Raw genomic sequence first — 449996 nt, 5'->3', positions numbered from 1 at the left:
CTTCCTGACCGTGGCCGGCCCCGTCACCGGAACGCTGGAGGGCGAGCGGACCGCGATCTTCAGCTACAATGTGAACCGCAAGGGCGGCGCCTTCACCGTCTCGGCCAATGCGGATTTCACGCCGGCCGGCTACAGCCTCAACCGCAATGTGGCGGCCGTGGCAAACCATTTGCAGGGTGCGTGGGATGCGGGCGGCGCCGGGCTTGGCCCGCTCTTCGCCCTGCTGGGCAATACGGCCGATGCGGGGGGGCAGGGGGCCTATGCCGCGGCGCTGCGCCAGATTTCGCCGAATGGCAGCCTGGCACCAGGGGCGCGCGTGGCGGCGGGCGCGCGCAGCTTCGCCAATGCCGCGATGAGCTGCCCGCAATTCGATGGCACCACCGCGATGTTGCGTGAGGGCGAATGCGTCTGGGCCGGACTGACCGGCCGCACCGCCGCGCAATCCAGCGGTGACGGCCTGTCGAGCTTCCGGCTCAACTCGATGACCTGGCAGGCGGGCGGCCAGTGGGCGATGGGTGGCGGCTGGTTCCTGGGCGGCTCCATCGCCTACGAGAATACGCGGCTGTCCACGACCGAGGGTTTGAATAGCGGGCGCGGCCAGGCAGGCTATGCCGCAGTGACGACGAAGTATCAGACCGGGCCCTGGCTGTTGGCCGGCGCGGTGTTCGGCGGCGGTGGCGAATTCAACAGCACGCGCACCATCACGCTGCCGGGCTTCGGCGGGATCGCGCGCGGCAGCCCGGCCCTGTCCAATGTGGGCGCCATGCTGCGCGGCACCTATACGCTGGGCGGCGAGGAACTCTACCTGCGTCCCTCCATGACGCTGAGCCTCGTGCATGCGCGCTCCGGCGCCTATCGCGAGAGCGGGGCCGGCGTGCTGAACCTCGAAATGTCCGGGGCGTCCAGCACGGTGGCGACCTTGACGCCGGCGCTGGAGGTGGGTGGCCGGGCGACGCTGTCCAACGGCGTGGTGCTGCGGCTCTACACCTCGGCCGGCGTGAGCCTGCTGAGCGAGGGGCGCTGGAACCAGGAGGGCCGGATGGTCAGTGCGCCGGGGGCGGCGGGGCGCTTCTCCAGCGTGGTGCGGACGGACCAGGTGGTGGGTCGTTTTGCCGCGGGCATGCAGGTCTTCGCCACGGACCGGCTGGAACTGCGCCTGCAATATGAGGGCGAGTACAGCGCCAATCTGACGGGCCACGGGGGTTCGCTGGCGCTGGCCTACCGATTCTGAGTCGGCGGCTCCGTGTGGGGTGTGCGCGAAGCGATGACCCGCTGGGCCATCGCAGCGTCGGATATGCACTGCCCCCTTGGGCGATGGCGGTAGCCCTTCATCGCGAAACGTCGCTGCACGGCCCCTTGGGGTGAGACAACAGCGCCGTGCAGAAGCGGCGCCGCGTCCAGCGCATGACGAGTCTCTTCCGCCTTACGCCGGCAGCCTCGCGATGCCCTTGATCTCCACGATCAGGCCAGGCCGCGAAAGCTCGCTCACGCCGATGGCCGTCCATGGCGGGGTATGGCCCTGCATGAAGCGGTCCCGCACGGTCTTGTAGAGCGGCAGGGTTTCCCGCAGCCCGACATGAAAGCTGGTGACATCCAGCAGATCCGCGATGCCGGCCCCCGCCGCGTGCAGGATGGCCAGCACATTCTCAAAGGCGCGGGTGATCTGGGCTTCGGGGTCGGCGATGACCTGTCCGGCGTCATCCCGCCCGAGCTGGCCGGCCATGAACAGGAAGCCGCCCGATACCAGGCCCGGTGCATAGCCGAATTGCGGCACCGCATGCGCCATGCCCGGCGGGATGATCAGGCGCGTCATCCAAACCCCGCCTGGTTCGCCGCATCGGCCCCCCAGATGCGGAACGCCTCGGAGGCGGCCACCTCGCCGCGCGCGACCATGCCCTGCCAGACGCCGCAGGCATCCACGAAATTGGGAATGCTGCCGGGGAACATGGCGTAGGAGATGCCTTCGGCCAATTCGAGTTCGGGCACGCCCTCGTCATAGGCGCCGCGGATATGCAGGGCCAGTTCCCACCAGCCCTTGCGCGTGGTGTGCACGGCCGCCAGCGTGACCTCCACCAGGCCACGCGGCACGCCGCTGCCGGCCTGCAGCGCATCGAGCGCCGCGCGATAGGCGCGCGCGCGGTCATAGGCGGGCAGGTGATGCCCCCATTTCTCGGCGGCGAAGGCGAAGCGTGGCGCGCCCTCCGCGAAAGCCGCGAGGCGGATGGCCAGCTCGATCTCCGCATCCGTGCCGCCGGCCGCGCGGAATTTCGCGATGTGATGCGTCGCGATCGCCTCGTCGCACGCGGTCAGCACGGCCAGCCAGACGAACTCCTTGGGCCGCTCATGCATCAGCCGCGGCGTGAGGGCGAGGGCGGTATAGGCCGCATCATACCCCTTCAGCAGCCCGGGTGCCGCGATGGCGAGCAGCCCGTGATGCGGCAGCAGGTAGCCGCGTTTGGCGCGCACTTCGGCCAGGCGGCGTTCCACCTCGGCCGCATCGGGCATGCCGGTCATGACGCCACCTCGAACAGCGCTTCCACCTCGATGGGGATATCGGCGTAAAGCTCCGCCACCCCGATGGCCGAGCGTGTGTGCCGCCCGCCTTCGCCAAAGACATCCACCATCAGGTCGGAAAATCCATGCAGCACATCGGAGGGCGTGTTGAAGCCCGGCGCGCAATTGATGAAGCCCACCACGCGCACCACGCGGGTGATGGAATTGAGATCGCCCAGATAGGTGCGCAGCGTGGACAGCGTGCAGAGTCCGGCAAGGCGCGCCGCCTCCCGCCCCTGCGGGATGGAGAGTTCACGCCCCAGCTTGCCCACCATCATCGGCACATTGCCCGGGCCCAGCGGCCCGTGGCCCGACATGTAGATGTGCTGGCCCGAGCGCAGCGCGCGCACGCGATTGGCCTCATCCTTGAAGGGCGGTGGCAGCGTGACGCCCAGTGCCGCCAGTCTCTCCTCATTCGTCGCCATCAGCATTCCTCCATCAGGCGGCCGCAGCCGCGCATGCGATCCGTGATCCCGCGCGAGCGCAGCGCGTGCCAGTAGGTGGCTGTGTTGATGGCGATCACCGGCTTGCCAAGCCAGGGCTCGGCCGAGGCGGCGAGCTGGCCCATCGGCAGATTGGCGCCAAACTGGATGATGGCGCGCGCCTCGGGCAGGTTGACCGCCGCGATGGCCGCGCGCAGGTCAGCGAGGGAGGTCTTGGCGATATCCACCGGGCCGCGCCGCTCCAGATGCCTCGCCGCCACCACCTCGCAGCCGATCTCCTTCAGGTAGGAAGCGAGATGTGCGTGGGCCACTGGAAAATACGGCGTCACCAACCCGACGGGGCCGCTGATGCCGAGCGCTTTCAGCGCCGCCGGAAGCGCATCGGCCGCCTGGGTGAAGGGCAATCCGCCGGTGAGTTTCGCCACGCGCGCCGCAATCGCGCGCGCGGCCTCCATGCCGCCATTCCAGACACTCTCGGCCGAGATGCCAAGGATGATGTGATCGGGCTCGGCCGTCATCACACGTTCGATGGCGCCCTCCATGGCGGCGTCGATGCGGCGGATCAGCTCGTCGAAATCCGCATCGCTCTGCACGGGATCATTGGGGATATGCATGCGCGCGACGTGGTTGGTGACGCCCACGGGGCGCAGCGAATCATATTCCGGCTGCACCACCGTGTTGGTGGACGGCGTCACCACCCCGAAGGTGGCGCGCCAGCCCAGCACGTCTGGCATCAGCGCTGCATCCGGCCACTGCGGATGAGGAATTCACGCTCCGCCTCGGCCATGACCGCGACATCGGCGGCGACCTTGGCTGGCGTATCCAGGGCGGGGTTGGGCAGGGCGCCGAGGTTGCGGAACTCCTGCACCGCATCGGGGTCCGCCAGGGCCGCCTGGAAGGCGGCGGCAAGCCACGCCTTGCGATCGGCCGGCACGGCCTTGGGCAGCGCCACCCAGCGCGAGACGCCCCAATTGACATCCGTGCGCCCGGTCACGCTGTTCACCGTGGGCGCATCGGGCAGGAAGACGGTGCGCTCCCGCCCGGTGACGGCGATGGGCAGCAGGCGATTGGCGGCCAGGTGCCCGCGCACTTCCGCGTAGAAGCCAAAGCCGAGATCGATATTGTTGCCGAGCAGCGCCGTGATGCCGGGGGCGCCGCCCTGGAAAGGCACGCGCAGGAAGCGCGCGCCGGCGGCGGCTTCCAGCTGCTCGATCAGATACTCGTAATAGCCGCCCGGAACATTCAGTACCCGGATGGTGCCAGGCCGCGCCTTCGCCGCATCCAGGATGCCCTGCAGGCCGCCTGTCTTGAACGGCCCCTCCGCATTCACGACGAGGTTCAGCGGCTCTGCGTTGATATGGGCGATGTGATCGAGATCGGTCCAGCTCCAGCGGCCTTGCGAGCGCACCGCATCGGAGAAGATCAGGTTCGCCACGATGCCGACGGCATGACCATCGGCCGGCGCCTGTGTGGCAAGCCAGGTGTGGCCCACCAGCCCGGCGCCACCGGTGCGGTTGTTCACCAGGCTGCGCTCGCCAGTTGCGCGTTCAAAGAAGCGCTGCACCACGCGGGCGGTGATATCCATGCCGCCACCGGCCGGATAGACCACCGTCATCTCGATCGGGTCACGCGGAAAGCCGGCGGGCTTGATGGCGTTAAGCCGGGCGCGCACCGCAGCGTCCTGGGCCTGAGCGGCGAAGGGCGCTGCGAAGGGCAGCATGGCGGCGCCGGCGGTGAAGCCGCGGCGGGTGATGTTCATGATGATCCTCCTGGTTGTGTTGTGGCCGCGCGGCCCTTGAAGGCCACGAAGAGCAGCAGCAGCGCCGAGGCGACCATGAGGGTCGCGGCGACCGGGCGTGCGAGAAAAATCATCGCCCCGTCGGGCGACATGACCATGGATTGCCGCAGCGATTGTTCGAGCAGCGGCGCCAGCACGAAGGCCAGCACCAGCGGCGCCAGCTCATAGCCGAGCTTGCGCAGGAACCAGCCCAGCACGCCGAAGCCCAGCATCACCCAAAGGTCGAAGATGTTGCGATTGGCCGAATAGGTGCCCACCATCGCGAGCAGCACGATGGTGGGGAACAGCACGGAATAAGGCACCCGCAGCAACTGCACCCAAAGCCCCACCAGCGGCAGGTTCAGGATCAGCAGGAACACGTTGCCGACATAGAGGCTCGCCACCACGCCCCAGAAGATCTGCGGGTTCTCCACGATCAGCATGGGGCCGGGCTGCACGCCATTGATGATGAGCGCGCCCATCAGCAGCGCCGTCACCGCATTGCCGGGAATGCCGAGGGAGAGCAGCGGAATCATCCCGCTGGAGACGGCGGCGTTGTTCGCGGCCTCGGGGCCGGCCACGCCCTCGATCCGACCCTGGCCGAAGCTGGAGGGGTCTTTCGCGATGCGCCGCTCGGCCGCGTAGGAGAGGAAGGAGGCCGTGACCGGCCCGCCGCCCGGCACCAGCCCCACCGCGAAGCCAAGGCCGCTGCCGCGCAGGATGGGCGCCCAGCTCGCCGCCCAATCGGCGCGTGAGGGCCAGAGGTTGCGCAGCTTCGTCTTGATGGAGAGCCCGGGTGCCGATTGCTCCACATTGGTCAGGATTTCCGAGACGCCGAACAGGCCGATCACCACGGCGATCAACTCGATCCCCGCGGTCAGTTCGATGGTGTTGAAGGTGAAGCGGAACTCGCCGCTCACCACATCCATCCCCTGCGTCGCGAAGGCAGCGCCGAGGCCGATCATGATCATGCCCTTCAGCGCCGAGCCCTGGATCATGAGGATGGTGCAAACGAGGCCCAGCACCATCAGCGCGCAATATTCGGGCGGGCCGAGGCGAATGGCGAAGCCGCTGAGGGCCGGCGAGAAGAAGGTGAGGATCACGATGCCGAAGGTGCCGGCGAAGAAGGAGCCAAGCGCCGCCATGCCCAGCGCCGCCCCCGCGCGCCCCTGCTTGGCCATGGCATGGCCATCCAGGCAGGTGACGACGGAAGCGGCCTCACCCGGGATATTCACCAGGATGGAGGTGATCGAGCCGCCATACATGGAGCCATAGAAAATCGCCGACAGCATGGCGATGGCAGCGACCGGCGGCAGCGCGATCGTCGCTGGCAGCAGCAGCGAAAGCGCGGCCAGGGGGCCGATGCCGGGCAGCACGCCGATCAGTGTGCCGATCAGGCTGCCGATGAAAATGTAGTAGAGCGTGCCCGGTGTCAGGATGGCGGCAAAGCCGCCGGAGAGGGCAAGGAGGCTCGCTTCCATCGGCTCAGAAGCCCAGCGGCCCGCGCGGCAAGGGCGTGCCGAGCAGGACCGCGAAGAGCAGATGCACGATGGCCGCCGCCACCGCGCCGACCAGCAGCGCGAACCACCAGGGCGAATGCGGCGCGATGGTGCGGAACAGCAAGGGCAGCCCGATGGCGCCCGACAGCGCGAAGCCAAGCGATGGCACGGCGAGGATCATGCCCGTCATCACCAGGATCAGCAGCCCGACGCGAAGTGCCGCGCCGCGCGCCATCCAGAAGCGCTCGGCCAGTTCCTCATTCGGGCCGGCGCGTCGCAGATCGCGCAGCAGCACGCCGGCACCACCCATGATGATCAGCAGGGCCGAAAGCAGCGGGAAGAGGCCGGAGCCCGGCCCGCCCGGCCCGCCCAGACCAAGTGCCAGGGATTGCTGCGCCAGCGCGAGGCCGAAGAGGACCCAGAAGAGGCTCAAACCGATGTTGAGGGCAGCCATCCCGTCTCCCGTCGCGATCCTGTGCGGCCGAGAGCATTGAGCATCGGGGCGCGCTCGGCAAGCGACTTGTCCGGAAGTATTTGTCGTGGTCTGCTCCGCCAAAATGGAGGGTGCTCCGGCCCATGCCGAGCGAGATGCAGAACCAGGTTTTCCCGAAGCTTTTTTCTCCCATCCGCATCGGACCGGTGGTGGCACGCAACCGCGTCATGCGCGTCGCCACCACATCGAACCTCGCCGAGAAGAACCGCGTGGGCGAGCGAATGCTCGCCTTCTACACCACGGTGGCTCAGGGCGGCGCTGGCGTGATCGTCAGTGAGTCGGCCCGGCTACACCCCGCGGATTCCGTGGTTCCTGCAGCGATTCCGCTGTTCGACCGGGGCGTGATCCCTGGCCTTCGCCGCATCACGGAAGCAACGCAGCAGGCGGGCGGCCTGTTCATCATGCAGCTCAATCACGGCGGGCGGCAGCATCTGGGGCGGCGCGTCGGCACGCTGCTTGCGCCCTCCGCCATCGCCTGCCCGCGCAGCGGCGGCACACCCCACGCGATGACCACGCGCGAGGTGGAGGAGATGGTGGAATGCTTCGTCACCGCGGCACTTCATGCCCGCGAAGCCGGCGCGGATGGCGTCGAAGTGCATGGCGCCCAGGGACATTTGATCGGACAATTCGTCTCGCCGTATAGTAACGCGCGCGACGATCGCTACGGCGGCAGCCTGGAAAACCGGCTGCGCTTCCCGACCGAGATCCTGCAGGGCGTGCGCCGGCGCCTCGGTCATCGCGCCATCCTCGGCTATCGCATGGCGGTGGAGGAATTCACCGAGGGCGGCGTGGATGTCGCCCAGGCCTGCGAGATCGCCGCCCGTTTGGCCGCTGCCGGGCTTTGTGACTACGTCTCGCTCAGCCAGGGCAATTTCAACACGATCGAGACGCATCTGCCCGATCGCCATTGGCCGCAAACCGCCTATCGCGCCATCCAGGCCGAGGTGAAGCGCGCCGTGGGCGAGGCTACGGTGGTGGTGCAAAGCACGCGCATCCAGACGCCCGAGCAGGCGGAATCCATCATCGCCTCGGGCGATGGGGACATGGTGGGCCTCTGCCGCGCGCTGATCGTGGACCCCGAATGGCCGAACAAGGCGGCCAGCGGGCGCGCGCATGAAATCCGCCGATGCATCGCCTGCAACCAATGCTGGGACTGGATTTCCTCGGCCGAGCCCATTGGCTGTGCCACCAACCCCCTGGCGGGGCGGGAGCATCATTTCGGCAAGCTCAAGCGGGCGCAGCCGCATCGGGTCATCGTGGTCGGTGGCGGTCCGGGCGGCATGGAGGCCGCGCGCGTGGCGGCGGAGCGTGGCATGCGCGTCTCGCTGATCGAGCAGGATTCCTTTCTGGGCGGAAAATTCGCCGAAGCCGCGGCCTTCGCGCATGGCGCCGAATTACGGCACCTCACCGAATTCCAGATCGGCCATCTGCAGCGCCTGGGGGTGGAGATCCACCTCGGCGCGCGCGCGACGGCATCGGCCATCCTGGCGCAAAAACCCCATGCGGTGATCCTGGCGACGGGCGCCGAGCCCGTGACGCCATCCCTGCCCAGCGACGGCAGCGTGCCGCTCATCGCCGCCGCCTCGGTGCGGGAGCTTGCGCGGTTCCGCACCGTGCCGGTCAAGCGTCTCGTGCTGATGGATGAGGATGGGTATTTCTGGGCCGCGGCCGTGGCCGAGGCCGCTGCCGCGCTGGCGTCAGCGCGGGGTGGGCAGATGGTGCTCGCCACCCGCTTCTTCGAGCCCCTGCGCGAACTGCCCATGGTCTCGCGCATCGCGACGCTGCGCGCCTTGGACCAGGCGGGAGTGCAGCATCACACCTCCATGGAGGCGCATCGCATCGAACGCGGTGCGGTGGTGCTGCGCCACTACCTCACCGGGCGTGAAATCCGCATCGAGGATTGCGCCGGGCTGCTCTGGGTCGGTGCGCAGCGCGCGCGCAACGGCCTCCAGGCCGAGCTGCGCGAGGCGGGGCAGGAGCGCATCCACCTGATCGGCGATGCCTTCGCCCCGCGCCGCGTCCATCACGCGCTGGTCGAGGCGCAGGTCGCCGCCCGCGCCATCTGATCACCCCACCCCGAGGAGAGCCACATGAGCATCATCAAGCGCAGCATGGATGCCGAGACGGCGCAGAAGCTGATCGCCGCCGCCATCGAGAAATCGCGCGAGATGGACAAGGCCATGTCCATCGCCATCGTGAATGAGGCGGGGCAGTTGAAGGGCTTTCACAGCATGGATGGCGCTGGCCACCTGACGGTGCAGATCGCGCAGGACAAGGCCTGGACGGCGACGTCCTTTGGCATTCCCACCCATGTCTGGTGGGATTTCATCAAGAATGATCCGCCCTTGCTGCATGGCATCACCCATACCCCGCGCCTGATCATCTTCGGCGGCGGCTATCCGGTGATGGAGGAGGGGCAGATGATCGGCGCAATCGGCATCAGCGGCGGCCATTACTCCGAGGATATGGAGGTGGCGCGCCATGCGCTGGAAGCGATCGGCGCACCGGTGGGCTGAGCCCTATTCGGGCGGCAGCGCAACAGCGGTGCCGATCATGGAATCCCGCGTCACCAGGGCAGCGAGCCGCGCCTCGTCCCAGCCTTCCGTGCCGGCAGGGCGGCGCGGAATGACCAGGTAGCGCAGATCGGCCGTGCTATCCACGACGCGGATGCGCGTCTCCTCCGGCAAAGTCAGCCCGAATTCCGCGAGCACGCCGCGCGGGTCCAGCACGACGCGCGCGCGATAGGCCTTGCTCTTGTACCAGGCGGGCGGCACGCCGAGCAGCATGCGCGGATAGCAGGAGCAGAGCGTGCAGGCGATGACGTGGTGCAGCCCTTCCTCATTCTCCAGCGCGATGAGTTCGGGCGCATCGGGGATGGTGATGCCGAGCTTCGCCACGGCAGCGCGGGCGTCGTGCTTCAACGCGGCGTGGAATTCCGGATCGGTCCAGGCCTTGGCGATGACGCTGGCACCCAGCTCCGGCGTGCGGCCTTCCTGGAGCTCGATCTGCCGGGTGATCTGCTCGGCCGTCAGGACGCCCTTCTCGATGAGCAGTTCGCGCACGGCGCGTTCAAGAATCTGGAAGGGGCCGGGGTGGGCGTCATGCTCCTCGATCGGTGCGTGGTCATGGTCGTGATCGTGGTCATGATGGTCATGCGGCGTGCTCATGCGGCGGCCTCGCTTTCCAGCCAGTCTTCGTAAATGTCGGCTTCGATCTCATCCTGCGTTTCCTGGCCATCCGGGCCGAGATGCGCGAAGCGAACGCGATAGAGGATCAGCTTGGGCAGGCCGGGCCGGTGTTGCGCCAGTTGCGTCGGGTCATGGAAGCGGCCGGCACAGGCCTGCACCACGCCACGATGGCCACGCAGATAAAAGGGCGTGCGGCAATGGCCCTGCGGCTTGCGGCTTGCCACGCGCACCCGCGCACCGGGCTGGAAGCGCTGCTCAATGCTCATGGGCGAGTTCCTCCGTGATCATTGCCACGCGGGCGTCAATCTCGGCGCGGTTCAGCACCTGCTGCTCGACCAGCAGGTTGGTCAGCGCCTGCAGCCAGCGGTCGTAATAGGGCAGGTGGTCATAGTCATCCTGGGAGAATTCCTCGATGGCGCGGCGCAGCGCATCCACCTTGAAGGCGCCGCAGCCAGGGCTGGTGAGCAGCATGAGGATGGCATCGACGCGCAATTCGTAGAGCGTGCGCGGGTGCTCACTGCGGTCAATCGGGCCGAGATCAAGGCCGCCAATATCGTGCATGGCGCGTTCGCTGGTCATGGCGCATTCTCCTCGAACAGGATCATTCGCGCCGGATCGGGGCGCAGATGCACAGTGTCACCGATCACCGGCGGCGCCGCCAGATCGCCGGCGGGCAGGCTGGCCGAGAGCGACAGTCCCTCCGGCCCTTGCGCATAGAGTGCGGCATGCGCGCCCTTATAGACGATTTCCAGCACCCGCGCCGGAATGCTGCCGGAGCCGGCTTCGGCCAGGATCAGCATATGCTCCGGGCGGATGCCGATGCGCATGGGGCGCGGCGTGGTGGCGGTGCCATCCGGCAGGCCAAGCAGGGCGCCGCCAGGCAGGCGAAGCAGGGCTTCCGCCGTCACGTCGGCGGGCAGGAAATTCGCTTCGCCGAGGAAATCCATGACCGCGCGGCTGCGCGGGCGGGCATAGAGTTGGGCCGGCTTGTCCACCTCGCGGATATCGCCCGCGAACATGACGGCGACGCGGTCCGCAAGGGACAGCGCCTCCTCCTGGTCATGCGTCACGATGATGGTGGTGACCCCCACCTCGCGATGGATGCGTTTGAGTTCCACCTGCATCGCATCGCGCAGCTTGCGGTCCAGGGCGCCCAGGGGTTCGTCCAGCAGCAGGATATCCGGCTTGATCACCAGCGCGCGGGCGAGTGCCACGCGCTGGCGCTGCCCGCCGGAGAGCCGTGCGGGAAAGCGCTCAGCCATCTCGTCCAGGCGCACCAGGCTCAGTGCTTCCTCGACCCGCTTGGCAATGGTGCCGCGATCCACGCCGCGCATGCGCAGGCCATAGCCGATATTCTGCGCGACATTCATGTGCGGAAACAGCGCGTAGTCCTGGAACACCAGGCCCAGATTGCGCTTGTGCGGCGGCAGCCCCAGCACGGAATGCCCGGCGATGCGGATTTCGCCCGAGGCCACCGGCGTGAAGCCCGCGATGGCGCGCAGGGTGGTCGTCTTGCCGCAGCCCGAGGGTCCCAGCAGCGCCACGCATTCGCCATCCGCCACATCCAGGCTGACGCCGTGCAGCACGCGATTGCCGCCCAATGTCACCGCAACGCGATCGAGCTCAAGCCGGGCCATGCGCGCTCCTCAGCGGGGGATGGAGAGGGAGATGATCCGCCAGCGCCGCTCGGCCAGCAGGATCAGCGTCGCGATGATGGCGACATAGGCGGAGGAGAAGGCAGCCGGCGTCGGGTCCAGATTCTGGCTGATGTAGTTGAACAGCTCGATCGGCAGCGTGGTCAGATCGCCGCGCACGAGGAACACGCTGATCGGGTAGTTGTCGAAGCTGATGAGGAAAGCGAAGAGGAAGCCACTGACCAGGCCTGGTGCCATCTGCGGCAGCGTCACCGTGCGGAAAACCTGCCAGGGCGAGGCGCCGAGCGAACCCGCGGCCTCCTCCAGCGCGGGGTTGGAGAGGGTGAGGGCCGCGGCCACCGTCCGCACGGGATAGGCCACCACCAGCACCACATGGCCGATGACCAGGCTCCACCAGGTGAAGGCGACCCCCAGCAGGATGAAGAACTGGATGAGCGCGATGCCGATGGCGACGATGGGCAGCGCGATGGGCGAGAGCAGCAGGGAGGTCAGCACGGCCTTGGCCGGCAGGGGGCTGCGCACCAGCGCCAGCGCCGCGGCGGCCCCCATGGCGGTGGCGATGGCCGCGGTGAGCAGGCCGATATACAGGCTCGTCAGCGTCGCGTCCCAGATGCGGTTGATGCGCCCGATATTCTCGAACCAGCGCAACGAGAAACTCTGCGGCGGAAATTCGATGAAGATGGAGCCGCCAAAGGCGACGACGCCGGTGAAGATCACGGGAAAGACCAGGAAGGCCAGGCCCAGTGTGGCCAGCAGCGCCACCACGGCGCGGAAGCCCTTCGCGTCAGGCATGGTGGCGGAACAGCATGCGGATGATCAGCGTATAGGCCAGCAGGATGCCGAAGGTGACGAGGGTCAGCGCCACGATCATCGCCGAGCCGAAGGGGAAGTTCAGCTGAATGAGGAATTGCTCCGCGGCCACCTGGCTGATCATCGCCGTGGCCGGTGAACCCAGCATCAGCGGTGTGACGAAGGCGCTCATGCAGATGGCGAAGCTCAGCGTGGTGCCGCCGAAGATGCCCGGCATGGAAAGCGGCAGCACGGTTCCGAAAAGGGCGCGCCATGGCCCCGCCCCCAGCGATTGCGCGGCCTCGATATAGGAGGGCGGAATGCGGGTCAGCGCGCCATAGATGGGCAGGATCATGAAGGGCAGGGCGTAATGCACCAGCGCCACGATGGTCGCACCCTCGCTATAGACGAGGCGCAGCGGCTCCTCCGTCAGGCCGAGCGCCAGCAGAAGCTGGTTGACCGGCCCCGCATCGGCCAGCGTCACCAGCCAGCCGTAGTTGCGCACGATGAGGCTGGACGCGAGCGAGACGAAGACGGTGATCAGGATCGCGGTGCGCCACAGCGGCCGAACCTGGAACAGGAACAGCGCGATCGGATAGGCGATCAGCAGCGTGAGCAGCGTCGAGATGGCCGACATCCGCACCGTCCGCTCCAGCGCCCGCCAGGACCGGCCCGAGCCCCAGACACGCTCGAACTGAGAGAGGCTCAGCCCGGGCCGTGGGTCGAGATCGGCTGCCGAGGAGCGCAGGCTTTCCTCGACCATGCTGCCCAGCGGCACCAGGTAGAAGACCGCGAGGAAGATCAGTGCCGGCGCGAGCAGCAGGAGCCCGGTGAGGCGTGGGGAAGCCCCCTGCATCAGCCGAACACGTTGTTCCAGGCATCGGTCAGCCGCGCGCGCTGCTCGGAGAGGAAGCGCCAATCAGCATAGAGGATGTTCTCCGCCGGGCCGAGCAGCTCGATCGTGCGCGGCGAGGGATTCACGTCCTTGTTGGCGGCGCGGGCGTGCAGCACGCTGTCAATCTTGCTCTGGAACTCGCGCGAGAGGCTCATGTTCACATAGCGCTCGGCCAGTTCCACATTCTTCGCGTTGACCGGCATGTTGAGGCCGACGATCTCGCCATGAATGCCCTCGGCGAGCGGCACGGCGGGCTTGATGGGCGCACCCTGCTCGATGATCGGGTTGATGAAGATGCCATAGAAGGGCACCAGCGGGACCTGGCCCGATTGCAGCATCTGGATGGCCTGTGGCGCGCTGGTATAGGCGATGGCGCCGTTCTCCTTGAGGCGGGCGAGGTGCCGGATCCCGGCATCAAGGTCGCGCTGCGCTTCGGCGAAGGGTTTGCCGGTGGCGATCTGCGCCGCCGTCGTCACCATCCGGACGCCGCTGTTCCAGGTGATGGGCGGAATGGCCACGCGCCGGCGCGAGGAAGCGTCCCAGAGCTGCGCCCAGGAAGTGGGCTGCGTCGTCTGGGCGCGCGTGTTGAAATAGAGCGTGTGCACGGCATCAATGACGCCGGCCGAGTAGTTGTCGGCCAGCTTGAAGGCATCGCGCAGGCTCGCCCAGTTGGGGATGTTCGCGGGGTTGTGCGCGCGCAGCAATCCGGCCTGCGCGGCGGAGAAGACACCCGCTTCCGAGAACTGCATGAGGTCGGGCGGATTGTCGCGCTGGGTGCGCAGCATGCCGAGCATATTGCCCGTGACCGATTGCTGCACATTCAGCCGCGCCCCGGTCTCGCGCTCGAACACCGGGTGCAACTCGTCAATCCAGAGCCGTGCCAGCAGGCCCTGGTTGAGCACCACGGTCAGCGTGCCGGCGGATTGCGCGCGGCTGGTCACCCATGGGGCGCAGAGCGCAGCGGCGGTGAGGAGGGTGCGGCGGGATGCGAGGATCATGGCAGGCTCCTTCGGGTTGCGCGAAGGCTGAGGCTGAAGCGGGCAGCCCGTCAAGCGCAGGGCGCGCCGCCGATGGCCCACCAATCGCGCGGCATGTTTTCAGCGGCGGCACGGGCCGCGGCCGCAGTGGCAAACAGGCCGAAGCATGTGGCGCCGGAGCCGCTCATCCGTGCCAGCAGGCAGCCGGGCGTTGCGCGCAAGGCGGCCAGCACCTCGGCGATCACGGGGCATAGCAGCAGGGCTGGCGCCTCAAGATCATTGTGAAGCCGCAGGAGGTCTGCCGCCATGCTGGCCGCATCCGGCCAGGCCTGCGGCAATGGGGCGGGCGTGGAAAAGGCGCCCTGCCGCGCGCGAAACACGGCGGGTGTGGCCACCGGCACGCGCGGATTGACCAGCAGCAAGCCGCATTCGGGCAGGGCTGGCGCGGCGCTGATCACCTCGCCAATGCCCTGCATGCGGGCGGGGCGGGAGGCGATGCAGACCGGGATATCCGCGCCCAGCGGTGCCGCGATCCGCGCGAGGGCATCGGCATCCAGGCCGCTGCCCCAAAGCCGGTTGAGCAGGCGCAGCGCCGCCGCCGCATCGGCTGAGCCGCCACCAATGCCCGAAGCCACCGGCAGATGCTTCTCCAGATGCAGCGCCGCGGCCGGCGCCTGGCCCGTCGCGGCGGCCAGGGCGCGGGCTGCGCGCAGCACGAGATTATCCTGCTCGGCCGCGAGGGTCGCGCCGAAGGGGCCAGCCAGCGTCAGGCTCAGCGCCTCGGCTGGCGTGGCGCTCAGGGCATCGGCGGCGGGGCCGAACACGGCCAGGCTGTCCAGCAGATGATAGCCATCGCCGCGCCGGCCGGTGACATGCAGGAACAGGTTCACCTTGGCCGGCGCGGCCTCCGTCATGTGGCGCATGTCAGCGCCGCACGGCCCGGGGCAGGCCGGTGTCGATCTTCATCTGGATGCGCGCGGCCTCGGCCGGCTCCGGGTCCATGGTGAGCGCGCGCTGCCACTGGAAGCGCCCCTCGCCCTCGCGCCCCGCGGCCCAGTAGACATCGCCCAGATGGTCGTTGATCGTGGCGTTGCGCGGTTCCAGCTCCACCGCGCGTTCCAGCTGCGCGATGGCGGCCGGCAGCAGGCCCATGCGGAACAGCACCCAGCCCAGGCTGTCGGCGATGTTGCCATCCTGCGGGCGCTGCGCCGCCGCACCTTCCAGCATGGCCCGCGCGCGCTCCAGGTTCACGCCCATATCGGCCCAGGTATAGGCAAGGTAGTTGAGCACGAAGGGCTGCTCGGGCGAGAGGGTCAGCGCATACAGCAGATCCTCCTCGGCGCCCGGCCAATTGCCCGAACGCTCGCGCGAGATGCCGCGCGCGTAAAAAAGCGGCCAGTCGCTCGGCCGTGCCGGCAGGCTGCGCGCGATGGCCCCGTCATAGGCCAGCACCGCCTCGGCGAAGCGGCCGCGCCGGCGTTGCAGATCGCCCAGGCGAGTGAGGGGCTGTGGCACGCCGGGCAGCGCCTCGGCCAGGCGGCGCAGCAGGGCCTCGGCCTCATCCACGCGGCCCAGGCGGTCCAGCAGGGCTGCCTGGCGCAGCTGCGCGGGGCCGAAAAGCGGGTCATTCTCGTTGATCAGCAGCAGGGTTTCGCGCGCGGCATCCAGGCGCTCGCCCTCGGCCAATGTATCGGCCAGGAGCATCAGGGCAGGGGCGAAGCTGGGGCGCAGCCGCAGTGCCAGCCGCGCCATGAGGGTTGCCATCTCCTCCAGGCCTTGCCCGCGCAGCGCGCTGCCGAGTGCCACGTAAGCCTCGGCGATGCCATCGGCCGGCCCTTGGATGGCGCGCTGCGTGAGCACGACCTGCCGCGCCGGCTCCAGCACCGCCAGCGCCAGTTCGTCGCTGGAGAGTGCGAGTTGATCCAGCAGCCGAACAGCCTCCGCCGGCCGCCCCGCGCGGTTCAGGATGCCCGCCGCCAGCATGGCCAGGCGCAGGGTGGGTTCGGGCTGATCCGCCAGGGCCTGCCGGACGAAGCGCTCCGCCTCACGCGGGCGGTTGGCGAGATCGGCGATCAGGGCGGCGTGCAGGGCATTCAGGGCGCGGAAGCGGCCCTGTTCGGCCAGCGGGCGCAGGGTGGCGATGGCCTGGTCGGTCTGGCCGCGCCCCGCATGGCTCCAGGCGAGCAGCACGGGCTGCAGCGCCGCCACCGGCCCCTGCCGGCTCAAGCCGCGCGCCCGCGTCTCGGCCCGGTCCCAGCGCGCGCCGGCCACATCCGCGCCGAACAGCACCAGCTGGGCCGAGGCATTGTCGGGCAGGCGGCGGGCCAGGCGCAGCGCATCGGCGCGCCCATCCAGCAGCAGCGCCACAAAGGCGCGCCGGACGATCTCCGGCTGATCCGGCTCGCTCCGGAGCGCCAGAAGCAGGCTATCCGCCGCAACCTTGGTATCCAGCTCCTCGCTGGCGAAGCGGCCGACCAGGTAATTGCCGAAGGCGCTGCCGCTGGCCGGAATCTCCCCGCGCGAGGGCGCCGAGCGGCCCGTGCGGTCCACGACATTGGGGCCGCCCGCCGCGCAGGCGGCCAGCAGCGTCAATGCCAGGAGCATCAGCCGGGGCGGAAGGCGTCTTTTACGCATCGCTGGAATGTAGCCGCGATGCTCTATTCCGCGCCATGGGGCGTGGCTTGTTCCCCACAGTTGTGTGCAACAATGTGTCTTTGCTGCATCATGTGGGCGAAGGAGCTCCGTTTGAACCCGCCCCGCCCGGACCGACCCATGCCGCCGATGGCGACTGACAATCCGCCGCTTTCCGCGCGCGCGGCCGCCACGCGGGCGCGCATCCTGGATGCGGCACTGGCCGAATTCGCGGCACATGGGCTGGCGGGCGCGCGGGTGGATGAGATCGCGGCGCGGGCGGGCGCCAATAAGCGCATGCTCTACGCCTATTTCGGGGCCAAGGAGGATCTCTGGCTCGCCGTGCTGGAAGCCGCCTATGCGGCCAAGCGGGCGGAGGAGGAGGCGCTGGACGTCTCCCACCTGCCGCCGGCCGAGGCGATGGCGCGGCTGGTCGCCTTCAACCTGCGCTACACGGCGCGGCATCCGGAATTCGTGGCGCTGCTGAACCAGGAGAACATCCACCGCGCCGCCTATCTGCGCCGCTCGGCCGATGTGCCGGCCCTGTATTCGCCGCTGACCCAGCGCCTGCGCGAGGTGCTGGCGCGCGGGGCCGAGGCCGGCCTGTTTCGCGGCGATGCGGACCCCTTGCAGCTCTACCTTTCCATCGTGGCGCTGGGGCATTTCACGGTGGCCAACATGCACACGCTCTCCACCATCTTCGGCACGGACCTCGGCAGCGAGGCCGCGCTGGACGCGCGTGAGGCGCATGTGGTGGCCATGGTGCTGGGGTTCCTGCGCCCTTGACCAGGGCCTGGGCGGGCGGTAAGTAACTGTCTGGTTACTTCGTTCGTCGCGTCGCTGGATTTGTTGCCCGGATCGCGGCGCGGGCACTGAGAAGCAAGGGAAACGACCATGGCGCAACGGCGCATCGGCATCATCATGAACGGCGTCACCGGGCGCATGGGCATGAACCAGCATCTGATCCGCTCCATCGCCGCGATCCGCGCCGATGGCGGCATGCCGCTCGCCAATGGCGATGTGCTGATGCCGGACCCCATCATTGTCGGCCGCAACCGTGCCAAGCTGGATGCGCTGGCCCGCGCCCACAACGTCGAGCGCGTCAGCACCGACCTCGACGCCTGCCTGGCCGATCCTCGGGATGAGATCTTCTTCGACGCGGCGACGACGCAGATGCGCGCGGGCCTGGTGCGCAAGGCCATCGCCGCCGGCAAGCACATCTATTGCGAGAAGCCGACCGCCGACAATCTGGCCGATGCGCTGGACCTCGCCCGTGTGGCGAAGGCCGCCGGCATCAAGCATGGCGTGGTGCAGGACAAGCTGTTCCTGCCCGGCCTGCGCAAGCTGAAGATGGTGATTGACAGCGGGCAGCTGGGCCGTCTGCTCAGCGTGCGCGGCGAGTTCGGCTATTGGGTCTTCGAGGGCGATCTGCAGCCGACGCAGCGCCCCTCCTGGAACTACAAGAAGGCCGAGGGCGGCGGCATCATCCTCGATATGCTGTGCCATTGGCGCTATGTGCTGGACAACACCTTCGGTGCGGTGAAATCCGTCTCCTGCCTCGGCGCCATCCATATCCCGAAGCGCAAGGACGAGGCCGGCAACTGGTATGATGCCGATGTGGATGACGCCGCCTACGCGACCTTCCAGCTTGATGGTGGGATCGTCGCGCATATGAATTCCAGCTGGACGACGCGCGTGCGGCGCGATGACCTCGTCACCTTCCATGTGGATGGCACGCATGGCTCGGCCGTGTGTGGCCTGACGGATTGCTGGGTGCAGCCGCGGGTGGCCACACCCAAGCCGGTCTGGAACCCGGATGTGCCGCAGACGATCAACTTCTATGAGGGCTGGCAGAAGGTGCCGGACACCCAGCCCTACCCCAACGGTTTCCGCGTGCAGTGGGAGCTGTTCCTGCGCCATGTCGTCGGCGAATTGCCCGACTACAAATGGGATTTGATGGCGGGGGCCAAGGGCGTGCAGCTGGCGATGGCCGGTCTGCAATCCTGGGAAGAGCGCCGCTGGATTGATCTTGCCGAGCTGGAGGCCTGATCGGTGGCCACGCTGCGCTTGCCGACGGCGACAGGGCTTGCCGACTTCGCCACCAGCGCGCCGCGCGAATTCGCCAAGGCGCTGCCGCCCTATCCGCGCGTGGCCTTCGCCGCTGCGCATGTGGTGGCCGACACGCTGGCCGAGCAGGATCCGTGGCTGGATGCCAAGGTGGACTGGGACCGCACCATCGCCTTCCGCAAGCATCTCTGGTCGCTTGGCCTCGGCGTGGCCGAGGCCATGGACACGGCGCAGCGCGGCATGGGGCTGGACTGGGTCGCGGCGCAGCAATTGATCCGCCTCAGCCTGGATGCGGCGAAGGATCATCCGGGTGCCGTGATCGCGAGTGGCGCGGGCACGGATCACCTGACGCCCGGTCCCGACGTCACGGTGGATGACGTGATCCGCGCCTATGAGGAGCAATGCGAGGCCGTCGAGAAGATGGGCGGGCGCATCATCCTGATGGCGTCGCGCGCCTTGGCCAAGGCGGCGCGCAGCCCCTCTGATTATGAGCGCGTCTATGCGCGCATCCTGGGCGGCGTGAAGCAGCCCGTGATCATCCATTGGCTGGGCGAGATGTTCGACCCCGCACTGGAAGGCTATTGGGGCAACCATGACCACATGGCGGCGATGGAAACCGCGCTCGCCGTCATCCACGCCCATGCCGCGAAGGTGGATGGCGTGAAGATCTCCCTGCTGGATGACCAGAAGGAGATCGTGATGCGCCGCCGCCTGCCGCAAGGCGTGCGGATGTATACGGGCGATGACTTCAACTACGCGGAGCTGATCGCGGGCGATGCAGAGGGCCATTCCGACGCGCTGCTCGGCATCTTCGACCCCATCGCCCCGGCGGTAGGCGGCGCGCTGGCCGCGCTCTCCCGCAATGACCTCAGCACCTTCCACGAAATCCTGGCGCCGACCGTGCCGCTGAGCCGCCATATCTTCAAGGCGCCGACGCGCTTCTACAAGACGGGCGTGGTCTTCATGGCCTGGCTGAACGGGCATCAGGACCACTTCGTCATGGTTGGCGGGCAGCAGAGCACGCGCAGCATCCAGCATTTCGCCGAGCTTTTCCGGCTGGCCGATGCGGCCGGGCTGTTGAGCGACCCGGAGCGCGCGGCGAGCCGCATGACGCAACTGCTTGCGCTGCATGGTGTGGCGTGATCCCGCTCAGCCTGAACACTGTCACGGTCAAGGAGAAATGGGGCCTCGCCGATTGCATCGAGGGCTGTGCGCGGCATGGCATTCCCGGCATCTCGCCCTGGCGGGACGTGCTGCATGCCATGGGTGTGGATGCCGCCGCGCGCGCCATCCGGGATGCGGGCCTGACTGTCACCGGCCTCTGCCGGGGCGGCATGTTCCCCGCCGCCGATGCCGCCGGCCGCGCCGCCGCGATCGAGGATAACCGCCGCGCGATCGAGGAAGCGCACAAGCTGCAGGCGCGTGGCCTGGTCATGGTCTGTGGCGGCCTGCCGCCCGGCTCGAAGGACCTGCCCGGCGCCCGCGCCATGGTGCGGGACGGGCTGGAAGCCATCCTGCCCGAGGCGCGCGCCGCGGGTGTCACCATCGCCCTTGAACCGCTGCACCCCATGACCTGCGCGGATCGCTCCGTGCTCTCCACCCTCGGCCAGGCGCTCGATCTCTGCGAGGCGCTGGGCGAGGGGGTGGGTGTGGCCGTGGATGTCTATCACGTCTGGTGGGACCCCGACCTCGCGGCACAAATGGCGCGCGCGAAGGGACGCATCGCGGGCTTTCATGCCTGCGACTGGCTGGTGCCGACCACCGATCTGGTGTTTGACCGCGGCATGCCCGGTGATGGCGTGATTGATATCGCCGCCATCCGCCGCATGGCCGAGGCAGCGGGTTATGAAGGCTTCACGGAGATCGAGCTCCTCTCTCGCCGCTGGTGGGCCGAGGACCCCGATCATGTGCTGCGTGTGATGCAGGAGCGCCACGCCGCCATTGCTTGAATCACGTCGGGCAAGCCGCATAGAACGGCACCCAACAACAGGAGGAAACATCAGATGACCCGCATCACCCGCCGTGCGGCGCTGGCCATGCCCGCGCTGCTGCTTCCCGCCAACGCGCGCGCGCAATGGGCGCCCGCGCGGCCCCTGCGCTTCGTGGTTCCCTTCGCGGCCGGCGGTGCCACGGATATCGTGGCGCGCGTGCTGAGCGAGCCGATGGGCGAGCGTCTGGGCCAGGCCGTGGCGGTGGATAACCGCACCGGCGCGGGCGGCAATGTCGGTGTGGAAAATGTGGTGCGCAGCGCGGCCGATGGCCTGACCATGCTGATGGGCACCACCGGGACGCTGACCATCAACCCGCATCTCTACGCCAATATGGGTTTCAATCCGCTGACTGATCTGGCGCCCATCGGCCTCGCCTTCGCGACGGACCATGTGCTGATCGTGAACCCGCAGGTCCAGGCGCAGACGGCGCAGGAATTCCTGGCGCTGGTGCGCGCGCAGCCGGGGCGGCTCTCCTACGGATCGGGCGGGAATGGCAGCTCCACGCATACGGTGGTGGAGCTGTTCAAGCTGGTGGCGCAGGTGCAGATCCAGCATGTGCCCTATCGCGGCTCCGCACCCGCGCTGAATGACACGGTGGCCGGCAATGTGCAGGTGATGCTGGACCAGATCGCCAGCGCCCTGCCGCAGATCCAGGCCGGCCGCGTGCGAGCCCTGGCCGTGACCGGCGCGCGGCGTCACCCCGCCTTGCCCGATGTCCCGACCGTGGCCGAGATCGGCCTGGCCGCGGCCGAAGCCAGCTCCTGGGGGGCGGTGATGGCGCCCGCCGGCACGCCGCCCGCCGCGATCGACCGCATCAACGCCGTGCTGCGCGAAGCCCTGGCGCTGCAAGGCGTGAAGGATCGCCTGACCCAGGTGGGTGCCGAGGCGCTGACCTCCAGCCCGGCGGAACTCGGCGCCTTCCTGCGCGCCGAGACGGAAAAATGGGGCCGCGTCGTTCGCGAGGCCCGCATCACGGTGAACTGAGCGATGCTCCGCCGCACCCTGCTGGCCAGCAGCCTCGCCCCGCCCGCGCTGGCGCAATCCTGGGCGCCGACGCGGCCGATCCGCATGATCGTGCCCTTCGTTGCCGGCGGCAGCACGGATGTCGCGGCCCGCATCATCGCCGAGCAGATGAGCGAGCGGCTGGGCCAGCCCGTCATCGTCGAAAATCGTGGCGGCTCGGGTGGCAATATCGGCGGCGAGATGGTGGCGCGCGCCACGCCCGATGGACATACGCTGCTGATGGGTGTCACCGGCCTGCTCAGCACCAATGCGCATATCTACCGCAACATGAGCTTTTCCCCCGCGCGTGATCTGGCACCCGTGGGCATGGCCTATACCAGTGACATGGTGATCGTCGTCCCGCCCTCCTTGCCTGTGCGGGACCTCGCGGAATTCGTGGCCCTGGCGAAGGCGCGGCCCGGGGCGCTGTCCTTTGGTTCCTCGGGCCATGGCGCTTCCACCCATACCGCGGCTGAGCTGTTCCGCCTGGCCGCCGGGATCGAGTTGCTGCATGTGCCCTATCGTGGCTCGGGCGGTGCGCTCGCGGACCTCATGTCCGGCACCATCCAGATGATGCTGGTGCAGATCGCCGCCACCGTGGGGGCGGTGCGGGAGCAACGGCTGCGCGCCCTGGCCGCCACCGGCCCGCAGCGCCATCCGCTGATGCCCGATGTGCCCACCCTGGCCGAGCAGGGCTATCCCCAGGCCACGGCGACCTCCTGGGGGGCGGTGATGACCACGACCGGCGTGCCGCCCGCGGCCATCGCCCGGCTGTCCGAGGCGTTGCAAGGCGCCCTCGTGGCTCCCATCGTCATCCAGCGGATGACCAGCGCCGGCGTGGACCCGCAGGCCAGCACACCGGCCGAATTGGCGGCCTTTCTTCAGGCGGAATCGGACAAATGGGGCCGTGTGGTGCGTGAGGCGCGGATTACCGTGGAATAGCGAGGCCCCTACCGGGGCCATGCCGCCTTTTCCATCACGCGCATCGCCGCCACATCCGGCATCTGCACGCTGCCAAAGCCCGGCACGGCGAGGCTGGCGATGTCCAGCATGCCCGTGCGGATGGCGAGGCGCGGGCCGTGCGGCGTGTCGGCATAGAGGTCGGGATGCGATTCCATGAAGCGCACCGCCTCGGCCTTGGGGCGGCCGGCGAAGCCATCAATGAAATGGTGCCCGTTGCGCTCCACATGGGTCAGGCCCATGGCACTCACCAGCGCCAGATCCTGCTGCACGCAGATGCCGGCCAGGGTGGTGAGATCCTCGGCCGACATGAAGTGCCCATCGCCCCATTGGCGGCAGCGCGCGAGGTTGATGAGCGAACGCCAGATGCCCTTGCAGGCCTTGGTGGAGACGCCCGCATAACCCAGGCCCTTGGCCACCACGAAGGCGTCCAGCGCGCCATCGCTCTCGTCAATGATCACCGGCCGCGCGGCGGCGAGGACGGACAAGCCCGTCTCCAGCGCGCGGGCGCGCTTCACCGGCTGCTCGATGAAGAGGATGGAGGCGCAGAGACGCTTCAGCCGGGGCTCGGCCTGCATGGCGTGCCAGAGCGCGAGCGCGCCTTGCGCATCCTCATATTGCTCATTGCCGTCCAGCGTCGCGTGATAGGCGGGAAGGCGGTCCAGCACGGAGGCGATGCGGCAGAGGCGCTCCACATCGGCCTTCATATCGCCGCCCACCTTCAGCTTCCAATAGGCATGGGCGTAGCTCGCCGCGACCTCCTCCAGCGTCTCTGGCAGGCCGTCGCCGACGCGCTCCTCCTGGTCGGCCGCGGTGATCGGGTCCACCAGGCCCACCGTGTGGCGTGCATGAATGCGGCCGGGCTTTGGCGTGGCCGCGAGCATCGCGGAAAAATCAAAGCCCGCCAGGTCCTGGATCACTGCATGCGGCGCCATGCCGCCCAGATTGGCCCGCAGCCCCGCATCAAAGGCAAGCCCCTGCATCCGCAGCAGCGCATCGAAGGCGGCGCGGTCCCAGAGGGCGCGGCCGAAGCTCGCCACCAGGGGGTTCAGGCCCTCGGCGCCGCACGCCGCGACATGAGCGGCATAGCCATCGGCATAGTGGCCGAACGCCGTGTTGAATCCCGCCGCCAGGGACTGCGCCTCGGCGATTTCCAGCGCGCGGCGGAGCTGGTGCTGGTTGTCGGCATCGGTCAGTCCGGCATCCTTGTCGAACCATTTGGCGGCCAGCGTCTCCGCCGCCATGCCGAAGCCCTCACGCCCCGCCTCGTCGCGGATGCGCACGCGCACCACGGCCTGGATGCCATCGCGCACCGTGATCACGCCGAAGCGGAAGGGCATGCGCAGGGTGAAGGACCATTCGAAGCGCTCGGCCTCGACAAAGCGAAATTTCATGGCGCGTGTCCTTCTTCGATCCCGCGCAGATAGCCGATGGCGCGCGCCGCGCAAGCCATGGGGTCAGGGTGATAATCGAAGGGCTCCACGCCGCAGATGCCGGAATACCCGGTCTCGTCCAGCGCGCGCAGCACGGGCGCGAACTGGTCCTGGCCCTGGCCGGGGCCGCGCTTGTTCCGGTCGTTCAGATGCACATGCGCGATCTGCCCGCCGGGAATATGCGCCCGCAGCAGCGTTTCAGCCGGCTCGCTCTCGCCATTGCCGGTGGCACAGACATCCAGCATCGTCCGCAGCGCGGGGCTGCCGATGCGCGCCACGATGGCCAGCGCCTCGGCGAGGGAGGACGCCCAATTCGTCTGCCCGGGGTCGAGCGGCTCCAGCACATAGGTGACGCCGGCCTGGGCGGCATGCGCGGCCACAGCGGCCAGCGCGGCCTCGGCGCGTGCGGCATCGCCCGGCTCGGCCACATGCCGCTGGGCTGGCGAGCCATGGACAAGGTAGGTGGCGCCCAGATCCACCGCGAGATCCACCAGGGCGCGCATCACCGCCACCGTGCCCGCGTGCTTCGCGGCCTCCGTGATGGAAAGCCCAGCCGGCGCCACCAGCAGCCAGTGCAGCCCGGTGATGGGCTGGCCCGCATCCCCCGCCATGCGCCGAAGCTCCGCCCGGCGCGCGGCACTGAGCTTGTGCGGCGCCTCCGCATCGAGGGTAAAGGGCGCCACCTCCAGCCCATCATAGCCAAGTGCGGCCGAAAGCTGTGCCTGCTCGGCGAAGGGCAGGTGGCGCAGCACCTCGTTGCAGAGCGCGAAGCGCATGGGCGGGTTCTCCGTGAAGGGCGCCATCCTAACGCGCCCCGCCACGGGCGCCCAAACCATCGGATTTCATGCGGTGCATGTTTTGCGCGACCCCGGTTTGGGACAAATGCCGATCCGGAGGGCGGTGGCGCGGTTTGGGGGGGAGGGGAGTGCAAAACATCATGGCGGAAACATAGGAAATAATTGACAAGAAAGAAAGTAAAATGCCTCCGGCGGCCGAGGGACTCGTCCCTCGGAACCCCCTTTTATCGCTGTAGTTCCAGACTCCAGCGGGGGTCGCCGGGGCGGAAGGAGGTCTGGGCCAGGGTGGTGTCGTCCCATGCCGCGCGGTCCAGCCAGGCCGTCAGCCTGGCACCCAGTTGCCGGCCCTGGGCCAGCAGCGCCGCCACGGGTGGATTGGCCGCGCGCGGCACATAGCCGAGGCGCAGCCCATCCGGCCGCAAGACCGCCACGGCATTGGCGTCAAACCGGTTTTCCGGCTCGGCCACGATCAGCACCCGCATGCCGGGGACAAGCCCGGGCAGCGCCTCGTACAGGCCATGAAACGCCCCGCCCGCGATGGTGAAATCAAACAGGGGCACGGCGGAAGGTGGGCGTGCCAGGCCTGGCCGGGCCACGATCAGCCCCGCCAGGCCCAGGATGCCCCCCATCAAGCCCCGCCGCGTCGCGTCCATTCCCACCTGTCCCATTCGGTCAATTGAGTTCTATAGAATGATTGTCTTTGGAATGAAAATCCATATTCCAACCCACGGGGTCCGGGGCCTGAGGCCCCGGCGGGTGCAGGGCAGCGCCCTGCGTCTTCCCCGCGCCCCCCCAATCATGCGATGTTGCACCGCAAGAGGAACATGCCGGCGCGGCCCAGACGGGGGCATAAGCGCTGCGGGTTTTGTTGGTGGATGGTGAGCCTGAGCGCGCGGAAGCGGTGCGCCTGGGCCTGGAAGCGGCTGGTTGCACCGTCGTGGCGATTGCGCCCGACGTGGCGGACCTGACGGCGCGCGTCCGCGCGAGCCAGGCCGATGTCATCGTCTGCGACCTGGATGACCCGTCCCGCGATGCCCTCGAATCCATGCGCGCCCTGAACCGCGATGAACCGCGTCCTGTGGTGCTCTTCGCCGAGCGCGGCGCGCCCGAGCAGATCGAGGCGGCGCTGGAAGCGGGGGTGGCCGCCTATGTCGTCGAAGGCCTGGCCCCGGCCCGGGTGCGCCCCGTGCTGGAGGTGGCGATCCGCCGCTTCCGCGCGCATGAGGCCCTGCGCGCCGAGCTGGCTGAAGCCCGCGCCACCCTGGAAGAGCGCGACCAGATCGCCCGGGCCAAGCGGCGCCTGATGCGCGATGAGGGCCTCTCCGAGCCTGAGGCGCATCGGCGGTTGCAGCGCATGGCGATGGAGCGGCGGCTCAAGCTGGGCCCCATGGCCATGGCCTATCTGTCTAAAAATCAGGCAACTCGACTCGTCTAGCGGCCAGATTTCCGCATTCGCCCAAAAGATGCGCATTTTTCCGCTTGCATCGCCCAGGTGGCGCGGATATCTGGCTTCCACGGGCGGGGTGCAATGGCGCATCCCAGGCAAGCCCCTCTTCCCCCCGGTGGCCCATGACGGTCCGCCTGATGCGCGGATCCTCGCTTGCCCCCGATCGCCGAACTCAGCAGCCCGCGCCTTCGCCCCGCCGCCCGCGTGATGCGCCTGGGCTTCGTGCCGCTCTTTGATGCGGCGCCCTTGCTGGTGGCCGATGCGCTGGGTCTCTTCGAGGCGGTCGGCCTGCGCGTGGCCCTTTCGCCCGAGGGTTCCTGGGCTTCGATCCGCGACAAGCTGGCCTTCTCGGCGCTGGATGGCGCGCACATGCTCTCCCCCATGCCCATCGCGCTGGCTGCCGGCCTGGGCGGGGTGCAGGCGGGGTTGCAGGTGGCCTGCGGCCTCTCGCGCAATGGCAATGGCATCACGCTGTCCAACGAACTTGCCGGCGGCGACCTCGCGGCCAGGCTCAAGGCGCGCCGCACGCCGGCCACACTCGCCGTGGTCTTCCCCTTCTCCTCGCATAATTACCTGTTGCGGCGCTGGCTGCTGGCCCAGGGCGTGGACCCGGAGCGCGACGTGCGCCTCACTGCCGTGCCGCCGCCGCGCATGGCCGCGCGCCTCGCCGCTGGCGAGATTGACGGCTTCTGCGTCGGCGCCCCCTGGGGTGCAGCGGCCGAGGCGCTGGGTGCCGGCCGCGTCGTCGCCGGCACGGCCGAGATCTGGCCCGACCACCTCGAAAAGCTGCTCGCCTTCAGCGAGGAATATCTGCTGACCCATCGCGAGCAGGCGGTGGCCGCCACCGCCGCCGTCATCGCCGCCGCGCGCTGGCTGGATGAGCCTGCCAACCGCGTCGAGGCGATTTCCATCATGGCCGGCCGCGCGCTGTGGCAGCTCAGCCCCGCCACCATCGAAAGCGCCTTCGATGCGACGCACCGCATCCGCTTCCGCGCCGCCACCCTGCCGCGCCGCGCGGAAGGCGCCCTCTGGCTGAGCGCGATGCGTGAGGCCGGGCACATGCCGGAGAGCGTGCCCGATGCCCAGGCCCTGGCCCCCTTCAACGATGGGCTGTGGCGCGACGCCGCGGCCCGCCTCAACGAACCCGAACCTGTCCTGGAGACCCAAGCATGAGCCTCTCTCGCCGCCACGCCGTCACCGCCACTGCTGGCCTTCTCGCCGCCGCGAAATCCCTGAGTGGGGCGGGCGTGCATGCCCAGGGCAGCACGACGCCGGAGGTGCGCAAGGCCATCTTCGGCTTCATCGCGCTGACCGATGCCGCACCCCTGATCATCGCCAAGGAAAAGGGCTTCTTCACCAAGCACGGCATGCCGGATGTGGAGGTGAACCGCCAGGCGAGCTGGGGTGCCACGCGGGACAATCTGGTGCTGGGCGGCGGGCGTGGCGGCATTGATGGCGCGCATCTGCTGACGCCCATGGCCTATCTCATCCATATGGGCCGCGTCACCCAGAACAGCCAGCCGGTGCCGATGGCGATCCTGGCGCGGTTGAACACCAATGGCCAGGCGATCAGCGTGGCAGAGAAGCACAAGCCGCTTGGTGCGCGGCTCGATGCCTCGCCCCTGCGTCGCGTGGTGAACTCCGAGAGCAAGTTCGCCATGACGTTCCGTGGCGGCACCCATGACCTCTGGATCCGCTATTGGCTCGCAGCCGGCGGCATTGATCCCGAGCGCGATGTCTCGACCATCGTCGTCCCACCACCCCAGATGGTGGCGAATATGCGCGTCGGCACCATGGATGCCTTCTGCGTGGGCGATCCCTGGAACGCGCAGTTGATCAACCAACGCCTGGGCTACAGCGCGCTGATCACCGGCGAGCTTTGGCACAATCACCCGGAGAAGTGCCTCGGCATGCGCGGCGAATTCGTGCAGCAAAACCCGCGCGCGGCCGAGGCGCTGACGGCGGCGGTGATCGAGGCCGCCCGTTGGTGTGATATCCCGGCGAACAAGCAGGAAATGTGCGAAATCCTGGCGCGCCGGGCCTGGTTCAACGTGCCTGTGACCGACATCATCGGCCGCATGCGCGGTGAGGTGGATTACGGCGATGGCCGCACCGTAACCAATCCCGACATCACCATGAAGTTCTGGCGCGACCATGCGAGCTACCCGTTCCGTAGCCATGACCTCTGGTTCCTCACGGAAAATCAGCGCTGGGGCATCCTGCCCGAGAACCTGGAGACGGCGCCGCTCATCGCGCAGGTGAACCGCGAGGATATCTGGCGTGCCGCCGCCGCGCGCGCCGGGGTGACCAATGCGGAGACGCCCAGCGGCACCTCGCGCGGGCGGGAGACCTTCTTCGATGGCAAGGTCTTCGATCCCGAAAATCCGGCGGCCTACCTCGCCTCGCTCTCCATCAAGAAACTCTCGGCGGCCTGAGACATGAACGCGATCACCCCTCCCGCCGTCACGGCCACGGCACCGCCGGCCACTGCCGCCGCGACGCCGACACCCAAGCCCTCCGCCCTCCTGCGCCGCGCGAGCGAGACGCTGGGCGTGGTGGTGCCGCCGCTGCTGGTGGTGGCCGCGTTGTTCCTGCTCTGGGAATGGCTCTGCTCAGGCCCTGGCGCCACGCTGCCGCCGCCGACGCGTGTCTGGAGCGATGCGAAGGAGTTGATCCTCAACCCCTTCTATGACCGGGGCGGGCTGGACAAGGGCCTGGGCCTGCACCTGATGGCCAGCCTGCAACGCGTGGCCCTGGGCTTCACGCTCTCGGCCGTGATCGGTGTGGCGCTCGGCATGCTGGTGGGCTCCTCGCGTCTCGCGATGCGCGGGCTTGATCCGATCTTCCAGGTGCTGCGCACCGTCCCCCCGCTGGCCTGGCTGCCGCTCTCGCTGGCTGCCTTCCGCGAGGCGCAGCCCTCGGCGATCTTCGTGATCTTCATCACCGCGGTCTGGCCCATCATCATCAATACCGCGGTGGGCGTGCGCAATGTGCCGTCCGATTATCGCAATGTGGCGCGCGTCATCCGGCTGCGGCCGCATGAGTGGTTTCTGCGCATCGTGGTGCCCGCTGCCGCTCCTTACATCTTCACGGGCCTGCGGATTGGCGTGGGCCTGTCCTGGCTTGCCATCATCGCGGCCGAGATGCTGATCGGCGGTGTGGGCATCGGCTTCTTCATCTGGGATGCGTGGAACAGTTCCAACCTCTCGGACATCATCGTGGCGCTGATCTATGTCGGCCTGGTGGGCTTCGTGCTCGACCGGATCATGGCCTTTGCCGGCCGCGCGGTGACGCGCGGCACCAGTGAACAGTGAAGGGGCACCGGTCATGAGCCGCAGCTATCTCGAAGTCTCCCGCCTTTCCGTCCGCTTCGGGCCGAATGCGCCGCTGGTGCTGAACAATATCGATCTGAAGATCGAGAAGGGCCAATATGTCGCCGTCATCGGCCATTCCGGCTGCGGCAAATCCACGCTGCTGAATGTGGTGGCGGGGCTGTTGCCCGCGACGCTGGGCGGCGTGCTGCTGGAAGGCAGCGAGGTGACGGAGCCGGGGCCGGACCGCGCCGTGGTGTTCCAGAACCATTCGCTGCTGCCTTGGCTCACGGTCTATGAAAATGTGAAGCTGGCAGTGGATCGCACGGTGGGGCGCAAGATGTCCCGCGCCGAGCGGCATGACTGGACGCTGGAGAACCTGGCCCTGGTTCGCATGGAAGCCCATGCGCAGAAGCGGCCGGGGGAAATCTCGGGCGGCATGAAGCAGCGCGTGGGCATCGCCCGGGCGCTGTGCATGCGCCCCAAGGTGCTGCTGCTGGATGAGCCCTTTGGCGCGCTGGATGCGCTCACCCGCGCGCATCTGCAGGACCAGGTGATGGCCATCCATGCCCGCCTCGGCACCACGGTGATGATGATCACGCATGACGTGGATGAGGCGGTGCTGCTTTCGGACCGCATCGTGATGATGACGAATGGGCCCAACGCCACCATCGGCGAAATCCTGGATGTGGATCTGCCGCGCCCGCGGGACCGCCTCGCACTCGCTTCCGAGCCGCGTTTCCTGGCGGCGCGTGAGGCGGTGCTGCGCTTCCTGCATGAGCGCCACGCACTGCCGGCGGCAGCGTGAGCTTGCACGTCCTGGTCATCGGCGCGGGCCCGGCCGGCACGCGCTGCGCGGTGCGCAGTGCCGAGCGCGGCGCGCGCGTCACACTCTGCGGGGCCGAGGCGGCGCTACCCTACGACCGCGTGGCGCTCTCCTCGCTGCTCGCGGGGGAAAAGACGCTGCCCGATCTGATCACGCATGATCTCGCGGCGCTGCAGGCCCAGGGCATCGCCTTCCGCCCGGCCACGCCGATCACGGCGCTGGATTGTGCGGCATCCGAGGCGGTGACCGCGCGCGGCGAGCGCATCGGCTATGACCGCGTGGTGATCGCCACCGGCTCGCGCGCCATTCGCCTGCCCGTGCCGGGCGCTGACCTGCCGGGCGTGCTCACCTATCGCACGCTGGATGATGTGCGCGCCATGCTGCGCGCCGCCCGTGCGGGCGGTTCGGCCGTGGTGGTGGGCGGCGGGCTGCTGGGGCTGGAGGCCGCGGCGGGCCTCGCACAGCGCGGCATGAAGGTGACCGTGCTGCACCCCGTGGAATGGCCGATGGAGCGCCAGCTCGATGCCGGTGCTGGTGGGTTCCTGGCGCGCCGCATGGGGCTGCGCGGCATTCGCTTCGCCATGCCGGCACAGCTTGCCGCCATCGAGGGCGAGGGGCGTGTCACGGGCGTGGTGCTGGCCGATGGCAAGCGGATCGCCGCGAATATCGTCGTCATGGCCGTGGGCATCCGCCCCGATACGGCATTGGCCGCGGCATCCGGCCTTTCCATCGGGCGCGGCATCCAGGCCGATGCCGGCATGCGCAGCAGCGATCCGAACATCCTGGCCATCGGTGAATGCGCCGAGGTGGAGGGCCGCACCATCGGCCTGGTGGCACCCGCGCTGGAACAGGCGGAGATCGCCGCCGCCACGCTGGCCGGCGCTGCCGCGCAATATGCGCCCCGCGCGGATCAGGCGGCGCTGAAGGTCTCCGGCACGGCCGTCTGGTCGGCCGGGGATATCGAGGGCGAGGGGGTGACGCTGCGCGATGAGGAGGAGGATCGTTACCGGCGCCTCTTTCTGCGCGAGGATCGCCTGGTGGGGGCCGTGCTCTATGGCGATGTGAGTGACAGCGGTTTCTATCTGAACCTCATCGCCTCGCGCCGTCCCATCGGCCGGCTGCGCGCGGCCCTGGCCCTCGGCCCTGCCTTCCTGCCGGAGCTGGCGTGATGCGCGCCGCCGATTCACGCATCCGCGCGCTCCAGCAATCGGGGACGAAGTGATGGAAGGCCCCGGTTTCTCGCCCGAGCAGCAGAATTACCTCAAGGGCTTCATGGCCGGCGTGGAGGCGCGGCGTGGCGCCTTGGCACCCGCGGGCGGCGGCACGGCGCCGGCCGATGCGCTGCGTGCGGCGCAGGACGCGACGATCGCCAAGGGCGGCAAGCTCGTCCCGCAGGAAGAGGCCAAGCGCGACAAGCACCCGCTGGACCGCTGGAGCGAAATCACCGCCCGCGCCGAAGCCGGGCAATTCCCGAAACCGATCGATGACTTCATCGGCCGCTTCCACGGGTTGTTTTTCGTCGGCCCCGCGCAGGATGCATACATGTGCCGCCTGCGCATCCCGGGCGGCATTCTCACCGCGCAGCAGGCGCACGAGGTGGCCGCCATCGCGGAAGAATGCGGCGGCGGCTATCTCGACATCACCACCCGCGCCAACCTGCAAATCCGCATGATCCCGGCCGCCAAGGGAGCCGAGGTGGTCATGCGCCTGGGTGAGATCGGCCTGCTGCCGCGCGGCACGGGGGCGGATAACATCCGCAACATCACCGCCTCCCCCACCGTGGGCGTGGACCCGCGCGAATGGGTGGATACGCGGCCCATCGTGCGCGCCTTGCATCACCACATCCTGAACACGCGGGACCTGTTCGGCCTGCCGCGCAAGTTCAACATCAGCCTGGATGGCGGTGGCTCCATCGCCGTGCTGGAGGAGACGAACGACATCGCGCTCAGTGTGGTGCGGGTGAATGGCGAGTATCGCTTCCGCCTGGGTCTCGGCGGCATCACCGGCCACCAGGACCTGGCGACACCTTCCGACGTTGCGGTGCTGCCGGGCGATGTCGTGAAGCTGTGCGATGCCATCCTGCGCGTCTTCATCGCGCATGGGGACCGCACGGATCGCAAGAAGGCGCGGCTGAAATACCTGCTCGACGCCTGGGGCCATGAGCACTTCCTGGCCGAGGTGGAAACCCTGCTGGGCCACGCCCTGCCGCGCTTCGACATCGCCACGATGGAACGCCCCCCGGCGCCGGATCGCTTGGCGCATATCGGCGTGCATGCGCAGCGTGAGGCCGGGCTGCATTGGCTTGGCGTGGTGGTGCCGGCGGCACGGCTTTCGGCCGAGCAGCTGCGCGGCCTCGCGGCGCTTGCGCAATGCCACGGCAATGCCGAGCTGCGGCTGACCGTCTGGCAGAATCTGCTGATCCCGCATGTGGCCGATGTGGCCGCGGCCCAGGCCGGGCTTGCGGCGCTGGGCCTCACCACGGAAGCGAATGCCATCCGCGCCGGCCTTGTCGCCTGCACGGGCAGTGCCGGCTGCAAATTTGCCGCCGCCGACACCAAGCGCAACGGGCTGGAGATCGCTTCCTTCCTGGAGAAGCGGATCACGCTGGACGCGCCGCTCAACATCCACCTGACCGGCTGCCACCATTCCTGTGCGCAGCATTTCATCGCCGATATCGGCCTGCTCGGCGCCAAGGTGGAGCAGGGCGAGGATGTGCTGCCGGGCTACGACATCCATCTGGGCGGCAGCAGCGGCGATGCCGCGCGCATCGGCCGCCTGATTCGCCCCAAGGTGGTCGAGGATGCGGTGGCGCCGCTGCTGCTCAACATCCTGGTGCATTGGCAGGCCGAGCGCGAGGCGGGCGAATCCTTCCAGGATTTCTGCGCCCGCCACAGCGATGCGGAACTCAACGGAATGCTGGAAGCATGAGTGTCATCACGCAAAGCTTCGGTGCGGCGCCTGTGCCGATCATCCCGGATTCCGCGCCCTTTACGGCCGATCAGCGCGCCTGGCTGAACGGCTTTCTGGCCGGGCTTTACGGCGGCGCGGAAAGCGCGGTCGCCGCCGCCCCGGCCGTGCCGGCCGAGGATTTCCCCTGGCATGACCCGGCGCTGGAACTCGATGAACGCCTCACCCTGGCCGAGGGCCGCGCGCTGCCGCGCCGGCTGATGGCCGCCATGGCGCAGCTCGATTGCGGCCAATGCGGCTATCTCTGCCAGACCTATGCCGAAGCCCTGGCCGAAGGGCGCGAAACCTCGACCGCCCTCTGCCAGCCCGGCGGCAAGGTCACGCGGGATGCGGTGAAGCGGCTGATGGCCGATGTGAAGGTGGCGCCGGTCGCTGCCCCCGTGGCGGCCAAGCCGCGCGGCGAAACCACGCGCCTGCTGGCCTCGGAGCGCCTGACCGGTGCTGCCAGCGGCAAGGATGTGCGCCGCATCGTGCTCGATCTCAGCGGCACCGGCATCACCTATGCGCCAGGGGATTCGCTGGGCGTTGTCGTGCGCAACGACCCCGAGCTGGTGCAAGCCTGCCTCACCCGGTTGAACGCCCAGGGTGATGACGCGCTGCGCGAGGCGCTCTCCGTGGAGCGCGACATCGCCCGCCCGCTGGACCGCACGCTTGATCTTTTGGCCGGTGCCGCGCGGGACCCGCGCGAGGGCGCTGCCCTGCGCAAGCTCGCCGATGGGGATGATGGCGCGGAACCGGCCGAGGCCGATCTGCTGGATCTGCTGGAGGCCTTCCCTTCGGCCCACCCACCCGTGGCCGATCTCATCGCCTCGCTGCCCACGCTCAAGCCGCGGCTCTACTCCATCGCCTCCTCGCTGCGCGCGACGCCGGGGCGCGTCGAGCTTTGCGTGGGCGTGGTGCGTGAGACGCGGCGCGGGCGCCTGCGGGATGGGGTTGCCTCCTGCCACCTCGCCTTTCGCGCCGATGCGGTGCCCGCCTACACCCAGACCAGCCATTTCCGCCTGCCCGAGCGCGCCGAAACGCCGGTCATCATGGTCGGCCCCGGCACCGGCATCGCACCCTTCCGCGCCTTTTTGCAGGAGCGCGCGGCACTCGGCATCAAGGGGCGGTCCTGGCTGTTCTTCGGCGATCGCCATGCGGCCACGGATTTCCTCTTCGCCGACGAGATCGCGGCCTGGAAAAAGGACGGCACCTTGCAGCGCCTTTCGCTGGCCTGGTCCCGCGATGGCAAGGCGAAGGATTACGTGCAGCACCGCATGATCGAGGATGCCGCCGATCTCTGGCGCTGGCTGCAGGATGGCGGGCATTTCTACGTCTGCGGCGATGCCAGCCGCATGGCCAAGGATGTGGACGGGGCCCTGCGCCAGATCGCGATGAGCGAGGGTGCCATGAGCGCCGATCAGGCGCGCGACTGGATCGTGGCGCTGGCCAAGCAGGGCCGCTACCAGCGGGATGTGTATTGATGCTTCCGGACCGGTTCACGCTTTCCCGCCCGTCACCTTGCGCGTCCCGCACGAGCGCCGCTGCGCGATCGGGCCGATGATGGACGGCTCCCTGCTCCCCACCATCCGCACCACCTGCCCTTATTGCGGTGTGGGATGCGGCGTGCTGGCCAGCCGCGACGGCCCGGTGCGGGGCGACCCCGCCCACCCCGCCAATCAGGGAAGGCTGTGCAGCAAGGGCGCCGCGCTGGGCGAAACCACCGGACTCGATGGCCGGCTGCTGCACCCCATGGTGCGCGGCAAGCGCGCCAGCTGGGATGCGGCGCTGGACGCCACCGCCGAAGCCTTCCGCGCCGCCCTGGTCGAATACGGGCCGGAGGGTGTGGCGCTCTACGTCTCCGGCCAGTTGCTGACCGAGGATTACTACGCGGCCAACAAGTTCACGAAAGGCTTTCTCGGCACCGGCAACATCGACAGCAATTCGCGGCTTTGCATGGCGAGCGCCGTGGCCGGCCACAGGCGCGCCTTTGGCGAGGACCTGGTCCCCGGCACCTATGAGGATCTGGAACTGGCCGATCTGGTGATCCTGGTCGGCAGCAATCTCGCCTGGTGCCACCCGGTGCTGCACCAGCGCATCCTCGCGGCGAAGGCGCTGCGGCCGATGATGCGCATCATCGTGGTGGACCCCCGCCGCACCGCGAGTTGCGAGGCGGCAGACCTGCATCTGGCGCTGCGCCCGGGCAGCGATGTCGCGCTCTTCGCCGGCCTGCTCACGCATCTGGCGCAGTCCGGCTTCGCCGTGCCCGACGCGATGCGCCAGGTGCTCGACGTGCCCGCGCTGACCGGACTCGATCCCGCGCAGCTCGCGCAGTTCAATGCGTGGTTCAGCGGCACGGAACGCGTGGTGACGCTCTGGAGCCAGGGCACCAATCAATCCAGCAGCGGCACCGACAAGGCCAATGCCATCATCAACTGCCACCTCGCCACCAACCGTATCGGGCGGCCCGGCATGGGGCCGTTCAGCGTCACGGGCCAGCCCAATGCGATGGGCGGGCGTGAGGTGGGGGCCCTGTCCAACATGCTGGCGGGCCACCTGGATGCGGAAAACCCGGCCGAGGTCGCGGCCCTGCGCGATTTCTGGCAGGCGCCGAGCCTGGCCACCAAGCCGGGCCTCAAGGCCGTGGACCTCTTTCGCGCGGCCGAGGCCGGGCGCATCGGCGCCATGTGGGTGATGGCGACGAATCCCGCCGTGTCCCTGCCGGATTCCGCCATGGTGCGCCGCGCCTTGCAGCGCATCCCCAGCCTCATCCTCTCCGATTGCCATGCCGGCACCGATACGGCCGAGCATGCGCAGATCCTGCTGCCCGCGCTCGGTTGGGGCGAGAAGGATGGCACCGTGACGAACAGCGAGCGCGTGATCAGCCGCCAGCGCGGTTTCCTGCCCGCCCCGGGCGAGGCGAAGCCCGATTGGTGGATCGTGGCCCAGGTGGCGCAACGCCTGGGCTGGGGCGCGCAATTCGCCTGGCCGAATGCGGCCGCCATCTTCCGTGAACACGCGGCGGTGACGGAACTGGCCCGCGATCGTCCTGACGCGCTTTCGTCAGGGCGTGAATCGCCGGCCCAGACGGAACTGGCCCGCGATCGTCCTGACGCGCTTTCGTCAGGGCGTGAATCGCCGGCCCCGGAGGCCCGCCCCGCCCAGCGTGTCTTCGACCTTGGCGGCCTGAGTGACCTGACCGATGCGGCCTACGCGACCCTGCCGCCGACGCAATGGCCCGTGCCGCGCCACGGCCAGCGCGGCGGGCGCATCACGCCGCCAGTGCGGCGCCTCGTGCCCACCCCCTTCCGCCTGCCCGAGCATGGCGGCGGCATGATCCTGATGACCGGCCGCCTGCGGGACCAGTGGCACACCATGACGCGCACCGGCCGCGTGCCCCGCCTGATGTCCCACGCGCCTGAGCCCGTGCTCAGCGTGAACCCGGCCGATGCGGCGGCCCTCACGGAGGGCGCCCTGGTCCGCGTGGCCAGCGCCTGGGGCGAGGCGGTGCTGCGCCTGGCGCTCGATCCCGCCACGCCGCGCGGCACCTGCTTCGCGCCCATGCACTGGACCGATCAACTGGCCCCGCGGGCACGGATCAACACGGCCGTGACGCCGGCGACGGACCCGATCAGCGGCCAGCCGGAGCTGAAGCACACGCCCGTCACCCTCACGCCCTTCGTGGCACGCTGGCACGGCTTTCTGCTGGCCCGGAAGCCGCTCGGCGCGCGGCTGGGCGATTGGTGCGCCATGGCGCCGGCCGCGCATGGCGCCTTCCGGCACGAGATCGCGGGCAGCGAGGCAGCGGCCTTCGACACATTGGTCGCGGCACTGGGCGAGGGCGCGCCCGGCCTGGTCCTGCACGCCGATGCGACGGGCGAGCACCGTGCCGCCTGGCTGCGCGATGGCCAGCTCATCGCCGCGTTGTTCATCGGGCCGGATCATCTGCTGCCGCCGCGCGAATGGCTGCTCTCGCTGTTTGGCGAGGCGCGCATCGGCAGTGCCGCGCGGCATGCGCTGCTGGCCGGCATGCTGCCGGATGGCCCGCCGCCATCGCCGACCTTGTGCGCCTGCCATGGCGTGAATGCCGCCAGCATCCGTGCGGCCATCGTGGCCGGCGCGCGGGATGTGGCGGCCATCGGCACGGCCACCTCCGCCGGCACGGGCTGCGGCAGCTGCAAGCCGGAACTGGCGGCGATGCTGGCGCTGGAACCGGCCTGATGCGCCATTTCCCGGCCTTTCTCGACCTTCAGGGCCGCAAGGTCTTGCTGCTCGGCGCGGGTGAGGCGCTGGCGGCCAAGGCCACGCTGCTGCGCGCCGCCGGCGCTGATCTGCGCGAAGTGCCGCGCTATGCGGAAGGGCAGCTGGAAGGCTGCGCCATGGCCGTGGCGGCCGGCGCGCCCGAGGAAGACCTCGCCGCGCTGCACGCCGCCTGCATGGCGCGTGGCATTCCGGTGAATGTGGTGGACCGGCCGGAATTTTGCTCCTTCATCACGCCCGCCATCATCACGCGGGACAACATCACCATCGGCGTTTCCACCGGCGGCGCATCCCCCGTGCTGGCGCGGCTGATCCGGCAAAAGATCGAGGCGGTGCTGCCGCCGCTGCTGGGCCGCGTCGCAGCGCTGGGGGCGAAGTTCCAGGCGGCCGTGCGCGCGCGCATCCCGAGCCTGCCGGCCCGCCGCGTCTTTCTGGAGCGCGCCCTGACCGGCACGCCGGCCGATCTGGCTTTGGCGGGCCGCCAGGCCGAGGCCGAGGCCGCCTTCGCGCAGCTCCTCGCCACGGCTGAAGCCGCGCCGCGCGGCATTGTTCAACTCGTCGGCGCGGGGCCCGGTGCGGCCGATCTCCTCACGCTGCGCGCCCTGCGCGCGCTGGGCGAGGCCGATGTCATCGTGCATGACCGGCTGGTGAGTGCGGCGGTGCTGGACCTCGCGCGGCGCGATGCGCGGCGCATCTTCGTCGGCAAGCGGCGCGCGCTGCATTGCGTCCCGCAGGAGGGGATCAACACCCTGCTCATCGAGCTCGCGCGTGAAGGCTTGCGCGTGGTGCGCCTCAAGGGCGGGGACCCCTTCATCTTCGGCCGTGGCGGCGAGGAAGCCCAGGCCCTGGCCGAGGCCGGGATTCCCTTCGAGGTGGTGCCCGGTGTCACCGCGGCGCTGGGCTGCGCGGCGCAGGCCGGCATTCCGCTGACGCATCGGGATGCGGCGCGCATGCTGACCTTCGTCACCGGCCATACGCGTGAGGGCAGGCTCGACCTCGATTTCGTGGCCCTGGCCCGGCCGGCGCAGACGCTGGCCATCTATATGGGCCTGACCACGCTGCCGGCGCTGCGCGAGGGGCTGCTGCGCGAGGGCTTTGACCCCCATACGCCGGCCGCGCTGATCGAGCGCGGCGGCTCCCCCCAGCAGCGCGAATTGCGCGGCACGCTGACGGAAATCGTGGCCCGTGCGCCGGCTTGGGCCGGCGATGGGCCGGTGCTGCTGTTGCTGGGTGAGGCGGTGGCGATGGGCGCGCTGCCGGCGCGGCTGGAGGCGGCCTTCGCCTGAACGGCACGGGCCGCCGGCTGCCATCCTGCCCTGATGGCCGCGCGGCCTCACGGCGGCGCAATCCTTGGCGCGGCGCGGTGATGCAAGGATGCGCGGCCTGGGTTACATTCCCGCCATTGCCGGAGGGAACCCCATATGCAACGCCGCCTTCTGATCGCCAGTCTCCTGGCCGCGCCCGCCATCGCGACCGCGCAGACAACCCCGCTGCGCCTGATCGTGCCCGCGCCGCCCGGCGGCAGCACGGATATCCTGGCCCGCATCCTGATTGAGCGCGCGGGCGCGCTGCTGGGCCAGAACGTCATCGTGGATAATCGCGGCGGGGCGGGCGGCATCATCGGCACGGAGGCCGCCGCGCGCGCCGCCGCCGATGGCAATACCCTCATTCTCGGCCATAATCAGACGCATGCCTCGAACCAATGGATGGCGCGCAACCTGCCCTACCAGGTGATCGAAAGCTTCACCCCCGTGGCGCGGCTGGCCACGGTGCATCACGCCACCGTGGTGCCGGCCCAGTCGCCGGCGCGGAACATGGCGGGGCTGATCGAGATGGGGCGTGGCGGGCGCCGCGTCTCCTATGCGTCCTCGCAGGCGGGCTCGGCCAGCCATGTCATCGCCGAGACCTTCGTCCGGCGCTCGGGCATGGATGCGGTGCATGTGCCTTATCGCGGCGGCGGGCCGGCCACGCAGGATACCGTGGCGGGGGTGGTGGATTTCTATGTCTCGACCTGGCCCGGCGTGGTGGCGCTGGTGCGTGAGGGGCGGCTGCGCGCGCTCTCCATCGGGGCCGAGCAGCGCATCGCGGGCTTCCCCGACCTGCCGACCACGGCCGAGGCCGGCGTGCCCTTCATGGCCGTGGATGCCTGGTTTGGCCTGTTTGCGCCACGCGGGGTGGAGGCCCCGCGCGTCACCCGCCTGGCCGAGGCGTTCCTGGCCGCGCTGGCCCAGCCCGAGACGGCGGCGCGGGCGGTGCAGGCCGGGCTGAACGCAGCACCCATGCCGCCCGCGGAATTCGCGGCGTTCCAGCTGGCGGAAGTGCGCCGCTGGCAGGAAATGGCGACGCTGACGGGGATCATGATGGAGGGGTGAGGCGGGGTTGCTGGCGCGACCTGCGCGCTGGCTTCGCCTTGGCTGACAGAGGGCTCCTGGGTGGGATCGAGGGGCCAGCCCCTCGAGCTCCCCGGCAGGAAGCCGGTTTCCTGCACCTTCGTCAGGCAGGTTATGGCATGACGGTCCAGGCAACCGGGTTGCCTGGCGGCACAGAGGGCGAGACCCCCTTGCTCTCACGCCTTCTTCTCCCAGCCTCGCTCACCCTGCTGCCAATAGGTCAGCGCGTGGCCGGCCGCCTTGGCGGCGGCCCAGCGCCGGCGCGCGGCAGCGACGGCCGCCTCATCGCCACCATCGAACAGATCAAAGGCGCGGGCATAGAGGGCGAGATGGGCGCTTTCCGCGCCCTCCGCCAGGAACAGATGCTGCGCGCCATTGGGTGCTGGCATGTCCAGCGCGGTCAGGAAGATGGGCTGTGCGGCGCCATCGCGCGTGCCATGCGGCAGCCAGTCGGGCTCGGCGCAGGTCCAGAGGGCGTCATCCAGCGACTTCAATCGCTCCTCGCTCGCGCAGAGCACCAGGGCGCGCTGCTCCAGCGCCAGCACGCGGCCGAGCAGGCGCGGCAAGGCCTGCTCCAGCGTGCTGCGGGTGAGGTGGTAGAAGCCGATCTCGGTCATGGCCCTGCCGCGCGGCCGGCAGCCGGCACAGCAACCCGGCTGGCCGTATGATCACGCAAGGGTCAGCACCACATTGCCCATGGCGGCGCCGCCCATCACCATCTCATGCGCGGCGGCGCATTCGGCCAGCGGCAGGGTCGCCGCGATGGCGTGCCGCACGCGACCCTCGCGCAGCAGCTTCTCCAGCACCGCCTCGCATTCGCCCCGTGCCTCGGTGCTCAGCTCATAGACGATGAAGAAGCGGATCGCGGCCCCGCTCAGGATCATCGGGAAGAAGCCCAGCGTAATCTCGGCCGCCCCCGAGCCATAGGTGACGCAGATGCCGTCCTGCTTGACGATGCGCGGCAGCAGCGCGGCATTCGCGGCCAGATCCACCTCGATCACGCGATCCACGCCGCGCCCGTGGGTGAGGGCCGCCACGCGCGCCGCCACATCCTCGCTGCGGTAATCCACCACGGCATCGGCGCCGGCGGCCAGCGCATGCGCGGCCTTGGCGGCGGAACTCACGGTGGCGATGACCTGCTTCGCCCCCAGCAGCTTGGCGAACTGGATGGCGTAGTGGCCCACAGCCCCCGCACCGCCCGCGACCAGCACGGATTGGCCGATCACGCCGTGATCCGCCATCACCGCGCGCAGCGCCGTCAGCGCCGGAATGCCCAGGCAGGCGCCCTCGGCGAAGCTGATATTGTCGGGCAGGGGGACGGCCTGGGCCGAGGGCAGCGCGATGAATTCGGCCGCCGTGCCGAAGGGGCGCTTCCATTGCCCGTTCCAGATCCAGACGCGCTGGCCGATGCGCGCCGCATCCACGCCGGCGCCCACGGCCTCGATCACGCCCGCGCCATCGCTGTGCGGGATCACCCGCGGCGCCGCCATGGGGCGAGAGCCGCCGCGCGACTTGCAATCGGAGGGATTCACGCCCGAGGCATGGATGCGCACCAGCACCTCCCCCGGGCCAGCCTGCGGGGCCGGCATGTCGCCATGCACCAGCACATCCCGCGCCGCACCCGTCGCCTCATACCAGACTGCTTTCATCGCATCCTCCAGACCTGTTCAGCCATGTTGGTGAGAGGGCGGCGCCCTGTCACGCAGCCCGCATCACAGCCGATGCGGGTCCTCGAAATGCCGCTCCACAAGCGCATCCAGCAAGCGGACGCCAAAGCCGGTGGGCGTGTTCTTTGCCGCCAGCCCCTCCGTCGTCTCCGCCGTTTCCACGCCGGCGATATCCAGATGCGCCCAGGGCAGCCCGCCCGCAAATTCGCGCAGGAAGGCGGCGGCGTGCGAGGCATCGGGCTGCAAGCCCTGCCCACCCGGCACGCATTGCTTCAGGTCGGCGATCTCGCTCTTCAGATCCGCGCGGTGCTTTTCGCCGATGGGCAGCGGCCAGAGGCGCTCGCCCACCACCTCGCCCGCCGCCGTCACGGCCGCAGCCAGGGCAGCGTCATTGCCGAACAGCCCGGCGCGATGGTGGCCCAGCGCCGTCACCACGCTGCCCGTCAGTGTGGCGAGGTCCAGCAGGGCCTGCGGGCGGAAGCGCCGCGCCGCCAGATGCAGCGCATCCGCGAGAACGAGGCGCCCTTCGGCATCCGTGTCCACCACCTCCACGCTCTGGCCGTTCATCATGCGCAGCACATCGCCGGGGCGATAGCTCATGGCGCTGGTGGCGTTCTCCGCGATGGCCAGCACGGCGATGGCCGGGCAGGGGGAGCGGCGGCGGGCCAGGGCCAGCATCGCCCCCGCGCAGGCGGCGGCCCCCGCCATATCGGCGCGCATCGCCTCCATGCCGGCGGCCCCCTTGATGGAAATGCCGCCCGTGTCAAAGCAGATGCCCTTGCCGATGAAGGCGACGGGTGGGGCCGCGAAGCTGCCCTTCCAGCGCAGGATCACCATGCGCGGCGGATGCGCGCTGCCCTGACCCACGGCCAGCAGCCCGCCCGCGCCCAGGCGTTGCAGGGCGCTGCGGCCCAGCACCGTGACCTTGATGCCCTCCTTTCGCAGCTTGCGCAGCCGGTGGGTGAAGGCGCGCGGCGTCAGGTGGTTGGCGGGCTCGGCCACCAGGTCGCGCGCGAAGCTGGCGCCGGCCAGCGCGGCTTCGGCCCGCGCCCAGGGTGCGGCGAATGGCGCCGGGTCATCCACCAGCAATTCGATGCGGCGCGGAGGCTTCGCCCCTCCAGACTTCAGCCGGTCGAAGCGCCAGGCGCGCAGCAGCGCACCCGTGGCCAGCCCCACCGCGCAGCGCAGGGGCAGGCCGCGCGCATCCAGCGCCACGCGCCGCACCCCGCCCGCCGCCGCGATGCAGGCTGCCCCCACACCCTCCCAGGCATGGGCCGAGGATGCTGCGCCATCGGCACCGATCCAGCGTTCGGTGGGCGAGATGTCCAGCACCTCGCCCGGCCGGCCGAGGAAGCCCGAGGCGTGCGGCGTGCCACCCTCCAGGATGGGCCGCAGCAGCAGCGCGCCGGCCGAGGGCGCGCGCCGGATTTTCAGCACGGATCAGTCCCTGTCAGGACGGCGAAGCGGCGCCGCACGCCCGGCTGAAGGAGCCGGGTCTGTCTGCGCCAATGCGTCTCGCGCGGGCGCTCTGTCACCGACACTCAGCCCTCATAATGATCCGCGACCAGCCGATCGAGCATGCGCACGCCATAGGCCGTCGCGCCCTTGGGGATGGTCGGCGAATCCTTGCCGGCCCAGGCCGTGCCGGCGATGTCCAGATGCGCCCAGGGGCGGCCCTGCACGAAGCGCTGGATGAAGCAGGCCGCCGTGATGGAGCCCCCCGCCCGGCCGCCGCCCACATTCTTCATGTCCGCGATGTCGGACTTGATCTGCTTGTCATAGGCCTCGCCCAGCGGCATGCGCCAGGCGGCCTCGCCCACGGCATTGCCGGCCGCCGTGATGCGCGCGGCCAGCTCCTCGTCATTGGCGAACAGACCGGCATGCTCATGGCCCAGCGCCACGATGATCGCACCCGTCAGCGTGGCGAGGTCCACCATGAATTTCGGATCGAATTTCTCGATCGCGTAGTGGATCACATCGGCGAGCACCAGGCGGCCCTCGGCGTCGGTGTTGATCACCTCGATGGTCTGGCCGGAGGCGCTGGTCACCACATCGCCCGGGCGCTGCGCGTTATGGCCGGGCATGTTCTCAACCAGGCCCACGATGCCGATCACATCGGCCTTGGTCTTGCGCCCGGCCAGGGCGGCCATCAGGCCGGCGACGGTGCCAGCACCCGCCATGTCCCACTTCATGTCTTCCATGCCGCCGGCCGGCTTGATGGAGATGCCGCCGGTGTCGAAGGTCACGCCCTTGCCGATGAAGCAGAGCGGCTTGTCCATCTTCTTCTTGCCGGAGCCGTTCCACTTCATCACCACCATGCGCGGCTCATTGATGGAGCCCTGCGCCACGCCGAGCAGCGCGCCGAAGCCCAGCTTCTTCATCTCCTTCGGGCCCAGCACATCCACGCCGAGGCCGAGCTTCTCCAGCCCCTTCAGGCGGTCCGCGAATTCCACCGGCGTCAGGATATTGGCAGGCTCGGACACCAGGTCCCGCGCCAGGAAGACGCCCTCCACCACGGCCTTCATCGGCGCGAAGGCGGCTTTCGCGGCGGCGGCCTCACCTGTGCCGATGGTCAGCTTGGCGAGCTTGGGCTTGTCCTCGGGCTTTTCCGTCGTGCGGTAGCGGTCGAAGCGGTAGGAGCGCAGTGCCGCCCCCATGGCGAGGCTGGCCGCCTGTTCGGCGGTCAGCCCATCGGCGGCGACCATCACGGCGGCCTCGCCTGAGACCATCGGCACCATGCTGCCGCCGAGCTTTTCCGCATCCGGCGTCTCGCCCAGGCCCATGACGACGAGCTTGGTGATCCCGCCATGCGGCGCCCAGAAGGTGGCGGACTGGCCCTTCTTGCCCTTGAAGCCGGCCGCTTCCAGCGCGCGCGTCAGCCCGCCCTCCATTTCCGCATCCAGCGTGGCGGCGAGGCCGCTGAGCGCTCCCCCCTCGGCGATGGGCAGCACCAGGGCGCCGGTTTTCGGCAAGGCGGGCTTGGCAAAGGCGATATCGAGCATGGGGCGTCCCGTTCCGATCTGAAGGATTCCCTGGAAGATAGGGCGCGCATCGCATTGCGTCATCCCGCCCGGGGGAGATAGACCCGGGGGATGAACCATTCGGACCTCCTCGACCTTGCCATTCGCCTGGCGCGCGACGCCGGCCAGGCCATCGAGGCGGTGCGCCGCGCCGGCTTCGCCATCGAGCGCAAGGGCGATGCGAGCCCGGTCACGGCGGCGGACCGCCTGGCCGAGGGCATCATCACCGAGGGGCTGCTGCTGGCCACGCCGGATCTGCCCATCGTGGCGGAGGAGGCGTTTTCCGAGGGCCATGTGCCCGCCGTGGCCCCCCGCTTCTGGCTGGTGGACCCGCTGGACGGCACCAAGGAATTCGCGGCCGGGCTCGATGAATATGTGGTCTGCATCGCGCTGATCGAGGCGGGGCGCCCCGTGCTGGGCGTGCTGGCCGTGCCCGGCCGTGGCAGCCTTTATGCCGGGATCGTCGGCCAGGGGGCCTGGATCGAGGAAGCTGGCATCCGCCGCCCCATCCAGGCCCGCCGCCCGCCGCCCGAGGGGCTGCACCTGATGGACAGCCGCTCCCACCGGGATGCCGCCGCCACTGAAGACTTTTGCCGGGAGCTGAACATCGCCACCACGACGCGCATGGGCTCGGCGTTGAAATTCGCCTGGATCGCGGAGGGCAAGGCCGATCTCATGCCGCGCCTTTCCTCGGGCATCATGGAATGGGACACGGCGGCGGGCCAGGCGGTGCTGGAGGCGGCCGGCGGACGCGTCGTGGATATCGAGGGGCGGCCGCTGGCCTATGGCAAGCCCGGCTATCGCAACCCGGGCTTTGTCGCATGGGGGTTGGATTGAGCCTGGCGCCATCGCGAGCAGGGGCGTGACGTGACCGCCCTGCTCGATGATCCGCTGGATGCGGCGGCCCTGCTGCGGGCGGGCGCGCTGGTCGCCTTCGCCACCGAGACCGTCTATGGCCTCGGCGCCGATGCACGGAACGGCCAGGCGGTGGCCGCGATCTTCGAGGCCAAGGGGCGGCCGCATTTCAACCCGCTGATCTGCCATGTCCCGGATGCGGCGGCCGCCTGGGCCGAAGTGCGCGCCGATGATCGCGCCCGGGCGCTGGCCGATGCCTTCTGGCCGGGGCCGCTCACGCTGGTTCTGCCGCGCCGCGCCGATTGCCGGATTGATCTGCTGGCCGGGGCCGGGCTGGATACGCTGGCGGTGCGGGTGCCCTCGCATCCGGGCGCGCTGGCCCTGCTGCGCGCCGCCGGAACCCCCATCGCAGCCCCTTCGGCCAATCGCTCGGGCCGCGTCAGCCCGACCTCCTCGGCGCATGTGATGGAGGAGCTTTCAGGGCGGATCGCCGCGGTGCTGGAAGGCGGCGAATGCGCGGTGGGCGTGGAATCCACTGTGCTGGACCTCGCCCGGGAAGGAGCCGTGCTGCTGCGCCCGGGCGGCGTGCCGGTGGAAGCGATCGAGGCGGTGATCGGCCCGGTCGGGCGGCCATTGCCGCTGCATGCGGGGGCCGCGCCCACGCTGCGCAGCCCAGGCATGATGCTGTCCCATTACGCGCCCAGCCTGCCGCTCCGGCTGGATGCGCGGGCTGTTGCGGCGGATGAGGCGTTGCTGGCCTTCGGGCCGCCCCTGCCGGGCGCCGCCGTGATGTTCCAGCTCTCGGAAGCGCAGGACCTGCGCGAGGCGGCATCCCGCCTCTTTGCCGGGCTGCGCGCGCTGGACCGGCCGGGGCTGAGCGGGATCGCGGCGATGCCGATTCCCGGCGAGGGGCTGGGGCCGGCCATCCGGGACCGGCTGGCCCGGGCGGCGGAACCCCGGCGCTAGCGGCCGAGGGGAGGCCGCGCTTCGGCCTATGGCCGCGGCCGGCCTGTCCGCGCAGTTCCCTCAGCGCGGCGCGGTACGATAGTATTCCTGGTCATCCACCGTGCAATCCCGCTTCAGCGTGGCGAGGCGAACGGAGTTGTGCGTGTGGCCGATCCGGTTCTGCCGGGCGATTTCCTCATCAATGGACTGGTTGAAGCCCAGGCAGCCGCTCTGGCGGTTCACCACCACGGGACTCGCCACGCTGGTCGCCACCGCCACGGGGGCCGGGGCGGATTGCAGCCAATGCATGAGGCCAAAGCCGCCAGCCGAGAAAACGACGATAATCAGAAGGCTGGCCAGAAATTTTCCAGGCGCCATGAAGATTGTTCCATTTATTAAGAAGCTCGGGACGACCATAGCAGTCCTGGAGCGTCCGGAAAATCAAAATTACGATGTTTTTTGGATGGTTTCCCCTTCGATCCGATAAATCCCCGGCCAAGAGGCATCTGGAGATGCCCCGCAAGCCCGCTATAAACCCCCATGCCCGATAATCTGCCCCCCTCGGAGACCGCCCCCCTGCTGGAGGCCTTCCGCGCCATCCTCGGCCCGCCCGGCCTCCTGTCCGAGCCGGCGGATATCGCCCCGCATCTGAGCGATTGGCGCGGACTCTACCAGGGCGAGGCCATGGCCGTGCTGCGCCCGGCCAGCACGGCCGAGGTCTCGGCCTGCGTGAAGCTCTGCGCGGAGCAGGGCATCACCATCATCCCCCAGGGCGGCAACACCTCCATGGTGGGGGGCGCCACGCCCGAGGCCCGGCCGCGCCAGGTGGTGCTGAGCCTGGCCCGCCTGAACCGCGTGCGCGAGGTGGACACGGCCGACATGACCATGACGGTGGAGGCCGGCCTGGTGCTCGCCCGCGCCCAGCAGGTGGCGGCCGAGCATGGGGTGCTGTTTCCGCTCAGCCTCGGCGCCGAGGGCACGGCGATGATCGGCGGCCTGCTCTCCACCAATGCCGGCGGCAACACCACGGTGCGCTACGGCAATGCGCGCGAACTCATGCTGGGGCTTGAAGTGGTGCTGCCCGATGGCAGCGTGATCCATGGGTTGCGCCGGCTGCGCAAGGACAACACCGGTTACGCGCTGCGGCATTTATTCGTCGGCGCCGAGGGCACGCTGGGCATCATCACCGCCGCCGTGCTGCGCCTGTTTCCCGCCGCGCGCGAGACGGCGACGGCACTTTGCGCGGTGCCGTCCGAGGCTGCGGCACTGGCCCTGTTCCGCCGCTTCCGCACGGCCGATGAGGGCGCGGTCCGGGCCTTCGAATACATGTCCGGCATCGGCATGGGCATGGTGCTCGCCACCATCGAGGGGGCGAGCCTGCCGCTGGCGGCCCCTTCCGATCATTATGTCCTGGTGGACCTCGCCGCCTCGCGCGAGGGGGCGGGGCTGCGCGCCCTGATGGAGAGCGTGCTGGAAGCGGCCATGGAGGCGGGCGAGGTGGATGACGCGGCGCTGGCGGAATCCGAAGCCCAGCGCGCCGCCATCTGGCGCCTGCGCGAGGAGCACCCCGAGGCGCAGAAGCGCGCCGGCGCCAGCGTGAAGAATGATGTCTCGGTGCCCGTCTCGGCCGTGCCGGAATTGATCCGCCGCGCCTCCGAAGCCTGCCGCGCCCTGATCCCTGGCAGCCGCCCCGTGCCCTTTGGCCATATGGGGGATGGCAATATCCACATGAACCTGGCCCAGCCCGAGGGAATGAGTGCGGCGGATTTCCTGGCCCGCAGCCATGACATCATGGATGTGGTGAATGCCGTGGTGCGCGAGCTGGATGGCAGTTTCAGCGCCGAACACGGCATTGGCCGCCTCAAGACCGACATGATGGAAGCCTGGCGCGGTGGCGCGGAACTGGACGCGATGCGCCGGATCAAGGCGGCGCTCGACCCGCGGGGCATCATGAACCCCGGCAAGTTACTTCCGGATGCGTGACCTGCCGGCCATGGGCTGGTAAGACCGCGCCCGCATGAAGCGCATTGACCTCTACATCATGCGGCAGCTTGCGCTGTCGCTGTTTGCCGTGACGGTCGGGCTGGCGGCGCTGGTCTGGCTGACGCAGTCCCTGCGCTTCATCGAGCTGGTGCTGGATCGCGGGCTTTCGATCTGGGTCTTCCTGGAATTGACCGGCCTGCTGTTGCCCAGCTTCTTCGGCGTCATCCTGCCCATCACCACCTTTGTCGTGACCCTGTTCACCTATGTGCGCCTCGCCTCGGACCGGGAATTGGTGGTGATGCGCGCGGCCGGGCTCAGCCAGTGGCAATTGTCGCGGCCGGCCATCCTGGTGGCGATGGGCGCCATGGGCATCTGCTTCGTGCTGAACATCTGGATCACCCCGGCCTCGCACCAGGCCTTCCGCGAATGGCAATTCGAGATCCGCAACCAGATGGCGGGGCTCCTGCTGCAGGAGGGCGTGTTCAGCTCGGTCGGTGATGAATTGACGGTCTATGCGCGGGATCGCGACCAGGGCGGCACCTTGTTCGGCATCCTGGTGCATGACTCGCGTGAGCGCGGGGCCCCTGTGACCATCCTGGCCGAGAGCGGGCGCATCATCTCCACGCCGCAAGGCCCGCGCGTGACACTGTTCAACGGCCAGCGGCAGCAGGTGGAGCGCGTGGTGCAGGCCGATGGCACCACCACCATGCGGCTCTCCGTGCTCACCTTCCAGGAAAACAGCCTCGACCTCGCGCGGGCCAACCGCAGTGAGGGCCAGCGCTTCCGCAACGCGCAGGAGCGCACGCTGGAGGAGTTGTTCGACCCCGAGGAGGGGGTTTCGATCCGTGACCGTGGCCGCTTCCTGGCCGAGGCGCATCAGCGCCTCAGCGGGCCCTTGACGGCCGTGACCTTCGCGCTGCTGGCCCTGGCCGTCTCCCTGACGGGCCAGTTCCGGCGCTTTGGCGGCGGTTTCAATCTTTTTGTCGGCTGCCTGCTGATGGTGGGGCTGCTGGCCGTTGGCCTCTCCATCGGCAATCTGGCGGCGCGGCAGACGGTGCTGATCCCGCTGATCTGGATCCATGCGCTGCTGCCTGGCCTGCTCTCCGCCTGGGTGATCTCGGGCATGCCGGGTGTGCCGGACCAGATGCGCGGATTTGTTCGATGATCATCGCCCGCACCCTGACCCTTTATGTGGCACGGCGCTTTCTCGCGGCCACGGGCGCCATGCTGCTGGCGCTGACGCTGCTCGTCTCGATGTTCGATTTCATCGAGTTGCTGCGCCGCGCCGCGACGCGGCCCGATGCCGGCTTCGCGCTGGTGGCCTCCATCGCGGGGCTGCGCATGCCCTTTGTCGGGCTGCAGATCATGCCCTTCGCCATTCTCCTGGGCGGGATCCTGGCCTTCTGGCGGCTCACGCGCTCCTCCGAATTGATTGTCGCCCGCGCGGCGGGCATCTCGGCCTGGGGCTTTCTGTCCGGGCCAGTCCTGGTGGCGCTGAGCTTCGGGTTGATCGCCATCATGGCGGTTTCGCCGGTCTCCTCGGCCATGCTGGCCCGTGCGGAGCGGCTGGATGCCTCGTTTCTGCGTGCCGGCGGCGGTGTCACGGCGCTGGCCGGGGGGCGGCTCTGGCTGCGCCAGGGTGATTCCGGCCTGGAGCCTGGGGGTGTGGCGGTGATTTCGGGCCGGCCGGCCCGGTTGCTCGGCACCGATCGCCTGGCGGAATTCAGCCTGACGGAGGTCACCATCTGGCGGCTTTCACCCGAGGGCCGCGGCCTCGCGCGGATCGAGGCGCCGCGCGCGCGGCTGATGCCGGACCGCTGGGAATTGAGCGATGTGGTGTCCTTCGGGGCGGACCGCGTGCCCCGCCCCGCCGCGCGCATGACCTTCCCGACGGATCTGACGCCCGACCGCATCGAGAACAGCTTCGCCTCGCCCGATACGCTGTCCTTCTGGGCGCTGCCGGATTTCATCGCGATCCTGGAACAGGCCGGATTTTCGGCGCTGCGGCATCGGCTGCAATTCCAGTCCATGCTCAGCACGCCCGTCCTGGCCATGACCATGGCCCTGCTGGCGGCGGGCTTCTCGATGCGCAACAGCCGCCGCGGCGGCGTGGCGCAGACCATCTCGGCCGGTGTTGCCGCCGGCTTCGGGCTTTTCGTGCTGGACCGCATCACCGGCGAGTTCGGCGAGTCGGGCACCCTGCCGGTCTGGCTGGCCGCCTGGGCGCCGACCGCGACAGGCATGCTGCTGGCTCTGGCTTTGTTGCTGCATCTGGAGGATGGGTAGCGCGCATGAATGGCTCCTCGCCCCTGATCCGCCCGGCACTTCGCCCCCAAAGGCTGCCCCGCTTCGCGCGCCGCCGTCTGCGCCGCCGCCAGGCGACGCTGCTGGGCCTGCGTCCGAATGCGCGGCTCTGGCGCTCCTTCGCCTTTGTGGCCGCCCTGGTGCTGGCCCAGGTGCCGCTGGCCACCCGCGCGCAGAACAGCCTGGGGTTTGACCCGGCGTCGCAAAGCTTCTCGCCGCTCGGCGCCACGGAATTCCAGATGGGCCGGGACACGCTGCCCAACCTGCTGGCCAATCCGAGCCCGACGCCGCTCGCACCTGCCCCGTCCGCAACGCCGGCGCCAGCGGCCGCCGCCGGAACCCCCCAACTGGTCGGTGGCGGCACGGATGGCCCGGTCACCTTCATGGCCGATGAGGTGGAATACGACCGCGAGCGGGAGCGCGTGGTGGCCAGCGGCCGGGTCGAGGCCTGGCAGGGCGGGCGCTTCCTGCGCGCCGATCGCTTCACCTATGACCGCAACACCCGCATCGCGCTGGTCCAGGGCAATGTCCAGATCATCGAGGCGGATGGCCAGGTTTTCTATGCCGAGGAAGCCGAACTCGGCGAGGGCTTCCGCGATGGCGTGCTGACCGAGGTGCGGGCCCGGCTGGCGCAGAATGCCCGCCTCGCCGGCAATGGCGCGCGGCGCACGGATGGCGTGATCAGCGATATCAGCCGCCCGGTCTATTCCTCCTGCAACCTGTGCGAGGCGGACCCGACGCGCCCGCCCTTGTGGCAGATGCGCGCCCGCATGGGCACGCAGGACCGCGAATCCCAGCGCATCTCCTACCAGGATGCGACGTTGCAGATGGGCGGCGTGCCGGTCTTCTACACGCCGTTCCTGTCCCACCCCGATCCGTCCACGCCGCGCGCCTCGGGCTTTCTGTTTCCGGCCAATGGCTACACCCGCTTCCTCGGCGCCTTCACCCAGACCCCGTATTTCTGGGCGATCGATGATTCGCAGGACCTGCTGATCACGCCGACCGTCAGCACCCTGGTCAGCCCCAATCTCGGCCTGGAATATCGCCGCCGCTTCAATAACGGCTTCATCCAGGCGCAGGGCTCGATCGGCTACATGAATGCCGAGCAATCGGCGCGCGCCACCGGCACCGGGACGGGCAGCCCCGGCATCAACGGGCATATCTTCTCGCGCGGGCGGTTCGACCTGAATGAGAACTGGCGCATCGGCTTCGATGCCAACCTCGCATCCAGCGACAGCTACCTGCGCACCTACAAGTTCGAGTATCGCCGCGTTCTGATCAGCACGGCCTTCGTCGAGGGCTTCTGGGGCACCGAGACCTATGCGCGGCTGGATACCCGCTACTACCAGGGGCTGCGCAGCACCGATAATCTCTCGGCCATCCCGGTCGTCGGGCCCTATGGCATCCTGGAGCATGCGCCGCGCAACCAGCTCTGGGGCGGCAACCTCACCACCGATGTGGGCATCCTGGGCCTGACGCGCCCCAGCACGGTGTTCAGCCAGCGCCTGGCCAGCCGCGTCAGCTGGGAGCGGCCGGCCTTCGGCCCCGTCGGCGATGTCTGGACCTTCCGCACCCAGTTCGACGGCACCGGCTATTACGCCGGCAACCAGCAGCTCAACACCTTCAACCCGCTGCCGGAGGCCAATGGCATCCATGCCAATGGCAATATCCGCGCCGCGGTGGATTGGCGCCTGCCGCTGATCCGCTCCGCCGGGGAATGGGGCACGCAGCTGATCGAGCCCCGGGTGCAATTCGTGACCGGGCCGCATCTGGGCCGGCAATTGCGCTTCCCGAACGAGGATGCGCTCGATTTCGAATTCACCGATGCCAACCTCTTTCAGCTGAACCGCTACACCGGCCGCGACCGCTTCGAGGGCACCACGCGGGTGGACACGCAGGTTCGAGGCAGTTGGAACTTCGTCAATGGCGGGCGTGTGGAGAGCCTGGTCGGCCGGTCCTACCGCGCGACGGATTCCACGACCTTTCCGCAGAATGTCGGGCTGAACGACCGCGCTTCGGACTGGGTGACGCGGACCACCTTCTCGCCCGTCTCCTGGGTGGACATCATCGCCCGCAACCGGTTTGACAGCCAGAGCCTGCAACACCGCGCGACCGACGCGAATGCCACCTTCAGCCTGGGCCGCGTCAGCGTGCTGGACAATGTCTTTGTCAGCGCCGGGTACCTCTACAACCCGCCCTTGCCGCAATTCTCCAGCACCATCGGGCGCAACGAAGTGGCCATCGGCGCCGGCTTCCAGTACCGCACGGCGGCGGGGGGCATCTGGAAGGCGTCCGGCTCGGTGCGGTACAACCTAGTGGCGCAGACGCCCGCCATCGTCGCCGGCACCTTTGGTTATGAGGATGAGTGCTTCATCATCGAAGGGCGGCTGCTGCGGCGCTATATCGAAGACACCACGGCGCCGCAGGCCGCGAATGCCAATACCGTCTTCCTCGTGCGGCTCGGCTTCAAGACCGTCGGCGACTACTTCTTCCGTGCGATCTGAGGCGGTTGGCATGCCCGGATTTCAGCCCAGGCGGTTCTGCTCTATGAGACTGCGGATCATGATCCCGTTTCGCCCCCGAATCACGTCCGCCTCGCCCCGTTTCGGGATGGCGCTGCTGCTTGCCCTCAGCCCCCTGCTGGCGGCACCCGTCACGGCGCAAGCCCAGCCCAGGCCGGCGCCAGCGGCCGGAGGTGCCGCCGCCCCCGCCGTTTCGGGCAGCACCAACCGCATCCTCTCGGTGGTCAATGGCGATGCGATCACCCAGGCCGAGGTCACCTCCCGCTCCCGCCTGTTTGCGCTGAATGCCGGCATGGGGGCCGCGCCCGAGACGCTGGCGCGCCTCCAGCCGCAGGTGCTGCGCCTGGCCGTGGATGAGCGCCTGCGCATCCAGGAGATCCAGCGCCGCCGCATCGGCGTCTCCGACCAGGACATCGCCGAGGCGCTCAATGACATCGAGCGGCGCAACAATCTGCAGCCAGGCGCCATGCGCAACCAGCTGCGCAATGCCGGCATCCAGCCGCGCGTCCTGTTCGACCAGATCCGCGCCCAGATCGGCTGGGGGCGGCTGCTGCGCCAGGCGCTCGGCCCCCTCGCCGAGATCAGCGAGCAGGAGGTGAATGACGCCATCGCCTCCCGCCGCGCGCAGGAAGCCCGCGCCGAATTCCTGGTGGGCGAGATCTATCTGCCGGTGGATGACCCCGCGAATGAGGCCGAGGTGCGCCGCTTCGCCGATGAGGTGATCAGCCAGATCCGCCGCGGCTCGGCCTTTCCCGTGGTGGCCACGCAGTTCAGCCAGGCGCAGACCGCCCTCAATGGCGGCGATCTGGGCTGGGTCGGCATCAACCAGCTGGACCCCGAAGTGGCCGCGATCGTCGAGCGCATGCCCTCCGGCGCGGTCAGCAACCCGATCCGCGTCGCCGGCGGCTTCCAGATCATCAGCCTGCGGGGCCGGCGTGAGGGTGGCCGGGCCGACCAGCTCTCCACCATGCTCACCATCCGGCAGGTCTTCACGGCCTTTGACCGCCCGCTCGACCCCCAGGCGCCGACCGACCAGCAGCGCGCGGTGGTGGAGCGCGCGCAGCGCCTCTCCCAGACGCTGCGCGGCTGCGAGCAGGTGGATGCCCTGCCGCGCACCAGCGACCGCCCGACCGACCCTGGCCCGATCCGGCTGGAAAGCCTGAACCCGCCGGCCTTGCGCAGCATGCTGGCCAGCCTCGCCATCGGACGGCCAAGCCAGCCGGTGATCGCGCCCGATGGTGTGCTGCTGCTCATGGTCTGCTCGCGCGAGCAGCGGAACATGAATGAATTCGGCCCCGATGCCGCGCGCCAGCAGATCCTGCGGGACCGCGTCGAACTCCTCTCGCGCCAGTTGCAGCGCGACCTGCGCCGCCGCGCCGTGATCGAGACGCGTGCCTGAGCTGACGCCGCTTGCCGGCGTCGTCGGCAAGTATGGCCTGGATGCGCGCAAGGCGCTGGGCCAGCATTTCCTGCTGGATGAGGTGCTCTGCGCCCGCATCGCCCTGCTGCCCGGGGACCTGACCGGCCGGCATGTGCTGGAGGTGGGGCCCGGGCCGGGTGGCCTGACCCGCGCGCTGCTGGCCAAGCCGCTGGCCCATCTCACCGCCGTCGAACTCGATGACCGGGCGATCACCGCCCTGGCCGAGGTGGTGGAGGCCTACCCCGAGCGCCTTGCGGTGCTGCGCCAGGATGCGATGGCCTTTGATGGCGTGGCCGCCTTGGCGGCGCCGCGCCAGGTGGTGGCCAATCTGCCCTATAATGTCGGCACGCCCCTGCTGATCGGCTGGCTGCGCCAGGCCGCGCATTGGGAGCGGCTGACGCTGATGTTCCAGGAGGAAGTGGCCTTCCGCATCACCGCCGCGCCGCAGAGCGAGCATTACGGCCGCCTCGCCGTGCTGGCGCAATGGGTTGGCGCCTGTTCCATCGGGCTGCGCCTGCCGCCCGGCGCCTTCCGCCCGCCGCCGCGCGTGCATTCGGCCGTGGTGGTGATCACGCCGCATGCCGAACAGCCCGCGCCCGAATTGTTCCGCGCGATGGAGCGCGTGACCGCCGCCGCCTTCGGCCAGCGCCGCAAGATGCTGCGCGGCTCGCTGAAATCGCTGGGCCATGCGGAGGCGCTGCTGGCCGAATGCGGCATCGCAGGCGAACGCCGCGCCGAGGAACTTCCGGTCAGCGCCTTTGACGCGCTGGCGCGGGCCTGGCTCGCGCGGATGCCGGGCGGCGGGGCATAGGCGTCGGCTGAACACTTGGCGTGATGGGATCGAGGGGCCAGCCCCTCGAACTCCCCGGCAGGGTGAAAACCTGCGTGGTTTTCACAGTTTCGTGCACCTTCATCAGGGGATGTGAACCATCGAAGATCCAAGAAACCGGGTTTCTTGGTGGGAGAGCGCGAGAGGGCAAAGCCCTCTCGCTCCCGGGCCTTGCAGGATGTTCACCCCGGTTTCAGACGGGCGGCGGATCGCTCTGCCGGACCTGCTGGCGGCAAAGCCAACCTTGCGCATCCGCCGCCCCTGGCTGGTGCGGCGCGCCGAACCGATTCAGGATGCATCCGTCCAAGACGGAGACACATCATGCAGCGCCTTCAGATCGGCGATATCGCCATCACCAGCCTGATCGAGCGGGACGGCCCCTGGCGCCGGCCGGAGGATTTCTTCCTCAACTATGACAGCGCGGCCAAGGCCGCCGATGTCGCCCGCCTGGCACCCGAGGTCTTCGACCGCGCCTCCGGCAAGATGGTCATCACCTACCAGACCTTCGTGATCCGCACGCCGCAGCACGTCATCCTCGTGGATACCTGCACGGGTGAGGACAAGGGCTTCCCGGCGCCCATGGACTTCCCCAAGCAGCCCTGGATGGATGCGCTGATCGCCGAGGGGCTGACGCCCGCCGATATCGACTACGTCTTCTGCACGCATCTGCACATTGACCACAGCGGCTGGAACACCAAGCTCGTGGATGGCCAATGGGTGCCGACCTTCCCGAACGCCAAATACATCTTCCACAAGGGCGAATATGCCGCCTGGGAAGCCCTGGAGCGTGAGGGCAAGGAGCGCGCGGGCGGTGCCGGCGGCGTCTGGCGGATGAATTGCGAGCCGATCGTGAAGGCCGGCCAGGCGCTGCTGGTGGATGAGAGCTTCACGCTGGATGGCTGCATCAGCCTGATCCTCACACCCGGCCATTCGCCCGGCCATGTCTGCGTGAAGGTCTCCAGCAAGGGCCAGACGGCGATCATCGCGGGCGACATGATGCACCACCAGCTGCAATGCTTTGACCCCGGCATGTCCACCATCTTCTGCTGGGACCCGCATGCCGCCGCGCAAAGCCGCAAGCGCGTCTTCGAGGAAGTGGCCGAGACGGACACGCTGCTGCTGCCCATCCATTTCCCGACGCCGACCGCGGGGCGCCTGAAGCGGGCCGGCGAGGGGTTCGACTGGATCTTCGCGCGGTAACGCCGCCGCTCAGCCGAGCGTGCCGGTCCGGAACAAGGTCACGCGCAGCCCGCCATGCGGCACCGGGGCGCCATGCGGCAGGAAGGGCAGCCGCGTCGCCTGGGCCAGCATCGGCTCGGCGGCGATGAGCCCGACGCGCCACCCGGCGAAGCGCCGCGAGAGCACCTGGCCCAGCGCCTGGTAAAGCGGCATCAGCGTCTTCCGGTCGCCCAGCCGCGTGCCATAGGGCGGGTTGACGATGACCAGCCCCGGCTTGCCCTCGGGCGGGGCGATGTCGCTGATGCTCGCCTGGCGGAAGCTTGTATGGGCCGAGACACCGGCGCGCTCCGCATTGGCCGCGCTCATCGCGATGGCCCCCGCATCGCGGTCGCTGCCATGGCAGAGTGCCGGCGGGGTGCGCTGGGGGCTCACGCCGCGCATGCGCTCCCACGCTTCGGCATCGAAATTCGCGAGCTGTTCGAAGGCGAAGCGGCGGGAGCGGCCGGGATTCAGCCGGGCCGCGATTTCCGCCGCCTCGATGACCAGCGTGCCCGAGCCGCACATCGGGTCCAGCATCGGCTCGTTGCCGTCGAAGCCGCATTGCCGCAGAAACAGCGCGGCCATCGTCTCGCGCATCGGCGCCGCATTGACCTCGAGCTTGTGGCCGCGCTTGTGCAGCAGATCCCCCGAGGTATCGAGGCTGATGGTGCAGAAATCATCCTCGATCCGCACGCGCACGGTCACCTCGGCCTCCGCGGAGTGGGGTGCGCCGAGTGTCTCCTTGATCGCGGTCTCGATGCGCTCGGCGGCGGCACCGCTGTGATAGATGCGGGATTTCGCGCAGGTCGCCTCGACGCGGAAGGGAATATCCGGGCGCAGGACCCGCGCCCAGGGCACGTGGCGCGCCCGCCCGGCCAGCTGCGCCAGGTGCTGGACGCGAAAGCCATCCAGCCGCGCCAGCACGCGCCCGGCGCCACGGACCCAGAGATTGGCGCGCCACACCTCGGGCCAGCCGCCCAGCAGCACCACGCCGCCCGGCACGGCGCGCGGGCGCTTGAAGCCCTTGCCCTTCACCTCGTCGAGCAGGCACTCCTCCAGCCCCGGCGGGGCCGTCAGGAAAATCTCGAAACCCTTGTCCTGGATCATCTGGCCAATATCCCCGTGCCGCACGGCCATAGGCGCCGCCCGGGGCGGGGTCCAGGGCGCGGATCCCCTGATGCGGCCCGCGGCGAAGCCCCGTGGGGCGCGATCCTGCCTGTTCCGGACCCGAACCGGCGTTTACACGGCGCGCCCCGGATCGCAGGATGGTAGGCGGGCGCCGCGTCAGATGCGGATGCCTGGATGAGGACACGCCACATGACGATCTGCGCCCCACGACGCGCCCTGCCCGGGCTGCTGGCCACCCTCGCACTGGCCGCCTGCGCTGGTGGCCCGCCAGCGCCACCCCCGGCGGCCGACGCGGTGGCCCCGCCCGCCGCGATGTACACTCTCTCTCCCGGAACGCCGGTGGATGGCGATCTGCGGCTGGTGTTGCAGCGTGGCCAGGCCGTGGCGCGCGGCACCCTCGCCACCAATGGCCAGAACCTCCCGGTCACGGTCACGGGCCTCTCCGCCCAGGGTGGCGCCGCGCGGGTCAGCCTGCGCGGCCAGGTCTATGGCCTGCCCAGGGGCGGGCCGAATTTCCCCGGCACCTACAACATCATCACCGACAATACGGGCGGCATGTCCGAACTCACGGGGGGCCTGCGCCTGGGCAATGAAAACCTGGTGCTGATCGTCATGCAGCCGCCGCGCGAGGGGATGGTGCTGAGTGTCGCGCCGGGCGGGATGGTGGCTGCCCTGGGGCGCTGAGCCTCGGGCGGCCGGGGCGCGGCGCTCCCCATGGACCTGCGTGACGTCGGCGTCTTCGAGCATGCCTGGATCTGGGGCATCCCGCTCATCGCCATCACGGTGATGGTGCATGTGGTCGGGCTCGGGGCGATCCGCGCCTTGCTGGGCGGCGCCTTTGAGGGCGGGCCGGCACAGCGGCCGCGCCATTTGCTCAGCTTCGCCTCGGTGATGGGGCTGACCGTGACGCTGACCACGATCCTGCATCTGGGCCAGGCGCTGATCTGGGCGCTGGCCTACCTCTGGCTGGGCGCGCTGCCGGGGTTCCGCGCGGCCATGGTCTATTCGCTGAACGCATTGACCTCCTTTGGCCACACCTCGCTCGCGCTGGCGCCGGAATGGGAGATCCTGGGCGCGCTGGAGGCGCTCAACGGGATCATGATGTTCACCCTCTCGGGCGCATTCCTGTTCGGCATGATCCAGCGCGCCTGGCCAAGGCTTGGCGAATAGGATGCCGCGCAATAGCGCCGTTGGCGGACCCCTTTTTTCCGGAAACCTGCTAAAGCGCTCCGCATGTCCATCACCACCCTCAAAGTCCCCCAGGCCGAGGATGACACCCGCCTGGATCGCTGGCTCAAGCGCCGCTTCCCCGCCCTGACGCAGGGGGCGTTGCAGAAGATGCTCCGCACCGGCCAGATCCGCGTGGATGGCAAGAAGGCGGAGGCCAATACGCGCCTGCTTTCGGGCCAGGAATTGCGCGTGCCGCCCATGCCCACCAAGCAGGCGCCCAAGGCCGAGCCGAAGCCGCTGGCCGAGAGCGTCATGGCCGCGATGCAGGCCATGGTGCTGTACGAGGATGACAGCGTGATCGTCCTGAACAAGCCGCCCGGCCTCGCCGTGCAGGGCGGGCCGGGCATCAACAAGCATGTGGACGGCATGCTGGAAGCCTTCACGGTGGATGGCGACAAGCCCCGCCTGGTGCATCGGCTGGACCGCGACACTTCGGGCGTGCTGGTGGTGGCGCGCAATGTCTCCTCGGCCGCGCATCTGGCCAAGGCGTTTCGCGGCCGCGACATGGAAAAGACCTATTGGGCCGTGGTGGTGGGGGAGCCCGAGATCGCCATGGGCCGCATCACCATGCCGCTGACGCGCGTGGGCGGGCCGCGTGGCGAACGCACGGCCCCGGCCGAAAAGGGCGAGACGGGGCTGCGCTCCGTCACCGACTACAAGGTGCTGGAAGTCGCCAAGCGCCGTGCCGCCTTCCTGGAACTGCATCCGCAGACCGGCCGCACCCATCAACTGCGCGTCCACTGCGCCGAGGCGCTGAAAACCCCCATCCTGGGCGATGGCAAATATGGGCTGGAAGCCGCGCATCTGGAGGGGCTGTCCGGCAGCCTGCATCTGCATGCGCGCTCGCTCCGCCTGCCGCACCCCGAGGGCGGCTGGCTGGATGTGACGGCCGCCCCGCCCGAGCATTTCGAGGAAACCATGCGGTTCTTCGATTTCGACAACCCGGCGGCGAAGCCACCCCGGCGCACGCGATGAAGCGGGCGGGGCTGCTGGGGCTGGCGCTGCTGCTGGCCTTGCCCGTCCTGGCGCTCGGCGGTGTGCTGCTCTTCCTCGATGCCGATGCCTTCCGCCCCCGCCTGGCCGAGGCGGTGCAGCGCGCTACGGGGCGTGAGTTCCGTATCGAGGGCCCGCTGCGGCTGACGCCCGCCCTGACCCCCACCCTGGCCGCCGATGGGCTGGTGCTGGCCAATAGCCCGGGCGGCAGCGCGGCCGAGATGCTGCGCATCGGCCATGCCGAATTGCGCCTGGCACTCTGGCCCCTGCTGACCGGCCGGATCGAGGTGGCGAGCCTGCGCCTGGAAGGCGGCCGCCTGCTGCTGGAGCGCGAGAATTGGCGCTTCACCCGCCCCGCGGCCGCCAGCCCGGCGACCGCCGCCGCGCCGAGCCCCACCACGCCAAGCCCCACCACGCCAGGCCCCGCCACCACCCCGCCGCGCCCGCTGGCGCTGGATCTGCGCACCGTCATCCTGCGCGATTGGCGCGTCACCGCGAATGGCGAGGAATTCCGCCTGCCGCAGCTGCGGCTTTCGGGTTCCGGCCCGGATCAGCCGCTCGACCTCACGGCCACACTCATCCTGCGCGGCGCCGAGGCGCTGATCGAAGGTCGCCTGGCTTCGCCCATGGCGATGGGTGGTGCTTCCCCCTGGCCCTTCCGCCTGGGCGTGGTGCTGCCCGGCGCCCGGCTCTCGGCCGAGGGGCGGCAGGCCGGCGGCGATTGGGTGGCGGCCCTCACCGCCGAAATCCCGCGCCTGGATTCGCTGGGCACGCTGGCCGGGCGCGCCCTGCCGGCGCTGACCGGGCTGAGTCTGCGCGCCCAGGCCACGCTCACCGCCGGCATCGCGCAGATTTCGGCCATTGAGGGCCAGGTTGGCGGTGGCGCCTTTGCCGGGCTGACCATCACCTCCGCCCGCTTCACCCAGGCCAGCCTGGATGCCCCGCTCATCGCCGAGGCGAGTGGCGCATTTCGCGGCGAAGCCCTGGCGCTGACGGCCGAGGTCAGGCCGGCGGCGCTGATCGCGGGCGTGCCGGCCCCCTTCACCCTGGGCGCCACGGCCGCGAATGCCACGGCCCGGCTGGCCGGCGAATGGCCGGGCGCGCTGCGGCTGGACGTGACCGTGCCGGAGCTGGCCCGGCTTTCCGCCCTGGCGGGCCGGCCTTTGCCGCCGCTGCGCGATGCCACGCTGCGCGCCGGCTTCACGGCGCTGGGGCCGATGTTCGGCGAAGGCGCGCGGATCGGCGAATTCGCCCTGGCCTCCTCGGCGGGGGATCTGGCGGGCGCGCTGGAATGGCGCTGGGCGCCCCGCCCCGCCGTCAGTGGGCGCGTGACCTCGACGCGGCTTGATCTCAACGCGCTGCGCCTGCCGCCAGCCCCGGCGCTTCCCGCGCCGGTCGCGGGGCCGGCCGCTGCGACAGCACCGGCACCTGCACCATCGCCACCGCCGGCACCGTCCGGCCGGGTGATCCCCGAAACGCCGCTGGACCTCGCGGCGCTGAACCTGTTCGACGCCGATCTGGAATTCGTTGTGGCCGAGCTGCTGCAAGGCGGGCTTGTGCTGCGGCAGATGGAAGGGCGCCTCGTCAATGCCGCCGGCCGCGCGCGGCTGGAGCCCTTCGCGGCCACGCTGCCCGGTGGGCGGCTGGCGCTGGCCCTCGCCGCCGATGCGACGGGCGCGGCCCCGGCAGTGCAGATCCGCGGCGGCGGGCAGGGGCTCGATCCGGTGGCGCTGCTGGGCGCTTTCGGCGTGGCCAGTCCGCTGACTGGCCGCAGTGACCTCGATCTCGACCTGCGCGGGCAGGGGGCGAATTGGCGGGCGCTCGCTGGCAATGCCACCGGGCATCTGGGCCTTGCCGTCATCGAGGGGCGGCTCTCCGGCGGGCCGGCCCAGGCGCTGGCGCAGCTGCCGGGCTTCGCCGGCGGCGTGCCGGTGAATTGCCTGGCCTTGCGGGGCGAGGCGGATCGCGGCCTGGTGCGCTTCACCGCCTTCTACCTGGATGGCGCGGCCGGGCGCCTGGGCGGGGAGGGCGGCATGAGCCTGCGCGATGAAACCCTCGCCATCCGCATGCAGGCGGATCTGCGCCTCGCGGGCGTGCGGGTGCGGGCCCCCGTGCCATTGACCGGCACCCTGGCCGCACCCCGGCTGGAGGTGAGCGCGCTGACCGAGGGTGCGCTGGGCAGCGTGCTCGGCGCGCCACCACCGCCGAGCCAGGGCCTGCCCGATTGCGCCACCACCCTGCGCATCGCGCGTGGCGGGCGGGACGGGGCGCTGCCCGCCGCGGCACCCCCGGCCGCGACAAATGCGCCCGCCACGCTGAACAACCTGTTGCGCGGCCTGCTGGGCCGTTAGATACCAGCGCCCATGAAGCGGTTCTGGAATCAGGCGGCCTGCGTTGCCGAGGACGAGGCCCAAGGCGGGGGCTTCGCCATCCATCTGGATGGCAAGCCCGTGCGCCTGCCCACGGGTGCCGCGCTGCGCGTGGCGACCCGTGAGCTGGGCGAGGCGCTGGCCGCCGAATGGCAGGCGGCGGGCGGCAGCATCGGCGGGGAGATGTCCTGGGAGGATGTGCCGCTGACGCGGCTGACGGGCACCGCGGCCGAGCGCATCGCGCCCGATCCGGCCGCCACCATCGCCGCCATCGCCAAATACGCCGAGACCGACCTGCTGTGCTACCGCGCCGAGGATGATGATCTGGCCACGCGCCAGGCCGCCGCCTGGCAGCCCTGGCTCGACTGGGCGGCGGCCAGCTTCGGGGCCGAGCTGCGTGCCACGCGGGGCATCATGCCCGTCCGGCAGGAGGAGGCGGCGCTGGCCGCGCTGCATGCCGCCGTGGCGCGCTTGCCGCCCGTGGCGCTTTCGGCACTTGGCGTGCTGGTCCCGGCGCTGGGGAGCTGCGTGCTGGGCCTTGCCGTGATGCATGGCGAGCTGGAGGCGGCCGAGGCGCATCGCCTCGCGGTGCTGGACGAGCTGTTTCAGGAAGAGCGCTGGGGCCTCGATTGGGAAGCCGAGGAACGGCGCGAGAAAGTCGCCGCCGACCTCACCCTCGCCGCGCGCCTCGCGGCATTGAGCCTGGGATGAAGGCCCGCCTGCTCCGCATTGCCGGGCGGGTGCAGGGGGTGGGGTTTCGCGACTGGCTGCTGCGCGAGGCGCGGACCCACGGTATTTCCGGCTGGGTGCGCAACCGGGCCGACGGCACGCTGGAAGCCCTGCTGGCGGGCGAGGAGGATGCGCTGAACGCCGTGCTCACCGCCTGCCGCCGTGGGCCACCACTGGCCCGCGTGGAGCGCATCGAGGAAAGCTTCGCCGAACCGCCGGCCGGGCCGGGGTTCATCCGCCGGCCCAGCGCCTGACGCGCCGGGCGGCGGATGCGCCGAGGTCGCGGCCGGATTGCGGGCTGGCCGGCCGCGCCTATTGGACCGAGATGTTCTGCGCGCGGATCAGCGCACCCCAGCGGTCGCGCTCGGCGGTGACGCGCGCGGCGAAGGCGCCGGGGTCATTGGGCAGGTAGATCAGCCCCTGCTCGGCCAGGAAGCGCTGGGTCTCGGGCAGGTTGGCGACGCGCACATATTCGCCGTGCAGCCGCTCCACGATGGAAGCGGGCGTGCCGGTCGGCGCGATCACGCCATACCAGGTGGCCACGTCGATATCGGGGTAGCCCACCTCCATCAGCGTCGGCACATCGGGCAGTTGCGGCACGCGCACCGGGGTGGTGACGGCCAGGGCCCGCACCGCGCCGGACTGGATTTGCGGCAGCATCAGAGGCAGCGTGTCGAACATCGCCTGGATATCGCCGCGCATCATCGCCGGCAGGCTTTCATTGGTGCCGCGGAAGGGAATGTGCTCCATCGCGATGCCATCCCGCGCGCGGAAAATCTCGAAGATCAGGTGCTGCGCGGTGCCCACCCCCACACTCGCGTAATTGCTGCGCCCCGGCCGCGCCCGCACCCAGGCGATGAGTTCGGGGACGGTGCGCTCCGGCACGTCATTCGCCACCACCAGCACGAGGGGGGAGGCGGCGAACATCACCACCGGGATCAGGTCCCGCGCCGCATCATAGGGAATGTCGCGGAACAGATGCGGGAAGATGGTCAGCGGGCCGAGATTGCCCATGCCGATGGTGTAGCCATCCGGTGCGGCGCGCGCGACCTCGGCCACGCCGATGCGCCCGCCAGCGCCCGAGCGGAAATCATTGACCAGCGGCTGGCCCAGGGCGCGGCCCACCGGGTCATTGAAGGTGCGGGCGATGACGTCATTCAGCCCGCCGGGCGGCCAGGGGACGATGAAGCGCACCGGCCGGACCGGCCAGCCCTGCGCGAGGGCGGGGGCCGCGAGCGGCAGGACGAGGGAGGCGAGCAGGGCGCGACGATTCATGCGCGGAACCATCGCGCGGGAAGGCTTTGCGGGGAAGGGGCAAATCGTTGCAGGATCGTGTTCATGCAAAACCTTTCCCGCATTGGCGGCCGCGCCGCCTGGACCGGGGCCGATCTGGCCCGAGATCCCTCCTGGATCATGCCGCTGCCGGATGGCGCGCTGGCCGAGATTGACGCGGCGCTGGCCGGCCTCGGCCACCGGGCGCCGCCCGGCTTCGACGCCCGCCATTTCCCGCTGCCCGGCCTGGCCCGCTTCCTGGCGCAGGTGGCGCAGGAGCTGGAATCGGGGCGCGGGCTGGTGCGCCTCACCGGGCTTGATCCGGCGCGCTACGGCGCCGCGGATCTCAAGCGGGTCTTCTGGGGGCTGATGTGCCATCTGGGCACGCCGCTGCCACAGAACACCACGGGCGAGATCATCGGCGAGGTGAAGGATGAAACCGGGGTGGGGGCCGCCATCGGCAGCGGCACCGCGCGGGCGCGCAGCCGCTCCACCGGGCCGCTGCGCTTTCACACCGACAAATGCGACCTGCTGACGCTGCTCTGTGCCTCCAACGGCATTGCGGGCGGAGTTTCGCGCATTGTCTCCACCGTGGCGATCCAGGATGCGATGCTGGAGCGGCGGCCTGACCTGCTGGCCGTGCTCTACCAGGATTTCTGGCGGGCGCGCCCGGCCGATGAGGAGGGTGAGGGGATGGCCGCGCGGCCCTTCCCCATGCCCGTCTTCGCGCGCGGGCCGGACGGCGCCTTCACCAGCCAGTACAGCCGCACCTATGTGGAGCTGGCGCAGGGGCAGCCCGGCGTGCCGCCGGTGAGCGCCGCGCAGGTCGAGGCGATGGATCTGCTGGCCGCGCTGGCCGAGGAACTCTGCGTCGAAATGCCCTTCGAGGCGGGGCAGATCCAGCTCATGAATCAGCATGTCACCTATCACGGGCGCACGGCCTATGCGGATGACGCGGCGGCGGGGGCGCGGCGCAACCTGCTGCGCATCTGGCTGGCCAGCCCGCTCAGCCGCGCCCTGCCGGCGGGGCATGCGGGGCAATGGGGCGATGTGCGGGCAGGCGCGCTGCGCGGCGGGGCGATGCCGGGGCGGAGCGCGCTGGCGGCCTGACGGGGGGGACGGGCAGGGAAGGGCGCTGCCCTTCACCCGCCAGGGGACTTGTCCCCTGGACCCCTGTTCGTGGGGGCGCGCCCGCTCCGCCCGCGCTGGGCCTACGGCGTCAATCGCGCAGGCTGGCCGGCACCTGGCCGCCATTCTGCGCCAATTGCTGCCACACCGCGCGGGAGAGCGCGATATTCTGCTCCGCCGTGCCGTCGGCGCCGGCATGGACGTTCAATTCCGTCGCCAGGGCCTTGCGGGCGGAGAGGCTGGAATCGAGGTCCAGCAGCTTCAGCAGGTCCACGATGGAGACCTTCCAATTCCCGCCGCCACCCTTTTGCGCGGCCAGCGCCGTCAGCACGGCTTCCACATCCACCGCGCCCGGGGAGGCGCCCGCCATGGGGGGCACCGCGGCGGCGCCGGGTTGCGCCGCACTCGCCGCGCCGAAAATCTTGGTCATGATGGCGCTGAACAGGCTCATGGGAACATCCGATCTGGAATGGGGTATGGCTTCATCCGGGCCAGCGCGGGCTGGCCTGGGTGGGCATGGCGGATGCCAGGGCGGGCATGAGGCCCGCCCTGGCGTTCAGCTCAGCTCTACTTCTTGACGGCGTCGCGGATGGCGTCCTTCGCCCCGCCCAGCGCGTTCTGCACCTTGCCTTCGACCTTGTCGGCAGCGCCTTCGGTCTGCAGCTTGGCATCGCCGGTGATCTTGCCGACGGTCTCCTTGATGGCGCCCTTGGCCTGTTTGGCCGCGCCCGCAATCCGGTCCTTGTCCATGCAATAGGCTCCTTTGATGGCTGCGTGAGAGATCGCGGCGCCCTGGGTTCGGACGCGCTGACAATCTCCATGGCCAGAACCCGCGAGCCGGCCTCGCGTTGCGGCGGGAGGGGGATTTTCATGCAGGCCCCGCCGCGGATCCGGGTAGGAAGCAGGCAGCGCCTGCCCCAAACGGAGGCGCATCCGTGCCCATGCGGCCGATTTCAGCCGCCTCTGGCTTGCCACGCCACGGGAAAGCTTGCGAGGCTCCGCGACCAGTTCAAAGGAGAGCATGCCCGTGCAAAGACGTGACCTGATGGGCGCCGGATTGGCGCTGAGTGCCTTGGGCGCCCCGCTGGTGGCCCGGGCGCAGCAGACCTTCACCCTGCGCCTGCACAGCTTCTCCTCGCCCACCGCGCTGGACCACACCATCCACCTCGACCGCTGGGCCGAGCGGGTGAATCAGCAATCCCAGGGCCGCATCATCATCCAGAGCTTCCCGGCGATGCAGCTGGGCGGCGCGCCGCGTGATCTGCCGCAGCAGCTGGAAGACGGCGTGGTGGACATCATCTGGACGGTGCCGGGCTTCACGCCGGGCCGCTTCATGGGCACCGAGGGGCTGGAAATGCCCTTCATGAACACCGGCCGCAGCGCCAGCATGTCCCAGGCCGCGTATGACTACGTCTCGAAGAACCTGGCCGATACCGAGTATCGCGGCATCAAGATCATCTCGATCCATTCGACCGACCGCGCGCTGATCCACACCTCACGCCGGCCGGTCCGCACGCTGGAGGATTTCCGCGGCCTGCGCCTGCGCGTCGCCGGCCGTTTCATCGGCGAGGCGGTGACGGCCATGGGTGCGACCCCGGTCGGCATTCCGCTGGGTGGTGTCTATGAGGCGGCGGCGCGCAACCAGGTGGATGGCTTCCTGATCAACTGGGCCATCACCCAGCCTTTCCGTCTGTTTGAAGTCTCCAAGTATCACAGCGAGCCGCCGGGGGTGGGCCTGTTTCAGGGCATGCTGCTGACGCTGATGAACCAGCGCAGCTACATGCGCCTGCCGCCCGAACTGCGCGCCGTGATTGACGCCAATTCCGGCGCTGAACTCTCGAAGCAGCTGGGCGAGGCCTGGGACACCCAGACCCAACCCGCCATTGATGCCGCCCGCAATGCCGGCAATGAGATCATCGAGATCGGCCCGGCGGAGATGGCCCGCTGGCGCACCGCCGTCGCACCCGCTTATGACGCCTGGATGGCCGAGATGACGCGCCGCAACCGCAACGGCCGGCAGCTCTTCGACGAAATCCAGGCCACCACCGCCCGGTTCGGGCGCGTGGGTTGAGCACACCAGAAGTCACCGAGCACGGCATCCTCGCCGCGCCGGAATACCTGCCCTTCCCGCGCATTCGGGCCGTGCTGGAGGGCGTGACCACCTGGGCCGCGCTGCTGGCCGGGGCGCTGCTGCTGGTGGCCGTCGCCGTCACCACGGGCTCGGTCCTGCAAGGGGCGATCATCAACAAGCCGATCCTGGGCGATTCCGAGATCGTGGAAATGGTGCTGGGTGTGGCCGTCGCCTTCTGCCTGCCGCTGGCCGAAATGCGGGGCGCCCATGTGCTGGTGGATTTCTTCACGCAAAAGCTGCCGCCGCGCGCCATTGCCGGCCTGGATGCGCTGATGCGCAGCGTCGCCGCGGCCGTCGTCTTCGTGCTGGCCTGGCGGCTCGCCATTGGCGGCTACAACAATTGGGACCGCGAGCGCGAGACCATGTTCCTCGAAATTCCCTTCTGGTGGGGCTATGCAGGGGCGGCCATCGGCATGGCCCTCTGGATGGTGTGTTCCGCCTTCATCGCGCTGGAAAGTGCCGCCCGCGTCAGGCGGACCGTATGAGCGATTTCGATATCGGGCTGGCGATGTTCGCCGCCGCCCTGGTGCTGATTGCGCTGCGCATGCCCGTCGGCGTGGCCATGCTGCTGGTGGGTGGCGTGGGCTTCGCCACCATTGGCGGGTGGGACCGGCTCTTTGCCACTCTGAACTCGATGACCTTCAGCCGCTTCTCCTCCTACACGCTCTCGGTCATTCCGCTGTTCCTGCTGATGGGGGATTTTGCCACCAAGGGCGGCATGAATCGCGCGCTGTTCCGATGCGCGCGCGCCTGGATGGGGCATTGGCGCGGCGGCCTGGCGGTCGCCACCATCGGCGGCTGCGCGGCCTTTGGCGCCATCTGCGGCTCCTCGCTGGCCACCGCCGCCACGATGAGCCAGGTGGCCGGCCCCGAGATGCGGCGCCATGGCTATTCCTCCGCACTCGCCACCGGCACGCTGGCGGCGGGCGGCACGCTGGGCATCCTCATCCCGCCCAGCGTCATCCTGGTGATCTATGCGATCTATACGGAGATGAGCATCGGCACGCTCTTCATCGCGGCCGTCATCCCTGGGCTGATCGCGACGGCCGGCTACATGGTCGTGGTGAACATCTACGCCCGCCTGCATCCGGACGCCGCCCCGCCCGCCCCGGCCATGGATTTCCGCGAAAAGCTGCGCGCCACGGGTGAGGTCTGGCCCGTCGCCCTCGTCTTCATCCTGGTCGTCACCGGCATTTATGGTGGCTGGTTCTCCGCCACGGAGGGGGCCGCCATTGGTGCCGCCGCCACCTTCCTGCTGGCCGTCATCCTTGGCGGCATGCGCTGGCAGGGCCTGAAGGAAAGCCTGCTCTCCACCACCGTCACCACCGGGCTTATCTTCGTGGTGCTGCTGGGGGCGGAATTGTTCAGCGCGGCCCTCGCCATCTCCCGCCTGCCGGCCGAGCTTTCGGCCATGGTCGCGGGGTTGGATGTGGCGCCGATCGTCATCCTGCTGATGATCCTGCTGATCTATTTCATCCTGGGCTGCTTCATGGAAAGCTTGGCGATGGTGCTGCTGACACTGCCCATCTTCATCCCCCTCATGCTCTCGCTCGATTTCGGCATGGGGCGGGAGCAGGTGCTGGTGTGGTTCGGCATCCTCGTGCTCATGTCGGTCGAGGTGGGGATGATCTCGCCGCCCTTTGGGCTCAACCTGTTCGTCATCAACGCCATGGCGAAGGATGTGCCGATGGGCGAGACCTATCGCGGCGTCATGGGCTTTGTCGCCTCGGATTTCGTGCGGATCATCCTGCTGGCGCTGGTGCCGGCGATCTCGCTGTGGCTGCCGGGTCTTTGGTGAGGCGCTGCGAATCTGCTTGCGCTTTGTTTTGCGATGCACCATACAGCCTGCATCAAGCGGGCATGCATGCTCGCCAGGTTCCGGCCGCGTGAGCGGCGCCGTGCTTCGGTCTGACTGAAGCGCCACCAGGCAGCCGAACTGCCGGACCCTTCGATGTATCTCCCGGATCAGCCCAGCCACGCGGGGTGTCCAACCCTGAACTCCCGCGGCCCGCCATGCGCGCCGCGCAGCTGGATTTATCATGACCACTTTCAACGAACTCGGCCTCAATCCGCTCCTGCTGAGCGCCCTCGAACAGGCCGGCTACACCACGCCCACCCCGATCCAGAGCCAGGCCATCCCGGCCGCACTCCAGGGCCGTGACATCCTGGGCATCGCGCAGACCGGCACCGGCAAGACCGCCGCCTTCGCCCTGCCCATCCTGCACCAGCTGGCGCTCACCGGCGGCCACCCGCCGCGCGGCGGCTGCCGCGTTCTGGTGCTGAGCCCGACGCGCGAACTGGCTTCGCAGATCGCGGAAAGCTTCAAGACCTATGGCCGCCACATGGGCTTCTCGGTCGCTACCGTCTTTGGCGGCGTCGGCCATGTGCCGCAGCAGCGGGCCCTGGCCCGCGGCGTGGACGTGCTGGTGGCCACGCCGGGCCGCCTGATGGACCATATGGGCACCAAGCATGCCCGCCTGGACCACACCCAGATCCTGGTGCTGGACGAAGCCGACCAGATGCTCGACCAGGGCTTCCTGCCGGCCATCCGCAAGATCGTGGCGCAGGTGCCCAAGGTGCGGCGCACGATGTTCTTCAGCGCGACCATGCCGCCGGATATCGCGCGCCTGGCCGCCGACATGCTGATCGAGCCCGTTCGCGTCGAAGTGACGCCTGTTTCCACCACCGCCGAGCGCGTGAACCAGAAGGTCATCTTCCTCGATGGCTCGGGCAAGCGCGCCGCCCTGACCGGCATTCTGCGCGGTGAGGGTGTGGGCCGCGTCCTCATCTTCTCCCGCACCAAGCATGGCGCGGACAAGATCGTGAAGTCGCTGGCCGATGACGGCATCGCCGCCAATGCCATCCATGGCAATAAGGGCCAGTCCCAGCGCGAGCGCGCGCTCGCCGAGTTCAAGTCCGGCCGCGCGCCGGTGCTGGTCGCGACCGACATCGCCGCCCGCGGCATTGACGTGCCGGAGGTGACGCACGTCATCCAGCACGAGCTGCCGGAAGTGCCGGAGACCTATGTCCATCGCATCGGCCGCACCGCGCGCGCCGGCGCTTCGGGCATGGCCATCGCGCTCGTTGCCCCGGACGAAGTCGGCCTGCTGCGCGCCATCGAAAAGCTGACGCGCCAGAAGATCGACAGCGAAGACCGCCGCCAGAACCCGACGGTGCCGCTGAACGACCGCGCCGTGCCGACACGCCCGCAGCGCGGCCGCCAGGCCCCGCAGCAGAACCGGGCGCCGAAGCGCGAAGAGCATCGCGGCGCCCGCGAGGAACACCGCGGTTCGCCCAGCCGGCCGTCCGAGCAACGCTCCTACGTGAAGCCGATCAGCGATGCGGGGCGCAAGCGGCCCAGCGCGCCGTCCTCGGCGCCGCGCGGGTTCATGGCGCGCGGGCGTTAAGCAACGCTTTCGGGGGCGCTGCCCCCGAACCCCCGCCGGGGTGACAGTGTCACCCCGGACCCCGCCTGGACTTCAGCCGATAGGCAGCAAGTTACCTACAAGCCGGATCGTCCGACCCGGCACCCAACGAAAACAGTCAATATCTCTCTTTAAGAAAATTATTCACGGTAAATTTATCTATGTATGGCTTTGACCTGATCCTGTTCATCAAATCCCAGTACATGGCCTTAGCTATAGGTTGAGTAATTTCAGACGGTACGCGATAGCGATATTGTGGTGGGTTTGCCTTGCCATTCTCAACAAAATATGTCGATTTATGATAATGATCTTGTAAATAAATATACAAGAAAAATCGAATGTTGTTTAGCAGTTCGCCTATATAGCTTGCATGGTAAATGAATACATTTTGGAAAAACTATTCAAAAAATTCTTCGACTACTAAGTAGGCATATTACTCTTCGATGTTATGTCCCGATTTGTACAGGATTTTTCTAATATATTTTATATTAGTTGATAGTCTTGCTAAATTATGCTTTGCAATATCACCGCAGATTTTGAGATATCTGTAGCGTTCAATCAGTGGATCTGTGCAAATACCGATATGACTTAAATATACTTGGTCGGCGGTAAACTTGGTCTCTAGCCAACTCGCGAAAGTCTCAACTTGCAGGGATAGCTGGGTTGGATCCACCCCAAGCTTAGGATTTGCGCAAACCTGCCTCAGATGGAAGAGGAATGTAAGGTCAGCTGGCTTTGCATTGCTGGGAACAGGCTTTAAACCAAGCGGTACAGCGTCGCCTCTAAATGACTTTATTTGAGAGAGAAAATCCCCAAGAAGTATCAAAAAGAATTTAGCATGTATCGAGCTCTGAAATCTTAATTCGGTCAACTCCAACGAACCAGATTTTTCAAAGTTTTGCCAATTAACCATGCCATCAATCATCTCCCAAGCTGAGTTTAGAATGATAACTTCTCGCTCGGTTTCGTTCATACGCGAATGATATCGCCTTTATCCATTTTTTCAATGTTGAATTCGGCTGAACGATCCGTCTGATCTGAGTCAGTAACAATAGCAACGGAACCAGATCACCTGCCTCGTCAGCCTCCACAATTGTCCAAAGAATCACTCGGGCAGGCTGCCGTGCCATAAACCTCTGCCGTACGAAGAAAAGAGTGGCACCAGAGTGAGGCGGGGTCCGGGGTCCGCCACGGACCCCGGCGGAGGGTCCGGGAGGCAGAGCCTCCCGGGGGGACAAGCCCAAGCCCTCAAACCACCTGCGCCGCCACTCCGCGCCGCCGCAGCAGCGGCAGCATCACCACCACCGCCGCCAGCAGCAGCGTGATTTCCAGCGCGTACACGCTGGCATAGCCCAGCATCGGCCCATTCCCCTTAGGCCCGGCCCAGCTGGTCACCACATCCCGCATCACGCCGCCCAGGGCCATCGCCACACCCGCGGCGGTGGCTTGGACGGCACCCCAGGCGCCCAGTGCCAGTCCCACCTGGTCGCGCGGGGCCAGGTTCATGGTGGCGGTCAGTGTCCCGTGGCTGAACAACCCCCCGCCGAAGCCGATCAGCAGCACGCCCAGGGCAAACAAGGCCGGCGCGTGCAGTGGGGCCGCCAGGGTCACCAGGGCGAAGCCGGGTATGCCGAACAGCGCCCCGTTGCTGGCCATCCGGAACGGGTCCGTGCCGCGGCTGAGCACGCGTGAGGCGTAGCTGAACCCCACCAGCCCGCCAAAGGCCAGGCTCGCCGTCAGGGTGGTGGTGGCCGAGACGGAGAGTTTCAGGATTTGTCCGCCATAGGGCTCCAGCAGCACATCCTGCATGGAGAAGGCGGCGGTGCCGAGGCCGAGGGCCGCAAGCCGCCGCAGCGCGTGCTCGCCCTCGATGAAGCTGCCCCAGGATTCGCGGAAGCTCGGCTCCGGCAGGTGGAAGGCGGTGCGGCCGGGGTTGCGCGCCTCCTGCTTCCACAAGGCGATCACATTGAGAATGAGGGTCACCACGGCCGAGCCCTGGATCACCTGGATCAGCCTGCCCGGCGTGAAATCGGCCAGCAGCGCGCCGAAGATGATGGCGCTGCCGATCATCCCCACCAGCAGCATGACATACATGAGGCCGACGATCTTGGCCTGCGACTCGGGGGGGGCGAGGTCGGTCGCCAGCGCCAGGCCGACGGTCTGCGTCGTATGCAACCCGGCCCCCACCATGAGGAAGGCGATGCCGGCCCCCGCCAGGCCAATCCAGCGCGGCGCATCGGCTGCCTCGGCCTCGCCCGCCAGCACCAGCAGCGCGAAGGGCATGATGGCCAGGCCGCCGAATTGGATGAGGGTGCCGCTCCACATGAAGGGCACCCGCCGCCACCCCAGGAAGGAGCGATGCGTGTCCGAGCGGAAGCCGATCAGCGCGCGGAAGGGCGCAAAGACCAGCGGCAGCGACAGCATGATGGCAACGAGCGAGGCCGGTACGCTCAGTTCCACGATCATCACGCGGTTCAGCGTGCCGATCAGCAGGACCAGCGCCATGCCGACCGAAACCTGGAACAGCGAAAGCCGCAGCAGGCGGGAGAGCGGCATCTCGGGCGAGGCGGCGTCGGCGAAGGGGAGGAAGCGCGGGCCAAGGCTGGCCCAGGTGTAGATCACCTTGCGCGTGAGCGGGTTCATGCTCCGTCATTCCGGCGCTGGCGTGTGAAGGAAGAATGAGGGGTCGGCACCAAGCTGTCCCGACCCCCCGTCATGGCGTTGGAGTCGCGTGCTGGCCTATTTCGAGGCCAATCGCGCGTACTCCTCCGTGGTTCCCGGCTTCATCAGCGCGACGAGCGAGGAGGTGTCGGGTGCGGCTGCGGCGGCGCGCGTCCCCTTGCCCTGCCAATAGGCGGCGAACCAGGTGGTGTGGGTGAGGATGGAGGCATGAACGGCCAGGGCCGTCAGCGCCACGCCACCGATGATAAGCGGAATGCCGACGGTCGGCTTGACCACCAGCCACATTTTTCCATTGATCATGGGTGGGCCTCCTTATCTCAGCCAGGGGGTGAGAGTATAGGCGAGGAAATGGGCACAAGCGGCGATGAAGCCGAAGGTGCGCGCCCCGCTGATGATGTAGCTGTGAAGCTCTTCGGCCTCACCGATGGTCAGGCCCGTGGGCCAGACTCTGCTTTCATTACTTGACATATAAGTCCCTCCTTTGGAGACGTCTCAGGTTTCGTGGCGAACCCGATGCTGGGTTCCTCGTGGCTGTGGCGCCGGGCGCCGGCAGCAAGACGGGGACGGGCGCGCCACGGGTCCGGCGGCTTTGGGGCGGCGCGCGGTGGTTGCGGTGGCGGGTGGGCCCATCGGGATCTTGACCTTCTGGTGTGTCAACTTATATTTACACAAGTTGTGTCAACCAAATGGAACATCGGGCAAGGCCCGGCTGTCAAGCGCCGTCACACATCAGCCGCGGAATGATTCCGCGCTGTGGCCCGCAGGCGATGATGCGGCGTGACGTTTCAGTCCCGGCTTGATCCGCTACCGGCATGGCCGAAAACCTCGGCCCAGGTCGCCATCAGCGCGGCATCCGCCTCCGCCATGGTCGCCAGCACGCCCAGGTCATGCAGGCTGGTCACGCCATGCTCGGCGATGCCGCAGGGGATGATGCCGCCGAAATGCGAGAGATCCGGCTCCACGTTCAGCGCGATTCCGTGCCAGCTCACCCAGCGCGTCACGCGCACGCCGATGGCGCCGATCTTGAACTCCCCGAGCCTCGGCTTCACCACCCAGATGCCGACGCGGCCTTCCCGCCGCTCGCCGCGAATATTGAAGCGGTCCAGCGCGCGGATCATCCATTCCTCCAGCGCCTGGACATAGGCGCGCACATCGCGTGGCTTGACCGGCCCATGCGCGCGCGTGAGGTCCAGCATGACATAGGCGGTGCGCTGGCCTGGCCCGTGATAGGTCCATTGCCCGCCGCGCCCGGCCGCATAATGCGGGAAGCGCTGCTCGATCAGCTCTTCCGGCTTGGCGCTGGTGCCGGCGGTATAGCTGGGCGGATGCTCGACCAGCCAGACCGCTTCTTGCGCCGTGCCCGCGCGGATCGCGGCCACGCGCGCCTCCATCGCGGCCAGCGCCTCGGGGTAGGGGGTCAGCCCCTCGCTGATGCGCCATTCGGGAGGTGGGCCAAGGGGAAATTGATCTGGGTCGGTTGAACCGGGCGGGATCATGCGCTAGGACGCTCTCGTCTGCGGTCGTGGTGGAATGGTAGACACGCCAGCTTGAGGTGCTGGTGGGGGAAACCCCTTGGAAGTTCGAATCTTCTCGACCGCACCATTCCCTTCAGATGTCATCCGCCGCTGCTCCGCGCCACCTGTTGCGGCGCATGCCGGAACCCCGCATCTTGGCCCGGTTCAAAAGGGCCTTCGCCATGGATGATGATTTCCGCCGCGCCGCATTGGATTACCACCGCTTCCCGCGGCCCGGAAAGCTCGCCATCGAACCGACCAAGCGCATGGCCTCCCAGCGGGACCTCGCGCTCGCCTATTCGCCGGGCGTAGCGGCGGCCTGCGAGGAGATCGCGGCCGATCCGGACAAGGCCTGGGACTACACCACGCGCGGCAACATGGTCGCCGTCATCACCAATGGCACGGCGGTGCTGGGCCTGGGCAATATCGGCCCGCTCGCCTCCAAGCCGGTGATGGAGGGCAAGGCCGTCCTCTTCAAGCGCTTCGCCGGCATCGATTCCATTGATATCGAGGTCCAGGCCACCGAGATCGACCATTTCGTCGAGGTCGTGGCCGCGCTGGAACCCAGCTTCGGCGCCATCAACCTCGAAGACATCAAGGCGCCCGAATGCTTCGAGATCGAAGCCCGCCTCCGCGCCCGGATGAACATCCCGGTCTTCCATGATGACCAGCATGGCACGGCCATCATCGTCGCCGCCGCCGTGCGCAACGGGTTGCTGCTGCAGGGCAAGAACCTGGCCGATGTAAAGCTGGTGAATACCGGGGGCGGGGCGGCCGCTCTCGCCTGCCTCGACCTGCTGCTCACCATGGGCCTGAAGCGCGAGAACGTGACCATCTGTGACATTGAGGGTGTGGTCTATGCCGGCCGTCCAGGGCTGGACGCGACCAAGGCCCGCTACGCGCAGGAGACCAATGCCCGCACCCTGCCCGAGGTGCTGGACGGCGCCGATGTCTTCCTGGGCCTCTCGGCACCCCGCGTGCTGAAGGGGGAATGGCTGCACAAGCTGGCCCCCCGCCCCCTGGTGCTGGCCCTGGCCAACCCCGACCCGGAAATCCTGCCCGAGGCGGTGCGCGCGGCACGCCCCGATGCCATCGTCGCCACCGGCCGCACCGACTACCCGAACCAGGTCAACAACGTCCTCTGCTTCCCCTTCATCTTCCGGGGTGCGCTGGATGCCGGCGCGACGACCATCAACGAGGCGATGAAGGTCGCCGCCGTCGAGGCCATTGCGGCCCTGGCGCGGGTGGAAGCGAGTGAGGTGGTGGCCGCGGCCTATGGCGGCACGGCCCCCGTCTTTGGCCCGGAATACATCATCCCCAAGCCCTTCGACCCACGCCTGATCCTGGAGATCGCCCCCGCCGTCGCCCGTGCCGCGATGGAAAGCGGCGTGGCCCGCCGGCCCATCGCGGATTTCGATGCCTACCGTGCCGACCTCACGCGCTTCGTCTTTCGCTCCGGCAACCTCATGCGGCCGGTGCAGGAACTGGCCCGCCGCCGCCCCGCCCGCATCGTCTTCGCCGAGGGCGAGGATGAGCGCACGCTGCGCGCCGTGCAGACCGTGGTGGATGAAGGCACGGCCGAGCCCATCCTGGTCGGCCGCACGCCGGTCATCGAGGCAAAGCTGAAGGCGCTCGGCCTGCGCATGGCGCTGGGCCAATCGGTGCGCGTGCTGCATCCGGAGGAGCAGCCGGAGCTGTTTGCCCCGCTGATCGAGCTGTATCAGGCCAAGGTCTGCCGGCGCGGGATCACGCCGGCCGCGGCCGAGCGCCGTGTTGCCTCGCGCCCCACCGTCGCCGCCGGGCTGCTGCTGGAGGCGGGCCACGCCGATGCCGCCATCGTCGGCGGCCGGGGCGATTGGATGAGCGAGTGGGAGCACGCGCTGGGCATCATCGGCGCCCGGGCCGAGGTCAGCCGCGCCTATGCCTGCACCGCCGTGATCACGCAGAATGGCACGTTGTTCTTCGTGGACACGCATCTGCTGGTGGAGCCCAATGCGGCGCAGATCGCCGAGATGACGCTGCTCGCCGCCGAGCAGGTGCGCAGCTTCGGCCTGGTGCCCAAGGTGGCGCTGCTCAGCCACTCCTCCTTCGGCGCCTCGGGGGCGCCCAGTGCCCGCAAGATGCGCGCGGCCCTCAAGCTGATCCATGCCGCCGCCCCCGAGCTGGAGGTGGATGGCGAGATGCACGCCGATGCCGCGCTGGTGCCGCTGATCCGCGCCCGCGCCGTGCCGGATTCGCCGCTGGAGGGCACCGCCAACCTCCTGGTCTTCCCGAACCTGGATGCCGCCAATATCGCCTTCAACCTGGTGAAGGCGGTGGCCGATGGCCTGCAGGTCGGCCCCATGCTGCTGGGCATGAACAAGCCCATCCATGTGCTGACGCCGAGTGTGACGGCGCGCGGCATCGCCAACCTGGCGGCCGTGGCGGGGAGCCAGGTCGGGCGCGGCTGAACCGCCTCAGGGTGGGGTCGAGGGGCCAGCCCCTCGAGCTCCCCGGCAGGAAACTTGTTTCCTGCACCTTCATCCGGGGATTGGTAGGGTCGCTGCTCCAAGAAGCCGGGTTTCTTGGTGGGGGTGGCTGAAAAGCGGAGACGACGCGGGGGGGGGAGGGGCCAGGGCCCTCTCGCTATCTGGCCTTTTCCGGTGCTGTCCCGACAATTATCCTGCCAGATTGAGAATTATTCTGCCGTTTAGGCGGGATTAGACGGCATCAAACGGGATACGGCGGGATAGAAAAAATTGGTTCGGCGTCAGGTCTCAACCCAGACGCCGATGGCATCCACCCCGCGACAGATGCCCGCCGCGCTTCGCGTGCTCGTGCCGCTGGTCTTCGCGACCGTCTCATCATCCACGATGAAGACCGTCTTCCCCCAATCTGCCGCCGTAATGAGATCGGCGGCGGCGCTGTTGCCCCAGCGAAAGGTGCCTCGGCGAACGGTGACAAAATTTGGGTCCTGCGCCGTCGAAGTCAGGGCGATGCCGGCCGCAGTCTGGCCGGTGGCGACCGCACCTTTCGTGGCCAAGCCGGACGCGTTGAGCATCGTGAGCCCACCCTTATAGATGGTGGCACCGCCCGCCACCGCGAAGCGAAAGTCGGTATTCTCACGCTCTGGCGTAAGGCGTTCTGCGCTTAAAGGCATGTCCTGTTCCTCTTTTCGATTACGCCACGAACGGCGTGCAGATCAGCGAAGCCGTGCCAGCCCAGATGTTCGCCGCGCCGGCCGCGTTGCGATCGGCATTCACGACGGTCAGCCCGTCGGCTTCCAGCGACGGCGGGACCACCAGGTGCGTGGGACGCACGTTGAGCGGCTTCCCGTTGTCCCCCCGAAAATTCTGCATGGCGGCACGCGCGAGGGCGTAGTTTGCCGCGTTGAGGGGCTGCCGGCTGCCATAGGCGAGCTGCCAGAGGCCATAGCCCGCATTGCAGCGCGAGCGGACGCCGTACAGGAACTCGTTCTTCAGGAAGACGCGTTCTTGGGTGCGGGCATCCAGCTCATCCAACTGGGGGGCCATCCGGCGCTGAAACACCAGGGGCTTGATGGCCTGTGAACAGTCCAAGAGGTACCAAGGCGTTCCGGCGCCGCCGCCGAAGTTGCTGACGGCCGTGACGGGCGTGTCCCCGGCGCCGCCCACCGGGTGGTCCACATCGAAGAAAAACTGCTTGTCGTAACAGGCAGTCGTGAAGCCTTGGCCCAGCAGGCCCAGCGTCAATTCGTCGGGGTGTACCGCCGCGTCGCGGCCCATCTTGTCGAAGAGGGGGCCATAAACGCCGTACTGGTCGTCTTCGATATCCGTCCGCTTGACGGCAACCGTGGCCTCCCAGTCGCGGTTGACGATCTTGAAACCTTCGATGGCGAGCTGATGGATGACCCGGTCGCCCACCCATTCGCGCATGCTCGGCAGGGCCGCCAGCCATCCATACTGGTTCTCCCGCGTGATGCTTGGGATAACCATGGAAGTCTTCTGGTAGTAGCTGGGGGCTTCGCCCAGCGCCTTGTTGAAGACGGCCGTGTATCCCTGGAAGAGGGTGCTGAGCCCCTCGGCATTCGGTGTCATCTGATTACCTTCCGTACTTGGCCATGTCCTCGGCCGTGAGGCCGAGGTTCGCGGCGATGGGGCTGAGGTTGGGGTTCACACCCGCGTCGGCGGCGCGCTGGCGTGAGAAGTCGGCCGGTGCCGAAAGCGTGCTGAAGAGGGTGTTCAGAGCAGGCCCGACGCCTTCTAAGAACTGCTTGAAGGCCGGTGCATTGGCGGTGCAGAGCGCGACGCTCCATTCCCGCATCCATGGCATGACGCGCCGATCGCGGATGGCATCATCCACGACGCGTTCGGCCTCATTGAGCGACAAGCCGAGATTGGCCTTGTTCGCCTCGGCAACCGCCCGCTGAAAAACCTCGATCGGCACAAAGCGGGTCGGGTCGGGCGTGTTCATGGCCGTGAAGCTGTTGCGGGCTGCTTCCAGCACCGCGCCCGCGTCGGCCGTCTCGGGGAGGCTGAGCAGTTCGCGCAGCGCCCCCAAAAGCTGTTCGTTGTCCATTCGTTGTCCTGCCGAGTTGAGGGACGCGAGCTGCGTCAGGTTCGGGTTGTTGGTGAGCGCGGCCCGGAGAAGTACAGAGACTTCACCGGCTGGCGAGTGAAGGAATACCGGGGAGATGAAGCGGTATTCCCGAGAGGCGATGCGCGCGCGAGCGAGCGGGGTCCATTCAACGCGGCCCCAGATGCCATCGGCGCGGGCCTGAAGGCTCTTGATCCATCCGGACGCGGGCGCCTGCGCTCCGACCTTGGGCGCCAGGTCAATCTGATGGTCATAGTCGATCGGGAGCGCTTTACCCGGCGCCTGGCGCAGCGAAGCAGTGATGAGCTTGGAAGCATCGCCAGCCCGGAATGACCGGCCATCGCGCCCCACGAATGCCCCGGCTGGCAGGATGTGTATCCACTCCGGGACGGCCGCATTCCCACCACCAGGTGGGACAGGAAGGGCGACAGGTGCGCCTTGGACGGCGTTCACGGCCGCCCCCGCGTGCCGCCACGGTTCTGCGGGGTGGTGACCAGCACCTGGCGGTTGTCGCTTTCGGCGCCCACCACCTCGGCGCCGGGCGCCGGGCGGACCTCCACCGTGACGCGCCCGTCAAGGCGCCCCGTCTCTGCGCCTGCCGTGGCGCGTGCCAACGGCTCGGCAAAATAGAAGCCACCCACACGGTTCGCCGCCGCTTCGCGCTGCCGATCCTGTATCCGGCCCAGCGCGGGAGGCGCCCCGGCCATGGCGGGCTGAGCTGGCATGATAGAGGCAAAGGCCGCGCGCACCCGCTCCACAGTGGCGAGAACCCCGCTGATGAAGGTATCAAACGGCGCCCGGATGCCATCCCAGAGGCCGCTAAACCATCCGGTGAGCCCCGAGAAAGCGCCGCGAATGCGCTCCACAGCCTGAGTAACGGCACCGCCTGTCCAGCCATCCACCCAGCCGGAGAAGTCTGTGAAGAGGGTGCCGACCGTGCCCCAGAGCCCGCTGAAGAAGGTCTGCACACCGCGCCATATCTGCATGGTTCCTTCCGCGCCACGCGCGAAGTCGCCAGTGAGAAGGCCCGTGATGTTCTCGACGAAGCCGCGGGCTATATCGGTCAGGCCGCCGCCCATCTGTTGGAAGAACCCACGGAACCGTTCCCAGTGCCGCGTGATGTGGATGGCGCCGCCCACCAATGCGCCCACGACCAGGCCCACGGGCGAGGCCAGCGCGGTGAGGCCAGCCCCGATCGGGCCGAGTACCAGGCCGATCGCCCCCAGAGCGGCGGCGATGCCAAGGGCCGCACCGCCATAGCCCAGGGCGCTATCGATCGCGCCGGGGAAGGCAATATCCATCTCGCGGACCCAGCCGAGAAACTGCTGCAAAACGGGCAGCAGGTTGGCACCCACGGCGTCGCCAAGCCGGTTGGAAAGCTGGGTCATGGTTTCCATCAAAAGGCGCCAATCGGCGCCCAATCCGGCCGTCCGCATGGCAACGCCATCATCGACAACGCCAGCCCCAGTCGCCCGAAGCTCTCGGCGAATATCCAGGTATCGGCCCGCCTGTGCGTTCCAAGCCAGGAACGCGTTCCGCGCATTTTCGTCAGGGATAAGCTGGAAGACCAGGTTCTCCCGCCCGACTAAGCCCTGCCTGAGGCGCTGAAAAATTGCCTCCATCGGATCGATATCAACGCCGCGACGCATCTGGCGCTGAGCGTCGGCGAAGACGGCCGGCAGATCGATGCCGAGTAGGTCCCTGGCGTTCTTCTGAGTGCCCTCAGAGAAAAGCTGGCCAATAAGCTGGCGAATGCCGCCAGCCGCCTCGGACACTGAGCCGAAGCCATCGCGCGTTACCTGAAAAAGCGCGGCGGCATTTTGAATTGCACGATGGCCGGTGACGCCAAGAGCTTGCATGCCAGACAAAACGCCCGGCAGATGTTGCGCCATGTCGCGGATTTCAGCGCCGCCGAGCTGGCCAGCACGCAATGTCTGAGCAAGCGCACGCATCTGGTCCGCCCCAGACGTGAGCCCCAGCATGCGGTTCAGCGCAACCGACAGGTTCGCCAAATCCACTTCTGCCGCGCCTGAGGCCCCGGCAAGCTGAGCGATGTTGCGCGTATACTCCCGCACTTCATCCGCGCCAAAGCCGCGCGCGGTCAGAACTTCCGCAGCACCAAGAAGCCCCGTGGTTGTCAGACGGTATTGCGAGGCGAGCCCTTCCAGCTCGCCGCGCATTTGGGCGATGGCTTGCGGTAACTCGCCCGCCGCCGTGCCTGCCGTGATGGCCACGTCGCGAAGCCGCGTTTCAAATGCGGCGGCAGACTGGATAGGCCCCGCAAAGCTGAGCGCCCCCGCCGCACCGCCGATCAGGGCAATACGGCGCACCATCGAGGCGAGGCCCTGAAGGCGACGCTGAAGCGCGCCGATACCGGCCGAGGTCCGGTCCTGAAGCCGAAGAACGAAGCTTGCGACCAGGTTACGCCCCATGAGTGCCACCCCTCGGCCGGTTGGTCAGGCGAAGACAGCTCCTGATATTATTGACCGTGTCTTCGCTTACGCAGAGGCGACGCGCGATGGTTCGAACGCTGAGGCCGTTGATCGAGTATGTTGCGACGCGCCAAACCCGCGCGATCGGCACCTTCAGGTCCCCGCCGCCGTACTCGGCCGACAACAGGCGCGCGGCATGCAGCCCAATGTCCCGCGCAAGCGCGCAGCCCTGGCGCGGATGCTTCGGGATGTAGATGCGGCACCCGCCATTCGTCTCAATCAGGCGGAAGGTAGCCTCGGCCCCCATGAGGCTTGTCAGGTAGGCCAGCTCGGCTGGCGCTTGCGCCAAGACGGTGACTTCGCAGGTTGCCGACGACTGCCCAAAGCGAAGCAGGGCGCCTTCAGCGAGGGCGCGGGCCAGAGGCGAGCGATGCAGGGGGGCTTCGGCGCGATGGGTCATGAAACCGCATATTCGGCCGGAGGCGGGGCCAGTGTTCACCCCCGCTGCCTCGGGGGTGAACACCTCGACCACTCAACTTCCAGGAATGCCGGGGGAACCACTCCCGGCAGCGCCAAAATGCGCTTGCGAGGGCCTTACCTGTCACCCCCGCAGATGCGGGGGGTGGGCTGGGAGGTGGTCCTCAGAGAAGCCCGCTGGCGGCTTCAGGGGCTTGGGTGGGATGAGGATACCAAACCTGACGCCCACCCTGTTCTCAGGTACTTCTTTGTGGCTCTTATCGGCATCCCGCCCAGCCACCCGCATGCGGGCGGTGAGCGATATCAAAGAGCATCCTCAGCGGTCGTTCAGAGCATCGTCAGAAAGAACTGCGGAAATGTGCCGGTAGAGGCTGCTGCGCGCGGGCACCCGCGCAGCCGGGAAGGTGGCGCGCAGCTTGCCCAGGATCAGCGGCGGCGAAAGGCGCCCGGCGTAGTCACGGATGAAGGCGGCAACCTCCGGGTCATTGAGGATACGCGCGCGCGGGTCGGGCCGCTTGCCGCGCGCGAGCCACCAGGTGCGGATGGCCTCGGCGTCCGGCGCCTCCCGCCCGAAGGTCTTCCGGCACGCCTCGGCAAGCTGCGAGTACGACCAGGTCTGCGGCTGGCGGCAGATGAAGTCGCGGATCAGCTCGGGGATCGGATCAGGCCGCGCCATCGGTCAGCCCCGCACCCCGCGCCACCATCTGCTTCAGGACCGCCACCACCTTCGGCGCATGCGCGGCTGTGACGAAGCGCAGCGCGGAGACGCCCCAGGTTCGTTCCAGCCATTTGCCCAGCGTCGCATCCGTGCCGGTGCCGCCCGTGTATTCGAGCCAGAGGCGGCGCATGGCCGCCACATGGCCAGCGCCAGCCATGCCCGGCCGCCGCCCGAAATTGCGGGCGGCGCTATCGCTCTGGAAGCCGAGATGGGCGAAGCCATCCATGACCTGGCGGAAGCCCGCCTCGGTCAGGTCGCGGGCGCTCTCGACGCCCGCCATCCGAAGCAGGAAGAGGCGGTAATCCGCCTCTTCCATCCCGATCTTGCGCCGCGCGACATGGATCATCGCGAGCTTTGCCGTAGCAAGCCCTGCGCGCTGTTTATGGGCCATTGAGGTACTCCCTTGCTTGGGTGGCAAAGACCTTCCCGGCGTCGATCACGGCCGCGATGCGATCGACATGACCGATCATCTCCGGCGACATGCCGGTCGGAAGATCGGTGACCAGGCCATCCAGGACCGCGAACAACGCGGCGGCATTCTGGGCAGCGCGGGCCGCCGCCAGGCGGGCGGCGTACGCATCCTTGGCCACGGTGCTCATGCGCCAACTCCGAGGCCCTGCATCGCAATGCGCAGCGTGCCGAGCGAAAGCGGCTGGCCCGACCCGGCGAGACGCTTGGCCGATTGAACCACCCTCGCCACGTTGTGCAGCCCGCCGCGTCCCGTGGCGACCTTCGCGAGCAATTGCACCGCTTGCGTTCCGGCGACCCCAAGGCCGCTGGCGATGGCGTCGAAATCGGACGCCCCAAGACCGTCCAGATTGTCCAGGTAGAGGCGGCCCCGGAGCGGTTCGAAATGCCGCGAACGCCCCCCAAGCTTGCCCTCAATGCGCGCCGCAAGATCGGGCGTGCCGATCATCACCACGCCACGCAACAGGCCGTCCCCCCGAACTTCATCGGAGAGGTTCCGGAGCGCATCAATCAGCGCCTCCGACATGAATTGCGCCTCATCCAAGACCAGCACGGAAGCGCGGCCCCACTGCGTTGCAATATGATGGACCACGGCGTCATAAATATCGGCGCCGCCCATGTTCGGCTGAACATAGGCACCCACGGCCTTCGCAATCCGCAGAAGGCCCGGCTGCAAGCCATCGGCCGCACGGGTCATCATCACCAGGCACGCATCAATGCCCTCTTCGTCCAGCGCGGCGACCATGGCACGCGCGGCGGTGGTTTTGCCCGTGCCGCTCGGCCCCGTGACAAGCCCCATCTGGCCCGACTTCCGGCAAGTCGAGATGGCGTGCGCGATCGCCACGGCGCTGCGCACCGGCCAGATATTGCCCGGCATGCCACCGTTGTCGGCAGGCGGTTTGGCAGTATGGTTCGTAGTATCGGTCATGGGCTCTATTCCCTTGATCGGTGTCACCGGGGCACGCCCCCGGCTGGCGAAGGGCGGGAGGGCGTTTGCTGCGCCCTCCCGTCCGATGTCGTGGCCATGCTCAACCGGCATGGCGCATCCATGCCTCAGCAACAGCGCGTTGCGCGGCCTCTTTCTCTGCCTTCGCGCGGCCCCGTTCTGCTTCTTGCCGGATTGGCAGCGCCGCAGCGGGCGCGGCCTCGGCCGCCTCGCGCAAGACCGGGTGAACGGAAGCCGTGGCGACAGGCGCTGGGGCTGGCAGCTTGGGCAGATGCGCGACGGCCGCCGCACGGGTTGCGGCCGGGTCCATGCGGGCCGCGCCAGCCGCAGCCTTGGCCATGGCCGCGCCAGCCGCGCGGCGGGTGCGGTCATGCGAGCGGACGCCCGCCACGTCGCGCATGCCGAAGGCTTCAACCTGAGACGCGACAAGCACCGGCTCGCCCTTATCGGTGAGCAGGACCGCCCGCGTCGGATCAAGGATGGGCAGTCGGACCAATACCTTCTCACCCACCATGGGCGCCAGGTCCGGATGCGTCAGGACGCGGTTGCGGATGTGCAGCTCGCCGCCCGGCTGGACGGTGCGGAACTCATCCGGCCCGAAGGCGAGGCTGAACTCGGCCGGGTCAAGCAGGATGGCGCCCCAGGGCCGCGCCGCATCCTCTACAAAGGCTTGGAACGCCTCATTGGGCGAGCGGCCTTTGATATGCCCCTTCTGCTGGGGCTTGGCGTTGTACATGGCCACCATCTCGGCGAAGTTGGCGAGGATGGTGGCTTCATCTCCCGCCATGGGAACCGGCGCCCGGCCTTGGTTCTGCGTCTTCTTCGCCATGCGGTTGCCGCCGATGAAGCCCTGATAAATGGGCTCTATGGACCGCGTGAAAATGGAGAAGATGCTCTCAATCACCTTGGATTGCGGGTTGTAGGGGCGGCTGGTGATGTTGCCGCAGCCCGTGGCCCTATCGTCGCCATGCACCGCGCGGACCAGGTCCGCCAGGTGCGCCAGGTCTTCGGGGGCGGCGCCCAATTCGAACTCGCCGCCATTGTCGAGATACAGGCCCTGCCAGACGCCCCAGGCGGGGTCCGCCGCCAGCTCGCGCAGCGTGGCCAGTACGTGTTCGCGCCGGATCATTTCGCCCTTCGGGAGAAGGAAGGGCCGCGCGAAGATGCGGTTGGTGGCAAGGTCCAGGAAGGCGATGATCTTCGCGGTTGCCGGGCTGCCATCGGGGCGGCTGTAGAGAATGTCGGAATGCCGCACGTCCACCGCCACAAGTTCCATCGGTCGAAGGCCGTCGCGGTGGCGCCGCACGCGCGGGACGTGGTTGGCCGCATAGCGGGCCGCATCGTGCTTCTTGATGTGCGCCATCCGCGCGCGGCGCCGGGCCTTGTGGCCCGCGAAGTGCAGGGGCATCCGGCAGAGCTTCAGCATCTCCGCTTCGCCAAGGGTTACGCCTGCCTCTTCCGCCAGGGCGCGGCAACGATGGGCCAAGCTGAATTGAATGTTGGCGGCGCTGGTTTCGCCCCCCGCCCAAAGGCCGCGAACCATGGCGTCAAGCCTCCCACCAATCTCGAGCTGCTTCGCCTCAGATACGCCAGCCGCCGTCATGGCACGGTCCCATTCGCGCCAGGCTATGACGCGCGAGGCGCCGCGATCGGCGCGGCGGGTGGCGCCAGAGACCTTGAAGAACTCCCCGCCCTCGGCCGCCGCAAGCCAAGCGCGGAGGGTACGCTCGGCAATGGGTTGGCCAGCGCGCTCACCGACTGGATACACGGCGCGGGCCGCGATGGCGCGGAGCTGCGCAGCGCGCGCATCGGAGCCAGGGGCGCCAGCGGCTTGAATGGGCCGGATCAGGTCCAGGCGCCAGGATGGGCCGGAAGACAGGCGCGGCGGGGCGGGGGGGCGCGAGCTTCGCGGCCAGCTCGGGCGGGAGGGAAGAGATGGCGACTTCGTAGCAGCGGCCCGCCGCGCCACCGCGAGCGCGGACCAACCGCACGCCCAGAACGTGACCATTCCAAGCCTTGCCGCCGAGCGCGCGGGCGAGCGCTTTCATGGCCGCCTGGCGCGAAATATCGGCCAGGGCGGCAAAAGCCTTGGTCTCGATATAGCACGTTGAGGCTTGCGAATGCATGGCCTCAAGGTATATGATTGTGCTACTTCAACACAAGAGGTTATAAATGGCACCGGCAAAAAGCGGCTCACCGGCCGCATCAATCGCAGATCGGATCAGGGAAGTTCGCCTTGAACTCCGAATGACGCAGGAAGACTTCGCCGACCTGGTAGGGGTCACGCGAAGCCACCTCGCGAGCATCGAAACCTATCGGATTGAGCCGTCGCTCTCCAGCATCATCGGAGTTCTCTGTCTGGACCTGCTGCCAGCCGGAGAGCCCGCACGTGCTGTCGATCCGACCTGGCTCATCCTCGGCCCTCCCTTCGAGGAAAACATGTGGGGCAAAATCCGCTACTTGCTCAGACGCAGTATGCCGTTCGATGACCTCGCCCTGCTGGTGCATCGTGCGCAGCATGGTGTTCCAGAGGCTTCCGCCGAATAGCGGCTTGGTTTACCAGTCTGGTTTACCAATCTGGTTTACCAAACGGGCCGGCGACCCCCCAAACGGGGTCCCGGCCCGATTTCGTTAAACGCTTCTTTTCAGCGTCTTAGATACTCAGCGTCCTCGCTCGACCTTGGCGGCAGGGTCCTCAATGGTTTACCAATCGGTTGACCGATTGAGGAACGCTCAACCCCCTGATAATTAGACTTTCTTACCCTCTAAACGGCAGAATAATTATTCGCGCCGTGGCAGATTAATTGTTCGCCCCCCACCGGCGCGGCCTAGCGCCCTGGCATGGTCACGCCGGGCGGGGGCATGGCGGTGCCGCGCGGCATGCCGCCGCCGGGGCCGCCGGGCATGCCGGGCGGGAGTTGCAGGCTCTGGTATCCGGCGGGGCGCTGGAACCGCGCCGCATCCTGCGGACCGAAGGCGATGGCGGTGGCTTCCAGCGTGCCGCGGCCCGGCCCCTGGCCCGCGAGGCTTTCCGTCTTGAGCATGACGCCATCGCTGGTCATGCAGACGCGCGCCGTCTGGCCCTGGTCTTCCATGCGCCAATTGACACAGTCGGTATTGGCGACGCGGGCATTGCCTTCGCGGGTGAAGCGGGCGCTGGCGCTCGGCGTCATCCGCGCCGAGGCGCCGGCCGAGGGCATGTCCATCACCATGCGCTGGGCATCGGTCACCATGAAGGCGCTGCCCGCCGCGAGGTTCACGACGATCCAGCCCTGGCCGCCGGGCATGTCCATGCGCATGAGGTTGCGCGCGGTGAGCCAGGACATGCGGATTTCACCCGGCGGCTGGCCCTCGGTGGTGGCGCGATAGGTCACGGCCACATCACGCGTGGGGGTGATGGCCGGGCGGTCCTGCGCCCAGGCGGGCCAGGCGGCGGCCGTAAGAAGGAGGGTGAGGTGAAGCGGGAGTTTCATGGACCTGCCATCCGGGTGGGAGGCACAGGGTCCGCCTGCGCCACGCCGCGGTCAATGCCCGGCGTGGCACCCGGCGGCACGCGGCCGCCGGGTCAGGCTTGATGGGTCAGAAGCGGAAGGCGATCGAGGCGAGGGCCCGGGCGCTGCAGATATTCTGGCTGGTGCCGTAGATGCAGTCGCTCTTGCTGATCGAGGTGTCGTAATAGCCCACGCTCGCGACCAGGGTGCCGATATTGGGGATGGCGAATTCGCGGCTCACGGCAATGGACCACCACGCGTAGTCCGGCGTGCCGAACACGGCATTGCGCTGGATCCACTGGTAGCCGATGCGCCCGCCCAGGGTCAGATCCCAGACGCCGGTCTTCCAGTCGGCGCCGCCCTCGACATAGAAGCCATCCCCCGAGCGCCCGAAGAAGTTGGGCGAATAGTTGAACGCGCCGAGCACCGTCACCGGGCCGATTTCGCGCGTTACCTTCGCGTAGAATTCAGCGTAGTCCAGCACGGGCGAGGCGCCGCCGGGGGGCCGGTTGTAGCCCGGGTAGAGATAGCCGATGCCGCCAAAGTCGAAGTTGAAATCGGCCAGCGTCACGCGATAGCCGCCATAAACGTCCACCTCCTGCCGGGCATCCCAGCCCTGGAAATGCACGTTGGAGATGAAGCCGCCGACATAGACGCCGCTGGAATGCACAGCTTCCGTGGCACCCTGATACGCCATGCGCGAGCGCGTCTGGCTGATGCCGCGGAACAGGTAGTCGCTGGCGTAGGTGCCGGTGGTGGTCACGGTCACGCCTGTCTCCCCGATGGCGACCTGCGCCATGGCGGGCTGGGCGAGAGAGAGGCTGGCGGTGGCCGCCAGAGCGTAAAGCAGTTTGCGCATGGGAGTGTTTCCCTCAGGTTGCTCAGAGTGATTCGCCACCAATAGGAACAGAAGTTTCCCACGCACCGCAAGGGTGCCGCATCAAAACAAGGCAATCTGTTGCCGAAAAGCAACGCTCTCGTGGGTTTGCTCGAATTTTGGGCGTATCGAGCGGCGCTAGACCCGCAGATCCAGCAGGGAGCCACGGGGCAGCGGCTTGCTGGGCGCGGGGGGCACCGCCTCCAGCCGGCGCTGGGCGACGGGCTCGGCGCCCAGGGCACCCGCCTCGCCGGGGTTTTGCCGGCGGATCGCCCCGGGCTCGGCCACGGGGCGTTGGGGGGCGACCTCCTTCGTGAAGGCCGCGAGGGAATTGGTGGTGATCATGCGGGTTACAATCCACCGCAAAGATGAAGGCTTCCTGAAGCCCAGTGCTGATTCTTGTGCGGGGCCGCGTTGGGCGGCGGCGAGGAAGCGGTTGCTGATCATGCCCGGGAGGGTGCGCTCCCGGGCCGTTAACACTCCAGCAACCTATGGATGTATTGTGAAGATCACTCGACGCGGATGTTCTTCTCATTGACCAGTTGCGCCCACTGCACCCGCTCGCGCGCGGCGAAGGCCGCGAGTTCTTCGGGCGTGGAGGGCTCGGCCGCGCCGGCCTGCTGGCGGAACACGGCCAGCGTCTGCTCGTTGCGCATGCCCTCGCGCACCGCGGCGTTGAGGCGGGCGATGATGGGTGCCGGCGTGCGCGCGGGGGCGTAGAGCGCCAGCCAGAGGCCGGTTGCCAGCGGCACGCCCAGCTCGGCCAGGGTGGGCACGTTGGGCGTCAGCTCGATGCGGCTTGAATGCGCCAGGGCCAGGATGCGGGCGCGGTTGTCCACCGCCAGGCTGTTGGCGCCGCCAATCGGCAGCATCATGGAATCCACCTGGCCCGCGGCCACGGCCTGCATCCCCGGCGCCTGCGCCGGGAAGGGCACATGCAGCTTCTCGAACCGCTCCGCGCGGGCCACGAATTCATAGGCGAGATGAGAGGAGGAGCCGACGCCCCATGACGCGAAGGTGAGCCGCCCCGCCTGCCGCCGTGCCTCACGCAGGAAGCTCGGGAAATCCGTGATCTCGCGGCGATGCGCGCCCACCATCAGCGCGAAGGGCACGCGCGTGACCATGGAGATCGGCGCGAAGTCATTCTCATCGCTGTAGGGCAGGCTGCGGAAGGTGGAACGGTTGATGGCGAAGGTGTCGGTGATGCCCATGGTGAGGGTGGTGCCGTCGGCTGGCGCGCGGGCGGCGGCCAGCGTGCCCACCGTGCCATTGGCACCGGGCCGGTTCTCGACAACGACCGGCTGGCCCAGCGCCGCCTGGAGGCCGATGGCCATGCCGCGGCTGATCACATCGGTGATGCCGCCCGCCGCATAGGGGACGATGATGCGGATGGAACGATCGGGCCAGCCCGCCGGCAGCCCGGGCTGGGCGAGGGCGGGTTGGCCGGCGAGCCAGCCGGTGGCGCCGGCGGCGAGCAAGCCGCGACGGGAAGCTTGGATCATGGATGTCTCCCAGGTGGATTTTTAATTGACTAAATTTCATGTAGAAATATTCATCTATCATTTCAAGTGGGTTTTCCGGCGTCGTCGCTTCGCCGCCCGGTGGCATTTGGGCTAGGCTCGGTTCATGCCGGATTTCAGCCTGGAAATTGCCGCGGGCGGCCTGGTTGCCGGTGTGGATGAGGCCGGGCGCGGGCCACTGGCCGGGCCCGTCATCGCGGCGGCCGTGGTGTTCCTTCGCCCATGCCCTTCGCCGCTGGCCGCGCTGCTGGATGACAGCAAGCGTCTCTCCGCCCCCGCGCGGCTGGCCGCCGCCCAGGCGCTGCGGGCCGCCGCCGCCGAGGGGCTGCTGGCGCTGGCGCTGGGGGCTGCCTCGGCCGCCGAGATCGGGCGGTTGAACATCCTGGGGGCCTCGCTGCTGGCGATGCGCCGCGCCGTGCTGCGCCTGCCGGTCCTGCCTGAGCTGGCCCTGGTGGATGGCAATCGGCCGCCGCAGCTGCCCTGCCGGGTGCAATGCGTGGTGGGGGGCGATGGGCGAAGCCTGTCCATCGCCGCCGCTTCCATCCTGGCCAAGACGCTGCGCGATGCGGGCATGGCGCGGCTCGGCGCGCGCTGGCCGGCCTATGGCTTTGCCCGCCACCAGGGCTATCCCACGGCGGATCACCGCGCCGCATTGCTGGAACACGGCCCCTCGCCGCATCATCGGCGTGGGTTTCGGCCGGTGGAGGAGGCCCTCGCGCGGGAGCGCGGTCAGTGATTTTGCGCGGGAGCGCGGTCAGTGATTTTGCGCGACAGGGTGGTGCGTGAACGCATGCGCCAGCGCGGCCAGTGACTTTGCACTGCGGCGCGGCGAGTGACTTTATGCGACAGCGCGATCCGTGAAAGCACGCGCCGGCGCGGCCAGTAACTGGGTGCTGCCGCGTATTGGGCAACGCCGCGCTGGCTGCTGTCCCCCGCATGCGCTGTTGACGCCACGACTCGGCCTCGCGCATGGTCGGGCTTCCGATTCGCGAAGGAAATTCGTCCCTTGGGCGCTGGTCTCGAGATTCCGCTCGACAGGATATTGCTGGGCGACTGCATCGAGACCTTGCGCTCGTTGCCGCCGGCCTCCGTGCATGCCGTCTTTGCCGACCCGCCCTATAATCTCCAGCTGCGCGGCACGCTGCATCGGCCCGATCACAGCCTGGTGGATGCGGTGGATGATGACTGGGACCATTTCACCGATTTCGCCGCCTATGACGCCTTCACCCGGGAATGGCTCACCGAATGCCGGCGCGTGCTGCGCAAGGATGGCGCGCTGTGGCTGATCGGCAGCTATCACAACATCTTCCGCCTCGGCACGGCCTTGCAGGATCTGGGCTTCTGGATCCTGAACGACGTCATCTGGCGCAAGGCCAACCCGATGCCGAATTTTCGCGGCCGGCGCTTCACCAACGCGCATGAGACGCTGATCTGGGCCGCCCGCAGCGAGGATGCGAAATACCGCTTCAACTACGCCGCGATGAAGGCGCTGAATGATGATCTGCAGATGCGCAGCGACTGGTACATCCCGCTCTGCACCGGCCATGAGCGGCTGCGCGATGAAGCCGGCAACAAGCTGCATCCCACGCAAAAGCCCGAGGCGCTGCTGCACCGCGTGATCCTCGCCAGCACGCAGCGCGGGGACATCATCCTGGATCCGTTCTCGGGTTCGGGCACCACCGCCGCCGTCGCCAAGCGCCTGGGCCGGCGCTTCATCGGCATCGAGCGTGACCCCGCCTATGCCGCCGCGGCCGAGCGCCGCATCGCCGCCATCGAGCCGCTGGATGACGTGGCCATCGCCGCCACGCCGACGCGCAAGGAGCAGCCGCGCATCGCCTTCGGCAGCCTGGTGGAGCGCGGGCTGATCGCGCCCGGCGCCACGCTGACCGACCGGCACCGCCGCTGGTCGGCGCAGGTCTTCGCCGATGGCACCATCGCCTGCGGCACGGCGCGCGGTTCGATCCATGCGGTGGGTTCCGCCGTGCAGGAGGCGCCCTCCTGCAATGGCTGGACCTTCTGGCACCTGGTGCAGCCGGATGGCGCGCTGAAGCTGCTCGATGTGTTTCGCGGCGACCCGGCCGGCTGATGCTGCGCGCCGGCTGGTTCCCCGGGGTGGTGGGGGACATCGCGGCGCTGCACGCGCGGCAATACGCGCAGAGCCACGGCTTCGGCGCCGTCTTTGAAGCGAAGGTGGCGCGGGAGCTGGGGGAGTTCCTCACGCGCCCGCCGGCCCCCGGCGATCTGTTCCGCGCCGTGGAGCGGGAGGGCAGGGCGCTCGGCTCCATCGCGCTGGAGGATGAGGGGGCGGGTGTGGCGCATCTGCGCTGGTTCATCCTGGATGCGGCGTTGCGCGGCAGCGGCCTGGGCAAGATCCTGCTGGATGCGGTGATGGCGCATGCGCAAGCCGCCGGCTTCTCGCGCATCTATCTCTGGACGCTGGATGGCCTGCCAGCCGCCGCCCGCCTCTATGCCGCGGCCGGCTTTGTGGAAACCAGGCGGCTGAGCGCCACGCAATGGGGCGTGGAGACCACCGAACTTCGGCTGGAATGGCACAGGGAGGTGGGCGCGATCTCCGGCCCCGGGCCCTGATGGCGCAGGCCATCAGCCCACATCGCCTTCGGTCCATCCTGCGTGGCCGGGCCGCGCGGCGCGATCCTCGCGGCGCCGGCCGTCAGGCCACGGGCGTCAGCACCGGCTGCCCCGCGAAATGCGCGCGCAGATTGGCGACGACCAGCGTGGCCGTGGCCAGCACCGCCTCGGGCGAGCGGCCGGCGATATGCGGCGTGATGATGAGGTTCGGCAGGTCCAGCATCTCGGCCGGTACCACGGGCTCGCCATCCACCACATCGAGCGCGGCACCCGCGATGCGCCCCTCGCGCAGGGCCTGGATGAGGGCTGGCTGGTCCACCACGCTGCCGCGGCCGATATTCACCAGGAAGCCCGCGGGGCCGAGCGCCTCCAGCGCCGCCGCATCCACCAGATGCCGTGTCGCGGCCCCGCCGGGTGCTGCGATCATCAGCACATCCGCCCATGCCGCGAGTTCCGCCGCCGAGGCCATCCAGGGATAGGCGCAACCCTCCCGCGGGCGGCGATTGTGATAGGCGATCGGCATGGCGAAGCCCGCCTCGGCCCGCTGCGCGATCAGCAGCCCGATCTCGCCCAGGCCCAGGATGCCCAGCCGCTTGCCGCTGACCGAGGGGCGCGGCCCGCGCGCGCCCATCCATTCGCCGCGCTTCACCGCCGCATCCGCCTGCGGAATGCCACGCAGCAGGCCGAGCAGCAGCGCCATGGCGTGATCCGCGACGGAGGCGGCGTTGGTGCCCGGCCCATGCGTCACCGTGATGCCGCGCGCGCGTGCGGCCGCCACGTCGATATTCTCATGCCCGACGCCGATGGCGCAGATGATCTCCAGCCGGGGCAGCGCCGCCATCTCGGCCGCGGTGAAGCCCGTCGCGCCGTTGGTCAGCACGGCGCGGGTTTGTGGCAGGGCCGCGATGGCGGCGGCGCGCGCGGCGGGCCCCACGGCCAGCTGCGGCGCGAAGCCGCCGGCCGCGATGCGCGCCACGCGCTCGGGGTCGAGTGGGTTGAGAATCAGCAGCGGGATCGGGGCCATGCGCGATGTTCCGGCGCGGTGGCGGCGCTGTCGAGGGGGCTGGCCGGCTTGCGCTGCATCATTGCCGCTCGGCTGGCGCGAAACTAGGCTGGCCTTGTTGTAGGACGCATCAGCCCATGCGCATTGCCTTGCTCACGGATATCCACGCCAATCTGGAAGCGCTCGATGCCTGCCTGGCCCATGCCGGCGCGCAGGGCGCCGAGCGCCTGGTTTTCCTGGGCGACCTCGTGGGCTATGGCGCCGACCCCGAGGCTGTGGTGGCGCGGGTGCGCGGGTTGATGGAGCAGGGCGCCATCGTGCTGCGCGGCAATCATGACGAGGCGGCCTTGCGCGGGCCGGTCGGCTTCAGTGGCCTCGCTTCGATTGCTATGCGCTGGACCCAGGCGCGGCTCGATGCCGCGACGCGGGAATTCCTGGCAAACCTGCCCTTCACGCAGGAGGAGGAGGACCGCCTCTACACCCATGCCGATGCCTCCAACCCGGCCGATTGGCGCTATGTGACCGAGGCGCGGGAGGCGCGGCGCAGCCTGGATGCGACGTCGGCGCGGCTTACCTTTTGCGGGCATACCCATCTGCCCGCGCTGTTCGGCCTGACCGCGACGGACAAGATGCTGCACCACACGCCGCTGCCGGACATCATGCTGCCCTTGTTGCAGCCGCGCCGCTGGCTGGCCGTGATCGGTGCCGTGGGGCAGCCGCGCGATGGCAATCCCGCCGCCTGCTACGGGCTGCTGGACACCGCGCGTGCCGAATGCGGCTGGATGCGCGTGCCCTATGACATCGAGGCCGCCGCGCGTAAAATCCGCGCGGCCGAACTGCCCGAGGCGCTGGCCGCACGCCTGTTCGAGGGCGCATGAGAACCGGCACCGTCATTGGCGGCTTCACCCTGGGGCCTGAGGTTCATCGGGGCGGCATGGCCGTGCTGCATGAAGCAACCCACCCGGACCACGCCATCCCGATGCTGATGAAACTTCCTCTCCTCGCCGAGGGCGAGGACCCCGCCGCGATTGTCAGCTTCGAGATGGAGCAGATGATCATGCCGCGCCTAGATGGGCCGCATGTGCCGCGCTGCCTGGGCGTGGGGCATGAGCCGCTGCCCTGGATCGCCATGGAGCACATCCAGGGTGAGACGCTGCTGCCTTTGCTGGAGCGCCTGCCGCTGCCGATCGCCGAGGTGGTGGAGGTGGGTGCCCTGATCGCCGAGGCACTCTGCGCGCTGCATCGCCAGGGCGTCGTGCATCTGGATGTGAAGCCGGGCAATCTGATGCGGGTGAATGGCCCTGGCGGGCGCATCGTCCTGCTGGATTTCGGCCTGTCCCGCCATGCCCATCTGCCCGACCTCATGGCCGAGGAATTCCGCCTGCCCTATGGCTCGGCGCCCTATATGGCGCCGGAGCAGCTGATCGGCGTGCGCGGTGACCCGGCCTCGGACCTCTTTGCCTTGGCGGCGCTGCTCTATGAGCTGACCACGGGGCGCAGCCCCTTCGGCGATCCGCAGCATATGGGCGCCATGAAGCGCCGCATCTGGTGGGACCCGCCGCCGCCGCGCGCGCTGCGGCCCGATTGCCCGCCCTGGCTGCAGGAGGTGATCCTGCGCAACCTCGAAGTCGAACCCGGCCGACGCAATCCCACCGCCGCGCAAATGGCCTTCGACCTGCGCCACCCCGAGCAGGTGAGCCAGACGGCGCGCTCGGCCAGGTTGAAGCGTGACCCCTGGTCCGCGCGGATCCGCCGCCGCTTTCACCCGGACCACCAGCCGCAGCTGCGCCGCAATGCGATCGCCATGGCGCAATCCGGTGCTCCGATCATCGCCGTGGCGCTCGACCTGGATGACATGCCCGACGGGCTGGGGGAGGCGCTGCGCGGAATGGTCACGCAGATCATGGCCACATTGCCGGGCGCGCGTGTGGCCTGCGTGAATGTGCTGCGCACGCATCTGCTGCGCCCCGATCTCAGCCTGGATGAGGTGGGGCGCAACAAGCACCTCCAGCGGCTGCTGGAACTGCGCCATTGGTCGGCCTCGCTGAACCTGCCCGAGGCGCGGCTGACGCATCACGTGCTGGAAGCGATGGGGGCGGCGACGGCCCTGCTGGAATACGCGCAGGCGAACCGGGTGGATCACCTGATCCTCGGCGCGCGCAGCCCGGGCCTGGCGCGGCGCGTGCTGGGCAGTGTGGCGGCGGAAGTGGCGCGGGATGCGCCGTGCTCGGTGACGGTGGTGCGACTGCGCCCGGGGTAAAGTGTGCGACTGCGCCCGGGTTGATGGGTGCGACTGCGCCCGGGATGATGGCGCAGGAGTTGGCGGATGGGCGCTTGGCCGGGGCGCGATGCAACCCGGTGCCCTGGGCGGGCGTTGATCCGGGTGACTCACGAATGGAAGCTGGACAGATGCGCAAGACACAACGGGTGATGATGATGCTGGCCCTGACGGGCGCCCTGGCGGCCTGCGGGCAGACCACGGGCGACCGCGCGATTTCCGGCGCCGGGCTTGGTGCCGCGGCCGGGGCGGGCGTCGGTGCGCTCACCGGGACCAGCGTGCTGGGTGGTGCCGCGATCGGCGGTGTGGCGGGTGGCGCCGCGGGCGCGCTCACCTCACCGAATACGGTCAATCTCGGCCGGCCGGTCTGGCGGTGATGCGGATGCCACGCGCCACTCCCGGAAATCATGTGGACACCCGGCCTGCATCAAACGAGGTGGTGTCCGGCGTCGGTTCGGCGCTGAACATCTTCATCGCCGACACCTACGTCCTGCTGGCCAAGACCCAGGCCTGCCACTGGAACGCGACTGGCGCCAATTTCTACGCGATGCACCTGCTGACCGAAGCGCAGTACACGGAGCTCTTCGCCGCCGTGGACAACCTGGCCGAGCGCGCCCGCGCGCTGCGCCAATTCGCGCCCGGTGGCCTTGCTGCCATGCTGCAGCTGGCCACGCTGGAAGAAGCTGATTGCGCCGTGCCCACCGAACAGGCGGCGCGGATGCTCGCCAGCGACAACACGGCGATGGCCGAGCATGCGCGCGACCTGGCGGATGAAGCGGATGACGCGGATGATACCGCCACGCATGACATGCTCGTGGCGCGCATCGCGGTGCATGAGAAGGCCGCCTGGCTCTGGCGGAGTCACCTCGCGTGAACCCGCGCGTTGAACCCCACCCCCAACCCGATCAGACATGGAATGTGACGATGAACCAGATGACCGACGCCGTTGAGAACACCGCGCATGACGCCGTGGCCGAGATCGCCAAGCTGCGCCAGCAGGTGGAAGCGCTGATGAATGAGCGCGTGACGCCCCTGCTCGGCTCCGTCGCTACCTCGGCCGAGAATGCCGCAAAGCTCGCCTCGGACGAGGTGCGCCACCAGGCGGCCCGGCTGACCGATGCGGTGCAGGAAAAGCCCCTGGTCGCGCTGGGCCTCGCCGCGCTGGCGGGCTTTGTGCTGGCCTCCGTCCTGCGGCGCTGATCATGCGCATGCTTCGCCTGCTCTCGATGGCGGCGCAGGCGGAGGGGATTCTCCTGCGCCGCCAGAGCGCCAATATGGGGCGCAGCGCCGTGCTGGGCCTGCTGGCCGCGGGCTTCGGCGTGACCATGCTGGCCCTGCTGCAACTGGCGGCCTGGCTGTGGCTGGAGGAACGCCAGGGCGCGATCCAGGCCACGCTGCTCATCGCCCTGGGCGATGGGCTGGTGGCGCTGGTTCTGCTGCTGCTGGCACGTGGCCGGACTGACCCGGTGGCGGAGGAAGCGTTGCGACTGCGCAGCCAATCCCTCTCCCTGCTGACCACGCCCTCGGCGATCCGTCCGGAATGGGAGAAGCTCGCGCTGGATGTGGGCCTGCTGCTGATCGAGCGGCTGCGGCGCCCCAAGCCGTAGCATGCGGCGGAGCGCGGCCGCGCCCGCTGGTTCGGCAAGCCTTCCACGCGGCGACGCCTCCCGCTAAATTCCGGCGCCTGTCTTCTTCTTGCCGCAGGCGCGGAGCGTGTTCCAGGATGGCGATCCCGACAGAGTACCGCCCCGGCTTCGCCAAGGCGCGTCTGCTCGACGCCGGTCTGGCCGAACGCTACGTCCACCACACCCTGATCGGGGACCCGCTGGCCGATGCGGTCATCGCGGCCTGCCAGGAGACCCCCGAGGGGCAGCAGCGCCAATGGCTCCAGGCCGGCGTTGAGCATGGCCCCGCCGCCATTCCGGACGCCCCCCCGGCGCTGCGCGATTTCTTCGCCGAGGCCGAGCGCGTGCCCCCCTGGTTCGACCCGGCACTGACCCGTGCCGGCTGCCGCGCCTTCCATGGCCATTCGGAGATGTTCATCGGCGCTTTCGTCGGCGCGGTGCTGATCGAGGGCTTCAGCACGCTCATCAGCAAGTCCTTCAGCATCACTGGCCGGCTGGTGGATCAGGGCACGCGGCGGCTGAAGCAGAACAACCGCCATCTGGCGGAGATTTTCCTGCCCGGCGGCCTGGAACGGGACGGCGATGGCTGGAAGCTCTCGGTGCGCATCCGCCTGATGCATGCCCGCGTGCGCTTCATGCTGGCGCGGTCGGAGGAGTGGGATTCCGCCGCCTGGGGCGTGCCGCTCAGCGCCGCCCATATCGGCTTCGCCACGGCCGCCTTCTCCGGCCTGCTGCTGGCCCGCGCGCGCATGCTGGGCGTTGCGCTGACGGCCGAGGAGCGCCAATCCTTCATGCTGGTCTGGCGTTATTCCGGCCATCTCATGGGCGTGGAGCCCGCCTTGCAGGCCGCGACGGAGGCCGAGGCCATGCAGCTGCACCGCATCGGCGCGCTGTGCGAACCGCCGCCGGATATCGAGGCGATCCTGCTCGCCAACGGGCTGATCAACTCCGCCCCCATCGTCGCCGGCATCACAGACCCGGCCGAGCGGCGCGCGCTGGTCCGGCGCATCTACACCGTCTCGCGCGCGCTGATCGGCCGGGAGCTTGCGGACCAGCTGCGCTTCCCGCCCGCGCGCGGTTTCGGCACGCTGGCGCTGCTGCGGTGGCGCAACCGGCTGGATCATTGGCTGCGCGGCGCCATCCCCGCACTCGACCGTCGCCGCCGCGCGGGGCAGTTCGAGCGCATGCTCGACCTCTCCTTTCACGGCGCGGCCGAGATCAGCTACCGCCTGCCGCGACATCTCCATGCCGAGAAGGACGCCCCGCCATGAGCCCTGCCCGGATGCTGGCGCCCGTGCTGATCCTCAGCTCCGGCCGCTGCGGCTCGACCATGGTGTCCGAGCTGCTGAACCGGCATCCCGGCGTGCTCAGCCTGTCGGAGTTCTTCGTCCCGCTCGGCTCCAGCGCCTTTGCCTGGCCCCGGCCCGATGGCGAGCGCATGTGGCGCATCTACACCGAGCAGGACCCGGCCCTGCATGCCATGCTGAAGGACGGGCATGTGGTGGATGAGATGCTCTACAAGCTGGGGGCGCCCGGCGCGCGCCATGTGGCGGCCGATATCCCGCCGATCATGATGGTCACGCTGCCGCATCTGACGGATGAGGCGGAGGCGCTGTTGGACGCCCTGGCCCCCTTCGTGCGTGGCCAGCCCAGGATGCCGCTGGCGGATCATTATGAAGCGCTGTTCGGCCACCTGGCGGCCCGGTTTGGCCGGCGTGTCTGGGTCGAGCGCTCCGGCGGTTCGCTGATGCTGGCGGCGAAGCTGCTGCGCCTCTTTCCCCAGGCGCGGGTGGTGCACGTCTATCGCGATGGCCGGGACACGGCGATGTCCATGGCGCAGCATCACAATTTCCGCATCCTGGTGGGAGCCATCAAGGCCTGCCGGCGTTACGGGCTGGATGCCACCCGCCGCTTCACCTCGGACCGCGTCGGGCTGCTGGACAGGCTGGCCCAGCGGCTGGCCTTCTCGCTGCTCGATCTGCGAAAAATCGCCGAGAGCGAGGTCACGCTCGCCGATTTTGGCGCCTTCTGGAGCCGGCTGATCCTGGTCGGGCAGCAGGTGCTGGGCGGGCTGCCGCCGGAGCGGCTGCTGAATATCCGCTTCGAGGATGTGCAGTGCGCCCCGAGAGAGACGCTGCGCGGCCTGATTCGCTTTATCGATCCCTCGCTGGAGGATGAGGCCTGGCTCGATGCCGTGGCGGCGATCCCGCGGCCGACGCGTTCGAAATTCCCGGGCCTGCCGCTCGCCGAACAGCACGCCCTCAATGCGGCCTGCGCGCCGGGGCTGGCCGCGTTGGGCTATCCGCTGGAGCATCCGATGGCCCGACCGGCCTGAGGCAGCGTGCCGCTGTGCCGAGGGCGCGCGCGTGCCCTCAAGCGCGGCCCTGGGGGCCATCCTCAAGTCCGTCCTACGGCGCGTTTCTTCGGCGGATGGGCCGATAGGGGGCGCCGCATGGCGCAGCGGAAAGCGTCGCGCTGATGCCGCCCCCGGACAGCGAGGGCCCAGGGCTGGAAGATGCCTTAGCCGGCGAGTTCGCGTGAGCGGGCGGTTGCCGCCTCGATCGCCTCTTCCATCAGGGCGGGCCAGGCCTCCTCGCGCATCAGCACGGCCAGTGCGCGTTCCGTCGTGCCCTTGGGGCTCGTCACATTGCGCCGCAGCACCGCCGCATCCTCGGCGCTGGCCCCCAGCAAGGCGCCGGAGCCCGCGACCGTCGCGCGGGCCATGCGGCGGGCCAGATCAGGCGGCAAGCCCTGGCTGATCGCGGCCTTCTCCATGACTTCGGCCAGCAAAAACACATAGGCCGGCCCGCCGCCGGAGACGGCGGTGACGGGATCGATCAGCGCCTCATCCTCCACCCAGGCGGCCTCGCCGATGGCGCCCAGCAGGCGGTCACACAGGGCGCGCTGCGCGGCACTCACTTCGGGGCCGGGGAAGGCCACGGTGAAGCCCATGCGCAGCGCCGCCGGCGTATTGGGCATGGCGCGGATGATGCGCGCCGCCCCCCCCAGCATGGCATTCATGCCGGCGACGGTGCGCCCCGCCATGATCGAGAGAAACACGGTCCCGGGGCCCGCCAGATGCGCCAGGGCCGGCAGGGCATTCGGCGCTTCCTGCGGCTTGGTGGCGAGGATGATGGCCGCGGGCGTGAAGCCCGCCGGGATCTCGGCGATGCTGGCCACATGGCGGATGCGGCCCGCGAAACCCGCCACGGCCGCCGCATGCGGCTCAACCACCACGGTTTCGGCGGGCAGGCCCAGCTCCAGCCAGCCGGCCAGCATGGCGCCGCCCATCTTGCCACAGCCGATGAGCAGGAGAGGGGGAAGCTGGGGCTCGGTCATGCGGGCGATTCCTCAAGGGTTTCGCCGCAGTTTAGCGGAGCGGGCGGATCATGCGACCCCTTGGGGGGATTTCGTGGGGCGAAGGGCGGCGGCCCCTCGCGCATCCCGGCGGAAGATTTGGTCTTCCGCCGCTCCGGTGGCGCGCTACGCCTCGCCGACGCAATCCAGCATGGCGGCATCCAGCGCCTCGGCCGGGGCCTTGCCGCCCCAGAGGACGAATTGGAAGGCGGGGAAAAAGCGCTCGCACTCGGTCAGCGCGATATCCACCATATCCTCCAGCGATTCGGCGGAAGCGCCGGGTGCCCCGCGCAGCAGCACGGCATGGCGGAAGACGGGCACGCCCTCATCGCTTTCCAGCCCGAAATGACCGATCCAGAGGCGTTCATTGGCCAGCGCCAGCAATTCGAACAGCGGCCCACGCCGCGCATCCGGCACCTTCACATCGAAGGCGCAGGAGAAATGCATGGCGCTGATCTCGGGCGCCCAGGAGAAGAACAGGGTGTAGTTGCACCATTTGCCCGGCGCTTCCGCCGCCATCTCGCCATCCGAGCGGCGCTCGAAGGTCCATTCATTCGCGATGACGATCTGTTCGAGCACATCGAGCGGGTTGGTCGCACGGTCTTCACCAACCTCGGCCAGCATTCCGGACATGTGGCACTCCCCAGGCGCCCCGGTTGAAAGCGCGAACCAGGCCTCGGGCGGGCGCTGGCGCACGGGCGGCGGGATCATGACGATCCGATGTCGGGCCCTGCACCGCCCGAGGCCCCCCCTGGGCCCGGAATCCGGGGGCCCAGGAATTGGGGGCCCAGGGATTGGGGTGCGACGCCCGATTCACCACTACCCCTAGGGTAAGGCACCGTGAATCCGTGCCGCAAGTCCTTCCTGGGGAAAGAAGCTGTGAATAACTCGGGTCAATCCACCGGAAGAAATATGAAAATCACGGCCATCACCAGGCAGCCCATGGCGGCGAAATAGGTCCAGCGCAATTGTTCACCGAGGAACATCACGCTGAACACGGCAAAGACGCCGAGCGTGATCACCTCCTGCATCACCTTCAATTGCTGGCCGGTGAAGGTGCCGGAGGCATAGCCGATGCGGTTGGCCGGCACGGCCAGGGCATATTCGAAAAAGGCGATCCCCCAGGAGATGAGGATCGCCACATAGAGCGGCCAGGCCGGCGCCTTCAGATGCCCATACCAGGCGAAGGTCATGATGATGTTGCTGCCGATCAGCAGCAGCGGCGTCAGCCAATAAGGGCTCATGGTTCCGGAATCATTCCCAGGGGTTGCGGGTTGCGTGGCGCCGGCGGCAGGCGCTTCAGCAGCCAGAGCATGATCAGCAGGGCCGGCAGGGCGGCCGCCGTCGTCATCAGGAAGAAGTTGGTCCAGCCCAGCGCCTCCGCCCATTGCCCCGACCAGGCACCCAGGAAGCGCAGCGGCACGGCGGCGAGCGAGGAAAGCAGCGCATATTGCGTGGCGCTGAAAGCCCGGTTGGTCAGCCCGGTGAGGTAGGCGACGAAGGCCGCATCCGCCAGGCCATCGGTGAAATTCTCGACGCCGACCTGAGCGTAGAGCATGCCCATATCCCGCCCCGCCCAGTACAGCGCCACATACATCAGGTTGGAGAGCATCTGCAGCAGGCCGGTGATCACCAGCGCGCGCCCCACGCCGATCCGCGCCACCAGGAAGCCGCCCGCCAGCACGCCGCCCAGCGCCATCACCAGGCCGAACACCACGGCCACCTGCGCCACATCGGCCCGGGTGAAGCCGACGGCGCGGTAGAAGGGCGGCGTCATGATGCCGGCCAAGGCCTCACCCAGCTTGAACAGCACGACGAAGAGCAGGATAGCCAGCCAGTATCTGCGCCGCATGAAATCGGCAAAGGGGTCCACCACCGCGAGCTTCATGCGCCGTCCCCAGGGCATCACCTCGCGCGGCGGCGCCACCGGCTCGGGGGCCAGCAGCACGGCCAGGAAGCCCACCCCCACCAGCGCCGCGCAATAGGCGAAGGCGCCCTGCCAGCCGACCAGGCCGACCATGCCCAGCGCCCCCGCATTGGCCGCCAGAAGCGCGAAGCGATAGCCCCAGACATAGCAGGCGAAGCCATGCCCCTGGTCCCGCTCCTCCAGGATTTCGATACGATAGGCGTCAATCACGATATCCTGCGTGGCCGAGAGGAACGCCACCACGACAGCGACCGCCGCCGTCATCCATGCGGCATTTGCGGGGTCGGTGAAGCCCAGCGCCAGGATGGCCAGCATCAAGGGCGGCTGGACGGAAGCGAGCCAGCCGCGACGCCGGCCAAGGGCCCGGAAGAGCGGCGGCGCCGCATGGTCCATCACCGGCGACCACAGGAATTTCAGCGAATAGGCCAGGCCGATCAGTGCCGTGAAGCCGATCGCCGCCAGGGAGATATTGCTCTCGGAAAACCATTGCCGCAGCACGAAGCCGGTGAGGGGCAGCGGCACGCCGGCCGCGAAGCCCAGCGCCAGCATGATGAGGAATCGGCGGTCACGGAACAGCACGAGCATGGCCGCAGGCTACCGATCCGTGTTGCGCGCCGCCAGTTGCATGCGCGGATTTCGGCCTGCCGCCATCCGCGCTACATGGCTGGGCCATGCATATCACCCGCTTCTTCCTGATCCGCCACGCGCTCGTTGAACCCTCGGCACGGGCCATGCTCTACGGCAATATGGATGTGGCGCTGTGCGATGCGGCGCTGCGTGAGGAAGCGGCGCTGTATCGCTGGCTTGCCGCGCGCCTGCCGCGGCCGGCCCGCTGGGTGGCCACGCCGCTCAGCCGCACCCGGGCCACCGCGGCCGCCATCTTCGCCGCCGGCTACCCTGAGCAGCCTTTGGTGCTGGAGCCCGACATGGCCGAGCAATCCCTCGGCGAATGGCAGGGCATCAGCCATGAGGCGCTGACCGAGCGGCTGCGCCACCCGCCGCATCCCTTCTGGCCGCACGCCGCCGCCGAACGCCCGCCGGGGGGTGAGAGCGTGGATGATGTGCGCGCCCGCGTCGGCCCCGTGCTGGAGGGGCTGGCCACCAGCCTGCCCCGGCAGGATATCGTCATGGTGGCCCATGGCGGCACGATCCGTGCTGCGATTTCCCACGCGCTGAAGCTGGATGCGCACCAGGCGCTGACCTTCTCGGTGAAGAATCTCTCCCTCACGCGGCTGGAAAAGCACGGGCCGGATTGGCGGGTCGTCTCGGTGAATGAGGAACCCTGGCTGATCGAAAACCCGACGCCCCCCTGAAGGCCCTTCCGGCGCGGCACAACTCCCGCTAGAATCGTTGCACTGCGAAGGGTTATCGGGGGAAGCTCATGCGCTTGATCATTCTGGCCGCCACGGCGGCGCTGCTTTCGGCCTGCGCCGGCGCGCCCACGGGCAATGCCCCGCAATCCCTCGTGGACCGTTCCGCGCTCACCGTGCAGGACATCCTCTCGACCGAAAATGACCGCATGGATGCGGCAAGCGTGCTGCGCCGGGCGCGCGGCGCGCTGGTCTGCCCGCAGAGCTTCCGCGCCGCCTTCTTCGCCGGCGGGGCCGGCGGGAATTGCGTGCTGATCGGCCGGGATGCCGCCGGCTCCTGGTCCTCGCCCGCCTTCTATGCCGTGGGTTCTGGCAGCATCGGCTTCCAGGCCGGCATCCAGGACAGCCAGACGCTGCTGCTGCTGATGAGCGAGCGCGCGCTCAATGCCGCGATCGAGAACCAGTTCAAGTTCGGCGCCGATGCCTCGCTGGCCATCGCGCATCTGGGCGGCTCGCTCGAGGGTGCCACGACGACGAATCTGGGGGCCGACATCCTGTCCTTCTCACGCTCACGCGGGCTCTTCGCCGGGCTGGCGCTGGAGGGTTCGGTGCTGAACGCCATGCAGGAATGGAACGCCGCCTATTACGGACGCGAGGTGACGACGCGCGACATCGTCGTGAACATGGCCGCCCATAACCCGGGCGCTGACCCGCTGCGCGCGGCGCTGATCCGCTTCGGCGGCCAGCCGACGCCGGCCGCGGCCCCCGCGCCGGTGCCGGCTGCGGCACCTGCCACGCCGGCCCGCCCATCGCGCGGCGGCATCTCCCGCACACCGCTGCCCGCACCTCGTTGATGGCAGCGGCCTGATCCGGCCGTGCCGGATCAGGCCCGCCGTTTCGCCGCGCGCGGGATTGGTCTAAACCATCCGCGTGTCCGAAATGCTCCCCTTCTGGAAGACCAAGCCGCTCGATGCGATGAGCCGCGCCGAATGGGAGAGCCTGTGCGATGGCTGCGGCCGCTGCTGCCTGCACAAGCTGCGTGAGGATGAGACGGAGGTGCTGCACCACACCGAAATCGCCTGCCGCCTGCTGGACACGGCCACGGCCCGCTGCACCGACTACGCCAACCGCAAGCGCCGCGTGCCGGATTGCATCCGGCTGACGCCCGCGCGGCTGCAAAAGATTGATTGGCTGCCGCCCACCTGCGCCTATCGCCTCATCGCCGAGCAACGGGACCTGCCGGAATGGCATCCGCTCCGCTCGGGTGATCCTGAAAGCGTGGTGCGCGCGGGGATTTCCGTGCGCGGCCGCGTGGTGCCCGAGCGTGCGGCCGGCGCCTCCGAAGACCATATCGCCACCTGGCCGGGAAACTGGCCGAAACGCGCGGGGCAGAAACCCGCGATCGGTTCATTGAAAGGACCAACGCCATGAAGGACGCCCTGTTTGGCGGCATCAACGCCGCCGTGCTCACCGCGATGAAGCCCGATTTCACGCCCGACCTGGACCGCATGGCCAAGCACGCGAAGTGGCTGCTGGCCAATGGCTGCAACGGCCTGGGCATCATGGGCACGACGGGCGAGGCGAACAGCTTTGGCCTGCATGAGCGCAAGCAGATCCTGGAAGGGCTGATCGCGCGCGGTGTTCCGGCCTCCGTCATGATGCCGGGCACGGGCTGCGCCTCGCTCACCGATACGGTGGAACTGACGATCCATGCGCGCGAGCAGGGCTGCCGCGGCGTGCTGCTGCTGCCGCCCTTCTACTATAAGGGCCCGAGCGATGACGGGCTGTTCGCCTATTTCGACGCGGTGGCCAAGCGTGTGGGCGGCGGCATCGCGCTCTATCTCTATCACTTCCCGCAGCAATCGGCGGTGCCGTTCAGCCTCTCGCTCATCGGCCGCCTGCTCGATGCGCATCCGGGCGTCTTCAAGGGCGTGAAGGACAGCTCGGGCGATTACGCGAACATGAAGGCGATGATTGACGCCTTCGCGTCGCGCGGCTTCGAGGTGTATTCGGGCTCCGACGAATACGTGCAGAAGATCCTGGCCGAGGGCGGTGCGGGCTGCATCACGGCGGCGTCCAACGCCAATTCGCATTGGGGCGGCATCGTCTATGCCAAGCGCACCGGCCCCGAGGCGGATGCGGCCCAGGCCATGCTGACCGCGACGCGCCGCGCCGCCACCGCCGTGCCGCTGATTCCCGGCCTGCGCGAAATCATCGCGCGCAGCACCGGTGATGATGGATGGCGCGTGATCCGCCCGCCGCATCTGCCGCTCTCCAAAGCCGATGGCGACAAGGCCTGGGCCACCTGGGAAGCGACGGGCGCCCTGCCGCTGCCCGGCATGCCCGCCATCCAGCAGGCGGCGGAATAGCCGCGATGAAGGAGCCGATGCGCTGCCGGGAGCCGGCCGTTCCCGTCCAGCAGATTGACGATGACAAGGTCCGCGTCATCCGTTGGGATTTCGGGCCTGGTGCTGAAACCGGCTGGCATCGGCATGGCTGGCTCTACGTCGTCGTGCCGATGATGGATGGCGAATTGCTCGTCGAATATCCGGATGGCACCACCACGACCTCCCTCCTGAAGAAGGGCGAGGCCTATCACCGCGTCGCTGGCGTCGAGCACAATGTGGTCAATGCGGGCAGCGGGCCGTTGAGCTTCGTGGAGACGGAAGTGAAGGCGTTTCCCGGCTAGCAGGCTGCCGAACAACCGCCGTGGCGGGATCGAGGGGCCAGCCCCTCCATCCCTTCGCCTCCTGGCCTGAGCGCCGCCCCACGACATCGCGCGGAGAGCCACGCCATGCAGCACGCCCCGGCCATCATCGAGTTGCGGCTGAACCGCGCGGCGCAACTCTTTCACACGCTCGATCCCTCGCCCTTCCGCGAGGGGGACCTCGATGCCGTGGCCGAGGACTACATCCTCGGCCAGGCGCAGGCGCTGCCGGGTCCCGCGCCACTCGCCATTCGCATCAGCCTCCCGGAGGCGGAATTGGCCTCACCGGCGGCGGCGCAGATCCCCGATGCGGTGCAGCGGCATTTCGCGCGCCGCGTCGAGGCTGAGCGCCGGGGACTTGCCGAATTGTTCCGCGAGGGCCGCATCGCGCTCGTCATCGGCGTCGTCTTCCTTGGCCTGGCACTGCTGGCCGCCGTGCAGGCCCCGTTGCTGCTGGGCGAAGGCCGCGTGGCCACGCTGCTGGGCGAAAGCCTCATCATCATCGGCTGGGTCGCGCTGTGGCATCCGGCCCAGATTTTTCTCTATGGCTGGCTGCCGGGCCGGCGAAGCCTGCTGATCTTTCGCCGCCTGAGCCGGGCGGAGGTCACGCTGATCCCTACCGGCTGAAGCCCTCGAAACCCCGGCGCAATGCATCGGCCCGCCCATCGCGCGCCACATCCCACAGCGCATTATCCACCGCGAGGCGCTGCCCGCCGTCACGCTGCACGGGCCGGATGTTGAGGTTGGCGCGGTTGCGCGTCGCGACGCCGAAGAAATCAAACGGCACGCGGACATAGATGCCCTTGTCGAAGCTGCCCTCGCCGAAGCGGCTGTAGCTGACATTGGTGAAGGTGGCGAAGCCGCCCACCTCGATGCCGCTGTCGAAGCGCCGCCCCATCTCGATCGTGCCGCCCCAGTCGCCCGCCAGGTAGCGCCCGCCGCGCAGCACGGTGTAAAGATTCCACACCGGCAGATCGAGATAGAGCGAGGCCTGGCCAGTCACCACGGAATAGCCCAGCGTGCCGATATTCTGCGTGTATTGCCGCTGCGCCACCCAGTTCACGTCGAGGCCCAGCGCATAGGCCCGGTCACGCGGGCGCCAGAGGATCTCGCCCGAGACGCCGCCGAACATCGGCTCCAGCATGCCGGCCGTGACCCGCGCGAAAACGTCCCGCGCGGGCGTCCAGATGCGCTCGGCATAGATCGCCGGGATGGTGGTGGTGGCCGCGCGGGCGTAGCGGGCGAAATCGCTGCGCACATGGGGCAGCACGCTGTCACTCGGCAGGCCGCCATCGAGGTTGCCGGCGAAGGCCTGCTGCACGGCGCCCGCGATGGCGGTGTTCCAGCCCAGCTCCAGCCGGGCGCCGGCCGCCACACCCACCTGCCAGCGCACCGCCGTCTGCGGATCACCGACCAGCAGGTTGACGGCGGGTGCCACGCCCCAGGTGAGGCGGGGTGGGGCCGCCACGGCCGCCGTGGCGCTCGGCTCATCATAGGCCGGCAGCAATTGCGAGGCGTGCAGGATTTCCTCGGCACTGCCCATGCCGCGGGCCTGGTTCTCGAAGGCCTCGCGCAGGGTGACCAGGCGGGCGATGACCACGCCATCACGCTCCCAGATCACGCGGATGCGCTCCGTCTCCGGCGGCAGATGCGGCTGTGCCGCGCGCACCACGCGGGAGGTGACCTGGGCGAGTGTGCGATAGCGCCCGCCCGAGACGGCGATATGCGCCTCCTCACCGCGCAGATCGAGCGAGATGGGGATGAAGCCGGCATCGCGCAGCGCGGGAAACAGCCGGCGCGCGATGCTGGCATTCTGCGTGGCCTCGCCCTCGCGGTCATCGCGGCCGATGCGGATGCCGCCCTCGAAGCCGGCAGCGGCGGCGAGCAGGCGCTCCCGCCAGCCGCGCAACGGCTCCGGCGGCGGCGGGGCTTCCGGGCTGGGGCGTGGCATCAGCAGGGGGGGCGGCTGGCGCGGCAGATCGGGCGGGGCGTTCGGGTCGAGCCGCAGCGAAGCGCGGATCAGGACATCCGTGCCATGCACGAAGGAGGCGCCGATATCGAGATAGGGGTTGGGCTGCCAGTTGAAGCCGATATTGAAGCGGCTGGCTGCCTCGCCCCGCAGATTGCTGGTGCGGGCGGGATAGCCCCCGCGCTCGTCCCGCAGCACATCGGCCGAGTATTCGAGCTTGGCGCGCAGCCCCTCGATGGCGCCCCAGGGGGTGGGGATGGGTGGCACCGAATACTCCAGCCCGGCGAAGATGCCGGCGGAGGAACCGCGGAACAGGCTGTTCCAGGCGAAGGTGCCGCCCTGCCCCACGCTGCGCGGCCGCGTCCCGAAGCCCGCGGCGCCGTAGGTGAACGGGTTGGTCACATCCTGCCCGGTGGAAAGCCGCCCCCAGCCCATCCCCATGGTGGCATCCAGCGCCCAGAAGCGCTTGGACGCGACGATGTATTCGCCCTGGTAGATGCCCGTGCCGATCACATCCTGCAGGCCGATCGCGAGCGCCGGCCGCCAGGCATTTTCCTCCCAGACGCGGAGCTTGAGGTCGAAGGCGCGGTCGGTCGTGGTGCCGCGGCCGGTGGTGCCGTTCAGCCGGTTGCTCAGGCGGAAGGTGGTTTCGAGGAAGGGGAGGGCCTGGAAATTGACGAACCAGAACTCCCGCTGCTGCCGCCAGGAGATGCCGCTTTCGACCACCCCATCGGGGCGGAAGCGCGCATTGGGCATTTCCAGCAAGCCGACGCGGCCGAAATTGGAGCCGGTGGCGGGCACGTCATCCAGCGCCAGGGCCGGGCGTGCCACGAGCAGCAGCGCGCCGAACAGCGCGGGCATCAGCCATGCGGAAACCGTCCGGCCGCCGGCCGGCACGCCTGGCCCGCGCCGCATGTCAGCGTGCCCGGGGGGAGGTCGCGCGGGACGCGCGCGCTGTGGATGTCGCGCGGGACGCGCGCGCGGCGGCGGTTACGCGGGACGTGCGCGCCAACCGCCCCCCGCATGGCGCGCTGCACCGCATGGGCTCAGTTCCCACCGCGGGAGATCACCGCCAGCGCCGCCGCCGAGATCGCCAATTGCCCGGCCACCTGCGTCATGTCGCGCAGGAAGCCCCAGGCCTCGAAGGGCGAGGGGTCGTTGGGCACGATCACCAGGCTGCCCGGCGGAACGGGTGGCCCGCCCTGCTGCCAGGCGCCGAGGCCGGCCGGCGTCGAGGTGCCATTGGGCAGCACCAGGAAGGCCCGCCCAGGATCAGCGAAGCGCTGCGTCCCGCCCGAGGCCTGCACATATTGGTTGGCCCGCCAGCCGGTGAGGAATTGCAGGCTGCCCGGGTTCTGGACCGCCCCCACCACGGTCACCTCATTGGGCCGCTTGGGCATGACGATCAGGTCGCCCGGTTCCAGCAGCACATCCAGCTCCGGCCGGCCGGCCAGCACCACCGGATTGGCCTCCACCACGATGCGCCCGGCCGCCGGGATGTTGCGCAGGCTGTTGGCCAGTTGCTGCCCGGCAGCGACGGCGCCGTTGATGTCGGTGGCGCGGTTGCTGCCCACCACCGCCTGGCCGGCCGCCACCTGCATCAGCCCCGTCTCCAATTCGCGCGCCGTGCGGTTGAAACCCTCCTGCTGCCGGGTGCGGGCGGATTCGCGCGTGAAGACGGCGCCATAGGGATAGGCCTGCGGCGTCAGCCCGCCCGCGCGGGCGATGATCTCGGAAAGCCGCTCGCCGCGGCGAATGTCATAGACACCCGGCCGCAGGAATTCGCCGACCAGCGTCACCGGCCCATTGTCGCGGTCGCCGAAGCCGCGCGGGATGCGCACGCCATCGCGCGGGGAAAGCCGCACCGCCGCGAAATTCCGGCTGCGCAGATCGAGCAGCGTGCGGGTCAGCGGGATGGCGCTGGTCTGGTCCGAGGGTTCGCGCGTGAGTTCGACGCTGGAGAGATCGGCCGTGTCGGTCAGCCCGCCCGCCACGGCCAGCAGCGCATCAAGCCCGGTGCCGTTGGTGATGGGATAAAGCCCGGGCAGCCGTGCCTCGCCCGTCAAGGTCACGGCATTGTCCAGCAGGAAGGTCAGCAGCGCGGGGTAATCCTGGAAGACCTGGGGGCAGGGTGCTTCGCCCAGCCGGCGGAAGCTGCCCATCCGCGCATGGGCGAAGCGCTGCGCCGAGGAGCGGGCGGCGATTTCCAGCTGGGTCAGCGCCGCGCATTCCAGCCCCTTGGGCGGCGCCTCGGCGGCCATGCCGGGGGGGCTCGGCATGCCCGCCGCCGGGGCGGGCGCCAGGCCGGGCAGGCCAGCCAGCATGCCCGAAGCCGCGGCCGGCGCCGGCGCAGTCGCGCGGGCCTGCGCGGCGTTCAGGCGGCCACGCTCCGTCTCATCCAGCAGCGCCCATTGCACCGAGGGGCTGGAGAGCCAGGTGATGTCGGACAGGGCGAGGATGATCACCTCATCCCCCTCGGCCAGCGGCACATCGGCCCGCCCGCCCAGCAGCGCCGCGAGATCGAAGGGTTGGAAGCGACGGCCGCGCGTGCGCGGATCGGTCCGCAGGATGACGGCCATGCGGCCATAGGGGTCGGGCCGGACGATGCGCCCATCGCCCAGCAGGCCGCGCAGGCTGGCCCCCCGCCCGCCCAGGGCGCGCGTCAGCGGCTGCGCCACATGGCCGGTGAGGCGGAGGTTCTGCGCCTGCACATCGGTGCCGGGCTCCACCAGCAGCAGATCCCCCCGGCGCAGCGGCGATTGCAGGTTGATTTCCCGGAAGGCACGGCGGCCCTCGCCATCGGTGGTTTCCAGCAGGAAGCGATTGCCCGAGGGGCGCAGCGCATCGCCCGCCAGGCGCAGCATGGTGCCGAGCGGCGCGGCCCCGCTGCCGGGCGGCAGCTCATAGATGGCCGGGCGCGAGACCTCGCCCCCCAGCGCCACCACGCCGCCGATGGGCGGGACCAGGATGCGCTCGCCCTCGCGCAGGCTCAGATCCGGCGGCTCGCCTTCGCCGGCCAGCACGGGATAGAGATCCACGACGCGGCGCCCGCGCGGGCCCTCCACGCGGATGGCGCGCAGCGTGCCGGATTTGCGCAGCCCCTGCGCCGCGACCAGCGCGTCAAACACATTGGCCAACGGCGAAAGGGCAACGACGCCAGGGCGTTGCACCTCGCCCCCCACGAAGATCGTCACCTGCCGCATCTGGCGCACCGAGATGAACACCTCCGAGCCCGCAAGTTCGCGCTGGGCCCGGCGGGAGAGTTCCTCGCGCAATTCGCGCAGCGTGCGGTCGGCCGCGGCCATCGGCGCGAGGTTGGGCAGCAGCAGCATGCCCTCCCGTGATACGCGCAGCGTGAGGTCCTGGTTGGAGCGGCCGCGCAGGCTGATCACCAGTTCATCATCGCGGCCGATGATGTAGTCCTCGGGGATGGCGCCCGAGGCCTGGTTCAGCTGCTGGCCGAAGGCCTGGCCGGCCAGCGCGCCGGGCGGATTGGTGCGGAAGCTGTCATAGCCGAATTGCCGCAGCGGCTGCGGCGCGAGCGGGATGCGCCCCGGCGGGATCGGCACCGCGCCGGGGTTGGGCTGCGGGCGGCGATTGTCGAAAAACTGCTCGATGGGCGAAAGCGGCTCCTCCGGGGCTGCCAGGGGGATGGGCAGGGCGGATGTCGGGAAGCCGGGGCCGGCGAAGGGGGTGGGCTGCGGCCCGCTGGGCATCGGGCTGCCGAGCGGGCGGCCGGCGCTGGCATCCATCAGCCGCTGGAGAATATCCTGCTGGGCGCTGGGCGGCAGGCTTTGCAGCGCGCCCCCGCCAGGCAGGGTGGAAGGGAGCGAAGGCGGGCCGAGCAGGGAAGCGGGCGGGTTCTGCGCTTGGGCCGGCAGGCACGCGAGGAGGCCGATCAGGCAGGAGGCGAAGGCACGGGGCACGAAACAGCTCAGCGGGATCACCAATCATTAACCTTTGCCTGTGGTGGTAGCTTCTGCTCGATTTCGCGCGTGTAATGCAACCATGCGGCGAATAAACCCCATCTCGTCAAGCCTCTGGATTGCAAAAATTGACGCAGCTCGCCGTTTAGGGCTTCGGCCGGTGGCGTTTGCCCTTCTGGGGCGTGGTCCCTGGATGCCCCTCTGGCTGCGCTGGCGGCTCAGGGATGGCGTGCCGCCCGGGGTGCTGCGGCCGATGGCGGGCGCTGATCTGCGCCCGCTGTGGGAGGCGAATCGCTGGGCGGAGCTGCCGCGCCTGGCGCTGAAGGGCCAGGCGCGCGAGATCGGCCCCTGGCTGGACGCGTGGCTGGCCGCCCATCCGCCTTACCGGGGCGCCCATTGGGGCTGCGGCCAGGAGGCGGCGTTGCGGGCGCTGCACCTGGCTCTTGCTTGCGCTCTGGGCGGCCTGGCCCCGCCGCGCGCGGTGATGCAGGTGCTGGCGCGGCGCATCGGCGCCAACCCGGCCTATGCCCTGGCGCAGGACAATAATCACCCGGTCAGCGAGGCGGCGGGGCTCCTGGTCTGTGGCCTGGCCCTGGATGATCCGCGCCTGGCCGCGCGCGGCGCCCGCCGGCTGGATGCCGCCATCGCGCGGCTGGTGGCGGAGGATGGCAGCTTCGCCCAGGCCAGCCCCGCCTATCATCGCCTGCTGCTGGATGTGGTGGCCTCAGCCGAATGTCTCCGCCAGCGGGGCGGTGGGCCGCCGGCCGCCCCGCTCACCCTGGCGCGGATGGCGGCGGCGACGCGCTGGCTGCATCGGCTGGCCTGCCCGCAGACCGGGCTTTTGCCGCGCATCGGCCATCAGGATGGCTCGCATGTCGCGGATCTCTCCGGGGCGGGGCCGGATGATGCGCGCGCCAGCCTGGAGCGCGCCGCCCGGCTGTTCTGCGGCGCCTCGGCCGGCTGGCCTGATGATGCGGGTTGTGCGGCGCTTGGCCTTGCCCGGCCCCAGGTGGTCCTGGGGGGCGTGGTCCTGGGGGAGGTGGCGGATTGGCGCGGCGCCGGCCTGCTGGGCCGCCGCTTCGGCCCCTTCCGCGCCATTCTGCGCACCGGGCCGCTGCGGTTCCGCCCTGGCCATGCGGATCTGCTGCACCTCGATCTCTGGCGGGGCGGGGTGAACCTGCTGCGCGATGGCGGCACCGGCGCCTACAACCCGGAAAATCCGGACTGGGTGCCGTATTTCCAGGGGGCCGCCGCGCACAACACCGTGGAATTCGATGGCGAGGACCAGATGCCGCGCCTCGGCCCCTTCCTGTTCCATCACTGGCCCGAAACGGGGGCGCTGCCCGAGGGCGGCTGGTGGCGCGATCATCGCGGCCGCTGCCACGCCCGCGAATTGCGCGGCTTGCCCACGGGGTTCAGCGTCGAGGACCGCATCTCCGGCCCCTTCCGCCGGGCGGTGCTGCGCTGGCGCCTCGCACCCGGCGCATGGCAACTGACCGCGGATGGGGTCCTGGGCGGGCTGATGCGGCTGCGTGTCCGCGCCGATGGCCCTTTCACCCTCCGCCTCTGCGAGGGGCAGGAGAGCCTGGCCTATGGCGCCGTATCGCCGCTTCCAGCGCTAGAAATATCCCTGGGCAAAGAAATTTCGCGTATTTCGACGAAAATCGAGCCGATCTAATCGCATAGGTTGCATGCTGCCGATTCGTGCATCCATCCTGGCCGCCTTGGATGGAGCCTGCATGGCGCTTGAGGAGTTGCTCAGACGGTTGTGGCGGCAGCGCGGGGGCATTCTGCTCTCCTGCGCGGTGCTCTTTGCCCTGGCGGCGACCCTGGTCTGGACCTGGCCGCGCAGCTTCGTCGCCACCGCCATCGTGGCGCCTTCGGAGACGACGGGCATTGCCACCTCCTCACTGCTGACGCCATCGCCCTTCTTGCAGCCCTCGCTGCTGGATCAGCGGCCGGGCGGGAATTTCGCGGTCTATCTGGCGGCGCTGCGCGCCCCCGAGGCCGCGGCCGCCCTGGCGCGGGACACGCCCTTGCTGGCGCAGATCGCGGAGCGCCGCAGCACTCTCCCGCTCGGCCCGGTGCGGCGCCTGCTCGGGCTGCGCATCCTGGCCGATACGGATGACGCGCTGGATTTCCTGGAGCGGAACTTCGCCGCGACACCCTCGCTGACTTCGGTCACCTGGACGCTCGAGCTGGTCCATCGGGACCGCGCCTCGGCGCTGGACATGCTGCAGAGGCTGCATGGCCTGGCCGAGACCCGCGTGCGGGAAACGCTGGCCGAGCTGGCCGGGCGGCGCATCGAGGCGCTGGAGGCGCGCCTCAGGATCGAGCCTGATCTGTTCCTGCGCAACAGCCTGTTCGAATTGCTGGCGCAGCAGCAGCGCGCGGCGCTGGTGGTGGCGGCGGATGAGGCGGCGGCGGCGCGGCTGGTCTCCGTGCCCATGGTGGAAATCCGCCCCTCGGTCCCCAACCGGCCGCTGCTGCTGGTGCTGCTGGCGATCGTCATCCCGGGGGCTGTCCTGCTCTGCGTCACCTGCCGGATTCTGCTGCGGCGCGAGGCAGCGGACTGGCCCGCGCCCATGCCCTGGCTTGAGGCGCCTGCGCCCCGCCCGGCCAACCCGCGCGTCGAGCCGGTCCTGGCCCGCAGCCCGACGGGCGATGGCGCGTGCTGAGCCGCAACCAGATTCTGGCGCCCCCGGTCTTTGCGTCCCTGGCCGGCCTCACTGGCGCCATGCTGCATTTCGCCGGTGCGTTGAAATCCACCCAGGCGGTGGCGGCGCTGCCCTTCGACATCACGCTGCTCGCGCTGCTTGTGCTGCTGGGGCTGCTGCCGCTGCTGCTGCTCGGCCGGGGCTGGTGGCTTTCGGCGGGGCTCGGTCCGCCGCTCGCCGCATGCGGCCTGTTCTGGGCCTGGTGGGTGCTGGCTGCGGCCTGGAGCCCCTGGAGCGCCGGCGTGGCCGACCGCCTGCCGGAGGTGGTGCTGGCCGGGCCGCTCATGCTGGCGATGGGCTTGCTGATCGGCGCGGAGCCGGCCGCGCGCCGGGTGTTCGCCGCCGCCGCGATCTGGCTGGGTGTCTTTGTCGCGGCCTCCATCGCCTGGGGGCTGGCCACGGATGCGGTGGTGCTGGGCGGGCAGGTGGGGGCCGATCCCGCGCGGGTGCGGGTGCAATACCAGGTGGCCGGCCTGGCGATTGCCTGCGCCGCCGGCCTCGCCGCCTTGCGGGCGACGTCGGCGCGGGGGTGGCGGCTGCTGTTCTGGCTGAGCGTCCTGCTGGGGCTGGGCGTGGGCGTGCTGCTGCCCGGCGGGCGGGCCGCCTTCCTGGCGCTGGCCGCGACGGTGGCCCTGGCCCCCGCCTTGCGCTGGGTGTTGCAAGGCCGCCTGCTGCCCGCGCTGGCCTGGCTTGGCTTCGTGGCGCTGGGCGGCCTGGCGGGCCTCGGCCTGCTGCTGCTCGACCCCGAGCGGGCGGACAAGCTGGCGACGCTGGAGCGGCTGTTTCGCCCGCAGGGCGGCGCCGATTCCGCGCGCGAAATCCTGTGGGCCGAGGCCTGGCGCCTCGGTGGCGTGGCGGGGCTCGGGCCGGGCGGCTTTCCACCGGCGATCGGCGTTGGTCAGGATCGCGGCCTGCATCCGCACAACCACGCGGTCGAGGCGCTGGTGGAGGGCGGTGCGGTCGGGCTGCTGCTCTGGTGCGCGGGGTTTGGCGGGGCCGTTCTGTTCACCCTCGCGCGCATGCGGCGCGTGGCGCCGGAGCGGGCCGCGATGATCGCCGCCCTCACCTTGCCGATCGCGATGACGGCCATGGTCTCGACCGATCTGGGCAACCGGATGGTGTGGTTCGCACTCGGCCTTGCCCTCTCCCTGGGGCTGGAGGCGCGCGATGTATGAGCGCTGGGGCAAGCGCGGCTTCGACGTGGTGGCCGCCGCCCTGCTGCTGCTGGCCACCCTGCCGCTGCTGCTGGGCACCGCGCTGCTGGTGGCGCTGATGCTGGGCCGGCCGGTGCTGTTTCACCAATGCCGCGCCGGGCGGGGCGGCGTGACGTTCCGGCTGGTCAAGTTCCGCAGCATGCGCACGGGCACCGCGCCCGATGCCGCGCGGCTGACGCGCTTCGGCCGGGCGATCCGGGCGCTGGCGCTGGATGAATTGCCGCAGCTCTGGCTGGTGCTGCGCGGCGAGATGTCGCTGGTCGGGCCACGGCCGCTGCCACCGGGCTACACGCCGTTCTACACGGCGCGCGAGGCGACGCGGTTGGCCCTGCGCCCCGGCCTTTGCGGCCTGGCCCAGGCCGCGGGCCGCAATGCGGTGCCCTGGGCGCAAAGGCTGGAATGGGATGCGCGCTATGTGACGCGCATCACCCTCCTGGGCGATGTGGCGATCATGCTGCGCTGCCTGTGGGTCGTGCTGCGCGGCCAGGGCGTGCATGCGGCGGGTGAGGCGACGATGCCGCCGCTCACTTCGTCCAGAGCGGGTCCTTCACCTTCGTGAGGAAGCTGGCAAAGGCCTCCTCCTGCGCGGGCGTGGGGGCCATGGGGCGCGGCGTGCGCGGGGCGCGCGCCTCGCGCAGGATGTTCTGCACCACGGGGGCGGAGCCCAGCGTCAGCCCCGGCTGCCGGCCGCCGCGCAATTCGAGATAGACCTCGGCCAGCAGCTTCACATCCAGCAGCGCGTTGTGGGTGGTGCGCTGGGACAGATCTATGGCGAAGCGGCGGCACAGCGCGTCCAGGCTGTTCTGCGCGCCGGGAAAGGCGAGGCGCGCGAGGGCGAGGCTGTCCACCATCCGCGCGGGATTGAGCGGCGGGCGCTTGGCGCGAAACAGCTCGGCATCGAGATGCTTGAAATCGAAGGGCGCGTTATGCGCCACGATGGGCGAATCGCCGAGGAACTCCAGCATGGCCGCCGCCACATCCGGGAAGCGCGGCTTGCCCTCCAGATCGGCGCGGGTGAAGCCGTGCACGCGCGTCGCCTCAGGCGGCACATCGCGCTCGGGGTCCACCAGGGTGTGGAACACCTTGCCGGTGGGCATGAGGTTGATGATCTCGATGGCCGCGATCTCGATGACGCGGTGGCCTTCCAGCGGCTCGAAGCCGGTGGTTTCGGTGTCCAGGACGACTTCACGCATGGTTCGGTCCCGCTGTGCCCATCATGGGATTTGCTCTGCCGCGGCGCCGATGGGTGGCGGCGCCGGCAAGCCTGGTGTCCTGGCGGGCGCAACGCCGCGTCATGGCGCCAGCACCAGCCGCCGCACCCTGGCCTGCGCGTGATGCCGCGAGAGCCCGGTGCGGATCACCACATCCGCCCGGCGGCGCTTTTCGGCATCGGGCATCTGCCGGGCGCGGATGGCGGCGAGGCGCGCTTCGGTCATGCCGCCGCGGCGCAGCACGCGTGTGCGCTGCACGGCTGCGGGGGCCGAGACGACCAGGATCTTGTCGAATTCGCGCAGATCACGCCGCGTCTCGAAGAGCAGCGGAATATCCAGCACCACCAGCCGCGCGCCACGGCCGCGCCAGCGGGCCAGGAAGCGGGCCTGCGCCTCACGCACCAGCGGGTGGATGATGCGCTCCAGGCGCTTGAGCGCCTCCGGCTGGCCGAGCACGGCGCTGCGCAGGGCCTCACGATCGGTCGCGCCATCGCGCTCCGTGCCGGGGAATTCGCGCGCGATGGGGCGCACGGCACGGCCGCCCGGGGATTGCAGCGCGTGCACGGCGGCATCGGCGTCGAAGATCGGCACGCCGAGGCGGCGGAAGGCGCGGGCGGCGGTGGATTTGCCCATGCCGATGCTGCCGGTGAGGCCCCAGACTTTCATCAGTGGTTCTTCATCGGGGCGGGATATCGGCCGCGACGATGCGGCGCAGTTCGTCGTCCACCACGGGCGCCACGCCGAACCAGGCTTCGAAGCCGGGCCGCGCCTGGTGCAGCAGCATCCCCAGGCCGTCCACGCCAATGAGCCCGCGCGCGCGGGCGGCGGCGAGCAGGGGCGTTTCCAGCGGCGCATAGACGATATCGGCCACCAGCGCGTGATCGGGCAGGGCCGCCAGCTCCAGCGTGAGGGGCGGCTGGCCGGCCATGCCGAGGCTGGTGGTGTTCACGAGCAGGGCCGTGCCCTCCAGCGGGGGCGTGGCGCTGACATGGATGTTGCCGCCCAGCGCCAGCGCCAGCGCCTCCGCGCGTTCCGGCGTGCGGTTGACGAGGGTGAGATGCGGGCAACCCGCATCGAGCAACGCGGCCGCGATGGCGCGCGCCGCACCGCCGGCGCCGAGCAGCACGGCCGGGCCCCGGCGCGCGTCGTAATCCGGCAGTGAAGCGAGGAAGCCGAAGCCATCGGTGCAATCGCCGATGATGCGGCCTTCGCGGAAGATCAGCGTGTTCACGGCGCCGGCCCGATGCGCGCGCGGCAGCACCTCGTCACAGACGGCGAAGGCCGCTTCCTTGTGCGGGATGGTCACGTTCAGTCCGCGAAACCCGGCTGCGGCCAGGCCGCGAATGGCGAGCGCGAAGTTTGCCGGTTCGATGGCCAGCGGCACATAGGCGGCATCCAGCCCATGCCGGGCGATCCAGCTGCCATGCAGCAGCGGCGAGCGCGAATGCGCCACCGGCCAGCCCGCGACACCGGCCAGCATCGCGCGCCCCGTGAGCATCGGGCCGGCCCGCATCACGCGGTGAGTGAGGGAACCAGCGTCGCCTGCATCGCGGCGCAAAGGCTCTCCGAGCCATCTTCCGCGCGCATCCAGACCTCGGCGCGGGCCACGGTCAGCGTGCGGCCCAGCTTCAGCACCTCGGCGCGGGCGATGGCCAGCACGCCGCGCGCGGGGCGCAGGAAATTCACCTTGAGCTCGGCCGTCAGCACCTCCTGGCCGGGCGGCAGGAGGGAGAGGGTGGCGTAGCCGCAGGCATTATCGGCCAGCGTCGTCAGCACGCCGGCATGCAGGAAACCCTGCTGCTGCGTCATGGTCTTGCGGAAGGGCGCCTCGATGGTGCAGCGGCCGGGCGACACTTCGGCGATGCGCGCCTCGATCACGCGCATCAACCCTTGCTGGGCGAAGCTTGCCTCGATGCGGGCCTGGAGGTCTTTTTGCGCCATGTCAGGCTCCGATCGTCGAAGGGCGCAGCCCGAAGGCGTGAATCGGCGCGTTTGTGTCCGCTCCGATCGTCGAAGGGCGCAGCCCGAAGCGGTCCATCGGTGCCATCGTTACAGCCTCCAGCCGGTGTGGATGGCGACGATGCCGCCCGAAAGATTACGATGCTGCACCCGTTCCAGCCCCGCCGCGGCCATCATGCCGGCGAGGGTCGCCTGGTCGGGGAACATGCGGATGCTCTCGGCCAGGTAGCGGTAGCTCTCCGCATCCTGGGCGATGCGGCCGCCAATGGCCGGCAGCGCCTTGAAGGACCAGGCGTCATAGAGCGGCGCGAGGGCGGCCACCTCCAGGCGCGAGAATTCCAGGCAATGGAAGCGCCCGCCCGGGCGGAGCACGCGGCGCACCTCGCGCAGCACCGCGTCCTTGTCGGTGCAGTTGCGCAGGCCGAAGGCCATGCTGACCTTCTCGACGCTCGCATCGGGCAGGGGGATGTGTTCGGCATCGGTGCACAGGAAGCTCAAGCCCCGCGCCAGCCCCTTCTGCAAGGCGCGCGACTGGCCGACGCGCAGCATCTCGGCATTGATGTCCGAGCAGATGACGCGCCCGGCGCCGCGTTCCAGCGCCAGGAAGCTGATATCACCGGTGCCGCCGGCGAGGTCGAGCAGGGTTTCGCCCGGCCGGGGCTGGATGGCGTTGACGAAGATGCGCTTCCAGGCCCGGTGCAGGCCGAGGGACATCAGGTCATTCATCACGTCGTAGCGGGGGGCGACGCTGTCGAACACCTCGCGCACCAGGCCGGCCTTCTCCTCGGCGGGGACGCTGCGGAAGCCGAAATCGGCGGTGGTCTCGGGGCGGTCGGTCATGGCTTTGGGTATAGCGGCCCTTCCGCGAATCTGCCATGCGGTCGAGCCGAGAAAGAGGAGGCCGCCATCCCCGAATTGCCCGAGGTCGAGACGGTGATGCGCGGCCTGGCCGCCGTGCTGGAGGGCCAGGTGATCCGCCACGCCGAAACCCGGCGCGCAGGGCTGCGCTGGCCCTTCCCGCCTGATCTGGTGGCGACGCTGACCGGCGCGCGGGTCGAGGGGTTCCGGCGGCGCGGCAAATACATGCTGATGCGCCTCGCAGGGCGGGACAGTGTGCTGATCCATCTGGGCATGTCCGGCCGGATGGTGGCGCGGCACCGCGATGCGGCCGTGGTGGCGCGCATGGGCCCGCAGGGCATTGCGAGCGACGCCCGCGGCCACAACCAGCCGCCCGAGCTGCATGAGCATCTGATGCTGGAAACCGAGGGCGGCTGGCGCGTCGGCTTTGTGGACCCCCGCCGCTTCGGCAGCGTAGACCTGATCCCGCGCGATGCCGAGGAGAGCCACCGCCTGCTGGCCGGCATCGGCCCGGAGCCCTTGGAGCCCGGCTTCACGGTGGAGGTGCTGGAGGCCGCACTCGCGGGCAAGATCACGCCGATCAAGGCGGCGCTGCTGGACCAGAAGGTGGTGGCGGGCCTCGGCAATATCTATGTGAGCGAGGCGCTGTATCGCGCCGGCATCTCGCCCCGGCGGCTGGCGGCCACCATTCCGGGGGCACGGGCGCAACGCCTGGTGCCCGCCATCACCTCGGTGCTGACCGAGGCCATCGCGGCCGGCGGGTCGAGCCTGCGGGATTATGTGCGGGCGGATGGGGAACTGGGCGTCTTCCAGGAGCGCTTCGACGTCTATGACCGGGCGGGCCAGCCCTGCGCGCGCTGCCCCGGCCTGCCGGGCTGCGCCGGGATCACCCGGCTTGTGCAGTCGGGCCGATCCACCTTCTACTGTGCCAGGCATCAGCGCTGACCCGCGTCCGATGACCGGAAGGCCACTTGGCCCGAAGGTCTGAATCGGCCGCGCAAGACTTACCAGCGTCCGATGACCGGCGGGCTGCTTGGCCCGAAGGTCTGAATCGGCCGCGCAAGAGTTACCCGCGTCCGATGACCGGCGGGCCACTTGGCCCGAAGGTCTGAATCGGCCGCTCGACAAAATGAGGACGCCATGGCCTACGAGATGATCCTGACCGAAACCCAAGGGGCGGTCGCCGTGATCCGGCTGAACCGGCCGCAGGCGCTGAACGCGCTGTGCGACCAGCTGATGGGCGAATTGGGCCAGGCGCTGGCCGGCTTCGACGCGGATCCCGCCATCGCCGCCATCATCCTGACGGGGAGCGAGAAAGCCTTCGCCGCCGGCGCCGACATCAAGGAGATGAAGGACCGCACCTACCCGGCCGTCTATTTCGAGGATTTCATCACCGCCCGCTGGGAAAGCGTCACCACCATCAAGAAGCCGGTGATCGCCGCCGTTTCGGGCTTCGCGCTGGGCGGCGGCTGCGAGCTGGCCATGATGTGCGACATGATCATTGCGGCCGAGAACGCCAAATTCGGCCAGCCCGAAATCAACCTCGGCATCATCCCCGGCGCGGGCGGCACGCAGCGGCTGACCCGCGCGGTGGGCAAGGCCAAGGCGATGGACCTGGTGCTGACCGGCCGCATGATGGACGCCGTCGAGGCAGAGCGCAGCGGCCTGGTGGCCCGCATCGTGCCGCTCGACCAGCTGATGGCGGAGGCGATGAAGGTGGCCGAGAAGATCGCGAGCCTCTCGGCACCCTCCGTCGCCATCGCGAAGGAGGCGGTAAACCGCGCCTTCGAGACGACGCTGGCCGAGGGCGTGCGCTTCGAGCGAAAGATCTTCTACTCGCTCTTCGCGACCGAGGATCAGAAGGAGGGGATGTCGGCCTTCGCCGAGAAGCGCAAGCCGGCTTTCCGCAACCGTTGAGCCGGGGCCCTCACCTCCTGTCTTGACGATCAGGGGGGAGGGGGCTTAGACCCTCCCCTCCGCGACGGTCTTGCCGTCCTTGTCGTCCACTCCAGCAGCGATCGCATCACACCGCCCATGGCCAACAATGCTTCCGCGCGCAAGCGCATCCGTCAGACCGAGAAGCGCACCGAGCGCAACCGCATGCGTCGCTCGCGCGTCCGCACCTTCCTGCGCAAGGTCGAACTCGCGATCGCGGGTGGGGACAAGGAGCAGGCCGCGGCCGCCTTCAAGAGCGCGCAGCCGGAAATGCAGGGCGCAGTGACGAAGGGCGTGCTGCACCGCAACACCGTGGCGCGCAAGCTGTCGCGCCTGTCGGCGCGGATCAAGGCGATCAACACCGCCACCGCGTAAAATAATACCCCAATACTGACAAGCAGAAGGGCTTCGCCTGGAGGTCAATTGACCTCCTGATGGCGGAGCTTTTTCTTGTGGCGCCTCGTCGTCACATTGCGGCTTGTTTGTCACACTCCGGGTTGTTTTTAACAAACCGGATGAAGTGGCGCTTCATGGCTGAGAGCATCTCAGGTTAAGCTTTGGTTCATGGTGACTGGCCCGGCCGGCGCCATCCGACGCTAAAGGGCTGTTTTCTCTCGGGAAGTAGGTTTGGGGCGCCCTCGCCCTCAAAATGACGCAACCGATATGCGGCCCGCCCCCCTTTTCGCGGTGGTGGACGCGTTGAGAGACTGAGGACAGGGATGGATCAGGATACGGGCGAGACCCCCACGCCCAACGCCGGAAAAATCGCCGCCTGCTGGGCCCGCGTTCGCACGCGCCTGCGTCAGGAGGTGGGTGACGTCGAATACCGCAACTGGCTGCGCCAGATGAGCCTCGCGGGCGTCGAGGGCGAGGCCCTGCTCGTCCATCTTCCCACGCGTTTCCTGCGCGACTGGGTGCGTGATCATTATGGCGACCGCCTGCGCATGCTCTGCCAGGCCGAGATGCCCGGCATCCGGCTCGTGGAACTGCGCGTCCAGGCGACCAGCCGCGCGGTGCAGCCTGTCCTGGAAGACGAGGTAGAGGAGGTTTCCTCCCTCGCGGAAAGCCTCGCGCCCACGCCGGCGCCCCTGGCCGAGCCCGTCCGCAATGACTGGCTGGTGCCGCTCGATCAGCGCTTCACCTTTGACAGTTTCGTCGTCGGCAAGCCCAATGAATTCGCCCATGCCTGCGCGCGCCGCGTGGCCGAGCGCCCGGCCCAGGCCGGCTTCAATCCGCTGTTTCTCTATGGCGGCGTGGGCCTCGGCAAGACGCATCTGATGCACGCCATCGCCTGGTCCCTGCGCGAGCAGGATCCGGGCCTTTCCGTCGCCTATATGTCGGCGGAAAAATTCATGTACCGCTTCATCGCGGCCCTGCGCAGCCACAACACCATGGAGTTCAAGACGCAGCTGCGTTCGGTCCATGTGCTGATGGTGGATGACCTGCAATTCCTGATCGGCAAGGACAACACTCAGGAGGAGTTCTTCCACACCTTCAACGCGCTGATTGACGCCGGCAAGCAGATCATCATCTCGGCCGACAAGGCGCCGAATGACCTCTCGGGCATCGAGGACCGGCTGCGCACGCGCCTCTCCGGCGGCATCGTCGCCGATCTGCACGCCACGACCTATGAGCTGCGCCTCTCCATCCTGCAGTCCAAGGCGAATATCTCGGGCGTCGAAGTCCCGCCCCGCGTGCAGGAGCTGCTGGCCCGCAAGATCGCCTCCAATGTGCGGGACCTGGAAGGCGCGCTGAACCGCATCGTGGCGCATGCCAAGCTGTTCGGCCGTCCGATCACGCTGGAAAGCGTGCCGGAGGTGCTCTCCGACATTCTGCGCGCGCATGACAAGCGGCTCTCGATTGACGACATCCAGCGCAAGGTGGCCGAGCACTACAATATCCGCCTGACGGAAATGGCCTCGGCCCGGCGCGCGCGCGCGGTGGCGCGGCCGCGGCAGGTGGCGATGTATCTGGCCAAGCAACTCACCTCGCGCTCCCTGCCCGAGATCGGGCGGCGCTTTGGCAACCGGGATCACACCACGGTGCTGCATGCGGTGAACAAGATCACCGAACTCATGGCTGAGGACCCGTCCTTTGCGGAGGATGTGACCTTGCTGCGGAAAATGCTCGAGATGTGAGGGGCTTTGCCCCTCACGCACCCCAGCAAGAACCTTAGGTTCCTGCACCTCCCTTAAATCACTGATCTACCAAACGAATGAAGGTCCAGGAAACGGGTTTCCTGGTGGGCGGGTGCGGTGGGGCAAAGCCCTCCCGCAAGCGCGCTTTGCCCCACCGCACTGCAATGCTACAGGAAACACGCCTTCGCGCGGCGAATCGCGCCTGCGCCTTCGGATAGCAAGGGACCGGGAGAGATGAAGTTCAGCGTCGAGCGCGCCATCCTGCTCAAGGCACTGGGCCACACGCAATCCGTGGTCGAGCGCCGGAACACCATTCCCATCCTGGCCAATATCCTGCTGGACGCGAAGGAAGGCACGCTGCGCCTGACCGCGACCGACATGGAGATCGCCATCGTCGAGGAAGTGCCCGGCGTGCAGGTCGCGCGCCCGGGCCGCACCACGGCACCGGCGCAGACCCTCTATGAAATCGTGCGCAAGCTGCCCGATGGCGCCACGGTCGAACTCGACCACAAGGGCGGCGATGCGCCACTGACACTGCGTGCCGGCCGCTTCAGCACCAGCCTGCCGGTGCTGCCGGTCGAGGATTTCCCCTCGATGACGGAGGGCGCCCTGCCGCACCAGTTCAAGCTGGAAGCGGCCAAGCTGCGCGGCATGATCGCCCGCACGCGCTTTGCCATTTCCACCGAGGAAACGCGCTACTACCTCAACGGCATCTATCTGCATGTGGCCGAGGATGCGGGCGGCAAGAAGCTGCGCGCGGCCGCGACGGATGGCCATCGCCTGGCGCGCGTGGAAACCGATGTCCCGGATGGTGCGGCGGCCATGCCGGGCGTCATCATCCCGCGCAAGACGGTGAATGAGCTCAACAAGCTCGCCGAGGAAACCCGCGACGAGATCGAGTTCCGCCTCTCGGACACCAAAATCAGCTTCCGCGTCGGCACCGTGACGCTGACCAGCAAGCTGATTGACGGCACCTTCCCCGATTACGAGCGCGTGATCCCGCGCAACAACGACAAGATCATGGAAGTCGGCACGCAGGCCTTCGCCAATGCCGTGGGGCGCGTGGCCGCCATTTCCAGCGAGCGTTCGCGCCCGGTGAAGCTCAGCATTTCCAGCGACAACCTCCTGCTCACCGCCTCCAGCGCCGAGCAGGGCGAAGCGCGCGAGGAACTGGATGAGGGCCTGGTCACCTATGCCTCCTCGCCCATCGAGATCGGCTTCCAGGCGCGCTACCTGAACGACATTACTGAACAGGTGGGCGAGACGCTGCGCTTCAAATTCTCCGACGGTAGTGCACCCACCGTGGTGCAGGACGCGGCGGATGATGATGCGCTCTACGTCCTCATGCCGATGCGGGTCTGACGGACCAGGGCCGGCGAGGGGCTCTGCCCCTCGCGCTCCCCGCCGAGGGCCCAGGCCCTCGGAACCCGTTTTGGTGGGGATGGCGGAGAGGGGCATGGCTGAACCGCTGACCCGACGCACGCTCCGCGCCCCTCTCCGCCATCCCCACAATTGGTTTCCAAAGGCCTTTCGGCCTTTGGTGGGGGGTGCGGGGGGCAAAGCCCCCTGCGGTCCATGCTCCGCCTGACCCGCCTGCGCCTGACGCGCTATCGCTCCTATGCCGCGGCGGAGCTGCGCTTTGGCGCGCCCATGGTGGTGTTCACCGGCCCCAATGGCGCGGGCAAGACCAATCTGCTGGAGGCGATCAGCCTGCTGGGCCCGGGGCGTGGCCTGCGCGGCGCGCGCATCAGCGAGGTGGCCGCGGGCGCCACCCCGCCCTGGAGCGTCTCCGGCCATTTCGACGATGGGCTGGGCGGTTTCGAAATCGGCACGGGCAGCCTGGAGGAGGGCAGCGCCGAGCGCCGGGCCTTCCGCCTCGACGGCGAGAAGATCCGGACCCAGGCCGATCTGGCCGAGCGTGTGGCCGCCGTCTGGATCACGCCGCAGATGGACCGCCTGTTTCAGGAAAGTGCTGGTGGCCGCCGCCGCTTCCTGGACCGTCTGGCCATGGCGCTGGAGCCGCATCTGGCGCGTGAGGTGACTGCCTATGAAGCGGCCATGGCCGGGCGCAACCGCCTGCTCTCCAAGGGCCGGGCCGAGGCCGCCTGGCTGGCCGGGCTGGAGGATGCGATGGCGCGGCACGGCATCGCCATCGCGGCCTCACGCCGGGCCTTGGTGGCGCGGCTGAACGCCGCGATGGAGGGTGGCGCGGCCGGTGCCTTCCCGGCCGCCATCCTGGCCCTGCAATGCCCTGCCGCGGCCCTGCTGGCGGAGATGCCGGCACTGGCCGCCGAGGACGCCCTGCGCGCCAGCTGGGCGGCCGCACGGGCCCGCGATGCGGCAGCAGGTGCGACGCTGGGCGGCCCGCACCGCGCGGACCTGCTGTTCACCCACGCGGCCAAGGCCATGCCGGCCGGGCTGTGCTCCACGGGCGAGCAGAAGGCGCTGCTGATCTCCACCGTGCTGGCCCATGCGGGCCTGATCGCGGCCGCGCGCGGCTTCGCCCCCCTGCTGCTGCTGGATGAGGTGGCGGCGCATCTGGATGAGGAGCGCCGCGCGGCCCTCTTTGACGCGCTGGCAGCACTGCCCGCGCAAAGCTTCCTGACGGGCACGGATGCCGGGGTTTTCACGCCTGTTGCAGACCAGGCCGAGCACTGGCGAATCACCCCTGGCGGTGCGCATCCGGCACCCCTGTCCCTGGGCGCGTAAAACTGGCATAAAGCCCAGGTCTTTCCGAAGGTTTTCCGATTCCCGATGAGCAGCGATTCCCCCAGCGGTGACGACCCCCTGAACCAGGTCTCCGATGCCGATTATACCGGCGCCTCGATCACTGTGCTGCGTGGCCTGGAAGCGGTGCGCAAGCGCCCCGGCATGTATATCGGCGACACCGATGACGGCTCGGGCCTGCACCACATGGCCTTCGAGATCATTGATAATTCCGTGGATGAAGCCCAGGCCGGCTACGCCAGCCGCGTGGATGTCGTGCTGAACGGCGATGGCAGCGTGACCGTGACCGATGACGGGCGTGGCATCCCCGTGGATATCCACGCCGAGGAAGGCGTCTCGGCGGCCGAGGTTGTGCTCACGCGGCTGCATGCGGGCGGCAAGTTCAACCAGAATTCCTACAAGGTCTCGGGCGGCTTGCACGGCGTGGGTGCCGCCGTGGTGAACGCGCTCAGCGAATGGATGGAAGTGCGCATCTGGCGCGGTGGGGTCGAGCATTTCATCCGCTTCGAGCATGGCGACACGGTGCAGCCGCTGATGATCGTGGGGCCAAGCCCGCATCACCAGGGCACGCAGGTGACGTTCAAGCCCTCGGCCGGCACCTTCACCCAGGTGGAGTATGATTTCCACATCCTGGAGCGCCGGCTGCGCGAACTGGCCTTCCTCAATTCGGGCCTCGCCATCACCATCCGCGATGACCGCCATGTGCCGGCGCAAACCGCCGAGTTCAAATTCGATGGCGGCCTCGTCGCCTTCGTCGAGTGGCTGGACAAGGGCAAGGACCCGATCTTCAAGCCGCCCATCAGCGTCATCGCCAAGGAAGGCGAGGGCATTCGCGTCGAGCTCGCGATGTGGTGGACCTCCTCGCCGCGTGAGGTGATGCTCTGCTTCACCAACAACATCCCGCAGCGCGATGGCGGCTCGCACCAGGCGGGCTTCCGCCAGGCGCTGACGCGCATCGTCTCCAAATACGCCGAGGATCTGGCGAAGAAGGAAAAGATCGAACTCGTCGGCGATGACATGCGCGAGGGGCTGACCTGCGTGCTCTCGGTCAAGGTGCCGGATCCGAAATTCAGCTCGCAGACCAAGGACAAGCTCGTATCCTCCGAGGTGCAGCCGGTGGTGCACATGGCTGTGGCCGATGCGCTCTCCCATTGGTTCGAGACGCATCCGAAGGAGGCGAAGCTCGTCCTCGACCAGGTCGTGCTGAGTGCCGTGGCGCGCAAGGCGGCGCAATTGGCGCGCGAGAAGGTGGGGCGCAAGAACGCGCTGGATATCTCGACGCTCCCCGGCAAGCTGGCCGATTGCCAGGAAAAGGACCCCGCCAAGAGCGAGATCTTCATCGTCGAGGGTGACAGCGCCGGTGGCTCCGCCAAGCAGGGGCGCAACCGCGCCAACCAGGCCATCCTGCCGCTCAAGGGCAAGATCCTGAATGTCGAGCGTGCCCGCATGGACAAGATGCTGGCCAGTGCCGAAATCGGCACGCTGATCACGGCCCTCGGCACCGGCATCGGCACGGGCGAGCCGGCACGGGGCGGATTTTCGGCCGACAAGCTGCGCTACCACAAGATCATCATCATGACGGATGCCGATGTGGATGGCAGCCACATCCGCACCCTGCTGCTGACCTTCTTCTTCCGGCAGATGCCTGAATTGATCGAGCGCGGGCATCTCTACATCGCCCAGCCGCCGCTCTACCGGGCCAAGCGCGGCAGCGATGAGCGCTACCTCAAGGATGACCGCGCGCTGGAGGATTACCTGATCGAGAAGGCGACCAGCAACGCGAAGATCACGCTGGCCGATGGCCGCGTCGCCGTGGAGGCCGAGCTGGCCGAGGTGGTGGAAAGTCTGCGGCAGACCACCTCGCGCATTCGCCGCCTCGCTGCCGGTGTTCCGGTGGAGATCGTGGAGCAGGCGGCCATGGCGGGCATCCTCACGCCCGACATGCAGCGCGCACTGGAAGGGGCGCAGGATTTCGTGGCGCGCCTCGATGCCATGGCGCCCCCTTCCGAGCGCGGCTGGAAGGCCAGCGTGGATGAGGCGGGCATCCACATGCACCGCATGGTGCGTGGCGTGGCCGAACGGCACACGCTCTCGGCCGCGGCGCTGCGCAGCACCGAGGCCCGCTGGCTGGATGAGCGGCGGGCGAAGCTGCGCGACGAATTCGAAGCCGGCGCCAAGCTGGCCTTTGACGGCAATGAGGCCGCGGTGCGCGGGCCACTCGCCGCGTTTGACCGCATCCTGGCGCAGGGCCGGCGCGGCCTCTCCTTCCAGCGCTTCAAGGGCCTGGGCGAGATGAACCCGGATCAGCTCTGGAAGACCACGCTGGACCCCGCCATCCGCACCTTGCTTCAGGTGCGGGTGAATGATGCCGAGGATGCGGAGAGCGTCTTCTCCACGCTGATGGGCGATGTGGTGGAGCCGCGCCGCGACTTCATCGTGGGCAATGCCCTCAAGGTTGCGAATCTGGACGTGTGATGACCCCGCCTGATTCCCGGATCGCGGCATTGCGGCGCGTGATCACCGATCTCGGCAGCAAGCTTGAGCTCGACCTCGCGGTGCGGCTTTGGGATGGCGAAGCGGTGCCACTGGGGCCGCGCTGGAGTGGCGACCTCGCACTGGCGATCAACGACCCGGCCGCCATCACGAAATTGCTGCGCAAGCCGCGCGCGGCCACGCTGTTCGATTTGATGGCCGAGGGCAGGATTGACCTGGAAGGCGGCAGCCTGCTGGCCTTCGCGGACCGCATCGGTACGCGCCGCACACGCGGCCTGCTGAAGCAGATCAACACATTCGCGGCGATCCGCGCTCTCCTGCCTTTTCTGTTCGGACCCGGCACGCCCGACCGCAAGCTTGAGGGCGCGAGCCACGCCTATGCGGGCGCGCAGACCGCGCGCTTCGAGGCGGGACGCGACGACACCTCGCTGATCCAGTTCCATTACGACCTCTCGAACGAATTCTACGCGCTCTTTCTCGACCCCGAGATGGTCTATACCTGCGCCTATTTCCCCCATGGCGACGACAGCATCGCCGAGGCGCAGCAGGCCAAGCTGGACATGATCTGCCGCAAGCTGCGGCTGCAGCCGGGTGACCGCATGCTGGACATTGGCTGCGGCTGGGGCGGCCTCATCTGCCACGCGGCGCAGCATTACGGCGCCCATGCGCATGGCGTGACGCTGAGCCAGGCGCAGTATGATTTCGCCATGGCGAAGGTGAAGCGCCTGGGCCTGGAGGACCGCGTCACCATCGAGCTGCGCGACTTCCGCAGCCTGGCGGGCATGGAGTTCGACAAGATCGCCTCGATCGGGATGTATGAGGCGATTGGCCTCGACAATCGCGAGGGATACTTTCGCCAGATCCGTTCGCTGCTGCGCCCGCGCGGGATCTATCTGCACCACGCCATCGCGCGCCCGATGAAAAAGAATGAGCGCGAATTCCGCAAGAAGCGGCCCGAATTCGCCGCACTGGTGAACTACATCTTCCCGGGTGGCGAACTGGACCACCTGGGTGGCAGCACGGATTCCATGGAGCGCAACGGCTTCGAAATCCACGATACGGAAAACTGGCGCGAGCATTACGGCCGCACCTGCCGTATCTGGACCGAGCGGCTCTACGCCAATCGCGCGGCGGCGGAGGCCGAGGTCGGTGCGGCCAAGACGCGCATCTGGCTGCTCTATCTGGCGGGCTGCGCCATCGCCTTCGAGCGAGGCACGGTCTGCATTTTCCAGACCGTTGCCACCAAGCGCACGCGCGGTCCATCGGGCTTACCGCTGACCCGCAGCGATCTCTATCCGATTCCGGCGGCCTGACCGGGCCGCTTCACCTTGTCTTAATCCGGCCGCGATAGCTTCAGGGACCCCCAAAAAAGGATGGTCCCCGTGAAGAAGCTCCGATTGATCGCTGCCACTGTCCTGTTTCTCGCTGCCCTGCCCTTCGTGCCTATCCGCGCCGAGCGCAGCCCCGTCTTCGGGACGGCCGCCATTGAGGCGCTGTCGCTGGAAGCCTCACGCGATATTACCGCGCGCGGCGCCACGGCGGATTACTACGGCGGCTTGGCGGTATCCTATTCATATACGGCGTATGTCTATTCCTTCTATGGCCGATATTATGCGGGATCGAACACGCCATCTGAAAAAAGCTGGTATGAGACCGCGGCTTTCTACGCGTATTATGCTTATATCTTCAGCCACCACGCGGCATACTATTCCGGCATCGGCATGTAGTGCTTGCGATGCCCATGAACAGACAAAATGTCTGGTCCTTGTCGCTCCGCAGGATCGGCAAATCCATCGGCCAGCGCCGTGCTGGCGCCTGGGGTGTCCGCGGTGCTGCCGCCGCGGCACTCCTGGCCTTCCATCCCGCGCCAGCCGATGCCCAGGCCGCGGCGCCCTCGGCCGAAGCGCAGCAGGCGCGCCTGCTGGAGCGAATCCGCCTGCTCGAACGCCGGCTTGAGCAGCTGGAGCGGGCGCCGCAAACGCCCCGTCCGCCCCGCGCCACAGCTGCCGCCGCTGCGCCGCCCCCCGCACCCCCCACGGCGCCACCGGCCATGCCGCCCTCGCGCACACGCGACCCGCATGACGAGGAAATCCCGCAGGAGGCTTTCGTCTTCCGTGACCAGGCTGTCACGCTGCGCCCAGGCCAGGCCGAAGCTTCGCTCGATCTCGGCTATCTGCGGGACCGGCGCATCATTTCGGCGGACCGCAGCGCCTCGGCGGTGCTCACGGCGCGGCTGGGGATCATGGCCGGTGTCGAAGCCGCCATCACGGCACCGTTTTTCCAATCCACCCGCAGCTTCGAGCGTTCGCCAAGCCTCATCTCCGACCGTGAAACGCGTGGCATCGGGGATGTCTCGGCCCAGGTGAATATCCTGGGTTGGGGGGAGCGCCCCTTCTGGCCCGGCGCAGTCTTCACGGCGGCCGTGGTAACACCCACGGGGCCCTCGCCCTTCATCAGCCCAGCCACCGGCTTGAGCGCGGAGCTGGTGCCGGTGGATATCACCCAGGCCATCTCCACGCGGGGCGCATGGGCGTTGCGCAGCGGCGTCCAGTTCTTCAAGACGGTGGACCCACTGGTGCTGTTTGGCGGGGTTTCCTACGAATATGTCTTCCCGCTCGAACAATCGGGCATCACCTTCCGCCCCGGTCGCCGGATCAACTACAATGCCGGCATCAGCTTTGCCCTGAGTGAGCGCTCGACGCTCGGCTTCACCTTCATCGGCAGCTACACCTCCGCCCTCCAGGCCAATTCCATCACTTATCGCAACACCGCGAGCGAGTCCGCCGCGCTGCGCCTTTCGCTGGTCCAGCGCCTCGGCACCCAGTTCTGGCTGGAGCCGGCGCTGGCCTTCGGCCTCGTCTCGGATAGCCCGAATGTTCAACTGGGCCTCGGCCTCAGATACAGGTTCTGAACATGCCCCCCACGCGTCGTATCGCACTCGGTCTGCTGGCACTCTCCGCGTCTCCGGCAGCGGCGGGCGAGGCGCTGATGCGCCGGCCGCAATCCTGGCAGGAGCGGCGCTACGCCCATGTCGTCCGCCAGGTGCTGGAATTCTCCTGCGGCAGCGCTTCGCTGGCGACGCTGCTCACCTTTTTCCTGCGCCGCCCCACCACCGAGGCAGAGGTCATCACCATCCTCCGCCAGCGCTACCCGGGCGAGGCGGCCTGGCGCAGCAAACAGCAGCAGGGTTTCTCCCTTGAGGACATCACCTTCGCGGCCGAGCGGCTGGGCTTCGCCGCCCAGGCCGCACGGATTGACGCGGCCCAATTGCCGCAGATCGCGGGGCCGGTGATCGTGCATCTGGACAAGGGCGCGTGGCAGCATTTCTCCGTCCTGCGTGCCTCGCGCGATGGGTTTCACTACATCGCCGATCCCATCCAGGGGCAGGTCACGATGCTGGATCATGAGTTCCGCCGCGAATTCACGGGCGCCGTCCTCGCGGTGTGGCGGCGTGGCGGGGCCCTGCCCCAGGGCTCGCCCTTGCAGGCCGTGCGCGATGGCGTCTCGGTCGAGCGGAGTGTCTCGCGCGCCATCCAGACGGCCGTGCCGCCGGCCGGCTTTCCGCTTCCGTTCTGAGATGCGGCGCGCGGCCCCCCTCGCAATCGTGATGGCGCTCGCCACCGGCATTGCGCCCGCTAGGGCCGATCCGCGCTGCGCGCGGCTGGGCCAGCCCGCATACAGCGCCATGCGCCTCACCTCCGCCGGCGGCGCGCCGGCCACGGCCGCGCGCGTGACGCTCGATGGCCCCCGGCAGCGCATCGAAGCGCGCGGCCCTGGCGAGGGGCGGCTGGTCACCCTCATCACCCCCGAATTCCATGCGGTCTTCCTGACCAGCGCCCAGCCCGCCGTGGCCCTGCGCCTCGCGCCGCCGCCCGCCACCGCCGCACCCGCGCCGCAGGACCGGCGCGAGCGCGAGGAGCGCAGCCGCGGCCAGGTCACCTTCATCATCGAATTGCGCGGCGTGAGTGGCCAATGGCATGCGGTGGAGCGCAACACCTGCCGGCGGGACGGCGTCCTGCTGGAAGCCTGGCAATGGCAACCCAGCCCGGCCGGCGGCCTCGTCCTGGAAACCCGACAGAGCGACATCCGCCTGGCCCGCCCCGACCCGGCACTGTTCCAACTCCCCGCCGGGTTTCGCCTCGCCGAAGCACCGCCCGCCGCCCGACCCTGACCGCCGATGCGCGCGGCATCGGGGGCCATGGGGCAGCGCGGCCCAGCCGGTGCTCCGGCGCGCGGGCTCAGTCGGCGAATTGCCCGGCCGCCTGGATCACCGGGCGCCAGCGGGCGATGTCGGCCGTCCAGAAGGCGCGATGCGCGGCCGGCGTCGCGCGGTCCTGCGCCACGGGCTCGGTGCCCAGATCGGCGAAGCGGCGGATCAGCCCGGGGTCACGCAGCGCCGTCTGCAGCGCGCGCGACAGGCGGGTGACCAATTCCGGATTGAGGCCGCGCGGCGCATAGAGGCCGTGCCAGACGCTCACCTCGAAGCCGGGCAGCCCGCCCTCGATCGCCGTCGGAAGCTCGGGCAGGGAGGCGACGCGCGTGTTCGTCGTCACCGCGAAGGCCTTGATGGTGCCGGCGCGGATGTGCTCGGTCGTGTTGGTCGTCTGGTCGCACATCAGGTCCACGGTGCCGGCGACGAGGTCATTCATCGCCGGGCCCGTGCCGCGATAGGGCACGGTCGTCAGCGGCACGTTCATCGCCTGCTGGAACAGCAGGCCGCACAGATGCGAGGCCGCACCCACGCCGGCATTGGCCAGGTTGATCTTGTCCCGGTCCCGCCGCACCAGCGCCACCAGCTCCGCCAGGGAATTGGCGGCGATGTTGCGCTTGGCGACGATCGTCATCGGCACTTCGGTGATCATGCCCAGCGGCTCGAAGCCATTGATCGCGTCATAGGCAAGACGGCGATACAGCGTGGGAATGGTGCTCATGCCGATGTGGTGCACCAGCAGCGTGTAGCCATCCGCCCGGGCCGCGGCGGTGCGCTGCGCGCCCAGCGTGCCGCCCGCGCCACCGACATTCTCGACCACGACGGAGGTGCCGAGGTCCCGGCCCATCGCCTCGCCCAGCAGGCGGGCCACCGTATCGGTTGGGCCACCGGCGGCGAAGGGGACGATGATGGTGATCGGCCGGCTCGGGAATGCCTGCGCCGAGGCGAGGCCGGGGGCGGCGAGCAATCCGGCGGCGAGGGCCGGCAGCTGGCGCCGGGTCAAACGGGGCATGAGATCCTCCAGGGGAATTTTTTGACAGGCAAGTGACGAAGTGGCTTCTTCGTCACCTTTCGCGGCATTTGCAATCGCAAAGCGACTGGCCTCCTCGCCGGGGATTGTTTATCGGCCATGCATGAAACGCAGCCCGTCCCCGTGAGTTCCATCGCGTGACCATCACTGCCGAGGAATTGCTGCATCGCGGCATCGCGCGGCACCGCGCGGGCCGGCTGGATGAGGCGGTGAGCCTCTATCGCCGCGCGCTGCGCCTGGCCCCCGGCCACCCGGATGCGGAAAATCTGCTGGGCGTCGCGGCGCGGCAGCGCGGGGATCTGCCCGCCGCCCTGGCCCATGCCGCGCGCGCCGTGGCGGCCGCGCCGGATTCCGCGCTGTTCCTGGCCAATCAGGGTGCGGCCCTGGCCGAGGCCGGGCGCCTGGCCGAGGCCATCGCGGCGCTGCGCGGCGCCATCCAGCGCAACCCCGCCGATGCGATGAGCCTGCGCAACCTGGGCCAGGCCCTCACCGCGGCGGGCCAGCCGGAGGCCGCCCTCGACCCCCTGACCCAGGCGACGCGGCTGGCGCCCGAGGCGCCCGAAGCCTGGCTCGCTTTGGCGCATGCCGCGCGCGAGGCGGGGCGGATGGACGCGGCCCGCGCGGCGGCCGAACAGGTGCGCGGCCCGCTGGCCGAGCAGGCCGGCTTCCTGCTTGCGGCGCTCGGCGCCGGGCCTGTGCCCAGCCGCGCGCCTGCCGCCTATGTGCGGGAGTTGTTCGACGCCTTCGCGCCGCGCTTCGATGCGGAGCTGGAGGGCGCGCTGGCCTATCGCACGCCCGCGCTGCTGGCCGCGATGATCGAAGGGCTGCCGAAGGGCCGCGTGCTGGATCTGGGCTGCGGCACCGGGCTTTCCGGCCTGGCGCTGAAGCCCTTCGCGACCCGGCTGGAGGGGCTGGATCTTTCGCCCCGCATGCTCAACCAGGCGCGGGCGCGCGGCATTTATCACGCGCTGCATGAGGCGGATCTGCTGGAATTCCTGCCGCGCAGCCCGCAGGCCTGGGACCTGATCGCCGCCGCCGATGTGCTGAACTACCTGGGCGACCTGGCGCCGGCCCTGGCCGCCATGCAGGCGGCGCTGAAGCCGGGAGGCACGGCGCTGTTCAGCCTGGAAGCGGGCGAGGCCGAGGTGGCGCTGGGGGCAGGGCTGCGCTTCCGGCACAATCCGGAACATGCTTTGGCCCTGGCGGAAGCGGCGGGGCTGCGGCTGGTGGCGCGCGAAGACGCCGTGTTGCGGACGGAGAAGGGGCGTGATGTGGCGGGGGTTTTGGTGCGGCTGGCGCGGTGAGAGACCAGGGGGCTTTGCCCCCTGACCCCCAGCAGGAAACTTGGTTTCCTGCACCTTCATTTCCAGCACTCGCGGAGGGTGCGGGGGATTGAGGCGCGGCCACCGGCGAGGGTGTGGAGGGTTTTCAGGATGCGCAGGAAGTCGCGCGTGCCGCGCTTGTCCTGCCGCCAGCCCAGAATTCGCTCGCGGATGTTCAGTTGGCGCATGTTTTCGGACAAATCCGGATCGGCCACCATCCAGGACGGGCCGGGTAAGGCGCGCATCAGCTTGAGCCGCCGCGCGAGCATGATCAGCGCGAGGCCACGGATGCGAATGGCCCGCCGCGCCGCCCGGCAGATCAACCCTTCCATCTCCCGCAGCACAGACCCGGCCGGTGAGGCCGCCAGCGCCCGCAACAGCCGCTCCCAAACCCCCGCATTCGCGAGCCGCTGGAAATGCCGCGCGACCGAGGAACCCTTGCCGTAAGCCGCCGGCAATTCCCGCCAAGCGCCCTCGGTCGCCGCCACGCGGAAAATCGCATCCATCCGCGCCCGCTGGTCACAGGGCCGCCCGCGCGCCGGCACGGGCAGGTGGAGGGAGAGGATGCTCCACTGCGCATCCGTCATCCGGTCATAGGGCACCAGAATCCTGGCCGGGCGGGGAGGGCGCGGGCCACGGGAGTAGGTGCGGGGTTCGCGGAGTTCAGGGGGGAGGAGGGGGCGGATGCGCATGGCAAAACGTAACATGACGGTTCGAACAAAACAAGAACAAAACAAGAACAAAAACTGGCTCTGATTGAACGTTCTGACGTCGAGAGGCAGACTTAGCGTCGCAGAATTCTGCCGACCGGTGAAGCACGTCGAAACCGAAACGGCGATCTTGCTACGTAAAAACCCCTATGAGGCGCGGATAAGCTCAGCTAGCATTGTTTAAATGTTGGTTGGCGTAGTCCTGCGAGCTGGCCAACGTGGGGCCAGTGCTCCTCGCGTAGCAAATTTAGACCTAACACGGGAGGAAAAATTGAATTTTAATTCTGATGGATATCTTGATGCTGGCCTCCATGACATGGATGTTGAAGGTATCGTAGAACACTTTGTCACAGCTTTTCCAGCATCAAACACAAGGCGTGCAATCATCGAGGGCTATATTCGCCATCGTAGTGAATTTTCAGCCCTCGGAGTTGCGTGCGTTCAACTTATTGATGGAAGTTTTGTTTCAAATAAGGCAGATCCAGGTGATATAGATTTAGTAGCCTTTGCGGATCTTGATACGATAGACGCTCTTAGTCCTGAAGATCAGAAGAAATTAGCCGACTTGTTTTCAGGGCCAGCGACGAAGGCAACTCATTTCTGCGATGCTTACTTTTCGCCAACGGTTCCAGAAAATCATCCTTTATACAGTCAGCTTCGTAGTAAACGTAAATACTGGATGGGTGAGTTTGGATATGATAGAGAGGATCGGCCTAAAGGGGTTGTGCGCACTCAAATTGATCCTGCGGCTAACAGCACGAAAGCAGAAGATTTAAACAATGTTTGATGTGTGGCACGGCGTGGACCCCGCGTCTGCGGAGGCAAGGCTGCGTGGCTTGCGACGCAGATTGTCCGAGCTTGACGCCGCTATGACCGATCAGCAGGCTCTCGCCAGAGCCAACCCAAATAGCTTCGGGATTGCTTTGAGCGGCATCAGCCTGCGCTCCATGGAGACTGCTCTCCGGCAAGAGTTGGTCGAAGTTCTTCGTCATAGACGATCCGAGCATGTAGCCATTACACTGGATGGCCCGAATTTTGCGCAACATTCAGCAAAGTTGCTCGATCTTGGAGTTATACTGACAAGATTTCAGAAGTTATTTTCAAGTATTGCGCAAGCTATCACAACAGGACCAACTTCTCGCGGCCCTATCCGGTCTGATATAATGAATTTAACATCAATGAGACTACAATCCACTTATGATTCGTCTTTTGGGATGAATATTTTTGTTCAGTCAAATTATGATTTGCTCGGAGAAAGCACGTCGTCTGATGCAATGGTTCAGCTGTTTCGGCTTCTACATGCAGCGCAGAGCGATTCTGGCATGATGAGTGTATCAGGAGAAATGGGGCGCCGCTCTCTTGTCCATTTGCGTCATCTGGCAAGTCACCTAAATGCCTCTGACTCGAATATCAAGTTCGACTGGAAAGATTTTGCGGGTACAAAATATGAGTGGAAGATCGATCGGGAAAAATCCGAGAAAATCATAGCGGTGATCAACAATATCACAGAGACCCGCTCCGAGACAAAAATCTTCCGAGGGAGACTTGTAGGCGCGAGCTTGCTAAGAAATCGCTTCGAGGTGCTGCTTGAAACAGATATTGTTGTAGAAGGAAAATTCGTTAATGGTCTTTCGAATTTAATTCAGGAGAATTTTGGCCGTTGTGTTGTAGCGACTCTCGACGAAACTGAGATCCTAGATAAAGCGTCAGGCGAAGCAAAGACTTTTTATACATTAAAAGAAATAGATAGTATTAAATAATGATGCGATATATGGATATTATTCTTTGGCGGAACTTTCAATGTGAGGGGCGTGGAGTGCTGGCGAACGTCCCCCACTAAACCCTCCGCAACGGCACCCGAAACGCCAGCACCGCCGCCACCCCCGTCAGCACCGCCGCGCCCGCCAGCATCGCCCGGAACCCCGTTGCCAGCCCGCGCGCCATCACCGCGCGTTCGCTCTCCGGCAGCGCGGCCAGTGCCTCCCGCCCCCCGCGCATCGCGGTCGCGAAGCGTTCCGCCACCTCCGCATCCGCCAGCGCGAAGCCCACGAAGATCAGCGCCCCCAGCACCGCCGTCCCCGCCGCCGCCCCCAGGTTGCGCATGAATTGCACCGACGCCGTCGCCACTCCCAGCCGGGCCGGGCCTGCCGCCACCTGCACCGTGGTCTGCACCGCCGGGAAGGTGCAGCCAAAGCCCAGGCTGGAGAGCGCCAGCAGCCAGGGCAGCCAGGCCAGCGGAATGCCCCCGGCGCCATAGGCCAGGAAGGACAGCACCGCCGTCGCCAGCACCAGCCCGATGCTGGGCAGCAGCATGTTCCGCCCCGTCCGCGCCAGGAAGGTGCCGGAAATCAGCGCCCCCGTGCCGCCCCCCAGGCTCATCGGCAGCAGCATCGCCCCCACCGTCGCGATGGGCACGCCCCGCACCACCGTCAGATACAGCGGCAGGAAGGAAATCAACGAAACCATGGTGCCCGAGACACAGGCCGCCAGCAGGTTGGTCCGCCAGATCACCGGGTCGGTCAGCACGGGCAGGGGCAGCAGCGGGTCCGGCACGCGGCGCTCCACCTTCAGCAGCGCCCAGACCGCGATGCCCCCCATCACGCCAAAGCCCAGCGCCACGCCGAAATCGGCGGCATTCATGCGCTGCGCGCGGTCCAGCATCAGCAGCAGCATGGCGACAAAGAGGGTGAACAGCGCCGTGCCCGCCGCGTCAAAGCGGAAGCTGCCGCCCATCAGGCCGCGCCGGGGCAGCCGCCAGGCCATGGCGAAGCCGACCGCCACCAGCGGCAGCCCCGCCAGGAACACCCAGCGCCAGCCGAAATTCTGCGTCAGCCAGCCCCCGGCCAGCGGCCCGGCGGCCGAGGCCGACATGAAACACGCCACCAGATAGGCCTGGTAGCGCCCCCTTTCCCGCGCCGGCACGGATTCGCCGATCAGCGCCATGGCCAGCGTCAGCAGCGCGCCGCCACCAAAGCCATGCAGGGCGCGGGCGGCCAGCAGCGCCTCGAAGCTGGGGGCCAGGCCCGCCGCCAGCATCCCTGTCGCCTGCAGGGCAAAGGCGATGAACAGCATGGGCCGCCGCCCATAGGCATCGCCCAGCCGGCCGAAAATCGGGGCCGCGATGGTGGCGGCGACGAGGTAGGCGACAACCACCCAGGAAATCCGCTCCACCACGCCGAAAGCCGCCGCCATGGCGGGCAGGGCGGTGGCGGTGATGGTCTGGTCAATGGCGGTGACAAAGATCGCGATCCCGATGGTCGGGAAGGCCCGGAAGAAGGCTGCGCGGGCCGCTTGCGGCTCCATCAGGCCACCGCGCTGCGGCCCATTTCCAGGAATTTCTCGCGCCGCCTGGCCTTCAGCGTGGCGCCATCCAGCGGCAGCAGCGGCTCCAGCGCGCCCCAGACGGCCTCGCCCACCGCATCCATCGCCGCTGCCTGGTCCCGGTGGGCGCCGCCCAGCGGCTCGGCGATCACGGCGTCAATCAGGGCCAGGCGCTTGAGGTCCTCGGCGGTGAGTTTCAGCGCCTCGGCCGCATTCGCCGCCATGCCGGCATCGCGCCAGAGGATGGAGGCGCAGCCCTCGGGGCTGATCACGGAATAGATGGCGTGTTCCAGCATCAGAACGCGGTCCGCGGCGGCGAGCGCGATGGCCCCACCCGAACCCCCCTCGCCGATGATGGTGGCGACGAAGGGGACGGGGGCGGAGAGCCCCGCCTCGATGCTGCGGGCGATGGCCTCGGCCTGGCCGCGCGCCTCGGCGTCAATGCCCGGGAAGGCGCCGGAGGTGTCCACGAAGGAGAGGATGGGCATGCCGAAGCGGCCGGCCAGCTCCATGATGCGGCGCGCCTTGCGATAGCCCTCGGGCCTGGCCATGCCGAAATTATGCTTGATGCGGGTTTCCGTGTCGCGCCCCTTCTCGGTGCCCAGCACGGCCACGGCGCGGCCCCGGAAGCGGCCGAGGCCGCCGATCACCGCGGCGTCATCGGCGAAGGCGCGGTCGCCCGCGAGCGGCGTCCATTCCTCGATCAGGGCGCCGACATAGTCGAGGCATTTCGGGCGTTCCGGGTGGCGGGCCACCTGCGCCTTCTGCCAGGGGGTGAGCTTGGCATAGGTGGCGGCCAGCAGTTTCTCCGCCTTTTCCCGCAGCTTGGCCACTTCCTCGGCCACATCGATGCCGCCCGCATCGGTCGCCCGGCGGAGCTCTTCGACCTTGCCCTCCAGCTCGGCGATGGGTTTTTCGAAATCAAGGAAATGGCGCATGATCCGCTGCGTCTAGCGGAAAGCCCGGCCGGCGAAAACCGGCCAGGTTGGGCAGCGCCGCTTTCCGCCGCCGCCCGCTCAGACGATCAGCACATCGGCGGCGGTCAGGGCCGTGCCGGCGCCGAGCAGCGCCAGGGGCCGGGCGGCCAGGGGGCCATTGCCGTCGAAATCCCAGGAGAGCTGCCCGGTCGTATCCTGGTACACCAGCTGCGGCAGCGGCCCCTGGGCGGCGGCGCCCAGCGTCAGCAAGGCCGGGTCGAGCGGCCCTGGCGCGAGGCCGAGCGTGGCCCCGTAAAGCCAGATCTGGTCCGTGCCGGTGGTGAAATCCGTGATGGTGTCGGCCGGGCCCACCAGGCCGAGCACGAAGGCGTCCATGCCCTCTCCGCCGGTCAGGCTGTCCGCCCCGCCCAGGCCCTCCAGCACGTCATCGCCATCCAGCCCGAGCAGCCGGTCCGCGAGGCTGGAGCCGATCAGGGTATCCGCGCCCTGGCCGCCTTCGAAGCCGCGGATGCCGCTGAAGCTCGTCACGCCGGTGCCGCCCCCCTCGACCATTCCGCCCCCGACGACCTGGGCCGTGCCAGTCGGCGTGCTGGCATCCATCCGCACGGCCACGACCTGCGCGCGGGCCGTCAGCGTGTCGAAGCCGCCATTGCCGACGAAGTTCGACGCGTATCGGCCCAGCTGAAAGCTCTCCCGCCCGGCGGTGCCCAGCACCTCGATCCCGCGATCGGCGCCGATCTCGGTGATGCCGCTGAAGGAGAGGCTGGCCCCGTCGGCGCGGGAGGCGACGCCGGTGGGCATGAACACGGTCCAGACCACGCTGTCTTCCACGCTCGAATCATACTCGAAGAACAGCGTGTTGCGCCCGGCACCGCCCAGCGCCACCGCCTGGCCGCCCAGCACGATCAGCAGGTCATCGCCATTCCCGCCATCCAGCGTGTCATGGCCGAGGCCGCCGCGCAGGGTATCGTTGCCGATGCCGCCGATGATGCTGTCATCGCCGGCGCCGCCCTGGATCAGATCCGCGCGGCGCCCGCCGGTCAGCACGTTGTCGGCGTCGGAGCCGTAGATGGTGTTGCCGCCATCGCCGCCCGTCACGTCCACGATGTCATAGAGCAGGTCGCTCACCGGGCCGCCTGTCGTGAAGACCGTGGCGTGGCCGGCCGTCATCGCGCCATGGGCGAGGTCATCGCCGGTCAGACGGATCTCGATCGCCTCGCGCGTCAGGGCGTAGCTGACGCGATTGGCGCCGGCCCCGCCGACATAGACATCGGCGAAGGCGATGCCGGGGCCGTCATAGAACAGGTCGTCGCCGTCATTGCCGAACAGCGTATCCACGCCGGCCCCGCCGATCAGCGTATCCTTGCCGCCGCCGCCATGGATGACGTCATCCCCGGCGCGGCCCTCCAGGCGATCGTCCTGGTCGCCGGCGAAGACGATGTCGCGCAGGTGGGAGCCGATCAGGCTGGCCGCCGTGCCACGGTCCAGCAGATGCAGCCGCGTCACGTCCACCGTCTGCCCGCCCGGGCCGTCCAGCGTCAGGCTGATCGTGTAGGAGCCATGGGCGGCATAGGTCTTTTCGAGGTGCAGCTCCGCGGCGCCGCCGGTCGCGCCCGAGACGAACGTCTGGTCACCCCAGTTGATCCGGAACGCGGTGGCGTCGCTCATGCCGAAGAACAGATCGGCCGTGCGGTTCTGCGCGATGGCGGTGGCCCGCGCGGCGATGGTGGCGGCATCGGGGTTGTCATAGGCCCAGACGGTGGTCCAGCCGGTGAAGATCAGCCCGCCGCCGCCGCTGGGCGTCTCCGCGCCGGATTCGATGTTCACCGCATCGGTGTAGAAGGTCGCCACGCGGCCATCGAGCGACATGAAGCCGGGATAGGAAGCCTGATTGGACTCGGCCGGCGGGCCGCCGCCGGGCCCGGCCAGTTGCCGGGAGATGACGCGCGTGCCCTCCGGCCCCGAGAGGATCACATCCCCCAGCCCGTTGCTGTCGCCCAGGGCCGGATTATTGGCGAGGCTGAAGGAGAGGATGCGGGTGGTCGGCACATTCCAGCCGACGATATCCCCGGGCAGGCTGGGCGCCTCGCGCCCATAGCCGAAGACCGTGCTGTAGAATTGCGGCACCGGCGTCACCGGCAGGGTGCCCATCGTGTAGGCGAAGCCGGGCGCGACATTCACCCGCCAGATCTCCGGCGCGTAGATGGAGACAGGGTCCACCACCACGCGCGCCAGCCCGCCCGCCCCCATGCTCACGCTGATGGCCTCGGCGCCGCTCTGCCCGAGCGAGACGGCCAGCGGCTGGGACAGGTTGAAGACCGTGCCGGTCAGCATGTCCTTCGCATAGCCGCTGGTGATGCCCGCGACGGCGCCGGGCAGGTTCTGCGCCGCGCTGATGAAGCCGACATAGCGGCCATTCTCGGAAATCGAGGGCAGCGACCAGTTGGTGGCGCCCACCCCGGCACTGCTGCTGGCCAAGCCGCTGATGCCATTGCCGATCACCCCCGTGGCGGTGGCCGAAACCAGCTCCACCACCCCGGTCCAGAGGTCCTTGCGGAAGATGTCGGGCACGCCGTTCGTGTCGCCCGCCACCAGGTTCGAGGCGGTGCTGATGAACACCACATACCGCCCATCCGCCGAGACATCGCCGCCCAACGCATCACCATTCGCGCCGCCCTCGAGGTTCACCGAGGCGCGGATATGTCTGGGCCCGGACAGCGGCGCCAAGCTTGCGATGGTCAGGTTCGTGACGCTGGGGGAAGCGGGCATGGATGCCCTCCGTCATGGAACGATGAAAGCTTTTTTAGACTTTACGTCCGCGTCATGCAGGTCAAGAAAAATATGGACGCCGGAGTGCCGCCCGATCCCGGAGATCGAGACGCCCCGCGAGCCTCGCCGCCTGAAATCCGCGGTGGCGTTCCGCAAGCCTGCCCGCCCGCCTGGCCTTGGGTTTTTCGGAATCCGGGAAACGGCGCATGCTCGGATGCACCCTGTGGAAACCCCGCGGGACGAACATCGGCGAGGTGTGGCTTGGCGAAGCCTGGCATTCCCCAGGACCAGGCGCGGCGCATCATCCTGGCGCGCGGCCTGCGGGATTTCGGCGATGGCTTCATCGCCGTGCTGCTGCCGGTCTACCTTGCCACGTTCGGTTTTTCCGCCGCCATGATCGGCCTCGCGGCGACGCTGGCGCTGCTGGGCTCGGCCGCGATGACGCTGGCCATGGGGCTTTGGGGCGGCGGGGTGGCGCCGCGCGCGCTGCTGCTGGGCTGCGCCGCGCTGATGGCCCTGACCGGCGCCGCCTTCGCCGTGACGGGGGAGCCCGCGCTGCTGCTGCTGGCCGCCGCCCTCGGCACCGCCAACCCCTCGGCCGGATCGGCCAGCATCTTCGCCCCGGTCGAGCAATCGGCGCTGAGTGGCCATGTGGCCGCCCGGGACCGCACGGCGATGTTCGCGCGCTACAGCTTCGTGGGTGCCATGGCGGCGGCGGTGGGGGCACTTGCCTCGGCCAGCCCGGAGCTGCTGGAGCACCTCGGCCTCACGCCGCTGGGGGCGTTGCGGGCCATGTTCTGGCTCTATGCGGCGCTGGGCCTGGCCATCGCCGCGATCTATGCCGGCCTCGTGGAAGCGGGCCCGCCACCCTCGCGGGAGGCGGGGCGGCTTGGCCCTTCGCGCGGGATCGTGACGCGGCTGGCGCTGCTGTTCAGCGTGGATGCCTTTGCCGGCGGCTTTGCCGTGCAGTCGCTGATGGCGCTGTGGCTGTTCGAGCGCTTCGGCATGTCGCTCGCCACGGCGGCGCTGTTCTTTTTCTGGGCGGGGGTGCTGGGCGCGTTTTCGCTGCCGCTGGCGGGCTGGCTGGGGGCGCGCATTGGCCTCGTGAACACCATGGTCTTCAGCCATATCCCGGCCAGCCTGTGCCTGATGGCCGCCGCCCTGGTGCCGGATCTGGGCTGGGCGCTGGGGCTGCTGCTGCTGCGCGCCGCGCTGTCGCAGATGGATGTGCCGGCCCGCGCCTCCTACGTCATGGCCGTGGTCACCCCGGCCGAGCGTGTGGCGGCGGCCAGCTTCACGGCGGTGCCGCGCAGCCTGGCCGCGGCGGGCGGGCCGGTGCTGGCGGGGATGCTGTTCTCGGCCGGGCTCAGCGCCTGGCCCTTCCTGATCTGCGGTGGCCTCAAGATCGCCTATGACCTGGCTCTGCTGGCGATGTTCCGGCGCATCCGGCCCGAGGAAGAAGCCTGAGCGCATATTGGCGCGGGCCGGCGCAGCACCTAAGGTGCGCCACGCCCCAAAAAACATCAGGACACCGAAATGCCCGCGCTCGCTGAACGCCTTGCCAATGTGAAAGTCTCCGCCTCCGTCGCCATGGGCGCCAAGGCGCGGGAGCTGGCGGCCAAGGGCTTCAAGGTGGTGAGCCTGACGACGGGCGAGCCCGATTTCGACACGCCCGCCCATGCGATCGAGGCGGCGCACCAGGCGGCCCTCAAGGGCGATACGAAATACCCGCCGCAAGGTGGCACCGCCGCGATGAAGGCCGCCGTCAGCGCGAAGTTCAAGCGCGACAACGGCCTGGATTACGGGCCGGATGAAATCCTCATCACCAATGGCGGCAAGCAGGCCATCTTCAACGCCCTGATGGCGACCGTGGATCCGGGCGATGAGGTGGTGATCCCCGCCCCCTACTGGATCAGCTACGCCGATATGGCGAAGGTGGCGGGTGGTGTTCCCGTTACCGTCTCCTGCCCGCAGAACAATGGCTTCAAGCTGCGCCCCGAGGATCTGGAAGCGGCCATCACGCCCAAGACCAAATGGGTGATGCTGAACTTCCCCAACAACCCGACCGGGGCCGCCTGCTCGCGCGCCGAAATGAAGGCGCTGGCGGAGGTGCTGCTGCGCCACCCGCATGTCTGGGTGATGACCGACGACATGTATGAGCACCTCGTCTATGACGGCTTCGAATTCTGCACCATCGCCGAGGTGGAGCCCCGGCTGAAGGCCCGCACGCTGACGGTGAACGGCGCCTCCAAGACCTATGCGATGACCGGCTGGCGCATCGGCTTCTGCGGCGGCCCGAAGGAGTTGATCGCGGCCATGTTCAACATGCAGGGCCAGGCGACCTCGGGCGTCTCCTCCATCGGCCAGGCGGCCGCCGCCGCGGCGCTGAACGGCCCGCAGGATCTCGTGAAGGAGCGTGCCGCCGAATATCGCGAGCGCCGCAACCTCGTGGTGGACATGCTGAACGAGGCCCCCGGCATCGTCTGCCACCGCCCCGAGGGCGCCTTCTACGTCTTCCCCAATGTCGCCGGCTGCCTGGGCAAGACCAGCAAGGGCGGGGCGAAGATCGAGACCGACACGGATTTCGCCATGGCCCTGCTGGAGGAAGCCCATGTGGCGGTGGTGCAGGGGGCGGCCTATGGCATGTCCCCCTATATCCGCATCAGCTACGCGACCGACATGGCGAGCCTGCGCGATGCCTGCACCCGCATCCAGGATTTCTGCCGCGGCCTGGTGTAATGCCGTCCGATGATCGAAAGGCATCTTTGCCTGGAGATCTGAATCGGCCGGAGGCCAGTCCGTCCGATGTTCGAAAGGCGTCTTCGCCTGGAGATCTGAATCGGCCGGAGGCCAAGCCGTCCGATGTTCGAAAGGCGTCTTCGCCTGGAGATCTGAATCGGCCGGCGGCCAGCCCGTCCGATGATCGAAAGGCATCTTTGCCTGGAGATCTGAATCGGCCGGCCACAACCCTCCGGCCCGGGACCGATGCCGACGCCCACGCCTATATCCGGCTGATCGGTGATGCCTGGGCGGAATTCCCGGGCATCATCTTCGATGTCGCGGCGGAACTGCCTGAGCTGCACGCGCTCGCCAGCTATTTCCAGCGGCTGGAGGGCGCCTTGTGGCTGGCGGAGGATGCCCGCGGCCAGGCCGTCGGCATGGTCGCGACGCGCCCCCTGCGGGAGGATGGGGCCTGGGAAATCGGCCGCATGTATGTGGCCCGATCCGCCCGCGGCACCGGCCTCGCGCAGACGCTGCTGCGCACGGCCGAGGCGCATGCCCGCGCGGCGGGGGCCGCGCGCATGGTGCTCTGGACCGATACCCGCTTCGAGGCCGCGCACGCGTTCTATGAGAAGGCGGGCTATGTGCGGCAGGGCGCCATCCGCATCCTGGATGACCTCTCGAAATCGCTGGAATTCCGCTACACCAAGCCCTCCCGCGGGCTGGTCGTGGAAATGCTCGACGCGGCGGCCGCCGCGAGTGCGGAGCGGCGGCTGGCCGAAATCCTGGTGGCCTGTGTCGCGGCCGGGGCCAGCGTCTCCTATCTGCATCCGCTCTCGCGGGAGAAATCGCGCGGCTTCTGGAAGCGGGTTTCCACCGATGTGGCGCAGGGGCACCGCGTGCTGCTGGCCGCCTGGGCCGATGGCGCGCTGGCCGGGACCGTGCAGCTGGACCTGGGCACGCCTGAGAACCAGCCGCACCGGGCGGAAGTGGCCAAGCTGCTGGTGGACCCCGCCTTCCGCCGCCGCGGCGTGGGGGAGGCGCTGATGCGCCGGGCGGAGCAGGCGGCCCTGCGCCTGGGCCGCAGCCTGCTGACCCTCGACACCCGCGCCGATGACCTGGCCGAGCCGCTGTATCGCCGCCTCGGCTGGCAGGAGGGCGGGCGGATTCCCGGCTACGCCCTGGATGAAACGGGCCAGGCGCGGGACACGCTGTTCTTCTACAGGACGCCCGGCTGAACCAAGCGCGGCCTGCGCCGAAAGCCTGCTGGAAAACCGCATTGATGGAATGGCAATGCAGCTGGGGCCGACGGGAAGATGCTTCGCGGCCCCCCGCTCAAACCAGCCAGAGGTCCTGCTGCGTCAGCGTGGCCCCCACCTGGAAGCCGGTGATCAGCTCCGCCCCGCCCGCGCCGATCCCATCGGCGTCCCAGCTCAGACTCTGCCCATTCGGATCATACAGGAATTGCCCGAGCGAGGAGGTCGGCACCGTGCCGATCACGAAGCGACCATCCAGCGAGCCCCCCGGCACCAGCCCGCCGCCATAGCTCCCCGCCGCCAGCGCCACACGATCCACGCCGGAGGAGAAGTCATACACCATGTCCCCGCCCTCGCCCGAGGCGAAGCGGAACTCATCCGCGCCATTGCCGCCATAGAGCGCATCCGCCCCCGCGCCGCCATTCAGGATATCCGCGCCATCGCCGCCAAAGAGGCTGTCAATCGCGGCGAGGCCGGCCAGCACGTCATCCCCCGCATTGCCGGAGAGCACATTGTTGCCGCCATCGCCCGCCAGCACATCGGCATGGCCCGAGCCGAGCAGCGCCTCGCATTCCACATAGGCATCGCCCGCCGCGTCACCCCCCGTGCCGCCGCTGGTCAGTGAGGCCACGACGCCGGCGAGCGCATTGTCATAGCGCGCATAGTCATAGCCCGGCCCGCCATCCAACCAATCCGCGCCGGCATCCCCGAAGAAGCTCTCATCGCCAAAGCCGCCATAGAGGCGATCATCCCCCGCGCCGCCATAGAGCACGTCATTCCCCGCACCGCCGATCAGCACATTGGCCCCGGCAGCGCCCATCAGCGTGCCGCCGAAGCCGCCCGCGACCAGGCCCTGGATGTTGAGATAGACATCCCCCGCCGCATCGCCCATGTTGAATTGCGACGCGGCGAGGCTGGCGAAGACGGGGCCGGCGGCATCGGCATAGCTTGCGTAATTGAAGCCGAGGCCGCCATCCATGTAGTCGGCGCCGAGACCGCCGATCAGGATGTCATCCCCATTGCCGCCATAGAGCGCGTCATCCCCCGCGCCGGCCGCGAGGGTATCGTCGGCATTCAGGCCGGAGAGGGTGTTGCCCGCATTGTCGCCGGAGAGAAGATCATTGAAGCCCGAGCCAGTGAGGTTCTCGATGGCGGCGAAGCTATCGCCCTGGGCCTCGCCCAGATTGGCTAGGGGCGCGGTGAGGAAGACCTCGACGGCGGCGGGGGCGTAGTCATAGCGGGCCGTGTCGGTGCCATCCTGGCCGTTGAGCGCATCGGCGCCGGCGCCGCCCCAAAGCTGGTCATCGCCGGAACCACCATCGAGCGTGTCATTGCCACTGTCGCCGTAGAGTTGGTCATCGCCACCGAGGCCGGCGAGGGAATCGTCCCCTTCGAGACCCAAAAGAACGTTTTGCTCGTTGTTCCCCTCGATTTTATCGGTGACGGAGGAACCAATCAGCCCTTCGATTGCTTGAAATGAATCGCGCCGCGCATTGCCTGTTCCAATGCTGTTATCCAGCAGCGATACTGTGACGCCCTGAGTATTGACACCCCATTCCATAACACGAAATCGGGGCACCAAGCCCGACGCGAATTCGTAGGAAACGTAGTCAAAACCGTCGCCGCCGAATATGGTGTCCCCGCCACGCGCCGTGGTCCTGTCATCTTGATAGGGTCCACCGCCAATGATGACATCATTGCCCGGCCCGCCATCTATCCAATCCTCGTCATGCGTTCCCCAGATGCGGTCGTCGCCATCAGTGCCGTAGATCTGCATGGGGACACGAACTCCGAGGGCCAAGCCGATGGACGAGATTTCAGTCCATGTAATGGAATTTCAGCACAGGCGGAAGCCAGGCTCATGCTTGCTTCGATGTCGAGGCACCTGAGCAGCCGATTCAGGCTCACGCGCTACAAACCAACGCCCGGCCCGCTCCGGCGCCTCACGCCGTCGCGGCGCGCACAATCCGCAGCAGTGAGCCGCGGAAGGCCTCCACCGATTCCCGGGTTTCGCGCGCGCTGCCCTGCATCGCCTCGCCATGGGCCGCCGTCTCGGCCGTGGTGCGGCTCACCTCCAGCAGGCTGTCCGAGACCTGGCGCACATCCTGCGCCGCATCCGAAACGCGGGCCGCGATTTCCCGCGTGGCCATCGCCTGCTGTTCCACCGCGGCAGCGATGGAGGAGGCCATGCGGTCAATCTCCGTGACCGATTCCGCCATCTCGCCCACCGCGCGCACGGCGCCCTCGGTCGCCTGGCCGATGCTCTGCACCTGCTTGGCCACCTCCTCCGTCGCGCGGGCGGTCTGCGCGGCCAGGTCCTTCACCTCGCTCGCCACCACGGCGAAGCCCTTGCCGGCCTCCCCCGCGCGGGCGGATTCGATGGTGGCATTCAGCGCCAGCAGGTTGGTGCGCCCGGCGATGTCGGAGATCATGCGCACCACCTCGCCGATGCGGCCCACGCCCTCGGCCAGGCCCGCGATCACTTCGCGGCTGGCGACACCCCGCTCGGCCAGGCGGCGCGTCAGGTCATTGGCGCCGGCCAGCCGGGCGGAGATCTCCCGCACGCTGGCGGAGAGTTCATCCGTGGCGGCCGCCACCGCCTGGGCATTGTCGAGCGAGCGGGCGGCCGCGGTGGTCGCGGCCTCGCCCTGGCTCGCCGCGCCGCGCATGCTGCCCGCCATGGCGCTGGCCGTGTCCGACATGCGGCCCGCCCGGGCGCGCACCTCCTCCACGGCGGTGCCGGCCTCGCGCTCCACCTGCTCGGCCATCCGGGCCAGGGCGGCGCGGCGCTGCGCCTCCGCCTCGGTCCTTTCGCGCTCCTGCGTGGCGCGCAGGGCCGCATTCTCGGCCAGGCCATCGCGGAAGACGTGCAGCGAGCGGGCCATGGCGCCCAGCTCATCGCGGCGCTGCAGGCCCGGGATGCTGGCGCTGAGATCACCCCCCGCGATGCGGCCCATCGCGCCGGTGATGCCGCGCAGCGGGCGGACGATGGCGCGGATCAGCGCCAGGATGCAGAAGGCCCCGCCCAGGATCACGAGGACCGAGGCGAGCAGCGCCACCTGATCGGTCCAGGCGAGATGGGCCGAAGCCTCCGCCATGGCGGATTGGGCCTGCGCCGCCTCCATGCCGCGCAACTCCAGGATGGCGGCGGACATGGCATTGCCCTGGGCGCGGAAATCCACCAGCACCTCGGCAAAGCGCAGCGATTGCTGGATGGCCCGCTGCTTGGCCTGCGACCAGGCGGCGAAGTTGGTGCCGATGGCCGAGCCGGGCGCGATGCCGGCCGCGCGCAAGGCCGCCGCCGCCGCCTCGCCCGAGGTGAGGGCGGCGGCGCGCTGCTCCGGCTGCGGGTCCGCGCGGTAGCGCAGCGCCGCCACGCGGGCCGCGGCGGCCAGCCGCTCGGCCGCTTCGGCGCTGCCGGGGGGCAGGGCGCTGAAGCCCTGGAACAGCGCATCGCCCGAGCGGTTCTGGTCCGCCTCGGCCTCCAGCCGCAGGGCAACGATCTCCTGCATCTGCCGCCAGGAGCCGAGATAGCCGGCCCGCGCCGTCTGGAAGGCGGCGAGCTGCGCGCGCTGGGCGGGCGTCAGGCTCGCGTCGCGCGCCAGTTCCGTCGCTCCGGTCTCGAGCCGGGCGAGGAAGCCATCCGCCGCGCGCACCTGCGCCGGATTGGCCCGTTGCAGCCAGCTGTTGATCTGGTTGCGGGCGGAGGTGAGGTCGATTTCCAGCTGCAGCACGCGTGCCAGGCGATCCGCCGCCGCCTGGCTGCGGCTGAAGCTCTGGCCCGCCTGGGCCAGCAGCAGATGCGTGGCGGCGGCCCCCAGCAGCGAGAGCAGCAGAAGCGTGCCCAGCATGAGGATCAGGCGGCGGGAGAGGGTCATCGCGGGGGCTCCAAAGCGCAAGCCCTGGTACGGCATGGGGCGTGAAGCTCCGGTTAAGCCCGCGCCCATGGCGCCCCGCTTTGCGTCCGCGTCATTCGGCGCGAGACTGCGGCCCAGCAGGGCCGCTTGGCCGAACGCAATGACAGGACGCCACATGATCACCCTGACCTGGGCGCGCGCCATGGCGGCCTATAATTCCGAAATGAACCGGCGCCTCTACGCCGCCGCCGACACGCTGGAGGATGCCGCCCGCCGGGCCGAGGGTGGCGCCTTCTTCGGCAGCATCCATGGCACGCTATGCCACCTGCTCTGGGGCGATACGGTCTGGATGAACCGCTTCGATGGCTGGGAGAGGCCGCCCGTGGGCATCCCCGGCAGCACGAGCTGGATCGCCGATTGGGCGGCGCTGAAGGCGGCCCGGGTGGAGGCGGATGCCGGGATCGAGGCCTGGGCCGCGCGCCTCACTGCGGACGGGCTGGAGGGCGAGGTGGATTGGTTCAGCGGCGCCAACAATGCCCAGATGCGCCGGCCGCGGTGGCTACTGATCACACATATGTTCAACCACCAGACGCATCATCGCGGCCAGGCGCATGCGCTGCTCACCCGGGCGGGCGCGCAGACCGGGGCGACGGACCTGCCCTGGGTGATCCCCGCGGCGGCCTGGGCACCAGCGGGCTGAATTCAGCCCGCCGCCGGATCAACGGCGCCTTCCGGGGCTGACCTCATTCGCCGCCATCCCCGCGGCGGCAGAGACGATGCGCAGCCGGGGCAAATTGCCCAGGCGGCGCAGCACCTCGGCGGGCGGCTCGGTGAAATCGGGGCCGGTGAGCGCCACCAGCGCCCGGGCCTCACTGCCGTCGCGCAGGGCTTCACCGGCGCGGCGCAGCAGGATCTCGATGGCGGCATTGGGCGCGGTGGGGCTGATGCCCAGGGCGGCGCGCATCTCCTGGACAGCCGAATCCAGCGTCTGGCTCGTCGCGGGGTTGCTGTTCACGCTGTAGAGCGGGTTCTCGCGGAAGCTGCGCGCCAGGAATTCCAGCTGCGCCGCGGCGATGGCCGCACCCCCCGGATCACCCTGCCAGCGCGAGGTATCGCCGAGGTTGCGCGGGGCAAACAACGCGGCGCCGCGCACCGGATCGCCCACGCCGCCCAGGTAATCCGTCACCGGATCCACGTCGCAGGCGGCCAGGAGGAGGGGGTAGGCGAGGAGGGTTCTGCGCTGCATGGGGCTTCCTTTGAGGGTCTCCTATGCCATGCCCGCATCTTGCCGGTCAGCATCCTGCCTGCCACAGATGGTAACCGCATGAATGATGGCCCCACCCCGAACTCGCCGCCCGGCTTGCTGCCGGCCGGGCTGATGGACCTGCTGCCGCCCCTGGCGGAGCGCGAGGCCGTGCTCGTCGAGGCGCTGATGGAGGGCTTCGCGCGCTACGGCTATGAGCGGGTGAAGCCGCCCCTGCTGGAATTCGAGGAAGGGCTGCTGGCCGGCTCCGGTGCCGCCGTCGCCGAACAGACCTTCCGCCTGATGGACCCGGTCAGCCAGCGCATGATGGGGCTGCGGGCGGATACGACGCCGCAGGTGGCCCGCATCGCCGCCACGCGGCTCGGCCTCCAGGCGCGGCCCTTGCGGCTCTGCTATGCGGGCCAGGTGCTGCGCGTGCGGGGCAGCGAATTGGCCCCCTCCCGCCAATTGGCCCAGGCGGGCGTGGAGCTCATCGGCGGTGCCGCCCCCGAGGCGGATGCGGAGGTGGCGCTGGTCGCGGCCGAGGCGCTGGCGCGCATCGGCATCACCGACATCACGCTGGATGTGACGCTGCCGCGCATGGCGCAGGCGCTGCTGGCCGCCGCCGGCATTCATGACGCGCTGGCCGAGCGGCTGATCCATGCGCTGGACCGCAAGGATGCCGCCGCCGTCACCGCCCTGGCCGAGGGTGCCGGGCCGGTGGCGCTGCTGCTGCCCCGCCTGCTGGCCGCCGCCGGCCCCGCGGCGCATGCGCTCACGGTGCTGCGCGAGGCGGAGCTGCCCGCCGCCGCCCGCGCCATCGCCGAAAACGCGGCCCGCATCATCGAGGCGATCGCCGCCCGGGCGCCCGGCCTGCGCATCACGCTCGACCCGATCGAGTTTCGCGGCTTTCGCTATCATGTGGGGGTGGCCTTCACGATCTTCGGGCCGGGCTTCTCGGGCGAATTGGCCAAGGGCGGGCGCTATCTCTCGGCGAATGACGAGCCGGCGACGGGCATGACGCTCTACCCCGATGCCGTGCTGCGGGCCGCACCGGTGGCGGCCCCCCGGCCGCGCTGCTTCCTGCCGCTGGGCACGCCGGCTAGCGCCGGGGCCGCGCTGCGCCAGCAGGGCTATGCGACGGTCGCCGCCCTGGCGCCCGAGGATGCGCCCGAGGCCCTGCGTTGCACCCATTCCTGGGATGGCGCAAACCCCGTCCCGCTGGTTCAGAAAGGTTAAGTGAGATGGCCAATGTCGCCGTGATCGGCGCCCAATGGGGCGACGAGGGCAAGGGCAAGGTGGTGGATTGGCTGGCCAGCCGCGCCGATATCGTCGTGCGCTTCCAGGGCGGCCACAATGCCGGCCACACGCTGGTGGTGGGGGAGACGACCTACAAGCTGAGCCTGCTGCCCTCCGGCGTGGTGCGCGGCAAGCTCGGCATCATCGGCAATGGCGTGGTGCTGGACCCCGACGCGCTGCTGGGCGAGATCGCCAAGGTGCGCGCGCAGGGGCTCGATGTCGGCCCGCACAATCTGCGCATCGCGGATAACGTGCCGCTCATCCTGCCGCTGCACCCGGCGCTGGACCGCGCGCGGGAAGCGGCGCGTGGCGAGGACAAGATCGGCACCACCGGGCGGGGGATTGGCCCCGCCTATGAGGACAAGGTGGGCCGCCGCGCCATTCGCCTGTGTGACCTGGCCGAGCCGGAGACGCTCTCGGCCAAGCTCGACGAACTCCTGCTGCACCACAATTCCCTGCTGCGCGGCCTGGGGGCGACCCCCTTCGAGAAGCAGCCGCTGCTGGATGCGCTGCTGGCCCTTGCCCCTCAGCTGCTGCCCTATTCCGAACCCGTCTGGGAGCGGCTGGACGCCGCCCGCGCCGAGGGCAAGCGCGTGCTGTTCGAGGGCGCGCAGGCCGTCATGCTGGACGTGGATCACGGCACCTACCCCTATGTCACCAGCAGCAACACCGTCGCCGGCAATGCGGCGGCGGGTGCCGGCGTGGGGCCGGATGCCATCGGCCTCGTCCTCGGCATCGCCAAGGCCTATGCGACGCGCGTCGGTTCCGGCCCTTTCCCCTCCGAACTGCATGACGAGATCGGCCGCCGCCTGGGGGAACGCGGGCGCGAATTCGGCACCGTGACGGGCCGCCCGCGCCGCTGCGGCTGGTTCGACGCGGCGATGGTGCGCCAGGCGGTCAAGATCGGCGGCGTGAAGGGCCTGGTGCTGACCAAGCTCGATGTGCTGGACGGGCTGCCGGAGCTGAAGATCTGCACGGGCTATCGCGTGGATGGCGCCACGGTGAAGCACCTGCCCGCCGCCATGCGCGCGCAATCCCGCTGCGAGCCCATCTTCGAGACGATGGAAGGCTGGTCCGGCTCCACCCAGGGGGCGCGCAGCTACGCGCAATTGCCGGCCCAGGCGGTGAAATATGTGCGCCGCATCGAGGAGCTGGTGGAAGCGCCGGTGATGATGCTCAGCACCTCGCCCGACCGCGATGACACGATTGCGCTGCGCGATCCTTTCGCGGGGTAGCGATGGGTAGCACTGCGTGGCAGCCACCTCCGTCCCTTTTTCAGCGGCGGGAGTCGGCAGGAGCGTGCGATCTGTGGAAGGCGATCTGTATTGACCATGAAATCCAGAACGTCGTCCGGCTTCAGCTTGAAGCACTCTGGCGACACTATCGGCCTTACGCGACCGAGCATTTTTATCATGAGTTCCCGCGCGACACCCAGGCACGATTCTGGGAGATGTATCTTGCGGTAGCCCTTTTACGACGTGGCGTGACTCTGAAACGCCTGCCGGACGACTCGCCCGATATCGGCTTCCTTGCCGCTTCTGGTACGTCGGTTTGGATCGAAGCAGCTGCGCCAGGACCGGGCCAGGCTGGCCTTCCGGATAGCGTCGATGACTTTCCGTTTCATCCAGATGCGCCTGTTGAGGCTCTGTGCGTCCCGGAGCTACCGATCCTGCTGCGGCTGATGCACGCGATCTACGAGAAACGTAAACAGCGGTGTCGCCAGCTGCGGTCTGGCGTCATTCAGCGGCACCAGCCTTTCGTGATTGCCGTGAATGCTGGCGGGATCCCGGCGGCGCGGTTTCCTACGAGTCTTCCCTGGATCGTAAAATCGCTATTCCCGATAGGCGATCTTACGGCCACGTTTGATTGCACGACGAGCGCTTTTGTAGGCGCGGGCTGGTCAACTCGTGTCGCTGTTCCGAAAGCGAACGGACGGGAGATTTCAACCACCCTATTCACGCAGCCTCGCAGCCGCGGGGTGAGCGCCGTGCTGTATTCGGCAGTGCATCCCGGCAGCCTCTTGCGCGACGAGGCTTTGGAATGCGGGCTCGATTTCGTGCTGGTCCATAATCCATATGCGGCATTTCCACTCCCTGACGATGTATTGCCAGATGCAGAACACTGGATCGCGCGGCCTGATGGTGATGGGTTCCTCACGCTAACTCGACGCCAACGCCAGCATTGATCCCTGGTACACCGCTGTTCACTGCCCCTCTCGCGCGATGCTCAATCGCAGTTAAGCTATCCCAGACCTCCTTCGGGGAAGAGCCTGATGCTGGCTGACCAATATGACCTGCCCCTCTCCACCGCCTCCGAAGCCGCGCGGGATGCCTATGCGCTCGGCCTGGATCGCCTGTTGACGCAATATGACGGCATCGGCGCGGCCTTTGATGCCGCCATCGCCGCCGACCCTGGTTTCGCCCTCGCCCATATCGGCCGCGCCCAGGCGCTGATGCTGCTGGGCGAGATGGCCGGGGCGCGCGCTGCCGTCGCCACGGCGGAAGCCCTGGCCGGTGGCGTCACGCGGCGCGAGGCCAGCCAGATCGCCTTCTACCGCACCCTGCTGGGCGGCCGTGTGGATGTGTCGCTCGCGGCGCTGCTGGCGCATCTGGCCGAATGGCCGCGCGATGCGATGGTGCTGAACACCAACGCCAATCCCAATGGCCTGCTGGGTTCCTCGGGCGTCGTCGGGCAGAAGGCGCGGCTGGTTGCGCTGATGAACGCGCTCGCGCCGCATTACGGCGATGATTGGTGGTTCGCCTCCGCCCATGCCATGGCGCTGAACGAGGATGGCCAGCATGCGGCGGCGCGTCCGCGCATCGAACGCTCCTTCGCGCGGCGGCCGGACAGCGCCTGGGTCGCGCATTCCCGCGCCCATCTTTGCTATGAGGAGGGCGAGACGGATGCCGCGCGCGCATTCCTCAGCACCTGGCTGAAGACCTATCCACGCGGCGGCGTTCTGTATGGCCATCTGCACTGGCACCTGGCGCTGGGCGAGCTGGAAGCGGGCGAGGCGGCATCCGCCTGGGACCTCTATCGCGCGGCGTTTTCGGTGCAGGGCGGCAGCGGCACCGCGCGGCAGAAGCTGCAGGACGCGTCCTCCTTCCTGTGGCGCTGGGAATTGGCCGGGCAGCCGCGCGATGAGGCCGCCTGGCGGGAATTGCACGGCTTTGCCCTCGCCCATTTCCCGCGCCCCGGCATCGCCTTCGCCGACCTGCATGTGATGCTGGCCCAGGCCATCAACGGCGATGGCGCGGGGCTTGAGGCGCGCATCGCTGAGATGGCGGAGCTGGAGCGTGAGGCGCGCTACCCCTCGGGCCCGGTCATCCCCGCCATCTCCCGCGCATTCCTCGCCTTTCAGCAGCGCGATTTCGCTGAGGTGATCGAGACGCTGGAGCCGCTTCTGGCGCAAAGCGAGCGCATCGGCGGCAGCCGCGCCCAGACGGATCTGGTGGAATTCACCCTGCTGCGCGCCTGCGCCGAGGCCGGGCGGGCGGAGGATACCCGCCGCATCCTGGCACGGCGCCGGCCCGGCCCCGCGCCCGTCCCCGTCGCGGCGCGGCATTGAGGCGATGCAAACACGTCCTGCGCGTGGTATATGTATTCCATGAGTGACAACCTTGTCCTGGAACATCTGCGATACATCCGTGCCGAGATTGGCGAATTGCGCGAGGATGTGCGCGAGGTGAAGGCGCGGCTGACGGCCGTGGAACTCGGCCTCGCCGCCGTGCGCCGTGAACTCGCCCATCTGGCATAGCCCGATGCGCATCTCTCGGCCCGCGTGGACCGGCTGAGCGACCGCATGGAACGAGTCGAACGCCGCCTCGACCTCGCCGAACCGGCCTGACCGCCCTGCACAGGTGACGCGCGGCCCTCGCGCGGGCATCTTGCGCGCATGACCCAGACCGACCCTGCCCTGATGGAAGCCGAAGAGCTTCTGACGCTCTTTGCCCGCCGCGCCCTCTCACCGGTCGAGGCGCTGAAGGCCGTGACCGAGCGCATCGCCCGCATGAACCCCTGGGTGAATGCCTTCGCCGCCCTCAATCCCCGCGCCCTGCAACAGGCGGGCGAGAGTGAGGCGCGCTGGGCGGCGGGGCGCCCCATGGGGGGGCTGGATGGCGTGCCCGTCACGGTGAAGGATCTGCTGAACGTCGCGGGCTTCCCGACGCGGCGCGGCAGCCGCACCACGGACGCCACCCCCGCCACCGAAGATGCGCCCTCGGTGCTCGGCCTCAAGCTCGCGGGTGCGGTCATCATCGGCAAGACCACCACCACGGAATTCGGCTGGAAGTCGCCGGGCGATTGCCCGCTGCACGGCATCACCCGCAACCCCTGGAATCGCGAGCGCACGCCGGGCGGTTCCTCCAGCGGGGCAGGGGCCGCAGCCGCCGCCTGCTTCGGGCCCTTGCATATCGGCACGGATGCCGGCGGTTCGATCCGCATCCCGGCGGCGTTTTGCGGCGTGGTGGGCGTGAAGCCCAGCTTCGGGCGCGTGCCGCAATGGCCGCTCGGCGCCTTCGCCAATGTCGCCGTCGCCGGCCCCATGGCGCGCGGCGTGCGGGATGCGGCGCTGATGATGAACGCCATGGCCCGGCATGACCTGCGCGACCCCTTCTGCCTGCCAGATGAAAAGCGCGACTGGCGGGACGGCATCGAGGAGGGTGTGACCGGCCTGCGCGTCGCCCTGGTCCGCCGCATGGGCTTTGACGCGCCCCTCGATGCCGAGGGCGAGACGGCGCTGATGCAGGCCGCCCGCGCCCTCGAAGCCGCCGGCGCCATCATCGAGGAAGCCGACCCGGAATTGCCGGACACGCGCGCCATTTTCGGCCGTGTCTGGGGGGTGGCACTTTCCCGCCTGCTGGCCTCCGTGCCCGAGGAAAAGCGGCATCTGCTGGATGACGGCATCGCCGAGGTCGCCGCCGCCGAGGGCCAGATGAGTGCGGTGGATTTCCTCGCCGCCGATGCGCTGCGGATCGAGGCGGCGCACGCCATGGCGCGCTTCCACCAGCGTTATGACCTGATGCTGACGCCCTGCACGCCGACCGCGGCGTTCGGCGCGGATCAGCCGACCATCCAGCCCCGCATGGCGCTGTGGCGCGATTGGGCGCCCTGGACCTTCACCCACAACCTCACGCGCCAGCCGGCGATCTCGGTGCCCGTCGGGCTGGATTCCGAGGGCATGCCCCGCGCCGTGCAGGTGGCTGCCGCCCTCTACCGGGATGACCTGTGCTTCCAGGCGGCGCGCGTGATCGAACTGGCGCTGCAGACACCCGCCGCCCCGCCGCTGTAGCGCGGGCCGGCCCGGACCCCGCCCGCGCATTTCACCCCCCTGTCTTGTAACGGTCATGAAAAGATGCTTCACCCCGCCCCCTGATCAGGGCGGGAGCGACGCGTGCGGCTTGTGACCTTTACCGATGGCATGGGCACCCGGGTGGGTGCGCTTGATGCCTCCGGCGCCGTGCGCGACATCACCGCCCTCGATCCCTCCCTGCCGCGGGACATGCTGGGCCTCATCGCGTCCGGCCGCATCGCGGCGGGCCGCGTGCCGGCCGTGATGGAAGCCCCCATCGTCACCGAGGCGCGGCTGCTGGCGCCGATCCCGCGCCCGCCGAAGAACGTGTTCTGCGTCGGCAAGAACTACCATGAGCACGCCAAGGAATTCGCGGGCTCCGGCTTCGATGGTGGCGCCAAGGATGTGGTGCCGCCCTTTCCCGTGGTGTTCAGCAAGCCACACACCAGCATCATCGCGACCGGCGAGCCCATCCTGGGCCACCTCGATCCCACGGGCGGCCTGGATTACGAGGGCGAACTGGGTGTCGTCATCGGCAAGGGTGGGCGCGGCATCACCAAGGCTGACGCGCTGAAGCATGTCTTTGGCTACACCATCATCAATGACGTGACGGCGCGGCATCTGCAGAAGCGCCACAGCCAATGGATCCTCGGCAAGGGGCTGGACAGCTTCTGCCCCATGGGCCCCGCCATCCTGACGGCCGACGAGGTGCCCGACCCCACGGCGCTGACCCTCACCACCTGGGTGAATGGCGAGCAGCGGCAGCATGCCCCCGTCAGTGACCTCATCTTCGACGTGCCCACGCTGATCGAAGCGATCAGCGCCGCCATCACGCTGGAGCCGGGTGACGTCATTGCCACCGGCACCCCGGCGGGGGTGGGCATCGGCTTCACGCCGCCGCGTTTCCTCGCCTCGGGGGATGTGGTGCGGATTGAAGTTCCGGGAATCGGGACCCTGGAGAATCGGGTGGCCTGACGGCTGCTTTGCGACTATTGAGTGACAACGCCGGTGCAAGGATCAAGATCATGCGTGGACCCATACACTTGCCCATGCTTCGCCGCCGGCCCCTGACAGCCACGCAGATCTGCAAGCTGCCGGAGCAGGCCCCCAATGCGGCGGCCTTCTATGAGCCACCCCATGGCGGTGATCCCGAACTCAGCGCCGCGGCCGCCATGCGCCCGGCCGATGAACATGAGTCCGCCGCCGCCGCATGAAGCTCCCGCGCCGCGACCTGCTCGCCCTGCCCTTGGCCGCGCCCCTGCCCTTGGCCGCGCCCTTGGGCTGGGCGCGCGATTCCGCCGCGCAGACGGCTGAATTCCCGAGCCGCCCCGTCACCATGGTCGTGGGCTTTCCGCCCGGCGGCCAGGCGGACCTTGCCGCGCGCCCGGTTGCCGCCGCCATGGAGCGCAACCTCCGCCAGGCGGTGGTGGTGCAGAACCGGCCGGGCGGCGCCGGGGCCATCGGCTCGGGCTTCGTCGCCCGCGCCCCCGCCGATGGGCAGACGCTGCTCATGGCGCTCTCCTCCCTTGCCGTCATCCCCGAGGCGGAAAAGCTGTTTGGCCGCGCGCCGCCCTATACGGTGGAGCAATTCGCCCCGATCGGGCTGGTGAATGCCGACCCCACGATGCTGGCCGTGCCGGCCAGCGCCCCCTGGCGGAACCTCGCGGAATTCGTGGCCGCCGCGCGCGCCCGGCCGGGCGATATCCCCTATGGCTCCTCGGGCGCCTATGGCACGCTGCATGTGGCGATGGAGATGTTTGCGGCCGCCGCACGGATTCGCCTGCTGCATGTCCCCTTCCAGGGGGCGGGCCCGGCCATCACGGCGCTGCTCTCCGGCAATATCCAGGCGCTGGCGACCGCGCCCGGCACCCTCACGCAGCATGTGCAGACCGGCCGGCTGCGCGTTCTGGGCTGCTGGGGGCGCGAACGCGCGCCGGCCTTCCCCGAGGTGCCGACCTTCATCGAGGCTGGCTTCGGGGAGGTGGAGTTCTACATCTGGGCCGGGCTTTTCGCGCCCGTCGCCACACCGGCGCCGATCCAGCTGCGGCTGCGCGAAAGCCTGCGCCAGGCCATGCAGGATGCCGATCTGCTGCGCGCCTTCGAGACGGCGGGTTCCCCCCCGCGCTATCTCGACGCACCGGATTTCGCGCGCTTCTTCGCCGAGGATTCCGCCCGGCTCGTGGCCGCCGTCCAGCGCATCGGCCGCGTCGAGTAGCCTGCCGGCGCGGGGCTGATCGGCGCTGGGTCGGGGCTGGCCCGGAATTCCCGCGTTTCCCGGCTTGGGGCGCCTTAACCGCGCTTTCATGCAATCGGCGTTATCCCGCTTGCACTGGCCAAATGGGCCAGGCACGGCAAGGCGAGGATCCCATGACGAACTGGCTCTCCCATCTCATTCCCTCGGGCGCGGCGGGGGCGCTTTCGGCGGTCATGGCCGCGCATGCGGCGATCAGCTTCGAGCCCGATGGCACCATCATCGAGGCGAATCCGCTGTTCCTGGAGGTGATGGGCTACACGCTGGAAGAGGTGCGCGGCCGCCATCACGGGATGTTCCTGGAGCCCGGCACCGCCGAAAGCCCGGAATACCGCTGCTTCTGGGATGAGCTGCGCGCCGGGCGCCACCAATCCTCCCAGTTCAAGCGCCTCGGCAAGGGCGGGCGGGAGATCTACATCCAGGCCACCTATTGCCCGGTGATGGGCGCCGGGGGCCAGGTGGTGCGCATCATCAAGCTCGCTTCCGACATCACCGAGCGCAGCCTGCGCGCGGCCGATCATGATGGCCAGGTGGCCGCCATCGGCCGGGCCCAGGCGGTGATCAGCTTCACGCTGGATGCCCATATCCTCGACGCCAATGCCAATTTCCTGGCCGCGACAGGCTATGGCCTCAGCGAAATCCGGGGCCGGCACCACCGCATCTTCATGGACCCGGCCGAAGCCGCGCTGCCGGCCTATCGCCAGATGTGGGAGGCGCTGGCGCGTGGCGAAAACTGCCGCGGCCAGTTCCGCCGCCTGGGCAAGGGCGGCCGCGAAATCTGGATCGAGGCCGCCTATACCCCCATCCTCGACATGACCGGCCGCCCGGTGAAGATCGTCAAATACGCGACCGACATCACGGCGCAGATGCAGGAACGCCAGCGCCGCGTCGCCCTCGGCCAGGAGGTGGACGCCGAGCTGAACGAGGTGGGCAGCACCGTCTCCCTCACCCAGAATCGCGCCGCCGAGGCCGTCGGCCGCTCGCGCGAGACGGCGATGAGCGTGCAGGCCGTGGCGGCCGGCGCCGAGCAATTGGCGGCCTCGGTCCATGAGATCAGCCGCCAGATCGCCGAGGCGTCCCGCTCCACCACCGCCGCCACGGGCGAGGCGGACCGGGCCACGCGCATGGTGACGGAACTGGTCACGGCGGCCGAGAAGATCACCCAGGTGGTGCGCCTCATCACCGATATCGCGGGGCAGACCAACCTGCTGGCGCTGAACGCCACCATCGAGGCGGCGCGGGCGGGGGATGCGGGCAAGGGTTTCGCCGTCGTCGCCTCCGAGGTGAAGGGGTTGGCGGGGCAGACGGCCCGCGCCACGGAGGAGATTGCCGCCCAGGTCGGCCAGGTGCAGACCGCCGTGGAAGGCGCCGTGGCCGCCATCGCCTCCATCGCCGATGCGATTGCGCGGATTGATGGCATCACCACCGGCATCGCCGCCGCGGTGGAGCAGCAAAGCGGCGTCACGCGCGACATGTCCGCCAATATGCAATCCGCGGCGGGTGCGGTGGAGAGTGTCAATCGCAGCCTGGAGGAGATCGCCACCGCCGCCGCCAGCGCGGAGGACAAGACGCGCAAGGTGGTGGAGACGTCCAAGCGGCTGGCGGCTTAGGGCGAGTTCACTTTGGCGAAGGGCCTCCGGCGGCTGGGGCCATGGGCCGGACCCAGCCACAACAAACGGGGTCTGGGGCCCATGGCCCCAGCCGCCGGAGGCCCTTCTGAGGCAGCACTCAGCCAAAAAAGCGATTGGCCGGCCGTGGCAGCCCCAGATGCTCGCGCAGCGTCGTCCCCGCATAATCCCGCCGGAACAATCCGCGGCGCTGCAATTCCGGCACCACCTGCTCGACGAAATCCACGAGGCCCCCTGGCACATAGGGGAACATCACGTTGAAGCCGTCACAGGCGCGGCCCTCCAGCCAGGCCTCCATCTCATCGGCGATGCTGGCCGGCGTGCCCACCATCGCGGCACCGCCATAGCCGCCCAGGCGCTGCGCCAGTTGCCGCACCGTGAGGTTCTCCCGCCGTGCCATGTTGATGGCGCGTTCGCGGCCGGATTTGCTGGCCTCCGTCTCCGGGATCTCGGGCAGCGGGCCATCCGGGTCGAAGTCGCGCGCATCCACGCCGAGCGCGATGGACAGCGCGCCGATGGCGCTTTCCTCATGCACCAGGCTGTCCAGCAGGGCGCGCTTGGCCCGCGCTTCCTCCAGGGTGGCGCCCACCACGACCAGCACGCCAGGCAGAATCTTGAGGTGGTCCGGGTTGCGGCCAAGGGCTGCGGCGCGCCCCTTCACATCGGCGTAGAAGGCCTGGGCTTCGGCGATGGGACCACCGGCGGCGAAGACCATCTCGGCGGTTTCCGCCGCGATCTGCCGCCCGGCGTCCGAGGCGCCGGCCTGCACGATCACCGGCCAGCCCTGCACCGGGCGCGCCACATTCAGCGGCCCGCGCACCGAAAGCTCGGGCCCCACATGGTTCAGCACATGCATCCGCGCGGGGTCCCAGAAGATGCCGCTTTGCGCATCGCGGATGAAGGCGTCATCGGCGAAGCTGTCCCACAGCCCGGTCACCACATCGTAGAATTCGCGGGCGCGCTTGTAGCGTTCGCCATGCGCCATATGCGCATCCTGGCCGAAATTCTGCGCCGCATCCGGGTTCGCGGTGGTCACGAGGTTCCAGCCCGCCCGCCCGTTCGAGATATGATCGAGCGAGGCGAATTTCCGCGCCACATGATAGGGGTCGTTATAGGTGGTGGAGGCGGTGGCGATCAGCCCGATGCGCTCCGTCACGGCGGCCAGGGCCGGCAGCAGCGTCAGCGGATCAAAGCTGGTGGCGGTGTGGCTGCGGCGCAGCGCCTCGATGGGCATGTTCAGCAGCGCCAGGTGATCCGCCATGAAGAAGGCGTCGAACTTGCCGGCCTCCAGCGTCTGAATGAGCTGCTTCAGCTGCGGAAAGCTGAAATTGGCGCCAGGCCAGGCCCCCGGATAGCGCCAGCCGCCGGTGTGGATGACGACGGGGCGCATGAAGGCCCCCAGATGCAGCTGCCGTTGCGCCATAGGCTGGAAACCCTCCGATTGCCGTCAGGATTTGGCGTGGCCCCCCGTCTGGTTTCAGCCGCAGGGCACGCGGGGCTGCCATGCGTGCAGGCGAGAAGAAGGGCCTCCGGCGGCTGGGGCCATGGGCCCCAGACCCCAATGATTTCGGGGCGGTCCTGGACCTGCATGGCCGCCATCCGGATCGGGGTCTGGGGCCCATGGCCCCAGCCGCCGGAGGCCCCTTAAACCGGCAGCCGCATGCGCGCGCGCAGCCCGCCCATCGGGCTTTCCTCCAGCAGGATCTCCCCGCCATGCGCGCGCACGATATCCCGCGCGATGGCAAGGCCCAGCCCCGTGCCGGTGGCCGAGCCGGAGCTGAAGGGGCGGAAGGCCTCGGCGCGGTCGGCGGCGGGGATGCCCGGGCCGTCATCATCCACCGTCAGCTCCGCCCAGTTCCGCCCGGCCTCCTGCACCGGTGCCAGGCCGATTGCCACGCGCTGCGCATGCCGCCGCGCATTGTCGAGCAGATTGCCCAGGGCCCGCTTCAGCGCATCGGCGCGCAGCGGCAGGGTCAGGATGCCGGGCAGCCGGACCTCCACATTGGCACCGCTGCGCCGCGCCTTGGCGGCCATTTCCTCCACCAGCTCCACCAGATCCGAGGGGCGCGGCGCCTCGATCCCTTCGCCGCGGGCGAAGGCGAGATAGGTCTCCACCATGCGCTCCATCTCTTCCAGATCCTGGTTGAGCGCCTCCAGATCCTCCGCCGTGTCGGCCGAGCGCGGCAGCATGGCGATGGCGAGGCGCATGCGCGTCAGCGGCGTGCGCAGATCATGGCTGATGCCGGCCAGCATCTCGGTGCGCTGGTTCACGAAGCGCAGGATGCGCCCCTGCATGGCGTTGAAGGCGAGTGCCGCCTGCCGCACCTCGCGGGCGCCCTCGGGCTTGATGGGTGCCGTGTCCCGCCCGAGGCCGAAGGATTCCGAGGCTTCGGCCAGGCGGCGGATGGCGCGCACCTGGTTCTTCATGAACAGCACCGCGATGCCCGAGAGCAGCAGCGCCGAGCCCACCAGCCAGAGCACGAAGACATAGAGCGTGTTGCTGAACAGCCGCTTGCGCGGCGCCTCCACCGAGAGCAGCCCCGTTGCGGTCTGCACGCGGATGACGATGGCCTGCGGGTCGCTGTGCCAATCGGCGTCGAAGGCGAAGTTCATGCGCTCGCGCAGGGCATGGTCCAGATCCTCCTCCAGCGGCAGGAAGGGCATCCAGGCCGGCCGCGCCGGCGGCGTGCCGAGCAGCTGCCCCGGCTCGAAGCCGAGCGAGACGCCTAGCCGCCAATTCCCCTCGCGCAGGATCTGGTTGCGCATGCCCTCCGGCGCCTGGTCCACCAGATGCGCGACGAAGGCGACATCGCCGGCGAGCCCGGCGGAAAGCCGGCGCGAGATCACATCCAGATGCCCGCCATAGAATAACTGCAGCGCGACAAGCTGCAGCAGGATCAAGGGCAGCAGCATGATCAGCAGGGTGCGCGCCAGCAGGCCACGCGGGAAGAAGGCGCCGAACCGCCGCAGCAGCGGCTTGTCCGGGCGCTTCAGGGCGGGCTTCACGGGCCGGGCCTCAGCACATAGCCCTTGTGGCGGATGGTGTGCAGGAAGCGCGGCTCCCGCGGGTCCGTCTCGATCTTGCGGCGCAGGCGCGTCACCTGCACATCCACGCTGCGCTCGCCCGCATCGGGCGTGCCGAGGGCGACCGCGATCTCCTCGCGGGAGAGGACTTCGCCCGCGCGCCGCGCGAGGGCCGTGAGCAGGGCGGCCTCGCCGCCCGTGAGGCGCTGCGTGCCGTCCGGGCCGCGCAATTCGCAGCGCTCGGCGTCGAACCAGCGCAGCCCCAGCTGCATCGGCCCTTCCGGCAGGGCGGCGGGCGGGGCCGGGGGCGTGACGCGGCGCAGGATGGTGCGGATGCGCAGCGCCAATTCGCGCGGATCGAAGGGCTTGGCCAGGTAGTCATCGGCGCCATGCTCGAAGCCGGCCACGCGGTCATCGGGATCGCCACGGGCGGTGAGCATGAGGATGGGCGTGTCATGCCCTTCGCTGCGCAGATGCTCGGCCAGTTGCAGCCCGGTCTCGCCCGGCATCATCACATCGAGGACGAGGAGGTCGAAGGCCATGGCGTCGATCGCCGCACGCGCCTCGGCCGCATCGCCCGCCACGGCGACGCGGTGGCCCTGCTCGGTCAGGAAGCGCTGCAACAGCGCGCGCAGGCGGGAATCATCATCCACCACCAGGATGTCGGCGCTCATCTCGGCCATGTTCAGCCTCCTCTGGTCTCGATGCGGGGGGCGGGATTGGGGGAAAAGGCGGGGGTGGTGCGGCCCGGGGCGGCGGCGCGTTCCAGGGCTTCGAATTGCTGGCGGGCATCGGGGCCCATCAGGCCGCGCATCACCTGGCGGAAGCCTTCCACCGCCTGGGGCCCCGCCTCACGATAGGCGCGCAGCACCCATTCGCGCTGCGCGGCAAACAGCCGGCTTTCCAGCGCCATGCCCTGCTCGGTCAGGCTCAGCAGGCGCTGCCGCTTGTCGGAAAGGCCCGGGGTCTGCCGCACATAGCCCTGCTCGATCATCGGCTGCAGCACACGGCCGAGCGATTGCTTGGTGATGTCCAGGATGGCCAGCAGCTCCCCCACCTTGATGCCCGGCGCCCGGCCGACGAAGTGCAGCACGCGGTGATGCGCGCGCCCCATCTCCAGCGTGGCGAGGATGCGGTCCGCCCCGGCGGTGAAGTCGCGATAGCCGAAATAGAGCAGGTCCTGCGCCAGGCGCAGCTCCTCCTCGCGCAGGAAGAGCAGGCTGCGGGTGCCGCCCGATCCCAGGGTGTTGGGGGCGGGGGAATTGTCGGACTTCAGTGTTTCCGGCATGGCAGCCATGTTCCCGTTTTCGGTCAGCTTCATTGACACATTTTTTCCAGTCATTCTACAAAGATCGAGTAAGACGACAGGATGATGCGCCAACCCAATACCCGGCATTCCGTTCGGGTCTCACTTGGCGCTATGGAGGACAAACATGGCCCTGGTTCCCTTCGACGACCGCGACGGCGTGATCTGGTGGAATGGAGAGTTCCGCCCCTGGCGCGAATCCAAGCTGCACGTCCTCTCCCATGGTTTGCACTATGCCTCGGCCGTGTTCGAGGGCGAGCGCTGCTATGGCGGCGAAATCTTCAAGCTGCGCGAGCATACCGAGCGGCTGATCCAGTCCGGCCGCATCCTTGGCTTCGAAATCCCCTACACCGCCCAGCAGATCGATGATGCCTGCAACGAGACCCTCCTGCGCAATGGCCTGACCAACGCCTATGTCCGCCCCATCGCCTGGCGCGGCTCGGAGGAGATGGGGGTCGCCGCCCGCGCCACCAAGGTGCAGCTCGCCATCGCCGTCTGGGAATGGGGCGCCTATTTCGGCGTGGAGCAGCGCATGACGGGCGTGAACCTCGCCATGGCGAAGTGGCGCCGCCCGCACCCCGAGACCGCCCCCACCGCCAGCAAGGCCGCCGGCCTCTACATGATCGGCACCATGAGCAAGGAGGCCGCCATGGATGAAGGTGCGGATGATGCCATGATGCTCGACTGGAAGGGGGACCTCGCGGAGGCGACCGGCGCCAACGCCTTCTTCGTGATGAATGGCGAGGTGCACACGCCCAAGCCCACCTGCTTCCTGGACGGCATCACCCGCCGCACCGTGATGGCGCTGGCGCAGAAGCGCCAGATGAAGGTGGTGGAGCGCGTGATCCACCCCGATGAGCTGGCCCAGGCGACCGAGGTGTTCCTGGCCGGCACGGCGGCCGAGGTGACGCCGGTGCGCCGCATCGGCGCCCGGGATTTCACCCCCGGCACCATCACCGAGACGCTGATGAAGGATTACGACGCGCTGGTGCATCGCCGCGGCTGAGCCGTTGCGCATCCAGGGGCATGCTTGACGGCGTGCGCCGCTCCGGGGATTGAATCACCCATCCCCGGAGCCGGTCCTTGAACCCATTCGCCCTTTTATCCCGTTGGCGGGCCGCGCGGGCGGCGGAACAGGGGCGAAGGGCTGCCCGCGCCGCGGCGGAGGCCGCGCGCCAGGCCGCCGATGCCCTGCGTGATGCGGGGGATGCCGCGCGCAACCAGCGCAACTGGCCCGAAGCGGCGGCCCGCTATCAGGACTACCTCACGCGGCGGCCAGAGGATGCGCCCATCTGGGTGCAGCTCGGCCATGCGCTGAAGGAGGCGGGCGATCTGCCGGGGGCCGAGCAGGCCTATCGCCGCGCGCAGGAGCTGGCACCGCGTGACCATGACGTGGCGCTGCAACTCGGCCATGCCCTGAAGCTCCAGGGCCGGCTGGAGGAAGCGGCGCAGGCCTATGCGCTTTCGGACCAGCTCGCACCGATCAACCACGCGGCCGAGGAGCTGGCCGCCCTTGCCGGCATCGAGCGCCGACCCCGCCTGCCCGGCGCCTCGCCGCGCGTGCTCTCCGAGCGCGAGCGCCTGGCGCTGGAGCGCCTGCACGAGGCCGAGCAGGACCTCGCCCGCACGCCGCAGGACCCGGCCGCGCATCGCGCCCATGCGGCGGCGCTGCTGCTGGCGGGAAAGCGGCAGGCGGCCATCGCCGCCGCGCGCGAGGCCTTCGCCCTGCGGCCCGAGCGGCGGAACTGGCAGGCGATCCGCCGCGCCGGCGGCGTGCCGGCCGAGGCGGGCGTGCCGGGCGGCAGCCGGCTTTATGACGTGACGGACCTGCTGGCCATGCTGCGCGATACCGGGCGCGCCACCGGCATCCAGCGCGTACAGCTGGGCCTCTGCGAGGGCATCCTGGAGGATGCGGCCGCGCGCGAAGAGGCCCGCTTCGTCTTCCTGGCCGAGCGCTTCGGCCCGCTCTGGACCCTGGCGGCCGAGGATATGGCCGCCATCATCGCCTATTGCCTGCATGAGCCGCATGACCTGCCGCGCGCCGAGGCGCTGGTCAGCGGGGCCATGGACCGCGCGGAGGTGACGCACCTGCCCTCGGCGCGGTTGTTCTTCATCATGGGGGCCTTCTGGTTCTGGGCCGGCGTGCCCAGCGCGCTGGCGCGGCTGCGGGCAGCGGGGCTGCGCATCGGCGTGCTGGTCTTTGACCTCATTCCCCTCACCCATCCCGAGCATACCAGCGAGGGCACCGTCGCCGCCTTCCGCCAGGGCCTGGCCGAGGGCGCCGAGCTGTGGGATTTCGCGCTCACCATCTCGGAATTCACGGCGGCCGAGCTGGGCCGGCGCCTTGCCGCGATGGAGGCTGCCCCCATCCCGATCCGGCCCATGCCGCTGGCCCATCGCCTCGGCAACAGCGCGGGCAGCAGCCCGCCGGATGCGCTGGCCTTCCCGGCCGCCGTCGCCGATCTGCGCGGCCAGGACTACGTGCTGTGCGTCGGCACCATCGAATCCCGCAAGAACCACATGGCGCTGTTCCAGGCCTGGCAGATCCTGCTGCGCGAGGGGCTGGAGCCGCCGCCGCTGCTGCTGGTCGGCCGGCCTGGCTGGCGCGTGGCGGATCTGATGGCGCAGCTGGAATCCACGCGCTTCCTGGAGGGCCGCATCCGCGTGGTGCATGGCGTCTCCGACCCCGAGCTGGAGGCGCTGTATCGCGGCTGCCTCTTCACGATCTTTCCCTCCTTCACCGAAGGCTGGGGGCTGCCGGTGGGCGAATCCCTGGCCCTCGGCAAGCTCTGCCTCGCCGCCATGGAGGGTGCGACGCCCGAGGCCGCCGCCGGCTTCGCCGAGCCGATTGACGCCTTTTCCCCGCGCGACATCGCCGCCCGCGTGCGGCATTTCCTGACCGACCGCGCCGCCCTGGCCGCGGCCGAGGCGCGGCTGCGCGCCGGCTTCACCCCGCGCGGCTGGCCCGAGGTGACGCGGCATTTCCTGGATGAGGTCGCCAGCTGCATGGCCGCCCCGGCCCCGCAGCGCCCCATGGCCGAAGCCCCGCGCCTCATCCCCGGCAGCCGGCTCAGCTTCTCGACCGCCGCCGAGCATCCGGGCATGCCAGGACAGCTGCTCACGCTTGGCGCCGGTTTCGAGCCGCCGGAGGCGCCGGGCGCCTGGCTGATCGGCCCCTCAGGCACGCTGCAGCTGCATTGTGAGACGCCGTTGCGGCTGTGGTTCCGGCTGCAGGCGGTGCCCTGGGTGCAGGAAAATCGCGCCGGCCTCGCCGCCGGCGACGCACCGCTGCAATGGGCGGAGCTGGCGCCGGGGCAGGAGGCGATGCTGGCGCTGGACCTGCCCGCCGGGCCGGCCACCATCCGCCTCGTGCTCGATGGCGCGACCGACCCGCCCGCCCCCGGCGGGACCGACCCGCCGGCCGAGGGCGAGCGGCGGCCCATCCGCGTGGCGCTGCGCGAAATCCTCGCCGCCGCGACCGAGGCCGAGGTCCTGGCACCCGGCCGCGCCGTCATCTATGGCGCCGCCGCCACCCGCCAGGATTGGCTGGGCACCCTGGCCGAGGGCTGGAGCCAGGCGGCGGATGCGACGGGTGTGGCGGCCCTGGCGCCCGATGCGGTGCTGCGCCTGCGGGTGCCGCCGGAAGCGGCGGGCGGCCTGCGCGTGCTGCTGCATCTCCAAGTCCGGCCGGGTGCTTCGAGCCAGCTTCGGCATCCCGGCGGCCGCGTGGCCCTGCCCGAGGCCGGGGGCGCGCTGATCCTGCCGCTCAGCCTGGAGACGGATGCGGCGGGCGAGGTGCGGATCGCCCTCGCCATGGAGGATCGCAGCGTGCCGCCACTGCGCGTCATGGCTCTGCAATGGGCCGCCGAGGGCGATGTCGCGGCCCGGCTGGCCATGATCGAGGCCGTGATGCTGCCCGATGGCGGTGAGGCGCGCGGCGTGACCCCGGCGCGGCTGCTGGCCCTGGAGGCCCGGCTGCGCGGCGCCCCGGGCGATGCCGCCGCCCCCTTGCCGGGCGGTGAGGCCGGGCGGGCCGCGCTGCGTCTCACCGCCTCCCGCAAGGGCTGAGGGGTGCGGCTGCTGCTGGATCTGCAGGGCGTCCAGGGCGCCGCCCGGCATGCCGGCCTTGGGCGATACAGCCTGGAACTGGCCCGCGCCCTGGTGCGCGGGCGCGGCGGCCGTGAGGTGCAGATCCTGCTCAACATGCGCCTTGCTGAGCCGGCCGCGCGGCTGGCGGCGGAATTCGCGCCGATCCTGGGCCCCGAGGCGATCCGCCGCTGGACCGCGCCCGAGGGCTGCGCCGCGGGCAAGCTGCCCCAGGCGCCGCTGCGCCGCCTGGCCGAGCATATCCGCGCCCAGGCCATCGCCGAGGCCGCGCCCGACCTGCTGCATCTGGGCTCGGTCTTCGAGGGGCTGCGGCATGATGTCGTCACCACCTGGCCGGCCGAGCTGGAGCGCCCGGCCATCGCCGCCACCGTGCATGACCTCATCCCCCTGACCCTGCGGGAGATGTATCTGGACGGGCACTGGCGCGAGGCGGGGCTGGTGCCCTGGTATGCGCGCTGCCTCGATGAACTCGCCGCCTGCGCCCCCCTGCTGGCCAATTCCGAGGCGACCCGGGCGGAGGTGCTGCGCCACCTGCCGCTGCCGCCTGATCGTGTGGTGGTGGTGGGCGGCGGGGTCTCCCCGGGCTTCGCGGCGCCCGCCCCGGATCCGGCGGCGCGCGCCGCGCTGCTGCGCCGCTACGGACTGGAGGAGGGTTTCCTGCTCTATCTCGGCGCCGGGGATTTCCGCAAGAACGAGTCGCTGCTGCTGCGCGCCCATGCGGCGCTGCCCGAGGGGCTGCGGGCGCGGCACCGGCTGGCCATCGGCCATGTGAACCCGCCGCATCTGCGCGCGCAGGCGCAGGCCGCCGGGCTGGCCGAGGCGGATCTGGTCTGCCTGCCCTTCATCCCCGAGGCGGATCTGCCAGGGCTTTATGCCGCCTGCGGGCTGTTCGTCTTCCCCTCCCTCGCCGAGGGGTTCGGCCTGCCGCTGCTGGAGGCGATGGCCTGCGGCGCCCCCTGCATCGCCAGCCGGGTGTCCGCCCTGCCCGAGGTGATCGGCCGCGCCGATGCGCTGTTCGACCCGCAGGACGCACCGGCCCTGAGCGGCCTGATCCAGCGCCTGCTGGAAGCCCCCGAATTGCGCGCCGACCTGGCCGCCTATGGCCCGCGCCGCGCCCGGGAATTCAGCTGGGACCGCGTGGCGGCGCAGGCCTGGGCGGCGTTTGACCGCGCGTCCCCCTCCAAGGCCAATTCCGGCCGGGCCCGCCCCAGGCGCCGCACCAGCCTCGCCATCGTCTCCCCCCTGCCGCCGACGCCCAGCGGCATCGCCGACTACACGGCCGAACTCGCCCCCGTGCTGGCCGCGCATTACGCCGTGACGCTGGTCAGCGCCGAGCCGCCCGAAGGCCCGCTGGCCGGCCGCATGCCCTGGATGAGCGAGGAGGATTTCGCCGAAGCCGGCGGCCGCTTTGACCGCGTGCTCTATCAGATCGGCAACAACCCCATGCATGCGCGCAGCCTGACCGAGCTGCTGCCGCGCATCCCGGGCGTGGTCACGCTGCATGAAGCCGCCATCACCGACCTGCGCAACTGGCTCGACCGGCGCGGCGATGCGCTGGAGGCGCGCGCCGCCCGCATGGTCCGGGAGGAGGGCTACACCAGCCTGTTCAGCACGCGCGAACTGGCCGGCACCGCGGGCCCCCTGGCCGAGGCGCATGGCGTGGTGCTGCATTCGGGGCATGCGCGCTGGCTGCTGGAAATCGAGTATGGCGCCGCGGCCGTGGCGCATACCACCATCATCCCCCATCTGCGGCAGCCGCTGCCGCTGGCCGACCGCGCCGCCGCGCGCGCGGCGCTGGGCCTTGCGGAGGATACGCTGCTCGTCGCCTCCTTCGGGCTGCTGACGCCGCAGAAGCTGCCGGAGCGGATTCTCGGCGCCTTCGCGCTGCTGGCCCGGCAGGCGCCCTCGGCCCGGCTCGTCTTCATCGGCGGCGCCGTGGACGGCATGGACGCCATGCTGCAGGCCGAAGCGCAGCGGCGGGGCCTGGGCGAGGCCGTGCTGTTCCCGGGGCGCGCGCCGCCGGCACTCTATCGCAGCTGGCTCGCCGCCGCCGATCTGGCGATCCAGCTGCGCCGCGGCAGCCGGGGCGAGACCTCGGGCGCGGTCAAGGATGTGCTGATGGCCGGCCTGCCGCTGATCGCCAACCGGCATGGCGCGATGGCGGAGCTGGAGGCGGCCGGCTGCCGGCTGATCGCCGAGCCGGCGGATCCGGCGGAGCTTGCGGCGACCCTGCTCGAATTGGGGCGCGATGCCGGCCAGCGCGCGGCGATGGGCGAATTGGCGCGGCGCTGGGCCGATTGGGAGCTGAACCCCCCGCGCATCGCCGCCGCCTATGCCCGCGTGCTGGAGCATGCCTATGCCGGGGGGCCGCAGGCCGGCCTGGCCGCGCTGCTCGCCATCAGCCGGGACCTGCCGCTCGCCGCGCGCGATGCGGGCCCGGCCGGGGCCGCGCTGGCGGCGAGCTTCATCGGGCCGCGCCAGCCGCGCCTCTGGCTCGATACCGGGCTGCCAGGGCTGGAGCCCGGCCTGCTGACGCTGCTGCGCGAGGGGCTGGGCGTGCTGCGCCCGGAACCCTGCGCGCAAAGCGGCAGCGGATGGGTCACGGCGCATGGCTGGGCCTGGCGGCACCTGGGCCTGCCGGGCCTGCCGCCGGCGGAGGGCCCGGCCATCATGGCGCTGGGCGATGTGCTGGTGGCGCCGCCCGGCGTCGCGCGGGATGTGGCGCAGGCGGCGGGCGTGCGCGTCCTGGACGGGCTGCATCCGGGCTTCACGCGCGGCGAGGGCCCGGCGCAGCGCGTCCTGGTGGAGCGGCTGCTCAGCGCGTAGCGCCGGAGGCGAGGGGCGCGGGCGTGATGGGGATGAAGGATCGCGGCCAAGGGGCCTCCGGCGGCTGGGGCCACGGGCCCCAGACCCCATTTGTTCAAAGCCTGTTCAACAATGACTTCCGCGGGATTTCCCCAAAAATCGGGGTCTGGGGCCCGTGGCCCCAGCCGCCCGAGGCCACTTATGCTTCTGCTCCGCCGGAGCCAGCACCCATGTTTTGCCGCCATGAGGGCTCGGTATCAACGCCTCCGGCCCCCCGCTCAACGCCTCCGGCGTGGGGCGATCACGGCAGGATATTGATCCGCGTCGTCGCCTGCCGCGCAAAGAAGGCCGGGCGATACATGTCCGACACCTCGGCCCCGGGCAACTCGAAGCGCCCGGGCGTCACGGCGCGCAGCCGCACCGCCATGCGGAATTCCCGCTGCTCGGCCGTGAAGGTGAAGGCCACGGCCACGCGGTCATCCAGCGCCGGCTGGGCATCGGGCGTGGATAATTCGCCCAGCCCCGGCAGGCCCGGCACGGCGCCCGGGCCGAGTGCGCCCTCGACCTCCCAGCCGGCGGGCAGGCCTTGGCTCATCATCGCCAGATGCGCCTGGCTGGATTCCGCACGTCCTTCCAGCACCAGGATGAAGGAGGTGCCGGCGCGGAGCTGATCCAGGTTCAGCGCCATCCCCTCCAGGTTCAGGAAACGGCGGCGGATCTGCATGGCGTTGCGGCCGGCCGGCAAGGCCTCGGACGGGATGCCGGTGATGGTCAGGCTGACCGGCAGCGGCGCATCGCCCAGGTTGCGCAGGGCGCCGCCGCTGGTGACATCCACCCGGCGGCGTTCCACCGCCGCACCCTCGAAGCTGGCGCGCACCGGCCTGCCATCCCGCCCCAGCGCCGCCGCCGCCAGCACCGCCCAGGCCTGTTCCTGGGTGGAAGCGAGGCTGGGCGTCAGCTCGGGGCCGGGCAGGCGGGCGAGTGCGGTGGCGAGCATGGGGGCCGGCATCTGGCCCTCCTGCAGCAGGACCAGGATCGCCATCGCATCGCGCGCCGCACTGCCATAATCATAGCTCCAGTCGCGCCGGGCGGGGGCGGCCAGGGCGGCGGTGAAGGCGCGCGTGGCGCGCTCCGTATCGCCGGCGCGGGCGAAGGCGGCGCCGAGCTGCGCGCGCGCCAGCGGCGTGGGCAGGCGGTCCAGGCTTTCCATCAGCCGCCGTGCCGCGCCCAACCGGTGCCGGCCGGCCAGGGACAGCGCATTCAGCCGCGCCGCCTGGGCCGCATATTCCGGTGGATCGGAGGGGTTGGTTTCCTCCAGCCGCTCGCCAAGGTCGGTCAGCGCCGCTTCCAGCGCCGCATCCGCCACCGTGGCGCCGGCCGCCTTGGCACGCAGCAGCGCCTCCACCGCATAGGCCGAGGTCCAGTATTCCGGCTCGCTCTGGGCCGACCACAGGCCGAAGCTGCCATCATAGCGCTGGCGCGAGAGAATGCCGTCCACGCTGCGTTGCAGCCGGACGGATTGCTGGGGCGTGCTGGCCTCGGTCAGCGCCGCCGCCATGCCCAGCGCCTGCGAGGAGAGCTGCTCCAGGCAGGCCAGCGGGAAGCTTTCCAGCAGGCGCAGCATGCCCTCGGCGTCAAAGCGCACCGGCGTGCCAAGCCGCGCCGTGGCGCGCCAGGCGCCGGGCAGGAACCGCGCCGCATCGGGGGTGATGCGGGCCTCCTGGCCTGGGGCCACTTCGCTCAGGCTCGCCACGCTGGCCAGCCCGCGTGAGGAGCGCACCTCGATCCGCGCCTCACGCGTGGCGGTGAAGCCATTGGGTCCGGTGATGGCCAGGCGCAGCACGCCCTCGCCCGAGGCGGTCGCGCGCAGGGTGGCGGTGGGCTGGGCGCGGGCGCCGGTGGCCAGCCGCGCGGCCAGCCGGTTGGGGCCGGCCAGGGCGATGGCGCCCTCGGTGCTGAGCGTGGCGCTCACCTCGCCGGGCGGGAGTTCCAGATTGTGCAGCAGGACGGAGATGGTCGCCTCATCGCCCGGGGCGAGGAAGCGCGGCAGGATGGCCTCGGCCAGCACGGGGTCCCGCACCAGCAGGGTGCGCGCGGCGGAACCCACACGGGCGCCTTCCCAGGCGACCGCCATCAGGCGCAATTCCCCCGCGAAATCCGGGATATCCAGCGGGATTTCGGCGCGGCCATCGGCATCGGTCGTGACCACGCCGCTGAACAGCACCACATTGCGTTGCGGAATGCGCAGGGCGCCCAGATCGCCCAGCTCATCACCACCCTGGCGCAGCGTGGCCAGCGTGCCGTCATCGGGGCGGATCAGCCGGCCGTAATCATCGCGGATATCGGTGCCCAGCGTGCGGCGGCCGGCGTAATGCGCCAGCGGATCAGGCGTGGCGAAGCGCGTCAGCCGCAGGATGCCCTCATCCACGGCGGCCAGCGTCAGGCGGATGCCGCCCTGGCTTGCCCCTGCGCCGCCGGTCACGCTGACGGGGATGGTCACGCGGCCCATGGGCCGCACGCGCTCTGCCCCGCCGATCGCGATGTCGAGGCGCCGCGCGGCCGGGTCCATCTGCAACCAGGTGAGGCCGAGGGCGCGGCCCGGCGCGTCATTCGCCTGGCCGCCCGCACCCGCCGGGCGAAACACGGTGACGGCGGCATAGGCGCCCGCCCCCCAGGCGGCATCGGCCTCGATGGTGATCTCGGCGCCGGCGGCGGGCAGCTCGATCTCGCGCAGGGAGACCAGGCGGTCGGTCAGGATGGCGATGCTGGCCCGGCCGGCGAAGGGCGGCGTGATGCGCAGCGTGGCGGTCTGGCCGGGCGCGAAGCTCTGCCGGTCCGCCGCCACATCCACCTTGTCCGGCACTTCGGCGGATTCCGAGCCGGCCCAGCCGGAGCGGAAGCGCACGGAAGCCAGGGCCATGCCCCCCGCCTCCTGCGCTTCCAGCCGGTAGCGGCCGAAGGGCAGGCTGCGGGCGAAGCGCGCGGGTGTTGCGGCCGTGGCATTCACGCTCGCCGTGTCCACCGGCTCATCCAGCCAGGTGGTTTCATAGCGCGGCTGGCCGCCGCGCAGGACGATGCGCCAATCCGGCCGCTCGCGCACCAGGCGCAGGTTCAGCGCCCCGGCCTGGGCCACGCCGGAGGGGTTGGCGATGACGATGTCGAACGCCGCCTCGCTGTTCACATTCACCGATTGCGGGCCGCGAATGCCGATCAGCCTTGGCGCGCCGGCCACGGCCAGCGGCAGGTCCACGCTGGTCGCGCGGCCGCCCGGCTCGGTCACCTGCAGGGTCATCTCGGCGCGCAGCGGGCGCGTCGTGTCCGGCGCGCGGGCCAGCGCCAGGGTCAGCGTGGCGCGGCCCTGGGCGTCGGTCTCGGGCAGGTCCGCCGAAAGCAGATCAGGCGCGAAAACCTCATCTTCCAGGCCAAAGAGGAAGCCCGGGAGGCCAGGGAAGGGGCTGCGCTCCGTGATCAGCCGGTATTGCGCGCTGCCCGTCAGGCCCGAGCCGGGCGCACCATACAGGAAGCGCGCGGTGACCGGCAGGGCGAGCGGCTGGCCCGGCGTCAGTGGCCCTGGTGCGGGGCCGACTTCCACTGCGAGGCGCTCGGGCACGAAGGCATCCACGCGCAGCGTCGCCTCGCCCACGGGGGGGGCCGCGGGGTCGGTCAGCGCCTCGATCTTCCACAGCCCCACCGGGGCGGCGGCGGGCAGGGTGACGGGCCAATGCGCGCCGTCCCGTACCACGCCCTCGGCGGCGATCTGCCCGTTTGGCCGGCGCAGCCGCAGCCGCACAGGCAAAGGGGAGGGCGCGCCCGCCACATCGCGCAGCAGCACCATGGCCTGCACCGTCTCACCCGGGCGGTAGATGCCGCGGTCGAGCCACAGGAAGGCATCGAGCGGGCCAGGATGCGCGCGCCCCGCCACCCCGCGATCCGAGAGATCGAAGGAGGCAGCCTCCAGGTCCAGCGCCACCAGGTCATCGGCGGTGCTGGCATGGATCGCGACCGGCGCCATCGGCCCCTGGCCGCGCAGCAGCGGGGCGGCGAAGCGGGCCAGGCCATCCGGGCCGGTTTCCACCTCGGCGAGGATTTCATTGTTGCGGGCCATGAGGGCCACGCGCGTGCCCGCCGCCGGCCGCGAATCCCCGAGCTGCCGCGCCTGCACGGCGAGCCCCCCGGCACCGCGCCAGGCGGTGAGGCCGAGATCGGTCACGATCAGCGGCTGCGCGGTGGCGAGGCTTTGCGAATCATTCGTGCCATCGCCCGGCCGGGCGACCATGATATAGAGGCCCGGGCCCGCCGCGCGGACCTCCTCCGGGACCGGCACGGAGAGGCGCTGGAGGCTGTTGGTCGGGTGGCGGGGGGTCTCGATCCGGCCCTCCCACACCACGCGGCCCCAGCTCTCATGCAGGTCCTGCGCGGTCCAGCTGTCCATCTGGTCCCCCAGGCGCCAGTCGCGCGTCAGGGGCACGAGGTTGCGCTCGGCCACGCGGATGATGCGCATCTGCACGCTGGCGACATTCATCAGCGCCAGCGGCACGCGGGCCTGCTGGCCGCGCGCCAGCAGGAAGGCGCGGCTGTCGAAGGCCATGCGGGGCGCCCTGTCCGGCATGGCGATGTTCAGCGCCGTGTCGCGGTTGAGGCGCAGCCCCTCCTCACCCGGCAGGCCGGCGCGCAGCAGGATGCGCGTGGTGCGGCCATGCGGCAGGCCGACGGCGCAGAGGCTGTCCCCATCGCGGGTGATGGCGAGGCCGGGGATGGCGGGCTCGGCGCGAATCCAGTCCTGCGGCTGCCAATCCTGGCGGCGGGCGGGCGGCACGGTGAAGGCGAGGCAGGCGCGGGCGGGCTCGGCCTCGCTCTCGGTGTTGACGCGCGCGACCAGCACGCCGGCGGCGCGGCGGGCCTGGGCCAGGGCCTCGGCGTGGCGCGGTTCATTGGGGGCGCGCTGAATCACAGCCTCCAATGCTGCGATCTGCTGCGCGGGGCGGTCCATCCGGCCCAGCGCCTCGGCCACCAGCAGCAGGGAGGGGATTTCGGGCGGGCCGGCCGGCACCATCAGGAAATTCTGCCAGGCGGCATGCAGGGCGCGGGCGGGCTCGGGCGGGGTGCGGCGCAGCTGGGCGCGGGCCAGGGCGAGCCATTGCGCGGGGCTCATCTCGCCCAGGCCGGCGCGCTCTTCCCAGGCCTGGGCGGCGTTGGGCCAGTTATTCGCGCGCTCGGCCGCCACGGCCCGCTGCTCGGCGCCCTGGCGTTGTTGCGGCGTGCCGCCGGCGGGGAAGCGGCGCTCCAGCTGCTCGCGATACTGGCCCGCATCCCGCCCGAGGCCGGGGAGGTCGAAGGCATGGGCCGGCAGGGCAAGCGGCAGCCCAAGCAGCGGGCCGAGCAGCAGCGAAAACAGAACCAGCCAGCGGCGCATGCGAGGCGTCCTTCCCTTGAGCCGAGCATCATGCACGATTCCGCGGCCGGGCGCGAAACATGACGCCCGTGACGAACCGTAACCTTGCCGCCTTGTCATTGGGCTTTTTCGCGGCTTGCTGTTGAGTCTCTCCAGACCCGGCGTGGCACGGATGCGCCACGCCCTTGGCCGTGCCTTTCGGCTTGTCATGACCGGAGCCCATTCCCGCGATGCTGTCCCGCCTGATCCCCCTCATCCTGGCCCCTTTGGTCCTGGCCCTCATCCTGCCCTTCGCCGCGGCGGCCCAGCCGGGCATTCCCGTGACGACGGAGCCCGCACGGGTGGGTGCCATGCCGGTCGAGGTGCTGGCCAATGGCACGGTGGTCTCCGAAAGCGTGGTCACCATCCGCACCCGCGTGGATGGGCAGATCACCCAGGTGCATGTGACGGAGGGGCAATTGGTGCGGCGCGGCCAGGTGCTGTTCACGCTGGATGCGCGGCTGAACCAGGCGATCCTGGCGCAGCAGGAGGCGCAGCTTGCGGCGAACCGAGCGCAGATCGTCCGCTTCCAGGCCGATGCCGTGCGCTACCAGTCCCTGCGGGGCGAGGGCTTCGCGGCACAGCAGCGCTTCGAGCAGGCGACGGCGGAAGCCGCCGCCGCCGTCGCCACCGCGCGCGCGACCGAGGCGCTGATCCAGCAGACGCGTCTGGCCATCGAATTCGCGACCATCGTGGCCGAGACGGACGGCAAGCTCGGCGTGCTGCCGCTGCGCGTCGGCAATGTGGTGCGCCAGGCCGAGAATGTGGCGATGGCGACGCTGACGCAGATGAACCCCATCCTGGTGCAGTTCAGCGTGCCGGAGCGCTGGCTGCCGCAGATCCGCACCGCGCTGAATGCGGGCGAAGTGCAGGCCCTGGCGCTAGGCGATGGCGAGACGGGGCCACCCGCCGAAGGCCGCCTCGTCTTCGTGGACAGCGCCGTGGATACGGCCACCGGCACGATCCAGCTGCGCGCCCGCTTCGACAATCCGGAAGGTGCGCTGTGGCCCGGGCAATATGTGCGCGTCACGGTGGTGCCGACGATCGAGGCGGATGCGATCTCCATCCCCTCCGCCGCCGTGCAGACCGGCCAGCAGGGCCGCTTCGTCTATGTGCTCAGCCCCGAGGGCCTGGCGCGGCGCCGGCCGGTGCAACTCGTGCGCAATGTGCGGGACCGCGCGGTGGTGCGCGGCGAGATCGTGGCAGGTGAGAAGATCATCGTGGATGGCGCCCAACGCGTGACCGATGGCGCCCGCGCCGTCGAACGCAACGCCCCACCCGCCGCCGCGCCGCAGCGCGTCTCCTCGGCGAATTGAGGGGGAGCGCAGCCATGCATATCTCGGAACTCTGCATCCGCCGCCCGGTGATGACGCTGCTGCTGACCATCGCGGCCGTGGTTGCCGGCGCCATCGCCTATACCCGCCTGCCGGTGGCCGCCGTGCCGCGCGTGGATTTCCCGGTGATCTCGGTCTTCGCGAATTTTCCGGGGGCCAGCCCCGAGACGATGGCGACCTCCGTGGCACTCCCGCTGGAGCGGGAATTCAGCACCATCGCGGGGCTGGAGAGCATGTCCAGCAATTCCGGCCAGGACACGCTGAACCTCACGCTGCAATTCCAGCTGGGCCGCAACATCGATTCCGCGGCGCAGGATGTGCAGGCCGCACTCACCCGCGCACAGCGGCGCCTGCCCATCGAGATGACGGTGCCGCCCAGCTACCGCAAGGTGAACCCGGCCGATGCGCCGGTGCTGCTGCTGACGCTCTCCGGCGGGGATGTGCCGCTGTACCGGCTGAACGATGTGGCGAGCACCATCATCGCCCCCGCCCTCTCCCGCGTGCAGGGCGTGGCCCAGGTGGTGACCTATGGCGAGCAGCTGTTTTCCGTGCGCGTGCGGCTGGACCCCGATCGCATCGCCGCGATGGGACTCGCTTTCGACACGGTGCAGCAATCCATCCAGCAGGCCAATTCCAATGCGCCGGTGGGTCTGCTCAGTGGCGAGCGCCAGCAACTCACGCTGCGCGCCACCGAGCAGCCGCAGAATGCCGAGCAATTCGGCCAGCTGGTCGTCGCCGGCCGCGCCAATGCGCCGATCCGGCTGAACGAAATCGCCGAGGTGGCCGATGGCGTGCAGAATGAACGCGTGGCGAGCTGGCGCGATGGCCAGCGCGCCCTGGTGCTGGCCGTGCAGCGCCAGCCGGACGCCAATACGGTGGATGTGGTGGATGGCGTGCTGCGCAGCGTGGAAGCGCTGCAATCGGCCCTGCCGCCTGGTGCCCGCCTGGGTGTGATGCTGGACCGCAGCCGCTCGATCCGTGACGCCGTGCATGATGTGCAGGAATCGCTGCTGATCGCCATCGGCCTCGTCGTGCTGGTCTGCTTCCTGTTCCTGCGGCGGCTCTCGGCCACGCTGATCCCCTCCATCGCCGTGCCGATCAGCCTCTGCATCACCTTCGGCTTCATGTATGCGCTGGGCTACGGCATTGATAACGTGACGCTGCTGGGCCTCACCATCGCGGTGGGGCTCGTCGTGGATGACGCGATCGTCGTGCTGGAGGCGATCGTCCGCCACATCGAGGAGGGGATGCATCCCGTCGCCGCCGCCATCCGCGGGGCGAAGGAGGTGGGCTTCACGGTGCTCTCCATCACCCTCTCGCTGATTGCCGTCTTCCTGCCGATCCTGCTGATGGGCGGCGTGGTGGGGCGGGTGTTCAACGCCTTCGCCGCCACGGTCAGCCTCGCTGTCATCGCCTCGCTCATTGTCTCGTTGACGCTGACGCCGCTGATGGCCAGCCGCATGAAGGGGCAGCACGGCGCGCCAGGCTTCGTGGACCGCACGCTGGAGCGCGGCTTCGTCGCCATCGAGAACAGCTACGCCTTCCTGCTCGGCTACGCGCTGCGCTTCCGGCTGATGATCTGGTTGCTGTTCTTCGCCTCGCTGTTCGGCGCGGGCTGGATGGCGGTGAACCTGCCCAAGGGCTTCTTCCCGGTGGAGGATACCGGCCTGCTCATCGTCAATACCGAGGGGCCGCGCGGGGCCTCCATCCAGGACATGGCCGAGAAGCAGAGCCGCATCGCGCAGATCTTCGCGGCCTCGCCCTATGTGAACAGCGTCGTCTCCACCGTGGGTGCGGTGGGGGGCTCGGCCTCGATCAACCAGGGGCGCTTCTTCGTGGAACTCAAGCCGCGCAACCAGCGGCCGGATATCACGACCATCCTGCAGGAGCTGCGCCGCCAGGCTTCGGGCGTGCCGGGCATGCGGGTCTTCCTGCAGCCGATCCAGAACATCAATTTCGGCGCGCGGCAGACCCGCACCCTCTACATCTACACCATGCAGGGGCTGCGGCTGGATGAGCTGTATGACTGGGCGCCGCGCCTCGAAGCGCGCCTCGCCCGCCTGCCGCAATTGCAGGATGTGAACACCGATCTGCAGATTGATAGCCCGGTGGTGATGGTGAATGTGGACCGGGACCGCGCGGCGGCACTCGGCGTTTCGATCGAGCAGGTGCGCCAGGCGCTGTATTCCGCCTTCGGCTCCCGCCAGATCAGCACGATCTATGGCCAGGCCAATGCCTATCCGGTGATCCTGGAGGCGCTGCCCGAGGATCAGCGGGATGAATCCGGCCTCGCCAAGCTCTATCTGCGTTCCGTCACCGGGCGCCTCGTGCCGCTCTCGGCCGTGGCGAGCATCGAGCGCCGCTCGGGCCCGCTCACCGTCGGCCATCAGGGGCAATTGCCCGCCGTCACCATCGGCTTCAACACGCCGCCCGGCGTGGCACTCGGCGATGCGGTGAATGCCATCCGCGAGGTGGAGCGCGAGATGGGGCTGCCGCCCACCATCGTCTCGGGCTTCTCGGGCTCGGCGCAGGTGTTCCAGCAGGCGCTGGCGGGGCAGGGGGCGCTGGTGCTGGCCGCCGTGCTGATCATGTATGTGGTGCTGGGTGTGCTCTATGAGAGCTTCATCCATCCGCTGACCATCCTCTCCGGCCTGCCGGCCGCGGCGCTGGGCGCCTTCGCCACGCTGTGGCTGTTCGGCCTTGATCTCTCGGTGATCGCGGTGATCGGCGTGCTGCTGCTGATCGGGCTCGTGAAGAAGAACGCCATCATGGTGGTGGATGTCGCGCTGCAACGACAGCGCGCGGGCGAATCCCCGCTCGATGCCGTGCGCCATGCCTGCATCCTGCGCTTCCGCCCGATCCTGATGACGACGCTGGCCGCCGCCGCGGGTGCTGTGCCCATCGCCGCCGGCTGGGGCGCCGCCGCCGAATTGCGCCAGCCGCTCGGCCTCGCCGTCATCGGCGGGCTGGCAGTGAGCCAGGCGCTGACGCTGTTCGTCACACCCGTGCTGTATCTGGGCTTTGACGGCCTGGCGCGCCGCTTCAGCCGCGGGCGCGGCAAGGTGGATGTGTCGGGGGTGGCGCCGGCGGAGTGAGTGCTTCCCGGGGAGAGCTTTGCTCTCCCCGGACCCCTCTCACCAAAGGCCGGGGGCCTTTGGATACCTGAGATAGGGCTTGTTGGGAGAGGGGCGTCATGCCCCTCTCCCAACAAGCCCTCACTCCCTCCACCAGGGGCCTGGGCCCCTGGTGGAGGGAGGTCTGGAGGGAGGCAAAGCCTCTCTCCAGGAAGCCGCACTCACCGCCGGCCGCTGACCTCCGCCCCCGCATCCTTCGGCAGCAGCGCAAAGAGCGGGCTGGAGGCCAGCACGACCAGCCCCGCGATCAGGAAGGCCGCCGTGAAGTCGCTCGGCAGCAGGGCCGCGTGCCCGGCCATGTGGCGGCTGACCTCCAGCGAGGTGGTGGCCAGCACGATGCCCAGCGCCGGCGGCAATTGCTGCGCCGTGCCGTAGAAGCTGGTGGCGGCACTGAGTTTTTCGCGCGGCAACTCCGCGAAAGCGAGCGTGTTCAGCGCGGTGAATTGCAGCGAGCGGAACAGCCCGCCCAAGGCCAGCGCCACGAACATCACCGCGATCGGCCAGGCGCGCGTGAAGCCGGCCCCGATGGCAACGCCGGCGGCGGCCAGGACGCCATTGCCGATCAGCACCGTGCGGAAGCCGAAGCGGCGCAGGATGGGCCGCGTCAGCGGCTTCATGGCGAAGGCGCCGATGGCGGTGGCGAAGGCGACGAAGCCCGCCTCGGTGGCACCCCAGCCAAAGCCGATCTGCAGCAGCATCGGCACCAGGAAGGGCACGCCCCCCGCACCCGCCCGGAACAGGCTGCCCGCGAGTGTGGCGTGGCGAAAGGAGGGGTAGCGCAGCAATGAGAGATCCAGCGCCGGCTTCTCCACCCGCCGGCAATGCCGCCAGGCGAGGACGCCCAGCACCAGCCCCACCGCCAGCAGCGCGCCGGGCCAATGATCCGGCAGCACGCCGCGCCCCACCGTCTCGATGCCGGCCATGAGGGTGGCCAGCGCGCCCCCCACCAAGGCGAGGCCGCGCAGATCGGGCGGGCCGGGATGGGTGCGGGGCAGGGGCGTGATCTTCCAGGCCACCATGATGAAGCCGAACAGCGCCACGGGCAGGTTGATCCAGAAGACGCTGCGCCAGCCGAACAGGTCGGTCAGCACACCGCCCAGCGGCGGGCCGAGGATGGGGCCCAGCATGGCCGGCATGGTCAGCCAGGTCATCGCCGTCAGCATTTCATCCTTGCGGATGCCGCTCAGCAGCAGGAGGCGGCCGACCGGCACCATCATCGCACCCGCCATGCCTTGCAGCACGCGCGCCGTGACCAGCTCGCCCAGGCTGTTCGCCAGGCCGCAGGCGGCGGAGGAGAGCCCGAACAGCGCGATGGCGATGAGGAAGACGCGCTTCGCGCCAAACCGGTCCGCGATATAGCCGGAGACGGGGATGAACACGGTCAGCGCCACCAGATAGGAGGTGATGGCGACACCGAGCCGCGTCGGGTCCTCGTTCAACTCCCGTGCCATGGAGGGAAGGGCGGTCACCACCGCCGCGCTGTCCAGATTCTGCATGAACAGCGCGGAGGCGACGATCACGGCAGTCAAGCGCGCATCGGCCATGGAGCGAGCCTAGAGGGTTCCGGGCGCGAGGGCATCCTGCGCGCCTGGCGGAATCCGCTCCGCCACCAAAAAACTCCTGGCCGGTGAGGCGGGTTCACGCCAGTGGCGACCCCAGCCCCGGGGGTCAGGCCCGGCGGGGTTCCCGCGCCGCCCGATTCGCGGCATGACCCAGGGCCCACGAAGGATCACCGCCATGCTGCTTCTCACCCCCGGCCCCGTGCAGACCCACGCTTCCGTGCGCGCCGCCATGGCCGAGGACATCGCCCCCTGGGATGCGGGCTTCCGCCCCTTCTACGCCCGGCTGCGCGAGCGCATCCGCATCATCGCGGGCGGTGTGGAGGGCGAGCATGTGACGCTGCCGCTGCAAGGGGCGGGGCACATGATCCTGGAAGCCGCGATCCGCACCTATGTCGCACCCGGTGCCGCCATCCTGATCCCGATGAATGGCGAATACGCCGTGCGCATGGCCCGCCTGGCGCGGGAAGCGGGGCGCAGCGTCGTCGAACTGCACGCCCCCGACACGCGCGGCATCACGCCGGAGGAGGTGGCGGCCGCACTCGCCGCGCATCCGGAATGCGGCCATCTGGGCATGGTGCAGAGCGAGACGGGCAGCGGCATCGTGAATGACCCGGCGGCGATCGGCGCCGTGGTGCGCGCGGTCGGGCGGCGGATGATCCTGGATGCCGTTTCGGCCTTCGGCGCGCTGCCGCTCGATCTCTCGGCGCAGCCGGAGCTGGATGCAGTGGTCTTCACCTCCAACAAATGCCTGGAGGGGCTGCCCGGCTTCGCCTTCGCGGTCGCGCGGGTGGACCGGACGGAAGCCTGTGCGGGCAATGCCGCTTCCTGGAGCCTCGATCTCTCGGATGTGCTGGCCAATGCACGCGAGAACGGCATGGGCAGCCTGCGCTTCACCGGCCCGGTGCAGACGCTGCGTGCGCTGGATGTGGCGCTGGACCGCTTCGATGCGGAGGGTGGGCGTGCCGTGCGCCTCGCGCGCTATCGCGCCAATGCGCTGGCGCTGCATCGCGGCCTGGTGGCGCTGGGGCTGAAGCCCTATCTGGCCGAGGCGGATCAGGGCCCCATCGTGGTGACGGTGCATCAGCCCGCGGGCCTGGTGCTGGGGGATTTCGTGGCGGCGCTGAAGCGCCATGGTGTGACCATCAGCAGCTATTTCACCACGGAGGCGCCCAGCTTCCGCATCGGCGCCATCGGCGACATCGCCCTGCCCGAAGTGGCCGTCGTGCTGCGCGCAGTGGAAGCCGCCCTGGCGGAGCTTGGGCTGCGCCAGGCAGCCTGAACGGAGGTGCAGGAACCTAAGGTTCCTGCCGGGGTTTCGGGGCAGAGCCCCGATCTTGCCCTCAGAACAGCCCCTCAATCCGCCCCAGCTCATCCAGCCGGATCGTCTCCGCCGCCGGCACCCGCGGCAGCCCTGGCATGGTCATCACCTCGCCGCAGATGGCGACGACGAAGCCTGCCCCTGCCAGCAGCCGCACATCGCGCACCGGCAGCACATGGCCTTCCGGCGCGCCGAGGGCGGTTGGATCGGCTGAGAAGCTGTATTGCGTCTTGGCGATGCAGACGGGGGCGGCGCCGAAGCCCATCGCCTCGAAGCGCTTGAGCTTGGCCAGCACCGCATCGGGGATGGCCACATCCTTCGCGCGGTAGATTTCGCGCGCAATGGTGCCGATTTTTTCCGCCAGCGGCATGGCATCGGGGTAGATCGGCTTGAAGGCGGCCTCGCCCGCATCCAGCCGGCGCATCACGGCATGGGCGAGCTCCACCGTGCCGGACGCGCCGTCGGACCAATGGGTGCAAAGAATGGCCTCGGTGCCGAGTGCGGCCATCGCATCCTGCACGGCCTTGATTTCGGCCTCGGTATCGGCGGTGAAGCGGTTCAGCGCGACCACCGGCGGCAGGCCGAATTTCTTGATGTTCTCGACATGGCGGGCGAGGTTGGCGATGCCGCGCCGCACCGCCCCCACATCCTCCCGCCCCAGATCGGCCTTGGCGACGCCGCCATGCATCTTCAGCGCGCGAATGGTGGCGACGATGACGCAGGCATCGGGCGAAAGCCCCGAGAGGCGGCACTTGATGTCGAGGAATTTCTCGGCACCCAGATCAGCGCCGAAGCCCGCCTCGGTCACGACCACATCGGAAAGATGCAGCCCCAGCGTCGTCGCCATCACGGAGTTGCAGCCATGCGCGATATTGGCGAAGGGCCCGCCATGCACCAGCGCGGGCGAGCCCGCCAGCGTCTGCACCAGATTGGGGGCGAGGGCATCGCGCAGCAGCACCGCCATGGCGCCATCCGCCTTCAGATCGGCCGCCGTCACGGGCTTTCCGTCGCGCGTGGAGGCCACGATGATGCGGCCGAGGCGGGTTTGCAGATCGGCCAGGTCATAGGCGAGGCAGAAGGCCGCCATCACCTCGCTCGCCACGACGATGTCAAAGCCATCCTCGCGCGGGAAGCCGTTCGCCGTGCCGCCGAGCGAGCCCACGATGCCGCGCAGGGCACGGTCATTCATGTCCAGCGCGCGGCGCCAGGTGATGCGGCGCGCATCAATGCCCAGCGCATTGCCCCAGTAGATGTGGTTGTCCAGCATCGCGGCGAGCAGGTTGTTGGCCGCCGTGATCGCGTGGAAATCGCCGGTGAAATGGAGGTTGATATCCTCCATCGGCACCACCTGCGCATGGCCGCCGCCGGCCGCCCCGCCCTTCACGCCGAAGCAGGGGCCGAGCGAGGGTTCGCGCAGGCAGATCATGGCGCGCTTGCCGATATGGTTCAGCGCATCGCCCAGGCCCACGGTCGTTGTCGTCTTGCCCTCACCCGCCGGGGTCGGGTTGATGCCGGTGACGAGAACGAGCTTGCCAAGCGGGCGGTCATGCCGGGAGCGGGCCACGAAATCCAGGCCGATCTTCGCCTTGTACTTGCCATAGGGCTCCAGCGCATCGGCCGGAATGCCGGCCTTGGCGGCGATTTCGGCGATGGGCCGCAGGGTGGCGGCGCGGGCGATCTCAAGGTCAATGGACATGTGTTTCGGCTCCCTGAACGGCACCGCTATGGCGGCAAGATGGCGTTTGGACAAGCGGGCCCATGCCGGGCAGGATGCCGGCAAAACCGGAGGAACACCCCAATGATCCATCGCCGCAGCCTGCTGGCCGCACCCGCCCTTTTGCCGGCCGCCCTGCTGCCTGGGCCCGCCCGCGCGCAGGGCGACTGGCCCACACGGCCCATCACGATGATGATCCCCTTCGTGGCGGGCGGGCCTTCCGACATCACCGGCCGCGTCATCGCCGCCCGGATGGGCGGGCTGATCGGCGGCACGGTGGTGGTCGAGAATCGGCCCGGCGCCAATGGCGCCGTGGCGGCCCAGGCCATGGCCCGCGCAGCGCCCGATGGGCATACGCTGATGACGGGCTCGATAGGCGTCTATGCCATCAACAAGGCGCTGCGGCCGAACCTGCCCTATGATCCGGTGCGGGATTTCGCGCCGATCACCCTCGCCGTCACCACGCCCAATGTGCTGGTGATCAACCCGGCCCAGGTGCCCGCCACGGATTACGCCGGCACGCTGGCCTGGCTGCGCGCCAATGCGGCGCGCGCCTCCTACTCCACCTCCGGCGTCGGCTCCTCCGAGCATATGACGATGGAGCTGTTCAAGCTGCGCACCCAGACCGAGGCGACGCATATCCCCTATCAGGGCGGTGCGGCGGCCGCGACGGCGCTGATCGCGGGCGATGTGCAGCTCACCTTCCAGAATCTCGGCACCGTCGCGCCGCATATCGCGGGCGGGCGGCTGCGCGCGGTGATGGTGACCAGCGCCACCCGCAACCCGACCATCCCCGATGTGCCGACGGCGGCCGAGCTGGGCCTGGAGGATTTCGTCGTCACCTCCTGGCAGGCGGTGATGGCGCCGGTGGGCGTGCCCGCACCCATCCTCGCGCGGATGGAGGCGGCCTGCATCGAGAGCCTGCGCCACCCCGAAGCGACGCAGCGGCTGAACCAGATCGGCTTCGAGGTGGTGGCCTCCAGCGCCGGCGAATTCCGCCGCTTCCAGGAGGCGGAACTGACCCGCTGGCGCGCCGTGGTGGAGCGTGCGCAGATCCGCGCGGAGTGAACGGAAAGCTTCCCAAAGCCCTTTGATGCAGCGCAACGCAACGCGTTGCAAAGACGCCTAATTCCCGTTCCGGCAGCAGGGGCTGCAACGGGGACAGGACGATGCGATTTTGGGGAAGATACGCAGCCGCGGCGATGCTGCTGGCCAGTGCTGGCGGGGCCATGGCGCAGGAGGGCACGCCGCGCGGCAAGCTGGCCGGGGATGTCGTGCTCGGCTTCGGCGTGGTGGGCGTGCTGCCCACCAATGGCGGCTCGGTCGGGCTGATCGGCGGCTCGCCCCATGCCAGCAATGCGGCAAGCCCGCTGCTGGACGGCACCTATTTCTTCACGCCGAACATCGCGCTCAACCTCATCGCGGCGACGACGCGCCACCAGGTGGAGGTGCGCAACTCCGCGCTGGGCACGGTCAATCTCGGCTCGGTCTGGGCGCTGCCGCCGACACTCACCCTGCAATATCACCTGATGCCGCAATCGCGCATCAGCCCCTATGTCGGCATCGGGCTGAACACGACCTTCTACTATGGCTACAGCGGCAGCCAGACGCCGCCGGTGACGCGCATGCGGCTGGATACCAGCTTCGGCGTGGCACCCAATATCGGGGTGGATTACGAGATCGCGCCCAATTGGCTGATCAACCTCGATGCGAAATGGATCATGATGCAGCCCGATGTCAGCGTGAACAGCGGGCTGATCCGGGCGCAGGCCAATATCAACCCCTTCGTGATCAGCGCGGCACTGCGCTACCGCTTCTGAGCGGCGCAGGGGCAGTCCAGCCAGGCTGAATCCCGGATGCGTGCGGTGAGCGCACGCATCACCTCGGGCGGGGTGGCGCCCGCCGCGCGCAGGGCCTGACGCTCCTCGGCCAAGCTGCGCAGATGATCTGCCCATTCCGGGCCGAAGCGCTGATCCAGCCAGGCGCGCAGGGCGGCCGCCATGGCGGGCGCGCCACCCGCCGTGGAGACGGTGAACAACAGATCGCCACGGCGGATCATCGCCGGGACATGCACGTCGCAGAGATGGGGCACATCCTCGATATTCACGGGGATGCGCCGGGCGCGGGCGGCGGCGGCCAGCGCCTCCCCCTCGGCCTCATCCAGCCCGGCGCCGAAGACCAGCCGCGCCGAATCCAGCGCCGCATCATCGGGCAGCGCCGCATGCAGCGTGAGGGCGAGGCCCGAGGCTTCCAGCAACGCCCGGCGCTTCGCGAAGGCCGGCCCATGCCCGACCAGCAGCACCCGCGTGGCCCCGGTGAAGACCAGCGGCATCATGCGGCGATCGCCACCCCCGCGGCGGCGCGGCAGGCCGCATCCCCCCGGCGGGCGCAGTAATCGCCGAAACCCTCGCCCGCCGCGCGATGCCGGGCCCAATCCTCCAGCAGGGGGGCGAGGGTGGCGCCGATGCTCTCCATCGGCACCTTGTCGGCCAGCGGGAAGCTCAGCCGCGTGCCCGCGAAATCGCCGCCGACGAACAGCGTGTAGAGCCCGGGCGCCCGGCCCACCACGCCGATATCCCCCTGGTAGGGCCTTGCGCAGCCATTGGGGCAGCCGGTGAGGCGCAGCGAAATCCGCTCACCCAGCAGGCCCAGCCGGGCGAGTTCGCCCTCCATCTGCGCCAGGATGGGCTGGCGCACCCGCTCGCCCTCCGCGAGGGACTGGCCGCAGCTGGGCAGCGCGACGCAGGCCATCATGTTGCGCGCGATGGGGGAGAAGGCCTCGGGCAGCGCCACGCCATGGGCGCGCAGCGTGGCCTCCAGCGCCGCGCGATCCTCCTTGGCGACATCCGCGAGCAGCAGGTCCTGCCCCGGGGTCGCGATGGGGTTCACGCCGAAGCGGCCCACCACCTCGCGCAGCGCTGCGCGCAGCGGGCCGGCGACCCGCCCGGCCGGGATATGCAGGCCAAGCCACCAGCGGCCATCCCCCCCATGGGCCCCCTGCGGGTGCCAGCCCAGGTGATCGGGCACGGCGAAGCGCGGCAAGGGCGGCGCGGGGCGCAGCGCGCGGCCCAGATCCTCCGAGAGCCGGGCGCGCGCCCAGGCCACGCCGCGCTCGGCCAAGACGTATTTGAGGCGGGCATGCTTGCGGTCACTCCGGTCGCCATGGTCACGGGCGAGGCGGACCACCGCCTCGGCCACTTCCAGCACCTCACCCGGGCCGATCAGCGCCACGGCATCGGCCAGGCGGGGGAAGGTGGCGGGCTTGTTGTGCGTCATCCCCATGCCGCCGCCGATGGTCACGATCCAACCCTCGGGGTGCATGACGAAGCCCAGGTCATTGGCCAGCACATCGGGCGTGTTGTCGTCGGGGTGGATGAGGGCGATCTTGAACTTTCGCGGCAGATAGGTGGGGCCATAGAGGGGTTCCGCCTCGGCGGCGGCGGCGGCGTCCTCGCCCAGGAAGATCTCGTGATGGGCGCGGCTTTTGGGCAGCAGCGCGCTGGAGAGGCGGCGCGCCTCCGCCTCCAGCCGCGCATGGACGGGATCGCGGCGTGGCGCGGGGGAGGTGATGACATTGCGCACCACATCGCCGCAGGCGGCGAGAGTGGTGAGCAAGGTTGCGTTGATGGCGGCGACCGAGGCGCGCAGGTTCTCCCGCAAAATTCCGTGGAATTGCACGCCCTGGCGGGAGGTGATTCGCAGCGTTCCATCGGCGAAATCCCCGGCCAGCGCGTCCAGGGCCAGCCATTGGGCGCCCGTCAGCCGCCCCGCGGGCGCGCGGACGCGCACCATGAAGGACCAGGCCTTGTCCTCCCCCGCCTGTTTGCGGGCGGTGGCGGTGTCGCGGTCGAATTGCTCATAGGTTCCATGGAATTTCAGCAGGGTATAGGCAGCCTCCGAGAGGCCCCCCCGGGCGGCTTCGGCGCTGATCTCGGCCGCGAGCGGACCGCGCAGGCCGAGGCTGGCCGCCTTGATGGTTTCCGCCCCGCTGAGCTTGGTTTCCAGCATTTTGCAAAATCCTGTCGTGAAACTACTGGACGGGTTTTCCGCATTTATCTACGATCACGTCAAGCAGATATTGTGGAATATACGTCTAATGATCGTGCAATATGCCTCAGCCCCCGCTTCAGCCTTGGCCGGCCCGCAATTTCCCCCTGGTGAAGTCTGGCTCTGCGGCGCCGGCCCGGGTGATCCGGATCTGCTGACGCTGCGCGCCGTCCAGGCGCTGGGCCAGGCCGACCTCATCCTGCATGACGCCCTGCCGGGCCGGGCTGCCCTGCGCCATGCCCGCCGGGGCGCCGAAATCGTGGCGGTGGGCAAGCGCAAGGGCGCCGCCCCGGTGCCCCAGGCCAAGATCAACGCCCGCCTCGTGGCCGCCGCCCGGGCGGGGCTGCGGGTCCTTCGACTGAAAGGGGGCGACCCCTTCACCTTTGGCCGGGGGGGCGAGGAAGCCCAGGCCTGTGACGCGGCGGGGATCACCTGGCGTGTCATTCCCGGCATCTCGGCCGGCATGGCGGCACCGGCGGCCGCCGGAATCCCGATCACGCATCGTGGAATGGCCTCCGCCGTCACCTTCGTCACCGCGCATGACGAGAGCGGCGCCCTGCCGGAGCTGAACTGGGCGGCGCTGGCGCAGACCGGCGGCACCATTGCCGCCTTCATGGCGCTCTCCCGCCTCGATGAGCTGGCGCTGCGCCTGCTGGCCGGCGGGCTTCCGGCGCAAACCCCGGTCGCGCTGATTTCCCAGGCGAGCCTGCCGGGCCAGGCCATCCTGCGCAGCACGCTCGGCCAATGCACGCTGGAGGCCCGCCGCGCGGGGCTGCCCACCCCCGCCATGATCATCATCGGCGCCGTCGCGGCGCTGGGCGTTCCCGCCGTGACAATGACCCTGGGAGGATTGCGCCATGCGAATGGCTGAATGGAGCGAAGCGGCGGATATCGAATTCTTAACCCCCGGGCCGCCGCCGCCGGTTCAGGATTACCCCGATGAACCCTGGCTGCCGGCCCGGGACGTGACCATCATGACCATCGCGGCCTATGCGCTCATCGCGCTCGCCACCCTCACGGAGATTTTCCCATGACACTGCAATATGGCGCCCAGCTCAGCCTCGGCCAGGTGGCCCCTGATTTTGAAGCCGAAACCACGGATGGGCCGATCCGCTTCAGCGATTGGGCGAAGGATTCATGGGTGGTCTTCTTCTCCCACCCGAAGGATTTCACCCCCGTCTGCACCACCGAACTGGGCGAGGCCGCGCGCCTCAAGCCCGAATTCGACAAGCGCGGCGTAAAGGTCATCGGCCTCAGCGTGGACCCGCTGGACCGGCATGACGCCTGGGCCGAGGATATCCGCCAGACCCAGGGGACGGCGCTGAACTTCCCGATGATCGCCGACCCCTCCAAGCATGTCTCCCAGCTCTACGGCATGATCCATCCGGAGGCCGATCCCTCCATCACCGTGCGTACCGTCTATGTGCTGGATCCCAACCGGAAGGTGCGCCTCACGCTCACCTATCCGCCCAGCACCGGCCGCAATTTCCACGAGGTGCTGCGCGTGATCGACAGCCTGCAACTCACCGACAAGCACAAGGTGGCCACACCCGTGAACTGGCAGCCGGGCGAGCGCGCCATCATCGTGCCCTCGCTCTCGGATGAGGAGGCGGCGAAGCGCTTCCCGCAGGGCTGGAAGGCGGACCGGCCCTATCTGCGCTGGGTCGAACTCAGCGAGTAGGCGCCGCCAGCATCCTCTCCACGCTTCGCATCGGCAGGACGAGGCGCAGGGACTCGGGCAATCGAGCGAAGCCGTGGGCGGCATGGAAGCCGGCCGCGCGGTCATGCAGCGCATCCACCACGATCATGCAGGAGCCGACCGTCGCGGCACTTGCCAGCGCCCGTCGGAGCGCATCGGCCAGCAGGATCGCGCCCAGGCGCTGCCCCTGGCGGTCCTGGGCCACGGCGAGCCGGCCGATCAGCGTGGCGCTGACCAGCGGGGTGCGGGGGATGTGCTTGCGGGCGGCCTCGGGAACATGGCCAGGCGCAAGGGCTGTGGCACAAAGCGTATAGTAGCCGAGGACGCGGGCTGGCTCCGCCCGGGCTGCCAGCACAAAGACTCCATTGGCCCGGCGGCGCAGATCCTGCCCGGCTTGGGTGAGGAAGTACCGATCCAGACTCTCGACCCCGCAGGAAAAGCCGCCGCGGTCATGGCTGTCATCCAGCGTAAGGACGACCAGGTCGGGTTGCGCCAAGGCTTACGCGCCGACGCGGCGGCCATGCTCCCCGAAGGCGCGCGCAAGCCTTTCGCTTGGTTCGGGCGGGTTGATCATGGCCTCGAAAAAAGCGGCCCGGTCATGCTCGGAGAGGTGGAGTGTCTCATGCTCGGCGACGGTCCGACGCGCGGCTTCGGCGATGGCGGCGAGGCAGTAGTCACTCACCTTGCGCCTTTCGATTTGTGCGGCGCGTTCGATCAGCCCCTTGGTCTGCTCATCCAGGCGGAAACCGAGGCGGTCATCGCGCGTGATGCGTGGCTTGGGGGCGCTGGCCTTGCCAGTGGTGGGCTTGCCAGTGGTGGGCTTGCCGGTGGTGGGCTTGCCGGTGGTGGCATGCTTGGTCATCGCTTATATGTGTGTCCAATTAACGCACATATCAAGCATTCTTCACGGCCGCCAACCGCCCCGGATTCCGCGCCATCAGGATGGGCCGCACCAGGCGGCCGAAGCGCTCGGCCTCCTCATCATGCAGATAGCCCGAGAGGCAGAAGCTGTGGCAGCCGATCTCGATGAAGCGCTGGATCACATCGGCACATTGCGTGGGGTTGCCCACAATGGCGATCCCCGCCCCCTGCCGGACGCGCGCGAGGCCCGCCCAGAGATTGGGGGCGATCAGCCCGCCCGTCTCGGCCAGGAGCGCCTGCACGCGCTGATTGGCCACGGAATTGGCCACATTGGCGCGCACGGCTGCACTCCGTTCCTCGCCCACATCGCGGATGAGTTCCTGCGCGGCATCCCAGGCTTCCTCCTCCGTCTCGCGGCAGATGATCTGCAGCCGCATGCCGAAGCCCAACGCGTCGCCGCGCCCCTGTGCGGCCGCCATGGCGCGGATTTCGGCCATTTGCTCGGCGACGCCCTCCGGCCGGTCGCCCCAGAACAGATGCACATCGGCATGCGCCGCTGAAATCTCCCAGGCCTGGCGGGAGCCGCCGCCCAGATAGAAACGCGGATGCGGGCGTTGCAGGGGCGGGGGGATCACGCGCGCGCCGCGCAGCGTGTGGAAGCGCCCTTCCCAATCCAGCGGCGCCTCGGCCGTCCAGAGCGCCTTCATGATGGCGACTTCCTCGGCCATCAGCGCATAGCGATCCTCCTTGCCGTAGCGGATGCCATCGGCGGCATTTTCCGCCTCCGACTGCCCGGCGATGAGGTTCACCGCGATGCGCCCGCCGGTCAGCTGGTCGAAGGTGGTGACCATCTTCGCCAGCATCACGGGGTTGATGTAGCCCGGCCGCGCCGCCACCAGCATGCGGATGGAGCTGGAACGCCCGGCCATGAAGGCGGTGGTGACCCAGGCTTCCCAGCAGGGGATCGCCACGGGCACCAGCAGGTATTCGAAGCCCGCGGCCTCGGCCGCCGAAACCACGCGGTCGAACATCGCGGTGCCGGCGGGCACCACATCGGGCCCTTCGGCATAGCGCGTCGTGTCGCCATTGGTCGGCAGGTACCAACCAAACTCCAAGGGGCCGAATTCCAGCGCCCTCATGATTCGAGCAAGGCCTCGACGGCCGCGCTGATGGCAAAGAGCCGCGCATCGCCCATCGCCTCGCCCATCAGCATGAGGCCGACCGGCGCCTCGCCCGCCACGTGGCAGGGGATGCTGATGGCGCAGCGATCCAGGACATTGGCGATGGTGGTGTTGCGCAGCAGCAGCAGGTTGATGCGGTTGTACTCGCTCTCCTCCTCCACCTCCGCGATGGCGGGTGGCAGCAGCGGCACCGTTGGGCAGATCACGGCGTCATAGGGCGCCGTGCGCGGGGCGAGGGCCGCGATCAGCTCGGCCCGGGCGCGCATCACATCGAGGTATTCGGCCGCACTCATCGCCTCGCCACGGGCGATGCGCTTGAGGATGCGCGGATCATAGCGCGGGCCGTCACTGGCGATGAGCGAGCGATGCCAGGCATAGGCCTCCGAGGCGGTCAGGCCGCCGCGCGCATTCATGGTGGGAATGCGCTCGATCTCGGGCAGGGTCAGGTCTTCCAGCTTCACGCCGGCTGCTTCCAGCCGCGCCAGGGTGCGCGCGTAATCCCGCGCCACCTGGCCCTCCATGCCGTCCTCCACCACGTTGTTCAGCACGCCGAAGCGCAGGCCGGAGAGGTTCACCGCCGGCAGGCTGGCCGGCGTCTCGGCGCCCGCGATGATCGCATCCAGCGTGTGGCAGCAGGCGACCGAACGCGCGAGTGGCCCCACGGAATCGAGCGAGGGCGAAAGCGGCAGCACGCCTGTGATGGGCACGCGCCGCGCCGTCGGCTTGAAGCCCACCACGCCGTTCAGCGCGGCCGGAATGCGGCAGGAGCCGCCGGTATCCGTGCCCAGCCCGCCAAACCCCATGCCATCCGCGGCAGCGACCCCCGCCCCCGAGGAGGAGCCCCCCGGCAGCCGTCCCGTCGCGCGGTCCCAGGGGCTGCTGGGCGTGCCGTAATGCGGGTTCACGCCGAGGCCGGAGAAGGCGAATTCCGTCATGTTGGTGCGGCCCAGCACCACGAAGCCTTGCCGGTTCAGCCGTTCCACCACCGGGGCGGGCGCCGTGGCGGGCTTGGCGCCATCCCGCGCGACGGAGCCCGCGCGCGTCACCTGCCCTGCCTCGTCGAACAGGTCCTTCACGGTGATGGGAATGCCGGCGAAGCGGCTGGGCGCGCGGCCGGCCTGGCGCAGCTGGTCCATCGCCCGGGCTTGTTCCCGCGCGGCCTTGGCGTGCAGCGTGGTGAAGACGCGCGGCCCTTCGCCCTCCGCCGCCCGGGCCAGGGCTTCCTCCACCAGGGCGATCGCGGTGGTGCGGCCCGTCTCCAGGGCGATGGCGGCATGGGCGATGGTGGGATGGGCGTGGCGGGGCATCTGGCCGTCCTGCTGAATTTGCGACAGGCTGACTATGGAAGGACAACGCCCCCGATGAAACCCATGGTTCAGAAACCCGTGCTCCTCACCGGAGCCTCCGGCGCGCTTGGCCGCATGCTCGCCCGCGAACTCACCGCCGCCGGGATGACGCTGCGCCTGACCGACATCACGCCCTTCCCGGACCCCGTGCCTGAGGGCGCCAGCTTCACCCGCGCCGATCTCAATGACGGCGTGGCCGTCGCGCGCCTGGCCGAGGGCTGTGGCGCCATCCTGCATTTCGGCGGCATCAGCGTGGAGCAGCTCTTCGAGGAGATCCTCGGCCCCAATCTGCGCGGCCTCTATCACATCTATGAGGCGGCGCGGCGCGAGGGCGCGCGGGTGGTCTTCGCCAGCTCCAACCACAGCATCGGATTCCATGAGCAGAGGCAGAGCCTCGACCTCGACTGCCAGTTCCGCCCGGATGGCTTCTACGGCCTCTCCAAGGCCTATGGCGAGCTGATGGGCCGGCTCTACTGGGACAAGCACGGCGTCGAGAATGTGAATCTGCGCATCGGCACCTGCCTGCCCGAACCGCGCGATGCGCGCGCACTCTCCACCTGGCTCTCCTATCCGGATCTCACGCGGCTGGTGCTGGCCTGCGTGACGGCGGAACGCGCCGGGCATGCGGTGATCTGGGGCGCTTCGGCCAACCCCGCGAGCTGGTGGGCGCGTGACCACCGCGCGCGCATCGGCTGGGCGCCGCAGGACAGTGCCGAGGCGTTCCGCGCGCAGCTGGAAGCCGTGCTGAACCCGAGCGAGGTGGGCCGCCGGCACCAGGGCGGGGCGTTCTGCGTGCAGGATTATACCCGCGCCACGCCGCCACCACGGGATGCCTTCAGCCTGGATTGAGGCGGGCTTTCAGCCGCGCATGGCTCTCGGCCGCCAGCGCGCGCAGGCGCTCATCCAGTTCGGCACCTTCGGCCAGCAGGGCGGCGCTGGGCTGTTCCGCCGCATCGGCCCGCCCGCCATCGCGCGCGATGCGCTCCGCCCGGGCATTCACGGTGGGCCAGCCTTCCACCATGCGCCGGAAATTCGGCCGCTCCGGCGCATCGAGCCAGGCGGCGAAGCCCGCCGCATCGAAGGGGCTGTGCCGTTCGATATCCACGAAAAACACCTCCTCCCGGGCCGCGAAGGCGATGAGGCCGGCGACGTGGCTTCGGTAGATCGCCAGCAGCCGCTCGGCCGAGAACCCCCAGGAGAGATTGGCGTGGGAATCGGCGATCTGCCGGTAGGGCCGGATGGAGGCGATGAAGCGGCATGCGGGATGCCGCAGCCTGAGCCGCCCCGGCAGGTCATCGCCAAAGGGATGCTCGATCTTCACGCTGCGGACGCCGAGCTCATCGAAGTAGCGCTCCGGCGTGCCGGCGGCGGCCGCCTGGCGGAAGCGATGCTCGCGCTCCGCGTCCGAGAGCAGGCCGGGCAGGGCCTTCTCGCGCCGGCCCGGCGTCAGCGAGGAATGCGGGTTGATGGCGGGGCCAAGCAGCGCCGCCGTCAGCTGCACCAGGAATTGCGAGCCCGAGCGGGGCAGCACGAGCCAGGCCACCCGAAGCCCGGAATCCGGCGGGGACATCCCCGGGGCCGCGCCGCCGGTTGGCTCAGCAGGGCGAGGGGATGGGCTGCAATTCGCCGAGCCGCCCATCCACGACGAATTCGCCGAAATCCATCTTCATCTCGTCGGCCACGCCATTTTCGAAATAGCGCATGCTGACCTCGTATTCGGGGGTCGAGGCGCCGCCCCCCTGGCCGCTCGCGTTGCGGTCGAAGAAGGCGATGCGCATGCGGGCACTGCTGAGCGTGGCCAGGAGCGGGAAATTCGGGTTGGGCTGCGGGGCGATCCAGCCGCCGGAGATGATCGTCGTCGTGTCCTGCGCGCCATCGGCCGAGGTGCCGTCGAACAGCGGGGCCACGAAGATGCGCTGGCCGGCGCGCGCGGCGGCCAGGCTGCGCAGCGTGTGGATCATCGGCAGGATGGTGCCCTCGGGCAGGTCTTCCTCTGTCGCCGCCGGTTCCTGGTAGCGGATGCGCCCGCCGGTGGCCGTGATGCTGGCATCGCCCGCCACGCGGGAGGTCACGGCGCCGCCGGTGGTCTGCGTCAGCGAAAACCGCAGCGAGGAGCCATCCTTGGCCTCCAGCGTCGCGTAGTCCGAGGTGGTTTCGACCACGTTGCCATCCCGGTCACTGACCAGCAGGGTGAAGCGCTGGCGTGAGGCCCAGGCGTCACAGGCGTCAATCACCTCGAACAGCATGATCCCCTCGGCCTGCTCGATGGAGGCGCTGTCGCGCACGCTGTCCAGCTTCAGGCGATAGGCCGCCCGATGGGCGAGCATGTGCTCGGAGCCCGGCTCGACCGCGCTGGCCGGCCGGTAGGGGAGCGCGCTGGCCAGGAGGGCAGCGAGGGAGAGCCAGGCAAGGCTGCGGCGGAGGTTCATGCAGTGCAGCATAGACCAGAAGCCGCCGCACTGGAATCGGCCAGATTGTATCAGGCCGAGAGGATCATCAGCCCATCCACCGCAACGCAGCCATCCGGCCGGCAGACCAGCGGGTTGATCTCCGCCTCCTCCAGCCGGTCGCCCATCGCGGCGGCGAAGGCTGAGAATTGGGCGATGGTGGCGGCGATCTCGGCCACCGGCATGGGGGCACTGCCCCGGAAGCCGTCCAGCAGCGGGAAGGCCTTGAGGCTGCGCAGCATGGCCATGGCGCCTTCGGCCGAGACGGGGGCCACATCCAGCGCCACATCCTTCCAGAGCTCCGCCTGCACGCCGCCCAAGCCGACCAGCACCATGGTGCCGAATTGCGGATCGCGCCGCGCGCCCAGGATGAGCTCCACGCCGCGCGCCTCCATGCGCTGCACCAGCACGCCATCCACCCGAGCCTTGGGCGCATGCTTGGCGGCCCCCGCCATGATGCGGGCGAAGGCGGCGGTGACGGCGGCGGCATCGGCGAGGTTCAGCTCCACCCCGCCCACTTCCGTCTTATGCGCCACATCGGGGCTGTCCAGCTTCAGCACCACGGGGAAGCCCATGGCCTGCGCGGCCACGACGGCACCCGCCGCGTCCTTTGCGCGGTGTTCGGCCACCACGGGCAGTCCGGCCTTGGCGAAGGCGGCCTTGGCGGCGGCTTCCATCAGCGTGGCCGCGCCGCCCGGAATGGCGGCGGCGGCGGCGCTGGCCTGCGCATCCACCGCACCGGCGGCGGGCTTGGGATCATGCCGCTGGAACCACAGGCGCAGCGCATTCATCATCCGCCGCGTCGAGCGGAACAGCACCAGGTTGGGGCTGACATCGGCCGCCTCCGCCCCCGGGCCCTCCAGGCTTTCCGGCACCCACATGATGCAGATGGGCTTGCCGGCGGCGGCGGCCATCGGCTCCAGCGTGCGCATCCGGGCCGGCGTCGCGGTGGGGGCGGGGTTGTGATACACCACCGGGAAGACGACGGTCGCGTATTGCTCATCCGCCAGCATGGCCACCATGCATTCCTCGAAGGATTTCGGGTTGGTGGCCACCTGCGCCGTGAGGTCGCAAGGGTTGCGCGGGCTGCCGAAATCCGGAATGGCCGAGCGCAGCACGCGCTCCGTCTCGGGGGCCGGCTGCGGCAAGGCGAGGCCCTGGAATTCCGCGTGATCGGCCGCCATGATCCCCGCCCCGCCCGAAGGTGTCACGATGCCCACGCCGCGGCCCTTCGGCGGCCCGGCCTTGGCGAAGAAGCCCGAGGTTTCGAGCAGCGCGTCGAAATCCTCCACCTCCAGCATGCCCGCCCGCTTGAAGCCGGCCGACCAGGCGGCACTGGAACCCGCGAGTGAGCCGGTATGCGAGGCTGCGGCCTTGGCGCCGATCTCACCACGACCCAGCTTCAGCACGACGATGGTCTTGCCCATGCCCTCCGCGATGCGGCCCAGCTCAAACAGCCGCCGCGCATCGCGCAGCCCCTCCACCACCAGGGCGATGCTGCGGCATTCGGGAATGGTGAGCTGGAAGGCGGCGAGGTCGCACACATCCAGGTCCGTCGCATTGCCCGCCGTCGCCATATGGCACATGGCGAAGCCGCGCTCGGCCGCCTGCATCAGCGCATAGCCGAGTGCGCCGGATTGGCTGACCACGCCGACACCGCCGGCCGGGGCCGTCAGCTTCACGTAATCCGGCATGAAGGTGGCACCCGCGCGCTGCCGATGATCGGCGAAGCCCAGGCAATTGGCGCCCAGCAGCGGGAAGCCCAGACGGCGCGCGGTTTCGCGCAGCACCTCCTCCTCCACCGCGCGCTCGGGCAAATCCGTCTCGCCATAGCCGGAGGCGTAGATCACCGCACCGCCGCCGCCCTTCTTGGCCAGCGCCTGCACGGCATCCATCACCCCCGGGCGGGGCAGGGCGATGACGGTGGAATCAGGTGCGCCCGGCAGATCCGCGACCGAGCCGTAGCAGGGGCGGCCGTGCAATTCCTGGCCCGCATATTTCGGGTTCACGCACCAGACGGGGCCATCGAAATCGCGCATGTTCTGCACGGTGCGGGCGCCGAACCCCGTCGGCTCGGCCGAGACGCCCACCACGGCGAAGCTGCGCGGCGCCAGAAGGCGCGTGAGGCTGTTTGGATCGCGCAGGGATTCCATGCTGGACATCAATTTTCGCTCCCTTTGATTCTGTTGCGGCCATTCGGGAACAGGCGGGGCGTTTCGGCAAGCCCCCCGCCCTTGATCACATCATGCCCATCACGCGCGGCAGCCAGAGCGCGATGCCCGGAAAGCCCACCACCAAGGCGAGGGCCACGAACATGGCCAGGATCATCCAGACCACCCAGGGGATGGTGCTTTCCATGGTGACGCCGGCGATGCGGCAACTCACCATCAAATTCACCGCCATGGGCGGCGTGAACTGGCCGATCGCGATCTTCATGGTGAGGATCACGCCGAACCAGGTCAGGTCCCACTCAAAGGCGCGGGCGATGGGGATCAGCACCGGCAGCAGGATCAGGAAGGTGGAGACGCCATCCAGGAACATGCCGATGAAGATCAGCGCCACCATGAGCAGCGCGATGGTCCCGTATTCCCCCAGTTGCAGCCCCACGATCCAGCCCGCGATGGGCTGCACGATGCCGAGCGTGGAGGTGGACCAGGCAAAGACGCTGGCGAGGGCGATGATGATGAGGATGACGGCGGAGATCTCCCCCGCCTCCACGAGCATCTCGTAGAGGTCCTTCATCGTCATGCTGCGATAGATGAAGAAGCCGACGAACAGGCCATAGAACACCGCCATCACGGCCGCTTCCGTCGGCGTGAAGGCGCCGATGCGCATGCCACCCAGGATGACGACCGGCGCCATCAGCCCCCAGATCGCCTCCTTGAAGCTTTGCCAGATGGAATTCTCGTCGCGATCCGGATTCTTGCCGCCGAAATCCTTGATCCAGGAGATGATGAGGATGGGCACGATGATGGCAAAGCCCGCCAAAATCCCTGGGAACATCCCCGCCATGAAGATCGCCGGCACCGAGACGCCGGGCACCATCACCGCATAGACGATGAAGGCGATGGAGGGCGGGATGAGAATATCCGTCGCTGCCGCGGCTCCCACGGTGGCGGCGATGAAGGGGCGCGGATAGCCATCCTTCACCATGCCGCGCGTCACCACCTGGCCGACCGCGGCAGAGGTGGCGGGGCCCGAGCCTGAAATGCCGCCGATGATCATGGCGACAAGCACAGCGACCGAGGCCAGCGCCCCGCGCCCAGCACCCACCAGAGCGGTCGCGAATTTCACGAGGCGCAGTGCGACGCCCGTGCGGTCAAACACGCAGCCCACCAGCACGAACATGGGGATCGCGATCAGCGGGTATTTCGCGATGCCGGCATAGACGTTGGTCGGCATCGCCATGAGCGTCTGATCCGCCAGCGCGATGGCCAAGGCACCCGCCAGGCCAAGGGCGACGGCAATCGGAACGCCGCCCAGCAGCAGGATCATGAACATGAGAAAGAGGATGGTGCCGATCATTGATCCGCTCCGCGGGATGGGGCGATCATTGGTCCGCTCCGCGGACGGGGCCGATCATCCCTCTTCTCCGCGCCCGAGGCGGATGATCCGCCCCGCCGCACGCCCGATCACCAGCACCGCCAGCACCGGCAGCCACACGGTGTAGAGCCATTGCGGATGGCCGAGGCCGGGCGAGAGCACCTCATAATCATACTCGTCCCAGACCATGCGCGTGCCGTACCAGAGGATCAGCCCGAAGCAGAGGATGAGCAGGCCCAGCGCCATGATTTCCGCCACGCGGCGGCGCTCAGGGTTCAGCTTGTCGGCGAAGAATCCGATGCGGATATGCCGCCCGCCCGCCGTGGCGAGTGCGGTGCCCACCATGGCCACCACCACCATCAGCGCCACCGAATATTCCTCGGTGAAAGCCAGCGAGATGTTGGAGAGATAGCGCGTCACCACATTCGCCGCCGTGATGAGGGCCATGGCCCCCATGGCGGCGGCGAGCAGCACGCGCTCCAGCGTGAGCGGAACGCGTGTCTTCGGGTCGGGCGGGGCCGCCGTCGGGTCGAAATCGGCGGCCATCAGACGCGCGTCACGAGACGGCGCGGATGGCGGTCTCGGCCTTGCGGACCAGATCGGCACCGATGGTGGTGGCCCAGCGGTCATAGACCGGGCGCAGCGTGGTGGCGAAGGCCTGCTTTTGCGCGGGCGTCAGCTGCGTCACCTCCACATTGCGGCGGGCCAGTTCCAGCAGTGCCGCGTTATCCGTGCCCGGAATGCCGAGCCCCTGGCGGGCGAGGGCGATGTTGTTGCGCGCCGCCTCCCGCGCGCATTCGCGCACCAGTTCCTGGTCGGCGGGGGTGAAGCTGGCCATCACCGACTTGGACAGGCCGAAGATCAGCGCGTCATTCACGTAGTTCCAGATGGTCATGTGGCGCTGCGCCAGCGTGTCCATGCGGAAGGCGAGGAACAGGTTGACCGGGTTTTCCTGCCCATCCACCGCACCCGTGCTGAGGGCGGGCTGCAGATCGGCGAAGGACATCTGCAAGGGGTTGGCGCCGAGGCCGTTATAGATGTCGTTGAAGATGGCGCCGGCGGCGAAGCGGATCTTCAACCCGCGCAGATCGGCCGGTGTCGTGATGGCGCGCTTGGAGTTGCTGATCTCGCGGAAGCCGTTTTCGCCGAAGGCCACGGCCGCCACCTCGCGCCGGTCCATGATGCCGACCAGGTCGCGCCCCACTTCGCCATTGATCAGCGCGTCGAAGGCGCGGTGGTCGGGCATCAGGAAGGGCAGCTGGAAGATGCCGGCCTCACGCACCTGGGGGGCGATGTTGATCGTGCTGAAGACCGCGAAATCAATGATGCCCTGGCGCATCGCCAGAAGCTCGCGCGTCTGGTCCCCGCCGACGAGCTGGCTGCCCGGATAGACCTTCACATTGATGCGGCCATTGGAGCGTTGCGTCACGAGCTCGGCCCATTGGAAGGCGCCCTCGGCGAAGGGAATGGGCCGGTTGCCGACGACGGAGAGCTTGTACTCGGCGCGGTAGGCCGGCTGCGCGCCACCGATGCGAGGGGCGGCGAGGATGGCGGCGCCGCCCGCCAGGAGGGCGCGGCGATGGGTCTTCAGCGTCATTGGGGTCATCTCCTCCAGGCGGCTTTTGCGTGCCGCGTTCCGGGGTGCACAATGCCGCCGAGCGAGGCGGGCGCGCAAGACGCCCCATGAAGGAGGATGCATGTCGAAACGATTGGCCATCACCGGCGGCGCCTCGGGGATTGGCGCTGCCATCGGCGTGGCCGCCCGCGCGGCCGGCTGGGAGACGGCGCTGGCCGACCGCATGCCGGCCGAAGGCTGCACCTCCCTCGATGTGACCGATGCGACGGCCGTGGCGGACTGGATCGGCGGCCTTACCGCGCTTCAGGGCCTGGTCTGCTCCGCCGGGATTTCGGCGGCGACGCCGCTGCTCGACACGCCGCCCGAATTGTTCCGCCGCATCCTCGATGTGAATGTGACCGGCAGCTTCCTCGCCGCCCAGGCCGCCGCGCGCGCCATGGTGGCGGGCGGGAAGGGCGGTGCGATCGTGCTGGTCGCCTCGGTTTCCGGCCTGCGCGGCGTGGAGGGGCGGGTGGCCTATGGCGCCTCCAAGGCCGCCGTCATCAACATGGCGCAGGTCATGGCGATCGACCTGGCCCCGCATGGGATCCGCGTGAACGCCATCTGCCCCGCGCCGATCGAGACACCCATGGTGACCGCGCTGCATGATGCGCAGACCCGCGCGCAATGGCTGAGCCGCATTCCGGCCGCGCGCTATGGCCGCGTGGAGGAGGTGGCGGAGGCGGCCCTCTTCCTGCTGGATTCCGCGCGTTCCTCCTACATCACCGGCCATGCGCTGCCGGTGGATGGCGGCTATGCCGGGGCGGGCATGATGGCATGATCCCGGCAACCAATCTCGGCCGGCTGCTGAGCCAGGTGGCGCGCCGCCTGCCGGATGCGCCGGCGCTGATCTGGCGCGAGCAGAGATGGTCCTGGGCGGAACTCGATGCCCGCGTGGATCGCCTCGCCGCCGCCTTGCGCGCCCAGGGCATCGGCAAGGGCGACCGCGTGCTGGTGCATGCGCGCAACGGCAACGCGATGTTCGAGAGCCTCTGGGCGACGTGGAAGATCGGCGCCGTCTGGGTGCCCACCAATGTCCGCCTGACGCCGCCCGAGGTCGCCTGGCTGGCCGAGGCCAGCGGGGCGCGCCTGCTGCTGCGCGACCATGGCTTCGCGGGTCACGCCGATGCGGTGCGTGCGGCCGCGCCGGCCTGCCAATGGGTGATCGCGATGGGCGATGCGCGGCCCGGCGAAGACGACTACGAAACCCTGCTCGATGAAGCGACACCGCCGCCGCCCAATCACGAAGCCGAAATCGGCCGCGACGACCCCTGCTGGTTCTTCTTCACCTCCGGCACCACCGGCCGGCCCAAGGCGGCGGTGCTGACCCATGGCCAGATGGGCTTCATCATCACCAACCATTTGGCCGACCTCATGCCCGGCCTGACCGAGCGTGATGTTTCGCTCGTCGTGGCCCCGCTCAGCCATGGCGCGGCCATTCATGCGCTGTGCCAGGTGGCGCGGGGCGCCTGCTCCGTGCTGCTGCCGGGCGAGCGGCTGGATACCACCATCGCCTGGGACCTCATCGCGCGCCACGGCGTCACCAACATGTTCACCGTGCCGACTATCCTGAACATGCTGGTGGCGGACCCGGCGGCGGCACCGCACCGGCTGCGCCATGTGATCTATGCCGGCGCGCCGATGTATCGCGCGGATCAGTTGCGCGCGATGCAGCGCCTCGGCCCCTGCCTCGTGCAGTATTTCGGCCTGGGCGAGGTGACGGGCTGCATCACCGTGCTCCGGCCGGACCAGCACAGCGCGGATGATGCGGCTCCAGGCGCCCTCAGCGTCGGCGCGCCGCGCACGGGGATGGACATCGCCATCCTGGATGAGGCTGGCGCGCACACCGAACGCGGCGAGATCTGCGTGCGTGGCCCCGGCGTCTTCGCCGGCTATTTCCAGAATGACGCGGCCAATGAAAAGGCCTTCCGCCATGGCTGGTTCCACACCGGCGATCTGGGCCTCCTGGACGCGCAGGGCTTCCTGCACATCACCGGCCGCGCCTCGGACATGTTCATCTCCGGTGGCTCCAACATCTACCCGCGCGAGGTGGAGGAGGCGCTGCTGACGCATCCGGCCGTGGCGGAATGCGCCGTGGTCGGCCTGCCCGATCCGCGCTGGGGGGAATCGGGGGTGGCCTGCGTGGTGCTGGGCGCGCCTGCCTCGCCCGAGGAATTGCTCGCCCATCTGGATGGCCGCCTCGCCCGCTACAAGCACCCGCGCCGCTTCGTCTTCTGGGAGGCGTTGCCGAAATCCGCCTATGGCAAGGTGCCGAAATCCCTGCTGGCCGAGCGGCTGCGGGCCGAAGCTGTGGCCTTTGACGCAGCGGGTGGGTAGCCTTCGGTCCCATCCCCGCGCGAGCCAGCCCGATGCCAGACCAGCCCCTCCGCCAAGCCTTGCCCGTCATTGATATCGCCGGCCTGATGGATGGCGCGCGGCTGGCGGGGATCGCCGCCGAGATCCGCGCGGCCTGCACCGGCCCCGGCTTCTTCTACATCCGCAACCATGGCGTGCCCGATGCGGTCATCAGCGCGGCCGTCACCGCCGCGCGCCGCTTCTTCCATCTGCCCGCCGAGGTGAAGGCCGCCACCCGGGCCACCCTCGTGCATCGCGGCTGGCATGCGGCGGGTGGTGCCGTGATGGCGGGCGCGACCAAGCCCGACCTGAAGGAGTTCTTCTCCATCGGCCTCGACCTGCCCGCCGATCATCCCGTGGTGCTGGCGGGCGAGAAGCTGCGCGGCCCCAACCAGTGGCCCGCCGAAGTGCCGGAGTTGCAGCCGGCGATGGAAGCCTATTACGCCGCCATGATGGAATGCGGCGCGCAGTTGATGCGCGCCATCGCCGTCAGCCTCGACCTGCCGCCGGATTTCTTCGCGGCCCACTACACCCTGCCGCTGCAACGCACCCAGGCGGTGTTCTACCCGCCACAACCGCCCGATGACACGGAAGGCTTCGGCGTGGCGCCGCACACGGATTTCGGCTGCATCACCCTGCTCTGGCAAGATGACAGCGGCGGGCTGGAGGTGAAGGAACGCCAATCGGGTGCCTGGATCCCCGCACCACCCCTGCCGGGCACGCTGGTCATCAATGTCGGCGATCTGCTGGGCCGCTGGAGCAATGACCGCTTCGCCAGCACGCCGCATCGCGTGGTCAATCGCTCGGGGCATGAGCGCATGTCCATCGCCACCTTCCACGACCCGAATTTCCAGGCGCCGATCGACCCGCGCGCCCTGGGTGCGACGCAGGCGCTCTATCCGCCGACGACGGCGGGCGGGCATATCCTGGAATGCTTCGCCAAGGCTTTCGCGTATCGCAAGGGCGGCTGAGGTTGATCGAGAGGGCCCGCCCCTTGATCAACCCGGCGCCCCGCCCTCAGCTGTTCGGGCCGCGGCCCAGCCCGATGGGCTGCCAGCGTTGCAGCTTGGTGTTCTGCAGCACCGCCGGATTCACGCAGCTCATCGGCCACTTGCCCTGCATGACCAGCGCCAGCTCACTGCCCACGCGGCGCTTGCGCGCTTCATCGAACCGCGCCGAGGCCGAGGCGGTATGCGCCGAAAGGATCACATTGGGCATGCTGAGGATGGGGTTGTTGTGCGAGGGCGGCTCCACCTCCAGCACATCAAGGCCGGCATAGGCGATCCAGCCTTCGCTCAGCGCCTTGATCAGGGCGGATTCATCCACCGTCGGCCCGCGCCCGACATTGAGGAAGATGGCGCTCTTCTTCATCTGGCGGAAATGCTGCTCCTTCAGCAGATGCGTGCATTCCGGGCGGGCCGGCGCGTGCATCGAGACGAAGTCGGACTGGCTCATCACCTCGTTCAGCGTGGCGGGCAGCACGCCATGCTCGCTCAGCAGCGTCTCGTCGAGGAAGGGATCATAGGCGATCATGCGCAGGCCGAAGGGGGCGGCGCGGCGGGCCACCGCGCGCGCCACGCGGCCGAAGCTGATGAAGCCCAGCGTCTGGCCCATCAGGCGCGGGATCTTCAGCAAGGCTGGGCGGCCTTCCTTCCAGCGATGCTCGCGCACCATCCGGTCCTGCTCCAGCGTGCGGCGGAAGGTGGCCAGCAGCAGCATCATGCAGTGATCCGCCACCTCCTCGATGAAGGTATCGGGCACATTGGTCACGGGAATGCCGGCGCGGGTCGCCGCCTTCACATCCACGCTGTCCACGCCGACGGAGCCGAGGCTGATCACCTTGCAGTTCTTCAACCCGGCGATGATCTCGGCCGTGATGGGGATGCCCTTGGCGTAGATCGCATCCGCGGTGGCGGCGGCGGCGAGGAAGCCCGCCGCATCGGTCGGCGCTTCGACGATCTCGGCGTCGAGGCCGTTCAGCGCTTCCATTTCGAGGTCATAGCCGCCGCCGGCCGTGGTGAAACTGGCGCCCGCGGGCGTCACGATGCGGAACTTTGCCATTGGCATTTTTCTCCCTGAATTGTCGTGCAAGCCAAGCATGCGGGGCGACCAGCGGCAAGGTCACGGGCTGGACAGCCGGCCTGCTTGCGGCAGACTGCCGCGCATCACGCGCAGGGAGGAAAATCCGATGAAGAAAATCGCATGGGTGACGGGGGCCGGCAGCGGCATCGGCGAGGCTGCGGCCATCGCCCTGGCGGAGATGGGGATGGTCATCATCCTCACCGGCCGCACCAAGCCGAAGCTGGAAGCCGTCGCTGCGCGCATCAAGGCGATGGGCGGCACGGCGCATGTGAAGCCGGCCGATATGGGCAAGGCCGCGGCCGTGCAGAAGGTGGCCGATTTCATCCAGCAGAAGCTCGGCCGCCTCGATGTGATGGTGAACAATGCCGGGCTGAACATCACCGAGCGCACATGGGCCAACCTGAAGCCCGAGGGCATCAAGGAATTGGTGGATGGCAACCTCCTTTCCGCCTTCCATGGCGTGCTGGCGGCGCTGCCCATCATGCGTGCCCAGAAAGGCGGGTTGTTCATCCACACCGCCTCCATGGCGGGGCGCTTCGTCAGCCCCTTGAGTGGCGCCGGCTACACCGCCAGCAAGCATGGTGTGGTGGCGATGAGCCATTCACTGAACATGGAGGAATGCGGCAACGGCATCCGCAGCACCGTGATGTGCCCGGGCGAGGTGCGGACACCCATCCTCGACAAGCGGCCCAACAAGCTCTCGGAGAAGGAACTGGCCGAGATGGTGCAGCCCGAGGATTGCGGCGCGCTGGTGAAATTCCTGGCCGGCATGCCGCCGCATGTCTGCATCAATGAGGTGCTGATCACACCGACGCGCAACCGCGCCTACCTCGCGCAGATGCAGCGCAAGCTGTAGCGCGCTGCTGGGAAGCACCCCTGGTGGGATCGAGGGGCCAGCCCCTCGAACTCCCCGGCAGGGTGAAAACCTGCGTAGTTTTCACAGTTTCCTGCACCTTCATCAGGGGATTTGCAAAATCGAAGATCCAAGAAACCGGGTTTCTTGGTGGGGGAGCGCGAGGGGGCAAAGCCCTCTCGCAACCTGGCCTTACCCGGCGCGCGCCAAAACCCTCAATGCAGCCGCGGCGCCTTGAGATGCCGCGCCCGATCCGCGCTGGTGATGGCCAGGTCCAGCTGGCGGCTGCCGCGCGCCAGTGTCAGGCGCACTTCGGCCCCGGCCGGGCCCGCCGCGCGCACCGCGGTCCAGAGGGAGGCGAGGTCACTCACCTTGCGCCCATCCACCGCCACGATGCGGTCACGCGGCTTCACGCCGGCGCGCTCGGCCGGCCCCCCCTTGGCGAGGGAGCCGACGCCCACCTCCTCATCATCCTCGGTCGCGTAGAGGCCGAGCCAGGGGCGGGCGGGCCGGCCGGAATGCCCGGTGCGGCGCAGCGTCTCCAGGATGGGCAGCAGTTCGCCGATGGGGACCACCATGTTCAGGTCCAGCCGCTTGCCGCCGCGTTGCCCCTGCTGAAGGATGAGCGAGCCGATGCCGGCCAGCCGCCCCGCCGCATCGAACAGCCCGGCCCCGCCCCAATGCGGATGCGCCGGCGCCGTGAAGATCGCGTTTTCCAGCAGATATTCCCAATAGCCGGCAAAGGGCTGCCGGGCGGCCACGCTGCAGGCCAGCGCATGGCTGATCCCGCCCGAGGCGGCGAGCACGCCCTGCGCACCATGGCGCATGCCCTCCGCATCGCCCAGTTCGGCGACCTTCTGCCCGGGGATGCGGCCCAGCATCTGCACCAGGCCGAAGCCCGTCTCGAAATCCATGGCGAGCGGCGTCGCTTCCACCACGCGGCCGTCATTATTGGTGATCCAGACGCTCTCGGCCTCGGTGATGAGGTAGCCGATGGTCAGCACCAGCCCGCCCGCATCGATCACCACGCCGGAGCCTTCGCGCTCCACACCCAGCGCCGCGGCCGAGGTCGCGTCCGGCGGCACCAGGCATTTCAGCGCGACGACGGTGGCCAGGCGCGCTTCAAGGTCGAAGGCGAATTCCGAGGGGTCGGGCTGGAAGGCTTCGGGCACTTCCCATTCGTCATCGTCATCATCAGGCATGGCGGGGGGGTCCTTGTCACCCTCCCTATATAACGCGGCTCACGCCAGGAGCGAGTGGGCCATGGCAAAGCTGTGACGAACCGTCTCGGCACGGATGGCGGCGCGGTCTCCGGGAAAGATGCGGTGCTCGGTCGTGATGGCGCCGCCGCGCTGGCCCACACCCATCCAGACGAGACCGACGGGCTTGGTCAGGCTGCCCCCGCCCGGGCCGGCAACCCCGGTGCAGGCCAGCACGATCTGCGCGCCCGAGGCCCGCAGGGCGCCCTCCACCATCCGCCGCGCCACTTCCTCACTGACGGCGCCGAAGCGCTCGATCATCTCGGCCGGGACGCCCAGCATGCTGGTCTTGGCCTCATTGGAATAGGTGACGAAGCCGGCCAGCACACTGGCCGAGGAGCCGGGGATGGCGGTCAGTGCCGCGGCGATCAGCCCGCCCGTGCAGCTCTCGGCCGTGGCGATGGTCAGGTGCCTGGCCTGCAGCGCGGCGAGCAGCGCGGCGGCTTCCGCCAGCGTGGATTCGGGCAGCATCAGCGGATTCCCCATGGCGCGAGAAGCAGGATCACCAACCCCGCCATGGCGCCGGCGATGATGTCATCGGCCATCACGCCGGCTGGCCCCTTCTGGCGATCCGCCCAGCCGACCGGGCCCGGCTTGGTGATGTCGAAAAGCCGGAACAGCAGGAAGGCCAGCAGCACGCCGAGCCAGCCCGTGGCGGCGGCGAGGGCCAGGGATTGCCCCGCCGCCTCATCCACCACCACCCAGCCCGGATCGGCGGCGGCTTCGGGCAGGCGGGTCAGCGCCCAATGGCCGAGTGCGGTGAAGAGTGCCGCGGCCAGCAGCGCCACCCAGGGCGGCAGCAGGGCCAGCGGCAGGACGGCCAGCGAGCCCCAGCTGCCGGGGGCGGGCTTCAGGAAGCCGATCCCGCCCAGGGAGGCAATCGCCCGCGGGATGGAGGCCCAGGCGTCGCCGCCGCCGCTCACCGGGTCCATGCGGCCATCGGGTGGTCCATCGCCGCGAAGCGCGGGTCCTTGGCGCGATAGATGGCGACGTTCTCGATCACGCGCTGCACATAATTGCGCGTCTCGGCGAAGGGGATCAGCTCCATCCAGTCCAGCATGCGCACCGGGCCCTGGCGCGGATCGCCATAGGTGGAAAGCCATTCATCCACCCGCCCGGCACCCGCGTTATAGGCGGCGAAGGCAAAGGGCATCGCCCCGCCATAGCGGTTCAGCCGGTCCTGGATATAGGCGGAGCCGAGGCGGATATTGTGGTTGGGGTCGGTGGTCAGCCAGGCGGCCTGATGCGGGATGTTCAGCCGCCGCGCCACGGATTGCGCGGTGGCGGGCAGCAATTGCATCAGCCCGCGCGCATTGGCGGAGGAGACGACATCCACCTCGAAATTGCTCTCCTGCCGGGTGATGGCGAGGATCACGGCGGGCTCGGCGCTGTTCTCGGGGGCGGGCCAGGGCAGGGCATAGGGGACGGGCCAGCCATCCTCGACCAGCATCGCGCCATTCACGCCCGAGCGCCGCGCCACCCAGACCGGCAGGTCCGGCCGGCCCAGCGTGGTGGCAAGCCGCGCGACCAGAAGCCGCTCGGCGTTGGAGGGCGCCGTATCCTCTAGCCGCAGCAGAAACAGCCGGCTGCGCCGCGCCTCGCCCAATTCGCCCAAGGCGAGGATCACGCGCGGCATTTCGCGGTTCATGAAGGCGCGCGCATCCGCCTCGGTCGGGCGGGGGATCGCGAGGGTGTTGATCCGGGCCGAGAGCTGCGCGCCGTTCTCGCCCAGCGCCAGGGCGCCCATCTGGCCGTAGAAGGCCACGGGGAAGCTGGCGGCGCGTTCGAAATGGGCGCGGGCGCGGGCCGCATTGGGCTCGGCCCGGCCCTGCCAATAGGCGGCGCGGGCCTGGGTGATGGCGCTGCGGCTGCCCTCGGCCAGGCGCTGGAAATGCGGCATGGCGCGGGCCGGATCATCGAGTAGCCGCAGCGCGATGAAGCCGGCCAGGAACTCGGCCTCCTGCCGGGGCTCGCCCGCCACGGTCTGGCCGTGCTGGGCGGCGACGGTATAGGCCGCCTGCGGGTTGCCCAGCCGGATCAGCTTGCGGGCCAGCACCTGGCGCTCGGTCCAGATGGCGCGCTGGGCTTCGGGCGGCAGGCTGGCCTGGGCGGCGGCGCCCATGTTGGAGACGAGCGCGGACCAGGCGGCGGCCGCTTCCGCATCGCGCTCGGCGCGGCGGAACATGCGGGCGCGTTCCAGCGTGGCCCCGGCATCGCGCGCGGCGGCGGCGGGGTTGGCGTCGTTTCCGGCCGAGCTGGAATAGGCGATGCGAAGCTCGCCCAGGGCCCGGCGCTGCGCATCCAGCAGCGGCAGCAGCCGTTGGGCCGCCGCGAAATCCCGCCCGAAGGAGAAGCGGTTGAAGCGGCGCCACTGATCCTCGGGCGTCAGGAATTCGCCGGCGCGGGCCAGGAAGACGGCCTCGGCCGCGGCATCGGCGCCGGTATCCTCGGCCCAGGCGCGGCGGGCGGCGGTGCGGGCCTCCGCCGTACGGCCGGCATTGATGAGGGCGGCGACGTGGCGCGTGGCGCCGTCCAGCGTGCGGGCGGGGCGGGGGGTGAAGAAGCGCAGGGCCAGGGCGTCATCGGGATCATTGGCCAGCAATTCCTCGGCCCGGCGGGCCAGGGCGTCCTGGTTCGGCCAATCGCTGGCGGATTCGATGAAGCCCACGATTTCCTGCGCACTGCCCGCGCCGCCGCGCTGGGTGAGGCGCATCCAGGTGACCATCTTGGCGATCAGCGGATCGGCATTGGCGGCGGCGGATTGCGCCTCGCCCCAGCGCTGGGCCTGGGCGGCGGCGATGGCCTGGCGCCCGGCATCCCGCTGGGGCTGGGCCCCGGCGGTCAAGCTGGTGGCGCCCTGGATGGCGAGGAGGAGGCCCATGAAGGGAAGAATGCGGCGCATAATCCCTTGTAACCCGTCGGCGCAGGGCGGTCATCCTCGGGGTGCGCTTGTTGCGGAGGGCTGGCGGACCTAATTTGACACCAAGCCAGAAGGAAGCACGCCATGTCCGCCCAGATCCCACAGCCGCTGCGGCTGCAAGGTTCGCTCGTTGCGCTCATCACGCCCATGCACGCCGATGGCAGCCTGGATGAGCGCGCCTATGTCGAACTCGTCGAATGGCAGATCGCCGAGGGGACGGACGGGCTGGTGCCCGTCGGCACCACGGGTGAGTCGCCCACGCTCAGCCATGACGAGCACAAGCGCGTGGTGGAGCTCTGCATCAAGGCGGCGCGCGGGCGGGTTCCGGTGGTGGCCGGGGCCGGCAGCAACAGCACGGCCGAGGCGATCGATTTCGCCCGCCACGCCAAGGAGGCCGGCGCCGATGCGACGCTGGTGGTGACGCCCTATTACAACAAGCCGACGCAGGAGGGGCTGTTCCTGCACTACACCGCCATCGCCGATGCCGTGGACCTGCCGATGGTGCTCTACAACGTCCCGTCGCGCAGCGTGGTGGACATCCTGCCCGAGACGATGGGGCGGCTGGCCGCGCACCGGAACATCATCGGCGTGAAGGATGCGACGGCCAATCTGGCGCGGCCGTTGCACCAGCGCGCGACCTGCGGCAGCGATTTCATCCAGCTGACCGGCGAGGATCATACGGCGCTGGCCTTCAACGCATCGGGCGGCGTCGGCTGCATTTCCGTGACGGCGAATATCGCGCCGCGCCTCTGCGCCGAGATGCAGAAGGCCTGGCGCGAAGGGCGCGTCTGCGAGGCGATGGCAATCCAGGACCGGCTGCTGCCGGTGCATGACGCGCTGTTCTGCGAAACCTCGCCGGGCCCGGTGAAATACGCGGCGAGCCTGCTGGGCCGGGGCAGCGATGTCTGCCGCCTGCCGCTGGCGCCCATCGCGGCCAGCACGCGCAGCCGCGTCGAGGCCGCGATGCGGGGCGCGGGTCTGCTGAATTGATGCGTCCCGATGCTGGAGCGCAGCGGAAGCTGAATCGGGCCGCTGTGTTTGCGCGTCCCGATGCTGGAGCGCAGCGGAAGCTGAATCGGGCCGCGCCATGAACGCCACGGCCGTGAAAATCCCGCGCAAGAAGCCGATCATCAGCATCGGCACCGCGGCGCAGAACCGCCGCGCGCGCTACGACTACAAGATCGGCCCCACCTATGAGGCGGGGCTGGTGCTGCATGGGCCGGAGGTGAAGAGCCTGCGCCTCGGCCGCGCCTCCATCGCCGAGGCCTGGGCGGGTGAGCGCGAGGGCGAGATGTTCCTCTTTGGCTGCCACATCCCGGAATACCAGGCCGGCAGCTTCATGGCGAAGTTCGACCCGGTGCGGCCGAAGAAGCTGCTGCTGCACCAGAAGCAGATCCGCGAACTGGTCGGCGCCATCACGCGGGAGGGCGCCACGCTGGTGCCGCTCGAGATCCTGTTCAACGAGAAGGGGCGCGCCAAGGTGCTGCTCGGCCTCGCGCAGGGCAAGAAGATGCATGACAAGCGCGCCGACATCGCCAAGCGCGACTGGCAGCGCGACAAGGCGCGGGTGATGCGCAACAAGGGCGGCGAGTGAGGCGCGCCCGGCTGCTGGCGGCCTCGCTGCTGGCGGCCCTGCTGCTGGGCGCCTGCGCCAGTGAGGCCGGGCTCAACGCGCAGGAAACCGGCGAGACGCTGCATCTGCCGGCCGCGCATGTCCCGGGCGGGTTGTTCACCCGCATCTGCCGGCCGGCCTCCGCCGGCCCGGCGCGGCTGGTCGTCCTCAATCACGGCTCGCCCGGGGATCCGGCGGTGCGCCCCGCCATGCGCCCGGCCACCTGCGCGAGCGAGGCGGTGCGCTGGTTCACCGCGCGGGGCTACGTCGTCGCCATCCCGATGCGGCGTGGCTATGGCCAGACGAGCGGCCCCTGGGCCGAGGGCTTTGGCGGATGCTCCCGCGCCGATTACGGCCAGGCCGGGCGCGAGACGGCGCGGGATATCCGCGCGGCCGTGCTGGCGATGCAGGGGCGCCCGGGCGTCGCCGCGCGGCCTGCCGTGGTGGTCGGCCAATCGGCCGGGGGGTGGGGCAGCCTCGCGCTCGCCGCGGAAAACCCGCCTGAGGTGGGTGCCATCGTGAACATGGCGGGCGGGCGTGGCGGCTGGCAGGGCAATCTGCCCAACAATGTGTGCCGGCCGGACGAGCTGGTTCGCGCGGCGGCCGGCTTCGGCGCGGCGGCGCGGCTGCCCACGCTGTGGATCTATGCGGCGAATGACAGCTTCTTTGACCCGGCCCTGGCGCGCGGCATGGCCGATGCGTGGCAAGCGGCCGGCGCACCCGCCGTGCTGCGGCCCTTGCCGGCCTTCGGGCAGGACGGCCACGGGCTGTTTTTCGGCCGGGGCGGCTCTGCCATCTGGGGGCCGATCGTCGAGGCGTTCCTGCGGAACTGAGGGCAGCGTTCTGAAGTCCCGGTTTTCAACTCCGGGGCCCGCCCCGGCGGATCGCATCCCCCAGGCAGGGGGGGCCGGCGCAACCGGCCCCCGCCGCTTCGTTCAGCCTTCGAAGGTGATGCTGCGCTCGCGGATGATGCGGCTCCATTTGGCGTGCTCGGCCGTCACATGGGCCCGCGCCGCGGCCTGGTCGGTGCCGCGCAGCAGGAAGCCGGCCTGGGCGCCGCGCGCCTGCACATCGGGCTGGCGCAGCGCCTCATTGGCCACTTCCATCAGGCGCTGGGCCACCGCGTCCGGGGTGGCGGCGGGCACCCACCACATCACCCAGGAATAGGCCTCGAAGCCGGGCACCACGCTTTCCGCCAGGGTCGGCAATTCGGGCAGGGTGGGCAGGCGCTCGGCCGTGCCGACGGCGAAGGCGGGCACCGCGCGGTCCGTGATCATGGCAGCGGCGGAGGGCAGGTCCAGGATGGAGAAATCCACCCGGCCGGCACGCAATTCCACCAGGGCCGGGGCGCTGCCGCGGAAGGGCACATGGGTGATATTGGCGCCCGTCATCGAGCGATACAGCTCACCCGCCAGATGCGCGGGATTGCCCACGCCGCCCGAGGCAAAGGTGAAGCGCCCCGGATTGCGCTGGATCACCTCATGCCATTCCTGCACGTTGCGTGCCGGGAAATCCGGCCGCGTGACCAGCACCGTCGGCGTGATGGCCAGCATGGAAAGCGGGCGGAAATCCCGCACCGGGTCATAGGGCGGCGGGCTCATCATCAGGGGCGCGGTGAGCGAGGAAATCACCGCCACCAGGATGGTGTGGCCATCCGGCGCCTCACGCGCCACCAGGTTGGAGCCGACCGTGGCGCCGGCGCCGGTCCGGTTCTCCACGACGATATTCTGCCCGAGGGCCGCCTGGGCATGCGGCGCCATCAGCCGCGTCAGCACATCGGGGCTGCCGCCGGCGGGGAAGGGCACGATCAGCCGGATGGAACGGCTCGGCGCCCAGCGCGGCTGGGCCAGCGCGGGTGCGGCCAGGCCAGGCGTGACAGCAAGGGCAGCCAGAAGGCCGCGGCGATTGGTCATGATCATCTCCGGTTGCGTAAGGCGCACCGGCATTTCGTCCCGAGATGGAGATAATGCAATCCTTGGCCCCGGACCAGAGGGGTGGAGCACAGGGGCGATGCGCGGATGATCTTGCATCCGCGCCCCGGAAGCGCACCTATGGCGCACGCGAAGGATGCACCCATGGCCGAAGATGACGTGACCCTCACCGGTGCGGTGAAGGAAAAGCTGATCGCCAGCAAGGAGAAATGGGCTCGGGAAGGCCGCCTGCTGACCGGCGCCGCCGGCCAGGACCGCCTGCCACCCGGCCAGCGCCTGGTCACGGATTTCCCCGTGCTCGACCTCGGCGTGCAGCCGGAGGTGAAGCTGGAGCGCTGGCGGCTGCGGGTGGAAGGCCTGGTCGAGAACAAGCTGGCGCTGGATTGGGATGGCTTCCGCGCGCTGCCGCAGCGGGAATGGAAGAACGACATCCACTGCGTCACCGCCTGGAGCCGCTATGACAATATCTGGCACGGCGTCTCCGCGCGCGAATTGCTGGAGATGGCACGCCCGAAGACCGAGGCGCGCTTCGTCGTCTTCCACTCCTATGACGGCTACACCACCAATGTCCCGCTGGAGGTCTTCGCGGCCGAGGATGCGCTGGTGGCGCATAGTTGGAACAACGCCCCGCTGGAGCGCGTGCATGGCGGCCCGGCGCGCATCGTCATCCCGCGCTACTACTTCTGGAAAAGTGCCAAATGGGTGACGCGCATCGAACTCCGCGCCGAGGACCAGCCGGGTTTCTGGGAGGTGCGCGGCTATCACAACAATGCCGACCCCTGGCTGGAGGAGCGATATGGTTGACCGGCGCGCATTGCTGGCGGCCCTGGCGATGAGCGGCCCCGCTCTCGCCGCCGGCCCGGACGCCTTCGGCTTCGGCTTCGAAGCGATCGAGGGCGGGCCCCTGCCGCTCGCACAATTCCGTGGCCGGGTGATGCTGGTGGTGAACACCGCGAGCTTCTGTGGCTACACCCCGCAATACGCGGCGCTGCAGCGGCTGCATGATCGCTACGAGGCGCGTGGCCTGACCGTGATCGGCGTGCCCTCCACCGATTTCAACCAGGAAAGCACAGATGCCCGGCGCGTGCGGGAATTCTGCGACGCGATGTTCGGCATCACCTTCCCCATCACCGCCATCAACCATGTCCGTGGCGAGCGCGCGCACCCCTTCTTCGCCTGGGCCGCGCGGGAGGCGGGGCCGGTGCGCTGGAATTTCCACAAATACCTGGTCAGCCGCGATGGGCGCCGGGTCCAGGGATTTTCGACGCAGACCACGCCGGATTCCCCGCCGATGATCCGCGCGGTGGAGGCGGCGCTGGCCGCATCGCCCGCCGCCTGATGGCTTCGCTGCCCCGGCTGCGCGCTCTGCCTGGGGCTTTGGCGCGATGATCCTCGTCGGCATCGGCGCCAGCCTGCCCACGCCGGATGGCAGCCTGCCGCGCGAAACCTGCCGTGCGGCGGCGGTGGCGCTGGATGCGCTGCCGGGGCTTCGCCTCCAGGCGCTCTCCCGCTGGTGGGAGAGCGCGCCCATCCCGCCCATGCCGGGCGCGCCCTGGTTCGTGAATGGCGTGGCCCGCCTCGCTGGCCATGCCGAGCCCGAGGCACTGCTGGCCGCGCTGCACGCGATCGAAGCCGCGCATCACCGCGCGCGCCCCTATCCCAATGCGCCCCGCACCCTCGATCTCGACCTGCTGGATTGCGATGGGTTGCGGCGCGACACGCCCCTGCTGCGCCTGCCGCATCCGCGGATGACCGAGCGCGGCTTCGTGCTGCACCCGCTGGCCGAGGTGGCGCCCGATTGGCGCCATCCCGTGACGGGCGAGGGTGTTGGCAGGCTGATCGCCCACCTGCCGCCGCAGCAACTCCGGCCCGGCTGACATGCCTGGTGCCGAGGCTCGGTCAACTCAGGCGATGGTTGGGGGCCTCCGGCGAAGTAAAACAGCCTCCGGCGGCTGGGGCCATGGGCCCCAGGCCCCAGTCCTTGACGATCGCCCGGCGAGGTCATCGCCAGCCATGCACCCAACGAATGGGGTCTGGGGCCAATGGCCCCAGCCGCCGGAGGCAAACCAATCTTGCCGTCCGCCATCGCCATCGGGCCTCAGTCGGTGATGCTGGCCGCGATTTTTTCCGCCGTCATCAGCGTCGGGAAATTCGTGTTGGCACAGGGCACCACCGGGAAGATGGAGGCATCCACCACCCGCAGCCCCTCGATGCCGCGCACCCGGCCTTCATGGTCCACCACCGCGCGCGCGTCGTCTTCGGCACCCATCCGGCAGGAGCAGGAGGCATGCCAGACGCCGATCGTGGCCTTGCGGATGAAGCCCTCCAGCGCCGCGTCATCGGTCATCACCTCGTCGAAGCGATAGCCCTCGACCACGAAGCGATCAATGAAGCGGGAGCGGAGGAAGCCCGGCCCATCCATCACCGCGCTGATGACGTTGGTGAGAAAGCGGTTCTTGGCGTTGATGACGCCGAGCTTGCGGACGCGGTCGGTGTAGCTCGCCGGGAAGTGGTCCGTCGTCACCTGACCGAGTTCGCCGCTCATCTGGATGGCGGCCATCATGCGGAAGCCGGTCATCAGGCGCTCCAGGTCCCGCGTGTCGGAGAGGAGGTTGAACTCCACCACCGGTTCGGCGTTCCAGTCGCGTGAGGCGAGGCGCACCTGGCCGGCCTCGGAATAGGTCTTGTTCACCCAGAGCAGCAGGGAGGCGACCTGCTTGCCCACCGCATGCCAGGCGGATTTGCTGACGGCGGCGGCGAACATGTCGCCGGGCGGGATGCCCTCCAGCCCCGAGGAATAGCGCAGCCCCACCAGGATATGCCGCCGCGTGCGCTCATCCACCCGGGCACCACGCCGCAGATAGGAGGAGAGCGAGACGGAGGGGTGGTCCATCAACCCCTGGCCGACGCCGGCCAGGTTGTGCCGCACCTCGATCCCCATCTCGCGCAGATGGGCTGCCGGGCCAATCCCGGCGCGCAGCAGATGGGCCGGGGAATGAATGGCGCCGCAGGAGAGGATGATCTCGCGTCCGCGGAATTCCTGCTCCTGCCCCTTCACCAAAGCCACCACGCCGACGCAGCGGTTCCCCTCGAAGATCAGGGACTTCACCTGGGTTTCGGTCGAGATGGTCAGGTTTTCCCGCGCGCGGGTCGCGCGGTCCAGATAGCCCATCGCCGCCGAGGCGCGCTGTTCGCCCTCGTTGGAGATGGTCATGGGGAAATAGCCGTCCTCAAACACGCCATTCTGGTCGGGCAGGAATTTGAAGCCGGCGGCCTTGAAGCTTTCGGCGGCGGCCTTGGCGTGGTTGTTCCAATCCGAGGGCGGGATGCGGCGCACCGGGATGCGGCCCTCCTTGCCGTGCAGCGGGCCGTCGAAATCGAGGTCGCGCTCCACCTTCCGGAAGAAGGGCAGCACGGCATCCCAGTTCCAGCCGGCCGCACCCCGCGCTTCCCACTCGTCGTAATCCGTGGGGGCGCCGCGATTGGCGAGCTGGCCGTTGATGGAGGAGCCGCCGCCCAGCACCCGCGCCTGCTCATATTTGCGCAAAGGCGGGCGTTCTTCCGGGCGGTTATGCGGGATGACCTGGGTGTGGACTTTCAACTCGGTCCAGTGGAAGCGCGGGTCGAAATAGGCGGTGCCGGGGTAGCTGTCCTTGATTTCGGCGGGTTCCTCTCCTGGTGGCGTGTCAGGCCCCGCCTCGCAGACCAGCACCTTGCGGTGGCTTTGCGCGGAAAGCCGATGCGCCAGGACGGAGCCGGCGGAACCGCCGCCGACGATGATCGTATCCCACATCACGCGGCTTCCCCTCTCAGGCTGCTTCCTTGTCCCGGTCCGCCATCATCTGCTTGAAGGCGGGGCGCGCGTGGCAGGCGGTGAGCCAGGCCTTCACATGCGGCGCCGCCTCGAACAATTCCTTGGCCGGGGCTGCGTAGCGGATCACTTCGGCCAGGTTGATGTCGGCCACGGTGAAGCGCCCCCCCACCACGAAGCCGGTTTGGGCCAGCGCCGCATCCAGCACGGCAAAGGGACCGCGCAGCGCCTCGATCGAGGCCTGGGCCAGCGCGGCATCGCGCTCGGCCGGGGGCTTGGCGACCATGTTGTAGAGGATCTGGATGGTGTGCGGCTCGGCCTCGGTCATCGCCCAGATGGACCAGGCGGTCATCTGCGCATCCTCGCGCAGATCGGCGGGGGCCAGCGGGCCGCCGGCCTTCTTGGCCATGTACAGGTTGATGGCGAGCGATTCCGCCAGCACGAGGCCGTCATCCTCCATGGCCGGGATGCGGCCATTGGGGTTCACCTTCAGGAATTCGGGCGAGCGCGTGTTGATCTGGGCACCCGGCGCCAGCGGATCGGGCAGGCTATAGGCCTGGATCACCGGCACATGGCGGAAGGGCATCCCCGCCTCCAGCGCCAGCCAGATATTGCGCGAGGCGCGTGAGCGATAGACGCCGTAGATGGTCAACATGCGGGTGTTTCCTCCGGAATTGCGCGCAAGCCTTGCATGATCGCGCCCCAAGAGGGAGGGGGGGCTTACCCCTGCATGGCGCTGACCATCAGCCCGACATTGTGCCGCATCATCGCCTCATAGCTCGCCGCCGGGCCATCGGGGCCGGAGAGCGCATCCGCGTAGAGCCGGCCACGCACGCGCACGCCCGCCTCATCGGCCAGGCGGCGCAGCGTGGCGGGGTTGGCCATGTTCTCGATGAAGACGGCGGTGATGTTCTCGGCCCGGATCTGCCGGATCAGGGCGGCCACCTGCTGGGCCGAGGGCTCGGCATTGGTGGCCACACCCTGGGGTGCGCGGAAGCGCACGCCATAGGCCGCGCCGAAATAGGCAAAGGCGTCATGCGTGGTGACGACCACGCGGCGCGCCTCGGGGATGCGGGCGATCTCGGCGCGGACCCAGGTATCCAGGGCCTCCAGCCGCGCCGCATAGGCGGCGGCACGGGCCTGGTATTCGGCGGCACCCGCCGCATCGGCGCGGATCAGCCCGGCCTCGATGTTGCGCAGATAGGCGATGGCCAGGCGCACATCCTGCCAGGCATGCGGGTCCTGGCCGCCGTGATTGTGCCCGGGCGTGGGGGCTGCGCGGCGCAGGGTGATGCCCTCGGTCGCCGTCACGGTCACGCCGGCGAAGCCGGTCGAGGCGATCAGGCGATTGAACCAGGCATCGAAGCCCGCGCCATTGCGCAGCACGAGGCGCGCGCCGCGCACGGCCTCGGCATGGGAGGGGCGCGGCTGGAAGTGATGCGCATCCACGTCGGGGCCGGCGATCACGCGGATGTCCATCCGCTCCCCCGCGGCCTCACGCAGCATGTCACCCAGGATGGAGAAGGATGCGATGGCGACGGGGCGGGGCTGGGCGATCGCCAGGGCCGGGAAAGCGAGGCTGGATAAAGGCGGGGCGGCAAGCGCGAAAAGGGCGCGGCGATGCATGCGGGGCTCTCGATGAGTTATAATATAACCTATCTGGCCCGAAACCCCGCCGCTTTCAACGCCCGAACAGGCGTTTCAGCCAGCCGCGCAGCCCCTCGCCGCGCTTGATGCTTTTCTGATGCGAGACATGCGGCCGGCGGGAAGGGGGCGGCAGGGCGGTGGCGACGCTGTGCCGCCCTGTATCCTGCGCCTCGATCAGCCGGAGTTCGAGCATCAGCACCTGGGCCACGGCCTCGGGCGGGCTTTCGCGCAGCAGGGCATGGGCGGTATCGGCCGCATCATCCCAGGCTTCGGCGCGGCGCAGCGCATCCACCACGCGCACGCGCTGCTCGGCATCGAGGCTGGGGCCGCTGCGCCACAGCGCCACGGCCTCGCGCCGCCAGGCGGCGGCGAGGTCGGTGCGGTTCAGGTCATCGGCGGTCCAGGCGGCGTGCAGCGTGGCCTCGGCCGCCGCGTGCAGCGCCCCGGTTTCCTCCAGCACCAGCGCCCAGGCCAGGAAGCGGCGCGCCAGCGGCGGGTGGGAGGCATCATTCAGCAGGGCGCGGAAATTGGCGGCGCCCACGGCCTGGGCGGCGGCGGGGTGCGCCTGGGTGATGTCGGGCGCGGAATAGCCGCAATGCGGGCATTGCTGCAGCCAGCGCGCCATGGTGCCGCGCACCGGATGGCCCGGCCGCAAATCGAGGTCCGGCGCCTGTTCGGGTGCTGCCGCCCGGAAGGGGACCTGCCGGCTCTCCGTCCCGCAGACGCCGCAGACCACGCCATGCGGCATGGTGGAGGCGGCGCTTGGATGGGGGCGGGGTTGGGCCATGCCGGCAATCTAGAACATCATCCGCCCGAACGGAATCGTTTGGACGGATAAAGATGCGCGCGAACCAAAGGCGGCGTGCTTTGCGTCCACGCGCCCTTCGGCCATAAGGATGCATTCAAGCCCCGATCCAGGATCCTCCATGGTGGATGCCGCCAGCGCCCCGCGCGATTTGCCCAGCGACCTCTCCGAGCGGTTTGAGCTTTGGGCGGCCGGCATCCCCCATGAGCTGAGCTTCTGGACGCATTGGGCCAAGACGCGGGGCGGCGGCTGGCCGGCCGAATTCGCCGAGCGCATGAACCCCGAGACCCCCCTGGTGCCCTGGCTGGCCGATTGGGCGAGCAAGGCCGAACTCACCCATCTGCGTGTGCTGGATGTCGGCGCCGGGCCGGTCACCTCCGTCGGCTATGTGCCGCCCGCCGGCATGACGATGGAACTTGTCGCCACCGATCCGTTGGCCGATGCCTATGCGCGCATCTTCGACGCGCTGGGCCTGGTGCGCCCGGTGCCCACCAGCTTTGCCCCCGCGGAGGAGCTTTCGGCCTTCCTGCCGGCCGAATCCTTCGACATCGTGCATTGCCGCAACGCGCTGGATCACTCCTTCGATCCCATTCGCGGCCTGACGGAAATGCTGCGCGTGGTGAAGCTGGGCGGCCTCGTGATGCTGTATCACAACCCCAATGAGGCGGAGGCCGAGGGCTATACCGGCTTCCACCAGTATAATTTCGATGTGGAGGAGGAGCGCTTCATCATCTGGCGCGGGGCCGCGCGCTGGGATGTGCAGACCGAATTGCCCATCCGCACCCGCATCCGGGCCCGGCGGCGCGGCCATGTCTCGGTGCTGATCGAGAAGCGCAAGGCCTTCCCGCCCGAGCGGGACAGCCGCTTTCGCGAACGCTTCGCGGAAACATCGCGCGCGCTGATGAACCTCACCATCCGCCGCAGCCTGAGATAAGAGCGCCTGGGATAGGCGCGCCTGGGGTGACGCCGCCAGCCGGTTGCGAATGCCTATGGAGCGGGGCCGTAACATCGCCTATCGTCCATGGGACTTGGCCCCCGAAGAACCGGATTCGATAGAAAAATGCCGCGCGGTGACCTGTTCCCCGATATCGCCCCCTTCGAGACGGGCCTTTTGCCGCTCGGCGAGGGCCACGTCATGTATTGGGAGCAGGTGGGCAATCCGCGTGGCCAGCCGGTGCTGTTTCTGCATGGCGGGCCGGGGGCGGGGGCCGGGGCCGTGCATCGCCGCTTCTTCGACCCCGCGCATTGGCGCCTGATCGTCTTCGACCAGCGCGGCGCCGGCCGCTCCCGCCCCTTGGGTGAATTGCGCGCCAACACCACGCCGCACCTGGTTGAGGATATCGAGACGCTGCGCCGCTTCCTCGGCATCGAGAAATGGCTGCTCTTTGGCGGTTCCTGGGGCTCCACGCTCGCTTTGGCCTATGCCCAGGCGCATCCGGAATGCGTGACGGGCTGCGTGCTGCGCGGCGTCTTCCTCGGCCGGGATGACGAGGTGGACTGGTTCCTCTACGGCCTGCGCCGCATCTTCCCCGATGCCTGGGCGGCTTTCGCCGAACACATCCCCGAGGTGGAGCGGCATGACCTGCTGGCCGCCTATCTGAAGCGCCTGACCGACCCCGAGCCGGCGGTGCATCTCCTCGCCGCCCGCGCCTGGAGCCATTACGAGGGCAGCTGCTCCACCCTGCTGCCCAGCCCCGAGACGGTGGCGAGCTTCGCGCAGGACCGCACGGCCCTCGGCCTCGCGCGGATCGAGGCGCATTATTTCGCGAATAAGCTGTTCCTGCGTGAGGGCGGGCTGCTGGCCGGGATGAACGAGATCGCGCAGATTCCGGCCGAGATCATCCAGGGCCGCTACGACATGGTCTGCCCGGCCGAAACCGCCTTCGAACTCGCCGCCCGCTGGGCGCGCGCGCGCCTGACCGTGGTGCCCGATGCCGGGCATTCGGCGCTGGAGCCCGGCATCCGCACGGCGCTGGTGAGCGCGGTGGAGCGCTTCCGGCGGCGTTGATGCTGGCGGGCATCTCCGCCGCCTGCTTGACTTCAGGCCCCAGGGGGAAACCACGCCATGCATGATCTGGCCGAGACCTTGCGCGCGGCGCGCGCCCTGCCCGGATGGGCCGCGCATCTGGGCCCCGATGCCACGCGCCTGCAGGACCTGCCGGTGCTGCGCAAATCCGACCTGCCGGCCATGCAGCGCGCGCAGCCGCCCTTTGCCGGCCTCGCCCCCGGGCCTTCCGGCTTCGCGCGGCTTTTCGCCTCGCCCGGGCCGATCTTCGAGGGCATGGCCGAGCGGCCCGACCCTTGGCGCTTTGCCCCGGCACTGGAGGCGGCGGGCATCGGGCGTGGCGATATCCTGCTGAACTGCTTTGCCTATCACCTGACGCCCGGCGGCTTCATCTTCGATTCGGCGGCGCGCCATCTGGGGGCCGCGGTGATCCCCGCCGGCCCGGGCAACACCGCGGCATTGCTCGATGTGATCCGCGCCTATCGGCCCGGCGCCTATGCCGGCACGCCGGATTTCCTGAAGATCCTGCTGGAAGCGGCGGATGCGGCGGGGCTGGATGCGGGCTGCATCACCCGCGCGGTGGTGACGGGCGCGGCCTTCCCGCCCTCCCTGCGGGAATGGGTCGCGGCGCGCGGCATCCTGGCTATCGAGGCCTATGGCACGGCGGAGCTGGGCCTGATCGCCCATGCCACGGCCGATGGGCAGCCGGGCATGGCGGTGGCGCCCGGCGTGATCCTGGAAATCCTGCGCCCGGGCACGAACGAGGCTCTGCCGGAGGGCGAGGTGGGGGAGGTGGCGGTCACCATCCCCGACCCCGCTCACCCGATTCTGCGCTTCGCGCCGGGCGACATGTCGGCCTTCCTGCCGGGTTCGGGGCGCATCAAGGGCTGGATGGGCCGCGCCGACCAGACCGCCAAGGTGAAGGGCATGTTCATCCGCCCCGAGCAGATCGCCGAAATCGGCCGGCTGCACCCGCAATGCGCCCGGCTGCGCCTGGTGGTGACGCGCGAGGCGGAGATGGATTCCATGTGCCTCCTGGCGGAGGCCACGGATGCGGCGCTGGAGGCCGCACTCACCGCCACGCTCCAGGCGGTCACCAAGCTGCGCGGGCGGGTGGAGTTGCGCCCGCGCGGCAGCCTGCCGGCCGATGGGCGCGTCATCGTGGATGAGCGGCCGGTCTGAGCGCATCGCGCGGCCCATTGCGAGGGCGCTGATTGACAGGCTGCCGCGAAACCGCTTGAACCCGCCCGCTTCCATCGGACGAGCGGACACCCGGTTCTGGGGTGACCCGCCTGGCTGTGCGGAGGGGTGCCCGAGTGGCTAAAGGGGACGGACTGTAAATCCGTTGGCTTGCGCCTACGCTGGTTCGAATCCAGCCCCCTCCATATTCCCCGGTGGCAGCGGGTTTTCGTCGCTTGCGGCGAGGCTCTTGAGCTAAATCCGTCCTGTCCCGGACGAAAGCCGCCCTCGGGCGGCGGATGCCGGGGATCAGCAGGGCGGCAAAGTGTCACACCGCCGCGGCGCGGGTGTAGCTCAATGGTAGAGCACCAGCCTTCCAAGCTGGCTACGGGGGTTCGATTCCCCTCACCCGCTCCACCCCTTCCAGGGTGGGGGTGGTGCTCCCAGGCAGGCTCCCTCGCGCCCTTGCGGCTTCTGGAACGATCATTCTCGGAGCTTTTCAATGGCCAAGGCGAAGTTTGAGCGGAACAAGCCGCACTGCAATATTGGGACGATCGGCCATGTTGATCATGGCAAGACGTCCCTGACGGCGGCGATCACGAAGGTGCTGGCGAAGTCTGGTGGTGCGTCGTTCACGGCGTATGACCAGATTGACAAGGCGCCTGAGGAGCGTGCGCGCGGGATCACGATCTCGACGGCGCATGTGGAGTATGAGACGGCGAACCGCCACTACGCGCATGTGGATTGCCCTGGCCACGCCGACTACGTGAAGAACATGATCACGGGTGCGGCGCAGATGGACGGCGCGATCCTGGTGTGCTCGGCCGCCGATGGCCCGATGCCGCAGACGCGCGAGCACATCCTGCTCGCCCGCCAGGTGGGCGTTCCCGCGCTGGTGGTGTTCCTGAACAAGATGGATCTGGCCGATCCTGATCTGGTCGAGCTGGTGGAGATGGAGCTGCGCGAGCTGCTCTCCTCCTACCAGTTCCCGGGCGATGACATCCCCATCATCAAGGGCTCGGCCGTGGCCGCGCTCGAAGACAAGACGCCCGAGATCGGCGAGAACGCCATTCTTGAGCTGATGGCGGCGGTGGACAGCTACATTCCGCAGCCCGAGCGCGCGATTGACCGCCCCTTCCTGATGCCGGTGGAGGACGTGTTCTCGATCTCCGGCCGCGGCACGGTGGTGACGGGCCGCGTGGAGCGTGGCGTGGTGAAGGTGGGCGAGGAAGTCGAGATCATCGGCCTGAAGGACACCGTGAAGACGGTGGTCACGGGTGTGGAGATGTTCCGCAAGCTGCTGGATAGCGGGCAGGCGGGCGACAATATCGGCGCGCTGCTGCGCGGCACGAAGCGTGAAGACGTGGAGCGCGGCCAGGTTCTGGCGGCTCCGGGTTCGATCAAGCCGCACTCGAAGTTCAAGGCCGAGGCGTATATCCTGACGAAGGAAGAGGGTGGCCGCCACACGCCGTTCTTCACGAATTACCGCCCGCAATTCTACTTCCGGACGACGGATGTGACGGGGATCGTGCAGCTTCCCGAGGGCGTTGAGATGGTGATGCCGGGCGATAATGTCTCGATGGATGTCGAGCTGATTGCGCCGATCGCGATGGATGAGGGGCTGCGCTTCGCCATCCGCGAGGGTGGCCGCACCGTGGGTGCGGGCGTCGTCGCCAGCATCTCGAAGTAAGCGCGTTGACGCGGGCACGGACCTGCGGCAATCAGACGTCGGCGCGGGGTGATGACATCATCCCGCGCCATGCAGGGGCGTAGCTCAATTGGCTAGAGTGCCGGTCTCCAAAACCGGAGGTTGTGGGTTCGAGACCCCCCGCCCCTGCCACTCTTTTTCGACATTCTGCGGCCGGGAGTGGCCACCGAATGGCCTCCCCCCATCCCCGCCAGGTGGTCGGCACGTTGCAAGACGGCCGCTGACATGCTTTCAGGGGGCACCACCCGCGGCACTCATCAGGAAACCGGAATTTTGGCCAAGATCAATCCCGTTCAATTCTCCCGGGAAGTGCGTCAGGAAGTTGCGAAGGTCACTTGGCCCTCGCGGCGTGAGACGCTGATCACGACTGGCCTCGTTCTGGCCCTGTCGTCGCTCGCGGCCGTGTTCTTCCTGGTGGTGGACCAGATCATCCAGCTCGCGATGAGTTGGATCTTCGGGTTCTGACGTCTGATGGGCCGATGGAGCTGGCTCCTGGGTTCCAGGCGCCAGGATCGGGCCGCAGGCTTTTCTGATGTGACCGCGCCCAAGGGTGCTGGATTGTGAAGCGAGGTTCTGGCCGATGGCCGATAAGCGTTGGTATGTCGTGCATGTCTATTCGGGCTTCGAGAAGAAGATCGCCGAGCAGATCCGCGCGCAGGCCGCCCAGTCGGGTCTTGCGGACCGGATCGAGGATATTCTCGTGCCGACCGAGCAGGTGGTCGAAGTGCGGCGCGGCCAGAAAGTGGATGCCGAGCGCAAGTTCTTCCCCGGCTATGTGCTGGTGAAGATGGAAATGACCGACGACACCTGGCACCTGGTGCGCGACACGCCGAAGGTTACGGGCTTCCTCGGCGCGCGCAACAAGCCGCAGCCCATCACCGAGGCCGAGGCGATGCGCATCGTCAACGCCATGGTCGAGGGCGCCGAGAAGCCCCGCCGCCCCGCCGTCCTCTTCGAGGTGGGCGAGCAGGTGCGTGTTTCCGACGGTCCCTTCACGAGCTTCAACGGCACGGTGGAGGAAGTGGACGAGGAGAAGGGGCGCCTCAAGGTCAGCGTCTCGATCTTTGGCCGCTCCACGCCCGTCGAACTCGAATACGGGCAGGTCGAGAAGCTCTGAGCCGCGTCGGGGGCCTTTGACCCCTAGCGAGTATCACCCGGGTCAGGCTGGCGCTTGACCCAGTCGAGAGTGCGGTTCAGCCAGCCGAACCCCTGAAGCTTAGCGAGGCGACGCAATGGCGCCTCCTGCCTCAGGAAAAGGGCGCGTTGCTCGATCAGGCGTGACCTTGCAACATCCCATCCGGCGGCGGCGGCGCGGTCCAGGCCTTCGGTGATCACCGTTTGCACGGCCGAGAAGGCCTTGGTTTTTTCTACCGCCTTCAGCAAACTCCACGAGGTTACCCCCCCAGCAATCATACCAGGCGGCCCTCCGACCGCGGTCCCGATGAGCGGCAGTGAAATTGCTGTTGCGCCGGCACCGAGCGCGATCACGACGTTTCGCGTCATGCTCACACTGGTCGCGGCATCGCGAGGCGTATTCGGGCCTTGGCTGACCTCCAGCGCCGCGTCCCGGATCATTTCACCCACCGCGGGCTCAGAGAGATCAGGGCGGGCAACCAGGGCCTCGCCCAGGGCGAGGCCGGCCTCCCGGACAGCGCCCACATCCTCCGTCGTCATCTGGATCAGCGTCTGGTCGGCCAGCATCTCCGTGCCATCGCGCGAGGCAAGGACGAAGGGCGGATGCAATTGGAGCAACGTCCCCAGCGTCTCATCCTGCAGGGCCGTGAGGTCGGGCACATCGGCGCGTCCGGCCTCCAGCGCAGCGCGGGTGGCGCGCTCCGCGTTTTCTAACTGGATTCCCGCAGCAAAGAGACGCGCGAAGTCGACCTCCGTAAGGGGCTGATCCACCAGAGCCTGATACCGCTCCGCTGCCCGCTCTAGTCGTTCATTGCGCTGATTGGCCGGTTGGCCGCGCAGCGCCGCCAGGAGTTCTATGGCAGCTTCGCGAACGGCCGGATGAAGGGCTTCCAGCCTCGCGCGGTTGTTACCCGCAGTATCTAGCTCTCGCGGCGTGGCCATCGCGAGCCGACCATCGCGTGCGAGAACGACCACCGGGCCGGCGCCTGAGGTCGGCGAGCGGCGCTAGGTCGGCGACTTGCGTTCGAGAGCAGTCGAGGTGTTGGAGTTGAGCCAGGCCGGCAATCGGCGCAAAGTCGGCGACTTGGGTCCGGGAGCAGTCGAGATGTTGGAGGTTGGTGAGGCCGGCAATCGGCGCAAGGTCGGCGACTTGGGTCCAGGAGAAGTCGAGATGTTGGAGGTTGGTGAGGCCGGCGATGGGCGCAAGGTCGGTGACTTGGGTCCCCCAGCAGCTGAGGCGTTGGAGGTTGGTGAGGCCGCCGATCGGCGTGAGGTCGGCGACTAGAGTCTGGGAGCAGAAGAGGTGTTGGAGGTTTGTGAGGTCGGCGACTTGGGTCCCCCAGCAGTAAAGGTTTTGTAGGTCGGTGAGGCCGCCGACCGGCGCGAGGTCGGCGACTAGGGTCTGGGAGCAGTAGAGGTATTTTAAGCTGCTTAGGCCGGCGATCGATGCGAGGTCGGTGACTTGGGTTTTCCAGCAGCTGAGGTGTCGGAGGCTATATAGGCCGGCGATCGGCGCGAGGTCGGTGACTTGGGTCTGGGAGAAGTCGAGGTTTTGGAGGTTTGTGAGGCCGGCAATCGGCGTGAGGTCGGCGACACGCGTGCGGGAACAGTCGAGGTATTGCAGGTTGGTGAGGCTGGCGATCGGCGCGAGGTCGGCGACCTGGGTCCGGGAGCACTCGAGGTGTTGGAGGTTAGTGAGGCTGGCGATCGGCGCGAGGTTTGCCAGCTGGTTTGGTCCTAGCACCGGACGGTCCGAAGGAGCCGAATGCCAGGGTTGACGGGCAAGCCGCAACTCCCGAAGCCACGTAAGCTCGCCAATCTCCGGCGGCAGCACTGAGAGGCCCAACTCGGCGAGGTCGAGCACGCCGGCTTTCTGGTGCGCTTCCTCGGCGATAAGTTGCCTTGCGATCTTCAGGCCTTCAGAATTTGGCATGCTTGAAGGTTACCACTGCGAGGGCGTGTTTCCCAGCTTCGTGCCACCTGACGCGAAGGCTTGGGGCTGGCCTGTCAGCGACGGCGCCGAGAAGCCCCGCCGCCCCGCCGTCCTCTTTGAGGTGGGCGAGCAGGTGCGTGTCTCCGACGGCCCCCTCACCAGCTTCAATGGCACGGTGGAAGAGGTGGACGAGGAAAAGGGCCGCCTGACGGTCAGCGTCTCGATCTTCGGCCGTTCCACGCCCGTCGAAATCGAATACGGCCAGGTCGAGAAGCTCTGAACCGCGTCGGGTGGGGCTATCTGCCCCGCCCGCCGGTCTGGCTCCAGCCGATATAGAGCCCGGCCGCCGCGATGATGGCCGCACCCACCCAGGTCAGCGCGTCGGGGAATTCGCTGAACAGCAGCCAGCCCACCGCGACCGAGCCGAGCAGCTGGAAATACTGGAAGGGCGAGAGCACATTGGCCGGCGCATAGCCGAAGGCCCGTGCCACGCAGTAATGCCCCAGCGCGCCCAGGATGGCGACGCCGCAGAACAGCCCCACATCCCCCAATGAAGCCGGCGCGGTCCAGACGAAGGGCAGCACCAGGAACATCCCGAAGCCGCCGACAAAGGCCGAATAAAGGGCCGAGGTCTCGGCCGGATCAATGCCCGCGATTCGCCGCGTCAGGATCTGATAGACGCCATAGGCGGTGGCGCTGATCAACACGAAGATCGAGGCCCAGTTGAACAGCGCGGTCCCCGGCCGGATCACCACCAGCACACCCAGGAAGCCGATCAGCAGGGCCACCACGCGCCCGCGCGTCGTCCGCTCGCCCAGCATCGGCCAGGCGAGGAGGGCGACGATGAGCGGCGCGGCCAGGCTGATCGCCGCCGCCTTGGCCAGCGGAATGAAGCTGATCGCGTAGAAGAAGTTCAGGTTGGAGGTGAACAGCATGGCCGAGCGGAACAGCTGCAAGCCCGGCCGGCGCGTGCGGAACAGCGCCAGCCCCATGCGCGGCATGAACAGCGCCGAGAGAAACAGGATATGCCCGAAGGCCCGTGCCCAGCTGATCTGAAGGGAGGAGTAGTCCTGACCCAGCAGCTTGGCGAAGCCGCCCATGACGGGAAACAGCAGACCCGCGGTCAGCATGAACAGGATGCCGAGCAGAAAGCGCGGCGGGGCGGTGGAAGACACGGGGGCCAGGATGCTGCCGGGCGAAGCGCGCGTCCAGCCATGTCAACGCGGCATTAACCTGCGCCGGTGTTCCCTGCCGCCCTCATATCCTGCAGGAACATCCCATGCGGCGCCGCGCGCTGATCGCCCCACCGGTGTTGTTGGCGGCCCCCCTGGTCCTGGCGCGGCCCGCGCAGGCCCGTGGCGCGATCGAGCTGGTGACGGCCGATCACCGCCCCTATGCCATCGCGGAAGGGCCAGAGCCCGGCTTCGTGCTGACCCTGGTGGCGGAGATGTTCCGAATGATCGGCCTGCAGGTGGTGTTCCGCTTCCTGCCCTGGCCCGAAGCCGAGGCGCGTGCGGCGTCGCTGACTGGCCGCGCCATCGCCCCGCTGCCCCGGACCCCCGCGCGGGAAGCGCGCTTCCGCTGGGCCGTTGCGCTGTTTGACGACCCCAGCGGCTTCGCCAGCCTGCAACAGCGCCCCCCCGATACCCTGGCCGAAGCGCAGACACTGCCGCGCATCGCCGTGCTGGAGGGCAGCTGGCATGAGGGGTTCCTGCGGGAGCGGGGCCTGGCCAATCTTGTGCCGATGCCGGGCTGGCCCGAGGCCCTGGCCGCGATGCGCGGCCATTCGGTCTCCGCCTGGTTTGGCGCATTGCCGCTGCTGCGCAGTCATCTGGGCCGCGTCGCCCAGCTTGGCCGCCCGGTTGTCGCCCAACCCGCCTGGCTCGCGCTGAACCCCGCCACGCTGGACATCCCGCTGGTCGCCCTCAGCGAGGCCCATGCCGCGCTGGAGGCGGATGGCAGCCTGAGCCAGATGCTGCGGCCCTTCCTGGGGGCTGCCGCATGAAGACGCGGCGTCGCAGCGCCCTGGATGCGCGCTTTGCCATCATCGCCGCCATCTGCCTCGTCCTGGCGGAGCTGGTGGGCTCGCATTTCGTCACCCAATGGGTGCTGCGGCGGGAATTGCTGCGCGCGCATGACGCGGCGACCGCGCAGACCGAGCTGATGACGGCGATGGCCGCCCCCGGCCTGCGCTTCAATCGCGGTGCCAGCCTCGAAGCGGCACTCTTGCCGATCACCGCGCGCAACCCCGCCCTGATGGCCGCGCGATTCGAGCGGGCGGATGGGCTGGTGGTGCATGACTGGGCGCGAACGGATTTCCCATTGGCCGGCGCCTGGTGGCAGCGGGGCACCACCGCCCATGATGCCGATGTCATCGTGATCTCGCGGGCGGCGATGGGGGCGGATGGTGCCGTGGTGGGCCGGGTCAGCATCGCCTGGGACCAGCGGCCCATCTTCGCCGAGGCGACGACGCAGTTCCGCACGGTGGGCGCCATCTCGGTGCTGGTGAGCCTGGCGTTTGGCGGGCTCGGGCTGCTGCTGCTGCGCCGCCGCCTGCGCCGCTTCCGCCAGGCCGAGGAAGCCACGCGGGACCTCGCCATGCGGGACCCGCTGACCGGCATCCTCAACCGCCGCGGCCTGACCGAAGCCCAGGAGAGCGAGGAATTCGCCGAGGCCTGGGCCTCGGGCGCGCCGATCATGCTGGCATTGGCCGATCTGGATGGGTTCAAGCCGGTGAATGACACCTATGGCCATGCGGCGGGTGATGAATTGCTGAAGCAGATCGCGCATCGGCTGGATTGCGAGGTGGCGCGCCAGGGCATCGCCGCCCGCCTGGGAGGCGATGAATTCGCGCTGATGCTGCTGCTTGATCCGGCCGATCCCTATGCCGCGGCCGAGGATGCGGCCAAGCGCCTGATGGGCGTGGTGCGCGTGCCCTTCACCCTGCACCCCGATGGCAGCGGGGCCGGGGGAGGGAGCGTGCAGGTGCGCGTCGGCCTCAGCCTGGGCATCGCGCTGACGCCCGATGATGCCGAGGATGCGGCGGAGCTGATGCGCCGTGCCGATTCCGCCCTCTACCGCGCCAAGGCCGAAGGGCGCGGCCGCTTCCGCCGCTTCACGCCTGAGATGGACCCGCGCCTGGGCAAGCGGCGCGGCGCGATGCGCCTGGAGGCGGAACTGCGCGAGGCCCTCACCCAGGATGTTCTGACCTGCCATTACCAGCCGATCCGGCAACTGGCCTCGGGCCAGCTGCTCGGCTTCGAGGCACTGGCGCGCTGGCCGCATCCGACGCGCGGTTTTGTCTCGCCCAGCGAGTTCATCCCCATCGCGGAGGCCAATGGGCTGATCGTGCCGCTGACCGACCTGCTGCTGCGCCGGGCCTGCCGCGACGCCGCCGCCTGGCCGGAGCCGCTGACCCTCTCGTTCAACCTCTCGCCGTTGCATCTGGCCGAGGCGGACCTGCCGCGCCAGGTGGCGCAGATCCTGGCCGAGGCCGGGCTGCCACCCGGGCGGCTGCAGCTGGAGCTGACCGAGGGCGCCTTGCTGGGCGATCTGCGCAGCGGCCATGCCATGCTCTCGGAGCTGAAGGCGCTGGGCGTGCGCCTCGCCCTGGATGATTTCGGCACTGGGCATTCCGGCCTGCGCGAATTGCAGGCGCTGCCCTTCGACGTGATCAAGGTGGATAACGGCTTCGTGCGGGCCATGGCCTCGGATGCGGGGGCGCGCAAGATCGTTGCCGCCATCATCGGCCTGGGGGAAAGCCTGGGCCTGCCGGTGGTGGCGGAGGGGATCGAGGAACAGCTGGATGTGGATTTCCTGACCCGTCTGGGATGCGATATGGGGCAGGGATGGCTGCTCGGCCGGCCGATGCCGGCTGAGCAGGCGCAGGCGCTGATGCCGCTCCGGGCCGACCCACGGCGCGCGGCCGCGTAGGATTTTCGACATGGGGGGCTGGACAGGCTTCGGCCAGCGCTCTACACGCCCGCCTTCCGGTGGGGGGCATGCGCCCTCCGGCCGCAGGGAAACGCGGGAGGTCCGAGGCATGATCTGCTTTGGGGCCGCCAGGACCGCGGGTCTCTCCATTTTGAGAGGACTGAGTATTCATGGCTAAGAAGATTGCCGGCTATATCAAGCTGCAGGTGCCCGCGGGCAAGGCGAACCCCTCGCCGCCGATCGGCCCGGCGCTGGGTCAGCGCGGCTTGAACATCATGCAATTCGTCAAGGAATTCAACGCGGCGACGCAGCAGATGGAGCCCGGCACGCCGACGCCGGTCGTCATCACGGCGTATACCGATCGCAGCTTTTCCTTCATCACCAAGACCCCGCCCAACACCTATTTCCTGATGAAGGCCGCCAAGATCGAGAAGGGCAGCCTGACGCCGGGCAAGGGCGCCATGGTGGGCCGCGTGACGAAGACGCAGCTGGCCGAGATCGCCAAGGTGAAGATGAAGGACATGAACTGCACCGACGTCGAGAGCGCGGTGCGCATGCTGGTCGGGTCCGCCCGTTCCATGGGCATGACCGTGGTGGAGGGCTGAACATGACCAAGCGCATGAAGGCCCTTGCGGCCACCGTCGTGGCCGACAAGGCCTATCCGCTGAATGAGGCGATTTCGCTGGTGAAGACCAATGCGAAGGCCAAGTTCGACGAGACCATCGAAATCTCGATGAACCTCGGCATTGATCCCCGCCACGCCGACCAGATGGTCCGTGGCGTGGTCGGCCTGCCGAACGGCACGGGCAAGACGGTTCGCGTCGGCGTGTTCGCCCGCGGCCCGAAGGCCGATGAGGCCCGCGCGGCCGGCGCCGATGTGGTGGGCGCCGATGACCTCGCCGCCCTGGTGCAGGAAGGCAAGATCGACTTCGACCGCTGCATCGCGACGCCGGACATGATGGCCCTCGTGGGTCGCCTCGGTAAGGTGCTGGGCCCGCGCGGCCTGATGCCGAACCCGAAGCTCGGCACCGTGACCATGGATGTGAAGGGTGCCGTCACCGCCGCCAAGGCCGGCCAGGTGGAGTTTCGCGCCGAGAAGGCCGGCATCATCCATGCCGGCATCGGCAAGGCCAGCTTCGGCCAGGAAGAATTGCTGGCCAATGCCCGCGCCTTCGTGGACGCCATCCAGAAGTCCCGCCCGACCGGCGCGAAGGGGACCTTCGTGAAGAAGGTCGCCGTCTCGTCCACCATGGGCGTGGGCGTGAGCGTGGATGTGTCCAGCCTGCAGGGCTGAACGCCGATAGGCCACCCGATCAGCCCCGCGCAGCGGGGAAGCTGACCGGGCAACCCCGATCAGCCCCGCGTAGCGGGAAAGCTGAACGGGCACCCCGACCAGCCCCGCGTAGCGGGAAAGCTGACCGGAAAGAGTACCAAATTCGCCCCGGTGTGAGCCGGGGCGCGCAGGTGGCGGGCCTTCGGGGCCGCCGCCGCAACCTGTCGGAGATTGCAGGCGTCGCGGCTTTGGTTGCGACTTAATGGGTGTTCCCACCCGCCAGCATGAGACGGGGAACCGAGATTTTCCCGCCCGGGCCAAGGCCCGGGTCGGAATGGCTTGGCTTTCCGGCAACGACAGGCGAACGGGGCAGGGGGATGGTCCCCTTGCCCCCGTGTGAACCGGTCGAAGCCCTTCCACAAGGTTTCGGCCACCGACGGAGACGTGACGTTGGACCGTACGGAAAAGCGCGCCTTCGTTGACACGATGGCCTCGGTCTTCGCTCAGACTTCCTTCGTGCTCGTGGCCCAGAACAAGGGTCTCACGGTCGCGGCGGTGGATGATCTGCGGCGCAAGATGAAGGCTGCCGGGGCAACGTATAAGGTTGCGAAGAACCGACTGGCCACTCGCGCCCTCGACGGCACCCGCTTCCAGGGCATTTCACCGCTGCTGAAGGGACCGACCGCGCTGGCGTGGTCGGTGGATCCTGTGGCCGTGGCGAAGACCGCCGTGGAGTTCGCCAAGGGGAACGACAAGTTCGTGATCCTGGGCGGGGCGCTTGGCACCCAGAACCTGAACGTCGATGGCGTGAAGGCCCTGGCTGAGCTTCCCTCGCTCGATACGCTGCGCGCCTCGTTGGTGGGTCTGATCCAGACCCCCGCGACGCGCATTGCCGGGGTGGTTCAAGCCCCCGCAGGGCAGCTGGCACGGGTGCTGAAGGCATATGCGGATAAGGAAGCGGCGTGAGGTTGGCGCTGACGGGTTTCGGCCCGGAAGCGAAAACCGCCATGCCCTTCGTGCCGTATAGGGTTAGCGATTGCCTTCCCTGATCAATAGGCCCTGCCGCGATGCCGCGGTGGGGTTGTCAAGCCACAGTCAAGCCATTAGTTAGAAGGAACACGAACATGGCCGAACTTGCAAAGCTCGTCGAAGAGCTCTCCGCATTGACCGTCCTGGAAGCCGCTGAGCTGTCCAAGATGCTCGAAGAGAAGTGGGGCGTCTCCGCCGCCGCGCCGGTGGCGGTTGCCGCTGCTGGCCCGGCCGCGGCTGCCGCGCCCGCCGAAGTGCAGACCGAGTTCACGGTGACCCTTGCCGCCGCTGGCGACAAGAAGATCAACGTGATCAAGGAGATCCGCACCATCACCGGCCTGGGCCTGAAGGAAGCCAAGGATCTGGTCGAGGGCGCGCCGAAGGTCGTCAAGGAGAATGTCTCCAAGGACGAAGCGGACAAGATCAAGAAGGTTCTGGAAGAAAACGGCGCGACCGTCGAAGTCAAGTAACGGTCGCCCTGATCACGCCGGGGCTCCGCGCCGGCGCGATCGGGATTGGTATCAAGTCGGGAGGGGCGGCAATCGGGCTCGATTGCCGTCCATCTCGCCGTTTTGGCGGCACGGTGCCGCTGGAATGCTTGCGGAGATGGTTTTGCCGGCCTTGGGATTTGCCCATGGGCCAGGATAAGGAAGCGGGACAGGCATGAACGCTATCAGCAAGTCGTTCACGGCGCGCAAGCGGATTCGCAAGAGCTTCGGCAGGCTGCCCGAGGTTGCGCCCATGCCCAACCTGATTGATGTGCAGCGTGCCTCCTATGCGTTCTTCCTGCAAATGGAAACGCATCCGGACAGCCGGACCAATACGGGCCTCCAGGAGGTCTTCAAGTCGGTCTTCCCGATCAATGATTTCGCGGGCCGCGGCCGGCTGGAATTCGTCCAGTACGAGCTGGAAGAGCCGAAATATGACGTGGAAGAGTGCATCGCGCGCGGCCTGACCTATGCGGCGCCCCTGAAGGTCAAGCTGCGCCTGATCGTCTGGGACCTCGATGAGGATACCGGCAGCCGTTCGGTGCGCGACATCAAGGAGCAGGATGTCTACATGGGCGACATGCCGCTCATGACCGACAACGGCACCTTCATCATCAACGGCACCGAGCGCGTCATCGTCTCCCAGATGCATCGCAGCCCCGGCGTCTTCTTCGACCATGACAAGGGCAAGACGCACAGCTCGGGCAAGTACCTGTTCGCCGCGCGCGTCATCCCCTATCGCGGCTCCTGGCTCGATTTCGAGTTCGACGCCAAGGACATCTGCTATGTCCGCATTGACCGCAAGCGCAAGCTGCCGGCCAGCACGCTGCTGCTGGCGCTGGATAGCGCCGCGACCGAGGCGAAGCGCGTCGAGCGCGCGGCCCAGGGCCTGGAAATGGAGCCCTCCGAAATTCGCGGCATGGATGCCGAGGAAGTGCTGGCCGCTTTCTACGGCCAGGTGGAATTCAAGCGCGGCCCCAAGGGCTGGTCGCGCGCCTTCGACCCCGAGAGCTTCCGCGGCATCAAGCTGTTCGAGGCGCTGATTGACGCCAAGACCGGCGCCGTCGTCGCCGAGAAGGACGTGAAGATGACGCCGCGCGCGGCGCGCAAGATCGTCGAGGCCGGCACGACCGAAGTGCTGGTCGGCCGCACCGATCTGCTTGGCCGTTTCGTCGCCGTGGACCTCGTCAACATGGAGACGGGCGAGATCTGGGCCGAAGCCGGCGAGGAGCTGACCGAAGCGAAATTGGCGGCCATCGAGGATGCCGGCATTGACGTGCTGCCGACCCTGGCGGTGGACCAGTCGGTCGGCCCCTGGATGCGCAACACGCTGGCGGTGGACAAGAACACCAATCGCGACGAAGCGCTGATGGACATCTACCGGGTGATGCGCCCGGGCGAACCGCCGACGCCGGAGACGGCCGAGGCGCTGTTCCGTGGCCTGTTCTTCGACGGTGACCGCTACGACCTTTCGGCCGTGGGCCGCGTGAAGATGAACATGCGCCTGGGCTTCTCGCTCGAGGAAGCGCCGGATCATCTGCGCACGCTGCGCAAGCAGGACATCGTCGCCACCATGCGCGTCCTGATGGACCTGAAGGATGGCCGCGGCTCGATCGACGACATCGACAATCTCGGCAATCGCCGCGTGCGTTCGGTGGGTGAGCTGATGGAGAATCAGTATCGCGTCGGCCTGCTGCGTATGGACCGCGCGATCAAGGAGCGCATGGGGGCCGTCGATATCGACACCGTCATGCCGCATGACCTGATCAACGCGAAGCCGGCCGCCGCCGCCGTGCGCGAGTTCTTCGGCTCCTCGCAGCTCAGCCAGTTCATGGACCAGACCAACCCGCTCTCGGAAGTGACGCATAAGCGCCGCCTCTCAGCGCTTGGCCCGGGCGGTCTGACGCGTGAGCGCGCCGGCTTCGAGGTGCGCGACGTGCACCCGACGCATTATGGCCGCATCTGCCCGATCGAGACGCCGGAAGGGCCGAATATCGGCCTGATCAACTCACTCGCCACCTTCGCGCGGGTGAACAAGTACGGCTTCATCGAGACGCCCTATCGCCTCGTGAAGGACGGCAAGATCACGGGTGAGCCGCGCTACCTCTCCGCCATGGAGGAGGAGAAGCTGGTCGTGGCGCAAGCCGATGCGCATGTGGATGCGGCGACGGGCGAGTTCCTGAGTGACCTCGTTTCGGTCCGCCAGGGCGGCGATTTCCGCCTGGTGAAGCCGGGCGAGGTGACGGCGATTGACGTCTCGCCGAAGCAGCTGGTGTCGGTGGCCGCGGCCCTCATTCCCTTCCTGGAGAATGATGACGCGAACCGCGCGCTGATGGGCTCCAACATGCAGCGCCAGGCGGTGCCCCTGATCCGCGCCGATGCGCCGCTGGTCGGCACCGGCATGGAAGCCGCCGTGGCCCGCGATTCGGGTGCGGCGATCTCCGCCCGCCGGGATGGCATCGTGGACCAGATTGACGGTGCCCGCATCGTGGTGCGCGCGACGAGCGATGATGGCCAGACCTCGGGCGTGGACATCTATCGCCTGCGGAAGTTCCAGCGCTCCAACCAGAGCACCTGCATCAACCAGCGCCCGCTGGTGAAGGTGGGTGACCGTGTGTCCGCCGGGGAGATCATCGCCGATGGTCCGAGCACGGAGCTGGGCGAGCTGGCGCTGGGCCGCAACGTCCTTTGCGCCTTCATGCCCTGGAACGGCTACAACTTCGAAGACTCCATCCTGATCAGCGAGCGCATCGCGCGCGATGACGTGTTCACCTCCATCCACATCGAAGAATTCGAGGTGATGGCGCGCGACACGAAGCTCGGCCAGGAGGAAATCAGCCGCGACATCCCCAATGTGGGTGAGGAAGCGCTGCGCAACCTGGATGAGGCGGGTATCGTCTATGTCGGCGCCGAAGTGCATCCGGGTGACATCCTGGTCGGCAAGGTGACGCCGAAGGGCGAGAGCCCGATGACGCCGGAAGAAAAGCTGCTGCGCGCCATCTTCGGCGAAAAGGCGTCCGATGTTCGCGACACCTCGCTGAAGCTGCCGCCGGGTGTTTCCGGCACCATCGTGGATGTGCGCGTCTTCTCCCGCCGCGGCGTGGACAAGGATGAGCGCGCCATGGCCATCGAGCGTTCGGAAATCGAACGCCTCGCCAAGGACCGCGATGATGAGCGCGCGATCCAGGAGCGCAGCTTCTACGGCCGGATGCGCGAGCGCCTGCTGAACCGCAAGGCTTCGGGCGGCTTCAAGGGTGTGAAGGCGGGGACGCCCATCACCGATGAGGTGCTGGACCAATTCGCGAAATCCACCTGGCGGCAGATCGCCGTTACGGATGACGCGGCGATGGTCGAGATCGAGGCGCTGAAGCGCGAATTCGACGCGGCGGTGGAGCGTTTGCAGAAGCGCTTCGAAAGCAAGGTCGAGAAGCTGCAGCGCGGCGATGAGCTGCCGCCGGGCGTCATGAAGATGGTCAAGGTCTTCGTCGCCGTGAAGCGCAAGCTCCAGCCCGGTGACAAGATGGCCGGCCGGCATGGCAACAAGGGCGTCGTCAGCCGCGTCGTGCCGATCGAGGACATGCCGTTCCTGGAGGATGGCACGCCGGTGGATCTCGTGCTGAACCCGCTGGGCGTGCCCTCGCGCATGAATGTCGGGCAGATCCTGGAAACCCATCTGGGTTGGGCCTGCGCCAATCTCGGCCGCGAGATCGGGCTGCTGGTGGAAGATTTCCGCCGCTCCTCGGCCGTGCGGGACGAGCTGCTGGACAAGCTCAAGGACATCTACGGCGACGAGGTGTTCGAGCGTGACATCCTGCCGATGAGCGAAGAGCAGCTGATGGAGCTCTCCGACAACCTCAAGAAGGGCATCCCCATCGCGACGCCGGTGTTCGATGGCGCGCGGATGAGCGATATCGAAGGCATGCTGACCAAGGCGGGTCTCGATACCTCCGGCCAGATGCAGTTGATTGACGGCCGCACGGGCGAGCTTTTTGAGCGCAAGGTGACGGTGGGCTACATCTACATGCTCAAGCTGCACCACCTGGTGGATGACAAGATCCACGCGCGCTCGATCGGCCCCTACTCGCTGGTCACGCAGCAGCCGCTGGGTGGCAAGGCGCAGTTCGGCGGCCAGCGCTTCGGCGAGATGGAGGTCTGGGCGCTGGAGGCTTACGGCGCTGCCTATACCTTGCAGGAAATGCTCACGGTGAAGTCGGATGACGTGTCCGGCCGCACCAAGGTCTATGAGGCGATCGTCCGCGATCAGGACAGCTTCGAGGCCGGTATCCCGGAGAGCTTCAACGTGCTGGTCAAGGAGCTGAAGAGCCTTGGCCTGAACGTGGATCTCGAGAATCGCGGCTCGTAAGCACGAGCGCTGGTTTGATACGCGGGGCGCCTGAGGCGTCCCGCGACTACCCCTTCAAGGCCCGTGCCGAGGTACGGGAAGAGAGCGAGGCGGCATGAACGAGCTGATGAAGATCCTGGGCCAAACCGGCCAGGCGATGACCTTTGACCAGATCAAGATCTCCATGGCATCGCCGGAGCAGATCCGCTCCTGGTCCTATGGCGAGATCAAGAAGCCCGAAACCATCAACTACCGGACCTTCAAGCCGGAGCGGGACGGGCTGTTCTGCGCCCGCATCTTCGGCCCGATCAAGGATTACGAGTGCCTCTGCGGCAAGTACAAGCGGATGAAGTTCCGCGGCATTGTCTGCGAGAAGTGCGGCGTGGAAGTGACGCTCGCCAAGGTCCGGCGCGAGCGCATGGGCCATATCGAGCTTGCCGCTCCCGTGGCGCATATCTGGTTCCTGAAGAGCCTGCCCAGCCGCGTCGGCCTCATGGTGGATATGAGCCTGAAGGAGCTGGAGAAGGTTCTGTATTTCGAGAGCTATGTGGTGCTCGAACCGGGCCTGACCGACCTCAAGCTACATTCGCTGCTGAACGAGGATCAGTTCGTCGCCAAGCAGGATGAGTTCGGCGAGGACGCCTTCCGTGTGGGCATCGGCGCCGAGGCGGTGAAGGAAATCCTGCATGGGATGGAGATGGCGAAGGACGCCGTCCGCCTGCGCGCCGAGCTGAAGGAGACGACCTCCGAAGCCAAGCGCAAGAAGCTGGTGAAGCGGCTGAAGCTGATCGAGGCTTTCTCCGAATCCGGCGCGCGTCCGGAATGGATGATCCTCGACGTGGTGCCGGTCATCCCGCCCGAGCTGCGCCCGCTGGTGCCGCTGGATGGTGGCCGCTTCGCGACCTCGGATCTGAATGACCTGTATCGCCGCGTCATCAACCGCAACAACCGCCTGAAGCGCCTGATCGAGCTGCGCGCGCCGGACATCATCGTGCGCAATGAGAAGCGCATGCTGCAGGAATCGGTGGATGCGCTGTTCGACAATGGCCGCCGCGGCCGCGCCATCACGGGTGCCAACAAGCGCCCGCTGAAGTCGCTCTCGGACATGCTGAAGGGCAAGCAGGGCCGCTTCCGGCAGAATCTGCTGGGCAAGCGCGTGGACTACTCGGGCCGTTCGGTCATCGTGGTGGGCCCGGAGTTGAAGCTGCACCAGTGCGGCCTGCCGAAGAAGATGGCGCTGGAGCTGTTCAAGCCCTTCATCTACTCGAAGCTCGAAAAATACGGCCACGCCAGCACCATCAAGCAGGCGAAGCGCATGGTGGAAAAGGAGCGTCCCGAGGTCTGGGACATCCTGGAAGAGGTGATCCGCGAGCACCCGGTTCTGCTGAACCGCGCCCCCACGCTGCACCGCCTGGGCATCCAGGCCTTCGAGCCCGTGCTGGTCGAGGGCAAGGCGATCCAGCTGCACCCGCTGGTCTGCACCGCCTTCAACGCGGATTTCGACGGCGACCAGATGGCCGTGCACGTCCCGCTGAGCCTTGAGGCCCAGCTGGAAGCGCGCGTGCTGATGATGTCCACCAACAACATCCTCAGCCCCGCCAACGGCAAGCCGATCATCGTGCCGAGCCAGGACATCGTGCTCGGCCTCTATTACCTCAGCCTCGACACGCCCGAATTCCGCGTGGCCGAGGACGACAAGGCGCCGCGCATCGGTGACATCGGTGAGATCGAGCACGCCCTCGAGGTGAAGGCGCTGACGATCCACACCAAGATCCTGACGCGCCGCGCCACGGTGGATGCCGATGGCAAGCCCGTGGTCGAGCGCGTGATCACGACGCCGGGGCGCATGCTGATGGGCGCTCTCCTGCCCAAGCACCCGGCGCTGCCCTTCTCCCTGATCAACCGGCTGCTGACCAAGAAGTCCATCTCGGACGTGATTGACGCCGTCTATCGTCACTGCGGCCAGAAGGAGAGCGTGATCTTCGCCGACCGCCTGATGGGCCTCGGCTTCAAGCACGCGGCCAAGGCCGGCATTTCCTTCGGCAAGAACGACATGATGATCCCGGCCGAAAAGGAGGGCTTCATCGCCTCCACCAAGGCCGAGGTGAAGGAGTTCGAGCAGCAGTATCTGGATGGCCTGATCACCTCGGGCGAGCGCTACAACAAGGTGGTGGACGCCTGGTCGCGCTGCACGGATGAAGTGGCCAAGGCCATGATGGCCGAGATTCAGAAGCAGGAGATCGGCAAGCCGACCAACTCCGTCTGGATGATGAGCCATTCCGGCGCGCGTGGGTCGCCGGCGCAGATGCGCCAGCTGGCCGGCATGCGCGGCCTGATGGCCAAGCCCTCGGGCGAGATCATCGAGCAGCCGATCATCTCGAACTTCAAGGAAGGCCTGACCGTGCTGGAGTATTTCAACTCCACCCACGGCGCCCGCAAGGGCCTGGCCGACACCGCGCTGAAGACGGCGAACTCCGGTTACTTGACGCGGCGTCTGGTGGACGTGGCGCAGGACTGCATCATCATGGAAGATGATTGCGGCACGGAGCGTGGCCTGAATGTCCGCGCCATCATGGATGGCGGCGATGTGGTGTCCTCGCTCAGCGAGCGCATCCTGGGCCGCACCACGCAGGAAGATGTGCTGGACCCGGCGACGGGTGAAGTCATCATCGCCAAGAACATGCTGGTCGAGGAGGCCGATGCCGAGGCGATCGAGAAGGCCGGTGTCGAGGGGGTGAAGATCCGCTCGGTGCTGACCTGCGAGTCGCTCCAGGGCGTTTGCGGCCATTGCTATGGCCGTGACCTGGCGCGCGGCACGCCGGTGAACATGGGTGAGGCCGTCGGCGTCATCGCGGCCCAGTCCATTGGCGAGCCTGGCACGCAGCTCACCATGCGCACCTTCCATATCGGTGGGGCCGCGCAGCGCGGTGCCGAGCAATCGGCGGTGGAAGCCACGGTGGATTCGACCGTGAAGCTGCACAACCTCTCGCTGGTCACGAACTCCTCCGGCGCACCCATCGTGATGAGCCGGAATTGCGAAGTGGGCCTGCTGGACGCCAATGGCCGCGAGCGCGCGCGGTTCCGCGTGCCCTATGGCGCCAAGATGATCATCACGGATGGTGCCAAGGTCGAGCGTGGCCAGAAGCTGGCCGAGTGGGACCCCTTCACCCTGCCGATCATCACGGAGCGCGAAGGCAAGGTCGAATACCAGGACCTGATCGAGGGCGTCACGCTGGTCGAGAAGACCGATGACGTGACCGGCCTGACCTCCAAGGTGGTGGTGGATTACAAGGCGACCGCGAAATCGGCCGATCTGCGTCCGCGCATCGTCATGAAGGATGCCCGCGGCGAGATCATGAAGCTGCCGAACGGGACCGAGGCGCGCTACTTCCTCAACCCCGATACGGTGCTGAGCGTGGATCATGGCGCGACCGTGGAAGCGGGCGACGTGGTGGCCCGCATGCCGCGCGAATCCTCCAAGACGCGTGACATCACCGGTGGTCTGCCCCGCGTGGCCGAGTTGTTCGAGGCCCGCCGTCCGAAGGATGCCGCGATCATCAGCGACATCGATGGCCGCGTGGAATTCGGCAAGGATTACAAGGCCAAGCGCCGCGTGATCGTCAAGAGCGAGCCGATGGGCGATGAGCCGCCGCTCGAGCGTGAATACCTCGTGCCGAAGGGCAAGCACGTCTCGGTGCAGGAAGGCGACTATGTGAAGGCCGGTGACCCGCTGGTGGACGGCCCGCGCGTGCCGCATGACATCCTGCGCGTGCTGGGTGTGGAGGCGCTCGCCAACTACCTGGTGAACGAGATCCAGGACGTCTATCGACTCCAGGGCGTGAAGATCAACGACAAGCACATCGAGGTGATCGTTCGCCAGATGCTGCAGAAGGTCGAGATCCTCGAGCCGGGCGACACCACCTACCTGATCGGCGAGCAGGTGGACCGCTTCGAGTTCGATGCGGAGAATGAGAAGCGCCTGCGTGTGGGCGAACGCCCTGCACGGGCGGAGCCGGTGCTCCAGGGCATCACCAAGGCTTCGCTGCAGACGCAGAGCTTCATCTCGGCGGCCTCCTTCCAGGAGACGACACGCGTGCTCACCGAGGCGGCCACGGCCGGCAAGGTGGATACGCTGGGCGGCCTGAAGGAGAACGTCATCGTGGGCCGCCTGATCCCGGCCGGCACGGGTTCCGTGATGAACCGCCTGAAGGTTCTGGCGGCGCGTCGGGACAGCGGGCGCCTGCCCGCCGTGCCCGCGCTGGCCGAGCCGGAGACGAGCCCCGCGGCCGCCGAATAGCGGCATGCGGAAATCCCTTGGCCCGTTAGGGCCAAGGGCGCCTCTTTGGAGGCGAATCGCTGCCCCCTCGCTTGACTCTGGGCGGGGGGGTGGTTAAGACGCGCAACTCGCCGGGACGTTTCGCAAGCTGCGTCCGGGTATGTTGGTTCAAACGCCTTGCTTCGGTCACCACTGCCGCGAATTGGCAGGTCAGGCCCGGGGTTGACGCGGTGGCCCGTTCGGAGCGCGAAAGCGCCCGTCGGGCCGTGTGTCGTTTGGTGAATGGGCCGAATAAACGATTACGAAGGGGCGTCATGCCGACGATCAACCAGCTCATCGCGCAAGGGCGCGAGCCGCGTCGCAGCCAGAACAAGGTTCCGGCTCTCGAAGGCTGCCCCCAGAAGCGTGGCGTGTGCACGCGCGTGTACACAACGACCCCGAAGAAGCCGAACTCGGCGCTTCGCAAGGTCGCCAAGGTGCGCCTCACCAACGGGTTTGAAGTGGTGAGCTACATCCCTGGCGAGGGGCACAACCTGCAGGAACACTCCGTGGTCCTGATCCGTGGCGGGCGCGTGAAGGATCTTCCGGGCGTGCGCTACCACATTCTGCGTGGCGTGCTCGATACGCAGGGCCTGCCGAAGCGGCGCAAGCGCCGTTCGCTCTACGGCGCCAAGCGGCCGAAGTGAGGAACTGAGAGATGTCACGTCGTCACCGCGCGGAAAAGCGCGAAGTTCTGCCGGACCCGAAGTTCGGCGATATCGTGCTGAGCCGCTTCATGAATGTGCTCATGTACGACGGCAAGAAGTCTGCCGCCGAGGGCATCGTCTATGCGGCGATGGACACGCTGAAGCGCAAGGGCGGCGCCAATGCCGATCCGCTGCGCCTCTTCCACGAGGCGCTGGACAATGTGAAGCCGGCCGTCGAGGTGCGCTCGCGCCGCGTCGGTGGCGCCACCTACCAGGTGCCCGTCGAGGTTCGCCCCGAGCGGCGCCAGGCGCTGGCCATTCGCTGGCTGATCGACGCCGCGCGGAAGCGTGGCGAGAGCACGATGGAAGAGCGGCTTTCCGCCGAGCTGATGGACGCGGTGAACAACCGCGGCACGGCCGTCAAGAAGCGCGAAGACACGCACCGGATGGCAGAGGCCAACAAGGCTTTCAGCCACTACCGTTGGTAAGAATTGTGGCGCCCGTGAGCGGGCGTGGATGACAACTTTTTCGGATCGGATGCACGACGATGGCCAAGGCGAAGTTTGAGCGGAACAAGCCGCACTGCAATATTGGGACGATCGGCCATGTTGATCATGGCAAGACGTCCCTGACGGCGGCGATCACGAAGGTGCTGGCGAAGTCTGGTGGTGCGTCGTTCACGGCGTATGACCAGATTGACAAGGCGCCTGAGGAGCGTGCGCGCGGGATCACGATCTCGACGGCGCATGTGGAGTATGAGACGGCGAACCGCCACTACGCGCATGTGGATTGCCCTGGCCACGCCGACTACGTGAAGAACATGATCACGGGTGCGGCGCAGATGGACGGCGCGATCCTGGTGTGCTCGGCCGCCGATGGCCCGATGCCGCAGACGCGCGAGCACATCCTGCTCGCCCGCCAGGTGGGCGTTCCCGCGCTGGTGGTGTTCCTGAACAAGATGGATCTGGCCGATCCTGATCTGGTCGAGCTGGTGGAGATGGAGCTGCGCGAGCTGCTCTCCTCCTACCAGTTCCCGGGCGATGACATCCCCATCATCAAGGGCTCGGCCGTGGCCGCGCTCGAAGACAAGACGCCCGAGATCGGCGAGAACGCCATTCTTGAGCTGATGGCGGCGGTGGACAGCTACATTCCGCAGCCCGAGCGCGCGATTGACCGCCCCTTCCTGATGCCGGTGGAGGACGTGTTCTCGATCTCCGGCCGCGGCACGGTGGTGACGGGCCGCGTGGAGCGTGGCGTGGTGAAGGTGGGCGAGGAAGTCGAGATCATCGGCCTGAAGGACACCGTGAAGACGGTGGTCACGGGTGTGGAGATGTTCCGCAAGCTGCTGGATAGCGGGCAGGCGGGCGACAATATCGGCGCGCTGCTGCGCGGCACGAAGCGTGAAGACGTGGAGCGCGGCCAGGTTCTGGCGGCTCCGGGTTCGATCAAGCCGCACTCGAAGTTCAAGGCCGAGGCGTATATCCTGACGAAGGAAGAGGGTGGCCGCCACACGCCGTTCTTCACGAATTACCGCCCGCAATTCTACTTCCGGACGACGGATGTGACGGGGATCGTGCAGCTTCCCGAGGGCGTTGAGATGGTGATGCCGGGCGATAATGTCTCGATGGATGTCGAGCTGATTGCGCCGATCGCGATGGATGAGGGGCTGCGCTTCGCCATCCGCGAGGGTGGCCGCACCGTGGGTGCGGGCGTCGTCGCCAGCATCTCGAAGTAAGCGGGCGCCCATTATGGACAGCCAGAATATCCGGATCCGCCTCAAGGCGTTCGACCACCGCGTGCTCGATGGCAGCACGCGCGAGATCGTGCAGACCGCGAAGCGGACCGGTGCGCGTGTGCGCGGGCCGATCCCGCTGCCGACGCAGATCGAGCGTTTCACGGTGAACCGCTCGCCCCACGTGGACAAGAAGAGCCGCGAGCAGTTCGAAATTCGGACGCATCGCCGGCTTCTCGACATTGTCGACCCCACGCCCCAGACGGTGGACGCGCTGATGAAGCTCGACCTGGCGTCCGGCGTGGACGTCGAGATCAAGATCTGAGGACGGAATCATGGCCACCCAGGTCCGGACGGGACTGATCGCGCGCAAGCTCGGCATGACTCGTCTTTTCAATGATGACGGCACGACCACACCGGTGACGGTGCTTCACCTCGATGCGGTTCGCGTCGTGGCGCAGCGCACGACCGAGAAGGATGGCTACACCGCCCTCCAGCTCGGCATCGGCACGGCGAAGCCGAAGAACGTGTCCAAGGCCAATCGCGGGCATTTCGCGAAGGCCGGCGTTGAGGCGCCGCTCAAGGTGACGGAATTCCGCGTGGATGCCGAGGCGCTGGTCGCCCCGGGGACCGTGCTGTCGGGGGCGCATTTCGTCACCGGGCAGAAAGTGGATGTGACCGGCACCTCCAAGGGCAAGGGCTTCGCCGGCGCCATGAAGCGCTGGAACTTCTCCGGTCTTGAAGCCTCGCACGGCGTCTCGATCAGCCACCGCTCGCACGGCTCCACCGGCAACCGCCAGGATCCGGGCAAGACCTTCAAGAACAAGAAGATGGCCGGTCATCTCGGCGTTGAGCGCATCACCACGCAGAACCTCGTGATCGCTGGTCACGATGCCGAGCGTGGGCTGCTGCTCATCAAGGGCTGCATTCCCGGTTCCGCTGGTGGCTATGTGCTGGTGCGGGATGCTGTGAAGCGCGCGCGCCCTGCCGATGCGCCGTTCCCCACGGCAGTTTCCGCCGCGCCGTCGCCGGCGACGGTCTGAGGTCAGGTCCATGCAAGTTTCTGTCATCACTCTGGACAATGCTCCGGCCGGCGAAGCCGACCTGCCGGATGAACTGTTCGCGACCGCGCCCCGCGCCGACATCATGGCCCGCGTGGTTCACTGGCAGTTGGCCAAGCGCCGCGCCGGGACCCACAAGGTCAAGGGCATGGGCGAGGTTTCGGGCACCACGAAGAAGCCCTACCGCCAGAAAGGCACGGGTTCCGCCCGTCAGGGTTCGCTTCGCGCGCCGCAGTTCCGCAAGGGGGGCATCGTGCATGGTCCCGTCGTGCGGGACCATGGCTACAGCCTGAACAAGAAGGTTCGCCGTCTCGGCCTGATTTCGGCACTCAGCCAGAAGGCCAAGGATGGCAAGCTGGTGGTGCTCGATGCCGCGACCGCGGACCAGGCCGCCAAGACCAGCACCATGGCCAAGCAGGTCAAGGCGCTCGGCTGGACCAAGGCGCTGGTGATCGATGCGGAGGTGAATGACCACTTCCTCCGCGTGCTGCGCAACATCCCGGGCATGGACGCGCTGCCGACGGCGGGCGCCAATGTCTATGACATTCTCAACCATGACGTTCTCGTGCTGACCCGCGCCGGCGTCGAAGCCCTGAAGGAGCGCCTGGCATGAGTGCGTCCATCAGCAAGCCGAAGGCGGCGCCGAAGATCAGCGCCGAGCGGATGTACCAGTGCATCCTCTCGCCCCTGGTGACCGAGAAGGCCACCATGATGAGCGAAAACGGCCAGTATGCGTTCCGCGTGGCGATTGACGCCTCGAAGCCTGAGATCAAGCAGGCGGTCGAGGGTCTCTTCGGCGTGAACGTGCTGGCGGTGAATACGCTGGTCATGAAGGGCAAGGCCAAGCGCTTCAAGGGCCGTCCTGGCCAGCGCTCGGATTGGAAGAAGGCGATGGTGCGCCTGGCCGATGGCCAGAGCATCGATCTGACCACGGGGCTCAGCTAAGCCATGGCGCTCAAGAATTATAACCCGACGACGCCGAGCCTTCGCGGCACGGTTCTCATCGACCGCTCCGGTCTGTGGAAGGGCAAGCCCGTCAAGGGGCTGACGGAAGGCAAGAGCCATTCCGGCGGCCGCAACAATCACGGCCGCATCACCGTGCGGTTCCGTGGGGGCGGTCACAAGCAGTCCTACCGCATCGTGGACTTCAAGCGCCGTGCCAATTGGGGCATGCCGGCGACGGTGGAGCGGATCGAGTATGATCCGAACCGCACCGCCTTCATCGCGCTGGTGAAGTACTCGAACAACGAGATCGCCTACATCATTGCGCCGCAGCGCATGAAGGTGGGCGACGTGGTGATCGCGGGCGACAAGGCCGATATCAAGCCGGGCAATGCGATGCCGCTCGGCGCGATCCCGGTCGGGACCGTGATCCACAATATCGAGCTGAAGCCGGGTGCCGGTGCAAAGGTCGCCCGTTCCGCCGGGACCTTCGCGCAGCTGGTCGGCAAGGATGCCGGGCTTGCGCAGGTGAAGCTGATGTCGGGCGAGGTGCGCACCGTGCGCAGCGAGTGCCTGGCCAGCATCGGCGCTGTGTCCAACGCGGACAACAGCAACCAGGATCTGGGCAAGGCTGGCCGCAGCCGCTGGATGGGGCGCAAGCCGCATAACCGCGGTGTGACCATGAACCCTGTCGATCACCCGCATGGTGGTGGTGAAGGCCGGACCTCCGGTGGCCGCCATCCGGTGACGCCGTGGGGCAAGCCGACCAAGGGTGCGAAGACGCGCAACAACAAGCGGACGGATCGCGATATCGTGCGCCGCCGCAACGCGACGAAGGGCTGATCGCGATGCCGCGCAGTGTATGGAAAGGGCCGTTCGTGGACGGCTATCTTCTCGCCAAGGCGGAGACCGCAAGGAACTCCACCCGCAACGAGCTCATCAAGACGTGGTCGCGCCGAAGCACGATCCTGCCGCAGTTCGTGGGCCTCACCTTTGGGGTCTACAACGGCAAGAAGTTTCTGCCGGTTCAGGTGTCTGAAAACATGGTTGGCCACAAGCTCGGCGAATTCTCGCCGACGCGGACCTTTGGTGGTCACTCGGCCGACAAGAAGGCGAAGCGGGGCTAAGCCATGAGCAAGCCGAAACATCCCCGCGGTCTCGCGGATTCCGAGGCGCAGGCCATCACGCACAACATCCGCGTGAGCCCGCTGAAGCTGAACTTGGTGGCCGCGATGATCCGTGGCGCCAAGGCGCAGGATGCCGTTGCCACGCTGACCTTCAGCAAGCGCCGCATCGCCCAGACGGTGAAGAAGACGCTGGAAAGCGCGATCGCCAACGCCGAGAACAACCACCAGCTGGACGTGGATCGTCTGGTGGTGGCCAAGGCGGAAGTCGGTCGCTCCATGGTCATGAAGCGCTTTGCCGCGCGTGGCCGTGGCAAGTCGTCGCGCATCGAGAAGTGGTTCAGCCATTTGAAGATTGTGGTCGCGGAACAGCAGGCGCCCGTGGCGTCGAGCGAAGCGAAGGCAGCGTAATATGGGTCACAAAGTCAATCCGATTGGCCTTCGCCTCGGCATCAACCGCACCTGGGACAGCCGCTGGTATGCGGGCCGGGATTATGCGCGGCTGCTGCATGACGACCTGAAGCTGCGCGAGACGCTGAAGGAGCGGCTGAAGTCCGCTGGCGTGTCGAAGGTGGTGGTGGAGCGTCCGGCGAAGAAGCCGCGCGTGACCATTCATGCCGCGCGCCCTGGCGTCGTCATCGGCAAGAAGGGCGCGGATATCGATACGCTGCGCAAGGAATTGTCCATCAAGGCCGGCGCCGAAGTCTCGCTGAACATCCTGGAGATCCGCAAGCCGGAGCTCGACAGTGTTCTCGTGGCCGAGAGCATCGCGCAGCAGCTGGAGCGCCGCGTGGCCTTCCGCCGTGCGATGAAGCGCGCCGTGCAATCCGCCATGCGCCTTGGCGCGCTGGGCATCCGGATCAACTGCTCCGGGCGTCTTGGCGGTGCCGAGATCGCGCGGATGGAGTGGTATCGCGAAGGTCGCGTGCCCCTGCACACGCTGCGCGCCGACATTGATTATGGCGTTGCGACGGCGAAGACGACTTATGGCACCTGCGGCGTAAAGGTGTGGATCTTCAAGGGCGAAATCATGGCCCATGATCCGAGTGCGCAGGATAAGCGCGCCCACGAACAAGCGCCCCAGCGGTAACCAGGTGAACTGAGATGTTGCAGCCGAAGCGAACCAAGTATCGGAAGGCCCATAAGGGCCGCATCAAGGGCGTCGCCAAGGGTGGCTTCACGCTCGCCTTTGGTGGATACGGCCTGAAGGCCCTCGAGCCGGAGCGCGTGACCGCGCGCCAGATCGAGGCCGCCCGCCGTGCCATCACGCGCGCCATGAAGCGCGCTGGCCGCGTGTGGATCCGGATTTTCCCGGATGTGCCCGTGTCCAGCAAGCCTGCCGAAGTCCGCATGGGTTCGGGCAAGGGTGCGCCCGAATTCTGGGTGGCGCGCGTCAAGCCTGGCCGCATCATGTTCGAGATTGATGGCGTGCCCCTGGATACGGCCAAGGAGGCGCTGCTGCTCGGCGCCGCCAAGCTGCCGATCCGCACGAAGATTGTTGCGCGCCTCGGCGCGACGGAGGCCTGAGGTCATGACCAAGATCGTGGACATCCGCACCAAGACTGCCGATGAGTTGGGCGGCCTGCTGCTCGACCTTCGGAAGGAGCAGTTCAATCTGCGTTTCCAGCGTGCCACCGGGCAGCTGGAAGCGACGGGCCGCATTCAGGCGGTGCGTCGTGATATCGCCCGTGTGAAAACCGTCCTGGTCGAGCGTTCGCGTTCGGCCGCCAAGGCATAGAGGAGACCACGGCCATGCCGAAGCGAGTCCTCACCGGGCGGGTTGTCAGCGACAAGATGGACAAGACGATCACCGTCTTGGTCGAACGTCGCGTGATGCATCCGCTCTACAAGAAGTTCATTCGCCGCTCGAAGAAGTATGCTGCGCATGACGAAACCAATCTGTGCAAGGAAGGCGACCTCGTTTCCATCGAGGAGTGCCCGCCGATCAGCAAGCGCAAGACCTGGACGGTGGTCGCTCGCAATGGCGCAGCCCTTGAAGGAGTTCCGGCATGATCGGAGTTGAAGCCAACCTCGACGTGGCCGACAACTCGGGCGCGCGTCGTGTGCAGTGCATCAAGGTGCTGGGTGGCTCGAAGCGCAGGTTCGCCTCGGTGGGTGACATCATCGTCGTCGCCGTGCAGGAAGCCATTCCCCGCGGCAAGGTGAAGAAGGGCTCGGTCGAGCGCGCGGTCATCGTGCGCACGGCTTATCCCGTCCGCCGTCCCGACGGTTCGGCGATCCGCTTTGACCGCAATGCGGCGGTGCTCATCAACAAGGCGGGCGAGCCGATCGGCACCCGCATTTTTGGGCCGGTGGTCCGCGAGCTGCGTGCGAAGAAGTTCATGAAGATCATCTCGCTGGCGCCGGAGGTCCTGTAATCATGGCGGCCAAGATCAAGAAGGGCGACCGGGTGCATGTGCTCGCCGGTCGTGACAAGGGCAAGCGCGGGGAAGTCCTCCGCGTGATGCCGACCGAGAACCGCGCTGTGGTTCAGGGCGTGAACCTGGTCAAGAAGCACACGAAGCAGACGCGCGTGGGCGAGGCCGGTGGCATCGTCTCGAAGGAGGCCACGATTGACCTCTCGAACCTCGCGCTGATTGACCCGAAGACGGACAAGCCCGCCCGCGTCGGCTTCCGCGTCCTTGAGGACGGGAAGAAGGTTCGCGTGGCCAAGGGCTCTGGTGAGGTGCTCGACGCATGAGCGGGACGAAAAAGGGCAACGCGCCCGGCAACAAGAACAAGCCGGCCAACAAGCCGGTTGCGAAGAAGGCCGATGCCCCCGAGGGCAGCAGCCGCCGCGCGGAGGCCGTTCCGGCCGCTGCCGGCCCGGCCGCCGCTTCGTGGTCTGAGCCCACGCGCCTTCAGGTTGCCTATGCCGAGGTGATCCGGGCGAAGCTTCAGGAGGAGTTCGGCTACACGAACCCGATGGAAGTGCCGAAACTCGACAAGATCGTGATCAACATGGGCGTCGGCGAAGCCGCCGGCGACCAGAAGAAGCTGGATGCGGCCGTCGCCGACCTCACGCTGATCGCCGGCCAGAAGCCGGTGCGCACGCGGGCGAAGAAGGCGATCGCGGGCTTCAAGATCCGCGAAGGCCAGGCGATCGGCTGCAAGGTCACGCTGCGCAAGGCGCGCATGTTCGAGTTCCTGGACCGCCTGGTGACGATCGCGCTGCCGCGCGTGCGTGACTTCCGCGGGATCCCGGGCAATCGTGGCTTCGATGGGCGGGGCAATTACGCGCTCGGCCTGAAGGAGCAGATCGTGTTCCCGGAGATCAACTACGACAAGGTTGATCAGGTGCGCGGCATGGACATCGTGTTCGTCACGACGGCGAAGACGGACAAGGAAGCCAAAGCTCTGCTGAAGGCTTTCGATCTCCCCTTCGTCAACTGAATCATTGGAAAACCGCCAGCTGAGGCTGGCAGGTTCCGGAGGACCACAGACCAAATGGCCAAGACCTCTTCAGTCCAGAAGAACAAGTATCGCGAGAAGCTGACAGCCCTGCACGCCAAGAAGCGTGCGAAGCTGAAAGCCGTCGTGATGGATCGCGAGACGCCGATCGAGGACCGCTTCGAGGCGAGCATCAAGCTCGCGGAGATGCCGCGCAATGGCGCGAAGGTTCGCGTTCGTCTGCGCTGCGAGTTGACCGGGCGTCCGCGCGGCAATTACCGGAAGTTCAAGCTTTGCCGCAACCAGCTGCGGGATCTGGCCAATAAGGGCCAGCTCCCCGGTGTGGTCAAGGCGAGCTGGTAAGGGGCCCGGCACATGTCCATGTCCGATCCGTTGGGTGACTTGCTCACCCGTATCCGCAATGCCCATGGCGCTCGCCAGACGCGCTGCGTTGCCCCGGCCTCGCGCCTCAAGACCGATGTGCTCGACGTGCTGAAGCGCGAGGGTTACATCCGCGCCTGGCGCGTGGAGGAGCTGCGCGCCGGGATCAGCCAGATCGAGATCGAGCTGAAGTATTCCGAGGGCGAGCCCGCCATCAAGGAAATCAAGCGCGTGTCCAAGCCTGGCCGCCGTGTCTACTCGAAGATCAAGGAGCTGCCGAAGTTCTACAGCGGCCTCGGGATTTCGATTTTGTCCACGCCGCGTGGCGTGATGAGTGATGCGGAGGCCCGCGCTGCCAATGTCGGCGGCGAAGTCCTTTGCCGCGTGTTCTGATAGGGGGCCGACATGTCTCGCGTTGGTAAATATCCGGTCCCCGTGCCCGCCGGCGTCCAGCTTTCGCTGGCCGGCCGCACGCTCGTGGCCAAGGGCAAGCTCGGTGAGCTGAAGCTCGATCTGACGGATGCGGTGGATCTCGACATCCGCGCCGATGAAGTTGCGGTTTCGCCCCGCGGCAAGGGGACGCGTGAGCGGACCCTCTGGGGGACGACGCGCAGCCTGGTGCAGGGCATGGTGCAGGGTGTCTCTGTGGGCTTCACCAAGTCCATGGAAATCACCGGCACCGGCTACAAGGCGGCCGTGGTCGGCAACGAGCTCGTGCTGAACCTGGGCTACAGCCACGAAATCCGCTATGCCGTGCCGGCTGGCATCAAGATCACCTGCGAACGTCCGACCGCGATCAAGGTCGAGGGGACGGACAAGCAGAAGGTCGGCCAGGTGGCGGCGGAAATCCGCGCCTATCGCGGCCCCGAGCCCTATAAGGGCAAGGGCGTCAAGTATGACAACGAAGTCATCCTCCGGAAGGAGGGGAAGAAGAAGTAATGGCCGACAAGATCGCATTGCGGGAGCGCCGTCGGGCGCGCCTGCGCTACCAGATCAAGGTCAAGGGCGCTGGGCGCCCGCGGCTTTCGGTGTTCCGCTCGGGGCGCCACATCTACGCCCAGGTCATTGACGACGTGGCGGGCAAGACCGTCGCAGCCGCCTCCACGCTGGAGAAGGATCTGCGCGGCAGCCTGAAGACGGGCGCCGACAAGGACGCGGCCGTCACGGTTGGCAAGCTGGTGGCCGAGCGTGCGCTCGCCGCCGGGGTTTCCGCGGTCGTCTTCGACCGTGGGCCCTTCCTGTATCATGGCCGCGTCAAGGCGCTGGCGGAGGCTGCCCGCGAGGGCGGCCTGTCCTTCTGAGCCGCGGGGAGATAAATTATGGCACGTGAACCGCGAAGCGGCGGCGAAGGCGAGAACCGGGGCCGTGGCCGTGGCCGCGACCGCGACCAGAACCGCAACCAGCCCGAGCGCGATCAGGGCGATGAGCTGCAGGACAAGCTGGTCACCATCAACCGCGTCGCCAAGGTGGTGAAGGGCGGCCGTCGGTTCAGCTTCGCTGCGCTGGTGGTGGTCGGTGACCAGAAGGGCCGCGTGGGTTGGGGCAGTGGCAAGGCGCGTGAAGTGCCGGAAGCCATCCGCAAGGCGACGGAGCGTGCCAAGAAGGGCATGATCCGCGTCCCGATGCGCGAGAGCCGCACGCTGCACCACGACGTGGTCGGTGAGTTCGGCGCCGGCAAGGTGATCCTGCGTTCGGCTCCGGCCGGCACGGGCATCATCGCGGGCGGCCCGATGCGCGCCGTCTTCGAGACGCTGGGCATGGGCGACGTCGTGGCCAAGTGCACCGGCTCGACCAATCCGCATAACATGGTGAAGGCGACCTTCGCCGCCCTCTCGCTGGCGACCAGCCCGCGCAGCGTGGCGAATCGCCGTGGCAAGAAGGTCGCTGACCTGATGGGTCCGCGCAAGGATGGCACGGCTGAGCCGGCGCCGGAGGCTGCTGCCAATGTCTGATAAGAAGACGGTTCGCGTGACGCAGATCGCGTCCGGCAATGGCAAGAAGCCGGGCCAGCAGGGTACGCTGGTCGGGCTCGGCCTGAACAAGATCAATCGCACGCGCGAGCTTGAGGACACGCCCGCGGTGCGCGGCATGATCCGCAAGGTGGCGCATCTCATCAAGGTGGAGGATTGATCGCGGCAACGCGGTCTCTCCTTCAAAGGATATGGTCATGAAGCTCAACGAATTGCGCGACAACGATGGCGCGCGGCCGAAGTTCAAGCGCATCGGTCGCGGCATCGGCTCCGGCAAGGGCAAGACGTCCGGCCGTGGCGTCAAGGGTCAGAAGGCCCGCACCGGCGTTTCGCTGAACGGGTTCGAAGGCGGCCAGCTGCCGATCTATCGCCGTCTGCCGAAGCGCGGGTTCAAGAATATCTTCCGCATCCAGTACGCCGCGCTGAACATCGGCACGCTGGACAAGGCGATCGAGGAGGGCAAGATCTCCGCCGATGCCGAGATCACCGAGATCGCCCTGCGCGATGCCGGGATCGTGCGCCAGAGCAAGAAGTTCGCCGGTGTGCGTCTGCTCGGCCGTGGCGAGATCAAGCGCGCGGTCAAGATCACCGTCTCCGGGGCTTCGGCCACGGCGATCGCGGCGGTCGAGGCGGCGGGCGGCACGGTGACGGTGCCTGTGGTGGAAGCCGCCGCGGAGTGATCCGGCGCTTCCAGTCGGGCGGCGTTTTCAACTTTCAGGGGGTTTAGCGCATGGCGTCGGCCACCGATCAGCTTGCGAGCAGCCTGAATTTCGGCGTGCTGTCCAAGGCGACCGAGCTCAAGAACCGCATCTGGTTCACGCTGGGTGCACTCATCGTCTATCGCATCGGCACCTATGTGCCGGTGCCTGGCGTTGATGCGGCGGTGATGGGTGAAATGCTGCGCCAGCATGGCGGCGGCATCCTGGGCATGTTCGACATGTTCACGGGGGGGGCGCTGGGCCGGATGACGGTGCTGGCCCTCAATATCATGCCCTATATCTCGGCTTCCATCATCGTGCAGCTGATGACGGCGGCGATTCCCTCCTGGGAAACGCTGAAGAAGGAAGGCGAGAGCGGTCGCAAGAAGCTCAACCAGTACACCCGCTACCTCACGCTGGTGATCGCCATCTTCCAGGCCTATGGCATTTCGGTGGGGCTTGAGGGGATTCGCGGCACGACGGGTTCCGCCGTGGCCGATCCGGGCATGGCGTTCCGCATCTCCTGCGTGATCACGCTGGTGGGCGGGACGATGTTCCTGATGTGGCTGGGTGAGCAGATTACCGCGCGCGGCGTGGGCAATGGCATCTCGCTCATCATCTTCGCGGGCATCGTGGCCAATCTGCCCTCGGCGCTGATCTCGACGCTGGAGCTGGGCCGGACCGGCGCGCTCTCCACCTTCTTCATCATCTTCTTCCTGCTGGCGGCGCTTGGCACCATCGGCCTCGTGGTCTTCGTGGAGCGCGCCCAACGGCGCATTCCGGTGCAGTACCCCAAGCGCCAGGTGGGCAACCGCATGTTTGGCGGCGAGAACACGCATCTGCCGCTGAAGCTGAACACAGCCGGCGTGATTCCGCCGATCTTCGCCTCCTCGTTGCTGTTGCTGCCGGCCACGGTTGCCGGCTTCAGCACGGACCGGACGGCCGAGACCTGGCTGCAGACGATGGCGAACATGCTGGCACATGGCCAGCCCCTTTATATGGGGCTCTACATGGCGTTGATCATCTTCTTCGCCTTCTTCTACACCGCCGTGGTCTTCAACCCGACCGAGACGGCCGACAACCTGAAGAAGTATGGCGGCTTCGTGCCGGGTATCCGTCCCGGCCAGCATACCTCGGACTATCTGGATCGCGTGTTGACGCGGCTGACGGTGGTGGGTGCGGTCTATCTCTGCGTCGTCTGCATCATCCCCGAGATCCTGATCTCGAATTACGGGGTTCCCTTCTACTTCGGCGGCACGTCGCTGCTGATCATCGTGACGGTGACGATGGATACTGTGGCGCAGGTGCAATCGCATCTCTTTGCCCACCAGTATGAGGGTCTGATCAAAAAGGCCCGTCTGGGCGGACGCGGCCCAAGGCCGCGTTGATAGGGGCAGGGGAGGATAAACGATGAATCTGATACTTCTTGGTCCCCCCGGCGCGGGCAAGGGCACGCAGGCGAAGATCCTGGAGCAGAGCTTCGGCCTGGTGCAGGTCTCCACGGGCGACATGCTGCGCGCCGAGGTGAAGTCAGGCTCCGCCATCGGGCTTGAGGCCAAGGCCATCATGGAACGCGGCGCCCTGGTGCCGGATTCCATCATCACGGCGATGATCGCCGCACGGGTGAAGCAGCCTGACGCGGCCCGCGGCTTCATCCTGGATGGCTTCCCGCGCACGGCGCCGCAGGCCGAGGCGCTGGATGCGATGCTGCGCGAGAATGGCATGGTCCTGGACCATGTGATCGAGCTGAAGGTGGATGACGCGGCGCTGGTGGACCGCATCTCCGGCCGCTACACCTGCGGCAGCTGCGGCGAGGGCTACCACGATCATTTCAAGCAGCCGAAGGTCTCGGGCGTCTGTGATGTGTGCGGCGGGACCGAATTCACCCGCCGCGCCGACGACAAGGCGGAGACGGTCGGCGCGCGCCTGGCGGCTTATCACAGCCAGACCGCGCCGTTGCTTCCCTACTATGCCGCGCAGGGCAAGCTGCGCAGCGTGGATGGCATGGCGGACATGTCCGCCGTGACCATCGAATTGACGAGGATTCTCGCGCCGGCCGCTTGACGCGGGGCTGAGGTTGGTTCTATCTCCGCGCCTCTCACGGACGCGGCGTGTCGGAACCGACACTCTTCGGCCGTGTTTGGCTTTGCCCGTAGAGGGGCAGCTGGCGTGAGGAAGTTTCGCCGTGTGGCCGGGTCTCCGGCACTGCGGTAACCATTGGACGGGCCCCCTCCGGGGCCACAGGAGCTTGAACGTGGCGCGTATCGCTGGCGTGAACATCCCCACCAACAAGCGCGTGGTGATTTCCCTGCGCTATATCTATGGCATTGGCCCGCAGAACGCTGTGACGATCTGCCAGCAGGTGGGGATTCCGGCCGAGCGCCGCGTGAACCAGTTGACCGATGAAGAGATCGTCAAGCTGCGTGAGGTGATCGACCGTGACTACCGCGTGGAGGGTGACCTCCGCCGCGAAGTCGCGATGAACATCAAGCGGCTGATGGACATGGCCTGCTATCGCGGCCTGCGGCATCGCCGTGGCCTGCCGGTTCGTGGCCAGCGCACCCATACCAATGCCCGCACGCGCAAGGGCAAGGCCGTGGCGATTGCCGGCAAGAAGAAGGTGACCAAGTAAGATGGCCCGCACCCCCGGCGGTTCCCGCCCGAAGAAGAAGGAACGCAAGAACATCAGCTCCGGCGTGGCGCATGTTCTGGCGACCTTCAACAACACCATCGTGACCATCACGGATGCGCAGGGCAATTCGATTGCCTGGTCGTCCTCCGGCGCCAAGGGCTTCAAGGGCAGCCGCAAGAGCACGCCCTACGCCGCCCAGATGGCCGCCGAGGATGCCGGCATGAAGGCCCGCGAGCATGGCATGGAGACCGTCGAGGTGATGGTGTCCGGCCCTGGTTCGGGCCGCGAGTCGGCACTGCGCGCGCTGCAGTCCGTGGGCTTCCACGTGACCGCCATCCGCGACGTGACGCCGATCCCGCACAATGGCTGCCGCCCGCGCAAGCGCCGGCGCGTCTGATTTTCGCCGCTTGAGACCGCGGGCGCGCCGGTAACGGCCGCACCCGCGGATTTTTGGTTTTACGAGCATCCTTATCCGCCGCGGCACGTCATGCCCCGGCCGGATCCGCTCTAGGAGAGACACCCTTGCTCGAACGCAACTGGCAATCCCTGATCAAGCCCGAGAAGCTCCAGGTCGAGTCGGGCAGCACCGATCTGCGCCAGGCAACCCTGGTGGCCGAGCCGCTGGAGCGTGGCTTTGGCCAGACGCTGGGCAATGCGCTGCGCCGCATCCTGCTCTCCTCGCTGCAGGGTGCCGCCGTGACCGGCGTGAAGATTGACGGCGTGCTGCATGAATTCAGCAGCCTGACCGGCGCGCGTGAGGATGTGACGGACATCATCCTCAACCTCAAGCAGCTGGCCATCCGCTACAATGGCGACACGACGAAGCGGCTGATGCTGACGGCGACCGGCCCCGGCGAAGTCACCGCCGCGATGATCCAGACGACGGGCGATATCGAAATCGCCAATCCGGAGCTGGTCATCTGCACGCTGGATGACGGTGCCAAGATGTCCATGGAGCTGACGGTCCAGGTCGGCCGTGGCTACGTGCCCGCTTCGATGAACCGCGCCGAGGATGCGCCGATCGGCATGATCCCGGTGGATGCGATCTATTCGCCCGTCCGCAAGGTGTCCTACCGCGTCGAGCCGACCCGCGTCGGCCAGGTGACGGATTATGACCGCCTCGTGCTCTCGCTCGAGACCAACGGCACGATCGTGCCGGAGGACGCCGTGGCGCTCGCCGCCCGCATCCTGCAGGACCAGCTCTCGCTCTTCGTCACCTTCGAGGAGCCGCGCGAGAAGATGCGCGACGAGGTGGAGGACGACCTTCCCTTCAACCGCAACCTGCTGCGCAAGGTGGATGAGCTGGAGCTCTCCGTCCGTTCGGCGAATTGCCTGAAGAACGACAACATCGTCTATATCGGCGACCTGGTGCAGAAGTCCGAGCAGGAAATGCTGCGGACGCCGAATTTCGGCCGCAAGTCGCTGAACGAGATCAAGGAAGTGCTGGCCTCGATGGGCCTCTCGCTGGGCATGCCGATCATCGGCTGGCCGCCCGAGAACATCGAGGATCTGGCGAAGAAGATCGAAGAGCCGTTCTAACCTGCGCCCCCCATCATCCGGCGGCGCCTTTGGCGGCCAGGGCGGATGGGGCGGCGGGTCTCTGTGTCAGAGGCCGGATCATTGAATGAAGGCCTCCGGGCCACCATTGGAGACTTGTTATGCGTCACGGTATGGCCAATCGGAAGCTGAACGTCACCTCGTCCCACCGGGCGGCCATGTTTCGCAACATGGCGACGAGCCTCCTGAAGCACGAGCAGATCACCACCACCTTGCCCAAGGCCAAGGAGCTGCGCCCCTATGTGGAGCGCATCATCACGCTGGCCAAGCGCGGTGGCCTGCATGCCCGCCGCCAGGCCTATGCGGTGATCATGGATGAGGCCGTGGTGGAGAAGCTCTTCACCACCATCGCGGAGCGCTACAAGGAGCGTCAGGGAGGCTATTGCCGCGTGCTGCGCGCCGGCTTCCGCTACGGCGATGCGGCCGCCATGGCCGTGATCGAGCTGGTGGATCGCGACGTCTCCGCCAAGGGCCTGGATAGCGGCCCGAAGCCGGAAATGGCCGAGGAGCAGGAGGCGGCGTAAGCCCACTTCCCACCGGATTCCCGAAAACAGGGCGAGGGGGCAACCTCTCGCCCTTTTTCTTTGTCTTGCCTGTCGAAAAGACCGGATGTTGCGGCTCATCGGAGGGAGGGGATGTTCCCTCGTCCATCCTGGAGACTGCCGATGCAATACGTGATGCTCTTCGCCGAACCGGCGAGCGAATTCGAGAAGCGCCAAGATCCCGCAGCCGCCCCCGCCTATTGGGGCGCCTGGATGGGCTATATCGGGGCGATGCGTGAGGCCGGGATCATGATCGGCGGCCATGGGCTGGAGCCGGCGAGCCTCGCCACCACCTTGCGCCTGCGGGAGGGTCAGCGCCACGTGCAGGATGGCCCCTATGCTGACAGCAAGGAGCAGTTGGGCGGCTTCATCGCCATAGACGTGCCCAACCTCGATGCCGCGCTGGAATGGGCCGCCCGCAGCCCGGCCGCGGCCTTCGGCGCGGTGGAAATCCGACCCGTCCTGCCACCCCCGCCCGCCGAAGCGTGAGCGCCTCGGCCGCGGCCGAGCGGGCGGCCAGGCTGGCCTATGGCCGGCTGGTCGCCATCCTCGCCGCCCGGACCCGCGACGTGGCCGCGGCGGAGGACGCGCTCGCCGAGGCGTTTCAGGCCGCGCTTCGCCGCTGGCCGCAGACCGGCGTGCCGGAGAATCCGGAAGCCTGGCTGCTGACGGCCGCCCGCCGCCAGCATGGCCATGCCATCCGGCATGACCTGGTGCGCCGGGCGGCCGAGCCGACGCTGCGCCTGTTGCTGGAGGCGACACCCGACATGGCCGATATCCCGGATCGCCGCCTGCAATTGCTGATGGTCTGCGCCCACCCGGCCATCGCGCCGGAGGCGCAGGCGCCGCTCATGCTGCAAACCGTGCTCGGCCTCGATGCGGCAAGGATCGCGGCATGTTTCCTCGCATCGCCCGCCGCCATGGCGCAGCGGCTGGTGCGGGCCAAGACGCGCATCCGCGATGCCGGGATCGGCTTTGAGCTGCCGGAGGCGGCCGAACTGGCACCCCGGCTGGAGGCGGTGCTGAGCGCCATCTACGCCGCCTATGGCACGGGCTGGGCGGATCTCCTGGCGGATGGCAGGTCAGGCCAGGGGCTGGTGGAGGAGGCGCTCTGGCTGGCCCGCCTGCTGACGGCCCTGCTGCCCGAGGCGCCGGAGCCCAAGGGCCTGCTGGCCCTCATGCTCCATGCCGAGGCGCGGCGCGGCGCGCGGAGGGATGCGTCAGGCCGCTTCGTGCCGCTTTCGGCGCAGGACCCCCGGGCCTGGTCCCGCCCGCTGATCGCCGAGGCGGAGGCGCTGCTCCGTGATGCGGCGCGGGCCGGCAAGCCGGGGCGCTTCCAGATCGAAGCGGCGATCCAGTCGGTGCATGTCGAAGCGCGGATTACGGGGGCTGATCGGCGGGACGCCTTGCTCGGGCTCTATGACCTCCTCGCACGGCTCTGCCCTACGGCGGGTGTGCTGGTGGCACGCGCCGCCGCCATCGCCGATGCCGGGCAGCCGCAGGCCGCCTTGCAGGAATTGGAGGCCATGGCGGCGCAGCTCACCGCCTATCAGCCCTGGTGGGCCACGCGGGCCCATGTTCTGGGTGTGCTCGGCAGGACGGAGGCCGCCCGGCAGGCGCGGCTGCGGGCAGCCGGGCTGAGCGAGGACCCGGCCGTGCGGGATTGGCTGCTCCAGGGGGCCGCGCCCACGCGGGACTGACGCTCATCGCCGTCTGGTGCGGCCGGCATTCAGCCGGTGAAGCGCATCACGGCCGCCATCTCGGGCGCGAATTCCCGCACGGCGGGGCGCAGCGCCGCCGGCCACGGCGCCACGCGCGGGGGGATGAACAGCGAGGGGCGGCCATCCTCCAGCAGCAGGATCACCACCGATTCGGTGTGGGTATCGAAGGCCAGGAAGACCCGGGCTTCGGGGATCACCGCATAGCCATGCACCCAATGCCCATCCGTGACGGCCATGGGCGGGCCGGCCCCGCGCAGCGCATCGCTGACGATGCGCTGCCGCCCGGCCGACATGGAACGCAGGCGGGGGCCGACAGTGGGGTGGCGGGCCAGTTCCAGCACGGGCTGCCCCGCCAGCAGCAGAACCTCCGGCGCATCGGCCCGGGCCGCGCCGGGTGCCAGCCCGATGGCGAGGAAGGCGCGCCTATTCAATGCGGATATTCGCCACGCGCACCAATTCGGCCATGGCGGCGCGGCCCTGGGTCACGAAGCGCGCGAATTCCTCGGGGCTGTTGCCCACCGGCACGGCGGCGAGCTGCGCGAGGCGGGCCTGCACCTGGGGCTCGGCCAGGGTCGCCACCAGGGCCGCGTGGATGGCGGCGATGGGGGCGGCCGGCGTGCCGGCCGGGGCGAACATCGCCACCCATTCACTCAGCTCGATCCCCGGCGTGCCGAGTTCGGCGAAGGTCGGCACCTCCGGCCGCAGCGGCACGCGCGCCGCGGCCGAAACGGCGATGAAGCGCGCCCGCCCGCTATCCACGATGGGCCCGGCCGAGAGCATGGTGATGAAGCAGCCATCCAGCGTGCCGGCCGCGAGATCCCGCGCCGCATCGGCGCCGCCGCGATAGGGCACATGCGTCGTCTCGATGCCGGCCGCGCGGTTGAGCTGCGCCAGGCCCAGATGCCCGGCCGTGGCATTGCCCTGGGTGCCGATGTTGAGCGGCTGCCGCCGGGCGAGGGCGATGAACTCGCCCAGGTTGCGCGCCGGCAGGTCGGCCTTCACCGCCAGCACCTGCGGGAAGGTGCAGACCAGCGAGATGGGGGTGAAGGCCGTCGCGTAGTCGAAGGGCAGGCCGCGCAGCAGGCTCGGGTTCACGATGTGGCTGGAGGCATCCATGAGCAGCGTCGTGCCATCGGCCGCGCTGCGCGCCACCTCGCCCCCACCGACCGAGCCGCCGGCGCCGGTGCGGTTTTCCACCACGATGTTCTGGCCCAGGCGCTCCGACATGCGGGGGGCGATGCTGCGGGTGGCGCTGTCGGCCGCCCCACCGGCGGCAAAGGGCACCACCATGCGGATCGGGCGCGACTGGGCGCGGGCGAGTGATGGCAGGGTCAAGGCGGGGAGGGCCAAGGTGGGAAGGGCGAGCGCCGGCAGGCTGAGCGCGAGGCGGCGGGCGAGGGGTCTGGCGTTGGTCATCTTCTGCTTCTCCCGAACGGATGCCGCTCACATCGGCCGGGGCCAGGGCTGCGTCAAGCTTGGGCGGCCTTCGGTTCCAGCCGCATCATCATCGCATTCCGCCAGGAGGGCGGCAGCGCCCCGGTGATCCGGCTCATCGCATAAAGCGGCCAGGGATAGACGACGCGCAGCCGCCCCGCGCGGATGCCCGCCAGGGTGAGCTGCGCGGCCTTGCGGGGCTCCATCAGGCCGGGCATGGCGAAGGCGTTCCGGTCGGTGATGGCGGTGCGGATGAAGCCCGGGCAGATGGCGTGCAGCCGGATGCCGCGCTTGCGCTCGGTGGCGTCACGCGCCTCGGCCCAGCGCTGCACCGCGGCCTTGCTGGCGCAATAGGCGGGGGCAGTGGGCCCGGCGACGAAGGCGGCGAGCGAGGCGATCACCGCGATGCGCCCGCGCAGCCCATCGGCGCCCGGGCTTTGTTCCGCCATGGCGGTGATGGCGGGCAGGGCGGTGTTCAGCACGCCCGTCACATTGGTGTCGAAGATGTCGCGCGCCGTCGCCGGGTCTTCGAAGCCATCGCCGGTGCCGGCGCCGATGCCGGCATTGGCGATGACCAGATCCAGCTGCCCCGCCGCGCTGATCCAGGCCGCCATGCCCCCGGCATCCCGCACATCCAGCCCCACCGGCCGCACCACGGCGCCTCTGGCCTCGCAGGCCTGCACCGTTCCAGCCAGGCGCGTCACCTCGCGCGCCGAGAGATGCAGCGTCACGCCCGGTGCGGCGCATTCCAGCGCCAGCGCCGCGCCCAGCCCGGCCGAGGCGCCCGTGATCAGAATGGACATGAGCCCCCCATGGCGAAGACGCATGCATGTGATGGGTATCGCCCGCCCTGTCGAGAGGCCGCATCGCGCCCCGGCGGGGGGCGCGTGATTGACCGGCCCTGGCGCGATGCCCGAGACTCTTGTGTAACCTTCGCGAAAGCCATGCTCCATGGGCGAATTGCCGCTCTTTACCGCGCCGCTCACCTTCATGGGGCTGCCAGCCGCGCCACCCGGCCCCGGCCACCGCGTGGCGATCCTGGGGGTGCCCTTTGATTGCGGCATCCACCCCTTCCGTATTGGCAGCCGGGAGGGGCCGGCCAGCGTGCGCGCGCAGTCAGCGCTGGTGCGGCGGCATCATCCCTCGCTCGCCGATATGGATGTGCCGGCCCTGCTGGGCGCCGTGGATGCGGGCGATGTGGCGGGCATCACCCCGGGCAAGATCCAGGAGGCGCACCCGAAGATCGAGGCGGCGGCGGCGGCGATCCTGGCGGCGGGTGCCGTGCCCATCGGCGTTGGCGGCGATGGCTCGGTCTCGCTGCCGCTGATGCGCGCGGCTGCGAAGCGCTACCCGGGCCTGGTGGCGCTGCATGTGGACAGCCACACCGATGCCTATCCCTACAACCCCGATGACCCTTTCGACGCCTCCAACCAATTCACCCATGCGGCCGAGGAGGGGTTGGTGGATGCCGGCGCCACCTGGCATGTCGGCATTCGCGGCTTCACCAGCGCGCGCGGCGTGCTGCGCCATGCGGCGCTGCTGGGCTTTCGCGTCCTCACCACCGAGGATCTGGTCCGCCGCGGCACGGCCCAGGCGATGACGGAATTCCGCGAGGTGGTGGGCGACCGCCCGCTCTATCTCTGCTGGGACATGGATGTGTTCGACCCCTCCGTGGCGCCGGGTGTCGCCACCCCGGCCTGGGGCGGGCTGACCGCGCGGGAGGGGATTGAACTCATGCGCAGCCTGGCGGGGCTGAACATCGTGGCGATGGATTTCAACACGGTGAGCCCGGCGCATGATGTGCAGGGCATGGCGGCGCATCTTTGCGCGCATATGATGATGGAGGCGATGCTGCTGCTGGCGGGGCGCTGGGGCTTGCTGCCGCAGGGGTGAGGGGCTGTGCCGCTCGGCCTTTCCGTCGCACGGCGATAGGCTGGGCTCGTCGTCTTCCTCCGGGCCGATCCTTCGCTGTTGATTACAGCCGAGGATACCATCTATCATATGCCCTCATGTAAAGCAGGGGTGATGCCATGGAGAGCAAGTATACTGGCTGGGTTCATCCCCCACTGCATATGCGGCCGGATGCACTGGATCGGATTTTGCGGTCGGAACTCTCGGAGCCCGCAATGCGCCACGCCGCCGAGCTTGTGACGCTGGGATACACAGTGATCCGCGGAGCCTTCACCTTTGAGCATTGTAGATCTGTCATTGGTGAATTTGATAGATTTTATAGACAAAATAGCAACAAATTTAACGCATACCGATCAAATCGCGAAATTTTGCCAAGATTTACTAATCTTCACCAAGCTCTGCCAATTTTTACCCAGATGTTTACGCGCAACAAACTCCTCCTGGAGGTGTAGGATTTCTTCTTTGGGCGGCCAACATCACTTTATACCTCGCTGTATTATGAGCGCGGGTCAGAGCAGCCCTTGCACCGCGATACTCCAGTGTTCTGCACTCGGCCGGAATATAATTATTTTGGGAATACACTATATCTTGACGGTGCGGGAGATGAAAATGGTTGCCTGGAAGTCATGCCAGGCGGACACCTTATAGCCGAGCTCGACCGTGAAAGCATGGCGATGGCTCAATACGGCTCATTGGACGCCCTGCCGCAACTCGACGACGGGATATGGAATGCCTACCAGAAGCGGGTCGTTGATCGTTGCCTGGAGCAGGGGCTGAAGCCGAAGAAAATTCACGTTTCGCCCGGGGATGCCCTGATCTGGCACCCGCAACTGCCGCATGGCGGCTCCCCCATCAAGGATATCGCGCGGACGCGGCACAGCTTCGTTTTCCATACGGCGCCCGTCGGTGCGCATGTCTACCATCAGCATGTCTTCTTCAATCCCTCGAAGCCGTTTCCTGAATACACCCATTGGAGACAGAACATGATCGAGGGGCGCGCGGTCGTGCATCACTCGCAGGGTATCGCCCTGGGCCATCCGGCGCACCAGACCTTTCCGCTGGACCAGCTTGACCTGACTGGGCTGACCAAGGTGCCAATGCAGGAAGTTTCAGCCGCTGAAGCATTGGAGCAGACCACTGGGGGTAAAGCTCTTGAACATATGGTGTGAGTCACGGACAGAGTTCGCACATCTAGAACAAGTCTTCGCCAACGCCCGCGCTCTCATTGAGCCCGACCTGCTCGCCCGTCGTACCAGTGTGGGGTATTGCGAGGCCTGTGGGACCGCGACTGAAATGCGGGTCAGCTCTGGTGACGGCGCGGAGCCTTGGCGCAACCTTCTGGAAGGCATGATCTGTCCCTGCGGGCTCAATGGCCGGATGCGACTGATGCTGAGCCTGGTAGCCGAAGTGGCCCGTCGCCACCGCATTGAGCGAAGCGCCATTCTGGAACGGTTGACCCCGCTCTTCAGTCTTTTGGAGCGCAGGATCCCGGGCCTCATCGGGTCCGAGTATCTGGGTGACGACGTCATCTGCGGCGAAAGCAAGGTCGTGCGCGGCGTCAGCGTTCGGCATGAGAGCATCATGGCGTCATCTTTCGCCGCGGACAGCCTGGACCTGCTCATTCACTGTGACGTGATAGAGCATGTGCCAGACGCGGCCGGCGCATTCCGTGAATGTGCCCGCATCCTGGCGCCGTCGGGTACGATGATCTTCAGCCTGCCATTTTATCACATGCTGGACCGGCACGTTGTGCGGGCTCGCGTCGGAGCAGACGGCATCGAGCATCTGATGCCGCAAGTCTTTCATGGCAATCCAGTGACGCATGAGGGGGCGCTGGTCTTCATCCATCCAGGGTGGGAATTGATCGATCAGCTCAAGGCAGCCGGTTTCCCGCATGTCTGGATCGTGGCGTGTTACGACCCCATTCAAGGGATCGTCTCGAATGGCTGCCCTTATCCGGACGGCCATATGTGGCCGGTGGCCTGGGCCGCAAGACGCGAACCCTTCCCCAGCTGAAGCAACGGCGGCGTCATGGCGCGGCACCCATCAGTTCCACCACATGTCCTGTGGGCGGGTTGCTGGCGGGTGCCCTCATGTGGGCGTTGGACACACAGTTCGCTGTCTGGATGGTATTGTGATCCCGGAGGCGCGTGCTGATGGCATCTGGAGCGGGAGCACCAGCCGGGCAATGATTCCCGCCGTGAAGCCTGGCAGGTTCCCCGTCGCGGGCCGGGTTGGAGTGAGCGCATCCGGTCGGCGATGGTGCGGGGCGAAGGCGCAAGATCCCGCTTCAGGTCGCGCCGCGCCAGGCTTGAGCGCCATAGCCCACCCAGATGGCAGCGAAACTCCCATCAGAAGGCCGCTAGCCTGCCGCATGGCATGGCGCTGAATCGAGCCAAGCGGGCCAAATCCAACCTTATTCCTTGAGGCTTATCGGCTGCTGACCGAAAGCCAGCTGTCAGCAGGTGCCGGGCAATGCGGGTGATGTCGGGCTGCCTGTGCGAATGCATGTCGTATCGACACGAAGGTGCCGGTCCGCGGCCGACAATCAAGGGAGCACATCACGCGTTGGCTTCGCGCGCCCGAAGGGGGGCACGCCTTTGATGGCTGTCAATCGGGCGCGATACTGACGCAGCAGTCGCTGATCTTCGGTCAGCTTCGCCTCTGTCGCCAGCACATCCTTCCGGTCGTGCCGGCGGACATGCATGGCGCCAGGCAGTCCGTCACAGATCAACTGCGCCGGCGCTGACGCCTCGCGGCCGAAAACGAGGATGCAATCATTCCATTGGTCGGTGCGCCGCGGCGCGATCATGCTCTCTATCAGCCGCACAGGAGTGCCCCCCCGAGCAGCCCAAAGCTCCAAAGCGACACCGGAATCGGGATAGAAGCGCCAGCAATCAAGCGGGTAACGATGAACCTCACCGTTGGATGGCGTGTTGATGTAAACATAGCCGCCCGGCCGGGTGACGCGCACCATCTCGGCAAATGTGCACCAGAAGAGCGGGTCATGCTCAAAGCAGGATGAGCTGACGACTGCATCAAAGACACCATCGGAAAAGGGCAGCGCGCCACCCCCCTCAATCACAACGTCGACGCCGTTTCCCGCCGAGAGATCAGCGCCGCAATAGAAGGAGTGCTCAGGCGCCACGCTGCGGAGCGACCCGTTTACGTTCATGCCACCGAGATCAAGCAGGCGCCCTGGCCGGCCAGAGAGATAGTTTCGCATGAACATGCTGCCGATCTGCATCGCCGTATCGTGCATGGGACTCTCAGCGAACGAAGCGGTTCATGCGGCTTCGCATTTGATGCCGGCAAGCGCAACGCTCAGGCTGCGGCGATCCCCTGAGTCTGGGGAGAACATACGCACCGGCAAGGCGAAGGGTGGGCGGATGCTGATCTCCGCAATGCCGTCATGCGGTGGCAGCGGTGCCAACTGGCAGGCCCAGTGCCCGGGTCCCGGTGTGGCTGCCGTGGTTGTATGCGGCCAATGCATTCCGTCCACGAGCACGCGCAATTCAGACATGGGATAATTTGGCACCATGGAGAATAGATTGAGCGTGAGGCCCACAACATTTGCCGATGGGGCAAGATGGATGCGTCCGTTCAGTTGATTGCCGATCCAGCCCAGTTGGTCGCTCTCGTCTGCAGGGTCGAACCCCTGCCTCCCCGCGATTTGGGTTGTGCGGTACCTCCGACCCTGGACAGGGGCAAAAAGGAACCTGCCATCAGGCTGCGCAGGCAGGACAGAGCCGCGCAACAGCGGTTGTCTTCCCACCATTTCACGGGCGCGGTGGAACAGCACTCGGTCTGCGGTATTCGCCTCGGTGATCAGTAAAAGATCGCTGGTTGAGTGCTTCTCAGTCGCGCTTCCCGTACTATTTTCGTGAGAAACATCGAGGCGGTAGGGAATATATAAAATTCTCTCGACCGATGTGTGAAACTTGTCGAAATCATCAACCAAACCAAATAGATGATCGCCTAAAGACGCAGTTGCGTCATCAATTCCAGACTGCATGGCTTGGTGCTGCCAGAATTCAGGCTGCTCTGGTTCACTAAGAGCGGGTATGGACCCAAAAAAACGTACCATACCATTGTGAACCTGCCCATGGATTTCAGGATTTTCGTGACGCATCAGCTGCTCTATGGTCAAGGACCTATCGATCCCTATCCGTTGGAGTTCCGCGAGAGGCTGCTTCAGCAGAAAATGATACAGTGAAATCACGCGTTCGAGAGGATCTCGCAACACCGTGATACGCGTGGCGCTGAGCGAGCTTGGAAACTTCACGCAACTCAAATGGCCCGACATCAAGTGGATCGGAGCGGGGCTCTCGGCGATGCGGCGTCCTGCCAGTTCGCGGGCATGAGCACCAACATCATGCAGACGGATGAAGTGTGCTTCCCCGAGCGCGACCGAAAGAGAGGCCATCAAGGAGGTGCCCGCAGTCTTGGGCACATGGCGGAAGAAAAAATCAGGCCAGGGCGTGTCGCTGCCAGAAGTCTGCGCGTCTTTGGCGCCGTCCTGGCCAGGCGTCATGCTCATTGTTGTTTCCACGTGGTCGCCTCTCCCAAACTGCATCATTCACCAAACAAGCGATAAACCAACGAACTCGGCGCCAAGCTGCCTTTTGATGCCCACCAGAGACCTTTACCCGGCGGGGCGCTTGGGGAATGCCCTAAGTCTTGGCACGGCCCGGCCAATGACGGCGCGACGAGGAGGGAGAGAGAGGCGCACCTCGTGAATGACCGGCCGCGAGCCCTTGCGAGCATCTTCCTTCCGAAACAACATCCCTGACGGCCCGGCAATCCTGAGAAGACAAACCGCCGAAACATGATGCCGGCCGATCATATGAATCATCCGAGAGCGGCTTCTGTATTCAGGCGGCATCACATGCGAATCGAAACTAGGCCAGGCAAATAATGATCAGTCATCAGAAGTACGCCCGACCTCCCTCTCGGCATGAGGCTAAGCTTCAGAATGATCTGCAAACAAATAAAATATTCTTAATGACCGCGCCTCGATGCGTGTTTATCCGACAACACTTCGCGGTTTACGATGCCCCGACTGTCAGGCGGCCAATCATGGAGTAGGAAATCTCAGAATTCGCGTCTGGCGCGCGCCACTCGATCTCGCCCCGCTGATTAAAATGACTCTCTGCTGATTCGATCGCCCCGCTGCTAATCGCCATTTTTACATCAGGATACTCGTTCAGATACCAATTCTCATCGACATCCACGTTCCGCGCTTTGCGGCCCTCGAAAAATCCTACTTCAATAAAATGTGCTCGTACGTCCGTTACGTCTCCGCGCTCGAACGCCTGGCCTACATCTTCGTTGCAGGCAATGTATTCTTCGTCGGTACCGTAATTCAGAAGCGCAATATGACGAAATAGTACTTTTAGTGCGAGGACTGAGATTTCTACAGGACTTTCGTCGGCCATAGCAAATATTGTGGGGTTTACATGCATGGCTTCAAGAATTTTTCTGCAGGTCGGAGTGTTCATTTCAAATCCCCATCTCGTGAACGAAAAACCTATTTGAAATCGCGGCTCGCGCCACAAATCAAACCAAAGCCAAGCCGTACATGAAACTGCTCTGATCGGACAGTCAAATTTCAGACATACGGAAGATTTCTCTTCTCGATATATGGAAGTAGCATATCAAATTTATGGAAAAAATAAGTCAAACCCATGACGTAAATCGAGTGCTTGAATCACGATTTACTCTCTACCTCACGCAGCCATTCCAATAACCTGAGACCAACGGCACGATTTCCGCTCTCTAATAAAGCCTCATCTCGACCCCGTCGTGAAAAATAAGCGAATTGTTTCGGATCATCTACTAATCGTAAAGCCTGATCGAGGGCATGATCAAGATCTGGTTCTGCCCACTCCTGTCCCTCCCACTGAACGTAGTCGCCAGCCTGAAGAGGAACCATCCTGTGCCGAACGAGTAAAGAGTTGGTGTTTGTCATATAGTCCAGATTACCTGACCAACCGGTTGCCAGCGCGACCTTCCCCAGCGCCATCGCTTCACCTGTGCCGCGGCCAAACCCCTCAGCGCGATGCAAAGAGACAACGCAATCGGCACTCGCCAGCAGGCTGTGTTGCTCGTGCGACGAGAGGAGCCGCGTAATCCTGACGCAGCTGCCGGGTGGCAAGCCGGCGTCCAATTCATCCGCGGCGGCCTCTTCGGCGGCGTTCTTCACCTTGAGCACAAGCTGCACATCGGCGAAGGGGCGCGCGGCGATCAGCCGCCGGAAGACCTCGACCACCGCGGCAGGGTTTTTACGCGAAAGAAAAGAACTCACATCAGCGAAGGCCACAAACACCAAGGCCGACTCGCGAATTCCAAAATATCGCCGCGACAGAAAGGGACGCGACGTCACCTCAATCGACTGACCGATATGTCGCGCATTAATACCTGACGCCGCCAGCCCTTGTTGCGCGAAACGCGATATTGCAAGCACGCTATCGAAACGCCGTAATGCATCAACCCAGACGGCAGGAAAAACCGGCAATTCCCAGGCTGGTACTATGGCGTTATGGCCCGCAGCAAAGTCGAGACCCAAATCCTCCAAGCGCTGGAGTGAGGCTTCCACCTCATCACCATTGATATGAAAGATACGTACCGGCGCATCGAGATTTTTCGTTTCGATCGGCAGGATTTCAGCCAGGTGGTCGGGATCCTGGCGCTCTGCATAGCGATAGATGTCGAAGCAACTGACCGGCTCGCCCATGCTTCTCAGTGCCCTGATGCAGGAGCGCAACTCCTCGCCCTTGCCGATGGGCGCGAAAGGATGCCCGATAAAGGTGACGGCCGGCGTGGCGCCCGAATTCATCACGCGACCCCTTTGGCAATCATCGCGCCCCTCAAGGCCGTGAGCCAACGATGCCCAAAGGCGCGGTCAGGCTCGAGATGCGCTCCCTCCGCCCACTCATTCCAGGCGTTGACGAACAGAAGCCGCTGATCGCCGGTGAATTGCTCGAGGGCTTGTTCAATCTTTGCCTCGACGTAGACACCAAAAAGCTCAGGCTCGGCGTCGTGAAGTATGGTGCCAGCCAAGGGCTGGCGTGCGGTGTTGTCCCAGGACGGGAAAACAGAGGGATAGCGCGCATACGCAACGGCCTCACGATCGGTCGCGTTCTCCACGGTGGCGGCGTAATCAAAGACGCGTCCGCTCCAGTCACGCTTGCTGACCGACACGGGGCGTTGATATGGAACAGCGATTCCTTGGGGAGGGAACTCGATACAGGCGTCAAACCCAAGGTCAGCCGGCGCCACCTGCTTTTCGAGTGCTTCCATGCTCTCAACATACGCCAAATGAACCCCCGGGAAGCCCGCATCGGCAAACTGCCGTCGCAAACGAAGGGCGAATTCGGGGGCATCCGGTAGCAAAAGGGGGCGGTAGACCATGACGAGCGGCTTGCCGTCGACCTGAATGGCGCGCGGATCCCGCGCAAAGCGCACCATGTCTGCGATCACGCTATCGAGGGTGGCGTCATCGTAGCTTTGCTCGAGCAACATCTCGCGTGTGCCGCCATCCCAGTGCTTGGTCCAATTCTCGTTCGCCCAGCATAATGCGAAGCGAAAGTCGACATCCGGACGCCGCAAGAGCGCCTCCATCGGCTGCTCCAAGACGCGCGTAGCACCAAAATTGTAATAGTAAACAACAAATCCTTCTATGCCATAGCGGCGTGCCAAGGCTTGCTGTTCCCCCATGACCTCGGTCAGCCGTAAATCGTAGTAACCAAGATCGGCAGGAAGATGTGGTTGGTAGTGGCCATGGAAACTGGGCAAGGCGCGCGAAACATTAGTCCACTCTGTGAATCCTTTTCCCCACCAGATGTCGTTGGGAGCAATAGGATGAAACTGTGGCAGATAGAATGCGAGCACGCGTACATGGCTCATGGTTGCCAGCCGTTCGCCCCATTTCGCATTCAGTTTTTGCTGATTCCGATAAGCAAGCTGCACTCTGCGGCGTTGCGACGCCTTAGACGTGCTGACACTGAGATGATGCACCACGCGCGCAGACGGCATATACAGCGTCTTCCAGCCCGCTGTTGCCAGGCGCAAGCATAGATCGACATCTTCACAATAGGCCGGGACGTAGCGCTCATCAAAGAGTTGCCCACCCAAAGCCTCCACCCGCACGAGCAGGCAGGCCGCCGAGCCGTAATCGACCTGGCGTGCAATGCAATAGCCGGCACGCTTCGGGTCGTCGCCCAGGCCAATCATTGTTGTCTCGCCATTGCGACGAATGGTGCATCCAGCTTCCTGGAGGCGGCCATTCGGATACAGCATCATCGGAGCCGCAGCCCCGGCGAGCGGATCCTCCTGTATCGCCTTGAGCAAAGCCTGCAAGCAACCCGGCAGTAGTTGCGTGTCATTATTCAGCAGCAGAAGGTAGGGCGCAGTGACGAACTGAAATGCGGCGTTACAGCTTCGAAGAAAGTGTAAATTGATGGGATTTGATAAATATAATAGGCCAGGTACTGATCTAAGCAGTTCAATTCGCGGATCCGTTGAGCAATCATCTGCAAGGATAATGCGAACAGGAATGATCCCCTTCGCGCGCTGCAGGGCAAGCAAGCACTCAACCGTGAGCTCGAATTCGTTATGGACTGGTATAATGATATCAATGATCGGATTGCTACAGGCAAACGACAAGTCAGATATGGCGGCCGCGTGATCGGTGATGCTGACGGGCAGGACTGATCGCTCGACGAAAGCCTCCAGCCTGCGGCGCTGCCGTCGATAGATCGCGGCACGCAGCCGCGTGGCGCGCTGTTGCATCGCGATTCCATCCTCGGTGCGGAGCACATCGGCCGTTGGATAGGCACGAACTTCCGGAGTTGCGCCGTCCGATCGGACTTCACGCGGGGAGTGCCCATGTGAAATTCCATGCCTCAAGAAGAAATTGAGCGTCCCGGACGTTACGCCAGAGCCAAGATATCGCTTCCCGTACCATTCGGGATCGAAGCCCTCGCCTGGAGTGCGACCCTCAGCGTCGCCGACTGTCATGATATGCTGAACGAGCTTAAAGCCGGACCGGGGTGCGTCCGCATACCGCGCAGCGTACTGCGCCGGATTCACGAATGGGTTTGGGGGAAGATTTTGTGCCAGTCCTTCAGATAAGTAATGAACAAGTACCGGGATGTCTTGCTGTACGTCGTGTTTAAAGCGATACCAAACATGGTGTAACATCGGCGAGACATCGCACACGTCGCGACACATGACCTCTGCGAAGGTGCGTGCATCGATCCCGTCTGCGAAGAGCGCCGGGCGTTGCTTTACCATCCAACTTGGCTCGATCAGCGGATGTGGTGACAGTAAATGCATCAGCCCAATCTGGAGAAAATGCAGCAAAGCATTTTGATCAGGCGCCAGCATGCTGCCAGCCTGCTGGCGATAATGGTCTGCATCAAAAAATGGCGCAATTTTTATCGCATCGTCGGCATCTAGCGACGCATAACGATGTAAAATCTCTTCTGGATAGATCTTCCTGTCCAGCCATGATGGCGCTAGTGCGGAAGGGAATAATAATCCCGATTCAGTAAGGCGAGTTACAGCGGCTAATACGCCTCGAGGAACTTGGTATCCAATACCATTTTTCCAATTAGTCATGCTGCGCCTTCTGCCTCAAGCCTCAAATCGGATACCACTAAACCTAACAGCCGAACACCAGGCGGATCTTCAGCGCGGAATATTTCGCTGTGCAGATGAATTAACAGCGCCTCATTTCGTTCATTACTGGGCAGCCTGACTTCTAAATCTGTCCACTCGTTCGCCAAAACAAATGTTTTAGTAAAAAGCTTATTATTTATCGTTATGTATAATGTATTGGATGTACCAAAATCCTCGCAGGGGTGCAGTAGCTTGGCTTTGAGTGTGCATCCAGGCCTGCATCTGAAGCACGCATAGCGCGACATCCAGCCATCCGCATCGTGAAAGCCAAAAATCAGCTCAGGGGAAGGCGGTAGGATCGCCTGGCTTGCTACCATGCTCTTCTTATCGGACTGACCGTCAAAAAGCATAATAAAACCTCGCTCCGGGGAATGCGCTAGCAAAAAAGGGGAGTTTGGATAAAAATTTCCGTATTTACGCTGGAAATACTAAAGTGTGTCTAAAGCTTATACTTTCTACGAACGGCATACTTCAGGCTGCTAAATCTCTGATTGATCCATTTTTGCGGTTGCAACGACCCAAAATTAGCTCAAAAACTTTCCGTGCCCAAACAGACCAGTGCAAATGTACGCTCAAAAGCCCGGCTGGCCAAGAGGCATCTACCGGATGGCACGTCTATTGCTAACGAAAATATCGCGAATTTCGACAAGCTTGCTCGGTTGAAAATACATCTAAAAATGAAACAACTTCAAGATAAGAAATTTAATATTAAGAAACAAGGAAACGAAAGAGAAGTAGACAGGCGGTGTCTCGGTATATATATCTGAGATATATAGGCTGTAGATAAAATCAATTAATAAAAATTCAAATAACCTAAAAAATTATATGGCTCTAATAGTGTTGCGTGTATCACAAATCATTATATAATAGAAATTTTTTAAATATATTTTTTATTTTTTAGGTCTTTATTGTGAAGATATATTCTAAGTACGTATAAAATATTTATATATATAGATGAGTGTGCTGTGATTTGAAGCCGATTTTAAAATACTCAGCAGATTCATGTTTAATATAATGGCTCTAGAGAAATCATAAGCCACCAAAGAATGTCTTCTCTATTGTGGGTCGGGCAGCGTGAGCTAACCCGGCATGCGAGAGATCTAACCCCAACCCCGCCTGGCGGGCGCCGGCGAGAAGCTCGCGAGCTATCACGTCGTAGCTTGATCAGTACAGCCATCGGGTGAAGATCTGCTGGGCTTTCTGCACCACAATGGCCGAGTCCATAGGCGCGACGATATCCGAATACGGCGCTCAGTCGCGCAGATCTCGCCCAGCCTCCGCTTCTGGTTGATTTGCGGGCGCAGCGGAAGAATGGGGCGGCTGGACGGTCTTTGCGTGCTTCCGCTGCGGAAGCGGACACCGTTGCCCTGACCGGCGGGCCACGAATGTGTAGTCGCCCCCTCTGGGCCCGAAAGGCAGCCAAGCCGACAGGCGGAGCTCCATCAAGTGCGGTGCCCAGCCGTCCCATCCGCTGGAGCTTCACGACCGGCAGCTGGGGGCATGCAGCGCCAGTCTATCAGAGCGGGACTTGGCGATGCAGATTGCGCCTCCGCCCAACGCCATTGCCGAAGGGGCGCGCTTAGAGCTTGTTCCGTTCGCAAGGGCTCACTTCACAAACTCTAGCCCCCTGTTTTCGAGCATCTTTATCCGTCCATACGCTTCCGTTTGAACGGACGCCGCTCTAGCTGGCGTCAGGGAGCCGCGTGGGCATTGCCCCGGAAATCCTCTCCTGCGTCTGCTCCCCGCCAGGGGTGCGGGGATCAGCAAGTTGGTGCAGCGCGCCTCATGGTCCACCTAGAGATGACCAGCGCAGCACCCGGGGACCAGCGGAGAAGCCGGGGTGCTCCAACTCCACCTGCCCCAGCTTCCTTTGCATGAACCCCACGTTCCGACACCTCCGAACGGATAGCGGGCACCGCGCAGTTTTCCCCTGCCGAGGAGGGATGAGGGGCAGTCCCCTTCGCCCTGGACAGGCCGCCCCCGGCGCGGGACAAGGCCCCATGACACAGCGGCTTTGCAGCATGACGGGCTTCGCGCGGGAGTCCGGCACCCTGGGGGATGGCACCGCCTTCGCCTGGGAGATGAAATCGGTGAACGGGCGCGGGCTGGAATTGCGCTTCCGCCTGCCGCCCGGCCTCGACGCGCTGGAAGCGCCGGCGCGCGAGGCGGCCGCGAAGCGCTTCAAGCGCGGCAATGTGCAGATCGGCCTGACCTTGAAGCAGGAGGGCCGCGCACCCCTCAGCCCCGACATGGCCGCGCTGGATCGCATGGTGGAATTGGCCCAGGCGCTTGCCACGCGCATCGGCGCCGAACCGCCCCGCGCCGAAGCCTTGCTGGGCCTGCCGGGCATCTTCCGTGCCGAGCAGGCGGAGCCCACCGAAGCCGAGGAGGAGGCGCGCCGCGCCGTTCTGCTGGCAAGCTTCCAGCGCGCACTCTCTGCGCTGTGGGATGCGCGTGCCGCTGAGGGCGCGCGGCTGGCCACCATCCTGACCGCCTTGCTGGACGAGATCGCCGCCCTCTGCGCGGCGGCCGCGACCGAGGCGGCGACGCAGCCCGAAGCCCAGCGCGTGAAGCTGATGGACAGCCTGAATGCCCTGCTCGGCGAGGCCGGGCGCACGCGCTTCCCAGAGGAGCGCCTGGCGCAGGAGGTGGCGCTGCTCGCCGCCAAATCCGATGTGCGCGAGGAGCTGGACCGGCTGGGCGCGCATCTCGCTGCCGCCCGCGCCCTGGTGACGGAGGGCGAGGGCGCTGGCCGCAAGCTCGATTTCCTCGTGCAGGAATTCGTGCGCGAGGCGAATACGCTGTGCAGCAAATCCGCCAGCGTGGCGCTGACGCGGATCGGCCTGGAATTGAAGGCCGCCATCGAGCGGCTGCGGGAGCAGGCGGCAAATGTCGAGTGACCCGTCCGATCGCGGAGCGGAGCGGAGCGTGAATCGGCCGGGCGGCAACGCATCCGATCGCGGAGCGGAGCGGAGCGTGAATCGGCCGGGCGGCAACGCATCCGATCGCGGAGCGGAGCGGAGCGTGAATCGGCCGGGCGGCAACGCGTCCGATCGCGGAGCGGAGCGGAGTGTGAATCGGCCGGGCGGCAACGCGTCCGATCGCGGAGCGGAGCGGAGCGTGAATCGGCCGGATGGCGACCCCACGCGCCGCGGGGTGTGCCTGGTGCTCGCCTCCGCGCCGGGCGGCGGCAAGACCAGCGTCTCTCGCGAGCTGCTCAAGACCGAGCCGGAACTCTCCCTCTCCATCAGCGCCACCACCCGCGCCCCCCGGCCCGGCGAGGCCGAGGGCGTGCATTATTTCTTCCGCACGCCGGAGCAATTCGCGGCCATGGTGGCGGCCGATGAATTGCTGGAGCATGCGAGCTTCCTCGGCCGTTCCTACGGCACGCCGCGCGCGGCGGTGGAAGCAGCACTCAGTGCCGGGCGCGATGTGCTGTTCGATATTGAATGGCAAGGCCACCGCCAGTTGCGCGCCAAAATGCCGAAGGATGTCGTGGGCATCTTCCTGCTGCCGCCCTCGATCGAGGAGCTGGAGCGCCGCCTGCGCGGCCGCAACCAGGATAGCGAGGCGGAGATCGCCCGCCGCATGAGCGCCGCCCGCACCGAGCTCGCCCATTGGGATGAGTTCGACCATGTGCTGGTGAATGAGGATTTCGCGGCGACGGTGGCGGCCGTCCGCGCCATCCTGCACGCGGCGCGCACCCATCGCAGCCGGCAGCCCTGGCTGCCAGGCTTCGCCGCAACCCTGCTTGGCGACGCGTGAAGGAGGCGTTTCTCGTCCTGCTGGAGGTGGTGGCGCCGATCTTTGCCATCATCGCCGCGGGGTATCTGGCGGCGGTGCGGGGCTTTGTGGATGCGGCGGGTTTTCGCGGCCTGAATGGCTTTGCCTTTTCGCTGGCGGCACCGGCGCTGTTATTCGCCAGCGGCACGGCGGGGCACCAGGGCGGCGGTTCGGCGGCGCTGGCCTTCTTCCTCGGCGCGGGCCTGCTCTATGCGGTGGTGCTCTGGGGTGCGAGGCGGGCCGGGATGGGCCTCGCGGCGGGCGGCATGCTGGCGCTGGATGTCAGCTACGGCAACACGGTGATGATGGGCATTCCGCTGATCGTGGCCGCCTTCGGCGCGCCAGGGCTGTCGATTTTGCTCACCATCCTCGCCCTGCATTCCATGGTGTTGCTGGGGGCGGCGACGGTGGTGGCGGAAATCGGCCAGAACCAGCGCGCCGCGCCCCTGCGGCTGCTGCGCACCACGCTGGCCGGGGTGGCGCGCAATCCGGTGGTGATGGCGGTGATCCTCGCCATGCTCTGGAGCAGCCTCGCATGGCCGGTGCCGGGTGCGGCGCGGCGGACGCTGGAATTGCTGGGGGCGGCGGCCCCGCCCGTGGCGCTGTTCTGCCTGGGCGGCAGCCTGCATGGCTTTGATGCCCGCGCCGCCTGGAAGCAGACCGGGCTGACCGTCCTGCTGAAGCTGCTGGCGCTGCCGGCGCTGGTCTGGGCCATCACCTCGCTGATGGGCCTCTCCGAGTTCGAAATCGCGGTGGCGACGGTGACGGCAGCCTTGCCCACCGGCGCCAATGCCTTCCTGCTGGCGCGGCGCTATGCCGTCGGCACCGAGGCGTCGGGTGCCTCGGTGCTGGTGTCCACCTTCCTCTCGCTGATCACGCTGACGGTGCTGCTGGCGGTGTTCCGGCCTTAGCGCGCAAGGTCTTCACCCGCGCCGTGGCACGGGCCAGCCCCGCATTCACCCAGGCCGGTGCCGTCCCCTCCTGCCGCGCGCAGGCCATCAGGAAAGTGGCCACCATCAGATAGGCGAAGGCAAGCCCGGGTGTGACGGCGAAGCCCACCGCCGGCCCGTGCATCAGGCCGAAGAAGGTCATCACCGCCCCCGCCGCCGCGAAGGCCGAGGCCTTCACATAGTCGCGCTCGATGATGAAGACGGCGATGGCGCCCAGGATCAGACCGCCCAGGATCGCGCCCTCGCCCATCACGGCCAGGCCCGGATAGAGCACGCCCATGCCGATCAGCTTGTCCATGCCGACGGCGGCCGCATTGGTGCCGGCCGCCCCCAGCGCGCCGTCGATCAGCGTCTTGGCCCAGGCGGCCAGATGCGGCGTCAGCGCCAGCACCACGGCGGGGGCATGGCCCTTCGGCGTCTCCTGGAAGGCCTGTGCGCCGATCAGCATGCCGATGTAGAGCAGGATGGGCGCGATCGCGACGACCGGCACCAGCGCCAGCAGCACGGAGGCGATGCCGAGCCAGGTGAAGATCAGCACGGCCACACCCGTCGCCGCCGAATAGCCGATGCGCCCGCCCATGGATTTCCAGCCGGGGTGGCCGATATAAACGGCGTTGATGAAGGGGTTGCCCATGCAGCAGCCGATCAGGCTGACCACGCCATCGGCCGTCAGCACGCGCGTCGTGGGGTAGTGGTCGCCCGCGGCCTCGGCACTTTCCACATTGTCCAGCGCTTCCACCAGATCGTAGATGCCGAAGGGGATGGCCGTGACCAGGATGATGCCGATGAACTGGAAGCCGCTGAACACATGGTCGAAGGCAGGCAGCGGGATATGGAAGCCGAGCTGGCTGAAGGAGGCGCCGAGTGCCGTCAGCCCCACGCCACCGACACCGAGCCCGATGGCCGCACTCCCCCAGGCGATGATGAGCCCGAAGGCAATGGCGACCAGCCCCGCCGGGATATTGCGCGGATAGCGAAACCCGCCGAACCAGGCGACCAGGATCACGGCGAAGCAGATCAGCCCCAGGATGGGCGTCATGAACATCTCCAGCGCCGGCCGCATCGCGATGAAGGTGACCGACACGCCGGCCAGCGTGCCCAGAAGTGCCGCGCGCGGCGTGATGCGGCGGATCCAGGGTGCCGCATAGGCGCCGAAGATCAGCACGAAGCTTTGCACGAAAACCCAGGTGAGGCCCGCTTCCCAGCCCTTGATCGGGTCACCCGTCATCTGCGCGATGGGCAGCATGATGACCAGGCAGACGACGAACATATGCGGCACGGAAATGCCGGAGGGCAGGGCGCAGACATCGCTGCGCCCCGTTTCCTGCATGAGCTTCCAGCCGAGCCAGGCGTAGTAGCCGGTGGAGAGGAACATCATGAGGCCCGCAGCGGGCAGGATGCGGCCAAAGACGATCGCATCCGGCATGCCGACGACGAAGCGCAGCAGCCCCGTCAGCACCAGCAGATTCACCAGGATATTGGTGCCGAATCCGAACAGGGCGTTCCAGTCCCCCGGCGTCCAAAGCTGCGTGCGCGTCATGCTCATGGCGTGGTCTCCTGCAAGGCGGTGATGGCGGCGGCGGCGGGCGCGACCCAGCCGAAGATCCCGCCCTGGGCGTGGATCATGGCGAGTGCTGCCGCGTGAAACTCGGGAAAATAGGAGGCGCAGGCATCGCTGATGACGGCGCAGCGAAAGCCGCGGTCATTCGCCTCGCGCACGGTGGTGCTGACGCAGACCTCGGTGGTGACGCCGGCCACCAGCAGGGCTTCGATGCCGCGGTTGCGCAGGATGTTTTCCAGATCCGTTGCCCAGAAGGCGCCCTTGCCGGGCTTGTCCAGCACCACCTCGCCCAGGGCGGGGGCCAGTTCGGGAATGATGTCGTGGCCCGCCTCGCCGCGGATCAGGATGCGGCCCATCGGCCCCGCATCGCCGATGCGCATCCCGGGCGGGCTGCGGGTGAGCTTGGCGGGCGGGCAATCGCTCAGATCGGGCCGATGGCCCTCACGCGTGTGGATGACCAGCAGGCCAGCCGCGCGGGCGGCGGCCAGGAGTGCGGCGCAAGGCCCGATGGCGCGATGCAACTGGGTGACGTCATTGCCCAAAGCCGCGCCGAAGCCGCCCGGCTCCAGAAAATCCCGCTGCATGTCGATGATGATGAGGGCGCAGCGCGCAGGGTCGAAGGCGAAATCGCCAGGCAAGGCCTCGATCCGACGCAACATCCCATTCCTCCGAATGACAAACCGGAGGAAATCAGATTTTGGCCGGGCCTGACGGACGAAATTGCCCTAAATATGCGCGCCAGGCACTGAGCTGCATGGCGGCAGCAAAGAAATTTCGCAAGTTGCCGCGAAAACGCTCAATCCACTTCCAGCGCCGGATCAAGCCCCAGCGTCACCGAGAGGGATTCCAGCCGCCGCAACACGCTCTCCCCGGCAAAGACGCCGGCACCCTGGTGCAGCCTCAGCGTGAGCCGCCGGCCGCGGCGCTCCAGCAGGGTGGCGTCCAGCAGGCCCGGCACGCCGCCCGAAAGCGTGAAGGCGAGTCGCAGCGCCGCCCCCAGGATTTCCGCCCGCCGGACGGATGCCGCCGAAAGCAGCAGCCGCGCCGGCGCCAGGTAGGCGGCGGTGGGGTCGGCCTCGTAACGCAGGGCGGCCACCAGGGCGAGGAAGGCACGGGCATGGTGGTCCAGCCCCACGCCATGCAGGCGCAGCAGCCGGAAAAACGCCTGTTCGGCGCGATATTCGGGGTGGTCCTCGGCGCCGCTGTCGCTGATCCAGCAGGCGGCGGTGCGCAGCGCGGGCTCGGCATCGCCATCCTCGACCAGCGGTTCGGTCCAGCGGATCAGGGCGGGCGGCAGGCCCGCATCACGGCCAAAGCGCAGGCCGATCTCCTGCGCGGCGGCCAGCAGCGGGTCGCGCAGGCGCTCCGCCGCATGCAGCCGCCGGCCATACCAGCCCTCCCGCAGCCCATTGGCCGAAAAGACCACGCGCGCTGCGCCCGAGGCGCGCAGCAGGCGGCGCATTACCACGGCGGCAAAGGGCAGATCCCCCACGCGCTTGGTGGGTGCGGCGGGCATGCGCTCCAGCGATTTGCGCGGCGCGTTCATCACCACACCCGCCAGGTCCCGCGCTTCCTCGCGCCGGATGGCGTAGTGATGCACGATCGAGAGCGGATAGCCGGTCTGCGCGATATGGATGCGCGCCAGGGCGCGGAAGGTGCCGCCCACCAGGAACAGGTCCCGCACCGCCGTCGCCCCCAGCCAGGGCACGCGCTTGAATTCGGCTTCCGCGATGCTGCGCGCGCGCGCCACATCGCCCTCGGCGCGTTCGGCGAGGCGGATGGTGCCGATGGGCAGGGAGACCGTGTCCATGATGCGGCCCTGCACCAGCCGCACCAATTCCAGCGAACCGCCACCCAGATCGCCCAGCACCCCATCGGCCATGGGCACGCCCAGCAGCAGCCCCTCGGCGGAAAACCGCGCCTCCTCATCGCCCGAGAGCACGGTGATGCGCGCCCCGGGCATGACAACGGCCAGGCCCGCCATGAAGGCGGCCCCATTGCTGGCATCGCGCACGGCGGCCGTCGCCAGCACCTCCACCGGATCAGCCCCCATGCCGCGCGCCAACGCGTGGTAGCGGCCCAGCACGGTCAGCGTCTGGGCGGCCGCTTCCTCGTTCAGCAGGCCGGTGGCGTGCAGCCCTCGGCCCAGGCCGAGCACGGCCTTTTCGTTGAAGATCACATGCGGATTGCGGAGCAGGCCCTGATAGACCACGAGCCGAACCGAATTGGAGCCGAGATCCACCACGCCGAAACGCGGCGGGTGCTGGGGCGCTGACGCCATCACTTAATCCTGATGCAACCTGTCGGCCTTGGGGCGGCGGCCGGAGGGGCGCGGTGGCGGCGCATTCAACGCGCTGCCCCGGCCGGAGAGAGAAGGGTTGGTCATGAAATACTCATGCGCCGAGAATTGCCGCGGGTCGGGCGTGCGGCGCCGCCAGGAGCCATCCGGCTCCAGATCCCAGCTTTGCGCCGCATCGCGCAGATTGACCACCATGATCTGGTCCAGCACCTGGGCATGCACCGTCGCATTCTCGACCGGCACCATGGTTTCCACGCGCCAATCCATGTTGCGCGCCATCCAGTCGGCGCTGGAGATGAAGACGCGGGCGCGGCGCGAGGGCAGCCGGTGGCCATTGCCGAAGCAGTAGATGCGGCTGTGCTCCAGGAAGCGGCCGACGATGCTTTTCACCCGGATATTCTCGGACAGGCCCGGCACGCCCGGGCGCAGGCAGCAGATGCCGCGCACCACGCATTCCACGCGCACGCCGGCCTGGCTCGCGCGATACAGCGCATCAATCAGGTCCCGGTCCACCAGGCTGTTCATCTTCAGCCAGATGCCGCCGGGCTTGCCGGCATTGGCGAAGGCGGTTTCCTGCTCGATCAGCCCCAGGAGGGAGGGGCGGATGGTCAGTGGCGCGAAGGCCAGCCGCTCCATCGCCTCGGGCCGGGCATAGCCGGTCATGTAGTTGAACAGCTTGGAGGCATCGCGCGTCAGCATCGGATCGGCCGTGAAGAAGCTGAGGTCGGTGTAGATGCGGGCGGTGATCGGGTGGTAATTGCCCGTGCCGAAATGCGCGTAGCTGCGCAGATTGGCGCCCTCGCGCCGGATCACCAGGCTGATCTTGGCGTGGGTCTTGAGCTCGACGAAGCCATAGACGACCTGCACGCCGGCCGCTTCCAGCTCCCGCGCGATGGAGATGTTGCGCTCCTCATCGAAGCGCGCCTTCAGCTCCACCATGGCGGTGACGGATTTGCCCGCCTCGGCCGCTTCGATCAATGCGCGGGCAATCGGGCTGTCACGGCTGGTGCGGTAGAGCGTCTGCTTGATGCCGACCACATTGGGGTCGCGCGCGGCCTGGCGCAGGAACTGCACCACCACGTCGAAGCTCTCATAGGGGTGATGGACCACGATGTCCTTGGCGCGGATGGCCGCGAAGCAATCGCCGCCGAAATCCAGGATTCGTTCCGGAAACCGCGGCGTATATGGCGTGAACAGCAGATCCGGCCGGTCATCCACGATCAGCCCCTTGAGGTCCGCGACGCCCAGCAGCCCATCCACGGGAAACACCGCGCTGCGGTCGGCATCCAGTTCCTCGGCGACGAAATCGATCATGTCGGAGGGCATGCGCGCATCCACGGCGAGGCGAATGGCGCGCCCCCGCCGGCGGCGCTTCAGCGCCGTCTCGTAGCTGCGCACCAGATCCTCGGCCTCTTCCTCGAATTCCACATCGGTGTCGCGGATCAGGCGGAACAGGCCGCGCTCGGCCGGGATGAAGCCGGGGAAGAGGTGGTGCAGGTTCAGCGCCACCGCGTCTTCCAGCAGGCAGAAGCGGATGCCGGGTTCACCGCCCGAGGGGGCGCCGGGGGGCAGGCGGATGAAGCGATCCAGCTGGGGCGGCAGGTTGATCAGCGCCCGCATCGTGCCGCCATCCTCCTCGCGCACCAGCTTCAGCACCATGCAGAAGGCGAGGTTGGAGATGAAGGGAAACGGATGCGCCGGGTCCACCGCGAGCGGCGTCATCAGCGGGAAGATGCGTTCCTGGAAGAACAGCTCCAGCCAGGCGATATCGGCCGCCTGCAATTCATCGGCATCGAGCACGGCGAAGCCGGCCGGGCGCAGCAGATGCCGCAGGGTGCGCCAGGCCTCCTGCTGGCCCTCGATCAGCGTCAGCCCGCGCGTCTGGATGGCGGCGAGCTGCTGCGTCGGGGACAGCCCATCGGGTGTCAGGGTCTGCACGCCCTCGCGCTCCTGGCCGATCAGGCCGGCGACGCGCACCGAATAGAATTCATCGAGGTTGGAGCCGGAGATGGCGACGAAGCGCAGGCGTTCCAGCAGCGGATGCTGCGGATTGGCGGCCTCCTCCAGCACGCGGGTGTTGAAGTCGAGCCAGGACAGCTCCCGGTTGAAGAAGCGCCCAGGATCGCTGAACAGCGCGGCCGCGGGCAGGGGCGGGGGCAGGGGCGTTGGCAGGGCTTCGGCGCTGGACATGACGCGTTCCTACAACAGGGCCGGGCTGCGTGGCACGGGTCCGGGGGGCGATGTCTCTGAACCATCATCGAACAAGGGCGCCAGCACGGCCAGGGCGGCCCCGCGCGTCAGCCGCCGCCCGGCCGTGAGCGAGGCGCGGTCCAGCCGGGCCACCGCCTCGGCCATCACGGCGGCGCGGCGCGGCAGCCGCTGCCGGAGCGTGCCAAGCAGCCCGGCATCCAGCTGCATCTGCCGGTCCGCCAGATGCTTGGCGAGGAGCGCCTCCAGCAGCGCATCCGAAGGCTCGTCCAGCAGCGCGACGGCGGTGGCGGCGAGGCGCGAGCGCAGATCGGCCAGCTGGATGCGCCAGCGCGAGGGCGGGCGGGGTGCCGCCATCAGCAAGGGCAGCCGGGCTTCGGCGCAGGCATTCATCAGGTGCAGCAGCGCGGTTTCCTCGCCCGGGAGATCCGCCTCATCGAGGGCCACGCCACGGATCGGCGCCTCGGGCAGGCCGCGCAGGGCAGGGCCGCGCAGCAGCGCCCAGCCCTGCGCCTGGGCCGTGGCGTGCAGCAGATGCGTCTTGCCGGTGCCCGGCGGGCCGGCGAGCACAAGGCGCCCATCCGGCCAGCGCCCCCCGGAACCAAAGCCTGGTGCCGAGAGCCAGCGCAGCGCCTCCTCATTGCTGGCATCGGCCACGAAATCGGCCGCCGCGAAGGAGGGTGCCGCCTCCATGGGCAGCACGAGCTGGGTCATAGGCCTGTCCTTGGCGGATCGAGATAGAGCGGGCTTTCCAGGTAGCGCCGCAGCCAGTGCCGCGCCAGCACCCCCATGGCGGCCGCGATGGGAACGGCCAGCAGCACGCCCAGGAAGCCGAAGGCGACGCCGCCGGCAAACAGCGCGAAGATGACCCAGACCGCGTGCAGCTCCACACGGTCCCCGATCAGCCGGGGATAGATGATGTAGGCCTCCAGGATCTGGCCGATGATGAAGACGCCCACCACCATCAGCACGCCATTCCAGTCGCCCCATTGGCCGACGGCGAGCAGCACGGCCAAGGCAAAGCCCGTGAGCGAGCCCACATAGGGAATGAAGGAGAGAAAGCCCGAGATCAGCCCGATCATCAGGCCGAGTTCCAGCCCGATCAGCGACAGGCCGCTCGCGTAGAAGACGCCCAGCACCAGGCAGCACAGCAATTGCCCGCGCAGCCAGGCGGAGAGCACGCGGTCCATGTCGCGCGCCAATTGCCGCAGGGTGGAGGCCGAGCGGCGCGGCAGCCAGCTTTCCATGCGCGCCATGATGCCCGGCCAGTCGCGCAGCAGGTAGAAGCTGACGACCGGCGTCACGATGGCCAGGGTGAACACGTTGAACAGCGCGAAGCCGCCGCCGATCAGCCGTGTGGCGGCGGTGCCGAGCCAGCTGACCATGGCCCCCGCCTGGCCGATGATGAGTTCGCGCAGCCGCGCATCCACCATCTCGGGGCCGGCGGCTTCCTCGAGCGACATCAGGAAATCGCGCAGGCCTGCATTGATGGTGGCGATATAGCCGGGCAGGCGGGCCAGCAGCACGCCGATCTGCGCGATGATGAGCGGATAGAGCAGCAGCACCGCCAGCAGCCCGAGCAGCACCAGCAGCAGGACCAGCACCATGGAAGCCAGGCCACGCGGAACGCCGAGCCGCGCGAGCCGGGTCGCCATCGGGTCCAGGAAATAGGCGATGCAGACCGCCAGCACGAAGGGCGTGAGGATGGCCGAGAACAGCCACAGCGCAAACAGGAGGGCGGCCAGCACGCCAAGGCTGAGCATGGTGCGCTGCCGGCGCGTCGCCACCATCGGGCCCGGGCGGCCACGGCCTGGCGGGGGGGGCATGTCGTTCATCGCGCGGGCGCCTGCAGGTGCCGCGCGCTTTGCGCGACATAGGCGATGCCCGAAGCGAGGGTGGTTGCCGCCACCAGCCAGACGAGGCCCGTCATGGCGGCCGCCATCGGCACCTCGAAGCCGGCGGTGAACAGCGCCAGCGCCGCCAGCAGGATCTGCACCAGCGTGTTCAGCTTGGAAATCCAGAGCGGCCTGATGGGCGGCCGATTGCCCAGCATCCACAGCAGGGTCAGCCCGCCGACGATCAACAGGTCACGGAATACCACCAGGATGGCCAGCCAGTCGGGCAGCACGCCAATGGCCGCCAGCGTGACATAGACCGAGACGAGCAGGGCCTTGTCCGCCACCGGGTCCAGCAGGGCGCCGATCGCCGAGCGCGCATTGCGCACCCTTGCCAGCCAGCCATCCAGCCCATCCGAGGCGCCGGCCGCCAGGAACAGCAGGAAAGCCAGGTCCAGCCGGTGCTGCAGGATCAGCCAGATGGTCCCCGGCACGGCAAAGAGCCGCGCCAGCGTGATCATGTTGGGCAGCGTCAGCAGGATATGCGGCGGGGGGCTTTCGCTCATGGCTGGCGGCTGGTCAGCCCCCGGCCCCCAGCGAAACCTGCCAGGCGGCGCCGTTGCTGGTGATGAACAGGCCCGAGCCGGTGAGGGCCGCCGCCGCCTCGGCCGCGGGCTGGCGCAGCCCCAGGCGGTAGCGCGCGGAATCCATGCTGAGCGAGATGATCTCCATGCCGGCCACGCTGCCCGAGGCGCGCAGCCGGCGCCGCAGCTCCAGCCATTCGGAGAGCGAGCCATGCTGGCTGCTCGCCTCCACGTAGGCTTCCGCCGCCATCGGGATGTTGAGAGCGAGGCCCCCGCCCGAGCCCCCACCCGAGAAGCTGCGCCCCGTCGCGGAGGCCACCCTGCCCGGATTGAACTGCACCGTCAGCCGGCCCGAATAGCGGGTCGGGGTGGTGCGCTCCTCCTCGACGATGAGGGCGGCGACCATGCTTTCGAGCTGCGAATCCGAGGGCGTGCTGCTGGTCGTGCCGCCGCTGGCCTCCATCAGCCGCAGATAGGCGATGCGCCTGGCGCTGGCATGGGCGCGGTCCCGCGCGAGGACGGCGTTCTCGGCCGTCGCCTCGGCCGGGACGCCGCGCTGGACAAGGGGGTTGTCCTGAGCGGCCAGGGGCGGGCAAAAGAGCAGCGTCAGGATCGCGGCCGCCAGCAGGTGTGTGGTGATCCGGGCGGCGCTGAACATCTTTCTCATCCTCATTTCACCGCGTTGGTGTAGCCCATCGGAGGCGGCCCTGAACAGTTCCGAGAAGAACGGTCTCACCTATGCCCAGGCCGGGGTGGATATCGAGGCCGGTGACGCGCTGGTGGAGCGCATCAAGCCGCTTGCGCGCAGCACGCAGCGCAGCGGCAGCATGGGCGGGCTGGGCGGCTTCGGCGCGCTGTTCGACCTGAAGGCCGCGGGCTTCACCGACCCCGTGCTGATCTCCTCGACCGATGGCGTCGGCACCAAGCTGCGCCTGGCGATCGAGGCGGGAATCCATGACAAGGTCGGCATCGACCTCGTCGCCATGTGCGTGAACGACCTGATCGTCCAGGGCGGCGAGCCGCTGTTCTTCCTGGATTATTTCGCGACCGGCAAGCTCGATGTGGCCCAGGCGGCCGAGGTGGTCGCCGGCATCGCCGAGGGCTGCCGCCAGGCCGGCTGCGCGCTGGTGGGTGGTGAGACGGCCGAGATGCCGGGCATGTATCACGGCGGCGATTACGACCTGGCCGGCTTCTCGGTGGGGGCGGCCGAGCGCGATGCCCTGCTGCCGCGTGATGTGGGCCCGGGCGATGTGCTGATCGGCCTTGCCTCCTCGGGCGTGCATTCCAACGGCTTCTCGCTGGTGCGGCGGGTGATCGAGGCTTCCGGGCTGGCGCTGACAGACCCCGCCCCCTTCGCGCCGGGCCTGAGCCTGGGCGAGGCGCTGCTGGTGCCGACGCGGATCTATGTTCGCTCCTTGCTCGCGCTGCATCGGGCGGGGCTGCTGAAGGCGGCCGCGCATATCACCGGCGGCGGGCTGCCTGGCAATCTCCCGCGCGTCCTGCCCGACGGCGTCGCGGCCGAGGTCATCGGCGGCTCCTGGCCGCTGCCGCCCGTCTTTCCCTGGCTCGCTCGGGCCGGTGGCGTGGTCGAGGCGGAGATGCTGCGGGTGTTCAATTGCGGCCTGGGCATGGTGGTCGTGGTGGCGGCCGAGCATGCGGAAGCGGCCTTGTTGCAGTTTCAGGCGGCGGGTGAGGCAGCCTTCCGGATCGGCCAGCTGGTGCCCGCCACGGCCGGGGGTGTCGAGGTCACGCTGCAAGGCGCACTCGGCCTGTGACACGGCCGCGCGTGGCCATCCTGATCTCCGGCCGCGGCTCCAACATGGTGGCGTTGCTGGAAGCGGCGGCGCATCCCGACTACCCGGCCGAAATCGCGCTGGTCGTCTCCAACCGGGCGGATGCGGCCGGGCTCGATCGCGCGCGCGAAATGGGGGTGCCGGCCCTGGCGATCCCCAGCCGCGCCCGCCCGCGCGAGGCCTTCGAGGCGGAACTGGCGGCCGTGCTGGCCCAGCACCAGATCGCCATCCTGGCCCTGGCCGGCTTCATGCGCGTGCTGACCGAAGGCTTCGTCCAGGCCTGGGAGGGCCGGATGATCAATATCCACCCCTCGCTGCTGCCGAGTTTCCCGGGGCTGGACACCCATGCCCGCGCGCTGGCCGGCGGCGTGCGGCTGCATGGCTGCACGGTGCATCTGGTCAGTCCCGGCGTGGATGAGGGGCCGATCCTGGCACAGGCCGCAGTCCCCGTCCTCGCGCATGACACCGAAGCGAGCCTGGCGGCGCGCGTACTGGAGCAGGAGCACCGGCTTTACCCGGCGGCCCTGGCCTGGCTGGCGGCGGGGCGCGTGCGGGTGCAGGAAGGGCGCGCGCATGTGGCCGCCACCGATGCGCGCGGGCGCTTGGTGAACCCCTTGCCGGCCGGCGCGGCAGTTTCTACACAGCCCTTACGCGATTGAGGATCACAGCCATGGCCGAGCAGCAGATGCAGATCGAGATGATCGAAGTGAAGGCCGAGGACATCATCGGCGAGCGCCGGGCGATGTTCGACAGCTTCACCACCGCCACCACCTGGAGCATCGGCGCCGTGGTGGTCCTGCTGGTCGGCCTCTACCTGCTCTTCGGCTGAGCCGATGGGCGCGGCGCGCCCCTGAGATGAGCCTGCTGCCGCGCGGCGAACATGCGCTGCACCCGCTCCTGCTGGCCTTGCTGCTGCTGATCCTGGTGGTCAAGCCGCTGGTCGAGCTGGGGCTTCTTCCGCCCTTCGCCATGATGCTTGGGCTGCAGGCAGTCATCATCGCCGGGCTGTTCTGCCTGGACGAGGCCGCGAACCTCACCCGCAACCTCGCATTTCTGGCCGTGCTGGCCTCACTGGGCCTGCAAGCCCTGGTGCTGGGATGGTCGGGGGCCGTGCCGGCCCTGCTGGCGGTTGCCGGCGCCGCGCTTGCCATGAGCGTGCTGGTGGCGGCGATCCTGCGGCAAAGCTTCGCCGCGGGGCCGATCAGCTTCCGCCGAATCGAGGGCGCCATCGCCGCCTATCTGCTGATCGGGCTGGTCTTTGCCTGCCTCTATGCCATGCTGCACGGCCTGGTGCCGGTCGCTTTCCTGCACCAGGGTGAGCCGGCGCAAGAGGCGGAGCACGTCGTCAGCTACATCTTCTTCAGCTTCGTGACGCTGACCACCACGGGCTACGGGGATATCGTGCCGGTCCATCCGGTGGCGCGCTCCCTGGCCATCCTGGAGGCGCTGACGGGGCAGCTCTACCTCGCGATCCTGCTGGCGCGGCTGGTTTCGCTGCAGGTCAACCACCGCGAGTAGCCAGCCCCGGCGCAGGCCCAGGGGGCTGCGCATCGCGCCGGGCACAAAAAAACGGCCGGACCTTGCGGCCCGGCCGTGGCCTGGGGTGAGCCGAAGCTCAGCCGACCAGTTCGTTGCCCGCGAAGAAATAGGCGATCTCGATGGCCGCATTCTCCAGGCTGTCGCTGCCATGGACGCTGTTCGCCTCGATGCTCTCGGCGAACATCTTGCGGATGGTGCCCTCGGCGGCGTTGGCGGGGTTGGTCGCGCCCATCAGGTCACGATGCGCGAGGACAGCGTTCTCGCCTTCCAGCACCTGCACGACGACAGGGCCGGAGACCATGAAATCCACCAGGTCATTGTAGAAGGGGCGGGCGGCATGGACTTCGTAGAATTTCTTGGCGTGGGCGCGGCTCATCCAGATGCGCTTCTGGGCGATGATGCGCAGGCCGGCCTTTTCATAGACGGCGTTGATGGCGCCGGTCAGGTTGCGGCGCGTGGCGTCGGGCTTGATGATGCTGAAAGTGCGTTCGATGGCCATGAGGGCGTCCTTTGACGTGATGTTGCGGGGCAGATGCCCAAGCCCGGGCGCGGGCGCAAGCCCTGGCCGCGATCAATCGCCCCGCTTTCGCGTATTTCGCCCCCGCATTTCAGTGATGTCGCAACGCAACAAACCCGTCTAAACCCCGCACATGACCGTTCTCACGATTCAAGACCTGACCATCCGCATGGGCGGCCGCCCCCTGATGGAAGGCGCCTCGCTGCAGGTGGATACCGGCCGCAAGATTGGCCTGGTGGGCCGCAATGGCGCGGGGAAATCCACCCTGATCAAGGCCATCCTGGGCGATATCCAGGCCGATGGCGGCGAAATCCGCCTGGCCCAGCGCGCCCGCATCGGCCACGTGGCGCAGGAAACCCCGGCGGGCGAGACCTGCCTGCTCGACATCGTGCTGGAAGCCGATACCGAGCGCGCATCCCTCCTGGCCGAGCTGGAGGCCCACCCGGAGCCGGTGCGCGCCAGCGAGATCCATGAACGCCTGATGGCCATCCAGGCCGATGCCGCACCCGCGCGGGCGGCCACCATCCTGGCCGGCCTCGGCTTTGACGCCGCCGCGCAGCAGCGCCCCTCGCGCGAGTATTCGGGCGGTTGGCGCATGCGCGTCAGCCTCGCCCGTGCGCTGTTCCTGGAGCCGGAATTGCTGCTGCTGGACGAGCCGACCAACCACCTCGACCTTGAGGCCGCCATGTGGCTGGAAGGCTGGATCGCGCGCTTCTCGGGTGCTGCCATCATCATCAGCCATGATCGCGGGCTGCTGGAGCGCTGTGTCGATTCCATCGCGCATCTGGATCGCCAGAAGATCACGCTCTACCCGGGTAATTTCGAGAATTTTGTCCGCGTGCGCACGGAACGCGCGGCCCAGGTGGCGGCCCAGAATGTGAAGCTGGCGGCCGAGCGCGCGCATATGCAGGCCTTCGTGGACCGCTTCCGCGCCAAGGCCAGCAAGGCGCGCCAGGCGCAGTCCCGCATCAAGGCGCTGGAGCGCATGCCGGCCCTGGAGAACGTGATCGAGGATGTGGCGACGCGCTTCCAGTTTCCGCAGCCTGAGCAACTTTCGCCCCCCATCCTGACGGTCAGCCGCGGCAATGTCGGCTATGGCAATCACGTGGTGCTGCGGGACCTGGATATCCGCATTGACCAGGAGGACCGGATCGCGCTGCTGGGTGCCAATGGCAATGGCAAATCCACGCTGGCGAAGCTGCTGGCTGGCCGCATGAAGCCCATGTCCGGCGATATCCATCGGGACCGGCGGATGCGCGTGGGCTATTTCGCGCAGCACCAGGAGGATGACCTCGATCTCGAAGGCACGCCGCTGTCGCATATGACGCATGCCCTGCCGCGCGCCACGCAGGGGCAATGCCGCTCGCAGCTCGCGCGCTTCGGCCTGGATGCGGATCGCGCCGAGACGCAGGTGAAGGGGCTTTCCGGCGGCGAGAAGGCGCGGCTGCTCATGGCGCTGACCACGCGCGACGCGCCGCACATGCTGATCCTGGATGAGCCGACCAACCACCTGGATATTGATGCCCGCGAGGCGCTGGTGAAGGCGCTGGCGGATTACGAGGGGGCGGTGATCCTCATCAGTCACGACCCGCATCTGGTGGAGCTGGTGGCGGATCGGCTCTGGCTGGTGGCCAAGGGCGTGGTGACGCCCTTTGACGGCGACCTGGATGATTACCGCGCGCAATTGGGCGGCCGCACCGCTGCCGCTGCAAAGCGCGAGGAGAAGAAGGATGACCGCAAGCAGGCCAAGGCCGCCGTGGTCGAGAACCGCGCCGCCCATGCCCCGCTGCGCGCCCGCCTGAAAGGGATCGAAGTCACGCTCGCCAAGCTGAATGAGGAGGCGAAGGTGATCGAGAACGCACTGGCCGACCCCAGGCTCTACGAGCGCGGCAAGACCGACCTGATCTCGCGCGCCACTGCCAGGCGCGCGGCCATCGCCAAGGATGTGGAGCGGCTGGAGAGCGAGTGGCTGGAAATCACCGAGCGGCTGGAGGCGGCGTGAGCGCCAGGAGCGCCTTGTCCAGCGTGATGAGCGGCGCGTTGAGGCTGCGGGCCAGCCAAAGATAGCTGGCGTCGTAATGCGTCAGGCGCGTTGCCTCGGCCAGGGCCAGGGTTTCGGCGTGGTCCACTGGGTATTCCTCGATGGCGAGGCTGGGGTGCAGCGCGTAGGCCGCCCGGATCGCGTCCCGCCGCTCCGGCTGACGGCGGGATTTCATCAGGCAGACATTCGCCAGTTCAAAGCTGAAGATCGAGGATGTCGCCAGCCTCTGGCCGTCAATCAGCGCCGCGATGCGGCTAGCCTCCGGTTCATTGAACAGCAGCGCGACGATGGCCGAGGCATCAACGACCAGCAAGGGAATCCCGATCCCGATCCGCCCTGATGATCTCCACCCCATCGGCCGGCGTCTCCAGCCCCAGCGCACGCACCGCCTCCAGCACCGCCAAGGCGTCGGCGACGGGTGGCTCCATGGAGGCCTTCTCGATAATGGCGAGCAACTCGCCCTGGAGGGACCTGTGATTCCGCGCCGCGCGTTCGCGCAGGCGCTGCACCACATGGTCGGGGGCGTGCTTGATGGAGAGGGTGACGGGCATGGTTCTGATTTGGCTCCAATCTGGAGCCAGTTTAGGGCCCAGGGGTCAGCTTTTCAACGCGAACTGCGCCAAGCCCAGCAGCCCCGGCTGTGGATGCCGGATCAGCCGCACCGGAATCCGCGCCAGATAGCCCCGCATGCGCGGCCGCTCCTGGAACCGCTCCAGGAAGCCGGCGCGCGGCAGCAGCCCGGCCAGCGCCTGCGCCACGCCGCCCGCGAGATAGACGCCGCCCCGCGCGCCCAGGCTAAGCGCCACATCGCCGCAAAACCCGCCCAGCGCCTGGCCGAACACCGCGACCGCTTCACGCGCCACGGGGCAGCCCGCTTCCGCGGCGGCGCTGATCTCGGCGCCATCCCGCCGGGGCAGGGCCACGCCGCGCAACTCCGCCAGCCCGTCATGCAGCGTCACGAGGCCGATGCCCGAGAGGAAATCCTCGGCCGAGACGGCGCCCTGCCGGGCCTGGAGCCAGGCCAGCAGCGCGGCCTCGGTCGCATCGCGCGGCGCGAAGCCGATATGCCCGGCCTCGGTCGGCAATGCGCCATGCCCCGGCAGGAAGCCGGCCACGCCAAGCCCGGTCCCCGGCGCGATGATGGCTTGCGGCGCTTCCGGCGCGGCCACGCCCGCCTGCCAGCTTTCGACATCCGCGGCGCTGAGGGCGGGCAGCGCGCAGGCCATGGCCTCCAGGTCATTGACGAGGCGCAGCGAGGCCAGGCCGAGTGTCGCCGCCAGCGCCGCGGCGTCAAACGCCCATGTGCCATTGGTCAGCCGCGCCCTTTGGCCCTCGATCGGCCCGGCAATGGCGAGGATGGCGCTCTCAGCCGGGCCAAGCCGCGCGCGCGCTGCCCGCATGGCGTCCAGCGCTGTGGGGTGATCCGCCACGCGCTGCGTCACCACCGCGCCGAAGCGGCCCCCCTCGGCCAGGGCGAAGCGCGCCTGTGTGCCGCCGATATCGCCGATCAGCGTGGTCACGCGGCGGCGGCTTCCTCGGCCAGCGCGATGATGCGCTCCATGCGCGGCACCAGGTCCATGGCAATGAACTCCCCATCCACGAGCGCCACCGCCTCGCCCCGCGTCGCCGCCTCCGCATAGGCGGCGACGAAGCGGCGGGCCTTCGCCACCTCGGCCGCATCGGGCGTGAAGGCGGCGTTGATCGGCGCGATCTGGTCGGGATGGAACACCACCTTGCCGGAGAACCCAAGCTCCTTCGCGGCCAGCGCATCGGCATGGGTGCCGGCCACGTCCCGCAGTCCGAGCAGGAAGGGCGCGTCAATCGCCTGGATGCCGACGGCGCCGCAGGCGGCGGCGATGGTGGCGCGCGGGAATTCCAGCGCGCGGGCGCTCAGCGCGCCGCCGGTCTGCAGCGTGTAGTCGCCGGGGCCGAAGAACATGCCGATCAGCTTGGGCGAAGCATCGGCGATGGCGAGCGCGTTCAGCACGCCGCGCGGGGTTTCCAGCGTTGCGATGATGCCGATATCGCGGCCAGCGAGCGCCGCATCCAGCTGCTGCAATTGCGCGGCGGATTCCACCTTGGGCACCAGCAGCGCGTCGAGGTGATCCAGCGGCAGGGCGGCCAGGTCCCGCGCGAAATCCTCGGTGCCGATGCCGTTGATCCGCACCGCGCGCTCGCGCCTTCCGAAATCCAGGCCGCGCAGCGCGGCGGCGATGGTGGCGCGGGCTTCTTCCTTGCGGCTGGGCGGCACTCCATCCTCCAGGTCGAAGGCGAGGCTGTCGGCTTGCAGGGTCACGGCCTTCTCCAGCCGCTCGCGGCGATGGCCCGGCGTGATCATCATGGAGCGGCGCAGGCGCCAGGGCTTGGTCATGCGGGGATTCCAGCGGGTGGGGTGAGGCCAAGCCGGCGAAAGCCGCTGTCGAGGATGACGCGGCGGAACTCGGCCTCCGCGCGGTCCGGGTCACCGGCGCGCAGGGCGGCGAGGAGATGGTCGTGGTTCAGCAGCACGCCCTCGCCCCCCGCCTCGAAGGCCGGATGGCGATGCAAAAACAGCCGCACGAGATGCGACATGGAAAGCCAGGCGCGCAGCAGGAACTCATTGCCGGAAGCTCGGCAGACCAGCTCGTGAAAATGCCAGTCGGCATCGCGCCACTCCGCCACGCGCCCAGCCTTGGCAGCGGCCAGGATTCGGCCGTGCTGCGCTTCCAGCTCGGCCAGCTGCCCAGGTGTCGCGCGGGCGGCGAGCAGGCGCGCCGCCATGCCCTCCAGCGTCGCGCGCATCACCACCATCTGCGCCGCCTGCGCGGGCGAGACCTGGGCCACGCGGGGCGAGCGGCCGGGGCGGCGTTCCACCAGCCCCTCGCCCTCCAGCGCCTTCAAGGCCTCACGCAAAGGCCCGCGGCTGACGCCGAAGCGGGCGGCCAGGCTCGCTTCCACGATCCGCTCGCCCGGCGAAAGCTCGCCCGCGCGCATCGCCTCGACCATGCGCGCGGCCAGCGTCTCGGGCAGGGAGGCGCGGGGCGGCAAGGACCCAAGGGACGTCCAGGCGTCGGGCACTCAGATCACTTCGAGCTTGGTCAGCCGGTCGATCTCGGCCTGGTCCAGCTTCATCCAGTCCCGGTACACCTCGTCATTATGCTCGCCCATCGAGGGGCCCAGCCACTTCACCTTGCCCGGCGTATCCGTCAGCCGCGGGACGAGGTTGGGGATGGCGAGTTCGCCGACACGGGGGTCCTTCATCATCAGGATATTCTCGCGGTGCTTGTATTGCGGGTCCTGGAAGATTTCCTCGATGGAATAGACCGGGCCGCAGGGCACCTGCTCGCGCTCGCAGATCACCATGAGTTCGTCGCGCGTGTATTGGCTGGTCCAGTGGCTGACATAGGCATCCACCTCGCCGCGCGCGGCCTCGCGCTGCTTGATCTTGCCCCACTTGCCCTCATCGGCCCATTCGGGGACGCCCATGGCGCCGGCCAGGCGGGCGAAGATCTTGTCGCTGGTGCAGGCGATGGCGATCCAGCGCTTGTCCTTCGTCGGATAATGGCTGTGCGGGACGACGTTGACGGTGCCAGGCCCCATGCGCTCACGCACATAGCCGTTCAGCTGAAAGGAGGGAGCAAGCTCATCCAGGATGCGGAAGATCGGCTCATAAAGGCCGATATCCACCACCTGGCCGCGCCCGGTCTTTTCCCGCGCCTGGATGGCGAGCAACGCGCCCAGCGCGCCATAGAGCCCGGCCAGGTAATCGGGGATGGTGGCGGAACCGGGTGTGACCGGCGGGCGGTCCGGATAACCGGCGAGGTAGGACAACCCGCCAAAGGCATTGCCGATGCGCCCGAAGCCGGGGCGGCCGCTATAGGGCCCGGTCTGCCCGTAGCCTGAGATGCGCACCATGATGAGGCGGGGATTCACCTCCTTCAACACATCCCAGCCCAGGCCCCATTTCTCCAGGGTGCCGGGCTGGAAATTCTCGACCAGGATATCCGCCTCGGCGATCATGCGCTTGAGCAGGGCCGCGCCATCGGGCTTGCGCAAATCGAGTGTCGCGGAGCGCTTGTTGCGGCATTCGGAAAGCCAGGGCAGCGTCTCACCGCATTCGGTGACGGTGCCGAATTTTCGCAAGGGGTCGCCCACGATGGGCAGTTCCAGCTTGATCACATCGGCGCCGAATTCGGCGAGCTGCGTCGAGCAGAAGGGGCCGGCCAGGAAGCTGGAGACATCAATGACGCGAACGCCGTCGAGCGGCATGACCTGCTTGGTATCGGACATGGTTTCCTCGGGTTGATTTCTGTTGACAGTTTGCACTGGTCAAATTTGTCCGGTCAAGCCAGGATGCGAAAAACCAAGGGAGAAACACGATGATCCGGATCACCCGCCGCGCGGCGCTGCTCAGCGCGCTCGCCACGCCCGCGCTTGCGCAGCCGGCCGCCTGGCCGCAGCGCCCGGTGCGCATCATCGTCCCCTATGCGGCGGGTGGCGGCACGGACCTCACCACGCGGGCCGTGATGGAGGCGGTGGGCCAGCGCCTCAACCGCCCCATGATCATCGAAAACCGCCCCGGTGCGGATGGTGCCATCGGCAGCGAGGTGGTGGCCCGCAGCGCGCCCGATGGCCATACGCTCACCGGCATCAACCCCACACACCTGCTGCTGCGCCACACCGCGGCCAGCCTGCCCTATGACCCCACGGCGGATTTCACGCCCATCGCGGTCTTCGCGCTGTATTCCTTCGTGTTGCTGGCTGCCGCCGATGCGCCCTTCCGCGACGTCCCCGGCCTCATCGCCGCCGCCCGCGCGCAGCCGGGCGCCATCGCGCATGGCACGGCGGATGTGGCCTCCGGCGTCGTCGCCGCGCAATTCGCCAAGGCGGCGGGCATCGAGCTGAATGAGATCCGCTATGCCGGCGGCGGGGCCTCCACGCGGGATCTGATGGGCGGGCATCTGCCACTCGCCTGGGTCAGCACCGCCACCGCCATGCCGCTGATGCAGAGTGACCGCATCCGCATCATCGCCGTCACTTCACCACGCCCCTCGCCCTTCCTGCCGGAGGTGCCGAGCTTCGCGAGCCTGGGGCTGGGGGCGGCCAGCTATGAGGGCTGGTTCGGCCTGTGGGGCCCGGCGCGGATGGCGCCAGAGGTGGTGGAACGCATCAATGCCGAAGCCAATGCCGCCGCCGCGACCGAGACGGTGCGGGCACGTTTCCGCACCCTGGCGGTCGAGCCCGGCGCGCTGGATGTGGCCGGTGTCGCCAGCCTGATGCGGGAGGATGAGGCGCGCTGGGCGCGGGCCGCCGCCGAGGGTCTGCTGCGCCGCGCCAGCTGAGCTGCCCCCGGTTGCCGGGAGCGCCTTCGCATGCTCGCTTGTGTCGAAACCACCGCTCTGGAGCACCCCGCATGACCGCCGAAACCGAGATCGCCAATTGGCTCGCCACCCAGCAGCAGCCGATGCTGGACGTCCTGGCCGCCATGGTGAACACCGATGGCGGCAGCTACGACAAAGCCGGCGTGGATGCCGCCGGCGCCATCGTGAAGGAATTCTGCGAAAGCCACGGCCTGGTGGTGGAGACGGTGCGGGGCGAGAAATTCGGCGACTGCATCCGCGCCATCCTGCCGCATGAAGGCGCCGCCCGCGCACGCGGCAATCACGCCCAGAACATCGTGCTGATGGGCCATCGCGACACGGTCTTCCCCAAGGGCGAGCCGACGCGCCGCCCCTTCACCATCCGCGATGGCCGCGCCTATGGGCCGGGGGTGGCGGACATGAAGGCCGGCCTCGTGATGAACATGTTCGTCCTCGCCGCCTTCAGGAAGTTCGGCGGGGCACCCGGCCCGATGGTCGGCCTTTTCACCGGCGATGAGGAAATCGGCAGCCCCGAGGGCCGCGCGGTGATCGAGGAGGAGGCGCGCGGCGCACGCGTGGTGTTCAATTCCGAGCCGGGCCGGCCCACGGGCGGCGTGGTGACGGGGCGCAAGGGCGGCGTGTTTTCCGTCTTTGAGATCGAAGGCAAGGCCGCGCATTCCGGCGGCAATTTCACCGCCGGCATCTCCGCCATCGGCGAACTGTCGCACAAGATCGTGGCGATCCATGCGCTGACCGATCTGGAGCGCGGCATCACGCTGAATGTGGGCCTGGTTTCTGGCGGGCAGAGCGTGAACACCGTCGCCCCCTCCGCCGTGGGGCAGATTGATCTGCGCTATGTGCACCCGGCCGATCGGGACGAGATCGTGGGCAAGCTGCATGAGATCGTGGCCACCAGCTATGTCCCCGGCACCAAGGCCAAGCTCACCATCAAGGGCGAATTCCTGCCGCTGACGCAGGATGAAGCGGCGGCGAAGCTGTTTGCGCTGTATCAGTCCGCGGCGGCCGATGCGGGGCTGACGGTCACGGGCGAATTCTCCGGCGGCTGCGCCGATAGCGGCTTCACCGCCGCGCAGGGCGCACCGACGATCTGCTCCGTCGGGCCCGTGGGCGGCCTCGCGCACAGCCCCGAGGAATATATGGAGGTGGCGAGCCTGGTGCCGCGCGCCCAGGCGCTGGCGCGCTCCGTGTTGCGGCTGGAGCAGGCGGGGCTTTAGCGCCTCAGCCATTCAAATGGAATCGTTTGAACGGGTGAAGATAGCGTAAAATCAGGTGTCTGGAGGTTGTGGGGTTGGCCTTTGCGAAGGGGGCAACCTCCACCAGGCAGCTGGAAGATACGCTGATAGGGTCGAGGGGCCAGCCCCTCGAGCTCCCCGGCAGGAAACTCGTTTCCTGCACCTTCATTCGGGGATTTATGCAGTCGAAGATCCAAGAAACCGGGTTGATTGGTGGGGGAGCGCGAGAGGGCAAAGCCCTCTTGCTGCCTGGCCCCATAAAGCAACCCGCTAGCGCAACGCCTCGGCAATGCTGGCCGCCGGTACGGCGAGGCCGAGGGCCGCATCCACCGATGCGCGTGAGGCGACACCCGCCACGGCCCAGCCCCCTGCCGGCAGCGCCGCCAGCACGGGGCCGCCACTCACGCCGCGCGTGCCGGCGCAGTCATGCAGCAGCATGCCGTTGCCGGTGAGGCCGATGGCGCGGCATTGCACATCGGCCAACAGCACCTCCGGCCGGTCCTGCTGGTAGCCGGCCAGCATCAGCGGCGTTCGCGTGGCGGGGATGCCGGCCATGAGCGGCAGGGTGAATTCACGCGGCGCGAGGTCACGCTCCAGCGTCAGCACCGCCCAATCCGAGCCGGGCAGGCTGCCCACGGGGTGTTGCTGGCCGGTGTGGTAGCCTGGGCCGATGCGATAGCTGACCACCTGCGCATGCGCGGCCTGGCTGCCACGGTCATAGCCCAGCAGGAAATGTACGCTGCCCGGCTGCATCAGATTTCCGGTGCGCCGCGCGATCAGGCAATGCGCCGCCGTCAGCACCAGGCGGGGGGCGATCAGCGCGCCGGTGCAGCGGCCGCCCAGTTCATGCTGCACACGGCCCAGGGCGCGCCAGGGCATGTCGCGCCGATCCACCGGGCGGCGCGGATCGTCGCGGCCGATGCCGGGCAGCATGTCACGCCGGATCGGGCGCGCTGCGTCCTGCGCATGGGCAGCCCAGGGGGATAGAAGCAGAAGCAAAAGAAGCAGGAGCCAGCGCATGCGGCGCAGCATAGCGCCGTTCTGGCGCAGCGCTTGCATCGCGCCCGGCATGACCCAAAGCATCCCCCGCCGCGCCTTGCTCGCCATGCCCGCCTTGCTGCCGATTACGGCCGCAGCCCAAAGCTTTCCGGAGCGTGGCCTGCGCATGATCGTGCCCTTCCCGCCGGGAGGTGCCGCTGATTTCCTGGGCCGTGTCGTGGCCGAGCGCATGGCGCGCGCCCTGGCCCAGCCCGTCACCATCGAGAATCGCACGGGGGCCGGCGGCAATATCGGCACGGCCGCCGCCGCCCAGGCCGAGCGGGACGGGCACACGCTGCTGCTGAACGGCGTGCCCATCGCGGTCAACCGCTTCCTCTTTGCCACGCTGCCCTTCGATGCGGAGCGTGATTTCACCCCGCTCGGCATGATCGCGCTCTCGCCCAACATCATGGTGGTGCCGGTGGGGCTGCCGGTGAACAGCGTCGCGGAATTCATCGCCCTCGCGCGCACGCGGCCGATGAACTACGCCTCCATCGGCAATGGCACCTCGCTGCATCTGGCCGGCGCGCAGTTCAACATCGCCACCGGGCTGAACCTGACCCATGTGCCCTATCGCGAGACGGGGGCGGCCAATAACGACGTGATGGCCGGCCGGGTGGAGGTGATGTTCCAGACCATCGCGGCCGCGGCCGAATTGGTGCGGGGCGGGCGGATGAAGGCGCTGGCGGTGACGAGCGCCGAGCGCGCGCCCGCCTTCGCCGAAGTGCCGACGCTGCGCGAGGCAGGGGTGGATCTCGTCTCGGTCGGCTGGTTCGGGCTGTTCGTCCCGCGCGGCACGCCGGCCGATCGTGTGGCGCGGCTGGAGGCGGAGCTGCTGGCCGCCGTGCGCGATGAGGCGGTGGCCGCGCGCATCACGGCCAGCGGCAGCATCCCGCGCGCCATGCCCGGCACTGAATTCGCCGCCTTCATCGCCGAGGAAACGCGACGCCTGGGCGAATTGGTGCGCGCAACCGGCATCCGCGCGGAGTAGTCCCGCCTCACCCAAGGTTCAAAGGAACGGGGTTTGGGGCCAATGGCCCCAACCGCCGGAGGCCCTGGTTTTTTACCCAACCAGCGCCTCCGCGGCAGCCCCCATCCCCGGACGGAGCGGCTTTCGTCAGGCCGAAGGCGCCAGCTGCCGCTCGCTCGCCGGCGGCAGGAAGCGGTCCGTATAGAAGCGGTCCGGTGTCGGCATGTCGCCCAGGTTGTAGGCCAGCTTCACCGCTTCGATCTGCCGCTGGAAGCGCGGCGCCTCGATCACGCCGAGGCCGAGGCGGCGGACATTCGGGCTGTCCACCAGCTCGGCCATCGCCATGTCCTGGCGGACGGATTCGATGGCCACATCGGTCAGCGCCTCACGCGCCTGCAGCGCCTGGATGGCGGGGGCGCGGTTGGCGAAGGCCCAGCGCATGGAGCGCAGCATGCCCTGCGTCACCGCGCGCACCGCATCGGGGTTGCGCTCCATATAGGTGCGGGTGGTGAGCAGGACGGAGCCGTAGAAGAAATCCAGCCCATGCTCGCGGTAGCGGAAGATGCGCTGCGCCGGCAGGTCCATCCCCAGCGCGCGCAGCGAGAGGGCCGTGGAGGTGACGAAGCCCGTGATGCCATCGGCGCGGCGCTGCACCAGCATGGGTTCGCGCAGCTCGGGTGCGACGGACATCCAGTTGATCGAGCTGAAGGGGATGTTGTTCACCGCGGCGAAGGCCGGAAACACCTGGCGGCCGCCATCGAATTCAGGGGCGGCCAGCGTCTTGCCGGCGAGCATGGAGATGTTGGTGATCGGCCCATCGGCGCGCACGGTCACGGCGGTCGGCGCCTGGTCCCACAGCAGCGAGACGGCGATCAGGTCATTATTCGGGTTCTGCGACATGAAGCGCAGCACGGGCGTGGGGTCGGCCATCGCCATGTCGAAGGTGCCGGCGGACATGTCGAGCGGCACGCGGGCCGAGCCGAAGCCGCGGGTGATGGTGATGTCCACGCCGGCCTCGCGGAAGAAGCCCATCCGGTCGCCGGCGATGCCGAAGGCATAGGGGCCGTTCAGGATCCAGTCGAAGGCGAAGCGCACGGTGGGGCGCGCCTGGGCGTTGGCGACATGCGGGGCGGCGAGGGCCAGCGGGGCTGCCAAGGGGGCGAGCAGCGCGGCGCGGCGGGAAAGGCGAAATTCCATGCGGAAACTCCTGTGGGGCGGGCCGGTCGGGTGGGCATACATGCCGTCCGGGGGCATGCCGCCGCAAGCGCGACGCTGAACCCGCCGCGTGGCTTCCTGCCCCCGGGTGACGTGATCAGCCCTTCCGCTTGGCACTTGCCTTCAAGATTGCCTTTTCGTAAGGCAGCAAGGGCGACCATTTCGCAAAGCGCGCGCCCGGAAGGCTGGCCCCGCCAGCGGATGGCCGAGCATCATGGGGCAAAGCCCAGGAGTGCCCCGCATGACCCATCCCGCCGGATATGCGCCCGAGGCGCCAAGCCGCGCCAGCGTGACCCTGCCTGCCCGGCCGGAGCCCATCCGGCTGAACCCGGCCGAGACGGCGATGATCATCGTGGACATGCAGAACGCCTATGCCTCGCCCGGGGGGTATCTCGACATTGCGGGCTTCGACATCGCGGGTTGCGAGGCGGTGATCCAGCGCGCGGCGGTGGCGGCCGATGCGGCGCGCAAGGCCGGCATCCAGGTGATCTATTTCCAGAATGGCTGGGACCCTGACTACAAGGAGGCCGGCACGCCAGGCTCGCCCAACTGGCACAAGTCGAACGCCCTGAAGACCATGCGCAAGCGGCCCGAACTGGCGGGCACGCTGCTGGCGAAGGGCGGCTGGGATTATGCTCTGGTGGAGGCGCTGAAGCCCCAGGCTGGGGACCTGATCGTGCCCAAGCCGCGCTATTCCGGCTTCTTCAACACCAACATAGACAGCCTGTTGCGCGCGCGCGGCATCCGCAACATCATCTTCACCGGTGTTGCCACCAATGTCTGCGTCGAAAGCTCGCTGCGGGATGCCTTCCACCTCGAGTATTTCGGCGTGGTGCTGGAGGATGCGACGCATGCGGCCGGCCCGGATTTCGCGCAGAAGGCGGCACTCTACAACATCGAGACCTTCTTCGGATGGGTCTCCACTGTCGCGGATTTCTGCGGCGCCATCGGCCAGAGGCCGTAACGGTAAATCGGCCAGGGGCCGTAACACCAAATTGCTCAATCTCCCGAGTAGGAATTCCACATGCCCTTCACCCCCGTGATTCCCGCCGGTTCCGGCAAGCCGCTGGCCCCCTATTCGCCCGGCGCCATGGCCGATGGCGTGCTCTATGTCTCGGGCACGCTGCCCTTCGACCGCGACAACAACGTGATGCATCTGGGCGATGCGGGTGCCCAGACGCGGCTGGTGCTGGAGACGATCAAGGGCGTGGTGGAAGCGGCCGGCGGCACCATGGCCGATGTGGTGATGAACCACATCTTCCTGACCGACTGGGCGCATTACGCGGCGCTGAACGCCGTCTATGCCGAGTATTTCCCGGGTGACAAGCCGGCGCGCTACTGCATCCAGTGCGGTCTGGTGAAGCCGGGCGCCCTGGTCGAGATCGCCACCGTCGCGCATATCCGCCCCTATCCGGAGCCGGTCTTCCCGAGCCATAGCGGCAAGTGAATTACGAACTCACCGGCACCGGGGATGAGGTCGTGGTGCTCTCCGCGGGGCTGGGCGGGGCTGCCGCCTTCTGGGCACCGCAGCGCGCGGCGCTGGAGGCGCGATTCCGCGTGCTCGCCTTCGACCAGCGCGGCACCGGCCGCAACGCGGAGCCGCTGCCGGAGGGCTACACGATCGGCCATATGGCCGATGACGTGATCGCCGCAATGGACATGGCCGGTGTCTCGCGCGCGCATTTCCTCGGCCATGCGTTGGGCGGGCTGGTCGGGCTTGATCTGGCGCGGCGCTTTCCGGGGCGCATGGGCCGCCTCGTGCTGGTGAATGCCTGGGCGAAGGTGGACCGCCATTCGGAGCGCTGCTTCGACATTCGCATCGGCATCCTGCACGCCCAGGGGCCGGCCGCCTATGTCGCGGCGCAGCCGCTGTTTCTGCACACCGCGCCCTATATGTCGGCCCATTACGAAAAGATCAGCGCCGAGGTCGCGCATGGCACGGCGCATTTCCAGGGGGCCGGGAACCTGCTGAAACGCATCGGCGCGCTGCGCGGCTTCGATGCGCGCGGCGATCTGGCGCGCATCACGGCGCCCACGCTGGTCGCGGCTTCGCGCGATGATCTGCTGGTCCCCTACACCGCGTCCGAGGCCCTGGCGGCGGGGCTGCCCCATGCCGAGCTGTGGATCACACCGGAGGGCGGCCACGCCTTCAGCGTGGAGCAGCCCGAGGGCTTCAACGCGAAGCTGCTGGATTTCCTGACGGCGTAGCGCGCCATGGCGAGCACTTGAAGGAGGCGGGTGCGGAAACGCGCCCCGGTGCTTCTTGCCAGCGGTCGCGGGTCACGCTCTCCGCGTGATGCCGCAGGCGGCACCGTCGACGCGCTGGATCAGCCCCCGGCGAAGGCTGCCCTGGCCTCCGGCATGTCCCAGACCTTGCGGATGGCGGTGGCACCCTCCGCCACCACGCTCGCCTCATCCACCAGGCGGTGCCGGCCGCCGGCCAGCACCAGCTGGCCATCCACCACCAGCGCATCCAGCTCCGCCCGGTGGCCCAGCCAGACCAGCGCGCGCACGGGGTCGGCCATGGGTTGCAGATGCGGGTGCGTCAGATCCACCACCGTCAGGTCGGCCGTCGCACCCAGGCTGATGCGGCCCAGATCCGGCCGTGCCACGGCATCGGCCGCCACATGGGTGACGGCGCCCAGCAACTCGCCGGCCTTGGCGACATCGGCGCGCCCGGCCTCCAGCTTGGAGATCATGCCGGCCGCACCCAATTCGCCCAGCAGATCCATGTTGTAGCCATCCGTGCCGATCACGGTGCGGATGCCCTGGGCCACGAAGCGGCCATAGGGGGCAAAGACGCCGCCGCGGGCGAAGGTGCGCGGGCAGTTGACGACCGTGGTGTTGGTGCGGGCCAGCAGCGCCAGATCCTCGGCGTCGCTGTGGATGCAATGGGCCGCGATCAGGTCCGGCCCCAGCAGCCCCACGCGCTCCAGATATTGCACGGGCGTGCAGCCATGGCGTTGGCGGCACAGCGCCACCTCATCCGCACTTTGCGCGACATGCACGGTGATGGGCACGCTCAGTGCGCGCGCGCGCATCACCGCCGCGCGCAGCAATTCGGGGCCGCAGGTGTCGGTCGCGTGCGGGCTCATCGCCAGCCTGATCCGGCCCTCGCCTTGCCCGTCCCAGAGGTCGCGCAGCCGGTCCCATTCCAGCAGGTCGGCGTTGCCGTCGTCATTGCCGACGCTCGCATATTCCATCACGCCATCCGCCCCCATGCGCGGATCGGCCGAGGAAAACACATAGGGCGCGCCCCAGAAGCGCAGGCCCAGTTCGAGGGCCGCCTGGAACATCTCGGGGATGCCGTTGCGGAAGGGCTCCAGCAGGGAGGTCGCGCCCCCCTTCATCACCTGAAGCAGGCCAAGCCGCGCCGCCGCCAGCCGCTCGGCCGAGGAAAGGCTGTTCAGCGCAAGCCGGCTAAGCGGCATGAGCAGGCGATAGACGAGGCTCGCTTCATCGCCACTCGCGCCATCCTCGGTGCGGTTGCGGACCACCATCTCGGAGAAGCAGTGATTGTGCAGGTTCATCAGGCCGGGCAGCACGAAGCGGCCGGGCGCTTCCAGCACCGTCTCGGCGCGTGGCCGGGTGCGGGTGATGGCGGCGATGCGCTGGCCTTCCACCAGCACCCAATGGTCCTCCAGCACGCCGCCCGGCGTCAGCACATGGCTGCCGAAGATGGCGAGGCTCATGCCCGTTCCTCCTGGGCCGCCCAGGGGAAGAAGACGCGCTCCACCACCACCACCGCCTGGAACAGCACGATCCCGAGGAAGGAGAGGATCAGCAGCGCGCCAAAGGCCAGTGAAGTGCGGAAGAAGGCCGTGGCCGACATGATCTGATAGCCGAGGCCCTGATCGGCCGCGACGAATTCCCCCACCACCGCGCCAACGACCGAGAAGGTCATCGCCAGCTTCAACCCGCTGAAGACGAAGGGCACCGAATAGGGCAGCCGCACCAGGAACAACTGCTGGAAGCGCGAGGCGCGCAGCGAGCGGCTGAGCTCGATCAATTCCGGCGGTGCCGCCAGCAAGCCCGTCGCGGTCGAGATCACCAGTGGGAAAAACGCGACGAGGAAAGTGACGGTGACGCGCGACGCCTCGCCCGCGCCCAGCGCCAGCACGAGGATGGGCGCCAGCGCCACCTTCGGGATGCTCTGGATCAGCACGAGGATGGGATAGACCGCATGCGCGACGTTGGGCGAGGAGGTTACCAGCACCGCCAGCGGCAGGCTGATGATGATGGAGATCACGAAGCCCAGCAGGATGGTCGTCAGCGTGGAGCCGGTGTGGCGCAGCATCACCTCCCAGGCTTCCATGGTGGCGGCGTAGATCTGCGTCGGCGCGGGCAGGATGTATTCCGGGATGCCGAAGGCGCGCACGCCCAATTCCCAGACGACGAACAGCGCGATCACGGCCAGCGTGGGCACCACCACCGGGCGCAGCGCCTGGCGCAGCTTGCGCGCCCGGCGCGCCGCGTCAGGCTGCAACGGGACGGCCGAAGATATGGCTGCGGATGCGTTCGGCACAGCGCGCGAACTCCTCGGTTGAAACCTGGCTGAAGGAACGCGGGCGCGGCAGCGCGACATCCACGATATCGGCCACGCGCCCGGGCCGCGGCGTCATGGTCACCACCTGGTCGGCCAGGATCACGGCCTCGGTGATGGAATGCGTGACAAAGAGGATGGTGCAGGGCCGCTCCGTCCAGAGGCGCAGCAATTCCAGGCTCATCTCCTCCCGCGTGAGGGCATCCAGCGCGCCGAAGGGCTCGTCCATCAGCAGGATGCGCGGCTCGTGCACCAGGGCACGGCAGATGGCGACGCGCTGCTGCATGCCGCCCGAGAGTTCGCGCGGCGTCTTGCGCTCAAAGCCGGAGAGGCCCGCCATGGCCAGCAATTCGCGCGCGCGCGCCGTGCCGGTGGCATCCAGCTTGCCCAGGATGCGCAGCGGAAACAGCACATTGGTCAGCACATCGGCCCAGGGCAGCAGGGTGGGCGCCTGGAAGACGAAGCCGACATCGGGGTGCGGGGCCGTCACCTCCCGCCCATCCAGCTGCACATGCCCCTCGCTCTTGGGCACGAGGCCGGCGACCAGGCGCAGCAGCGTGGATTTGCCGCAGCCCGATTGGCCGACCAATGCCGTGAAGCTGCCATCAGCCACGGTGAGGGAGACGCCGGAGAGCGCCTGCACCTCATGCCCATCGGCCGCCTCGAAGCGTTTGCCGACGCCGTCCAGACTGATCATCAGCGCGGCGGCGGCGCGTAACGCGTATCCACGAATTGGCTCACATCCGCATCGGCCGGATGGTTCTGCGAGAGGGCGACGACGCGATAGGTCTCCTGCAAGCGTGCGCGGTCGGCTTGCCCGAAATTCGCCAGCGCCTGGGCATCGGGGAACATGTACTCATACATGATCCGCATGCTGCCGGCCGCGTCATCGGCCGCCACATCCGGGTGGCGGCGATTATGCAGCCGTGCGGCCTCATCCACATTGTCCTTGGCCCAGAGGTAGCTTTCATGCACGGCTGCCAGGAAGCGGCGCACCAACTCGGGGTTGGTGCGGATCGTCTCCTCCGTCGCGGTCCAGCAATAGGAGTAGATGCGGAAGCCGTGCTCGGCGAAGGGAATGGCGCGGATGCGCTGGCCCATGCGCTCGGCCTGCTTGTTCTGGTAATAGAGGTGGGTCGCAAAGAGCGGCGCGCCATCCACCCGGCGGGTGATGAGCATCGGCGCCATGGCCGCCGAATCCACCGTGATCCAGCGCACGGTCGAGGGGTCCAGCCCGTTCATCCGCGCGACGAGCGGGAAGTAGATGAAGTGGCTGTTGCCCGGCGTTGTCGCCAGCGTGCGGCCGGCCAGTTGCTGGATGCTGGTGATGCCGCTGCTCTCCAGCACAAAGAGCGAATGGGGTGACATGGCGTGCTGCATCATGATGCAGCGCACCGGCGCATTCTCGCGCATGCGGGCATCCATCACGGCCGAGATGTCGCCATCGCCGAAGGGCGATGCGCCAGCCGCGATGCGGCGCACCGCATCGCCCGAACCACGGCCGGTGCTGTAGGTCAGCTCGATATTCTGGCGACGAAACACGCCACGCTCGATGCCGGCCGAAATCGGCGCGTATTCGCCCGTCGGCAGCCAGGAATACTGGAAATGCACGCGGTCCTGTGCCGCGGCGATTCCAGGTGCGAGCAGCAGGGCCGCGGCGGCGATGGAGCGGCGGAAGAGCCGGGCCATGCGGCCCGAATGGTTGGCGTGCGTCATCTTGGCCCCTTGCAGTGGCATGATGTTGTGTGTGCAGCGCTATCCCTTGGTCATGAGGCTAGGCCCGCATCCGGCAGCCGCGCAAGCGCCACGCGATTCATGCGTTGGGAATGAAAGGCGGATGCGAATATCCATGGGCGGTTCCCTGGCCGATGATGCCATCGCGGCCGGCTCAGGCCGGCAGCGGGAAGCGCTCCAGATAGGGCTGGTATTCCGGCTCCACATCAATGGCGAGGCTCGCCAGCATGCGCACCACGGCGCAGTAGAAGGCGGCCGTGACGGTCAAATCCACCATCTGCTCGTTGGTCATATGGGCCTGAAGTTCGGAAAAACTCTCGGCCGACATGCCGCCGGCATAAACTTCGCGCGTGCCCTTCAGCACCAGCTTCGCCAGCGGCTCCAGGCTGTTGGGCCGGCCTTCGCTCTCGGCGATCAGGGCTTCGATATCCGCATCCGTCACGCCGAACTCATGGCCGATCTTGATGTGGTGCGACCATTCATAGGGCGATCGCGCCAGCCAGCCGATTTGCAGGATGGCCAGTTCCCGCAGGCGCGGGTCAATCTTCGCCTCAAAGCGGATATACATGCCCAGCCCGCTGAAGGCGCGTGAGGCGCCCGGGCTGTTCACCATGCAGCGATGCAGCGTGATCATCCGCTTCAGCAGCGGGCGATCCGCCTCGGCCAGATCCTCGGGGTTGAGATAGGGCAGGCGTGCCATGGTGTTCCTCCTGGATGCTTGGCGCCAGCCTGGAATGCGCGGCGCCGCTTGAACAGGGGGCGGCACTTTGACCCATGCCGCGTTCAGGGAAAGAATGCGGCAAAACAATCGGGAAGAGACCGCATGATCGCCGCAACACGCCGCGCTGCAATGCTGGGCGCGCTCGCCATGCCCAGCCTGGCCCGTGCCGCCTGGCCGGAGCGCTCCATCCGCCTGCTGGTGCCCTATGGCGGCGGTGGGCAGACCGACATCGTCTCCCGCGTCACGGCCGAGGCGCTCACGCAGCGCCTGGGGCAAATAGTCCTGGCCGATAACCGGCCCGGTGGCGCCGGCAACCTGGCGGCCGAGACGCTGGCCCGCGCGCCCGCCGATGGCTACACGCTGATGGTCGCCACCATGGGCACGAATAGCGGCATCAATGCGCTGATGTATCGCGCGCTGGGCTATGATTGGGAGCGGGATTTCGCGCCCATCGGGCAGTTCTGCGCGACGAGCAATGTGCTGCTGGTGCACAACTCCATCCCCGCCACGGGCTTCCCGGAGCTGATCGCCTGGATTCGCGCCAATCCCGGCCGCTTCACCTATGCCTCGGCCGGTGTCGGCGCCATCACCCATCTCATCATGGAGGATCTGGGCGCGCGGCTCGGGCTTGAGATGGTGCATGTGCCCTATCGGCAGAGCACCCAGGCGATGACGGACCTGCTCTCGGGCCGCGTGCATGCTCGTTGCCTGGGCCTGCCCGAGGGCGAGACGGTGCGCGGCATGCAAAGCATCCGCGCCGTCGCCGTCACCAGCGCCGAGCGGCGGGAGAATTGGCCGGGTGTGCCGACCATGGCCGAGACGGTGCCGGGCTTTGTCGGCTCCTCCTATTTCGGCCTCACCGCCCGCGCCGGCACGCCGCCCGAGGCGATTGCCCGCATCTCCGAGGCATTGAACGATGCGCTGGGCGATCCGCGCGTGCAGGGTGCCTATGCGCGCGTCGGCGCTGATCCGGCGCCGCCACATACACCGGCCGATTTCCAGCGCGTCATTCGCGCCGCGCATGACCAATGGGCGCCGCTGATCCGCCGCCTCAACCTCGTCGCCGAATAGGACAGAGCCCCATGGATTTCGTGGTCGCCATCGAGAAGGTTCGGCAGGAATGGCTGGGCCGCGCGCGGATCATCGAGGATGACGTCTCGCCCAGCATGCTGCGGCGGATTGCCGCCATGCTGGACCTCGACCCGGATGCCTATCCGCGCGGCGCGATCCTGCCGACGCACTGGGTGTCGCTGTTCGCGCAGGAGAGCGCGCGCCAGGGCGATATCGGCGTGGACGGCCACCCCGATCCGGGTGTCACGCTGCCGCCGATCCCGCTGCCGCGCCGCATGGGGGCGGGGCGGCGCGTGCGCCTGCCGGGCAGCTTTCGCGTGGGCGATGCGCTGGTAAAGCGCACCGAGGTCGCGGCGATCGAGCCAAAGAAGGCGCGCACCGGCACCATCTGCGTGCTGACCATGCGGCACAGCTATGAGGTGGCGGGCCAGACCATCGCGGTGGATGAGTTCGACGCGATCTATCGCGAGGCCGTGGCACCCGGCGCGCCTTCGCCGGTCAATCCCGGCACGCCCGCGCCGGAGGATGCCGCCTGGAGCCAGGCCGCGCAGGTCTCCAACGCGCTGGTGTTTCGCTATTCCGCCGTGACCTGGAACGCGCATCGCATCCACTACGACGCGGATTACGCGCGGCAGGAGGAGGGCTATCCGGCGCTGGTGCAGAATGGCGGGCTGACCATGCAATTGCTGCTGGATGCAGCCGTTGCGAATGCGCCGGGGCAGCGCCTCATCGGCTATACCGCACGGCTGACGCGGCCGATCTATGTCGGCGCGCGCATCACGCTCGCCGGCAGCACGGTGGCGGGCGGCCAGATGCGTGCCTGGGTCGCGGATGAGGATGGAAAACTCTGCGCCGAGATGGAGCTGGACTTCGCATGAGCGGACCTCTCGATGGCGTGAAGGTGGTGGACCTCACCACCGTCGTGGTCGGCCCCATCGCCACGCGCACGCTGGCCGATCAGGGGGCGGAGGTGATCAAGGTGGAAGCGCCGGGCGGGGATATCCTGCGCTTCCTGGCCGCCGGCAGCCGCACGCCCGCGATGAGCGGGAAGTTCATCAACTTCAACCGCAACAAGCGCAGCATCGGCCTCGACATCAAGCAGCCCGAGGGCCTGGCCGCGATGAAGGCGCTGATCGCCCGCGCCGATGTCTTCGTCACCAATGTGCGGCCGCAGGGGCTGGAGCGCGCGGGGCTGGATTTCGCCTCGCTTTCCGCCAGCAATCCCCGCCTGATCCATTGCGGCATCGTCGCCTTCGGCCGCGGCGGGCGGTACTACAACCGCCCGGCCTATGATCCGATCATCCAGTCGCTCTCAGGGGTCGCCGGCACCTTCCACCGCGCGACCGGGGAGCCGCGCTTCGTGCCCATGGTGATGACCGACCACACGACGGGGCTGATCGCCGCGCAATCCGTCGGCTTCGCGCTCTATCGCCGCGAGAAGACCGGCGTGGGTGAGGCGATCGAGGTGCCGATGTTCGAGAATATGGCGAGCTTCGTGATGAGCGAGCATCTGGGCGCTGCCACCTTCGACCCGCCCGAGGGGCCTTCGGGCGATGCAAGGCTGCTCTCGCCCGACTACCGCCCGCTGCCCACGCTGGATGGCTACCTCACGGTGCGGCCCAACAACAACGGTCAGGCCTTCGCCTTTTTCGATGCGATTGGCCGGCCGGAACTGAAAGACGATCCGCGCTTCCGAACGGCGCTGACCCGCACGCAGAATGCGCCCGACTACTTCCGCGTCCAGGTGGAAGCGCTGGCGACGAAAACCACCGCCGAATGGCTGGACATCTTCGCTGAGGCCGATGTGCCGGCCGGCCCCTATAACGAGATAGATGACCTGCTGGAGGACCCGCATTTGCAGGATGTCGGCTTCTGGCATTTCGACGAGCACCCGACCGAAGGCCGCATCCGCCGCACCAGCGTGCCCAATACCTTCAGTGGGGGCATGCGCGAGGCGGTGCTGCCCGCCCCGCAACTGGGCCGCCACACGCGCGAGGTGCTGCGCGAACTCGGCCATGACGAGGCGGCGATCACCGCCATGCTGACCAGCGGCGCCGCTTTCGAAGGGGTTGCGTGATGCTGCATTGGCGCTCCCTGCTCTTCGTGCCCGCCACGGCCGAGAAATTCGTGGCCCGCGCGCATACCCGCGGGGCCGATGTGATCATCCTCGACCTGGAGGACAGCATCCCGCCCGACGCCAAGCAAGCGGCGCGGGCCGCGCTGCCAGCCGCAGCCAGGCTCGTCGGCCAGGCGGGCGTCGATGTCTGCGTGCGGATCAATCGCGCGCTGGAGATGAGCATCCCCGACATCGCGGCCAGCGTGATGCCGGAGGTGACCGTCCTCATGCTCCCCAAGCTGATGGGGCCCGAGCATGTGAAGCTGCTGAGCGAAGTGGTGGCTGCGCGCGAAGCGGCCCTTGGCCTGCGCATCGGCCATACGCGCTTCATCGGCGTGGTAGAAACGCCGCAGGCCCTGCCGGCACTCGCCGCCATCGCCAGCGCCGATCCGCGCATGGCGGCCCTGGGTGTGGGCAGCGAGGATCTGAGCACCGAGCTGGAAGCCGTGCCGGGGGCCGATGCGCTCTATGTCTTCGGCATGATGGCGGTGGCCGCCGCGCGCGGGGCGGGCATCCTGCCGCTCGGCTCCATCGGCGCCTTCGCCGATTTCTCGGATCTTGAGGCCTATCGTGCCTCCCTGCGGCGTTCGCGGCGGCTGGGCTTTGGCTGCACCGCCTGCATCCATCCGGCGCAGGTGCTCATCATCAACGAGGAATACGGGCCATCGCCCGCCGAGGTGGAGCGCGCGCGACGGCTGATCGCGGCCTTCGAGGCAGCGCTGGCGGAAGGGCAGGGGGCCGTCGCCTTCGAGGGCGCGATGATTGACCTGCCGGTGGTGGAGCGGGCGCGGCGGCTGCTCGCCCGCGCGCGGCCTATTCCGTGATCAGCTTTTCCTTGGCCAGGGCGACCAGCTGCAGCAGGGCGCCGGCCAGGGCCATGCGATCCCGTGGGTCATCGCCGGCCATGGGGTGGCTTTCCGCCTCGCGCCGCATCCGGCTGGCGAATTGATCGAGCATGCCCGCCGGGTCCGGCGTCTGGCGCGCCTCGGCCACCAGCAGGCGTGACACGACGGCCTCCAGCGCGGCGAGGCGAATATCGGGGTCAAGCTGGCGCATGCGGGTTCTCCAGGATTCGGCGTGGGGCCATGGTGCCGCGCAACCCTGGCCGCCGGCAATGCCCGCCATGCCCGGCGGGATGCCCTGCCGCCACGCCATGCTTGACGCGCCTTGCCGCCGGGCCGCAGCGTTCCGCCAAAGCAGGAGGAGACGCAGCATGAAATCACGCGGCACAGGAATCCCACACCGAGGCATCACGCGCCGGCCCCTGCTCGCGCTGCCGGCACTTCTGGCGGCACCGGCATGGGCGCAGGCCTGGCCGGCGCGGCCCATTCGCCTGATCGTTCCCTTCGGCCCGGGGGGCCCGACCGACGTGGTGGCGCGCATCCTGGCGCATGGGCTCTCGCCCGCGCTGGGGCAGCCCATCGTGATCGAGAATCGCGGCGGCGCCGGCGGCAATATCGGCGTCTCGCTCGCCGCGCGCGCCGCACCGGATGGCTATACCCTGCTGGTCACCTCCACCGGCTTCGTCGTGAACCCAAGCCTTTCCCGCAATGCGGGCTATGACCCGATCCGGGATTTCGCGCCGATCAGCGAACTCGCAGCCTCGCCCGATGTGTTCCTGGCGGGCGCGGCTTCGCCGATCCGCAGCCTGGATGAGCTGATTGCCCGCACGCGCGCGACACCTGGCGGGCTGCATTTCGCCAATCCGGGCACCGGCTCCACGCCGCATCTGGCCGGTGAGAGGCTGGCCATCGAGCGCGGCGTCAGCTTCGTGCAGGTGACCCACAGCAGTGCAGCACTCTGCGTCCAGGCGCTGCTGGCGGGCACGACGGAGATCGGCGCCACGGCGCTCGCGTCCTCGCATGCGCAGATCAAGGGGGGGCGTCTGCGTGCCCTGGCCCTGACTGGCCCCGAGCGGTGGTTCGACCTGCCCGAGGTGCCGACCATGCGCGAATTGGGCAATGCCGATTTCGTGACGGAGACCTTCCTCAGCCTCTTCGCGCCGGCCGGCACGCCGGCTCCCATCATCGAGCGTCTGGCGCAGCAGGTAAGCGCCGTGATGGGCGATGCCGAAACCCGGGAGCGGATGCGCAATGCCGGCTTCATCGTGCGGCCGGATGGGCCGGAGGCGCTCGCCAATCGCGTGGCGCGGGAGGTGCCGGCCTGGCGTGCCCTGATCGCCCGGGCCGGAATTGCCGTGGAATAGCCCGGCCCCGCCGCCCGCGCCCCTGGGGCGGGGCTTGCCCGCGCGCGCCGGGTGCGGCCAAGTGATGGCTCATATGAGGGTAAATCGCACATGCAACTCGTCGGCCGCACCCTGTCCCCCTTCGTCCGCCGCGTCGCCGTGACGCTGAGCGTCTATGGCATGCCGTTCGAGAGCCTGCCGCTCTCCACCGTGAGTGATGGCGATGCCATCCGGGGCTACAATCCGGTGGGCCGCGTGCCCTCGCTGATCCTGGATGGCGGCGAGGTGCTGATCGATTCCAGCGCCATCATTGATCATCTGGACGAGGTGGCGGGTGCGGCGGCCCTGACGCCGCGGGCGGGGGCGGAACGCCGCCAGGTGCTGCGCACCGTGCAGCTCGCCCTTGGTGCGACCGAGAAAAGCGTCGCGGCCTATTACGAAGGCCAGCGCCGGCCGGAGGGGCTGACCTGGCCGGAGGGGCTGGCCAATCTCGAAGCGCAGGCGGCCGCCGGCTATGCCGCGCTGGAGGCGATGCTGACCGGCGATTTCCTGTGCCTCGGGCGCCTGACCCAGGCCGATGTGACGGCGCTCTTCGGCCATGATTTCGTGGCGCGCGTGATGCCGGGCCTGATCGAGGGCCGTTTCCCGCGCCTCACCGCGCTTTCGGCCCGGCTGAATGCCGACCCCCGAATCGCGGCCACGGCCTTCAAGGGCTGACGCTTCAGGGTTTCTTAAGCGGAATGACGCAGCCTTCCCTGGCCGTACATCGCCATTTTTGCTGCGCTGCACAATTTAGGTCTTGCGCTCTGACCAAATTCGCTTAGATCGGAATCATCACGGGAAGAATCACTGGCACGGCTCCACCGCATTGAAGGGGGCTCGCATGCTTCGTCGTCATCTCATCACCGCAGCACTCGCCGCGCCGGTGGTGTTCCGCACCCAGGCCGCCCGCGCCACCGAGCCCGTGGATGTGGAACTGGTTCTGGCTGTGGACGTCTCCCGCTCGGTGGATAATGAAGAGCAGGAGATGCAGTTCAACGGCTATGCCGCCGCCTTCCGGGACCGGCGCCTGGTCGAAGCCATGGCGCGCGGGCCGGTCGGCTCCATCGCCTGCACCCTCTTCACCTGGTCGGATTGGAATATCCAGGAGCATCTGATCCCCTGGATGAAGCTGGATGGCCCGCAGGCGGCCGAGCGCTTCGCCCAGGCGATCGATGCCGCCCCCAGGCGCACGCATCTCTACACCTCCATCTCGGGTGCCATGGATTTCGCGGCCCGCCTCTTTGGCCAGGGCTTTGAAGGCACGCGCCGCGTCGTGGATATCTCGGGCGATGGCATCAACAATTCGGGCCGGGAAGTGGGTGCGGCGCGTGAGGATGCGCTGAACCAGGGCATCGTGCTGAACGGCCTCGCCGTGCTGGACCGCACGCCGCCCCCGCCGGGGCTGGGGGCCATGCAGCCGCTCGATGAATATTACCGGGAGCGGGTGATCGGCGGGCCTGGCGCCTTCCTGATGGTGGCCGATGGCTTCGAGAGCTTCGAGCAGGCGGTGCGCCGCAAGATCATCCGCGAGGTGGCCGTGGCCCCGCCGCCCGGCCCCCTGGTGGAACGCGCCTTCGGCTGATGGTTGAGATCCAGCGGTGGCGCATGCCGCCGCTGGACGTTGCCCTGCGTTGTCTCCATCGTTCCCTTCGGAACCGAGGAGGCCCCATGCCCGCCCCCCTTCGCCTGCACACCTGGCCCACGCCCAACGGGCACAAGGTGCATATCCTGCTGGAGGAGATCGGCCTGCCTTACGAGGTGGTGCCGGTGGATATCCGCCAGGGCGCGCAGTTCCGGCCGGAATTCCTGGCCATCACGCCCAATCACCGCATCCCCGCGATCGAAGATCCGGACGGTCCGGATGGAAGCCCACTCGTGCTGTTCGAGAGTGCGGCCATCATGATCTATCTCTGCGAGAAGACGGGCAGTCCGCTGCTGCCCGCCTCGGGTGCGGCGCGGCACATCTGCCTGCAATGGCTGATGTTCCAGATGGGTGGCGTCGGGCCGATGTTCGGCCAGTACAGCCATTTCGCGCTGTATGAGGCGCAGAAGATCGAACCCGCCATCGCGCGATATGGCCGCGAGGTGCAGCGCCTGCATCGCGTGCTCGACAAGCGTCTGGCCGAAAGCGCCTATCTGGGGGGCGCCGATTACACCATCGCCGATATCGCGACTTTTCCCTGGGTGCGGGACCCCGCACGGCGCCACATTGATCTCGCGCATTTCCCGCATGTGCAACGGTGGCATGATGCCATCGCCGCCCGCCCCGCTGTTCAGCGGGGTGTCGCGGTCCTCGCCGCGCAACAGCGGCCGGGTTTCATGACCGAGGAGGAACGCGAGAACATGTTCGGTGCCACCCAGTTCCAGGCCAGGTGACCCATGGCCTGTCCCGCCCGCCCCTTACTGCCCGCCCCATCTGATTGGACGCTGACACATGGCTGACATTGATCACATCGTTCTTGGCGCCCGCACGCTGGAGGAGGGTGCCGCCTTCATCACGCGCCTGCTGGGTGTTGCGCCGCAGCCGGGCGGCAAGCATGAGGGGGCGGGCACGCATAACCTGCTGCTCGGCCTGGGGCCCGATTGCTACCTCGAGATCATCGCCCCCGATCCCGACCAGCCCGAGCCCGCGCATCCGCGCCTCTTCGACCTCGATGACCCCGCGACGCGCACGATGCTGGAGGCGGAGCCGCGCCTGCTGAGCTGGGTCGCGCGCACACCCTCCATGGATGCGGTGATGGCCCGGCTGGGGCCACGCGGCGGCACGGTGCGGGAGATGAAGCGCGGGGACCTCGCCTGGCGTTTCGCCGTGCCCCCGCAGCGGCAGGACATGGACAACCTGATTCCGCCGATGATCGAATGGAAGGGCGAACGCGCCGGCCGCCACCTGCATGACAGTCATTTCCGCCTGGGCGCGCTGGAAGCCGAGCACCCCGAGGCGGATGCGTTGCGCAGCGCGCTGGAGGAGCGCGGCCTGGGGGCCGCACTTCGCGTCAAGCGTGGGCCGCATGCGCGGCTGATCGCGCACCTGCGCGGCCCGGACGGGGCCGAACATACGCTCACCAGCGGCTGACATGGGTGGCCGGGCGTGGCGGCATCGAAAGCACCGATCGCGCCGATCGGGGAGGGCCCCTCCTCGGCGCGGTCAGGTCATGCTAATTCAAGTTGCATGTCAGGAATGATGCAACCGGGGGAATCATCGGGCGGGGCTGGGGCGGTAGCGCCACACGCTCGCCGGCGGGAAATTCGCCAGCGTGAAGGCCATGCGGCGCGCCGCCATGCCGAGCTTGCCGTAAGGCAGGGGCGAGGTGGCGCAGTAGCTATAGAGCAGGAAGCCACGCCCGGGCGCCACGCTCTCCACCGCGTCGCGAAAGGCCTTCTGCCGCTCCAGCGGCAGCAGCACCAGCGGAATGCCGCAGATGGCCGTGCCGATCTGCCCGTGCAGATGGGCGGGCAGGGTGTTCCGGAGATCAAAGGCATCGCCGCAGATCACATTCACGCCGGGCAGTGCGGTGCGCAGGAATTCGGCCATCTCGGGCACGATCTCGACGACGATCAGCTTCTGCGCGGGCACGCCGGCGGCCAGCAGCGCGGCCGAGATGACGCCGGTGCCGGCGCCGAGTTCCAGCACGTATTCATCCGGGCCGCGCTCCACGGCCGCCGCGATCCTGCGGCACAGCGCCGGCGAGGAGGGGATGATCGAGCCCATCTGCAGCGGATTGCGCAGCCAGCGGCGGAAAAAGAGGCTCTTATTGGCGGCCGGTTCGGGCCGGTCGAGGGTCATTTCGGACACATCACGCTCCTGTTGCCTTGCGTGCCTGACCTGAGGGGAAATTCCAGCCGATGACCGCCCGCATCCTCGCGGTGGATGACATCGCGGCCAATCTCCGCCTCCTCGAAGCCAAGCTTCAGGCCGAGTATTACGAAGTCCTGCTCGCCTCCAGCGGCCAGGAGGCGCTGACGATAGCTTTCACACAAATGCCCGATGTCATTCTTCTGGATGTCATGATGCCGGGCATGGATGGCTATCAAGTGTGCACGGCGCTCAAGGCCGATGCACGCACCCAGCACATCCCCGTGGTCATGGTGACGGCCCTGACCGACAGCACGGAGCGAGTCCGCGGCCTGGAAGTCGGCGCCGATGACTTTCTCTCGAAGCCGGTGGATGACGCGACACTGTTTGCCCGCCTGCGCGCCCTGCTGCGCGTGAAGCAGGTGCAGGATGCCTGGCGCCTGCGCGCCGAGACGGCCCGCGATCTGGGCCTGGAAAGCGCGCCCGAGCCGCTGGTCTCGGTCGCTGGGGCGCGAGCCCTGGTGATGGCCGACAACCCCGACGAAGTGGCCGTGGTCCGTGCCGCGCTGGAGGCCGATGGCCTGAAGCTCACCGCCGTCGCTTCCATCGAGGAAGCGCAGAAGCTGCTCGGCAAGGGCGATTTCGACCTGGCCCTGCTGGCGCTGCCGCCCGATGCGACGGAGGTGCTGCGCCTGGCCTCCCGCCTGCGCGCCCAGAACAACACGCGGGACCTGCCGCTGCTGCTGTTGGCCGATACGGCGCAAAAGACCCAGGTGCTGCGTGGCTTCGACCTCGGCGCCAATGATCACGCCTTCCGCCCGCTCGACCCCAATGAGCTGCGCGCCCGCGCCCGCAACCAGATCCGCCGCAAGCGCTATCAGGAACGCCTGCGGGCCGAGCTGGACCGCTCGCTGGAAATGGCCGTCACGGACCAGCTGACGGGCCTGCGCAACCGCCGCTATGTGCGCCGGCACCTCGATGGGCTGCTGCGGACCGAGGAAGCGGCTGTTCTGCTGGTGGATATTGATAAGTTCAAATCCATCAACGACACGCATGGCCACAATATCGGCGATGCCGCCCTGCGCGATGTGGCCGAGCGCCTGCGCATCCAGCTGCGTGCCGCCGACGTCGTGGCGCGATATGGCGGGGAGGAATTCCTGGCCGTGCTGACCGGCGCGCCCAGCGCCTATGCGCTGATCGTGGCGGACCGCCTGCGGGAGGCCATCGCGGCGGAGCCGGTGCGGGTGGGCGAATTGGTGGTGCCCATCACCATCAGTATTGGCGTCGCCGTGGGCGGACCTGGCGTCCCGGCGGAACAACTCATCGGCTCGGCCGATGAGGCGCTGTACCGGGCCAAGCGTGACGGCCGCAACCGCGCCTATCTGGCGGATCCTGAGCTGGACAAATCAGCGCACTGACCGGCGCGTGATCACGACGAAAAAGGCGGCTGCCCCGGGGCAGCCGCCTTTTTCATGTCACAGCGGCAGGCCCTGAGGCCCGCGCCCGATGCCTACTTGATCTTGCCTTCGCGATACACGACGTGCTTGCGCACCTTCGGATCGTACTTCTTGAGTTCGAGCTTGCCGGTCGCCGTGCGGGTGTTCTTCTTGGTGACGTAGAAGTGGCCCGTATCGGCGCTGCTGATCAGCTTGATGAGGATCGTGTTGGCCTTGGCCATGGTCTTGTCTTTGCTCTGTTCTACGTGGTGCTGGGCATGAGGCAGCCGGACCGGGGACCGGTGCTGCAAGGGAGAGGGGGTTCTACCGCCCCCGCCCAGGACGTCAACCCTTTCGTTTGCGCGTGCCGCGCATGCGGGCCGGCGCGCCGCCCATCAGCAGTTCGAAGACCAGGCTGCCGGTCTGGGCATTGGCCTCGCGCAGCCGGGCTTCCACCTCATCGGCCAGGCGGATCACCTGGCGCGATTGGCGGCCCACCACGCTGCGCTTGTCCTCCGAGACGATCCAGTGATCCTGCGGCAGCGCCTTCATCGGCACGAAGCCCGAGGCGCCCGTCTCGGTCAGGGTGACGAAGACGCCAAAGGCATGGATGCCCGAGACTCGGGCGGCGAAGGTGGCGCCCACGCGATCCGCCAGATAGGCGGCGAGGTAGCGGTCCACCGCATCCCGCTCGGCGGCGGCGGCGCGGCGCTCGGTGGCGGTGATGTGCTCGCCGGTTTCGGGGAAGCGGGCGGTTTCCGGCTCGGAGAGCCCATCCTTGCCGAGCTTCAGCCCGCGGATCAGCGCCCGATGCACCAGCAGGTCGGCATAGCGGCGAATGGGCGAGGTGAAATGAGCGTAGCGCGGCAGCGCCAGGCCGAAATGGCCGATATTGTCGGGCTCATAGGCCGCCTGGGATTGGCTGCGCAGCACCGTCTCATTCACCATCCGCGCTTCGGGCGTGTCCTTCACCTTATCGAGCAGGGTCTGGAAGTCGCGCGGCTGAAGCTGGCCCACGGGGTTCAGCGAAAGCCCGAGCGTGCCGAGGAACTCCTTCAGGGAGTTGTATTTCTCCTCCGAGGGCGGCGCATGGATGCGGTACATGCAAGGCTGGCCGAGCCGCTCCAGCTCCTCCGCCGCGCAGACATTGGCGGCGACCATGAACTCCTCGATGAGGCGATGGCTGTCCAGGCGCGGGCGGGGAATGACGGCGGTGACATTGCCCTCGGCATCCAGCATGACGCGGCGCTCAGGCAGGTCGAGGTCCAGCGTGCCGCGCCGCTCGCGCGCGCTCAGCAGGGCGCGGAAGGCGGCGTAGAGGCGGGTGATGTGGCCTTCGGGGACGCCCGCCAATTCCTCGCCCGCATCGAGCAGGGCCTGGATCTGCTCATAGGTGGTGCGCGCGAAGCTGCGCATGAGGCCGCGGCCGAATTTGTGGTGCGTCTTGGTGCCGCTGGCGTCGAAATGCATCTCGACGAACAGGCAGCCGCGCTCCTCCAGGGGCTTCAGGCTGCACCAGCCATTGGACAGCGCCTCGGGCAGCATGGGCACGACGCGGTCGGGGAAATAGACCGAATTGCCGCGGGCCCAGGCATCCCGGTCCAGCGCCGAATTGGGCGTCACGTAATGCGCCACATCCGCGATGGCGACGGTGATCTTCCAGCCATCACCATCGGGTTCGGCGTAAACCGCATCGTCGAAATCCCGCGCATCTTCGCCGTCAATCGTGATCAGCGGCGTGGCGCGCAAATCCGTCCGCTTGCCGAGTGGCGTGGCTTCGGCGCGCTCGGCCTGGTCCTCGGCTTCGGCGGTAAACAGCTCCGGAATGCCATGGGCGTGGATGCAGATCAGCGAAACCGAGCGCGGTTCGCCCAGCCGGCCCAGGCGCTCCACGATGCGCGCAGGGCGCAGGCCGAAGCCGGTGGAGGGCAGGGCTTCGGCCAGCACGATCTCGCCGCCATGGGCGCCGCCCGCCTCGCCGGGGGGGACCGTCCATTCGGCCTTTTGGCGCCGGTCGGTCGGGATGATGCGGCCATCCTGGAAGACGCCCAGGATGCGGCGGCGGTCTTCCACGGCGCCGAGGCGCTTCAGGGTGCGGCCCTCAAATTTCTCGCCGGTGATGTGGCGCAGCTTGGCCAGGACGCGCTCACCGGCGGCCAGCGCGGTCTGGCCGCGCCGTTCGGGGTGCATGTAGATGACGGGCCGGCCTTCGCCCTCCCAGGCGACGGGGCGGGCGATGGGGTCGCCATCGGGGTCGGTGCCGAAGATTTCCACCACGGCGGTTTCGGGCAGTCGGGTGGGTGCGGCTGCGCGGGGTTCGGCTGGCGCTTCCTCCGGCGGCCTGGGGATGCGCCCGCGGGCGGGGGGGCCGTTGCGGTCGGGCGGCGTGCCGCGATCTGTCCTGGTGAAGGCGCGCGCCGGGGCGGCAGGCTTGAACCGCGCGCCGGGGATCACATTGGCGGGTGGGGCGGCCACCGGCACAGGCGCGCCCGCGGCCTCGCCCGCGAAGGTCCGCTTGCCCACGGGCATGGCGCTGCCCTCGAATTTCATCTCGGAGAGCAGCTGGCGCAAAGCGGGCCGCTGCTCGGTGTGCAGGCCGAAATGCCGGGCGATCTCACTCTTGCCGACGCGGCCGCCCATGCTGATCAGGAACAGCTTGAGGTCGGCCTTGCTGGGCATGGGTGCCCCCTTGGGCGCCGTCTTGACCTTGGCCCGGCCGGATTTTTGCGGCGGGGGGCTGGGCTCCCCCTCACGCCGCTTCGCGTTGGATTTGCGTGCCTTGTGCCCCTTGGCCGGCGGCCCGCTGCGGGGCATCTCAGCCGGCCGCCTTCTTCTTGGCGGCGGCTGTCTTTACAGCGGAGGTCTTCGCGGCAGGCTTCTTGGCGGCTGCCTTCTTGGCCGGGGCCTTTTTCGGCGCCGCCTTCTTCGCCGCGGGCTTCTTGACCGGCGCCTTCTTGACCGGCGCCGCCACGGCCTCGGCCTTCTTGGGGGCGGCCTTCTTCGCCGGGGCCTTCTTGCCGCCGCGGCCCTTCAGCGGCGGCAATTCCTTGCCCTTTTCGGCGAGGATGGCGATGCCCTCTTCCAGCGTTACCGCCTCCATCTCCGTCCCGCGCGGCAAATTCGCCACGCGTGTCCCGTGCATCAGGTAAGGGCCAAAACGCCCGCGCCGCACCTCGACGATGCCGCCCTTCGGATGGTCACCCAGGGTGATCCCGCGCGGCTTGGCATCGGCCATCAGCGCCATGGCGCGGTTCAGGCCGATGGTCAGCGGGTCATCATCCCGGTCCAGGGATTTGCTGAGGGCACCCATCTTCAGATAAGGCCCGAAACGGCCGAGATTGGAGGAAATTTCCTCCCCCGTCTCCGGATGCAGCCCCACGATGCGCGGCATGGAGAGCAGCGCCAGCGCCGATTCCAGCGTCATCACCTCGGGGTCCATCCCGCGCGAGAGGCTGGCGCGGCGGGGCTTGGTGGGCTTGCCCTTGGCGTCCACGCCGCCCTCGCCCAGCTGGGCATAGATGCCATAGGGGCCGCGCCGCAGCGTGACCTCCAGCCCGCTGACCGGATCAGCGCCCAGGATGCGCACGCCATCGGCCAGGACGCCGCCGCCCTCGCCCTCGGCACCGGGCACCGCGAGCGGGCGGGTATAGCGGCATTCCGGATAGTTGGAGCAGCCGATGAAGGCGCCGGTGCGCCCCAGCCGCAGCCCGATCCGCCCCGAGGAGCAGGAGGGGCAGGAACGCGGGTCCCCCCCATCGGCGCGCTTGGGGAAGAAATGCGCGCCCAGTTCCGAATCCAGACGGTCAATGACGTCGCTGATCTTGAGATCCTTGGTGGCGTCCACCGCACCCCGGAAATCATTCCAGAAGGCGTGCATCACGGCCCGCCATTCGGCGCGCCCGCCGGAAATATCATCCAGCTGTTCCTCAAGCCCGGCGGTGAAGCCCGTATCCACATAGCGTTCGAAAAAGGCGACGAGAAAGGCGCTGACGAGGCGGCCGCGGTCCTCGGGCGTGAAGCGGCGCTTGTCCAGCTTCACATATTCGCGGTCCTGCAGCACCTGCAGGATGCTGGCATAGGTGGAGGGGCGCCCGATGCCGAGCTCCTCCATCTTCTTCACCAGCGACGCCTCGGAATAGCGCGGCGGCGGCTGGGTGAAATGCTGCGTGGCCTCGACCGATTGCCGCTTTACCGGGTCCTTTTCGCGCATGGGCGGCAGGATGCGGCTATCCTCATCGGCGTCATCCGCCGCGTCATCCGTATCCTCGCGGTAGAGCTTGAGGAAGCCATCAAAGGCGATGACGCTGCCGGTGGCGCGCAGCTTGGTCTTGCCGGTGGGCTCCACCAGTTCGACGGCGGTCTGGTCCAGCTCGGCCGATTGCATCTGGGAGGCGACAGCGCGCTTCCAGATCAACTCATACAGCTTGCGCTGCTGGTCACTCAGGTAGCGCGCGACAGAGTCGGGCGTGCGGCTGACATCGGTGGGGCGGATCGCCTCATGCGCTTCCTGCGCGTTCTTGGCGCGGCTGGAATATTCGCGCGGGGCGCCGGGGAGGTACTCCTCGCCGAATTCCTTCTTGATGTGGCCGCGCAGCTCCTGGATGGCCTCGCGCGCCATCTGCACGCCATCGGTCCGCATATAGGTGATGAGGCCGACGGTCTCGCCGCCAATGGCCACACCCTCATACAGCCCCTGCGCCGTGCGCATCGTGGCCTGGGCACCGAAGCCGAGTTTGCGGCTGGCTTCCTGCTGCAGCGTGCTGGTCTGGAAGGGGGCGGGCGGGTTGCGCTTGACGCGCTTCTTCTCGACCGAGCCCACGCTGAATGGCGCGGCCTCCACGGCGGATTTCGCCGCCAGGGCGAGCGCTTCGTTGAACAGATCGAACTGATCGAGCTTCTTGCCTTCGTGATGCGTCAGCCGGGCCGAGAAGGGGATGCCGGCGGGCGTCTGAAACCGCCCCTGCACCGTCCAGTATTCCCGGGCGATGAAGGCTTCGATCTCGCTCTCGCGCTCGCAGATCAGCCGCAGGGCGACGGACTGCACGCGGCCGGCCGATTTGCTGCCCGGCAGCTTGCGCCACAGCACGGGCGAGAGGGTGAAGCCCACCAGGTAATCGAGCGCCCGGCGCGCGAGATAGGCCTCGATCAGCGGCATATCCAGCTGGCGCGGATGGGCCATGGCATATTGCACGGCGCGCTTGGTGATCTCGTTGAAGGTGATGCGCTGGACATGCACGCCCTTCAGCGCGCCGGCCTTTTCCAGCATGTCCTTCACATGCCAGGAAATCGCCTCGCCCTCACGATCCGGGTCAGTGGCCAGGTAAAGGCGCTTGGCGCCACGCAGGGCGGAGCTGATGGCGCGCATCTGCTTTTGGCCGCGCTCATCCGCCTCCCAATCCATGGCGAAATCTTCTTCGGGGCGGACCGAGCCATCCTTGGGCGGCAGGTCCCGCACATGGCCGAAGGAGGCGAGGACGCGGAAATCCCCGCCGAGGTATTTCTCGATGGTCTTTGCCTTGGCGGGGCTTTCGACGACGACGATATCCGTCACTTTGGGTCCTTCGCGGCCTGCAATCAGGCCAGTGCCACCCGGTTCCCGGGCAGGGTTTCGATGCGCCCTGCCAATTCCAATTCAAGCAATATGGCCGAGAGCTCTGCTGGGGATAGCTGGCAGCGACGACCCAACTCGTCAACCGGTATCGGGGTTGCACCTATCATTTCAATCACTTGTGCCGCCCCACCCGAAGCCGGAGGGGCATCTTCCATGGCTTCCACCGGAATTTCGGGCAATTCGGCGAGGCGCAGGATGGGCAGGGCAGCGGGTGCCTCGGGCAGGAATTGCAGCACATCCTCGGCCGTTTCCGTGAGCCGTGCGCCGCGCCGGATGAGGTCATTCGAGCCACGCGAGCGGGGGTCCAGCGGGCTGCCGGGCACGGCGAACAACTCCCGCCCGGCCTCGGCCGCCAGGCGCGCGGTGATGAGCGTGCCGGATTGCAGGGCCGCCTCGATCACCACCACCCCCAGCGAAAGCCCGGCGACGATCCGGTTGCGGCGCGGGAAGTGGCGGGCGAGGGGGGCGGTGCCCAGCGGCGCCTCGCTCAACACCAGCCCGCCCTCGGCGATGATGCGGGCCTGGAGAGCGGCATTTTCGCGCGGGTAGGGCCGGTCCAGCCCGCCGGCGATGGCGGCGATGGTGCTGCCGGAGCGCAGCGCGCCCGCATGGGCGGCGGCGTCAATGCCGCGCGCCAGGCCGGAGATCACGCAGATGTCGCGCACCGCCAGCGCATCCGCCAGATCCTCGGCAAAGCGGCGGGCCGTTCCGCTGGCATTGCGCGCCCCCACCAGCCCCACGCCGCGCTGGCGCAGGGGAGCGAGGCTGCCCTGCGCGGCCAGGACCAGCGGCGCATCCTCGATCAGCGCGAGCAAGGGTGGATAATCCGGCTCGCCCAGGAAGATCAGCCGGGCGTCCATGGCAGCCAGCGCGGCCATTTCGCGCTCGGCCGCCTCACGCGGGAAGGCGCGCGGCCCCAAGGCGGCCAGTGCCGCTTCCGCGCTGCCATGCCGCGCCAGAAGCTTGCGATGCAAGGCCGGCCCGACGCCCTCGGTCCGGGCGAGGCGCAGCCGTGCCAGGGACATTATTTGCCATTGCCTGAGTCACCGGCGCCGATGCGCGGCTCGGTGCCCGTGCGCAGCCGCTGGATATTCGCCTCGTGCCGGATGGTGACGTAGAGCGCCACGACCGCGACTGCCACGGCGGCGTCCATCCGCAGCACGAGGAAGCCCGTCACGGCCGCCGCCGCCATGGCCGCCAGCGCACCGACGGAGGAGATGCGCGAGGCCGCGGCGCCCACGACCCAGCCGGCCGCCGCCGCCACGAAGACGCCCCAGCCAAGGCCCAGGAAGACGCCCAGCGCCGTGGCAACCCCCTTGCCGCCCTTGCCGCCGAGCCACGGCGGATGGCAATGGCCGAGCACGGCGGCAAGGGCCGCCATGGGCGCATGCCCCGGCCCGAACAGCGTGGTGACGAGCCAGACCGCCAGTACGCCCTTGCCGAAATCCAGCAGCAGCGTGGCCGCCGCCAGCCATTTCTTGCCCGTGCGCAGCACATTGGTTGCGCCGATATTGCCCGAGCCGATGGCGCGGATATCCCCCAGGCCAGCCGCGCGGGTCAGCAGCAGGCCGAAGGGAATGGAGCCCAGCAGCCCCGCCAGCAGGGCCGCCAGCCCGCCCGCCAGAATGCCGTCGCTCATCCGAAGACCCTCTGCCCGGATTTGAAGGTCGCCATGACCTTGCCTTCCAGGGCGCGGCCATCGAAGGGCGAGTTCTGCGCCTTGCCGGGAAGCTGGCCGGCCTTCACCTGCCAGGCGCGATCCGGCCAGAACAGGCAGAGATCGGCCGGCGCACCCACCGCCAGGCGGCCGGATTCGAGGCCCAGCAGCGCGGCCGGGCGATGCGTCATCAGCCCCAGCGCCGCCAGCAGCGGCAACTGCCCGCCATGCACCTGCGCCAGCGTGACACCCAGCAGCGTGGCGAGGCCCACGCCGCCCGCCTCGGCCTGGGCGAAGGGCAGGCGCTTGTCATCCGCGTCGCGCGGCTGGTGATCGGAGGCGATGGCGTCAATCGTCCCATCCGCCAGGGCCGCCACCACAGCCAGCCGATCCGCCTCGCGCCGCAAGGGCGGGCTGAGCTTGGCGTAGGAGCGGAAATCGCCGATGGCCGTTTCGTTCAGGTCGAAATAGGGGGGCGCCGTGTCGCAGGTGACGCGCAGGCCCTCGGCCTTCGCGGCGCGGATCAGCTCGAGCGCCGCCGCCGTGCTGACATGGCCGAAATGAACATGGCCGCCGGTCAGGCGGGCCAGGGCCACATCGCGCGCCACCATGATGGCCTCGGCCGCGGCGGGAATGCCGGGCAGGCCGAGGCGCGTGGCCAGCTCGCCCTCGGTGGCCGAGCCTGTGCCGGCCAGCGACGGGTCCTCGGGGTGCTGCACGACCATGGCGCCGAAAGCGCGCGCATAGGACAGTGCCAGGCGCATCATCCGCGAGGAGCCGATGGCCTTGCTGCCATCGGAAAATCCGGCGGCACCCGCTTCCCGCAGCAGGCCGTATTCGGAGAGGTCCTTGCCGGCGCAATGCCGGGTGGCGGCGGCATAGGGCAGCAGGGTCAGGCTGCCCGTCGCCTCGCCGCGCCGGATGATGAATTCGATCAGCGCCGGATCATCCAGCGTGGGCTCGGTATCGGGCAGGATGGCGAGGGTGGTGATGCCGCCCGCCGCCGCCGCCTGGGCCGCGCTGGCGATGGTCTCGCGGTGCTCGGCGCCGGGTTCGCCGATGCTGGCGCGCATGTCCACGAGGCCGGGGCAGAGGCAGGCGCCCTGCGCGTCAAAGCTCTCGGCGCCCTCGGCCGGGGCGCCGGTCAGGCTCACGATGCGGCCATTGTCCAGCAGGAGCGCGCCGGGGGCGTCCAGCCCGGTCGCGGGGTCGAGCAGGCGCGCATTGGTGATGAGGAGAGGGCGGGTCACAGGCGTTTCTCCATGATGACCGCATGGCGCCCGGATTTCTCCTCGCGCCGGAGCTCGACAAAGCCGAGCCGGGTGTAGAGGGCGATGTTTTCGGTCATTTTTTCATTCGTGTAGAGCCAGAGGCAGGGCTGGCCGCGCCGGCGGGCCTCGGCCTCGGCAAAGGCGATCATGGCACGGCCATGGCCCTGGCCACGGGCGGCTTCCGCCACGGCGATATTGTCGAGCAGGAGGCCTTCGGGCGTGTCCTCCAGCACCAGCAGGCCGGCCATTTGGCCATCCTGCTCCAGCACCCAGGCCTGGCCTGCGGCGATGCGGGCCGCATAGTCATCCACCATGGGCAGCGGCTCAATGCCGATCAGCGGCACGTAATGGGCGTAGGCCGCGCGGACCATGGCGCGAATCGCGGGGGCTTCCCCGGGCCGCGCCAGGCGCAGCGGCGGATTCACGCGTTCCGCCGCAGGTCGCGGGACAGGATGTCCAGCACGGCCATGCGGACGGCGACCCCCATCTCCACCTGCTCGCCGATCACGCTGCGGTCGGGGTCATCGGCCACGGCGCTGTCAATCTCGATGCCGCGATTCATCGGGCCCGGATGCATCACGATGGAGTCGGGCTTGGTGTAGGCCAGCTTGGCGGCATCCAGCCCGTAGAAGCGGAAGAATTCGCGCGGGGAGGGAACGAGGCCCGCATTCATCCGTTCACGCTGCAGGCGCAGCATCATCACCACATCCGCACCGGCCAGGCCGCTGCGCATGTCGTGATGGACTTCCACGCCGAGACGCGCGCATTCGGCCGGAATCAGCGTCGGCGGGCCGACCACGCGCAAGCTGGCCCCCATCGCCGAGAGCAGATGGATATTGCTGCGCGCCACGCGCGAATGCAGCACATCGCCGCAAATGGCGACGACCAGCCCTTCCAGCCTTCCCTTCCGGCGGCGGATGGTCAGCGCATCCAGCAGCGCCTGGGTCGGGTGCTCATGCGTGCCATCGCCGGCATTGATGACGGCCGCATCCACCTTCTGCGCCAGCAAAGCGGGCGCGCCCGATTGCGCGTGGCGGATCACCAGCAGATCCGTGTGCATGGCGTTCAGCGTGGCGGCGGTGTCGAGCAGGGTTTCGCCCTTGTTCACGCTGCTGGTGGAGACCGACATGTTGACGATATCGGCGCCCAGCCGCTTGCCGGCGAGTTCGAAGCTGGTGCGGGTGCGGGTGCTGTCCTCGAAGAACAGGTTGATCAGCGTGCGGCCGCGCAGCAGGTCCCGCTGCGTCTTGCCCTGGCGGTTGAGCAGGGCGTAGCTCTCGGCCAGGTCCAGCAGGGCGGAGATATGCGGCGGTTCCAGCCCCTCGATGGCGAGGAGATGCCCGGTGGGCAGGATGGGGTAGGTGAATCCGCTCATAAGTCGTTCATGTAGCGCGATGGGCGGGGCGCGTCCAAGCGGGGGGCCGTGGCATCCAGTGCGGCCTGGAGCATATAGGCCGCCGCGGCTGCATCCACCTGGGCCGCGCGGCGCTTTCGGGTCATGTCCGCCTCCGCGATCATCATGCGGTTCACGGCGGCGCTGGACAGGCGCTCATCCCACATGGCGCAGGGCAGGCCGGCCGAATCGCTGAGGGCCAGCGCCCAATCCCCCGCCGCCTGCGCCGCCGGGCCGCGCGTGCCATCCATGGAGAGCGGCAACCCCACCACTAGCCCGCCAACCCCCTGCTTGTCGGCGATGGCGCGGATTTCGGCGGCATTGGCCAGCAGCTTGCCCCGCTTCAGGTTGCCATAGGGGCTGGCCAGCATGAGCGTCACATCACTGAGCGCCAGGCCGATCAGCCTGGCCCCGGGGTCAAGCCCCAGCAGCCGCGCGTGGCGGGGCAAAAGGCTTCGCAACTCGGCCATGTTGATGAGAGGCATGCCCGGCCTTATGGTCCGCCGCGTTCACCAAAGGAAGTATGCGCCAACATGTCGCTTGATGCTGCGGCGGTGCGTCGCGTGGCCAACCTGGCCCGCCTGCGCCTCGATGATGCCGATGTGGAAAAGCTCCAGGCCGAGATCAACGGCATCCTGGGCTGGATCGAGCAATTGCAGGCGGTGGACACCGAGGGTGTGGAGCCCATGGCCGGCGGCTCGCCCAACCCGGTTGCCCTGCCCTGGCGTGAAGATGCCGTGACGGATGGCGGCCAGGCGGATGCCGTGCTGCGCAACGCGCCCGACCGCGAGGGCGAATATTTTGGTGTGCCGAAGGTGGTGGAATAATGCGCCCGACCGATCTTACCCTCGCCGAGGGGCTGCGCGCGCTGGATCAGCGCGAGATCAGCGCCGTTGAGCTGACGGGCGCTTATCTCAAGGCGATCGAGGCGCTGAATCCGCGCCTCAACGCCTATATCACCGTGGCCGGCGATGCCGCCATGGCGCAGGCCCATGCCTCCGATGCGCGGCGCACCAAGGGCGAGGCAGGTGCGCTGGAGGGCATCCCCCTCGGCATCAAGGATCTTTTCGCGACCGAGGGGCTGCGCACCACGGCGGCGAGCAAGATCCTTGGCGAATTCGTGCCGCCCTATGAGAGCACCGTCAGCGGGAACCTCAAGCGCGATGGCGCGGTGTTCCTCGGCAAGCTGAACCTCGATGAATTCGCCATGGGCTCCTCCAACACCACCTCCGCCTTCGGGCCGGTGGAGAATCCCTGGTCGCGCGCCAATGACCCGCAGAAGCGCCTGGTGCCGGGTGGCTCCTCCGGCGGTTCGGCGGCGGCGGTGGCTGCGCGCCTGGCCATGGGCGCCACGGCGACGGATACCGGCGGCTCGATCCGCCAACCGGCGGCGTTTTGCGGCATTGCCGGCATCAAGCCGACCTATGGGCGCTGCTCGCGCTGGGGCATCGTGGCCTTTGCGTCCTCGCTGGATCAGGCGGGACCGGTGGCGCGCTCCGTCGAGGATTGCGCCATCCTGCTGCGCAGCATGGCGGGGCATGACCCCAAGGACAGCACCAGCGCCAATATCGCCGTGCCGGATTTTGCGGCCGCCTGCACCCGTTCGGTGAAGGGGCTGCGCATCGGCGTGCCGGCGGAATACACGCTGCCGGGCCTGGCGCCGGAGATCGAGGCGCTGTGGCAGCAGGGGCTGGATTGGCTGAAGCAGCAGGGGGCGGAGATCATCCCGATCAGCCTGCCGCACACGAAATACGCGCTGCCCACCTATTACGTGGTCGCACCGGCCGAGGCCTCCTCCAACCTCGCTCGTTATGACGGCGTGCGCTACGGGCTGCGCGTGACGGAACGCGATTCCGATCTGCGCGATTTATATGAGCGCACGCGCGCGGCCGGCTTTGGCGCCGAGGTGAAGCGCCGCATCATGATCGGCACCTATGTGCTGAGTGCCGGCTATTACGACGCCTATTACCTGAAGGCGCAGAAGGTCCGCGCCCTGATCGCCCGCGACTTTACGCAAGCCTGGGAGAAGGTGGACGCCATCGTCACGCCCGCCACGCCCTCTGCCGCCTTCCCGATGGATGAGAAGCAGGATGACCCTGTGACCATGTATCTGAACGACGTGTTCACCGTGACGGCGAACCTTGCCGGGCTGCCCGGTTTGGCCGTGCCGGCCGGGCTGGACGGGCAGGGGCTGCCGCTGGGCTTGCAGGTGATCGGCCGGCCCTTCGATGAGGAAACCGTTTTTGCGGTGGGTGCGGCGATCGAGCGCGCGGCCAACTTTACCGCCAAGCCGCAGGTGATGGCGTGACGCCGCTTTGGCGGGCGCATCGATTGGAGGCCCTGCGCGACCATCCGGCGCCGGATGCGGCGCTGCTGGCCGCGCTGGAAACCCCGCGCCTTGATGCCGCGCGCAGCCGCGCGGCCATCCTGGCCGCTGCCCGCATGAACCGCTTCCTCAGCTATGGCGACGTGGCGGAAGCAAGCTTTCTGTGCTGGCGCGAGGCGCGCCGCGCGATGGACCCGCATCTGGAAGCACTTTGTCGCGGTAGCCTGCGTGCCGGCGGTCCGTTGATTTCCGCCATTGTGGTGAATCGAACCGGACTCGCGACCGGTCACATGGAGGGGCGGGCACTGGCTGGCTTCTGTGCCATGGCCGCGCGCCTCGGTGTCGTTGTGGGCGCTGATCCCGCAGCTTTTCTTGCGCACGAACAGCGCGCCATTTTCGCATGGGTTGAGACGCATGACCTACACGATTGAAGGCGAAACCGGCCCCTGGGAGGTCGTCTGCGGCCTGGAGATCCACGCGCAGGTGTCCTCGCAGTCCAAGCTGTTCTCGGGTGCCGCCACCGCCTTCGGCGCCTCGCCCAACAGCCAGGTGAGCTTCGTGGATGCGGGCTTTCCCGGCATGCTGCCCGTCATCAATGCCGAGTGCATCGCCCAAGCCGTGCGCACCGGCCTCGGCCTGAATGCGAAGATCAACCTCTGGTCCCGCTTTGACCGTAAGAACTACTTCTACGCCGATCTGCCGCAGGGCTATCAGATCAGCCAGTTCGCCCACCCCATCGTGGGCGAGGGCGTGGTGGAAATCACGCTGGCCGATGGCAGCGTGAAGCAGATCGGCATCACGCGCCTGCATCTGGAGCAGGATGCGGGCAAGTCCCAGCATGACCAGCACCCGGGGAAGTCGTTCATTGACCTGAACCGCTCCGGCGTGGCGCTGATGGAAATCGTCAGCGAACCCGATATCCGCAGCCCCGAGGAAGCCGGTGCCTATCTCGCGAAGATCCGCCAGATCACGCGCTACCTTGGCACCTGCGACGGCAATATGGATGAGGGCTCCATGCGGGCCGACGTGAATGTCTCCGTCCGCAAGGCCGGTGAGGAATTTCGCACGCGCTGCGAGGTGAAGAACGTCAATTCCGTGCGCTTCGTCATGCAGGCGGTCGAGGCCGAGGCGCGGCGCCAGATCGAGGTCTGGGAATCGGGCGGCACGGTCGAGCAGGAAACGCGGCTGTTCGATACGGCACGCGGCACCACGCGCTCCATGCGCAGCAAGGAAGACGCGCATGACTATCGCTACTTCCCCGACCCCGACCTCCCCCCCCTGGTGTTCGAGCAATCCTGGGTGGATGCGCTCAAGGCCTCATTGCCCGAACTGCCGGATGCGCGGCGCGCGCGCTATGTCGCCCTCGGGCTTTCGCCCTATGACGCGCATGTGCTGACCATCGAGAAGGAAACCGCTTCCTTCTTCGAGGCGGTGCTGGGCCCAGAGGGGGGCGCCAAGCGGGATGCCAAGACCGTCGCGAATTGGCTGACGGGGGATTTCTTCGGCCATCTCAACAAGCGCGGCCTCGGCATCGAGGAGACGCCCGTGGGGCCGTCTGCATTGGCCGAACTGCTCGACCTGATCGCCAACAAGACCATCAACGGCAAGATCGCCAAGGATGTGCTGGAGATCATGTTCGACGAGGGCAAGGGGGCGGCCGAGATCGTGGATGCCCGCGGCCTGCGCCAGGTGGTGGATACGGGTGCCATCGAGGCCGCGGTGGATGCCGTGCTGGCGAGCAGCCCGGGCCAGGTGGCGCAGTATCGCGGCGGCAAGGTCGGGCTGTTCGGCTTCTTTGTCGGCCAGACCATGAAGGCCATGGCGGGCAAGGGAAATCCTGCGCTGGTGAACGAAGTGCTGAAGGCGAAGCTGGGCGAACCCGCTGGGTAAAGCAGAGGGCCCAGAGACCGTCTGACCATAGGGACGGGCGGCGCGGGTCCTCCCCGCCGCCACCAGAAGTCAGGGCCTGGGCCCCGGGCCAGCCGCTTCAGGCATGTGAGGCGCCCTTATTGGCCTCAGTTCGGCGCCTCGTCCTCGTCATCATCCTCGTCATCGTCGAGGTCGAGCACCTCGGCGTCGCGCACGACGGCGAGGCAGGCGGCGTAGGTTTCGAGGAACCATTCGCGGTCCCCGTCCTCATCCTTGCCTTCTGCGGTGGCGATCATGCGCAGCAAGGCCAGCGCCACGGCGGCATCGCTGTCGCCTTCGATTTCGATCTTCACGTCGGACATGTTCCGGCCCTCCAGGTTGGTCCGCAAGCATAGCGCGCCGGGCAGCCGGGCGTTACCGCCACGGCATGACATTTTCAGCCGGAGAGGCGGTCAATCAGCCGGTAATTGGCCCGCCGCGTCATCCCCGGGATCAGCAGCGCATCCACCACCCACCAGATCATGATGACGCCGAGCCCCAGATAGCCGACGAAAACAAGTGTCAGCAGCAGCGAAACGCCGAACAGCGCCAGCATGATCAGGCCACTGATCCAGCGCCCCAGATACATCCGGTGCACGCCGCCATAGCCCAGGAAAAACCAGATCAGATAAGCGAGCACCACCGAATGGCTGCCAGCCTCATAGCGCAGGCGGGCCAGGACATCGGGGGAGGGGCGGGGCGTCATGTGGGCATCCTTGTCGGGGGGTGATTTCGCCCCTGCAAGATGTCATCCTGCGGGGATCCTCTGTCGGAAAGAAGGCACACGCATGACGATCGAACTGCACACATGGAACACGCCCAATGGCCGCAAGATCAGCGTGGCGCTGGAAGAGATGGGGCTGCCCTATACCGTGGTGCCGGTGGATATCAGCAACAAGAAGCAGTTCGAGCCGAGCTTCCTGGAATTCTCCCCCAACAACCGCATCCCCGCCATCAAGGACCCCGATGGGCCGGGCGGCGCGCCCATCACCGTCTTCGAGAGTGGGGCGATTCTTTACTATCTGGCGGAGAAGACAGGCCGCTTCATGCCGAAGGATTTGCGCGCCCGCGTGCCGGTGATGGAGTGGCTGATGTGGCAGATGGGCGGCTTTGGCCCGATGCCCGGCCAAGTGCATCATTTCCTCATGCAGCCCGAAGGCCCGGCACGAGATTACGGCTTCAACCGCTACCATGCCGAGACCCGGCGCCTCTACGGCGTGCTGGATCGCCGGTTGGCCGGGCGTGATTTCGTGGCGACCGCGGGCGAGCCCAGCATCGCCGATTTCGCCATCCTCGGCTGGGCCTGGCGGCATGAGCGGCACCAGGTGCCCTTCGATGACCTGCCGCATGTGGCCGCCTGGTATGCGCGCATGATGGCCCGGCCGGCGACGGCGAAGGGCTTTGACGTGGCACTGAGCTGAGCAAGGTTTGACGGGATCGGGCTTGGCCTGTATCACCCGCTTTGCATACGTCGTGTGAACTTCAAGCTCCTGCGGAGGGGTGGCCGAGTGGCCGAAGGCGGCGGTTTGCTAAACCGTTATAGGATGTCAAGTCCTATCGTGGGTTCGAATCCCATCCCCTCCGCCAGCTCGGCGTCCGCCTCACTCCCGTTCCGGCCGCGGATATTGCAACACCAGGATCTCCGCCCCTTCCGGCCCGGCTTCGGCCAGGAAGGGCGCCTCGTCCCGTGGAATGAACAGCGCGCTCAGCCGGCCCAGCATCTCGCCCTGATGCCGAATGGCGCCCGCCGCAACCAGCATGCTTTGCCCCGCCCCGCGTGACGGGTCGGGGGCCGTGGCCTGGCCATGCGGCGGGATGCGCAGCATGAGGATGGCCAGGCCATCCGGCTCGGCCAGCACCATCTCCGTCAACGCTTCACGCCGCCCCGCAAGGGCGGCTGGCGTGCTGGGCAGCACCGGGTCCGCCAGCACATAGCGCTTGGGGCCACGCGCCATGCGCGCCTTCGCGGCGGGCAGGAATTGCGCGCCGGTGCCATCCGCACTGGCGCGCAGGGTGAAGTATTTCAGCCCCGCTTCACCCGGGGTGATGGGGCCATAGGCGGTATTGGCCCCGGCGAAATGCGCCATGATGGGCTGCACCGCATGCCGCCCGATGGCGCCGCCGCCCTCCACCACCACCTGGAACTGATCCACGAAGTGGAAATGCGGGTGCACCACCGCGTTCATTTCCTGCTCGACCAGGAAGGCCTGGGGCGGGCGGACCTCATCCGGGCCAGGGGGCAGATACTCCAGCGCGCCCATCGCCCTGGGGTCCACCGAGTTCGAGCCCTTGGGCGAGGGTGGTGGGCCGAAATAATCGGTCCGCCACAGCAATCCCCCCTCGGGGGCGACGCGCGAAAATCGGGTTGCGGCGGCGGCTTGCGCCGCGGTGGCGTAGATCATGGACGTCTCCCCAGGCATTCCAGTTGCCAGGACAAATCCGGCTTGCCCATACTCTGACGAGGGAAACCGGCCGGATGCAAGGCCGCATAGGGGGAATTCCATGCAAAGAGACGGACAAATCCGGCGCGCCCTATTGGCGGCCCCCATGCTGCTGCTGGCCAGCCGCGCCTCCGCCCAGGTCTGGCCCGCGCGGCCGATCCGTATCCTCGTCGGCTTCCCGCCTGGCCAGGCGACGGACACCATCGCCCGGCTTCTCGCCGAAAGGCTGGGCGAGAATCCGGGTTGGTCCATGCTGGTGGAAAACCGGCCTGGCCAGGGGGGCAGTCTCGCCGCCGCCGCCGCCGCGCAAGCCGCGCCCGATGGCTATACGCTGCTGCTCTCGGCCACGGCGCCACTCGCCACCAACCCCAATCTCTACGCCAATATCGGCTATGACAGCGTGCGGGATTTCGCGCCGATCACGCTGGTCGCGAACCTGCCCTTCGTGCTGCTGGTGAACCCCAGCCTCGCGGCGCGCAGCCCGGCGGAGCTCATCGCGCTGGCCCGCGCGCGCCCGGGCCAGATCACCTTCGGCACGCCGGGGAACGGCACCACGGCGCATCTGATCACCATGATGTTCTCCCGCGCGGCGGGCGGGCTGGAGATGGTGCATGTGCCCTATCGCGGCGGGCCCCAGGTGCTGACCGACCTGCTGGGTGGGCGCCTGGATTTCATGTTCGAGACGGAAGTCTTCTCGCTGCCGCATATCCAGGCGGGCCGGGTGCGCGCCCTGGCATTGACCACGGCCGCGCGGTCAGACCGGCAGCCTGACCTGCCGACGCTGGCGGAAAGCGGCATGCCCGGCTTTGATGCCGCGGCCTGGCTCGGCCTCGTCGCGCCCGCCGGCACGCCAGCCCCCATCATCCTGCGCATCAACCAGGAAGTTCATCGCATCCTGGCGGAACCCGCGATGCGCGAGAGGCTGGGCGGCCTCGGGGCGCAGGTGCTGACCAGCACGCCCGAGCAATTCGCGGGCTTCATCGCCAGCGAGTCGACGAAATGGGGCAATGCCGTGCGGGAGAACAATGTGCGGCTGGACTGAGGCCCCCTGGCGGGTGCGCCGCGCCGCTCAGGCGGCCAGCACGCGCCGGTAGTCGCGCGCGAAGTAGAGCAGCGCCTCATCCACGCCTTCATCCAGACGGATCGCCTCGATCTCGGCGAAGAGGACGAGGTGGGTGCCCTTTTCGATCAGGTCGGTGATGCGGGCATCAAAGGAGACCAGCGCGCCCTCCAGCACGGGCGCGCCGGTGACGAGCTTGCCCCAGTTGCCGGCTTCAAAGCGCGCCGGCCCATCCACCCCGGTGAAGCCCGCGAAAATGCCGGACAACTCCTGCTGGGAGCCACACAGGGTATTCACCGCCAGCACGCCATTCGCGCGAAATGCCTCGCAGGAGGAAACGCTGCGATTCATGCAGACCAGCAGCGTGGCCGGGCTGTCCGTCACGCTGCACACGGCGCTGGCGGTGAAGCCACCGAGGCCCGCCGGGCCGTCGGTGGTGACGATGTTCACCGCGGCTGGCAGGCGTGCCATCGCATTGCGGAATTCCTTGCTTTCGATCGGCATGGTCTCTCCTGGGGCATCTTCCGTTCAGACATCAGCGTCTGGACGGAAAAGGATGCGCGAACAACAACGGGCTTGAGCTTGCTCGACGAGGGCCTGCGAACGGCGCATGCCCTAGCTGCAGGCGGTGAAGCGGATTCGCTCCACCATCGCCGAAATCCGGCTCTGTGTATCGTCGGCATCGGTGCCGATGGCAATTTCCTGCAAGGGGGGCGGGTCTCCACCGAAGGCCGCGCGCCATTCGGCCGCCAGGTCCACCCGCTCCTCGAACCACCGCCCGGTGGGCGCCTGGGCGGGGCGCAGGATCCGCACCTTGCCCAGGCCGCCCATCCAGGGGCTGTAGAAGCTCGCCGGTTCCTGGCCAGTGCCGCCCCAGGCGTAGATCAGCATGCTGCGGGGCAGGCTGTGGCTGCCTGCGCGGGCCTGGGCGACGGCATGCTGCGTGCGCTGCCACACGGTCGAGCGCGTGGGCCAGCCCTGGAAGCCGACTGCGAGGGAAATCGCCCGGTCATCGCCGCCGCGCCGTGTCAGGTCGGTGGGGGGTGGCCCCGCCTCCACACGCCAGCGCCAGCTCAGGCAGGCAGCGGCCCCCGGGACCCGGCGCCAGATGAAGCTGCCCGCACCCTGGCCCTCCACCGCCACGCCATCGGGCAGGGCGCGAAAGCTGGCCGGGCGAATGCCGTCATATTCGAGATGCTGCCAGCCCGCTGCGGCCAGCCCGGCATCGGTCGCCGCACGCGCCAATGCGGGCGCTGCGAGGCCCAAAGTTACGGTGGCGAGCATGGCGCGGCGATCCATCTTCCGTTACTTGGCGGTCATTCACGATCTCGCCAAGGGAAAACCCGCCATGTCCGACATCAAGATCGCCGCCACGGATGGCACCGGTGCATTCGACTGCGTCGTTGTTGCCCCAAAGACACAGCAGCCCACGGGTGTCGTGGTGATGATCCAGGAGATCTTCGGGGTGAATGCGGCCATGCGCTCGCTCTCGGCCTGGGTCGCCGATATGGGCTTCATCGCCGTCGCGCCCGATCTGTTCTGGCGCCAGGAGCCGGGCGTGCAGCTCGACCCCGATGCTGGCCAGGCGCAATGGGACCGCGCCTTCGCGCTGCTCAATGGCTTCGACCAGGAGAAGGGCCTCGCGGACCTCGCCGCCACCATCGCCGCCGCGCGCAAGCTGCCGGGCGCCAATGGCAAGGTCGGCACCATGGGCTTCTGCCTGGGCGGGCGCATGGCCTTCAAGACGGCAGCGCATACCGATGCGGATTGCAATGTCAGCTATTACGGCGTGGGTATCGAGGGGATGCTGGCCGATGCGCCCGGCATCAAGGGACCGCTGCTGATGCATATCGCGGAGCTGGACAAGTTCGTGCCGCCGGCCGCGCAGAAGGCGATCACCGAAGGCCTGGCGGGCCACCCGAAGGTGAGCTGCCATGTCTATCCGGGCGTGGACCACGCCTTTGCCCGCATGGGCGGCCATGCCTGGGATGCGCGGGCGGCAACCATCGCCAATGGGCGGACGGCGGAGTTTCTGGTCAAGTATCTGTAAGTCAAAGAGAGCCTCCGGCGGCTGGGGCCATTGGCCCCAGACCCCGATCCTTGGCGCCGAGCTTGCAAAGCTGCGCGGTGATGGGGTCCGGGGCCTTTCGGCCCCGGCCGCCGGAGGCCCTGTTTTTCTTCTACTTTCGCTGAATCAGCTCAATCTTGTACCCGTCCGGGTCCTCGATGAACGCAATCAGAGTCGTGCCGAACTTCACCGGCCCCGGCTCGCGCGAGATCTTCACGCCCGCGGCCCGCATCTTCTCGCACACGCCATAGATATCGGGCACGCCGACCGCCAGATGCCCGAAGGCGCCGCCTATCTCGTAGGCGGTGACGCCGTAATTATAGGTCAGTTCCAGCACCGTCTCGGTCTTCTCATCGCCATAGCCGAGGAAGACCAGCGTGTACTTGCCATCCGGCACGTCATTCCGGCGCAGCTCCCGCATGCCGAGATGCGTGGTGTAGAAGGCGATGCTGCGCTCAAGGTCGCCCACGCGCAGCATGGTGTGCAGATAGCGGAAGGGATGGTCCATCATGTCTCTCCTGGATGTGTCACACGGCACGCTCAGGCCGAGCGTGCAAATTCTTCGGGTTGGATCGCCAGCACGAAAATCCCGCGCTTGCGGGCGGCGGCGAGCAGCCCTTCGCCATCGGCCAATATGGTGCGCCCGGCCTCGATGGCGATGCCGCGCAAGCCCGCATCGGCCGCGTGGGCCACAGTGATGGAGCCCACCACCGGCGCATCCACCCGCAATTCCTGCTGCGGCTTGGCGAGCTTGACCAGCACTCCACCAGGCCCGTCCCGGCGCAGGCTGCCCGCGCGGGCCAGCAGCGCATCCGTGCCCTCCACCGCCTCGATCCCCAGGATCAGCCCCTGCTGAACGACGACGGATTGCCCCACATCATGATCCGCCAGCGCCCGCAACACGCCGATGCCGCGGATGATATCGGCCCGCGCCAATTCGTCTGGCGCTTCCCCAGCGAGCAGGCCCGGGTTGGCGAAGCTGGCGGGCAGCAGGGATTGCGGGGCGATCACCTCGAACCCCTCCTCGCCCAGGATGCCGATGAAGTTGCGCAGCAGCGTGTCATCGCCGGCAAATATCGCCTTGCCCAGCCGGGCGATGACCCGCGCCATCCAGGCATCGGGCCACAGCGTCAGCGGTGAGATGCGGCTCGCCTTGCCGCAGAGCACCAGATGCGTGACGCCCTCGGCGCGCAGCCGCTGGATGATGGCCCCTCCGGCCCCCACGCGCTCCTCCATATGGGGATAGGCGCGCAATTCCGGCGCATCATAGAAATCGCGCAGAAGGACGACGAACACCTCATGGCCGCGAGCGATGGCGGCCTCGGCCACACGGGCCGGGAAGGGACCGCCGCCGGCCAGCAGGCCGAGCTTCAAGCCTCTTCCTCGTCACCACCCAATTCGGCGGCCATGCGGCCCGGGCGGATCAATTCGCGCTTGCGATCGGCCGAGCGCAGGAAGGCCAGCACCTCCTCCACCAGCGCGTCACCGGCGAAGCGCTGCTCGGCTGCGTCCATGCGGGCGGCGAAGGTGCCGGGGTCGCGGAACAGCAGCCGGAAGGCGGAGCGCAGCGCGTGCAGATTCTCGCGCGAGAAGCCGCGGCGGCGCAGCCCCACCACATTCAGCCCGACCAGGCGGGCGGGCAAGCCAAAGACATTGCCGAAGGGCGGGATGTCGTTCGTGACGCCGGCCAGGCCGCCCACCATCGCGTGGCGCCCGACGCGGACCAATTGGTGGATGGCCGCGCCGCCGCCCAGGAAGCATTGCTCGCCCAACTGCACATGCCCGCCCAGCATGACGTTGTTGGCGAGGATCACGCGGTCCTCCAGGCGGCTGTCATGACCGACATGGCTGCAGGCCATCAGCAGGCAATCGCTGCCGATCCGGGTCATGCCCTCACCGCCGACGCTGCCGCGATGCACCGTGACATGCTCGCGCAGCTGCGTGCGCGCGCCGACGACGACACCCGTGGGCTCGCCCTTGTACTTCAGGTCCTGCGGCGGCAGGCCGACCGAGGCGAAGGGCGAGAGCCGCGCTTCGGCCCCGATGGTGGTGATGCCCTCGATCACCACATGGGAAGTGAGCTCGACGCCCTCCTCAAGCACGACGGCGGCGCCGACGATGCAGAACGGGCCGATGCGGCAGCCGGCACCGATCCGCGCGCCGGGTTCGATGATGGCGGAGGGGTGGATATGGGCCGTGCCTGAGATGCGATCCACGGGGCTCACCGGTCCCGGATCATGGCGGCGTAGGTCGCCTCAGCCACGATCTGGCCGTCCACCTTGGCCTGGCCCGAGAATTTCCACACATTCATCCGTCGCTGCACTTTCGTCACATGGACCATGACCTGGTCGCCCGGCACCACGGGGCGCCGGAACTTCGCACCCTCGATGGACATGAAATACACCAGCTTGCCCTCGGCCGCCGGACCCAGCGTGGCGACCACCAGCACGGCCGCAGTCTGCGCCATGCTCTCGATCAGCAGCACGCCGGGCATGACGGGCTCGGAGGGGAAGTGACCCTGGAAGAAATTCTCGTTGATGGAGACGTTCTTCACGCCGATGGCGGATTCGCCGATCACCAGGTCCACCACCCGGTCAATCAGCAGGAAGGGATAGCGATGCGGGATCGCCTGCATGATCTGCGCGATGTTGTAGCTGCCGATCACAGTCGGCGCGGGGGCGGCCTCATCCATGTCCATCACTCCGATCTTGGCTTGCTGGCAATGCGGGTTTCGCTGCTGAGGCGCTTCAGGACGAGCATGGAGCGAATGACTTCCTTCTTGGGGGCCGCCGGGGAGCCTAGGATTTCGATGCCCGGCGGGATGTCGTTCATCACACCCGCCTGGGCGCCGATCCGCACCTTGCTGCCAATCTTCAAATGTCCCGCAAAGCCGGACTGGCCGCCCGCCGTCACGTAGTCGCCCAGCGTGGTGGAGCCGGAGACGCCGACCTGCGCCACCAGGATGCAGCCGCGCCCGGTCCGCACATTATGGCCGACCTGAACGAGGTTATCGAGCCTTGTGCCAGGGCCGAGCACCGTCTCGCCCAGGCTGCCGCGATCCACGCAACTATTGGCACCGATCTCGACGCCATCCCCGAGCCTGACGGAGCCCAGCTGCGGGGCGGTGACGAAGCGGCCATCCTCGGTGACGGTGAAGCCGAAGCCCTCCTGACCGATCCGTGCCCCCGGATGCAGCACGACGCCCCGGCCGAGCACGGCATGGGTCACGCTGCAATGGCTGTGGATGACGCAATCATCCCCCAGGACCACATGATGACCGATCAGGGCGAAGGGCCCGATGCGGCAATTCCGGCCGATTTCGGCCCCGGCCTCGATCACGGCATGGGGGCCGATTTCGGTGCCGGCGCCAATCCGCGCCTCGGGGTGAATGGTCGCCGAGGGATGGATCTGCCCGTCCGGGCTTGGCTTCGGGTGGAACTGGGCCGCGACCAGCCCGAAGGCCAGGGCAGGGTTGCGGCAAATCACCGCGATGCAGCCCGCCGGCACCTGGGCCGCGAATTCACCCGGGACCAGCACCAGACCCGCTTGGGACTCGGCCAGCGTCTGGGCATAGGCGCGGCTTTCGCAATAGCTCACCTGGTCCGGCGTGGCCGTCGAGAGCGGGGCCACGCCCGCAAACACCCGCCCGGCATCAGCGCCGGCATCGCCGCCCGGCTGTCCGCCTGAAGCGGCCAGGATGGCCGCGAGGGTCAGTGGCCGGGCAGGCCCCAGGAAGCGCGGATCATCCGCCATGCCGGGCTCGTCGCATCTGCCGGAGGGCGATCAGTTGCGCCGCTGCGGCGGTGCTGCGGGCTGCGGGGGCGCTGCCGGGCGCGCGGTCGGTGCGGCAGGGGCGGCTGGCGGCGCGGAACCGTCGGAATCGGGCGCGATCGTCACCTGCCGGAGTGTCCGGTTGAATTGCTGCGCCACTTCCTCGGTCAGGTCGAAAGCCGGGTCATTCATGATCACCAGCGGGCGCGGGATGACGATGTTCACATTGCGGCTTGAGGCCACCTGGCGAACGATTCCGGCCAGCGCTTCCTCAATCTGCATCAGGGATTGCTGCGCCGCCTGCTCGATCGCCTGGCTGCGATTGCGGAAGATGCGCTGGCTGTCGGTAATGCGGTCCTGCAGCTCACGTTCGCGGTTGCGGATCTGGTCCGGCGTCATCTGCGTGCGCTGCACGGCCAGGGCCTGCTGCGCCTCACGCCAGCCATTCTGCTCGCGCTGGAGGTCGTCATTCAGGCGCGTGCGGCGGCGTTCGATTTCCTCGCGCACCTGGTTGAAGGCGGTGGAGAGGCGCTGGATTTCAGGAATATCCACGATGCCGATGAGGGCGGCCGGCGGCGGGGAGCCGGGCGGCAAGGCGGCCGGCCGCTGCTGCGGCTGCGGCGGGCGTTGGGCGGGCTGGGCCTGGCCGGGACGCGGCTGGGGTTGGGGCTGCCCCTGGGCCCGCTGGCCACCCTGGCCCGGCACGAACCATTCCTGGTTCTGCTGCGCGAAGGCCGGAGCCGATGCCACGGCCAGCATCAAGGCCAGCGCGGTTCTGAAAGATGTCATGTCGTGTACCTGTCTGCGCGCTCAGAAGCGCGTGCCGAAGCCGAAACGGAAAATCTGGGTCTGGTCGTAGGATTGCTTCACCACGGCCTGGGCCAGATCGATGTTGATCAGGCCGAAGGGGCTCCGCCAGGAGATGCCGACGCCCGTGCCGACCCGCGGCGAGGAGGTGGTGCCGATATTGGTGCCCGAGACCGTATCCCAGAGCGCGCCGACATCCACGAAGGCACGCCCGAGCAGGCCGATCTCCGAAGGGATGCCGGGCAGGGGGAAACGCATCTCCGTGCTTTGCGTCCACATGCGGCGGCCGCCCAGGGCGTCATTCGTCCCCAGATCGCGCGGGCCAGCACCGGCCAGCGCGAAGCCGCGCAGATTCTCGCCGCCCAGGAAGAAGCGGTCCACGATGCGTTCCTGGTTGGCCGTGCTCGACCAGGGCTGGATGTAGCCGATGCTGCCCGTCAGGCTGAGCACGTAATCCGGGTGCCCGAAGACCTGCTCGAAGGGCAGGAACAGCGCGCCGTCGAGGCGCCCGCGGAAGAAGGCCACATCGCCGCCAAGGCCCGCGAAATCCGTGCCGAGGCGCAGCAGGTAGCCGCGCCGCGGCTCAATCAGGTTGTCACGCGTGTCATAGGCCAGCGTCTGGCTGACCTGGCTGAGCAAGGTGGTTCCCGCCTGCTCCAGGATGTACTGCGAGGCGCCGGCCTGGATGTTGTAGATCTGCCGGTTGATCAGGCTGTAGGACCAGGATTGCCGCAGCCGCTCGTTGAATTCATAGCCCGCGCGCAGCGCGAAGCCGCCACGGCGCTCGCTGAACTGAGACACCGTCTGCAGGTTGCGCTGGATGTAGAAGAGATCCATGCCGACCGCGAGGTTGCGGTCCAGGAATTGCGGGTTGGTGACCGAGAAATCCAGCTGGCTGCGGCGCTGCGCCAGTGTGGCGTTGATGCGGCCATCAATGCCCGTGCCCGAGAGGTTGCGCTCACGCAGGCCGAAATCGGCCAGGAAGCCCGCATCGGTCGAATAGCCACCGCCGATGCTGACCTCGCCCGTTGCGCGCTCGACGACCTGGGTGGTGAGCACCGTGCGGTCCGGCGCGGAGCCGGGCGAATTGGCGATCTGCACATCCGAGAAATAGCCGAGATTGCGCAGCCGCTCGCGGGAGCGGCGCACCTGGGCCGCATTGAAGGCATCGCCCTCGGCCAGGCGGAATTCGCGCCGGATCACACGGTCCTGGGTGCGGGTATTGCCGTTGATGTCGATGCGCTCGACGAAGACGCGTGGCGCCTCATTCACCGCGAAGGTGATGTTGATCGTGTTGTTCTCGGTGTTGCGCGTGATCTGCGGCTGCACATCCACGAAGGGGAAGCCGCGCAGATTGGCGCCATCGGCCACGGCCTGCGCGCTCCGCTCCACCGCGTCACCGTTATAGACGCTGCCCGAGCCGACTTCGACGAAGCGCCGCAGGTCATCCGGATTCAGGTTCGGGAAGGCCGAGGTGATCTCCACCGTGCCGAAGGTGTAACGCGGCCCCTCGGTGACGTTGTAGGTCAGGAAGAAGCCGCTGCGGTCCGGTGCCAGTTCCGCCGTCGCGGCACCGACCTGCACATCGGGGAAGCCGGTGCGGAGATAGTAGCGGCGCAGCAATTCGCGGTCGAAATTCAGGCGCTCGGGGTCGAACGTGTCCGAGGAGGAGAGGAAGCGATACCAGGCCGCTTCCTTGGTGGAGATGACGTCGGCCAGGCGCGCATCGGAATAGGCGCGGTTGCCGACGAAATTCACGCGCGCCACCAGCGCCGCATCGCCCTCGGTGATCTCGAAGACGACATCCACGCGGTTCTGGTCGAGCTGAATGATCTTGGGCTCGACCCGCGCGGCGAAGCGGCCACGGCGCGCGTAGAGATCCAGGATTCGCTGCCGGTCCCCCTGCACCAACTGCGTGGTGAAGACCGAACGCGGACGCAGCTGGACTTCGGGCCGCAGCACGTCATCGGAGACGCGGCGATTGCCCTCGAAGGCCACGCGGTTGATGAGCGGATTCTCGACGATCTGGACGATGAGGCGCGATCCATCGCGGGAGATCGTCACGTCACGGAACAGGCCGGTCGCGAACAGGCTGCGCAGCGAGCGATCCACACGGTCGCTGTCGTAAGCGTCCCCCGGGCCGATCAGCATGTAGCTGCGGATGGTGTCAATTTCGATGCGCTGGTTGCCCCGCACTTCGACGGCGCTGATCGGCCCACCGGGCACCTCGGCGCGTGCCGGTGCCGGACGCGGACGATTCTGCGCCTCGGCGGGGGCTGGGGCCAGGATGGCGAGGCCAGCGGCGATCAGCAGGATTGGATGCAGTTTCTGTGTCAATGAGGGACCCATCCCGATACGGCTCAGCGGAAGCGGCCGGACCATAGCCTCAGGCGCCCGCGCCCGCCACCCCGAGAGCATCTTGATCTTCACCCGACCCATCCCGCCACCCAGCGACCAATGCCGCCATGCGCGATATCATTCCAGGTTGCAAACAGAAACAGCCCGATCAGGACGGCGAATCCGGCGCGAAAGCCATATTCCAGCGCGCGCGGGGGCAGGGGGCGACCACGAATGGCTTCCGCCGCATAGAACATCAAGTGCCCGCCATCCAGCAGCGGAATCGGAAACAGGTTCAGCAAGGCGAGGCTGACCGAGAGCAGAGCCATGAGATTGATCAGTGGCACGATGCCCAGGGTCGCCGCCTCGCCCGAGACCTCGGCAATGCGGATCGGCCCGCCCAGTTCCTTGGGGCTGCGCGTGCCGGCGAACATTTCGCCGATGCCGACCAGCGTTTGCCAGCTGACATCGGCGGTCTGCACCGTGCCGGCCCACAAGGCGTCGAGCGGGCCCAGCCGCTCGAACTGCGCCCGGCCGCCCTGGATGCCCAGCACCCCGACCGGCGCCGCATCGCCCCGCGCCTGTGCGGCGGGAATGACGGTCAGATTGACCTCCCGCCCGTCACGATCCACGCGCAGCTGCACCGCCTGCCCGGCACGCGGCTGGATATGGCGCTGCACCTGCTCGAAGCGGGTGATGCGCTGCCCATCGAGCGAAAGAATCACGTCACCCGGTGCGAGACCCGCCTGCTCGGCCGCGGAACCCGGGCCGACGGCGGCAATGGTGGTCAGGCCGCGCGGCGCGCCATGGGTCGCGAAAAGCGCTGCAAAGAGCAGGATGGCCAGCACGAAATTGGCAACAGGGCCGGCCACGACGACGATGGCGCGGTCCAGCACCGGCTTGTTGTGGAAGGTCTGTCCCTCGCGCTCCGGCACGCGCTCGGCTTCCGGCGTGTCATCCAGGGGCGATTGGCCATGCAGCTTCACATAGCCACCCAGCGGAATCCAGGCGAGGCGCCATTCCGTGCCGCGCTTGTCGGTCCAGCGCAGCAAGGCGCGGCCGAAGCCGATGCTGAAGGCATCCACATGCACCCGCCGCCAGCGGGCCGCGGCATAGTGGCCCAGCTCGTGGAAGAAAATGAGCACGCCCAGCACCACCAGGAAGGCGATGATGGTGCGCGCGGCATCGGGCAGGAAATCCAGCAAGTTGAAGCTCCGTCAGGCCGCCGCGCGGTGCGCGGCCAGGCCAGTTGCGATGTGGCGTGCCGCCTGGTCCAATTCCAGCACCGCGGCGAGATCAGCGACGCCGCGCCCGGCCAATGCGGAGAGGGTGTCCTCCACAACGGCCGCGATGTCCAGGAAGCCCAGGCGCTTCTCCAGAAAGAGGCCGACGGCGATCTCATTGGCGGCATTCAGCACGCAGGGCGCGCCACCTTCCGCCGCCAGGGCCGCGCGGGCCAGGCGCAGCGCGGGGAAACGCACCGGGTCGGGCGCCTCGAAATCCAGCCGGCCCAGGGCTGCCAGATCGAGCCGTGGCACGTCCACCGCCATCCGTCCCGGCCAGGCCAGGCAATGGGCGATGGGCGTGCGCATATCGGGCGAGCCGAGCTGCGCCAGCAGCGAGCCATCGCTGTATTGCACCATGCCATGCACGGCGGATTGGCGATGCACCAGCACCTCGATCCGTTCGGCCGGCACGGGGAACAGCCGCGCCGCCTCGATCAGCTCCAGCCCCTTGTTGAACATGGTGGCGCTGTCCACGCTGATCTTGGCGCCCATGGACCAGACCGGGTGGCGCACCGCCTGCTCGGGTGTCGCGCCGCGCATCTGCGTCAGCGTCCAGTCGCGAAAGGGGCCGCCCGAGGCGGTGAGGATGATCTTCTCGATCACGCGCGGATCGCGCGGGTCGAGCGCCTGAAAGATGGCGTTGTGCTCGGAATCCACGGGCAGCAGGGTCGCGCCATGCCGGGCCGCGAGGTCGAGCACGAGTTGCCCGGCGCAGACCAGGCTTTCCTTGTTGGCCAAAGCGAGGGTGCCGCCGCGGGTCAGCGCCGCCAGTGTGCTGCGCAGCCCGACCGCCCCCACGATGGCCGCCATGGTCCAGTCGGCCGGGCGGGTGGCGGCGGCGATCACCGCATCCGCCCCCGCGGCAACCTCAACCCCCGAGCCGGCGAGCGCCTCCTTCAAGGCGCCGTAGCAGCCCTCATCCGCGACCACGGCCAGCTCGGCGCGGTGGGCGCGGGCCTGGGCGGCGAGGGCCGCCACATCCCGCCCGGCCACCAGCGCGCGCACGGTGAAGCGGCCCGGGGGGGCCGCGTCCAGCAGGGCCATGGTGCTGCGCCCGATCGAGCCCGTGCTGCCGAGCACGGTGACGCTGCGCGCCGAAATCTCTGTCACACCCATCTCCACACATGCATGCCCGGCCCGGCGGCCAGCCCGATCAACGCCGCCAGGGGGGCCGCGGCCAGGACGCCGTCCAGCCGGTCCAGCAGGCCGCCATGCCCGGGCAGCAGGGCGGACGAATCCTTGACGCCGAAACGCCGCTTCATCCAGCTCTCAAACATGTCCCCGGATTGGCTGGCAAGGCCCAGCACCAGGGCCACGGCCGCGATGGCCATGATCGAACTGCCGCCACCCAGGGCCAGCGCCGCCGCCACCCCCACCAGCATGGCGCCCAGCACCCCGCCCAACGCCCCGGACCAGGTCTTGTTGGGCGATATGGCAGGCGCGAGCTTGGGGCCACCCAGGAACCGCCCGGTGAAGTAGGCCCCGATATCCGAGGCCCAGACCACCAGGAACAGAAAAATCACATTGCCGCGGCCCGCCGCGCCATCATGCCGCAATTCGAGCAGGGCAATGCCGGCGACCCCGATGTAGAACACCCCGAAGGCCAGCCAGAAGCCGGGCAATCCGGCGGCCAGGCGATGCACCAGCCCCGCCCCGAGCAGCACCACGATCAGCCCGGCCCAGGGCCAGCCGGCCAATGCCAGCCCAGCGCCAAGCAGCGCGAAGGCCGGCACCCACGCGCCCGGCAGGCGCGTGACCGCCCCGCCGCAGAGCCGCACCCATTCCCAGGCCAACCCCGCCACGCAAAGCAGCATCAACCCGGACCACCAGGCGCCGCCCCACCAGATGCAGAGCAAGGCGGCGGGCGCGATGATGGAGGCGGTCAGCACGCGTGTTCGCAAATCCGCGAGCTGCGCCATCAGCGGGGGGCCATCAGCAGGGGGCCATCACACGCTGCGCGCGCCGAAGCGCCGCTCACGCGCGGCATAGGCGGCCAGGGCGGCGTTGAAATCCTCCACCCCGAAATCGGGCCAGAGCACGGGCTGGAAGATCAGCTCCGCATAGGCGGCCTGCCAGAGCAGGAAATTGGAAATGCGCTGCTCGCCCGAGGTCCGGATGATGAGGTCGGGGTCGGGCATGTCGGCGGTGAAAAGATGGCGCTCGAAGCTGGCTTCATCCAGCGCGGCCGGGTCCAGCTCACCCCGGGCGGCGGCGGCGGCCACGGCGCGTGCGGCGGCCAGGATCTCGGCCCGCGCCCCGTAGGAAATCGCCATGGTGAGGTTGAGGCGCCGCCCGCCGGCGGTGACTTCCTCCGCCGAGTCCATGGCTTTCAGCGTCTCCTCGCCGAAGCGCCCGCGCTCGCCGATGACGCGCAGGCGGACGCCTTCCTTGCTCAGCTGGGTGACCTCGGCGCGCAGATAATGCCGCAGCAGCATGGTCAGTTCCTGCACCTCATCGGCCGGCCGGGACCAGTTCTCGGAGGAAAAGGCAAAGAGCGTCAGCCAGGTGACGCCCGCGCCGATCGCCGCCTCGATCGCCCGCCGCGCCGCATCCGCCCCCGCCCGATGGCCAAGCGCCACCGGCAGGCCGCGTGCCTGGGCCCAACGGCGATTGCCATCCATGATGATGGCGACATGCCGGGGCGTCTCAGCCCCCACACCCGCCGCAGGAGCAGGGTGCGCGCTCATCAAACGGTCTTGATGTCCTTTTCCTTTTCCGCGAGCAGGACATCGATCTTCTTCACATACTCATCGGTCAGCTTCTGCACCTCATCCGACCAGCGCTTCGCGTCATCCTCGCCGATTTCGGATTTCTTTTTCCAGGCGTTGATCTGCTCCATGCCATCCCGGCGCACGCCGCGGATCGAGACCTTGCAGCCTTCGGAATACTTGGCCGCCGTCTTGGCCAATTCGTTGCGGCGCTGCTCGGTGAGCGGCGGCAGCATGACGCGAATGGTCTGGCCTTCGGATTGCGGGTTCAGCCCCAGCCCCGAATCCCGGATGGCGATCTCGACGGCCTTCACCACCGAACGGTCCCAGACCTGAACCTGCAGCATGGAAGGCCCGGCCACCGAGACATTGGCCACCTGGCTGAGCGGCTGGTTGTTGCCATAGGCCTCGACGCGGATCGGCTCCAGCAGGGAGGGGCTGGCGCGGCCGGTGCGCAGGCCGGTGAACTCCTTCTTCAGCGTCTCCAGCGCGCCATCCATGCGGCGCACCAGATCGGCCTTGAGAACCTGTTTGTCGGGTGGGGCAGCGGCCATGGCAGTCACACTTTCGGGGTTGTCGCTGAAGACACGGTTCGAGGGGCGAGCGGGAGGGCGAGGCAGCCTTGCCGTGGCGTTGGCGGAAAGGGCTTCATGGGGATCAGGGGCGGCGCATCTTCAGGGATGATCGGTCACGGTGGTGAAGCGGCCTTCGCCGCGGATCACGGCGGTGAAGGCGCCAGGTTCGTGGATGTTGAACACGATGATCGGCAAATGGTTTTCGCGCGCCACCGAAATCGCCGCCGCATCCATCACCGCCAGATCGCGCGAGAGCATCTCGAGGTAGGTCAGCGTGGTGTAGCGCTCCGCATGGGGGTTCTTGCGCGGGTCACTGTCATAGACGCCATCCACCTGGGTGCCCTTGAGCAGCGCCTGGCAGCCCATCTCGGCCGCGCGAAGTGCTGCCGCCGTATCGGTGGTGAAGAAGGGGTTGCCCGTGCCGGCGCCGAAGATCACGACGCGGCCTTTCTCCATGTGGCGCATGGCCCGCCTGCGGATATAGGGCTCGCAGATCGAGCTCATTTCAATCGCGGATTGCACGCGGGTCTGCACGCCGATCTTTTCCAGCGCCGATTGCATGCCCAGCGCGTTCATCACCGTCGCCAGCATGCCCATGTAATCGGCCTGGGCGCGATCCATGCCCGTGGCCGCACCGGCGATACCGCGGAAGATATTGCCGCCGCCAATCACCATCGCGACCTCGACGCCGAGCTCCACGACGCCCGCCACATCCTGCGCGATGGCCTTCATGGTCGCGACATCCAGGCCGTAGGATTTGTCGCCCATCAGGGCTTCCCCCGAGACCTTCAGCAGGACGCGCTTGTAGCGTGGCGGTTCGCTCATCTGGGGGTCCGGTTTCTTGGCGGTTGGGGCGGTCGGCGGAACGATAGCAGGGGGGCGGGTCGCCGCAAGCGTCCCCCCCCCCTCCCGAGGGATGCAGAGGGGCGGCAAGGGGAAGGGGCCGGCGGGGTTGGCGCCCGCCGGCAGATGGTCAAGCCATCCAAAGCCCGCCCGCATGGGGCCGGGCTTCAGATCCGCGTCAGGAAACGCCGGCCGTCGCGGCCACTTCGGCGGCGAAGTCGGTCACCTGCTTCTCGATGCCTTCGCCGAGCTGGTAGCGCGTGAAGCCGATCAGCTTCAGGCCGAGCTTCTCCACCACGGCCTTCACCCGGCTTTCGCCGTCATGCACCCAGACCTGCTCCAGCAGCACCACTTCCTCGTAGAACTTGCGGATGCGGCCTTCGACCATCTTCTGGATCACGGCTTCGGGCTTGCCCGAGGCCATGGCCTGTTCCGTCAGCACGGCCTTCTCACGCTCCAGCGCCGAGGGCTCGACCGCGCTCACATCGAGCGCTGCCGGACGCGTCGCCGCGACATGCATGCCGATCTGACGGCCGAGCGTCTCCATCACCTGCATCTCGTTCTCGCCTTCGAGCGCCACCAGCACGCCGATCTTGCCGAGGCCCGGCTTGACCGCATTGTGCATGTAGGTGGCGACCGTGCCCTTCGAGACGCGCAGCACGCTGGCGCGGCGGATGGTCATGTTCTCGCCGATGGTGGCGATCAGCTTGGTGAGTTCTTCCTGGGTGCTGTGCTGCGTGCCCGGATAGGTCGCGGCCTTCAGCGCCTCGATATCCTCGCCGACGGAGAGGGCGAGCCCTGCCACTTCGGCGACGAAATTCTGGAAGCTCTCATTGCGCGCAACGAAATCCGTCTCGGCATTGACTTCGACCATCGCGGCGACGTGCGGGCCCGAGGCCACGCCCACCAGGCCCTCGGCGGCCACGCGGCCGGACTTCTTGGCGGCTGCCGAGAGGCCCTTCTTGCGCAGCCAGTCAATGGCGGCCTCGATATCGCCGCCGCTTTCCACCAGCGCCTTCTTGCAATCCATCATGCCGGCACCCGTCGCATCGCGCAGGTCCCGAACCATGGAAGCCGTGACTTCAGCCATCGTCTTGCTCCTTCTGTGTCGGGCTCAGTTCGCGGCCGCAGGGGCAGCAATTGCGGCTTCTTCGGCGGCGACTTCGATCACCGGCTCCTCGGCCATCGGCTCGGCCATGGCGCCGACATCGCGGCCCGAGGCCTGCATTTCAGCCGAGATACCGTCGAACACGGCCGCGGCGACGAGGTCGCAATACAGGTTGATCGCGCGGATGGCGTCGTCATTGCCCGGGATGGGGAAGGTCACGCCGGTGGGATCGCAATTGCTGTCCACCACGGCCACCACGGGGATGCCGAGCGTGTTGGCTTCCTCGATGGCGAGCTTCTCCTTCACCACGTCGATCACGAAAATCATGTCGGGCAGGCCGCCCATTTCGCGGATGCCGCCGAGTGCGCGGTCAAGCTTGTCGCGCTCCCGGTTCAGCATCAGGATTTCCTTCTTGGTCAGGCCCTCGATGTTGCCCTGCAAGCGCGCATCCATCTCCTTCAGGCGCTTGATCGAGCCCGTGATGGTCTTCCAGTTGGTCAGCATGCCGCCGAGCCAGCGGTGGTTCACGTAGTACTGGCCGCAGCGCGTCGCGGCTTCCGCCACATATTCCGCGGCCGCCTTCTTGGTGCCCACGAAGAGCACGCGGCCGCCGCCGGCCACCGTGTCACGCACGGTGCGCAGCGCGCGCTCCAGCATCGGCACGGTCTGCTGCAGATCCAGGATATGCACCTGGTTGCGCACGCCGAAGATGAAGGGCGCCATGCGCGGGTTCCAGCGCCGCGTGTGGTGGCCGAAATGCACGCCCGCCTCGAGCAGCTGGCGCAGGGAAACTTCTGGCATCGCCATGGTAAAATACCTTCCAAATCAGTCCGGTTGAGCCTCCGCGATGCAAACCCCGGCGATTTGCCAGGACCGGACCCTTGCCGTGAGGAAGGGAGCACCGCGTGTGGATTTCCGTAGGGCCATCCCCGCGGATGGCAGCGCTATGGCCGAAAACCGGCCCCAACGCAAGAACGGGGGATGCAAGAAGCGGCCACCCCTTCCAGCGCCGCGCGCAGCGCAGCGGCCCCCCGCGCCACCGGGCCGTCATTCACCACCTGGATGACGTGCAGCCCCTCGGGCAGGCGGATCTCGCGGGCCAGCCGCGCCTCGATCCGGGTCGCATCCTCCCGCCCGCGCCGGGCCAGGCGCTCGGCCAGCAGGGCAGGGGGGGCCGTCACCTCGATCACGCGCAGCGGGCGCAGTGCGGCGGCCTCCAGCAGCATGGCGCGCGAGAGGCTGAGCACGGCCACGCGCCCGGCCGGCGCCTCGGCATGGCGGATGCCATAGCAGAGCCCATGGGCGCGCCAGTGCAAGATGAAGGCGCCCGCTTCCAGCGCGGCTTCGAAGGCCTCGGGCGAGAGGGATTCATGCGCCTCGCCGCCCGCAGTGGCGGCGCGGGTTACGCTGCGGCGGGAGAAGTGAAACCGCGGATCGCCGGCCAGTTCTGCCCGGACGGCGTCCAGCAGCGTGTCCTTCCCGGCACCCGAGGGCCCCGCCACCGCCACCCAAAACATGCCGCCTCCCGATTGACCGCGAACCGCATCTTCGCCCAGATCAGCGCGCATCCGAAAGGTCATCCCATGTTCACCACCCGCCCCGAGATCGCTGGCACCTTTGGCGCGGTCGCCACCACGCATTGGCTGGCGAGCCAGGTTGGCATGGCCGTATTGGAGCGCGGGGGCAATGCCTTTGACGCCGCGGCCGCCGCCGGCTTCACCTTGCAGATCGTGGAGCCGCATCTGAACGGCCCGGCCGGCGATTGCCCGATCATCCTGCATGACGCGCGCCTGGGCCGCGAGATCGTCATCTGCGGCCAGGGTCCGGCCCCCTCCGGCTTGAGCGTTGATCACATCACCCGGCAACTCGGCCTCGACATGATGCCGGGCACCGGCTTCCTGCCCGCCCCCATCCCCGGCGCCTTCGACGCCTGGGCCACCATGCTGCAGAACCACGGCACCTGGCGGCTGCGCGACGTGCTGGCCTATGCCATCGGCTATGCCCGGAACGGCGCCCATATGGTCCCGCGCATCTGCCAGACCATCGCGACCGTGCGGCCATTGTTCGAGAGCGAGTGGACCAGCTCCGCCGCCTTATGGCTGCGCAATGGCGGCCCCCAGCCCGGCCAGCTCTATGCCAACCCCACCCTTGCCGACACCTATGAGCGGGTGCTGCGCGAGGCCGAAGGCCCCGGCCGCTCACGCGAGGCCGAGATCGAGGCGGCCCGCCGCACCTGGTATGGCGGCTTCGTCGCGGAAGCCATCGAGCGCTTCGCCCGCACGCCGGCCATGGACACCTCCGGCCAGCGCCATGCCGGCGTGATCACGGCGCATGACATGTCGCAATGGCGCGCGGGGATCGAGGCACCGGTCACGCTCGACTACCAGGGCACCACCGTCCTGAAATGCGGCGCCTGGAGCCAGGGGCCTGCCATGCTGCAAACCCTCGCTTTGCTGGCCGGCTATGACCTGCCCGCCATGGACCCGGTGGGCGAGGACTACGTCCACCACGTGACCGAGGCGATGAAGCTCGCCTTCGCCGATCGCGAGGCGTTTTATGGCGATCCGAACTTCGTGGATGTGCCGCTGGCCACGCTGCTCTCGCCCGAATACGCCGCACTTCGCCGCAAGCTGATCGGGCATGACGCCTCGCTCGAATTCCGCCCGGGCAACCCGGATGGCCTGCCGGTGCGCGGCGTGGATTACGCGGCCGCCGTCCGCCGCGCCGAGGAAATGGCCATGGCCGCCGGCACGGGCGAGCCCACCGTCTCGCGCCTTGGGGCCGCCGGCGGCGACACCTGCCATGTGGATGTGATTGACCGCGACGGGAATTTCGTGAGTGCCACGCCCTCCGCCGGCTGGCTGCAATCCTCGCCCGCCATTCCGGAGCTGGGCTTCTGCCTGGGCACGCGCTGCCAGATGTTCTGGCTGGACCCCACGCTGCCCAACGGGCTGATGCCGGGCAAGCGGCCGCGCACCACCCTCTCCCCCTCCATGGTGCTGCGCGAGGGCAAGCCCTGGATGAGCTTCGGCACACCCGGCGGCGAGCAGCAGGACCAGTGGCAGCCCATCATGCTGAGCCGCATGCTGGCGCATGGCTTCAATATCCAGGAGGCGATCGACCTGCCCTCCTTCCATTCCGAGCATTGGGTCAGCAGCTTCTGGCCGCGCGGCGCCAAGCCCGGAAAGCTCGTCCTGGAAGGCCGCTTCGCGCCCGAGGTGCTGGCCGCATTGCGCGCGCGCGGCCACAAGGCCGAGATGGGGGGCGATTGGAGCGAAGGCCGCCTGACCGGCGCGCGGCGGGAGAAGGATGGGCAGATCTTCGCGGGTGCCAATCCGCGCGGGATGCAAGGGTATGCCGTGGGCCGTTGAGGGGCGCTGCCCCTCAAACTCCCCGGCAGGAAACTGAGTTTCCTGCACCTTCCATCAAATCAGGGTGCAGGGAACAAGTTCCCTGCCGGGGAGCGCGAGGGGCAGAGCCCCTCGCTAAGGCTTCTACCACTCGCCGTAGAACACCCCCGCCGCCTTGTGCCGGTCCGTGCGGAACTCCGCCTCCGCCCAGCTCAGCGTCGTGCGGCATTTGAGGCCCGTCGCCCAGGCCAGCAGCTTCTCGCGCATTGCGGCGCGCACCGCCTCCAGCCCAGGATCGGTGCCGAGGTCGTGGAACTCCTCGGGGTCAGCCACAAGGTCGTAGAGCTGCGCCGGCATCCCGCTGGTCCAATGGATGTATTTCCAGCGCGCGTCGCGAATCATGAACGCGCGGTGCTGCCCGGTGGGCAGGCCCAGGCGCCGGCGGGCACCGCGGAAGGTCCAGTCCAGCTCGCTCACCACGGCATCGCGCCATTCGGTCGCGGTGCCGCGCGTCAGCGGCAGCAGCGAAGCGCCTTCCAGCAGATGCGGCTGCGACGGCAAGCCCAGCGCGTCCAGGATGGTGGGCACCACGTCAATCGCCTGCACGAAGCGGGCATCCGTGGTGCCGCGCGTGGCATCGGCTTCGGGTGAGGGATCGTAAAGCAGGAAGGGCACGCGCTGGATGCAGTCGTGGAACAGCTCCTTCTCGCCCAGCCAATGGTCGCCCAGGTAATCGCCATGGTCGCTGGTGAAGATCACCATCGTGTCGCGCCAGCGATCCTGCGCCTCCAGCAGCGCCCAGACGCGGCCCAGATGCGCATCCACCTGCGCGATCAACCCCTGATAGGTGGGGCGTACGGCGGCGATGCAAGCATCCTGCTGGAAGCTTTGCGCCACCTCCTCATTCTGGAATTCGCGCAGCACGGGATGGATGCCGGGGCCGCGCTCATCGGCATGGCGCTGCACCGGCAGGCATTGCTCGGGCGTGTACATCGCGTGAAAGGGCGCGGGCGCGATATAGGGCCAATGCGGCTTCACATAGGAGAGGTGCAGCACCCAGGGCTTCTCGCCCTGCTCGGTGATGAAGCGCAGCGCCTGGTCCGTCGTATAGGCGGTCTCGCTGTGCTCCTCGCGCACGCGGGCGGGCAGCCGGGCATGGCGCATCTTCCAGCCGTTCAGCACCTCGCCCTTGTCGTTCTCCACGGCGATGACGTGATCCGTCCAGGGGTCGGGGCTCTCATAGCCCTGGGCGCGCAGCCAATGGGCGTAGCCGCTGTCGGTCTCGGCGTGGTGGCCGTCATGGCGGTCCACCAGGGTGAACCAGCCCTCGCGCAGCAGCACGGCCAGCTCATCCTGGCCATCCAGCAGCAGGCGCTTCATGCCATGGCCATCGGGCATGAAATGCGTCTTGCCGGCCAGCGCCAGGCTGCGGCCCGCCTCGCGCAGATGCCAGCCCAGCGTCACCTCGCCGACACTGAGCGGCACGCGGTTATGCGTGGCGCCGTGGCTGGCGACGTAGCGGCCGGTGTAGAAGCTCATCCGCGAAGGGCCGCAAATGCCGGATTGCACATAGGCCTGGGAGAAGCGCACGCCGCGCGCCGCCAGCGCATCCATGTTGGGCGTCCTGAGAAAGGGATGGCCGGCGCAGCCAAGGTGATCCCAGCGCAGCTGGTCGCACATGATGAAGAGGATGTTCTTCGCGGGCATTGGCGTTTTCCTGAGCGGGCTGCATCCTACCGCGAACAAGGCAACAGGAAACGTCATGCCCCGCTTCACCACCCTGACCCCTGAAACCATGACGGCCCGCCAGCGCGAAGTGGCGGAACACATCGGCGCCGGCGCCCGCGGCGGGCTGCGTGGGCCTTTCCCCGCCTGGCTGCACAGCCCCGACATGGCCGATGCACTGCAACGCGCCGGGCGCTTCATGCGCTGGGGCAGCAGCTTCCCCGCCCGGCTTTCGGAACTGGCCATCCTGATCACCGCCAAGCGGTACCGGGCGCGCTACGAATGGTTCGCCCACCACCCCCTGGCCCTGGAGGGCGGGCTGCGGCCCGAAATCGCCGAAGCCGTGCGCCTGGGGCAGCCCCCCGCCGACATGGCGGCGGATGAGGTCGCCGTGTATCGCTTCTGCACCGAGTTGCACGCCGATGGCGATGTCAGCGACGCCGCCTTCGAGGCCGCGAAAGCCCTGTTCGGCGAACCCGGAATCGTCGAGCTTCTGGGCATCTGCGGCTATTACACGGCGGTCGGCCTGACGTTGAACGTGGCGCGTGTGCCCCTGCCCGAGGGCACGCCCGATCCTTTTGGCGACTGAAGCCCTTCCAAGCCGCCAGGGCATCGGCTAGGAAGGCCTTGGTCTGGACCCGTAGCTCAGCTGGATAGAGCGCTGCCCTCCGAAGGCAGAGGTCGATGGTTCGAATCCATTCGGGTCCGCCACTCATCCAACTGAGTTTATTGGGTTTTTTAGGGCGTCCTTCGGGGCGCCTTTTTCATTTATCGCCCAAATGGCGAGATTGAAATGCAGTATGAGTCCAAGTAACGGCATTTATCGAACATAGAGCGAACATAATCAGAACGAAACCGCGTTAGCGACTTCTGCCAAGAACGCTGGATTATGGTGCCCATAGACACGCTCGATGATTTCTTTTGACGTGTGCGTAGCTTTGGCGATTTTTTCATAAGACATGCCGGCCTGGACCATCCATGTGATTGAAGTGTGTTTGAGGGTGTGAGCACTGATATGCTTGATCCCAGCACGCCGGCAGGCGGCGGATAGCGCGGTCTTCACGTCTGAGATGCGTTCGCCTCGGAATTCGATCACGTAGTCTGACGTTGCCAATCCCTTCGCGTGCTTCAGCGCGGCGACCAGACCTGTGTTGCCGACGATGGGCGCGACGCCACGCCGCTTGTTGCCTACGTCGCCGCCGAAGTCGATTTGCTCATGGCCTTTAAGGTGGAGGGCCACCTGATCCCATTTCAGCGACAGGATGGCTTCAGGCAAAAACGCCCGCGGTCTGTTCGCCGGATCGGTCACGCCAGATGTCGGGGATGCGGCGGCGCGTCAGCGCTGACGTTTTGGCGGCTGCTGCCACCCCCAGCACCGCAAAGCACCCAGGCTGATGGCAGGGCGGCCACGCCGTGCCCTGCGCGCGGCGCCCAGTGAAGGCCGCCCGCCGGATCTTCCCCGACGCATCAAGGATTTGCTGCCATCGGCAGAAAAAGTATAGGCTTTTCCGCAGCCCGGCCTGAAGTTCGCGCGGAGGGTTCATCATCGCGGCAGGGCAGGAATGCCAATGGATCGAAGAGGATTATTCGAGTGAACTCTGGAATCCGAAGCCCTGGCAGTCAAAACCCTGGAACACAGAATTCCGGTATTCGGAAACCTGCCATCGGCGCTGCTCGCCCCGGGGATGCGGCCGCGCTCTCTTCACTTTCCCGGCCGGCCCCGCTCACCTCGCATGTCGCCGAACACCGGATGGATGAGCTCGGGCGGCTGAATGTCGTCGTCTTCGCGCGCCCGGACCAGGAACCGGCCTTTTGGTTCGAACTGCCCGACGCCTCGCTGGAGGCCGCCATCCTGCTGGAGCGGAAGGTGATGGACATCGCCTTGACCGACCTCCTGAAAAATCCCGCGCTGGAATGGCAGTTCGAGCATGCCGGCCACCCGAGGAGCGGCAAGAACCACTCCCCCGAAAACATGATCGAGGGCGTGGATACCTTCTACCTGGGGTCCGTGGCGGCCGATGAAGGCGAGGCGATTGCCGCGGCGCAAGGCGAAGTGGGCGGGCTGGTGGCGGCAACGGCCGTGCTGATGGACCCCGCGCTGAACGCGACCTGCGCGGTCTCGCCCCTGGCTCAGTATGAGTTGACCATGCTCGCCGCTGTCCAACGCTGCGAAGGGCGGATCGTCGCAAGCTTTCTCAGTGCCGAGGGCGAAGTGTTGCGCCAGGAAAGCTGGCCCATTTCGAGCAGCCACCGGGGTGGGGTTTCGGTCGAAGACTATCAGAAACTCTCCCTGCTTCTGGTGGCGCCCGCAGCTTCCGCCACGCTCACCATCACCATCGAGAAGGGGCCCACGCTCCGGCGTGACACCAGCTACGTGTTTTTCGCCAAGGTCGCGCTGCAGCAGCAGCGCAAGGCCGATGCCGCCCCAAGCTACGCGCCACCGGGCCGCTTCCGCGACTTGAGCGCATTGCAGGGCATGGTGGCCATTTCGGCCAGGTTGGCGCGGCCACGTGGCCTGCGGGCAGGCCCTGTCGGGCTGGTAAAGCTGCATCTGGATCTGCAGGGATCAGTCGAAATCCTGGAGGATGTCGAGTTTCCGGAACAGGCGACCGCCCCCCAGGTGACGCAGTTCGATGTTTCGCATCGCCAGATCAGGATCGCCGGCCGGCTTGCGCCAGGTTCCCTCAGTTCCCTCAACCTGGGCGCCTTCGTGGATGGTGAATTGAGCATCACCGGACATGCGCAGATCGCCGATGGCACCTTCACCGTAGAACTGTACCTGAGTGCGAAGCATATGGATGGAATGCTTCATCTCATCGAGTTGCGGCAATTGCCCGAAGAGATTCCACTGGCCGCCCAGGTGGAGATCCTGCCCGCCTACATGACGCCCTGGCCGGCGCTTCAGCTGCATGCGGGCCAACCGCTGGATATCAACGCATCGCCGGCTGCCCGCTTCCATTTCCAGAGCTATCGGGACTGGGCCGCGCATTCCGGTGAACCGGTGTGGCGGGCGCCGCCAGACCTGGCGCTGCTGCATGATGAGTTGCTGACGGGCTTTCGCAAGCGCAGGGAGTATCCCGTGCTGCGGGTTCCCCAGGCTGATGCGCCGCGCGTCTCCATCGTGATCCCGATCCATGACAAGTTCGAGGTCACCTACAATTGCGTGGCGTCCCTGCTGTTTGCTTTTGACCCGACGTCGTTCGAGATCATCCTGGTGGATGATGGCTCCACCGATGAAAGCGCGAGTCTCGAAACATTCCTGCCCGGCGTTCGTGTGGTGCGCCACTCCGCGGCCCTCGGGTTCGTGGCGTCCTGCAATGACGGCGCGCAGATCGCGCGGGGCGAATTCATCTGCTTCCTGAACAATGACACGGAAGTGACCCCGAACTGGCTGGCCGAGTTGCTGCTGGTGTTCGAGAATTTCGACGGCGTCGGGCTGGTCGGCAGCAAGCTGCTCTATCCCGATGGCCGCCTGCAGGAAGCCGGTGGCATCGTCTGGGGTTCGGGCAATCCCTGGAATGTCGGCCGGAACGGCAATGCGCAGGATCCGCGCTACAATTATGTGCGCCAGGTGGATTATCTCTCGGGGGCCGCCATCCTGCTTCGGCGCGATCTCTGGTCGGCCCTGGGGGGGTTCAGCGCGGAGTTCGCGCCAGGCTATTTTGAAGATACGGACCTGGCGATGAAGGTCCGGCAGGCGGGGTTGAAGGTGGTCTATGTGCCGACCTCGCAGGTGTTTCATCATGAGGGGCAATCCTCGGGCACCACCGTCACCTCGGGCATGAAGCGCTTCCAGGAGATCAATCGCCCGAAGTTCAAGCGCAAATGGGCGCAGCTCTTTGCCGGTCATGGTGTGGAGGGCGTGGCACCGGACCGCGAGAAGGACCGCAACGTCACGTTGCGCGTGCTCTTTGTGGATCATCGCTTCCCCGCCGTTGATGCCGATGCGGGCGGCTATGCGGCATTCCAGGAAATCCGGCTGCTGCAGGCCTGCGGGGCCAAGGTCAGCTTCTTGCCGCGCAACCTGGCCTATATGGACCGCCATGTCCTGGCCTTGCAGCGGATCGGCGTCGAATGCCTCTACGCGCCCTTTGTCACGTCATTCGGTCGGTATATCGAGCAATCGGCCCATGAGTATGACCTCGTCTATGTGACGCGGTATTCGGTGGCCCAGGACCTGCTCCCCGCCCTGCGGGAGCATGCCCCCGCCGTGCGGGTGGCCTTCTGCCTGGCCGATCTCCATTTCCTGCGCGAAGCGCGGGAGGCGGCACTCGGATCGGACGCCTATAGTTTCGAAGGGGCGAGGGCCACGCGGGAGGCGGAACTCGCCATGGTGCGCGCGAGCGACGTGACGCTGAGCTATTCCGAGACCGAACTCGCCGTGTTGGAAAGCCATCTCTTCGGGGAGGCGAAGCTGGCGAAGCTCCCCTGGGTGGTGGATGTGAACGAGGCGGCGCTGCCGCGTTTCGCCGAGACCTCCGGCCTGCTGTTTGTCGGCGGCTTCCGCCACCCGCCCAATATCGCCGCGGTAGAGTTCCTGGCGCGGCATGTCATGCCGCTGCTGGCCGAACGCGCGCCGGACATCATCCTGAGCATTGTCGGCAGCAATCCGCCTCCGTCCATCCAGGCGCTGGATGGCGGCAATATCAGGGTGATCGGCTACGTCCCCAGCCTGGACCCCGTCTTCCAGCAGGCGCGCGTCTTCGTGGCGCCGCTGATGGCCGGGGCGGGCATGAAGGGCAAGGTGCTGGAAGCCATCTCCCGTGGGGTGCCAAGCGTGCTTTCGACCATCGCCGCCGAAGGGATTGGTCTCACGGCCGGCCATGATTGCTGGCTGGCCCGCACGGCGGAGGAATGGGCCTCGGCGATCGAGCGGCTTCATGCGGATGAGGCGGAGTGGCGGCGCGTCCAGGCCAATGCCGCGGAATTGGCCCGCAGCCGCTTCTCCTTCCAGCAGGGGCACGAGATGACGCGCGAATGGATGGCCAAGATTGATCTGTACGACCGCGCCAGGTCCGCGCTGGTGTATCGGCATTGCCGCCCGGTCAGCTACGGGCGATAGGCGCGCCATCGAGCAATGCGCGCTTCCATCGTCGCAGTCGGCAGGCGAAGCGCAATCTCTCAAGATTGATCAAGGCGACAACCACCGCCTGGACCGCAGGCCGTCCGCGTCGCTTCAGCTATCCTGGTAGCGCCGCAAGGCGAAGCGGTGCAATTCAAGGTCGGCGGCGTTGGCTTCAACGAGCCGTTCATACAGGCCCTCTCCCAATTCCTGCTGCAGTTCGCGCAACCGATCATCGAGCGAAAGCCCTGGCCGCTGGGTCACGTTCGCGCGCGTTGGGGTCAGGGAAAGCCCAGGGAAATGCGGCGCCAGGGCTAAGGTGAAGGCGCGCAACGAGGCGTCATACGCTTCCACCACACCGACATTCGGCAGGGCGCTGACAGCAGCCATGGCGCGGATCAACTCCGTGCCTTCCGTAGGGGGTAAGGCTTGCGCAAGCCGCAGCGTCTGGAAGTTCCGGATGGATCGGTCACCGTCGCGGTCCAGGCGCCAAGTGATATAGCCAGCAAGATCGGTCCCTCGCGCAAGGATGGAACCCTCCGTATCCTTGGTTTGCCGGCGTTCGAACTCATAAATGGAACGCACACGGTCGAGCGGATGACGGAGCATGATCAACGGATGAACCATGACATCGGCGATCCGGGGCACCGGCAGCAGCGCCGTATGGGATGACAGGACTGATATCTGGGGGTGTTCGGCGATGTAATCGGCGATATCGGCGCTGCGCCAGCCTGCGCCCTGGCCCTCGCGCTCGCTCCAGGCTTGGCCGAAATGGGCTTTCAGCGTCTGGTCCAGCGATGTGCCGGCGTTCTTGAAGAGATGATAATGCAGAATCACGTGGCGGGAAGTTCCGGAAACTTCCCGGGTCCTTGCCAGGATGGGCTCATCGTCGGCTGGGTATTCGGCAGGACCCGGCGGCGCGGCGTCTGGCGCATGTTCTGCCAGGGCAGTTTTCATCGTAGCGCGGGCCTTGTTCCATTCATGGCGGTCCAACCGATCCTCCGGAGCGGAACGAAGCATGGTGCCGTGCAGTTGCATCGCCAATTGCTCAAAAGGCTGATCGCCACTGATGTCGCGCCGTTCGGGATGCGGCGTTGCCGCATGCGCCACGAGCCAGTGGTCCAGGGCCATGGCCTTGGGGCCTTGGGTCTCGGGCGGCGCCAGATCGAGGCTGGCAAAGGCTGCTGTGATGGTGGAGCGCCAATCGGCGTAAAGCGCGTCATGGTTCAGCACCGTGCGGCGCATGGGGCGGGAAAATTCTTCTGCGGCGAGCATATGTGCCAGCCACAGGAGATACGCCTGCTCGGATGCCAGGCCGAACCGCGTTGCCAGGTCGGCGGCCACATCACGCGGATCCCTGGCAATCAGCACGACCAAAGGGGTCACCGCATGGTGGAGGCAAGCGGCGCGCCAGATGGGAAGCATGCGCGCGAGGCCCGGATCTTCCAACGCAATGACGGGGTCACGGCGCACGGCATCGCCGAGCAACCCGCCGGCAAATTGCGTATATTGCCGCTGCTCCAGCGGTTCGGCCCAGATCGGCGCGATGGGTCTGGGATCCAACGGGCCGCGGCCGGCCTTCGCGATCAGGCGGCGGTTGAAGTCGGACAAGGCTTGGCGTGTTGCGTCGGATGCGGCCAAGTCGAGGCATTCGATCAGAGGGGAGATCGGCGAAGCTTGCCCAGTCGGCGGGCCCAAAAAGAAGAGCGTCTTACGCAATTTGATGCCCGTGTGGAGGTTTTTGGCGCAAGCGCGCAGTCTTCGTTGCTATTCAGTAGGGAGTGTTCTGGAATCGAGTCAATGCTGATCTTCCCCCCTTAGGATGCTTTGGCTGGACCCGCTGCCACGGCCACGCCTCCCAGGCGCGCGATGCCTTTTCCCGCGTGTGATGAACTTTGCCATCCCTTTCCCTCCGCCCTTCATGCCGCCCTGAGCGGAGTGCCGCTTGCACCCGCGTCCCGTAACGCTTATCTGACAGGTTCGCCGCGCCGCAGCATGGCCCCCACGCCAGAATTGCGGCCGCCCTTCATTGCCCGAGGTTCCCCATGGCCCGCGTCACCGTCGAAGACTGTATCCTCCAGGTTCCGAATCGCTTCGAGCTGGTTCTGCTCGCCGCCCAGCGCGCCCGCAACATCAGCCGGGGCGAGAGCCTGACCATTGATCGCGACAATGACAAGAACCCCGTCGTCGCCCTGCGCGAAATCGCCGACCAGACGGTGGAATTGCCGGCCCTCGAGCAGGATCTCATCAAGTCCCTCAGCCGCGCGCCGGAGCCGGAGCCCGTCGAGGACGAGGTGATGGATCTGATCGACACGAACGAGAACATCTTCGGCGTCATGGATGTGAACGAGGAATTGCCCGCCGAACTGGGGGGCGAGGATTTCTCCCCCGATGACCTCGAAGCGCAACTCGCCGCCGAACTCGGCGGCCGCGAGGACTGAGTTAGCCCGGATGACGCTCCGCGCCGCCCCGGATCATCCGGCGGTGGCGCGCGCGCCTGATGGCCTGGCCGGCGGCGGGGCCGCCATCCCTGGCCTGGATGCCGTCGTTGAATTCTGCGAGCGGATCACCGCGGCCGATCCCCGGCTCGATGCCGATGTGATCCTGCGCGCCGGCCGTTTCGCGGCGGAGGCCCATGCCAGCCAGGCCCGCCAGAATGGCGAGCCCTACATCATCCATCCCATTGCCGTCGCCGAAATCCTGGCGGGCTACCACCTCGACACCGCCACCATCGCCACCGCCCTGCTGCATGATGTGGTGGAGGATACGCCGCACAGCCTGGCCGAGATCGAAAAGCGCTTCGGCGCCGAAGTCTCCCGCCTCGTGGATGGCGTCACCAAGCTCTCCCGCATCGAGGTACAAAGCGAGCGCACCAAGCAGGCCGAAAACCTGCGCAAGCTGCTGCTGGCGATGAGCGAGGATCTGCGCGTCCTCCTCGTGAAGCTGGCGGACCGGCTGCACAACATGCGCACCATCGGCTTCGTGACGAAGCCCGAGAGCCGGCTGCGCACGGCGCGCGAAACACTCGACATCTACGCCCCGCTGGCCGAGCGCATCGGCATGGAAGCGCTGAAGACCGAGCTGGAGACGCTGGGTTTCCGCGAACTCAACCCCGATGCCTGGGCCACCATCGCTCAGCGCCTGACCTATCTGCGCGGCCGCTCGGCCGATATCATCCCCGAGATCGAGCAGGAGCTGCGCGAGGCGCTCGAAATCAACGGCGTACCGGTGGATGAAGTCTCGGGGCGCGCGAAATCGCCCTATTCGATCTGGCGCAAGATGCAGGCGAAGAACGTTGCTTTCGAAGGGCTTTCGGATGTGATGGCCTTTCGCATCATCGTGCCCGAGCGCGCGCATTGCTACATGGCCCTGGGCGCGGTGCATGACGCGTTCAAGGTGATCGCCGGGCGCTTCAAGGACTACATTTCCACCCCCAAGACCAATGGCTACCAGTCGCTGCACACCGGCGTCCTGCTGCCCGGCCGCCGCGACGAGGCCAAGATCGAATTGCAGATCCGCACGCGGGAGATGCACCACATCGCCGAATACGGCCTGGCGGCCCATTGGGTCTACAAGCAGGGCGGACAGGCGGCCGAGGCCAAGAGCTACCCTTGGGTGCGCGCCCTGCTCGACATCCTGGAGAGCGAGCCCGAAGTCCAGGACGCGATGGAGAGCACAAAGCTCCAGCTGCATCGGGAGCTGGTCTTCTGCTTTTCGCCCAAGGGCGACCTGATCGAGCTGCCGCAAGGCGCCACGCCGGTGGATTTCGCCTACCACGTGCACAGCCAGGTGGGTGATGCCTGCGTCGGCGCCAAGGTGAATGGGCGCATCGTCAAGCTCGACCACAAGCTGCTGAATGGCGACCAGGTGGAGATCATCACGGCCAAGGGCGGCCAGCCCAACCCGGCCTGGATGAAATTCGTGAAGTCGGGCAAGGCGCAGGCGCGCATCCGCCGCTTCGCCCAGGCCGAGGAAAAGCAGAAGCAGCGCGACGAAGGCCGCACCGCCATCGTCAAGGCGTTCCGCCAGAACGGCCTGGAATTCCAGGAAAAGCTGCTGGAGCCCGCTGTGAAGGCGCTCCGGCAATCGGGCGTGGAGGAAATGTTCCACGCGGTGGCCGCCGGCAGCATCAGCGCGCGTGATGTGGTGAATGCGGCCTTCCCCGAATTGCGGGCGCCGGCGCGCGGCATGGAGCCGATGGGCCTTGTCGCCCCCCGCGCGCGGCTGGGGCGCCATGGGCAGAAGCAGGCTTCGGTGCCGGCCGCCCCCATCACCGGCGTGGTGGCGGGGATGCAGCTGCACTTCGCCCAATGCTGCCACCCCATCCCGGGCGACCGGATCGTCGGCATCGTCACCACCGGCAAGGGCGTCACCGTGCACACCCAGGATTGCCACATGCTGGAGAATTTCTCCGCCACACCGGAGCGCTTTCTCGATGTGGATTGGGAGCAGGGGTCCCTCGGGCCGGCCGCGCATGTCGTGCGGCTCTCGGTCGCGGCGGTGAATGGGCCGCAGCTCCTCTCGGGGGTGGCCAATGCCATCAGCAAGCAGAAGGGCGTGCTGACCAATCTGCGCCTCGCCCGGCGCGATGATGACGAATGCGACCTGAACCTGGATGTGGAGGTGCGCGACACGCGCCACCTGGCCGAGGTGATGGGCACGCTGCGCGCCTGTGAGGGCGTCGTGCGCGTGGATCGGGCGCGGGGATGAGGCCCGCGGCCGGCCGCATCCGCAACGAATCCGGCCGCGCGGCGGCGTGGGGCAGGGCATGATCCTGGGCATCGGCAATGACGTCTGCGATATTCGCCGCATCGAGGCCGTGATGGCGCGGCATGGCGCGCGCTTCCTGGAGCGGGTCTTCACCCCGATCGAGCGCGCCAAGGCCGAGCGGAGGACCGAACGCATCCGCGCCGGCACCTACGCCAAGCGCTTCGCCGCCAAGGAGGCCGCGAGCAAGGCCCTGGGCACGGGATTTCGCGCCGGCGTCTTCATGCAGGATCTGGGGGTCGTGAACCTGCCTTCCGGCCAGCCCACCCTTCGCCTGAGCGGGGGGGCGGCCGCGCGCCTCGCCGCCATGACGCCGCCCGGGCATCGGGCGGAGATCGCGCTGACCATGACGGATGAATACCCCTATGCCAGCGCCATCGTCATCATCACCGCCGTGCCTGAATCGCCCGTGCTTCCTTGACTCCAGCCGGGGGCTGGGCTCAATCCCCAGGCTCCTGATGCGGTTCCCCAAGCTCCATGGCGAAAAACTCCACCTCAATGACGAAGAAGAAAACGGGCGGCTGGCTCGAGAGCGTCAAGACGATCCTCTACGCCGCGCTGATTGCCATTGGCATCCGCACCGTGGCGTTCGAGCCGTTCAACATCCCCTCGGGTTCGATGATCCCGACGCTGTTGGTGGGCGACTACCTGTTTGTGTCGAAGTATTCCTATGGCTATTCGCGGCACTCCATGCCGTTCAGCCCGAACCTCTTCTCGGGCCGCATCTGGGGGGCGACGCCGCAGCGCGGCGATGTGGCGGTGTTCAAGCTGCCGCGCGATACCAGCCAGGACTACATCAAGCGCATCATCGGCCTGCCGGGGGATATCGTGCAGGTCCGGCGCGGCATCCTGCATCTGAACGGTCAGCCGGTGCGGCGCGAATCGCTCGGCCCCTTCGTGGCGGAGGGCGATGGCCCGCGCATGACGGTGCAGCAGTGGCGCGAATTCCTGCCCGGCGGCCGCTCGCACCTCATCATCGAGCAATCGGATGACGGCCCGCTCGACAACACGCCGGAATTCCAGGTGCCGGACGGGCATGTCTTCGCCATGGGTGATAATCGCGACAACAGCCTGGACAGCCGCGTGCCGAGCGCCGTGGGCTTCATCCCCATCGAGAATCTGGTGGGCCGGGCGGAGTTCATCTTCTTCTCGGTGGATGGCAGTGCGCGCTGGTGGGAGGTCTGGGGCTGGCCTTTCGCCATCCGTTACTCCCGCCTGCTGAGTGCAGTCCGATAAGCGGCCCGGTGCGATGACGGACGGCCTCACGCCGTTTGAAACCCGCCTGGGTCATCGCTTCAAGGATCGTGCGCTGCTGCTCCGGGCGCTGACCCATGCCTCCGCGGCGGGCGAGACGGGTGCCGCCAAGACCAATGAGCGGCTGGAATTCCTGGGGGACCGGGTGCTCGGCCTGTGCATGGCCGAATGGCTTTCGGAACTCTATCCCCAGGAAAACGAGGGCGATCTCGGCAAGCGGTTCGGTCTGCTCGTCTCGCGCGATGTGCTGGCGCCGATCGCCGAGCGCATGGGGCTGGGTGCTGCCCTGCGGCTGCCGCCATCGCAGCGGCACAGCAACTTGCGCAGTAGCGCCACGGCGCTGGCCGATGCGTTGGAGGCCGTGCTGGCGGCCCTCTATCTGGATGGCGGCCTGCCCGCGGCCCGCGCCGTGATCGAGCGTGAATGGGTGACGGCGCTGGAAGGCCAGGCGCAGCCGCCGCGCTCGCCCAAGAGCGAGTTGCAGGAATGGACGCTGAAGCGGGGCCTGGGCCTGCCCGCCTACATGACCGTCTCGGTTGGCGGGGAAGGGGTGGATTCCCGATTTGAGTCGACGGTGATCGCCGCCGGGCGCGAAGCGGTCGGTGCCGGCACGAATAAGCGTGCGGCGGAACAGGCGGCGGCGGAAGCCTGGCTCGCGGAGAGAACGGCATGACGGACCAAGAGACCCAGCGCTGCGGCTTCGTGGCCATCCTGGGCGCGCCCAATGCGGGCAAATCCACCCTGGTGAACGCCATGGCGGGCACCAAGGTCACCATCGTCTCACCCAAGCCGCAGACCACGCGCTTCCGCGTGCGCGCCGTGCTGATCGAGGGGCCGGCGCAGATCATCCTGGTGGATACGCCGGGCATCTTCGCGCCGCGCCGCCGGCTGGACCGCGCCATGGTCTCGGCCGCCTGGGGGGGGGCCAAGGATGCGGATTTCGCGCTGCTGCTGGTGGATGCGAAAAGCGGCATCACCGAGACGGTGCGCGGCATCATCGAGCGCCTGGCCCAGCAGCAGCGCCCCGTCTGGCTCGCGCTGAACAAGGTGGATCTGATCCCGCCCGAGACGCTGCTGCCGCTGGCGGCGGAGCTGCACAGGATGCTGCCCTTCGCCGAGACCTTCATGATCTCGGCCGAGAAGAAGCGCGGCCTGGAAAAGCTGCGCACCAAGCTGGCCGAGGTGATGCAGCCCGGCCCCTGGATGTTCCCCGAGGATGAGCTGAGCGACCTGCCCAACCGGATGCTGGCCGCCGAAGTGGTGCGCGAACAGATCCTCCGCCAGACGCATGAGGAAGTGCCGCACCACGCGAGCGTGGAGACCGAGCAATGGACCGAGCGCCCGGATGGCAGTGCCCGGGTGGATTGCACCATCTACATCGCGCGGGCCACGCAGAAGGCCATCCTGATCGGCGAGGGGGGGGCGCGCATCAAGGAGATCGGCAAGCGGGCGCGCCTTGAACTCACGGCGCTGCTGGAACGGCCGATCCATCTGTTCCTGAACGTGAAGGAGCGGCCGGGCTGGGATGAGGAAGGCGGGCGGATCAGGGCGCTGGGCCTGGAAGATGACGGCTGACCGGCGCATTCAGCCAAGGCTGGCAAGGCCGCCGAGCCTGCGGCCACCCGTGAAGCTGGCCGAAGCCGCGCATCGTGCCCCCGGCACGTTCGCGCTGCGCCGCCCCTGAGGGCGCAGAAAATTTCCCTCGAATGGAATGCCCCTGCCGTCGTGCTGGCCACCCGCCCGCATGGCGAAGGCGGCGCAGTGGTCACGCTGCTGACCGAGGCGATGGGCCGGCATGCGGGCCTCGCCAAGGGCGGCGCCTCGCGCGGGCAGGCGGCACTCTGGCAGCCGGGCAATCTGATCGAGGCGCGCTGGGTCGCCCGCCTGGCCGAGCAGCTGGGCAGCCTTTCGGGGGAAATGGTGCATGCGGCGGCCTCCCTCGCGCTGGATGACGCGCTTTCGCTCTCGGTCCTCACCTCGGCCTGTGCGGTGGCGGATGGCGCCCTGCCGGAGCGCGTGGCCCATCCGGGCAGCTTTCACGGCCTGGTCGGCGTGATCGCGGCGCTGGCGCGCGGCCCGGAGCATGCCCTGCCCCTGCTGGTCCATTGGGAAGCGACGCTGCTGGCCGAACTCGGCTATGGCCTGGACCTCGCTACCTGCGCCGCCACCGGCGCCACCGAAAACCTCGTCTTCGTCTCCCCCAAATCCGGCCGGGCGGTGAGTGCCGAGGCGGGGGCAGCCTATGCCGATCGGCTCTTGCCGCTGCCCGCCTTCCTGCGCGATGCGGCGCAGCCCTCCGATGTGCAGGAATGGCTTGCGGGACTCCGCGTGACAGGCTTCTTCCTCACCCGGGATGCCTTCGGCCATCAGCACCGCCCGCTGCCCGCGGCGCGGGAGAGGCTGCAGGACCGCTTGACCTTGATGACGGGACCGACTGCGCATGGCGGATGATCTGGTGAAGGAAGGCGGCGAGATCCGCGACACGCGGCTGGGCGAGGCGCTGAGCGAGCGGTATTTGGCCTATGCCATGTCCACCATCATGGCGCGCAGCCTGCCGGATGTACGCGATGGCCTGAAGCCCGTGCATCGCCGCCTGCTCTGGGCCATGCACCAGCTGAAGCTGGACCCCGATTCAGGCTTCAAGAAATGCGCGCGCATCGTGGGCGATGTGATGGGCAAGTATCACCCGCATGGCGATGCTTCGATCTATGACGCGCTGGTGCGCCAGGCGCAGGAATTCGCGGCCCGCTACACGCTCGTCGAAGGCCAGGGGAATTTCGGCAATATCGACGGCGATAACGCCGCCGCCATGCGCTACACCGAGGCGCGGCTGACCGAGGTGGCGCAGGCCCTGCTTCAGGGCATTGACGAGGACACGGTGGATTTCCGCGCCACCTATGATGGCGAGGATCGCGAGCCCATCGTCCTGCCCGCCGCCTTCCCGAACCTGCTGGCCAATGGCGCGACCGGCATCGCGGTGGGCATGGCCACCAGCATCCCGCCGCATAATGCGGGCGAGTTGTGTGGCGCCGCACTGGCCTTGATCGCCAACCCCGAGATCAGCCACGCCGAGCTGCTGACCCATGTGCCCGGCCCCGATTTCCCGACCGGTGGCGTGCTGGTGGAACCCGCCGAAAGCATCGCCGAAGCCTATGCGACCGGCCGTGGCGGCTTCCGGCTGCGCGCGAAATGGGAGGTCGAGAAGGGCAAGGGCGGCGCCTGGACCATCCTGATTACGGAAATCCCCTACCAGGTGCAGAAATCCAAGCTGATCGAACAGATCGCGCTGCTGCTGGAGGAGAAGAAACTCCCGCTCCTGGCCGATGTGCGGGACGAAAGCACGGAAGATGTCCGCCTGGTGCTGGAGCCGCGCAACCGCACGGTGGAGCCCGCCGTGCTGATGGAGACGCTGTTCCGCGCGACCCAGCTGGAAAGCCGCTTCAGCCTGAACATGAATGTGCTGGATGCGCACCGCACCCCACGCGTCATGTCCCTGCGCGAGGCGCTGCGCGCCTGGCTGGACCACCGGCATGAGGTGTTGCTGCGCCGGACCAACCACCGCCTGGCCGCCATCGCGCGCCGGCTGGAAGTACTGGATGGCTACCTCATTGCCTATCTCAACCTGGACGAGGTGATCCGCATCATCCGCACCGAGGATGAGCCGCGCCCCAAGCTGATGGCCGCCTTCGGCCTCACGGAAGTGCAGGCGGAAGCCATCCTCAACATGCGGCTGCGCGCCTTGCGCCGCCTGGAGGAAATGGAGATCAAGCGCGAGCACGCGAAGCTCGTGAAGGAGCAGAAGGGCCTGCAGGCGCTGCTCGCGTCCGAGGGCAAGCGCTGGGCCGCCATCGCCGCCGAGATCGAGGAGACGCGCAAGAAGTTCGGCGAGGGCAAGCTGGGTGCGCGGCGCACCGCCATCGGCTCCGGCATGCCGGCCGTGGTGGTGGATGAAAGCGCCTTCATCGAGCGCGAGCCCCTCACTGTGGTGCTGTCGGAAAAGGGCTGGATCCGCGCCCTGAAGGGCCACCTGGCCGAGGATGCGGAGCTGCGCTTCAAGGAGGGCGATGCGCTCGCCTTCCGCCTGCATGCGCAAAGCACCGATCGCCTCGTCATCTTCACCAGCAACGGCAAGGCCTACACCCTGCGCGCCGAGACCCTGCCGCGCGGCCGGGGTGATGGCCAGCCGCTGCGCCTCATGCTCGACCTGCCCAATGAGGATGGCGTGCTGGCCATGTTCCTGCCGGCCGAGAATTCCCGCTTCCTGGTGGCCGCGGCCGATGGCAAGGGCTTCCTGGTGGAAGCCGGCGAGCTGATCGCGGAAAAGCGCACCGGCAAGCAGGTCCTGGTGCTGGAGGGCGCGACGCGCGCCGCCCTCTGTGTGGTGGCCGAGGGCGATCACGTCGCTGTCGTGGGGGATAACCGCAAGCTGCTCGTTTTCCCCATCGAGCAATTGCCGGTCATGACGCGCGGCCGCGGGGTGCAGTTGCAATCCTACAAGGATGGCGGCCTGGCGGATGCCAAGGTATTTACGCGGGCGGAAGGGTTGAGCTGGCGCCTGGGAGACCGGGTGCGGGTGGAGACCGATCTGACCACCTGGCGTGGCAACCGGGCCGGCGCCGGGAAGGCGCCGCCCAACGGGTTCCCGCGCAGCAACCGCTTCGGAAGTTGAATCATGCACCGTGTTTTCCTGGCTGCCCTGCTGATGGCCACCTTTGCCACTCCGGCCTCGGCGCAGCGCACCAGCCCGCATGACGGCATCTATGAGGGAACGCGGCTGCAGGATTGCCAGGCCACCGGGCGCTCCGGTCAGACCCGGGTGACGGGGCAACTGCGGGGCAATCGCTTCGAGATCGCGGGGCTGCCGGGCGATCCGCCGCTGGAGGCCACGGTGGGGCCGAATGGCGCGGTGACGCTGCCGAGTTTCGGCCTGTTCGGCGCCGGGACCGGGCAGATCTTTGAAGGCGCCAATAATGCGCGCCGCTTCACCGGCAGCCATCCCGGGCGGGGGCGCTGCCAGATCCTCTATGAGATGCGCCGGACCTCGACGCGGTTCCGGAACTGAGCATCGCGCGCTGGGGCCGGATGCCTTCGCCTGAAGGCAGGTGGCTCTATTCGGCGTTCACCCGCTCGCCCGTGACGGGAACATCCTCGCCAAGCTTCATCCATTGCCCCTGGATCAGCACCTCGGCCGGCCGGTAGCCGGCCTTGTAGGCCATTTTCCGGCTCTCCGCGACCCAATAGCCCAGATAGACATAGGGCTGCCCGCCGCGCACCGCCTCGGCCAGCAGCCACATCACGGCGAAGGCGCCGAGGCTGCGGCGATCCTCCTCGGGGGCGAAGAAGCTGTAGACGGCGGAGAGACCATCCGAGAGCCAGTCGGTCAGGCAGGCGCCAAGCAGGCGGCCCGTGCTGTCCCGGAATTCGACCAGCCCCGTGGTGATGGGCGTGTCCTCCACCATGGCGCGGTAGTCGTAGAACCCCATCGCCGCCATGTCGCCGCCCGGGTGGCGCGTTTGCTGATAATGCTGGAACAGCGCGAACTGCTCGGCCGTGGCGCGTGCGGGTACGGCGCGCACATCAAGATCCGCGTTGCGGGCGGCGATCTTGCGCTGCGTGCGGTTGGGCACGAAATCGGCGGCGCGGACGCGGATCGGGATGCAGGCGCGGCAACCCGGGCAGACCGGCGAATAGGCGATGTTGTGGCTGCGCCGGAACCCGGCGCGGGAGAGGCGGTCATGCAGCAGCTCGGAATCCGGGCCGCTCAATTCGGTCACGATCTTCCGCTCCGTCCGGCCCGGCAGATAGGGGCAGGGCAGGGGCGTGGTGGTGTAGAAAAATTGCGGGCGGCGGGATCGGGTTTGCAAGGCTGGAGTTTCGGGCTTCGGCGCGGGTTTTTCAATCCCTCTGGCGGGCCCTCCAACGTGCCCTCCGGAGGCCAGGCTGGCCGGACGTTCCTACGTCCGCCGCGTCAATCGCCCGGCCGGATGCCCGAGGCCTGGACGATCGCGCGGAATTTCTCCAGCTCCGCCTGCCAATAGGCGGCAAAGGCGCTCTGCCCACGGAACACGATGGGGGTGGCGATGCGCTGGAACCCTTCCACCACGGCCGGGCGCTGCAAGCCGCGCTCGCAGGCGGATTGCAGCCGATCCAGCGTGGCGGCCGGCGTGCCGGCCGGCGCAAACAGCCCGGCCCAGATGGAATAGACCATGTCGAAGCCCTGCTCGCGCAGGGTGGGCACCTCGGGGAATTCGGCGGTGCGGGCCTCGGCCATCACCCCCACGGCCTGCAGGTTGTTGACGCGCAAGGGGCCAGGCAGGTCGGCATAGACGCTCACATCGCCGCGCAGCAGCGCGATGATCGCCTCCGCACTGCCGCGGAAGGGCACATGGATCATCTCGACATTCGCCTGCCGGGCCAGGGCCACCATGACGATATGCGGGATCGAACCCTGGCCCGCCGAGCCATAGGTGAAGCCGCCGCGCGCCGCCTGCGCCTGGGCCACCAGCGCGGGCACATTGCGGATCGGGCTGTTGGGGGCCGACATCATCATCACTGGCGCGTCGCCCAGCTGGCAGAGCGGCGCGAAATCCGCCACGCGATAAGGCAGGTCACTGCGGAAATGCGGCTGGATGCCCATCGGCCCGGTGGTGGAGAGCAGCAGCGTCTGCCCATCCGGCCGGGCGCGGGCCACTTCCGCAGCGCCGATGGCGCCAGCGGCCCCCGTGGTGTTCTTCACGATGACCTGGGCGCCCAGCAATTCGCTCATTTCGGGCGCCATCAGCCGCGCCATCCGATCAGCCGAGCCGCCCGCGCCGAAATTCACCACGATGGTGATGGGCGCCTGCGCCTGGGCGGCGAGTGGCCAGGTGAGGGCGGCGAGGAGCAGAAGGGTGCGGCGCATGGGGGTCCCCCGGATTTGAGCGCCCAGCATCCCCCGCGTGCCGCACCGCCAGAAGGCCCGCCCTGGGGTGAATCACGGCCGCCAGGCGCCAATTGCCTCAGCCAGGGCGCAGACGTGCCCGCGATTCGGCCATGAGGCACAAGATCTCGAACATCATGGTCGCTCCCACCATGGCGGTGCCGCCGCTCGGGTCATAGGGCGGCGAGACTTCCACCAGATCGGCGCCGACCAGATCGAGGCCTTGCAGCCCGCGCAGGATGCGCATCGCCTCGCGCGGGGTGAAGCCGCCCACCTCGGGCGTGCCGGTGCCGGGTGCGAAGGCGGGGTCAATGCTGTCAATGTCGAAGGTGAGGTAGGTGGGGCCGCCGCCGGCCAGATGGACCGCTTCCGCCGCCACGGCATCGGGGCCCATCCGCTCGCATTCCTCGATGGTCATGATGCGGATGCCCACCTCACGCGCCCAGTCCATGTCATCAGCGGCGTAGAGCGAGCCGCGAATGCCGATCTGCACGATGCGCTTCGGGTCCAGCAGCCCCTCCTCGATGGCGCGGCGGAAGGGTGTGCCATGGGTGTAGCGGGTGCCGCCGAAATAGCTGTCATTCGTGTCGGAATGGGCATCGAAATGCACCATGCCGAGGGGCGCGAGGCCAGGCTCGGCCTGGATGATGCCCCGCAGCAGCGGCAGCGAGAGAAGGTGATCCCCACCCGCCGCCAGCGTCCAGGCCCCCGCCTTGCGGATGGCGGCCACCTGCGCCGTCACCAGGTCCAGCGTCTGCATCAGGTCTGTCGGGTTGGTCTGCAGATCGCCGAGATCGGCCACGCGGCAGAGCGTATAGGGCTCGGTCAGGCTGATCGGATGCACGCGGCGCATGAGGCCTGAGGCCTCGCGCAGCTGGCGCGGGCCGTGGCGTGTGCCGGGCCGGTTGGTGGTGCCGCCATCGAAGGGAATGCCGAAGATCGCGATGTCGAGGCCACTTGCATCCGCCATCACCGGCAGGCGCATGAAGGTGGCGGGGCCGGCGAAGCGGGGAGTGACAGTGCCATCCACCGGGCGGGGCCATTCGGTCATGCGGGAGTCCTTTGCTGCGTCGGCGCAGCTTAGCCGCTGTGGTGGCGTGAGGGCAGGAGGGGGTTGGGTTCGGCCAATTCCGCAGGCATTGCCCCCCGTCTCTCCCCTGCGTGGCGCCTCCGGCAGGCGCGATGGGTTGTTGGCTGCCATCGCTGGCGCGACAGCTTCATGCACGCGGCTGCTGGATCCCGCGAAGCCGGGATCTGGCTTCCCGCCGCTGCGGCGGGATGGCGTCGATGCTTCGCCGCATCTTCAGTCGCCGGGCCGGATTCCCGCCGCCTGCACGATGCCGCGGAACTTCTCCAGCTCGCCCTGCCAGAAGGCGCCGAAATCGCGCTGGTTGCGGAAGACGATGGGGGTCGCCAGCCGCTGGAAGCCCTCGATCACGGCAGGGGAGCGCAGTGCGCGCTCGCAGGCGGCCTCCATGCGCGCCAGGAATTCGGGCGGCGTGCCGGCGGGGGCGAAGATGCCGGACCAGATGGAATAGACCATGTCCAACCCTTGCTCTCGCAGTGTGGGCGTGTCCGGGAATTCCGCCGTGCGGCGCTCGGCCAGGATGGCGATGGCCTGCAGGTTGTTGGCGCGCAGCGTGCCCGGCTGATCGGCGAAGATACTGACATCGCCGCGCAGCAGCGCCGTCACCGCCTCGGCATTGCCGCGATAGGGGATGTGGGTCATCGGCACGCCTGCCGCCCGGGCCAGCGCGACCGTGGCGATATGCGGCAGCGAGCCCGGGCCGGTGGAGGCGAAGTTGAAGCCGCCATTCGCCTCACGCGCGCGGGAGACCACTTCCGCCAGGCTGCGCAGCGGGCTGCCCGGTGCGGACATCACCACCACGGGCGTGTCGGCCACCTGGCAGATCGGCGCGAAATCGGCCGGGCGATAGGGAAGGTCGGCGCGGAAATGCGGCTGGATCGCCATGGCGCCGATGGGCGAGAGCAGCAGCGTGGCGCCATCCGGCCGGGCGCGGGCCACTTCCGCCGCGCCGATGCCCCCGGCCGCGCCGGCGCTGTTCTTGATCAGCACCTGGGTGCCCATGGCGGCCGAGAGCTCGGGCGCCAGCAGCCGCCCCATCAGGTCCGAGGGGCCGCCCGCCACGAAATTCACCACAAGGGTGATGGGCGCCTGGGCCGAGGCGAGGGAGGGCAAGGCAAGCACCAGCAGCGCAAAGGCGGCGAGGAGGCTTCGCATGGTCGTTCTTCCCTGTGTTTTCGGCGGCTCGGGCCGCTCTGTGCCAAAGCCTAGATCAGGACGGGCAAAGGCGGAAACCTCCCATCGGGCCGCCGCGCCTGATATGCTGTTGCCATGTCCCTCCTGCTCACCGGCCGGCCCGGCAAAGGCTTTCGCGAGACGGCCTTCTTCCAGCCGCGCTCGGTGTGGTTCCGCGCCGACCCCGAATTGCCGGAATCGGCCGTCCTGGCCCGCAACCTGGCGGCGGGCGGCTTTCACGGCCAATTGATGGGCGATGGTTTCGCCACGCCCGAGGGCACGCCGGACCTGGCCGTCCTGTGCGTCCGGCCCGAGGCGCAGGCCACGGAGCTCGCGCGGATTGCCGCCATGGGCTGCTTCGTGGCCATCGTGCCGACCGCCGCTCCGGGCCTTGCCGCCATGGCCGCGCAAGCCGGCGTGCAGGCGGTGGGCGAGCGCAGCTTCGGCCTCGCCCTGCCCGGCATCGGCCTGAACGCCACGCTGTCGCATCTGCCGATCCGGCCTGGGAAACTGGCGCTCATGGCGCAATCCTCGGCCATTGCGCGCGCCGTGATCGACTGGGCCGCGGCCGAGGGGCTGGGCTTCAGCCACATCATCGGCATCGGTTCCAATGACGGGCTCGGCTTTGCTTCCGGGCTCGACTGGCTGGCGCGTGATACCGGGACGGCCTGCGTCATGCTGGAAATCCGCCGCATCAAGCAAAGGCGCTTCTTCGTCTCGGCGGCGCGGGCGGTGGCGCGGACGCGGCCGGTGCTGGCGCTGCGCGCGGGTGGCCGCATGGATGACCCGAGCGGCATCGCCGATGGCGTGATGGCCGCCGTGCTGCGCCGCGCCGGCGTGCTGCGCGCCGAAGGCTTCGAGGAATGGCTGGCCGCGGCCGAAACCCTGGCCCGCACCAAGCCGCGCGGCGGGGCGGGCCAGGCGGACCGGATTGCCATCCTGGCCAATGGGCTGGGTGTGGCGCGGCTCGCGGCGGATGCCGCACTGGGGCATGGGCTGCGCCTGGCGGAATTCAGCGCGGCAACCCAGGCCGCACTCGGCCCGCTGATCCCCGAGGGGTGGGAGGTGCGCAACCCGCTCTCGCTCGGCAGCCGGGCCGGGGCGGGGCTGGCCCAGGCCGCCCGGCTGCTGGCTGGTGCCGCCGAGGTGGATGTGGTGATCGCCCTGCATGCGCCGGAGCAGGACGCCGCCCCCATCGAGGCCTTTGCCACCGCCGCGCGCGGCAATCGTGGCGCGCCCATCCTGCTCGGCTGGGCGGGTGAGGCGAGCGCCCAGGGCGAGCGCGCGGCACTCTCCGAAGCAGGGCTGCCGGTCTTCAACACGCCCGAGGGCGTGGTGCGCGGCGCCGCTCACCTGGCCGCCGAGCGCCGCAACCGCGCGACGGCCGCGGAACTCCCGGCCTCGGATGTGCTGGAATTGACGCCCGACCGGCCTGTGGTGCGCGCCTTGTTCGCGGCGGTGCGCGCGGCTGGCCGGCTGGAGCTGTTCGAGGATGAGGCGCTGGCCGTGCTGGCCGCCTATGGCATCGCGACCTTGCCGCCGCGCATCTGCACGACCCCGACGGAAGCCGCCGTGGCGGCCGTGGCACTCGGCCCGCCCGTGGCGCTCAAGGCGCGCGCCCTGCTGCGCCACAAGAGCGAAGCGGGCGGCGTGGTGCTGAACCTGCGGCATTTCGACAGCGTCCGCGCGGCCGCCGAACTCATGGCCGAGGAGGTGCCGCGGCGTGCGCCGGGTGTCGCGATGGCGGGCTTCCTGGTGCAGCGCATGGCGCGGCGCGGCGGCATGGAGTTGCGCCTGCGCCTGGCCGAGGATGCGATGTTCGGCCCCTGGATCGGCTTCGGCCAGGGCGGCACCACGGCCGAGATCGCGGCCGATGAAGCGCTGGACCTGCCGCCGCTCAATCTCTCGTTGGCGCATGGCCTGATCGCGCGCACCAGGCTTGCGCGGCTGCTGCCGGGCTTTCGCGACCGGCCACCGGTGCATGAGCCGGCCATCGCCGACGCGCTGGTGCGGATCAGCCAGCTGCAGGTGGATTTCCCCGAGATCGCGGCACTCGACGTCAATCCGCTTTTTGCCGATGCCTCGGGCGTGCTGGCGGCGGATGCCGCGATCCGGCTGCGGGCGGCGGGGGAGGCGGCGCTCTTTGCCATTCCGCCCTATCCGGCGGAGCTGGTGGCGGGCTTCACCGGGCGCGATGGCAGCCTGTTCGAGGTGCGGCCCATCCGCCCGGAGGATGCCGCGGCGCAAGGCGCCTTCTTCCTCGAATTGCCGCCCGAGGATGTGCGGTTTCGCTTCTTCTCCACCATGAAGGAATTGCCGCCCGCCATGCTCGCCCGCCTGACGCAGATTGATTACGGGCGGGAGATGGCCTTCATCGCCACGCGGGAGGGGCGGAATTTCGGCACTGCCCGCGTGATCCGCGAAGGAAGCGGCAACGCCGCCGAATTCGCCGTGGTGGTGAGCCCGGCGGCCAAGGGCACCGGGCTGGCGCGCCACCTGATGGAACGCGCCATGGATTGGGCACGGGCCGAGGGGATCACGGAACTGGTCGGGCATGTGCTGGCGGACAACGCGCCCATGCAGGGCTTCATGCGCAAGCTGGGCTTCACGCTGCGCCGCAGCCTGGACGATGCCGACATCATGCTGGCGACGAAGCTGCTTTGATTCGGCCTTGATTCGGGCGTGGTCGCGCCTTGCGGCGATGCTTTTCTCTCCCTCAGCGACAGATGCAACCCCGTCGCTTCCGGAGGCCGTCATGGCCAAGCTTTTTTCCCAATCCCCCCTGGTCCGCGTGGCCGGTGCCATCCTCCTGCTGACGACGCTGAGCGCCTGCGTCGGGCCGCATCATCGCGGCCAGTATGGCGGCGGCGGCTATGGCCGCTCCTATGCCTATCAGCAGCCGGTGTATCGCGGGGGCTACAACCCCGGCTGGCAGGGCGGCCATCAGCGTGGCTGGCGCTGAGGCGTGCCCAAGCGCGGGGTGACTAGGCTGGCCACCCCGCGCCACGGCGGAATGGCCGATGCCACAGGCGGCCATCGGCGCCGGCGATCGGGCTGATCGGCGCCGTGCCATTGCCGCGGCCGGCACAAGGCCGGCATGGTCACGGCTTGAAGGAGACCATGGTCATGAAAGCTTCCCCTGTCGCGATGTTCGCTGCTGGTTTCATCGCGGGCGGGATCGTCCTTGGCGGGGTCGTTGCCCATGCCCGTATCGTGACGTTGAACTCCGCCATCGCCGGGGTCCTGCCGAATTCCGAAGGCAGCCTGTTCTGCGTGACGGCATCATCCGTGCTGCGGCCGATCACAGGCGTCTACCGCCAGACCAGCGTGAATGCACCGGGCGGCGTGTCCTACGGCGCGACCTTGCGCTGCCCTGCCTGATCTTCGCGGCAGCGGCCCGGGGGGGGTTATGCCTTGCGCGCGCGCTTCGCTTTTGCCGCTACGGGTCCATGCCGTGCCAGGATGGGCTTGAGAAAGCGCCCCGTATGGCTCTCGGGGTTGGCCGCGATATCCTCCGGCGTGCCGGAAGCTACCACGCGCCCCCCGCCCTCACCGCCTTCGGGGCCGAGGTCGAGCACCCAATCGGCCGTCTTGATGACCTCCAGATTATGCTCGATCACCACCACAGTGTTCCCGGTATTCACCAGCGCGTGCAGCACATCGAGCAGCTTGCGCACATCCTCGAAATGCAGGCCGGTTGTCGGTTCATCCAGAATGTAGAGCGTGCGGCCGGTGGCGCGGCGCGAAAGCTCCTTGGCGAGCTTGATGCGCTGCGCCTCGCCGCCCGAAAGTGTCGTCGCCTGCTGGCCGAGATGGATGTAGCCCAGCCCCACCTCCTCCAGCATGCGCAGCTTTTCGTGGATGCTGGGCACGGCCGAGAAGAACTCGCGCCCCTCCGTCACGGTCATGTCCAGCACATCGGCGATGGACTTGCCGCGGAACTTCACTTCCAGGGTTTCGCGGTTGTAGCGCTTGCCCTTGCAGGTGTCGCAGGTGACGTAGACATCGGGCAGGAAGTGCATCTCGATCTTGATGACGCCGTCGCCCTGGCAGGCCTCGCAGCGGCCGCCCTTCACGTTGAAGCTGAAGCGGCCGGGCTTGTAGCCGCGGCCGCGTGAATCCGGCAGCTCGGAAAACCAGTCGCGGATCGGGGCAAACAGGCCGGTGTAGGTGGCCGGGTTGGAACGTGGCGTGCGGCCGATGGGCGACTGGTCAATATCAATCACCTTGTCCACCAGCTCGATCCCCTCGATGCGCTGGTGCGGTGCCGGCACGACGGAGGCGCCCATCAGCTTGCGCGAGAGGCCGTTGAACAGCGTCTCGATCACCAGCGTGGATTTGCCGCCGCCCGAGACGCCGGCGACGGCGGTGAAGGTGCCGAGCGGGAATTCGGCGGTCACGTCCTTCAGGTTGTTGCCCGTGGCCCCCACCACGCGCAGCAGGCGCTTCTTGTCGAAGGCGCGGCGTTGCGCCGGCATCGGGATTTCGCGGCGCCCCGAGAGATAGGCGCCGGTCAGGCTGTTGGGGTCGGCCGTGACTTCCTCGGGCGTGCCCTGGCTGACCACGGTGCCGCCGGCCTTGCCCGCACCAGGGCCGATATCCACCAGGTAATCGGCGCTGCGGATCGCATCCTCGTCATGCTCGACGACGATGACGGAATTGCCGATGTCGCGCAGCCGCCGCAGCGTCACCAGCAGGCGTTCATTGTCGCGCTGGTGCAGGCCGATGCTGGGCTCATCCAGCACATAGAGCACGCCCGTCAGGCCGGACCCGATCTGCGAGGCCAGGCGAATGCGCTGGCTCTCGCCGCCCGAGAGCGTGGCGCTGCTGCGCGAGAGCGAGAGATAGTCGAGCCCCACATCGTTGAGGAACTGCAAACGGTCCTCGATCTCGCGCAGGATGCGGCGGGCGATCTCCTGGCGCTGCGGTGTCAGCGTCGGCATCACGGCGCCGAACCAGTCCCGCGCACGCCGGATCGACAGCGCCGAGGCCTCGCCGATGTGGCAGCCCGCGACCTTCACGGCCAGGGACTGCGGCTTGAGGCGATGGCCATGGCAGACATGGCAGGGGCGATCGGCCTGGTAGCGCGCCATATCCTCGCGCACCCAGGGGTTGTCGCTTTCGCGGAAGCGGCGTTCCAGGTTCTTGATCACGCCCTCGAAGGGCTTTTGCACCTCATAGGCGCGCAGGCCGTCCTTGTAGCGCAGCGTGACGGGCTCGGTGCCGGTGCCGTGCAGGATCGCGTTCTGCGCCTCGGGCGGCAGCTCCTCCCAGGGCTTTTCCATGCCGATCTTGAGGTGCTTGGCGAGGCTGACCAGCGTCTGGTCATAATAGGGGCTGCTGGCATTGCCGGCCCAGGGGACGATGGCGCCCTCCTTCAGGCTCAGCGCCGGGTTGGGGATGACGAGTGCCGGGTCGAAGAAGCTTTCCGTGCCCAGGCCGTCACAGGTGGGGCAGGCGCCCTGCGGCGAGTTGAAGCTGAACAGCCGGGGCTCGATCTCCTCGATGGAGAAGCCCGAGACGGGGCAGGCGAATTTCTGGCTGAACACGGTCCGCTCGCCGCCATCGGCGTCGGCGCTGGCGCCGCCAGAAACGGTCTCGGCATAGGCAATGCCATCGGCCAGCGCCAAGGCTGTCTCGAAGCTGTCCGCCAGGCGCTGCGCCAGACCGTCCCGCACCACGACGCGGTCCACCACCACGTCAATATCGTGCTTCAGCTTCTTGTCGAGCTTCGGCGCCTCGCTGATCAGAGTGAGGGTGCCGTTGATCTTCACCCGCTCAAAGCCGCGGCGCTGATATTCCGAGAGCTCCTTGCGGTATTCGCCCTTCTTGCCGCGAATCACCGGGGCGAGGATCAGCAGCCGCGTTCCCTCGGGCATGTTCATCACGCGGTCCACCATCTGGCTGACGGTTTGCGCTTCGATCGGCAGGCCCGTCGCGGGCGAATAGGGCACGCCCACCCGCGCCCAGAGCAGGCGCATATAGTCGTGGATTTCCGTCACCGTGCCGACGGTGGAGCGCGGATTGTGCGAGGTGGTCTTCTGCTCGATGGAAATCGCGGGTGAAAGCCCCTCGATGCTGTCCACATCCGGCTTCTGCATGAGTTGCAGGAATTGCCGCGCATAGGCGCTGAGCGATTCGACGTAGCGCCGCTGCCCCTCCGCATAGATCGTATCGAAGGCGAGAGAGGATTTGCCCGAACCCGAAAGCCCGGTCAGCACCACCAGCTTGCCGCGTGGCAGGTCCAGATCCACCGATTTAAGATTATGCTGGCGCGCGCCGCGAATCCGGATGAGGTCAGCCTTGGGCGGCCCCGCTTTGGCCAGTGGGGCAGGGGGCGCGTCGCGCGGCATGGAAAGCACTCCGGGGGATAATGTTCGCGTTGTGTTCTGGGCGGTTTTGCACCATATCGTGGGGGAGTGCAAAGCCGAGGGCCGGGGCTGGCCCGGCCTCTTGGGAAAAGCTAGGTTCCGACACCGATTTGCAAGGAGGCTTGGCCCATGGCCGGCATCAATAAGGTTATTCTTCTGGGGCGCCTTGGCAAGGATCCCGAGGTGCGGAACTTCCAGAATGGCGGCAAGGTCGTGAAATTCGGCTTGGCGACCTCGGAGCGCTACAAGGACCGCGAAGGCAATCAGCAGGAACGCACCGAGTGGCATGACGTCGAAATCTACAATGACCGGCTGGGCGACGTCGCGGAGAAGTACCTGAAGAAGGGCAGCGAGGTTTACATCGAAGGCCAGATCGAGACGCAGAGCTTCACCGACAAGGACGGCAATGAGCGCAAGACGAAGCGCATCGTGCTCCGCCAGTTCCGCGGCGAATTGCAGCTGGTCGGCGGCCGCGCCTCGGGTGGCGGCGATATGGGCGAGGAACGCAGCTATTCCGGCGGCGGCGGTGAGCGCAGTTCGGCCCCGGCGCGGGCAGGCGCGCCGCGCGCGGGGTGGGATTCGGGGAAGAAGCCGGATATGGATGATGATATTCCCTTCTGAGGGATTGCGAGGGGCTTTGCCCCCCTCGCCCCCCAGCAGGGGACCAGTCCCCTGCACCCCATTTGTTGAAGGTGCAGGAAACTAAGTTTCCTGCCGGGGTCCAGGGGCAGAGCCCCTGGCCTTAAACCCAGGACCAAGATTCTTTGAGCGACGAAATCCCCAAGCCCCTGGACGTGGCCCCCATCGCCCTCGAAGAGGAGATGCGCCGCTCCTACCTCGACTACGCGATGTCCGTCATCGTCAGCCGCGCGCTGCCCGATGTGCGCGATGGCCTGAAGCCGGTGCATCGCCGCATCCTGTTTGCCATGCATGAGGCCGGCTACACGCCGGACAAGCCGCACCGCAAATCGGCCCGCGTGGTGGGTGACGTGATGGGCAAGTATCATCCGCACGGGGACAGCGCGATCTATGACGCCATGGTGCGCATGGCGCAGGGCTTCTCGATGCGCGTGCCGCTGGTGGATGGCCAGGGCAATTTCGGCTCGATGGATGGCGACCCGCCGGCGGCCATGCGCTACACCGAGGTCCGCCTCGCCAAGGCCGCCGGCGCGCTGCTGGAGGGCATTGACGAAGACACGGTGGATTTCACGCCGAACTACGACGAAAGCGCCAATGAGCCGCGCGTCCTGCCGGCCGCCTTCCCGAATTTGCTGGTGAATGGCGCGGGCGGCATCGCCGTCGGCATGGCGACCAACATCCCGCCGCACAACCCGACCGAGGTGATTGACGCCACGCTCAAGCTGGTGGCCGAGCCAGAGACGACGCTCGAAGAGCTGATGGCCATCATCCCCGGCCCGGATTTCCCGACGGGTGGCATCATCCTCGGCCGTGCCGGCATCCGCTCGGCCTTCGAGATGGGGCGCGGCTCCATCCCGCTGCGCGCCGATTGCGTGATCGAGGAGATGAAGGGCCAGCGCCAGGCCATCATCGTCAACGAAATCCCCTACCAGGTGAACAAGTCGGTCCTGATCGAGCGCATCGCCGAACTGGTGCGCTCCAAGCTGATCGAAGGCATCACCGACCTGCGCGATGAGAGTGACCGCTCGGGCCTGCGCATCGTGATCGAGCTGAAGCGCGAAGCCGTGGCGGAGGTGGTGCTGAACCAGCTCTACCGGATGACCTCGCTGCAGATCAGCTTCCCGGTGAATTTCCTGGCACTCAACGGCGGCCGCCCGCAGCAGATGGGCATCCGTGACGCGCTGCTGGCCTTCATCGCCTTCCGCGAGGAGGTGATCCTCCGCCGCTCGCGCCATCGGCTCATGAAGGCGCGGGAACGCGCGCACAACCTGGTGGGCCTCGCCATCGCGGTCGCCAATATCGACGCGGTGATCCGCCTGATCCGCGAGAGTGCGGATGCGGCCTCGGCCCGCGTGGCGCTGATGGCGCGGGACTGGCCGGCGGCCGATGTCGCCCCCCTGGTGGCGCTGGTGCAGGATGAGGGCAATGAGCTCTCGCCCGAAGGCACCATGCGCCTGACGGAAGCCCAGGCGCGCGGCATCCTGGAACTGCGCCTGCAACGCCTGACCGGGCTTGAGCGCGAGAAGATCGACGCGGAACTCAAGGAAGTCGGTGCCCGCATCGTGGAACTGCTGGAAATCCTCTCCAGCCGCCCGCGCCGCATGGAGGTGATGACCGAGGAGTTGCTCGCCGTTCGCGCCACGCTGCATTCGCCGCGGCTGACGCGGATCGTGGATTACGCGGCCGATATTGACGATGAGAGCCTGATCGCGCCGGCCTCGATGATCGTGACGCTGACGCGCGATGGCTATGTGAAGCGCACGCCGCTCGATGTGTTCCGCTCGCAGCATCGCGGTGGGCGCGGGCGCAGTGCCGCCTCGACGCGCGCCGATGATGTGGTGGTGCGCAGCTTCGTTGGCCACACGCACCAATGGGTGCTGTTCTTCACCAGCCGCGGCATCGCCTTCCGCGAGAAGGTCTGGCAGCTGCCCGAGGGCGGCACCGGCGGCAAGGGGCGTTCCCTGCGCCAGGTGCTGCAACTGCAGGAGAACGAGACGGTCACGGCCGTGCTGCCTCTGCCGCAGGATGAGAGCCTGTGGGAGCATCTGCACCTCGTCTTCGCCACCAGTGACGGCAATGTGCGCCGCAACCGGCTCTCTGACTTCCGCAATGTGCGCTCCTCCGGCCTCATCGCCATGAAGCTGGATGAGGGCGATTCGCTGATCGGCGTGGCCACCTGCCGCGAAGGCGATGACGTACTGCTGGCAACGCGCATGGGCAAGGCGATCCGCTTCGTCGCGGATGCGGATACGTTGCGCGTCTTTTCGGGCCGCGATTCGACCGGGGTGCGCGGCATCCGGCTGGGCAAGGGGGATGCGGTGATCGCGCTCGCCGTGCTCGGCCATGTCGTTGCCTCGGTGGAGGAACGCACGGCCTATCTCAAGCAGAAGCGCCGCGGCGAAGGCGCCGAGGAGGGTGAGGCCCCCATCGCTGATGACGCCGAGGAGGCCGGCACGCAGGACATCACGCTCAGCGCCGAGCGCCTGGCGGAGCTGGAAGCGGCGGAGCAATTCCTGCTCACCGTGACGGATCGCGGCTTCGGCAAGCGCAGCAGCGCCTACGAATACCGCGTCACCGGGCGTGGCGGGCAGGGCATCAACGGCATCACGCTCAGTCGCCGAACGGGCGCGGCCGTGGTGGCAAGCTTCACCGTGCAGGCGGGGGATCACATCATGCTGATGACCGATGGCGGCCAGGCCATCCGCTTCGAGGCCGAGCAGGTGCGCCAAACGGGGCGGCAATCCCAGGGCGTCATGCTGCAACGCCTGGACGATGCGGAGCGCGTGACCAGCTGCTTCCCCGTCCTCGAGGATGATGCCGAGGATGCGCCCGCGGAGGGCGAAGACAATGGTTGAGCGCGTCGCCCTTTATCCCGGCACCTTCGACCCCGTGACCAACGGGCACCTTGATGTCATCGGCCGGGCCGCGCGGTTGGTGGACCGGCTGGTGATCGGTGTCGCCATGAATATCGGCAAGGGGCCGCTGTTTTCCATCGAGGAACGCGCGGAGCTTGTCGCCGCCGAAACCGAGGCCGTGGCCAAGCGCACCGGCTGCGTGATCGAGGTGCGGCCCTTCACCGGCCTGCTGGTCGGCTTCGCGCGCGAGGTGGGCGCGCAAATGATCGTGCGTGGGCTGCGCGCCGTCTCGGATTTCGACTATGAGTTCCAGATGTGCGGGATGAATGCCCGTCTCGATCCCGAGATCGAGACCGTCTTCCTCATGGCGAGCGAGCGGAACCACTTCATTTCCTCGCGCTTCGTGAAGGAAATCGCGCAACTGGGCGGCGATGTCTCCAGCTTCGTGCCGGCACTCACGCTGGAACGCACGTTGGCCAAAGTCGCCAAATGACCACCCAAACGGAGGGACACGCATGAACCGCCGAGCCTTGATGACCACAACCCTGATCGCAGCAGGAGCGATAATGTCCGAGACGAATGAAGCCGAGGCGCAAGCCGCCCCGGACCGTGAGAATACCCTGATCATGGAGCTGAAGGATAATGGCCGCGTGACCATTCAGCTCCGCCCGGATCTGGCGCCGCTGCATGTCGAGCGCATCAAGACGCTGACCCGCCAGGGCCTCTATGACAACACGCCCTTCCACCGCGTGATCGAAGGCTTCATGGCGCAGGGCGGCGACCCGACCGGCACCGGCACGGGCGGCTTCCGCGACCGCGGCTTCGCCGATATCCGCGCCGAGTTCAGCCCGCCCTCGCGCGCGCGCTTCCTGCGCGGCACCTGCGGCATGGCCCGCGCGCAGGACCCCAACAGCGCGAACAGCCAGTTCTTCATCATGTTCGCGCCGACGCCGAGCCTCGATGGGCAATACACCATCTGGGGCCAGGTCACGGCCGGCATGGAGTTCGTGGACCGCATCAAGCGCGGCGTGGGCGGCGGCGGGACGGTTCCGGCCCCGGCGGACCGTCTGATCCGCATGCGCGTCCTGGCGGATACCTGATCGTTCAAGCCCGGCTGGCCGATTCACCCGATGCGCGAACGAGGCGCATCAGGATCGGGCCGCCACAGCATCATCTGTTCAGACGGAAGCGTATGAACGGATAAGGGTGCTCGAAAACAAGGGGCTGGAGCTTGTGAAGTGAGCCCTTGCGAACGAAACGCGCTCTGGCTTGACAATCCAGCCCGTGCGGTGTGTTTCGCGCCGCACGGGATGCACGCCCCGGGGCCTCGAACCCTGTCCTTGAGCAGCGCAGACGCGTCTCATGGGCGGGCAAGGCGCGCTCGGGGCCATCGCCGGAGAGAATGATCCGCTCAGCGGGTCAATCGCTCCGCGCTGATATCGGGTCGGTAGCTCAGGGGTAGAGCACGGGACTTTTAATCTCGCGGCCGAGGGTTCGATCCCCTCCCGACCCACCACCGCACGCGCCTCGCGCTCTCAGGCCCCGGTCACGAAGATCCGCCAAGGCATCTGCGCGCACGTCCCCGGCGGAGGGCTTCCTTCGTCTGCCGCGCGGCACGGTTTGGGGAAAGCCCGGGCCTGGAGAGCGATCTGCGCATCCTGGTGGCAGATGGCCCGGTGGGGGTGCCAAAATCTGCTCACAGGGGTGCTCACGCGTGGGGATTCCTCGCGGCCGCCACACATCGCAGGGGTCGCTTTGCATGCCGATTCTGGGCAAACTCGGCGCAGCTGTGTCGCTAGGCCCTTCGCCACTCCGGTCACGCCAGCCACACGCCTTGCAGCAAGAGGTCTCACCATGAGCCGTCTTTCCACCCATGTCCTCGATACGGCCCATGGTCGCCCCGGTGCCGGGATGGGCTTTGCCCTGTATCGGCTGGAAGGGGAGGCGCGGGTGAAGCTGGCGGAGGGCGTTACCACCGCCGATGGCCGCGCGCCCGGCGACCTCCTGCCCGAGGCCAGCTATGTCCCTGGCCGCTACCAGCTGGTCTATCAGGTCGCCGCCTATTTCCGCGCCCGCGGCGTGACCCTGCCCGAGCCCCCCTTCCTCGATGAGGTGACGCTGAGCTTCGGATTGGCTGAAGAGGTGCATTACCACGTGCCGCTGCTGGTCTCGCCCTTCGGCTACACCAGCTATCGGGGCAGCTGATGGAGCTGGACGCCGCCTATCTGGCCGAATGGGCCAACCTGCTGCTGCGCTGGCTGCACATGATCACCGGCATCGCCTGGATCGGCGCCAGCTTCTACTTCATCGCCCTCGACAATAGCCTGGAGCCACCGAAGGACGGCAACCCTTTGGTGCGTGGCGAGCAATGGTCGCTGCATGGCGGCGGCTTCTACCACAAGCAGAAATACAAGGGCGCGCCGGCCGCGATGCCCACCACGCTGCACTGGTTCAAATGGGAGGCCTACTGGACCTGGCTCAGCGGGTTTTCGCTCTTCATGCTGATCTATTGGGGGCAGGCCAGCACCTATCTGATTGACCCCGCCGTGCTGGACCTGCCGGTCTGGCTGGCCATCGCGCTGTCGCTGCTGATGATCATCGCCGGCTGGGTCGGGTATGATCTGCTCTGCCGCCGCATGACGGATGAGCGAAAATTGCTGCTGGCGGGCTCTGGTCTGCTCATCCTCCTGGCGCTGATCGCCACGCATGTCTTTTCAGGCCGCGGCGCCTTCTTGCTGCTCGGCGCGATCACCGGCACCATCATGGTGGCGAATGTCGCGATGGTGATCATCCCCGGCCAGAAGAAGATGGTGAAGGCCATCGAGGCCGGGTTGGCGCCGGACCTCAAATACGCCGAATGGGGCCGCCAGCGCAGCGTTCACAACACCTATCTGACGCTGCCGGTGCTGCTGCTGATGATCAGTCCCCACTACCCCATGCTGTACCAGGCGAAGTTCAACTGGCTGGTGCTGATCCTGGTGGCGCTGGCCGGCGCGCTGATCCGGCAATTCTTCGTGCTGCGGCATTCCGGCCGTTCCAACTGGGCGCTGCCGGCCGGCGGCGTGGCGGTGCTGGGGCTGCTCGCGCTGCTGGTCGCGCCGCGCACGGACCCGCGCTTCGCCAGTGCTGAGGTGCCCAGCTTCGAGGAGGTGCAAGGCATCGCCGCCAGCCGTTGCGCGGCCTGCCACGCGGCCCGGCCCAGCTTTGAGGGCATCGCGGCCGCGCCCAAGGGCGTCATGCTGGACACCCCGGCGCAGATCCGGCGCTGGGCGGCCGCGATGCGCCAGCAGGTGCAGACCGAGGCCATGCCGCCCGGCAATGTGACTGACATCACCGATGCGGAGCGCGGCAAGATCATCGCCTGGGTGGCGGCCGGGGCACCGGCGCGGTAGCGCGGCCGCGGTTCATGGGGCGTCGTCAGGGCCGGTGCGGATGGCAGGCTGTGAAGCGCGCTATGCCTCGGCGCGCAGCAGGCCGCGCAGTGGCGTCGCATCCTCGCTATCCGGGAAGGCGCGGGCCAGGGCGGCCCGGTCCAGGCCGAGATGCTGCGACAGCAGCCCCTTGGCGATGCGCCGCTGGTCCAGCGTCGGCATCAGGTCCCGGTTCTCATGCAGGCGGCCGGTGCCAAGGCCGGGCCAATCGGCGATGACGCGGCCGCCGCGCACGGCGCCGCCCAGCACGATGGCCACGCCGGCCGTCCCGTGATCCGTTCCGCCCGTGCCGTTCACCCGCACGGTGCGGCCGAACTCCGTCAGCACCAAGATCGCCGTTTCCGACCAGCTGGCACCAAGCGCCACGCGCAGCGCCTCCACGCCGTCATCCAGGGCGCGCAGCGGGCCCATGATGCGGCCGGCTTGGCCGGCATGCGTGTCCCATCCGCCCAGCTCCAGTGCGGCAACGCGCGGGCCGCGCGGCGTGGCGAGCAGCCGGCCGGCGGCACCCGCCAGCGCCACGAAGGCATGGGTGCCAGCGGGCGGTGGCTCCTGCCCGGTCAGCACGGCGGCCGAGAAGCCGCGCGCACGCAGCCCCTCGGCGAAGGCCGGCCCCAGGCTGGGGTCCGCTGCGTGCCAATGGGCCAGCTGCGCCAGGATCTCGGGCTCGGCATGGGTCCGCCCGGGCGGCGCGTAGCTGCCCACGCGCACCGCACCGCGCAGCAGCAGGGGGATATCCAGCCCGACGGCGAGGCCGCGCCGCGCCGATTCGGGGTTTTCCGCCTGCGTCGCCAAGGCGCGATTCAGCCAGCCATCCGGCAGGCGGCGGGTGGAGCCCGCCTCCATCAGGTCCTGCGCTTCGAAATGGCTGCGGCTGCGCCAGGGGCCGGCCACCGCATGCAGCATCAGCGCCTGGTCCTGGCGGTAGAGCGCATGCAGATGCGACAGGCCCGGATGCAGCCCATAGCGGCCGCCAAGGTCCAGGACGCCGCCCTCCTGGCCCGGCTCGGGCAGGGCAAGCGGCCCGCGCAGGCCGGCGAAATCCGGATCACCATAGGGCTGCACCGCGGCCAGCCCATCCAGCGCGCCGCGCAACAGCACAACCACCAGCCGGCGCTCGCTCAGCGGCCCGGCCGCCGCCACGGCAAGGCGCGAGCGGCCAAGCGTGACAGCCCCCGCGAGGCCGAGCAGGAAGGAGCGGCGTTGCAGGATCATCGGTGCGGCACCTCGGGCTAAGCTCATCGGCGGTGCGCCTCGGGGTAAGTTCATCGGCGATGCGCCTCGGGGCTGGCGAGAATCAGGAGCACCGCCTCCTGCGCGGAGCCGGCGCGGCGGGCAGCGGCCACGGTTTCGGCACGGGCCAGCGGGCCCAGCAGGTTTTCCGCCAGCTCGGCCAGGGGCAGGCGCTGGCCGGCATCGGCGCGGCCGGCCAACTCATTCGCCCAATCCACCCGGCGCATGAGTTGCTCGGGCACCGCCCATGTCGCAGCGTCATCGCCCCAGCCGATCGGCGCGGGGGCGCCCCAGAGCGCCTGCCCCAGCCGCGTCATCGTCCCCAGTACGGCCGGGGCCGCGCGCTCCGGCATGCCAAGGGCGCGCATGACGCTCAGCGTATAATCCTGGCCGGATTTGATCTTGGTGAGGGGCTGCCAGGCCGCCGGCTCGGCGATCACGGCCCGCGCGACGATGCCGAGGTCACCCTGGCTGGTCCGGAATGCCGTCTCGAGCCGGGCCACGGCGGCGGCTGGCGGATCATCGCTGATGAAATGCCGCGCGAGCTTGCGCGCCAGGGCGCGATGCGTGGCGGGCTGGTTGGCCAGGAACAGCAGGGCCTGTTCGCCGGCCTCCAGCCCTTCCGGATACTGGCGGCCCAGCAGGGTCTTGGGGCCGGGTTCATGCGCCGGCTCGCGGAACATGAAGCCGGCCGGCTCATTCTGCTCGGCCCCGCGCGCGATGGACCAGCCGGTGAGGATGCGCGCCAGCGCCGCCACATCGGCCTGGGTATAGCCGCCGGCCGGCGTGATGGTGTGCAGCTCCAGGCATTCGCGGGCCAGATTCTCGTTCAACCCTGCATTGCGGCGCTGGCCGCCCCGGCTGCCCGGCCCCACTGAACTCGCCTGGTCCAGATAGGCCAGCATGGCCGGGTGCCGGTACGCCGCCAGCAGCATGGCATCGAAGCGGCCGAACACATGCGGGCGGATGGCCAGCCGGTGATAATTCCCGGCATAGGCGGCGGCGGCCGGACCGCGGCGGCTGATGGTGAGGTGGTTGAACCAGAAATCCGCCCAGCGTTCAGCGAAGGGCGCATCGGTCATCAGCGCCCGCTGCGCCCAGGCCAGGGATTCGGCGCGGGTCAGGTCGCGGCGAAGTTCCCCCGCGCGCTCCCGGTTGCGGTCGGTGAGGATCGCCTGGATTTCGGCCAGGCTCGGCCCGGGCGCTTCGGCCAGCGGGCGGATCTGCGCGGCAAGCCACGGCTTCGGGTCGTCCGGGAGTGGCGCATCCGGCCTTGCCCCAAGGCCGAAGCGGATCGCGGCATGGGCAGCGGACGGCGTCATGTGGAGCATATAGCATCGCTTTTGCGCAGCGGAGCGACACGAATTGTGACGCCGCCCCGAGGCAGCCCCGCAAGCCGCTTCGCAAGCCGCCCGGATTGCTGACAAGATCAAACCCCGCGCTGAGAGGCCTGATGGACCGGATGACGGCGATTTTTCCCACCCGCCTGCCCATGGCGGCCCCTGACGACCTGGCAGGCTTCGAGGCCATGCTGGCCGATGGCCGGCTCGATCCCGCAGGCATCGTCTCCATCTGGTGCAAGACGCGCGGCAACGGGCTGCGCAATGATTTCACCAAGCCCTGGGTGGATCTGCTGCTGCGGCTCATCCTGGCCAGGCGCCTCGGGATCTCCGAGCAGGCGGTGGCGGAGCGCGTGCCCATCCTGGTCTCCGGCGGGGCCGAGGGGCTGGTCTCGCCGCATCTGGTCGTCTGGTCGCGCGGCAGGTCAGGCGCGCGGGGATTGCTGGCGGCGGTGGAGCGCGCGGTGATCGCCCCGCGGGATCAGGGGGGCGTGCTGCACGCCGTGGCCACGGCCGCCATGGTCCGTGCGGCGATGACGCAACTGGGCCTGACCGACCCCGCCGAAATCGGCCTCGTGCTGGTGCGCGCCCCTTCGGATGCGGCGGCGCCGGGGCAGGATGCGCGGGTGCGCATCGCCGCTGCCCAGGGTGTTGCGCTGGCCCTCGGCCAGATTCCCGCGATCGCGCTGGAGGAGCCCGATTGCTTTGCGCATTGCGCCTTCGTCGTCGCCCGGCATGACGGGCCGGGGCAGCAGATCCTTTTGCTCGCCAATGGCCCGGGCGGCGATCCGCGCGCCGCGATCGCGGCGGGGCTGCTGGAGGACCCGCTGGATTCGCCCGGTGCCGCGGCCATCCTCGCGCGGCTTGGCCTGATCGCAGCACCGCAATTGCCGCATGCCCAATCCGCGCGGGTGCTGGCCGCGATTTCCAAGGGCGATGCGCCGCGGGATGGGCTGATCCGGGGCCTGCCGCATGCCATGCTGGAAGACAATGACGTGGCGATGCACCGCCACGCCCGTGCCGCCTATGGGGCGATGCTGGGCGCGCTGATCGGCCATGGCGCGGTCCTCGTCTCGGGAGGAGCCGAAGCGCAAGGGCCACCCGATGGCGGGTTCGCCGCCATCATCGCCGCCACCGCAGGAGAGACGCCATGACCGAGGTTCCCATCCTGGATCTGAGCCCGATCCGCGGCCATGACGCGGCCGCCATCGCAGCACTCGGCCGGCAGGTGGATGCGGCCTGCCGTGAGATCGGCTTTCTCATCGTGCAGGGCCATGCCGTGCCGCCGGAACTCATCGCCGAGGTGCGCCGGGAATCGCTGGCGTTCTTCGATCTGCCCGAGGCGGAAAAGCTGGCGCTGCGCCCCCCGCCCGGCACCTTCCTGCGCGGCTACACGCCGCCCGAGACCAATACCCTGGCCCGCTCCCGCGGGGTTGAAACGCCGCCCGACATGCGCTCGCTGTTCTCGATGGGCCGGCCCGAGGCGAATGGCAGCCAATATGCCGCGATCCCCGAGGCGCGGCCCTTCTACCAGCCCAATCTCTGGCCCGCGCGCCCGGCCGGGCTGCGCCCCGCCTTCACCGCCTATTTCCGCGAGATGGAGCGCCTCTCGGGCGAGCTCATGCGCGCTTTCGCGGTGGGGCTCGGCCTGCCGATCGGCTTCTTCGACGACAAGATCGATAATCATTTCGCCGCCCTGCATGCGCTGCATTATGGCGCCCGCACCACGCCCGCCGCCCCGGGCCAGCTGCGCGCCGGGGCGCATAGTGATTTCGGCAGCCTGACCATCCTGATGCCGCCAGCCGAGGGCGGCACGGGGCTGCAGGTGCAACGCCCCGATGGCAGCTTCGCGCCGGTTGAACCGCCGCCCGGCGCTTATGTGATCAATATCGGTGACCTGATGCAGCAATGGACCAATGGGCGCTGGGTCAGCACCGTGCATCGCGTGGTCAACCCGGAAGGCGAGGGCTGGGCCATGCGTCGCCTGTCACTCGGCTTTTTCTGCCATCCGAATTACGACGCGCCGGTTGCGGCCCTGCCCGGCACGGTGGCGCCCGGCGAGGCCCCGAAGCATGCGCCGGTGCTGGCCGGGGTCTATATGAACCAGAAGATTTCCGCCGTGCGCCGGCCCGTCGCCACCGCCTGAAGCCTGCCCATGGCGCAGCACCTCAGGGCCCAGCATCTCAGGGCGCAGTACCTCAGGGGGAGGTGCCGAGCACCACGGGATGGTCCTTGTCGCCGGCCTCGAAGGCCACCCAGACCGTGGCGCCGATCTGCGGCGCGGCACGAACCGGCGCGAAGGGCCCGGCAACCGGCGCCCAGAGTGCGTTCACGGCAGCGATGGCCGGGACCGTCACCTGGACGCGGCCGGACGCCGTCGGGTCCTGGGTGTTCACGATGCGCCCGCGATAGACGCCGAAAAATTGGGCTGGCATGGGGATATCCTTCGCGCCGACGCCCGATGCGATCATACCGGATGCGAAAATGCAACCGGAACGCGCTGCCAGCCGGTGAATACAACCCGGCCTGCTGCGGGCGGCTTCTTGCCTGAACTGCCCCGCTATAGGCTGCGGCTCTCCATCAATGTCAGGAACATGCCTGTGCCGCGCCTCAAGATATCCTTCTCGCTGTGTCTTCTGTTGGCAGTGGCTCCTTGCCAAACCGGGGCCCAGACGGGGGGCACGCAGCCACACAACCTCTACAGCTCGACGCGTGACCGCGCGGATCTTGCGACGATGCGACGGCTCTTGGCCTGCGGCATCCAGGTCGCGGCCGAGGAGAGCAATTTCTATGACGGCCTGGTGCAGGGACTCTACGTCGTCATTTCGGACCCGCTGCCCTCCGCGGCGCAAGCGGCCGCACAGCTGGAGCGCGCAAAGGCTTGCGGCGTCACCGGGCAGACGCGGATGGTCCGGCGGCGCGTCGCCCCGCATTGACGCGGAGCGTCGGCCAGCGTTGACGCGGAGCGTCGGCCAGCGTTGACGCGGAGCGTCGGCCAGCGTTGACGCGGAGCGTCGGCCAGCATTGACGCGGCCCGGCCCAAGCCACCCTTGCGCGCGGCAAGCCTCCGGCGCGAAGCTGCGCGCAAAGGAGTGCGCGCATGCCCATGATCCTCGCCGCCAATGCCAATGCCCAGGGCTCCCATGTCGGCGAATGGCGCCACCCCACCGCCTGGGACAAGCCCGCCAGCAACCTGGAGAATGCCGTGCGCCTCGCGCGCATCGCCGAGGGCGGGAAGTTCGACCTGCTCTTCCTCGCCGACGGCAATGGCGTCCGGAACCTCGACAAGCCGGACCTGTTCGCCGCCACCAGCCCGTCTGACCGGCCGGGTGTGTTCGAGCCGGTGACGCTGCTTTCGGCGCTGGCGATGGTGACCGAGCATATCGGCCTCGTCGCCACCACCACCACCACCTATGACGAGCCGTTTTCGGTCGCGCGCCGCTTTGCCTCGCTGGATCATATCAGCAAGGGGCGGGCGGGCTGGAACCTCGTCACCACCTCCAACCCTGGCGATGCGCTGAACTTCTCCCATGAGGAACACGTCCCGCGCGATGATCGCTACGAGCGCGCCGCCGAGTTCGCGGGCATCGTGAAGGGGCTCTGGGATTCCTGGGCGGATGATGCCTTCCCGCAGGACAAGTCCAGCGGCCGCTACCTCGACCCGAGCAAGGTGCATGCGCTGAACCATCGCGGAAAGCATTTCCAGGTGGCCGGGCCGCTGAATGCGCCGCGCCCGCCGCAGGGCCATCCGGTGATCTTCTCGGCCGGGCAGTCGGAGACGGGCCGCGAACTTTCCGCCGCCACGGCCGATTGCGTCTTCGCCATCGAGGGCACGATCGAGCGCGCGCAGAAACTCTATGCCGACCTCAAGGGCCGGCTGCCGAAACATGGCCGGACCCCGGAGAGCCTGAAGATCCTGAGCGGTGTGACCATCATCGCCGCCGAAACCGCCGAGGAGGCGGATCATCTGGCGCAGGAACTGGATGACCTGGTGCCGCCCGCTGTGGGGCTCGACTACCTGTCGAAGATGGTCGGCGTGAAGATGTCCGCCTATCCGCTGGATGGCCCTTTCCCGGCGCTGGATTTCGAGCACATCGGCCCGACGGGCATCGGCAAGGCGATCGTGGCGAAAGCCCTGGAGCAGAAGATGACGGTGCGCGAAACCTATCGCAGCATCCTGCCGCAAATGGCCGGCAATTTCTTCAAGGGCAGCGCCATGCAGGTGGCCGACCTGATGGAGCGCTGGTACCTGGAGAAAGCCTGCGACGGCTTCATGATCGCGGCCCCGGTGGTGCCGACGGGGCTTGAGCGCTTCATTCGCCTGGTGGTGCCGGAATTGCAGCGCCGTGGCCTGTTCCGGACCGCGTATGAGGGCCGGACCCTGCGCGATAATCTCGGCCTCGCGCGGCCGGAGAACCGCTTCTTCATGCAGAGGGCCGCCGAATGAACCTCTCTCGCCGCGCCACCCTCGCCGCACTGGCCGCGCCCTCGCTCGCGCGGGCGCAGGGCTGGCCTGCGCGCCCGCTGCGCGTCGTTGTCCCTTTCGCGCCGGGCGGCGCCACCGACCTCATCGCCCGCCTCATCGCCGAGAACCTGGCCCGCCCGCTGGGCCAGCAGGTGGCGGTCGAGAATCGTGCCGGCGCCTTTGGCATATTGGGCGCGGATGCCGTGGCGAAGGCCGCCCCCGATGGCTACACGCTGCTCGCCGGCAGTCCGGGGCCGATGGCGGTGAATCCCTTCGTCTACAAGACCCTGCCCTATGATCCGGCGCGCGACCTGGTCGGTGTCTCCATGGTCGCGCTGATCCCCTATGTGATGGTGGTGCCGGCCTCGCTGGGCGTCACGACGGTCGCGGAGTTTCTGGCGCTGGCACGCGCGCGGCCGGGTTCCATCAACTTCGCCACATCGGGCATGGCTTCGCGCCTCACGGTCGAGATGTTCCGGGCGCTCGCCGGCAATGTCGAGATGGAGATGGTGCAGTATCGCGGCGGTGCCCCGGCCCGCACCGATCTGCTGGCGGGGCGCATCCAGCTCGTCATCGAGCAGGCGCCGTCCTTCCTGGAGGATTTCCGGGCAGGCACGCTGCGGCCGCTGGCGGTGGGTGGCACGCGGCGGTTTTCGCTGCTGCCGGATGTGCCAACGCTGCAGGAGGCCGGGATTGCCGGCTACGAGGCCAATGCCTGGCTGGGCTATGCGGCCCCGGCCGGCACGCCGATGGACATCCGCCGCCGCCTTGCCAGCGAGATCGACCAGATCATCCGCATCCCCGAGGTGCGCGAGCGCTTGCTGAGCTGGGGCGCCGAGCCCGTCGGCGGCACCCCCGAGGACATGGACCGCATGCTGACTGCGGAACGCGCCCGTTGGTCCGAGGTCGTCCGCATGGCCGGGATAGAGCGAGAATAATCGGGGTCTGGGGCCTTTCGGCCCCAGCCGCCGGAGGCCCTTTTCTACTGTGGCCGGATCACCCGCTCCACATATCGCAGGAAATGCGCAGCCGGCGGCGTCTCCAGCCCCTTCACCTTCGCCTGCTCGTCGAAGCGCCGCAGTTGTACCGCATCGGCGTATTCCGGCACCGCTTCGAAGGCCGCGACTTCCTCGGGTGACATCGGTCCGCCTTGCAGGCTCAGGCTGAGGACGGAATCGCGGGAGAGCTTGGCGAAGTAATCCGGCTCCACCGCGCAGAGATACCGCTTGGCCGCCACATGCAGCCGCACCGGCTCTGTCACCGCGGGGCCGAACATGCCGGCGAGGAATTCATGGCCCAGCCGCTCATGCTCATCATCCACGCCGTCCTCGGCCGGGTTTTCGCCGAGGTTATGCACCATGTGGCCGATGTCATGCAGCAGGGCGGCGGCGATCAGCGCCTCCGAACATCCGGCCCGCTCGGCCAGCCAGGCGGCTTGCAGCGCGTGCTGCCGCTGGTTGATGTCGGAGAGGCCGTATTGGCCATCGGCCTTCAGTTCGATCAGCTCGGCGATCTGGGTGAGGCGTGGGTCGGTGGCGGACATGGCGGCGGTCTCCGTGGGCGCCGCGCATGTTAGGCGCGACGGGGGCCAGGCCAAAACCCCCGTCGCGCAATTGTCATCCAGCGGGCGGCATGGTCCGCGCCATCGGCGGCAGCGCCACCACCTTGGCATACCAGGCTTCCAGCTTCGGGTGCCCGGGGCGCCAGGGCTCATGCGCATAGCGGAAATCGAGATAGCCCAGCGCGCAGGCGATGGTGATCTCGCCGATGGTGGTGAGCATGCCGAGTGTGTCGGCCTCGGCTTCCAGCGAGTCCAGCGCGCGGGTCACCTTGAGCTGCTGGCCCTGGATATAGGTGATGCGTCCCTCATCCTGCGGCAGGGCCACTTCGCGGCGGCGCGGCTGCGTCGCGTCCATGATGCCATCGCCCAGCGCCTGCTGGCGCAGCGCATTCCAGCGCGCGGGGCCAGGTGCCGGGAACAGGCCGGGCGCTGTGCCGACGCTGTCGAGATATTCGCAGACCACCGGGCTGTCATAGAGCGACTGCCCCTCGGGCGTGACGAGGGAGGGCACCTTCGAGAGCGGGTTCACCGGCACCAGCGAGGGGTCCACCGTGGGCACCGTCCAGAGCTCGATCTGGGCATCAATGCCGCGGGCGATGGCGCAGGCCATGCATTTGCGGACATAGGGGCTGGCAGGCGAATAGGCGAGTTTCATGGGATGTTTCCGTTTCCTACGCGTCACAGTGTCAGCGCGACGGCGCGGTTCGGCAAGGGCCGCTATTCCGGCCGCAAGCCCCGCGCGCGGATGAATTCACCCCAGACGCGGCTATCCTCCTGCATGCGCGCCAGCAGCTCGGCGGGTGAGCCGGGGATGGGCACCAGCACCACATCGGCCAGCCGCCGCTGCACATTCTCATCGGCCAGGGCCGCGCGCACGGCGGCATTCACCTGGACCACGACCGGCTCGGGCACGCCGGCCGGCCCCAGCAGCCCGAACCAGCCCGGCATGAGCGGTGCTGTGATGCCCGCCTCCGCCTGGGTGACGAGGTCCGGCAGGAAGGGCAGCCGCCTGGGCGCGACCAGCGCAAGCGGCGAAACCGCCCCCGCCCGCACCTGGCCGAGTGCCACGGCCAGCACGATGATCATGAAATCCGTCTCGCCGGAGATCACGCTGGTCAGCGCCTGGCCGGCCCCGGCATAGGGCACATGGGTGAAGCGCACATTCGCGCGATCCGCGATCATTTCCACCGAGAGATGCGTCGAATTGCCGATGCCGGCGCTGGAATAGGTCAGTCGCCCCGGCTCGGCCCGCGCGCGCTCCAGCAATTGCGCGACATTGGTGATGCCCGAGCGCTTGCTGGCAATCAGGATGAAGGGCGCATCCGTGACGGGCGCCACATAGGTGAAATCCCGCACCGGATCATAGGGCAGATTCGGATAGAGATGCGGGTTGAAGGAGAGCTGCGAGACGCCGGAGAGCAGCATCGCCGTGCCATCCGGCGCCTGTTGCTTCAGCAGGTTGATGGCCACCATCCCATTCGCGCCGGGCCGGTTTTCGATCACCACGGGCTGGCCCAGCGCGCGGCCCATGGGCTCGGCGATGATCCGCGCCACCGCGTCATTCGCCGAGCCGGGCGGCTGCGGCAGGATCATGCGCAAGGGGCGTGCCGGGAATTGCGCGAAGGCTGTGCTGGCCAGCGGCAAGGTGAGCAGGGTTTGGGTCAGCAGGGCGCGGCGGGTGGGGCGCATGCGGGTCACTCCTCGAAGGGTTTCAACGGCAGATCGAGGGCGCATTGGCCCAGATGCAGGCTCAGCACCGGCGGGCGGCCATGCGGGATCTGCTTGATGTGATGCGCATCCGTCCCCGCCAGCGAGAAGCGCAGCACGGAGCCCTTCCGGAACACCCAGGAGGTGGGCAGCAGGGGAATTCGCATGCGCTCCGCGACACCCGGCGTGAGCGGCTTCGCGTCGGCGCGGTGGAAGCTCCGGAAGGGCCAGGTGGATTGGTATTCGGGCGGGTTGGGCGCCTCCTGCCGGTGCAGGGCGCGCAACAGCCCCTCGGTCACGTAGCGCGCCGTGCCATCCGGCTCGATCTCGGAAATGTAGCAGAGGATGGAGGCATCCGCCTCGCTGGAGGCGATCATCAGCTCGGCGATCACATGGCCGCTGAGCACCATATCCTGCTCGAAGGGGGCCGTGTCATAGCCGGGCAGGGCGGCCTGCCGCTCCGTCCAGTCCGTGTGGTAGTCGAGCGCATTGATGGCGGCGATGCGCTCATAGCGCGTGCCATCGCCCGAACCCCAGGCGAAGTCGCTCGGGTGGTGGGCCACGCTGTTGCTGCCGGGCGCCGTGCCGAGTGCGCCGGGGGCGAAATGCAGCCGCGCGGTGTCCGGCACCGGCGGCCAGCTCGCGGCGGCGTTCCAGCTCTCGCCATGCATGGAAAAGTAATGGATCGGCGCTTCGTCGCGCAGGCCGGTGTCATGGCCCATCAGATATTCGTCGAAGAAGCGCAGCATCTCGCCCAGCAGCGCGAATTCCGGCTCGATCCGCGACCGCCAGGGCGAGACATTGCAGCGCGCCCCGTGGTCCCACGGGCCCAGCAGCAGATGCGTGGGGTTGCCCTGCATCGTCAGGTAGCGCGCGATGGCCGAATTGGCGTAGCCCACCCCATCCAGCCAGCCCGAGACGGCGTAGATCGCGACATCCTTCGGGATGGACGCGCTGACCGCATAGGGGCTGATCTGCGCCGAGGAGAAGCCCGGATCATAGGGCAGCGCCTCCTCGCGAAAGGCGAGGTCGGTGATGAAATCGGGCATGCGGAAATTGCCGAGATGCTCCGCCACGGCCGCGCGCACCAGGCTGCCATCGGTGTCGTCATCCACGGGGGCGGGGCCGGCCAGGTCCGGGTTGGAAAAGTAACTCACCTTGGACAGCAGGTCCCGCCGGTCATGGTCCATCGCGACCATGAGTTCGTCATAGACCTGGGCCAGGCGGTTCAGGAAAACCCCGCCCGGGTAATAGTGATCGGCCCAGGTGTCCCAGACGGCAAACAGCGGGATGATGGCGCGCACGGCCGGGTGCCCGGTGCTGGCCAGGAAATCGGAGGCGGCACCGGGATAGGAAATGCCCGTGGCGCCGATCCGTCCGTCGGACCAGGGCTGCGCCACGATCCAGTCGCTGATCTGGCGCGCATCCTCGCGTTCACGCGGGGAGCGGAAACTGTCGCGCGTGCCGAAGCTGGCCCCGGTGCCGCGAATATCCACGACCACCAGCGCATAGCCGCGCGGCACGAAGGCATCGCGGAATTTCGCCGCATTGGGGCAGGCCTCGCCCTCGCTGCCGGGGCGCATGGCGAAGCGGCGGTAATAGGGGGTGTGGATCAGGATGGCGGGCACGGCGCTCCGCGCGCCCTCCGGCAGCCAGACATCCACGGCAAGGCGGCAGCCATCCTGCATGGTGACGTGGCATGAAACGGGCTCCGCCGGCAGCGCATATTCCACGGGGCGTGACGCGAGGTAGCGCGTGGGCGGCACGCGCCAGGCGGCGCTGTTCAGATCGGCATCGGCCATGCGCGGAAATCCCTCAAGCAAGGGCGCAAGCTTGGCATGGCGTCGCCCTGCGGCAAACCGGCTTCAGGCTCTGTGTCGAGGCGATGGGCGGGGTGGTGAAGCCGGTGTGGATCGGCTGCCCCTGGTGCTGCAATCAGCCGCCAATTTCCCGCGCCAGCCCGTCCAGCGCCTGGCCAAAACCGCGGAAGCTGAAGAGGATCTGGATCTCGCGCCCCGCGCTGTCGCGGAAATCCAGCCGGCCCTGCGCCTCGGCCCGCGCGCGCATGCGGGCCAGCACGGGCGCCGGGATGGCTTCCAGCTCGCCAAAGCAGCCACCGCGTGACGCGCTGCACAGGCGGAAGGGGAGGATGAGCGCCTCGGCCGGCGGGGCGCCAGGGTCGATCAGCAGCCGGGCGGGTTGGTCCACACGCAGCTCCAGCGGCAGCTGCACCAGCATGCGGTGCGGATCGGCCCGCCCGGGGCGCCCGATGACCAGCTGCGCGATGGGCTGGCCGCGCTGGTCATTCATGGCGATCGCCAGCTCGCAGACGCGCGCCACGGGCTGGCCGGCGGGGCGCTGGGTTTCGCAGCGCACCAGCCAATCGCCGAAATTGGCCTGGGTGCGGTCCGGGAGTTCGGCGGAGGGTGTCGGCGCTGGTGCGGCTGCGGGTGCCGGTGGGGAAGGTGCTGCGGGCGCGGGCGCTGCGGGCGCAGGCGCTGCAGGCTGGGCGCGGGCCGGTTGCGCCTCGGCCGAGGGAGCGAAGCCCGCGGCCATCAGCGGCAGGATCAGGGCGAGCCAGAGGGGCTTTGGCATGGCGCTTGGGGTCCGAATGGTTGCGGCTGCGTGCTTATCAGGGGCGGCTTTTCACCGGAAGCCATTTGACCCGCGCCGCACCAGCCGACACCCCCGCCAGATTGACACCCCGGCCCCTCGCTGCGAAGCCTGCGCCCGACATCCAAGGAGCCCGCATCCCATGAGCCTGCAAGCCCGCATCGAAGCCCTCTGGGAGAAGCGCGACACGCTCTCCTCCGCCACTCAAGGTGAGGCCCGGGAGGATGTGCAGGCCGCGCTGGAGATGCTGGATCGTGGCGAGGCGCGCGTGGCCGAAAAGGGTGCCGCGGGCTGGCAGGTCAATCAATGGCTGAAGCAGGCCGTGCTGCTCTCCTTCCGGCTGACCGATTCGGCGCCGATGGACACCGCCGCCGGCGCCTATGACAAGGTCGCGCTCAAATGGGCCGGCTGGGGTCCGAACCGATGGAAGGAAGCCGGCTTCCGCGCCGTGCCGGGCGCCGTGGCCCGCCATTCCGCCTATATCGCCCCCAATGTGGTGCTGATGCCGAGCTTCGTGAATCTCGGGGCCCATGTCGGCGCCAATACCATGGTGGATACCTGGGCCACCGTCGGCTCCTGCGCGCAGATCGGCAAGAATGTGCATCTCTCGGGCGGTGTGGGCATTGGTGGCGTGCTGGAGCCCCTGCAGGCCAATCCGGTGGTCATCGAGGATGATTGCTTCATCGGCGCGCGCTCCGAGGTGGTGGAGGGCGTGATCGTCGAGCAGGGCTCGGTGTTGGCCATGGGCGTGTTCCTCTCGGCCACCACCAAGATCGTGGACCGCGCGACGGGCGAGATCTTCATCGGCCGCGTGCCATCCTATTCCGTGGTGGTGCCGGGCAATCTGCCGGGCAAGCCGCTGCCCGATGGTTCGCCGGGGCCGTCGCTTTATTGCGCGGTGATCGTGAAGCGCGTGGATGCGCAGACGCGCGCCAAGACCAGCATCAATGATCTGCTGCGTGACTGAAGCGTGCCCTATGTGAACCTCCAGATCACGGCGGGCGCCACCCGGGCGCAAAAGGCCGAGATCGTGCGCGACTTCACGGCGACGCTGGCGCGTGTGCTCGGCAAGAAGCCCGAGCACACGCATGTCGTGATCCAGGAGATCGCCGAGGAGGATTGGGGCTTCGCGGGTCAGTTGACCGATGATTGGCGGCGGGCCGAGCGTGGCGAATAACACGGCCGACCCCATCCCCCTTGCGCAGGCGCTGATGCGCTGCCGCCCTGCCGCGGAGCGGCCTCAGCCATGACCGCTGCGGCTGATCCGATCCCCCTTGCGCAGGCGCTGATCCGCTGCCGCAGCGTGACGCCGGCCGATGATGGCGCGCTGGATGTGATGGAGGCCGCACTCCGTCCGCTCGGCTTCACCTGCACGCGGCTGCGTTTCAACGAGGTGGACAACCTCTTTGCCCGACGCGGCACCGGCGCGCCGCATTTCTGCTACGCCGGCCACACCGATGTGGTCCCGCCCGGCGATGAGGCCGCCTGGGCCGACAACCCCTTCGCCGCCGTGATCCGCGATGGCGTGCTCTATGGCCGCGGCGCCTGCGACATGAAGGGCGGCATCGCCGCCTTCGTGGCCGGCCTGACCGACTACCTGGCCGCCCATCCGGATCACCCTGGATCGCTCTCGCTGCTCATCACCGGTGATGAGGAGGGGCCTTCCGTGGATGGCACGCGCCGCGTGCTGGAATGGATGGCCGCGCACGGCCACACGCCGGATATCTGCGTGGTGGGCGAGCCGACGTCGAAGGCAGCGCTGGGCGATACCATCAAGATCGGCCGGCGCGGCAGCATGAATGCCTGGATCACCATCCAGGGCCGCCAGGGCCACAGCGCCTATCCGCAACTGGCCGATAACCCGGTGCATCGCCTGATCCGCGTGCTGGATGCGCTGACCGCGACACCGCTCGATGCGGGCAGCACCTGGTTCGAAGCCTCGACGCTGCAGGTCACCGGCATCCAGGTGGATAATTCCGCGACCAACGTGATCCCGGCGCAAGCCAGCGCCTTCCTGAACATCCGCTTCAACGAGCTGCACACCTCGGAAGCCCTTACCGCGCATCTGCGCGACGTGCTGGCCGAACACGCGCCGGATCACAGCCTGCGCGTCCAGGTCTCGGGCGAGAGCTTCCTTACCCAGCCCGGTCCCTTCGTCGAGGCGCTGAGCCGCGCGGTGCAGCGCAGCACGGGGCTGACGCCCAAGCTCGATACGGGTGGCGGAACCTCGGATGCGCGGTTCATCACCCGCCATTGCCCGGTGGCCGAACTCGGCGCCGTGGGGGCCAGCCTGCACCAGCGCGATGAATCGGCGCCGGTCGAGGAATTGCGTGCATTGGCCGGGCTCTACCGTGCCGTCATCGAGGAGTGCCTCCGCTGAATCCGCCGAGCATCACCAACGGGCTGGCCTCGGCCTGGCTCTTTGCGCGCGGCAAGGCCGCCGGGCTTCTGCTCATTCCGCCGGGCATGGCTTCCGCGCGGCATTCCTTCCTGGCGGCGGCGATCTGCCTGCCGCTCTTTGTCGTGCTGCGGCTCATCGCCTGGTGGGCGCAGGGTGCGCCCCCCGCCGGCGTGCTGATCGCCCTGACGGGCGAGGTGATCGGCTATTCGCTGGGCTGGGTCGCCTTTGCCCTCGCCTCGCGCATCCTGGCCGAGCAGGCCAAGCGCGGCGAGCAATGGCCGCAATTCATCGCCGCCTGGAACTGGTCCAATGTCGTGCAATATCTGCTGCTGGTGGTGTTGCTGATCCCGACGGCCCTGGGGCTGCCCGCCTGGCTCGGCAATGCGATGGGTCTCGCGGCGGTGGGCTATGCCATGTGGCTCGAATGGTTCGTCACCCGCACGGCGCTGGGTGTGCAGAGTGCCACGGCGGTGATGTTCGTCGTGCTGGACCTGGCACTCGGCCTGTTCATCGGTGGGGTGACGGGCCGCATTTCCGGCAATTGATCACAGCCAGGCGATCGGCTCGGGATAATCCACCCGCAGCAGGCTGAGCCCCTGCGGCGGCGCGGTCTGCCCCGCCGCCCGGCGATCCTTTCCATCCAGCACGGTCCTTGGCCATTCCACCGGGCGCCGCCCGAGCCCCACCTCATACAGGGTGCCGGCGAGGTTGCGGACCTGGTGGTGCAGGAAGCTGCGGGCGCTGACGAAGATGTGGATCTCCTCCGCCACACGCAGCACATCCAGCCGCTCCATCGTGCGCACCGCCGATTCCGCCTGGCAGGAGGTGGCGCGGTAGGCGGAGAAGTCATGCCGCCCCAGCAGCAGCTGCGCCGCCGCATGCATGGCTGCCGCATCTAGCGGCAGCGGCACATGCCAGACGCGCCCCTCTTCCAGCGCGGGCCGCGCCGGGCGGTTGAGGATCCGGAAGCGATAATGCCGCTGGATCGCCGAGAAGCGCGGTGACCAGCCCGGGGCAGCGAAGGCCGCGCCACGGATGGCGATGCGGTAGGGCCGGGTGTGGAAATCCATGGCGGCCCGGAGCTTCGCTGGCGAGAGATCCGCGCTGACACTGAGCTGCACCACCTGCCCCTCGGCATGCACGCCCGAATCCGTCCGGCCCGAGGCGGTGGCGGTGGGCAGCACGCCGGCATTGAGACGGGCCGCTGCCGCCTCGATCACCTGCTGCACCGAAAGCCCGTTGGATTGCCGCTGCCAGCCGACGAATTCGGTGCCGTCATACTCCACCAGCAGCGCATAACTGGGCATCAGGCCAGGATCAGCCCGGGCGCCAGCGGGTAGCCACGCAGCAGCGCTTCCGCCTCCATCGCGGCCCGGCCCGGGCGTTGCAGCCGCAACAGGCGCAGCGCGCCCTCGCCGCAGGCAATGACGAGGCCAGCACCCGGCAGGACCGTTCCTGGCGGCATGGCGCCTGGCGCGCCCATGTCCTCGGCGGGTTCCGCCGCCAGCACGCGCAGCATGTCCCCGGCATGCGGGAAATAGGCACCAGGCCAGGGGTTCATGGCCCGCACCCGCGCATCCAGCGCGGCGGCCGGCTGCGCCCAGTCGAGCAACCCATCCGCCTTGGTCAGCTTGGGCGCATAGGTGACGCCGGCTTCGGGCTGCGGGGTTTCGGGGGGGGACTCCGCCAGCGCGCGCAGGATCAGTCGGGCGCCCATGGCGGCCAGCGCATCATGCAGGGCCGCGGTGGTGCTCTGCCGTGTCAGCCCGACGGATTCCGCGAGCAGCATGGGCCCGGTATCCAGCCCCTCCTCCATGCGCATGATGGTGACGCCGCTTTGCGCATCGCCATGCAGGATGGCGGCATGGATCGGCGCGGCACCCCGCCAGCGCGGCAGCAGCGAGGCATGGATGTTCAGGCAGCCACGGCGCGGCGCCGCCAGCATGGCCGGCGGCAGGATCAGCCCATAGGCCGCGACCACCGCCACATCGAGGTCGAGGGCCGCGAAATCGGCATGGGCCTGGGCGTCGCGCTTCACCCGTGCGGGCGTGCGCACCTCGAGCCCCAGCGCCAGGGCGGCGCGGTGCACGGGGCAGGGGGTTTCCTGCTGGCCACGCCCCGCGGGCTTGGGCGGCTGGGTATAGACGGCGCGGATGTCATGCCCGGCCGCGTGCAGCGCCCTCAGTGCGGGGACCGCGAAATCCGGGCTGCCCATGAAGGCGATGCGCAGGGGCTGGCGGTCGCCACTCACGCGCTGCGACCCGGCGCCGCGCGCATGCGATCCACGCGCTGGTCCTCGCCGCGGCGTGGCTGCGGTGCGGCGCGGTCGCCGTGGTCAACCACCATCAGCGTCGCGCGCCTTGAGCTTCAGCTCCTTGGCCAGTTTGCGCAGCATCATGTTGCGCTTCAAGGCCGAAAGATGATCCACGAAGAGCACGCCGTTCAGATGGTCGATCTCATGCTGCAGGCACACGCCGAGCAGGCCATCCGCCTCCATCTCCCGGCGCATGCCGTCCAGCTCGCGCCAGCGCAGCTTGATGCGCTGCGGGCGTTCCACATCGGCGTAGAGCCCGGGGAGCGAGAGACAGCCCTCCTCGCGCAGGGCGCGCTCGCGGCTTTCGGCGATGATCTCGGGGTTGATCAGCACCATGGGTTCCGGCGTGTCCTTGCCGCCGCAATCCAGCACGATGAGCCGCAGATCCGAGCCGATCTGCGGCGCCGCGAGGCCAATGCCGGGGGCGGCATACATCGTCGCCAGCATGCGCGGCGCGAGTGCGCGCACCGCCGCGTCATCGCCCTCGGCCACGGGGCGGGCCTTCAGGCGCAGCCTCGGGTCGGGCACCAGCAGGATCGGGAGTTTTTCGTCGGTCATGATGAGGTGTGAGGTAGCGCCTGGCCCCCACCCTTGCAACGGCGCGGCGCGCGGGCCAAGTCTTGCGGGTCCGGTGCCGCCGCCATGGGGTTTCGGTCTGTCCTCGCTCCCGGCAGGAGGCTGCATGTCACGATCCTCGGTGTTTGGTTCGCCGCTGTTTCTCGGCTTTGACCACCTCGAACAAATGCTCGACCGCGTGCAGAAGAACGCCGAAGGTTACCCGCCCTACAATATCGAGCAGACCGGCGAGGCGCGGCTGCGCATCACCCTCGCCGTCGCGGGCTTCTCCATGGAGGACCTGGCGATCACGCAGGAGGATAACCAGCTCGTCATCCGCGGCCGCCAGCGCGACGAGGCGGATGGGCGGATCTTCATTCATCGCGGCATCGCCGCCCGGCAATTCCAGCGCGCCTTCGTTCTGGCCGAGGGGATCGAGGTCGAGGGCGCCTTCCTGGATAATGGCCTGCTGCACATCGACCTTCAGCGCCCGATGCCGGAGGTGAAGGTCCGCTCCATCCCGATCGGCCGTCAGGGTGCCGGCCCGACGCGCCCCGTGGTCCAGCAGCGCATGCGGCGCGACGAAGAGTAGTCGCCCGCCAAGGCCCCATGTTAGCCTCCCAGGAAAGATCAGGGAGATGAACATGGACAAGCGGGCAGTTCTGGGCATGGCGCTGGCGGTGGCGTTCAGCCTTCCGGCGGGCTCTCAGACGCTGGGGGTCGGCTCGGGCGCGCCGGTCACCACCATTGACCCGCATTTCCACAATGTCGGCCCGAACAATGCGCTGACCATGCATATTTTCGACCGGCTGATCGAGCGCGATGGCCGGGCGCGTCCGCATCCCTCGCTGGCCACTGCCTGGCGGCCCGTCTCGGACACGATCTGGGAAATGGAGCTGCGCCAGGGCGTCACCTGGCATGATGGCCGGCCCTTCACCGCCGATGACGTGGTCTTCACCTTCGGCCGGGTGCCGAATGTCCCCAATTCGCCCGGTGGGTTTGGCGGCTTCCTCCGCGCGATCCAGCGCGTCGAGGTGGTAAACCCGCATCTGATCCGGCTGCACACCCACGCGCCGCACCCGCTCATGCCGCTCGATCTCGCCTCGGTCTCCATCATCGCGCGGCATGCGGCGGAGGGGGCCGCGACTGAGGATTTCAACAGCGGCCGCGCGGCGATCGGCACCGGCCCCTATCGCTTCGTCGCCTTTCGCACCGGGGACCGGGTGGAGATGACGCGCAATGACGCCTATTTCGGCGGTGCCGAGCCCTGGGCCCGCGTCAGCTACCGCATGCTGCTGAACGATGCCTCCCGCACCGCGGCCCTGCTGGCGGGCGATGTGGATGTGATCGAGCAGATCCCGACCAGTGACCTCGCAAGGCTGCGCCGGGACCCGCGCGTGACGGTGACGGAAATCCCGAGCCTGCGCACCGTCTACCTGGCGCCGGATTACTCGCGCGATACGGCACCGCCCGGCGTCACCGACAATGCCGGCCAGCCGCTGGCCGCCAATCCCTTCAAGGATCCGCGGGTGCGCCGCGCGCTCAGCCTCGCCATCAATCGTGATGCGCTGGTGGAGCGCGTGATGGAGGGGGCCGCGCAATCCACCGCGCAATGGCTGCCCCCGGGAGCCTTTGGCTACAACCCGAACATCCGGCCGGACGCTTTCGACGCGGAGGCCGCCCGCCGCCTGCTGGCCGAGGCGGGCTTCCCGGACGGCTTCCGCCTGACGCTCTCCACCCCGAATGACCGCTGGCCCAATGATGCGCGCCTGGCGCAGGGGGTCGCACAGATGTGGACGCGCATCGGCGTGCGCACCCAGGTGGAGGCGTTGCCCTGGGCGGGCTTCGTGCCGCGCCGCGCGCGCGTCGAATTCGGCATGCAGCTCGGCGCCTGGGGAAGCTCGACGGGCGAGGCGTCGAATTTCCTGGTGAACATCATCTCCACCAATGACCGGCAGCGGCTGACCGGCGCCAACAACAATGCGCGCTATTCCAACCCCTTCTTCGACCGCTTCACCGCGCAGGCCTCCGCCACCATGGATGAGGAGCGGCGCGAGGCGATGTGGCAGGAGGCGGTGACGATGTTCGCCGAGGAACGCCCGGTGATCCAGCTCGTGCAATATCTGAACACCTGGGCGGTGCGGCGCGGCCTGCGGCATGATCCGCGCATGGATGAGCGGACCATCGCGATGGGTGTGCGGCCGCAATAGGGATTCGCGGGAAAGGCGCCTAGCGTCCGCTGACCTGCTTCCGGAGGGTCATCCATGCGCCGTTTCCTCGCCGCTCTGCTCGTGCTTCTCGCCAGTCAGCTTCCGGCCAGGGCCGATGGCGGTGCCGTCAGCACCCGGGTGATCCAGGTGCCCGACGGCGCGGCACCCGCGATCGAGACCAGCCTGTGGTATCCGGCGGAAAGTGCCTCGCCGGGCGCGGCACTGCGCGGCCGGGCCTTGCCGCTTGTGGTCTTCTCGCATGGCAGCGGGGCCTTCTCGCAGAGCCATGCCGATACGGCCATGGCGCTGGCTGGGGCGGGGTTCATCGTGGCCGCGCCGACCCATCCGGGCGATAATTTCCGCGACCGCTCCGGCGCCACGGATCTTGCGGCGCGCACCCGGCAATTCGTGGCCGTCATCGGCCATGTGGCGGAAAGCTGGAGCCCCGGCGCGGTGGATTCCGGCCGCATCGCCGCCTTTGGCTACTCTGCCGGCGCCTTCACCGTGCTGGTGGCGGCGGGCGGCATGCCGGACCGAACGCTGATCGCCGCGCATTGCGCTGCCCACCCCGAGGTCTTCGAATGCCGGCTGATCGCCAATGGCGCCCCCACCGCGATTGCAACAGCCCCTGCCGCCCTGGTCCGCAGTCCCTTGCCGTTGCGCGCCCTGGTCGTGGCGGCTCCCGCCCTGGGCTACACCTTCGGCCCCGGTACGCTGGCCGCGCTCAGCATGCCCGTGCAGCTCTGGCAGGCGGCCGAGGATGCGGTCCTTCCAGCACCGTTCTATGCCGAGCCGGTGCGTGCCGCCCTGCCGCGCCCGCCGGAATTTCATCTGGTGGCGGGTGCCGGGCATTACGACTTCCAGGCTCCCTGCACCGAGATCCTGGCCCGCGCCGTACCGGCCATCTGCACCAGCCGCCCGGGCTTTGACCGCGCGGCTTTTCACACGCAGTTCAACGCCGAGATCGTGCGGTTCCTGACAGCGGCCTTGCGCCCCTGACCTATCCGGCGGTGATGTTGGCCTGGCGGACCACTTCACCCCAGCGGGCCAACTCGCTCGCGACATAGGCGCCCGCCTGGGGCATGCCCATGCGCATCCCGGGAAGCAGGCCGAGCGGGGTAAGGCTCGCCGTAAAGCTGGGCTCGGCCGCGGTGGCGATGGCCGCCTCGCTCAGCCGCGCCGCGATGGCGGGGGGCAGGCCGGCGGGCGCGCAAAGCCCGAACCAGACGGTGGCGACCAGATCGAGCCCGCTGTCGCGGAAGGTCGGCAATTCCGGCCGGCTTGGCAGGCGTTGCTCGGCGGCCATCGCGATCACGCGGATGCGGTCATTCGCGGCCATCTCGCCAAAGCCCGCGAAGGTGGCGTCCAGCCGTCCGGCGATGGTCTCCAGCACCGCCGCCGGCGCTCCGCCGCGGAAGGGCACATGCACGTAGTTCAGGCCGCGCGTCTGGCGCAGCAATTCCATGCCGATATGCGGCAGCGAGGCCTGGCCCGGCGTCCCGATGCTGGCACCCCCCGGCTTGGCGCGGCTGGCGGCAAGGAACTCCTCCAGTGTCTGGATCGGCCCCGCCGCGCTGACGCCGAGTGCGAGGGGGAAGCCCGCCAGGATCGCCAGATGGGTGAAATCATGCAGCGGGTCATAGGGCGTCGCCGGGTTCAGCAAGGGTGAGGTGACATGCGGCAGGGCATTGCTGATGCCCAGCGTGTGGCCATCCGGGGCCGCCTTCGCCACGGCTTCGCTGGCGATGATCCCGCCCGCGCCGGTGCGGTTCTCCACCACGGCAGGCTGCCCGAAGCTTTGGGTGAAATGCGCTGCCAGGCGCCGGGCGATCACATCCGGCGAGCCGCCCGCCGCGAAAGGCACGATGATGCGGATGGGGCGGTTCGGCCAGGGCGATTGGGCCAATGCGGGTGTGGCCAGCGCGGGTATTATCAGCGCGGGCGTGCCCAGCACCGAGAGGAGGAGGCGGCGCTTCATCACGGGCTCCAGGTGTTGCGGCACCCGGAGCCTAGGCGTGTCATCACAGGTGACGCAAGGCAGAGGCTACTTGGCGGGCGCCAATTCCCTCTCCGCCGGCGTCACATCGAGGGCACCACCGAACTCGTTGATCGCGTCAATCTCGGTGCCCATCGGGATATTGGTCACCTTCTCCAGGATGAACTCGATCACCACCGGCACCTGGTGCTTTTCCATCAACGCCTTGGCATCGGCGAAGGCCTGCTTGAACTCATTCGGGCTCTTCACGCGGATCGCCTTGCAGCCCAGGCCCTCGGCGACGGCCACATGGTCCACGCCATAGCCGGAGAGCGCCTCGTCATGCTCCATATTGATGTTTTCGAAAGAAAGAGAGACCTCGAAATCCATCTCGAAGCCGCGCTGCGCCTGGCGGATCAAGCCCAGATAGGAGTTGTTCACCACCACATGCAGATAGGGCAGCTTGTGCTGGGCGCCGACCGCCAGCTCCTCGATCAGGAACTGGAAGTCGTAATCGCCGGAGAGTGCGACGATCTGCTTGTCGGGGTCGGCCGCGCGCACGCCGAGAGCCGCCGGCAGCGTCCAGCCCAGCGGGCCGGCCTGGCCGCAATTGATCCAGTTGCGGGGGTTGTAGACGCGCAGGTGCTGCGCACCCGCGATCTGGCTGATCCCGATGGTGGTGACGTAGCAGGTGTCCCGTCCGAAGGCCTCGTTCATCTCCTGATAGACGCGCTGCGGCTTGAGCGGCACCTGGTCGTAATGCGTCTCGCGCAGCATGGATTGCTTGCGCGCCAGGCACTCGGCCGCCCAGGCTGATCGGTCGCGCAGCTTGCCCGCCGTCTTCCACTCGATCGCCACCTTCACAAACAGGTCGAGGGCGGCAAGCGCATCGGAGACGATGCCGTAATCGGGCGCGAAGACGCGGCCGATCTGCGTGCCCTCGATGTCCACATGCACGAACTTCCGGCCGGCCGTGAACTTCTCGATGCTGCCGGTCTGGCGGTTCGCCCAGCGATTGCCGATGCCCAGCACGAAATCGGCGGCGAGCATATTGGCATTGCCGTAGCGGTGGCTGGTCTGCAGCCCGCACATCCCGGCCATCAGGTCATGGTCGTCAGGGATGGTGCCCCAGCCCATCAGTGTGGGGATTACGGGGATGCCGGTGATCTCAGCGAATTCCACCAGCTCGGCGCTGGCATCGGCATTGATGATGCCGCCGCCGGCGACGATGAGCGGGCGCTCCGCCTCGTTCAGCATGGTCAGCGCCTTCTCGATCTGGGCGCGGCTGGCGGCGGGCTTGTAGACGGGCAGCGAGGTGTAGGTCTCGATATCGAACTCGATCTCGGCCACCTGCACGTCCACGGGAAGGTCAATCAGCACGGGGCCGGGGCGGCCGCTGCGCATCAGGTGGAAGGCCTTCTGGAAGGCCATGGGCACCAGGTAGGGCTCCATCACCGTCACGGCCCACTTGGTCACTGGGGCGGCGATGGAGGCGATGTCCACCGCCTGGAAATCCTCCTTCTGCAGCTTGGCGCGGGGCGCTTGGCCGGTGACGCAGAGGATGGGGATGCTGTCGGCCTGGGCGGAATAGAGGCCGGTGATCATGTCGGTGCCGGCGGGGCCGGAGGTGCCGATGCACAGGCCGATATTGCCGGCCTTGGCGCGGGTATAGCCCTCGGCCATATGCGAGGCGCCCTCGACATGGCGCGCCAGGATGTGGCGCATTTTGCCGTGCTTCTTCATCGCATTGTAGAAAGGATTGATCGCGGCCCCGGGGACGCCGAAGGCGCAATCCACGCCTTCCTTTTCCAGCACGAGAACCGCTGCATCCACTGCGCGCATCTTGGCCATGAGGTCTTCTCCCGCGAGTTCGTTTCGATGCCCGTAGATGACAGATGGCGTTTTTTGGTGCAATTTTTTCAAAATAGTTTTTTGCATTGCAAAAAAATCACCGCAAACATCTGATTTTAAGGTGCTTTGAGTTTTCCAGCGCGCTTGGAGTTTTCCGAATGGCAAAAAATATTTCCGAGCCGCCCGGCGAAAAGCGCTCCCGCGGCCGGCCCCGCGGCAGCGCCACCACCACCAATGAGGTGGGCTCCGTCCAGTCGCTCGATCGTGCCATCGCGCTGATGAAGCTGGTGGCCGGGGGGGCAGGGCTTTCGCTGACCGAGATCTCGCAGCAATCGGGCCTCGCCGCCTCCACCGCCTATCGCATGCTCACCACGCTGCAATCGCACGGCATGCTGGAGTTCAACGAGGCGGATCAGCTCTGGTTCATCGGGATCGAGACCTTCCGCATGGGTGCCGCCTTCCTGCGCCGCCGCAAGCTGGCCGAGCAGGGCCGCGCCATCATCCAGGGGCTGATGCTGGAATCGGGCGAGACGGCCAACCTCGCTGTCGCGGATGAGGATTGCGTGGTGTTTGTCAGCCAAGTGGAAACGCATGAGGCGATCCGCGCCTTCTTCCGCCCCGGCACCCGCAGCCCCTTGCATGCCTCGGGCATTGGCAAGGCCATCCTCGCCTTCACGGCGCCGCGCCAGCGCGATGCCATGCTCAAGCGCCTGGTGCTGGAGGTCTTCACGGAAAAGACGCATGCGACACGCGCCAGCCTTGCGGCGGATCTGCTGGGCATTCGCGCGCGCGGCTTCTCGGTGGATGACGAGGAGCGCAACCTCGGCATGCGCTGCGTGGCCGCCCCGGTCTTCAATGAATTCGGCGAGCCGGTGGGGGGTGTCTCCATCTCCGGCCCCACCGTGCGGATGACCGATGCGAAGATCGCCGCGATGGGCCCGCGCGTGCATGACGCGGCGCGGACGCTGACGCTGGCCATGGGCGGAAATTTCCCGGACGCATCCAGGGGCAGCTCCGCCGCGTAACGCCTCCGTGAACCCCACGGAGACACGCCATGCGCCGCATTGCCCTGTTGCTTGCCCTGACCGCGACCCCCGCCCTGGCCCAGCCCAACTATGAAAGCTGGGAGCGCCTCGTGCCGCGCTTCGAGAGCACCGGCGGCGCTGGCGTCATGATCGGCGAATATGATCCGATCGTGCTGGATGATCGCTGTGTCACGCCCTTCACGGCGACGCTGCCGGATGGGCAGGTGTTCCGCAATATCGCGCTGTTCCACGCGGTGCCGGTGCAGGGCGGTATCCTGTGCACGCGGGCGCGCTGGTCGGCCATGGACCGCAGTGCCGAGGGCACTTCGCCCTTTGAGGTGTTCATCAAGGATGGAGTTTCGCGCCGCGCGCCGTGAACTGGCGGCCAGCCGGGCGTTTGGAGGAAAATGGCACCGGGGGCAGGGCCGCCCGGCGCCTGTATGGAGGCGTTTCACCGGAAGAGAAGACGGTGAAGCGCGCCCAGGCTCCTGTTGTCATGTGTTTGCAGATTCGCCGGGCGAAGTCGCACGGTTTGAAAATGCTTTCCCTGCACACGGCGCTCGCGCGCCGGGCAGGTGATGGCTGCCATCCGGATGCCGCCGCCATGCGACGACACCCGGATGCGGGGTGGCTGATCAGGCCAGGTCGAAGCGGTCCAGGTTCATCACCTTGGTCCAGGCGGCCACGAAATCCTGCACGAAGGCGGCTTCCGAGCCATGGCTGGCAAAGACTTCGCACAGCGCGCGAAGCTGCGAGTTCGACCCGAAGACCAGGTCTACCCGCGTGCCGGTCCACTTCACGGCACCCGTCGCGCGGTCACGGCCTTCAAACACGCCCTCCGCGGCCGGAGTCCAGGCGGTGCCCATATCCAGCAGGTTCACGAAGAAGTCGTTCGTGAGCGCACCGGGGCGCTGCGTGAAGACGCCGTGCTTCGAGCCGCCCGTATTGGCGCCCAGCACGCGCAGCCCACCCACCAGCACCGTCATCTCCGGTGCCGTCAGCGTCAGAAGCTGCGCGCGATCCACGAGCAGTTCTTCGGCCGAGACGGTGTATTGCGTCTTCAGGTGGTTGCGGAAGCCATCGGCCGTCGGCTCCAGCACGCTGAAGGATTCGACATCCGTCTGCTCCTGCAGCGCATCCGTGCGGCCAGGGGTGAAGGGCACCGTGACGTCATGCCCGGCCGCCTTCGCCGCCTGCTCCACACCCACGCCGCCAGCCAGCACGATGAGATCCGCGAGCGAGATCTTCTTGCCACCCGTGGCCGAGGCGTTGAACGCGGCCTGCACGGCTTCCAGCTTGGCGAGCACGCCAGCCAGATGAGCAGGCTCATTCACCGCCCAGTCCTTCTGCGGCGCCAGCCGGATGCGCGCGCCATTGGCGCCACCCCGCCGGTCCGAGCCACGATAGGTCGAGGCCGAGGCCCAGGCGGTTCTTACCATCTCCGCAACCGTGAGGCCGGTGGCGAGGATCTTCGCCTTCAGCGCCGCGATATCGGCCGCATCCACCAGGGCATGCGTCACGGGCGGGACGGGGTCCTGCCAGATCAGCTCCTCGGCGGGCACATCGGGGCCGAGGTAGCGCGCCTTCGGTCCCATGTCGCGGTGGGTCAGCTTGAACCAGGCGCGGGCGAAGGCATCCGCGAACTGGTCCGGATTGGCCAGGAAGCGCTTGGAGATTTCGCCGTAGACCGGGTCCAGCTTCATCGCCATGTCCGCCGTGGTCATGATCGGCGCGTGGCGCTTGCTGGGGTCATGCGCGTCGGGCACGGCGTCCGCGAGGGCGCCATTGGCCGGGATCCACTGATGCGCGCCGGCCGGGCTCTTGGTCAGCACCCAGTCATGGTTCAGCAGGTTCTCGAAGTAGTTGCTGTCCCACTGGATCGGGTTGATGGTCCATGCACCTTCGATGCCGCTGGTGATGGCGTCCGCGCCCTTGCCGGTGCCGAAGCTGCTCTTCCAGCCCAGGCCCTGCTCCTCGATGCTGGCCCCCTCCGGCTCGCGGCCGACATGCGCGGTATCGCCCGCGCCATGGCACTTGCCGAAGGTGTGGCCGCCCGCGGTCAGGGCCACCGTCTCCTCGTCATTCATCGCCATGCGGGCGAAGGTCTCGCGAATGTCGCGGGCCGAGGCGAGCGGGTCCGGAACGCCGTTCGGCCCTTCCGGATTGACGTAGATCAGGCCCATCTGCACGGCGGCGAGCGGGTTTTCGAGCTCGCGGTCCCCGGTGTAGCGCTTGTCGCCCAGCCAGGTGTCCTCATTGCCCCAGTAGATGTCTTCCTCGGGCTCGTAGATATCCACGCGGCCACCGCCGAAGCCGAAGGGCTTCAGCCCCATGGACTCGATCGCGCAATTGCCTGCGAGGATGAAGAGATCAGCCCAGGAGAGCTTGTTGCCGTATTTCTGCTTGACCGGCCACAGCAGGCGGCGCGCCTTGTCCAGATTGCCGTTGTCGGGCCAGCTGTTCTCGGGCGCGAAACGGTGGGCGCCGTTCGAGGCGCCGCCACGGCCGTCACCGGTGCGATAGGTGCCCGCCGCGTGCCAGGACATGCGGATGAAGAAGGGCCCGTAATGCCCGTAATCGGCCGGCCACCAATCCTGCGAGACGCGCATCAGCGCGATGATGTCCTGCTTCACCGCCGCGAGGTCGAGCTTCTTGAACTCCTCGGCGTAGTTGAAGCCCTTGCCCAGGGGATTGGACAGCGCGGAATTCTGGTGAAGAATCTTGAGGTTGAGCTGGTTCGGCCACCAATCGCGCAGCGACCGGCCGGCCCCCAGGGTCGCGTGCCGGGGCGCGCCATGCATCACCGGGCATTTTCCGGCACTTGGGCCAGTATTTCCGTCCATCATGAGTCTCCGATCTTGGTTGGTCCGGTCCTCTGGCGAGGACGATTGGGAAAGAGGTCGCGTCCTGCCCCTGCGGTCAGGCAGACGCGGCGGGGTCAGCCGTGTGGGAAAGCCCGTACGGCCAGGGGGCGGCGGCCGGCTTCGGCCTGTGCTGGGTGAGCCGGCCCGGAGCCGCGAATTGGCCGCCTGTCCGAGGCTGCTTGCCGCGAGGTTGGATTGCTCCGCTCAGTGTCGTTTGCTTTGCGCATTGGCTGCTCCCTGTTTCCCTGAGCGCAGTCTTACCAAAGAGCTGCGATTAGAATAAGTTAAATCTACTGATTTCTCCGATCAGGAAAAATGATCAATGAGTCTGACGCTCAAGCAGTTCCGCTATTTCGAAGCCCTGGCCCGGCACGGCCATTTCGGCCGGGCGGCCGATCAATGCGCCATCTCGCAGCCGGCCCTGTCCATGCAGATCAAGGAACTGGAGGAGGTGCTGGGCGCCGTTCTGTTTGAGCGCGGCGCGCGCCAGACACGCCTCACGAATTTCGGCGAGGAATTCGCCCAGCGCGTCCGGGGCATCCTGCGCGCGGTGGATGAATTGGCGGACCTCGCCCGCGCCTCGCGCGAGCAACTGGTCGGGCGGTTGCGCATCGGCGTGATCCCGACCATCGCGCCCTATCTGCTGCCGACGATCATCGCGCAGCTGACGCGCGCCTATGCGGGCGTGGATATCCATGTGCGGGAAACCCTGACGCCGAACCTGATCCATGAGCTGGCGGAAGGCCGGATTGACGCGGCGATCGTGGCCTTGCCGGTCTCCGAATCCTCCTTCACCGAAGTGACGCTCTTCTCGGAGGATTTCGTCCTGGTGCGGCCGGGCGAGGATGCGGGCAAGCCCGTCCCCAATGTCGAGACGCTGCGCAAGATGCGCCTGCTCCTGCTGGAGGAAGGCCATTGCTTCCGGGACCAGGCGCTCTCCTTCTGCAATCTGCATTCGGCGCTGCCGCGCGAATTGCTGGATGGCAGCTCGCTCTCGACGCTGGTGCAGATGGTCAGTGCCGGCATCGGCGTGACCCTCATCCCGGAGATGGCGGTGGCGGTGGAAACGCGCTCCTCCTCGGTCTGCGTCACGCGCTTCAAGAGCCCGCGGCCCTCCCGGAGGATCGGCATGATCTGGCGCAAGACCAATCCGCTGGCCGGCCAGTTCCTGGAAATCGCGGAAGTGGTGCGCCGCTCGGCCGAGGCGCTGCGCGCGAGCCAGTCCCAGGCTGGCAAGGCCGCGTAGCCGCCCGCTGCCGGGCGATTGGCTGGGCTGCGCTGCGACCCCTGGTTGAGCTGCCCGAACTTCATGCTTGCAGCGGCCGAGGATTTCAGGCTGCATTGACCTCCAGGAAGAAACCGACCGCAAAGCGGCGGCCCAGGGAGGAAGCATGGCGCCCAGGACAGCGGGAGCAACGCTTGGCGTTGCTTGAAGTGCGCGACGTCGTGATGCGCTTCGGCGGCGTCACCGCCGTGGGAGGCGTGTCCTTCGACGTGGAGGAGCGCCAGATTTGCGGGCTGATTGGCCCCAATGGCGCGGGCAAGACCACGCTGTTCAACATCATCAGCGGAATCTACCGGCCAAGCGAGGGCCGCGTGATCTTCGCCGGCACCGACACCACCGGCCTGCCGCGCCACGCGATGGCGCCGCTGGGCCTCGGCCGCACCTTCCAGAACCTGGCGCTGTTCCGCAGCATGTCCGTGCGGGAGAACGTGCTCGCGGGGGCCCATTCCGCGGGGCGTGCCGGCTTCCTCGCCAATGCGCTGCGCCTGCCCGCCGCCCGCCACGAGGAAGCGGAGGCCGGGCGCCGGGCGGATGCGTTGCTGGCCCTGCTGGCGTTGCAGGATGTGGCGGATGTGCTCGTCGCGGACCTGCCCTTTGGCACCCAGAAGCGCGTCGAGATGGCGCGCGCGCTGATCTCGGCCCCCAAGCTGCTGCTGCTGGATGAGCCGGCTGGCGGGTTGAATCACGGCGAGGTGGATGAACTGGCCACGCTGCTGCAACAGGTGCGGGCCAGCTTCGACCTCAGTATCCTTCTCGTCGAGCATCACATGAGCCTGGTGATGCGCGTCTCGGACAAGGTCGTGGCGCTCGATTTCGGCAAGAAGATCGCCGATGGCACGCCGCATGAGGTGCGCACCAATGCCGATGTGATCCGCGCCTATCTCGGGGATGGGCATGACGCGCATGCTGCTTGAAGCGAAGGCCCTGCGCGGCGGATATGGCCCGATCCAGGTGCTGCACGGCCTGGATTTCGTCGTGGAGGAAGGCAGCGTGACGGCGCTGCTCGGCGCCAATGGCGCGGGCAAGACCACCACGCTGCGCGCCGTCTGCGGCATGATCCGCGCGGAGGGCGATGTCCTGTTCCGCGGCCAGCGCATCACCGGCATGGCCACGGAGGAGATCGCGCGGCTCGGTGTCGCGCATGTGCCCGACGGGCGCGGCACCTTCATGGAACTCACCGTCGAGGAGAATTTCCGGCTCGGCGCCTATACGCGCCGCGATGCCGAGGTGCAGCAGGATTTCGAGCGCATGTGGGCGTGGTTCCCCCGCCTCAGGCAGCGCTGGAAGCAGCAGGCCGGCACGCTCTCGGGTGGTGAGCAGCAGATGCTGGCGATTGCGCGGGCGCTGCTGATGCGGCCCAGGCTGCTGCTGCTCGATGAGCCCTCCTTTGGCCTGGCGCCCCTCATCGTGCAGGAAATCTTCGGCATCATGCGGCGCATCCGCGAGGAGAGCGGGGTTGGCATCCTGCTGGTGGAGCAGAACGCGAATCTCGCACTGGAACTGGCCGACCGCGCCTACCTGCTGGAGACGGGCCACATCGTCACCTCCGGCCCCGCCGCCGAAATCCGCCAGGATGAGGCCATCCGCCGCGCCTATCTGGGATACTGACCCGTCCGATGAGCGAAGCGACGCAGGAGCGAAGGTCTGAATCGGCCGGACGGCAGGGCCCCGTCCGATGAGCGAAGCGACGCAGGAGCGAAGGTCTGAATCGGCCGGCTGGGGGAGGGAATAGCCCATGGATGGATTTGCGCATCAGCTCGTCGCCGGCATCGCCACGGGCGGCATCTATGCCTCCGTGGCACTCGCCCTGGTGATGATCTACCAGGCCACGCATCACGTGAACTTCGCCCAGGGTGAGATGGCGACGCTCTCCACCTTCATCGCCCTGACGATGATCCAGGCGGGGCTGCCCTATTGGGTTGCGTTCTTCGCCACACTTGTCGTCTCCTTCATCATGGGCGCGCTGGTGGAGCGCATCCTGATGCGGCCGGTGCAGAATGCGCCGGTGCTGACGCATGTAGGCGTGTTCATCGGCATGCTGCTCATCATCGGCAATGGGACGGGCTGGATCTTCGGCTACACCACCAAGGCCTTCCCAACGCCCTTCCAGAGCGATGGGCTGCTGTTCGGCGGGCTGGTCTCGGCGCATGAACTGGGCAGCACCGCGGTGACGCTGGCGGTGCTGGTCCTGGTCTATCTGTTCTTTGCGCATACCTCGCTGGGGTTGGCCATGCGCGCGGCCGCCTATAATCCGCGCTCGGCGCGGCTGGTGGGCATTCGCGTGGGGTGGATGCTGGCGCTGGGCTGGGGCCTGGCCGCCGCCATCGGTTCCGTGGCGGGGATGATGGTCGCACCCGCCGTCTTCCTGGATCCGAACATGATGCTGGGCATCCTGCTCTATGCCTTTGCCGGTGCGCTGCTGGGCGGGATTGATAACCCGACCGGGGCGGTGATCGGTGGCTTCACCGTGGGCGTGCTGGAGAATCTGGCCGGCGCCTATGTGGTGGGCACGGAACTGAAGCTGACCGTGGCGCTGGTCATCATCATCGGCGTGCTGGTCGTGCGGCCCTCCGGCCTGTTCGGCCGCGTCGTCTTCAGCCGGGTGTGAGCGCATGAAGCCGCCGCTCCTCGCCGCCGGGTTTGCCCTCGCCCTCGTCCCGCTCTGGGTGCTGGAGAGCTTTCACCTGTTCCAGCTCACCCTCGCGGTGATCATGGCGCTCGCCGTGCTCGGGCTGAACATCGTGACCGGCTATAATGGCCAGATCTCGCTTGGCCATGGCGCCTTTTTCGCCGTCGGCGCCTATGCGACCGCCATTCCCATGTCGCTGCTCGACTGGTCCTTCTGGGCGACCTTGCCGGTCTCTGCCATCGTGTGCGGGGCGGTCGGCTGGGGGGTTGGGTTTCCCGCGCTGCGGCTGGGCGGGCTTTATTTGGCACTGACCACCTTCGCGCTGGCCGTGGCGGTGCCGCAGATCCTCAAGCACAAAGCGGTCGAGGCCTGGACGGGGGGCGTGCAGGGGCTGTTCCTGCTCAAGCCCGAGGCGCCCGCCTGGCTGGCCCTCACGCCCGACCAGTACATGTATGTGGTGGCGCTGCTGGTGGCCGGCCTCTGCTACCTGCTGGTGGCGAACCTGCTGCGTGGGCGCATCGGCCGCGCCATGATGGCCGTGCGGGACAACCCCACCGCTGCCGAGGCGATGGGCATGGACCTCGCCAGCCTCAAGACCCGCACCTTTGCCGTGAGTGCCATCATCACCGGCATGGCGGGCTCGCTCTCGGCCGCCGTGGTGGAATTCGTGGCACCTGACAGCTTCACCTTCATCCTCTCCATCAGCCTGTTTGTCGGCATGGTGGTGGGCGGTGTGGGGTCCATCCTCGGCTCCGTCTTTGGCGGGCTGTTTGTCCTGTTCGTCCCCAACCTCGCCGAGGCCATCAGCCGTTCGGCACCCGGCGTGATTTATGGCGGCATCCTGATCCTGTTCCTGTTTATCCTGCCGGATGGCGTCGCCGGGCTGGTCCGTCGCTTCACCACAAAAAAACGCAGCATTCCTGGGAGGGAAACATCATGAGCACGACACGTCGTACGGTCCTGATCGCTTCGGGCGCCAGCCTCGCCTTGCCCAACATCGCCCCCGCGCAGGAAGCGCCCGGGGTGACCGCCACGGAAATCCGCATCGGCAGCACCAATTCGCTCTCGGGTCCGGCATCGGCCTATTCGGTGATCTCCACCTGCCTGACGGCGATGTTCCGCCGGCTGAACGATGAGGGCGGCGTGGGCGGGCGGCGCATCAACTTCATCGTCTATGACGATGCCTATGCGCCGCCCCGCACGCTGGAGCAGACGCGCCGCCTGGTCGAGCAGGACCGCGTGGCCTTCACCTTCAACCAGCTCGGCACGCCCACCAACAATGCCGTGCACCGCTACATGAATCAGCGCCGCGTGCCACATCTGTTTCTGGCGACGGGTGCGGATAAATGGGCCAATCCGCGCGAATATCCCTGGACCATCGGCTGGCAGCCCAGCTACCGCGTGGAAGCACAGATCTACGCCAAGCACATCCTGGAGACGCGGCCCAACGCGAAGATCGCGCTGCTGCACCAGAATGACGATTTCGGCCGGGATTATCTGAACGGCGTGCGCGATGTGCTGGGGCCGCGCTTTGATTCCATGGTCCGCGTCGCCACCAATGAAGCCACCGACCCGACGGTGGACAGCCAGATCGTCCAGCTTCAGGCCGGCGGTGCCGATGTGCTCATCTGCGGCGTCATCCCGCGCTTCGCGGCGCAGGCGATCCGGCGCGTGCATGACATCGGCTGGCGCCCGATGATGTTCATGACCAACGTCTCGGTCTCGGTCGGTGCCGTGATGCAGCCGGCAGGGCCGGAACGCGGTGTCGGCCTCATCACCTCCGACTATCGCAAGGACCAGAGCGACCCCGCCTGGGCCAATGATCCGGGGATGAATGAATGGCGCGCCTTCATGCAGCGCTTCATTCCCGGCGCCGACCTGACCGACAACAACTTCACCTATGGCTATGGCGTCGGCACCACCATGATCCAGGTGCTGCGCCAGTGCGGCAATGACTTCAGCCGGGAGAATGTGATGCGCCAAGCGGCGAGTATCGCGCCGATGGAGATCGCGACATTGCTGCCCGGCGTGAAGGTGCAGACCCAGCCCACCAATTTCAACGTGATCCGCCAGATGCAGCTGCAGCGCTGGACCGGCACGGGCTGGGCGCGCTTCGGCAATGTGATCGAGGGCGCCAACGTCTGAAGCCCACGCACCGCCAGCGCCGGCGATCCGGCGCTGGCGGCCTGCGCGCAGGCTCAGAAGCTTGCGCGCAGGATCAGCGGCATCGCCGTCATTTCGTCCTTCACCGCGACGACGCCGGGGATCTCGCGCGCCATGATGGAGAGGCCCTGGCGCATCGTGTCGTTCCGCGCGAAGCCGTGGAAGGTGACGGTGCCCGCCTTGATCGAGGGATAGATCCAATAGGTATCCACCCAGGGCTGCGCGCGCATCGCCTTGACCAGCGCCAGCTGGATGCCGTGGTCGTCATGGGTTTCCTGCGGCGTCGTCTCGCCACGCAGGATGGCCCGCAGCAGATCGGCGCGGCTGACGATGCCGATCAGCCGGCCGCCCTTCACCACCAGCACGCGCCGGATGTGATTCTGCTCCATCAGCTCCGCGATGCGCTCGGCCGTCTCGGTCTCGCTGACGGTGACCAGGTCCTTGGTCATCACGTCGCGGGCTGTCTTGCCATGCGCCTTGGCGAAGCGCTCGATCAGCGGCGCCGACTGTGAGAACAGGTTCAGGAACCAGGTGAGCGGCCCGGGCGGATGCTCGGCCAGGCGGCGGATCAGGTCGCCCTCGGTGACGATGCCCTGCGGCATGCCTTCGGCATCCACCACCGGCACGGCGGAAATCCCGCGCGCTGCCAGCAACTCGGCAATGGCGGAAACGGGTGTCTCGGGCGAGATGACCACGGGGTTGGTGGTCATCAATTCCTTGGATTTCATGCGTCTTCTTCCTTCCGGCGTTCCGCGCGATGCGTGCCCATGGCTTCAACGAATGGGATGGGCGGCGGTTGACCTCTTATAGGAAGCTTTGCGGGCGGTGGCTTTGCGCCGGATCAAACCGGCCCCTCCCGCACCTGCATCCGATGCGATAGCGTGACCTCCAGCAACCCGGCCGCGATGCAAAATGACGGCCGGGAGGAGGGATCGCGCGCATGGCCGAAGGCTATTTCCTGGTACCCATCGCCTCGGCGCTGCGCATGGAGCAGGCGGAAGCGGTGCTGAATGGCACGCTGGCCGCGGCCCGTGCCGAGGGGTTGCTGCCGCTCGCCGTCGCCGTGCTCGATGCGGGCGCTCAGCTTGTGGCCTTCCGGCGTGAGGATGGCTGCGGCGTGCTGCGCTTCGAGATCGCGCGTGGCAAGGCGCAGGCGGCACTCGGCATGGGCATCGGCAGCCGCGTGGTGCGGGACCGCCTGAGGGAGCGCGTGGCGTTTCAGGCCGCCATCGCCGCCGCGAGCGAAGGGCGCTTCATCCCTGTCCCTGGCGGCGTGCTCATCCTGGATGCGCAGGGCCAGGCGATCGGCGCGGTGGGCGTTTCGGGCGATGCCTCGGACCGCGATGAATATGCCGCCATCATGGGCATCCGCGCGGCGGGGCTGGGGGCGCATCCGGCCGAGCCGGCGCCGGCCTGGCGGGAGGCCGGGCTGTGAAGCGCCGCGCGCTCCTCCTGGCGCCTTTGGCGGCGCCGCTGGTCGCACAGGCGCAAGCCTGGCCGGATCGCCCGCTGCGCATGATCGTGCCGTTCCCGCCGGGGGGTGCCACGGATGTCTTTGCCCGCCGCCTCGCGGCGCGGCTGCCGGCGCAGTTGGGCCAGCCGGTGGTGATCGAGAACCGCGCCGGTGCCGCGGGCGCCATCGGTACGCTGGAGGCGGCGCGCGCCAGGCCCGACGGGCAGACCATGCTGTTCGGCACCGCCAGTACTCTGGGACTCTATCCGCTGCTGGCCGAGCGCCCGCAATTCGATCCGCTGCGTGATTTCCTGCCCGTCGCCATTCCGGGGGCGGCCACCGTCGCCTTCGTGGTGCGGCCCGGCGTCGCGGACAGCCTAGCTGGCCTGGTCGCCGCCGCGCGGGCGCGGCCTGGGGCGCTGCGCTACGGCTCCCCTGGGACAGGCAGCTACCTGCACATGTCGTTCGAGCTGTTCAAGCGCGAGGCCGGGGTGGATATCGAGCATGTCCCCTATCGCGGCAGCGCGCCTGCCATGGCTGATCTGCTGGGTGGGCATCTGGATGCCATCACCGACACCGTCGCCACCACGCTGGAGCAGCATCGCTCCGGCCGTGCCCGCATGCTGGCCGTGGCGTCCCGCGCGCGCAGCCCGTTGGTGCCCGAGGTGCCGACCGTGGCCGAGGCCCTCAACCTCGCGGGCTTCGAGGCGGCGGTCTGGCTGGCGGTCATGCTGCCCATCGGCACGCCCGAGCCGATCCGCGCGCGCCTTGCCGAGGCGATCACCGTGACGCTGCGCGCCGCCGATTTCCGGACCGAGCTGGAGGCTGCCGGCTTTGAGGTGGGGGGCAGCTTGTCGCCCACGCAAAGCGGCGACTACATCGCGGCGGAACAGGCGAAGTGGCGGCCCATCGTCGCGGCCACGGGTGCCAAGCTTGAATAGACAACAACTTGACGAGCAAATGGGGGAAAACATGATCCAGATCACACGGCGCGGGGCCTTGGGCGCCATGCTGGCGGCACCCGCCATTGCCAGCGCGCAGAACTGGCCTTCGGGCAGCATCCGCATCATCGTTCCCTTCGCCCCGGGTGGCAGCACGGATGCGGTGGCGCGCCTCGCTTCGCCCGGCCTCACGCAGCGGCTGGGCGTTCCGGTGGTGGTGGAGAATCGCAGCGGTGCCGCGGGCTCGCTCGGCACCCAGGCGGTGGCGACGGCGCGGCCCGATGGGCAGACCTGGCTGCTCACCTTCGACAGCCACGCGACGCTGCCGGCCCTGCTGCCCAACCTGCCCTTCAACATCACGCGGGACCTTGATCCCGTGATGCTGATCGGCGGCGCGCCCTATGTGATCGCGACCAAGCCGGACAAGCCCTATCGCAACCTGGCCGATGTGGTGGCGGCGGCGCGGGCGCGGCCCGATGCGGTGAATTACGGCAGCACGGGCAATGGCACGATCGGGCATCTGACGATGATCATGCTCGCCGCGCAGACCGGCGTGCGCATGGCGCATCTGCCCTATCGCGGGGGTGGCCTGGCCGTGAACGACACGGTGGCCGGCCATGTCGAGATGATGATCGGCAGTGCCGCCGTGGTGGCGCCGCATATCGCCGGCGGTACGCTGCGCCCCATCGTGCAATTCGGGCCCGAGCGCCTGCCGCAGCTGCGCGATGTGCCGACCGCGCTGGAAGGCGGCTTCACCGGGCTTGAGGCGGAGGCCTGGTGGGGCGTCTTCGCGCCGCATGGCACGCCCGAGGCGATGCAGGCCCGCATGTTCACCGCCCTGCAGGAATCCTTCCGTGAGGAGCGGGTGACCCGCACCATGACCGAGGTGCAGCAGGCCCGGGTGGTGCTGGGCGACAAGAGCGTTCTCGGCCCCTTCCTGGAGCGGCAGATCGCGCAATGGGGCGGCCTCGTGCGGGAGCACCGCGTGCAGGCGGATTGATGCGCCAACCTCACGTGGCGGTGCGTGGGCCCTCCGTCACGCCGTGCGGCCATGCGGCTTCAGTGACGGAGACCGCAGCGCACGGCGCGGCGGCCTTCGATGCGCTGGTGATGGACGGCATGGCGCGTTGCTGCGCCGCCCGGCCGTTGGTCCTTGCCTGAGTGTGTTTCGGGGCCTAATCCTGGCGGCAAGGAGACGCCCCATGGATCAAGCCCTCATCGCCGCAGACCCGCATGCCGAAATCCGTGAGGAGGTGCGCAAGCTCTGTGCCCGCTTCCCGGGCGAATACTGGCGCGAGCTCGATGCCCGCCGCGGCTATCCCACGGAATTCGTCACCGCCCTGACCCAGGCTGGCTATCTGGGCGCCCTCATTCCCGAGGAATTCGGCGGTGCCGGCCTGGCCCTTTCCGCCGCGGCTGCGATCCTGGAGACGATCCACGCCGAGGGCTGCAACGGTGCCGCCTGCCACGCGCAGATGTACATCATGGGCACCATCCTCAAGCATGGCTCGCCCGAGCAGAAGCAGCGCTATCTGCCGGGCATCGCCGAGGGGACACTGCGTTTGCAGGCCTTCGGCGTGACCGAGCCCACCAGCGGCACGGACACCACCAACCTGCGCACCACGGCGGTGAAGCAGGGCGACACATACATCGTGAATGGCCAGAAGATCTGGACCAGCCGCGCCGAACACTCGGACCTGATGCTGCTGCTGGCCCGCACCACCCCGAAGGACCAGGTGGCGAAGAAGACCGAGGGCCTCTCCACCTTCATCGTGGACATGCGCACGGCGAAAGGCCTCACCATCCGCCCGATCCGCACGATGATGAACCACAATTCCTGCGAGGTCTTCTTCGACAACATGGAAGTTCCGGCCGAAAACCTGGTCGGCGTCGAGGGGCGTGGCTTCCGCTACATCCTGGACGGCATGAATGCCGAGCGCCTGCTGATCGCCAGCGAGAGCATCGGCGATGCCAAGTGGTTCACGCAGAAATCGGTGGCCTATGCGAAGGAGCGCATCCTGTTCGGCCGGCCGATCGGCCAGAACCAGGGCGTGCAATTCCCCATCGCCAAGGCTTATGCCCAGATGCGCGCGGCCGAGGCGCTGCTGCACAAGGGGCTGGAGAAATTCGAAGCCGGCCTGCCCTGCGGCGAGGAAGCCAATACCGCCAAGATGCTCGCCGCCGATGCGGCCTGGGCGGCGGCTGAGGCCTGCGTGCAGACCCATGGCGGCTTCGGCTTCGCCGAGGAATATGATGTGGAGCGCAAGTTCCGCGAGGCGCGGCTCTATCAGGTGGCGCCGATCAGCACCAACCTGATCCTGAGCTATATCGGCGAACACGTCCTGGGCATGCCGCGCAGCTACTGAGGGCGATCAAACGGCGGCTGTGGCGATGATCTCGATCAGGTCCCGCCCTTCGAGCTGCACGCCAAGCACCGCGCGCATCGGGATATTCGCGCGGTCCACCCATTCATCCCAGGCCTGGTTCAGCTCCGCCTTGCGGCTCATATCGGCGCAGTAGCAGATGGCGGTCAGGATTTGCGCTTGGCTGCTGCCGGCCGCCTGCAGGGCGCCGGTGATGGCGGCAAGCGCGCCCTGGGTTTGCTCATACATGGAATCGGATTTCACGGGAGACGTCGCCACCGTGGTCACGATGCCATTGTGCAGCACGGCGCGGCTGCGCGTCGGATTGCTGCCGGGAAAGCGTTGGGTCATGCGGCGACGGCCTTCTTCCTGGGGGTTTTCACGGGCTTCTCGGGGGCTTCCAGCGCACGCTGGGCGGCGATGAATTCCGGCCCGCAGGAGAGTTTCTGCGCGAGCGACCCCTCAGGTTCCACGATGCGCCAGAAGGGCGGCACGGCACTCACCGCCTCGCCGCCCGCCACACGCTCCAGCGCGCATTCGGCGACGATGCGCACGAAGATGGCGGTGGAGGTGGGGCAGGTGGCCTCGGCCTTGTTCTTCTTCGCCAGGGCGGCGCGCATCGCGGCCACATCCTTGGTCTTGCCGGGCGGGATGGCGCGCAGATAGGCGTCAATCACCTTGGGGGAGGCGATGAACAGCCGCGCCCCCTCCCGCAGCCCGGCGAAGGGCTTTTCGAGAACGGTCACGCGGGCGGGCTTGGCGGCGCGGTATTTGTCACCCCAGGACATGGTCATGGGGATGTGCGATGCGGGAAGGGCATGGCCTGGGCTCCTGATGCGGGGTGCTTAACCTTCCCGCGCCGTAATGGCAGTCTTGTGTCAATATGGTGCCAACCGGCACGCCGGGAAAGGTGGGAGGCGCCAGCATGCCACGGATGACACGTCGCGCCCTGTTGAGCTGGCTGGCGGCCAGCCCCGCCTTGGCCGCCGGACCCGAGGGGCCGATCACCCTGCTCATCCCCTTCGCCGCGGGCGGGGCCACGGATGTCCTGGCCCGGCTGATCGCCCCCGCGCTGGCCCAGCGCCTGGGTGCGGAGGTGGTGATCGAGAACATGGCTGGTGAAAGCGGCCAGCGCGCCATCGGCCAATTGACCCACGCCGCGCCGGATGGGCGGACGCTGCTGATCGGCAATCTCGGCACCTTCGCCTTCAACCCGCATTTGTTCGAGCGGCTGGCCTATGACCCCCTCGTAGATCTCAATCCGATCGGGCTGATCGGCACCAACCCCATGGTGCTGCTGGCCAGCCGCGTCTCCGGCATCACGGACGTGGCGGGGTTGCGCCGGCTGGCCCGGGAGGGGCGGCTGAGCATTGGCAGCGCCGGGCGGGGCAGTGCGCTGCACATGGGCGGTGTGATGCTGATGCGCGCCCTGGGCGATGGCGGGGAACTCGTCACCTATCCGGGTGGCGGGCCGGCGCTGGAGGATCTGCAGGCCGGGCTGCTCGATATCATGGTGGACCAGGCGATCACCGCCATCCCCGCCACGCATCTCGGCGCGCGGGCGATCGCGGTGCTGGGCCCGCAGCGCCTGCCGGAGATCGCGACGGTGCCGACGGCGGCCGAAATCGGCCTGGCGATGCCTGAGCTTGCCATCTGGAACATGCTGGCCGCGCCCGCCGGCACGGCCGCGCCGATCATCGCGACCCTGGCGCAGGCCTTGGAGGGCGCGCTGGAGGATGAGATGGTAGCCCGGCGCCTCGCCACGGACTCCGTCATCACGCCCGAGGGCGCCGAGCGGGGCCCGGTGGCGGCGGCGGCTTTGATCCGCGCCGAACACGCCCGCTGGGGTGCATTCATTCATGCGGCGCGCATGGAACGAGGGGGTTGAGGATTGAGCGGGAAACCTTTGGCGGGGCTGCTTGTGGTCTCGATGGAACAGGCGGTGGCGGCACCCATCTGCTCGATGAAGCTCGCCGATGCCGGGGCGCGGGTCATCAAGATCGAGCGGGCCGAGGGGGACTTCGCGCGCGGCTATGACGCGGCCTGCCATGGGCTTTCCACCTATTTCGTCTGGCTGAACCGCGGCAAGGAAAGCCTGTGCCTCGACATCAAGCAGCCTGAGGACAAGGCGCTGCTCGCCCGGCTGCTGGAAAAGGCCGATGTCTTCATCCAGAATCTGGCGCCCGGCGCGATGGGCCGCGCGGGCTTCGGCTCGGCCGAATTGCGCGCGAGGCATCCGCGCCTGATCACCGTGGATATCAGCGGTTACGGCGAGGAGGGCGAATATGCCGGCATGAAGGCCTATGACCTGCTGGTGCAGGCGGAAAGCGGCCTGACTTCCGTCACCGGCCGGCCAGAGGGGCCGGGCCGCGTCGGCGTCTCGGCCTGCGATATCGCCTGCGGCATGAACGCGCATGCCGCCGTGCTGGAGGCGCTGATCGAGCGTGGCATCACCGGCCGCGGCAAAGGTGTCGCGGTCAGCCTGTTCGACGGCATGGCGGAATGGATGAATGTGCCGCTGCTGTATCTGGAAGGCACCGGCAAGGAGCCGCAGCGCATCGGCCTCGCGCACCCGTCGCTTTGCCCCTATGGCGCTTTTGAGACGAGCGATGGCGCGCTGATCCTCATCTCCATCCAGAATGAGCGCGAATGGGCGCAATTCGCCGAGCATTTCCTGGATGACAAGAGCCTGACGGAGCGCGAGGGCTTTCGCATCAATCTCGAACGCGTGGCGCAGCGGCCGATGGTGGATGCGCATATCGCGGCCGTCTTCAAGGCGCATGACCGGGAGGCCTGCGTGGCACGGCTGACCCGCGCCAATACCGCCTATGGCTTCGTCAATGACGTGGCCGGGCTGTCCCGCCACAAGGCGCTGCGGCGCATCACGGTCGAGACGGAAAAGGGGCCCGTGGCGCTGGCCGCCCCGGCCGCGCGTTTCAGCGATGGGGCGCGTGACTTTGGGCCGGTGCCTGGCCTGGGCGAGCATGGTGCCGCGATCCGCGCGGAGTTTGCGCCATAACACCTGGCCGGGGGAGGTGATGGGCCGGCTTGCCGCTTCACCTGGCCCGTTATCCGAAGGCTCTCTCGCGGGATCAATGGAAATCCCGGCTCGGCTGGCGCAGCGCTTCCTGGCGCTTCACCCGCGGATCGGGCGAGAGGTTAGGCCGCAGCACCTCATCCGCATGGGCGATGGATTTGGCCCAGGTGTCGCCATCCAGCGCATGCAGCCCGTGCAGCAGGGCCGAGTGATCCTCCAGCTTGCGGACCAGCAGGTGAAGGATGGGCACATGCGCCTCGGTGCGCTCCAGCCGGCCCTCGGCGATGAGCAGCCGGGCGGCCACCACCTCACGCCGGAAGCGCTTCGAGATATCGGGGAAGAGAACGAGGTTGGCCGTGCCGTGCTCATCCTCGATGGTGAAGAACATGACGCCCTTGGCACTCCCTGGCCGCTGCCGCACGAGCACGAGGCCGGCCACACGCAGCCATTTGCCTTGCCGGGCGCGGGCGTATTCCTGCGTGCTGACCGCACCCCGCCGCGCGAGCTCGCCGCGCAGCAGCGCCAGTGGATGCGGGCCGAGGGTGAGGCCGGTGCCGGCATAATCCAGCACCACGCGCTCACCCGCCGTGGCCAGCGGGAGTTGCGGCGCGGCTTCCGTGATCGGGGCGGCGAGTTCCATGGCGTGCTCGACCGCCGCCGCTTCCCACAGTGCCGCGCGGCGGTCGAGGCCGAGGCCCCGCAGCGCATCCGCTTCGGCCAGGCGCTCCATCGCGCCGCGATCCAGGCCTGCGCGGCGCACCAGGTCGCGGAAATCGGCGAAGGGGCGCGCGGCCGCGATGCGCTGCGCCACGGCCTCGCCCAGGCCCGTCACCTGGCACAGGCCGAGGCGCAGGGCGCCCCCCGCCCGATGATCGGAGGGCGCAGCCCGGAGATCTGAATCGGGCGGGCCGGCATGCGCCCGATGATCGGAGGGCGCAGCCCGGAGGTCTGAATCGGGTGGGCCGGCATGCGCCCGATGATCGGAGGGCGCAGCCCAGAGGTCTGAATCGGGCGGGACAGCATACTCCAGGCCGCAATCCCAATCGCTCACCGTCACATCAATCGGCAGCACGCGCACGCCATGCTCGCGCGCATCGCGGATGATCTGCGCCGGGGCGTAGAAACCCATGGGCTGACTGTTCAGCAATGCCGCCGCGAAGGCCGCCGGATGGTGGCATTTCAGCCAGGCCGAGATGTAGACCAGCTGCGCGAAGCTCGCCGCATGGCTCTCCGGAAAGCCATAGGTACCGAAGCCCTCCAGCTGCTTGAAGCAGCGCTCGGCGAAGCCGGGGTCGTAGCCATTGCGCGCCATGCCTTCGAGGAATTCGGCGCGGAATTGCGGCAGCTGCCCGTTGCGCTTGAAGGTCGCCATCGCGCGGCGCAGCTGGTCCGCCCGCGTGGCCGAGAAGCCGGCGCCAACAATGGCGATCTTCATCGCCTGCTCCTGGAACAGCGGCACGCCGAGCGTCTTGCCCAGCACACCCTCCAGCCCGCGCGGCACCTCGGCTGGTTCCTCGCCATTGCGGCGGCGCAGATAGGGGTGGACCATGTCGCCCTGGATGGGGCCCGGGCGCACGATCGCGACCTCGATCACCAGATCGTAGAATTGGCGCGGGCGCAGGCGCGGCAGCATGTTCATCTGCGCGCGGCTTTCCACCTGAAATACACCCAGGCTGTCCGCCCGGCTCAGCATCTCATAGGTGGCGGGGTCATCCTGCGGGATGTCGGTCAGCGCGGATTTGCCGATGAGCGCCAGGCCACGGCGGATGCAGCTCAGCATGCCCAGGCCCAGCACATCCACCTTCAGCATGCGCAGCGCCTCGATGTCGTCCTTGTCCCATTCGATGGTGTGGCGATCCACCATCGCCGCGCGGGTCACGACGCATAACTCGGTCAGCGGCCCGCGGGTGATGACGAAGCCACCGACATGGGTGGCCAAATGACGCGGGAAATCCTGGATCTCATCGGCCAGTTCGCAGGCGAGCTTCAGGCGCGGGTCCTCGGCATCGAGGCCGTGTTCGGCGGCGATCTCCTCCCAGGTCGCATCGCCCGCGCCCCAGACGGCCTTGGCGAGTGGCGCCGTTACCGCCTCATCCAGGCCCAGCGCCTTGCCCACCTCGCGGATGGCGCTGCGTTCGCGGAAGCGGATCACGGTGGCGGCGATGGCGGCGCGATGCCGGCCATAGCGCTGGTAGATGTGCTGGATCACCTCCTCGCGCCGCTCGTGCTCGAAATCCACGTCGATATCGGGCGGTTCGTCGCGCGCTTCGCTGATGAAGCGCTCGAACAGCAGGTCGTGCTTGTCGGGCGGCACGGCGGTGATGCCGAGCACGTAGCACACCGCCGAATTGGCCGCCGAGCCGCGCCCCTGGCAGAGGATGTTGATGGAGCGCGCATAGCGCACGATCTCATGCACGGTCAGGAAATAGGGCGCGTAGTTGAGCTTGGCGATGAGCGCGATTTCATGCGCAAGCTGCGCCTGGACCTTGGGGGGCACGCCCTCGGGCCAGGTTTCGCGCGTCGCGGCCGCAACCCGGGCTTCCAGGGTTTCCTGCGGCGTGCGGCCGGGATCGAGAATTTCGTCCGGGTATTCATAGGCGAGCTCGCGCAGGGAGAAGCGCGCGACATCCGCCAGCTCCGCCACGCGATCCACCGCCGCCGCATGCCCCTGGAACAGGCGGCGCAGTTCGGCCTCGGGCTTGAGGCAAGCCTCGCCATTGGGTTCGGCGTCCAGGCCGAGTTCCGCCACGGGGCGGCCCAGGCGGATGGCGCTGAGCACATCGGCGAGGCGCCTTCGATGGGCCGCGTGGTAGCGCGCGCCGCCCGCGGCGATCAGGCGCGCGCCCATGGCGGCGAGGGTATCCAGCCGGGCGCGATCATCGCCGGTGGCGCGATGGCTCGCCGCGACCATTAGCGGCATGGCGAGCACCCGGCCAAATTCGGCCGTATCGCGCCGCAGCCGCGTGGCGAAATTGGCATCGGGGTGGCGGGGGGCGATGAGCGCCAGTGCCTGGCCTAGTGCGGCCTGGATCAGCGCCTCGCGCGTCAGCGGGCATTCGCCCTTGGGCGCCTCCATGCGCGCGGCCGAGAGCATGGCGGTGAGGCGCCCATAGGCGGCGCGGTCGCTCGGCCAGGCCAAGTATTCGGCGCCGTCCAGCAGGGTGAGCCGCACGCCCAGCAGATAGCGCATCCCTGCCTGCTCGGCCGCCACCATGGCCTGCACGCTGCCGGCGAAGCCCTGACGGTCGGCCACGCCGATCAGCGAATGGCCCAGGCTTTGGGCCGTCTCCACCAGCTCCCGCGCGTGGGAGGCGCCCTCCAGGAAGGAGAAGTTGGAGAGGGCGGCGGGTTCGCCGAAGATCACACCATATATCCATGCAGATACCAGCGATTATCCGGCGCCCCTGGCGCTCCGCTGCGGCAGACCCACCAGCGCGCGCCGCTTTCGGTCTGCACGGCGTAATAGTCGCGCGGGCGGGCGGTGTGGCCCTGCCACCATTCGGGCTCCAGCCGTTCCGGCCCCATGGCGCGGGTGATGCGATGCGCCTGGCGGCCCAGCCTGAGCAGGGAGGGCGGTGCATCGGGCAGCAGGGCCACGGCCTCCAGCGCGAGCGGCCGGCGCAGCAGGCGCAGCGGACGGGGTGCCGGGGTGAAGACGGCGGGGGCCGTGAAGGCGCTGACCCGGCGGATGGCGCGCTCGGGCCAATGCGAGGCATGCGGGGCGAGGCGCCAGAGCTGGACGCGTTGCCCCAGCCGATCCAGCAGCGTGGCCAAGGCCTCGGGCGCGGTGTCCTCGCCGGGCAGGCCGGGCTGGCGGGGGGTGAGGGCCTCCGTCACTTCGGCGGCGAGGATCAGGCGCTCGAAACCCAGTTCGGGCCGCAACTCCTCCACGCGGCGGGCCATCAGGCGCTGCAGATGGGCGGGCTCGCGGCTGGCCTGGCCGAGGCCCTGGCGCAGCTCCTGCCAGGAGCCATCGCCGCGAAAGGCGGTGAGGCGCAGGACGCGCACGCCTTCGCCCGCCGCCAGCAGCCCTTCGCACAGTGTGGCGATCAGCGCGCCGATCATGCGCTCCAGCCCCGGCGCGGTGACCAGGGGTGAGAGAAAATCCCGGGCGGCGACGTGCTGCGGCGGCGGCCGGATGGGGGTGAAGGGGGCGATGGCGCCGCGCAGGGCGGCCAACTCCTGGGCGATGGCGGGGCCGAAGCGCCGCGCCAGCGGGCCACGCGGCTGCGCCTCCAGCGCCGCCACCTCGCGCAGGCCGAGGCGATGCAGGGCCGCGATCATCGCCTCGGGCAGGGCGAGCGCGCTGACCGGCAGGCGCGCCAGATCCGGCTCGGCATCCAGCACCTGGGAGGGCAGGCCCGCGCGCAGCAGCGCCGCCAGGGCGGCCGGGGCCGCGCCGATCAGCCCGCGTGCCGGATGCCCGGCCTTCCCGAAACCGGCGAGCACGCGGGCGAGCAATGCGGGCTCGGGTTCGGGCAGGCCGGTGGTTTCGATCAGCAGCCCCTCCTCGCGCCAGATGCCGACCAGGGGCGAGAAGCGCAGCGCCCAGATGGCGGCGCGGGGGCAGGCGAGGCCCGCGCCATGCAGCATCAGGAAGCGGCGCGTGCCGCGTGGCGCCTCGGGCGCGGCGGGGGGCAGGGGCGGGGCCACGGGCGGGCCGGCCTCGAAGAGCGGCAGGCGCGGCGTGCGCGCGGCGCGGCGGCCGGTCATGCGCCGCGCGCTTCATGAGAAGGCCCCAGACCCCAGTACTTGAGGGGAGGGGTCTGGGGCCGCCCTGTCCTGGATATGGGGCCCCAGCCGCCGGAGGCCTCTTTTCCCGTCATCACGCCCCCCGCGCCCGCCGTTCCGGCAGAGCCGGGGCCAGAACGCGCAATTCGCCCCGCAGCGCATCCCACTCGCCCGCCCAGGCGCCCGGCCTTCCGCCGCGGGCGCGCAGCAGCGCGATCTCCCAGGCGGGATCGCCCAGATGGTGCGGTGAACCACCTTCGGCCGCGCGGGCCGAGAGGCGCCAGCGAGTCAGTGCCGCGGTGGGGCCGGGGCTTTCATCATCGCCCCGCAGCAGCAACCCGATGCCGCCCCCCGTCTCGGCCGCGAGTTGCAGGCGGCGGGCAGCCGTCAGGTCGGGCGCTGCATTCATCAGCAGCACGGCGGCGATGGCGGGGCAGCGCAACCCTTCCTCGGCCGCCCAGAGCGCATCGGCCGGGCGGGGGGCGCGGATCAGGATCAGGCTGGCGGCGGAGAGGCCGAGCTGCGCCAGGCCCGGCGGATAGGCATCAGGCTCGCCGGCGATCCAGAGGACGGAGCGGCCGGGCAGCGCCGCCTGCGCACGGGCCAGGAGCAGCGCCGAGAATCCCATGCCGGCCCCGGGCTCGGCCGCCAGCACCTCATGCAGCCCGGCGAGCGGCAGGCCGCCCCAGGGCAGGTGGGCATCCAGTTCGGGTGAGAGGGGCAGGGTGGCGCGGGCGGTTTCCAGCCCGGGATCGAGGCGCGCGATCCGTGCCCGCAGGCCAGCCAGAAGGCCGGTGCGGTCCATCGGCGCCGGGGCTTGCGGCTCGGCATCGGCCATCGGGGCCTGGGGCGAGGGGCGAGGGGAGAGGAGCATGATGTTCTTGAAATGTTCTAAATACTCTCCTTTGCAAGGTCAAGCTTTCCGGGGTTGCGTCTGATCCCCAAGCCATCCCTGGAATCTTCCACAGGCCGCTGCGCCTGCCAGGAAATTATCAACTTTTCTTCGCCAGGCTGACCCGGTATCAAACCGGAAGCAGAACATTTCCATGCCGGAAAACATGCCTCGCCTTGCCATTCTGGCGCCCGCGCTGGCCTTGGGGTTCACGCTCCTCATGGGCTGCGCCCCGCTGCCCGCCCAGCAGGCCGAGGGGACGCCCGCCGCGCGGGTAGCGCGGGACAGTCTGGCCAGCCTGCAGGCCAGCGGCGTGTCCGTGGGCGCGGCCATCGCCGTGGATGACCGGCATGTGCTGACCAATGCGCATGTGATGCGCCAGGCGGGCGGACCCGTCACGATCCGCCGTGCGGATGGCCTGGCCGAGGTGCCGGCCATTCTGGTCGGCACCAGCCCCCATATGGATCTGGCCGTGCTGCGCATGCCCGAGGGCTTCCTGCGTCCGGCCGCCCTGGCGCCCGGATTGCCCGTGGCGGGGGAGCCGGTCTGGGCGATGGGGCCGGAAGGCCTGGGCCGGGCGCTGGCCGAGGGCCGGGTGGCGCGGCCCTATGTGCAGATGCGCGGCTTCGGCCCCGGCTTCACGGCCGGGCTGGGGGCACTGATGGGATTCTCTGGCGGGCCGGTGGTGGATCGTTCAGGCCGCGTGATGGGGCTGACCACGGCGCTGCCCAACCCGGGCGGCGCGCCGCTGCTGGCGGCCATGACCGGCGTGGATCTCGCCGGCCTGGCCGAGGGCGCGCGGCGCCAGGTCTTCATCCTCGATATTCGCGAAGCCATGGCCGAGGTGGAGCGGATGGGCATCGCGCTCGCGGCCCTGCCGGATCAGCCTGGGCCGATCCGTGATACCCGCGGCCGCCCCTGGCGTGAGGCGGCGCGCCAGGCGGCGGCGACCAGCTGGGCCGCGATCCGCTGATCAGCGGCCCTGGAGGTCCCAGGGCTTGCGGGAGGCTTCCAGTTGCGCGTCCAGCCGCGTCACGCCGATGTCGCGCAGCAGATGCGCGTCCAGCTCGTTGAGTTGGCGGCGGGTGTCATAGGCGCGCCAGAAACGGGCCAGGTAAGTCAGCCAGACAAGGCCAACCTTCGGCGCCGCGAACCGGGCCGGAAGCCGCAGGGCGGAGGGAAGGGGGCTGAACTGGGCGGACATGGGTGCGTTCCTTTTCTAAGTCGCAACGCTGTTATCCCAGGCTGGGAAACATCATTCAAACGACTAATCTTGACGGTCAACATCAATTATTGTGATGATGACTCATGAACCTTCCCGCCGGCCTTGATCCTGAATTGCTCCGCAGCTTCGTCCTCATCGCCGAGGGCGAGAGCGTCACCCGCACGGCCGAGCGCATCGGCCGCACGCAATCGGCCGTTTCGATGCAGATGCGCCGGCTGGAGGAGGTGCTGGGCGAGGAGTTGCTGCGCCGCGGCCATCGCGGCCTCGAGCCTACCCCCAAGGGCGCCTGGCTGCTGGAGCGCGCGCGCACCCTGCTGGCGCTGAATGAGGAGATCATCACCACGTTCCGCACGCCCGGACTGACCGGCCAGGTCCGGCTGGGCAGCCCGGATGACTATGCGCTGCAATGGCTGCCCGGCATCCTCGCCCGCTTCGCCCGCACGCATCCGGGGATCGAGGTGGATGTGCTCTGCATGTCCTCCGAGGAGTTGGCCCAGCGCCTGGCGCATGGCCATATCGACCTCGCTCTGCTGACCGAGGGCCATGGGCGCGAGGGCGAGGAAGTCTGGCGCGGCCCGCTGCGCTGGGTCGGGCCGCAGGGGGCCACACTGCACAAGCGCGACCCCTTGCCCCTGGCCGCCGCCCATCCCGGCTGCACCTGGCGCCGTGCCGCGCTGGAGGCGCTGGGGCGCGAGGGGCGGCGCGTGCGCATCAGCTACAACAGCACCACGCAATCGGGCTGCTTCGCGGTGGCCCTGGCGGGGCTTGCCATCACGATTTCCACGCCGACGCGCCTGCCGCCCGGCCTCGCCTGGATGGGTGCGGCCGAAGGGCTGCCGGAACTGCCGCAGATGGGCATCCTGCTGGCGGTGGGGGATGCACCGCTCTCGCCGGGGGGTGAGGCGCTGGTCGAGGCGATCCGCGCGGGCTTCGCACAAGCCTCTTGAGGCGGGGCGGCGGCCTGTGGTCTGGTGGCGGCAATCAAATCCGGGAGAGCCACAAGATGCGCCGTCGTACTGCCCTGGGGTCCTTGCTTGCAACGCCCGGCCTCGCCGTGGGGGCCTGGGCGCAGGCCTGGCCGGAGCGGCCTGTTCGCATCATCATCCCCTTCCCGCCGGGCGGCTCGAATGACACGGTGGCGCGCATTCTCCAGCCGCGCCTGCAGGAGATCCTCGGCCGGCCGATCGTGGTGGACAACCGCGCCGGAGCCTCGGGTTCGGTCGCCTCCACGGAGACGGCGCGGGCGCAGCCCGATGGCCATACCTGGATGCTGGCGAATGACACGCTGGCCGGCAATGAAACGCTGATGAGCCTG

At 68.3% G+C, this 449996-nt stretch carries 435 protein-coding genes, 7 tRNA genes and 1 pseudogene (2 of these 443 only partly in view); 252 read left to right on the top strand and 191 right to left on the bottom strand.

Translation table 11 applies throughout. From position 1 onward, the window contains the following. Positions 1-1231 carry the 3' portion of an autotransporter outer membrane beta-barrel domain-containing protein gene (locus LHU95_RS18965; RefSeq protein WP_248708516.1) on the top strand. The gene continues 5756 nt to the left of window position 1, outside the view, so 1231 of the gene's 6987 nt are visible here — the last part of the coding sequence; the start codon falls outside the window, past its left edge; its stop codon occupies positions 1229-1231. A 192-nt stretch (positions 1232-1423) separates the two neighbouring features. Here the strand turns inward: LHU95_RS18965 and LHU95_RS18960 are convergent, their stop codons facing one another. The 7 genes from LHU95_RS18960 to LHU95_RS18930 are packed head-to-tail and all read right to left on the bottom strand — an operon-like array spanning position 1424 to position 6726. Further along, the gene (locus LHU95_RS18960; protein WP_248708515.1) at positions 1424-1813 is read right to left on the bottom strand and encodes a RidA family protein; all 390 of its coding nucleotides are present in this window, start codon (positions 1811-1813) and stop codon (positions 1424-1426) included. Continuing rightward, a complete protein-coding gene (locus LHU95_RS18955) occupies positions 1810-2514 on the bottom strand; it encodes a carboxymuconolactone decarboxylase family protein (protein WP_248708514.1) in 705 nt (234 codons plus the stop codon). The genes LHU95_RS18960 and LHU95_RS18955 overlap by 4 nt, the downstream gene beginning before the upstream one ends. After that, the gene (locus LHU95_RS18950; protein ID WP_248708513.1) at positions 2511-2978 is read right to left on the bottom strand and encodes a RidA family protein; all 468 of its coding nucleotides are present in this window, start codon (positions 2976-2978) and stop codon (positions 2511-2513) included. Before LHU95_RS18950 ends, LHU95_RS18955 begins: the two co-directional genes overlap by 4 nt. Continuing rightward, the gene (locus LHU95_RS18945; RefSeq protein ID WP_248708512.1) at positions 2978-3730 is read right to left on the bottom strand and encodes an arylmalonate decarboxylase; all 753 of its coding nucleotides are present in this window, start codon (positions 3728-3730) and stop codon (positions 2978-2980) included. The genes LHU95_RS18950 and LHU95_RS18945 overlap by 1 nt, the downstream gene beginning before the upstream one ends. Further along, a complete protein-coding gene (locus LHU95_RS18940) occupies positions 3730-4755 on the bottom strand; it encodes a tripartite tricarboxylate transporter substrate binding protein (protein WP_248708511.1) in 1026 nt (341 codons plus the stop codon). The genes LHU95_RS18945 and LHU95_RS18940 overlap by 1 nt, the downstream gene beginning before the upstream one ends. Further along, the gene (locus tag LHU95_RS18935) at positions 4752-6254 is read right to left on the bottom strand and encodes a tripartite tricarboxylate transporter permease (RefSeq protein WP_248708510.1); all 1503 of its coding nucleotides are present in this window, start codon (positions 6252-6254) and stop codon (positions 4752-4754) included. The genes LHU95_RS18940 and LHU95_RS18935 overlap by 4 nt, the downstream gene beginning before the upstream one ends. Positions 6255-6258: 4 nt before the next feature. After that, a complete protein-coding gene (locus LHU95_RS18930) occupies positions 6259-6726 on the bottom strand; it encodes a tripartite tricarboxylate transporter TctB family protein (protein WP_248708509.1) in 468 nt (155 codons plus the stop codon). A 122-nt stretch (positions 6727-6848) separates the two neighbouring features. Between LHU95_RS18930 and LHU95_RS18925 the strand changes: the two genes are divergently transcribed. Both LHU95_RS18925 and LHU95_RS18920 read left to right on the top strand, forming a co-directional pair. Beyond that, positions 6849-8831, top strand: coding sequence for an FAD-dependent oxidoreductase (locus LHU95_RS18925; protein WP_248708508.1), 1983 nt, complete (start codon positions 6849-6851; stop codon positions 8829-8831). 24 nt (positions 8832-8855) lie between these two features. Then, positions 8856-9281 carry a heme-binding protein gene (locus LHU95_RS18920; protein WP_248708507.1) on the top strand — a complete coding sequence of 142 codons (426 nt, stop codon included), beginning with the start codon at positions 8856-8858 and terminating at the stop codon, positions 9279-9281. Between the two features lie 3 nt (positions 9282-9284). Here the strand turns inward: LHU95_RS18920 and LHU95_RS18915 are convergent, their stop codons facing one another. Genes LHU95_RS18915 through LHU95_RS18880 form a run of 9 tightly spaced genes read right to left on the bottom strand, consistent with a single transcriptional unit; the run spans position 9285 to position 16903 of the window. Next, positions 9285-9932 carry a nitrile hydratase subunit alpha gene (locus LHU95_RS18915; protein ID WP_248708506.1) on the bottom strand — a complete coding sequence of 216 codons (648 nt, stop codon included), beginning with the start codon at positions 9930-9932 and terminating at the stop codon, positions 9285-9287. Beyond that, complete coding sequence (locus tag LHU95_RS23405; protein ID WP_283094268.1) at positions 9929-10219, bottom strand: SH3-like domain-containing protein; 291 nt, start codon at positions 10217-10219, stop codon at positions 9929-9931. The genes LHU95_RS18915 and LHU95_RS23405 overlap by 4 nt, the downstream gene beginning before the upstream one ends. Beyond that, positions 10209-10532 carry an SH3-like domain-containing protein gene (locus LHU95_RS23400; RefSeq protein ID WP_283094267.1) on the bottom strand — a complete coding sequence of 108 codons (324 nt, stop codon included), beginning with the start codon at positions 10530-10532 and terminating at the stop codon, positions 10209-10211. The genes LHU95_RS23405 and LHU95_RS23400 overlap by 11 nt, the downstream gene beginning before the upstream one ends. Further along, a complete protein-coding gene (locus tag LHU95_RS18905) occupies positions 10529-11590 on the bottom strand; it encodes an ABC transporter ATP-binding protein (protein ID WP_248708505.1) in 1062 nt (353 codons plus the stop codon). Before LHU95_RS18905 ends, LHU95_RS23400 begins: the two co-directional genes overlap by 4 nt. A gap of 9 nt (positions 11591-11599) precedes the next feature. Beyond that, on the bottom strand, positions 11600-12400 hold the full coding sequence (locus LHU95_RS18900; protein WP_248708504.1) for an ABC transporter permease: 801 nt from the start codon (positions 12398-12400) through the stop codon (positions 11600-11602). Beyond that, the gene (locus tag LHU95_RS18895) at positions 12393-13253 is read right to left on the bottom strand and encodes an ABC transporter permease (protein WP_248708503.1); all 861 of its coding nucleotides are present in this window, start codon (positions 13251-13253) and stop codon (positions 12393-12395) included. Before LHU95_RS18895 ends, LHU95_RS18900 begins: the two co-directional genes overlap by 8 nt. Continuing rightward, entirely contained in the window at positions 13253-14290 is a 1038-nt protein-coding gene (locus tag LHU95_RS18890; protein WP_248708502.1) for an extracellular solute-binding protein, read from the bottom strand. The genes LHU95_RS18895 and LHU95_RS18890 overlap by 1 nt, the downstream gene beginning before the upstream one ends. A gap of 50 nt (positions 14291-14340) precedes the next feature. Continuing rightward, complete coding sequence (locus LHU95_RS18885) at positions 14341-15192, bottom strand: 4-(cytidine 5'-diphospho)-2-C-methyl-D-erythritol kinase (protein WP_248708501.1); 852 nt, start codon at positions 15190-15192, stop codon at positions 14341-14343. Between the two features lies 1 nt (position 15193). Further along, positions 15194-16903 (bottom strand): tetratricopeptide repeat protein, encoded by a 1710-nt coding sequence (locus LHU95_RS18880; RefSeq protein WP_248708500.1) that lies wholly within the window; start codon positions 16901-16903, stop codon positions 15194-15196. Positions 16904-17014: 111 nt separating this feature from the next. Between LHU95_RS18880 and LHU95_RS18875 the strand changes: the two genes are divergently transcribed. The 6 genes from LHU95_RS18875 (at position 17015) to LHU95_RS18850 (ending at position 22902) form a co-directional block, all read left to right on the top strand. Next, positions 17015-17686, top strand: a complete 672-nt coding sequence (locus LHU95_RS18875; RefSeq protein ID WP_248708499.1) for a TetR/AcrR family transcriptional regulator — start codon at positions 17015-17017, stop codon at positions 17684-17686. Positions 17687-17794: 108 nt separating this feature from the next. Next, a complete protein-coding gene (locus tag LHU95_RS18870) occupies positions 17795-18949 on the top strand; it encodes a Gfo/Idh/MocA family oxidoreductase (RefSeq protein WP_248708498.1) in 1155 nt (384 codons plus the stop codon). A 3-nt stretch (positions 18950-18952) separates the two neighbouring features. Next, positions 18953-20110, top strand: a complete 1158-nt coding sequence (locus tag LHU95_RS18865; RefSeq protein ID WP_248708497.1) for a dihydrodipicolinate synthase family protein — start codon at positions 18953-18955, stop codon at positions 20108-20110. Further along, a complete protein-coding gene (locus tag LHU95_RS18860) occupies positions 20107-20916 on the top strand; it encodes a sugar phosphate isomerase/epimerase family protein (protein WP_248708496.1) in 810 nt (269 codons plus the stop codon). Before LHU95_RS18865 ends, LHU95_RS18860 begins: the two co-directional genes overlap by 4 nt. A 54-nt stretch (positions 20917-20970) precedes the next feature. Next, positions 20971-21942 (top strand): tripartite tricarboxylate transporter substrate binding protein, encoded by a 972-nt coding sequence (locus LHU95_RS18855; RefSeq protein WP_248708495.1) that lies wholly within the window; start codon positions 20971-20973, stop codon positions 21940-21942. A gap of 3 nt (positions 21943-21945) precedes the next feature. Further along, positions 21946-22902 carry a tripartite tricarboxylate transporter substrate binding protein gene (locus LHU95_RS18850; protein ID WP_248708494.1) on the top strand — a complete coding sequence of 319 codons (957 nt, stop codon included), beginning with the start codon at positions 21946-21948 and terminating at the stop codon, positions 22900-22902. An 8-nt stretch (positions 22903-22910) separates the two neighbouring features. Here LHU95_RS18850 and LHU95_RS18845 read toward each other — a convergent pair whose 3' ends face one another. From LHU95_RS18845 to LHU95_RS18835, 3 genes are all read right to left on the bottom strand, one after another. After that, entirely contained in the window at positions 22911-24314 is a 1404-nt protein-coding gene (locus LHU95_RS18845; RefSeq protein WP_248708493.1) for a mandelate racemase, read from the bottom strand. Then, positions 24311-25129 (bottom strand): sugar phosphate isomerase/epimerase family protein, encoded by an 819-nt coding sequence (locus LHU95_RS18840; RefSeq protein WP_248708492.1) that lies wholly within the window; start codon positions 25127-25129, stop codon positions 24311-24313. The genes LHU95_RS18845 and LHU95_RS18840 overlap by 4 nt, the downstream gene beginning before the upstream one ends. A gap of 245 nt (positions 25130-25374) precedes the next feature. Further along, complete coding sequence (locus LHU95_RS18835; protein WP_248708491.1) at positions 25375-25803, bottom strand: HIRAN domain-containing protein; 429 nt, start codon at positions 25801-25803, stop codon at positions 25375-25377. A 218-nt stretch (positions 25804-26021) separates the two neighbouring features. Here LHU95_RS18835 and LHU95_RS18830 point away from each other — a divergent pair, with 218 nt between their 5' ends. From LHU95_RS18830 to LHU95_RS18780, 11 genes are all read left to right on the top strand, one after another. After that, positions 26022-26585, top strand: a complete 564-nt coding sequence (locus tag LHU95_RS18830; RefSeq protein WP_248708490.1) for an ANTAR domain-containing protein — start codon at positions 26022-26024, stop codon at positions 26583-26585. 165 nt (positions 26586-26750) lie between these two features. Then, a complete protein-coding gene (locus tag LHU95_RS18825) occupies positions 26751-27770 on the top strand; it encodes a CmpA/NrtA family ABC transporter substrate-binding protein (protein WP_248708489.1) in 1020 nt (339 codons plus the stop codon). Further along, entirely contained in the window at positions 27767-29032 is a 1266-nt protein-coding gene (locus LHU95_RS18820; protein WP_248708488.1) for a CmpA/NrtA family ABC transporter substrate-binding protein, read from the top strand. The genes LHU95_RS18825 and LHU95_RS18820 overlap by 4 nt, the downstream gene beginning before the upstream one ends. Before the next feature lie 3 nt (positions 29033-29035). Beyond that, positions 29036-29911 (top strand): nitrate ABC transporter permease, encoded by an 876-nt coding sequence (gene ntrB / locus LHU95_RS18815; protein WP_248708487.1) that lies wholly within the window; start codon positions 29036-29038, stop codon positions 29909-29911. Between the two features lie 13 nt (positions 29912-29924). Further along, positions 29925-30716 (top strand): ABC transporter ATP-binding protein, encoded by a 792-nt coding sequence (locus LHU95_RS18810; RefSeq protein WP_248708486.1) that lies wholly within the window; start codon positions 29925-29927, stop codon positions 30714-30716. Next, positions 30713-31903 carry an FAD-dependent oxidoreductase gene (locus tag LHU95_RS18805; protein WP_248708485.1) on the top strand — a complete coding sequence of 397 codons (1191 nt, stop codon included), beginning with the start codon at positions 30713-30715 and terminating at the stop codon, positions 31901-31903. The genes LHU95_RS18810 and LHU95_RS18805 overlap by 4 nt, the downstream gene beginning before the upstream one ends. A gap of 52 nt (positions 31904-31955) precedes the next feature. Beyond that, positions 31956-33662, top strand: coding sequence for a NirA family protein (locus tag LHU95_RS18800; protein WP_248708484.1), 1707 nt, complete (start codon positions 31956-31958; stop codon positions 33660-33662). Continuing rightward, positions 33659-35164, top strand: a complete 1506-nt coding sequence (locus tag LHU95_RS18795) for a sulfite reductase subunit alpha (RefSeq protein WP_248708483.1) — start codon at positions 33659-33661, stop codon at positions 35162-35164. The genes LHU95_RS18800 and LHU95_RS18795 overlap by 4 nt, the downstream gene beginning before the upstream one ends. A 76-nt stretch (positions 35165-35240) precedes the next feature. Next, positions 35241-37901 carry a molybdopterin-dependent oxidoreductase gene (locus tag LHU95_RS18790; RefSeq protein ID WP_248708482.1) on the top strand — a complete coding sequence of 887 codons (2661 nt, stop codon included), beginning with the start codon at positions 35241-35243 and terminating at the stop codon, positions 37899-37901. Continuing rightward, positions 37901-39226: a siroheme synthase CysG gene (cysG, locus tag LHU95_RS18785; RefSeq protein WP_248708481.1), complete on the top strand. Its 1326-nt coding sequence runs from the start codon at positions 37901-37903 to the stop codon at positions 39224-39226. The genes LHU95_RS18790 and cysG overlap by 1 nt, the downstream gene beginning before the upstream one ends. A 135-nt stretch (positions 39227-39361) precedes the next feature. Continuing rightward, positions 39362-40312, top strand: a complete 951-nt coding sequence (locus tag LHU95_RS18780; protein WP_248708480.1) for a tripartite tricarboxylate transporter substrate binding protein — start codon at positions 39362-39364, stop codon at positions 40310-40312. 194 nt (positions 40313-40506) lie between these two features. Here LHU95_RS18780 and LHU95_RS18775 read toward each other — a convergent pair whose 3' ends face one another. The 4 genes from LHU95_RS18775 to LHU95_RS18760 all read right to left on the bottom strand — a co-directional run bounded on the left by LHU95_RS18775 (position 40507) and on the right by LHU95_RS18760 (position 44999). Further along, positions 40507-40947, bottom strand: a complete 441-nt coding sequence (locus LHU95_RS18775) for a DNA polymerase III subunit chi (RefSeq protein WP_248708479.1) — start codon at positions 40945-40947, stop codon at positions 40507-40509. A 51-nt stretch (positions 40948-40998) separates the two neighbouring features. Further along, positions 40999-41979, bottom strand: a complete 981-nt coding sequence (locus LHU95_RS18770; RefSeq protein WP_248708478.1) for an NADPH:quinone reductase — start codon at positions 41977-41979, stop codon at positions 40999-41001. A gap of 63 nt (positions 41980-42042) precedes the next feature. Further along, complete coding sequence (locus LHU95_RS18765; RefSeq protein WP_248708477.1) at positions 42043-43434, bottom strand: leucyl aminopeptidase family protein; 1392 nt, start codon at positions 43432-43434, stop codon at positions 42043-42045. Between the two features lie 104 nt (positions 43435-43538). Beyond that, positions 43539-44999, bottom strand: coding sequence for a leucyl aminopeptidase (locus LHU95_RS18760; protein WP_248708476.1), 1461 nt, complete (start codon positions 44997-44999; stop codon positions 43539-43541). A gap of 90 nt (positions 45000-45089) precedes the next feature. On the opposite strand from LHU95_RS18760, the gene LHU95_RS18755 reads away from it, so the two are divergent. Both LHU95_RS18755 and LHU95_RS18750 read left to right on the top strand, forming a co-directional pair. Next, positions 45090-45854: a 3'(2'),5'-bisphosphate nucleotidase CysQ gene (locus LHU95_RS18755; protein WP_248708475.1), complete on the top strand. Its 765-nt coding sequence runs from the start codon at positions 45090-45092 to the stop codon at positions 45852-45854. Between the two features lie 30 nt (positions 45855-45884). Continuing rightward, complete coding sequence (locus tag LHU95_RS18750) at positions 45885-46838, top strand: L-threonylcarbamoyladenylate synthase (RefSeq protein WP_248708474.1); 954 nt, start codon at positions 45885-45887, stop codon at positions 46836-46838. A gap of 60 nt (positions 46839-46898) precedes the next feature. Here LHU95_RS18750 and LHU95_RS18745 read toward each other — a convergent pair whose 3' ends face one another. Then, a complete protein-coding gene (locus LHU95_RS18745; protein ID WP_248708473.1) occupies positions 46899-47195 on the bottom strand; it encodes a hypothetical protein in 297 nt (98 codons plus the stop codon). A gap of 162 nt (positions 47196-47357) precedes the next feature. Between LHU95_RS18745 and LHU95_RS18740 the strand changes: the two genes are divergently transcribed. From LHU95_RS18740 to LHU95_RS18710, 7 genes are all read left to right on the top strand, one after another. After that, the gene (locus LHU95_RS18740) at positions 47358-48800 is read left to right on the top strand and encodes an FAD-binding oxidoreductase (RefSeq protein ID WP_248708472.1); all 1443 of its coding nucleotides are present in this window, start codon (positions 47358-47360) and stop codon (positions 48798-48800) included. Between the two features lie 34 nt (positions 48801-48834). Beyond that, entirely contained in the window at positions 48835-49965 is a 1131-nt protein-coding gene (gene lptF / locus LHU95_RS18735) for an LPS export ABC transporter permease LptF (protein WP_248708471.1), read from the top strand. Beyond that, the gene (gene lptG / locus LHU95_RS18730) at positions 49962-51086 is read left to right on the top strand and encodes an LPS export ABC transporter permease LptG (RefSeq protein WP_248708470.1); all 1125 of its coding nucleotides are present in this window, start codon (positions 49962-49964) and stop codon (positions 51084-51086) included. Before lptF ends, lptG begins: the two co-directional genes overlap by 4 nt. Before the next feature lie 5 nt (positions 51087-51091). Further along, positions 51092-53608, top strand: coding sequence for an LPS assembly protein LptD (gene lptD, locus LHU95_RS18725; RefSeq protein ID WP_248708469.1), 2517 nt, complete (start codon positions 51092-51094; stop codon positions 53606-53608). A gap of 58 nt (positions 53609-53666) precedes the next feature. After that, positions 53667-55025: a peptidylprolyl isomerase gene (locus LHU95_RS18720; RefSeq protein ID WP_248708468.1), complete on the top strand. Its 1359-nt coding sequence runs from the start codon at positions 53667-53669 to the stop codon at positions 55023-55025. Continuing rightward, positions 55018-55857 (top strand): 16S rRNA (adenine(1518)-N(6)/adenine(1519)-N(6))-dimethyltransferase RsmA, encoded by an 840-nt coding sequence (gene rsmA, locus LHU95_RS18715; RefSeq protein ID WP_248708467.1) that lies wholly within the window; start codon positions 55018-55020, stop codon positions 55855-55857. The genes LHU95_RS18720 and rsmA overlap by 8 nt, the downstream gene beginning before the upstream one ends. 339 nt (positions 55858-56196) lie before the next feature. After that, positions 56197-57075, top strand: coding sequence for an MBL fold metallo-hydrolase (locus LHU95_RS18710; protein WP_248708466.1), 879 nt, complete (start codon positions 56197-56199; stop codon positions 57073-57075). Between the two features lie 9 nt (positions 57076-57084). Here LHU95_RS18710 and LHU95_RS18705 read toward each other — a convergent pair whose 3' ends face one another. Beyond that, a complete protein-coding gene (locus LHU95_RS18705; protein ID WP_248708465.1) occupies positions 57085-58200 on the bottom strand; it encodes a class I SAM-dependent RNA methyltransferase in 1116 nt (371 codons plus the stop codon). A 210-nt stretch (positions 58201-58410) separates the two neighbouring features. Here LHU95_RS18705 and LHU95_RS18700 point away from each other — a divergent pair, with 210 nt between their 5' ends. The 6 genes from LHU95_RS18700 (at position 58411) to LHU95_RS18675 (ending at position 63796) form a co-directional block, all read left to right on the top strand. Then, positions 58411-58905: a hypothetical protein gene (locus tag LHU95_RS18700; protein ID WP_248708464.1), complete on the top strand. Its 495-nt coding sequence runs from the start codon at positions 58411-58413 to the stop codon at positions 58903-58905. A 30-nt stretch (positions 58906-58935) separates the two neighbouring features. Then, complete coding sequence (locus LHU95_RS18695) at positions 58936-59391, top strand: hypothetical protein (RefSeq protein WP_248708463.1); 456 nt, start codon at positions 58936-58938, stop codon at positions 59389-59391. A gap of 63 nt (positions 59392-59454) precedes the next feature. Beyond that, positions 59455-60426 carry an RluA family pseudouridine synthase gene (locus LHU95_RS18690; protein WP_248708462.1) on the top strand — a complete coding sequence of 324 codons (972 nt, stop codon included), beginning with the start codon at positions 59455-59457 and terminating at the stop codon, positions 60424-60426. After that, positions 60423-62795, top strand: coding sequence for an AsmA family protein (locus LHU95_RS18685; RefSeq protein ID WP_248708461.1), 2373 nt, complete (start codon positions 60423-60425; stop codon positions 62793-62795). The genes LHU95_RS18690 and LHU95_RS18685 overlap by 4 nt, the downstream gene beginning before the upstream one ends. A gap of 12 nt (positions 62796-62807) precedes the next feature. After that, positions 62808-63524, top strand: a complete 717-nt coding sequence (locus LHU95_RS18680) for an ATP12 family protein (RefSeq protein WP_248708460.1) — start codon at positions 62808-62810, stop codon at positions 63522-63524. Further along, positions 63521-63796: an acylphosphatase gene (locus tag LHU95_RS18675; RefSeq protein WP_248708459.1), complete on the top strand. Its 276-nt coding sequence runs from the start codon at positions 63521-63523 to the stop codon at positions 63794-63796. The genes LHU95_RS18680 and LHU95_RS18675 overlap by 4 nt, the downstream gene beginning before the upstream one ends. A 58-nt stretch (positions 63797-63854) precedes the next feature. On the opposite strand, the gene LHU95_RS18670 is transcribed toward LHU95_RS18675, so the two are convergent. Continuing rightward, entirely contained in the window at positions 63855-64817 is a 963-nt protein-coding gene (locus LHU95_RS18670) for a tripartite tricarboxylate transporter substrate binding protein (RefSeq protein ID WP_248708458.1), read from the bottom strand. 63 nt (positions 64818-64880) lie between these two features. Here LHU95_RS18670 and LHU95_RS18665 point away from each other — a divergent pair, with 63 nt between their 5' ends. Continuing rightward, a complete protein-coding gene (locus LHU95_RS18665; protein ID WP_248708457.1) occupies positions 64881-65924 on the top strand; it encodes a TauD/TfdA family dioxygenase in 1044 nt (347 codons plus the stop codon). A 109-nt stretch (positions 65925-66033) separates the two neighbouring features. Here LHU95_RS18665 and LHU95_RS18660 read toward each other — a convergent pair whose 3' ends face one another. Both LHU95_RS18660 and LHU95_RS18655 read right to left on the bottom strand, forming a co-directional pair. Further along, on the bottom strand, positions 66034-66393 hold the full coding sequence (locus tag LHU95_RS18660; RefSeq protein ID WP_248708456.1) for a DUF3597 family protein: 360 nt from the start codon (positions 66391-66393) through the stop codon (positions 66034-66036). 116 nt (positions 66394-66509) lie between these two features. Further along, positions 66510-66692, bottom strand: a complete 183-nt coding sequence (locus LHU95_RS18655; RefSeq protein WP_248708455.1) for a CsbD family protein — start codon at positions 66690-66692, stop codon at positions 66510-66512. 277 nt (positions 66693-66969) lie between these two features. Here LHU95_RS18655 and LHU95_RS18650 point away from each other — a divergent pair, with 277 nt between their 5' ends. The 4 genes from LHU95_RS18650 (at position 66970) to LHU95_RS18635 (ending at position 71480) form a co-directional block, all read left to right on the top strand. Then, a complete protein-coding gene (locus LHU95_RS18650; RefSeq protein WP_248708454.1) occupies positions 66970-68013 on the top strand; it encodes a TRAP transporter substrate-binding protein in 1044 nt (347 codons plus the stop codon). Next, positions 68010-68558 (top strand): TRAP transporter small permease subunit, encoded by a 549-nt coding sequence (locus LHU95_RS18645; RefSeq protein ID WP_248708453.1) that lies wholly within the window; start codon positions 68010-68012, stop codon positions 68556-68558. Before LHU95_RS18650 ends, LHU95_RS18645 begins: the two co-directional genes overlap by 4 nt. Beyond that, the gene (locus LHU95_RS18640; protein ID WP_248708452.1) at positions 68555-69871 is read left to right on the top strand and encodes a TRAP transporter large permease; all 1317 of its coding nucleotides are present in this window, start codon (positions 68555-68557) and stop codon (positions 69869-69871) included. The genes LHU95_RS18645 and LHU95_RS18640 overlap by 4 nt, the downstream gene beginning before the upstream one ends. 241 nt (positions 69872-70112) lie before the next feature. Beyond that, positions 70113-71480: a DEAD/DEAH box helicase gene (locus LHU95_RS18635; protein WP_248708451.1), complete on the top strand. Its 1368-nt coding sequence runs from the start codon at positions 70113-70115 to the stop codon at positions 71478-71480. 451 nt (positions 71481-71931) lie between these two features. Here LHU95_RS18635 and LHU95_RS18630 read toward each other — a convergent pair whose 3' ends face one another. The 5 genes from LHU95_RS18630 to lipB form a co-directional block, all read right to left on the bottom strand. Continuing rightward, positions 71932-72471 (bottom strand): hypothetical protein, encoded by a 540-nt coding sequence (locus tag LHU95_RS18630; RefSeq protein ID WP_248708450.1) that lies wholly within the window; start codon positions 72469-72471, stop codon positions 71932-71934. Between the two features lie 275 nt (positions 72472-72746). Continuing rightward, positions 72747-74141 carry a PucC family protein gene (locus LHU95_RS18625; protein WP_248708449.1) on the bottom strand — a complete coding sequence of 465 codons (1395 nt, stop codon included), beginning with the start codon at positions 74139-74141 and terminating at the stop codon, positions 72747-72749. A 96-nt stretch (positions 74142-74237) separates the two neighbouring features. Further along, positions 74238-74480 carry a light-harvesting protein gene (locus LHU95_RS18620; RefSeq protein WP_248708448.1) on the bottom strand — a complete coding sequence of 81 codons (243 nt, stop codon included), beginning with the start codon at positions 74478-74480 and terminating at the stop codon, positions 74238-74240. A gap of 12 nt (positions 74481-74492) precedes the next feature. After that, a complete protein-coding gene (locus tag LHU95_RS18615; protein WP_248708447.1) occupies positions 74493-74648 on the bottom strand; it encodes a light-harvesting protein in 156 nt (51 codons plus the stop codon). 317 nt (positions 74649-74965) lie between these two features. After that, positions 74966-75676 carry a lipoyl(octanoyl) transferase LipB gene (gene lipB, locus LHU95_RS18610; protein WP_248708446.1) on the bottom strand — a complete coding sequence of 237 codons (711 nt, stop codon included), beginning with the start codon at positions 75674-75676 and terminating at the stop codon, positions 74966-74968. Positions 75677-75696: 20 nt separating this feature from the next. Here lipB and LHU95_RS18605 point away from each other — a divergent pair. Continuing rightward, positions 75697-75782: transfer RNA gene (locus LHU95_RS18605), tRNA-Leu, on the top strand. Positions 75783-75876: 94 nt separating this feature from the next. Beyond that, on the top strand, positions 75877-78144 hold the full coding sequence (locus LHU95_RS18600; protein WP_248708445.1) for an NADP-dependent malic enzyme: 2268 nt from the start codon (positions 75877-75879) through the stop codon (positions 78142-78144). Between the two features lie 299 nt (positions 78145-78443). Here the strand turns inward: LHU95_RS18600 and LHU95_RS18595 are convergent, their stop codons facing one another. The 10 genes from LHU95_RS18595 to LHU95_RS18550 all read right to left on the bottom strand — a co-directional run bounded on the left by LHU95_RS18595 (position 78444) and on the right by LHU95_RS18550 (position 86832). Beyond that, complete coding sequence (locus LHU95_RS18595; protein WP_248708444.1) at positions 78444-78833, bottom strand: hypothetical protein; 390 nt, start codon at positions 78831-78833, stop codon at positions 78444-78446. Positions 78834-78852: 19 nt separating this feature from the next. After that, entirely contained in the window at positions 78853-79749 is an 897-nt protein-coding gene (locus tag LHU95_RS18590; RefSeq protein WP_248708443.1) for a Mu-like prophage major head subunit gpT family protein, read from the bottom strand. Between the two features lie 4 nt (positions 79750-79753). Further along, positions 79754-80599 (bottom strand): phage protease, encoded by an 846-nt coding sequence (locus LHU95_RS18585; RefSeq protein WP_248708442.1) that lies wholly within the window; start codon positions 80597-80599, stop codon positions 79754-79756. A 98-nt stretch (positions 80600-80697) separates the two neighbouring features. Next, positions 80698-82680, bottom strand: coding sequence for a phage tail tape measure protein (locus LHU95_RS18580; RefSeq protein ID WP_248708441.1), 1983 nt, complete (start codon positions 82678-82680; stop codon positions 80698-80700). Continuing rightward, a complete protein-coding gene (locus tag LHU95_RS18575) occupies positions 82670-83140 on the bottom strand; it encodes a hypothetical protein (protein WP_248708440.1) in 471 nt (156 codons plus the stop codon). The genes LHU95_RS18580 and LHU95_RS18575 overlap by 11 nt, the downstream gene beginning before the upstream one ends. 333 nt (positions 83141-83473) lie before the next feature. Further along, a complete protein-coding gene (locus tag LHU95_RS18570) occupies positions 83474-83833 on the bottom strand; it encodes a hypothetical protein (RefSeq protein WP_248708439.1) in 360 nt (119 codons plus the stop codon). Further along, on the bottom strand, positions 83820-84266 hold the full coding sequence (locus LHU95_RS18565; RefSeq protein WP_248708438.1) for a regulatory protein GemA: 447 nt from the start codon (positions 84264-84266) through the stop codon (positions 83820-83822). Before LHU95_RS18565 ends, LHU95_RS18570 begins: the two co-directional genes overlap by 14 nt. Continuing rightward, positions 84256-84474: a hypothetical protein gene (locus LHU95_RS18560; RefSeq protein WP_248708437.1), complete on the bottom strand. Its 219-nt coding sequence runs from the start codon at positions 84472-84474 to the stop codon at positions 84256-84258. The genes LHU95_RS18565 and LHU95_RS18560 overlap by 11 nt, the downstream gene beginning before the upstream one ends. After that, positions 84471-85271, bottom strand: a complete 801-nt coding sequence (locus tag LHU95_RS18555) for an ATP-binding protein (RefSeq protein ID WP_248708436.1) — start codon at positions 85269-85271, stop codon at positions 84471-84473. The genes LHU95_RS18560 and LHU95_RS18555 overlap by 4 nt, the downstream gene beginning before the upstream one ends. A 100-nt stretch (positions 85272-85371) precedes the next feature. Then, entirely contained in the window at positions 85372-86832 is a 1461-nt protein-coding gene (locus LHU95_RS18550) for a Mu transposase C-terminal domain-containing protein (RefSeq protein WP_248708435.1), read from the bottom strand. 629 nt (positions 86833-87461) lie between these two features. Here LHU95_RS18550 and LHU95_RS18545 point away from each other — a divergent pair. Then, entirely contained in the window at positions 87462-87836 is a 375-nt protein-coding gene (locus LHU95_RS18545; protein ID WP_283094266.1) for a helix-turn-helix transcriptional regulator, read from the top strand. Between the two features lie 281 nt (positions 87837-88117). Here the strand turns inward: LHU95_RS18545 and LHU95_RS18540 are convergent, their stop codons facing one another. From LHU95_RS18540 to LHU95_RS18525, 4 genes are all read right to left on the bottom strand, one after another. Beyond that, positions 88118-88762, bottom strand: coding sequence for a DUF4412 domain-containing protein (locus LHU95_RS18540; RefSeq protein ID WP_248708433.1), 645 nt, complete (start codon positions 88760-88762; stop codon positions 88118-88120). Positions 88763-88868: 106 nt separating this feature from the next. Continuing rightward, positions 88869-89639 (bottom strand): TorF family putative porin, encoded by a 771-nt coding sequence (locus LHU95_RS18535; protein ID WP_248708432.1) that lies wholly within the window; start codon positions 89637-89639, stop codon positions 88869-88871. A gap of 156 nt (positions 89640-89795) precedes the next feature. After that, positions 89796-90002 (bottom strand): hypothetical protein, encoded by a 207-nt coding sequence (locus LHU95_RS18530; RefSeq protein ID WP_248708431.1) that lies wholly within the window; start codon positions 90000-90002, stop codon positions 89796-89798. Between the two features lie 164 nt (positions 90003-90166). Further along, complete coding sequence (locus LHU95_RS18525) at positions 90167-91159, bottom strand: tripartite tricarboxylate transporter substrate binding protein (protein WP_248708430.1); 993 nt, start codon at positions 91157-91159, stop codon at positions 90167-90169. Between the two features lie 124 nt (positions 91160-91283). On the opposite strand from LHU95_RS18525, the gene LHU95_RS18520 reads away from it, so the two are divergent. From LHU95_RS18520 to LHU95_RS18510, 3 genes are all read left to right on the top strand, one after another. Next, positions 91284-91913, top strand: a complete 630-nt coding sequence (locus LHU95_RS18520; RefSeq protein WP_248708429.1) for a ribonuclease HII — start codon at positions 91284-91286, stop codon at positions 91911-91913. Between the two features lie 270 nt (positions 91914-92183). Continuing rightward, the gene (locus tag LHU95_RS18515; RefSeq protein ID WP_248708428.1) at positions 92184-93263 is read left to right on the top strand and encodes a site-specific DNA-methyltransferase; all 1080 of its coding nucleotides are present in this window, start codon (positions 92184-92186) and stop codon (positions 93261-93263) included. Then, positions 93263-93766, top strand: coding sequence for a GNAT family N-acetyltransferase (locus LHU95_RS18510; protein ID WP_248708427.1), 504 nt, complete (start codon positions 93263-93265; stop codon positions 93764-93766). Before LHU95_RS18515 ends, LHU95_RS18510 begins: the two co-directional genes overlap by 1 nt. A gap of 82 nt (positions 93767-93848) precedes the next feature. Here the strand turns inward: LHU95_RS18510 and LHU95_RS18505 are convergent, their stop codons facing one another. Continuing rightward, entirely contained in the window at positions 93849-94790 is a 942-nt protein-coding gene (locus LHU95_RS18505; protein ID WP_248708426.1) for a 2-hydroxyacid dehydrogenase, read from the bottom strand. 116 nt (positions 94791-94906) lie between these two features. Between LHU95_RS18505 and LHU95_RS18500 the strand changes: the two genes are divergently transcribed. The 8 genes from LHU95_RS18500 (at position 94907) to LHU95_RS18465 (ending at position 101007) form a co-directional block, all read left to right on the top strand. Beyond that, positions 94907-95647, top strand: a complete 741-nt coding sequence (locus tag LHU95_RS18500) for a metallophosphoesterase family protein (RefSeq protein WP_248708425.1) — start codon at positions 94907-94909, stop codon at positions 95645-95647. After that, entirely contained in the window at positions 95644-97029 is a 1386-nt protein-coding gene (locus tag LHU95_RS18495; RefSeq protein WP_248708424.1) for a bifunctional serine/threonine-protein kinase/universal stress protein, read from the top strand. Before LHU95_RS18500 ends, LHU95_RS18495 begins: the two co-directional genes overlap by 4 nt. A gap of 149 nt (positions 97030-97178) precedes the next feature. After that, a complete protein-coding gene (locus tag LHU95_RS18490) occupies positions 97179-97424 on the top strand; it encodes a hypothetical protein (RefSeq protein WP_248708423.1) in 246 nt (81 codons plus the stop codon). Positions 97425-97486: 62 nt separating this feature from the next. Then, complete coding sequence (locus tag LHU95_RS18485) at positions 97487-97921, top strand: DNA starvation/stationary phase protection protein (RefSeq protein WP_248708422.1); 435 nt, start codon at positions 97487-97489, stop codon at positions 97919-97921. Between the two features lie 50 nt (positions 97922-97971). Continuing rightward, positions 97972-98247 carry a hypothetical protein gene (locus LHU95_RS18480; RefSeq protein ID WP_248708421.1) on the top strand — a complete coding sequence of 92 codons (276 nt, stop codon included), beginning with the start codon at positions 97972-97974 and terminating at the stop codon, positions 98245-98247. Between the two features lie 2 nt (positions 98248-98249). After that, a complete protein-coding gene (locus LHU95_RS18475; protein ID WP_248708420.1) occupies positions 98250-98654 on the top strand; it encodes a hypothetical protein in 405 nt (134 codons plus the stop codon). A gap of 116 nt (positions 98655-98770) precedes the next feature. Beyond that, the gene (locus tag LHU95_RS18470) at positions 98771-99943 is read left to right on the top strand and encodes an oxygenase MpaB family protein (protein WP_248708419.1); all 1173 of its coding nucleotides are present in this window, start codon (positions 98771-98773) and stop codon (positions 99941-99943) included. Beyond that, positions 99940-101007, top strand: a complete 1068-nt coding sequence (locus LHU95_RS18465; RefSeq protein WP_248708418.1) for a sulfotransferase — start codon at positions 99940-99942, stop codon at positions 101005-101007. The genes LHU95_RS18470 and LHU95_RS18465 overlap by 4 nt, the downstream gene beginning before the upstream one ends. A 185-nt stretch (positions 101008-101192) precedes the next feature. Here the strand turns inward: LHU95_RS18465 and proC are convergent, their stop codons facing one another. The 4 genes from proC to LHU95_RS18445 form a co-directional block, all read right to left on the bottom strand. Next, positions 101193-102011: a pyrroline-5-carboxylate reductase gene (gene proC / locus LHU95_RS18460; protein ID WP_248708417.1), complete on the bottom strand. Its 819-nt coding sequence runs from the start codon at positions 102009-102011 to the stop codon at positions 101193-101195. Between the two features lie 144 nt (positions 102012-102155). Continuing rightward, positions 102156-102662 carry a YbjN domain-containing protein gene (locus tag LHU95_RS18455; protein WP_248708416.1) on the bottom strand — a complete coding sequence of 169 codons (507 nt, stop codon included), beginning with the start codon at positions 102660-102662 and terminating at the stop codon, positions 102156-102158. Positions 102663-102922: 260 nt separating this feature from the next. Beyond that, positions 102923-103273: a DMT family protein gene (locus LHU95_RS18450; RefSeq protein ID WP_248708415.1), complete on the bottom strand. Its 351-nt coding sequence runs from the start codon at positions 103271-103273 to the stop codon at positions 102923-102925. After that, positions 103270-104541 carry an MFS transporter gene (locus LHU95_RS18445; RefSeq protein WP_248708414.1) on the bottom strand — a complete coding sequence of 424 codons (1272 nt, stop codon included), beginning with the start codon at positions 104539-104541 and terminating at the stop codon, positions 103270-103272. Before LHU95_RS18445 ends, LHU95_RS18450 begins: the two co-directional genes overlap by 4 nt. Positions 104542-104627: 86 nt before the next feature. Between LHU95_RS18445 and LHU95_RS18440 the strand changes: the two genes are divergently transcribed. The 6 genes from LHU95_RS18440 (at position 104628) to LHU95_RS18415 (ending at position 108600) form a co-directional block, all read left to right on the top strand. Beyond that, positions 104628-105269: a histidine phosphatase family protein gene (locus tag LHU95_RS18440; RefSeq protein ID WP_248708413.1), complete on the top strand. Its 642-nt coding sequence runs from the start codon at positions 104628-104630 to the stop codon at positions 105267-105269. 68 nt (positions 105270-105337) lie between these two features. After that, positions 105338-106120, top strand: coding sequence for a lipid-binding SYLF domain-containing protein (locus LHU95_RS18435; protein ID WP_248708412.1), 783 nt, complete (start codon positions 105338-105340; stop codon positions 106118-106120). A gap of 76 nt (positions 106121-106196) precedes the next feature. Next, positions 106197-106697, top strand: a complete 501-nt coding sequence (locus tag LHU95_RS18430) for a YcgN family cysteine cluster protein (RefSeq protein WP_248708411.1) — start codon at positions 106197-106199, stop codon at positions 106695-106697. Continuing rightward, positions 106694-107635 carry a dihydrodipicolinate synthase family protein gene (locus tag LHU95_RS18425; protein WP_248708410.1) on the top strand — a complete coding sequence of 314 codons (942 nt, stop codon included), beginning with the start codon at positions 106694-106696 and terminating at the stop codon, positions 107633-107635. The genes LHU95_RS18430 and LHU95_RS18425 overlap by 4 nt, the downstream gene beginning before the upstream one ends. A gap of 5 nt (positions 107636-107640) precedes the next feature. Further along, entirely contained in the window at positions 107641-107955 is a 315-nt protein-coding gene (locus LHU95_RS18420) for a cupin domain-containing protein (RefSeq protein WP_283094265.1), read from the top strand. A gap of 105 nt (positions 107956-108060) precedes the next feature. Beyond that, entirely contained in the window at positions 108061-108600 is a 540-nt protein-coding gene (locus tag LHU95_RS18415) for a hypothetical protein (RefSeq protein ID WP_248708409.1), read from the top strand. On the opposite strand, the gene LHU95_RS18410 is transcribed toward LHU95_RS18415, so the two are convergent. Both LHU95_RS18410 and LHU95_RS18405 read right to left on the bottom strand, forming a co-directional pair. Next, complete coding sequence (locus LHU95_RS18410) at positions 108590-110803, bottom strand: YjbH domain-containing protein (protein ID WP_248708408.1); 2214 nt, start codon at positions 110801-110803, stop codon at positions 108590-108592. The genes LHU95_RS18415 and LHU95_RS18410 overlap by 11 nt on opposite strands. Before the next feature lie 185 nt (positions 110804-110988). After that, complete coding sequence (locus LHU95_RS18405) at positions 110989-113889, bottom strand: SLBB domain-containing protein (RefSeq protein WP_248708407.1); 2901 nt, start codon at positions 113887-113889, stop codon at positions 110989-110991. Between the two features lie 172 nt (positions 113890-114061). On the opposite strand from LHU95_RS18405, the gene LHU95_RS18400 reads away from it, so the two are divergent. The 4 genes from LHU95_RS18400 to LHU95_RS18385 are packed head-to-tail and all read left to right on the top strand — an operon-like array spanning position 114062 to position 118358. After that, complete coding sequence (locus LHU95_RS18400) at positions 114062-115546, top strand: heparinase II/III-family protein (protein ID WP_248708406.1); 1485 nt, start codon at positions 114062-114064, stop codon at positions 115544-115546. 13 nt (positions 115547-115559) lie between these two features. Next, positions 115560-116546, top strand: a complete 987-nt coding sequence (locus LHU95_RS18395) for a hypothetical protein (RefSeq protein ID WP_248708405.1) — start codon at positions 115560-115562, stop codon at positions 116544-116546. Then, the gene (locus LHU95_RS18390; protein ID WP_248708404.1) at positions 116540-117760 is read left to right on the top strand and encodes an O-antigen ligase family protein; all 1221 of its coding nucleotides are present in this window, start codon (positions 116540-116542) and stop codon (positions 117758-117760) included. Before LHU95_RS18395 ends, LHU95_RS18390 begins: the two co-directional genes overlap by 7 nt. After that, entirely contained in the window at positions 117753-118358 is a 606-nt protein-coding gene (locus LHU95_RS18385; RefSeq protein WP_248708403.1) for a sugar transferase, read from the top strand. Before LHU95_RS18390 ends, LHU95_RS18385 begins: the two co-directional genes overlap by 8 nt. On the opposite strand, the gene dnaQ is transcribed toward LHU95_RS18385, so the two are convergent. The 5 genes from dnaQ to LHU95_RS18360 form a co-directional block, all read right to left on the bottom strand. Beyond that, a complete protein-coding gene (dnaQ, locus tag LHU95_RS18380) occupies positions 118324-118992 on the bottom strand; it encodes a DNA polymerase III subunit epsilon (RefSeq protein WP_248708402.1) in 669 nt (222 codons plus the stop codon). The two genes, LHU95_RS18385 and dnaQ, sit on opposite strands and share 35 nt — an antisense overlap. 99 nt (positions 118993-119091) lie before the next feature. Further along, on the bottom strand, positions 119092-119676 hold the full coding sequence (coaE, locus tag LHU95_RS18375; protein WP_248708401.1) for a dephospho-CoA kinase: 585 nt from the start codon (positions 119674-119676) through the stop codon (positions 119092-119094). A gap of 10 nt (positions 119677-119686) precedes the next feature. After that, complete coding sequence (locus tag LHU95_RS18370; RefSeq protein ID WP_248708400.1) at positions 119687-120508, bottom strand: shikimate dehydrogenase; 822 nt, start codon at positions 120506-120508, stop codon at positions 119687-119689. Positions 120509-120522: 14 nt separating this feature from the next. Beyond that, positions 120523-120951 (bottom strand): PaaI family thioesterase, encoded by a 429-nt coding sequence (locus LHU95_RS18365; RefSeq protein WP_248708399.1) that lies wholly within the window; start codon positions 120949-120951, stop codon positions 120523-120525. Positions 120952-121059: 108 nt separating this feature from the next. Further along, positions 121060-121809 carry a class I SAM-dependent methyltransferase gene (locus tag LHU95_RS18360; RefSeq protein WP_248708398.1) on the bottom strand — a complete coding sequence of 250 codons (750 nt, stop codon included), beginning with the start codon at positions 121807-121809 and terminating at the stop codon, positions 121060-121062. A gap of 66 nt (positions 121810-121875) precedes the next feature. On the opposite strand from LHU95_RS18360, the gene mutM reads away from it, so the two are divergent. From mutM to LHU95_RS18300, 12 genes are all read left to right on the top strand, one after another. Beyond that, positions 121876-122772 (top strand): bifunctional DNA-formamidopyrimidine glycosylase/DNA-(apurinic or apyrimidinic site) lyase, encoded by an 897-nt coding sequence (mutM, locus tag LHU95_RS18355; protein ID WP_248711587.1) that lies wholly within the window; start codon positions 121876-121878, stop codon positions 122770-122772. A gap of 195 nt (positions 122773-122967) precedes the next feature. After that, the gene (locus tag LHU95_RS18350) at positions 122968-123744 is read left to right on the top strand and encodes an enoyl-CoA hydratase (protein ID WP_248708397.1); all 777 of its coding nucleotides are present in this window, start codon (positions 122968-122970) and stop codon (positions 123742-123744) included. 117 nt (positions 123745-123861) lie between these two features. Beyond that, positions 123862-124137 (top strand): 30S ribosomal protein S20, encoded by a 276-nt coding sequence (rpsT, locus tag LHU95_RS18345; protein ID WP_248708396.1) that lies wholly within the window; start codon positions 123862-123864, stop codon positions 124135-124137. A gap of 344 nt (positions 124138-124481) precedes the next feature. Further along, entirely contained in the window at positions 124482-125900 is a 1419-nt protein-coding gene (gene dnaA, locus LHU95_RS18340) for a chromosomal replication initiator protein DnaA (RefSeq protein WP_248708395.1), read from the top strand. Positions 125901-126134: 234 nt separating this feature from the next. After that, on the top strand, positions 126135-127262 hold the full coding sequence (gene dnaN / locus LHU95_RS18335) for a DNA polymerase III subunit beta (RefSeq protein ID WP_248708394.1): 1128 nt from the start codon (positions 126135-126137) through the stop codon (positions 127260-127262). 213 nt (positions 127263-127475) lie between these two features. Continuing rightward, positions 127476-128609 (top strand): DNA replication/repair protein RecF, encoded by a 1134-nt coding sequence (recF, locus tag LHU95_RS18330; protein ID WP_248708393.1) that lies wholly within the window; start codon positions 127476-127478, stop codon positions 128607-128609. Between the two features lie 45 nt (positions 128610-128654). Further along, positions 128655-131102: a DNA topoisomerase (ATP-hydrolyzing) subunit B gene (gene gyrB, locus LHU95_RS18325; RefSeq protein WP_248708392.1), complete on the top strand. Its 2448-nt coding sequence runs from the start codon at positions 128655-128657 to the stop codon at positions 131100-131102. Next, positions 131102-132433: a cyclopropane-fatty-acyl-phospholipid synthase family protein gene (locus LHU95_RS18320; RefSeq protein ID WP_248708391.1), complete on the top strand. Its 1332-nt coding sequence runs from the start codon at positions 131102-131104 to the stop codon at positions 132431-132433. The genes gyrB and LHU95_RS18320 overlap by 1 nt, the downstream gene beginning before the upstream one ends. Before the next feature lie 69 nt (positions 132434-132502). Continuing rightward, positions 132503-132847, top strand: coding sequence for a hypothetical protein (locus tag LHU95_RS18315; RefSeq protein ID WP_248708390.1), 345 nt, complete (start codon positions 132503-132505; stop codon positions 132845-132847). A 14-nt stretch (positions 132848-132861) separates the two neighbouring features. Then, entirely contained in the window at positions 132862-134031 is a 1170-nt protein-coding gene (locus LHU95_RS18310; RefSeq protein ID WP_248708389.1) for a hypothetical protein, read from the top strand. A 2-nt stretch (positions 134032-134033) separates the two neighbouring features. Further along, positions 134034-134696 carry a cysteine peptidase family C39 domain-containing protein gene (locus tag LHU95_RS18305; RefSeq protein WP_248708388.1) on the top strand — a complete coding sequence of 221 codons (663 nt, stop codon included), beginning with the start codon at positions 134034-134036 and terminating at the stop codon, positions 134694-134696. 31 nt (positions 134697-134727) lie between these two features. Further along, complete coding sequence (locus tag LHU95_RS18300; protein WP_248708387.1) at positions 134728-135291, top strand: hypothetical protein; 564 nt, start codon at positions 134728-134730, stop codon at positions 135289-135291. Between the two features lie 67 nt (positions 135292-135358). Here LHU95_RS18300 and LHU95_RS18295 read toward each other — a convergent pair whose 3' ends face one another. After that, positions 135359-136342, bottom strand: a complete 984-nt coding sequence (locus LHU95_RS18295; protein ID WP_248708386.1) for a tripartite tricarboxylate transporter substrate binding protein BugD — start codon at positions 136340-136342, stop codon at positions 135359-135361. A 155-nt stretch (positions 136343-136497) separates the two neighbouring features. Between LHU95_RS18295 and LHU95_RS18290 the strand changes: the two genes are divergently transcribed. Continuing rightward, complete coding sequence (locus tag LHU95_RS18290; RefSeq protein WP_248708385.1) at positions 136498-137664, top strand: tetratricopeptide repeat protein; 1167 nt, start codon at positions 136498-136500, stop codon at positions 137662-137664. Between the two features lie 56 nt (positions 137665-137720). Here LHU95_RS18290 and LHU95_RS18285 read toward each other — a convergent pair whose 3' ends face one another. Beyond that, positions 137721-138425: a transposase gene (locus tag LHU95_RS18285; protein ID WP_248708384.1), complete on the bottom strand. Its 705-nt coding sequence runs from the start codon at positions 138423-138425 to the stop codon at positions 137721-137723. A 238-nt stretch (positions 138426-138663) separates the two neighbouring features. Here LHU95_RS18285 and LHU95_RS18280 point away from each other — a divergent pair, with 238 nt between their 5' ends. Next, entirely contained in the window at positions 138664-139179 is a 516-nt protein-coding gene (locus LHU95_RS18280) for a hypothetical protein (RefSeq protein ID WP_248708383.1), read from the top strand. Next, positions 139172-140152: a hypothetical protein gene (locus LHU95_RS18275; RefSeq protein ID WP_248708382.1), complete on the top strand. Its 981-nt coding sequence runs from the start codon at positions 139172-139174 to the stop codon at positions 140150-140152. The genes LHU95_RS18280 and LHU95_RS18275 overlap by 8 nt, the downstream gene beginning before the upstream one ends. Before the next feature lie 76 nt (positions 140153-140228). Here the strand turns inward: LHU95_RS18275 and LHU95_RS18270 are convergent, their stop codons facing one another. From LHU95_RS18270 to LHU95_RS18260, 3 genes are all read right to left on the bottom strand, one after another. Further along, positions 140229-141695 (bottom strand): MFS transporter, encoded by a 1467-nt coding sequence (locus tag LHU95_RS18270; protein WP_248708381.1) that lies wholly within the window; start codon positions 141693-141695, stop codon positions 140229-140231. Continuing rightward, positions 141695-142651, bottom strand: a complete 957-nt coding sequence (locus tag LHU95_RS18265) for an acetyl-CoA carboxylase carboxyltransferase subunit alpha (protein ID WP_248708380.1) — start codon at positions 142649-142651, stop codon at positions 141695-141697. The genes LHU95_RS18270 and LHU95_RS18265 overlap by 1 nt, the downstream gene beginning before the upstream one ends. 78 nt (positions 142652-142729) lie before the next feature. Beyond that, complete coding sequence (locus LHU95_RS18260; protein ID WP_248708379.1) at positions 142730-145420, bottom strand: calcium-binding protein; 2691 nt, start codon at positions 145418-145420, stop codon at positions 142730-142732. Between the two features lie 261 nt (positions 145421-145681). Between LHU95_RS18260 and LHU95_RS18255 the strand changes: the two genes are divergently transcribed. From LHU95_RS18255 to LHU95_RS18245, 3 genes are all read left to right on the top strand, one after another. Then, positions 145682-146887, top strand: a complete 1206-nt coding sequence (locus tag LHU95_RS18255) for an MFS transporter (protein WP_248708378.1) — start codon at positions 145682-145684, stop codon at positions 146885-146887. A 69-nt stretch (positions 146888-146956) separates the two neighbouring features. Further along, a complete protein-coding gene (locus tag LHU95_RS18250) occupies positions 146957-148159 on the top strand; it encodes a pyridoxal phosphate-dependent aminotransferase (protein WP_248708377.1) in 1203 nt (400 codons plus the stop codon). Between the two features lie 197 nt (positions 148160-148356). Then, entirely contained in the window at positions 148357-149379 is a 1023-nt protein-coding gene (locus tag LHU95_RS18245) for a GNAT family N-acetyltransferase (protein ID WP_248708376.1), read from the top strand. Between the two features lie 97 nt (positions 149380-149476). Here LHU95_RS18245 and LHU95_RS18240 read toward each other — a convergent pair whose 3' ends face one another. Both LHU95_RS18240 and LHU95_RS18235 read right to left on the bottom strand, forming a co-directional pair. Then, a complete protein-coding gene (locus LHU95_RS18240) occupies positions 149477-150958 on the bottom strand; it encodes a calcium-binding protein (protein WP_248708375.1) in 1482 nt (493 codons plus the stop codon). 382 nt (positions 150959-151340) lie between these two features. Then, entirely contained in the window at positions 151341-153275 is a 1935-nt protein-coding gene (locus LHU95_RS18235; protein WP_248708374.1) for a methyl-accepting chemotaxis protein, read from the bottom strand. Between the two features lie 154 nt (positions 153276-153429). Here LHU95_RS18235 and LHU95_RS18230 point away from each other — a divergent pair, with 154 nt between their 5' ends. Then, on the top strand, positions 153430-153954 hold the full coding sequence (locus LHU95_RS18230; protein ID WP_248708373.1) for a DinB family protein: 525 nt from the start codon (positions 153430-153432) through the stop codon (positions 153952-153954). Between the two features lie 18 nt (positions 153955-153972). Here LHU95_RS18230 and LHU95_RS18225 read toward each other — a convergent pair whose 3' ends face one another. Then, positions 153973-154500 (bottom strand): hypothetical protein, encoded by a 528-nt coding sequence (locus LHU95_RS18225; protein WP_248708372.1) that lies wholly within the window; start codon positions 154498-154500, stop codon positions 153973-153975. A gap of 78 nt (positions 154501-154578) precedes the next feature. Between LHU95_RS18225 and LHU95_RS18220 the strand changes: the two genes are divergently transcribed. The 10 genes from LHU95_RS18220 to LHU95_RS18175 all read left to right on the top strand — a co-directional run bounded on the left by LHU95_RS18220 (position 154579) and on the right by LHU95_RS18175 (position 164947). After that, positions 154579-155736, top strand: a complete 1158-nt coding sequence (locus tag LHU95_RS18220; RefSeq protein ID WP_248708371.1) for an ATP phosphoribosyltransferase regulatory subunit — start codon at positions 154579-154581, stop codon at positions 155734-155736. Between the two features lie 5 nt (positions 155737-155741). After that, on the top strand, positions 155742-157031 hold the full coding sequence (locus LHU95_RS18215) for an adenylosuccinate synthase (RefSeq protein WP_248708370.1): 1290 nt from the start codon (positions 155742-155744) through the stop codon (positions 157029-157031). 2 nt (positions 157032-157033) lie between these two features. Then, positions 157034-157981, top strand: a complete 948-nt coding sequence (locus tag LHU95_RS18210; RefSeq protein ID WP_248708369.1) for a hypothetical protein — start codon at positions 157034-157036, stop codon at positions 157979-157981. An 87-nt stretch (positions 157982-158068) separates the two neighbouring features. Further along, positions 158069-159364 (top strand): tetratricopeptide repeat protein, encoded by a 1296-nt coding sequence (locus LHU95_RS18205; RefSeq protein WP_248708368.1) that lies wholly within the window; start codon positions 158069-158071, stop codon positions 159362-159364. 39 nt (positions 159365-159403) lie between these two features. Further along, positions 159404-159553: a hypothetical protein gene (locus tag LHU95_RS18200; RefSeq protein WP_248708367.1), complete on the top strand. Its 150-nt coding sequence runs from the start codon at positions 159404-159406 to the stop codon at positions 159551-159553. Positions 159554-159691: 138 nt separating this feature from the next. Continuing rightward, entirely contained in the window at positions 159692-161086 is a 1395-nt protein-coding gene (locus LHU95_RS18195; protein ID WP_248708366.1) for an amidase, read from the top strand. Between the two features lie 102 nt (positions 161087-161188). Next, positions 161189-162061: a fumarylacetoacetate hydrolase family protein gene (locus LHU95_RS18190; RefSeq protein WP_248708365.1), complete on the top strand. Its 873-nt coding sequence runs from the start codon at positions 161189-161191 to the stop codon at positions 162059-162061. Between the two features lie 50 nt (positions 162062-162111). After that, a complete protein-coding gene (locus tag LHU95_RS18185; protein WP_248708364.1) occupies positions 162112-162300 on the top strand; it encodes a hypothetical protein in 189 nt (62 codons plus the stop codon). Further along, positions 162297-163301, top strand: coding sequence for a tripartite tricarboxylate transporter substrate binding protein (locus tag LHU95_RS18180; protein ID WP_248708363.1), 1005 nt, complete (start codon positions 162297-162299; stop codon positions 163299-163301). Before LHU95_RS18185 ends, LHU95_RS18180 begins: the two co-directional genes overlap by 4 nt. Positions 163302-163453: 152 nt before the next feature. Further along, a complete protein-coding gene (locus LHU95_RS18175) occupies positions 163454-164947 on the top strand; it encodes a PAS domain-containing methyl-accepting chemotaxis protein (RefSeq protein WP_248708362.1) in 1494 nt (497 codons plus the stop codon). 118 nt (positions 164948-165065) lie between these two features. On the opposite strand, the gene LHU95_RS18170 is transcribed toward LHU95_RS18175, so the two are convergent. The 4 genes from LHU95_RS18170 to LHU95_RS18155 form a co-directional block, all read right to left on the bottom strand. Then, on the bottom strand, positions 165066-166388 hold the full coding sequence (locus LHU95_RS18170; protein WP_248708361.1) for an LLM class flavin-dependent oxidoreductase: 1323 nt from the start codon (positions 166386-166388) through the stop codon (positions 165066-165068). A gap of 221 nt (positions 166389-166609) precedes the next feature. Beyond that, positions 166610-167971 carry an ATP-binding protein gene (locus LHU95_RS18165; RefSeq protein ID WP_248708360.1) on the bottom strand — a complete coding sequence of 454 codons (1362 nt, stop codon included), beginning with the start codon at positions 167969-167971 and terminating at the stop codon, positions 166610-166612. Beyond that, complete coding sequence (locus LHU95_RS18160; protein ID WP_248708359.1) at positions 167968-168672, bottom strand: response regulator; 705 nt, start codon at positions 168670-168672, stop codon at positions 167968-167970. The genes LHU95_RS18165 and LHU95_RS18160 overlap by 4 nt, the downstream gene beginning before the upstream one ends. 2 nt (positions 168673-168674) lie before the next feature. Next, entirely contained in the window at positions 168675-169310 is a 636-nt protein-coding gene (locus tag LHU95_RS18155; protein WP_248708358.1) for a MarR family transcriptional regulator, read from the bottom strand. Positions 169311-169422: 112 nt separating this feature from the next. Here LHU95_RS18155 and LHU95_RS18150 point away from each other — a divergent pair, with 112 nt between their 5' ends. From LHU95_RS18150 to LHU95_RS18140, 3 genes are all read left to right on the top strand, one after another. Beyond that, positions 169423-170301, top strand: a complete 879-nt coding sequence (locus LHU95_RS18150) for a branched-chain amino acid aminotransferase (protein WP_248708357.1) — start codon at positions 169423-169425, stop codon at positions 170299-170301. 77 nt (positions 170302-170378) lie between these two features. Next, complete coding sequence (locus LHU95_RS18145; RefSeq protein ID WP_248708356.1) at positions 170379-173363, top strand: glycosyltransferase; 2985 nt, start codon at positions 170379-170381, stop codon at positions 173361-173363. A 3-nt stretch (positions 173364-173366) separates the two neighbouring features. Further along, positions 173367-176228, top strand: a complete 2862-nt coding sequence (locus LHU95_RS18140; RefSeq protein ID WP_248708355.1) for a glycosyltransferase — start codon at positions 173367-173369, stop codon at positions 176226-176228. 280 nt (positions 176229-176508) lie between these two features. Here LHU95_RS18140 and LHU95_RS18135 read toward each other — a convergent pair whose 3' ends face one another. Continuing rightward, positions 176509-181620, bottom strand: coding sequence for an alpha-2-macroglobulin (locus LHU95_RS18135; protein ID WP_248708354.1), 5112 nt, complete (start codon positions 181618-181620; stop codon positions 176509-176511). A 209-nt stretch (positions 181621-181829) separates the two neighbouring features. On the opposite strand from LHU95_RS18135, the gene LHU95_RS18130 reads away from it, so the two are divergent. Next, complete coding sequence (locus LHU95_RS18130) at positions 181830-182954, top strand: efflux RND transporter periplasmic adaptor subunit (RefSeq protein ID WP_248708353.1); 1125 nt, start codon at positions 181830-181832, stop codon at positions 182952-182954. A gap of 14 nt (positions 182955-182968) precedes the next feature. Further along, on the top strand, positions 182969-186067 hold the full coding sequence (locus tag LHU95_RS18125) for an efflux RND transporter permease subunit (RefSeq protein ID WP_248708352.1): 3099 nt from the start codon (positions 182969-182971) through the stop codon (positions 186065-186067). A gap of 200 nt (positions 186068-186267) precedes the next feature. Here the strand turns inward: LHU95_RS18125 and LHU95_RS18120 are convergent, their stop codons facing one another. Beyond that, positions 186268-187650 (bottom strand): MDR family MFS transporter, encoded by a 1383-nt coding sequence (locus LHU95_RS18120; RefSeq protein WP_248708351.1) that lies wholly within the window; start codon positions 187648-187650, stop codon positions 186268-186270. 193 nt (positions 187651-187843) lie between these two features. Between LHU95_RS18120 and LHU95_RS18115 the strand changes: the two genes are divergently transcribed. Continuing rightward, a complete protein-coding gene (locus LHU95_RS18115; RefSeq protein WP_248708350.1) occupies positions 187844-188947 on the top strand; it encodes a 2-aminoethylphosphonate--pyruvate transaminase in 1104 nt (367 codons plus the stop codon). 61 nt (positions 188948-189008) lie between these two features. On the opposite strand, the gene LHU95_RS18110 is transcribed toward LHU95_RS18115, so the two are convergent. Then, positions 189009-190682 carry a formate--tetrahydrofolate ligase gene (locus tag LHU95_RS18110; RefSeq protein WP_248708349.1) on the bottom strand — a complete coding sequence of 558 codons (1674 nt, stop codon included), beginning with the start codon at positions 190680-190682 and terminating at the stop codon, positions 189009-189011. Positions 190683-190784: 102 nt separating this feature from the next. Between LHU95_RS18110 and LHU95_RS18105 the strand changes: the two genes are divergently transcribed. Beyond that, positions 190785-191768, top strand: coding sequence for a tripartite tricarboxylate transporter substrate-binding protein (locus LHU95_RS18105; RefSeq protein WP_248708348.1), 984 nt, complete (start codon positions 190785-190787; stop codon positions 191766-191768). A 134-nt stretch (positions 191769-191902) separates the two neighbouring features. Beyond that, complete coding sequence (locus LHU95_RS18100) at positions 191903-192520, top strand: OmpW family outer membrane protein (protein ID WP_248708347.1); 618 nt, start codon at positions 191903-191905, stop codon at positions 192518-192520. Here the strand turns inward: LHU95_RS18100 and LHU95_RS18095 are convergent. Together LHU95_RS18095 and LHU95_RS18090 are read right to left on the bottom strand one after the other, a co-directional pair. Next, positions 192508-193035 carry an NAD(P)-dependent oxidoreductase gene (locus LHU95_RS18095; RefSeq protein ID WP_248708346.1) on the bottom strand — a complete coding sequence of 176 codons (528 nt, stop codon included), beginning with the start codon at positions 193033-193035 and terminating at the stop codon, positions 192508-192510. The genes LHU95_RS18100 and LHU95_RS18095 overlap by 13 nt on opposite strands. Next, positions 193032-194708: an NADPH-dependent assimilatory sulfite reductase hemoprotein subunit gene (locus tag LHU95_RS18090; RefSeq protein WP_248708345.1), complete on the bottom strand. Its 1677-nt coding sequence runs from the start codon at positions 194706-194708 to the stop codon at positions 193032-193034. Before LHU95_RS18090 ends, LHU95_RS18095 begins: the two co-directional genes overlap by 4 nt. An 88-nt stretch (positions 194709-194796) precedes the next feature. Between LHU95_RS18090 and cobA the strand changes: the two genes are divergently transcribed. The 3 genes from cobA to LHU95_RS18075 are packed head-to-tail and all read left to right on the top strand — an operon-like array spanning position 194797 to position 196428. Then, positions 194797-195618 (top strand): uroporphyrinogen-III C-methyltransferase, encoded by an 822-nt coding sequence (cobA, locus tag LHU95_RS18085; RefSeq protein WP_248708344.1) that lies wholly within the window; start codon positions 194797-194799, stop codon positions 195616-195618. Beyond that, positions 195605-195781, top strand: a complete 177-nt coding sequence (locus LHU95_RS18080; RefSeq protein ID WP_248708343.1) for a hypothetical protein — start codon at positions 195605-195607, stop codon at positions 195779-195781. The genes cobA and LHU95_RS18080 overlap by 14 nt, the downstream gene beginning before the upstream one ends. After that, the gene (locus tag LHU95_RS18075) at positions 195778-196428 is read left to right on the top strand and encodes a peroxiredoxin (RefSeq protein ID WP_248708342.1); all 651 of its coding nucleotides are present in this window, start codon (positions 195778-195780) and stop codon (positions 196426-196428) included. Before LHU95_RS18080 ends, LHU95_RS18075 begins: the two co-directional genes overlap by 4 nt. Here the strand turns inward: LHU95_RS18075 and LHU95_RS18070 are convergent. Genes LHU95_RS18070 through LHU95_RS18055 form a run of 4 tightly spaced genes read right to left on the bottom strand, consistent with a single transcriptional unit; the run spans position 196418 to position 199795 of the window. Further along, a complete protein-coding gene (locus tag LHU95_RS18070; RefSeq protein WP_248708341.1) occupies positions 196418-196942 on the bottom strand; it encodes a GNAT family N-acetyltransferase in 525 nt (174 codons plus the stop codon). The genes LHU95_RS18075 and LHU95_RS18070 overlap by 11 nt on opposite strands. A gap of 3 nt (positions 196943-196945) precedes the next feature. Then, on the bottom strand, positions 196946-197308 hold the full coding sequence (locus LHU95_RS18065; RefSeq protein ID WP_248708340.1) for a DUF1778 domain-containing protein: 363 nt from the start codon (positions 197306-197308) through the stop codon (positions 196946-196948). 31 nt (positions 197309-197339) lie between these two features. Then, positions 197340-198422: an LLM class flavin-dependent oxidoreductase gene (locus tag LHU95_RS18060; RefSeq protein ID WP_248708339.1), complete on the bottom strand. Its 1083-nt coding sequence runs from the start codon at positions 198420-198422 to the stop codon at positions 197340-197342. A 20-nt stretch (positions 198423-198442) separates the two neighbouring features. After that, positions 198443-199795, bottom strand: a complete 1353-nt coding sequence (locus tag LHU95_RS18055) for an amidase (RefSeq protein WP_248708338.1) — start codon at positions 199793-199795, stop codon at positions 198443-198445. 63 nt (positions 199796-199858) lie between these two features. On the opposite strand from LHU95_RS18055, the gene LHU95_RS18050 reads away from it, so the two are divergent. Then, positions 199859-200683: an NAD(P)-dependent oxidoreductase gene (locus tag LHU95_RS18050; protein WP_248708337.1), complete on the top strand. Its 825-nt coding sequence runs from the start codon at positions 199859-199861 to the stop codon at positions 200681-200683. Here LHU95_RS18050 and LHU95_RS18045 read toward each other — a convergent pair. The 6 genes from LHU95_RS18045 to dctP form a co-directional block, all read right to left on the bottom strand. Continuing rightward, positions 200670-201404, bottom strand: a complete 735-nt coding sequence (locus LHU95_RS18045) for a hypothetical protein (protein WP_248708336.1) — start codon at positions 201402-201404, stop codon at positions 200670-200672. The two genes, LHU95_RS18050 and LHU95_RS18045, sit on opposite strands and share 14 nt — an antisense overlap. A gap of 25 nt (positions 201405-201429) precedes the next feature. Next, a complete protein-coding gene (locus LHU95_RS18040) occupies positions 201430-202263 on the bottom strand; it encodes a DUF1849 family protein (protein WP_248708335.1) in 834 nt (277 codons plus the stop codon). Between the two features lie 50 nt (positions 202264-202313). Continuing rightward, the gene (locus tag LHU95_RS18035) at positions 202314-204443 is read right to left on the bottom strand and encodes an acetate--CoA ligase family protein (protein ID WP_248708334.1); all 2130 of its coding nucleotides are present in this window, start codon (positions 204441-204443) and stop codon (positions 202314-202316) included. A gap of 76 nt (positions 204444-204519) precedes the next feature. Continuing rightward, positions 204520-205806, bottom strand: coding sequence for a TRAP transporter large permease (locus LHU95_RS18030; protein WP_248708333.1), 1287 nt, complete (start codon positions 205804-205806; stop codon positions 204520-204522). 54 nt (positions 205807-205860) lie between these two features. Continuing rightward, positions 205861-206370: a TRAP transporter small permease gene (locus LHU95_RS18025; protein ID WP_248708332.1), complete on the bottom strand. Its 510-nt coding sequence runs from the start codon at positions 206368-206370 to the stop codon at positions 205861-205863. A 10-nt stretch (positions 206371-206380) separates the two neighbouring features. Then, complete coding sequence (dctP, locus tag LHU95_RS18020) at positions 206381-207421, bottom strand: TRAP transporter substrate-binding protein DctP (RefSeq protein ID WP_248708331.1); 1041 nt, start codon at positions 207419-207421, stop codon at positions 206381-206383. Positions 207422-207521: 100 nt separating this feature from the next. Here dctP and LHU95_RS18015 point away from each other — a divergent pair, with 100 nt between their 5' ends. Genes LHU95_RS18015 through LHU95_RS18005 form a run of 3 tightly spaced genes read left to right on the top strand, consistent with a single transcriptional unit; the run spans position 207522 to position 210765 of the window. Then, on the top strand, positions 207522-208220 hold the full coding sequence (locus LHU95_RS18015) for an SDR family oxidoreductase (protein WP_248708330.1): 699 nt from the start codon (positions 207522-207524) through the stop codon (positions 208218-208220). Beyond that, the gene (locus LHU95_RS18010; RefSeq protein WP_248708329.1) at positions 208217-209776 is read left to right on the top strand and encodes an acyl-CoA synthetase; all 1560 of its coding nucleotides are present in this window, start codon (positions 208217-208219) and stop codon (positions 209774-209776) included. The genes LHU95_RS18015 and LHU95_RS18010 overlap by 4 nt, the downstream gene beginning before the upstream one ends. A gap of 32 nt (positions 209777-209808) precedes the next feature. After that, a complete protein-coding gene (locus LHU95_RS18005; protein WP_248708328.1) occupies positions 209809-210765 on the top strand; it encodes a 2-oxoglutarate and iron-dependent oxygenase domain-containing protein in 957 nt (318 codons plus the stop codon). 46 nt (positions 210766-210811) lie between these two features. Here LHU95_RS18005 and LHU95_RS18000 read toward each other — a convergent pair whose 3' ends face one another. Continuing rightward, positions 210812-211855, bottom strand: a complete 1044-nt coding sequence (locus LHU95_RS18000; protein WP_248708327.1) for a C-terminal binding protein — start codon at positions 211853-211855, stop codon at positions 210812-210814. A gap of 127 nt (positions 211856-211982) precedes the next feature. On the opposite strand from LHU95_RS18000, the gene LHU95_RS17995 reads away from it, so the two are divergent. After that, complete coding sequence (locus tag LHU95_RS17995; protein ID WP_248708326.1) at positions 211983-212732, top strand: SDR family oxidoreductase; 750 nt, start codon at positions 211983-211985, stop codon at positions 212730-212732. Positions 212733-212944: 212 nt separating this feature from the next. Here the strand turns inward: LHU95_RS17995 and LHU95_RS17990 are convergent, their stop codons facing one another. Genes LHU95_RS17990 through LHU95_RS17975 form a run of 4 tightly spaced genes read right to left on the bottom strand, consistent with a single transcriptional unit; the run spans position 212945 to position 216890 of the window. Further along, positions 212945-213931 (bottom strand): S1C family serine protease, encoded by a 987-nt coding sequence (locus LHU95_RS17990; protein ID WP_248708325.1) that lies wholly within the window; start codon positions 213929-213931, stop codon positions 212945-212947. A 39-nt stretch (positions 213932-213970) separates the two neighbouring features. Further along, a complete protein-coding gene (locus LHU95_RS17985) occupies positions 213971-214459 on the bottom strand; it encodes a nicotinamide-nucleotide amidohydrolase family protein (protein WP_248708324.1) in 489 nt (162 codons plus the stop codon). Continuing rightward, positions 214459-214920, bottom strand: a complete 462-nt coding sequence (locus LHU95_RS17980) for a phosphatidylglycerophosphatase A (RefSeq protein ID WP_248708323.1) — start codon at positions 214918-214920, stop codon at positions 214459-214461. The genes LHU95_RS17985 and LHU95_RS17980 overlap by 1 nt, the downstream gene beginning before the upstream one ends. Further along, positions 214908-216890 carry a lytic transglycosylase domain-containing protein gene (locus LHU95_RS17975; RefSeq protein WP_248708322.1) on the bottom strand — a complete coding sequence of 661 codons (1983 nt, stop codon included), beginning with the start codon at positions 216888-216890 and terminating at the stop codon, positions 214908-214910. Before LHU95_RS17975 ends, LHU95_RS17980 begins: the two co-directional genes overlap by 13 nt. 102 nt (positions 216891-216992) lie before the next feature. On the opposite strand from LHU95_RS17975, the gene dapA reads away from it, so the two are divergent. The 3 genes from dapA (at position 216993) to LHU95_RS17960 (ending at position 219353) form a co-directional block, all read left to right on the top strand. After that, positions 216993-217898 carry a 4-hydroxy-tetrahydrodipicolinate synthase gene (gene dapA / locus LHU95_RS17970; protein ID WP_248708321.1) on the top strand — a complete coding sequence of 302 codons (906 nt, stop codon included), beginning with the start codon at positions 216993-216995 and terminating at the stop codon, positions 217896-217898. 112 nt (positions 217899-218010) lie between these two features. Then, complete coding sequence (gene smpB, locus LHU95_RS17965; protein WP_248711586.1) at positions 218011-218502, top strand: SsrA-binding protein SmpB; 492 nt, start codon at positions 218011-218013, stop codon at positions 218500-218502. Next, positions 218499-219353 carry a prolyl oligopeptidase family serine peptidase gene (locus LHU95_RS17960; RefSeq protein WP_248708320.1) on the top strand — a complete coding sequence of 285 codons (855 nt, stop codon included), beginning with the start codon at positions 218499-218501 and terminating at the stop codon, positions 219351-219353. Before smpB ends, LHU95_RS17960 begins: the two co-directional genes overlap by 4 nt. 102 nt (positions 219354-219455) lie before the next feature. Here LHU95_RS17960 and LHU95_RS17955 read toward each other — a convergent pair whose 3' ends face one another. Beyond that, entirely contained in the window at positions 219456-220433 is a 978-nt protein-coding gene (locus LHU95_RS17955) for a tripartite tricarboxylate transporter substrate binding protein (RefSeq protein ID WP_248708319.1), read from the bottom strand. Positions 220434-220595: 162 nt separating this feature from the next. Here LHU95_RS17955 and LHU95_RS17950 point away from each other — a divergent pair, with 162 nt between their 5' ends. The 3 genes from LHU95_RS17950 to folK are packed head-to-tail and all read left to right on the top strand — an operon-like array spanning position 220596 to position 222328. Next, complete coding sequence (locus tag LHU95_RS17950) at positions 220596-221255, top strand: sulfite oxidase-like oxidoreductase (protein WP_248708318.1); 660 nt, start codon at positions 220596-220598, stop codon at positions 221253-221255. Beyond that, positions 221248-221790 (top strand): glutathione peroxidase, encoded by a 543-nt coding sequence (locus LHU95_RS17945; RefSeq protein WP_248708317.1) that lies wholly within the window; start codon positions 221248-221250, stop codon positions 221788-221790. The genes LHU95_RS17950 and LHU95_RS17945 overlap by 8 nt, the downstream gene beginning before the upstream one ends. A gap of 46 nt (positions 221791-221836) precedes the next feature. Next, entirely contained in the window at positions 221837-222328 is a 492-nt protein-coding gene (gene folK / locus LHU95_RS17940) for a 2-amino-4-hydroxy-6-hydroxymethyldihydropteridine diphosphokinase (RefSeq protein ID WP_248708316.1), read from the top strand. 221 nt (positions 222329-222549) lie between these two features. Here folK and LHU95_RS17935 read toward each other — a convergent pair whose 3' ends face one another. The 4 genes from LHU95_RS17935 to LHU95_RS17920 form a co-directional block, all read right to left on the bottom strand. Next, positions 222550-224244, bottom strand: a complete 1695-nt coding sequence (locus tag LHU95_RS17935; RefSeq protein ID WP_248708315.1) for a GMC oxidoreductase — start codon at positions 224242-224244, stop codon at positions 222550-222552. A gap of 16 nt (positions 224245-224260) precedes the next feature. Beyond that, entirely contained in the window at positions 224261-224917 is a 657-nt protein-coding gene (locus tag LHU95_RS17930) for a glutathione S-transferase family protein (protein ID WP_248708314.1), read from the bottom strand. A 65-nt stretch (positions 224918-224982) separates the two neighbouring features. Next, positions 224983-225888 carry a zinc ABC transporter substrate-binding protein gene (locus LHU95_RS17925; RefSeq protein ID WP_248708313.1) on the bottom strand — a complete coding sequence of 302 codons (906 nt, stop codon included), beginning with the start codon at positions 225886-225888 and terminating at the stop codon, positions 224983-224985. 55 nt (positions 225889-225943) lie between these two features. Next, positions 225944-226696, bottom strand: a complete 753-nt coding sequence (locus LHU95_RS17920) for a hypothetical protein (RefSeq protein ID WP_248708312.1) — start codon at positions 226694-226696, stop codon at positions 225944-225946. Between the two features lie 139 nt (positions 226697-226835). Between LHU95_RS17920 and LHU95_RS17915 the strand changes: the two genes are divergently transcribed. From LHU95_RS17915 to nusG, 9 genes are all read left to right on the top strand, one after another. Next, positions 226836-227648: a methyltransferase domain-containing protein gene (locus LHU95_RS17915; RefSeq protein ID WP_248708311.1), complete on the top strand. Its 813-nt coding sequence runs from the start codon at positions 226836-226838 to the stop codon at positions 227646-227648. 126 nt (positions 227649-227774) lie between these two features. Next, entirely contained in the window at positions 227775-228722 is a 948-nt protein-coding gene (gene pip, locus LHU95_RS17910; RefSeq protein WP_248708310.1) for a prolyl aminopeptidase, read from the top strand. A gap of 57 nt (positions 228723-228779) precedes the next feature. After that, positions 228780-229901 (top strand): AMP-binding protein, encoded by a 1122-nt coding sequence (locus tag LHU95_RS17905; RefSeq protein WP_248708309.1) that lies wholly within the window; start codon positions 228780-228782, stop codon positions 229899-229901. A 120-nt stretch (positions 229902-230021) separates the two neighbouring features. After that, positions 230022-230104 (top strand) — tRNA-Tyr (locus LHU95_RS17900). Between the two features lie 137 nt (positions 230105-230241). Beyond that, positions 230242-230315: transfer RNA gene (locus LHU95_RS17895), tRNA-Gly, on the top strand. A gap of 85 nt (positions 230316-230400) precedes the next feature. Next, complete coding sequence (gene tuf / locus LHU95_RS17890; RefSeq protein ID WP_248708294.1) at positions 230401-231588, top strand: elongation factor Tu; 1188 nt, start codon at positions 230401-230403, stop codon at positions 231586-231588. Between the two features lie 73 nt (positions 231589-231661). Then, positions 231662-231738, top strand: a tRNA-Trp gene (locus LHU95_RS17885). Positions 231739-231879: 141 nt separating this feature from the next. After that, the gene (gene secE, locus LHU95_RS17880) at positions 231880-232071 is read left to right on the top strand and encodes a preprotein translocase subunit SecE (RefSeq protein WP_248708308.1); all 192 of its coding nucleotides are present in this window, start codon (positions 231880-231882) and stop codon (positions 232069-232071) included. A gap of 115 nt (positions 232072-232186) precedes the next feature. Next, the gene (gene nusG, locus LHU95_RS17875; protein WP_248708307.1) at positions 232187-232723 is read left to right on the top strand and encodes a transcription termination/antitermination protein NusG; all 537 of its coding nucleotides are present in this window, start codon (positions 232187-232189) and stop codon (positions 232721-232723) included. A 23-nt stretch (positions 232724-232746) separates the two neighbouring features. Here nusG and LHU95_RS17870 read toward each other — a convergent pair whose 3' ends face one another. Then, positions 232747-233682, bottom strand: a complete 936-nt coding sequence (locus tag LHU95_RS17870) for a hypothetical protein (RefSeq protein WP_248708306.1) — start codon at positions 233680-233682, stop codon at positions 232747-232749. Beyond that, positions 233648-234673, bottom strand: a complete 1026-nt coding sequence (locus LHU95_RS17865; RefSeq protein WP_248708305.1) for a leucine-rich repeat domain-containing protein — start codon at positions 234671-234673, stop codon at positions 233648-233650. Before LHU95_RS17865 ends, LHU95_RS17870 begins: the two co-directional genes overlap by 35 nt. A gap of 79 nt (positions 234674-234752) precedes the next feature. Here LHU95_RS17865 and LHU95_RS17860 point away from each other — a divergent pair. Then, a pseudogene (locus LHU95_RS17860) lies at positions 234753-234953 on the top strand (KOW motif-containing protein); the annotation flags it as partial. Positions 234954-234969: 16 nt separating this feature from the next. On the opposite strand, the gene LHU95_RS17855 reads toward LHU95_RS17860, so the two are convergent. Continuing rightward, complete coding sequence (locus LHU95_RS17855) at positions 234970-235848, bottom strand: DMT family transporter (protein ID WP_248708304.1); 879 nt, start codon at positions 235846-235848, stop codon at positions 234970-234972. Between the two features lie 104 nt (positions 235849-235952). Here LHU95_RS17855 and LHU95_RS17850 point away from each other — a divergent pair, with 104 nt between their 5' ends. The 40 genes from LHU95_RS17850 (at position 235953) to LHU95_RS17655 (ending at position 268429) form a co-directional block, all read left to right on the top strand. Continuing rightward, positions 235953-236678 (top strand): transporter substrate-binding domain-containing protein, encoded by a 726-nt coding sequence (locus LHU95_RS17850; RefSeq protein WP_248708303.1) that lies wholly within the window; start codon positions 235953-235955, stop codon positions 236676-236678. Continuing rightward, the gene (locus LHU95_RS17845; protein WP_248708302.1) at positions 236675-238606 is read left to right on the top strand and encodes an EAL domain-containing protein; all 1932 of its coding nucleotides are present in this window, start codon (positions 236675-236677) and stop codon (positions 238604-238606) included. The genes LHU95_RS17850 and LHU95_RS17845 overlap by 4 nt, the downstream gene beginning before the upstream one ends. A gap of 170 nt (positions 238607-238776) precedes the next feature. Beyond that, positions 238777-239211, top strand: a complete 435-nt coding sequence (gene rplK, locus LHU95_RS17840) for a 50S ribosomal protein L11 (RefSeq protein ID WP_248708301.1) — start codon at positions 238777-238779, stop codon at positions 239209-239211. Between the two features lie 2 nt (positions 239212-239213). Beyond that, positions 239214-239900, top strand: coding sequence for a 50S ribosomal protein L1 (gene rplA, locus LHU95_RS17835; protein ID WP_248708300.1), 687 nt, complete (start codon positions 239214-239216; stop codon positions 239898-239900). A gap of 429 nt (positions 239901-240329) precedes the next feature. Beyond that, complete coding sequence (gene rplJ / locus LHU95_RS17830; RefSeq protein WP_248708299.1) at positions 240330-240845, top strand: 50S ribosomal protein L10; 516 nt, start codon at positions 240330-240332, stop codon at positions 240843-240845. A gap of 158 nt (positions 240846-241003) precedes the next feature. Next, positions 241004-241378, top strand: coding sequence for a 50S ribosomal protein L7/L12 (rplL, locus tag LHU95_RS17825; RefSeq protein WP_248708298.1), 375 nt, complete (start codon positions 241004-241006; stop codon positions 241376-241378). A 193-nt stretch (positions 241379-241571) separates the two neighbouring features. Then, positions 241572-245759 (top strand): DNA-directed RNA polymerase subunit beta, encoded by a 4188-nt coding sequence (rpoB, locus tag LHU95_RS17820; RefSeq protein ID WP_248708297.1) that lies wholly within the window; start codon positions 241572-241574, stop codon positions 245757-245759. A gap of 94 nt (positions 245760-245853) precedes the next feature. Then, the gene (gene rpoC / locus LHU95_RS17815) at positions 245854-250035 is read left to right on the top strand and encodes a DNA-directed RNA polymerase subunit beta' (RefSeq protein ID WP_248708296.1); all 4182 of its coding nucleotides are present in this window, start codon (positions 245854-245856) and stop codon (positions 250033-250035) included. Positions 250036-250328: 293 nt separating this feature from the next. Next, positions 250329-250700 (top strand): 30S ribosomal protein S12, encoded by a 372-nt coding sequence (gene rpsL / locus LHU95_RS17810; RefSeq protein WP_131546751.1) that lies wholly within the window; start codon positions 250329-250331, stop codon positions 250698-250700. An 11-nt stretch (positions 250701-250711) separates the two neighbouring features. Continuing rightward, entirely contained in the window at positions 250712-251188 is a 477-nt protein-coding gene (gene rpsG / locus LHU95_RS17805) for a 30S ribosomal protein S7 (RefSeq protein WP_248708295.1), read from the top strand. Positions 251189-251247: 59 nt separating this feature from the next. Continuing rightward, entirely contained in the window at positions 251248-252435 is a 1188-nt protein-coding gene (tuf, locus tag LHU95_RS17800; RefSeq protein WP_248708294.1) for an elongation factor Tu, read from the top strand. Between the two features lie 13 nt (positions 252436-252448). Continuing rightward, complete coding sequence (gene rpsJ / locus LHU95_RS17795) at positions 252449-252757, top strand: 30S ribosomal protein S10 (protein WP_131550998.1); 309 nt, start codon at positions 252449-252451, stop codon at positions 252755-252757. Positions 252758-252767: 10 nt separating this feature from the next. After that, entirely contained in the window at positions 252768-253475 is a 708-nt protein-coding gene (gene rplC, locus LHU95_RS17790; RefSeq protein ID WP_248708293.1) for a 50S ribosomal protein L3, read from the top strand. 10 nt (positions 253476-253485) lie between these two features. Continuing rightward, on the top strand, positions 253486-254106 hold the full coding sequence (gene rplD / locus LHU95_RS17785; protein ID WP_248708292.1) for a 50S ribosomal protein L4: 621 nt from the start codon (positions 253486-253488) through the stop codon (positions 254104-254106). Positions 254107-254141: 35 nt separating this feature from the next. Continuing rightward, on the top strand, positions 254142-254438 hold the full coding sequence (locus LHU95_RS17780; protein ID WP_248711585.1) for a 50S ribosomal protein L23: 297 nt from the start codon (positions 254142-254144) through the stop codon (positions 254436-254438). A 3-nt stretch (positions 254439-254441) separates the two neighbouring features. Then, a complete protein-coding gene (gene rplB, locus LHU95_RS17775) occupies positions 254442-255278 on the top strand; it encodes a 50S ribosomal protein L2 (protein WP_248708291.1) in 837 nt (278 codons plus the stop codon). 5 nt (positions 255279-255283) lie between these two features. Next, complete coding sequence (gene rpsS, locus LHU95_RS17770; RefSeq protein WP_248708290.1) at positions 255284-255562, top strand: 30S ribosomal protein S19; 279 nt, start codon at positions 255284-255286, stop codon at positions 255560-255562. Between the two features lie 3 nt (positions 255563-255565). After that, positions 255566-255970, top strand: a complete 405-nt coding sequence (gene rplV / locus LHU95_RS17765; protein WP_248708289.1) for a 50S ribosomal protein L22 — start codon at positions 255566-255568, stop codon at positions 255968-255970. A gap of 1 nt (position 255971) precedes the next feature. After that, positions 255972-256649 (top strand): 30S ribosomal protein S3, encoded by a 678-nt coding sequence (gene rpsC / locus LHU95_RS17760; RefSeq protein WP_248708288.1) that lies wholly within the window; start codon positions 255972-255974, stop codon positions 256647-256649. Positions 256650-256663: 14 nt separating this feature from the next. Continuing rightward, positions 256664-257086 (top strand): 50S ribosomal protein L16, encoded by a 423-nt coding sequence (rplP, locus tag LHU95_RS17755; protein WP_248708287.1) that lies wholly within the window; start codon positions 256664-256666, stop codon positions 257084-257086. 4 nt (positions 257087-257090) lie between these two features. After that, the gene (gene rpmC, locus LHU95_RS17750; RefSeq protein WP_248708286.1) at positions 257091-257297 is read left to right on the top strand and encodes a 50S ribosomal protein L29; all 207 of its coding nucleotides are present in this window, start codon (positions 257091-257093) and stop codon (positions 257295-257297) included. 14 nt (positions 257298-257311) lie between these two features. Then, complete coding sequence (gene rpsQ, locus LHU95_RS17745; RefSeq protein ID WP_248708285.1) at positions 257312-257572, top strand: 30S ribosomal protein S17; 261 nt, start codon at positions 257312-257314, stop codon at positions 257570-257572. Next, complete coding sequence (gene rplN, locus LHU95_RS17740; protein ID WP_248708284.1) at positions 257569-257937, top strand: 50S ribosomal protein L14; 369 nt, start codon at positions 257569-257571, stop codon at positions 257935-257937. Before rpsQ ends, rplN begins: the two co-directional genes overlap by 4 nt. A 2-nt stretch (positions 257938-257939) precedes the next feature. Continuing rightward, complete coding sequence (gene rplX, locus LHU95_RS17735; RefSeq protein ID WP_248708283.1) at positions 257940-258260, top strand: 50S ribosomal protein L24; 321 nt, start codon at positions 257940-257942, stop codon at positions 258258-258260. A gap of 179 nt (positions 258261-258439) precedes the next feature. Further along, positions 258440-258952, top strand: coding sequence for a 50S ribosomal protein L5 (rplE, locus tag LHU95_RS17730; RefSeq protein ID WP_248711584.1), 513 nt, complete (start codon positions 258440-258442; stop codon positions 258950-258952). Between the two features lie 54 nt (positions 258953-259006). Further along, entirely contained in the window at positions 259007-259312 is a 306-nt protein-coding gene (gene rpsN / locus LHU95_RS17725) for a 30S ribosomal protein S14 (protein WP_248708282.1), read from the top strand. A 12-nt stretch (positions 259313-259324) separates the two neighbouring features. Then, positions 259325-259723 (top strand): 30S ribosomal protein S8, encoded by a 399-nt coding sequence (rpsH, locus tag LHU95_RS17720; protein ID WP_248708281.1) that lies wholly within the window; start codon positions 259325-259327, stop codon positions 259721-259723. Between the two features lie 12 nt (positions 259724-259735). Beyond that, positions 259736-260269 (top strand): 50S ribosomal protein L6, encoded by a 534-nt coding sequence (gene rplF, locus LHU95_RS17715; RefSeq protein ID WP_248708280.1) that lies wholly within the window; start codon positions 259736-259738, stop codon positions 260267-260269. Further along, the gene (gene rplR, locus LHU95_RS17710) at positions 260269-260631 is read left to right on the top strand and encodes a 50S ribosomal protein L18 (RefSeq protein WP_248708279.1); all 363 of its coding nucleotides are present in this window, start codon (positions 260269-260271) and stop codon (positions 260629-260631) included. Before rplF ends, rplR begins: the two co-directional genes overlap by 1 nt. A gap of 18 nt (positions 260632-260649) precedes the next feature. After that, on the top strand, positions 260650-261282 hold the full coding sequence (rpsE, locus tag LHU95_RS17705; RefSeq protein WP_248708278.1) for a 30S ribosomal protein S5: 633 nt from the start codon (positions 260650-260652) through the stop codon (positions 261280-261282). After that, the gene (gene rpmD, locus LHU95_RS17700) at positions 261275-261460 is read left to right on the top strand and encodes a 50S ribosomal protein L30 (RefSeq protein ID WP_248708277.1); all 186 of its coding nucleotides are present in this window, start codon (positions 261275-261277) and stop codon (positions 261458-261460) included. The genes rpsE and rpmD overlap by 8 nt, the downstream gene beginning before the upstream one ends. Positions 261461-261497: 37 nt before the next feature. Next, complete coding sequence (gene rplO, locus LHU95_RS17695; protein ID WP_248708276.1) at positions 261498-261980, top strand: 50S ribosomal protein L15; 483 nt, start codon at positions 261498-261500, stop codon at positions 261978-261980. A gap of 50 nt (positions 261981-262030) precedes the next feature. Beyond that, a complete protein-coding gene (gene secY / locus LHU95_RS17690; RefSeq protein ID WP_248708275.1) occupies positions 262031-263386 on the top strand; it encodes a preprotein translocase subunit SecY in 1356 nt (451 codons plus the stop codon). Positions 263387-263408: 22 nt separating this feature from the next. Next, positions 263409-264062: an adenylate kinase gene (locus tag LHU95_RS17685; protein WP_248708274.1), complete on the top strand. Its 654-nt coding sequence runs from the start codon at positions 263409-263411 to the stop codon at positions 264060-264062. 190 nt (positions 264063-264252) lie between these two features. Next, on the top strand, positions 264253-264630 hold the full coding sequence (gene rpsM, locus LHU95_RS17680) for a 30S ribosomal protein S13 (RefSeq protein WP_248708273.1): 378 nt from the start codon (positions 264253-264255) through the stop codon (positions 264628-264630). A gap of 1 nt (position 264631) precedes the next feature. Next, entirely contained in the window at positions 264632-265027 is a 396-nt protein-coding gene (gene rpsK / locus LHU95_RS17675; protein WP_248708272.1) for a 30S ribosomal protein S11, read from the top strand. Between the two features lie 125 nt (positions 265028-265152). Next, positions 265153-266169 (top strand): DNA-directed RNA polymerase subunit alpha, encoded by a 1017-nt coding sequence (locus LHU95_RS17670; RefSeq protein ID WP_283094264.1) that lies wholly within the window; start codon positions 265153-265155, stop codon positions 266167-266169. 119 nt (positions 266170-266288) lie between these two features. Beyond that, on the top strand, positions 266289-266711 hold the full coding sequence (gene rplQ, locus LHU95_RS17665) for a 50S ribosomal protein L17 (RefSeq protein WP_248708271.1): 423 nt from the start codon (positions 266289-266291) through the stop codon (positions 266709-266711). A 141-nt stretch (positions 266712-266852) separates the two neighbouring features. Further along, positions 266853-267218, top strand: a complete 366-nt coding sequence (locus LHU95_RS17660) for a YciI family protein (RefSeq protein ID WP_248708270.1) — start codon at positions 266853-266855, stop codon at positions 267216-267218. Next, positions 267215-268429, top strand: coding sequence for a DUF6596 domain-containing protein (locus LHU95_RS17655; protein ID WP_248708269.1), 1215 nt, complete (start codon positions 267215-267217; stop codon positions 268427-268429). Before LHU95_RS17660 ends, LHU95_RS17655 begins: the two co-directional genes overlap by 4 nt. 29 nt (positions 268430-268458) lie before the next feature. On the opposite strand, the gene LHU95_RS17650 is transcribed toward LHU95_RS17655, so the two are convergent. Genes LHU95_RS17650 through LHU95_RS17640 form a run of 3 tightly spaced genes read right to left on the bottom strand, consistent with a single transcriptional unit; the run spans position 268459 to position 270687 of the window. Next, complete coding sequence (locus tag LHU95_RS17650) at positions 268459-268881, bottom strand: hypothetical protein (protein ID WP_248708268.1); 423 nt, start codon at positions 268879-268881, stop codon at positions 268459-268461. Next, positions 268874-269866, bottom strand: coding sequence for a tripartite tricarboxylate transporter substrate-binding protein (locus LHU95_RS17645; RefSeq protein WP_248708267.1), 993 nt, complete (start codon positions 269864-269866; stop codon positions 268874-268876). The genes LHU95_RS17650 and LHU95_RS17645 overlap by 8 nt, the downstream gene beginning before the upstream one ends. Before the next feature lie 53 nt (positions 269867-269919). Continuing rightward, positions 269920-270687 carry an SDR family NAD(P)-dependent oxidoreductase gene (locus LHU95_RS17640; RefSeq protein WP_248708266.1) on the bottom strand — a complete coding sequence of 256 codons (768 nt, stop codon included), beginning with the start codon at positions 270685-270687 and terminating at the stop codon, positions 269920-269922. 148 nt (positions 270688-270835) lie between these two features. Between LHU95_RS17640 and LHU95_RS17635 the strand changes: the two genes are divergently transcribed. The 3 genes from LHU95_RS17635 (at position 270836) to LHU95_RS17625 (ending at position 273811) form a co-directional block, all read left to right on the top strand. Beyond that, the gene (locus LHU95_RS17635; RefSeq protein WP_248708265.1) at positions 270836-271777 is read left to right on the top strand and encodes an arginase family protein; all 942 of its coding nucleotides are present in this window, start codon (positions 270836-270838) and stop codon (positions 271775-271777) included. A gap of 539 nt (positions 271778-272316) precedes the next feature. Further along, complete coding sequence (locus LHU95_RS17630) at positions 272317-272964, top strand: phytanoyl-CoA dioxygenase family protein (RefSeq protein ID WP_248708264.1); 648 nt, start codon at positions 272317-272319, stop codon at positions 272962-272964. Positions 272965-273181: 217 nt separating this feature from the next. Continuing rightward, entirely contained in the window at positions 273182-273811 is a 630-nt protein-coding gene (locus LHU95_RS17625) for a methyltransferase domain-containing protein (protein ID WP_248708263.1), read from the top strand. Between the two features lie 532 nt (positions 273812-274343). Here LHU95_RS17625 and LHU95_RS17620 read toward each other — a convergent pair. From LHU95_RS17620 to LHU95_RS17595, 6 genes are all read right to left on the bottom strand, one after another. Then, a complete protein-coding gene (locus LHU95_RS17620) occupies positions 274344-275057 on the bottom strand; it encodes a methyltransferase domain-containing protein (RefSeq protein WP_248708262.1) in 714 nt (237 codons plus the stop codon). Positions 275058-275081: 24 nt separating this feature from the next. Next, positions 275082-276335 (bottom strand): sulfotransferase family 2 domain-containing protein, encoded by a 1254-nt coding sequence (locus tag LHU95_RS17615; RefSeq protein ID WP_248708261.1) that lies wholly within the window; start codon positions 276333-276335, stop codon positions 275082-275084. A gap of 508 nt (positions 276336-276843) precedes the next feature. Further along, complete coding sequence (locus tag LHU95_RS17610) at positions 276844-277296, bottom strand: hypothetical protein (RefSeq protein WP_248708260.1); 453 nt, start codon at positions 277294-277296, stop codon at positions 276844-276846. 209 nt (positions 277297-277505) lie between these two features. Further along, a complete protein-coding gene (locus tag LHU95_RS17605) occupies positions 277506-278633 on the bottom strand; it encodes a glycosyltransferase (protein WP_248708259.1) in 1128 nt (375 codons plus the stop codon). After that, entirely contained in the window at positions 278633-281419 is a 2787-nt protein-coding gene (locus tag LHU95_RS17600) for a glycoside hydrolase family 99-like domain-containing protein (RefSeq protein ID WP_248708258.1), read from the bottom strand. Before LHU95_RS17600 ends, LHU95_RS17605 begins: the two co-directional genes overlap by 1 nt. Further along, positions 281416-281796 carry a hypothetical protein gene (locus tag LHU95_RS17595; RefSeq protein ID WP_248708257.1) on the bottom strand — a complete coding sequence of 127 codons (381 nt, stop codon included), beginning with the start codon at positions 281794-281796 and terminating at the stop codon, positions 281416-281418. The genes LHU95_RS17600 and LHU95_RS17595 overlap by 4 nt, the downstream gene beginning before the upstream one ends. A 1683-nt stretch (positions 281797-283479) precedes the next feature. On the opposite strand from LHU95_RS17595, the gene LHU95_RS17590 reads away from it, so the two are divergent. The 3 genes from LHU95_RS17590 to LHU95_RS17580 all read left to right on the top strand — a co-directional run bounded on the left by LHU95_RS17590 (position 283480) and on the right by LHU95_RS17580 (position 286173). Next, entirely contained in the window at positions 283480-284379 is a 900-nt protein-coding gene (locus LHU95_RS17590; RefSeq protein ID WP_248708256.1) for a YicC/YloC family endoribonuclease, read from the top strand. 220 nt (positions 284380-284599) lie between these two features. After that, positions 284600-285244 (top strand): guanylate kinase, encoded by a 645-nt coding sequence (gene gmk, locus LHU95_RS17585; protein ID WP_248708255.1) that lies wholly within the window; start codon positions 284600-284602, stop codon positions 285242-285244. Further along, entirely contained in the window at positions 285241-286173 is a 933-nt protein-coding gene (locus LHU95_RS17580; protein ID WP_248708254.1) for an AEC family transporter, read from the top strand. The genes gmk and LHU95_RS17580 overlap by 4 nt, the downstream gene beginning before the upstream one ends. On the opposite strand, the gene LHU95_RS17575 is transcribed toward LHU95_RS17580, so the two are convergent. From LHU95_RS17575 to LHU95_RS17540, 8 genes are all read right to left on the bottom strand, one after another. Then, positions 286136-287758 carry a hypothetical protein gene (locus LHU95_RS17575; protein ID WP_248708253.1) on the bottom strand — a complete coding sequence of 541 codons (1623 nt, stop codon included), beginning with the start codon at positions 287756-287758 and terminating at the stop codon, positions 286136-286138. The two genes, LHU95_RS17580 and LHU95_RS17575, sit on opposite strands and share 38 nt — an antisense overlap. Then, the gene (locus tag LHU95_RS17570; protein WP_248708252.1) at positions 287755-288432 is read right to left on the bottom strand and encodes an isochorismatase family cysteine hydrolase; all 678 of its coding nucleotides are present in this window, start codon (positions 288430-288432) and stop codon (positions 287755-287757) included. Before LHU95_RS17570 ends, LHU95_RS17575 begins: the two co-directional genes overlap by 4 nt. Positions 288433-288569: 137 nt before the next feature. Further along, complete coding sequence (locus LHU95_RS17565; protein WP_248708251.1) at positions 288570-290054, bottom strand: Ppx/GppA family phosphatase; 1485 nt, start codon at positions 290052-290054, stop codon at positions 288570-288572. A gap of 3 nt (positions 290055-290057) precedes the next feature. Next, positions 290058-292262 (bottom strand): RNA degradosome polyphosphate kinase, encoded by a 2205-nt coding sequence (locus LHU95_RS17560; RefSeq protein ID WP_248708250.1) that lies wholly within the window; start codon positions 292260-292262, stop codon positions 290058-290060. A gap of 9 nt (positions 292263-292271) precedes the next feature. Next, positions 292272-292994, bottom strand: a complete 723-nt coding sequence (locus LHU95_RS17555; protein WP_248708249.1) for a chromosomal replication initiator DnaA — start codon at positions 292992-292994, stop codon at positions 292272-292274. Next, positions 292991-294115: an AI-2E family transporter gene (locus LHU95_RS17550; protein ID WP_248708248.1), complete on the bottom strand. Its 1125-nt coding sequence runs from the start codon at positions 294113-294115 to the stop codon at positions 292991-292993. The genes LHU95_RS17555 and LHU95_RS17550 overlap by 4 nt, the downstream gene beginning before the upstream one ends. Beyond that, on the bottom strand, positions 294112-294681 hold the full coding sequence (locus LHU95_RS17545; protein WP_248708247.1) for a CDP-alcohol phosphatidyltransferase family protein: 570 nt from the start codon (positions 294679-294681) through the stop codon (positions 294112-294114). The genes LHU95_RS17550 and LHU95_RS17545 overlap by 4 nt, the downstream gene beginning before the upstream one ends. 13 nt (positions 294682-294694) lie before the next feature. After that, a complete protein-coding gene (locus tag LHU95_RS17540; RefSeq protein ID WP_248708246.1) occupies positions 294695-295357 on the bottom strand; it encodes a hypothetical protein in 663 nt (220 codons plus the stop codon). A 13-nt stretch (positions 295358-295370) separates the two neighbouring features. On the opposite strand from LHU95_RS17540, the gene purM reads away from it, so the two are divergent. From purM to LHU95_RS17520, 4 genes are read left to right on the top strand one after another with little or no spacing between them, the layout of a single operon-like run. Further along, positions 295371-296474, top strand: coding sequence for a phosphoribosylformylglycinamidine cyclo-ligase (gene purM / locus LHU95_RS17535; protein ID WP_248711582.1), 1104 nt, complete (start codon positions 295371-295373; stop codon positions 296472-296474). A gap of 44 nt (positions 296475-296518) precedes the next feature. Continuing rightward, a complete protein-coding gene (purN, locus tag LHU95_RS17530) occupies positions 296519-297151 on the top strand; it encodes a phosphoribosylglycinamide formyltransferase (RefSeq protein WP_248711581.1) in 633 nt (210 codons plus the stop codon). Between the two features lie 11 nt (positions 297152-297162). Next, entirely contained in the window at positions 297163-297321 is a 159-nt protein-coding gene (locus LHU95_RS17525; protein WP_248708245.1) for a preprotein translocase subunit SecE, read from the top strand. 26 nt (positions 297322-297347) lie between these two features. Continuing rightward, positions 297348-298010, top strand: coding sequence for a potassium channel family protein (locus LHU95_RS17520; RefSeq protein ID WP_248708244.1), 663 nt, complete (start codon positions 297348-297350; stop codon positions 298008-298010). A 97-nt stretch (positions 298011-298107) separates the two neighbouring features. Here LHU95_RS17520 and ndk read toward each other — a convergent pair whose 3' ends face one another. Beyond that, positions 298108-298530, bottom strand: a complete 423-nt coding sequence (gene ndk / locus LHU95_RS17515) for a nucleoside-diphosphate kinase (RefSeq protein WP_248708243.1) — start codon at positions 298528-298530, stop codon at positions 298108-298110. A 151-nt stretch (positions 298531-298681) separates the two neighbouring features. Between ndk and LHU95_RS17510 the strand changes: the two genes are divergently transcribed. Continuing rightward, positions 298682-300550 (top strand): ABC-F family ATP-binding cassette domain-containing protein, encoded by a 1869-nt coding sequence (locus tag LHU95_RS17510; protein WP_248708242.1) that lies wholly within the window; start codon positions 298682-298684, stop codon positions 300548-300550. Here LHU95_RS17510 and LHU95_RS17505 read toward each other — a convergent pair. Genes LHU95_RS17505 through LHU95_RS17480 form a run of 6 tightly spaced genes read right to left on the bottom strand, consistent with a single transcriptional unit; the run spans position 300525 to position 304858 of the window. Further along, entirely contained in the window at positions 300525-300902 is a 378-nt protein-coding gene (locus tag LHU95_RS17505; protein ID WP_248708241.1) for a type II toxin-antitoxin system VapC family toxin, read from the bottom strand. The genes LHU95_RS17510 and LHU95_RS17505 overlap by 26 nt on opposite strands. After that, positions 300889-301140, bottom strand: a complete 252-nt coding sequence (locus LHU95_RS17500; RefSeq protein ID WP_248708240.1) for an Arc family DNA-binding protein — start codon at positions 301138-301140, stop codon at positions 300889-300891. The genes LHU95_RS17505 and LHU95_RS17500 overlap by 14 nt, the downstream gene beginning before the upstream one ends. 45 nt (positions 301141-301185) lie before the next feature. Continuing rightward, positions 301186-302109: a glucokinase gene (locus LHU95_RS17495; protein ID WP_248708239.1), complete on the bottom strand. Its 924-nt coding sequence runs from the start codon at positions 302107-302109 to the stop codon at positions 301186-301188. Continuing rightward, on the bottom strand, positions 302106-302960 hold the full coding sequence (locus tag LHU95_RS17490; protein ID WP_248708238.1) for a CoA ester lyase: 855 nt from the start codon (positions 302958-302960) through the stop codon (positions 302106-302108). The genes LHU95_RS17495 and LHU95_RS17490 overlap by 4 nt, the downstream gene beginning before the upstream one ends. Further along, positions 302957-303646 (bottom strand): GntR family transcriptional regulator, encoded by a 690-nt coding sequence (locus LHU95_RS17485; RefSeq protein WP_248708237.1) that lies wholly within the window; start codon positions 303644-303646, stop codon positions 302957-302959. Before LHU95_RS17485 ends, LHU95_RS17490 begins: the two co-directional genes overlap by 4 nt. Beyond that, entirely contained in the window at positions 303647-304858 is a 1212-nt protein-coding gene (locus tag LHU95_RS17480) for a CoA transferase (protein ID WP_248708236.1), read from the bottom strand. A gap of 89 nt (positions 304859-304947) precedes the next feature. Here LHU95_RS17480 and LHU95_RS17475 point away from each other — a divergent pair, with 89 nt between their 5' ends. After that, positions 304948-305910, top strand: coding sequence for a tripartite tricarboxylate transporter substrate binding protein (locus tag LHU95_RS17475; protein ID WP_248708235.1), 963 nt, complete (start codon positions 304948-304950; stop codon positions 305908-305910). Between the two features lie 71 nt (positions 305911-305981). Further along, positions 305982-307163 carry a M20 family metallopeptidase gene (locus LHU95_RS17470; protein WP_248708234.1) on the top strand — a complete coding sequence of 394 codons (1182 nt, stop codon included), beginning with the start codon at positions 305982-305984 and terminating at the stop codon, positions 307161-307163. Positions 307164-307451: 288 nt separating this feature from the next. Here the strand turns inward: LHU95_RS17470 and LHU95_RS17465 are convergent, their stop codons facing one another. Further along, positions 307452-308201, bottom strand: a complete 750-nt coding sequence (locus tag LHU95_RS17465; RefSeq protein ID WP_248708233.1) for a trypsin-like serine protease — start codon at positions 308199-308201, stop codon at positions 307452-307454. 49 nt (positions 308202-308250) lie between these two features. On the opposite strand from LHU95_RS17465, the gene LHU95_RS17460 reads away from it, so the two are divergent. Next, on the top strand, positions 308251-309210 hold the full coding sequence (locus LHU95_RS17460; RefSeq protein ID WP_248708232.1) for a tripartite tricarboxylate transporter substrate-binding protein: 960 nt from the start codon (positions 308251-308253) through the stop codon (positions 309208-309210). Between the two features lie 126 nt (positions 309211-309336). On the opposite strand, the gene LHU95_RS17455 is transcribed toward LHU95_RS17460, so the two are convergent. After that, on the bottom strand, positions 309337-310386 hold the full coding sequence (locus tag LHU95_RS17455) for an ABC transporter substrate-binding protein (RefSeq protein ID WP_248708231.1): 1050 nt from the start codon (positions 310384-310386) through the stop codon (positions 309337-309339). A 259-nt stretch (positions 310387-310645) separates the two neighbouring features. Between LHU95_RS17455 and rutB the strand changes: the two genes are divergently transcribed. Genes rutB through rutD form a run of 3 tightly spaced genes read left to right on the top strand, consistent with a single transcriptional unit; the run spans position 310646 to position 312612 of the window. Beyond that, positions 310646-311368: a pyrimidine utilization protein B gene (gene rutB / locus LHU95_RS17450; protein WP_248708230.1), complete on the top strand. Its 723-nt coding sequence runs from the start codon at positions 310646-310648 to the stop codon at positions 311366-311368. 60 nt (positions 311369-311428) lie between these two features. Beyond that, a complete protein-coding gene (rutC, locus tag LHU95_RS17445; protein ID WP_248708229.1) occupies positions 311429-311851 on the top strand; it encodes a pyrimidine utilization protein C in 423 nt (140 codons plus the stop codon). Further along, the gene (gene rutD, locus LHU95_RS17440; protein ID WP_248708228.1) at positions 311848-312612 is read left to right on the top strand and encodes a pyrimidine utilization protein D; all 765 of its coding nucleotides are present in this window, start codon (positions 311848-311850) and stop codon (positions 312610-312612) included. The genes rutC and rutD overlap by 4 nt, the downstream gene beginning before the upstream one ends. 119 nt (positions 312613-312731) lie before the next feature. On the opposite strand, the gene LHU95_RS17435 is transcribed toward rutD, so the two are convergent. The 5 genes from LHU95_RS17435 to LHU95_RS17415 all read right to left on the bottom strand — a co-directional run bounded on the left by LHU95_RS17435 (position 312732) and on the right by LHU95_RS17415 (position 317381). Then, entirely contained in the window at positions 312732-314096 is a 1365-nt protein-coding gene (locus tag LHU95_RS17435; RefSeq protein ID WP_248708227.1) for an amidohydrolase family protein, read from the bottom strand. After that, entirely contained in the window at positions 314093-314890 is a 798-nt protein-coding gene (locus LHU95_RS17430; protein ID WP_248708226.1) for an ABC transporter permease, read from the bottom strand. Before LHU95_RS17430 ends, LHU95_RS17435 begins: the two co-directional genes overlap by 4 nt. Continuing rightward, the gene (locus LHU95_RS17425; protein ID WP_248708225.1) at positions 314880-315644 is read right to left on the bottom strand and encodes an ABC transporter ATP-binding protein; all 765 of its coding nucleotides are present in this window, start codon (positions 315642-315644) and stop codon (positions 314880-314882) included. Before LHU95_RS17425 ends, LHU95_RS17430 begins: the two co-directional genes overlap by 11 nt. Beyond that, entirely contained in the window at positions 315644-316663 is a 1020-nt protein-coding gene (locus tag LHU95_RS17420; protein ID WP_248708224.1) for an ABC transporter substrate-binding protein, read from the bottom strand. Before LHU95_RS17420 ends, LHU95_RS17425 begins: the two co-directional genes overlap by 1 nt. A 172-nt stretch (positions 316664-316835) precedes the next feature. Further along, positions 316836-317381, bottom strand: a complete 546-nt coding sequence (locus LHU95_RS17415; protein ID WP_248708223.1) for a carboxymuconolactone decarboxylase family protein — start codon at positions 317379-317381, stop codon at positions 316836-316838. A gap of 123 nt (positions 317382-317504) precedes the next feature. Here LHU95_RS17415 and LHU95_RS17410 point away from each other — a divergent pair, with 123 nt between their 5' ends. The 4 genes from LHU95_RS17410 to LHU95_RS17395 are packed head-to-tail and all read left to right on the top strand — an operon-like array spanning position 317505 to position 321413. Further along, positions 317505-318473, top strand: a complete 969-nt coding sequence (locus LHU95_RS17410; RefSeq protein WP_248708222.1) for a tripartite tricarboxylate transporter substrate binding protein — start codon at positions 317505-317507, stop codon at positions 318471-318473. Positions 318474-318484: 11 nt separating this feature from the next. Next, entirely contained in the window at positions 318485-319351 is an 867-nt protein-coding gene (locus LHU95_RS17405) for a MaoC family dehydratase N-terminal domain-containing protein (protein WP_248708221.1), read from the top strand. Next, positions 319348-320550: a CoA transferase gene (locus tag LHU95_RS17400; RefSeq protein ID WP_248708220.1), complete on the top strand. Its 1203-nt coding sequence runs from the start codon at positions 319348-319350 to the stop codon at positions 320548-320550. Before LHU95_RS17405 ends, LHU95_RS17400 begins: the two co-directional genes overlap by 4 nt. Next, positions 320550-321413 carry a CoA ester lyase gene (locus LHU95_RS17395; protein ID WP_248708219.1) on the top strand — a complete coding sequence of 288 codons (864 nt, stop codon included), beginning with the start codon at positions 320550-320552 and terminating at the stop codon, positions 321411-321413. The genes LHU95_RS17400 and LHU95_RS17395 overlap by 1 nt, the downstream gene beginning before the upstream one ends. Here the strand turns inward: LHU95_RS17395 and LHU95_RS17390 are convergent. Next, on the bottom strand, positions 321403-321645 hold the full coding sequence (locus tag LHU95_RS17390; protein WP_248708218.1) for a hypothetical protein: 243 nt from the start codon (positions 321643-321645) through the stop codon (positions 321403-321405). The genes LHU95_RS17395 and LHU95_RS17390 overlap by 11 nt on opposite strands. Before the next feature lie 157 nt (positions 321646-321802). Here LHU95_RS17390 and LHU95_RS17385 point away from each other — a divergent pair, with 157 nt between their 5' ends. The 5 genes from LHU95_RS17385 (at position 321803) to LHU95_RS17365 (ending at position 325889) form a co-directional block, all read left to right on the top strand. Beyond that, positions 321803-322795 (top strand): tripartite tricarboxylate transporter substrate binding protein, encoded by a 993-nt coding sequence (locus LHU95_RS17385; protein ID WP_248708217.1) that lies wholly within the window; start codon positions 321803-321805, stop codon positions 322793-322795. 90 nt (positions 322796-322885) lie between these two features. Continuing rightward, positions 322886-323491, top strand: coding sequence for a glutathione S-transferase family protein (locus tag LHU95_RS17380; RefSeq protein ID WP_248708216.1), 606 nt, complete (start codon positions 322886-322888; stop codon positions 323489-323491). 166 nt (positions 323492-323657) lie between these two features. Further along, positions 323658-324398 carry a DUF1194 domain-containing protein gene (locus tag LHU95_RS17375; RefSeq protein ID WP_248708215.1) on the top strand — a complete coding sequence of 247 codons (741 nt, stop codon included), beginning with the start codon at positions 323658-323660 and terminating at the stop codon, positions 324396-324398. Positions 324399-324484: 86 nt separating this feature from the next. Then, positions 324485-325192 (top strand): glutathione S-transferase N-terminal domain-containing protein, encoded by a 708-nt coding sequence (locus LHU95_RS17370; protein WP_248708214.1) that lies wholly within the window; start codon positions 324485-324487, stop codon positions 325190-325192. A 58-nt stretch (positions 325193-325250) separates the two neighbouring features. Next, positions 325251-325889, top strand: a complete 639-nt coding sequence (locus LHU95_RS17365) for a VOC family protein (RefSeq protein WP_248708213.1) — start codon at positions 325251-325253, stop codon at positions 325887-325889. A 123-nt stretch (positions 325890-326012) separates the two neighbouring features. Here the strand turns inward: LHU95_RS17365 and LHU95_RS17360 are convergent, their stop codons facing one another. Next, on the bottom strand, positions 326013-326600 hold the full coding sequence (locus tag LHU95_RS17360; RefSeq protein ID WP_248711580.1) for a methyltransferase domain-containing protein: 588 nt from the start codon (positions 326598-326600) through the stop codon (positions 326013-326015). Between the two features lie 59 nt (positions 326601-326659). Here LHU95_RS17360 and LHU95_RS17355 point away from each other — a divergent pair, with 59 nt between their 5' ends. Next, positions 326660-328027, top strand: coding sequence for a PleD family two-component system response regulator (locus tag LHU95_RS17355; protein ID WP_248708212.1), 1368 nt, complete (start codon positions 326660-326662; stop codon positions 328025-328027). A gap of 92 nt (positions 328028-328119) precedes the next feature. Here the strand turns inward: LHU95_RS17355 and rpmG are convergent, their stop codons facing one another. From rpmG to ruvX, 9 genes are all read right to left on the bottom strand, one after another. After that, positions 328120-328287 (bottom strand): 50S ribosomal protein L33, encoded by a 168-nt coding sequence (rpmG, locus tag LHU95_RS17350; RefSeq protein WP_248708211.1) that lies wholly within the window; start codon positions 328285-328287, stop codon positions 328120-328122. 103 nt (positions 328288-328390) lie between these two features. After that, entirely contained in the window at positions 328391-330724 is a 2334-nt protein-coding gene (rnr, locus tag LHU95_RS17345; RefSeq protein ID WP_248708210.1) for a ribonuclease R, read from the bottom strand. Positions 330725-330860: 136 nt separating this feature from the next. Next, positions 330861-333596: a type I DNA topoisomerase gene (topA, locus tag LHU95_RS17340; protein ID WP_248708209.1), complete on the bottom strand. Its 2736-nt coding sequence runs from the start codon at positions 333594-333596 to the stop codon at positions 330861-330863. Between the two features lie 23 nt (positions 333597-333619). Beyond that, positions 333620-334681 carry a DNA-processing protein DprA gene (gene dprA, locus LHU95_RS17335; RefSeq protein WP_248708208.1) on the bottom strand — a complete coding sequence of 354 codons (1062 nt, stop codon included), beginning with the start codon at positions 334679-334681 and terminating at the stop codon, positions 333620-333622. Continuing rightward, positions 334681-335295 carry a glycerol-3-phosphate 1-O-acyltransferase PlsY gene (gene plsY / locus LHU95_RS17330; RefSeq protein ID WP_248708207.1) on the bottom strand — a complete coding sequence of 205 codons (615 nt, stop codon included), beginning with the start codon at positions 335293-335295 and terminating at the stop codon, positions 334681-334683. Before plsY ends, dprA begins: the two co-directional genes overlap by 1 nt. Then, positions 335292-336563 (bottom strand): dihydroorotase, encoded by a 1272-nt coding sequence (gene pyrC, locus LHU95_RS17325; RefSeq protein ID WP_248708206.1) that lies wholly within the window; start codon positions 336561-336563, stop codon positions 335292-335294. Before pyrC ends, plsY begins: the two co-directional genes overlap by 4 nt. Then, positions 336560-337009 (bottom strand): GNAT family N-acetyltransferase, encoded by a 450-nt coding sequence (locus tag LHU95_RS17320; protein WP_248708205.1) that lies wholly within the window; start codon positions 337007-337009, stop codon positions 336560-336562. The genes pyrC and LHU95_RS17320 overlap by 4 nt, the downstream gene beginning before the upstream one ends. Further along, positions 337006-337959, bottom strand: coding sequence for an aspartate carbamoyltransferase catalytic subunit (locus tag LHU95_RS17315; protein WP_248708204.1), 954 nt, complete (start codon positions 337957-337959; stop codon positions 337006-337008). Before LHU95_RS17315 ends, LHU95_RS17320 begins: the two co-directional genes overlap by 4 nt. Next, complete coding sequence (gene ruvX, locus LHU95_RS17310) at positions 337956-338462, bottom strand: Holliday junction resolvase RuvX (protein ID WP_248708203.1); 507 nt, start codon at positions 338460-338462, stop codon at positions 337956-337958. The genes LHU95_RS17315 and ruvX overlap by 4 nt, the downstream gene beginning before the upstream one ends. Before the next feature lie 48 nt (positions 338463-338510). Here ruvX and gatC point away from each other — a divergent pair, with 48 nt between their 5' ends. The 4 genes from gatC to gatB are packed head-to-tail and all read left to right on the top strand — an operon-like array spanning position 338511 to position 342193. Next, entirely contained in the window at positions 338511-338804 is a 294-nt protein-coding gene (gene gatC / locus LHU95_RS17305) for an Asp-tRNA(Asn)/Glu-tRNA(Gln) amidotransferase subunit GatC (protein ID WP_248708202.1), read from the top strand. Next, positions 338804-340285, top strand: coding sequence for an Asp-tRNA(Asn)/Glu-tRNA(Gln) amidotransferase subunit GatA (gene gatA, locus LHU95_RS17300; protein ID WP_248708201.1), 1482 nt, complete (start codon positions 338804-338806; stop codon positions 340283-340285). Before gatC ends, gatA begins: the two co-directional genes overlap by 1 nt. 23 nt (positions 340286-340308) lie before the next feature. Further along, a complete protein-coding gene (locus LHU95_RS17295) occupies positions 340309-340734 on the top strand; it encodes a hypothetical protein (protein WP_248708200.1) in 426 nt (141 codons plus the stop codon). Beyond that, a complete protein-coding gene (gatB, locus tag LHU95_RS17290; RefSeq protein WP_248708199.1) occupies positions 340718-342193 on the top strand; it encodes an Asp-tRNA(Asn)/Glu-tRNA(Gln) amidotransferase subunit GatB in 1476 nt (491 codons plus the stop codon). Before LHU95_RS17295 ends, gatB begins: the two co-directional genes overlap by 17 nt. Before the next feature lie 125 nt (positions 342194-342318). Here gatB and LHU95_RS17285 read toward each other — a convergent pair whose 3' ends face one another. After that, positions 342319-342534, bottom strand: coding sequence for a hypothetical protein (locus LHU95_RS17285; protein ID WP_248708198.1), 216 nt, complete (start codon positions 342532-342534; stop codon positions 342319-342321). Positions 342535-342608: 74 nt separating this feature from the next. Beyond that, positions 342609-342917 (bottom strand): TM2 domain-containing protein, encoded by a 309-nt coding sequence (locus tag LHU95_RS17280; RefSeq protein ID WP_248708197.1) that lies wholly within the window; start codon positions 342915-342917, stop codon positions 342609-342611. An 82-nt stretch (positions 342918-342999) separates the two neighbouring features. Here LHU95_RS17280 and LHU95_RS17275 point away from each other — a divergent pair, with 82 nt between their 5' ends. Both LHU95_RS17275 and LHU95_RS17270 read left to right on the top strand, forming a co-directional pair. Then, the gene (locus LHU95_RS17275) at positions 343000-343632 is read left to right on the top strand and encodes a glutathione S-transferase family protein (protein WP_248708196.1); all 633 of its coding nucleotides are present in this window, start codon (positions 343000-343002) and stop codon (positions 343630-343632) included. A 73-nt stretch (positions 343633-343705) separates the two neighbouring features. Further along, a tRNA-Ser gene (locus LHU95_RS17270) sits at positions 343706-343798 on the top strand. Between the two features lie 14 nt (positions 343799-343812). Here LHU95_RS17270 and LHU95_RS17265 read toward each other — a convergent pair. Then, positions 343813-344613, bottom strand: coding sequence for a hypothetical protein (locus LHU95_RS17265; RefSeq protein WP_248708195.1), 801 nt, complete (start codon positions 344611-344613; stop codon positions 343813-343815). A 145-nt stretch (positions 344614-344758) separates the two neighbouring features. On the opposite strand from LHU95_RS17265, the gene LHU95_RS17260 reads away from it, so the two are divergent. Continuing rightward, on the top strand, positions 344759-345694 hold the full coding sequence (locus LHU95_RS17260; RefSeq protein WP_248708194.1) for a tripartite tricarboxylate transporter substrate binding protein: 936 nt from the start codon (positions 344759-344761) through the stop codon (positions 345692-345694). A gap of 27 nt (positions 345695-345721) precedes the next feature. Here LHU95_RS17260 and LHU95_RS17255 read toward each other — a convergent pair whose 3' ends face one another. Both LHU95_RS17255 and LHU95_RS17250 read right to left on the bottom strand, forming a co-directional pair. Beyond that, a complete protein-coding gene (locus tag LHU95_RS17255) occupies positions 345722-346216 on the bottom strand; it encodes a flavin reductase family protein (protein WP_248708193.1) in 495 nt (164 codons plus the stop codon). A gap of 111 nt (positions 346217-346327) precedes the next feature. Further along, entirely contained in the window at positions 346328-346996 is a 669-nt protein-coding gene (locus LHU95_RS17250; protein WP_248708192.1) for a DUF3047 domain-containing protein, read from the bottom strand. 64 nt (positions 346997-347060) lie between these two features. On the opposite strand from LHU95_RS17250, the gene LHU95_RS17245 reads away from it, so the two are divergent. Then, complete coding sequence (locus LHU95_RS17245; protein WP_248708191.1) at positions 347061-347762, top strand: dienelactone hydrolase family protein; 702 nt, start codon at positions 347061-347063, stop codon at positions 347760-347762. A 130-nt stretch (positions 347763-347892) separates the two neighbouring features. Here the strand turns inward: LHU95_RS17245 and gloA are convergent, their stop codons facing one another. The 16 genes from gloA to LHU95_RS17165 all read right to left on the bottom strand — a co-directional run bounded on the left by gloA (position 347893) and on the right by LHU95_RS17165 (position 362732). Continuing rightward, positions 347893-348291, bottom strand: a complete 399-nt coding sequence (gene gloA / locus LHU95_RS17240) for a lactoylglutathione lyase (protein WP_248708190.1) — start codon at positions 348289-348291, stop codon at positions 347893-347895. 29 nt (positions 348292-348320) lie between these two features. After that, positions 348321-349154, bottom strand: a complete 834-nt coding sequence (lpxI, locus tag LHU95_RS17235) for a UDP-2,3-diacylglucosamine diphosphatase LpxI (protein ID WP_248708189.1) — start codon at positions 349152-349154, stop codon at positions 348321-348323. Continuing rightward, complete coding sequence (lpxA, locus tag LHU95_RS17230) at positions 349151-349996, bottom strand: acyl-ACP--UDP-N-acetylglucosamine O-acyltransferase (protein WP_248708188.1); 846 nt, start codon at positions 349994-349996, stop codon at positions 349151-349153. The genes lpxI and lpxA overlap by 4 nt, the downstream gene beginning before the upstream one ends. A 5-nt stretch (positions 349997-350001) precedes the next feature. After that, positions 350002-350478, bottom strand: a complete 477-nt coding sequence (gene fabZ / locus LHU95_RS17225; protein WP_248708187.1) for a 3-hydroxyacyl-ACP dehydratase FabZ — start codon at positions 350476-350478, stop codon at positions 350002-350004. Continuing rightward, the gene (gene lpxD / locus LHU95_RS17220) at positions 350478-351533 is read right to left on the bottom strand and encodes a UDP-3-O-(3-hydroxymyristoyl)glucosamine N-acyltransferase (protein WP_248708186.1); all 1056 of its coding nucleotides are present in this window, start codon (positions 351531-351533) and stop codon (positions 350478-350480) included. Before lpxD ends, fabZ begins: the two co-directional genes overlap by 1 nt. A gap of 30 nt (positions 351534-351563) precedes the next feature. Continuing rightward, the gene (locus LHU95_RS17215) at positions 351564-352340 is read right to left on the bottom strand and encodes an OmpH family outer membrane protein (RefSeq protein WP_248708185.1); all 777 of its coding nucleotides are present in this window, start codon (positions 352338-352340) and stop codon (positions 351564-351566) included. Between the two features lie 21 nt (positions 352341-352361). Beyond that, entirely contained in the window at positions 352362-354695 is a 2334-nt protein-coding gene (bamA, locus tag LHU95_RS17210; RefSeq protein WP_248708184.1) for an outer membrane protein assembly factor BamA, read from the bottom strand. 89 nt (positions 354696-354784) lie between these two features. Next, on the bottom strand, positions 354785-355897 hold the full coding sequence (rseP, locus tag LHU95_RS17205) for an RIP metalloprotease RseP (protein WP_248711579.1): 1113 nt from the start codon (positions 355895-355897) through the stop codon (positions 354785-354787). A 15-nt stretch (positions 355898-355912) separates the two neighbouring features. Next, positions 355913-357097 carry a 1-deoxy-D-xylulose-5-phosphate reductoisomerase gene (dxr, locus tag LHU95_RS17200; RefSeq protein ID WP_248708183.1) on the bottom strand — a complete coding sequence of 395 codons (1185 nt, stop codon included), beginning with the start codon at positions 357095-357097 and terminating at the stop codon, positions 355913-355915. After that, positions 357088-357900, bottom strand: a complete 813-nt coding sequence (locus tag LHU95_RS17195) for a CDP-archaeol synthase (protein ID WP_248708182.1) — start codon at positions 357898-357900, stop codon at positions 357088-357090. Before LHU95_RS17195 ends, dxr begins: the two co-directional genes overlap by 10 nt. A gap of 27 nt (positions 357901-357927) precedes the next feature. Beyond that, on the bottom strand, positions 357928-358668 hold the full coding sequence (gene uppS, locus LHU95_RS17190) for a polyprenyl diphosphate synthase (RefSeq protein ID WP_248708181.1): 741 nt from the start codon (positions 358666-358668) through the stop codon (positions 357928-357930). Continuing rightward, complete coding sequence (gene frr / locus LHU95_RS17185) at positions 358668-359243, bottom strand: ribosome recycling factor (protein WP_248708180.1); 576 nt, start codon at positions 359241-359243, stop codon at positions 358668-358670. The genes uppS and frr overlap by 1 nt, the downstream gene beginning before the upstream one ends. A gap of 120 nt (positions 359244-359363) precedes the next feature. Next, positions 359364-360089, bottom strand: a complete 726-nt coding sequence (gene pyrH, locus LHU95_RS17180; RefSeq protein ID WP_248708179.1) for a UMP kinase — start codon at positions 360087-360089, stop codon at positions 359364-359366. 196 nt (positions 360090-360285) lie between these two features. Then, a complete protein-coding gene (tsf, locus tag LHU95_RS17175; protein ID WP_248708178.1) occupies positions 360286-361197 on the bottom strand; it encodes a translation elongation factor Ts in 912 nt (303 codons plus the stop codon). Between the two features lie 24 nt (positions 361198-361221). Continuing rightward, positions 361222-362022, bottom strand: a complete 801-nt coding sequence (gene rpsB, locus LHU95_RS17170; RefSeq protein WP_248708177.1) for a 30S ribosomal protein S2 — start codon at positions 362020-362022, stop codon at positions 361222-361224. Between the two features lie 137 nt (positions 362023-362159). Then, a complete protein-coding gene (locus LHU95_RS17165) occupies positions 362160-362732 on the bottom strand; it encodes a phosphonate metabolism protein/1,5-bisphosphokinase (PRPP-forming) PhnN (RefSeq protein WP_248708176.1) in 573 nt (190 codons plus the stop codon). Positions 362733-362798: 66 nt separating this feature from the next. Between LHU95_RS17165 and LHU95_RS17160 the strand changes: the two genes are divergently transcribed. Continuing rightward, the gene (locus LHU95_RS17160; RefSeq protein ID WP_248708175.1) at positions 362799-364586 is read left to right on the top strand and encodes a gamma-glutamyltransferase family protein; all 1788 of its coding nucleotides are present in this window, start codon (positions 362799-362801) and stop codon (positions 364584-364586) included. 123 nt (positions 364587-364709) lie between these two features. On the opposite strand, the gene LHU95_RS17155 is transcribed toward LHU95_RS17160, so the two are convergent. Continuing rightward, positions 364710-366272, bottom strand: a complete 1563-nt coding sequence (locus LHU95_RS17155) for a sulfatase-like hydrolase/transferase (RefSeq protein WP_248708174.1) — start codon at positions 366270-366272, stop codon at positions 364710-364712. 55 nt (positions 366273-366327) lie between these two features. Here LHU95_RS17155 and LHU95_RS17150 point away from each other — a divergent pair, with 55 nt between their 5' ends. Both LHU95_RS17150 and LHU95_RS17145 read left to right on the top strand, forming a co-directional pair. After that, complete coding sequence (locus LHU95_RS17150) at positions 366328-366879, top strand: carboxymuconolactone decarboxylase family protein (protein WP_248708173.1); 552 nt, start codon at positions 366328-366330, stop codon at positions 366877-366879. Between the two features lie 45 nt (positions 366880-366924). After that, positions 366925-367001 (top strand) — tRNA-Arg (locus LHU95_RS17145). Positions 367002-367134: 133 nt separating this feature from the next. Here LHU95_RS17145 and LHU95_RS17140 read toward each other — a convergent pair. Further along, positions 367135-367599, bottom strand: coding sequence for a tyrosine-type recombinase/integrase (locus LHU95_RS17140; RefSeq protein WP_248708172.1), 465 nt, complete (start codon positions 367597-367599; stop codon positions 367135-367137). Between the two features lie 441 nt (positions 367600-368040). Here LHU95_RS17140 and LHU95_RS17135 point away from each other — a divergent pair, with 441 nt between their 5' ends. After that, complete coding sequence (locus LHU95_RS17135) at positions 368041-371352, top strand: glycosyltransferase (protein ID WP_248708171.1); 3312 nt, start codon at positions 368041-368043, stop codon at positions 371350-371352. 114 nt (positions 371353-371466) lie between these two features. Here the strand turns inward: LHU95_RS17135 and LHU95_RS17130 are convergent, their stop codons facing one another. Next, positions 371467-373071, bottom strand: a complete 1605-nt coding sequence (locus LHU95_RS17130; protein WP_248708170.1) for a hypothetical protein — start codon at positions 373069-373071, stop codon at positions 371467-371469. Positions 373072-373397: 326 nt separating this feature from the next. Between LHU95_RS17130 and rpoZ the strand changes: the two genes are divergently transcribed. The 9 genes from rpoZ (at position 373398) to LHU95_RS17085 (ending at position 382435) form a co-directional block, all read left to right on the top strand. Then, positions 373398-373793, top strand: coding sequence for a DNA-directed RNA polymerase subunit omega (gene rpoZ, locus LHU95_RS17125; protein ID WP_248708169.1), 396 nt, complete (start codon positions 373398-373400; stop codon positions 373791-373793). Between the two features lie 10 nt (positions 373794-373803). Then, positions 373804-376062 (top strand): bifunctional (p)ppGpp synthetase/guanosine-3',5'-bis(diphosphate) 3'-pyrophosphohydrolase, encoded by a 2259-nt coding sequence (locus LHU95_RS17120; protein ID WP_248708168.1) that lies wholly within the window; start codon positions 373804-373806, stop codon positions 376060-376062. A gap of 58 nt (positions 376063-376120) precedes the next feature. After that, positions 376121-376540, top strand: a complete 420-nt coding sequence (acpS, locus tag LHU95_RS17115) for a holo-ACP synthase (protein WP_248708167.1) — start codon at positions 376121-376123, stop codon at positions 376538-376540. 77 nt (positions 376541-376617) lie between these two features. Continuing rightward, on the top strand, positions 376618-377355 hold the full coding sequence (gene lepB, locus LHU95_RS17110) for a signal peptidase I (protein ID WP_248708166.1): 738 nt from the start codon (positions 376618-376620) through the stop codon (positions 377353-377355). A 13-nt stretch (positions 377356-377368) separates the two neighbouring features. After that, positions 377369-378046 (top strand): ribonuclease III, encoded by a 678-nt coding sequence (rnc, locus tag LHU95_RS17105; RefSeq protein WP_248708165.1) that lies wholly within the window; start codon positions 377369-377371, stop codon positions 378044-378046. After that, positions 378043-378948: a GTPase Era gene (gene era, locus LHU95_RS17100; protein ID WP_248708164.1), complete on the top strand. Its 906-nt coding sequence runs from the start codon at positions 378043-378045 to the stop codon at positions 378946-378948. Before rnc ends, era begins: the two co-directional genes overlap by 4 nt. Before the next feature lie 120 nt (positions 378949-379068). Further along, positions 379069-379824: a DNA repair protein RecO gene (gene recO, locus LHU95_RS17095; RefSeq protein ID WP_349292688.1), complete on the top strand. Its 756-nt coding sequence runs from the start codon at positions 379069-379071 to the stop codon at positions 379822-379824. Further along, positions 379814-382042 (top strand): DNA topoisomerase IV subunit A, encoded by a 2229-nt coding sequence (gene parC / locus LHU95_RS17090; protein WP_248708162.1) that lies wholly within the window; start codon positions 379814-379816, stop codon positions 382040-382042. The genes recO and parC overlap by 11 nt, the downstream gene beginning before the upstream one ends. A 3-nt stretch (positions 382043-382045) precedes the next feature. Next, on the top strand, positions 382046-382435 hold the full coding sequence (locus LHU95_RS17085) for a hypothetical protein (protein WP_248708161.1): 390 nt from the start codon (positions 382046-382048) through the stop codon (positions 382433-382435). A 46-nt stretch (positions 382436-382481) separates the two neighbouring features. On the opposite strand, the gene LHU95_RS17080 is transcribed toward LHU95_RS17085, so the two are convergent. The 4 genes from LHU95_RS17080 to LHU95_RS17065 all read right to left on the bottom strand — a co-directional run bounded on the left by LHU95_RS17080 (position 382482) and on the right by LHU95_RS17065 (position 386534). Then, positions 382482-383237, bottom strand: coding sequence for an arginyltransferase (locus tag LHU95_RS17080; protein WP_248708160.1), 756 nt, complete (start codon positions 383235-383237; stop codon positions 382482-382484). A gap of 104 nt (positions 383238-383341) precedes the next feature. Continuing rightward, a complete protein-coding gene (locus LHU95_RS17075; protein ID WP_248708159.1) occupies positions 383342-384274 on the bottom strand; it encodes a tripartite tricarboxylate transporter substrate binding protein in 933 nt (310 codons plus the stop codon). Positions 384275-384371: 97 nt separating this feature from the next. After that, positions 384372-385343: an agmatinase gene (speB, locus tag LHU95_RS17070; RefSeq protein ID WP_248708158.1), complete on the bottom strand. Its 972-nt coding sequence runs from the start codon at positions 385341-385343 to the stop codon at positions 384372-384374. A 252-nt stretch (positions 385344-385595) separates the two neighbouring features. Next, the gene (locus LHU95_RS17065; RefSeq protein ID WP_248708157.1) at positions 385596-386534 is read right to left on the bottom strand and encodes a tripartite tricarboxylate transporter substrate binding protein; all 939 of its coding nucleotides are present in this window, start codon (positions 386532-386534) and stop codon (positions 385596-385598) included. 114 nt (positions 386535-386648) lie between these two features. On the opposite strand from LHU95_RS17065, the gene LHU95_RS17060 reads away from it, so the two are divergent. The 3 genes from LHU95_RS17060 to LHU95_RS17050 all read left to right on the top strand — a co-directional run bounded on the left by LHU95_RS17060 (position 386649) and on the right by LHU95_RS17050 (position 389933). Then, positions 386649-389216 (top strand): GNAT family N-acetyltransferase, encoded by a 2568-nt coding sequence (locus LHU95_RS17060; RefSeq protein WP_248708156.1) that lies wholly within the window; start codon positions 386649-386651, stop codon positions 389214-389216. A 91-nt stretch (positions 389217-389307) separates the two neighbouring features. Then, positions 389308-389514, top strand: a complete 207-nt coding sequence (locus tag LHU95_RS17055; protein ID WP_248708155.1) for a hypothetical protein — start codon at positions 389308-389310, stop codon at positions 389512-389514. A gap of 146 nt (positions 389515-389660) precedes the next feature. After that, positions 389661-389933, top strand: a complete 273-nt coding sequence (locus LHU95_RS17050; protein ID WP_248708154.1) for a hypothetical protein — start codon at positions 389661-389663, stop codon at positions 389931-389933. Between the two features lie 26 nt (positions 389934-389959). Here LHU95_RS17050 and uvrA read toward each other — a convergent pair whose 3' ends face one another. After that, positions 389960-392905, bottom strand: coding sequence for an excinuclease ABC subunit UvrA (uvrA, locus tag LHU95_RS17045; protein WP_248708153.1), 2946 nt, complete (start codon positions 392903-392905; stop codon positions 389960-389962). Positions 392906-393052: 147 nt separating this feature from the next. Between uvrA and ssb the strand changes: the two genes are divergently transcribed. The 7 genes from ssb to LHU95_RS17010 all read left to right on the top strand — a co-directional run bounded on the left by ssb (position 393053) and on the right by LHU95_RS17010 (position 399809). After that, complete coding sequence (gene ssb / locus LHU95_RS17040) at positions 393053-393544, top strand: single-stranded DNA-binding protein (RefSeq protein ID WP_248708152.1); 492 nt, start codon at positions 393053-393055, stop codon at positions 393542-393544. A 200-nt stretch (positions 393545-393744) separates the two neighbouring features. After that, positions 393745-396417 (top strand): DNA gyrase subunit A, encoded by a 2673-nt coding sequence (gene gyrA, locus LHU95_RS17035; RefSeq protein ID WP_248711578.1) that lies wholly within the window; start codon positions 393745-393747, stop codon positions 396415-396417. Continuing rightward, on the top strand, positions 396410-396910 hold the full coding sequence (gene coaD, locus LHU95_RS17030) for a pantetheine-phosphate adenylyltransferase (RefSeq protein WP_248708151.1): 501 nt from the start codon (positions 396410-396412) through the stop codon (positions 396908-396910). Before gyrA ends, coaD begins: the two co-directional genes overlap by 8 nt. 73 nt (positions 396911-396983) lie before the next feature. Then, the gene (locus LHU95_RS17025) at positions 396984-397517 is read left to right on the top strand and encodes a peptidylprolyl isomerase (protein WP_248708150.1); all 534 of its coding nucleotides are present in this window, start codon (positions 396984-396986) and stop codon (positions 397515-397517) included. A 341-nt stretch (positions 397518-397858) separates the two neighbouring features. After that, positions 397859-397933 (top strand) — tRNA-Lys (locus tag LHU95_RS17020). A 338-nt stretch (positions 397934-398271) separates the two neighbouring features. Beyond that, on the top strand, positions 398272-398622 hold the full coding sequence (uraH, locus tag LHU95_RS17015; RefSeq protein ID WP_248708149.1) for a hydroxyisourate hydrolase: 351 nt from the start codon (positions 398272-398274) through the stop codon (positions 398620-398622). Beyond that, positions 398622-399809, top strand: coding sequence for a urate hydroxylase PuuD (locus tag LHU95_RS17010; protein ID WP_248708148.1), 1188 nt, complete (start codon positions 398622-398624; stop codon positions 399807-399809). Before uraH ends, LHU95_RS17010 begins: the two co-directional genes overlap by 1 nt. 60 nt (positions 399810-399869) lie before the next feature. Here LHU95_RS17010 and LHU95_RS17005 read toward each other — a convergent pair whose 3' ends face one another. After that, complete coding sequence (locus LHU95_RS17005) at positions 399870-401090, bottom strand: DUF1501 domain-containing protein (protein WP_349292630.1); 1221 nt, start codon at positions 401088-401090, stop codon at positions 399870-399872. Between the two features lie 23 nt (positions 401091-401113). Then, positions 401114-402403, bottom strand: a complete 1290-nt coding sequence (locus LHU95_RS17000) for a DUF1800 domain-containing protein (protein ID WP_248708147.1) — start codon at positions 402401-402403, stop codon at positions 401114-401116. A gap of 131 nt (positions 402404-402534) precedes the next feature. Here LHU95_RS17000 and LHU95_RS16995 point away from each other — a divergent pair, with 131 nt between their 5' ends. Further along, positions 402535-403575 carry a ring-opening amidohydrolase gene (locus tag LHU95_RS16995; RefSeq protein WP_248708146.1) on the top strand — a complete coding sequence of 347 codons (1041 nt, stop codon included), beginning with the start codon at positions 402535-402537 and terminating at the stop codon, positions 403573-403575. Then, positions 403572-404567, top strand: coding sequence for a 2-oxoglutarate and iron-dependent oxygenase domain-containing protein (locus LHU95_RS16990; RefSeq protein WP_248708145.1), 996 nt, complete (start codon positions 403572-403574; stop codon positions 404565-404567). The genes LHU95_RS16995 and LHU95_RS16990 overlap by 4 nt, the downstream gene beginning before the upstream one ends. A gap of 52 nt (positions 404568-404619) precedes the next feature. On the opposite strand, the gene LHU95_RS16985 is transcribed toward LHU95_RS16990, so the two are convergent. Then, positions 404620-404856, bottom strand: a complete 237-nt coding sequence (locus LHU95_RS16985) for a phage baseplate assembly protein V (protein WP_248708144.1) — start codon at positions 404854-404856, stop codon at positions 404620-404622. 300 nt (positions 404857-405156) lie between these two features. On the opposite strand from LHU95_RS16985, the gene LHU95_RS16980 reads away from it, so the two are divergent. The 3 genes from LHU95_RS16980 to LHU95_RS16970 all read left to right on the top strand — a co-directional run bounded on the left by LHU95_RS16980 (position 405157) and on the right by LHU95_RS16970 (position 407824). Then, on the top strand, positions 405157-405357 hold the full coding sequence (locus LHU95_RS16980) for a hypothetical protein (protein ID WP_248708143.1): 201 nt from the start codon (positions 405157-405159) through the stop codon (positions 405355-405357). Positions 405358-405521: 164 nt separating this feature from the next. Continuing rightward, on the top strand, positions 405522-406868 hold the full coding sequence (locus LHU95_RS16975) for an LLM class flavin-dependent oxidoreductase (protein WP_248708142.1): 1347 nt from the start codon (positions 405522-405524) through the stop codon (positions 406866-406868). Continuing rightward, positions 406865-407824: a tripartite tricarboxylate transporter substrate binding protein gene (locus LHU95_RS16970; RefSeq protein ID WP_248708141.1), complete on the top strand. Its 960-nt coding sequence runs from the start codon at positions 406865-406867 to the stop codon at positions 407822-407824. Before LHU95_RS16975 ends, LHU95_RS16970 begins: the two co-directional genes overlap by 4 nt. Positions 407825-407868: 44 nt before the next feature. Here the strand turns inward: LHU95_RS16970 and LHU95_RS16965 are convergent, their stop codons facing one another. From LHU95_RS16965 to LHU95_RS16945, 5 genes are all read right to left on the bottom strand, one after another. Further along, on the bottom strand, positions 407869-408429 hold the full coding sequence (locus LHU95_RS16965) for a phosphonate degradation HD-domain oxygenase (protein ID WP_248708140.1): 561 nt from the start codon (positions 408427-408429) through the stop codon (positions 407869-407871). A 73-nt stretch (positions 408430-408502) separates the two neighbouring features. Next, positions 408503-409102 carry a glutathione S-transferase N-terminal domain-containing protein gene (locus LHU95_RS16960; RefSeq protein ID WP_248708139.1) on the bottom strand — a complete coding sequence of 200 codons (600 nt, stop codon included), beginning with the start codon at positions 409100-409102 and terminating at the stop codon, positions 408503-408505. Between the two features lie 62 nt (positions 409103-409164). Beyond that, positions 409165-410136 carry a tripartite tricarboxylate transporter substrate binding protein gene (locus LHU95_RS16955; protein ID WP_248708138.1) on the bottom strand — a complete coding sequence of 324 codons (972 nt, stop codon included), beginning with the start codon at positions 410134-410136 and terminating at the stop codon, positions 409165-409167. 5 nt (positions 410137-410141) lie between these two features. Further along, positions 410142-411956 carry a CocE/NonD family hydrolase gene (locus LHU95_RS16950; protein ID WP_248708137.1) on the bottom strand — a complete coding sequence of 605 codons (1815 nt, stop codon included), beginning with the start codon at positions 411954-411956 and terminating at the stop codon, positions 410142-410144. A gap of 133 nt (positions 411957-412089) precedes the next feature. After that, positions 412090-412749, bottom strand: a complete 660-nt coding sequence (locus tag LHU95_RS16945) for an invasion associated locus B family protein (RefSeq protein ID WP_248708136.1) — start codon at positions 412747-412749, stop codon at positions 412090-412092. 160 nt (positions 412750-412909) lie between these two features. Between LHU95_RS16945 and dapD the strand changes: the two genes are divergently transcribed. The 4 genes from dapD to LHU95_RS16925 all read left to right on the top strand — a co-directional run bounded on the left by dapD (position 412910) and on the right by LHU95_RS16925 (position 415713). Then, positions 412910-413734: a 2,3,4,5-tetrahydropyridine-2,6-dicarboxylate N-succinyltransferase gene (gene dapD, locus LHU95_RS16940; protein ID WP_248708135.1), complete on the top strand. Its 825-nt coding sequence runs from the start codon at positions 412910-412912 to the stop codon at positions 413732-413734. Between the two features lie 3 nt (positions 413735-413737). Beyond that, the gene (locus tag LHU95_RS16935) at positions 413738-413944 is read left to right on the top strand and encodes a 4-oxalocrotonate tautomerase family protein (RefSeq protein ID WP_248708134.1); all 207 of its coding nucleotides are present in this window, start codon (positions 413738-413740) and stop codon (positions 413942-413944) included. A gap of 69 nt (positions 413945-414013) precedes the next feature. Then, a complete protein-coding gene (gene dapE, locus LHU95_RS16930; protein WP_248708133.1) occupies positions 414014-415147 on the top strand; it encodes a succinyl-diaminopimelate desuccinylase in 1134 nt (377 codons plus the stop codon). Next, positions 415135-415713 carry a hypothetical protein gene (locus tag LHU95_RS16925; RefSeq protein ID WP_248708132.1) on the top strand — a complete coding sequence of 193 codons (579 nt, stop codon included), beginning with the start codon at positions 415135-415137 and terminating at the stop codon, positions 415711-415713. Before dapE ends, LHU95_RS16925 begins: the two co-directional genes overlap by 13 nt. On the opposite strand, the gene truA is transcribed toward LHU95_RS16925, so the two are convergent. From truA to def, 3 genes are all read right to left on the bottom strand, one after another. Continuing rightward, positions 415714-416475 carry a tRNA pseudouridine(38-40) synthase TruA gene (truA, locus tag LHU95_RS16920; RefSeq protein ID WP_248708131.1) on the bottom strand — a complete coding sequence of 254 codons (762 nt, stop codon included), beginning with the start codon at positions 416473-416475 and terminating at the stop codon, positions 415714-415716. It abuts the gene before it with no gap. After that, a complete protein-coding gene (gene fmt, locus LHU95_RS16915; RefSeq protein ID WP_248711576.1) occupies positions 416475-417398 on the bottom strand; it encodes a methionyl-tRNA formyltransferase in 924 nt (307 codons plus the stop codon). The genes truA and fmt overlap by 1 nt, the downstream gene beginning before the upstream one ends. Before the next feature lie 105 nt (positions 417399-417503). After that, positions 417504-418040, bottom strand: a complete 537-nt coding sequence (def, locus tag LHU95_RS16910) for a peptide deformylase (protein WP_248708130.1) — start codon at positions 418038-418040, stop codon at positions 417504-417506. 124 nt (positions 418041-418164) lie between these two features. On the opposite strand from def, the gene LHU95_RS16905 reads away from it, so the two are divergent. Genes LHU95_RS16905 through LHU95_RS16895 form a run of 3 tightly spaced genes read left to right on the top strand, consistent with a single transcriptional unit; the run spans position 418165 to position 421246 of the window. After that, complete coding sequence (locus tag LHU95_RS16905) at positions 418165-418629, top strand: Hsp20 family protein (RefSeq protein WP_248708129.1); 465 nt, start codon at positions 418165-418167, stop codon at positions 418627-418629. Positions 418630-418681: 52 nt separating this feature from the next. Beyond that, positions 418682-420247, top strand: a complete 1566-nt coding sequence (locus tag LHU95_RS16900) for an ABC transporter substrate-binding protein (protein ID WP_349292628.1) — start codon at positions 418682-418684, stop codon at positions 420245-420247. 54 nt (positions 420248-420301) lie between these two features. Next, the gene (locus tag LHU95_RS16895; protein WP_248708127.1) at positions 420302-421246 is read left to right on the top strand and encodes a hypothetical protein; all 945 of its coding nucleotides are present in this window, start codon (positions 420302-420304) and stop codon (positions 421244-421246) included. Position 421247: 1 nt separating this feature from the next. On the opposite strand, the gene LHU95_RS16890 is transcribed toward LHU95_RS16895, so the two are convergent. After that, positions 421248-422225 carry a tripartite tricarboxylate transporter substrate binding protein gene (locus LHU95_RS16890; protein ID WP_248708126.1) on the bottom strand — a complete coding sequence of 326 codons (978 nt, stop codon included), beginning with the start codon at positions 422223-422225 and terminating at the stop codon, positions 421248-421250. Positions 422226-422291: 66 nt separating this feature from the next. Further along, the gene (gene gcl, locus LHU95_RS16885) at positions 422292-424073 is read right to left on the bottom strand and encodes a glyoxylate carboligase (protein ID WP_248708125.1); all 1782 of its coding nucleotides are present in this window, start codon (positions 424071-424073) and stop codon (positions 422292-422294) included. Positions 424074-424231: 158 nt separating this feature from the next. Between gcl and bhcR the strand changes: the two genes are divergently transcribed. Together bhcR and LHU95_RS16875 are read left to right on the top strand one after the other, a co-directional pair. Then, complete coding sequence (bhcR, locus tag LHU95_RS16880) at positions 424232-425098, top strand: HTH-type transcriptional regulator BhcR (RefSeq protein ID WP_248708124.1); 867 nt, start codon at positions 424232-424234, stop codon at positions 425096-425098. A 29-nt stretch (positions 425099-425127) separates the two neighbouring features. After that, positions 425128-425475: a hypothetical protein gene (locus LHU95_RS16875; RefSeq protein WP_248708123.1), complete on the top strand. Its 348-nt coding sequence runs from the start codon at positions 425128-425130 to the stop codon at positions 425473-425475. Between the two features lie 258 nt (positions 425476-425733). On the opposite strand, the gene katG is transcribed toward LHU95_RS16875, so the two are convergent. Next, positions 425734-427941, bottom strand: a complete 2208-nt coding sequence (katG, locus tag LHU95_RS16870; protein WP_248708122.1) for a catalase/peroxidase HPI — start codon at positions 427939-427941, stop codon at positions 425734-425736. A gap of 343 nt (positions 427942-428284) precedes the next feature. Here katG and LHU95_RS16865 point away from each other — a divergent pair, with 343 nt between their 5' ends. The 6 genes from LHU95_RS16865 to LHU95_RS16840 all read left to right on the top strand — a co-directional run bounded on the left by LHU95_RS16865 (position 428285) and on the right by LHU95_RS16840 (position 434021). After that, complete coding sequence (locus LHU95_RS16865; protein WP_248708121.1) at positions 428285-429208, top strand: hydrogen peroxide-inducible genes activator; 924 nt, start codon at positions 428285-428287, stop codon at positions 429206-429208. Between the two features lie 173 nt (positions 429209-429381). Continuing rightward, complete coding sequence (locus LHU95_RS16860) at positions 429382-430161, top strand: ABC transporter ATP-binding protein (protein ID WP_248708120.1); 780 nt, start codon at positions 429382-429384, stop codon at positions 430159-430161. After that, positions 430142-430855 (top strand): ABC transporter ATP-binding protein, encoded by a 714-nt coding sequence (locus LHU95_RS16855; protein WP_248708119.1) that lies wholly within the window; start codon positions 430142-430144, stop codon positions 430853-430855. Before LHU95_RS16860 ends, LHU95_RS16855 begins: the two co-directional genes overlap by 20 nt. Before the next feature lie 127 nt (positions 430856-430982). Next, on the top strand, positions 430983-431855 hold the full coding sequence (locus LHU95_RS16850; protein ID WP_248708118.1) for a branched-chain amino acid ABC transporter permease: 873 nt from the start codon (positions 430983-430985) through the stop codon (positions 431853-431855). Between the two features lie 4 nt (positions 431856-431859). Further along, positions 431860-432816 carry a branched-chain amino acid ABC transporter permease gene (locus tag LHU95_RS16845; protein WP_248708117.1) on the top strand — a complete coding sequence of 319 codons (957 nt, stop codon included), beginning with the start codon at positions 431860-431862 and terminating at the stop codon, positions 432814-432816. Beyond that, positions 432813-434021, top strand: coding sequence for an ABC transporter substrate-binding protein (locus LHU95_RS16840; protein WP_248708116.1), 1209 nt, complete (start codon positions 432813-432815; stop codon positions 434019-434021). Before LHU95_RS16845 ends, LHU95_RS16840 begins: the two co-directional genes overlap by 4 nt. Before the next feature lie 53 nt (positions 434022-434074). On the opposite strand, the gene LHU95_RS16835 is transcribed toward LHU95_RS16840, so the two are convergent. After that, a complete protein-coding gene (locus LHU95_RS16835) occupies positions 434075-434767 on the bottom strand; it encodes a CBS domain-containing protein (RefSeq protein WP_248708115.1) in 693 nt (230 codons plus the stop codon). Between the two features lie 212 nt (positions 434768-434979). On the opposite strand from LHU95_RS16835, the gene LHU95_RS16830 reads away from it, so the two are divergent. The 4 genes from LHU95_RS16830 (at position 434980) to LHU95_RS16815 (ending at position 438799) form a co-directional block, all read left to right on the top strand. After that, the gene (locus LHU95_RS16830; RefSeq protein ID WP_248708114.1) at positions 434980-435474 is read left to right on the top strand and encodes a heme-binding protein; all 495 of its coding nucleotides are present in this window, start codon (positions 434980-434982) and stop codon (positions 435472-435474) included. Next, a complete protein-coding gene (locus LHU95_RS16825; protein ID WP_248708113.1) occupies positions 435471-436433 on the top strand; it encodes a tripartite tricarboxylate transporter substrate binding protein in 963 nt (320 codons plus the stop codon). Before LHU95_RS16830 ends, LHU95_RS16825 begins: the two co-directional genes overlap by 4 nt. 31 nt (positions 436434-436464) lie before the next feature. Beyond that, on the top strand, positions 436465-437433 hold the full coding sequence (locus LHU95_RS16820) for a tripartite tricarboxylate transporter substrate-binding protein (RefSeq protein ID WP_248708112.1): 969 nt from the start codon (positions 436465-436467) through the stop codon (positions 437431-437433). 202 nt (positions 437434-437635) lie between these two features. Beyond that, the gene (locus LHU95_RS16815) at positions 437636-438799 is read left to right on the top strand and encodes an acyl-CoA dehydrogenase family protein (protein WP_248708111.1); all 1164 of its coding nucleotides are present in this window, start codon (positions 437636-437638) and stop codon (positions 438797-438799) included. A 6-nt stretch (positions 438800-438805) separates the two neighbouring features. Here LHU95_RS16815 and LHU95_RS16810 read toward each other — a convergent pair whose 3' ends face one another. Both LHU95_RS16810 and LHU95_RS16805 read right to left on the bottom strand, forming a co-directional pair. Next, on the bottom strand, positions 438806-439147 hold the full coding sequence (locus LHU95_RS16810; RefSeq protein WP_248708110.1) for a Rid family hydrolase: 342 nt from the start codon (positions 439145-439147) through the stop codon (positions 438806-438808). Next, a complete protein-coding gene (locus LHU95_RS16805) occupies positions 439144-439590 on the bottom strand; it encodes a hypothetical protein (RefSeq protein WP_248708109.1) in 447 nt (148 codons plus the stop codon). The genes LHU95_RS16810 and LHU95_RS16805 overlap by 4 nt, the downstream gene beginning before the upstream one ends. A gap of 140 nt (positions 439591-439730) precedes the next feature. Here LHU95_RS16805 and LHU95_RS16800 point away from each other — a divergent pair, with 140 nt between their 5' ends. Together LHU95_RS16800 and LHU95_RS16795 are read left to right on the top strand one after the other, a co-directional pair. Continuing rightward, positions 439731-440684, top strand: a complete 954-nt coding sequence (locus LHU95_RS16800; protein ID WP_248708108.1) for a tripartite tricarboxylate transporter substrate binding protein — start codon at positions 439731-439733, stop codon at positions 440682-440684. A 3-nt stretch (positions 440685-440687) separates the two neighbouring features. After that, positions 440688-441815: a CoA transferase gene (locus LHU95_RS16795; RefSeq protein ID WP_248708107.1), complete on the top strand. Its 1128-nt coding sequence runs from the start codon at positions 440688-440690 to the stop codon at positions 441813-441815. Positions 441816-441888: 73 nt separating this feature from the next. Here the strand turns inward: LHU95_RS16795 and LHU95_RS16790 are convergent, their stop codons facing one another. From LHU95_RS16790 to LHU95_RS16780, 3 genes are all read right to left on the bottom strand, one after another. Continuing rightward, a complete protein-coding gene (locus LHU95_RS16790) occupies positions 441889-445197 on the bottom strand; it encodes an error-prone DNA polymerase (protein WP_248708106.1) in 3309 nt (1102 codons plus the stop codon). Continuing rightward, positions 445194-446546, bottom strand: coding sequence for a hypothetical protein (locus LHU95_RS16785; RefSeq protein WP_248708105.1), 1353 nt, complete (start codon positions 446544-446546; stop codon positions 445194-445196). The genes LHU95_RS16790 and LHU95_RS16785 overlap by 4 nt, the downstream gene beginning before the upstream one ends. Positions 446547-446658: 112 nt before the next feature. Further along, entirely contained in the window at positions 446659-447438 is a 780-nt protein-coding gene (locus tag LHU95_RS16780) for a hypothetical protein (protein WP_248708104.1), read from the bottom strand. 184 nt (positions 447439-447622) lie between these two features. On the opposite strand from LHU95_RS16780, the gene LHU95_RS16775 reads away from it, so the two are divergent. After that, on the top strand, positions 447623-448429 hold the full coding sequence (locus LHU95_RS16775; RefSeq protein ID WP_248708103.1) for a serine protease: 807 nt from the start codon (positions 447623-447625) through the stop codon (positions 448427-448429). Here LHU95_RS16775 and LHU95_RS16770 read toward each other — a convergent pair whose 3' ends face one another. Then, positions 448430-448660: a DUF1127 domain-containing protein gene (locus LHU95_RS16770; RefSeq protein WP_248708102.1), complete on the bottom strand. Its 231-nt coding sequence runs from the start codon at positions 448658-448660 to the stop codon at positions 448430-448432. It abuts the gene before it with no gap. A gap of 104 nt (positions 448661-448764) precedes the next feature. On the opposite strand from LHU95_RS16770, the gene LHU95_RS16765 reads away from it, so the two are divergent. Both LHU95_RS16765 and LHU95_RS16760 read left to right on the top strand, forming a co-directional pair. Further along, a complete protein-coding gene (locus LHU95_RS16765) occupies positions 448765-449628 on the top strand; it encodes a LysR substrate-binding domain-containing protein (protein WP_248708101.1) in 864 nt (287 codons plus the stop codon). A 56-nt stretch (positions 449629-449684) separates the two neighbouring features. Beyond that, positions 449685-449996, top strand: the 5' end (the start) of a protein-coding gene (locus tag LHU95_RS16760; protein WP_248708100.1) for a tripartite tricarboxylate transporter substrate binding protein. The gene runs 654 nt beyond the window's last position; only the first 312 of its 966 coding nucleotides appear in the window; the start codon lies at positions 449685-449687; its stop codon lies beyond the right edge, outside the window.

Source organism: Sediminicoccus sp. KRV36, assembly GCF_023243115.1.
GTDB lineage: Bacteria > Pseudomonadota > Alphaproteobacteria > Acetobacterales > Acetobacteraceae > Roseococcus.
Note: the sequence above shows the minus strand (reverse complement) of the source record. Positions and strands in the feature narration are given on the sequence as shown.

Excerpts from the sequence above, each read along its gene's own strand:
- LHU95_RS18200 (WP_248708367.1), top strand. The coding sequence starts at position 159,404 with ATGAGTGACAACCTTGTCCTGGAACATCTGCGATACATCCGTGCCGAG.
- LHU95_RS17265 (WP_248708195.1), bottom strand. The coding sequence starts at position 344,613 with ATGATCTACGCCACCGCGGCGCAAGCCGCCGCCGCAACCCGATTTTCG.
- rpmG (WP_248708211.1), bottom strand. The coding sequence starts at position 328,287 with ATGGCCAAGGCCAACACGATCCTCATCAAGCTGATCAGCAGCGCCGAT.
- LHU95_RS17375 (WP_248708215.1), top strand. The coding sequence starts at position 323,658 with ATGCTTCGTCGTCATCTCATCACCGCAGCACTCGCCGCGCCGGTGGTG.
- rplA (WP_248708300.1), top strand. The coding sequence starts at position 239,214 with ATGACCAAGCGCATGAAGGCCCTTGCGGCCACCGTCGTGGCCGACAAG.
- rutC (WP_248708229.1), top strand. The coding sequence starts at position 311,429 with ATGCCCTTCACCCCCGTGATTCCCGCCGGTTCCGGCAAGCCGCTGGCC.
- lpxD (WP_248708186.1), bottom strand. The coding sequence starts at position 351,533 with ATGGCGGATGATCCGCGCTTCCTGGGGCCTGCCCGGCCACTGACCCTC.
- dapD (WP_248708135.1), top strand. The coding sequence starts at position 412,910 with ATGAGCCTGCAAGCCCGCATCGAAGCCCTCTGGGAGAAGCGCGACACG.
- LHU95_RS18570 (WP_248708439.1), bottom strand. The coding sequence starts at position 83,833 with ATGGCGCGGCCTGATCCGATCCCCGAGCTGATCCGCGACTTCATCTGC.
- LHU95_RS18265 (WP_248708380.1), bottom strand. The coding sequence starts at position 142,651 with ATGCGCCATTTCCTTGATTTCGAAAAACCCATCGCCGAGCTGGAGGGC.
- LHU95_RS18300 (WP_248708387.1), top strand. The coding sequence starts at position 134,728 with ATGGCGCTCGCCACCGGCATTGCGCCCGCTAGGGCCGATCCGCGCTGC.
- rpmC (WP_248708286.1), top strand. The coding sequence starts at position 257,091 with ATGACCAAGATCGTGGACATCCGCACCAAGACTGCCGATGAGTTGGGC.
- LHU95_RS18690 (WP_248708462.1), top strand. The coding sequence starts at position 59,455 with ATGTCCATCACCACCCTCAAAGTCCCCCAGGCCGAGGATGACACCCGC.
- LHU95_RS18420 (WP_283094265.1), top strand. The coding sequence starts at position 107,641 with ATGAAGGAGCCGATGCGCTGCCGGGAGCCGGCCGTTCCCGTCCAGCAG.
- LHU95_RS17215 (WP_248708185.1), bottom strand. The coding sequence starts at position 352,340 with ATGACATCTTTCAGAACCGCGCTGGCCTTGATGCTGGCCGTGGCATCG.
- LHU95_RS18080 (WP_248708343.1), top strand. The coding sequence starts at position 195,605 with ATGCGAATGGCTGAATGGAGCGAAGCGGCGGATATCGAATTCTTAACC.
- LHU95_RS18575 (WP_248708440.1), bottom strand. The coding sequence starts at position 83,140 with ATGACCCATCGCGCCGAAGCCCCCCTGCATCGCTCGCCTCTGGCCCGC.
- LHU95_RS18640 (WP_248708452.1), top strand. The coding sequence starts at position 68,555 with ATGAGCGATTTCGATATCGGGCTGGCGATGTTCGCCGCCGCCCTGGTG.
- LHU95_RS16995 (WP_248708146.1), top strand. The coding sequence starts at position 402,535 with ATGGACCGGATGACGGCGATTTTTCCCACCCGCCTGCCCATGGCGGCC.
- LHU95_RS17845 (WP_248708302.1), top strand. The coding sequence starts at position 236,675 with ATGAAGACGCGGCGTCGCAGCGCCCTGGATGCGCGCTTTGCCATCATC.
- LHU95_RS18435 (WP_248708412.1), top strand. The coding sequence starts at position 105,338 with ATGCGCTTGATCATTCTGGCCGCCACGGCGGCGCTGCTTTCGGCCTGC.
- LHU95_RS17085 (WP_248708161.1), top strand. The coding sequence starts at position 382,046 with ATGCACCGTGTTTTCCTGGCTGCCCTGCTGATGGCCACCTTTGCCACT.
- LHU95_RS17610 (WP_248708260.1), bottom strand. The coding sequence starts at position 277,296 with ATGAACACTCCGACCTGCAGAAAAATTCTTGAAGCCATGCATGTAAAC.
- pip (WP_248708310.1), top strand. The coding sequence starts at position 227,775 with ATGCCGCGCGGTGACCTGTTCCCCGATATCGCCCCCTTCGAGACGGGC.
- LHU95_RS17640 (WP_248708266.1), bottom strand. The coding sequence starts at position 270,687 with ATGTCCATTCTGATCACGGGCGCCTCGGCCGGGCTGGGCGCGGCGCTG.
- LHU95_RS17950 (WP_248708318.1), top strand. The coding sequence starts at position 220,596 with ATGGCCGAAGATGACGTGACCCTCACCGGTGCGGTGAAGGAAAAGCTG.
- LHU95_RS18235 (WP_248708374.1), bottom strand. The coding sequence starts at position 153,275 with ATGACCCTCTCCCGCCGCCTGATCCTCATGCTGGGCACGCTTCTGCTG.
- LHU95_RS17850 (WP_248708303.1), top strand. The coding sequence starts at position 235,953 with ATGCGGCGCCGCGCGCTGATCGCCCCACCGGTGTTGTTGGCGGCCCCC.
- LHU95_RS16785 (WP_248708105.1), bottom strand. The coding sequence starts at position 446,546 with ATGACCGGCCGCCGCGCCGCGCGCACGCCGCGCCTGCCGCTCTTCGAG.
- LHU95_RS18480 (WP_248708421.1), top strand. The coding sequence starts at position 97,972 with ATGAACCAGATGACCGACGCCGTTGAGAACACCGCGCATGACGCCGTG.
- LHU95_RS17000 (WP_248708147.1), bottom strand. The coding sequence starts at position 402,403 with ATGACGCCGTCCGCTGCCCATGCCGCGATCCGCTTCGGCCTTGGGGCA.
- LHU95_RS18790 (WP_248708482.1), top strand. The coding sequence starts at position 35,241 with ATGATGGACGGCTCCCTGCTCCCCACCATCCGCACCACCTGCCCTTAT.
- gatC (WP_248708202.1), top strand. The coding sequence starts at position 338,511 with ATGTCGCTTGATGCTGCGGCGGTGCGTCGCGTGGCCAACCTGGCCCGC.
- LHU95_RS18760 (WP_248708476.1), bottom strand. The coding sequence starts at position 44,999 with ATGCTCGATATCGCCTTTGCCAAGCCCGCCTTGCCGAAAACCGGCGCC.
- LHU95_RS18895 (WP_248708503.1), bottom strand. The coding sequence starts at position 13,253 with ATGCAGGGGGCTTCCCCACGCCTCACCGGGCTCCTGCTGCTCGCGCCG.
- LHU95_RS18090 (WP_248708345.1), bottom strand. The coding sequence starts at position 194,708 with ATGCTGGAAACCAAGCTCAGCGGGGCGGAAACCATCAAGGCGGCCAGC.
- rplD (WP_248708292.1), top strand. The coding sequence starts at position 253,486 with ATGCAAGTTTCTGTCATCACTCTGGACAATGCTCCGGCCGGCGAAGCC.
- LHU95_RS18855 (WP_248708495.1), top strand. The coding sequence starts at position 20,971 with ATGACCCGCATCACCCGCCGTGCGGCGCTGGCCATGCCCGCGCTGCTG.
- nusG (WP_248708307.1), top strand. The coding sequence starts at position 232,187 with ATGGCCGATAAGCGTTGGTATGTCGTGCATGTCTATTCGGGCTTCGAG.
- LHU95_RS17490 (WP_248708238.1), bottom strand. The coding sequence starts at position 302,960 with ATGACCAAGCCCTGGCGCCTGCGCCGCTCCATGATGATCACGCCGGGC.
- LHU95_RS18590 (WP_248708443.1), bottom strand. The coding sequence starts at position 79,749 with ATGACACCGAATGCCGAGGGGCTCAGCACCCTCTTCCAGGGATACACG.
- dprA (WP_248708208.1), bottom strand. The coding sequence starts at position 334,681 with ATGTCCCTGGCACGGCTGCGCCTCGCCCGGACCGAGGGCGTCGGGCCG.
- LHU95_RS18470 (WP_248708419.1), top strand. The coding sequence starts at position 98,771 with ATGGCGATCCCGACAGAGTACCGCCCCGGCTTCGCCAAGGCGCGTCTG.
- LHU95_RS17460 (WP_248708232.1), top strand. The coding sequence starts at position 308,251 with ATGACCCAAAGCATCCCCCGCCGCGCCTTGCTCGCCATGCCCGCCTTG.
- LHU95_RS17625 (WP_248708263.1), top strand. The coding sequence starts at position 273,182 with ATGCTGAGCCTGGTAGCCGAAGTGGCCCGTCGCCACCGCATTGAGCGA.
- LHU95_RS18050 (WP_248708337.1), top strand. The coding sequence starts at position 199,859 with ATGGTTCAGAAACCCGTGCTCCTCACCGGAGCCTCCGGCGCGCTTGGC.
- LHU95_RS18740 (WP_248708472.1), top strand. The coding sequence starts at position 47,358 with ATGCCCGATAATCTGCCCCCCTCGGAGACCGCCCCCCTGCTGGAGGCC.
- LHU95_RS18705 (WP_248708465.1), bottom strand. The coding sequence starts at position 58,200 with ATGATCCAGGACAAGGGTTTCGAGATTTTCCTGACGGCCCCGCCGGGG.
- LHU95_RS18810 (WP_248708486.1), top strand. The coding sequence starts at position 29,925 with ATGAGCCGCAGCTATCTCGAAGTCTCCCGCCTTTCCGTCCGCTTCGGG.
- rpoB (WP_248708297.1), top strand. The coding sequence starts at position 241,572 with ATGAACGCTATCAGCAAGTCGTTCACGGCGCGCAAGCGGATTCGCAAG.
- LHU95_RS17985 (WP_248708324.1), bottom strand. The coding sequence starts at position 214,459 with ATGCTGCCCGAATCCACGCTGGCGGAAGCCGCCGCGCTGCTCGCCGCG.
- ruvX (WP_248708203.1), bottom strand. The coding sequence starts at position 338,462 with ATGCCTCTCATCAACATGGCCGAGTTGCGAAGCCTTTTGCCCCGCCAC.
- rnc (WP_248708165.1), top strand. The coding sequence starts at position 377,369 with ATGACGGACGGCCTCACGCCGTTTGAAACCCGCCTGGGTCATCGCTTC.
- LHU95_RS17500 (WP_248708240.1), bottom strand. The coding sequence starts at position 301,140 with ATGCCCGTCACCCTCTCCATCAAGCACGCCCCCGACCATGTGGTGCAG.
- LHU95_RS17025 (WP_248708150.1), top strand. The coding sequence starts at position 396,984 with ATGTCCGAGACGAATGAAGCCGAGGCGCAAGCCGCCCCGGACCGTGAG.
- LHU95_RS18465 (WP_248708418.1), top strand. The coding sequence starts at position 99,940 with ATGAGCCCTGCCCGGATGCTGGCGCCCGTGCTGATCCTCAGCTCCGGC.
- LHU95_RS17995 (WP_248708326.1), top strand. The coding sequence starts at position 211,983 with ATGAAGAAAATCGCATGGGTGACGGGGGCCGGCAGCGGCATCGGCGAG.
- LHU95_RS16875 (WP_248708123.1), top strand. The coding sequence starts at position 425,128 with ATGCGCCGCATTGCCCTGTTGCTTGCCCTGACCGCGACCCCCGCCCTG.
- LHU95_RS18040 (WP_248708335.1), bottom strand. The coding sequence starts at position 202,263 with ATGAACCTCCGCCGCAGCCTTGCCTGGCTCTCCCTCGCTGCCCTCCTG.
- LHU95_RS17010 (WP_248708148.1), top strand. The coding sequence starts at position 398,622 with ATGGAGCTGGACGCCGCCTATCTGGCCGAATGGGCCAACCTGCTGCTG.
- LHU95_RS16765 (WP_248708101.1), top strand. The coding sequence starts at position 448,765 with ATGAACCTTCCCGCCGGCCTTGATCCTGAATTGCTCCGCAGCTTCGTC.
- LHU95_RS17570 (WP_248708252.1), bottom strand. The coding sequence starts at position 288,432 with ATGTTGCGTCGGATCGAGGCCTTGCCTGGCGATTTCGCCTTCGACCCT.
- tsf (WP_248708178.1), bottom strand. The coding sequence starts at position 361,197 with ATGGCTGAAGTCACGGCTTCCATGGTTCGGGACCTGCGCGATGCGACG.
- LHU95_RS18940 (WP_248708511.1), bottom strand. The coding sequence starts at position 4,755 with ATGAACATCACCCGCCGCGGCTTCACCGCCGGCGCCGCCATGCTGCCC.
- LHU95_RS18525 (WP_248708430.1), bottom strand. The coding sequence starts at position 91,159 with ATGATCCAAGCTTCCCGTCGCGGCTTGCTCGCCGCCGGCGCCACCGGC.
- LHU95_RS18770 (WP_248708478.1), bottom strand. The coding sequence starts at position 41,979 with ATGAAAGCAGTCTGGTATGAGGCGACGGGTGCGGCGCGGGATGTGCTG.
- lptG (WP_248708470.1), top strand. The coding sequence starts at position 49,962 with ATGATCATCGCCCGCACCCTGACCCTTTATGTGGCACGGCGCTTTCTC.
- LHU95_RS17425 (WP_248708225.1), bottom strand. The coding sequence starts at position 315,644 with ATGATCAGTCTGGACGGCGTCGGCAAACGCTTCGAGGCGGCCGATGGG.
- LHU95_RS18945 (WP_248708512.1), bottom strand. The coding sequence starts at position 3,730 with ATGCCAGACGTGCTGGGCTGGCGCGCCACCTTCGGGGTGGTGACGCCG.
- LHU95_RS18270 (WP_248708381.1), bottom strand. The coding sequence starts at position 141,695 with ATGGAGCCGCAAGCGGCCCGCGCAGCCTTCTTCCGGGCCTTCCCGACC.
- LHU95_RS17435 (WP_248708227.1), bottom strand. The coding sequence starts at position 314,096 with ATGAGCCTCGCCATCTTCGGCAGCCATGTGCTGACGCCGGGCGGCGTG.
- LHU95_RS16890 (WP_248708126.1), bottom strand. The coding sequence starts at position 422,225 with ATGAAGCGCCGCCTCCTCCTCTCGGTGCTGGGCACGCCCGCGCTGATA.
- ntrB (WP_248708487.1), top strand. The coding sequence starts at position 29,036 with ATGAACGCGATCACCCCTCCCGCCGTCACGGCCACGGCACCGCCGGCC.
- LHU95_RS18850 (WP_248708494.1), top strand. The coding sequence starts at position 21,946 with ATGCTCCGCCGCACCCTGCTGGCCAGCAGCCTCGCCCCGCCCGCGCTG.
- LHU95_RS18000 (WP_248708327.1), bottom strand. The coding sequence starts at position 211,855 with ATGGCAAAGTTCCGCATCGTGACGCCCGCGGGCGCCAGTTTCACCACG.
- gyrA (WP_248711578.1), top strand. The coding sequence starts at position 393,745 with ATGCGCCGCTCCTACCTCGACTACGCGATGTCCGTCATCGTCAGCCGC.
- proC (WP_248708417.1), bottom strand. The coding sequence starts at position 102,011 with ATGACCGAGCCCCAGCTTCCCCCTCTCCTGCTCATCGGCTGTGGCAAG.
- LHU95_RS18240 (WP_248708375.1), bottom strand. The coding sequence starts at position 150,958 with ATGGAATGGGGTGTCAATACTCAGGGCGTCACAGTATCGCTGCTGGAT.
- LHU95_RS18925 (WP_248708508.1), top strand. The coding sequence starts at position 6,849 with ATGCCGAGCGAGATGCAGAACCAGGTTTTCCCGAAGCTTTTTTCTCCC.
- rpsG (WP_248708295.1), top strand. The coding sequence starts at position 250,712 with ATGTCACGTCGTCACCGCGCGGAAAAGCGCGAAGTTCTGCCGGACCCG.
- LHU95_RS18660 (WP_248708456.1), bottom strand. The coding sequence starts at position 66,393 with ATGAGCCTGTTCAGCGCCATCATGACCAAGATTTTCGGCGCGGCGAGT.
- LHU95_RS17285 (WP_248708198.1), bottom strand. The coding sequence starts at position 342,534 with ATGTCCGACGTGAAGATCGAAATCGAAGGCGACAGCGATGCCGCCGTG.
- LHU95_RS17060 (WP_248708156.1), top strand. The coding sequence starts at position 386,649 with ATGTCCCTCCTGCTCACCGGCCGGCCCGGCAAAGGCTTTCGCGAGACG.
- LHU95_RS18030 (WP_248708333.1), bottom strand. The coding sequence starts at position 205,806 with ATGATCGGCACCATCCTCTTTCTCATGTTCATGATCCTGCTGCTGGGC.
- rpsB (WP_248708177.1), bottom strand. The coding sequence starts at position 362,022 with ATGGCGATGCCAGAAGTTTCCCTGCGCCAGCTGCTCGAGGCGGGCGTG.
- LHU95_RS18150 (WP_248708357.1), top strand. The coding sequence starts at position 169,423 with ATGGCCCTGGTTCCCTTCGACGACCGCGACGGCGTGATCTGGTGGAAT.
- LHU95_RS17400 (WP_248708220.1), top strand. The coding sequence starts at position 319,348 with ATGAGCGGACCTCTCGATGGCGTGAAGGTGGTGGACCTCACCACCGTC.
- rplR (WP_248708279.1), top strand. The coding sequence starts at position 260,269 with ATGGCCGACAAGATCGCATTGCGGGAGCGCCGTCGGGCGCGCCTGCGC.
- LHU95_RS17935 (WP_248708315.1), bottom strand. The coding sequence starts at position 224,244 with ATGTGGGATACGATCATCGTCGGCGGCGGTTCCGCCGGCTCCGTCCTG.
- LHU95_RS18455 (WP_248708416.1), bottom strand. The coding sequence starts at position 102,662 with ATGTCCGGAATGCTGGCCGAGGTTGGTGAAGACCGTGCGACCAACCCG.
- LHU95_RS16830 (WP_248708114.1), top strand. The coding sequence starts at position 434,980 with ATGGCCGAAGGCTATTTCCTGGTACCCATCGCCTCGGCGCTGCGCATG.
- LHU95_RS18305 (WP_248708388.1), top strand. The coding sequence starts at position 134,034 with ATGCCCCCCACGCGTCGTATCGCACTCGGTCTGCTGGCACTCTCCGCG.
- LHU95_RS18840 (WP_248708492.1), bottom strand. The coding sequence starts at position 25,129 with ATGCGCTTCGCGCTCTGCAACGAGGTGCTGCGCCACCTGCCCTTCGCC.
- rpsQ (WP_248708285.1), top strand. The coding sequence starts at position 257,312 with ATGCCGAAGCGAGTCCTCACCGGGCGGGTTGTCAGCGACAAGATGGAC.
- LHU95_RS16835 (WP_248708115.1), bottom strand. The coding sequence starts at position 434,767 with ATGAAATCCAAGGAATTGATGACCACCAACCCCGTGGTCATCTCGCCC.
- acpS (WP_248708167.1), top strand. The coding sequence starts at position 376,121 with ATGATCCTGGGCATCGGCAATGACGTCTGCGATATTCGCCGCATCGAG.
- rplN (WP_248708284.1), top strand. The coding sequence starts at position 257,569 with ATGATCGGAGTTGAAGCCAACCTCGACGTGGCCGACAACTCGGGCGCG.
- LHU95_RS17465 (WP_248708233.1), bottom strand. The coding sequence starts at position 308,201 with ATGCGCTGGCTCCTGCTTCTTTTGCTTCTGCTTCTATCCCCCTGGGCT.
- LHU95_RS17955 (WP_248708319.1), bottom strand. The coding sequence starts at position 220,433 with ATGACCAATCGCCGCGGCCTTCTGGCTGCCCTTGCTGTCACGCCTGGC.
- LHU95_RS17870 (WP_248708306.1), bottom strand. The coding sequence starts at position 233,682 with ATGGCCACGCCGCGAGAGCTAGATACTGCGGGTAACAACCGCGCGAGG.
- LHU95_RS17395 (WP_248708219.1), top strand. The coding sequence starts at position 320,550 with ATGCTGCATTGGCGCTCCCTGCTCTTCGTGCCCGCCACGGCCGAGAAA.
- rnr (WP_248708210.1), bottom strand. The coding sequence starts at position 330,724 with ATGCCCAGCAAGGCCGACCTCAAGCTGTTCCTGATCAGCATGGGCGGC.
- LHU95_RS17165 (WP_248708176.1), bottom strand. The coding sequence starts at position 362,732 with ATGTTTTGGGTGGCGGTGGCGGGGCCCTCGGGTGCCGGGAAGGACACG.
- LHU95_RS18115 (WP_248708350.1), top strand. The coding sequence starts at position 187,844 with ATGCTGCTTCTCACCCCCGGCCCCGTGCAGACCCACGCTTCCGTGCGC.
- LHU95_RS18125 (WP_248708352.1), top strand. The coding sequence starts at position 182,969 with ATGCATATCTCGGAACTCTGCATCCGCCGCCCGGTGATGACGCTGCTG.
- LHU95_RS18935 (WP_248708510.1), bottom strand. The coding sequence starts at position 6,254 with ATGGAAGCGAGCCTCCTTGCCCTCTCCGGCGGCTTTGCCGCCATCCTG.
- dnaN (WP_248708394.1), top strand. The coding sequence starts at position 126,135 with ATGAAGTTCAGCGTCGAGCGCGCCATCCTGCTCAAGGCACTGGGCCAC.
- LHU95_RS17545 (WP_248708247.1), bottom strand. The coding sequence starts at position 294,681 with ATGAGCGAAAGCCCCCCGCCGCATATCCTGCTGACGCTGCCCAACATG.
- LHU95_RS17920 (WP_248708312.1), bottom strand. The coding sequence starts at position 226,696 with ATGGCCCAACCCCGCCCCCATCCAAGCGCCGCCTCCACCATGCCGCAT.
- LHU95_RS18675 (WP_248708459.1), top strand. The coding sequence starts at position 63,521 with ATGAAGGCCCGCCTGCTCCGCATTGCCGGGCGGGTGCAGGGGGTGGGG.
- LHU95_RS17355 (WP_248708212.1), top strand. The coding sequence starts at position 326,660 with ATGACCGCCCGCATCCTCGCGGTGGATGACATCGCGGCCAATCTCCGC.
- secY (WP_248708275.1), top strand. The coding sequence starts at position 262,031 with ATGGCGTCGGCCACCGATCAGCTTGCGAGCAGCCTGAATTTCGGCGTG.
- LHU95_RS17065 (WP_248708157.1), bottom strand. The coding sequence starts at position 386,534 with ATGCGAAGCCTCCTCGCCGCCTTTGCGCTGCTGGTGCTTGCCTTGCCC.
- uvrA (WP_248708153.1), bottom strand. The coding sequence starts at position 392,905 with ATGCCGCGCGACGCGCCCCCTGCCCCACTGGCCAAAGCGGGGCCGCCC.
- rpsH (WP_248708281.1), top strand. The coding sequence starts at position 259,325 with ATGTCCATGTCCGATCCGTTGGGTGACTTGCTCACCCGTATCCGCAAT.
- LHU95_RS17980 (WP_248708323.1), bottom strand. The coding sequence starts at position 214,920 with ATGGACCCGGTGAGCGGCGGCGGCGACGCCTGGGCCTCCATCCCGCGG.
- LHU95_RS18565 (WP_248708438.1), bottom strand. The coding sequence starts at position 84,266 with ATGGCCCATAAACAGCGCGCAGGGCTTGCTACGGCAAAGCTCGCGATG.
- rplX (WP_248708283.1), top strand. The coding sequence starts at position 257,940 with ATGGCGGCCAAGATCAAGAAGGGCGACCGGGTGCATGTGCTCGCCGGT.
- LHU95_RS18320 (WP_248708391.1), top strand. The coding sequence starts at position 131,102 with ATGACCCCGCCTGATTCCCGGATCGCGGCATTGCGGCGCGTGATCACC.
- gcl (WP_248708125.1), bottom strand. The coding sequence starts at position 424,073 with ATGGCCAAGATGCGCGCAGTGGATGCAGCGGTTCTCGTGCTGGAAAAG.
- LHU95_RS17475 (WP_248708235.1), top strand. The coding sequence starts at position 304,948 with ATGATCCGGATCACCCGCCGCGCGGCGCTGCTCAGCGCGCTCGCCACG.
- rpsE (WP_248708278.1), top strand. The coding sequence starts at position 260,650 with ATGGCACGTGAACCGCGAAGCGGCGGCGAAGGCGAGAACCGGGGCCGT.
- cobA (WP_248708344.1), top strand. The coding sequence starts at position 194,797 with ATGATCGTGCAATATGCCTCAGCCCCCGCTTCAGCCTTGGCCGGCCCG.
- fabZ (WP_248708187.1), bottom strand. The coding sequence starts at position 350,478 with ATGGACATGGATGAGGCCGCCCCCGCGCCGACTGTGATCGGCAGCTAC.
- LHU95_RS17385 (WP_248708217.1), top strand. The coding sequence starts at position 321,803 with ATGAAATCACGCGGCACAGGAATCCCACACCGAGGCATCACGCGCCGG.
- LHU95_RS16775 (WP_248708103.1), top strand. The coding sequence starts at position 447,623 with ATGCCTCGCCTTGCCATTCTGGCGCCCGCGCTGGCCTTGGGGTTCACG.
- LHU95_RS17160 (WP_248708175.1), top strand. The coding sequence starts at position 362,799 with ATGTTCACCACCCGCCCCGAGATCGCTGGCACCTTTGGCGCGGTCGCC.
- LHU95_RS17865 (WP_248708305.1), bottom strand. The coding sequence starts at position 234,673 with ATGCCAAATTCTGAAGGCCTGAAGATCGCAAGGCAACTTATCGCCGAG.
- LHU95_RS17550 (WP_248708248.1), bottom strand. The coding sequence starts at position 294,115 with ATGAACGACATGCCCCCCCCGCCAGGCCGTGGCCGCCCGGGCCCGATG.
- dctP (WP_248708331.1), bottom strand. The coding sequence starts at position 207,421 with ATGACGCTGAAGACCCATCGCCGCGCCCTCCTGGCGGGCGGCGCCGCC.
- LHU95_RS18620 (WP_248708448.1), bottom strand. The coding sequence starts at position 74,480 with ATGATCAATGGAAAAATGTGGCTGGTGGTCAAGCCGACCGTCGGCATT.
- LHU95_RS17075 (WP_248708159.1), bottom strand. The coding sequence starts at position 384,274 with ATGCGCCGCACCCTTCTGCTCCTCGCCGCCCTCACCTGGCCACTCGCC.
- LHU95_RS16955 (WP_248708138.1), bottom strand. The coding sequence starts at position 410,136 with ATGCGCCCCACCCGCCGCGCCCTGCTGACCCAAACCCTGCTCACCTTG.
- LHU95_RS23405 (WP_283094268.1), bottom strand. The coding sequence starts at position 10,219 with ATGAGCATTGAGCAGCGCTTCCAGCCCGGTGCGCGGGTGCGCGTGGCA.
- LHU95_RS17365 (WP_248708213.1), top strand. The coding sequence starts at position 325,251 with ATGGCTGACATTGATCACATCGTTCTTGGCGCCCGCACGCTGGAGGAG.
- LHU95_RS18530 (WP_248708431.1), bottom strand. The coding sequence starts at position 90,002 with ATGATCACCACCAATTCCCTCGCGGCCTTCACGAAGGAGGTCGCCCCC.
- LHU95_RS17405 (WP_248708221.1), top strand. The coding sequence starts at position 318,485 with ATGGATTTCGTGGTCGCCATCGAGAAGGTTCGGCAGGAATGGCTGGGC.
- LHU95_RS17260 (WP_248708194.1), top strand. The coding sequence starts at position 344,759 with ATGCTGCTGCTGGCCAGCCGCGCCTCCGCCCAGGTCTGGCCCGCGCGG.
- LHU95_RS16840 (WP_248708116.1), top strand. The coding sequence starts at position 432,813 with ATGAGCACGACACGTCGTACGGTCCTGATCGCTTCGGGCGCCAGCCTC.
- LHU95_RS18820 (WP_248708488.1), top strand. The coding sequence starts at position 27,767 with ATGAGCCTCTCTCGCCGCCACGCCGTCACCGCCACTGCTGGCCTTCTC.
- LHU95_RS18510 (WP_248708427.1), top strand. The coding sequence starts at position 93,263 with ATGCTGCGCGCCGGCTGGTTCCCCGGGGTGGTGGGGGACATCGCGGCG.
- frr (WP_248708180.1), bottom strand. The coding sequence starts at position 359,243 with ATGGCCGCTGCCCCACCCGACAAACAGGTTCTCAAGGCCGATCTGGTG.
- dnaA (WP_248708395.1), top strand. The coding sequence starts at position 124,482 with ATGGATCAGGATACGGGCGAGACCCCCACGCCCAACGCCGGAAAAATC.
- purN (WP_248711581.1), top strand. The coding sequence starts at position 296,519 with ATGGTGGCGTTGCTGGAAGCGGCGGCGCATCCCGACTACCCGGCCGAA.
- LHU95_RS18075 (WP_248708342.1), top strand. The coding sequence starts at position 195,778 with ATGACACTGCAATATGGCGCCCAGCTCAGCCTCGGCCAGGTGGCCCCT.
- LHU95_RS16985 (WP_248708144.1), bottom strand. The coding sequence starts at position 404,856 with ATGCCAGCCCAATTTTTCGGCGTCTATCGCGGGCGCATCGTGAACACC.
- LHU95_RS17905 (WP_248708309.1), top strand. The coding sequence starts at position 228,780 with ATGCATGATCTGGCCGAGACCTTGCGCGCGGCGCGCGCCCTGCCCGGA.
- LHU95_RS18010 (WP_248708329.1), top strand. The coding sequence starts at position 208,217 with ATGATCCCGGCAACCAATCTCGGCCGGCTGCTGAGCCAGGTGGCGCGC.
- LHU95_RS18120 (WP_248708351.1), bottom strand. The coding sequence starts at position 187,650 with ATGGCCGATGCGCGCTTGACTGCCGTGATCGTCGCCTCCGCGCTGTTC.
- LHU95_RS18275 (WP_248708382.1), top strand. The coding sequence starts at position 139,172 with ATGTTTGATGTGTGGCACGGCGTGGACCCCGCGTCTGCGGAGGCAAGG.
- LHU95_RS18545 (WP_283094266.1), top strand. The coding sequence starts at position 87,462 with ATGGCACCGGCAAAAAGCGGCTCACCGGCCGCATCAATCGCAGATCGG.
- LHU95_RS18845 (WP_248708493.1), bottom strand. The coding sequence starts at position 24,314 with ATGAAATTTCGCTTTGTCGAGGCCGAGCGCTTCGAATGGTCCTTCACC.
- LHU95_RS18625 (WP_248708449.1), bottom strand. The coding sequence starts at position 74,141 with ATGAACCCGCTCACGCGCAAGGTGATCTACACCTGGGCCAGCCTTGGC.
- parC (WP_248708162.1), top strand. The coding sequence starts at position 379,814 with ATGGCGGATGATCTGGTGAAGGAAGGCGGCGAGATCCGCGACACGCGG.
- LHU95_RS17990 (WP_248708325.1), bottom strand. The coding sequence starts at position 213,931 with ATGCCTGATGATGACGATGACGAATGGGAAGTGCCCGAAGCCTTCCAG.
- LHU95_RS18955 (WP_248708514.1), bottom strand. The coding sequence starts at position 2,514 with ATGACCGGCATGCCCGATGCGGCCGAGGTGGAACGCCGCCTGGCCGAA.
- LHU95_RS18195 (WP_248708366.1), top strand. The coding sequence starts at position 159,692 with ATGACCCAGACCGACCCTGCCCTGATGGAAGCCGAAGAGCTTCTGACG.
- LHU95_RS18400 (WP_248708406.1), top strand. The coding sequence starts at position 114,062 with ATGCCCCTCTGGCTGCGCTGGCGGCTCAGGGATGGCGTGCCGCCCGGG.
- LHU95_RS17565 (WP_248708251.1), bottom strand. The coding sequence starts at position 290,054 with ATGGCGTCAGCGCCCCAGCACCCGCCGCGTTTCGGCGTGGTGGATCTC.
- LHU95_RS17420 (WP_248708224.1), bottom strand. The coding sequence starts at position 316,663 with ATGACGCACGCCAACCATTCGGGCCGCATGGCCCGGCTCTTCCGCCGC.
- LHU95_RS18655 (WP_248708455.1), bottom strand. The coding sequence starts at position 66,692 with ATGGACAAGGACCGGATTGCGGGCGCGGCCAAACAGGCCAAGGGCGCC.
- speB (WP_248708158.1), bottom strand. The coding sequence starts at position 385,343 with ATGACCGAATGGCCCCGCCCGGTGGATGGCACTGTCACTCCCCGCTTC.
- LHU95_RS16980 (WP_248708143.1), top strand. The coding sequence starts at position 405,157 with ATGCGACGGCTCTTGGCCTGCGGCATCCAGGTCGCGGCCGAGGAGAGC.
- LHU95_RS18440 (WP_248708413.1), top strand. The coding sequence starts at position 104,628 with ATGCATATCACCCGCTTCTTCCTGATCCGCCACGCGCTCGTTGAACCC.
- plsY (WP_248708207.1), bottom strand. The coding sequence starts at position 335,295 with ATGAGCGACGGCATTCTGGCGGGCGGGCTGGCGGCCCTGCTGGCGGGG.
- rplV (WP_248708289.1), top strand. The coding sequence starts at position 255,566 with ATGAGCAAGCCGAAACATCCCCGCGGTCTCGCGGATTCCGAGGCGCAG.
- LHU95_RS18015 (WP_248708330.1), top strand. The coding sequence starts at position 207,522 with ATGTCGAAACGATTGGCCATCACCGGCGGCGCCTCGGGGATTGGCGCT.
- LHU95_RS18295 (WP_248708386.1), bottom strand. The coding sequence starts at position 136,342 with ATGCCCCGTTTGACCCGGCGCCAGCTGCCGGCCCTCGCCGCCGGATTG.
- LHU95_RS18095 (WP_248708346.1), bottom strand. The coding sequence starts at position 193,035 with ATGATGCCGCTGGTCTTCACCGGGGCCACGCGGGTGCTGCTGGTCGGG.
- rpsJ (WP_131550998.1), top strand. The coding sequence starts at position 252,449 with ATGGACAGCCAGAATATCCGGATCCGCCTCAAGGCGTTCGACCACCGC.
- LHU95_RS18415 (WP_248708409.1), top strand. The coding sequence starts at position 108,061 with ATGCAGCACGCCCCGGCCATCATCGAGTTGCGGCTGAACCGCGCGGCG.
- katG (WP_248708122.1), bottom strand. The coding sequence starts at position 427,941 with ATGGACGGAAATACTGGCCCAAGTGCCGGAAAATGCCCGGTGATGCAT.
- LHU95_RS17595 (WP_248708257.1), bottom strand. The coding sequence starts at position 281,796 with ATGGTAGCAAGCCAGGCGATCCTACCGCCTTCCCCTGAGCTGATTTTT.
- LHU95_RS16900 (WP_349292628.1), top strand. The coding sequence starts at position 418,682 with ATGGACAAGCGGGCAGTTCTGGGCATGGCGCTGGCGGTGGCGTTCAGC.
- tuf (WP_248708294.1), top strand. The coding sequence starts at position 251,248 with ATGGCCAAGGCGAAGTTTGAGCGGAACAAGCCGCACTGCAATATTGGG.
- LHU95_RS17520 (WP_248708244.1), top strand. The coding sequence starts at position 297,348 with ATGAGCCTGCTGCCGCGCGGCGAACATGCGCTGCACCCGCTCCTGCTG.
- LHU95_RS18105 (WP_248708348.1), top strand. The coding sequence starts at position 190,785 with ATGATCCATCGCCGCAGCCTGCTGGCCGCACCCGCCCTTTTGCCGGCC.
- LHU95_RS18885 (WP_248708501.1), bottom strand. The coding sequence starts at position 15,192 with ATGCGCCACATGACGGAGGCCGCGCCGGCCAAGGTGAACCTGTTCCTG.
- LHU95_RS18225 (WP_248708372.1), bottom strand. The coding sequence starts at position 154,500 with ATGCAGCGCAGAACCCTCCTCGCCTACCCCCTCCTCCTGGCCGCCTGC.
- dnaQ (WP_248708402.1), bottom strand. The coding sequence starts at position 118,992 with ATGCGTGAAGTCGTCCTGGACACCGAAACCACCGGCTTCGAGCCGCTG.
- LHU95_RS18500 (WP_248708425.1), top strand. The coding sequence starts at position 94,907 with ATGCGCATTGCCTTGCTCACGGATATCCACGCCAATCTGGAAGCGCTC.
- LHU95_RS17575 (WP_248708253.1), bottom strand. The coding sequence starts at position 287,758 with ATGAGCATGACGCGCACGCAGCTTTGGACGCCGGGGGACTGGAACGCC.
- LHU95_RS17685 (WP_248708274.1), top strand. The coding sequence starts at position 263,409 with ATGAATCTGATACTTCTTGGTCCCCCCGGCGCGGGCAAGGGCACGCAG.
- LHU95_RS17280 (WP_248708197.1), bottom strand. The coding sequence starts at position 342,917 with ATGACGCCCCGCCCCTCCCCCGATGTCCTGGCCCGCCTGCGCTATGAG.
- LHU95_RS18695 (WP_248708463.1), top strand. The coding sequence starts at position 58,936 with ATGGACCTGCGTGACGTCGGCGTCTTCGAGCATGCCTGGATCTGGGGC.
- LHU95_RS17195 (WP_248708182.1), bottom strand. The coding sequence starts at position 357,900 with ATGGCGCAGCTCGCGGATTTGCGAACACGCGTGCTGACCGCCTCCATC.
- rpsL (WP_131546751.1), top strand. The coding sequence starts at position 250,329 with ATGCCGACGATCAACCAGCTCATCGCGCAAGGGCGCGAGCCGCGTCGC.
- LHU95_RS18520 (WP_248708429.1), top strand. The coding sequence starts at position 91,284 with ATGCCGGATTTCAGCCTGGAAATTGCCGCGGGCGGCCTGGTTGCCGGT.
- LHU95_RS18950 (WP_248708513.1), bottom strand. The coding sequence starts at position 2,978 with ATGGCGACGAATGAGGAGAGACTGGCGGCACTGGGCGTCACGCTGCCA.
- LHU95_RS18755 (WP_248708475.1), top strand. The coding sequence starts at position 45,090 with ATGAACCATTCGGACCTCCTCGACCTTGCCATTCGCCTGGCGCGCGAC.
- LHU95_RS18835 (WP_248708491.1), bottom strand. The coding sequence starts at position 25,803 with ATGGACGCGACGCGGCGGGGCTTGATGGGGGGCATCCTGGGCCTGGCG.
- rpsS (WP_248708290.1), top strand. The coding sequence starts at position 255,284 with ATGCCGCGCAGTGTATGGAAAGGGCCGTTCGTGGACGGCTATCTTCTC.
- LHU95_RS16810 (WP_248708110.1), bottom strand. The coding sequence starts at position 439,147 with ATGACCCAACGCTTTCCCGGCAGCAATCCGACGCGCAGCCGCGCCGTG.
- LHU95_RS18680 (WP_248708460.1), top strand. The coding sequence starts at position 62,808 with ATGAAGCGGTTCTGGAATCAGGCGGCCTGCGTTGCCGAGGACGAGGCC.
- LHU95_RS23400 (WP_283094267.1), bottom strand. The coding sequence starts at position 10,532 with ATGACCAGCGAACGCGCCATGCACGATATTGGCGGCCTTGATCTCGGC.
- rplQ (WP_248708271.1), top strand. The coding sequence starts at position 266,289 with ATGCGTCACGGTATGGCCAATCGGAAGCTGAACGTCACCTCGTCCCAC.
- LHU95_RS18250 (WP_248708377.1), top strand. The coding sequence starts at position 146,957 with ATGCCCGCGCTCGCTGAACGCCTTGCCAATGTGAAAGTCTCCGCCTCC.
- LHU95_RS16805 (WP_248708109.1), bottom strand. The coding sequence starts at position 439,590 with ATGACCATGTCCTGGGGTGACAAATACCGCGCCGCCAAGCCCGCCCGC.
- ssb (WP_248708152.1), top strand. The coding sequence starts at position 393,053 with ATGGCCGGCATCAATAAGGTTATTCTTCTGGGGCGCCTTGGCAAGGAT.
- LHU95_RS18130 (WP_248708353.1), top strand. The coding sequence starts at position 181,830 with ATGCTGTCCCGCCTGATCCCCCTCATCCTGGCCCCTTTGGTCCTGGCC.
- LHU95_RS17635 (WP_248708265.1), top strand. The coding sequence starts at position 270,836 with ATGGGCGAATTGCCGCTCTTTACCGCGCCGCTCACCTTCATGGGGCTG.
- def (WP_248708130.1), bottom strand. The coding sequence starts at position 418,040 with ATGACCGACGAAAAACTCCCGATCCTGCTGGTGCCCGACCCGAGGCTG.
- dxr (WP_248708183.1), bottom strand. The coding sequence starts at position 357,097 with ATGGGTGTGACAGAGATTTCGGCGCGCAGCGTCACCGTGCTCGGCAGC.
- LHU95_RS18635 (WP_248708451.1), top strand. The coding sequence starts at position 70,113 with ATGACCACTTTCAACGAACTCGGCCTCAATCCGCTCCTGCTGAGCGCC.
- LHU95_RS16975 (WP_248708142.1), top strand. The coding sequence starts at position 405,522 with ATGCCCATGATCCTCGCCGCCAATGCCAATGCCCAGGGCTCCCATGTC.
- LHU95_RS17360 (WP_248711580.1), bottom strand. The coding sequence starts at position 326,600 with ATGACCCTCGACCGGCCCGAACCGGCCGCCAATAAGAGCCTCTTTTTC.
- pyrH (WP_248708179.1), bottom strand. The coding sequence starts at position 360,089 with ATGAGCGAACCGCCACGCTACAAGCGCGTCCTGCTGAAGGTCTCGGGG.
- truA (WP_248708131.1), bottom strand. The coding sequence starts at position 416,475 with ATGCCCAGTTATGCGCTGCTGGTGGAGTATGACGGCACCGAATTCGTC.
- LHU95_RS17155 (WP_248708174.1), bottom strand. The coding sequence starts at position 366,272 with ATGCCCGCGAAGAACATCCTCTTCATCATGTGCGACCAGCTGCGCTGG.
- gyrB (WP_248708392.1), top strand. The coding sequence starts at position 128,655 with ATGAGCAGCGATTCCCCCAGCGGTGACGACCCCCTGAACCAGGTCTCC.
- LHU95_RS17315 (WP_248708204.1), bottom strand. The coding sequence starts at position 337,959 with ATGAGCGGATTCACCTACCCCATCCTGCCCACCGGGCATCTCCTCGCC.
- LHU95_RS18260 (WP_248708379.1), bottom strand. The coding sequence starts at position 145,420 with ATGCCCGCTTCCCCCAGCGTCACGAACCTGACCATCGCAAGCTTGGCG.
- LHU95_RS18170 (WP_248708361.1), bottom strand. The coding sequence starts at position 166,388 with ATGGCGCAACGGCAGCTGCATCTGGGGGCCTTCATGCGCCCCGTCGTC.
- LHU95_RS16845 (WP_248708117.1), top strand. The coding sequence starts at position 431,860 with ATGAAGCCGCCGCTCCTCGCCGCCGGGTTTGCCCTCGCCCTCGTCCCG.
- rpoC (WP_248708296.1), top strand. The coding sequence starts at position 245,854 with ATGAACGAGCTGATGAAGATCCTGGGCCAAACCGGCCAGGCGATGACC.
- recF (WP_248708393.1), top strand. The coding sequence starts at position 127,476 with ATGCTCCGCCTGACCCGCCTGCGCCTGACGCGCTATCGCTCCTATGCC.
- folK (WP_248708316.1), top strand. The coding sequence starts at position 221,837 with ATGATCCTCGTCGGCATCGGCGCCAGCCTGCCCACGCCGGATGGCAGC.
- LHU95_RS18595 (WP_248708444.1), bottom strand. The coding sequence starts at position 78,833 with ATGCCTTTAAGCGCAGAACGCCTTACGCCAGAGCGTGAGAATACCGAC.
- rplL (WP_248708298.1), top strand. The coding sequence starts at position 241,004 with ATGGCCGAACTTGCAAAGCTCGTCGAAGAGCTCTCCGCATTGACCGTC.
- era (WP_248708164.1), top strand. The coding sequence starts at position 378,043 with ATGACGGACCAAGAGACCCAGCGCTGCGGCTTCGTGGCCATCCTGGGC.
- LHU95_RS18005 (WP_248708328.1), top strand. The coding sequence starts at position 209,809 with ATGCCAGACCAGCCCCTCCGCCAAGCCTTGCCCGTCATTGATATCGCC.
- LHU95_RS18490 (WP_248708423.1), top strand. The coding sequence starts at position 97,179 with ATGCGCAAGACACAACGGGTGATGATGATGCTGGCCCTGACGGGCGCC.
- LHU95_RS18385 (WP_248708403.1), top strand. The coding sequence starts at position 117,753 with ATGTATGAGCGCTGGGGCAAGCGCGGCTTCGACGTGGTGGCCGCCGCC.
- cysG (WP_248708481.1), top strand. The coding sequence starts at position 37,901 with ATGCGCCATTTCCCGGCCTTTCTCGACCTTCAGGGCCGCAAGGTCTTG.
- LHU95_RS18135 (WP_248708354.1), bottom strand. The coding sequence starts at position 181,620 with ATGCGCCGCTGGCTGGTTCTGTTTTCGCTGCTGCTCGGCCCGCTGCTT.
- LHU95_RS16800 (WP_248708108.1), top strand. The coding sequence starts at position 439,731 with ATGACACGTCGCGCCCTGTTGAGCTGGCTGGCGGCCAGCCCCGCCTTG.
- lptD (WP_248708469.1), top strand. The coding sequence starts at position 51,092 with ATGAATGGCTCCTCGCCCCTGATCCGCCCGGCACTTCGCCCCCAAAGG.
- LHU95_RS18215 (WP_248708370.1), top strand. The coding sequence starts at position 155,742 with ATGGCCAATGTCGCCGTGATCGGCGCCCAATGGGGCGACGAGGGCAAG.
- LHU95_RS17620 (WP_248708262.1), bottom strand. The coding sequence starts at position 275,057 with ATGCACGATACGGCGATGCAGATCGGCAGCATGTTCATGCGAAACTAT.
- rpoZ (WP_248708169.1), top strand. The coding sequence starts at position 373,398 with ATGGCCCGCGTCACCGTCGAAGACTGTATCCTCCAGGTTCCGAATCGC.
- LHU95_RS18870 (WP_248708498.1), top strand. The coding sequence starts at position 17,795 with ATGGCGCAACGGCGCATCGGCATCATCATGAACGGCGTCACCGGGCGC.
- LHU95_RS16950 (WP_248708137.1), bottom strand. The coding sequence starts at position 411,956 with ATGGCCGATGCCGATCTGAACAGCGCCGCCTGGCGCGTGCCGCCCACG.
- LHU95_RS18780 (WP_248708480.1), top strand. The coding sequence starts at position 39,362 with ATGCAACGCCGCCTTCTGATCGCCAGTCTCCTGGCCGCGCCCGCCATC.
- LHU95_RS17480 (WP_248708236.1), bottom strand. The coding sequence starts at position 304,858 with ATGTCCGATACCAAGCAGGTCATGCCGCTCGACGGCGTTCGCGTCATT.
- LHU95_RS17540 (WP_248708246.1), bottom strand. The coding sequence starts at position 295,357 with ATGTTCAGCGCCGCCCGGATCACCACACACCTGCTGGCGGCCGCGATC.
- LHU95_RS16970 (WP_248708141.1), top strand. The coding sequence starts at position 406,865 with ATGAACCTCTCTCGCCGCGCCACCCTCGCCGCACTGGCCGCGCCCTCG.
- LHU95_RS18450 (WP_248708415.1), bottom strand. The coding sequence starts at position 103,273 with ATGAGCCCTTATTGGCTGACGCCGCTGCTGCTGATCGGCAGCAACATC.
- LHU95_RS18370 (WP_248708400.1), bottom strand. The coding sequence starts at position 120,508 with ATGCTCACGGGGCGCGCGATGCTGGCCGGTGTCGCGGGCTGGCCGGTG.
- ndk (WP_248708243.1), bottom strand. The coding sequence starts at position 298,530 with ATGGCCATCGAACGCACTTTCAGCATCATCAAGCCCGACGCCACGCGC.
- rplK (WP_248708301.1), top strand. The coding sequence starts at position 238,777 with ATGGCTAAGAAGATTGCCGGCTATATCAAGCTGCAGGTGCCCGCGGGC.
- LHU95_RS18505 (WP_248708426.1), bottom strand. The coding sequence starts at position 94,790 with ATGGCCCCGATCCCGCTGCTGATTCTCAACCCACTCGACCCCGAGCGC.
- LHU95_RS18720 (WP_248708468.1), top strand. The coding sequence starts at position 53,667 with ATGATCCCGTTTCGCCCCCGAATCACGTCCGCCTCGCCCCGTTTCGGG.
- LHU95_RS18550 (WP_248708435.1), bottom strand. The coding sequence starts at position 86,832 with ATGGTTCGCGGCCTTTGGGCGGGGGGCGAAACCAGCGCCGCCAACATT.
- tuf (WP_248708294.1), top strand. The coding sequence starts at position 230,401 with ATGGCCAAGGCGAAGTTTGAGCGGAACAAGCCGCACTGCAATATTGGG.
- LHU95_RS17945 (WP_248708317.1), top strand. The coding sequence starts at position 221,248 with ATGGTTGACCGGCGCGCATTGCTGGCGGCCCTGGCGATGAGCGGCCCC.
- LHU95_RS17410 (WP_248708222.1), top strand. The coding sequence starts at position 317,505 with ATGATCGCCGCAACACGCCGCGCTGCAATGCTGGGCGCGCTCGCCATG.
- LHU95_RS17275 (WP_248708196.1), top strand. The coding sequence starts at position 343,000 with ATGACGATCGAACTGCACACATGGAACACGCCCAATGGCCGCAAGATC.
- uppS (WP_248708181.1), bottom strand. The coding sequence starts at position 358,668 with ATGAGCGCGCACCCTGCTCCTGCGGCGGGTGTGGGGGCTGAGACGCCC.
- LHU95_RS18560 (WP_248708437.1), bottom strand. The coding sequence starts at position 84,474 with ATGAGCACCGTGGCCAAGGATGCGTACGCCGCCCGCCTGGCGGCGGCC.
- LHU95_RS16865 (WP_248708121.1), top strand. The coding sequence starts at position 428,285 with ATGAGTCTGACGCTCAAGCAGTTCCGCTATTTCGAAGCCCTGGCCCGG.
- LHU95_RS18425 (WP_248708410.1), top strand. The coding sequence starts at position 106,694 with ATGAAGGACGCCCTGTTTGGCGGCATCAACGCCGCCGTGCTCACCGCG.
- LHU95_RS16770 (WP_248708102.1), bottom strand. The coding sequence starts at position 448,660 with ATGTCCGCCCAGTTCAGCCCCCTTCCCTCCGCCCTGCGGCTTCCGGCC.
- LHU95_RS17250 (WP_248708192.1), bottom strand. The coding sequence starts at position 346,996 with ATGCTCGCCACCGTAACTTTGGGCCTCGCAGCGCCCGCATTGGCGCGT.
- LHU95_RS17415 (WP_248708223.1), bottom strand. The coding sequence starts at position 317,381 with ATGGCACGCCTGCCCTATCTCAACCCCGAGGATCTGGCCGAGGCGGAT.
- LHU95_RS18890 (WP_248708502.1), bottom strand. The coding sequence starts at position 14,290 with ATGATCCTCGCATCCCGCCGCACCCTCCTCACCGCCGCTGCGCTCTGC.
- LHU95_RS17510 (WP_248708242.1), top strand. The coding sequence starts at position 298,682 with ATGACCGTTCTCACGATTCAAGACCTGACCATCCGCATGGGCGGCCGC.
- LHU95_RS17605 (WP_248708259.1), bottom strand. The coding sequence starts at position 278,633 with ATGAATTCGGGCGCCACGCCGGCCGTCACCTTTATCGGGCATCCTTTC.
- LHU95_RS18580 (WP_248708441.1), bottom strand. The coding sequence starts at position 82,680 with ATGGGGCGTAACCTGGTCGCAAGCTTCGTTCTTCGGCTTCAGGACCGG.
- LHU95_RS18630 (WP_248708450.1), bottom strand. The coding sequence starts at position 72,471 with ATGAACGAAACCGAGCGAGAAGTTATCATTCTAAACTCAGCTTGGGAG.
- coaE (WP_248708401.1), bottom strand. The coding sequence starts at position 119,676 with ATGAAAGTCTGGGGCCTCACCGGCAGCATCGGCATGGGCAAATCCACC.
- LHU95_RS17645 (WP_248708267.1), bottom strand. The coding sequence starts at position 269,866 with ATGACCAACGCCAGACCCCTCGCCCGCCGCCTCGCGCTCAGCCTGCCG.
- LHU95_RS17615 (WP_248708261.1), bottom strand. The coding sequence starts at position 276,335 with ATGAGCATGACGCCTGGCCAGGACGGCGCCAAAGACGCGCAGACTTCT.
- rplC (WP_248708293.1), top strand. The coding sequence starts at position 252,768 with ATGGCCACCCAGGTCCGGACGGGACTGATCGCGCGCAAGCTCGGCATG.
- LHU95_RS16960 (WP_248708139.1), bottom strand. The coding sequence starts at position 409,102 with ATGAAACTCGCCTATTCGCCTGCCAGCCCCTATGTCCGCAAATGCATG.
- LHU95_RS18900 (WP_248708504.1), bottom strand. The coding sequence starts at position 12,400 with ATGCCTGACGCGAAGGGCTTCCGCGCCGTGGTGGCGCTGCTGGCCACA.
- LHU95_RS18615 (WP_248708447.1), bottom strand. The coding sequence starts at position 74,648 with ATGTCAAGTAATGAAAGCAGAGTCTGGCCCACGGGCCTGACCATCGGT.
- LHU95_RS18100 (WP_248708347.1), top strand. The coding sequence starts at position 191,903 with ATGCTGCTGGCCAGTGCTGGCGGGGCCATGGCGCAGGAGGGCACGCCG.
- LHU95_RS17120 (WP_248708168.1), top strand. The coding sequence starts at position 373,804 with ATGACGCTCCGCGCCGCCCCGGATCATCCGGCGGTGGCGCGCGCGCCT.
- LHU95_RS18795 (WP_248708483.1), top strand. The coding sequence starts at position 33,659 with ATGAGTGTCATCACGCAAAGCTTCGGTGCGGCGCCTGTGCCGATCATC.
- LHU95_RS16905 (WP_248708129.1), top strand. The coding sequence starts at position 418,165 with ATGTCACGATCCTCGGTGTTTGGTTCGCCGCTGTTTCTCGGCTTTGAC.
- LHU95_RS18220 (WP_248708371.1), top strand. The coding sequence starts at position 154,579 with ATGAATGATGGCCCCACCCCGAACTCGCCGCCCGGCTTGCTGCCGGCC.
- rpmD (WP_248708277.1), top strand. The coding sequence starts at position 261,275 with ATGTCTGATAAGAAGACGGTTCGCGTGACGCAGATCGCGTCCGGCAAT.
- LHU95_RS18350 (WP_248708397.1), top strand. The coding sequence starts at position 122,968 with ATGGCCTACGAGATGATCCTGACCGAAACCCAAGGGGCGGTCGCCGTG.
- LHU95_RS18800 (WP_248708484.1), top strand. The coding sequence starts at position 31,956 with ATGGAAGGCCCCGGTTTCTCGCCCGAGCAGCAGAATTACCTCAAGGGC.
- rpsN (WP_248708282.1), top strand. The coding sequence starts at position 259,007 with ATGGCCAAGACCTCTTCAGTCCAGAAGAACAAGTATCGCGAGAAGCTG.
- LHU95_RS18160 (WP_248708359.1), bottom strand. The coding sequence starts at position 168,672 with ATGGCCGAGATGAGCGCCGACATCCTGGTGGTGGATGATGATTCCCGC.
- LHU95_RS17255 (WP_248708193.1), bottom strand. The coding sequence starts at position 346,216 with ATGCCGATCGAAAGCAAGGAATTCCGCAATGCGATGGCACGCCTGCCA.
- LHU95_RS16855 (WP_248708119.1), top strand. The coding sequence starts at position 430,142 with ATGACGCGCATGCTGCTTGAAGCGAAGGCCCTGCGCGGCGGATATGGC.
- LHU95_RS18535 (WP_248708432.1), bottom strand. The coding sequence starts at position 89,639 with ATGCGCAAACTGCTTTACGCTCTGGCGGCCACCGCCAGCCTCTCTCTC.
- LHU95_RS17380 (WP_248708216.1), top strand. The coding sequence starts at position 322,886 with ATGCAACTCGTCGGCCGCACCCTGTCCCCCTTCGTCCGCCGCGTCGCC.
- LHU95_RS17925 (WP_248708313.1), bottom strand. The coding sequence starts at position 225,888 with ATGCATCGCCGCGCCCTTTTCGCGCTTGCCGCCCCGCCTTTATCCAGC.
- LHU95_RS18410 (WP_248708408.1), bottom strand. The coding sequence starts at position 110,803 with ATGCCCGCGCTGTTCGGCGCGCTGCTGCTCGTGGCACGCCCGGCCCTG.
- LHU95_RS17455 (WP_248708231.1), bottom strand. The coding sequence starts at position 310,386 with ATGGAATTTCGCCTTTCCCGCCGCGCCGCGCTGCTCGCCCCCTTGGCA.
- LHU95_RS18110 (WP_248708349.1), bottom strand. The coding sequence starts at position 190,682 with ATGTCCATTGACCTTGAGATCGCCCGCGCCGCCACCCTGCGGCCCATC.
- LHU95_RS16965 (WP_248708140.1), bottom strand. The coding sequence starts at position 408,429 with ATGTCCGCCACCGACCCACGCCTCACCCAGATCGCCGAGCTGATCGAA.
- LHU95_RS18775 (WP_248708479.1), bottom strand. The coding sequence starts at position 40,947 with ATGACCGAGATCGGCTTCTACCACCTCACCCGCAGCACGCTGGAGCAG.
- LHU95_RS18665 (WP_248708457.1), top strand. The coding sequence starts at position 64,881 with ATGCAAAACCTTTCCCGCATTGGCGGCCGCGCCGCCTGGACCGGGGCC.
- LHU95_RS18065 (WP_248708340.1), bottom strand. The coding sequence starts at position 197,308 with ATGACCAAGCATGCCACCACCGGCAAGCCCACCACCGGCAAGCCCACC.
- LHU95_RS17135 (WP_248708171.1), top strand. The coding sequence starts at position 368,041 with ATGGATGAGCTCGGGCGGCTGAATGTCGTCGTCTTCGCGCGCCCGGAC.
- rplB (WP_248708291.1), top strand. The coding sequence starts at position 254,442 with ATGGCGCTCAAGAATTATAACCCGACGACGCCGAGCCTTCGCGGCACG.
- LHU95_RS18700 (WP_248708464.1), top strand. The coding sequence starts at position 58,411 with ATGACGATCTGCGCCCCACGACGCGCCCTGCCCGGGCTGCTGGCCACC.
- LHU95_RS16820 (WP_248708112.1), top strand. The coding sequence starts at position 436,465 with ATGATCCAGATCACACGGCGCGGGGCCTTGGGCGCCATGCTGGCGGCA.
- LHU95_RS18045 (WP_248708336.1), bottom strand. The coding sequence starts at position 201,404 with ATGTCCCCGCCGGATTCCGGGCTTCGGGTGGCCTGGCTCGTGCTGCCC.
- LHU95_RS18445 (WP_248708414.1), bottom strand. The coding sequence starts at position 104,541 with ATGCTCGTGCTGTTCCGTGACCGCCGATTCCTCATCATGCTGGCGCTG.
- LHU95_RS17915 (WP_248708311.1), top strand. The coding sequence starts at position 226,836 with ATGGTGGATGCCGCCAGCGCCCCGCGCGATTTGCCCAGCGACCTCTCC.
- LHU95_RS17590 (WP_248708256.1), top strand. The coding sequence starts at position 283,480 with ATGACACAGCGGCTTTGCAGCATGACGGGCTTCGCGCGGGAGTCCGGC.
- LHU95_RS18600 (WP_248708445.1), top strand. The coding sequence starts at position 75,877 with ATGGATGATGATTTCCGCCGCGCCGCATTGGATTACCACCGCTTCCCG.
- LHU95_RS18475 (WP_248708420.1), top strand. The coding sequence starts at position 98,250 with ATGCGCATGCTTCGCCTGCTCTCGATGGCGGCGCAGGCGGAGGGGATT.
- dapA (WP_248708321.1), top strand. The coding sequence starts at position 216,993 with ATGTCCGCCCAGATCCCACAGCCGCTGCGGCTGCAAGGTTCGCTCGTT.
- LHU95_RS18745 (WP_248708473.1), bottom strand. The coding sequence starts at position 47,195 with ATGGCGCCTGGAAAATTTCTGGCCAGCCTTCTGATTATCGTCGTTTTC.
- LHU95_RS18960 (WP_248708515.1), bottom strand. The coding sequence starts at position 1,813 with ATGACGCGCCTGATCATCCCGCCGGGCATGGCGCATGCGGTGCCGCAA.
- LHU95_RS17005 (WP_349292630.1), bottom strand. The coding sequence starts at position 401,090 with ATGAGCTTAGCCCGAGGTGCCGCACCGATGATCCTGCAACGCCGCTCC.
- LHU95_RS18365 (WP_248708399.1), bottom strand. The coding sequence starts at position 120,951 with ATGGCGCAAAAAGACCTCCAGGCCCGCATCGAGGCAAGCTTCGCCCAG.
- LHU95_RS18180 (WP_248708363.1), top strand. The coding sequence starts at position 162,297 with ATGAAGCTCCCGCGCCGCGACCTGCTCGCCCTGCCCTTGGCCGCGCCC.
- LHU95_RS17150 (WP_248708173.1), top strand. The coding sequence starts at position 366,328 with ATGCCCCGCTTCACCACCCTGACCCCTGAAACCATGACGGCCCGCCAG.
- LHU95_RS18670 (WP_248708458.1), bottom strand. The coding sequence starts at position 64,817 with ATGAATCGTCGCGCCCTGCTCGCCTCCCTCGTCCTGCCGCTCGCGGCC.
- LHU95_RS18310 (WP_248708389.1), top strand. The coding sequence starts at position 132,862 with ATGAACAGACAAAATGTCTGGTCCTTGTCGCTCCGCAGGATCGGCAAA.
- gloA (WP_248708190.1), bottom strand. The coding sequence starts at position 348,291 with ATGATGGACCATCCCTTCCGCTATCTGCACACCATGCTGCGCGTGGGC.
- rutB (WP_248708230.1), top strand. The coding sequence starts at position 310,646 with ATGACCCATCCCGCCGGATATGCGCCCGAGGCGCCAAGCCGCGCCAGC.
- LHU95_RS18395 (WP_248708405.1), top strand. The coding sequence starts at position 115,560 with ATGCTGCCGATTCGTGCATCCATCCTGGCCGCCTTGGATGGAGCCTGC.
- rplP (WP_248708287.1), top strand. The coding sequence starts at position 256,664 with ATGTTGCAGCCGAAGCGAACCAAGTATCGGAAGGCCCATAAGGGCCGC.
- uraH (WP_248708149.1), top strand. The coding sequence starts at position 398,272 with ATGAGCCGTCTTTCCACCCATGTCCTCGATACGGCCCATGGTCGCCCC.
- LHU95_RS17525 (WP_248708245.1), top strand. The coding sequence starts at position 297,163 with ATGGCCGAGCAGCAGATGCAGATCGAGATGATCGAAGTGAAGGCCGAG.
- LHU95_RS18495 (WP_248708424.1), top strand. The coding sequence starts at position 95,644 with ATGAGAACCGGCACCGTCATTGGCGGCTTCACCCTGGGGCCTGAGGTT.
- LHU95_RS18185 (WP_248708364.1), top strand. The coding sequence starts at position 162,112 with ATGCGTGGACCCATACACTTGCCCATGCTTCGCCGCCGGCCCCTGACA.
- rpsK (WP_248708272.1), top strand. The coding sequence starts at position 264,632 with ATGGCCCGCACCCCCGGCGGTTCCCGCCCGAAGAAGAAGGAACGCAAG.
- LHU95_RS18025 (WP_248708332.1), bottom strand. The coding sequence starts at position 206,370 with ATGGCCGCCGATTTCGACCCGACGGCGGCCCCGCCCGACCCGAAGACA.
- rplO (WP_248708276.1), top strand. The coding sequence starts at position 261,498 with ATGAAGCTCAACGAATTGCGCGACAACGATGGCGCGCGGCCGAAGTTC.
- LHU95_RS18175 (WP_248708362.1), top strand. The coding sequence starts at position 163,454 with ATGACGAACTGGCTCTCCCATCTCATTCCCTCGGGCGCGGCGGGGGCG.
- rplF (WP_248708280.1), top strand. The coding sequence starts at position 259,736 with ATGTCTCGCGTTGGTAAATATCCGGTCCCCGTGCCCGCCGGCGTCCAG.
- lepB (WP_248708166.1), top strand. The coding sequence starts at position 376,618 with ATGACGAAGAAGAAAACGGGCGGCTGGCTCGAGAGCGTCAAGACGATC.
- LHU95_RS18685 (WP_248708461.1), top strand. The coding sequence starts at position 60,423 with ATGAAGCGGGCGGGGCTGCTGGGGCTGGCGCTGCTGCTGGCCTTGCCC.
- LHU95_RS17560 (WP_248708250.1), bottom strand. The coding sequence starts at position 292,262 with ATGTCCAGCGCCGAAGCCCTGCCAACGCCCCTGCCCCCGCCCCTGCCC.
- LHU95_RS18035 (WP_248708334.1), bottom strand. The coding sequence starts at position 204,443 with ATGTCCAGCATGGAATCCCTGCGCGATCCAAACAGCCTCACGCGCCTT.
- LHU95_RS17660 (WP_248708270.1), top strand. The coding sequence starts at position 266,853 with ATGCAATACGTGATGCTCTTCGCCGAACCGGCGAGCGAATTCGAGAAG.
- LHU95_RS17390 (WP_248708218.1), bottom strand. The coding sequence starts at position 321,645 with ATGCGCCAGCTTGACCCCGATATTCGCCTCGCCGCGCTGGAGGCCGTC.
- rpsC (WP_248708288.1), top strand. The coding sequence starts at position 255,972 with ATGGGTCACAAAGTCAATCCGATTGGCCTTCGCCTCGGCATCAACCGC.
- LHU95_RS16780 (WP_248708104.1), bottom strand. The coding sequence starts at position 447,438 with ATGCTCCTCTCCCCTCGCCCCTCGCCCCAGGCCCCGATGGCCGATGCC.
- LHU95_RS17370 (WP_248708214.1), top strand. The coding sequence starts at position 324,485 with ATGCCCGCCCCCCTTCGCCTGCACACCTGGCCCACGCCCAACGGGCAC.
- LHU95_RS17555 (WP_248708249.1), bottom strand. The coding sequence starts at position 292,994 with ATGACCCAGCTCGTGCTGCCCATGGAGGCGGCACCCTCCTTCGCGGCG.
- gatA (WP_248708201.1), top strand. The coding sequence starts at position 338,804 with ATGCGCCCGACCGATCTTACCCTCGCCGAGGGGCTGCGCGCGCTGGAT.
- LHU95_RS17930 (WP_248708314.1), bottom strand. The coding sequence starts at position 224,917 with ATGTTGACCATCTACGGCGTCTATCGCTCACGCGCCTCGCGCAATATC.
- dapE (WP_248708133.1), top strand. The coding sequence starts at position 414,014 with ATGACCGCTGCGGCTGATCCGATCCCCCTTGCGCAGGCGCTGATCCGC.
- LHU95_RS16990 (WP_248708145.1), top strand. The coding sequence starts at position 403,572 with ATGACCGAGGTTCCCATCCTGGATCTGAGCCCGATCCGCGGCCATGAC.
- rpsT (WP_248708396.1), top strand. The coding sequence starts at position 123,862 with ATGGCCAACAATGCTTCCGCGCGCAAGCGCATCCGTCAGACCGAGAAG.
- LHU95_RS18360 (WP_248708398.1), bottom strand. The coding sequence starts at position 121,809 with ATGACCGACCGCCCCGAGACCACCGCCGATTTCGGCTTCCGCAGCGTC.
- LHU95_RS16895 (WP_248708127.1), top strand. The coding sequence starts at position 420,302 with ATGCGCCGTTTCCTCGCCGCTCTGCTCGTGCTTCTCGCCAGTCAGCTT.
- LHU95_RS18205 (WP_248708368.1), top strand. The coding sequence starts at position 158,069 with ATGCTGGCTGACCAATATGACCTGCCCCTCTCCACCGCCTCCGAAGCC.
- gatB (WP_248708199.1), top strand. The coding sequence starts at position 340,718 with ATGACCTACACGATTGAAGGCGAAACCGGCCCCTGGGAGGTCGTCTGC.
- LHU95_RS18905 (WP_248708505.1), bottom strand. The coding sequence starts at position 11,590 with ATGGCCCGGCTTGAGCTCGATCGCGTTGCGGTGACATTGGGCGGCAAT.
- lipB (WP_248708446.1), bottom strand. The coding sequence starts at position 75,676 with ATGATCCCGCCCGGTTCAACCGACCCAGATCAATTTCCCCTTGGCCCA.
- LHU95_RS18540 (WP_248708433.1), bottom strand. The coding sequence starts at position 88,762 with ATGAAACTCCCGCTTCACCTCACCCTCCTTCTTACGGCCGCCGCCTGG.
- LHU95_RS18055 (WP_248708338.1), bottom strand. The coding sequence starts at position 199,795 with ATGCCCCGCCACGCCCATCCCACCATCGCCCATGCCGCCATCGCCCTG.
- LHU95_RS17470 (WP_248708234.1), top strand. The coding sequence starts at position 305,982 with ATGACCGCCGAAACCGAGATCGCCAATTGGCTCGCCACCCAGCAGCAG.
- bhcR (WP_248708124.1), top strand. The coding sequence starts at position 424,232 with ATGGCAAAAAATATTTCCGAGCCGCCCGGCGAAAAGCGCTCCCGCGGC.
- LHU95_RS18920 (WP_248708507.1), top strand. The coding sequence starts at position 8,856 with ATGAGCATCATCAAGCGCAGCATGGATGCCGAGACGGCGCAGAAGCTG.
- LHU95_RS17600 (WP_248708258.1), bottom strand. The coding sequence starts at position 281,419 with ATGACTAATTGGAAAAATGGTATTGGATACCAAGTTCCTCGAGGCGTA.
- LHU95_RS18555 (WP_248708436.1), bottom strand. The coding sequence starts at position 85,271 with ATGACCGATACTACGAACCATACTGCCAAACCGCCTGCCGACAACGGT.
- lptF (WP_248708471.1), top strand. The coding sequence starts at position 48,835 with ATGAAGCGCATTGACCTCTACATCATGCGGCAGCTTGCGCTGTCGCTG.
- LHU95_RS18155 (WP_248708358.1), bottom strand. The coding sequence starts at position 169,310 with ATGAAGCTGACCGAAAACGGGAACATGGCTGCCATGCCGGAAACACTG.
- LHU95_RS16850 (WP_248708118.1), top strand. The coding sequence starts at position 430,983 with ATGGATGGATTTGCGCATCAGCTCGTCGCCGGCATCGCCACGGGCGGC.
- LHU95_RS17055 (WP_248708155.1), top strand. The coding sequence starts at position 389,308 with ATGGCCAAGCTTTTTTCCCAATCCCCCCTGGTCCGCGTGGCCGGTGCC.
- LHU95_RS18880 (WP_248708500.1), bottom strand. The coding sequence starts at position 16,903 with ATGCGTAAAAGACGCCTTCCGCCCCGGCTGATGCTCCTGGCATTGACG.
- LHU95_RS18710 (WP_248708466.1), top strand. The coding sequence starts at position 56,197 with ATGCAGCGCCTTCAGATCGGCGATATCGCCATCACCAGCCTGATCGAG.
- LHU95_RS18230 (WP_248708373.1), top strand. The coding sequence starts at position 153,430 with ATGATCACCCTGACCTGGGCGCGCGCCATGGCGGCCTATAATTCCGAA.
- LHU95_RS17975 (WP_248708322.1), bottom strand. The coding sequence starts at position 216,890 with ATGCGCCGCATTCTTCCCTTCATGGGCCTCCTCCTCGCCATCCAGGGC.
- coaD (WP_248708151.1), top strand. The coding sequence starts at position 396,410 with ATGGTTGAGCGCGTCGCCCTTTATCCCGGCACCTTCGACCCCGTGACC.
- LHU95_RS16945 (WP_248708136.1), bottom strand. The coding sequence starts at position 412,749 with ATGCCAAAGCCCCTCTGGCTCGCCCTGATCCTGCCGCTGATGGCCGCG.
- LHU95_RS16815 (WP_248708111.1), top strand. The coding sequence starts at position 437,636 with ATGGATCAAGCCCTCATCGCCGCAGACCCGCATGCCGAAATCCGTGAG.
- LHU95_RS17245 (WP_248708191.1), top strand. The coding sequence starts at position 347,061 with ATGTCCGACATCAAGATCGCCGCCACGGATGGCACCGGTGCATTCGAC.
- LHU95_RS18210 (WP_248708369.1), top strand. The coding sequence starts at position 157,034 with ATGGGTAGCACTGCGTGGCAGCCACCTCCGTCCCTTTTTCAGCGGCGG.
- LHU95_RS18930 (WP_248708509.1), bottom strand. The coding sequence starts at position 6,726 with ATGGCTGCCCTCAACATCGGTTTGAGCCTCTTCTGGGTCCTCTTCGGC.
- LHU95_RS18915 (WP_248708506.1), bottom strand. The coding sequence starts at position 9,932 with ATGAGCACGCCGCATGACCATCATGACCACGATCACGACCATGACCAC.